Source organism: Burkholderia thailandensis E264 (assembly GCF_000012365.1).
Lineage (GTDB): Bacteria > Pseudomonadota > Gammaproteobacteria > Burkholderiales > Burkholderiaceae > Burkholderia > Burkholderia thailandensis.
The window spans coordinates 2,162,155-2,621,562 of sequence record NC_007651.1 but is presented as its reverse complement, the minus strand read 5'-3'; the positions used below and the strand labels follow the sequence as shown (position 1 = coordinate 2,621,562).

Sequence of the window (459,408 nt, the reverse complement as noted above, 5' to 3'; positions counted from 1 at the left end):
CCTGCGCCGGTCCCGGCGGCGGCCACGCGAATGTCCCGGTTCACCGCGCCGCCGCCCGGCCACGCTCGCGCTTGCGTCGGCGCGTCGAGCAGTTCGAGCATGCGATCGTTCAGCTTGAGCAGCGAAATCGAGCAGCCGGGCATGTCGAGCGCGGACAGGAACGTGCCCGCCCACGCGCGCGCCACCTCGACGCCACGCCGGCTCAGGCTGTCGTACGCCGCGCGCAGCACGATGCCGAGCTCCATGTCCGGCGTCGCGCCGAGCCCGTTCACCAGAAGCGCGACCCGATCGCCGCGCGCGATCGCCTGATCGTCGACGATCGTCGCCACGAGCGTTTCCGACAGCGCGTCGGCCGGCATCGGCGCCGTGCGCTGCACGCCCTTTTCGCCGTGAATGCCCAATCCGAGCTCGATCTCGTGATCGGCGAGGCGGAAGCCCGATTGCCCGGCGCCCGGAATCGTGCAGCCGTCGAGTGCGACGCCCATCGTGCCGAGATTCGCCGCCGCCTCGCTCGCGACGGCGGCCACCTCCCGCAGCGCGAGGCCGCGCTCGGCGGCCGCGCCGGCGAGCTTGTGCACGAGCACGGTGCCGGCGATGCCGCGGCGGCGCCCGCGCTCGGTGAGTTCGCGCAGCGACACGTCGTCCGCGACGACGACGATCTCGACCGGAATGCCCTGCGCGCGCGCGAGCTCGGCCGCGAGCCCGAAATTGAGGCGATCGCCCGTGTAGTTCTTCACGATGAGGAGCGCGCCGTTCTGGCCCGCGGTCGCGCGAATCGCGGCGAGCACCGCATCGGCGGGCGGCGACGTGAAGACCTCGCCGCACACGGCCGCGCTCAGCATCCCCGCGCCGACGTAGCCGCCGTGCGCCGGCTCGTGGCCGCTGCCGCCGCCGGAGATGATCGCGACCGCACGCCGCGCCGGCTCCGGCAAGGGGCGCCGGATCAGCACGTGTTCGTCGCCGAGCATCGCGACATGCGGCGACTGCCGCGCGATGCCCTCCAGCATTTCGCGCACGACGTCGGACGGGTGGTTGACGAGCTTCTTCATGGCGGCGGTTTCCTGACAGTGAGTGAGGGCTGCGGCTCGTCACGACATCGGGCGCATGCGATTCAACGCGTGCGGAGCATCCGCTTCGTGCGTGAGCCTCGCCTCTTCCTTGCCGACCGGCGGGACGGCGTGCCGCCGTGCATTGTGCCATCGGGACCGGTTCACGGTGCGCTCGGCATCCCGTGCCAAGCCGGTCGCGGTGCCGGGCAACGCGCATCGAAGGCCGGTCGCCGCCGACGGCCGCAACGGCGGCCACGACCGGCCGGCCGCACCGCGAATCCGCGCCCGGCGGCTGCGGCGGCTGCGCGAGCGAGCCCTCACCCGGCTTCGCGCCCCGCCTCGCGCGCTACGCGTCCCGCCGCCCGACCCCGCGCACGACGAGCGCGCCCGCGACGACGAGGCACGCCGCAAGCGCCGCGATCGAGCGCGACGGCGCGATCGCGAACTGCATGCTCAGCACGCCGCGCATCAGGTCGACGCCGTAGGCGGCAGGATCGAGCGCGGCCGCCGCGCGCACCCAGTCCGGCGCCAGATCGAGCGGATACAGCCCGCCCGACAGGAAGAACATCGGCAGCAGCAACGTGTTCGACACGACCGGAAACACGATCACCGACCGGAACGGCAGCGCGAGCGCGAGCCCCAGCGCGGAAAACACGAGCGCGGCGAACGCCATCGCCGCGACGAGCAGCGCGAGGCGCGGCGCGGTCACGCCGATTCCGATCGTCGGCGAGAACGGCAGCAGCAGCAGCGCCTGCAGCCACGCGATCAGCGCGCCCGAGCCGATCTTGCCGAGCGCGATGTCGACGCGGCGCACGGGCGACACGAGCAGCGCGTTCAGAAGGCCGGTCTGCCGGTCGTGCACGATGCCGATCGCGGCCGAGATCGCGGTGAACATCAGCGACAGCCCGATCACGCCCGGGAAGATGTAGGCCTGATAGCCGCCGATTTCCGCGTACGTGCCGCTTCGCAGCGCCGCGCCGAGCACGAACAGGTACAGCAGCGGCTGCGTGAGCCCGAACAGGATTCGCAGCGGCGACGCCCAGAAGCGCTTCAGGTCGAACCAGACGATCGCGGCGACGGCGTTCATGCCGGCTTCCCGACGAGCGGCGGCGCGGCGCAGCCGCCCCGGCGCGCGGCGATCCAGTGGCCGACGACGTCCTTCAGCCCCGGCGCGGCGATATCCGCGCCGAGCACGCGGCACGGCATCTGCCGCAGCAGCGCCGGCAGCACCGCCTGCGGATCGGCGCCCGCGACCGAGATGCCCTGCGCGTCGACTTCGGCCGGATAGCCGTGCTCGGCGAGCCAGCGGCGCGCCGCGTCGATGTCCGGCACGCGCAGCCGGATCACGCCGGGCACGGGCGCGCGCATCGCGCGCCACGAGCCGAGCGCGACGAGTTCGCCCCGATCCAGCACGACGACGCGATCGGCGTCGCACGCCTCGTCCGTGTGATGCGTCGAGCACAGCACCGTGCGGCCGCCGGCGACGAGCCGCTTGATCTCGGTCCAGAACGCATCGCGCGCGGCGACGTCGAGGCCGAGCGTCGGCTCGTCGAGCAGCAGCACGCGCGGCTTCGCGACGAGCGCGCGGGCGAGCTCGAGCCGCCTGCGCTCGCCGCCCGACAGCCGGCGCACCAGCGTCGCCGCTTGCGCGCCGAGGCCGAGCGCATCGAGCAGCTCGTCCACGCGCGCGCGCGCGGCGCGCCCCGCCAGCCCCTGGCAATGCGCGATGAACCACAGGTTCTCGCGCGCGGTGAGCCGCGCCTCGAGCGCCGACTCCTGAAACACGACGCCGATGCGCTCGCGCACGCGCGCGGGCTGCGCGAGCGCATCGAAGCCGTCGACGAAAATCCGTCCGCCGCTCGGCGCGACGAGCGTCGCGACGAGCGACAGCAGCGACGTCTTGCCCGCGCCGTTCAGCCCGACCATCGCAACCAGCTCGCCGTACCCGATCGAGACGCGCACGCGCTGCAGGATCGCGCGGCCGCCGCGATGGAGGCTCACGTCCTGCACGTCGATGCACGGTCCGTGCGGTCCGTGCGGTCCATGTAGTCCATGTGGTCCGTTCGTCATCGCGGCGGCGCTCCGTCGTTCAATCGAGCCGCGCGGCGCGCAGCGCCGGATCGGCGAAGCGCACGCGCGCGGCCATCGCGTCGGTCGCCCACACGCGCCCTTGCGCATCGACGATCAGCACCGCTTCGACGCCGAGCCCGCGCGTGAGCGGCATCGCCGCGGGCCCCGCGATGAACGGCGGCTTGCTCGCGCCGTCGGACAGCGCGCCCGCGTGCGGGCCGGGCGCGACGAGCACCGTCGCGGCCTCGCTTCGCGCGGCGGGAAAGCCGCTGCGCGGATCGAGGATGTGGCAGTAGCGCACGCCGTCCGCCTGGAAGAAGCGCTCGTAATCGCCGCTCGTGCCGATCGCCTCGCCGTCGCGCAGCTCGAGCGTCGCGAGCGTGCCGGGCTTGCGCGGGTCCTGCACGCCGACGCGCCACGCCGCGCCGCCCTTGCTGCCGAGCGCGAGCAGATTGCCGCCGACGTCGATCAGCGCATTGCCGATCCCCTGCTTCCTGAGGATCGCGGCCGCATCGTCGAGCGCCCAGCCCTTCGCGAAGCCGCCAAGATCGACCGCGACCGCGCGGTTCGCGCTCGTCACGACGCCGTCGGCCGAAATCGCGAGATCGGCGATGCGCGCGCCGCGCGCGACCTCGCGCCGCACCGCGTCGCGCGACGGCGGCGCGACGCGAAACTGATCGGACTGGAAGCCCCAGAGGCGAATGAGCCGCCCGATGCCGGGCTCGAAGAGCCCCTGCGTGTCGAGCGACAGCCTGCGCGCCGCGCGCAGGATCTCGGCCGTCGCGGGCGATGCGCGAAACGGCTCGCCCGCGGCGATGCTTCGGTTAAGGCGCGTGATCTCCGACGGCCGCCATGCGTGCAGATCGCGCTGCATCGCCTGGAAGTGCGCGAACACCGCGTTCGTCGCCTGCTGCGCGCGATCGAGCGGCACGCCGTAGATCGCGAGCTGCACGCGCGTGCCGAACACGTACGTGCCCTGCACGTATACCTGCGGGGCCCTCAGCGCGAGCCCGAGCGTCAATGCGATGACGGCGGCGAGCGCGAGCGACGATCCGACGAGTTTCTTGAAACCGGACAAGGATTGAATTTCCGAAAACGATTGGCGTCATGCACATCGCTGCCCGGACGACATCCGGACACCGAACGATTATCGTTTTTTCGGATCGGTCGGCTGCGTGATCTCGATCAAGCAAAAGCGGCAAATGCGCCGGGCGACGGACGCCGCCCCGCTCGCGCGACGCGCGCGAGTCGCCGAAATCGCCGCAGTCGCCGAATGCGGCCTCCGATGCGCCTCACGCAAGCGGCGTTGCCGAGCGCGCGAAAAGTGTCCCCCAGGCATCCGGCCCGGCGTTTCGGCGGATGCCGTCCGGCGTCGCCCGCCCGAATTGTTTGACGCCGTTCAACCTTGCCCCCAACGATCGCGCGCGCCGTGCGCCGTTACGCTCTTTTTCTTGAGGCCGATCATTTCTCGCGAATAGGCGGAACACGACACTAGCTGCGGAGATCTTTCCGTCAAATCACAAGGGAATCACGAAAACAAAAATTCCGATCGCCTTACTCGCAGTGTTCATTTGCAGTCATGTTTGGCCCGCCACGGGGGAACGTCTATCGAGCGACAGATTGTCGCGATGCGGCGCAAATCGTCACCGGTCAGCCTGGATTACCGGTATCGAAAGCGGAAACGGGTCTTGGCCCGGCGTTGAAAACGAATCAATGAGTGAGAATGTGATGGCTAATTCGAAGGAAAACACTGAAGCGGCGGCAGCGCCGCAGGACGCGCGGCGGCGCAAGTTCCTCGCGTCGTCGGCGGTTGCGGGGCTCGCGGGCGCGAGCCTGTCGCTCGGCCTCGCGGGCTGCAACAAGGGCGGCGACGCATCCACCGCGGCGGCGGGCGGCGCGAGCGCGGCGAGCGGCGCGAACCCCGCCCCCGCGATCGACTTCAGCAAATACGAAGTGCATCCGGGCAAGCTCGATACGTACTACGCGTTCTCAAGCGGCGGCCACTCGGGCGACCTGCGCGTGCACGGCCTGCCGTCCGGACGCGAGATCCGGCGCATTCCCGTCTACAACATCGATTGCATGTCCGGCTGGGGCATCACGAACGAATCGCGCAAGATCATCGGCACGAAGGCCAACGGCCAGCTCGAGTACTTCACGGGCGACACGCATCACGTGCACATGTCCTATACGGACGGCACGTACGACGGCAAGTACATCTTCGTCAACGACAAGATCAACGCGCGCATCGCGCGCGTGCGCCTCGACACGATGGAATGCGACGCAATCACGCCGTTGCCGAACGTGCAGGGCTTTCACGGCATCTTCCCGGACAAGCGCGACCCGCTCGACGACAAGATCAACTACACGACGCGCGTGTTCTGCGGCAACGAGTTCCACATTCCGCACCCGAACGACGGCCGCGACCTGAACGATCCGAAGAAGTACTACTGCCTGTTCACGTGCGTCGACGCGAAGACGATGCAGCCGCGCTGGCAGGTGAAGATCGACGGCAACATGGACCTCGTCGCGACGTCGTACGACGGCAAGCTCGCGTGCTCGAACCAGTACAACACCGAGAACGGCGTCCATTACGAGGAGATGATGGCCGCCGAGCGCGACGCGTGCGTGTTCTTCCACGTCGCGCGCATCGAGGAGGCGGTGAAGAACGGCAGGTTCTTCAAGATCGGCAATTCGCCCGTGCCCGTCGTCGACGGCACGCGCGCGGCGAACGCCGACCCGAAGACGGCCCTCACCTGCTACGTGCCCGTGCCGAAGAATCCGCACGGCGTGAACGCATCGCCCGACGGCAAGTATTACGCGTGCTCGGGCAAGCTGTCGCCCACCGCGACGCTGATCTCGCACGAGCTGATGCTCAAGTGGTTCGCGGGCGAGCTGAAGGAGCCGCGCGACGCCGTCGTCGCGGAGCCGGAGATCGGCCTCGGGCCGCTGCACACGGGCTTCGACGGCAAGGGCTACGCGTACACGACGCTCTTTCTCGACAGCCAGATCGTCAAGTGGAGCGTCGACGAGGCGATCAAGGCATACAAGGGCGACAAGGCGGCGAAGGTCGTCGTCGACCGGATCGACGTGCACTATCAACCGGGCCACGGCTTCACGTCGATGGGCGAGACGAAGGAGCCGGACGGCCAGTTCTTCATCTCGGACAACAAATTCTCGAAGGACCGCTACCTGCCCGTCGGGCCGCTGCATCCGGACAGCGCGCAACTGATCGACATCAGCGGCGAGAAGATGCAGCTCGTCGCCGATCACCCGACGTATCCGGAGCCGCACGACTCGATCGTCGTGCGCCGCGACATCATCAAGACGCGGCAGATCTACACCCTCGACGAGTTCCCGCTCGCGGTGAAGAACGCGAAGGACAGCCGCGTCGAGCGGCACGGCAGGAAGGTCACCGTCTATCTGACGTCGCAGGCGCCGACCTTCGGGCTGCGCGAATGGACCGTGAAGAAAGGCGACGAGGTCACGATCATCCTGACCAATCTCGACAAGGTGGAGGACTTGACGCACGGCTTCGCGATTCCGTTCTACAACATCAACTTCGTCGTGCATCCGCAGCAGACTCAATCGGTGACGTTCATCGCAGACAAGCCCGGCGTGTTCTGGTGCTTCTGCACGAACTTCTGCCACGCGCTGCACCTCGAGATGCGCTCGCGGATGCTGGTCGAGGCGTAGCGCGCGGCAACGCGCGCCGCACGCGCCGCTCGCCGATGCCGGGCAGCCATGCCGGCATGCCCGTGACCGCGCACGGCGGCGCGCGTTTCGACACGCGCGAGACCAGCACGACTCGGCCGGACCCGACGACTACACGAACCCACGCCCCCACGACAAACGATGCCGACACCCCACGCTCTCGCGACGCTCGCCGCGGCGCCGCTGCTGATGCACGCCGCATTCGCGGCGACGCTCGCCGTGCATCCGGGCGAGCGCATCGGCGCGGCCATCGCCGCCGCGCAGCCGGGCGACACGGTGCTCGTGCAGCGCGGCCGCTACGAGGAGAACCTGAGAATCGACAAGCGCCTCGCGCTGCGCGGCGTCGGCCGCCCGACGATCGACGGCGGCCTCGCGGGCGACGTGATCCGCGTCGCCGCGCCGGACGTGACGATCAGCGGCTTTTCGATCGTCGACAGCGGCGCGAGCCTCACCGCGCAGAACGCGGGCGTCTACGTGCAGCCCGGCTCCGATCGCGCGCGGATCGATCACTGCGAGCTCGTCTACAACCTGTTCGGCCTGTGGATCGAGGGCTCGGCCGACGTGCGCGTCACCGGCAACGTGATCGTCGGCAAGCGCGATTTCCTGTCGCCCAGGCGCGGCAACGGCATCCAGCTCTACAACACGACGGGCGCGCGCATCGCCGGCAACACGATCAGCTACGCGCGCGACGGCATCTACGTCGACGTGTCGCATCACGCGCGCTTCGAGCACAACACGATCCACGACGTGCGCTACGGCACGCACTACATGAACTCGTACTACAACGTCTGGGACGGCAACAACGTCTATCACAACCGCGGGGGCCTCGCGATCATGGAGGCGCGCAACCAGATCGTGCGCAACAACCGGGTATGGGGCAACACCGATCACGGCATCATGCTGCGCACGATCCAGGATTCGCTGATCGAGAACAACGTCGTCGCCGGCAACCAGCGCGGCCTGTTCATCTACGACGCCGAGTACAACACGATCCGCGGCAACCTCGTCGTCGACAACAAGGTCGGCGTGCATCTGTGGGGCGGCTCGATCCACAACGACGTGACGGGCAACGATTTCGCGGCCAACCGCGAGCAGATCCGCTACGTCGCCGCGAGCGACGTGGCGTGGCCCGGCAACTACTGGAGCAACTACCTCGGCTGGGACCGGCGCGGCCGCGGCGTCGGCGACGTGCCGTACAAGGCGAACGATCTCGTCGACCGGCTGACCTGGCGCGTGCCGTCGGTCAAGGTGCTAATGAACAGCCCGGCCGTGCAGGCGCTGCGCGTCGTCGCGCGGCAGTTTCCGCTGCTCGCGGTGCCGAGCGTCGTCGACGACGCGCCGCGCATGCGCGCCGCGCACGCCGACTGGCCAAAATGGGTGGGCAAGCAATGATCGAGCTGGCAGGCGTCATCAAGACGTTCGGCGCGGTGCGCGCGGTCGACGGCGTCGATCTCGCGATCGCGCCGGGCGAGCTGTTCGGCCTCATCGGCCGCAACGGCGCGGGCAAGAGCACGCTGTTCCAGCTGATGCTCGGCCTCGTCGCTGCGGACGCGGGCGACGTGCGGATCGCCGGCGTATCGGCCCGCGACCTGCGGTTTCGCGCGATCCGGCGCACGCTCGGCTATCTGCCGGAAAACGTCGTGCTCTACGACAACCTGACCGGCTTCGAGACGCTGCGCTTCTTCGCGCGCCTGAAAGGCGTCGACGCGGCCGCGTGCGCGCCGCTTCTCGCCGAGGTGGGCCTGGCCCACGCGGCCGCGCGCAAGGTCCGCGAGTATTCGAAAGGCATGCGGCAGCGGCTCGGCTTCGCGCAGGCGCTGCTCGGCGATCCGCGCCTGCTGTTCCTCGACGAGCCGACGAACGGGCTCGATCCCGCCGGCATCCGCGCGTTCTACCTCGCGCTGAACGAGCGCCGGCGCGCGGGCACGACGATCGTCATCACGTCGCACATCCTCGCCGAGATCCAGCAGCGCGTCGATCGCCTCGCGATCGTGCGCGCCGGCCGGCTGCAGGCGGTGGGCAGCGTCGACGCACTGCGCGGCGAGACGAACCTGCCGCTCACGATCGAGCTCGTGCTGCCCGACGGCGACACGCGCGAGATCGAAGCCGCGCTGCGCCGCGCGCCGTTCGGCGAGCCGACGGTGCGCGACCGGCGCATCGCGTTCGCGTGCCCGCGCGACGCGAAGATGGCGGCGCTCGCCGCGCTGTCGCCGCTCGCCGCGCGCATCGTCGACGTGCACATCCACGAGCCGTCGCTCGAAGACCTGTTCCTCGGCTATGCCGGATGCGAGGAGAACCCATGAACGCACCGACTCCTCGCTCGCCGTGGGCGCAAATCCGCGTGATCGCCGGCAAGGAATTCCACGACCGGCTCCGCAACCGCTGGGTGCTCGCGATCTCGCTCGTGTTCGCCGCGTTCACGCTCGCGATCTCGTATTTCGGCGCGGCCGCGCAAGGCGCCGTCGGCTTTCACGGGATCGAGCCGCTGATCGCGAGCCTCGTGAGCCTCGCGATCTACCTGCTGCCGCTCATCGCGCTGATTCTCGGCTTCGACGCGCTCGTCGGCGAGCGCGAGCGCGGCACGCTGAACCTGCTGCTGTCGTATCCGCTCACCCGCACCGAGCTGCTCGTCGGCAAGTACGTCGGCCTCGCGGCCGCGCTCACCTGCGCGACGCTCGCGGGCTTCGGCGCGGCGGGCGCGGTGATCGCCCCGCGCGTGAGCATCGCCGACTGGTATCAGTACGCGGGCTTCGTGCTGAGCGCGGTGCTGCTCGGCTGGGTGTTCCTGAGCCTCGCCGTGTGCGCGTCGGCGTTCTGCGCGAGCCGCGCGTCGGCGAGCGGCGTCGCCATCGCGCTGTGGTTCTTCTTCGTGCTCGTGTACGACCTGCTGCTGCTCGGCGCGCTCGTGCTCACGAGCGGTGCCGGGCTCGGCCCCGCGCTGCCGCTGTTGCTGCTGCTCAATCCCGCCGACGTGTTCCGCGTGCTGAACATCTTCGGCCCGGGCGATTTGCGCACGATGTACGGCGCGGTCAGCGCATTTCCCGCGGCCCTCGCGTCGCCCCTCTTGCTCGGCCCGGTGATGCTCGCGTGGATCGCGGCGCCGCTCGGCCTCGCCGCCTGGAGATTCAATCGATGAAACGCCGTTTCCCTCCCGCCGCCGTCCGCACGGGCTTCGCGGCGCTCGCCGCCGCCGTGCTCGTCGCCGCGTGCGGCTACGACTCGCGAACGCCGCCGCCGCCGCACGAGATCACCGACGCGACCGTCAGCGTGCTCGACGGCATGAGCCTGAAGGACTACCCGGGCCCGAAGGCGCAGATCGTCTATGCGGACGGCGAGCCGGACTTCTTCTGCGACACGCTCGGGCTCTTTTCCGTCTACCTGCGCCCCGAGCACGACCGCAAGGTCCGCGCGCTGTATGTGCAGGACATGGGCGCGACCGGCTGGCAGCACCCGGTCGGCCACTGGATCGACGCGAAGCGCGCGATCTACGTGATCGGCTCGAAGAAGCTGGGCGCGATGGGCCAGACGTTCGCGTCGTTCGCCGCCGAGGCGGACGCCGCGCGCTTCGCGAAGGCCGAGGGAGGCAAGCTGTATCGCTTCGACGAGATCACGCCGGACATGGCGACGACCGACGGCGGCGTCGTCAAGGACCAGACGATGTGAGGACCACGAAATGACCCACTTCTTTCGCAACCTGCCCAACGAAGCGGCCCAGCAGATCGACGCGCTGAGCCGTCTGCTCTACGACGTGCGCGAGGACCGCAAGCGCCTGCTCGCCCCATACGGCGCGACCGACGAAGCGGCGCTCCTCGCGAAGATCGCCACGGGCGAAATCGACGCGCACCCGGCCTACGAGCACTACCTCGGCGCGAAGACGCTCGCCGACACGCACGAGACGATTCGCGAACAACTGCGCGCGCTGCTGCTCGCGCAAGGAGCATGACGATGCTGCACATCGAACTGAAGGAGCGGATCGAAACCGATTTCGATGCCGCCTGCGTCGAATCGGTCACGCTGCGGCGCGACGCGCTCGACGTGCGCCTCGCGAACGGCGTCGAGCTGACACTGCGCATCGCGAACGCGCGCGAGTACGCGATGGACTGGCGCTGGGGCGAAGCCGCGATGCGCATCGACACCGCGCCGCACCACGCGCTGCCCGGCGCCGCGCGCCCGAACCACCTGCACACGCCGGACGGCCGCGTGCTCGCCGATCCCGTCACCGAATTCGGCGGCGAGCCGTGGCGCAACGTCCGCGTGCTGATCGAGCGGCTCGCCGAAGCGCCGCTGCTCGGCCACGAACTCCCTTGCGCGCGCGGATCGTCGCCCGGCGCGCAGGCAATCGCATCCTGACACCCCCCACGAGGAAATCACCATGAAGATACGAAACCTGTCGATCACCGCCGTCGGATTCGCGCTCGCGCTCGGCCTGTCGGCCTGCGGCCAGCGCGACGGCGGCGCGCCGCCCGCCGCCGCGTCGGCGTCGATCGCGCCCGCCGCGTCCGTCACGGTCGATGCGTCCGCGAACGCGAGCCCGTCGGCCGCATCCACGCCCGCCGCTTCGAGCGATGCGGCACCCGCGGCGCCCGTGACGACGGCCGCCGCGGACGCGCCGAACCCCGCCGGCGAGAAGGTATTCAAGAGCGTGTGCTTCATGTGCCACCAGACGGGCGCGGCCGGCGCGCCGATCGCCGGCAACAAGGACGACTGGGCGCCGCGCATCGCGCAAGGCAAGCCGACGCTGTACAAGCACGCGCTCGAGGGCTTCACCGGCAACAAGGGCACGATGCCGCCGCGCGGCGGCAATCCGAGCCTGAAGGACAACGAAGTCGAAGCCGCCGTCGACTTCATGGTCGCCAAGGTGCACTGATCGCACTGACGCGGGCGGACGCGGCGCGATCGACGTCGCGCGCGCGGCCGCCCGCGCGACTCCCTCCAAGTGACCCACATGAAAGCACTGCTCCGGATCCTTCTGCTCGCGTTTTTCGTCGTCGCGGCCCGCCCAGGCGTCGCGTCGATCTACGAGCAGGAGCTGCCGCCCGAACTCTTCAGCCAACCCGACCTGTGCAAGTGGACCGACTGCGCGTCCGTGTTGCCGGGCGCGAACGCATTCTCCGCGCGCAAGGGCAGCCCGCCCTATGTCGACGCGTACGCGGACGACGGCCACGCGCGCACGCTCAAGGGCTACGTGTTCCTGTCGACCGACATCGTCGACATCCAGGGCTATTCGGGCAAGCCGATCGTCACGCTGATCGGGATGGACACCAAAGGCACGATCACCGGCGTGCGCGTGCTCAAGCACAGCGAGCCGATCCTGCTCGTCGGGATTCCTGAGAGCAAGCTGCTTGCGTTCCTGCGCCAGTACGTCGGCAAGTTCGCGGGCGCGCGGTTCGAGATCGGCAGCGGCGACGCCGGCGCCACGAGCCTGGACGCGATCTCGGGCGCGACCGTCACCGTGATCGCCGAGAACCAGCTGATCTCGCGCTGCGCGGTCGCGATCGCGAACCAGGTCGGCATCGTCAAGGAAACCTTGCTGCCGCAGGCGAAGCTGCTGCCGTCCGACACGCACGAGACATGGCGCTCGCTCGTCGAGCGCGGCGCGATCGCGCACCTCGCGATCCGGCCGGCCGACGTCGGCGCGCCGGACACGGGCGCGCCCTACCTCGATCTCTACTACGGCTATCTGAATGCGCCCGCGATCGGCAAGAGCATTCTCGGCGACCACGAGTACGCGCAACTGATGAGCCGGCTGAAACCGGGCGAGCATGCGCTCTTCGTCGTCGCGAACGGCACCGAATCGTTCAAGGGCTCGGGCTTCGTGCGCGGCGGCATCTACGATCGCATCCAGGTGCGGCAAGGCATCAACGCGTTCACGTTCAAGGATTCCGACTATCTGAACCTGTACGCGCTGCAGGCCGCGGGCACGCCGCCGTTCAACGAGACGGGCATCTTCATCGTGCGCAGCGCGCGGTTCAGCGCCGCGTATCCGTGGAAGTTCGTGTTCCTCGGCCACCGCTCCGACCAGGAGACAGGCGCGAAGACGTTCTCCGCATTCGCGTCCCCGTACTGGCTGCCGGGCGAGTTCCTCGCGGGCGGCCGCCCGCACGTCGAGGAAGACGCGCCCGTGTGGCGCAAGGCGTGGACCGGCAAGCGGCTCGAGATCGGTCTCTTCGTCGGCTGGATCGCGGCCGTCATGCTGTTCTTCGCGACGCGCGATCGCTGGGTGCGCCGCGCGAAGCGCGCGGACAAGCGCTGGGTGTCGTGGCCGAAGACCGCGAGCTGGCTCATCGCGATCGGCTTCGCCGGCTGGCACGAGCTCGCGCAGCCGTCGATCACGCAGGTGCTCACGCTCGTCCATTCGCTCGCGAGCGGCTGGAACTGGGGGCTTTTCCTTTCCGATCCGTTCATCTTCGTGTTCTGGATCGCGATCGCCGTCACGGTGATCGTCTGGGGCCGGGGCGTCTTTTGCGGCTGGCTGTGCCCGTTCGGCTCGCTGTCCGAGCTGCTCTACAAGATCGCGCGCGCCACCGGCCTGAAGTCCCTGCAGCGCAAGCTGCCCGCGCGCTGGCACAACCGGCTGCGCAAGCTGAAGTACGTGGTGTTCGCGGTGCTGCTCGTCGTGTCGTTCTTCTCGATGCCGTGGGCCGAGAAGCTCGCCGAGATCGAGCCGTTCAAGACCACCTTCCTCGTCGGCGTGCTGCACCGCTCGTGGCCGTTCGTGCTGTTCTGGACCGCGATCGTCGGCGCGTCGATCTTCGTCGAGCGGCCGTTCTGCAAGTACCTGTGCCCGCTCGGCGCGAGCCTCGCGCTGCCCGGGCGCCTGCGGGTGATCAAGCTCAAGCGCAAGCCCGAATGCACGAGCTGCCATGCGTGCGCGGTCGGCTGCGGCTCGCAGGCGATCGACACGGCCGGCCGGATCGATCCGATGGAGTGCCTGCTCTGCCTCGACTGCATGGTCATGTACTACGACGAGCACAGTTGCCCGCCGCTGTCGAAGGAGCGCAAGCGCCGCGAAAAGGCCGGCCTGCCGCTCACGCCCGTCGGCAAGAACGGGCAATACATTCCGATCGATCGGGTCTGACGCGCATCGCCGCACGCCGGGCACCGCGCCCCGGCGCGCGGAGGCCCGACGCGCCGGGCTCAAATATTTCGTTTTCCTTTCATTTGTTTCGGATTGTCGTCGGCGATCCGCAAGCCGAAAAACCGTGGCAATCTACAGCGCAATCCGGTTGTCCGTTCGCGCAACCGCTCTGTAAGGTTTCCCGATGATCCGTCTTGCGACATTCGCGCGCCGCGTCGCGCTGATTGGCCTATTGCATCTCTTTTGTGCGGCGCTGCCCGCGGCGGCGGCCGACCTCGCGTCGGGCGCGGCCGTGCCGCCCGCGCCGACGATCTCGCGCGACGAAGCGCTCGCCGAGCTCAAGCGCGTGCAGGCCGCGCTCGACCGGATCAAGCAGCAGGCGTCGGCCGCGACGAGCTACAAGCAACTGGACGCGCTCGACGAATCGACGCAGGCGCTGACGGCCGACGTCGACAAGCTGACGGCCGCGCTCGTGCCCACGCGCGCGCAGCTTCAGGCGCAGCTCGACGTGCTCGGGCCGCCGCCCGCCCCGGGCGCCGCCCCCGAGACGGCCGCCGTCGCGCGGCAGCGCGCGGATCTGAACGCGCGCAGGACGCAGCTCGACGCCGCGCTGAAGCAGGCCGCCGACGAAAAAGAAAGCCTCGCGAACCTGACTCAGCAATACTCGAAGCTGCGTCGCAGCCTGCTGCGCGATCAGCTCGCGCTGCGCTCGAGCGGCATTCTCGGCGCGCAGTTCTGGGCGCCGCTCTTTCATCCGACGGACGACGACCGGCAGGAGCTCGGCGCGTTCAGCGCGCAGATCGGGCAAGTGCTCGCCGCGGCGTGGGAGCCGGGCCGCCGGCTCGGCACCGCGCTGCTGCTCGCCGCCGCGCTCGCCGTGTGGACGCTCGGCAGGCGGCTCGCCGAGCGCGCGCTCGCGTGGTTCAGCCTGACCAGGCTGCCGGAGACGCGCGTGCGGCGCAGCGCGCTCGCGACGTCGATCGCGGCGTCGAGCGTCTTGACGACGGGCATCGCGGTGCAGTTCGTCTACCTCGCGCTCACACGCGACTACGCGCTGTCGAGCGCGCTGCAGGATTTCGCCGACGAACTGGCCAAGCTCGCGCTGACCTGCGCACTGATCGCGGGCCTCGGCCGCGCGCTGCTGTGCACGCGCCATCCGAGCTGGCGGCTGCCCGCGCTCGCCGACGAAGTCGCGCTCGCGATGCGGCCGTTCCCGGCGATACTCGCGGCGCTGCTGCTCGTCGCGGGCGCGCTCGAGGAGTTGAACCGGACGGCCGACACGAGCCTGCAGGTCACGCTGTTCGGGCGCGGGATCGTGTCGCTCGTCGTCGTCGTGACGATCGGCGCGTCGCTGCTGCGCGCGAACCGCGCACGCACCGCGCTCGCCGCCGCGGGCGAGCCGCCCGAGGCGCGTTCGACGCTCGCCGGGCTGATTCACGCGGGCGTCACGCTGACCGTCGTCGCGGCGCTCGTCGCGCTCCTCGTCGGCTATATCTCGGTCGCCCGCTTCCTGACCTACGAGCTCGTCTGGTTCGAGATCGTGCTCGGCAGCGCGTATCTGCTGACGCGCCTCACGCGCGACGCGTACGCGAGCGCGTTCTCCGCGAACCTGTCGAGCGGCAAGCTGATCAAGCATCTGTTCGGGCTGAACGACGGCCATCTCGATCAGGCAAGAACGGTTCTGAGCGGAATCAGCACGAGCGTGCTGCTGCTCGTGGCCGTCGTCGCGCTGCTCACGGGCGGCTTCGGCACGACGCCGAACGACCTGCTCGTGAGCGTGATCTCGATGTTCGGCGGCGACAAGCTGCAGCGCCTGAACATCGTGCCCGGCCGCATCCTGAACGCGGCGCTCGCGCTCGCGATCGGCATCTACCTGCTGCGCTCGGTGCGCCGCTGGCTCGACAACGAGCTGCTGCCCGCGATCGGCATGGATCAAGGCATGCGCGCGTCGCTCATCACGCTGTACAGCAATCTCGGCTACGTCGCGATCGTGCTGCTCGCGCTATCGCTGCTCGGCGTCAAATGGGACAACCTCGCGTGGATCGTGAGCGCGCTGTCGGTGGGCATCGGCTTCGGTCTGCAGGAGATCGTGAAGAACTTCGTGTCCGGGCTGATCCTGCTCACCGAGCGGCCGGTGAAGGTCGGCGACATGATCAGCATCTCGGGCGTCGAAGGCGACATCCGGCGGATCAACGTGCGCGCGACCGAGATCCAGCTCTCCGACCGCTCGACGGTGATCGTGCCGAACTCGCAGTTGATCTCGCAGAACCTGCGCAACGTGACGATGGGCAACAGCACGCAAGGCGTCGCGACGCTGACGCTCACGTTTCCGCTCAACACCGATCCCGAGCAGGTGCGCGACCTGCTGCTCGACGCGTACCGGGAGCACGCGTCGATCCTCGAGAAGCCCGCGCCGTCCGTCACGTTCAGTCAGTTGACGCCGGACGGGATCACGCTCAGCGTGACGGGCTACGTCGGCAGCCCGCGGATCGCGGCGGCGACGAAGAGCGACCTGCTGTTCGAGATCCTCAAGCGGCTGCGCGCAGCGGGCATTGCGCTGTCGAATCCGCAGACGCTGATGGTGCAGAACCTGCCGCCGCCCCCGAGCGACTGACGCGGCCGCACCGCACCGTTTCGCCGGCGACGCGGGCATGCGCGCCAGCCGTCATATATCGTTGCAATCCTTTACACGCAGCGGTCCGCCGGCTTTCTATGATTCGGGATACGAACCGGCTTCATGGGGCTGACGGAAATGAAAAAACTGATCGTTTTGCCGCTCCTGGCGAGCGCGATGCTCGCGGGCTGCGCGGTGTATCCGACGCAGCCCGCCGTCGGCGTGGACGTCGGCATCGGCTGGCACGGCGACCGCTATTGGGACGGCCACCGCTACTGGGAACGCGACGAATGGCGGCGCGCGCATCCGCAGCCATACGATCGGCGCGACGACGACCGGCGCGATTATCGCGGTGATTATCGCGGCGGCGATCGCGGTGACTATCGCGGGCGCGGCGACGACAATCGCCAATACTGACGGGCGTCGGCGTCGCGGGCCGATCCGCAGCGCGCGGGCCGCCCGAACCGCACGCTGCCCGCCGCTCGCTTCTGCTCGTTCGCGCGACGCGCCGGCATCGGACGCGTCGCGATTGTCAAAGATCATTCAGCGCACGCGGACGGAAAGGCGCGCAGCCCGCGGTCGCGCTAGCTCGGGCACATCATCGGACCGGAGTCCATTCTCGTGAAGCTTTCGATTCTCGTCGCGGCCGCCTGCGCCGCATTCGCACTGACCTCGGCCGCCTACGCGCAAACCTATCAATTCGGCGAAGGCCAGGCGAACCTGTCGGGCGGCGCGCAAGCCGCGCCGGCGAGCCATGCCCGGGAAACGACGCGTCATCGCAAGCACCGCGCGCATCATGCGCGGCGCGCGCATGCGGTGCGCGCCCCGCGCACGTATGCACATCACTGACGTCGCGTGACGCGCGCGCGGCGAGTGGCAGCCGGAAGGCTTGCGACTTGCGGGCGCGTCTTCGTCGCGCCGTCGCGCGCTCCCAATCCGCCCTGTCCGAATTTCTTCGCGCCACGCCGAGCGCCGCGCGCGATCGCGGCGCCCTCGTGCGCGCCACCGCCATCTTCCCCCGAGCGGCCCGCCTGCCTCCAATCGACGCGCTCGCGCCCATCCCGCCTCGCCTGCCGCCACGGCCTGCGCCGGCAAAACGCGTCGACTCCGATCGAAGCGGACCGCTCCGGCTCACATCCAGGTCGCGCCTCTCGCCATGCGCCGCTTCGGGTTCGACGACTCAATCGCATGAAGTCGTTCGACGCGGCGACCGGCGCTGCGGGCGAACACCGCGCGCGAACGGCCGGTTCACTGCGTCTGCGACGCGGCGCTCGCCGCGACCGCGCCGCTGATCCGGTCGATCAGCGACTTCGCCGCGCCCGCGGCGAGCGCCGCGTCGACGTGCGAGGTCTGCCATGCGCCGTCGCTGTCCTCGGTGAACGTGAGCGTCGCGCGCAGCGTCGCATCGCCGTCGCTCGGCTGTCCGTTGCGCCATGCGATCGCGACGTTGCACGAATACGCGCGCTCGGCCACCTTCGCGCAATCGCCGATGGGCGTCACCGACGCCACGTCGGCCGCCACGGGCAGCGGTTGGCCCAGCATCGTGTTGAACGGCCCGCGATTCTCGGCGTCGAGCGCGCGGCGCACCGCGGCGTCGATGTCGCGCGCGCCGGGGCCGGCATGGAACCAGCCGCAGGCGGCAAGCATCGCGGACGACATTCCCAGCAGCAACAGTGTTCGGAGCTTCATCGATTCGTGTGGTTTCGTGTGCTTTCGCATTATCCGGCGCGTCGTTGCAACGCAAGCGCGCCGTCCGAGTGTCGAAGGCGGCACGCGGCGCGACGGCCGCATGCATTCGCGCGGTGAGCGGCGCACGCCGCCCGTTCCGCCCGCGCCATCGAGCAAGCGTTTCTCGCGCCAGTCTGACGCGTGCGCGGGCCGCGATCCGTATCGATTTGTAACGGCGCGTTCGTCGCGGCGCGCGGCGAACGCCGCGCCGGGAGCGCCGAAGCGCCCGGCACGAGGCAAGCGCCGGCGGCGCGGCGCCCGCGCACGCGACCGTTTGTTACACGATACGGCGCGCGCGACGCGAGGCCTATACTAACCGCTGCCCGTCAACCGGCCGCCGGTTCGCTGCCGCGGACCGGCGCGCCCATCGCATGAGGAGCGTTTCATGTATTACCTGCTGACCTACGAACTCGTCGACGACTACCTCGAGCGGCGCGGCGCCTACCGCGCCGATCATCTCGCGCTCGCGAAGGCGGCGACCGCACGCGGCGAGCTGCTGCTCGCGGGCGCGCTCGCCGCCCCGGCCGACGAAGCGGTGCTCGTGTTCGACGCGCCGTCGCCCGCCGTCGCCGAAGCGTTCGCGCAAGCCGATCCCTACGTCGCGAACGGCCTCGTGAAGCGCTGGCGGGTTCGGCCGTGGACGGTCGTCATCGGCAAGCTCGCGACGCCCGCCTGAGCGCGGCTCACAGCCAGCCGGCCTTCCTGAAGCGCCGCCACAGGAACAGATCGGCGGCCGCCATCGCGCCGAGGCACACGTAGAAGCCGTAGCGCCAGTGCAGCTCCGGTATGTTGTTGAAGTTCATTCCGTAGATCCCGGCGATCATCGTCGGGATCGCGAACAGCGCGGCGAACGAGCCGAGCCGCTTCGTCACCTCGCTTTCCGCGAGCGAGATCATCCCGAGGTTCACCTGGATCGCGGTGACGAGCATCTCGCGCCGCCCTTCGATCGTCCGCACGATGCGCATCAGATGGTCGTAGACGTCGCGGAAATAATGGTCCATCCCCGCGCAGATCTGCGGAATCCGGCCGCCGACGAGCTTCGCGAGCGGCTCGACGAGCGGCGCCGTGTGCTGATGCAGCATCACGAGCCGGCGCTTGAGCGTGTACAAGTCCTCGATCAGCGCGCGGGCGGCGGCCGTGCCCGTCTTCTCGAAGATCCGGTCCTCCAGCGCCTCCAGCTCGGCGCCGAGCGCCTCGAGCGTCGGGAAATAGCGGTCGACGACCTGATCCATCAGCGCATAGAACACGAACGCGGCGCCCTCCTTCAGCAAATGCGGCTCGCGTTCGCAGCGCGCGCGCACCGCGCGGAAATCCTGCTCGGTGTGATTGCGGATCGACAGCACGTAGTTCGGGCCGACGAACACGTTCAGCTCGCCCACCTGCGGCTCGCCCTGCTGGTCGATCTCGACCGTGTGCAGCACGGCGAACAGCGAATCGCCGTACTCCTCGATCTTCGGGCGCTGGTGGCCCTTGCGCGCGTCCTCGAGCGCGAGTTCGTGCAGGCCGAACTCCTCGCCCATCCGCTCGATCTCTTCCGGCTCGGGGTCCTTCAGCGCGACCCAGACGAAGCACTCGGGCTTCGCGACGTAGTCGCTGATGTCGTCGATGTCGATGTCGGCCAGCTTGCGGCCATCCTGGTATGCGGCGCAGTTGATCAGCATGCAGTTGCGTGTGTCGAAGCCATTCCGGTGCACAGTTTAGCCGCTCCCGCGCTTGCCGGCGGCCGCGCGCCGCTTGCGCGGGCCGCCGATATTGGTCATGATCGGCGTCGTGCCCCCCGCCGCCGGCCGCGGCTCGCGGGCGGCGCTCCCTCGAATCGTCCGGCGGCCCATGGCGCCGCCCTGAGCGTCAAGGAGACAGCGATGTGGTACTTCTCATGGATTCTCGGCATCGGCGTCGCACTCGGCTTCGGCATCATCAACGCGATGTGGCTCGAGGCGAACGGCAACTTCCCGACAGGCGCCGCCGACGACGCGCATGACGCGAGCGCGCCCGCCACGCCGGAGGGCCGACGTTCGTGACGTATCTGGTGTTTTTCTGCGGCCATGCGGGCACCGGCAAGACGACGCTCGCGAAGCGGCTGATCCGGCCGCTGATGCAGACGACGGGCGAAGCGTTCTGCCTGCTCGACAAGGACACGCTGTACGGCCGCTACAGTTCGGCCGCGATGGGCGCGCTCACGCACGACCCGAACGATCGCGACAGCCCGCTCTATCTGAAGCATCTGCGCGATCCCGAATACCAGGGGCTGCTCGACACCGCGCGCGAGAACCTGGAGCTCGGCATCAGCGTGATCGTCGTCGGACCGCTGTCGCGCGAGGTGCGCGACCGCCGCCTGTTCGATCGCGCGTGGCTCGGCATCGGGCCCGACGTCGAGCTGCGGATCGTCTGGGTCCACACGTCGGAGGACACCGCGCACGCGCGCATCGTCGCGCGCGGCAATCCGAACGATGCGTACAAGCTCGCGCACTGGGACGATTACCGGCAACGCCGCTTCATCCCGACAGGCGAGCAATGCCAAGGGCTCCTGATGTTCGACAACACCGCGCCGACGGATACCGACGTCGACGCGCTGCTCGATCACATCGCGCCGTCGCGCGCGCGCGGCGCGTCGACGGTGCCGCCGCTGCCCGCCTGACGCGGCGCGGCCGCGCGTTGCCGATCATGGCGGCACGCGCACGAAAGAACGCCGGGACGGCCCTCGGGCCACTCCGGCGTTCTTTCGAGAATCAAGATCTCGCATCGCGCTTGCCTCGGTGCGATCGCGGCGTGAGCCGGCCGCCGGGCGCAACGCATGCCGCGCCCGGCGCGCGCATCATGCGAGCGCGCGCATCCGCTCGAGCGTGCCGCCCTCGTACAGCTTGCCGAAACGGTTCGCGAGGAACGCGTGCAGCGGCACCTGCTCCTGGCGCACGAAGCCGCTTTGCGGCAGCTTCTTCTCGCGGAACAGATCGAGCACCGCGCACATCGCGCCCGCCGTCGTGATCTGGATCGCGCTCATCGGCATCCCGCAGATCTCCTTCGCGAAAATCTTGCGCGTGAACACGTCCTGCACGAGCTGGCCGTGCTTCACCCCCGTCACCGTGACGAACACCAGCACGACGTCCTGCTTCGTCGACGGCACCGCGCGGCGCATCATCGATTTCAGCGTGTCGCGGTCGGTCGCGAGGCGCAGGTCCTCGAGCAGGAACTGGATCAGCTCGCGGTGGCCCGGATAGCGGACCGACTTGTAATCGAGCGTCTCGACCTTGCCTTCGAGCGTCTCGCACAGCGTGCCGAGGCCGCCCGACGTGTTGAACGCCTCGTATTCGATGCCGTCGAGCGAGAAATGCTCGAGCCCCTCGAGCGGCTGCACCCACTGGCGGCGGCCGTCGCGCACCGCTTCGCACGGCTGGCAGTATTCGTTGATGAGGCCGTCGACGCTCCACGTCAGGTTGTACTTCAATGCGTTGGTCGGATACTCGGGAAGCGCGCCGACGCGCATCTTCACGTCGCGCACCTCGGTGAAGCCGTTCACGAGCTCGTGCGCGGCAATGCCGATGAAGCCCGGCGCGAGGCCGCATTGCGGCATGAACGCGCGATCCGAGCCTTCCGCCAGCTCGCGGATCGCGCTCGTCGCGCGCACGTCCTCGGTCAGATCGAAATAATGCACGCGCGCGGCCTTCGCGGCGGCAGCAACGTTGACGGCGAGGTAGTACGGCAGCGCGTTGACGAGCGCGTCGAAGCCCTTCACCGCTTCGCGGATCGCGCTCGCGTCGGCGGAATCGACGCGCTGCGTCGCGATGCCTTCGTTCGCGAGCTTCGCGAGCGCATCCGGATCGCGATCGAATGCAACGACTTCGTAGTCGCCGGTTTCGCGCAGCAAATGAGCGATGGTGTGGCCGATGAGACCCGCGCCGACAATGGCGATTTTCATGTCGTTCTCTCCTGACAAGGTGATTGTTGTAAGTGGCGTGTTGCCCTGTCGGAAAGTGTAGGGATGTGCAAAAACACTTTATAGACGAAAATTGATGCGAAACGACGTCAATTTTCGACGAAACGTCGAACGTTTTCGTCGACTCGTCAAGATCGGCCGATCAGCCGGCGGCGAGCGGCCATCGCGCGCCGATCCGGCGCGTCCGTCTCGATGCAGCGCATCGCGACGCATCGGCCGCCGCCTCGCGGCGCCGCCCGCCTACCAGATCTCGCAGCTTGACCGCGTGCCGCGCGCCTGCCTACGCTCGATCGCGGGTATCGTCGCGGCCGCCCACGCCAAGCCGGCGCGCCGATCCCGCGGCCCGGCGCATCACCGCACGCGCTGTCGGCGCATCGCCGCGTCCATCGCGGCGGCGGGCTCGCCCGAGGCCTCCCCGGTCCCATCCATTGGAGAACAACAATGACAATCGTGACCCGAAACGCAGCTCGTCTGATCCGTCTTGCCGCCGTCGCCGGCTTCATGTCGTTCGCCGTCGCGCCGGCCGCGCACGCGGCGAAAGTCAGTCAGGAGGGGCGGTGCTCGATCAAGGAGAGCGCACCTGCGGACCCGTGCAAGGCCGACCGCGGGCGAACGGCCACGGGGGTCTACCCGGGCAAGAGCCACGAGGCGTGCACCGAGGCGAAGAAGCTCGCACGCACGAACCTGGAGGCGCGCGTCTCGAACAAGGCGTGCATGGCCTACACGGATTGCAGCAAGCCCTGCAAAGTGATCGAATCGCAGTAAACCGGCTACGCGCGCAGCCGGCCGCGCGTCATGCGCCGTCTGCGCGCGGCCGCTCGCCCTCCGCCCGGCTCACGGGCGTCCCGCAGCCGCTGCAAAATGGAAAGAACGCGAAATTGCGCGTGCCGCATCCGCCGCACTGCTCGAACAGCTTGAGCCCGCAGTGGATGCAGAACGTCGCGCCGTCGCCGCCCAGATTCCACGGCTTGTCGCACGACGGGCAGAGCTTCTTCTGATACGCGGCGATCGCCTTCTCGTAGCCGATCGCCCGCGCGCGCTCGTGCTGGCTGCGCCGCATCTCGTCGCGCTTGCGCTCGACGTAGCGCTGGAACGCGCGCAGCATGTAGACGCCCGCGAACACCGTGAGCACGATGCCGACGATCACGCGCACGTAACCGCCGAAACTCGGCAGATATGGCACGAGCTCGACGAAGAACGCCATCAGCGCGAACATCCCGAAGCCATAGACGAAAGGCCAGTAGCGCACCTTCCGGTAACGAACGAACAGCCAGACGGCGAGCACGAGGATCGGCAGCGTGAACGCGAGCCGCCACGCGAACACGACGAGCTCGTAGCGGCGGCTCGCCTGCTCGTAGCGCCGCTCGGCCTGCGCCCGCGATTGCGAAAGCTGCGCGCTCACGTCGTCCTGGCGCTTGCGCAGCGCGTCGAGCTGGTCGGCGATCTGGTCCTGCTGCCGCTGCCAGCCGGCCACCGCCGCCTGCAGTTCGTCGAGCTGGCGCGTGCGCGCGAGCACGTCCGGATTGCGGCTTGCATCGCCCGTCGCGCTGCGCGTCGCGATCCAGTTGCGAAAGCTCTCCTTCGCCTGGTCGTATTCCTGCTGCGCGCGATTGCGGGCGGTCGCGAACGCGTCGGCCTTGTCGGTCAGCGCGCCCTGCTCACGCTGCAGTTCGCGCTGCGTCGCGCGCAGCGCGCCGTCGGCCTGCGTGTCGGCGTAGCGCGCGAGCGTCGGCGGCCCGCCGCGCGGCGCGAACGCCATGTCGCGAATCACGAGGCTGCCGAGCATGTTGAGAAACAGCGCGAACGCCACGGCGATGCCCCACGACGCGATCTGCAGCAGCCGCTCGGGGCGCGAATAGGTTTGACTCGTCGTCATGATCCCGGTCTCTCCCGTCAGGGTGGTCCTCTCCGCCGCCGCGCGTCGTGCGTCGGCGCGTCAGCCCATCGACCCGCGATCGATCTTGCGCGCGAGGATGATCGAGGTCGTCGTCCGCTCGACGCCTTCGAGCGCGCCGATCTGATCGAGCAGGTCGTTCAGGCGCTCGGGCGAATCGGCGCGCAGCCATGCGACGTAATCGTACTCGCCGCTCACCGCGCACAACAGTTGCACCTCGGGCATGCGATCGAGCCGCTTGAGCACGTCCTTGCCGTACTTCGGCGCGAGGATGATGCCGACGTACGCGTAGATGCTCGCGTCGAGCACGTCCTGCCCGAGCCGCACGCTGTAGCCCGCGATCACCTGCGTGCGCTCGAGCCGCGCGATCCGCGCGAGCACCGTCGTGCGCGCGACGCCCAACTGCCGCGCGAGATCCGCGACGCTCGCGCGCGCGTTCGCCTGCAGCAGCGCGACGAGGTTGCGATCGAGGTCGTCGAGTTGGTCGAGTCGGGGTGGGCGCATGGCGGATCGGCGAATGAAGGTGCCGCGATGATAGCGCCGAACCGCCGCGCGCCCAAGCCGGCGTCCGTTCGGGCCGCTTTTCGAATCGCCCGCCGCGCGGACTTGCGCGCAGCCGTTCCCGCCGCCACGGCATCGCCCGTTGCCGCAGCGGCCCGCACGCAAAATGCGCGCCGCGCGCGAGCGTCCGCCGACATCGCCGCCCCGCGCGTCGCGCCGCCCCGATGCGCAGCGCCCGCGCAATGCCGAGCATGCAGGCGGCGAAATCGTCCGAGCGCCTCGCGCCGATCGGCACGAAATTGCCCGGGCCGATGCGCCCGGCGCCGAGCGACGCGCCGCACATCGACGGCCCCGCCGGCCGGCACGTTCCCCGCACGGGCGCGATTTCGATTCGTTTCGGTTGTAAGCCGCCGTCGCATTGCCGCCCAACGGCCCGCCGTCGTGATACTAATAGCGCGGGACGCGCGCCGCGCCCGCCTCCGGATTTCCGTCCGACGATCACACAGGAGCTCCCATGAAACAGATCTCGCTGACTGTTGCCGCCGCGCTCACGCTGGCGGCCACGCTCGCGCACGCGCAAACGAGCGCGTCGGCGCCCGCCGCCGCGGCTTCCGCGCCCGCCGCGGCCGCGCGCCACGAAGCGCGCGTCGAGGAGCGCATCAGGTACCTGCACAACCAGTTGAAGATCACGCCGGAGCAGGAGCCGCAATGGAAGACGTTCGCCGACACGATGCGCGAGAACGGCGCGACGATGGCGCGTCTGTATCGCGAGCGAATGGAGAACAAGACCGCGTCCGCGCTCGACGACATGAAGCAGTACGCGGCGCTCACGCAGGCGAACGCGGACGGCGCGAAGAAGCTCGCCGACACGTTCGCGCCGCTGTACGCGAGCTTCCCGGCCGAGCAGAAGACGCTGGCCGACTCGACGTTCCGCAAATGGCTGCACCCGGAGCCGGGCAAGGGGCGCGCGCGCAAGCATCCGGGCAAGGCGGGCGGCCCGCCCGCCGCGAGCGCCGGCGCCGCGCAGTAACGCGAACGCGGGAGCGAGCCGGCCGTCGGCATGCGGCAACCGGTGCGCTCGTGCTCGTTCGCGACGCCCGCCCCCGACGCTCGGCGAGGTGATGCGCGCCGCATCGAACGCGCACGACCCGACGAAGGCGTCGGCGAGCACACCGCCGACGCACCGCTGCGCACTCGCCCGCCCCGTCTCGTCCCCGCGCATAGCCTGCCGAAACATCCGCCGGCGCACGATCACACGCCCCGCGCCGGCCAGTCGCCCACCCGGCGATGCGCGCGCCCGCTCGCGCCAGGCATCCCGCCCGGCGGGCGTGTCGTGCCCGTCAGTCACGGCGCGGACGTGACCCGCTCGATCATCGCCCGCACCGCGCGCATCTGCGCGCCCGACTTCCATGCGTAGTTCTGTCCGGTGTACGCGAACCAGTCCCAGCATCCCTGCGGATCGTTTGGCGTGGTGGTCTTCGCAACCTGCGGATACAGCACGACGATGCCGTTCGCGTCGGCCCAGTTGTCGTACGTCGTCATGTCGCGCACGACGGCGGCCGACTGCAGGCAGCCGTGAAACACGACATGAACCTTGCAGCCGGCGTTCGCGTCGCATGCGCGCGGCACGTATGCATATCCGTCCGCCGCGAGCCCGCTCGACGCGGGCGCGAACTCGCGCTGGTCGAATGCGATCGCACGTCCCGCCGGCTTCGCCGCGGGCGGCGAGAGCGGCCCGTAAATCGCCTCGAGCAGCGCGCCCGCCTGGTCATAGCCCGATTGCCCGACCGTGCAATGGCTGATGTACGGCGCGGCGTTCGCGTCGCACGCGTTGCCCGCGGACGGCGTGACGAACGCGTGGCCGGCCGGAATGTCGGCGACGTAGACGATGCTCGACACGGGCACGCCGGCGAGCCAGAAGAACGACCATGCCGCATCGACGGCCGACTGACGGACGACCGTGTCTTTCGTGCCGCTGAACAGATAGACCTTCGCGCGCTGCAGGTTCGCGAGCGGATCGATCTGCCCGCGCGCGGCGAAGCCCTGCGCCGCGCCCACCAGCCGTCCCGAATCCGGCACCATGTTGGGCACGAGCCCTCGGCAGAGGTCGGTGTTCGCGAGGCTGCCCGCCGCGCAGTAATACGGGCCGCCCGCGATCACGCCGACGCCGATCACCGACGCCGAATACGCGACCTGATACTGGAGCGCCATGTACGCGCCCGACGACAAACCGGACACCGATACGCGATTCGCGTCCGCGCGCAGCGCGGGCAACGGCGGCGAGGCAGGCGCGCTCGCGGGCGCGGCGGCGAGCGTGATCGTAAGCGCGGCGGCGAGCATCGCGCGCGCGGCGGCGAGCATCGCGCGCGCGGCGGCGTGGCGCATCTGCATGGCTTTCCCCTTGGTCTGCGCCGGGCGACGTCGGGCATGGCCGGCGTCGCCCGGACTGGTCGACACAGTCGGACGGCAAATCGAGACGCGATCACTTTATCTTTGTCTGAACGCCCGTCGCCCGCAAGGTCGGCGTTCACGCGAGTCTGGATTCGCGCTAAAGTGATGTGCTTTTATTGACAAAATCGACATGATCGAACTGAAAAACGTCGACCTGAGCAACGATCCGGACGCGCTGCGCGTCGTCAAGGACGAGACGGTTCAGGTCGAGTTCGCCGCGCAGCCGGGCGAACTGACGAGCCTCGAAGGCCCGAACCGCTATGCGACGGGCGACGCGCTCGTCACCGGTTCGACGGGCGACCGCTGGGTGGTGTCGCGCGAGCGCTTCGACGCGAAATACGCGCCCGCGGCGGCGGGCGTCGCGCACGGCGCGCCGGGCGCATACCGCAACCGCCCGGCCGTCGTGCTCGCGAAGCGAATGGACGTGCCGTTCTCGATCGCGCGCTCGGCGGGCGGCGACACGCTGCGCGGCGACGCGGGCGACTGGGTGATGCAATACGCGCCGGGCGATTACGGCGTCGTGCAGGCGAAGCGCTTCGCTCAGGTGTATCGCGAAGCGGGCTGACCCATCGCGCATTCGCGACGATTCCGCCGCACCCGGCTGCGCACGCGCGCTTGAACGCGTTCAAGCGCCGCCGCATGCGAGAAAGATCCGCGCCCCGCGACAAACACCAAGCCCGCCGCTCGACAGACCGAGACGGCGGGCTTCTTTCATCGCGACCGGCATTGGGCAAGACGGCGCGACGGCGCGCGCCCAGCGCCCGTCACGCGAACTCGTCGCCGAGCTCGAGCGTCGTCTCGCGCGGCACCGCCTCGCCCGCCGCGTGCCGCTCCTCGAGCGAGCCGAGCGTCGCCTCCACGTAAGCGCGCAGCACCGCATGGCTGCGCGCGCGCTGCATCGGCTTGAGCGCGAGATAACGCCGCAGCGCGGCGCCCGCGAAGCGCACGTCGAGCGTCGTCTTGCGCGGCGTCGCGCCGAAGCGCATCGCGAGCCAGTGCACGGAAAGGAAGCGCCCCGCTTCGTCGGCGCGCTCGGAAAAGCGCGTCTGCTCGGGAAAGAGATCGCAGATCACGCGCGCGAGCTCGCCGAATTCGGCGCTCGCGCAGTCGTATTGATAATCGTCCATCGTCGCGGTACGGTTCAGCGTGCGGCGCGCGCGGGCCGGCACAGTTTCATCAGCGCGCCGGCGAAACCCGCCGTGAGCAGCAGATACAGCGCGACCATCCATTCGAACGGCACGCCGCCGCCGTTGTAGACGATCGACGGCAGATCGATGACGGGATGCAGCACGATCATCGCGGGCAGGGTCCAGCGCCTGTTCGCGCGGATGCCCCGCCACATCAGCACGGACAGCGCGATCTGCACGACGAACGCGGCGACGCGCTCGAGCGCCGACACCGCAACCGACACCGGCGACATCGTCGCGAGCATCACCTGGATGCGCAGTGCGAGATCGGCGGGCATCGTCTGCAGTTGGGCGTTCAGCTCGCCGCGATTCGCGAGCCACGCGAGATAGACCCATTGCGCGAGCACGACGACACCGACGAACCACGCCTGCGCGCCGCCGTGACCGATGCCGTTCGCGAGGCCGCGCGCATCGCCGTCCGACGGGCCGTAGCGTTTCGCGAGAAAGCGCAGCCCGAGATAGCGGCCGACCTCCTCGAACAGCGCGGCGACCACGGTGCCGAACACCGCGAACGCGACGGGCTTCGACAGCCACGTGACGGCCGACGGCTGGCTCAGCAGCAGCGCGTAGAGACCTCGTTCGAGCAGCGTCGCGAACACCGTGTAGACGACGACGCCGATGATCGCGTCGCGCCGGTCGAGTGCCATCGGCTTGCGGAGGAATCGATAGAGGCCGATCGGCAGCAACGCCACGACGAGCGTGGCGATGACGAGCGCCGCCAGCGTGACGGGAGCAACGGTCATGACAATCCTTGTTCGAAACGCGCACCGGTGCGATGCGTGCCCCGAATGATACTCAACTCAGCTCGCGGTCGACGCGCGCACGCGCAGCTCGCCCGGCAGCAGCGCCTCGTGGATGTCGCCCGTGCCGCCGTCGATCCGCTCGTGGACGAACTCGACCGCGCGATAGCCGATGTCGTAAGTCGGCTGGCGGATCGTCGTCACGCCGATCAGTTCCGCCCAGTCGGGATCGTCGATCGCGATCAGCGCGGCGCGCTTTTGCCATGCATCGCCGTACCGCGCGTGCAGGTGCCGCGCGATCGCGAGCGCGACGGGTGCGTTCGCCGCGAAGATCGCGGGCCGCATGGGCTCGCCCGCGGCCGCGTCGATGCGCGCATCGAGCTCGGCGAGCGCGTGCTGCACGGATGCCGGATCGCTCGGCTCGAGCACGATCGTCGGATGCACGGCGCGCCCGGAGGCCGCGACCTGCGCACGGAACGCGGCCTCGCGCAGCCGCCGCGAGCTCACGTGCTCGAACGGCTGCACGACGAAATGAAGCGACTGGAAGCCCTGCGCGAACAGATGCTGCAAGCCCGTGGCGATCGCGGCCGCGTTGTCGAGGCCGATCATGTCGGCCTCGAAGCCCTCGACGCTGCGATCGACGAGCACGGTCGGAATGCCGCCGCCGCGCAGCGATCTCAGCGCGTTCTCGTCGGCGCCGAGCGCGTTGACGATCATGCCTTCGACGCGATAGGTCGTGAGCAACTGCAGATAGCGGCGCTCCATCTCGAGCTCGTTCGCCGCGTGGCAGATGAGCGGCATGTAGCCGAGCGCGTGGCACGCGGCCTCGACGCCGCGCAGCACTTCGACCGTGTAGGGATTCGTCAGGTCAGCGGCGAGCAGGCCGAGCAGGCGGTTGCGGCCGCGTTTGAGGCCGCGCGCCATCTGGTTCGGACGGTAGTTCAGGCGCGCGATCGCGTCTTCGATGCGCTGGCGCAGGTCGGCGGACAGCACGTTCGTTTCGCCGTTCAGGTAGCGCGAGACGCTGGTCTTGCCGGTGCCCGCCTCGCGGGCGACGTCGCTGATCGTCGCGGGACGCGACGGCTGAGTTCGTGGATCGCTCACTGTGGCGCCTCGTGACGAGCGGCCCGCGCCGCCTCGTGAACGGGCGGGTCATTGTTGTTGGATGAAAAGGCCAACTGACGATGTCTCCTGTCGGCCGATTCCGGCCCGGCAAAGCTAAGGACGGCGCCCGAGCGCCCATCTTGCCGCGACGGCTGAGCGGCGATTAGCGGGCGATCATAACGCAGGCGATCGGGCCGTACCAAGATGGCCTCCTCTAGCGTGGAGGGACGCGGCGCGGGGGCGCGTCGCGCCGCCGCGCCGCGCTGCCGTGCGCATGCGGCATCCATCGATGGAAAGCGCGCTGCGTCGCGCATCATCGTCGCATCCTCCGCCTCGAACCCCGCCCCCGCCGCCCCGCTCGCAAGCTGTCGGACTGCTGACGATTCGGCCGCCGAATCGGGACGCGAAGCAATAAGCCATATCCGACATCGCGCCCGCGCTCGCCATGCGTCGCGCGATGCGGCATGCTCCTCGCGCGCGAGCAACACGCGCGAAAGCCCGCCACGCGAGCGCGCCGCCGCCCCGATGCGCCGCCCGCGCGCGCGGCAAACCCGCCGCGCGCGATCGGCTCGGCGCTCAAGGCGCCGACGGCGCGCGCCGCAGCACGTCGCGATTGACGATATTGCACGCAAGCGTGCCGTCGAGCGCCGCGATCACGTTTTCGGCCGCGCAGCGCGCCATCGCACGGCGCGTTTCGTGCGTCGCCGAGCCGATATGCGGCAGCGCGACGACGTTGTTCATCGACAGCAACGGCGAATCGACGGCGAGCGGTTCGCGCTCGAACACGTCGAGACCCGCCGCACGAATCGTTCCCGCGCGCAGTGCGTCGATCAGCGCCGACTCGTCGACGACGGGCCCGCGCGACGCGTTCACGAGGATCGCGCCGCGCTTCATCTTCCCGAGCTCGCGCGCGCCGATCAGATGCCGTGTTTGCGGCGAAAGCGGCACTTGCACGCACACGAAGTCGGACTCGGCGAGCAATTCGTCGAGCTCGACGCGGCGCGCGCCGAACTGCGCCTGCGCCTCCAGGTTCGCGCTGCGGTTCGTGTAGAGCACCGGCATCCGGAAGCCGAGCGCCGCGCGGCGCGCGACCGCGGCGCCGATGCGCCCGAGCCCGACGATGCCGAGCGTCTTGCCGTTCACGTCGGTGCCGTAGAGCGACTCGCCGATACTCTGCCGCCACTGCCCCGCCTTCACGAACTCGGCGAGCTCGACGACGCGCCGCGCGCTCGCGAGAATCAGCGCGAACACGGTGTCGGCGGTCGCCTCGGTCAGCACGTCCGGCGTGTGCGCGAGCACGATCCCGCGGCGCGTCAGATCGGCGACGTCGAAGTTGTCGAAGCCCACCGAGATCGTCGACCACGCGCGCAGCCGAGGCGCGAGATCGAGCAGCTCGGGCGTGATCTTCAGGCTCGCGCCGAGCGCGCCGTCGGCGTCGGGCAGCGCGCGCGCGAGCGCGTCGGCGCCCTCGACGAGCACGACGTCGGCGCGCTCGCGCAGGGTCGCGAGCACGTCGCCGGGAAGCGGCTTGTAGACGACGATGCGATGCTTCATGTATTCACTTTCCTTGCAACGGATGGGCGAGCGTCGGCGTCGCGCCCGCCTGCTTCACCGACAGCGTGAGCACGACGGCCGCGACGAGCGCGGCGCTCATGAACGCGTAGGACGCGGCGGGCGAGCCCGTCGCGCCGTTCAGATAGCCGACGACGTACGAGCCGACGAACGAGCCGAGCGCGCCCATGCTGTTGATGAGCGCCATCGCGCCGCCCGAGACGTTCTTCGGCAGGAGCTCCGGCACGATCGCGAAGAACGGCCCGTACGGCGCGTACATCGCCGCGCCCGCGACGACGAGCAGCGCGTACGACAGCCAGAAATGCGTCGAGCCGAGCGCATACGACGCGGCGAACGCGGCGGCGCCGATCAGCAGGAACGGCCACACGAAACCCTTGCGCGAGCCGAGCCTGTCGGACGCCCACGACGCGGCGAGCATCGCGATCGTCGCGGCGAGATACGGCAGCGCGGACAGCCACCCCGTTTCGACCATGCCGAGCGCCGAGCCGTTCTTCACGATCGACGGCAGCCACAGCACGAAGCCGTACACGCCGATGCTCCAGCAGAAGTACTGCGCGCAGAGCTTGACGACGGCGGGCGAGCGAAACGCGTCGCGATAGTTGCGCACCGGCTTGAGCGCCGCCTGCTCGGCCGCGAGCGCGGCGTCGAGATCGCGCTTGTCCGATTCGGTGAGCCACTTCGCCTGCGCGGGCTTGTCCTGCACGAGGAACCACCAGCACACCGCCCAGACGATCGCGGGCAGCCCTTCGGCGACGAACATGTGGCGCCAGCCGAACTCGTGGACGAGATAGCCGGAGACGACCGACATCCACAGCACCGTGACCGGATTGCCGAGAATGAGGAACGTATTCGCGCGCGAGCGCTCGCGCTTCGTGAACCAGTTGCTGATGAAGATCAGCATCGCGGGCATCACGGCCGCCTCGACGACGCCGAGCAGGAAGCGGATCGCCATCAGCGACGGGATGTTGCTGACGATGCCCGTGAGCGACGCGCACGCGCCCCACAGCACGAGGCTCCAGAACACGAGCGTCTTCACGCTGCGCCGCTCCGCATAGATCGCGCCCGGAATCTGGAAGAAGAAGTAGCCGAGGAAGAACAGCGCGCCGATCAGCGACGACAACCCCTTGCTGATGCCGAGGTCCTGATTGATCCCGGCCGCGGCGGCGAAGCCGTAGTTCGCGCGATCGAGGTACGCGAGGCTGTACGTGATGAAGACGATCGGCATGATCGTCCACCAGCGGCGAATCGCAAGCGTTGCGGACATGATGTGTGTCTCCTGTGTCGAGCGGCGCCGTATGAAACGCGGGATTCGCCGCGATTGTGCCCGTCCTGCGTCGGGACAGGCGGTTTATCGCGCGAGCGGCGCCTCTAGGCGATCGCGCGCATTGCTCAGATTTTCGATTCGATCGAGTGCCGCGCGCGTCGGCAGTCCTTCCGAGTCGCCGATCACCTGGATCGCGAGCGCGCCGATCCGGTTGCCGCGCGCCACCGCGTCGTCGATCGCACGGCCTTCGAGCAGCGCGCTCACCGCGCCGACCGCGAAGCCGTCGCCCGCGCCGACCGTGTCGACGACGTGCTCGACGCGCTCGGCCGCGACCGTGCCCTCGCGGCCGTCGGCCGTGCGAAAGTACGCGCCCGCCGCGCCGAGCTTGACGATCACGCCGCGCGCACCCTGCCCGAGGTAGAAGCGCGCGATGTCGGCGGGCGTATCCAGGCCCGTCAGTTGCCGCCCTTCGCCGAGCCCGGGCAGCACCCAGTCCGCGTGCTCGGCGAGCGCGTTCAGCGCGCGCGCCATCGCTTCCGGCGACGGCCACAGCGTCGGCCGCAGGTTCGGGTCGAACGACACCGTCTTGCCCGCCGCGCGCATCTCGCGCGCGAGATGGAACGCGAGCTCGCGCGACGAATCGGACAGCGCGGGCGCGACGCCCGTCAGGTGCAGATGGCGCGCGCCGAGCACGTAATCGGGCGCGTAGTCGTCGAGCGACAGGCGGCTCGCGGCCGAGCCCTTGCGGAAATACTCGACGGCCGGGTCCGCGCCGCCGGTCGCGCGCGACTTCAGCTGGAAGCCCGTCGGATAGCGCGCGTCGACCGTCACGCACGATGCGTCGACACGTTCGCGCGCGAGCGTGTCGAGCACGTAGCGGCCGAACGAATCGGCGCCGACGCGGCTCACCCAGCCGACCCGGAAACCGAGGCGCGCCAGGCCGATCGCGACGTTCAGGTCGGCGCCCGCGATGCGCTTCATGAATTGCGTCGCGCAGTCGAGCGGGCCGGGTTCGGCGGCGACGAACATCGCCATTGCTTCGCCATAGGTAACGACGTCGAGCGGGACTTGCATGGTGTGGGCTGACTCCTTCGATCAAGGGCTGGGCGTCGGGGCGGCAAGCGTCGAGCTTAGCCGAGCCGGGCGCCGGCGGGTGGGTTTCATGCGGCCGCGAGCCACGCGACGCGCGCCGACGCGTCGTCGGCCACGCGCGCCGCATCGAGCGGAAATTCGATCCCGCGCGGCGCGGCGCGCGGCAGCAGCGCGAGCGTGTCGTCGCAGAAGCGGTCGCCGGGCGGCGGCGCGATCGCGAGGCGCCGCGCGCCATCGCCGTCGACCGCCTTGCAATGGATGTACTCGACGTGCGCGGTGAGCGCGCGCGCCGCCGCAAGCGGCGCCTCGCCCGCCCACAGCCAGTTGCCGATGTCGAACGTCATGCCGACGAGCGCCGGGCAGCTTGCGTCGCGCAACGCGGCGAACAGCGCCGTGAATTGCGCGAGCGCGCCGCCCCGCCACAGCTGACCGTTCTCGACCAGCACGCGGGCGCGCGCGCCGCGCGTCGCGTCCGCGAGTTCGGCCGCGCGCGGATTCGCAGCGAAGCCGCCCAGCTGGAACTTGACGAAGCGCGCGCCGAGCGCGTCGGCTTGCGCGAGCGCCGCGGCAAGCGCGTCGTGGTGCAAGCCGCCGTCGTCCGCATAGAGCGTCGCGGGCGTCGAATACACCGACCACAGCCCGGCCGCGGCGATCGCGCGGCCGAGTTCAGCCAGCGCGGGCGCGGCCGCGTCGTCGTCCGACGCGAACAGCTCGCTGCGCACCTCGAAACCGGCGGCGCCCGCGCCGGCCGCCGCGGCGACGAATGCGCGATGGCCCGCGCGGCGCACTGCCTCCGGCCCGAACGCGCTCGCGACGATCACGATGTCGACCATGCCTGCTTGCCCCCTCCTCGTTGGTCGAATGTGTCGGAAAACGGCTGTTGGAACCGGTTCCATCACGTAATGGACGAATGGTGCGCCGAGCGCCTGAAGCGAACCATAGAGGAAATCCCTAGGCACGGCTGACGAACCTTCGGGGTCGACCGCGCGCAAACGGTATGCCTCCGGCGCAAAATGGCCCGTGTCGGCCCGCCGCGCCGCTCGCGCGGGGAAGCCGGCGCGAATTCCGTGCCGCGCCGGTTCGCGCGCCGCCACGGTGTTTGGCTTACCGGTTCGCCCCATTCGGAGCAGTCCGCATGCTCGATCGTCCGGAAACCGTCTCGTACCTGCTGGCAAGCGCGCTTTTCTTCGTGCTCGCCGCCCCGCTCGCGGCCCGACGGATCGCGCCCAATCGCTTCTACGGCGTCAGGACGCACGCGACGCTTCGGGACGCCGCGCTCTGGTACCGGCGCAACCGGATCTTCGGCATCGCGCTGATGTTCACGAGCGCCGCCTTCGTCGTCACGTACGGGTACTGCCGGCTGCGCGGCGTGCGGGTGCCCGATGCGGCGCTGCTCGCCGGATTCGTCGCCGAAATCGCGGTGCCGGCCGCCCTTTGCTTCATCGCGCCGGAAGCGCCGGGCGGCCATCCGGGCGACGGCCGCCGCCGATAGTCCGCGAACAGCCGGACGCCCGTCCGCCCGCCGCCGTCGCGCTACCCGTCAAGCCGATTCGGCCTGCGCGATGCACAGCTCGAGAAAGCGCGTCGTGACGCGCGACGGCGTCGCGCCGTGCGGCACGAGAATCGAGAAATGGCGCGTGAGCGGCTCGGGGGCGATCGACACCATCGCGAGCGCCGCGTCGTCATGCCGAAGCGACATCGCGGACACGAAACCGACGCCCATGCCCGCGCGCACCGCCTCCTTCACCGCCTCGACGCCCGCGATCTCGAACGCGACCGCAAGCGGCGTCGCGGCGCGCGCGAACGCGCGCTCGACGAGCTGGCGCACGCCGGAGCCCGCCTCGCGCAGCACGAGCGGGTATGCGGCGAGCGCGGCGAGCGTCGCGCGCGCACGGCCCGGCGCGCCGCGCGCGGCGGCGAGCGGATGCGACGCCGGCACGATCGCGACGATCTCGTCCTCGTGCCATTCGTGCACCGTCGTGCCGGCCGGCAGCGCGTCGCCGGCCGGCCCCTCGATCAGCGCGACGTCGAGCGACGCGAGCGACGCGACGACGTCCGACGTGTTGCCACTCATCGTCTGGATCACGACGTCCGGCGCGAGCGGCTGGAACGCAGCGAGCAGATACGGCAGCAGGTAGCTCGCGGGCGTCGTGCTCGCGCCGATCCGCAGCGTGCCGCGCTCGAGCCCGCGCACCGCGTCGCGGTATGCGCGCGCCTGCGCGAACGTGTCGCGCAGTTGCGCCGCATGGCGCGCGAGCGCCTCGCCGACCGGCGTGAGGCGCACGCCGCGCCCGTCGCGCTGGTACAGCGGCTCGCCGAACTCGTCCTGCAGCTGGCGCAGCTGGCCGGACACCGCGGGCTGCGACAGATGCAGCGCGAGCGCCGCGCGGCTGATGTTCCGATGCTCGGCGACGGCAGCGAAAGTTATCAGTTGGTCTGGGGTCATCGGTCTAAAATATCGGATTTCCGGATATATTACGCCACTAATTACGATTTTTCATATCGATATATCCAATTTAGGATTAGGCCCGTCCACCCGGAAAACGAAACGAACGAAGCCATGTCCACGCTCACCTCACCCCAGCTCAGCGCCGCCGCGCCCTCAATGCGGGGGCGGCTCAACGGCATCCTGTTCGTCGGTCTCTTCGCGCTCGCCGTCACGAGCGTCGCGCAGTTGCCCGCCGTCGCGCATCTCGGCCTGAGCCCGCTCATCGTCGGCATCGTCGCGGGCGCGCTGTACGGCAACCTGCTGCGCGAAGGCATGCCCGCGAGCTGGGCGGCCGGCATCGATTTCTCCGCGCGCAAGCTGCTGCGCATCGCGGTGGCGTTCTTCGGGCTGCGCGTGAGCCTGCAGGAAATCGCGCAGGTCGGCGTGCCGGGGCTCACGGTGTCGGCGCTCGTCGTCACGAGCACGCTCGCCGTCGGCACCTGGGCCGGCATGAAGCTGATGAAGCTCGACCGCGACACCGCGCTGCTGAGCGCCGCGGGCAGCGCGATCTGCGGCGCGGCCGCGGTGCTCGCGTTCGAATCGACGCTGCGCTCGAAGCCGCACCAGAGCGCGATGGCGGTCGGCAGCGTCGTGCTGTTCGGCACGCTGTCGATGTTCGCGTACCCGCTCGCGTACCGCGCCGGCTGGCTACACCTCGATGCGACGGGCCTCGGCCTGTTCTTCGGCGGCACGATTCACGAGGTCGCGCAGGTGGTGGGCGCGGCGAGCGACGTCGGCCCGGAAGTCACGCGCGTCGCGACGATCGTCAAGATGACCCGCGTGATGCTGCTCGTGCCGGTGCTGCTCGTGCTCGGCGCGTGGCTCGCCCGCTCGGCGCGCCGAGCGGCTGCAACGGGCCACGGCGCGCCGCGCAAGCTCGCGGTGCCGTGGTTCGCGCTCGGCTTCCTCGGCTTCGTCATCGTGAATTCGCTGCAGATGCTGCCCGCCGCCGCGATCGGCACGCTCAACGCGCTCGACACGTTCGCGCTGACGATGGCGATGACGGCGCTCGGCATCGAGACGCGGATGTCGCAAATCCGCGCGGCCGGCCCCCGCGCGCTGATGACGGGCCTCATCCTGTACGCGTGGCTCGTCTTCGGCGGCTATGCGATCGTCTATGCGACGCAGCGCTGGCTTGGCTGAACCGCCGCGCGCCTCGTCGCGCCGCCGCGCCGCGTTCGCCGGGTTTGCCCCGCGCACGCGGCGCGATGCTATTCTTCCGCTCGATTTCATCCGCCGAACCTCGTCCGTCGTGCTCTCGTTCCTGCTCAAGCTGCGCACTCGCGCACAAACCCTGTTCCGGCTGTCCGACGCGCATACGATGCTCGTGTGGTCGGTGATCGTCGGCATCGGCGGCGCGCTCGCGACGGTCGCGTTTCGCGAAGGCATCGAGCTGATCCAGCGCGCGATTTCCGGCACGAGCGGCAGCTTCACCGAAATGGCGAAGCGCCTGCCGTGGCAGGTGCGGTTCTGGCTGCCCGCCGCGGGCGGCTTCCTCGCGGGCTGCGTGCTGCTCATCGCGCAGCGCGGCGTGCGCAAGGAAAGCAAGACCGACTACATGGAAGCCGTCGCGCTCGGCGACGGCGTCGTGCCGGTGCGGCAGAGCCTCTGGCGCAGCGCGTCGTCGCTGCTCACGATCGGCAGCGGCGGCTCGATCGGCCGCGAAGGCCCGATGGTGCAGCTCGCGGCGCTCGCCGCGTCGCTCGTCGGCCGCTTCGCGCACTTCGATCCGCCGCGGCTGCGCCTGCTCGTCGCGTGCGGCGCGGCGGCGGGGATCACGTCCGCGTACAACGCGCCGATCGCGGGCGCGTTCTTCGTCTGCGAGATCGTGCTCGGCTCGATCGCGATGGAGAGCTTCGGGCCCGTCGTCGTCGCGTCGGTCGTCGCGAACATCGTGATGCGCGAGTTCGCCGGGTACAAGCCGCCGTATCAGATGCCGGTGTTTCCGGCCGTCGCCGGCTGGGAAGTGCTGTTCTTCGTCGCGCTGGGCCTCTTGTGCGGCGCGGCCGCGCCGCAGTTCCTGCGCCTGCTCGACCTGTCGAAGGCGCAGTTCAGGCGCCTGAACGCGCCGCTGCCCGTGCGCCTCGCCGCGGGCGGCCTCGTCGTCGGCGTGATCTCGGTGTGGGTGCCCGACGTCTGGGGCAACGGCTACAGCGTCGTCAACGCGATCCTGCACGCGCCGTGGACCTGGCAGGCGCTCGTCGCGGTGCTCGTCTTCAAGCTGATCGCGACCGCCGCGACGGCGGGCTCCGGCGCCGTCGGCGGGATCTTCACGCCGACGCTCTTCGTCGGCGCGGTGGTGGGCTCGCTGTTCGGCATCGCGCTGCACGCGCTGATGCCCGCGCACGTGTCCGCGTGGTACGCGTACGCGATGGTCGGCATGGGCGCATTCCTCGCGGGCGCGACGCAGGCGCCGCTGATGGCGATCCTGATGATCTTCGAGATGACGCTGAGCTACCAGGTCGTGCTGCCGCTGATGGTGTCGTGCGTCGTCGCGTACTTCGCGGCGCGCGCGCTCGGCAAGACGTCGATGTACGAGATCACGCTGCACCGCCACCGCGACGGCGAAGCGCGGATGCGGCTGCGCACCGCGCAGATGCGCGACCTGATCCAGCCGGCCGCGACCGTCGTGCCGCTCACGGCGAGCGTCGCCGACATGACGCGCGTGTTTCTCGAATACCCGGTCAAGTACCTGTACGTGACCGACGACGCCGGGCGGTTTCGCGGCGCGGTCGCGCTGAAAGACATCACGTCCGATCTGCTCGAAAAGCGCGACACGACGCACAAGAGCGCGGCGAACTACCTGCACACGCCGTTTCCGCTGCTCACGCCCGACATGCCGATCAGCACCGCGCTCGAGCACTTCATGCAGTTCCAGGGCGAGCGCCTGCCCGTCGTCGCGCGCGACGACGATCCGACGCTCGCGGGCGTCGTCTACAAGACGTCGCTGCTCGACGCATATCGTCGGATGAACATGGATCTCGAACGCTGAGCGATCGCGCGCGAACCGCCAAGGCTCGGACGCCGCCGCACGGGTTCGCCGGTGAATCGAAGCGCGATCGGCCCGGCCGCGCGATCGGCGGCAGCGCACGCTGCGGGCGACGGAAATGACCTGACAAATCAGGCGGACGGGCGCATTCGAACGCACCCGCCCAACGCGACGGCGACCGGCGCGCCCGGCATGCAAGGCGAAAGCAACGCAAAAGCACGCCCGGCTCAAGCCGGAAAGACGCGCCCCGCCGTCAGTCCGGCGCGCGCCCCAGCACGACGCGCGCGAAGAAGCCGGCGAGCACCTGCTGCGCGGCGTCGCCCGTCACGTGCCGCGGATCGGCCGCGTGGTACGACTGCACGCCGTCGCAGAGGCTCATCAGCCCGAGCGCGAGCACGTCGGCGGGCAGCAGGAGCGGCGTGCCCACGCGCTCGGCGAACGTCAGGATGTAGTGCGTGAAGCGGTCGCGCTTTTCCTTCACGAACTCGTTGAAGCGCGCACGGAACTTCGCGTCGCGCGTTGCCTGCAGCTTCGCCTCGCCCCACAGCAGAAACGCCGGGCTGTTGCGGAAGAACTGGCTGTAATATTCGAGCGCGTGCGCCTCCATCTGCTCGCGCGTGCCGCCGCTCTCGAAGATCTTCTGCATATCCGCTTCCGCCTCTTCGTGATCGCGCCTGAGCAGCTCGAGCAGCAGCTCGGCCTTGCTGCGGAAATTCGAATAGAACGCGCCGCGCGTGTAGCCCGCCGCGGACGCGATGTCCTCGACGCTCGTCGCCACGTACCCCTTCTTCGTGAAAGTCGCGTGCGCAGCGCTCAACAGACGCTCGCGCGTCAAATCCTTGCTTTGTTCTCGGGTCAGGCGGGTCGGCTTCATGGCCGGGAAGTCTAGCATCTTCTCGCGAACCGAAACACCTTTGCATCCAGATACAACCCTGTATTAGAATTCAGCGAAGTTTTTGTAAGCAAGTCCGCAACGTGCGCGCCGATTGTTTTGACTCTTGCCGCGCGCCGCGCCAGGCAAGCGCATCCGGCTTGCCGGTTTTTCCGTTTTCTCCTGTTCGAGGGGTCACCGTGAATCGTTCCGGTTCTCGCGCCGCGCTGCTGATCGGCGTCGCGCTCATCGTTGCCGCCTGTCACCGCAAGGAAGCCGCGCCGAGCGCGCCGCGCCCCGTCGTCGCGGTGCCGGTCCGGGCGGACGGCGCAGCCGCCGCCGTGTCGCTGCCCGGCGAGATCCAGCCGCGCTATGCGACGCCGCTGTCGTTCCGCATCGCCGGCAAGATCGTCGAGCGCAAGGTCCGCCTCGGCGACGCCGTGAAGAAAGGCCAGGTTCTCGCGCTGCTCGACACATCCGACGTCGCGAAGAACGCGGCGAGCGCGCAGGCGCAGCTCGACGCCGCGACGCACGCGCTGACGTTCGCGCAACAGCAGCGCGAGCGCGACCGCGCGCAGGCGCGCGAGAACCTGATCGCGCCCGCGCAGCTCGAGCAGACCGAGAACGCCTACGCGGCCGCGCGCGCGCAGCGCGACCAGGCCGAGCAGCAGCTCGCGCTCGCGAAGAACCAGTTGCAGTACGCGACGCTCGTCGCCGACCATGCGGGCTACATCACCGCCGAGCAGGCCGATACCGGGCAGAACGTGTCCGCCGGCCAGCCGGTCTATCAGCTCGCGTGGTCGGGTGATGTCGACGTCGTCACCGACGCGCCGGAAAGCGAGCTGCCGCTCCTCGTGCCGGGCCATGCGGCGCGCGTCACGCTGCCGGCGCTGCCCGGCCGCGCGTTCGACGCGCGCGTGCGCGAGATCGCGCCCGCCGCCGATCCGCAAAGCCGCACGTACCGCGTGAAGCTCACGCTCGCGCAGCCCGACTCCGCCGTGCGGCTCGGGATGACCGCGACCGTCGCGTTCTCGTCGGGCGCGCCGGGCAACGCGAGCGCGCAGGCGCGCTTCACGCTGCCGTCGACGGCGCTCTTCCACGCAGGCAACGCGCCCGCGCTGTGGGTCGTGCGCAAGCAGGACGACACGCTCGAGCTGCGGCGCGTCGACATCGTCCGCTACAACGAGCGCACGGTGACCGTGTCGGGCGGAATTCAGCCGGGCGAGCGCGTCGTGCTGCAAGGCGTGCACACGGTGAGCGCGGGCGAGAAGGTGCGCGCGGTGCCGCCGCTTCATCCGGAGGACCTCGCGTCATGACGGCAGGCCGAGAAGAAGGCGGACGCTTCAACCTGTCCGCGTGGGCGCTGCGCCACCAGGCGCTCGTCATCTACCTGATCGCGCTCTCGACGATCGCCGGCATCCTCGCCTACTCGCGTCTCGCGCAATCGGAAGACCCGCCGTTCACGTTCCGCGTGATGGTGATCCGCACGTTCTGGCCCGGCGCGACCGCGCGCCAGGTGCAGGAGCAGGTCACCGACCGGATCGGCCGCAAGCTGCAGGAAATGCCCGCGATCGACTATCTGCGCAGCTACTCGCGGCCCGGCGAATCGCTGCTCTTCTTCGCGATGAAGGATTCGGCGCCCGTCAAGGACGTGCCGGAAACCTGGTACCAGGTGCGCAAGAAGGTCGGCGACATCTCGATGACGCTGCCGCCCGGCATCCAGGGCCCGTTCTTCAACGACGAATTCGGCGACGTCTACACGAACATCTACACGCTCGAAGGCGACGGCTTCTCGCCCGCGCAACTGCACGACTACGCGGACCAGTTGCGCGTCGTGCTGCTGCGCGTGCCGGGCGTCGCGAAAGTCGATTACTTCGGCGACCCCGACCAGCGGATCTTCGTCGAGATCGACAACACACGGCTTGCGCGGCTAGGCATCTCCCCGCAGCAGATCGCGCAGGCGATCAACGCGCAGAACGACGTGTCGTCGCCGGGCGTGCTCACGGCCGCGCACGATCGCGTGTTCATCCGGCCGAGCGGCCAGTACGAGAGCGTCGACGCGATCGCCGACACGCTGATCCGCGTGAACGGCCGCACGTTCCGGCTGGGCGACCTCGCGACGATCAAGCGCGGCTACGACGATCCGCCCGTCACGCAGATGCGCACGATCGGCCGGGACGCGAAGGGCCGCGCGGTGCTCGGCATCGGCATCACGATGCAGCCGGGCGGCGACGTGATCCGGCTCGGCAAGGCGCTCGACGCGAGCGCGAAGGCGCTGCAGGCGCAACTGCCGGCGGGCCTCACGCTCACCGAAGTGTCGAGCATGCCGCATGCGGTGTCGCGCTCGGTCGACGACTTTCTCGAGGCGGTCGCCGAGGCGGTCGCGATCGTGCTGATCGTGAGCCTCGTGTCGCTCGGCCTGCGCACCGGGATGGTCGTCGTGATCTCGATCCCCGTCGTGCTCGCCGTCACCGCGCTCTTCATGTATCTGTTCGACATCGGGCTGCACAAGGTCTCGCTCGGCACGCTCGTGCTCGCGCTCGGCCTGCTCGTCGACGATGCGATCATCGCGGTCGAGATGATGGCCGTGAAGCTCGAGCAGGGCTTCAGCCGCGCGCGCGCGGCCGCGTTCGCGTACACGAGCACCGCGTTTCCGATGCTCACGGGCACGCTCGTCACGGTGTCCGGCTTTCTGCCGATCGCGCTCGCGAAATCGAGCACGGGCGAATACACGCGCTCGATCTTCGAGGTGTCCGCGATCGCGCTGATCGCGTCGTGGTTCGCGGCGGTCGTGCTGATCCCCCTGCTCGGCTACCACATGCTGCCCGAGCGCAAGCATCCGCCGAAGGACGCCGCCGCCGGCCCGCCGCACGCCCCCGACGCCGCGCACGACCACGAGCATGGCCACGACATCTACGACACGCGCTTCTACACGCGGCTGCGCGGGTGGATCAAGTGGTGCATCGAGCGGCGCTTCGCCGTGCTCGCGATCACGATCGCGCTGTTCGTCGTCGCGCTCGCGGGCTTCTCGCTCGTGCCGCAGCAGTTCTTCCCGAGCTCCGATCGCCCCGAGCTGCTCGTCGACCTGCGGCTGCCCGAAGGCGCGTCGTTCGACGCGACGCTCAAGCAGGCCGAGCGCCTCGAGAAGCTGATCGCGAATCGGCCGGAGATCGACCACGCGGTGAACTTCGTCGGCTCCGGCGCGCCGCGCTTCTACCTGCCGCTCGACCAGCAGCTGCAGTTGCCGAACTTCGCGCAGTTCGTGATCACCGCGAAGTCGGTCGAGGAGCGCGACAAGCTCTCCGCGTGGCTCGAGCCCGTGCTGCGCGACCAGTTCACGGCGGCGCGCACGCGGATCTCGCGGCTCGAGAACGGCCCGCCCGTCGGCTATCCGGTGCAGTTCCGCGTGAGCGGCGACAGCATCGCGACCGTGCGCGCGATCTCGGAGAAGGTCGCGGCGACGATGCGCGCCGACACGCGCGCGACCAACGTCCAGTTCGACTGGGACGAGCCCGCCGAGCGCTCGGTGCGCTTCGAGCTCGACCAGCACAAGGCGCGCGAGCTGAACGTGAGCTCGCAGGACGTCGCGAGCTTCCTCGCGATGACGCTGTCCGGCACGACGGTCACGCAGTACCGCGAGCGCGACAAGCTGATCGCGGTCGATCTTCGCGCGCCGCGCGCGCAGCGCGTCGACCCGGCGAATCTCGCGAACCTCGCGATGCCGACGCCGAACGGCCCCGTGCCGCTCGGCTCGCTCGGGCGCTTTCACGACACGCTCGAGTACGGCGTCGTCTGGGAGCGCGACCGCCAGCCGACGATCACCGTGCAATCCGACGTCATCGCGGGCGCGCAAGGCATCGACGTCACGCATGCGATCGACGCGAAGCTGAACGCGCTGCGCGCGCAACTGCCCGTCGGCTACCGGATCGAGATCGGCGGCTCGGTCGAGGAAAGCGCGAAGGGCCAGACGTCGATCAACGCGCAGATGCCGCTGATGGCGATCGCCGTGCTGACGCTCCTGATGATCCAGTTGCAGAGCTTCTCGCGCGTGTTGATGGTCGTGTTGACCGCGCCGCTCGGAATGATCGGCGTCGTCGGCACGCTGCTCCTGTTCGGCAAGCCGTTCGGCTTCGTCGCGATGCTCGGCGTGATCGCGATGTTCGGGATCATCATGCGCAACTCGGTGATTCTCGTCGACCAGATCGAGCAGGACATCGCCGCCGGGCATGGCCGCTTCGACGCGATCGTCGGCGCGACCGTGCGCCGCTTCCGGCCGATCACGCTGACGGCCGCGGCCGCCGTGCTCGCGCTGATTCCGCTGTTGCGCTCGAACTTCTTCGGCCCGATGGCGACCGCGCTGATGGGCGGCATCACGAGCGCGACGGTGCTCACGCTCTTCTTCCTGCCGGCGCTCTATGCCGCGTGGTTCCGCGTGAAGCCGGACGAGCGCGATCCGGAGTCGCCCGCCACGCCTTCGGGAGCCTGACCATGCGCGTTTCGATCCCCCTGCTGCCGCCACGGCTGATTGCCCTGTTGCCGATCGCCGCGCGCGTCGCACCGCGCGCGAGCGCCACCGCCGCCGCGCTCGCGCTGGCGGGCGCGACGGCCGGCTGCTCGCTGTTCGCGCCGAGCGACGCGCCGCCCGTGATGCCGTCGCCCGCGCATTACGGCGCGACGCCGCTGCCCGAGCGCACGGCCGCCGCGCAAGGGCTCGCGCAGCGCTTCGACGTCGGCGCGCAGCCGGTGCCCGACTGGTGGAAGCGCTACCGGTCGCCCGCGCTCGACGCGCTCGTCGACGAAGGCTTGCGCAACAGCCCGACGCTCGCCGCCGCCGAAAAGAACCTGACCGCCGCGCGCGAGCAGTTGCGCGCGCAGATCGGCAGCTCGCTGCTGCCGTCGATCGACGCGGGCGGCCAGGCGACGCGCGAGCGCGCGCTCGGCGTGCCGGCGTTCGGCCCGCAGACGGTGCTCTACAACGTGTTCGCGGGCCAGTTGCAGGCGAGCTACACGCTCGACCTGTTCGGCGCCGCGCGCTTCGCGAACCGCGCGCTCTCGAAGCGCGTCGACATGAACGCGTACCAGCTCGAATCCGCGCGGCGCGCGCTCGCGGCGAACATCGTGACGGCCGCCCTCACGTCGGCCGCGCTCGCCGAGCGGGTCGCGACGACCGAGCGGCTGGTCGCGCTCGCGCGCGAGCAGGCGAACGACGCGGCGGCGCGCCATCGGCTCGGCGCGGCGTCGCGCACCGACATGCTGAACGCGCAGCAAAGCGCGGCGGCGCTCGAGGCCAGCCTGCCCGCGCTGCGCCAGCAATGGCAGACCACGCGCCACGCGCTCGCCGTGCTGCTCGGCCGCACGCCCGATGCGGCGCCCGCCGATCTCGCGCTCGCCGACGTGCAACTGCCGCAGGACGTGCCCGTCGTCGTGCCGTCCACGCTGCTGCAGGCGCGGCCCGACATTCGCGCGGCCGAAGCCGGCTTGCAGGCGGCCGCGTCCGAAGTCGGCGTCGCGACCGCGCAGATGTTCCCGCAGTTGTCGCTGTCGGCGTCGATGGGTCACGCGGGCTTCAACTGGCCCGCGATGCTGTCGGGCGCGGGCGCGATCTGGAGCGTCGGCGCATCGCTCACGCAGCCGCTCTTCCACGGCGGCGCGCTGCTCGCGCAACGCCGCGCGGCGCGCGCGACCTACGACGCGGCCGTCGACCAGTACAGGCAGACGGTGCTCGCCGCGTTCCAGGACGTCGCCGACAAGCTCGCCGCGCTCGATAACGACGCGAGCGCGCTCGACGCGTCGAACCGCTCGGCCGTCGCCGCGCGCGGCGCGTTCGACGACACCGCGGCGCGCGTGCGGCTCGGCGCGCTGCCGCCGTCGGCCGCGCGCGCGAGCGAGCAGCAGTACCGCAACGCGCGGCTCGACGAGATCCGCGCGACGGGCGCGCGGCTCGTCGATACGGCGCGGCTGTTTCAGGCGATGGGTACGCCGACCGACGACGACGCGCACGCGAAGGACGCGTCGCGCGCGCGCGACGCAAACCCGCTCGGCAAGGGCGACGCGATCGGCGCGACGCAGGGCCGGATCGAAGCCCGGAGCCACTGACGACGCTGCGATCCCGTCCGCCGGCGCGGCGCGCATCGAGCGCATGTTCGCAGTCCCATCCGCTGCGGCCGCGATCGTCAACGCCGGCGGAGCCCTACCACTTGCAGCCGGCGTCCGTCACGGCGTCGACCGCAAGCGACGGAATCGCGAGCAGGCCCATGCCCGCATACGCGCGCCGGCAATCGGCGCGACTCGCCTTCGACAGGTTGCGCTCGAGCGTCGACGCGGCGGTTTCTTTCCGTGGAGAGGCGATGCCCTGCGACGCACCCGTCGCGCCCATCGCGCTGATCGCCGCCGCCGGTCCGTGCCGTATCGACCGGGCCGCCCGCAGCGAGTCCAGATCCGCCCGCCAGTCGACGGCGGCGCCCGCCGCGCCCGACGTCCGCGCCGGCGGTCGCGGTGCATCGCCCGCTTCGGCGCTCGCTTGCCCGTCTGTTCGCGACTCGCGCGTTTTTTCAGGCTCGACGGAAACGGCGGGCGAGCGACGCGATGAGGTCGAACGCCCGTGCTCGCGCGCAGCCGCGTGCGCGTCGCCCATCGATGCGCGATGCGCCGGCGCGCGTTGCGTCGGCGGCAGCAAGCGCGCCGACGGCGACGGCGACGGCGACGGCGACGGCGACGGCACCGAAGCCGATAGCGGAACCAGCGTCACGATGAGCGCCCGTCTCTCCGACCGCGACGCATCGGGCACCGCGACATCGAGCGCCGACAGCGGCCGGCGCTCGAGCGCAAGCCATGCGAGCCCGTGAATCGCCGCCGTGACCGTCAGCGCGAGCGCGCCGACGCCGCAGCGCCGATACGATCGCAACGGCCATCGCCGCCGAACGCAGGCGCGTCCCGCCGTGCCCGCGCACGTCACGCCTGCCAGTTGCCCGCGCGCCGCGTCATCCCGCATCGGCGCCGGGCTCGTCTTCGAACGTCAGCAGATCGCCCGGCTGACATTCGAGATGCCGGCAGATCGCCTCGAGCGTCGCGAAACGGATGCCTTTGACCTTGCCCTGCTTGAGCAGCGACAGATTCTGCTCGCTGATGCCGACGGCCGCCGCGAGGTCCTTCGAGCGGACCTTGCGGATCGCGAGCATCACGTCGAGCTTGACGATGATCGGCATGGCGCGCGCCTCAGACGAACTGCCGGTGCTCGGCGTCGAGCTCGCTCGCGCGCCGCAGGATATGCGCGATGACGGCGATGCAGGCCGCGGTGAACAGGGCGACGACGTACGGCAGGCCGAAGCTCAGCGTGACGACGCGATGCCCGACGGGCTCGCGCATCGTCGCCCAGACGCTCAGGAGCGGCTCGCACAGCACGCTCAGCACGACCCACGCGCCGACCGCGCGCCCCGTCTTGCCGAGATGGCGCGCAGCGCCGGCCGAGAAGTAGTCACGGCGCGCATACGTGCGAAACAGCTCGCGCAGATGGCGCAGGCCGCTCGCGAGCGCGACGAGCGGCACGCTCGACAGCACGATGCCGCCCGCCTTCTGCCACCACGGAAACGCGGCGACATCGACGTTCAGGCCCGCGATCAGGGAATCGGTCAAGCCGAATCCGAGGCCCGCGCCCGACTTCACCGCGTTCAGCGACGGAAACGCCCAGCATGCGGCGTTGAGCAACATCATCGCGACGATGAAGCAGAGGGTGACGGCGGCCATCCGCTGGCTGAGACGAGCGACGCGATCGGAGTGCATGAGAATTCCTCGAAGATGGGGATCAGCGCCCGAATTCTAGGCTCGCTTTTATCGTAAAACAATAATTATTGATTGCTTAAGTTTGATTATTTGTCGCAATTCGTGCATCAAACTGCATCGCGAGCGACGAATGCTCCGCAGGGGCACCGGACGTCGACGCCCGCATGTAGCGCACTTGCCGTCGCGCCCCGCCCGGGTCCGCCCTCAAGCGTCCCGCGTCGCGATCCCGAGCGCGCGCAGCCGCCGGTACAGCGTGCGCTCGCTCATCCCGACTCGCCCGGCGAGCGCGCGCCGCGTGCCAACGAACGCGCGGGCAATCCGCGCGAGCTCGTCGTCCGACAGCTTCGCCGACGCGCCCGCCTCCTCGCGCGCGTCGCCCGCGCGCGCGACCTCGTCGGGCAGGTGCTCGACGCGGATCACGCCGTCGTCCGTGAGCAGGCATGCGCGATCGAGCACGTTGCGCAGTTCGCGGATGTTGCCCGGCCACGCGTACGCCTCGAGCCGCGCGAGCGCATCGGGCGCGACGGTGAAGCGCTGCCCGGCAGCCGGCCCGAGCGCCGCGATCCGGCGCAGGATCGAATCGACGAGAAGCGGCATGTCGCCCGGCCGCTCGCGCACCGCAGGCAGCGCAATCGGGTACGCGCTGATCCGGTAGTACAGATCCGGCCGGAACCGCCCATCGCCGATCATCGCCTTCAGCGGCTTGTGAGTCGCCGCGACGAGCCGGAAATCCGCGCGCAGCACCTCGACGCCGCCCACTCGCCGGAATGTCCCCGATTCGATGAGGCGCAGCAGCTTCACCTGCATCGACAGCGGCACGTCGCCGATCTCGTCGAGAAACAGCGTGCCGCCCTGCGCGGTCTCCACGAGGCCGGGCTTGCGCGCGGTCGCACCGGTGAACGCGCCCTTCTCGTAGCCGAACAGTTCGCTCTCGAACAGCGTCTCGGCGATCCCCGAGCAATCGACCACGACGAACGGCCCCATCGCGCGCGCGCTCGCCTCGTGCAGGGCGCGCGCGAACAATTCCTTGCCCGTGCCCGATTCGCCGAGCAGCAGCACGGGCAGCGTCGAAGGTGCAACCCGCTGCAGCGCGGACAGGGCCGCGTTGAACGCATCCGAGCCGCCGACGAGCCCCTCGCCGCTCGGCTTGGCCGACGCGCTGCGCACGGTCGTCAGCCGCTCGACGTACGCGATCACCGCACCGTGCGCGTCGAAGATCGGCCGCAGCTCGACGTCGACGTGCTCGGGCCCGCGCGGCGTGTGATGGATGTGCAGCACGCGGTTCAGGCTGCGCGATTCGGTCGCCTGCTTCATCGGGCAATGCTCGCCCGCCTGATCGCACGGCACGTCGTAATGATGCGAGACCTGATAGCAGCGCCGCCCGACGTGCGCCTCGCCGGCAATCCCGAACTGCCGCTGATACGCGGCGTTCGCGGCGAGGATTCGGTACGACGGATCGAGCACGATCATCGGTTGCGGGTCCTGTTCGAGGTACGACACGAGCACGCCCACGTCGGGCGGCGAAACGGGAACGATCGGGATGACGTCGTGCTGATCCATGGGTTCGGCTCCGGCTGCGCGGCCCACGGCCGCGTAGCTGCCAATTCTGCCATCAAACTGCCATTCACGGCAGCGAACTTGAACGATCGTCGCCCGGGAGGCGGCGCACGGTGGGAGGCGCCGAAGCAAAACACGATTTGAATCAAGTACCTGTGCTCGGTGATCGGCAATGCTGGCTACTTGGCACGGTTCTTGTTCAAACGATCGCCATCTCGATGAATCGGCTCCAGGAGAAATCTCGTGACAACAGCGCCCACGATGACGGTCGAAGGCTTTTTCGACCCGGCGACCTGCACCATCAGCTATTTGCTGCTCGATTCCGGCAGCGGCGAATGCGCGTTGATCGACAGCGTGCTCGACTACGATCCGAAATCCGGCCGCACGCGCACCGCGAGCGCGGACCAGCTGATCGCGCGCGTCGCGGCACTCGGCGCGCGCGTGCGCTGGCTGCTCGAGACGCACGTGCACGCCGACCATCTGTCGGCCGCGCCGTACCTGAAGGCGCGGGTCGGCGGCGAAATCGCGATCGGCCGCCACGTGACGCGCGTGCAGGACGTGTTCGGCAAGCTGTTCAACGCGGGGCCCTCGTTCGCGCACGACGGCAGCCAGTTCGACCGCCTGCTCGACGACGGCGATACGCTCGCGCTCGGCGCGCTGTCGATTCGCGCGATGCACACGCCCGGCCACACGCCCGCGTGCATGACCTACGTCGTCACCGAAGGGCGCGCGGCGCACGGCGCACCCGGCGCACGAGACGCGGCCGCGTTCGTCGGCGATACGCTGTTCATGCCCGACTACGGCACCGCGCGCTGCGACTTCCCCGGCGGCGACGCGCGCACGCTGTACCGGTCGATCCGCAAGGTGCTGAGCCTGCCGCCAGCGACGCGCCTCTACATGTGCCACGACTATCAGCCGAACGGCCGCGCGGTGCAGTACGCGAGCACCGTCGCCAACGAGCTGCGCGAGAACGTGCACATCCGCGAGGGCGTCACCGAGGACGACTTCGTCGCGATGCGCACCGCGCGCGACGCGACGCTCGACATGCCGGTGCTGATGCTGCCGTCGGTGCAGGTCAACATGCGCGCGGGGCGCCTGCCCGAGCCCGAGGACAACGGCGTGCGCTACCTGAAGATCCCGCTCGACGCGATCTGAGCGTGCCCGCCCTCCCCAACGACGACACGACACACACAACAGGCCAACCATGGAAATCCGCAAGCTGACCGACACGCTGTCGGTCTCCCCCCAACTCGCCGCCGCCGACCTGCCCGCGATCGCGCAGGCCGGCTTTCGCGCGATCGTCTGCAACCGGCCGGACGGCGAAGGCCCGGACCAGCCGACTGTCGCCGAGATCGACGCGGCCGCGAAGCCGTTCGGCATCGCGGTTCACTACCTGCCCGTCGATTCGGGCAAGGTCACCGATTCGCAAGGCGAGCAGTTCGGCGCACTGCTCGGCACGCTCGCATCGCCCGTGCTCGCGTACTGTCGCACCGGCATGCGCTCGGCGACGTTGTGGGGGCTGTCGCAGGCGGGGCTGCGGCCGCTGAACGACATCGTCGCCACGGGCCGCGCGGCCGGCTACGATCTCGCCGCGCTCGGCCGCCGGATCATGCAGCGCAGCCAGAGCGCGGCGACGCAAACCGTCGAGGCGAGCCACGACATCGTGATCGTCGGCGCGGGCGCGGCGGGGATCGCGATCGCGTCGAGCCTGCTCGCGCGCGATCGCTCGCTCGACATCGCCGTCATCGATCCGGCCGACACCCATTACTACCAGCCCGGCTGGACGATGGTCGGCGCGGGCGTGTTCCAGCCGAAGACGACCGCGCGGCAGATGGCTGCCGTGCTGCCGCGCGGCGTGCACTGGATCAAGGCCGCCGTCGCCGCGTTCGAGCCGGACACGCACACGGTCGTGCTCGACGGCTGCCGGCTCGTGCGCTACCGGCAGCTCGTCGTCTGCCCGGGGCTGAAGCTCGACTGGCACGGCATCGAAGGGCTGCCCGAGACGCTCGGCAAGAACGGCGTCACGTCGAACTACCGCTACGATCTCGCGCCGTACACGTGGCAGCTCGTGCGCACGTTCGCCGGCCGCCGCGCGCTGTTCACGCAGCCGCCGATGCCGATCAAGTGCGCGGGCGCGCCGCAAAAGGCGATGTATCTGTCTGCCGACCACTGGCGGCGCACGCATCGTCTCGAGAAGATCGACGTCGAGTTCTTCAACGCGGGCGCGGCGCTCTTTGGCGTCGCCGATTACGTGCCCGCGCTGATGGAATACGTGAAGCGCTACGACATCGCGCTGAATTTCGGCCACAACCTGATCGCGATCGATGGCGAGCGCAAGCGCGCGACGTTCTCCCGCACGTTGCCGGAAGGCGGCGCCGAAACCGTCACGCGCGAATTCGACATGATCCACGTCGTGCCGCCGCAGAAGGCGCCCGATTTCGTGCGCGCGAGCCCGCTCGCCGACGCGGCCGGCTGGATCGACGTCGATCCGGCGACGCTGCGCCACAAGCGCCACGCGGACGTGTTCGCGCTCGGCGACGTGACGAACACGACGAACGCGAAAACCGCGGCCGCCGCGCGCAAGCAGGCGCCCGTCGTCGCGCACAACGTGCTCGCCGCGCTCGGCAAGACCCACGGCGACGCGACCTACGACGGCTACGGCTCGTGCCCGCTCACCGTCGAGCGCGGCAAGATCGTGCTCGCCGAATTCCTGTACGGCGGCAAGGTCGCGCCGACCTTCCCCGCGTGGCTCATCGACGGCAAACGCCCGTCGCGGCTCGCGTGGCTGCTCAAGGAGCGGCTGCTGCCGCCCCTTTACTGGCAGGCGATGCTCAAGGGCCGCGAATGGCTCGCGAAGCCCGAGATCGTCGGCTGATCGCCGCCCATCGATGACCCTCGTCCGGAACAACGAAGCATGCTGATTTCTCTGGTGTTGGGCAGCATCGTCGGCGCGGTGCTGGGATTGACGGGGGCGGGCGGCGGCATTCTCGCCGTGCCCGCGCTCGTCGTCGGAATGGGCTGGCCGATGCAGCAGGCGACGCCCGTCGCGCTCGTCGCGGTCGCGGGCAGCGCCGCGCTCGGCGCGCTCGAAGGCTTTCGGCGCGGGCTCGTGCGCTATCGCGCGGCGCTCCTGATGGCCGCGGCCGGCGTGCCGCTGACGACGCTCGGCGTGCGTCTCGCGCACGTGCTGCCGCAGCGCGTGCTGCTCGCGCTCTTCGCGCTCGTGATGATGATCGTCGCGGTGCGCCTGTTGCGCCAAGCGCTCAGGCACGCCGCCCGCGAGCCGGCTCGCTCGCCCTTGTGCGTCGGCCGCATCGACCCGGACACGGGCCGCCTCGTCTGGTCGTGGGCCGCCGGCATCGCGCTCGCGTCGACGGGCGCGCTCACGGGGCTGATGACGGGCCTGCTCGGCGTCGGCGGCGGCTTCGTGATCGTGCCGATGCTGCGCAAGTTCACGAACGTGACGATGCACGGTATCGTCGCGACCTCGCTGATGGTGATCGCGCTCGTCGGCACGGGCGGCGTGATCGCGACGATCGTGAGCGGCACGCCCGCGCCGCTCGACGTCACGCTGTGGTTCACCGTGACAACCGCGCTCGGCATGGCGGCCGGACGCTGGGTGTCGCGCTACCTGTCCGCGCGGCACGTGCAGTTGGGCTTCGCCGCCGCGCTCGTGTGCGTGGCCGCGGGGCTCCTCGCGAAAGCGGCGTTCGGCTTCTGACGCCGCGCGCGGCGAGAAACGTGCGCGGCGCGGGACGGGTGCGGCGCACGCCGCGACGCAAATCCGGCACTCGCCGGTCGGCCCGTTGACGAAAAAAAGCCCGCACGGCCTTCGGCCGCACGGGCGCTGTCTCGGGTTTCGCTCACGCGAGCGACGGCAACGCGCCGCGCGCGGCAGCCCCTTCATCGGGCCGCCGCCCGCGCAGCCGCGTCAGACGGCTTCGGCCATCCTCTTCCTTTCCTGACGCTGCATCACGTAGTTCGCCACCACGACGCCGATCGTCACCGCGACGATGAACAGCGTCGCGAGCGCGTTCATTTCCGGATTGAGGCCGAGGCGCACGCGCGAGAACACGACGAGCGGCAATGTGGTCGAGCCGGGCCCGGACAGGAACGCCGACAACACCAGATCGTCGATCGACAGCGTGAACGACAACAACCAGCCGGACACGAGCGCCTGCGAGATCAGCGGCAGCGTGATCGAGAAGAACACCTTGAACGGCGTCGCGCCGAGATCGAGCGCGGCCTCCTCGAGCGACGGGTTCAGCTCGCGCACGCGCGACTGCACGATGATCGCCACGTACGAGATGCACAGCATCACGTGGCCGAGCCAGATCGTGAACATCCCGCGGCCGGCGGGCCACCCGAACCACTTGCCGAGCTCGATGAACAGCAGCAGCAGCGAGATGCCCTGGATCACCTCGGGAATCACGAGCGGCGCGTTGATCATCCCGCTGTAGAGCGCGAAGCCGCGAAAGCGGCCCATCCGCGCGAGCACGAAGCCTGCCCACGTGCCGATGAACACCGACGCGAATGCGGTCATCACCGCGATTTTCAGCGACAGCCACGCGGCCGTTATCAGTTCGTCGTCCTCGAGGAGCGCCGTGTACCAGCGCGTCGAGAAGCCGGACCAGACGGTGACGAGCTTCGATTCGTTGAACGAGTAGACGACGAGGCTCGCGATCGGGATATAGAGGAAACCGAAGCCGATCGCGAGCATCAGCACCTGCAAGTAGCGATTCGGCTTCATTTGCGGCGGCCCTCCTGCTCCTTCGCCTGGAAGTGCTGGAACATCGCCATCGGCACGAGCAGCAGCAGCACCATCGCGCAGGTCACGGCCGACGCCATCGGCCAGTCCGCGTTGTTGAAGAACTCGTTCCACATCACGCGGCCGATCATCAGCGTGTTCGCGCCGCCGAGCAGCTCCGGAATCACGTACTCGCCGACGGCCGGAATGAACACGAGCAGGCAGCCCGCGATGATCCCGTTCCTCGACAGCGGCAGCGTGATCTGCACGAACGCCTTCCACGGCTTCGCGCCCAGATCGTAAGCGGCCTCGAGCAGGCGCAGGTCCATCTTCACGAGGTGCGCGTAGAGCGGCATCACGAGGAACGGCAGATACGAATAGACCATCCCGATGTAGACGCCGACGTTCGTCCGGTACAGCTCGATCGGCGTGCTGATGAGCCCCGCCCACATCAGGAAGTTGTTCAGCAGCCCGTTGTTCTTCAGGATGCCGATCCACGCGTATACGCGAATCAGGAACGACGTCCAGAACGGCAGCATCACCGCCATCATCAGCAGGTTGCGCGTGCCCGGATTCGAGCGCGCGATGTAGTACGCCATCGGATAGCCGATCAGCAGGCACAGCAGCGTCGTGACGGCAGCGACGACGACCGAGTTCACGTAGGTCGCGAAGTACAGGCTGTCGCTGAACAGGAACGCGTAGTGCTGCAGGTTCAGCTTGATGCTGAGCACGCCGTCGGCAAACGCGGTGAGCTCCGTGTACGGCGGAATGCCGAGCTGCAGCTCCGCGAAGCTGATCTTGACGACGAGGATGAACGGCACGAGGAAGAACAGCACGAGCCAGAAGAACGGGCCCGCGATCACGGCCGTTCTGCCCGTCAGGCCGAATTTCCTGACCGGCCACGCAATGAGCGACGAAAGCGCGTTCATGACGTCAGCACCACGCCGGCCGCGGCGCTCCAGCGCACGTAGATTTCGTCGCCCCAGCCGGGCGAGTCGAGATCGGCGATCGCGAGGCTCGACACGTTCGCGATCACCGTCTTCCCGGAATCGAGCTTCACGTGATACAGCGAATAGCCGCCCATGTACGCGACATTCGTGACGACGCCGCGCCCCCAGTTGTACGCGCCTTCGGCGGGCTTGCGCGTGAGCGCGATCCGCTCCGGGCGCACCGATACCGTCACGGGCATCCCGAGCGGGCCCGTGATCCCGTGGTTCACGTACAGCCGGCACGGCAGGTCCGGCGATTCGATGAACACGTGATCGGGCTCGTCCTCGACGGTCACGCCGTCGAACAGGTTCGTCGAGCCGATGAACTCCGCGGAGAAGCGGCAGTTCGGATATTCGTAGACTTCGTGCGGCGTGCCGATCTGCACGATCTGGCCTTCGCTCATCACGGCGAGGCGGCTCGCCATCGTCATCGCCTCCTCCTGGTCGTGCGTGACCATGATGCAGGTGACGCCGACCTTGTCGAGGATGTTGACGAGCTCGATCTGCGTGCGCTGGCGGATCTGCTTGTCGAGCGCCGACATCGGCTCGTCGAGCAGCAGCAGCTTCGGCCGCTTGACGAGCGAGCGCGCGAGCGCGACCCGCTGCTGCTGGCCGCCCGACAACTGGTGCGGCTTGCGGCCCGCGTAGCGCGCCATCTGCACGAGCTCGAGCGCATCGCGCACGCGCTCCTTCAGCTCGGCCTTCGGCACGCCTTCCTGCTTCAGGCCGAACGCGACGTTCGCCTCGACCGTCATGTGCGGGAACAGCGCGTACGATTGGAACATCATGTTCACGGGCCGCTTGTACGGCGGCATCTGCGCGAGGTCCTCGCCGTCGATCAGGATCTTGCCCGACGTGATCGTCTCGAGGCCGGCGAGCATCCGCAGCAGCGTGGACTTGCCGCACCCGGAACTGCCGAGGAGCGCGAACAGTTCGCCCTTGCGCACGGTCAGATCGACGTTGCGCACCGCGACGGTCTCGCCGAACTTCTTGACGACGTCGATGATCTGGACAAAGTTTTCGGCGCGCTCGTCGGCGCCTGTCTGAGGCCGATAGGACGGTGCGCCCGCCACCGCCGCGCCCGACTGACTATTCATGATGTGCTGCTGTGCTCCTACGTTTGACGAACAAAGCCCCCGGGGGCACCAGGGGCTTCTCAGGTTTGCTGCGATGCTGCGCGCTTCGCGTCAGCGTCCCGATTTCAGCTCGGTCCAAAGACGCGTCTGCAGGCGCTGGATTTCAGGCGGCAGCGGCTTGAGCAGGAACAGCGTCTTCACGACGTCCGGATGCGGGTACACGGCCGGGTCGTTCGCGACGTCCGGGCGCACGTACTTGCGCGCCTCCGCGTTCGCGCTCGGGTAATAGACCGCGTTCGTGATCGCCGCGTGGACCTTCGGATCCTCGATGTAGTTGATCCATTGCAGCGCGGCGTCCTTGTTCTTCGCGTCCTTCGGGATCGCCATCACGTCGAACCACACGGGCGCGCCGCCCTTCGGCACGTAGTACTCGAGCTTGTACGGCTTCTTCGCCTCGAGCGCGCGGTGCTTCGCGATCACGACGTCGCCCGACCAGCCGAACGCGAAGCAGATGTCGCCCCCGACCATGTCGTTGATGTAGCCCGACGAGTTGAACTGCGTGATGTACGGGCGGATCTTCTTGAGCACCTGCATCGCGGCCTGGTAGTCGGCCGGGTTCGTGCTCATCGGGTCCTTGCCGATGTAGCGCAGCGTCGCCGCGAACATCTGGTCGGGCGCATCGAGCACCGACACGCCGCACGTCTTCAGCTTCGAGATGTTCTCCGGCTTGAACAGGATGTCCCAGTTGTCGAGCGGCACCTTGCCGAGGATCTTCTGCGCCTTGTCGACGTTGTAGCCGAGGCCCGTCGTGCCGTACGCCCAGGGCACCACGTACTTGTTGCCCGGATCGGCGCCCGCGACGAGCGCCATCAGTTGCGGATCGAGATACTTGAGGTTCGGCAGCTTCGACTTGTCGAGCGGCGCGAAGATGCCGGCCTGGATCTGCTTGCCCGCGTAGTTGCTCGTCGGCACGACGATGTCGTAGCCCGAGTTGCCGGTCAGGAGCTTCGCCTGCAGCGTGTCGTCGCTGTCGTAGTTGTCGTAGCGGACCTTGACGCCCGTCTGCTTCTCGAAGTTCGGGATCGTGTCCTTCGCAATGTAGTCCGACCAGTTATAGACGTTGAGCTGCGTATCCTTCGCCGCCGCCACCGTTGCGCCCGCGCAGAGCGCAAGTGCCGTCAACCGGCCCGCCACCTTTGCCTTCATCCCGTTCTCCCTGATCGAACCGATTCGATCGCCGTCAGCCTCGCCACTGCGGCGCACCGTTTCGCGCCGCCCCTTGAAAACCCCGAAAGCTACCACTAATCCGGCCCCGCCACAAAAATTTCCCGCTTTTGTCGCACAAACGGAACACATTTGCACTTTTCGATTGCACGGCGGGGCGCCGCGACGCGGCAGGTGGGCGCAATTTTATCGGGTTATCGGCGCGTGTCCATCCTGAAAAAAGGCCCGCGCAGGCCGAACGGATCACCTACCCTAAATTCAGGCGGCGCCCGTTCGTCGTTTCGGATAGGAGGACGCGCGCCCCGCCCGTCCGAACGCCGCGCCCGCCGCCCGGCCGCGTGCGTCAAACCGTTCGCCGGACCGCCATCATGAACAGTCGCCCGCTTGCCGTCCGCCGTGCATCGCGCCGCCCGTCCGCCTCCGGCGGGCCGGGCGGCGGCGGCCGCTGGGCCGCGTTCGTCGGCGCGGGCGTGCTCGTCGCCGTCGGCTACATGGACCCCGGCAACTGGGCGACCGCGCTCGCAGGCGGCGCAGGCTACGGCTACGCACTTCTCGGCGTCGTGATCGCCGCGAGCCTGATGGCGATGCTGCTGCAATGGCTCGCCGCGCGGATCGGCGTCGTGTCCGGGCGCGACCTCGCGCAACTGTGCCGCGAACGCTTCGACCCGCGCGCGACGGTGCCGCTGTGGATCGCCGCCGAAATCGCGATCGTCGCCTGCGACGTCGCCGAGGTCGTCGGCGCGGCGGTCGCGCTGCAAATGCTGCTCGGCGTATCGCTGACGGCGGGCGTGCTCATATCGGCGATCGCAACGCTCGCGATGCTCGCGCTCGAGCGGCATGGCCGGCGCACGCTCGAGGCGGCGATCGCGTCGCTCATCCTTTTCGTCGGCCTCTGCTTCGTGATCGAGGTCGCGCTTGCGCGGCCCGACTGGCACGCGGCGCTCGCGGGCGCCGCGCCGTCGCCGCGGCTGCTGCGCGAGCCCGGCATGCTGTGGCTCGCGGCCGGCATCCTCGGCGCGACCGTGATGCCGCACAACCTCTATCTGCACTCGATGCTCGTCAAGCACCACGCAAGCGAACGCGACGAGCAGTCGATCCGGCGCGCGCTGTTCGGCGTCAATCTCGATACGTTCGTGTCGCTCGGCTTCGCGTTCGTGATCAACGCGGCGCTTCTCATCGTCGCGGCGGCGGTGTTCCATGCGAGCGGCCACGACGAGGTCACCGATCTCGCCGATGCGCACCGGCTCATCGCACCGCTCGTCGGCAACCACTGGGCAGGCCTGCTGTTCGCGGCCGCGCTGCTCGCGTGCGGACTGTCGGCGACGGTGACGGGCACGCTTGCCGGGCAAGCGATCATGGAAGGGTTCCTGAAGCTCTCGCTGCCGCGCTGGCAGCGCGCGCTCCTCACCCGCGCGCTCGCGATCGGCCCGGCGCTCGCCGCGGTCGGCCTGTTCGGGCAGCACGGATCGAATCAGTTGCTCGTCGCGAGCCAGGTCGTGCTGAGCCTGCAATTGCCGCTCGCAATGGTTCCGCTCATCGTGTTCGCGTCGAGCCGCGCGCTAATGGGAAACTGGCGTGTCCGCGGCTTGCCGCTCGCCGCCGCATGGGCGTGCGCCGCCGTGATTCTGCTGCTGAACGGGGCGCTCGTCTGGCAGATCGCCGCGGCGCAGTGAGCGGCGCAATCGGCGCAATCGAGGCGACCCGGGCAACCGGGGCGATTTGCGACCGCACGCCACGCATGCGCGCCCCGGGCTGCCCCGAGCAGCTGCGCCAGGCGTTTTGCGCGCATGCATTAACATAACGGCTTGCCGCGCGCGGCGATCACCGAATTCCATGCTCCGATGACCTCGAATCTTCACGACAAACCCGACAGCCCCTGCATCGGCGTCTGCTCGACGCTCTTCGACGAAGTCTGCAAAGGCTGCGGACGAACGGCGCTCGAAGTCTCGAACTGGGTATTCATGACGGACGCCGAGAAGCAGGCGGTCTGGGAGCGCATCACGCGCGAAGGCACCGCGATGCGTTTTCAGTACGACAGGCTGTAGGCCCGCCACGCACGGCGCCTGCCGCGCATGCGCATTCGATCAGCATGCCGAAACAAATGCATCAAAAAAAAGGACGGCACGCATGAAGCCGTGCCGCCAACCCCAACACTTTTTGATTCTGCCGATTCTTAGAACTTCATCCCGACGCCGACGCCCACGACGAGCGGATCGATGTTAAGCCGGCCGAGCGGCTGGCCGCCGAGCGTCGCGTCGGTGTGCATCCAGATCTTCTTCACGTCGACGTTGACGAACACCTTCTTCGTCACTTGCACGTCGACGCCGAACTGCAGCGCGGGACCAAAGCTGTGGTTGTTGATCCCGATCCCCTCGCCGCCCGCGTGCAACCCGTTGTTGTAGAACAGCGTGTAGTTGATACCCGCGCCGACATACGGGCGCACCTTGCCGGCGTGATTGAAGTGGTACTGCAGCAACAGCGTCGGCGGCAGCACGCCGACGCCGCCGAGATCGCCGAGCGACGACGTGATCTGATGCCGCGACGTGCCGAGGATCAGCTCGACGCCCAGATAATCGCGAATCATGTACGTGAAATCGAGCTCCGGGACGATCGCATTGTTCACGCCCACGTTCAGCGCCGACAACGTATTGCTCGTGCGCTCGTCCGGCATGATGCTGATCCCGCGAACGCGCGCAATGATGTCGCCTTGATTGATGCCCTCTCCGGGCGAAGCCGCATGCGATAGCGACGGAATCATCGCAAGACCGGCTGCGCAGGCGATGGCGGTGGTGCAAGTACGAATTGCTTGACGACGCATGATAAGGACTCCCTAAGAACAGGCTTCATTCTCAGGGGATGGTTCCCCACTTATATTGACCGACATCAAGCATCACGACAGCGAGAAAGTGGGACGGTTTGCCGCAGCCTCCGGCGCGGTGCCCGTGAGCAGCAGCTCGAGCAGATCGCGCACGCTGCGAATCGCCTGCCCGAACGGCAGCGACTCGCGGCCGCGAAAGAACAGCCCGTTCGCGACGTCGCCGCGCAGCGCGGCGGCAAGCCGCGTATCGATGCAGAAGTGGCCGAAGCGCTCGATGCCGTCGCGCAATCCGCACACGCTCAGGCATTCGAGCGCGGATGGGCAGCGCTGCCTGAGTGCGCCGATCTTCGCGCGGATGCGCGCCTCGTGCCGCAGATAGCGCTCGAGCCACGGCGTCCTCACCGCACGCGCGGGCAGCCCCGTGACGCTCACGAACTCGACGATGTCGCCCGGCTGCGCGTTCGCGAGCACGCGCTTGAAATTCGGATGCGCGTCGCCCTCCTCGGTAACCGCGAACGGCGTGCCCACCTGCACGCCGTCGGCGCCCTCGGCGAGCGCCTCGCGCACCGCCTCGTGGCTGTTGATGCCGCCCGCGACAATGAGCGGAATGCGTTCGCACTCGAGGCCGAGCGACACGAACGTCTGCCGGGTTTCGTCGATCACGCGCGTGAACGCGAAACGCGGATCATCCATGTCGTCGAGGCACGTCACGCCGAGATGGCCGCCCGCGCGCGCCGGGTGCTCGATCACGATCGCATCGGGCAGGCGCCCCTTCTTCATCCACTTCTTCAGCACGAGCGCGATACCGCGGCTGTCCGACAGGATCGGAATCAGCGCGATGTCGTGGCCCTGCGTCATGTCCGGCAGATCGAGCGGCAAGCCCGCGCCCATCACGATCGCATCCGCGCCGAACTCGCATGCGATGCGCACGTAATCCGCGTGCGAGCGCACCGCCTTCATCACGTTGACCGCGATCATGCCGCGCCCCTCGCTCCACGTCTTCGCTCGCTGGATCTCGCGCGCGAGCGCCTCGAGGTTCGCGGCCTCCATCGTCTCTCGATCGGGATGCAGCTTGCAGCGCTCGATCAGATCGGTATGGTGATGGCGCAAGTCGATGCTCGCGATCGTGCCGAGCGCGCCTTCGCGCGCGACGCTTCCGGCAAGCCGATGCGCGGAGATGCCGACGCCCATCCCGCCCTGCACGACGGGCAACAGCGAGCGGCCGCGGATCTCGAGCGGCGGAAATGGAATGGGACCGGTCATCACAATCTCTCGATACGACGGAAAGAATTTGATGATCGGCGATTGTCGGCGAAGCGCTTTGACCGTCGTCAAGAAAAACGGCACGCGTGCGCATGGACGCGCGCCGTGTCGCCGCAAGAAAGGAGCGCGCCCGATGCATGGCTTACGCGTCGCGCTTGCGCGCGCGCACGCCCGGCTTCAGGCGCGCGTCACGCGCCCTTCTTCGGCCGCAATTGCATCGATTTGTATTCGAGATATTCTTCGAGCCCGTACACGCCGTTCTCGCGACCGATCCCCGACTGTTTGAAACCGCCGAACGGCGCGGCCATGTTCCAGGCTCCGCCGTTGATGTCGACCTGCCCCGTGCGAATGCGGCGCGCGATGCGCATCGCGCGCTCGTCGCTGCCCGACCACACCGCGCCGCCGAGGCCGTACGGCGAATCGTTCGCGATCCTCACCGCGTCGGCCTCGTCGCGATACGTGATGATCGACAGCACCGGACCGAAGATTTCTTCCTGCGCGATCGTCGCGTCGGGCTTCACGCGGCCGAACACGGTCGGCTTCACGAAGAAGCCGCGTGCGATGCCTTCGGGCATGCCGAGGCCGCCCGTGACGAGCTCGGCGCCCTCGTCGATGCCGCGCCGGATGTAATCCTGCACGCGCTTTTGCTGAGCCGACGACGCGAGCGCGCCAAGCCGCGTCGCGTCGTCGCGCGGATCGCCTGCGACATAGCTTTCCGCGGCGGCCTTCGCGAGCTCGCGTGCTTCTTCATAGCGCGATTCCGGCACGAGCATCCGCGTATGCGCGGAGCACGTCTGGCCCGCGTTCAGGTAGCACGCGGACACCGTGCCCTTCACCGCGGCCGCGAAGTCGGCGTCGTCGAGAATCACCGAGGCCGACTTGCCGCCCAGCTCGAGCGCGACGCGCTTCACGCCGGCCGCGGCGAGCTCGGCGACGCGCTTGCCCGCGCGCGTCGAGCCGGTGAACGACACCATGTCCACCTCAGGATCGCTCGCGAGCGCCTCGCCGACGACGGGCCCGTAACCGCACACGAGATTGAACACGCCGGCGGGCAGCTCCGCGTCATGAATCGCCTCGGCGAGGATGAACGCATTGAGCGGCGCGATCTCCGACGGCTTCAGCGCGACCGTGCAGCCCGCCGCGAGTGCGGCGGCGACCTTCAGCGTGATCTGGTTGAGCGGGTAGTTCCATGGCGTGATCGCCGCGACGACACCAACGGGCTCGCGCACGACGAGCGAATTGCCGACCGGCTCCTCGAACGCGAACGTCTCGGCGAGCTTCGCATACGCGCCCCAGTTATAGATCGGACCGCCAACCTGGATCGCGCGCGACAGCTTGATCGGCATGCCGACTTCGCCCGTGATCGATTGCGCGAGGTCCTCGCTGCGCGCCTTCAGGTTGTCGGTGATCTTGCGCAGATAGCGAGCGCGCTCGGCGGGCGGCGTCGCCGCCCAGCCGTCGAACGCCGCGCGCGCGGCGGCGACGGCCGCTTTCGCGTCTTCGGCGGTGCCTTCGGGAATGCGGCCGATCACGGCCTCGGTGCCCGAGTCGATCACGTCGATCGTGCCCTTGCCCGTGCTCGGGTGCCACGCGCCGCCGATATAGAACTGTTCGCAGGTTTTCATCGTGGTGTTCCTGTCTCCGTGGAATGCGCAACATTCTACCCGCCGGCAACGCCGCACGCGCCCTCCGTTCATGACGCGCGAATGACGGGATTGTCATTTGTCGCTCATCTAAACGGAGTAACGCGCCCCTACGATCGGAACCGCCCTGACGCCGGAGCGCCTCGCGGCCTCCGCGCATCCGGCACGCCGCCGCCACGGCACGCGGCACACATCGACCCATTCGCGTGGAGACACCCATGAACACAATCCGTGCCCTGCCGATCGCCTCGCTCGCGCTCATCGGCGTCGCGAGCACCGCGTACGCCCAATCCAGCGTTTCGCTGTACGGCCTCATCGATACATCGATCACTTACATCAATCACGCAAACGCGTCGGGCAACAGCCAGCTCGGCGTCGGCAGCGGCAATCTGCTCGGCAGCCGCTGGGGACTGACGGGCACCGAGGATCTCGGCGGCGGACTGAAGGCGATCTTCACGATCGAAAACGGCTTCAATCCGAATACCGGCGCGCTCGGACAAGACGGACGGATGTTCGGGCGCCAGTCGTTCGTCGGACTCGCGAGCGCGCGGCTCGGCTCGATCACGATCGGCCGCCAGTACGACGCGCTCGTCGACGTCTCGTGGCCCATCACCGCCAGCTACTCGTTCGGCAGCGTCTACGCGACGCCCGGCGATGTCGACAACTACGATACGTCGTCGCGCACGAGCAACGCGATCAAGTACACGTCACCCACGCTCGCGGGCTTCACGTTCGTCGGCATGTACGCGCTCGGCGGCGTCGCCGGCAAGACAGGCGCGGGCCAGACATGGTCGGCCGGCCTGTCGTACGGCAACGGGCCGCTCAGTCTGGCGGGGGGCTACTTCCATGCGGAGAATCCGGCCGCGTCGGGCAAGACGCGCGACACATGGGGCGGCACGTCGGACGGCACTTTCGACGGCTCGCTCGTCAACGGCGCATACGCGTCGGCCAAATCGATCGACATCGCGCGGGCGACCGTGCAATACGCTTCGGGGCCATTGACGGTCGGCGTCGATTACAGCAACGCGCGTTACAAACCCGACGCGTTTTCGACGTTTCGCACGACTCAGCGTTACGACACCGGACGCGGATTCGTGAACTATCGGGCGACGCAGGCGCTGCTCGTGGGTGTCGGATACAGCTACACGAAAGCGCGCGGCGATGCGAGCGCGGCCTATCACCAGGTCTCGGCCGGCGCCGACTACGTGCTGTCCAAGCGGACCGATCTGTATCTCGTCGGCGCATGGCAGCGCGCGTCGGGCACGCAGCGCACCCTCGACGGCGGCACGCAGCGCGCACAGGCGTCGATCGGCTCGTACGGATACGGCGGCACCGACACGCAAAGCATCGTCAACATCGGGATGCGGCACCGGTTCTGAGCGGCGAACGCAGCGGTCGGTCGCGCAAACTCCCCCGAAAGTTGATGTCCAACTCGTGGAGTTCCGCGCATTCCGGGGCACCGGGCTTCTCGCTCGCTCCCGTGCGCCATGATCCGATCGCGCAGTGCCTTCATCCTCTGCATGGCGGTTACAGGCACTGCTCGACCGCTATGAATTGGCCCATGGCGCGTTACTTGACGAGATCGCCAACGCGCGGGCCGACGCTGCACGCCTTTGGCGCGCAGCCGAGATTGGAGGGACAGCGGGCGCGGGCTCAACCGGAGAGCGCCGAGAAAGCCGCGAGGCCGGTGAGCCGCTAAGGCAGCAAAGAGGAGTGGGACAGCCATCGGCCGCCGGGATGCGCGCGGCGTCCTGAGTAGGGCAAAAGGCCCGCCGGGTACAACCTAGCGGGCCTCTTGGATACATCAGATTGGTTTGGTTACAAGCCGCCGCTGTTACTGCAAGCCCTTGCTCGCGAGGAAATCCTCGTAGTTCCCGCCGAAGTCGACGAGCTTGCCGTCCGTCGTCACTTCGATGATCCGGTTCGCGAGGCCGCTCACGAATTCACGGTCGTGCGACACGAAGATCAGCGTGCCCTCGAACTTCTCGAGCGCGATCTGCAGCGACTCGATCGACTCCATGTCCATGTGATTGGTCGGCTCGTCCATCAGGAGCACGTTGTGGCGGCCGAGCATCAGCTTGCCCCAGATCATCCGGCCCTTCTCTCCGCCCGACAGCACCTTCACCGATTTCTTGATGTCGTCCGCCGAGAACAGCAGGCGGCCGAGCGTGCCGCGCACCATCGTTTCGTCGTCGCCGTCCTTGCGGTACTGGTCGATCCAGTCCATCAGCGTGACGTCGTTCGGAAACTCTTCGTAGGTGTCCTGCGGCATGTAGCCGACGTTCGCGTTCTCGGCCCACTTCACCGTGCCGTGATCGAGCGTCAGATTGCCGAAGAGCGCGCGCAGGAGCGTCGTCTTGCCCGCGCCGTTCTCGCCGATGATCGCGATGCGCTCGCCCGGCTGCACCGACAGGTTGAAGTTCTCGAAGATCGTGCGCTCGTACTTCTTCGTGATCGAATCGGCGACGACCGCGATGTTGTGCAGCTTCTTCTCGAATTCGAAGCGGATGAACGGATTCTGACGCGACGACGGCTTGAATTCCTCGATCTTGATCTTGTCGATCTGCTTCGCGCGGCTCGTCGCCTGGCGGGCCTTCGACTTGTTCGCCGAGAAGCGGCGCACGAAGTCCTGCAGCTCGGCGACGCGCTCCTTCGCGCGCGCGTTCGCGGCGGCCTGCCGCTCGCGCGCCTGCGCGGACGCGAGCATGTAGTCGTCGTAGTTGCCCGGCCAGACCTTCAGCGTGCCGTAGTCCATGTCGGCCATGTGCGTGCACACCGAATTCAGGAAGTGACGATCATGCGAGATGATGATCATCGTCGAGTTGTAGTTGTTGAGCGTGTCCTCGAGCCAGCGGATCGAGTTGATGTCGAGGTTGTTGGTCGGCTCGTCGAGCAGCAGCACGTCCGGATTCGAGAACAGCGCCTGCGCGAGCAGCACGCGCAGCTTCCAGCCCGGCGCGACGTCGCGCATCGGGCCGTTGTGGAACTTCTCCTCGATGCCGATGCCGAGCAGCAGCGCGCCCGCGCGCGCCTCGGCGTCGTAGCCGCCATACTCGGCGAACTTCGCCTCGAGCTCGGCCGCGTGCATGTAGTCGTCGTCGGTTGCCTCCGGGTTCGCGTAGATCGCGTCGCGCTCGGACATCGCGGCCCACATCTCGGTGTGGCCCATCATCACGACGTCGAGCACGCGCACGTCCTCGTACGCGAACTGGTCCTGGCGCAGCTTGCCGAGCCGGACGTTCGGCTCGAGCGCGACGTTGCCCGCCGACGGCTCGAGATCGCCGCCCAGGATCTTCATGAAGGTCGACTTGCCGCAGCCGTTCGCCCCGATGAGGCCGTAGCGGTTGCCCTCCCCGAACTTGACCGAGATATTCTCGAACAGGGGCTTGGGCCCGAATTGCATCGTGATGTTGGCGGTAGAAAGCACGGCAGATCCCGTTAGGAGATAGATCGACGGAAAACCTGGTATTTTAGCAGGAGTCGATGAATCGCTGCGCCGCGCGTGCCTCGGGCCCCGAAAACAAGCGCGCAATGCGTGTGTGTTTCATCCGGCAGCCGGCATCAGAATTTGTCGTCGAATCGATCGATCGCTGTTTTCGCGGCTCGCTCGGGCCATTCGGACCGGGCTTTCCGGAAGGGAAAGCCCCGAAAGCGCGACGGTCCGGATGCCGTGCCGGAACGTCGAGCCCTCATCCGGGGAATCGCACCGCCGCGCCGGACGGCGGGAGCTTCATCGCGCGCCCCCCCGGCTGCCGACGCGGCGGGCCGGTCATGCGGGCGTCCGCGCGACGCCGCCCCTCGTCCACCACGATGAAGCGGCCGGCCTTCGTCGCGCCGGCGGACATCGCGCTCGCCGGTCGCCCCCCGGCACGAACCCGTCACTTGCTCGCGTTCGCCGCCTTCCGCGGCGCCTTCCATTGCGCGAACAGCTCCGAGCACGGCACGTCCCGGTTGTTGCTCGGCGCGATCAGCGGGATCAGCGCCGCGAACGGATTCAGGAGCCCGAGGCCGACCATCGCGCCCGCGCGCAACGCGAGCGCGCCCGCATCGACGCCGACGTCCGGATTCTTGAACGTCCCCTTCACGTACAGCGGCGAGCGCAGCGAGAACACGCGGAACCCCTTCGTATGCGGATGAACCGTCAGGTTCATCGACTCGTTGCGCAAGTCGATCGGGCCGTCGATGTTGATGAGCGCATCGTCGGTATCGAACGCGAACAGCTTCGTGTCGAGCAAGCCGTTGTTCGCCACGAAATCGACCGCTGCGCAATTGATCTTCACGTCGTGGCTACCGAACATCTTCTCGTAAAGGACGTTGGCGACGTTCAGGCCCGCCGCTTCCATCAGCAGCCGGCTGATCGCGCCGTCGGTCATCAGCATCTTCACCTCGCCGTTCGACGTCGCCGCGAGCGCGGCGGGCGAGTTGCCGGTCGCGGACAGCGCCGCATCGCCGTTGATCTCGCCGAGCGCGGACTGCATGACTTTCTGCGTCGGAAACAGCTGCTTGAGCTTCAGATGCCGCGCGGCAACCACGAAGCGCCCCTTGAGCGGCGCGGCGCTGCCGTCGAGATGCGCGGTGGTCGCGAGCGAGCCGCCCGCCACGCCGAACTTCAGCGGCTCGAGCGACAGCACGCCGTCCGTCATCACGATGTGCGTGTACAGATCGGTGATCGGCAGCGCGGCGCTCTTGACCAGCTTGCGGCCCGTGAACTTCACGTCGGCGTCGAGCGCGCGCCAGCGATCGGTGCGGAACGTCTCGACGGGCAGCACGCGGCCGGGCGGCTGCTTCGTCGTGTCGCCGCGCTGCGCCTTGCTCGCGGCCGTGTCCGCGCCGATGATCGGCGCGAGATCGGAGAACTGCAGCAGATTCGACACGAGTTCGCCGGACAGGAGCGGCCGCGGCGCGCGCTGCTGGTACGTCAGCGTGCCGCGAAGATCGCTGCCGCCGACGCGGCCGTTGAAGTTCTCATAGCGGAACGTGCTCGCGCGCCGCTTGAAATTGCCGATGAACCGACCTTCGGTCGCGTAGGGCGGTGTATCCGGCAACGTCACGCCCGTCAACCGGTACAGATGCGACATGCTCGAGCCCTGCAGCCACAGCCGCAGATCGATCGCGGCGAGATGGACCGGGTCGGTGAGCGTGCCGACGATCGCCAGGCGCGTGTCGCCCGCCTTCACGTCGGCTTGCAGCGGGAACGGCCGCGATGCGTCGCGAAGCGACAGCACGCCCCCCATCTTGCCCGTGCCGTCGATCAGCACGCCCTTGTAGCGGCCTTTGACGGTCAGGCCGAACGCGTAGGTCGGGCCGGCGGGCCGCTTCGCCGCGGCAGCGGCGGATGCGGCGCTTGCGGCGGAGCCGGCCGCGGTCATCGATACAGCGGCAGCGGAAGTCGCCGCGGCAACGGCCGATCCGCCTGCATTCGACGCAAACGCCTTGCCGGCGGCAACCGCCGCGGCGCTAGCGCCAGACGGCGGCGCAGCCGTCTTCGGCGCGCCGCCCGCATTTGCCGGAACCCGATTGCTCGCCGCCTGCATCGACGTCGCCTGGCCGCCTCCGGCAGCCTTGCCGGCCGACGCCGCGGCTTTCGCACCCGATGCGCCGCTTGTCGCGGGCGCGCCGGCGGCGGAAGCCGCCGACGCATCGGATGCGATCTGGGCGTTCGCCTTCGCGGTCAGTTGCGCCGCGCCCTTCTTGCCGACCCGCTGCGCCGACGCCGCCCGCGACGTCTCCTCCTGCTGCCGTAGCACGTCGCCGAGCGGGATCGGCTGGCCGAGCGTGTCGACCGCGACGGTCAGATCGGCTTTCGTGATCGCGTCGCGATACGCGACCGTGCCCTTGGCGAAGCCGAAGTCGCGCAATTGCACCTTCCAGGGCGACGGGCCGGAGGACTGCTTGAATTCGAAGGTCCAGTTGTTGCGGCCGTCGGCGAGCCGCTCGATGTCGAGCGCCGGGTTGACGAGCTCGATCGTCGGGATCACGACCTCGTGGGCAAGCAGCGGCAGCAGCGCGAGTTCGAAGCGCGCTTCGTCGAGCGTCGCGAAGTTGGGTGCCTTCGCCCAGGGCGGGTTGCCGATCACGACCTGGCTCGCCGAGAACATCGGCCACGGCACCCAGGCGCGCCAGCCGGTCTCGCCGTCGGGCCGCCGCCAGCCGACCTTGATGTCGCCGCGGATCTCGAACGGCCGGCCGATCGACGCGCTGGCCTGCTCGTTGATCCAGGGTTTCGCGCGGTTCCAGTCGAACGTGAAGATGAACACGCCGACCGCCGCGGTCAAGACCGCGGCGATGCCGACGATCCACGCCGCCGTTTTGCCGAGGGTGCGGGTAAGCGCCATGCCAGATTCCGTCGTTGTTCTTCCTGAACCGACAGCGCCGCGCAGCGTGCGCGACGCTGCCGCTGACAGTTATTATGGCGCACGATGCGGCGCCAACCGCCCCCATTTACCGTTTTTTGCGTTTTTTGCATTTATGACAGCCGATGCCCTGATCGAAGCCCGACAGATCACGCGCCGCGACGCGGCGAGCGGCAAAACGCTCCTGGCACCGACCGATTTCTCGCTCGCCGCAGGCGAGCGGATCGCGCTCGCCGGGCCGTCAGGCTCGGGAAAAAGCGTGTTCTTGAGGATGCTCGCGCTCCTCGATCCGATTGACGGCGGCCAACTGCTCTGGCACGGCAAGCGCATCCCGCGCGCGGCCATCCCGCGCTACCGGCGCAGCGTCGCGTACGTTCGACAGCGCCCCGCGACGGCCGACGGCACGGTCGAGGACCTGCTGCGCTACCCCTATTCGCTCGCCGTTTATCGCGATGCGCACTTCGACCCCGCGCGCGTCGCGCGCCTTGCCGCGCAGGCGGGCCGCGGCGACGATTTCCTGCGCAAGGCGGCGAGCGAGCTGTCGGGCGGCGAGGCGCAGATCGCCGCGCTGCTGCGCGTGCTGCAGCTCGACCCCGACGTGCTGCTGCTCGACGAGCCGACGTCCGCCCTCGATCCCGACTCGACCCGCGCGATCGAAGCACTCGTGGCCGCATGGTTCGGCGCCGCGCCCGCCGCGCGCGCGTATCTGTGGATCTCGCACGATCCGGCGCAAGCGGCGCGCGTCGGCGGCCGGCGCCTGACGATGCGCGCCGGCGTGCTCGGCGATGCACCGACGGAGGATGCGCGATGAACGCGCCGCTGCAGAATCTGAGCCTCGTCGACATCGGAATCGCGGCTGCGCTCGTCGCGATCAACGGCGCGATTTCTGTCGCGCTGTCGCTCGGCCTCGGCCGCAAGCTCGCATGGGCTGCAGCGCGCACCGTCGTGCAGTTGCTCTCGATCGGCTACGTGCTCGGCTGGGTGTTCGGTCATCCGCGCTGGTACGTCGTGCTGCCGCTCGTCGCGCTGATGACGCTGATCGCCGGCTTCGCGGGCGCCGCGCGCGGCAAGCGAACCTACGCGGGGCAACGCGCCGACAGCATCCTGTCGATCTGGGCGAGCAGTTGGTTCGTCGCGGCAATCGGGCTGTTCGTCGTGATCCGCATCCATCCGTGGTACGAGCCGCAATATGCGATTCCGATCCTCGGGATGATTCTCGGCAACACGCTGACGGGGGTGTCGCTCGGCATCGAGCGAATGATGGAGGAGTTGACCGCGCGGCGCGATCGCGTCGAGACCGCGCTCGCGCTCGGCGCGACGCGCTGGGAAGCCGCTCAGGACGCGGCGCGGCAGGCGGTGCGCGCCGGCATGCTGCCGACGCTCAACCAGATGGCCGTCGTCGGCGTCGTGAGCCTGCCCGGGATGATGACGGGCCAGGTGCTCGCTGGACAGTCGCCGCTGCAAGCCGTCCGCTACCAGATCGTCATCATGTTCCTGATCGCGGCGGCGTCCGCGCTCGGCACCGTCGGCGCGGTGCTCTCGACTTACCGGCGGCTCTTCTCCGCCGAGCACCGGTTTCTGGCGTCGCGGCTCGTCGAGCGGAAAAAAGCCGCGAACGGCGGGTGAGAAGCGCGCGCCCGCCGAGAGGCTCCGCTCGTCGGATGCCTGACGGTTCGCCCATTCGAGCGACGATCGAATCGCACATCGCCATCCGCCATCCGGTCATGATCGCCTGCGCGCCGATGCGCGAATCGACGAGCCGCCATGGCGAACGCCGTCCGCCCACGCAACGCGGATCACGCAAGACGCGCGGCGATCGCGCCGCGCGCGGACATCCGACGCGTCACGCGACGTGCGTTCCGCGCCGCCGCCATCCGCCACGCGAACGCCGCCGCGTCATCCCGTTCACCGTTTGATCGACACCGTGACCTTCGTGCCGTCGCGCATCGTGACCGATTTCGAGCCGCCCGTCGAAATCGACAGCCACTTGACCTGGCTCACCGACGCAACATTCGGGCACTGCAGCGTCTTGCCGTTCACCGTGACCTTCTTCGTGCCGTTCGGCGCGCTTGCCTGAAAGCTCAGCTGCACGTTCGCGACACCCTTGCTGTCGACGGACGGCGCGAGCCGCACCTGAGTCTGCCGGACCATCGCGCCGTTCGCATCGCGCGGCAGCGAATCCGCGTTCGGGCACGCGTCGGACATCGGCACGGCGCCCGACGGCGGCACCGACTTCCAGTTGTAGTCGTCGGTTTCGCCGGTGCGAATCTTGCGCGTCTCCTGCATCGTGCCGAACTGCTTCGAATCGACCTTGACCGTGTATTGAAGCTGGCCGTCGTTGCCGCCCAGCACGCTGCCCTTGATGGGTGGCGCCGCCTGCGCGGCGAAAGTCGCGAGCAGCGTCGCGGCGGCGCACGATGCGACGAGCGGCGACAGAATGCGTTGACTCATGCTGACCTCTCCTCTTATGGCGACGGACTGCGCGAATCGCCGGGTTATCGATGCATGACGCAATGCCAGTCTAACGCGAAGCGGCACGCGTGGCGCCTGCCGCGCATCGGGTGTTATCCCTGCTTGCACGATCCGTGTCGAGCGTGCGCGGCGCGCAATCTACGCGCCTTGCGGCGTTCGCGCCCGCGCCTGCACGGCGGTGCCCGACGCGGCATTTGCCCGCCGGCGCGCGCCGCGCGCGGCATCGCCCGGGACCGGCGAGATGAACCGCAGATGCGCCATGCTCGCTCGCATGCTGCCGGAACGCGAAGCCACGACCGATGGAGACATCGAGCTCTCGCACAGCGAAGTTGATCCATCGCAAGTTTTCACGCCGCGTGGACTCACTCCATCGAATCAGGTTGACGGCGAACGTCCGGCATCGCACGCGGCGCGCACGAGAGCGCCCGTGCCGAAAGCCCGGAGCCGATAATCGCCAACCGGCAACGCGCAGCGACCGGCAACCCCGCCGCCCGCCGCCGGGCGCTTCGATCCGCGACCGAACGCGCCCGAGTCGTCCCCCTACCGCCCGTCCGCCGGCTCTGCGCCGCGACCGGCTACAATAGCGGGTTCGCCGCGTCGCCGTTGCCGGCGCCGCCATCCGCTCCACCGTGACAATTCCATGACCACGAATCTCGTCATTCAAAGCACTGCACCGATCTCCGACGCGCATCACAAGCCGCTCGCCGCGCTCGCGCGCGGCGAGCGCGTCGTTGCGCTCGACGCGCAATCGATCCGCATCGAGGGCGCCGACCCCGCGCAGCGCCCCGACATCGACGCATACTGCGGCGCGCACGCGCTCGACTACGCGTTCGTCGACGCGGCCCGCAAGCTTGCCGACTTCGGCCTCGTCGCGATGGACATGGATTCGACGCTGATCACGATCGAGTGCATCGACGAGATCGCGGACTTCTGCGGCCTGAAGGCCGAGGTTTCGGCGATCACCGAGGCGGCGATGCGCGGCGAGATCAAGGACTTCAACGAGAGCCTGACACGTCGTGTCGCGCTGCTCGCGGGCCTCGACGCGAGCGCGCTCGAGCGCGTCTACGAAGAACGGCTGCGGCTGTCGCCGGGCGCCGAATCGATGCTGGCCGGCGTGAAGGCCGCGGGCCTGAAGACCTTGCTCGTATCGGGCGGCTTCACGTTCTTCACCGAGCGCCTGAAGGCACGGCTCGGCCTCGACTTCGCCTACTCGAACACGCTCGAGATCGTCGACGGCAAGCTGACGGGCAAGGTCGTCGGCGAAATCGTCAATGCGGACGTGAAGGCGCGCGCGGTGCGCGACACGTGCACGGCGCTCGGCATCGAGCCCGCGCGGGCGATCGTCCTCGGCGACGGGTCGAACGACCTGAAGATGATGGCTGCCGGCGGCTTCTCGATCGCGTTTCGCGCAAAACCGGTCGTGCGCCGCGCGGCGAGCGCCGCGTTCGACCATGTCGGCCTCGACGGATTGCTGCGGCTGTTCTGAGGCCGCTCCGGCTCGCTCGGGAGCGCGGCGCACGCGCGATCGCACCGCCACCGTCTCCCCCCGTCCAACGAAAAACGGCGCTGCGGGCCTGCCGCCCCAGCGCCGTTTTCTTCGCGTCCGGCGTCGACCAGGCTACCGCGCGCCTGCCGGCCCGCGCGCGACGCGCCTCACGGCCCGCACACCGCCCGCCGACGCGCCGCCGTGGCCCGATGTCGCCCGGTATCGCACGTCAGGCAAGCGCCGCGGCGAATGCACGCTCGATGTCCGCGCGCAGGTCGGCTTCATCTTCGAGGCCGACATAGAAGCGCACCAGCGTGCCGCGATGCGGCCACTTGCCCGTGCGCATCGACTGCACGTCGTACGGCATCGCGAGGCTGCACGCGCCGCCCCAGCTCCAGCCGATCGCGAACAGTTCGAGCGCCTCGACGAAGCGATCGACCTGCGCGGCATCGTAGCGCTCGTCGAACACGACCGAGAACAGGCCGCCCGCCCCCGTGAAATCGCGCATGAAGGTCTCGTGGCCGGGGCAATCGGGCAACTGCGGATGCAGCACCGTCGCGATCTCCGCACGCGTCTTCAGCCAGCGCGCAAGCGACAGCGCGCTGCGGCCGTGCGCGTCGAAGCGCGCCCGCATGCTCGGCAGACCGCGCAGCACGAGCGAACAGTCGTCGGCCGACACACCGATGCCAAGCCGCATCCGCGCGAGCTTCAGCTTCGCGTGCAACTCGTCGTCGGCGGTGATCGTCGCGCCCATCAGCACGTCGCTGCCGCCCGATTGATATTTCGTCAGCGCCTGCACCGAGATGTCGACGCCGTGCTCGAACGGCTTGAACGCGAGGCCCGCCGAATACGTATTGTCGATTGCCGTGACGATCCCGCGCGAGCGCGCGACCGCCGTGATCGCCCGCACGTCCGGCACTTCCATCGTCACCGAGCCGGGCGCCTCGAGCCAGATGACGCGCGTGTTCGGCTGGATCAGATCCGCGATGCCCGCGCCGATCATCGGATCGTAGAAGCGCGCGGCAATGCCGAAATCCTTCGCGAGCCATTTGCCGAGATCGCCGTTCGGCCCGTACGCGTTGTCCGGAATCAGCACGTCGTCGCCTGCCTTGACGAGGCCGAAGTACACGTTCGTGATCGCCGAAAGCCCCGACGGCTGCAACAGCGCGTGCGTGCCGCCCTCGATCTCGGCGAGCCGCTGCGCGAGCGCGAGCGACGTCGGCGTCGCGTGCAGCCCGTAGCGCCATTGGCCGTCCTGGCGCCAGTCGAGGTTGCGCATCGTCGCGAGATCGGGGAACACGACCGTCGACGCTCGCGCAACCGGCACGACGAACGATTCGAAACCGGCGGGAATGCGATCGTCCGGCTGGACGACGCGCGTCTGCAGCGCGCGCTTGGGAATGGATGCGGTCATGACTGGGAAGGCTCGGCGCAAAACGAGCCGAAAAAGATTGGAACCCGGCTAGCTTAGCCCGATTCCGGGCGTTTGGCCCGGTACAATCGGCGCGCCCGCGACCGTGCCGGCACAGGCGCGGGCGGCTGACGTCGATGCCGAGCGGCGCGGGCGGCAGTCGGGGGCCGGGCGCCCCGGCCGCACTGCCCCCCCTTGAGCCGCCCGGCAAGCGCCGATCGGCGGCCGGGAGATTCGGCCGCCGCACCGGTGCGCCGCGTTCGCTACTCGGCGGTCCGCAGATTGGCCACGCCGTCGACCGACTGCCCGCGGACGCCCGCCTGCCGCGCGCCGGCGGCGACCGCGGGCTGCGAGCCCGGCGCATGCGACGGCGCGGACGCGCTGCCCGCCGGCCGCAGCGCGACGGGCAGCGGGTCCGACTGGTCGGCGTTCATCCGGTCGGCGGACAAGGTGCCCGACGCATCGAAGCGGCCGATCCACACGCCCGTGATGTTCGTGCCGTCGTCCGATTCCTCGATCTCCAGCGTGTCGCCGTCGCGATCGCCCGCGAGCAGAACGACCGCCCCCGTGTCGAGATACTGGCATTCGCCGTGCACGCCCGGCTCGTCCGTCTTCGGCCCGAGACGCACGACAACCGGCCGGCCGCCCACCGTCCCTTCGTAGCGCGGCAGCCGCGCGTACGCCGGATTCGGCTTGAGCGGCACGGCGGGCGGCGACGCATCCGCCTGCGCCGCGGCGGCGGACGCCGCTTCGGCCGCGCCCGCGGACGCCGCCACGTCGAGAGAAGAAGACTGCGCGAACGCAGGCCCGGTCGCGGTCGCGAGCGCGGCGGCGAGCGCCGCGCCGCGGATTCCGGTGATCAGCTTCAACTGCGCGGCCCTCTCGTCACAGACGCTCGAACACCGCGGCGATACCCTGCCCGCCGCCGATGCACATCGTGACGAGCGCGTAGCGCCCGCCGATGCGCTGCAGCTCGTAGAGCGCCTTCACGGTGATGAGCGCGCCCGTCGCGCCGATCGGATGACCGAGCGAGATGCCCGAGCCGTTCGGGTTGACCTTCGCCGGATCGAGGCCGAGCTCGTTCGACACCGCGCACGCCTGCGCGGCAAACGCCTCGTTTGCCTCGATCACGTCGAGATCGGCGACCGTGATGCCCGCGCGCTCGAGCGCCTTCTTCGTCGCGGGCACGGGACCGATGCCCATGTACGCCGGATCGACGCCCGCATGCGCATACGAGACGAGGCGCGCGAGCGGCTTCGCGCCGCGCTTCTCGGCGACGCTGCGCTCCATCAGCACGACCGCGGCGGCCGCATCGTTGATGCCCGATGCATTGCCCGCCGTCACCGTGCCGTTCTCCTTGACGAACACGGGCTTGAGCTTCGTGAAATCGTCGAGCGACGCGTCGTGGCGCACGTGTTCGTCGGCGTCGAACACCACCGCGCCCTTGCGCGACGCGATCTCGATCGGCAGGATCTGCTCCTTGAAGTAGCCGGACTTCGTCGCATGCGACGCGCGCCGGTGCGATTCGAGCGCGAGCGCGTCCTGCGCGTCGCGCGTGATCCCGTACTTCGCCGCGACGTTCTCCGCCGTCACGCCCATGTGAATCGACTGGAACGGATCGTTGAGCGCGCCGATCATCATGTCGACGAGCTTCGCATCGCCCATGCGCTGGCCGAAGCGCGCGGACGGCACCGCATACGGCGCGCGGCTCATGTTCTCCGCGCCGCCCGCGACCGCGATGTCCGCATCGCCGAGCAGCACGCCCTGCGCGGCCGACACGATCGCCTGCAGGCCCGAGCCGCACAGCCGGTTGAGCGTCAGCGCCGGCGCGTGCTGCGCGACGCCACCGTTGATCGCCGCGACGCGCGCGAGATACATGTCCTTCGGTTCCGTGTGCACGACGTTGCCGAACACGACGTGGCCGACTTCGTCGCCCGACACCTGCGCGCGCGACAACACCTCGCGCACCACGCGCGCACCGAGCTCGGTCGGCGCGAAATCCTTCAGGCTGCCGCCGAAATCGCCGATCGCGGTGCGTACGCCGCTCACCACCACTACTTCGCGTTGCATCGTTGCCTCCCTTTCTTCTCTTGATGAAAACCGATGGCGCGCGCGAGCGCGATCGCGCGCGTCGTGCATTCGGATCACGCGTCGGATTCGCGCGTTGCATCACCCATTCAATAGCCGCTCGACCGCGTCGCGCGACGGAATCGGCGCGACCGCGCCGAAGCCCCGCGTCGACAGCGCGGCCGCCGCGTTTGCGTAGCGCGCGGCCGAGAACGGATCGTCGCCCGCGGCAAGCCGCGCGACGAACGCGCCGCCGAAGCAGTCGCCCGCGCCCGTCGCGTCGAGCGCGTCGACGGCGAAGCCGGGCACGACGCGCCGCTCGCCGGGCGTCGCGACATACGCGCCTTCGCGGCCGAGCTTCAGCGCGACGACGCTCGGCCCCAAGCCGAGCAGCGCATCGACGATCGCATCGCGCTCGACGAGCCCGGTGAGCGCCGTCACGTCATCCCAGCTCGGCAGGCAGACGTCGGTATGGCGCAGCGCCTCCGTCATCACCGCCCGCGCGCGCGGCAGCGGCCAGAGCTTGAGCCGCAGGTTCGTGTCGAAGCTCACGCGCGCGCCGTTCGCACGCGCATGCCCGATCGCGGCGAACGCCGCATCGCACGCGCTCGTGCTGATCGCGAGGCTCACGCCCGACAGATGGACGAAGCGCGCGGCCGCGAGCGCATCGAGCGGCAGATCGCGGATCGCATAGCGGCTCGCGGCCGAGCCCGCGCGCAGATAGTCGAACGCGTGGCCATGCTCGCCGTGCGACACGAAGTAGACGCCCGTCGGCGCGCCGTCGTCGATCCGCACGTACGACGTGTCGACATGCTCGCCGCGCCACAGATCGAGCAGCAGGCGGCCGAAGTGATCGTCGCCGACCGCCGACACGAAGCCCGCGCGCGCGCCCTGCCGCGCGGCGGCGATGCAGAAGTTCGACGTATCGCCGCCGACGCCCTGCAGATAGTTCGGCTCGCCCGGCCGCGCCTGGTTGAATTCGACCATCGCCTCGCCGAGCGCGAGCACGTCCGGAAACGCCGCCGGCATCGTCAGACCTCGCCCCACAGATCGTGGCCGTCGGCGCCCGTGATCTTCACGGATACGAAATCGCCGACCTTGTAGCGCTTGGACGCCTTCGCCGCCGGCTCCACATAGACCACGCCGTCGATCTCCGGCGCATCGGCCGCGGTGCGGCCGATGCCGCCTTCTTCGTTGACCTCGTCGATCAGCACCTTGAGCGTCTTGCCGACCTTGCGCTCGATGCGCGCGGCCGACACTTCCTCGGCGACTTCCATGAAGCGCGCGCGGCGCGCCTCGCGCACGTCGTCGGGCAGCGCGCCGTCGAGCTCGTTCGCGCTCGCGCCCTCGACCGGAGAATACGCGAAGCAGCCGACGCGATCGAGCTCGGCCTCGCGAATGAAGTCGAGGAGTGTCTCGAATTGCGCTTCGGTCTCGCCCGGAAAGCCCGCGATGAACGTGCTGCGAATCGTCAGATCCGGACAGATCTCGCGCCACCTCTGCACGCGCTCGAGCACCTTCTCCGCGTTCGCCGGGCGCTTCATTCGCTTGAGCACGTCAGGATGCGCATGCTGGAACGGCACGTCGAGATACGGCAGCACATGGCCCTTGAGCGGGCCTTGCGCCATCATCGGGATGATCTCGTCGACGTGCGGATACGGATACACGTAATGCAGCCGCACCCATGCGCCGTACTGCGCGGCGAGCTCGCCGAGCGCGCCGACGAGCTCGGTCATTCGCGTCTTGAGCGGCCTGCCGTTCCAGAAGCCCGTGCGGTACTTGACGTCGACGCCGTACGCGCTCGTGTCCTGCGAGATCACGAGCAGTTCCTTCACGCCGGCCTTGAACAGGTTCTCGGCTTCGAGCATCACCTCGGCGACGGGCCGCGACACGAGATCGCCGCGCATCGACGGAATGATGCAGAACGAGCAGCGGTGATTGCAGCCTTCGGAGATCTTCAGATACGCGTAGTGACGCGGCGTGAGCTTGATGCCCGCGGCCGGCACGAGATCGACGAACGGATCGTGCGGCTTGGGCAGATGGCTGTGCACGACCTGCATCACCTCTCCGACCGCATGCGGGCCGGTGACGGCGAGCACCTTCGGATGGACTTCCTCGATGAGCCCGGAGCCGCTCGCGCTCTTCTTCGCGCCGAGGCAGCCGGTGACGATCACCTTGCCGTTTTCGGCGAGCGCTTCGCCGATCGCGTCGAGGCTTTCCTGCACCGCTTCGTCGATGAAGCCGCAGGTGTTGACGACGACGAGATCCGCGCCGTCATAGGTGCCGGAGATTTCGTAGCCTTCCGCGCGCAACTGCGTGATGATCTGCTCGGAATCGACGAGCGCCTTCGGGCACCCGAGCGAAACCATGCCCACCTTGGGCGCGGCGGGCGGCTTACCGCTTGATTTCAATGAATTTTCCAACTATTGCTTCCATGCGTGAGGGGACGGCGTCCGCTGGCGGCACGCCTTGGGTTTGCCGGCATTTTACCCTCCGCGCGGCGACGTTTCTGCGAGGGCGCACACCAGGCGCGTCGTGCGCCGTAATTCGCGTTTCGACCGGCCGTTTTCGCGCTTGCGCCATGCTTCCGGCGGGCCGCACGCCGCCCGCGCGGCGTCAAGACCACACTTTCTCTGATTCGAATTGACGAGCGCCACGCCGGCCACGACAAAGACCACCCCGGACAATTTCGCAGGCGACGCGCCGTCGTCGAACAACACAATGCCGAAAGCGCGGTCGACGCGGCGCCCGCCCGGACCGCAGACGTGAAGCCGCCCTCGAGCGGCTTGTCGGCAAGCCCCGTGGCCGGCTCGCCCCGACCTAGCACGCGCCCCAACCGCTCGCGGACACGGCGGGCGCGTGTGGCCGGCCGACAGCGTCGGGAAGGCGGCGGCACGCCCAAACAGAAACAGCGCCTCGAGGCGCTGCGCTGTTTCTCGTATGCGATTGCGATGTCCGCCCGATGACGCGCGACAAGCGTCAACCAGTCGGGCAAAGCGCTCGCGGCACACGGCCGGTGCCGTCCCGCCGAGCCGCAAGCCGGTCCACGGAACGACGGCCCGGACGGAATCGCGCCGCAGCCAGGCCACGCTCCGGCCGCCGCCTCGACGAAAGACGTCGTGCGTCGCGCCTACTTCTTCTCCGGTTCGCTTCCCGGCGGCATCGCCGGCTTGAACGGGAACGAGCTGAACATCGTTTTCGCCTGATTCTGCATCTGCTCCTGCATCTGCACGAACATGTTCTTCGATTGCTCGATGTAGCTCGTCATCATCCCTTGCATCATCGGCGCCTGCATGTTCATGAACTGCGACCAGACTTCCGGATTCATCGCGTTGTTCTCGTACAGGTTCTTCGACTGGTCGGCGAGCTTGCTCTGGATGTCGATGAACGCCTGGATGTTCTTCTCCAGGTACGTGCCCATCATCCCCTGCATCGCATGTCCGTAGAACCGGATGATCTGCGAGAGCATCGACGACGAGAACATCGGCACGCCGCCGCTTTCCTCTTCGAGAATGATCTGCAGCAGGATGCTGCGGGTCAGGTCTTCGCTGCTTTTCGCATCGATGACCTTGAAATCCTCCTGGTCGAGCACGAGCTGCTTCACGTCGGTCAACGTAATGTAGGTGCTCGTCTCCGTATCGTACAAACGGCGATTCGGATACTTCTTGATCAGCCGTTCGCCAGTTTTCTTTGTAGTAGTCATGTAACGCCTTTGAGCGCCTGATGCGCGCAGTGACGGCGCCCGGCGCCGCACGCGGGCGCGGCCGCGCGCGAACCGGGCGTTCCCGGAACATCCGACCCACACGGCCGGACGGCATGCGCCGTCCGGCCGCATGGCTCAGCCCATATGCAAGCCGCCGTTCAGCGAAAAATCGGCGCCCGTCGCAAAGCCGGACTCTTCCGACGCGAGCCACGCGACGATCGAGCCGATCTCGTCGGGCGAGCCGAGACGGCGCACCGGAATCGTCGCGACGATCTTCTCGAGCACGTCCGGACGGATCGCCTTCACCATGTCCGTGCCGATGTAGCCCGGCGACACCGTGTTGACCGTCACGCCCTTCGTCGCCACTTCCTGCGCGAGCGACATCGTGAAGCCGTGAATGCCCGCCTTCGCGGTCGAGTAGTTGGTCTGGCCGAACTGCCCTTTCTGCCCGTTCACCGACGAGATGTTGATGATGCGTCCCCAGCCGCGCTCGACCATGCCGTCGATCACTTGCTTCGTGACGTTGAAGAGGCTCGTCAGGTTCGTGTCGATCACGGCCGTCCAGTCCTCGCGCGTCATCTTGCGGAACACGACGTCGCGCGTAATGCCCGCGTTGTTGACGAGCACGTCGATCTCGCCGATCTCGGCCTTCACCTTGTCGAATGCCTGCTTCGTCGAATCCCAGTCGCCGACGTTGCCTTCGGACGCGTAGAAATCGAAGCCGAGCGCCTTCTGGTCCTCAAGCCATTTCACGCGGCGCGGCGAATTCGGGCCGCAGCCCGCGACCACCCTGAAGCCGTCCTTGTGCAGGCGCTGGCAGATGCTGGTGCCGATGCCGCCCATTCCGCCCGTTACGTAAGCAATTCGCTGAGACATAACCCACACTCCATTATCGTTTTGAGAAGCGCCGAGCGGCAACCTCTCCGTCGCCCGCCTGCCTTTTCGCCCGACGCCGGGCCGCGCCTGTCGGCACGGCCCGCTCGGGTGCCTCCTGACTCGCGTTACGGGCGCTCGAGCGCGAGCGCGACGCCCATTCCGCCGCCGATGCAAAGCGACGCGAGGCCGCGTTTCGCATCGCGCTTTTGCATTTCGTGCAGCAGCGTGACGAGAATCCGGCAGCCCGACGCGCCGATCGGATGGCCGATCGCGATCGCGCCGCCGTTCACGTTGACCTTCGACGTATCCCAGCCCATCTGCTTGTGGACCGCGAGCGCCTGCGCGGCGAACGCCTCGTTGATCTCCATCAGGTCGAGGTCGCCCACCGACCAGCCCGCGCGTTCGAGACAGCGGCGCGATGCCGGAACGGGGCCCATGCCCATCACGCTCGGATCGACGCCCGCGTTCGCGTACGCCTTGATCCGCGCGAGCGGCTCGAGACCGAGCGCCTCGGCCTTCTTCGCAGACATCACGAGCACCGCGGCCGCGCCGTCGTTGATGCCGGACGCGTTCGCGGCCGTCACCGTGCCGTCCTTCGCGAACGCGGGCTTCAGGCTCGCGAGCGACTCGGCCGTCACGCCGTAGCGCACGAACTCGTCGGTCGCGAAGCGAAGCGGCTCGCCCTTTCGCTGCGGGATCTCGATCGGCACGATCTCGTCGTCGAAACGGCCGGCTTTCTGCGCGGCTTCCGCCTTGTTCTGCGACAGCGCCGCGAACTGGTCCTGCGCTTCGCGCGTGATCCCGTACTCCTTCGCGACGTTCTCCGCCGTGACGCCCATGTGGTACTTGTTGTAGACGTCCCACAGGCCGTCGACGATCATGCTGTCGACAAGCTTCGCATCGCCCATCCGGAAGCCGTCGCGCGAGCCCGGCAGCACGTGCGGCGCGGCGCTCATGTTCTCCTGCCCGCCCGCAACGACGATCTCCGCGTCGCCCGCGACGATCGCGTTCGCGGCGAGCATCACGGCCTTCAGGCCGGAGCCGCACACCTTGTTGATCGTCATGCCCGGCACGGCGTTCGGCAGCCCCGCCGCGATGAGCGCCTGACGCGCCGGATTCTGGCCCGAGCCCGCCGTCAGCACCTGGCCGAGAATCACTTCGCTGACCTGCTCGGGCTTCACGCCCGCACGCTCGAGCACCGCGCGGATCACGGTCGCGCCGAGCTCCGGCGCGGCGATCTTCGCGAGCGAGCCGCCGAACTTGCCGACCGCGGTGCGCGCGGCCGATACGATCACTACGTCAGTCATTTCACTATCCTCCGAGCGAACGCGGCACGGCGCGCCGCGAACCGCCCTGTTAAAAATCGGTAGCGACGCAAAGCGTGCTCCGCCTTCCGTCGTTCGTCAATCGCGTTGCATCACATACCGGCCGGGCGCAGGCTCGATCACCGGGAAGTGCGCGGAGCCGAGCTGCCCGCGCGGCTTCACCTTCTTTCCGCCGTACTGATCGAGCCACTCGATCCACACCGGCCACCAGCTGCCCGGATGCTCGACGGCCGCGTCGAGCCAGTCGTTCGCCGATTCCGGCAGCGCCTTCGCATCGGCGTCATAGCTCCAGTAGCTGCGCTTGTGCTTCGCAGGCGGGTTGATCACGCCCGCGATGTGGCCCGATGCGCCGAGCACGAACTTCAGCGGCCCCGTCAGCAGCGACGTCGATTCGTACGCGGTCTGCCACGGCACGATGTGATCCTCGCGCGAGCCGTAGATGAACGTCGGCACGTCGATCCGCGACAGATCGACGGGCTCGCCGCACACGGTGAGCGCATCCGGCTCGCGCAGCTTGTTCTCGAGATAGGTGTTTCGCAGATACCACGCGTACATCGGCCCCGGCAGGCTCGTCGAATCGCCGTTCCAGTACAGCAGATCGAACGGCGCCGGCGTGCGGCCCTTCAGGTAGTTGTCGACGACGTAGTTCCACACGAGATCGTTCGGACGCAGAAACGAAAACGTGTTCGCGAACTCGACGCCGCGCATCAAGCCCGCGGGCGCGCCGTTCTTGCCGCCGATGGTCTGCTCGCGCATCTGCACGTGCGCTTCGTCGACGAACACGTCGAGGATGCCCGTGTCGGAAAAATCGAGCATCGCGGTGAGGAGCGTCATCGACGCGGCCGGATGCTCGCCGCGCGCGGCGAGCACCGCGAGCGCCGTGGCCAGCATCGTGCCGCCGACGCAAAAACCGAGCGTGTTGATCTGCTCGCGCCCGCTCACCTGCTGGACGACGTCGATCGCGGCGAGCAGCCCCTCGTCGATGTAGTCGTCCCACGTCTTGTGCGAGACCAACGCATCGGCGTTGCGCCACGACACGAGAAACACCTGATGGCCGCACGACAGCGCGTGCGCGACGAGCGAGTTCTCCGGCTGCAGATCGAGGATGTAGAACTTGTTGATGCAAGGCGGCACGATGAGGAGCGGCCGCTCGAAGACGGTTGCCGTCGTCGGCTTGTACTGGATCAGCTGGATCAGATCGTTCTCGTAGACGATCGCGCCCGGTGTCACCGCGAGATTCTTGCCGACGACGAATTGCGATTCGTCCGTCTGCGTGATCTTGCCGCGCCGCATGTCCGCGAGCAGGTTCATCATCCCGAGACGCAGGCTCTCGCCCTGCGTCTCGACGAGATTCTTCTGCGCCTCAGGATTGAGCGCGAGAAAGTTGCTCGGCGACGCGGCGGCCGTCCACTGCTGGACCGTGAAGCGGATCCGCTCGCGCGTCTTCGGATCGGTCTCGAGCGCGTCGGCAAGCTCCTGCAGATAGCGCGCGTTCAGCAGATACCACGCGGCCGCGAATCCGTGCGCGGGCGAAGCCTTCCATGCATCCGAGCTGAAACGCCGATCCTTCAGCTCGGGAACGGTCGGCGCCGCGGCGCTTGCCTGCTGGATCAGCGCGAGGCAATCGCGCGCGTAATCGGCCTGCAGCTTCTGCAGCCGCGCGGGCGGCACCGACGCGACGGGCGCGAGCGACGCGGGCGCGCCGCCGGACCAGTCCGGCATCGGCGGCATCTTAGGCATCGCGAACGGGAACAGTTGAGGCGCCTGGAACGCCGCGAACGGCGGCTGCGCGGGCGCGCCGCCAGCGCTCGCCCGGGCCGGGTCCGCGAAGCTGCGCCACGCGTCGAGCCAGGACTCGAACAACTGTTGCATGGGCTGGGCCGCCGATCCGGCTGCGTTGCGACCCTGGGAAGTATCCGTGTGAGAGGACGTCGACGATTTTTTCGATGCTGTCATACCTGCCTTAACGGTGGTTCCTCGGTGTTTCCTCGGTGTTGCCTGCGGGGACCCTGGAAATCCTGCTCGAGCCGCATGAAGTCGACCACCCACTGCGCGCCCCGTTCAGCCGGGCGTGTTCCGGAGCGCTTCTCCAGATTCTGCCGCAGTGCAGTAGTTTTATCATTATCGTTTTCCCCATGTGATCCGTCACCTCCGACAACACATGCTTCGACAACCGGAATGATTGTTGCGGAACGCGCCGCGCGACGCGCGGCGGAGATGTCCGGCCCATTCGGCCGGCGAGAGTCTAAGCGAACTTGATGACAGCAATCGCACGGTGCGGCGCAGCAATGCGCGCGTCGCACCGCCGCAAAAATACCACCCCCATGCCGGCGCGGTCCGCCGCAGGGAGACGTCAGTCGGCGAGCCAGATCATCGCGGCCATCCGCCCCGTCACGCGATCGCGCCGATAAGAATAGAAGCGCTCGCGCTCGGTCGCCGTGCAAGCCGTGCCGCCGCTCACGCGCGTGACGCCGGCGCGCGCGAGGCGCAACCGCGCGAGCGCATAGAGATCCGCCAGATACTTGCCGGGCGCGTCCGGGCGCGGCGCGAAGGCGCGCTCCGTCGCCGCGTAATCGGCAAGCGGCGTCGCATCGAGAAAGGCCGAGCGCACGTCGGCGCCGACCTCGAACGCGGTGGGGCCGATTGCCGGACCGAGATACGCGTGCAGGCCGCCGGCGCCGCCGCCCGCCAGCGCCGCGACGCGCTCGGCCGTCTTCTCGACGATGCCCGCGACAAGGCCGCGCCAGCCCGCATGCGCGGCGCCGACCGCGCGGCCGGCATCGTCGCACAGCAACACCGGCAGGCAATCCGCGACCATCACGACGCAGACGGCGCCCGGCGTCGCCGCGACGCTCGCATCCGCGCGCACGAGCCCGCCCGCGCCTGCATCCGCCGCGCTCGCGGCGATCACGTCCTCCGCGTGCACGATGTCCGTGCCGTGAACCTGCTCGAGCCACGCAGCGCGTGACTGCCCCGTCAACGCGAGCAGCCGGGCGCGATTCGCTTCGACATGCGCGGGATCGTCGCCCGTGTGCCTGCCGAGATTCATCCCGCCCGCGACCTCGCCGCCGCCCTCGCCGCCCCACGCGCCATAAGGCGGCTCGCTCACGCCGCCATTGCGCGTCGACACGAGCGCGCGCACGCGCGGCGGCGCATCCCAGTCGGGTTGCATGCACTCCGAGAGCGTCAGGGGTCGCAACGTCGTCATCGGCAGTCAATCCTCTTCGTCGTCGGCATGCGGGATGCCTCCATCGTAACCGTCGTCATAGACCGCGTCGTCGTCGCCGAATTCCGCATCGTCCGCGCCGAAGCCGAGCGCATCGACGAGCGCCGCGAGATCGGCCGGCAGCGGCGCGCGCCATTGCATCGACCGGCCGGTCGCCGGATGAACGAGGCCGAGCCGCCATGCGTGCAGCGCCTGCCGCGCGAAGCCGCCCGGCAGCGGCGCGACCGAGCGCTTGCCGCGCGCGCGGCCGTACACCGGATCGCCGAGCAACGGATGTCCGACGTGCGCGCAATGCACGCGGATCTGATGCGTGCGCCCGGTTTCGAGATCGCAATGGATCGCCGATACCGGCTGACGCTCCCACGGCGTCGTGTCGACGGTGCGGAAATGCGTGCGCGCCGGCTTGCCCGCCGCCCCCGTGACGACCGCCATCCGCGTGCGTTCGCGCGGATCGCGGCCGATCGGCGCGTCGATCGTGCCTTCGTCGGGCATCTGCCCCCACACGAGCGCGAAATAGCGGCGCTTCACCGTGCGCGCCTGCAATTGGCGGATCAGGTCCGTCTGCGCGGCGAGCGTGCGGGCGACGACCATCAGGCCCGACGTCTCCTTGTCGAGCCGATGCACGATCCCGGCGCGCGGCAGGCCGGCCGCATCCGCATAGCGGTGCAGCAGACCGTTGAGCAGCGTGCCGCTCCAGTTGCCGGCGGCCGGGTGGACGACGAGGCCGGCCGGCTTGTCTACGACGACGATCGTATCGTCCTCGTAGACGATCGAAAGCGGCACCGGCTCCGGCGTGAACGCGAGTTGCTCGGGCAGCAGATCCGGCAGCAGCTCGATCGTCGCGCCGAGCGGCACGGCCTGCCGGATCTTCGCGGGCGCGCCGTCGACGCGCACACGCTCCGATTCGATCCACTGCTGCAGGCGGCTGCGAGAGAACTCGGGGAACAACTGCGCGAGCGCCTTGTCGAGGCGCTCGCCCGCGAGCGCGGGCGGTACGTCGACGACGCGCGGCGCATCGGCGCCCGCGGGCGCGACGAGCGTGTCGCTCGACAGATCGTCGTCGAGCGAATCGCCTGCAGAAGCGTCGGCGGGGCTGGCGCTTGGGCTATAATCGTCGCGGTTTGACTTGCCCGCACGGGCATTCAACGAACTTGAACGGGTCATTTAGACTGGGTCACTTGAGACTTGAAGCTAGGACAATGCGAGCCCTTTTCACCATGATGCATTCGACCAAACGCGTCGCAAAACCTGCGGCCGCCTGGGCCGCGCTGGCGGCGGCCGCGGCGCTCGTCGCGGGTTGCCACGGCTTGCCGCAGAAAAGCGATGAGACGGCAACCTGGTCGAACAACAAATTATACTCAGAGGCTCAGGATGCATTGACGGGCGGCGACTGGGGCAAGTGCGCGAAATACTTCGAAGCGCTGCAGGGCCGCGACCCGTTCGGCCATTTCGCGCAGCAGGCGCAGATCAACGTCGCCTACTGCAACTGGAAGGATAACGAAACGGCCGCCGCCGATCAGGCGGTCGACCGCTTCATCCAGCTCCACCCGGATCACCCGGATGTCGCGTACGCGTACTACCTGAAGGGGATGATCCACTTCAACGACGACCTGGGCCTGTTCGGCCGCTTCTCCGGTCAGGACATGAGCGAGCGCGATCCGCAGGCGCTGCGCGAATCGTACGACGCGTTCAAGGTCGTGGTCGACCGCTATCCAAAGAGCAAGTACGCGCCCGATGCGGCCGCGCGGATGCGCTACATCGTCAACGCGCTCGCGTCGCACGAAGTGCACGCGGCCGATTACTACTACCGGCGCGGCGCTTATGTCGCGGCGATCAACCGCGCGCAGCTCGCGATCAAGGAATACAAGAACGCGCCGGCGATCGAAGACGCGCTGCACATCATGATGCTGTCTTACGCGAAGCTGAATCAGCCGCAGCTCGCCGACGACACGAAGCGCGTGCTCGCATCGACCTTCCCGGACAGCCCGTACGTCACGGGTCATGCGCGGCCGGGCACCAAGAAATCGTGGTGGCAGTTCTGAGTCGAGCGTCGCGTTTCATGCGCGCTCGGCGCATGAAAGCACCTGCGGTCGGCACGACCATCTCGTTGAACCCGGCTTGATCGAGCCGGGTTTTTCTTTTTGCGCGCATGTCGCGCATGTCGGAACGATCATCGCGCGCCGCCGGCGCGCGTTGCGTCACCTCGCGCTTCTTCGCGTGTCGCGCGGCGGCCCCAGACCGCTCGCCCGCCCCCTCAAGCCTGCGCGGCCTCGCGCCGCTCGGCGAAGAACTCGCGTACGACGTCGATCTCGCGCGTGCGCTTGAAAGGCGGCAGGCTCTGCCAGATGCGCCGGCCATACGGCTTGTCGACGAGGCGCGTGTCGCAGATCATCAGCACGCCGCGGTCCGTCTCCGCGCGAATCAGCCGCCCGGCCCCCTGCTTCAGCGTGATGACGGCCTGCGGCAACTGGTGAACGGCGAACGGGCTCAATCCCTTCTTCGTCAGCGCATCGAGCCGCGCGGCGAGCACCGGATCGTCGGGCGGCGCGAACGGCAGCTTGTCGATCACGACGAGCGACAGCGCGTCGCCGCGCACGTCGACGCCTTCCCAGAAGCTCTGGCTGCCGACGAGAATCGCATTGCCGTATGCGCGGAACCGATCGAGCAGTTCGGTGCGGCTCGCATCGCCCTGCACGAGGAGCGGCGTGCGCCAACCGCGCGCGTCGATCGTGTCGCGCAGCTTCATCGCGATTCGGTCGACCGCGCGCAGCGTCGTGCACAGCACGAACACGCCGCCGCCCGACGCCTCGATCGCCGGCAGCGCGGCGTCGAACACCGCGTCGGTGAACGCGGGCGACGACGGCTGCGGCAAGTTCCGCGGCACGTACAGCAGGCCTTGCGTCTGATAGTCGAACGGGCTCGGCAACGTCATCGAACGGCGGGAACTGAGCCCCATCTGCGCCGCGTAGTGCGTGAAATCGCCGCGTACCGACAGCGTGGCCGACGTGAAGATCCACGCGCGCGGCACGCCCGCACGCTGCTTCGCGAAGATCGGCGCGACGGACAGCGGCGTTTCGTGCAGTTGAACCGTGTGTGCGAACACCTCGACCCAACGCACCTTCTCGTTCGGATCGTCGTGCTCGCCCGCTTCCGCGCCGGCCTTCGCGCCGGCCGCATCGTCGGTCGCATCGGGCGCGACCCAGCCCGCGAGCAGGTCCTGCAGTTCGCGCGCGCGGCGCTCGCATGCGGCGATCGATTCGGCGCGCTCCGCCTGCCCCGCGAGCGCCGTCGACAGCGCGTCGAGCGCCGAATCCACGGCATCGAGCGCGCCGAAGAGCGGGTGGCCGTCGCCCAGTTGCGCAAGCGACATCCGGACGATGCCGTCATCCGCAAACGCAAGCCGCACGTCGCGCGCCGCGCGCTCCAGCGCGCCGCCGAGCTTCACCCATTCGACCGCATCGCGCGCATGCGCGAGGCCTTCGACCACCGAATCGCGCGCGAGCTCGAGCAGTTGCGTCGTCGACAGCGTCTCGCCGAAAAAGAGCGTCGCGGTCTCGGGCAGTTGATGCGCCTCGTCGAAGATGATCGTGTTCGCGCTCGGCAGCAACTCTGCCATCCCGGTGTCGCGCAGCATGATGTCCGCGAAGAACAGATGGTGATTGACGACAACGAGGTCCGCCTGCTGCGCCTCGCGGCGCGCCTGCATCACGAAGCAGTCCTTGTAGTGCGGGCATTCCTGGCCGAGGCAGTTGTCGCGCGTCGACGTGACCATCGACCACACGGGCGACGTCTCCGGCACGCTCGCGAGCTCGGCCTTGTCGCCGCTCTTCGTGATCTTCGCGAAGCGGATGATGTCCTGCAGGTACGCGGTGTCCTGCCGCGACGGCAGGCGGCCGTTGTCGGCCGTGCGTTGCAGATAGTAATGACACAGATAGTTCGCGCGCCCCTTGAGCATCGCGACGGTCACGGGCACCGCGAGCGCGTCGCGCACCGTCGGGATGTCGCGCTGGAACAGCTGATCCTGCAGATGCTTCGTGCCCGTCGACACGATCACCTTGCCGCCCCAAAGCATCGCCGGAACGAGATACGCATAGGTCTTGCCGGTGCCGGTGCCGGCCTCGACGATCAGCGTGTTGTCGCCGCTGTCGGCGCTATCGGCGCTTGCGTCGCCGGACGACGCGGCGCGCGCATCGTCGCGGCCGGCGGATGCGCCGTCCTGCAGACGCCGCGCGGGGCGCTTGCGCGTCTCGAAGATCTCGGGCTCCGGCATCAGCTTGCCCGATGCTTCCATCGTGGCGGCAACTGCACGCGCCATGCCGATCTGCGACGCGCGCGGACGGTAGTTGTCGAGCGCGCGTGCGAACAGGCCGCCGTCGCCGAAGATGGCGTCGAGCTCGTTGATACGCTGCACGCTCGGCGTGTACGCACCCGCGGCCGCAGCGGCAACGCCGGACGTACGGGAACGCGCGGCAGACGAATCGTCGCGCCGCGCGTCGGAATTGGCATCAAGCGGTGAATTCAAGGCAAGCGGTTCCTAATATCATCCGGCGCCCGCCGCGGCGCCGGCGCTTGCCAGGCCGCGCGTCAGGCGCGCTTATCCGGTTCGAGCTGCGATTGCAGCATGATGATCTTGTCTTTGGCCAGCAGCTTTTCCTTCTTCAGCCGGTGCAGCGCCAGGTCGTCGATGTCGGAACGTCCCTCCTTCTGCTCGATCTCGCGGGCAAGCTGCTGGTGCAGCTCCTGCAAAGACACCAGTCGGTTGTACAGCTCCTGTTGCGTTTCCGCCGAACGGGTTTGCATACTTCGCCTCCTCACTGAATCGGCATGCCGGCCGAGCCGCCCGCATACCCGAGATTGCCTTGCGAAACCACCACCCAACGCTACCGCTTGCACCCCTGCCGCTGACCGTTACTGCTGCTGTTGCTGCTTCTGCTTCGCCTTCTCGGCGGCCTGCCGCTGGCGTTCGTCGACGTCCGCCTTGTGTTGCGCCGCTTCACGCTGCTTCCGTTCGTAGCGCTCGGCGCTCTCCGCGCGCTGCTGCGCATCCTTTGCCGCCTGCGCGTGCGCCGCATCGAGCTTGCGCTGGAACTCGACCTGCTTCGCGTCGTACGCCTGCTGGCTCGCCGCGCGCTGTGGCGCCTGCGCGTCGCGCTGCGCGCGCTTCAGCGCGTTTTCCTGCTGCTTGCCCTCGTATGCGGCCGCATTCGCCTGCTCGTTCGCCGCGCGCTGCGGCGCCTGAGCCTGCCGCGCGGCTTCGTTCAGCGCGAGCCGCCGGTCGCGCGCCTGCGCGCGTACGGCCCGCTGCTCGTCGTCGAGCGCGAGCTGCTCCTGGCTGATGCTCGCACGCTCGGCCCGCATCGCCTCGCGTGCCTTGTCCAGGCAGTGATTGACGAAAAACGTGCTGTAGCAATCGTGCTGAGCCACCGCATAACGATAATCGTTTTCCGCCGTGCGTTGATTGAGCACTTTTTGACGTGCGTCGAAGTTCGCTTGCGCGGCGAACGTGTCCGCATCCGACGCATCGGCGGCAGACGCCGCGACCGCGGATGCGGACGTCTGCGCGATGCCGGCGGCGGGCGCGCAGAACAGCGTCGCCGCAAGCGCAGCGGCGAACGCGACAGCGGAAAATCGGGAGGTAGGCAACGTCGTAGGAAAGCTGCGGATCATGGAGCGAATTCTAACACCCGCGGCTAGCCCCTTTCGCATTTATGGCAAAATGCCCCGCTCCATTCACCCGCCTGGGCCGGCTCGACGGCGCAGCCGGCCGGACCGGGCGATTTCTGCAGGCAGTAGACGCACATCACGACATGACGGAAACCGTAGCACTCAAGATCGTACAGCGCATCGCCGACGAACTGTCGGTCCAGCCCCGGCAAGTCGCCGCGGCGGTGCAACTCCTCGACGAAGGCTCCACCGTTCCGTTCATCGCCCGCTACCGGAAGGAAGTCACGGGCAACCTGGACGACACGCAGTTGCGCCAGCTCGAAGAGCGCCTCCTGTATCTGCGCGAGCTCGAGGAACGCCGCGCGACGATCATCGCGAGCATCGACGAGCAGGGCAAGCTGACCGACGAACTGCGCGCGGCGATCGACGCGGCCGACAGCAAGCAGACGCTCGAGGATCTGTACCTGCCGTACAAGCCGAAGCGCCGCACGCGCGCGCAGATCGCCCGGGAAGCCGGGCTCGAGCCGCTCGCGCAGGCGCTCCTCGCGAATCCGCTCCTCGATCCGCAAACGGAAGCCGCCGCGTACGTGGACGCGGACAAGGGCGTCGCCGACGTGAAGGCGGCCCTCGACGGCGCGCGCGACATCCTGTCCGAGCAATTCGGCGAGACGGCCGAGCTGCTCGGCAAGCTGCGCGACTACCTGTTCGAGCGCGGCGTCGTATCGTCGGCCGTGGTCGAGGGCAAGGAAGGCGAGGAAGGCGAGAAATTCCGCGACTACTACGACTACGCCGAGACGATCAAGACGGTGCCGTCGCACCGCGCGCTCGCGCTGTTTCGTGGCCGCAACGCCGGCGTGCTGACCATCAAGCTCGGCCTCGGCGAGGAGCTCGACGCGCAGGTGCCGCATCCGGGCGAGGCGACGATCGCGCGCCATTTCGGCATCGCGAACCAGAACCGGCCGGCCGACAAGTGGCTGTCCGACGTGTGCCGCTGGTGCTGGCGCGTGAAGGTGCAGCCGCACATCGAGACCGAGCTGCTCACGCAATTGCGCGAGACGGCCGAGCACGAAGCGATCCGCGTGTTCGCGCGCAATCTGAAGGACCTGCTGCTCGCCGCGCCCGCGGGCCCGAAGGCCGTGATCGGCCTCGACCCCGGCCTGCGCACGGGCGTGAAGGTTGCCGTCGTCGATCGCACGGGCAAGCTGCTTGCAACCGACACGATCTACCCGCACGAGCCGCGCCGCGACTGGGACGGCTCGATCGCGCGGCTCGCGCGCCTCGCCGCTCACACGCAGGCCGAACTGATCAGCATCGGCAACGGCACAGCGTCGCGCGAGACCGACAAGCTCGCGAGCGAGCTGATCGCGAAGCACCCCGAGCTCAAGCTGCAGAAGATCGTCGTGTCGGAAGCGGGCGCATCGGTCTACTCGGCGTCGGAGCTCGCCGCGAAGGAATTCCCCGAGCTCGACGTGTCGCTGCGCGGCGCGGTATCGATCGCGCGCCGGCTGCAGGACCCGCTCGCCGAGCTCGTGAAGATCGAGCCGAAGGCGATCGGCGTCGGCCAGTATCAGCACGACGTGAATCAGCGCGAGCTCGCGCGTTCGCTCGACGCGGTCGTCGAGGATTGCGTGAATGCGGTCGGCGTCGACGCGAACACCGCGTCGGCCGCCCTCCTCGCACGCGTGTCGGGCCTGAACTCGACGCTCGCGCGCAACATCGTCGACTACCGCGACGCAAACGGCCCCTTCCCGTCGCGCGAGCACCTGCGCCGCGTGCCGCGCCTCGGCGACAAGACGTTCGAGCAGGCGGCGGGCTTCCTGCGCATCAACGGCGGCGAGAATCCGCTCGACCGCTCGTCGGTGCACCCCGAGGCGTACCCCGTCGTCGAGCGGATGCTCGCGAAAATCAGCAAGCGCATCGACGATGTGCTCGGCAACCGCGACGCGCTCGCGGGCCTGTCGCCCGCCGAATTCGTCGACGAACGCTTCGGATTGCCGACCGTGCGCGACATCCTGTCCGAGCTCGAGAAGCCGGGCCGCGATCCGCGCCCCGAGTTCAAGACCGCGACGTTCCGCGAAGGCGTCGAGAAAGTGTCGGATCTCGCGCCGGGGATGGTGCTCGAAGGCGTCGTGACGAACGTTGCGGCGTTCGGCGCGTTCGTCGACGTCGGCGTGCATCAGGACGGGCTTGTCCACGTGTCCGCGATGTCGACGAAATTCATCAAGGATCCTCACGAAGTCGTGAAGGCGGGTCAGGTCGTCAAGGTGAAGGTGCTCGACGTCGACGTGAAGCGCCAACGGATTTCGCTGACGATGCGGCTCGACGACGATGCGGCACCGAGCCCGGCCGGCAATCGCGGCGGCGCGGAGCGCGGCGCGATGCGCGGCGGCGGCGCCCGGCCCCAGCGCTCGCGCGAGCCGGAGCCCGCGGGCGCGATGGCCGCGGCGTTCGCGAAGCTCAAGCAGCGTTGAGCAGCGCGACGCGCCAGTAACGAAAAAGCCCGCTTCGAAGCGGGCTTTTTCGTGATCGCGAAATCGGTCATCGGCAATATCGGCGGCCGCTTCATGCCGTGGGAAAACCGCGGCGCGCGCCGCCGGCTTCCTTCACTTCACGAAACGCGCCGCGCGCGGCGCTCGCCGCTCAGATCTCGATCTTCGTGCCGAGCTCGACGACGCGGTTCGCCGGGATCGCGAAGAAATCGGTCGGCTTCGCGGCGTTCTGGTGCATCCACGCGAACACGCGCTCGCGCCAGATCGACATGCCCGGCAAATGAGTCGGCACGACGGTTTCGCGCGCGAGGAAGAACGACGTGTCCATCAGCTCGAACGTCATCGCACGCTGACACGACACCTCCTCGAGCACCGCCTTCACGTCCGGCGTCTCGTTGAAGCCGTATTCCGCCTTCACGATGTAGAGCCCTTCGCCCGCATCGTGCACGGTCACCCGTTCGTCGTCCTTCACATACGGGATGTCGCGCGTGACGAACGTCATGAAGATCGTGCGCTCGTGCAGCACCTTGTTGTGCTTCAGGTTGTGCAGCAGGCTCACCGGCACGAGCGTATCGTTGCCCGTCAGATAGATCGCAGTGCCCGACACGCGGTGCGGCGGATGCGCGAGCAGCCCCTGCAGGAACGGCGCGAGCGGAATACCGTCGGCGGCGGTGCGCTCCTTGACGATGTGACGCCCCTTGTACCAGGTCATCAGCAGGAAGAACAGCAGCGCCCCGATGCCGAGCGGCAGCCAGCCGCCCTGCTCGACCTTCAGCAGGTTCGCGCCGAAGAAGCCGAGATCGATGACGAGGAACACGCCGATGATCATCGCGACGAGCAGCTTGTTCCAGTTCCAGACCTTCACCATCACGACGGCGGCGAGGATCGTCGTGATCACCATCGTCGCCGTCACCGCGATGCCGTACGCGGCCGCGAGGTTGTCGGAGCTCTTGAAGCCGATCACGATGCAGAGGATCACGAACAACAGCAGCCAGTTGACGACGGGCACGTAGATCTGCCCGATCGCGAGCTCCGACGTATGCAGGATCTTCATCCGCGGCACGTAGCCGAGCTGGATCGCCTGGCTCGTCAGCGAATACGCGCCCGAGATCACCGCCTGCGACGCGATGACGGTCGCCACCGTCGACAGCACGACGAGCGGCAGCGCCGCCCATTGCGGCGCGAGCAGGAAGAACGGATTTTCGATCGCCTTCGGATCGAGCAGCAGCAGCGCGCCCTGGCCGAAGTAGTTGAGCACGAGCGACGGCATCACGAGCACGTAAGCGGCGAGCCGGATCGGCTTCGCGCCGAAGTGCCCCATGTCCGCGTAGAGCGCTTCCGCGCCGGTCAGCACGAGCACGACCGAGCCGAGCACCACGTACGCGAGCAGCACGTGCTCGGACATGAACGAGAACGCATAGTACGGGTTGATCGCCGAGACGATCATCGGCGCGCGCGCGATGTGATAGACGCCGAGCGCGGCGATCGTCACGAACCAGATCACCATGATCGGGCCGAACAGCTTGCCGACCGTCGCCGTGCCGTGCCGCTGAATCCAGAACAGCGCGATCAGGATCACGATCGTGATCGGCAGCACGAGGTGCGACAGCTGCGGCGTCGCAACCTCGAGGCCCTCGACCGCCGACATCACCGAGATCGCCGGCGTGATCACCGCGTCACCGTAGAACATGCAAGCGCCGAAGATGCCGAGCGCCATCATCAGGCCGGTGATGCGCGATTTCGGATTCAGCGGCCGCAGCGACAGCGCCATCAGCGCGAGCACGCCGCCCTCGCCGTTGTTGTCCGCGCGCATCACGAACAGCACGTACTTGATGCCGACGACGAGGATGATCGCCCAGAACAGCAGCGAGATCACGCCGAGGATCGCGCTTGGCGTGAGGGGAATGCCGTGGGCCGGACTGAACGCTTCCTTGAGCGAGTACAGCGGGCTCGTGCCGATGTCGCCGAAAACCACGCCGATCGCGGCGATCGCGAGCGATTGCAGCGAATGCTGGCGCATGGACGAGTGATTCGTGTCGGTCATAAAAGCGATATAAATCCGTGCTGGGATCGGAAAAACGAGCGCTATTCTAACTGGGCACGCAAAAATGCCGCCCATTGGTGTTGTCAGCACACCACTTGTTGCGGCGCGCCAAGTGTAGCATGGGGGGCGCGATGCCCCCTGCCGCAATGGGGCGTCATGATAGCCGGGCGCGGGCGCCGCGCCTACCCTTGCCGCTCGATTCTTCGGATACCGTAAAGAAGACGTAAAAGATCGGGCGCGCGCCCCCCAAAAAAAACGGCGCCGTCGAGGCGCCGTTTCCAGTGCGACATCCCGCGCGCTTATGCGGCGGACGCGTCGTCGCGTTGCGCGTTGCCGCGCTTGATCCATGCGGCGAGATTGTGCGGACGCACGGTATCCCATTCCTCGAACGGCTGATGAATCCACGGATTCGTCGGCAGATACTGGACGTGATAGTCGGGCTTCACCTTCGAGCAGCCCTTGTACCAGAGCACAGCCGAACGCACGGCCGTCACGGCGGGATAGCGCTCCTTCAGATGCTGCTGGACGCGCGCGAGCGTCACGCCCGAATCGACGAGATCGTCGACGAGCAGCACGTTGCCCTTCAGTTCGCCGCGCGTCATCGTGATGTACTGCGCGATGTCGAGATCGCCCTGCTGCGTGCCCGCCGCCTCGCGATACGAGCTCGTCGCGAGAATCGCGAGCGGCAGATCGTAGATGCGCGAAAGCTGATCGCCGACGCGCAGCCCGCCGCGCGCAAGGCACAGGATCTGGTCGAACTTCCACCCGGAATCATGCACGGCGAGCGCGAGCATCTCGATCAGCCGGTGGTATTCGTCCCAGCCGACCCAGAGATTCTTGTCGTCGTTGCGCGGATCGGACATCGTGAGCGGGGTCGCGAGATTCTGCGTCATCTGGTTCTGCGTCATCTGCGATTACACCTTGAACGGATGACGCAGCAGGATCGTCTCGTCGCGATCCGGGCCGGTGGACACCATGTCGATCGGCACGCCGGCCACTTCCTGCACGCGCGTCAGATACGCACGCGCGTTCGCGGGCAGCGCGTCCCACGAATTGATGCCGACCGTGCTTTCCTTCCAGCCCCCGAACGTCTCGTAGACGGGCTCGCAGCGCGCGACTTCAGCCGCGCCGCGCGGCAGCAGATCAGCATCTTCGCCGTCGATCTTGTAGCCGACGCACAGCTTCACTTCGTCGAGGCCGTCGAGCACGTCGAGTTTCGTCATGCAAAGGCCCGACACGCCGTTGATCTGAATCGAGCGGCGAAGCGCGGCCGCGTCGAGCCAGCCGGTGCGGCGCGGACGGCCCGTGACGGAGCCGAATTCCTTGCCGACGTTCGCGAGCGTGATGCCGATCTGATCCTGGCGACTCGGATTGTCCGCGTCGTACAACTCGCTCGGGAACGGCCCCGAGCCGACGCGCGTGCAATACGCCTTCGTGATGCCGAGGATGTAGTTAAGCTTCTGCGGGCCGACGCCCGCGCCCGCCGCCGCCGCGCCCGCGACGCAGTTGCTCGACGTGACGAACGGATAGGTGCCGTGATCGATATCGAGCAGCGTGCCCTGCGCGCCTTCGAACAGCAGGTTGCGGCCCGCGTGGTTTTCTTCGTACAGACGGCGCGACACGTCCGCGACCATCGGCCTCAGGCGATCCGCGTAGCCGAGCATCGTGTCGAGCGTCGCCTGGAAATCGACGGCCGCGCCGCCGAGATACTGCGTCAGCACGAAATTGTGGAAGTCGAGATTCTCGCGCAGGCGATCGGCGAACGTTCGCGCGTCGAACAGGTCCTGCACGCGCAGCGCGCGACGGCCGACCTTGTCCTCATACGCGGGGCCGATGCCGCGGCCCGTCGTGCCGATCTTGCCCGCGCCCTTGCGCGCTTCGCGCGCCTGGTCGATCGCGATGTGATACGGAAGGATCAGCGTCGTCGCTTCGGAAATGAACAGGCGCTCACGAACGGAAAGGCCGGCCTCTTCCAGCTCGCCGATTTCCTTGAACAGTGCCTCGGGGGACAGGACGACACCGTTGCCGATGTAGCAGGCGACGCCTTCGCGCATGATGCCCGACGGGATGAGGCGCAAGATGGTCTTCTTGCCGCCGATGATGAGGGTGTGGCCGGCGTTGTGGCCGCCCTGGAAACGCACGACGCCCTGAGCGTGGTCCGTCAGCCAGTCGACGATCTTGCCTTTGCCTTCATCACCCCATTGAGTCCCCACGACGACGACGTTGCGCCCGGGAGTCACGTTCACTGCGCTGGCAGACATGTTGATTCGTTAGCTGGTTAAAAACGTATTCTACCTAGGTTCGCCGCCGGTTCCGAATTTTTCCGTTTCGCTTCAACGACATTGCTCGCTGGACGCGCATCGGAAGCCCGGCGGCGCGGCGCGTTCACCGGGGCTCGACCACCCACGCGCCGTCACGCTCGACAAGCGCGCGATCGCATGCGAATTCGTCGAGCACGTGATCGTGCCCCGGCAGCGCCTGGATCACGACCTCGCCCGCGTCGCGCAGCGCCCCCACCGCCGCGCGCAACGCGTCATCCTGCTTCCACGGCGCGAGAATCGCGGCGCCGCGCGCCTCGACCGGCGAAATTCGCGCGATTTCGCGCAAATCGAGCGAAAAGCCCGTCGCCGGCCGCGCGCGCCCATATGCCTGACCGACGTGATCGTAGCGGCCGCCATGCGCGACCGCGTTCGGCACGCCGTCGACGTATGCGGCGAACATCGCGCCGCTGTGGTACGCGTAGCCGCGCAGATCGGCGAGATCGATCGCGACTTCGGCGTCCTTCACTTGCGAGGCGAGATGCGCGAGATCGTCGAGCGCGCGGGCGATCTCGGGCAGCGCCGGCAACTGACGGCGCGCCTCGTCGAGCACCGACGCGTCGCCGTACAGGCGCGGCAGTGCGCGCAGCGCGGCGCGCGTATCGGCACCCAGATCGTCGGTCAGCTCGTTCAGGCGCGGCACGTCCTTGCCCGCGAGCGCTTCGTAGAGCGCCTCGCCGCGCCCGGCCGCGGCCGCATCGCGCGCGAAGAGCGCGGCCAGCACCCCCGCGTGGCAGAGGTCGAGCCGGATTTTCTTCAGACCAGCCAGATGCAGCGCGTCGAGCATCAGTTGCTGGATTTCCTGATCGGCCTCGAGGCCCGCGTGCCCGTAGATTTCCGCGCCGATCTGCAACTGCTCGCGACTCGCGTGCAGCCCGCGAGGGCGCGTATGCAGCACCGGACCCGCGTAGCAGAGGCGCGTCACGCCCTGGCGGTTCAGCAGGTGTGCGTCGATGCGCGCGACCTGCGGCGTCATGTCGGCGCGCAAGCCGAGCGTGCGGCCCGACACCTGATCGACGAGCTTGAACGTGCGCAGGCGCAGCTCGTTGCCGCCGCTCGTCAGCAACGACTCCAGATACTCGAGCAGCGGCGGCATGACCATTTCGTAGCCGTACGAACGAAAGCGGTCGAGCAGCCTGCGGCGCAGCTCCTCGATCTTGCGCGCCTCCGACGGCAGCACGTCGGCAATATTCTCGGGAAGTAACCAGGTCGACATCGTTGCGGTCCTACGACAGGAAACGCGGCGTGCGCGACGCGCGCCGCGGATTGGAATCGGCTCGGCGCCCGGCGCCCCGGCGGATGGCCGGGCGGCGCCGAACGGGCGCGAGCGGCTGGATCAGGTGACGAGCAGAAGCAACGCAAGCCCGAGCGCCATCACGATGAACCCGCCGATCCGGATATGGTGCGGGGGCCGCTCCGCTATTCTACGGAACGTGTCGCGCCACGCGCTCGGAAACACGAACGGAAAGGCGCCCTCGATGATGAGCATCAGCGCGAGAGCGAGCAGTAACGAGCCAGCGAGATCCATGCAGACGACGACGCCCCTTGCACATCAACGGTTACGGGCAGCGGCAGCCGGCGCTGCGGCGCCGCCCGTCGGGCCGCGCATGAAGCGGAAGAACTCGCTGTCCGGATCGACGACGATCACGTCGTTCGGCTTGAAGCTGTTCCGATACGCCTGCAGGCTCGCGTAGAACTGATAGAACTGCGGATCGCGGCCGAACGCGTCGGCGGCGATCGACGCGGCCTTCGCGTCGCCCTCGCCCTTGATCGACTGCGCGGACTTGTAACCCTCCGCGAGGATCGTCTGCTGCTGCCGTGCCGCGTCCGCCTTGATCTCTTCCGCCTGCGCCGCGCCTTCCGCGCGCTCGCGCTCGGCCGCGCGCTGCAACTCGGCCGTCATCCGCTGATACGCGCCGTCCGCCTGCGCGGCGGGCAAGTCGACGCGCGCCAGTTGCACGTCGACGATGTCGATGCCGAGCGACGTTGCGCCGGCCTGCAGCGCGAGCTTCGCGTCGTCGGCGATCGCGCGCTGGCTGCCGAGCGCGTCGTCGAGATCGCGCTTCGCAAACGCGGCGCCGAGCGCGCCCCTGACCGCCGCCGACAGGCGTTCAGCCTCGTTGCGCGGCGCACCGCCCGTCTCCCTGTAGTACTTGAGCACGTCGGTGATCCGGTACTTGACGACGGGACTCACGAGCACGTCGCTCTTGTCCTGGGTCGCGAGGCTCAGCGGATCGGCGGAGTCGAGCGTCTGCACGCGGACGTCGACGAGCGTCGCCGTCTGCAGCGGCTGCGGCAACTTGAAATGCAGGCCGGGGCCGGCGAGCTTCGGCGCGGCGCCGTCGCGGGAAGACAGCACGGCCGTGTGGCGCGGATCGACGACGAGCACCGTCGACGAGGCCGCCAGCACGACGATGACGATCGCTACGACGAGCGCGATGATTCGGTTCATGTGATGCGCTCCTCGTTACTGCAGATCGTCGGTGCGCGAACGGCTGCGAAACGCCTCGCGCGAGCGCAGCGAATCGCTGCCGGACGCCGGGCTCGCGGCGGCAGGCGCCGCCGCACGCGGCATGCTCGCGGCAGCCGCGGCCGATGCCGGCGCGGCAAACGCGGGGGCGGACGTTTGCGCCTGCGCGCCGCTCGCGGGCGTCGCGGCGGCGGCGCTCGCCGCGTCGGCCGCACGCTGGCGGCCCGTCTCGACGATCTTGTCGAGCGGCAGATACAGCACGCTGTTGCCCGCCTTGTTGCCGACGTACACCTTCGTCGTGTTCGAATAGATCTCCTGCATCGTCTCGAGGTACATCCGCTCGCGGATCACCGCAGGCGCTTTCGAGTATTGAGCGTAGACCTGCTTGAAACGCTCCGCGTCGCCCTCGGCCCGCGCGACGACGCGCTCGGCGTACGACTTCGCGTCGTCGACCATCTTCGCCGCGTCGCCCTGCGCCCGCGGCAGCAATTCGCTCGCATACGCCTGCGCGGCGTTCTTCGCGGCCTCGCTGTCCTGGCGCGCCTTCGCGATGTCGTCGACGGCGGCCTGCACCTGCTCGGGCGGCGCGACGCTCTGCACGGTCACGCCGGTCACGACGAGGCCCGTGCGATAGCGGTCGAGGTCGCGCTGGATCGTCTTCGCGAGCGCGTCGCGCAACGCGTCGCGATCCTGCGCGAGCACGTCGTCCGCGCGCTTTGCGCCGACGATCTCACGCACCGCCGCCTGCGCGGCCTGCGACACGCTGCGCTCGGGGTCGACCGCACGGAACAGGTAATCGGTCGGGGACCCGATCCGATATTGAACGGCGAAACGCACGTCGACGATGTCGGCGTCGCGCGTGAGCATCGACGCGTCCTTCACGTTCGCGAGCCGCACGACGTTGTTGCGGCCGATCTCGATCGAGCGCACCTGCGCGGTGTCAACGATCTCGTGCGATTCGAACGGATACGGCAGACGCCAGTGAACGCCGTCGCCGACCGAGCCCTTGTATTCGCCGAAGCGCAGCACGACGCCCGTCTGGCCGTCCTGGACGATGAAGATGCCGCTGCCGAGGTAGATTGCGATCAGCACGCCCGCGACAATGCCGACGCCGACGCGCGCGGCACGTCCGTTGTCGGGACGAAAGCCATTGTTGCCGCCGCCCTTGCCGCCGAACCAGCCGCTCAGGCGGCGGTTGAAGTTCCGCCACATTTCGTCGAGATCCGGGGGGCCGTCGTCGCGGCCGTTCGGGCGCTTCGATTCGTTCGCGCGCGGCTTGTCGCCGTTGCCGCCGCGTCCCCAGCGGGGATCGTTGATCGACAGCAAGGCGCGCATTCGCCGCCAGGTACTCCGCTCGTTGTAGTCGTTCACCTGTGTTTGTTCACCAGATTGGAGCAACTTGATCGGCCGCAGCCGTCAGCGCCCGTGTTCGGAAACCGGGTGGTCTTCGTGTGGTTGCGCCGGCGCGTCGACAAGCGGCCCGGCGCCGACAAGATGTTCCGCGGTAGCGATTTCGGCGATGGCGGCACGCAGCGAATCCAGACCCTGGCCCGTGCGCGCGCTCAAAAAGACGCGCGAAATATTACCATACTCGTCCCGCTCGACCGCGCCGCCTCGGGCCGCGAGCTCGGGCACCGCATCGATCTTGTTGAACACGAGAATTTGACGGATCGAGTCCGCCCCGATTTCGCGCAGCACATCGTTGACCTGCTCGATTTGCTCGAGCCGCACCGCGCTCGACGCGTCGACGACGTGCAGCAGCAGATCCGCGTGGATCGTCTCCTCGAGCGTCGCGCGAAACGCCGCGACGAGTTGGTGCGGCAGCTCGCGAATGAAGCCGACGGTATCGGACACGACGATCTGCCCGACCTCGTCGCCGAGATACACGCGTCGCGACGTCGTGTCGAGCGTCGCGAACAACTGGTCGGCCGCGTACGCCTGCGCTTTCGTCAGCGCATTGAAGAGCGTCGATTTGCCCGCGTTCGTGTAGCCGACGAGCGACACCGACATCGTGCCGCTGCGTGCGCGCTGCCGGCGCTGCGTGTGATGCTGGCGGCGCAGCTTGTCGAGCCGCGACTTCAGCATCTTGATGCGCTCGCCGATCAGCCGGCGATCGGTTTCGAGCTGCGTTTCGCCGGGGCCGCGCAGGCCGATACCGCCCTTTTGCCGTTCGAGGTGAGTCCAGGCCCGAATCAGGCGGGTCGCGAGGTATTGCAGCTGCGCGAGCTCGACCTGCAGCTTGCCTTCGTGGCTGCGCGCGCGTTGCGCGAAGATGTCGAGAATCAGGCTCGTGCGATCGACGACACGCCGATTAAGCACCCGCTCCAGATTGCGTTGCTGGGCGGGCGCGAGCGCGTGATTGAAGATGACGATTTCGACGTCGTTCGCTTCACAGGCAAGCCGCAGTTCCTCGGCTTTGCCGCTGCCGACGAACAGTGCGGCGTCGGGACTGGAGCGGCGGCCCGTCAGCGTGACGGCGGGATGGGCGCCCGCGCTGGAGGCGAGCAGGCTGAGTTCTTCGAGACTGGCTTCGAAATCGGTCTTGCCGAAATCGATGCCGACTAACGCTGCGTTGATCAAATTATCGGACGTCAAGATAAGGCGGCTGGCATCGGCTGCCGACGGCGACGCGTGCCAGCCGCGGCAATGGGTTAGGACGCTGCTTCCGCATCCGGGTGGAAGTTCACCGGACGCGCCGGCACGACCGTCGAAATGGCGTGCTTGTAAACCATCTGGGTAACCGTGTTCCGGAGCAACACGACGTACTGGTCGAACGATTCGATGTTCCCTTGGAGCTTGATGCCGTTCACGAGATAGATCGAAACCGGCACGTGCTCTTTACGCAGTGCGTTCAAAAACGGGTCTTGTAACAATTGCCCTTTGTTGCTCATGGCGTACTCCATCTTTTTTGCAGGTTGATCTAGATTGGGGCGAAGAAAAAGAGATCCGCCGCCAATCGCTACACTATAGCCGATTTTGTCCACCCCGCCCGGCTCCGCCGTCCGGCCGACGCGGCGCTCGCCGCTCAGTCCTTATCGGCGTAAGGGTTCGTCGACGAGCGGAACTCTATGCGCAATGGAGTGCCAGTCAGCGAGAAAGTTTCTCGGAAGCGGTTCTCCAGATAGCGCTTGTACGTTTCCGTCACGGCGTCGAGCGCGTTGCCGTGGATCACGATGATGGGCGGGTTCTGTCCGCCCTGGTGCGCATAGCGCAGCTTCGGCCGCACGGGGCCGCGGCGGCGCGGCTGCTGGAACTCGACCGCGTCGATCAGCGCGCGCGTGAGCTTCGGCGTCGGCAGCTTCTTCATCGCGGCAGCGTAAGCGTCGTCCACCGAGCGCATCAGCGCTCCGATGCCCGTCTTCTCCGCTGCGGAAATGAAGTGGAACTTCGCGAACTCGAGGAATTTCAGCTTGCGCGCGAGATCCGCCTTCGTGCGCTCGCGCACGTGCGGGTCGAGGCCGTCCCACTTGTTCACGCCGACCACGAGCGCGCGCCCCTGCTCGACGACGAAGCCCGCGATGTGCGCGTCCTGATCGGAGATGTCCTGCTGCGCATCGAGCAGCAGAATGACGACGTTCGCGTCGGAGATCGACTGCAGCGTCTTCACGACCGAGAACTTCTCGATCGCCTCGAACACCTTGCCGCGACGGCGCAGGCCCGCCGTGTCGATCAGCGTGTACTGCTTGCCGTTGCGCTCGAAATCGACGTAGATCGAATCGCGCGTCGTGCCCGGCATGTCGAATGCGATCACGCGGTCTTCGCCGATCAGCGTGTTGACGAGCGTCGACTTGCCGACGTTCGGCCGGCCGACGATCGCGATCTTGATGCCGCGCGCGGCGGCGTCTTCCTCGCTCTCCTCAGGCTGGCCCGCGTACGCGACTTCGAGCGCCTCGTTGATCATGTCGGTCACGCCGTCGCCGTGCGCGGCCGAGATCGCGCGCGGGTCACCGAGGCCGAGCTCGTAGAAATCCGACGCGACCGCCGTGTATTTCATCCCCTCGGCCTTGTTGACGACGAGGAAGATCGGCCGGCCGGTCTTGCGCAGGTAATCGGCAATCGACTTGTCCTGCGGCGCGAGGCCGTTGCGGCCGTCGACGATGAACACGACGACATCCGCTTCCTCGACCGCCTGACGCGTCTGCCGCGCCATCTCGTGCAGGATGCCGTCTTTCGCGACGGGCTCGAAGCCGCCCGTGTCGACGACGAGGTATGGCCGCGCGCCGACCCGCCCCTCGCCGTAATGGCGATCGCGCGTGAGGCCGGGCAGATCGGCGACCAGCGCATCGCGCGAACGCGTGAGCCGGTTGAACAGCGTGGATTTCCCCACATTGGGGCGCCCAACGAGGGCAATGACCGGTTTCATCTGATGATGTCGTCTACGTGAAACGCAGCGGCGGTGAGCCCGCATGCCGCAGGCGGCTGCGCTTGATGGAAATTAGCACGAATTCGCGCCTCGTCGGCGCGCAGGCGGCGGCATACGTGTCGCGCCGCTCATTTTTTTGATTCGCTCCCGGCTGCCCGCCGATCGGGCAATGCCGAGCCGCCGGACCGCGCCCGCCCGGCCGACGCCAAGCGCACGCGCAAAAAATGCGACGCGCGGCCGGCGAAGCGCACGGCCGCGCGAAAACGCCGCGCGCTTAGCGCGGACGGAAACCGTACACGCCGCCGTCCTGCGTCAGCACGACGAGCGTGTTGCCGGCGAGCACGGGCGCCGCGGCGATCGCGCTGCCGTCCGTCTTCATCCGGGCGACGAACGCGCCATCGTCGCGCGACAGGAAGTGCACGAAGCCCTTGTAATCGCCGAGCACGACCGCGCGGCCGAGCAGGTACGGCACGCCGACGTCGCGGCTCTTCAGCTTGTCGTTGCGCCAAAGCTCCTTGCCCGTCGCGACGTCGTAAGCCGACACGACCGACCAGTCGTCGCCGCCCACGACAACCGCATCGTCCTGTGCGACGCCGCTGCGGCTAGAAAACGCTTTCTCCCACAGCGGACGGCCCGAGTTCGCATCGAAGCAGCCGAGCTGGCCCTGGAACGTCACTGCGCACGTCTCGGCGCCGACGAGCGTCGGCGCGCCCGTTACGTCGTTGATCCGCTCGACTTCGGTCACGCCCTTCGGGAACGACACGGGCGTCTGCCAGAACGGCTCGCCCGTCTGCAGGTTCAGCGCGACGAGGCCGCCGCCCGGGAAGCCCGCGAGCACCGCGGCGTCGCCCGCGAACGTCATGCCGGCCGACACGCGCAGATTGAGCGGCACCGCGCGGTTGCGGTAAGTCCACTTCTGCTCGCCCGTCTGCGCGGCGAACGCGATCACCCGGCCGTCAATCGTGCGCACGATCACGAGGCCGTTGCCGACGAGCGGCGGCGAGAAAATCTCGCCTTGCACCGCGGTCTTCCACAGCTGCTTGCCGTCCGGGCCGAGTACGAACACGCCGCCCTTCAGCGCGCCGACCGCGGTCAGGTTGCCGTCGCTGCCGACGCCCGCCGACAGATCGGAGCCGATCTTCGTGCGCCAGACTTCCTGGCCCGTCTTCGCGTCGATCTTCTCGACCGAACCGTTCGCGCCGGCGACATACACGGCGTCGCCCACCGCGACGGGCGAGAACGAGTAGCGGCCGCCCTTGCCGACGCTCGCCTTCCACACTTGCTGCACGTCGAGCACGGGTTTGAACTCGGTGAGCGGCGTCGGCACGCGGCGCGCGTCCTTCGTTGACGAACAGGCCGCGAGAACCAGGACGGCCGCCGCGCAGGCAACGGGTGCAGCGTAACGTTTCAGCAGATTCATCGATAGCGAAGCAAAGTTAAGTTGTAAAACGAAAGCGTGGGCGCTCAGCCGCCGAGCGCGTCCAGCTTGAACTGCACGAGTTGGCGCGCGGATGCATCGTCCTTCGGCAGCGCGTCGAGCGCGAGCGTGTACGCTGCTTTCGCCTCGTCATTCTTGCCCTGCGCGGCGAGCAGATCGCCGCGGCGATCGGCGACGGCGCCCTTGAACGCTTCGGGCGGCGTGCCCGACAACAGCGCAAGACCCGCATCGTACGCCTTCTCGTCGAGCAGCAGCGACGCAAGGCGAAGCTTCGCGATCTGCTTGTACTCGTCGTCCTTCGCGTGATCGACAGTCCACTGCAACTGCGCCTTCGCGCCTGCCGCGTCGCCCGCGCCATAGAGCGCCTTCGCCGCCTCGAGCGCCGTCATCTGCGCATAGGCGGTGCTGCCGAACTTGTCTTCCATGTCGGACGCGATGCGCGAGACCTTCACCTTGTCGTTCGACTGGACGGCCAACTGCACCTGCTCGTAGAGCACGGCCGCCTGCGTCGCCTGACGCCGCTGCCAGTAGTTCCAGCCGTTCCAGGCTGCCGCGGCGGCGAGGACGGCGATCGCGATCCAGGTCGTCAGATTGCCCCACCGGGCCCACCACGCCTTCAGGTTTTCAATCGATTCTTGTTCGTCGTGATAACTCATCGCCTAGCGATTCCTTCCTGTACACGCTTCTTTGTCGAGCGGATGCGCCGCGATCAGTCGTCGCCGTCTTCGGCGGTTGCAACCATCGCATTGATTAGAAATTCGGTCAAGCTCTCGACCGGCACGGACTGCTGAACGCTCTTTTCGCCGTCGTCGCCCGTGCCGCGCAGCGGCTTCACGCTCGCCGTGCCGTTTGTGACCTCGTCTTCGCCGAAGATCACCGCGAACGCCGCACCGCTCGCGTCCGCGCGCTTCATCTGCGACTTGAAGCTCGCGCCCGCGCCGTCCGCGCTGCAATGCAGGATCACGTCGAGGCCCGTGTCGCGCAGACGCTCGGCGACGATGAACGCCTGCTCGCGCGCGGCGTCGCCCTGGTGGACGACGTACACGTCGACGCCTTCCTGCTCCGGCACGAGATGCTCTTCCTTCAGAAGCTCAAGGATGCGCTCGATGCCCATCGCCCAGCCGCACGCGGCGGTCGGCTTGCCGCCCAGTTGCTCGATCAGCGGATCGTAGCGGCCGCCCGCGGCGACCGTGCCTTGCGCGCCGAGCTTGTCGGTCACCCACTCGAACACGGTCAGGTTGTAATAATCGAGCCCGCGCACGAGGCGCGGATTGATCGTGAACGGCACGTTGTTCGCCTTCAGCAGCCGTTGCAGCCCTTCGAAGTGCGCGCGCGACACGTCGCCGAGGAAGTCGATCAGTTTCGGCGCGTTCCGCACGATCTCCTGCAGCGCGGGGTTCTTCGTGTCGAGCACACGCAGCGGATTCGTGTAGAGGCGGCGCTGCGCGTCGTCGTCGAGCTTGTCCGCATGCTGCTCGAGATACTTGATGAGCTCGACGCGGTGCGCGGCGCGCTCCTCGGCGAGACCGAGCGAGTTGATCTCCAGCTTGATGCCGGTGAGGCCGAGATCCTCCCACAGGCGCTGGCACATCATGACGATTTCCGCGTCCGCGTCCGGGCCCGCGAAGCCGAGCGCCTCGACGCCGACCTGATGGAACTGGCGATAGCGGCCGCGCTGCGGGCGCTCGTGACGGAACATCGGCCCGATGTACCACAGTCGCTTCGGACCGTCGTACAGCATGTTGTGCTCGATCGCCGCGCGCACGACGGCCGCGGTGTTCTCGGGACGCAGCGTCAGGTTCTCGCCGTTGAGCGCGTCGACAAAGCTGTACATTTCCTTTTCGACGATGTCGGTCACTTCGCCGATGCCGCGCGTAAAGAGCGGCGTGTGCTCGACGATCGGCGTGCGGATATTCTGATAGCCGTATGCGCGCAACAGCGACTTCACCGTCGCTTCGAAGAATTCCCACAAGCCGGCATCCTGCGGGAGGATGTCGTTCATGCCCTTCACGCCCGTCAGCTTCTCGAGCTTTCGCTTTTGTTCTGTCATCTGAATACGGTGGACGAATTAATTCTGGACCGCGGCGCGGCCGTAGGTGCGCGCGACGTAGTCGCTCACGATCTGCTGGAATTCTTCCGCGATGCGCTCGCCGCGCAGCGTCTTCACTTTTTCGCCGTCGACGAACACGGGCGCGGCCGGATTCTCGCCCGAGCCCGGCAGGCTGATGCCGATGTTCGCGTGCTTCGACTCGCCCGGGCCGTTGACGATGCAGCCCATCACCGCGACGTTCATCTTCTCGACGCCCGGATATTCCTTGCGCCACGCGGGCATCTGCTCGCGCAGGTACGTCTGGATCTGCAGCGCGAGCTCCTGGAACAGCGTGCTCGTCGTGCGCCCGCACCCCGGGCATGCGACGACCATCGGCGCGAACGAGCGCAGCCCCATCGTCTGCAGGATTTCCTGCCCGACCACCACTTCGCCCGTACGCGACGCGCCCGGCTCCGGCGTGAGCGAGATGCGGATCGTGTCGCCGATGCCTTCCTGCAGCAGCACGCCGATCGCGGCCGTCGACGCGACGATACCCTTCGAACCCATGCCCGCCTCGGTCAGACCGAGGTGCAGTGCGAAACCGCAGCGGCGCGACAACTCGCGGTACACGGCGATCAAGTCCTGCACGCCGCTCACCTTGCACGACAGCACGATCTTGTCGCGGCCGAGACCCAGTTCGACCGCGCGCTCGGCAGAGCCGATCGCCGACTGGATCAGCGCCTCGTACATCACGCTCTGCGCTTCCCACGGCTCGGCGCGCGCGCCGTTCTCGTCCATCATTCGCGCGAGCAGATCCTGATCGAGGCTGCCCCAGTTCACGCCGATCCGCACCGGCTTGTCGTACTTGATCGCGGCTTCGATCATCTGCGCGAACTGCGAATCGCGCTTCGCGCCCTGGCCGACGTTGCCCGGGTTGATCCGGTACTTCGACAGCGCCTCCGCGCAGCCCGGGTAGTCACGCAGCAGCAGGTGGCCGTTGTAGTGGAAATCGCCGACGAGCGGCACCGACACGCCCATCCGGTCGAGCTGCTCGCGAATCGCCGGAACGGCGGCGGCGGCCTCGGGCGTGTTCACGGTGATGCGCACGAGCTCGGAGCCCGCGTTTGCGAGTTCCTTCACCTGGATCGCCGTGCCGATCGCGTCGGCCGTGTCGGTGTTCGTCATCGACTGCACGCGCACGGGCGCCGCGCCGCCGATCGTCACGAGCGTGCCGCCCCAGCGGACGTCGACCGCATGCGACATGCGTCGCGGCGCATGCCCGCCGAACACCGGCTCGGTTGAACAAATCTGACTGCTGCGTGGGGATTGAGCTTCGGATTGCATCGATAGATCCAATTTACGCCAAACGCGCCGCCTGCCCGGCGGCGCGCGAAAGGGAAAAGCGCCGCGCCTGGCCGGACGCGGCGCTTGCCGTCAGGGCAATGCGAAACGCGCGACGTTGCCCCGAGCCGCCGAGTATTTTGCCGGATCAACGGGCTTGCCGTCGAAAGCGACCGATTCGAGCCCGGCCTTGTTGCCGATCGTGATCTTGAGCGGCGCATCGCCCGCGACCTGCTTCGTCTCGCCGGCGCGCACGAGGGCCGAGAACAGCTCCTTGCCGTTCTTGTCGCGCACGCTGAACCAGCAGTCCTGCGCGACCTTCAGCGCAACGACCGACTGGCCAGGCGCGACCGTGACGGCCGCGCTCGCGGCGTCGGCCGTTGACGCGGCCGCTGGTTGCGTCGTTTGCGCAGGTTGCGCTTGTTGCACGGCGGCAACCGGCGTCGAAGCGAAAGGCGCGACCGCCGCGCTCGCGACGACGGGCGCCGAGCTCCCGGCCGACACGCTCGCCGTGGCCGCCTCGTCCGCCGACGCGCCGCCGACCGGCGGCGTCGCGATCGCGCCAGCCTGCGTCACCGTGCCCGACACCGCCGCACTCGCCGGCAGATCGGATGCAACGCCTCCCTGCTGCGCGTGCGCGGCCGACGCGGCCTCGCCCGCGCCGTTCGACTTGAAACGCGCGAGCCAGTTCGACGATTCGCCGCCCGTGCGCCACATCGCCGCCGCGACGAGCGCGACGACGACCGCCGCGATCGCCCACAGCCACGGCCGGCCGCGCGACGAACCGCCCAGCGGGATCGACACCCGGCCGCGCGGCAGATCGGTGCCGGCCGACGCAGGCATCGAAAGATCGACCTCGGGCACGCCCTTCTCCCGGCGCAGCGCCTGCGCGAACGGCTCCGGATCGACACCGAGCATCTTTGCGTAGCTGCGCACGAGGCCAAGCGCGAACGTCGCGCCCGGCAACTGGCTCGTGTCGCCCGCCTCGAGCGCCTGCAGCTTCGGCGCCGCGACCTTCAGCCGCGCGGACACGTCATCGACCGACCACCCCTTCGCCTCACGCAACTCCGCGAGCCGTGCGCCCACTGCCGCGACCGACGCAATGCCGCCACCGGCCGCCGCCGGTTTCTCGCCTGCGTTCGTCTCCGGGCTCCTTGACGGCTGCGGTTCGCTCATCCTCATCCTCGCGTCGATTCTTCTTGCCTGCACGCCCGCGCCAATTCCGGCCGGGCCCGCAACACCACCGTTGTCACACACTGCGCGGCGCCGTGCGCCGCCCCCGATCGCTTCACGCGTATTTCACTGCCAGCCCGGGCATCCCCGTCAAACCGCCCGGACCTCGATAATCTTCGTCGCGCCCGTCCGCTCCGCCAGACGCGTGCGGTCCTTGACCGCGCCCGCCAGTTGACCGCAGGCGGCATCGATGTCGTCGCCGCGCGTCTTGCGGATCGTCGTCACGACGCCGGCGTCGATCAGAACCTGCGCGAAGCGCTTGATCTGCTCAGTCTTCGAGCGCAGGAGCCCCGATTCCGGGAACGGATTGAACGGAATCAGATTGAATTTGCACGGCACGTCGCGCGTGAGCGCGAGCAGCTCGCGCGCATGCGCTTCGGTGTCGTTGACGCCGTCGAGCATGCAATATTCGAACGTGATGAAATCACGCGGCGCGACCTTCAGATAGCGCTGGCACGCGGCCATCAGTTCGCGCAGCGGATGCTTCTTGTTGAGCGGCACGAGTTCGTCGCGCAGCGCGTCGTTCGGCGCGTGCAGCGACACCGCGAGCGCGACGGGCAGCTCGGCACCGAGCCGGTCCATCATCGGCACGACGCCCGACGTCGACAGCGTCACGCGCCGGCGCGACAGGCCGTACGCGTTGTCGTCGAGCATGAGACGCATCGCGGGCACGACCGCCGAGTAATTGAGAAGCGGCTCGCCCATGCCCATCATCACGACATTCGTGATCACCCGCTCGGCCTTGCCGTTCGGGCCGGGCGCGCGGCCAAGCGACGCGCGCAGCGCGAATTCCGCCATCCGCAGTTGCCCGACGATCTCGCCCGTCGACAGATTGCGGGAAAAACCTTGCTTGCCGGTCGAGCAGAAGCGGCAATTGACCGCACACCCCGCCTGCGACGACACGCACAGCGTGCCGCGCGTCTCCTCGGGGATGAACACCGTCTCGACCGCATTGCCGTTGCCGACGTTGATGAGCCACTTGCGCGTGCCGTCCGCCGACACGTGATCGCTCAGGATGTCGGGCGTGCCGATCACGGCGCGCCCCTTCAGCTTCTCGCGCAGCGATTTCGCGAGATCGGTCATCCCGTCGAAATCGGCTGCATTGTATTGATGGATCCAGCGCTGCAGCTGCTTAGCGCGAAACGCCTTCTCGCCGAGGCCGCCGCAGTACGCGACGAGCCCCTCGGCGTCGAGGTCGAGTAGATTGACGATGGTTTCGCTCGCCATGATGCCCTGCCTTGCCGCCGAACGCGCCGGACCCCGACCCGCTTAGCGCGAGTAGACGTTCATTTCCGGGAAGAAGAACGCGATCTCGACGCGCGCCGTTTCCGGTGCGTCCGAGCCGTGCACGGCGTTCGCGTCGATGCTATCCGCGAAGTCGGCGCGGATCGTGCCCTTTTCCGCCTTCTTCGGATCCGTCGCGCCCATCAGGTCGCGGTTCTTCAGGATCGCGTCCTCGCCTTCCAGAACCTGGATCATCACCGGGCCCGAGATCATGAATTCGACGAGATCCTTGAAGAACGGACGCTCGGCGTGCACGGCGTAGAACTTCTCCGCATCGGCGCGCGACAGGTGCGCCATGCGCGCCGCCACGATCTTCAGGCCGGCGTTTTCGAAACGGCTGTAGATCTGGCCGATCACGTTCTTCGCCACCGCATCCGGCTTGATGATCGACAGGGTGCGCTCGAGTGCCATAAAAACTCCAAGAAATTAAGAGGTTACAGTTTCAAATGAATCCGCTATTGTAACACGTTCCCGTGTATCATTGCGATTGAACCCTTACACGACCGAAAGGTTCGAATGCTTCGCGTTCCGCAAGCGCCCAGGCGTTGAAACCTCCGCCGTCGAAACCTATCTTAGGGGTAGCGGCCACGCGGTTTTTTGCGGCGCAACAAGCGCGCCGCCCACCGGCGGCGGCGCCACGTTCCATGTTAGGAGAAACCATGAACGATTATCCGTACAACTTCGGCCGCGGCGGCGCGATCGGCACCGCCGAGACCCGCAACCGCGTGCTGCGCAACACCTACTGGCTCCTCGCGCTGTCGATGGTGCCGACCGTGCTCGGCGCCTGGGTTGGCGTCGCGACGGGTTTCTCGCTGTTCGCCGCGACGAGCCCGATGATGAGCCTCCTCGCGTTCTTCGCGATCGCGTTCGGCTTCATGTTCGCGATCGAGCGCACGAAGAACAGCTCGGCCGGCGTGTTCGTGCTGCTCGGCTTCACGTTCTTCATGGGCCTGATGCTGTCGCGCCTCTTGAGCTTCATCCTCGGCTTCTCGAACGGTCCGTCGCTCATCATGCTCGCGTTCGGCGGCACCGGCGTGATCTTCGCCGCGATGGCGACCGTCGCGACCGTCAGCAAGCGCGACTTCTCGGGCCTCGGCAAATGGCTCTTCGTCGGCGTGATCGTGCTGCTGCTCGCGATGGTCGCGAACATGTTCCTGCAATTGCCCGCGTTGATGCTGACCGTGTCGGTGCTCGCGATCGTGATCTTCTCGGCGTACATGCTGTTCGACGTCCAGCGCGTCGTGAACGGCGGCGAGACGAATTACATCAGCGCGACGCTCGCGATCTACCTCGATCTGTACAACGTGTTCACGAACCTGCTCGCGCTGCTCGGCATTTTCGGCGGCAACCGCAACTGAAGCCCGGCGGCACGCACGTCTGCGCGCATCACGAAAAAACCGGCCCTCGGGCCGGTTTTTTTATGTGCGCGCTGCCCGGATCTCGCGTCAGTCACGCTCGAAGAGCGCGATCGATTCGACATGCGACGTGTGCGGGAACATGTTGACGACGCCCGCGCCCTTCAGCCGATAACCTGCCTCGTGCACGAGGAGACCCGCGTCTCGTGCGAGCGTCGACGGATTGCACGACACGTAGACGATCCGCGCGGGCAGCGGCCCTTCGCCGCTCTGCGCGATCTCGGCGAGCGCCTTCGACACCGCGAGCGCGCCTTCGCGCGGCGGATCGACCAGGAATTTGTCGAATGCGCCGAGCGCGTGCAGATCGTCGGCCGTCACCTCGAACAGATTGCGGCTCGCGAACGACGTATGCCCGTCGACGCCGTTTTCCTTTGCATTCGCGAGCGCGCGCGACGTCAGCGTCTCGCTGCCCTCGATCCCGACCACCTCGCGAGCGAGCCGCGCGAGCGGCAGCGTGAAGTTGCCGATCCCGCAGAACAGATCGAGCACGCGGTCGCCGCGCTCGGGCGCGAGCAGGCGCAGCGCCCGACCGACGAGCACGCGGTTGATCTGGTGGTTGACCTGCGTGAAATCGGTCGGCTTGAACGGCATCCGGATCCCGAATTCGGGCAGCGTGTAGTCGAGCTGCACGTCGAGCGGATAGAACGGCGCGACCGTGTCCGGCCCTTTCGGCTGCAGCCAGAACTGCACGCGATGCGCGTCCGCGAATTCGCGCAGGAGCGTCTCGTCGGCCGCGTTGATCGGCTCGAGCACGCGCAGCACGAGCGCCGTCACCTGCGAGCCGACCGCAAGCTCGATCTGCGGCATGCGATCGCGGATCGACAATTGCTCGACGAGCCGGCGCAGCGGCACCAGCATCGCGGACACGTGCGGCGGCAGCACCTCGCAGCTCGTCATGTCGGCGACGTAGCTGCTCTTCTTCTCGTGGAAGCCGACGAGCACGCCGCCCTTCTTCGCGACGTGGCGCACGGTGAGGCGGGCACGATAGCGGTAGCCCCACGACGGGCCGTGAATCGGCGCGAACATCGCCTCGGCGCGCAGCTTCGCGAGATGCCACAGGTTGTCCTCGAGCACGCGCTGCTTGATCGCGACCTGCGCGCGCATGTCGAGATGCTGCATCGAACAGCCGCCGCATGTGCCGAAAAATGCGCATTTCGGCCGCGTGCGCATCACGCTCGGGCGCAGAATATCGACGACCTGCGCCTGTTCGTAGGTCGGCTTGCGGCGGAAACTCGAATAGGTGACGCGTTCGCCGGGCAACGCGCCCTCGACGAAAATCACCTTGCCGGGTTCGCCGTTTTCGTCGACGGCACGGCCGACGCCGCGCGCTTCCATGTCGAGCGAATCGATATCGAGAACCGGGGCGCGATCGGTTGCGGCGCCCGCATGCGACGCGCCGGGTGTGGAGAGAGGGACGGCTTCTGACACCAGCTTTTCCTGACGAACGATTGTGGGGAAAGGCGAGATTGTAGACGAACGGCCGCCATGCAACGGAGATTCGACGATGCGACTCATCAGTTGGAACATCCAATGGGGACGGGACGCGAACGGCACGGTCGACCTCGCGCGCACTATCGACGCCGCGCGCGGCCTCGGCGATTTCGACGTGCTATGCATGCAGGAAGTCACGCGCGGCTTTCACGCGCTGCCGGGCGGGCCGTCCGGCGATCAATATGCGGAACTGGCCGCGCTGCTGCCGGGTTACGCGGTGTTCGACGCGATCGGCGTCGATCTGCCGCCGCTCGGGCCGGGCGCGCCGCGCCGGCAATTCGGCAACGCGCTCGCGACGCGGCTGCCCGTCGAGCGCGCGATGCGTCACGCGCTGCCGTGGCCCGCGAGCGCCGCCGCACCGTCGATGCCGCGCTGCGCGCTCGAGGTCACGCTGCGCGCGCCGTTCGGGCCGCTGCGCGTCATCGTCACGCACCTCGAGTACTACTCGGCGCAGCAGCGGCTCGCGCAGGTCGATGCGCTGCGGCGCCTGCATCGCGAGGCGGCCGCGCATGCGCGCGCCAGCGCGCCGCCGGAAACGCCGACGGGCCCGTTCGCGCCGTCGGCGCGCGCGGCCGATGCCATCGTCTGCGGCGACTTCAACAGCGCGTACCGCAGCGAAGCGTACCGGCGCTTTCTCGCGCCGTTCCCGGACGCGCCGCGCTTCGTCGACGCGTGGCTCGCGCGCCATCCGGGCAAGACGCCGCCGATGACGGCGGGCGTCTACGACACCGGGCAATGGAGTGAAGGACCGATGACGTGCGATTTCGCATTCGTCACCGACACGCTCGCCCACCGCATATCACGCTGCGAGATCGACGGCGCGACACGCGCATCCGATCATCAGCCGATCGTGCTGGAGTTGAGCGATACGTAGTCAAAGCGACGCGCAAGCAGATCGGCCGACGGCGATCGACGCGCGGCCGGCCGTCGCCGGAGGGCGGCAAGCGATTCGAGACGAACGGGAAGCGCGACGTTCGCGTCACGCACGGCGGGTGACGCCGCGAGTTGCGTTACGCGTCGAACGCGGCGAGGTATTCGGCCCAGTGCGGCGCCGGTTCCTGCACGAGCGTGTTCTTCACGAGCGCGATCTCCTCGGTGTACTCGGCGGGCGACAGGCCGCCGCGCATCTGCTGGAACCGGCAATACAGCAAGTACGTGTTGACGACGTCGGTCTCGCAGTAATTGCGAATCTCTTCGATCCGCCCTTGCTGGAACGCCGCCCACACCTGGCTGCCGTCCATCCCGAGCTTGCCCGGGAAACCGCACAGCTTCGCGAGCGCATCGAGCGGCGCGCTCGCGCGCGGCTGGTAAAGCGCGAGCAGATCCATCAGATCCAGATGCCGCGTGTGGTAACGCGACAGATAATTGTTCCACTTGAAGTCGCGATCGTCCTCGCCCATGTCCCAGTAGCGCGGCGCCGCGACGCCGTGTACGAGCCCGCGGTAATGGAGCACCGGCAGATCGAAGCCGCCGCCGTTCCACGACACGAGCTGCGGCGTGTACTTCTCGATCACGCGGTAGAACGACTGGATCAGCGCCGCCTCCGGGTCGTCCGGCGTGCCGAGCGAGCGTACGCGAAAGCCGTTGTTGTCGCGGAACACGCACGAGATCGCCGCGATCCGTTGCAGATGGAGCGGCAGGAAATCGCTGCCCGTCTTCTCGCGGCGCGCGGCGAATGCGTGCTCGGCCACGTCGGCGTCGGCAAGGTCGGCGGGCAGATCTTCAAGACGGCGAATGCCGTCGACATCGGGAATCGTCTCGATGTCAAAAACCAGAATCGGTGTCATCGATGAGTTACAGAACGGCGTCCTTGCGCACGCCGTTGGAGGCGAAAAACCGCTTGAGCCGCACGAGCGCTTCCTGCTGGATCTGACGAACCCGCTCGCGGGTCAGTCCCATCTCGTCGGCAAGCTCCTCGAGCGTCGCGGGTTCGATATGGTTGAGGCCGAAGCGCCGCTCGATCACGTGACGGTGCTTGTCGGACAGACGCGACAGCCACGCGCGCGTGAGCGTCTCCAACTCGCGGTGCTGAACCTCCGCGTCGGGCGACTGGCTCTGGTCGTCGGGTAGAAGATCGAGCAGGCTGCTCGCCGGATCGAGATCGAGCGGCGCGTCGAGCGATGCGGTGTGCTCGTTCAGCGCGAGGATGTCGGTGACCTCCTCTGCCGTCTTGCCGGTCAGATACGCGATGTCGTCGATGCTCGCCTCGCGGCGTTCGGCGGCCTCGCCCGTCGACAGCGAGTTCTTCTCGAGATGGCGCTTCGCGCGCAGCACCTGGTTCAACTCGCGGATCACGTGCACCGGCAGTCGCACCGTGCGCGCCTGATTCATGATCGCGCGCTCGATGCTCTGGCGAATCCACCAGGTCGCGTACGTCGAAAAACGAAAGCCGCGCGTCGGATCGAATTTTTCGATTGCGTGCATGAGCCCGAGATTGCCCTCTTCGATCAGATCGAGAAGCGGCACGCCGCGATTCAGATAGCCTTTCGCGATGCTGACGACGAGCCGAAGGTTGCGCTCGATCATCACCTGCCGCGCCTCGAATTCTCCCGCCTTCGCGAGCCGCGAATAGCGCTGCTCTTCCTCGACCGTCAACAGCGGCTTCACGCTGATGCGGTTCAGGTAGTGCTGAATCGTGTCGGCGGTGAGTTCCGCCTGCAGAAGCGCCCGGAAGTCGTCCAGGTCGGGCGACGCGTCGGCCGTCTCGCCGCGCCCTTCGCCCGGCGAATCGTCAGAATCCGCTTCGCGCGGCTCGTAGTCGCGTTCGCTGTCGGCAGCGTCTTCGTCCTCGTCCGTCGAAGCACCCGTTCGCTCCACCGATGCTTGCGTGGCTCGACTGAGCTTCTCAGACTCGGCTTGCGGATCGTGGCGCTTCGATTTCGGCATGGTCGTCTCGTTTATTGAGGCGGCAAATACTTCAGCGGATCGACAGGTTTACCCTGCCGGCGAACCTCGAAATGCAGCATCACGCGGTCGGAATCGCTATTGCCCATCTCTGCGATCTTCTGGCCTTTCGTCACCGCGTCCCCCTCTTTTACCATCAAAGCGCGATTGTGTGCATACGCTGTGAGATAAGTTGCGTCGTGCTTGATGATAATGAGGTTGCCATAGCCGCGCAGCCCGTTGCCCGCGTACACCACGCGGCCATCCGCAGCGGCCTTCACGGCCTCGCCGGCCGGGCCGCCGATGTTGATCCCCTTGTTCTTCGAATCGTCGAACGTGTTGAGCAGCGCGCCGCTCACCGGCCACGCGAACGACACGTTGCCGCTCGCGGCGCTCGCGCCCGTTTCGCTCGGCGTGATCGCCGCCGACGCAGTCGGCGCGGCGCTCGCGCTGGAACCGGAGCCATAGATCGGCGGCACGGCGGCCGAGCCGCTCGACGGACCGCTCGACAGCGGCGGCGTGACTGCTGCGCCGGCGACCGGTGCGGCCGCCGTCGCGCCGCCCGCGGTCGGCGACACGCGCAGCAGCTGATCAACTTCGATCTGATTCGGGTTGGTCAGGTTGTTCCACGCGGCGATGTCGCGATAGTTCTGGCCGTTCTCGAGCGCGATCCGATAAAGCGTGTCACCCGGCTTCACCCGGTAGTAACCCGGGGGCGCGGGCGGCAGCGGCGCGGGCGGCTGCGTGGCGGCCGTCGCGCCGAGCGAGCCGGAACGGTCGACGACGGGCGCCTGGTCGAGCCGCGTCGCGCACGCGGCGAGCAGCGTGAGCGCCGCCATGCAAATCGCGCGCTGAGCGAGCGAGAGCGGAACCTTCGAACGATTGTTTTGCATCGCGCGCAGCATACTCATCGGTATCAAATCACTCCGGATTTTAAAGGGACAAAGAAAACGCGATCAAGCCGCGACTCACGCCACTGCGCGGGTGCGACGCGCTCCACGAGCGTGAGCACCTGCTCGCCCGCCTGTTCTCCGACAGGCGCGACGAGCCTGCCGCCGATCGCCAATTGTTCCAACAGCGCCCGCGGCACGTCGAGCCCCGCCGCGGCGATCACGATCGCGTCGAACGGCGCCGCGGCGGGCAGGCCCACGCGTCCGTCGCCGTAGTGCAGGCGGATGTTCGGCACGCGCAGCGGCCGCAAATTCAGTTTCGCGCGCTCGTAGAGCGGCTTCACGCGTTCGATCGAATACACGTCGCGCGCGACGCGACTCAGCACCGCGGCCTGATAGCCGCAGCCCGTGCCGATTTCGAGCACGCGCTCGAGCGTGCGGCCCGCCGCCGCGAGCTCGATCATCCGCGCGACGACCGACGGCTTCGAGATCGTCTGCTGATGGCCGATCGGCAGCGCGGCGTCCTCGTACGCCTGGGCCGCAAGCCCCGGATCCACGAACATGTGGCGCGGCACGGCCGACATCGCGGCGAGCACGCGCGGATCGGCCACGCCGTTTGCCCGAAGCCGTTCGACCATGCGCTCGCGCACCCGTTCCGAAGTCAGCGCGAGCGCGCCGCTCAACGCGACGTTCGGCGTCGCGCTCTTGTCGCCGTTCTTCACGCCGGAGGACGGCGCGCTCTTTGCGACGCCGGGCGTCGTGGGCGGTTTCGCACGCGCCGGTTTCGCAACGGGCACGCCGCTCCCCGACGCGCCGGCCGCGCGCGGCGCGAGGCGTTCGGGCGCGATCGGGGAGGCGGCGGCGGGCGCGGCCGCCGCCGCGGCGATGAGGCGCTGACGGGCGGCGTCGCCCGCGGCCTGACGCTCGGCCGCGCGCCCTTCGGGCTTGCGCGGCTCGCGCTTCAGATCCTCGAGCGCGAGCGGAAACCGCTTCGCGCGCTCGCCGCTCATGAAGCGCCGCTCCCGGCATGCGCCCAATCGCGCGTGGCCGCCAGCATTTGCGTGTGGGTGAGATCGAGCTGCAGCGGCGTGATCGACACGTAGCCCGCGGCGGTCGCGTGGAAATCGGTGCCCTCGCTCGCATCGAGCGCGTCGCCCGCCGCACCGATCCAGTAGATCGGCTCGCCGCGCGGATTGATTTGGCGAATCACCGGCTGCGACGGATGACGCTTGCCGAGCCGCGTCACACGCCAGCCCCTCAGCTCGCCGTACGGCAGGTTCGGAATGTTGACGTTCAGGAGCGGCTGGCCGGGCAGCGGATGATCGAGGTAATGACGCACGATCTCGGCCGCGACGCGCGCCGCGTCTTCGAGGTGCGCCCACTCCTTGTGAACGAGCGAGAACGCGATCGCCGGCACGCCGAACATGATGCCTTCCGTCGCGGCCGCGACCGTTCCGGAATACAGCGTGTCATCGCCCATGTTCTGGCCGTTGTTGATCCCCGACACGACGAGGTCGGGCTTCGCGTCGAGCATGCCCGTCAGCGCGACGTGCACCGAATCGGTCGGCGTGCCGTTCACGTAGTAGAAACCCGTGGTCGCCGAGCGCGACACCGAAAGCGGACGCGACAGCGTGAGCGAGTTAGACGCGCCGCTGCAGTTCTGCTCGGGCGCCATCACCATGACCTCGGCAAGCGGGCGCAGCGCTTCGTACAGCGCGGCGAGGCCGGGCGCGAGGTATCCGTCGTCGTTGCTGAGTAGTATTCGCATCCGGCGATTGTAACCGAGGAAAGATTGCGCGAGAGCGACAGCCCGGGCCGCGTTGCGCGCCGCGCGCGATGCCGCGCAAACGCACGCCGCGCGCGGCCCTCGACGCTCAGATCGCGCGCTTCTCGCGCAGCGCGGCGATCGCCTGCGCGTCGTAGCCGAGCGCTCCGAGCACCTCGTCCGTGTGCTCGCCGAGCGCCGGGCCGAGCCAGCGCGTTTCGCCCGGCGTGCCGGACAGCTTCGGCGTCACGTTCGGCAGCGGGATCTGCGCGCCGTCGGCGAGTTTGAAACGCTGGATCATCTGGCGCGCGACGAATTGCGGATCGGTGAACATGTCGGCTACGCTGTAGATTCGCGATGCCGGCACGTCGGCCGAGTTCAGCACCGCGAGCGCCTCGTCGATCGTGCGCTCGGCGAGCCACGCGCCGATCGCCGCGTCGATCTCCTGCGTGCGCGGCACGCGGCCGTCGTTGTGCGCGAGCGCCGGATCGTCGGCGAGATCGTCGCGCCCGATCGCTCCCATCAGGCGCTTGAAGATCGGATCGCTGTTGCCGCCGATCACGATGCTGCCGTCGCGGCACGGATATGTGTTCGACGGCACGATGCCCGGCAGCGACGCGCCCGTGCGCTCGCGCACGAGCCCATAGACGCCGTACTCGGGCACGACGCTTTCCATCATGTTGAAGACGGCCTCGTACAGCGCGACGTCGACGACCTGCCCCGCGCCGCCGTTCGCGTTGCGATGATGCAGCGCCATCAGCGCGCCGATCACGCCGTGCAGCGCCGCGATGGAATCGCCGATCGAGATGCCGATGCGCGGCGGCGGCAACTCCGGGTAGCCCGTGATGTGGCGCAGCCCGCCCATCGATTCGGCGATCGCGCCGAAACCGGGACGGTCGCGGTACGGGCCCGTTTGCCCGTAGCCCGACAGGCGCACCATCACGAGGCCCGGATTGTCGGCCGACAGCACGTCGTAGCCGAGGCCGAGCTTCTCGAGCAGCCCGGGGCGGAAGTTCTCGACGACGATGTCGGCTTCGCGCGCCAAGCGGCGCACGATCTCCTTGCCCTCGTCGGACTTCAGGTTGATCGTCACCGATTTCTTGTTGCGCGCCTGCACCGACCACCACAGCGACGTGCCGCCCGCCTCCGGATACAGCTTGCGCCACTTGCGCAGCGGATCGCCGCCGTTCGGATCTTCGATCTTGATGACTTCCGCGCCGAACTCGGCGAGCAGGCGCGCGGCGAACGGGCCGGCGATCAGCGTGCCGAGTTCGAGCACCTTGACGCCCGCGAGCGGGCCGGGGGTTGCGCTCATGTCGCTTCCTTGGATCGTTGAACGGAGCGCGGCCCAGCGGGCCACGCGGCGCGGGCGCGCAGCCCGCTAGAGCGTGCGTCGATCGAGCATCGCACGCGCGATCGTGCCCGCATCGACGTATTCGAGCTCGCCGCCCACCGGCACGCCGCGCGCGAGCCGCGTGACGGCCAGGCCGCGCGCCTTCAGCGTCTGGCCGAGATAGTGCGCGGTCGCCTCGCCTTCGTTCGTGAAGTTCGTCGCGAGCACGACCTCCTTCACGATGCCGTCGGACGCGCGGCGCACGAGCCGGTCGAAATGGATCTCCTTCGGCCCGATGCCGTCGAGCGGGCTCAGGCGCCCCATCAGCACGAAGTACAACCCGCGATAGGTCATCGTCTGCTCGAGCATGATCTGGTCGGCGGGCGTTTCGACGACGCAGAGCAGCGTCGGATCGCGCTCCGGATCGCAGCACACCTCGCAGACCTGCGCCTCCGTGAACGTATTGCACTTCTCGCAATGCCGCAGATGCTCGGTCGCGAACAGCAGCGACCGACCGAGCCGCTCGGCGCCCTCCCGATCATGTTGCATCAGGTGGTATGCGATGCGCTGCGCGGATTTCGGCCCGACGCCCGGCAGCGCGCGCAGCGCCTCGACGAGCTCGGACAGCGCGGAAGGCGGCTTGATGCTCATGCGCGAAAGGCGTCGACCGAACGGTTCATCGTCAGAACGGCAGCTTGAAGCCGGGCGGCAGCGGCAGGCCCGCCGTCATCCCGCTCATCTTCTCCTGCGAGGTCACCTCGGCCTTGCGCACCGCGTCGTTGAACGCCGCGGCGACGAGATCCTCGAGCATGTCCTTGTCGTCGGCGAGCAGGCTCGGATCGATCGACACGCGGCGCACCTCGTTGCGGCAGGTCATCGTCACCTTGACGAGCCCCGCGCCCGACTGGCCTTCCACTTCGATGAGGGCCAGTTGCTCCTGCATCTTCTTCATGTTTTCCTGCATCTGCTGGGCCTGCTTCATCAGCCCGGCGAGTTGGCCTTTCATCATGGACTTGCTCCTTCGTAATCGATTGCGAACGGGCGCGATCTTAGCGCCCGCGCGCGAATATGGAAACCGGGCGCGCGCAGCGCCCGGCTCGCGTCAGTGCAGCGTCGGCGAGGCGCCGTCCGCGGCGCCCGCTTCCGGGCCGACGGGCCGAATCGAGCCTTCGACGATGCTCGCGCCGAATTCGCGCAGCAACTGCTGGACGAACGGGTCGGCATTCATCTCCTGCTCGGCCTCGCGCTGCCGCTTCGCGCGCTCGGCGGCGGCGAGCGCCGCCGCGGTGCGGCGCGCCGGCCCGACTTCGACCATCACGTCCACCGGCTTGCCGAGCGCGTCCGCAAGCGCCGCTTTCAGCTTGGCGACCTGCGCGGCGTCCGCGTATTGCGGAACCGGCACGGCAAGCTTGAGCGCGCCGCCGTCGGCCGACGTCAGCTCGCTGTTGAACGCGAGCTGGTACGCGACTCCCTTGAGTGGCAGGCTCGCCGCGAGCGTCGCCCACTCGCCGGCATAGCCGATCGTGTCGAGCGGGATCGGCTCCGGCAGCGGGCGTGTGTCGACGGACGGCGCGGGAGCCGGCTTCGGCGCGACGCGGACGTCGTCGGGGCCGCTGTCGAACACCGGGACGAAACCGTCGTCGGGCGGGATGAAACCGTCGTCCATCGACAACGGCACGTAATCGTCGGGCGGGATGTCCTCCCACGGCGGCGGCGCGCCGCGAGACTCGGATCTCGCTTCGGCGCGCGCCGCGCCGTTCGGCCGCGCATCGCTGCCCGATGCGCGGCCGCGCGGCGTCGGCACGGGCACCGGCACGCGCGGCGCGGCCTTCGCGGTGGGCGCGGCGGGCGCGGCGGGCGCGGCGGCTGGCGCGGCCGGCCTCGCGGCGCCGGCGTTGCGGCCGCGATCGGACGACACGCGCATGCCCGCGTTGCGCAGCACGTCGAGCGCGGCGGCCGCGCCGGTCGCGCGCGACGCGGATGCGTCGGCGGTGGGCGCCGGCGCGCGTGATTCGGTCGCGACGGACGCAGGCATCGCGGCGACCTCCCCGGTCGATGCGGCGGCCGGCGTGATCGCGTCGCGCTCGGCGACGGACGTCGATTCGAATGACACGGCCGCTCGCGCCGCGGATTCACGCGCGGCATCCTCCCGCGTGCTCGGCGGCGCGACTGATTCGACGCACGGCGCGGCGTCGCGCTCGCCCGGGCCGGCGTCGGCCGGCGCGCGAACGTCCGCGGAAGCGCCGCCGACCGTCTCGGTCGTCGCCGGCTCCGCTTGGGACGGCGGCGGCTCGGCGCGCGTTGCCGCACGCGCGACGGCCGCCTTCGGCGTTGGCGCCGCCGCAACCGCGGGCGCCGCCGACGCGCCGACCGCGATCGCGGTGCGCGCCCCCGGCTTCGGCGCGGCGCCGGACACCTGAGCGGGCACCCCGCCGCCCGGCGCGCCGCCGCCCGTCGTCGCCGGCTCGAACGCCAGCATTCGCAGCAGCGTCATCGTGAAGCCCGCGTATTCGTCGGGCGCGAGGCCGAGCTCGCCGCGCCCGACCGTCGCGATCTGATAATAGAGCTGCACCTGCTCCGGGCTCAGCAGTTCGGCGAAGCGACGCAGATCGGCCGCTTCCGGCCATTCGTCGAGCACCGACGCCGGCGCGAACTGCGCCCACGCGATCCGGTGCAGCAGGCTCGCGAGATCCTGCAGCGCGGCCGAGAACGACAGGCTGCGCAGCGCCATCTCATCGGCGACGGCGAGAATCTGCGGGCCGTCGGCCGCGGCGAGCGCGTCGAGGAGCCGCACCATGTAGGTCTGGTCGAGCGTGCCGAGCATGCCGGACACGGCGGTTTCCGTCACTTCGTTCGCCGAATACGCGATCGCCTGATCGGTCAGCGACAGCGCATCGCGCATGCTGCCCTGCGCCGCGCGCGCGAGAAGGCGCAGCGCCTGCGGCTCGAACGCGATCCGCTCTTCGCCGAGAATCCGCTCGAGGTGCGACACGATGTGCCCGGCCGGCATCTGCTTCAGATTGAACTGCAGGCAGCGCGACAGCACGGTGACGGGAATCTTCTGCGGGTCGGTGGTCGCGAGGATGAACTTGACGTGCGGCGGCGGCTCCTCGAGCGTCTTGAGCATCGCGTTGAACGCGTGGTTCGTCAGCATGTGCACTTCGTCGATCATGTAGACCTTGAAGCGCGCATCGACGGGCGCGTACACCGCGCGCTCGAGCAGCGCGGCCATTTCATCGACGCCGCGATTGCTCGCCGCGTCCATTTCGACATAGTCGACGAAGCGCCCTTCATCGATTTCGCGGCACGCGCGGCACACGCCGCACGGCTGCGACGTGACGCCCGTCTCGCAATTGAGCGCCTTCGCGAAGATGCGCGACAGCGTTGTCTTGCCGACGCCGCGCGTGCCCGTGAATAGATAGGCGTGATGCAAACGCCCGCCGTCGAGCGCGTGCGTGAGCGCCCTGACGACGTGCTCCTGGCCGACGAGCGAAGCGAAATCCTTCGGACGCCACTTGCGTGCGAGAACTTGATAGGTCATCGGGAAATTGTATCAGCAACGCTGAGCCACGCCGACAGGTTGAACGCCGCGAAGCACGCGCATATCGAGCCGATCGGAGAAGCCCGGAAAAAGCGGAACCGGAAAAATGCAGCGGGAGAACGCGAGGAGAGAATACCGAGGGGGAGGAATGCGAGTGAAGCAAGCGGAAGGTGACGAGCCCGACCCTCGGCACTGGCGGAAAACGGCTGTGGCTGCTTCGTTCCCGACCTGACCAGGTTGACCGCCCCACCATGCGAGGAGGCCCGTCACGGCGCATTCTAACATCGCTTGGCGCGCCGCGCGACCGTTATTCGCATGGCGAGACGACAAATCGCGCGGCCTCGCCCACACGACTGCGCCAATTCGCGCGCTCCGGCGCAATGCATCGCCCGCCTCTTGCAATTCACGACGCCGCTCCCATTTGACGCACACGCGGGACGCACACGCGGGCGGCAAGCCGAAAGCGCATCACGCCCCTGTTCGCATGACGACTACTATCGCCGTCAACAGCGGATAGCAATTTAGGCTAATATGACGCCCGAATGACCCGCGAGCCGCGGTATGCAGCGCTCACGCCCTTCTTTTCGCAAGAGCGGAGCTTCCTGCCCCGGCGACCGGCAAGGCCCTCCGGCGGCCGGCGCAGGCAGTCCCCGAACCGAAAGAGGTATTGACCCAATGAGCGAACAGATCAAACACATCAGCGACGCATCGTTCGAGCAGGACGTCGTCAAGTCCGACAAGCCGGTCCTGCTGGACTTCTGGGCCGAATGGTGCGGTCCGTGCAAGATGATTGCCCCGATTCTCGATGAAGTCGCGAAGGACTACGGCGACAAGCTGCAGATCGCGAAGATCAACGTCGACGACAACCAGGCGACGCCCGCGAAGTTCGGCGTGCGCGGCATCCCGACGCTGATCCTCTTCAAGAACGGCGCGGTCGCCGCGCAAAAGGTGGGCGCGCTGTCGAAGTCGCAACTCACCGCGTTCCTGGACAGCCATCTCTAAACGGGTGCGCCGCGGCGCACGTGTTGTCAGCCGGCAACACGTGCGCCGCGAAATCCGCCGATCGGTCGCTCAAGCCCGAATCGGCCTATGCTAGAATCAAAAACGTCGATAAGACGCATATAAGTCTCTGAGCGCTTCCGCTCGCCCTCCTCCCTATATCTTTCGTCGCATCTCCTCCCTGGCGGGATCTCCGTATGCATTTATCCGAGCTCAAGTCTCTGCACGTCTCCGAATTGATCGAAATGGCCAACGGCCTGGAGATCGAAAACGCGAACCGCCTGCGCAAGCAGGAGTTGATGTTCGCCATTCTCAAAAAGCGCGCCAAGACGGGAGAAACGATCTTCGGCGACGGCACGCTCGAAGTGCTGCCCGACGGCTTCGGCTTCCTGCGCTCGCCGGAAATGTCGTACCTCGCGAGCACGGACGACATCTACATCAGCCCGTCGCAGATCCGCCGCTTCAACCTGCACACCGGCGACACGATCGAAGGCGAAGTCCGCACGCCGAAGGACGGCGAGCGCTACTTCGCGCTCGTGAAGGTCGACAAAGTCAACGGGCAGCCGCCCGAGGCCTCGAAACACAAGATCATGTTCGAGAACCTCACGCCGCTGCACCCGAACAAGCCGCTGTGGCTCGAGCGCGAAATGCGCGGTGAAGAGAACGTGACGGGCCGCATCATCGACATGATCGCGCCGATCGGCAAGGGCCAGCGCGGCCTGCTCGTCGCGTCGCCGAAGTCCGGCAAGACCGTGATGCTTCAGCACATCGCGCACGCGATCAAGCAGAATCACCCGGACGTGATCCTGTTCGTGCTGCTGATCGACGAACGCCCCGAAGAAGTGACCGAAATGCAGCGCTCGGTCGCGGGCGAAGTGATCGCGTCGACGTTCGACGAACCGGCCACGCGCCACGTGCAGGTCGCCGAAATGGTGATCGAGAAGGCCAAGCGCCTCGTCGAGATGAAGCACGACGTCGTGATCCTGCTCGATTCGATCACGCGTCTCGCACGCGCGTACAACACCGTGATTCCGGCATCGGGCAAGGTGCTCACGGGCGGCGTCGACGCGAACGCGCTGCAGCGTCCGAAGCGCTTCTTCGGCGCGGCGCGCAACATCGAGGAAGGCGGCTCGCTCACGATCATCGGCACCGCGCTGATCGAAACCGGCAGCCGCATGGACGACGTGATCTACGAAGAGTTCAAGGGCACCGGCAACATGGAAGTGCACCTCGAGCGCCGCCTCGCGGAAAAGCGCGTCTATCCGTCGATCAACCTGAACAAGTCGGGCACGCGCCGCGAGGAAATGCTGATCAAGCCCGAGATCCTTCAGAAGATCTGGGTGCTGCGCAAGTTCATCCACGACATGGACGAAGTCGAGGCGATGGAATTCCTGCTCGACAAGATCCGCCAGACGAAGAACAACGCCGAGTTCTTCGATCTGATGCGCCGCGGCGGCTGATTTCCAGCCGCACGCGTCGCATCGCGACAAACCGCCCGCTTCCCCGGGCGTTTTTTTTATCGCCCAACATGAACGTGAACGTACACGTTGATCTATAATCGCGGACATCGATCCTTCGTCATCCGGAGATTCCACGCGATGAGCGACACCCCGCCCACCCTGCTTCTGACCGTGCGCGACGCCGCCGAGCGGCTCGGCGTGACGCCGCGCACGCTCAAGTACTACGAGGAGCGCGGGCTCGTCACGCCGTCGCGCAGCGAGGGCCGCTATCGGCTGTACGACGCCGCCGACCTCGAACGCTTCGAGCGCATCCTGCGGCTGCGCGCGCTCGGGTTTTCTCTGCACGGCATCACCGAGATGCTCAAGCGCCCGCTCGAACCAACGGGCGACGGACGGCGGCGCTATTCGGACGCGTCGCTGCGCGATATTCACGCGGATCTGTCGCAGCAGATCGCGACGCTCGATGCGCGCATCGCCGCCGCGCAACGCGAGCTAAAGGAGGTGCGCGCGCTGAAGAAGGAGTTGCAGCACGATATCGACTACGTCGAGCGCCGGCTCGCCGGCGAAAGCCCCGACGAACTGATCGCGCAGCGCCGCGCCGCCGCGCACGGGCGCAAGACGGGCGGGACGGGCGCATGAGCGCCGCGCCGGGCCGGCCACCGCTCTGGAGCGCCGCGAACCTGCGCGGCGATATCTTTCCATGGGTGCTCGCGATCGTCACCGGACTCGACTACTTCGACAACGCGGCGTTCTCGTTCTTCGCGAGCTATATCGCGGGCGGCGTCAACGCGTCGCCGGACGAGCTCGTGTGGGCGTCGAGCGCGTACGCGGTGGCGGCGGTGCTCGGCATCCTGCAGCAGCAATGGTGGGTCGACCGGCTCGGGCACCGGCGTTACGTCGCCGGCTGCATGCTGATGTTCTCGCTCGGCGCGGCGGCCGCGGCGCTTGCCGACACGTCGCTGCAGCTCGCGTTCGCGCGCGGCTTCCAGGGCTACTTCATCGGCCCGATGATGGGCGCGTGCCGGATCCTGATCCAGACCAGCTTCGCGCCGAAGGATCGCCCGCCCGCGACGCGCGCGTTCCTCGTCATGCTGCTGCTCGGCAGCGCGATCGCGCCGATCGCGGGCGGCCTGCTCGTCGCGCACTTCACGTGGCGCGCGCTGTTCGCGTGCACGGTGCCGACGGGCATCCTGTTCGCGGCGCTCGCGTTCGTCGCGCTGCCGAATTCCGGCCACACGCCGCCCGACGAGCGCGGCGGCGCGCACTTCTGGCCGTACGTGATCTTCGCGCTCGCGCAAGGCGCGCTGCAGATCGTGATGCAGCAAGTGCGCTTCCAGCTTTTCGCCGGATCTCCGCAGCTCGTGCTGCTCGCCGTCGGCGGCCTCGCGGCCCTCGCGTGGTTCGGCTATCACCAGTGGCATCATCCGGCGCCGCTCGTGCGGCTGCACGCGTTTCGCGAGCGCACGTTCCAGGTCGGGCTGCTGCTCTACATGTTCTACTACTACGAAACGACGGGCTACAGCTATCTGATCTCCCGCTTTCTCGAAACCGGGCTCGGCTATCCGGTCGAGAACGCCGGGCGGCTCGTCGGCACGATGTCGCTGATTTCCGCGAGCGCGCTCTTCGTCTATCTGCGCTACGCGAAGCTGCTCACGCACAAGAAATGGATCATCGTGCCCGGCTTCGCGCTCGCCGCGTTCGCCGCGCTGTGGATGACGCGGATGTCGCCCGAGGCCGGCGAAGCGGCGCTCGTCGCGCCGCTCCTGATGCGCGGGCTGCTGCTCCTCTTCATCGTGCTGCCCGTCGCGAACCTGACGTTCCGCATATTCGCGATCGACGAGTATTCGCACGGCTACCGGCTGAAGAATATCGTCCGGCAACTGACGATTTCGTTTGCGACCGCGTCCGTCATCATCGTCGAGCAGCATCGGCTCGCCGTGCACGAGACGCGGCTCGTCGAACGGGCGAACGTCTACAATCCGCTGTTCCAGCAAACCGTCGACACGCTCACGCGCGGCTTCGCGGCCGCGGGCCACGCACTGTCCGACGCGCACGCGCTCGCGCTCGTCACCGTGAGCCGCACGATCGCGCAACAGGCATCGTTCCTGTCATCGCTCGACGGCTTCTACTTTCTCGCGGGCGTCGCGATCTGCGGCGGCCTCTTCGCCGCCTGGCAAAAAGAGATCGATTGAGGTACGTTTAGCGCCTGTCGCTTCACGCCCTTTCCGCCGCGATGCTCTCCAAACTCAACCAATGGCTCGACGCGCGCCGCCGCGATCGCGCGCTGCGCGCGCACCCGATTCCCGACGCGTTGTGGCGCGAGACGCTCGAGCGCCTGCCGTTCCTGTCGTACCTGTCCGGCGAGGATCGCGAACGGCTGCGCGAAACGACGAGCCTCTTTCTCGCACAGAAGTCGTTTTCGACCGCGCACGGGCTCGAACTCACCGACGCGATCGTCGTCGGCATCGCCGCGCAGGCGTGCGTGCCCGTGCTGAACCTCGGCCTCGAGCTGTATCGCGGCTGGGTCGGCATCGTCGTCTATCCGGGCGAATTCGTGATCCGCAAGACGGTCGAGGACGAGGACGGCGTCATGCACGAGGTCGAGCACGACGCGAGCGGCGAAGCGTGGGAAGGCGGGCCGGTGATCCTGTCGTGGGAAGACGTGCAGATGGCGAACGGCTCGGACGCGTACAACGTCGTGATCCACGAGTTCGCGCACAAGATCGACATGATGAGCGGCGCGGCCGATGGCCATCCGCCCCTTTTTCGCCGCTGGCATGCGCCCGAGCTCGACGCCGAGCGCTGGGCCGACGTGTTCGACCACGCGTACGACCAGTTCTGCGACCGGGTCGACGCGGTGCCGGAGCGCGCGTGGGCGCGCTTCGAGCGCGACTCGCTGATCGACCCGTACGCGGCCGACCACCCATCGGAATTCTTCGCGGTCTGCAGCGAGGCGCTCTTCGTCAAGCCGCGCCCGTTCGAGGCCGAATTTCCGGAGCTGTACCGGCTGCTTGCCCGCTATTACCGGCAGGACCCCGCTCAAACGGGGTGCCTCGCGCATCACGCCGCGCACGTCTGACGAAAAATTCGCCAAGCGTCTGATTATCTGGCATAATCGCGAGCTTTCGACCTTAGGCAAGTGGCTCGCGCCGGGCTTTCGCACCGCGCAGCGCCGACGGGCGTCGATTCAGACGCGCCCAGCACGCATGCGCCGGCTGTTTCCGGACATCGTGCAACGCGCGCTGCGATGCGCAAGCGGCGGGCTGGCTACCGCTCTTACACAGGAAAAACCATGAAACAAGGCATTCACCCGGATTACCGCGAAGTCGTCTTCCAAGACATGTCGAACGGCTTCAAGTTCATCACGCGCTCCACGATCCAGACGCGCGAAACCATCGAACTCGACGGCAAGACCTACCCGCTCGCGAAGATCGAAGTGTCGTCGGAATCGCACTCTTTCTACACCGGCCAGCAAAAGATCATGGATACGGCGGGCCGCGTCGAGAAGTTCAAGAACAAGTTCGGCGCACGCGCCAGCGGCAAGGCCGCGAAGTAAGCTTCGCGCCCGCACCGGCAACCGGCGTCGAGCCGGGCCGGTTCCCGCAAAAAAGGCAGCCCAGGCTGCCTTTTTTTGTCCCTGTTGATCCCATGCCGCCGGCGGGTGCCCCGCGGGCCCTCCGGTTCGCTGACGCGCGTCGTCCGGCGCGTCTACAATGCCGGATGCCCGAAACCGCCCGCCGCTCGCGCGCCGGCATGTCGCCCATCCTCTTGCCCTCATCTGCATGAAGCCTGTCGTTCGCCTTACCGCTTCCGCCACCCGCGCGCTGCCGCGCTGGCTGCTGCTCACGCTCTGCATCGTCTACGCGGCGTTCGGGCTGTTCGGCCGCGATCCGTGGAAGAACGAGGACGCGGCGGGCTTCGGCGTGATGTGGACGATGGCGCAAGGCGGCCTGCACGACTGGCTGCTGCCGAATCTCGTCGGCAAGTTCGTCACGTCCGACGGGCCGCTCGGCTACTGGCTCGGCAGCCTCGCGATCCGCGCGCTGCCGTGGGTCGACGCGAGCAACGCGTCGCGCGTCTACACGGGCGTGCTGTTCTGCGTCGCGTCCGCGTTCGTCTGGTACGCGACCTACCTGCTCGGCCGGCGCGCGGAGATCCAGCCGTTCAAGTACGCGTTCGGCGGCGAGCCCGAGCCGCGCGACTACGGGCGCACGCTCGCCGACGGCGCGCTCCTCATCTTGCTCGCCTGCTTCGGCCTCGCCGAGCGCGGCCACGAGACGACGCCGCAGCTCGCGCAGTTCGCGTGGATCGCGATGTTCGTCTACGGGCTCGTGCGCGCGATCGACAAGCCGGCGCAAGGCGCGCTGTGGTGGGGCCTCGCGCTCGGCCTCGTCGCGTTGTCGGGCAATCCGGTGCTCGTCGCCGCGCTCGCGGTCGGCACGCTCGCGCTCTATCTCGCCACGCCGGAGATCCGCTGCGTGCACGTGCCGGCGCTCGGGCTGCCGCTTGCCGTCGGCGTATTCGCGATCTGGCCGCTCGCCGCGCACGTCGCGTTCCCCGACGACGCGAGCTGGTTCCTCAACCAATGGCTGCACGACAGCCTGATGCGCTTCTCCGGCCCGCCGACGACGGTGCTCGCGTACGCGGCGAAGAACCTGCCGCTCTTCACGTGGCCCGCGTGGCCGCTCGCGATCTGGGCGTGGGTCAGCTGGGCGGGGCTGCGCCGCCGGCCGCACATCGCGATTCCGCTGTCGGTCGTCGTGCCGCTCCTCGTGCTCGTGATCCTGCAAAGCCAGCAGACGAACCGGATGTACATGCTGCTGCTGCCCGCCCTCGCCGTCGTCGCGACGTTCGCGCTGCCGACGCTCAAGCGCGGCGCGATCAACGCGATCGACTGGTTCGCGGTGCTGAGCTTCACGATCCTCGGCACGTTCGTGTGGCTCGTATGGCTCGCATCTTTGACGGGCTTCCCGCACCCGCTCGCGCGCAACCTCGGCCGACTCGTGCCGGGCTACGAGCCGCACTTCAAGGTGCTGTCGTTCGTCTGCGCGCTCGCGGCGACCGCATGCTGGCTGATGCTCGTGCGCTGGCGCATCTCGCGGCAGCCGAAGGTGCTGTGGCGCAGCGTCGTGCTGTCGAGCGCCGGCACGACGCTGATGTGGGTGCTGCTGATGACGCTTTGGCTGCCGATCGTCAACTACAGCCGGACCTATCGCGACGTCGCGCAGCAGATCGCCGCGCACCTGCCGTCCGACTACGAATGCATCTCGCCCGTACGGCTTGGCGACGCGCAGATCGCGACGTTCGCGTATTTCGGCGACATGCATTTCTCGTTCACCGACGACTGCGACGTGATCCTGCGCCAGGACCGGGCGGACTTCGGCGAGCCGAGCTCGATCTCGCAATACGTGTGGCGTCTCGTGTGGGAAGGCCGCCGCGTCGCCGACCGCGACGAGCGCTTCCGTCTGTACGAGCGGATCGAGCGCCCGAAGGCACCCATCAAGCGCCGCCCGCCGCGCAAGGCCCGCTGACCGATGTTCGGCGACATCCGCCGGATCGCCGGTCTCGCCTGGCCGGTGCTCGTCGGCCAGCTCGCGATCATCGCGTTCGGCGTGATCGACACCGCGATGGTCGGCCGCTTCTCCGCGCTCGATCTCGCGGCGCTCGGGCTCGGCACGTCGATCTACATATCGATCTATATCGGGCTGACGGGAATTCTGTCCGCGCTGCAGCCGATCGCGGGGCAACTGTACGGCGCGCGACGCTACGCGGAGATCGGCGAGGAGGTGCGCCAGGCGGCGTGGCTCGGCGTGCTGCTCGCGGTGCCCGGCTTTCTGCTGCTGCATTTCCCCCACCCGCTGCTGCGGCTCGCGCACGCGCCCGCCGAGCTCACCGAGCGCACGGTCGCCTATCTGCGCATCCTGTCGTTCGGGCTGCCCGCGAGCCTCCTGTTCCGGATCTACAACGCGCTCACGAACGCGGCGGGCAAGCCGCGGCTCGCGATGATCCTGCAGGTGGGCGCGCTCATCGTCAAAGTGCCGCTCAACATCTGGTTCATCTTCGGCGGCCTCGGCGTGCCGGCGCTCGGCGGCCCCGGCTGCGGACTCGCAAGCACGCTGATCAACTGGGCGCTCGCGCTCGTCGGCTTCACGCTGCTCGCCAGGCTCGACGTGTTCGAGCCGCTCGCGATCTTCGCGCGCTTCACGCGGCCCGTTTGGCATCGGCAGAAGGCACTCCTCACGCTCGGCGTGCCGATGGGGCTGTCGTATCTGATCGAGGTCACGTCGTACACGTTCATGGCGCTCTTCATCGCACAGTTCGGCACGACGACGCTCGCCGGCCACCAGATCGCCGGCAACGTCGGCGCGGTGCTGTACATGACGCCGCTGTCGATCGGCGTCGCGTCGTCGACGCTCGTCTCGCGCGCACTCGGCGCCCGGCGCTTCGACGAAGCGCGCGCGCTCGGCCGTCACGGCGTCGCGCTCGCGTGCGGGCTCGCGTGCGTGTACGGCGTCGCCGTGTTCGCGCTGCGGCCGCTGATCGTGTCAGGCTACACGCCGAACCCGGCCATCGCCGCGGCCGCGATGCCGCTCGTCGCGATCGTCACGTTCTATCACTTCTTCGACGCGCTGCAGATCACGACCGCGTTCGTGCTGCGCGCGCACAAGGTCGCCGTCGTGCCGACCGCGATCTATGCGATCGCGCTGTGGGGCGTCGGGCTTGGCGGCGGATACCTGCTGGGGTTCGACGTCGGCGGCGCGGTGCCCGCGTCGCTCACCGGCGCGCGCGGCTTCTGGATCGCGAACACCGCGAGCCTGATGCTCGCGGGCGGCGGGCTCGCGTTCTATCTGCGACGCATCGGGAAGCGGGAGCAAGACGGCGCGCGGTGACCGCGGCAGGCTGTGAACGCGTCGCGGGCGCGCGCCGGATAGGCGGATACGCGCCCTTCGCGCCGCCTGCGTGCGGCTCGCGACATCCCCGCCCGCGGCTTCCGGCTTTCCCTCGCCGCCCGTTCGGCTTCCGTCCGCCGATGTTCGGGACCGGCCGTGCACGACGCCGCAGAACGGACAGCGGCGCGTACGCACGCCGCCCGCGATCACGAACGTCGCGGCGCGCTCGCGAAGCACTCGCCGAGGTTCGGGCGCATCGCCGCCTCGCGGACCGAATGCAGCCGATGCGTGCGCGGCACCGCGGCCCTCGCTGCGACGGTCTCTCGCGTCATCCGCCGCTCGCGCCGCCACGGCGGTTTCGGCAGCGCCGGGCCGCCGGCGGCAACGATGCGCCCCGCAATCCGCGCGAGCTTGTCGCGGCTACGCCCCCCGGCTGGCCAAGCGTCGTCGTGCATGCGAAATCGGATGCGGCAGCCCGCGCGGCGGTTGGCACGACGGCCGGTGCGGCAGCCGATGCGGCTGCCATCGTCACGCATGCACGGCGTCACGCTGCTCGAACACCTCGCGCGCGGCGAAGAGCGCGTTGAGCGCCGCCGGAAATCCCGCGTACACGGCCATCTGCATGAACACCTCGACGATCTCGTCGCGCGTGCAGCCGACGTTCAGCGCCGCCTCGATATGCACCTTCAGTTGCGGCTGCGCGTGGCCGAGCGTCGCAAGCGACGCGATCGTCGCGATCTCGCGCGACTTCAGATCGAGCTGCGGCCGGCTATAGATATCGCCGAAGCCGAACTCGACGAGCAGCCGCCCGAAGTCCGGCGCGATCGGCGCGAGCGCCGCGATGACGCGCTCGCCGACGTCGCCGTCGATTTCCTTCAGCCTGTTCCAGCCGCGCGCATAGCGGTCTTCCTCGATTCGTGGTTCCATCGTTCGTCCTTGTCCGGTTGAGGGTGAGTCGTCTGCCCTGTCTGTCGCATCGCGTCGCGCTCGGCCTGCTCGTAATACGCGATCTTGTCGACGATCGCGTCGAGGTTCGCCTGCAGCGCGGCGATCTGCGCGCGCACCGCGTCGCGATGCGCGGCGAGACACGCGCGGCGCTCGCCGAACGTCGCATCGCCTTGCGCGCGCAGCTCGGCGAACGCCTGCATCCCGGCGATCGGCATCCCGGTCGCCTTCAGCCGCATCACGAAACGCAGCCAGTCGAGATCGGCGGGCGCATACAGCCGATGCCCCGACGGCGTGCGCGAGATCGACCGCAGCAGGCCGGCCTGCTCGTAATAGCGCAGCGTGTGCGTCGACACGCCGACGAGCGCGGCCACCTGACCGATCGTCAATGCGCACGGGGACGGTTGCTTCGATGCGTTCGACATGACGTTCTCAAGGTTAGGACTTAGAGTGCACTCTAAGTCAAGCGCCGCGCGATGGCCAGCGCGCCGGGCGGTCCGCACGCCGCTTCGCGTCGTCGCCGCGTCGTCCTGCTGCCCCGCGCCGTGCGCCGCCCGGCCGGCCCGCGTTTTCCGTCAAAGATGGTCAAAACCCGCCCGCATGCGGCACGATGGCCTTTACAGTGTCGCCATCGATGCGCAACATTGCCCCCGCTGTCTTAAAAAGGGCACGCATTTGTCCTATGCTTGAACGCGACGTCCGGCTCTTGCCGCGCGCCGGCGTTCGTTCCGACAGCCATTCTCCGTTCCATCGAAAAGGGAGTTCCCGCCATGCTGAAAAAGCTGCTGATGCTGGTCGTCGCACTGTCGCTTTCGCTGACCGCCGCGCTCGCCGCCGCGGTCGAAGTCAACACCGCCGACCAGGCGGCACTCGAATCGGTGAAGGGGCTCGGCCCGGTGAAGTCGAAGGCGATCATCGACGAGCGCGCGAAGAACGGCCCGTTCAAGGACGCCGACGATCTCGCGAACCGCGTGAAGGGCCTCGGCGCGAAATCGGTCGCCAATCTCGAGGCGGCGGGCCTGACGATCGGCGGCTCGACGACGCCGCCGACGGGCGCGAAGGCCAAGACGAGCGCGACGAAGCCGGCCGCGACCGCGACACCCGCGCCGGCTCCCGCCACCACGCCGGCGAAGCCCGCGCCGTCCACCGCGACGCCCGCCCCGGCCGCGGCCACGCCGTCGACGGCGGCAAGCGCCCCGGCCGCGAAGAAAACCCGTTCGTCGAAGAAGAAGGACAAGGCCGCCGCCGCAGCGAGCGCCGCAGCGCAAGCGAGCGCGCCGGCCGCTGCGTCGTCGACGAAGACGAAGGGCTCGAAGAAGAGCAGGAAAAACAAGGCGGCGACGCCCGCGTCCGCGGCGTCGGGCGCATAAGTCCGACGCCGCGCGTCGCGCGCGGCGTCTTCGTTCCACCGGCGCCGTTCGCGGCGCCGCCTCAACCTAGCAGGTGAATCATGGGTCTACTCGACATCGTTGGCGGTCTGATCGGCGGCCAAGGCGGCAATCAGAACGCGCTCGTCAGCGCCGCGCTGGAGTTCATCAACAACCAGCCGGGCGGTCTGAACGGCCTCATCGAGAAATTCAAGGCAGGTGGCGCGGGCGACGTCATCGGCTCGTGGATCGGCACCGGCGAGAACCAGCCGATCTCGCCCGAGACGCTGCAGAACGTGCTCGGCTCGGACACGGTCGGCGCGCTCGCGCAGAAGATCGGCATCGATCCGCAGCAGGCGTCCGGCATCCTCGCTCAGGTGCTGCCGCACGTCGTCAACGGCGCGACGCCGAACGGCGAAGTGCCGCCGAACGGCCAGCTCGACACGTCGAACGTGCTCGGCACGCTGTCGCAGCTCGCCGGCCTGTTCGGCAACAAGCAGGCGTAACCGCGACGCGTCGTGCCGGCACGGCGCGCTGCAATGCCGAGAAGCAACCGACGCTCGCGCCGCGCGCCCGCGCGATGGCGGCCGCCCGCCGAAACGAAGCGCGCCTCCCCCAAAAAAACACCCCGCTCTCGCGGGGTGTTTTGCTTTCACCGGCGCGCCCGAGCCGCAAGCCGGGCGCCGAACCGCCGAGCCGTGCCGCGACGCGGCAATCAGTGCACGACGCGCTCGAACACGAACTTGCCGTCCTGCACGTCGACCGGAATCACGTCCTTCGGTCCGAAGCGGCCCGCGAGGATGAGCTTCGCGACCGGGTTCTCGATCTCCTGCTGGATCGCGCGCTTGAGCGGCCGCGCGCCGAACAGCGGATCGTAGCCGACCTTGCCGATCTGCTCGAGCGCGGCCTCGGACACGTCGAGCGCCATTTCGAGCTTCGCGAGCCGGTCGTGCAGGCGCGCGAGCTGAATCTTCGCGATCGCCTGGATGTTGCTGCGGTCGAGCGAGTGGAACACGACGACATCGTCGATCCGGTTCAGGAACTCGGGACGGAAGTGCTGCTTGACCTCGACCCACACCGCGTCCTTGATCTCTTCCTGAGACGAGCCCGACATCGACTGGATCAGTTGCGAGCCGAGGTTCGACGTCATCACGATCACCGTGTTCTTGAAGTCGACGGTGCGCCCCTGCCCGTCCGTCATCCGGCCGTCGTCGAGCACCTGCAGCAGCACGTTGAACACGTCCGGGTGCGCCTTCTCGATCTCGTCGAGCAGGATCACGCTGTACGGCTTGCGGCGCACGGCTTCCGTCAGGTAGCCGCCCTCCTCGTAGCCGACGTAGCCGGGCGGCGCGCCGATCAGCCGCGCGACGCTGTGCTTTTCCATGAACTCGCTCATGTCGATGCGAATCAGGTGCTCTTCCGAATCGAACAGGAAGCCGGCGAGCGCCTTGCACAGCTCGGTCTTGCCGACGCCCGTCGGGCCGAGGAACAGGAACGAGCCGTACGGGCGGTTCGGATCGGCGAGGCCCGCGCGCGAGCGGCGGATCGCGTCGGCAACCGCGTCGATCGCCTCGTTCTGGCCAACGACGCGCTCATGCAGCTTCTCTTCGATGTGCAGCAGTTTCTCGCGCTCGCCTTGCATCATCCGCGACACCGGAATGCCGGTTGCACGCGAGACGACCTCGGCGATTTCCTCCGCGCCGACCTGCGTGCGCAACAGGCGCGGCCGGGTCGGATTGTGCTGTTCGCTTTCCTCCGCCTGCGTGACCTGCTTCAGGCGCGCCTCGAGCTGCGGCAGCTTGCCGTACTGCAGCTCCGCGACCTTCTCGAGCTTGCCTTCGCGCTGCAACCGCGCGATGTCGGCGCGCACCTTGTCGATCTCCTCCTTCAGCTGCGCGCTGCCCTGCACGGCCGCCTTCTCCGCCGTCCAGATCTCTTCGAGATCCGCGTACTGGCGGCCGAGCCGCTCGATTTCCTCCTCGATCAGCGCGAGACGCTTTTGCGACGCTTCGTCCTGCTCCTTCTTCACCGCTTCGCGCTCGATCTTCAACTGGATCAGACGCCGATCGAGCCTGTCCATTTCTTCGGGCTTCGAATCGATTTCCATCTTGATCTTCGACGCGGCCTCGTCGATCAGGTCGATCGCCTTGTCGGGCAGGAAACGGTCGGTGATGTAGCGATGCGACAGCTCCGCCGCGGCGACGATCGCCGGATCGGTGATCTCGACGCCGTGATGCAGCTCGTACTTCTCCTGCAGCCCGCGCAGGATCGCGATCGTCGCCTCGACGCTCGGCTCGTCGACGAGCACCTTCTGGAAGCGGCGCTCGAGCGCGGCGTCCTTCTCGATGTACTTGCGATATTCGTCGAGCGTCGTCGCGCCGATGCAGTGCAGCTCGCCGCGCGAGAGCGCCGGCTTGAGCATGTTGCCCGCGTCCATCGCGCCTTCGGCCTTGCCCGCGCCCACCATCGTGTGAATCTCGTCGATGAAGACGATCGTACGGCCTTCATCCTTCGCGATGTCGTTGAGCACCGCCTTCAGGCGCTCCTCGAACTCGCCGCGATACTTCGCGCCGGCGAGCAGCGCCGCCATGTCGAGCGACAGCACGCGCTTGTTCTTCAGCGTCTCGGGCACTTCGCCGTTGACGATGCGCTGCGCGAGCCCTTCGACGATCGCGGTCTTGCCGACGCCCGGCTCGCCGATCAGCACCGGGTTGTTCTTCGTGCGGCGCTGCAGGATCTGGATCGAACGGCGAATCTCGTCGTCGCGGCCGATCACGGGGTCAAGCTTGCCCGCGCGCGCGCGCTCGGTCAGGTCGACCGTGTACTTCTTCAGCGCCTCGCGCTGGCTCTCGGCATCCTGGCTGTGCACCTGCGAGCCGCCGCGCACCGCGGCGATCGCGGATTCGAGCGCGCGGCGCGTGAGGCCGTGCTGGCGCGCGAGCTTGCCGGCTTCACCCTTGTCGTCAGCCACGGCGAGCAGGAACATTTCGCTCGCGATGAACGTGTCGTTGAGCTTCTGCGCTTCCTTGTCGGCCTGGTTCAGCAGGCCCGCGAGCTCGCGGCCGACCTGGATGTCGCCGCCCGTGCCCGTCACCTGCGGCAAGCGCGAGATCGCTTCATTGAGCGCGCCTTGCAGCGCCTGGATGTGCACGCCCGCGCGCGACAGCAGCGAGCGCGCGGAGCCGTCCTGCTGCGCGATCAGCGCGGCCAGCACGTGAACGGGTTCGATGTATTGGTTGTCGCGCCCGGCGGCAAGACTCTGCGCATCCGAAAGCGCTTCTTGGAACTTGGTGGTGAGCTTGTCGATTCTCATGAATGAGACCTCCAATTTGCGAATAGCAACCAAATGAGGATGGTTATCCGCCTTTCAAGCCGGTTTTTTATTGAGGCACAGCAAAGGGACGCGTCACGCGACACGCGTGGCGGCGACGAGATCGGGCGCGCGGCGAGCGCACGCGAAGGAACCGGCCGGAAAGCCGCCCGCACGGCGCGGGCGGCGCGTCTTCAGCCGACGACGGTCACGGCCGAGCGGACATCGGCCGCGGGCACGATCCGCACCGGCGTGAGGCCGAGCAGCATCGAGAGTTGCGACGCCGGCTGCGCAAGCTCGCCGATCGTGTGCTTGTCGAGCTCCGCGAAGAACGCTTCGCGGGCCGCCGCGAACACGCCCTTGAGCCGGCACGCGGACTGGATCACGCAGTTGCGATGCGCTTCGGATTCGCCCGTGAAGCAGCCGACGAGCGCGAAATCGTTTTCGGTCTTGCGTACGACTTGGCCGACGGTCAGCGTCACGGACTGGGCGTTCAGGCGCAAGCCGCCGTTGCGGCCGCGCACCGTCTCGATCCAACCGAGCTCGCCGAGCTGCTGCACCACTTTCATCAAATGGTTCTTCGAGATGCCGTAGGCATCCGAGATCTCCTGGATCGTCGACAAGCCCTCGCCTCGGACTGCGAGGAACAACATGACGCGCAAAGAGTAGTCGGTGTAGTCGGTTAGTCTCATTACGAAGTAGTGTTGTGTCAGTGCGACCGGCGCTCGCGCAAACATCGCGCGTCTGCCATTGCCGATCGGACGGCAGCATCATAAGATGCAAACCATCAGCACCTTTATTGAGAGGGTGGCCGTTTATTATTGTGCGACAAAATCGCACCCACGTGCTGCCACCTTACCCGGCCCTTTTTTAGATGACCCAAGCATTTTCCGCCTCTTCCGCCGCCGCGACGCCGGCGCGCGACGCCGAACCGACGCCGGAAAATATCCGCGCGCTCGTCGACGCATTCTACGATCGCGTGCGCGACGACGCCCTCCTCGGCCCCGTGTTCGAAAGCAAGCTCGCCGGCCGCTGGGACCAGCACCTGCCGAAGATGGGCGAATTCTGGGCGAGCCTCGTGCTTGGCACGAAAAGCTACCGCGGCAACGTGCAGGCCGCTCACCAACCGCTCGACGGCCTCGAGCCCGTCCACTTCAGCCGCTGGCTCGCGCTGTTTCTGAAGACCGTCGAGGCGCGCTACGAGCCCGCGGCGGCCGTGCGCTTCATGGAGCCCGCGCTGCGGATCGCGCAGAGCCTGCAGCTGAGCCGCTTCGGCTGGGATTACTCGATTCCGGCCGAGCAGCAGGCGATTCTCGACCTGATCGCGCCGAAACGGCCCGCGGACGACGACGCGCACGCGCGCCGGCCGCGCGGCGAGCCGTTTCCGGCGAAGATCATCGGCCGGACGGCGCGCGACGACACGTAGGCGCGCAGCCGCATCGGGCGACGGCGCGACCGGCCCGGCGCGCCTGCCGCCGCGCGGAAACGCCGGACCGCATGCCGAAAAAATCCGGGGGAGGCGTGAAAATAAATCGCGACCGCTGTCGTTTCAGCAACGAAATCGGCGCATTTACGAATAGTCCGTTTCAAACGCGACTATTGCGCAGGGGTTGACCGCCCGAAAATTGGCGAACGATCATTCGCCGAACTGCCCCGAACACGGAAAACATGCTCTCCGCCGGCCGCGCCCAGCGCGGCCGGCGACCACCCGGCACTGCGATCCGGCCGGGCGAAAGCGGTGCTTGGCGCGCCTACGTCGACCGCTTCGCGTTCCCCGCGCGCCCCGCGTTTCCCGATTCGACGCCCCAGCGCGCGAGCGCCGCGTCGTCGGCGCGGCGCGCGTCCACCCAGCGCTCGCCCGCGGGCGTGTTCTCCTTCTTCCAGAACGGCGCCTGCGTCTTCAGGTAATCCATCACGAACTCGCACGACTGGAACGCGTCGCCGCGATGCGCGGACACGGTCGCGACGAACACGATCTGATCGAGCGGACGGAGCTTGCCGACCCGGTGAACGATCGCGACATCGATGCCCGGCCAGCGCGCGATCGCATCGTCCGCGATCGCGGCGAGCGCCTTCTCGGTCATGCCCGGATAGTGCTCGAGCTCGAGCGCGTCGACCTGCTCGCCCTCGTTCAAATCGCGCACCGTGCCGACGAAGCACGCAACCGCGCCCACTTTCGGATTGCGCGCGCGCAACGCCGCGATCTCGGCGCTCACGTCGAAATCGTCCGTCTGCACCCGTACCGTCGCCATCGCCGCCTCCTCAGCCGCCCGTCACCGGCGGGAAGAACGCGACCTCGCAGCCGTCGGTGATCCGCGTGCCGGCGTCCGTCATCGTATGGTTGCACGCCATGCGCAGCGCACGGCCCTCGGCGAGCGTGTCCGCCCATGCGCCGCCGCGCGCGCGCAGCCACGCGCGCACGTCGCCCACCGTCGCGACGCCGTCCGGCACCGTCACCGTCTCGCTCGCGACGCCGAGCGCTTCGCGCACGCTCGCAAAAAACTTCAGTTCGATCTTCATCGTCATTACACCGCCCGGCTTCAGCCGAGCAATTCGGAAAAAGGGATGAAACGCACCGTCTCGCCCGCGCTGATCGCGTGGTTCGGCGGATTGTCGATCAGGCCGTCGCTCCATACCGTCGAGGTCAGCACGGCCGAGCTCTGGTTCGGGAACAGGTCGAGTCCGCCCGCCGCGTTCACGCGCGCGCGCAGGAATTCGTTGCGGCGGTCGGCCTTGCTCTGCGTGAAGTCCGCGCGCAGCGACACCGCGCGCGGCGCGACCTGCGTCGCGCCCGCGACGCGCAGCAGGAACGGCCGCACGAACAGCAGGAACGTGACGAAGCTCGACACCGGGTTGCCCGGCAAGCCGATGAAATACGCTTCGCCGCCCGGCGCCGCGCTCGCGTCACTCGCGCCGGCCGCATCGTCCGCGCTCGCTTCGCCCCCAGCCGTCCCGCCCGCCGCGCCGCCGCGCCGGATCGCGCCGAACGCGAGCGGCTTGCCCGGCTTCATCGCGATCTGCCACAGCGCGAGCCGGCCTTCCGCCTCGACCGCGGGCTTCACATGATCCTCGTCACCCACCGACACGCCACCGCACGTCACGATCACGTCGTGCGCGCGCGCCGCCTCGCGCAGCGCCGCACGCGTCGCGTCGAGCCTATCCGGCACGATGCCGTAGTCGGTCACGTCGCAGCCGAGCCGCTCGAGCAGCCCGCGCAGCGTGAAGCGGTTCGAGTTGTAGATCGCGCCGGGCTTGAGCGGCTCGCCCGGCATCGTCAGTTCGTCGCCCGTGAAGAACACCGCGACCTTCACGCGCCGCGTGACCGCGAGCGACGCGCAGCCGACCGACGCGGCAAGCCCGATCGCCTGCGGCGTCATCCGCGTGCCGGCCGGCAGGATCACCGAGCCGCGGCGGATGTCCGCGCCCTGCGCGGTGATCCATTCGCCCGCCGTCGGCGTGTGCAGGATGTCGACCTGGTCGCCCGCCGCCTCCGTCTGCTCCTGCATCACGACCGCGTCCGCGCCGGCCGGCACGGACGCGCCCGTGAAGATGCGCGCGGCCGTGCCCGGCGCGAGCGGCCTGGCCGGATGGCCCGCGGGAATGCGCTGCGACACCGGCAGGCGCCGCTCGCCGCGCGTCAGGTCGGCGATGCGCACCGCGTAGCCGTCCATCGCGCTCGTGTTCATCGGCGGCACGTCGAGCGGCGACACGACATCGGCCGCAAGCACGCGGTTGAGCGCCTCGAGCGTCGGCACGGTTTCGATCTCGGCGAGCGGGCGCGCCGCCGCGAGAAGCGCCGCCAGCGCATCGGCCGTCGACAGCATCGGCGCGCGCGGCGTCTGGGGGTTGGGGTGGGACATCGTCGATTGAAATGTTGACCGGATGGCGACATTGTAGCGACGCCGCCGCGCGGGTGTGGGCGACCGATCGCAACGATCCGGTCTCGCGTGGCGCGCCGAGCGCGACGAGCGCGACGAGCGCGACGGATCACGGCGAACGGCGAACGGCGGCGCAAGGCGGCCGCGTTCGATGGACGAAAACGGCATGTCGCCGGATTTCGGCCGCGCGATTGCCGGCACGATCGGCCAAGCGCACCGCAATCGAGTTCCGTCCGAACCGCACGCCGGACCGTATGTGCGTGGCCGATCGTCCGAAAGGAACGCAGCCCGATCGGCGCATGCCGCCGATCGGGCTGTCCGGTCAGGCCGCTCCCTCGCCGACATGGCGGCACGGATCAGCCCGGAATGAGCCTGACGAATATGCCGCGCCGCCCGTGCCGCGGGCCTGGCCCCTCGGCCGGGTTCGCGCGACGGCCATGCGGCGCGGCAGCACGCGTCACGGCGTCGCACCCGGCGACTTCGCGCGATGCGGCACGCGAGCGACGACCGCTGCCGCGTACCGCGCGCATCGCGAACGAATCATCGATACCGCGCGGCGGACGAACCCGCAGACGCGGCGAGCGACTCGACATCGACATCGAGCGAGCCGCCCGCCGGCGCGTCACGCGCCCGTATGCGCGGCGATGAAGTCCTTCACTTGCTGCGCGTTCGCGTCGACGACCTCGAAGCGCTGCGGCAGCGCCTCGAGCCCGTCGAACGCGGCAGGCCGCGACGGCTCCTGCCCGAGCGCCTCGCGAATCGATTCGCCGAACTTGATCGGCTGCGCGGTCTCGAGCACGACCATCGGCACGCCCGGCCGCAGATGCTCGCGCGCGACCTTCAGGCCGTCGGCCGTATGCGTGTCGATCATCGTGCGGTAGCGCTCGAACACGTCGCGGATCGTCGCGATCCGGTCCGCGTGCGTGCTGCGGCCCGACACGAAGCCGAACTCGGCGACGCGCGCGAAATCGCCGCTCGCCGCGAGATCGAAGCCGCCCTTTTGCTCGACATCGCGAAACAGCTGGACGACACGCGCCGGATCGCGGCCGAGCAGATCGAACACGAAGCGCTCGAAGTTCGACGCCTTCGAGATGTCCATGCTCGGGCTGCTCGTGTGATACGTGTCCTGGGCGCTGCGCACGCGGTACGCGCCCGTGCGGAAAAACTCGTCGAGCACGTCGTTCTCGTTCGTCGCGACGACGAGCTTCTCGATCGGCAGCCCCATCATGCGCGCGATGTGGCCCGCGCAGACGTTGCCGAAATTGCCCGACGGCACCGTGAACGACACGCGCTCGTCATTCGACCGCGTCGCCGCGAAGTAGCCCTTGAAGTAGTAGACGACCTGCGCGACGACGCGCGCCCAGTTGATCGAATTGACGGTGCCGATCTTCTGCTGCGCCTTGAACGCGTGATCGTTCGACACGGCCTTCACGATGTCCTGGCAGTCGTCGAACACGCCGTTCACCGCGAGGTTGAAGATGTTCGGGTCCTGCAGGCTGTACATCTGCGCGGTCTGGAACGCGCTCATCTTCTTGTGCGGCGACAGCATGAACACGCGCACGCCCTCTTTGCCGCGCATCGCGTATTCGGCCGCGCTGCCCGTGTCGCCCGACGTCGCGCCGAGGATGTTCAGCGTTTCGCCGTGCTTGGCGAGCGTGTACTCGAACAGATTGCCGAGCAACTGCATCGCCATGTCCTTGAACGCGAGCGTCGGGCCGTTCGACAGCTCGAGCAGCGAGACGGGCGCGCCGTTCTCGGTGCCGAGCGTCGTGAGCGGCGTGATGTCGGCCGCGTTCCCGCCGCGGCGCGCGTGGCGGTACACGTCGGCCGTGTACGTGCGGCGCGTGATCGCGCGCAGGTCGGCGGCGGCGATGTCGTCGCAGAACTTCGACAGGATCTCGAACGCGAGATCCGCGTACGGCAGCGTGCGCCAGCGCGCGAGCTCGTCCGCGCTCACCTGCGGATACTCGCTCGGCAGATAGAGCCCGCCGTCCTTCGCGAGGCCGCCGAGCAGGATGTCGGAGAACGTATGGCGCTCGCCGATGCCGGCGCCGCGCGTGGAGATGTAATTCATGTCGTCCTCAGTTGAGCGCTTCCATGCGCAGCTTCGTGACCTTCGACACGACGGTCGCGAGCGACTCGATGCGCGCGATCGCCGCGTTGACGTTCTTCTCGATCGTCTCGTGCGTGATCAGGATGATGTCGGTCTCGCCGTTCGCGTCGTCGACCTGCTCCGACTCCTTCTGCAACAGCGCGTCGATCGAGATCCCCGAATCGGCGAGGATGCGCGTGATGTCGGCGAGCACGCCCGTCTCGTCGGCGACGCGCAGGCGCAGGTAGTAGCCGCTCGTCACCTCTTCGATCGGCAGGATCGGCGTGTTCGACAGGCTGTCCGGCTGGAACGCGAGGTGCGGCACGCGGTGCTCGGGGTCCGCCGTGTGCAGGCGCGTGACGTCGACGAGATCGGCGACGACGGCCGACGCCGTCGGCTCCGCGCCCGCGCCCTTGCCGTAGTAAAGCGTCGTGCCCACCGCGTCGCCGTGCACGACGACCGCGTTCATCGCGCCCTCGACGTTCGCGAGCAGGCGCTTCGCGGGAATCAGCGTCGGGTGCACGCGCAGCTCGATGCCGCGCTCGGTGCGCCGCGTGATGCCGAGCAGCTTGATCCGGTAGCCGAGCTCTTCCGCGTAGCGGATATCGGTCGCGGCGAGCTTGCTGATCCCTTCGACGTACGCACGCTCGAACTGCACCGGCACGCCGAACGCGATCGCGCTCATGATCGTCGCCTTGTGCGCGGCGTCGATGCCCTCGATGTCGAAGGTCGGATCGGCTTCCGCGTAGCCGAGCTCCTGCGCGGCCTTGAGCGCCGTCGCGAAATCGAGGCCGTGCTCGCGCATCTCCGACAGGATGTAGTTCGTCGTGCCGTTGATGATGCCGGCGATGTACTGAATCCGGTTCGCGGTCAGCCCTTCGCGCAGCGCCTTGATGATCGGGATGCCGCCCGCGACGGCCGCCTCGAACGCGACCATCACGCCCTTCTCGCGCGCGGCCTCGAAGATCTCGGTGCCGTGCACCGCGAGCAGCGCCTTGTTCGCGGTCACGACGTGCTTGCCGTTCGCGATCGCGCGCAGCACGAGCTCGCGCGCGAGGCCGGTGCCGCCGATCATCTCGGCGACGATCGCGATCGACGGGTCGTCGACGACCGCGTTGAAATCGTCGCCGATCGACACGCCGTTCGCATCGCCGTCGAGCGCGGCGAGCGCCTTCGCGGGATTGCGCACCGCGACGCGCGTGATCTCGATGCCGCGCCCGGCGCGCCGCTTGATTTCCTCCTGGTTGCGGCGCAGCACCTTGAAGGTGCCGCCGCCCACCGTGCCGAAGCCCAACAGGCCTACTTTGATCGGTTCCATGCTGCGTGTGATCTTATTGAATGAAAAAGGTGAGACTCGCCCGGTCAGGCCGAGTGGCGCTTGCGGTAGCCGTCGAGGAAGCGCGCGATCCGCTCGATCGAATCGGTCAGGTCGTCGACGTTCGGCAGGAACACGACGCGGAAGTGATCCGGCGTCGGCCAGTTGAAGCCCGTGCCCTGCACGAGCAGCACGCGCTCCTTGAGCAGCAGCTCGAGGATGAACTGCTGGTCGTTCTCGATCGGATAGAGCTTCGGGTCGAGACGCGGAAACATGTAGAGCGCCGCTTCCGGCTTCACGCACGACACGCCGGGAATCGCCGTCAGCATGTCGTACGCGAGCTCGCGCTGCTTGTACAGGCGCCCGCTCGGCATGATCAGTTCGTTGATGCTCTGATAGCCGCCGAGCGCGGTCTGGATCGCGTACTGGCCGGGCACGTTCGCGCAGAGGCGCATCGACGACAGGATGCCGAGCCCTTCCAGATAATCGTGCGCGCGGCGGCGGTTCTCGGCCGTCAGCCCCGCCACCGACATCCAGCCCGCGCGATAGCCGCACGACCGGTAGCTCTTCGACAGGCTGTTGAACGTGACGGTGATCACGTCCGGCGCGAGCGACGCGAGCGCCGTGTGCGACTGGCCGTCGTAGACGATCTTGTCGTAAACCTCGTCGGCGAAGATGATGAGCCCGTGCTCGCGCGCGATCGCGATCAGCTCGACGAGCAGTTCGTCCGAGTAGAGCGCGCCCGTCGGGTTGTTCGGGTTGATCACGACGAGCGCCTTCGTGTTCGGCGTGATCTTGCGGCGGATGTCGTCGGGATCGGGCATCCAGCGGTTCGACTCGTCGCAGATGTAGTGCACGGGCGTGCCGCCCGACAGGCTCACGGCCGCGGTCCAGAGCGGGTAGTCGGGCGCGGGCAGCAGCACCTCGTCGCCGTCGTTCAGCAGCGCCTGCGTGGCCATCACGATGAGCTCGGACGCGCCGTTGCCGATGTAGATGTCGTCGAGCCCGACGCCGTGCACGCCCTTTTGCTGCGTGTAGTGCATGATCGCCTTGCGCGCGGCGAACACGCCTTTCGAATCCGAATAGCCGGACGACGTCGGCAGGTTGCGGATCATGTCCTGGATGATCTCGTCCGGCGCGTCGAAGCCGAACGGGGCCAGATTGCCGATGTTCAGCTTGATGATGCGGTGCCCCTCTTCCTCGAGGCGCTTCGCGTGCTCGAGGACGGGGCCGCGGATGTCGTAGCAGACGTTGAGCAGCTTGTTCGACTTCTGAATCGGTTTCACGGCGGACTCGTTCCTGGGTAATGCCTGCGGGCCTGGGGGGCGGGGATCAAAACTGGAGAGCGGCCGGTAGCGCGCTGTCTAGGAATGGCTTCATGCGGCTGACGGACGCGGCTTGTGGCGGCGCGCGACAGAATCGCCGCCCGGGAGCGGCTAAAAAGTTATAATTTAGCGGATTTTGGCCGACTTTCGCAATGCACCAACCCGGCCGCGGCCGTCGCGCGGCAGCGCCCGCCACGACGGCCGCACGCATCGCGGCAGGCGGCCCGCCCCGTTCGGGGCCGGATCGCCGCGCTGCGCGGCCGTTGATCCGACCCTTTTCGACACCGCGGAAGACCGATTTGAAATTACATCAGGACCCGAGCAACGCGCTCAATACCGTCACCGGCTATGGCCCCGATTATGTCGACATCAATCTGCAGCGCCACGAGACGAGCGTGATCGTGCTGCCGGGCGCGCCCGTCGTCGAATGGCCCGTCGCGTCGTTCGACGCGCTCACGCCCGAGCTCTTCGCGATGCTGCTCGAACCGCAGCCCGAGGTCGTGATCTTCGGCAGCGGCGCGAGACTGCGCTTCCCGCACCCGCGCCTGACCATGCAGCTTACCGCGCAGCGCATCGGCGTCGAGACGATGGATTTCCAGGCCGCCTGCCGCACGTACAACATCCTGATGGCCGAAGGCCGGAAGGTCGCCGCGGCGCTGCTGATCGAACGTTAAGCGAGCGTTAAGCCGCACCGCGCTAAAACACCCGGCGGCGCTTGCATCCCGCTTGCGCCCCGCTTGCATCCGGTTTCGCGCCGCGTTCCGCTCGCCGCGGACGATCGCCGAAATCCGCCCGATCGAATCTGACAAACTCAATACGAACTCTATGAACGATACGCCGACGAGGCTACCGCTCGATCGCGCCGCGCCCGTGACGCTGAACCGCGCCGCGCTCCTCTTTCTCGTCGCGGCCCTCGCCGTGATCTGGTTCGCGCCGCTCGGCCTGCGCCACCTGATCCCGAGCGACGAAGGCCGCTACGCCGAAATGGCCCGCGAGATGTTCGTCACGGGCGACTGGATCACGCCGCGCTACAACGGCTACAAGTATTTCGAGAAGCCGCCGCTGCAGACCTGGCTCAACGCGCTCACGTTCGCGTGGTTCGGCGTCGGCGAATGGCAGGCGCGCCTGTACACGGCGCTCGCGAGCTTCGCGGGCGTGCTCTTCGTCGGCTACGCCGGCGCGCGCGTGTTCAACCCGCGCGCGGGCTTCTTCGCGGCGCTCGTGCTCGCGTGCTCGCCGTACTGGAACCTGATGGGCCACTTCAACGCGCTCGACATGGGGCTGTCGCTGTGGATGACGGTCACCCTCTGCGCGCTCCTCCTCGCGCAGCGGCCCGGCATCGGCAAGCGCGCCGAGCGGGGCTGGATGTGGCTCTGCTGGGCGTCGATGGCGCTCGCCGTGCTGTCGAAGGGCCTCATCGGGCTGATCCTGCCCGGCGCCGTGCTCGTGCTCTATACGCTCGCGTCGCGCGACTGGGCGCTGTGGAAGCGCCTGCACCTCGTGAGCGGCCTCGCCATCTTCTTCGCGATCGCGACGCCGTGGTTCGCGCTCGTGCAATCGCGCAACCCCGAGTTCTTCAACTTCTTCTTCATCGTCCAGCAGTTCCGGCGCTACCTGACGCCCGAGCAGAACCGCCCCGGCGCGTTCTACTACTTCGTGCCGGTGCTCGTCGTCGGCTTCCTGCCGTGGCTGTCCGTGAGCGTGCAGGGCGTGCGCCACGCGCTGCGCATTCCGCGTCAGCCGAACGGCTTCGCGCCGATGCTCGTGCTGGCTACGTGGAGCGCGTTCATCTTCCTGTTCTTCAGCGCGTCGCACTCGAAGCTGATCTCGTACGTGCTGCCCGTGGCGCCCGCGCTCGCGCTGATGATCGGCACGTATCTGCCGCTCGTGCCGCGCGAGCGGTTCCGCCGCCACCTGTTCGGCTACCTGGTGTTCCTCGTCGCCGCCGCGTTCGGCACGCTCTTCCTCGAGCGTCTGGGCGACGCGCGCACGCCGAATTCGCAGTACCTGGAGTTCCAGAAGTGGGTGTACGCGGCGCTCGCCACCGCGTTCGCGCTCACGCTCGTCGCCGTGTGGCTCAATCGACGCGGCCGCGCCGGCATCGCCGCGGCGGCCGTGGCGTTCGGCGCCGGCTGGCTGCTCCTCGGCACGATCGGCGGCACCGGTCACGACGCGTTCGGCCGCTACAGCTCGGGCGCGCTCCTCGCGCCCGCGATCCGCGAGGAGCTCGCGAAGCTGCCGCCCGACACGCCGTTCTACTCGGTCGACACGCTCGACCACACGCTGCCGTTCTACGTCGGCCACACGATGATCATGGTCGAGCGCAAGGACGAACTCACGTTCGGCATCTCGGTTGAGCCCGACAAGTGGGTTCCGACCGTCGCCGAATGGGAACGACGCTGGCGCGCCGATCGCTACGCGCTCGCGCTGATGTCGCCCGACCGCTACAAGCAGTTGTCGGCGGCGGGTCTGCCGATGCGCGTCGTCGCGCGCGACAACCGGCGCGTCGTCGTCGAGAAGCCGCAATCCTGAGCCGCGAAGGACCCGAATCGATGAACCCCGTCTCCCTCTTTTGCATCGTCACGGGCGTGATGCTGAACGCCTGCGCGCAACTGCTGCTCAAGGCCGGCGTGCGCGCCGTTGGACACTTCGAATTCACCCGTGCGAACATTGTGCCCATCGGCTTCAAGATCGCGACCCAATTGCCGATCATCGGCGGCCTCGGCTGCTACGTGCTCTCCGTGGTCGTGTGGATCGTCGGGCTGTCCCGGGTCGACGTGTCGGTCGCGTATCCGATGCTCTCGCTCGGCTACGTCGTCAACGCGTTCGCCGCATGGTACCTGTTCGGCGAGGTGTTGTCGGTGCAGCGCCTCGTCGGCATCGGCATCATCCTGATCGGCGTGTTCGTGCTCGCGCGCAGCTGACGCGCCCGCACCCGGCCGGCGCGCCCAACGCGCGCCGACAAAAAGTGACGCACCCGTTCCGGCGGACAGTGTTAAATGCGCGTGTCGGGCAGCGCCCGATTCCTTTCACACGACAACGAGCGAAGCTTACATGAGCCAGACTTCCGTTCCTTTCCTGCCGTTCGTCAAACCCGAGATCGACGAGGAAACCATCCAGGGCGTGGCCGACGTGCTGCGCTCCGGCTGGATCACGACCGGCCCGCAGTGCCAGCGCTTCGAGGCAGCGCTGTCCGAGTATTGCGGCGGGCGTCCCGTGCGGGTGTTCAACTCCGGCACGGCGACGCTCGAGATCGGCCTGCGGATCGCGGGCGTAGGCCCCGGCGACGAAGTGATCACGACGCCCGCGTCGTGGGTCGCGACGAGCAACGTGATCCTCGAGACGGGCGCGACGCCCGTGTTCGTCGACATCGATCCCGCGACGCGCAACCTCGATCTCGATCTCGTCGAAAAGGCGATCACGCCGCGCACGAAGGCGCTCATCCCGGTGTACCTCGCGGGCCTGCCCGTCGACATGGACCGCCTCTATGCGATCGCGCGCGCGCATCAGCTTCGCGTGATCGAGGACGCCGCGCAGGCGCTCGGCTCGACGTGGCGCGGCCAGCGCATCGGGGCGATCGGCGACATCGTGTCGTTCAGCTTCCATCCGAACAAGAACATCACGTCGATCGAAGGCGGCGCGCTCGTGCTCAACGACGAAGCCGAGGCGACGCTCGCGCAGAAGTACCGGCTGCAGGGCATCACGCGCACGGGGCTCGACGGCATGGACTGCGACGTGCTCGGCGGCAAGTACAATCTGACCGACGTCGCCGCGCGCGTCGGCTGGGGCCAGCTCGCGCATCTCGAACGCTTCAACGCGACGCGCCGCACGCTTGCGCGCCGCTACTTCGACGCGTTCGCGGGCGGCCCGGCGCTCGCGCTCGGCGTCGGGCTGCCCGTCGCGGATTTCGAGCACGGCAACTGGCACATGTTCCAGATCACGCTGCCGCTCGAGAAGCTGTCGATCTCGCGCGGCGAGTTCATGGAGCAGTTGAAGCAACGCGGCATCGGCTCGGGCGTCCATTACCCGGCCATTCACCTTTTCACGCTGTACCGCGCGCGCGGCTTCAAGGAGGGCATGTTCCCCCACGCCGAGCGCTTCGGCGCGTCGACCGTCACGCTGCCGCTCTTCACGCAGATGCGCGAAGCGGACGTGCAACGGGTCGTCGACGCCGTCAACCAGATTTGCGAACAATACGGAAAATAAGCGGACATGACTCACCCTGAAACACGCGCGACGAATCCTGAAGTTTCGATCGTCATCCCCGTGTACAACGAGGAAGCGGGGCTCGCCGCGCTCTTCGCGCGGCTCTATCCGGCGCTCGACGCGCTCGGCACGCCGTACGAAGTGATCCTCGTCAACGACGGCAGCCGCGACCGCTCGGCCGCCCTCCTCGCCGACCAGTTCCGCGTGCGCCCGGACACGACGCGCGTCGTGCTCCTGAACGGCAACTACGGCCAGCACATGGCGATCCTCGCGGGCTTCGAGCAGTCGCGCGGCGAGATCGTCATCACGCTCGACGCCGACCTGCAGAATCCGCCCGAGGAAATCGGCAAGCTGATCGCGAAGATGCGCGAAGGCTACGACTACGTCGGCTCGATCCGGCTGCAACGCCAGGACAGCCTGTTCCGCCGCAAGGCGTCGGCCGCGATGAACCGGCTGCGCGAGCGCATCACGCGCATCAAGATGACCGATCAGGGCTGCATGCTGCGCGCATACAGCCGCCACATCATCGACACGATCAACCGCTGCGGCGAGGTGAACACGTTCATCCCCGCGCTCGCGTACACGTTCGCGCAGAACCCGACCGAAATCGAGGTCGCGCACGAAGAGCGCTTCGCGGGCGAATCGAAATACTCGCTGTACAGCCTGATCCGCCTGAACTTCGATCTCGTCACGGGCTTCTCCGTCGTGCCGCTGCAATGGCTGTCGTTCATCGGCGTGATCCTGTCGCTCGGCTCGGCCGCGCTCTTCGTGCTGCTCGTCGTGCGCCGCTTCATCGTCGGCGCGGAAGTGCAAGGCGTGTTCACCCTCTTCGCGATCACGTTCTTCCTGCTCGGCGTGATCATCTTCGCGCTCGGCCTGCTCGGCGAATACATCGGACGAATCTATCAGCAGGTCCGCGCGCGGCCGCGCTATCTGATCCACACCGTGCTCGAGGCGCGCGACGGCAAGCCCGGCGTCACGCTCGCCGCCGAGCGTCGCGAGGCCGCGCGATGAAGCCGCGCGCCGTCGTCTTCGCCTATCACAACGTCGGCGTGCGCTGCCTGCAGGTGCTGCTCGCGCGCGGCGTCGACGTCGCGCTCGTCGTCACGCACGAAGACAGCCCGACCGAGAACATCTGGTTCGGCAGCGTCGCGGCGGTCGCGGCCGAGCACGCAATCGCGTGCATCACGCCCGCCGATCCGACGAGCGCCGACGTGCGCGCGGCGGTCGCGGGCGCGAAGCCCGATTTCATCTTCTCGTTCTATTACCGGCACATGCTGCCCGTCGACCTCCTCGCGCTCGCCGCGCGCGGCGCGTACAACATGCACGGCTCGCTGCTGCCGAAGTACCGCGGCCGCGTGCCGACGAACTGGGCGGTGCTCAACGGCGAGACCGAAACCGGCGCGACACTGCACGAGATGGCCGCGAAGCCCGATGCGGGCGCGATCGTCGGCCAGAGCGCGGTGCCGATCCTGCCCGACGACACCGCGGCCCAGGTGTTCGACAAGGTCACCGTCGCGGCCGAGCAGACGCTCTGGCGCGTGCTGCCCGCGCTGCTTGCCGGCGAGGCGCCGCACCTGCCGAACGATCTTTCGCAAGGCAGCTACTACGGCGGGCGCAAGCCCGAGGACGGCCGCATCGACTGGTCGCGGCCGGCCGCGAGCGTGTACAACCTGATCCGCGCGGTCGCGCCGCCGTATCCGGGCGCGTTCACCGATCTCGACGGCGCACGCTTCGTGATCGCGCGCGCGCGGCTCGCGGCGCCCGGCTCGGCGCCCGCGCGGGCGGCCGCCGATTTGCCGCCGGGCCTGCACGTAAGCGATAATGCGCTGTTCGGCGTTTGCGGCGACAGCCGCGCCGTCTCCATTCTCGAACTGCGCCGGCAGCGCGACGGCGGCGAAACCGTCGTTTCCCCAGCGGAATTCGCGCAGTTCCTTCATTCTTCCCGTCATTCATGAAAGCTAAAAAAGTCCTGATCCTGGGTGTGAACGGCTTCATCGGCCATCACCTGTCCAAGCGCATTCTTGAAACCACCGATTGGGAAGTGTTCGGCATGGACATGCAGACCGATCGGCTCGGCGATCTCGTCAAGCACGAGCGGATGCATTTCTTCGAAGGCGACATCACGATCAACAAGGAGTGGGTCGAGTATCACGTGAAGAAGTGCGACGTGATCCTGCCGCTCGTCGCGATCGCGACGCCCGCCACCTACGTCCAGCAGCCGCTGCGCGTGTTCGAGCTCGACTTCGAGGCGAACCTGCCCATCGTGCGCTCGGCCGTCAAGTACAAGAAGCATCTCGTGTTTCCGTCGACGTCCGAGGTGTACGGGATGTGCGCGGACGAGCAGTTCGATCCGGACGCGTCCGCCCTCACCTACGGCCCGATCAACAAGCCGCGCTGGATCTACGCGTGCTCCAAGCAGTTGATGGACCGCGTGATCTGGGGCTACGGAATGGAAGGCCTGAACTTCACGCTGTTCCGCCCGTTCAACTGGATCGGCCCGGGCCTCGACTCGATCTACACGCCGAAGGAAGGCAGCTCGCGCGTCGTCACGCAATTCCTCGGCCACATCGTGCGCGGCGAGAACATCAGCCTCGTCGACGGCGGCTCGCAGAAGCGCGCGTTCACGTACGTCGACGACGGCATCAGCGCGCTGATGAAGATCATCGAGAATCCGAACGGCGTCGCGACGGGCAAGATCTACAACATCGGGAATCCGAACAATAACTTCTCGGTGCGCGAGCTCGCGAACAAGATGCTCGAGCTCGCGGCGGAATTCCCCGAGTACACGGATTCGGCCAAGCGCGTGAAGCTCGTCGAAACCACGTCGGGCGCGTACTACGGCAACGGCTATCAGGATGTGCAGAACCGCGTGCCGAAAATCGAGAACACGATGCGCGAGCTCGGCTGGGCGCCGCAGTTCACGTTCGACGACGCACTGCGCCAGATCTTCGAGGCGTACCGCGGCCACGTCGCCGACGCGCGCGCGCTCGTCGAGCAGCAAGGCTGAAGAGGGGCACCCCCGCTTGGCTCGCATCGTCCTCAAGATCGACGTCGACACGCTGCGCGGCACGCGCGAAGGCGTGCCGAACTTGGCGCGCATCTTCGATCGCTTCGCCGCGCGCGCAACCTTTCTCTTCAGCCTCGGCCCGGACCACACCGGCTGGGCGATGCGCCGCGTGCTGCGTCCGGGGTTCCTGAAGAAGGTGTCGCGCACGTCGGTCGTCGAGCATTACGGCGTCAAGCAGTTGCTGTACGGCGTGCTGCTGCCCGGCCCCGACATCGGCCGCCGCGCGACGGCCGACATGCGCGCGATCCACGAAGCCGGCTTCGAATGCGGAATCCACACGTGGGATCACGTGTACTGGCAAGATAACGTGCGCCTGCGTGCGCGCGACTGGACCGTGCGCGAGATGAACAAGAGCCGCGAGCGCTTCGTCGAGATCTTCGGCGCGCCGCCCGTCACGCACGGCGCGGCAGGCTGGCAGATGAACGAGGCGGCGTTCGAGCAGATCGACGCGTGGGGCATGCGCTACGCGTCGGACGGCCGCGGCCATTCGCCGTACCTGCCCGTCGTCGCGGGCAGGACGCTCGCGCACGTGCAGATGCCGACGACCTTGCCTACGCTCGACGAGATCCTCGGCGTCGACGGCATCGACACGGGCAACGTCGCCGCGCACCTGCTCGAGCACACCGAGCGCAATCCGCACGATCAAGTTTTCACGCTGCACGCGGAACTCGAAGGCCAGAAGCTCGCGCCCGTGTTCGAACAACTGCTCGCGGGCTGGCGCGCGCAAGGCCACACGTTCGCGACGATGGGCGACTATTACGCGACGCTGGACCGCGCCGCGCTGCCATCGTACCCTGTCGCGTGGGGAGAAATTCCCGGCCGCTCCGGCGAGTTGATCGTCCAGCCTGACTGAACGAAAGCCGGAAAGCCTGCGCCGGCTTTCGCTTCGCATCCTGCATCGCCACGCGCGGCTCGCCGTCCGCGCTCGTTCATAACAACAGGAGAAACACGTGTCTGTCGAAGTCGACCGTCAAGTTCCCGATTTCATCGCGCCCGCCACGGGCGGCGAGTTTTCGCTGTCAGGCGTCAAGGGCAAGAAGCTCGTGCTGTATTTCTATCCGAAGGACAACACGCCCGGCTGCACGACCGAAGGGCTGCAGTTCCGCGATCTGTATCCGAAGTTCAAGAAGGCCGGCGCGGAAGTCGTCGGCGTGTCGCGCGACAGCCTGCGCTCGCACGAGAACTTCAAGGCGAAGCTCGAATTGCCGTTTCCGTTGATTTCGGACCCCGATGAAACGCTCTGCACGCTGTTCGGTGTCATGAAACTGAAGAAAATGTATGGTAAGGAAGTGCGCGGAATCGAGCGCTCGACGTTCGTGATCGACGGCGAAGGCGTGCTGCGCCACGCATGGCGCGGCGTGAAGGTGCCGGGCCACGTCGACGACGTGCTGGGCGCTGTACAAGCGCTTTGAGGCGCGTTATATTGGGCCGCAATGAATGCCTGTCCGACCCATTTTTCTCGTAGCTGCGCCGCTGGTCCAAACGATGCGCCCACGCGCCTGACGCGCAGCACGACGGTTAAAGCCGAGCCGCTTGCCCCTGTTCGGGGGAGCGGCTTTTTTTATGGTTTCCGGGCTGGCCATCGCGCGCCGGCCGTCCAACGCGTCAAGGAGACGATCGAAATCTAGGCGAACCGGCGCTTCGAACCCCATGTGCGCCACTGCGCGCAAACTGCACGCAACGCGCGTCGCAGGATGCGAACGGCGGCGCATGCCTGCGACACGATTCCTCCCGAGGGACACCATGCCTTTGCCTACTCCCCCCAGCAAGCTCGGCAGCCTGCTGCCGCCCGACGAATACAAGGCGAAAGCGCGGCCAGCAAAAGCCGCGAAGCAATCCGCCTCCGGGGGCCCCGGTCACGCCGCCTCGGCCGACTACAGCCCGGCGAGCGTAGCCGAACCGATGGTCGTTGCCGCGAACACCGCCGCGCCGCTGCGCGCGGTCGAGCCCACCGAAGCGAGCGCCGCCGCGCCGCGCGCGCGCAAGGCCAAGCAAACGGCCGCGCTGCTGCAGCCGGTGCCGGCCGCGCCCGCGTCGCCCGCCGCCCCCGCCGCGCGCTCGCCGAAGGCCGATGCGTCGAAGCCCGCGGCGGCCGCGCCCGCCGCGCCGCGCACGGCTGCGAAAACGCGCGGCGGCAAGAACGCCGAAGCCGAGATGCAGAAGCTCTTCGTGCTCGACACGAACGTGCTGATGCACGATCCGAGCAGCCTGTTCCGCTTCGAGGAACACGACGTCTATCTGCCGATGATGACGCTCGAGGAACTCGACAATCACAAGAAAGGCATGTCGGAAGTCGCGCGCAACGCGCGTCAGGTGAGCCGCACGCTCGACTCGCTCGTCGCCGATGCCGGCCCGATCTCGGCCGGCATTCCGCTCGCGCGCCTCGGCAGCCGCGAGGCGCTCGGCCGCCTGTATTTCCAGACGACGCTCACGAGCATCGAGCCCGTCGAGGGCCTGCCGCAAGGCAAGGCCGACAACCAGATCCTGGGCGTCGTGCGCGCGTTGCAGCGCGAGCGGCCGGATCGGCAGGTCGTGCTGGTGTCGAAAGACATCAACATGCGGATCAAGGCGCATGCGCTTGGCCTGCCCGCCGAGGACTACTTCAACGATCAGGTTCTCGAGGACAAGGACCTGCTCTACTCCGGCGTGCGCGAGCTGCCCCAGGATTTCTGGACGAAGCACGCGAAGGGCATGGAGAGCTGGCAGGACACGAAGACGGGCACGACGTACTACCGCGTGACGGGCCCGCTCGTCGCATCGATGCTCGTCAACGAGTTCATCTATCTCGAGCCGCAGAATGGCGAGCCCGCGTTCCATGCGATCGTGCGCGAGCTGAACGGCAAGACGGCGCTGCTGCAAACGCTGCGCGACTACAGCCACCACAAGAACAACGTGTGGGGCATCACCGCGCGCAACCGCGAGCAAAACTTCGCGCTGAACCTGCTGATGAACCCGGAAATCGACTTCGTCACGCTGCTCGGCCAGGCCGGCACCGGCAAGACGCTCGTCGCGCTCGCGGCGGGCTTGGCGCAGGTGCTCGACGACAAGCGCTACAACGAGATCATCGTCACGCGCGCGACCGTGCCGGTGGGCGAGGACATCGGCTTCCTGCCCGGCACCGAGGAAGAGAAGATGCAGCCGTGGATGGGCGCGTTCGACGACAACCTCGAAGTGCTGCAGAAGACCGACGATGCGGCGGGCGAATGGGGCCGCGCGGCGACGCAGGAGTTGATCCGTTCGCGCCTGAAGGTCAAGAGCATGAACTTCATGCGCGGCCGCACGTTCGTCGACAAGTACGTGATCATCGACGAGGCGCAGAACCTGACGCCGAAGCAGATGAAGACGCTCGTCACGCGCGCGGGCCCGGGCACCAAGATCATCTGCCTCGGCAACATCGCGCAGATCGACACGCCGTACCTGACGGAAGGCAGCTCGGGCCTCACTTACGTCGTCGACCGCTTCAAGGGCTGGGGCCACAGCGGCCACGTGACGCTCGCGCGCGGCGAGCGCTCGCGGCTTGCCGACTACGCGTCCGACATCTTGTAACGACGCGCCGGCGGCCTCGTCGAGCGGCTTGCGGCATGGAGCGGCGCCTGATTCGTCAGGCGCCGCTTTTTATTTTCAGGGTCGAATCATCAACGAGTAAAACGTCCTTCTTGCACAACATTTACGCGCGAAACTTCAAGTCGTTTCTCAAGAATTCTTGCGAAAGCCCCGCTGGACGCACTACTATCGCGATTAACCGTTGTCATACGATTGGCGAGCGCAGCGCGTTCGCCCGCCTCTCATGTTGCGTCTTTCGCTGTCCGTTCTAGTGATCTCGCTGCTCGCGGCCTGTTCGAGCGCGCCGCAGAAGTCGGCGCGCTCGTCATCCGGCATGGCGATCACCGCGCCGCGCGCGTATGCGCCGCCGCGCGGCTTCCCGAACTTCGTCGACCATAGCGTCGGCCGCGAGGAAATCTCGATCCAGGCGATGAGCCTCGTCGGCGTTCCGTACCGTTGGGGCGGCAACACGCCTGACAGCGGTTTCGATTGCAGCGGGCTCGTGCGCTATGTCGTCGATCGCGCGGCGAGCGTCAACCTGCCCCGCACGACGGCCGACATGAGCTCGGTCGGCGAATCGATCGAGCCCGACGGCATCGCGCCCGGCGATCTGATCTTCTTCAATACGTCCGGGCGGCCGCATTCGCACGTCGGCATCTACGTCGGCAAGCTACGCTTCGTGAACGCGCCGTCCACGGGCGGCACCGTGCGGCTCGACTACCTGACGAACCCGTATTGGGCGAAGCGCTTCGATGGAATCCGGCGCGTCGCGGCGCCGAAGGCAAAGCCGACGCCGTTCGATGCGCCGACCTACCAGGCGAGCCGGCAGCCGGAACCCGCACCGCGCGTGAGCCCCTCGGGTGCGACGGCAGCCTATGCGGCGGCCAATGCTCCGACGGCGCCCGCCACGCCGGGCTATGCGGCGAACCCGGCAACGCCGGCTCCGGCACGCGCCGCCACGCCGGGCGCGCCGTCAACGGCGCCGGCGTACGCCGCCAATTCCGCCGCAGCCCTGGCGTCGGTCACAGCGCCGACCGCCGCCGCACCACATTTACAGAACGTGCCGCGCGCCGCCACGGCGGCGACTGTCGCAACTGCTGCCGCCGCTGCCGATCCGTACGAACCGCCGCCGTCCGCGATGTCCGCGGCGCAGCGGCAAGCGCAGGCGGCCGGAGCGAGTTCGCCCGCGCTCGCGTCCGGCGATTTGGGCGGCGCGGCGCGCCCGGCTCCGTTGCCCATCGGCGGCACGACGAGCGTCGCCGGTGCGGCGCCGGCCGATCCGATCGACGCTGCCGCGGACGCATTCGAGCCACCTCCGCCCACGGCACGCGCTGCCGCCCGCCAGGCGCAGCTCGCCGCGCCCGGCAACGTGCAGATCCTGCGCGCGTCGACGGCAAGCGGCCCGGCGAATGCCGCCGCGACAGGCACGAACGACGACCCGATCGCCCGCTTCGCAAACGGCAGCTACTGACGAACTGCCGCCAGGCCCATCCCTCCATCCTGCACGGGTGCGGCAACGAACGCGGCATCGCGCGCCACGGCACTCGGCCGACGCCTCTCCGCAGCAACGAGCCGCAGCGCGCGCGGCCGCCCGCCAAAGGCAAAACGCAACCTCGACGAACCCCGGACCGCGGGAAACGCTGGAGAACGCCCCGAAAAGCCGCACCGGAAAAGACAATGCGCCGCAGCCTGTCGGCATGCGGCGCATCGTTTTTTTCCGCACGGCGAGACGCGGCGTTGCGTCACGCGATCGCCGCGCTCAGCGCATCAGAACACGCGGTGCCCGATCCACCACCCGGCCGCCGCGATCAATGCCGATGCGGGAATCGTCAGCACCCATGCCCACACGATGTTGCCTGCGACGCCCCACCGTACGGCCGACAGCTTGCGCGTCGCGCCGACGCCGACGATCGCACCCGTGATCGTATGCGTGGTCGACACCGGGATACCCATCCACGACGCGATGAACAGAGTGAGCGCGCCGCCTGTCTCCGCGCAGAAGCCGCCCACGGGCTTGAGCTTCGTGATCTTCTGACCCATCGTGCGCACGATCCGCCAACCGCCGAACAACGTGCCGAGGCCCATCGACAGATAGCACGCGCCGATCACCCACGCAGGCGGCGCGTCGGAGGCGGCCGATGCGTACCCGGACGCGATCAGCAGCATCCAAATGATGCCGATTGTCTTCTGCGCGTCGTTGCCGCCGTGGCCGAGGCTGTAGAGGCTGGCCGACAACAGTTGCAGCCGCCTGAAACGCCGGTCGACCTTGCTTGGCGCGGTCCGGAAGTACAGCCACGATACCCCGAGCATGAACAGCGATCCGAGGATGAAGCCGAGAAGCGGCGAGATGAAGATGAATGCGACCGTCTTCATCAGCCCGTCGACGTTGAGCGATCCCCAGCCCGACTTCGACACCGCGGCGCCGACGAGCCCGCCGATCAGCGCGTGCGACGAGCTCGACGGAATCCCGTAGTACCACGTAATGATGTTCCAGCCGATCGCACCGAACAGCGCGCCGAACACGACGTAGTGATCGACGATGCTCGCGTCGATCGTGCCCTTGCCGACGGTCTGCGCAACTTTCAGATGGAAGATGAAATACGCGATGACGTTGAATGCCGCCGCGAACACGACGGCTTGCTGGGGCTTCAGCACCCCGGTCGACACGACGGTCGCGATCGAGTTCGCGGCGTCGTGAAAGCCGTTCATGAAATCGAACACGAGCGCGACAAGCACGAGTGCCGCGACGACCCACAAGGCGAGTTGTATCGAATGCATCGTGGTCCGCTCAGGCGTTTTCCAGCACGATGCCTTCGATGATGTTCGCGACATCCTCGCACTTGTCGGTGATCTGCTCGAGCAGCTCGTAGATCGCCTTCAGCTTGATGAGCGTCTTCACGTCGTCTTCCTCGCGGAAGAGCTTCGACATCGCCGCGCGCAGCACGCGGTCCGCCTCCGATTCCCAGCGGTCGATCTCCTCGCACGCCTTCAGGATCTGGGCCGACTGCTTCATGTCCGACAGCAGCGCGACGGCCGCCTGCACGTGCTGCGCCGACTGCGTGACGATGTGCGCGAGCTGGCTCGCCTCGGACGTCACCGACCGCACGTCGTACAGCGACACGGCGGTGGCAACGTCCTCCATCAGGTCGAGGATGTCGTCCATCGTCGTGATCAGCTTGTGGATCTCGTCGCGGTCGAGCGGCGTGATGAACGTCTTGTGCAGCAGATCGATCGCTTCGTGCGTCAGTTTGTCGGCCGCTTTCTCGGCCGATTGCACGTTCTGCTTGTGAATCTCGGCGTCCGCGAGATTGTCGATCAGAAGTTCGAGCTCGCGTCCGCCAGAGACGATGTAATTCGCGTGCGCGTTGAAGATTTCAAAGAACTTGCCCTCGGTGGGCATGAATCGACCGAACATGGGATTCCTGAAAGATGGTCAAACGGCGGTCACAAAAACCGGCGACATTGTACTGTTTTACACTTGCCCGCCAAGCGCCCGATCGCAACGTCGGCGACGAGATACAACGTTTTGCGAAATAGGGGTTTACAACCGGCGCTACTCGCCGTAGAAGTTTTGCGCCCCTGCAAAATTGTCGAATTTCGTGTATTGCCCCAGGAACGTGAGCCGAACGGGGCCGATCGGGCCGTTACGCTGCTTGCCGATGATGATCTCGGCGGTGCCCTTGTCGGGGCTGTCCGGGTTGTACACTTCGTCACGGTAAATGAACAGGATCACGTCCGCATCCTGTTCGATTGCGCCCGATTCCCGCAGATCCGACATCACCGGCCGCTTGTTCGGCCGCTGCTCGAGCCCGCGATTGAGCTGCGACAGCGCGATCACCGGCACGTCGAGCTCCTTCGCGAGGCTCTTCAGCGAGCGAGAAATTTCCGAGATTTCGGTCGCGCGGTTCTCGCCCTGCGACGAGCCCGTCATCAGCTGCAGGTAATCGACGATGATGAGCCCGAGCTTGCCGCACTGGCGCGCGAGACGCCGCGCGCGCGAGCGCAATTCCATCGGATTCAGGCCGCCCGTCTCGTCGATGAAGAGCTGCGCCTCGCTCATCTTCTGCACCGCGTGCGTGAGCTTCGGCCAATCCTCGTCGGTCAGGCGCCCGGTGCGCATCCGGTGCTGATCGAGCCTGCCGACCGAGCCGAGCATCCGCATCACGAGCTGCGTGCCCGGCATTTCCATCGAGAACACCGCGACGGGCAAGCCGTACTCGACGGCGACGTATTCGCCGATGTTCATCGAGAATGCCGTCTTACCCATCGACGGGCGGCCCGCGACGATGATCAGCTCGCCGCCGTGCATGCCGGACGTCATCCGGTCGAGGTCGACGAAGCCCGTCGGCGTGCCTGTCACGTCGCTCGGATTCGCGGTGTGATAGAGGGTGTCGATCCGCTCGACGACTTGCGTGAGGAGCGGCCCGATCTCGAGGAAGCCCTGCGTGCCGCGCGCGCCGTCCTCGGCGATCGAGAACACCTTCGATTCGGCCTCGTCGAGCAGCTGGCGGACTTCCTTGCCCTGCGGATTGAACGCATCGGCCGAGATTTCGTCGGCGACCGACACGAGCCGGCGCAATACCGCGCGATCGCGGACGATTTCCGCGTAGCGGCGGATGTTCGCGGCGCTCGGCGTGTTCTGCGCGAGCGCGTTCAGATACGCGAGCCCGCCCACGTCCTCCGCCTTGCCGGACGTCGTGAGCGCCTCGTAGACGGTGACGACGTCGGCCGGGCGCGTCGCCGCGATGAGCCGGCCGATGTGCTCGAAAATGACGCGATGGTCGTACCGGTAGAAATCGCTCTGCGACAGGAAGTCGGCGATCCGGTCCCAGGCGCCGTTATCGAGCAACAGGCCGCCGAGCACGGACTGCTCGGCCTCGATCGAGTGCGGCGGGACTTTCAGCGATTCGATTTGGGGGTCTTTCGGCGCGTTCATGGCTACGGATTATCGCGAAATGGGCGCGGCTTCGCCACCCGGCGCCGGATGCGCCGAGAAACGAAAAAAGGCAGGAACCGGTTGCCCGAGCCCCTGCCCTTCATGTCGGGCGGCGTGTGCCGCCCGTAGAGACTGCATGTCGCTTTACGCGTGGTCGCCGATGACGTTGACCGTTACGTCGACGACGACGTCGGTGTGCAGCGCGACCTGCACGCCGTGCTCGCCGATCATCTTCAGCGGACCTTCCGGCATGCGCACTTGCGCCTTCTCGACTTCGTAGCCTGCCTTCTTCAGCAGTTCCGCGACGTCGCCGTTCGTGACCGAACCGAACAGACGGCCGTCGACGCCCGACTTTTGCGTGATTTCGAACGCCTGGCCGCTCAGCTTCTCGCCAACCGCTTGCGCGGCAGCCAGCTTCTCGGCGGCGATCTTTTCGAGTTCCGCGCGGCGGACTTCGAATTCAGCGATCGCGTCCTTCGTCGCGCGGCGCGCCTTGCGGTTCGGGATCAGGAAGTTGCGTGCGTAACCGTCCTTGACCTTGACGATATCGCCGAGGTTGCCCAGATTGGCGACTTTTTCCAACAGAATGATTTGCATTCGAATTCTCCTTATTGCGTCGCCTGATTACGCCTTGTGCTGATCGGTGTACGGCAGCAGCGCGAGGAAACGCGCGCGCTTGATCGCCGTATCGAGCTGGCGCTGATAGTGAGCCTTCGTGCCTGTCAGGCGCGCCGGCGTGATCTTGCCGTTCTCGCCGATGAAGTCCTTCAGCGTTTCCGTATCCTTGTAGTCGATCTGCTCGACACCGGCTGCCGTGAAACGGCAGAACTTCTTGCGCTTGAAGAGCGGGTTTTGTTGCTGACGACGCTTGTCGAATTTCTTACCAGTGGGGCGGGCCATGTTCAGTCCTTTCCAATGTCCTGCAATGCTGTGATGTGAAACACCAGGGTTCTCGCGTTGCGGTGCCTTTTCGCCAGGAAGCCGGTGAAGAGCGTCTCGACGCCCATCTCGCACGCTTCCAGCTTGCCGCTCGCCTCGCCTGCCGCAACGGCCGGGATCGTCAATTCGACCTGCCGGGCGATGCCTGCCTCGACGACTTCCGTGCGATGCTGCAACGTGGCGCTTGCGATCGGAACGCCGGCGGGGGTGTACCGCACCGGTTCACGCTCGACGACGCTCGCCGTCAGTTGCAGCCTGTTCACGAAAGCGACGCGCTCCTTCCCTGATGGCTTGGTGCGTTAAGCCTGCGCTTCGGTCGGCTGGGCTGCAGCCGCCTTCTTGGCTTCTTCGCGCTGAACTTCCTTCATCATCGGCGACGGGCCGGTTTCGGCCTTCTTCATCTTGACGATGAGGTGGCGCAGCACGGCGTCGTTGAACTTGAACGCGTGTTCGAGTTCGTCGAGCGTCGTCTGGTCGCACTCGATGTTCATGCAAACGTAGTGAGCCTTCGCGAGTTTCTCGATCATGTAGGCCAGTTGGCGGCGGCCCCAGTCTTCGACGCGGTGGATCTGACCGCCGTGCGACGTGATCGTGGACTTGTAACGCTCGATCATCGCGGGCACTTGCTCGCTCTGATCGGGGTGCACGATGAAGACGATTTCGTAATGACGCATTACACACTCCTTGTGGATAAAAGCCACCCGGGCGTCTGAACCGGTGTGGCAAGTGAGAAGCCGGAGAGTTTAACCCGGATATGGGCCGCACGCAAGGCCAACCGACGTTTCGCGGCGCGTTTCGGCCGTGTTTTCAACGACTTGGGGACTTCGCGAGCAACGCTGGGCACGCGCTCGTTCGCGGGGCACGCGCGGCGGGCGCCGGCCCAGCCCGGCCTGACTTGGCTTGATAGGGACGCATCGCCCCCCCGGTCATTCGGCCCGCGGCGACGCGACGCGCGAGATCAACGCCGCCTTGAACGCCGCGAGCGCGGACGGCTCCGCGTCGGTGACCGCCCACCACGTCATGCCCGCCGCCTCCCAGCGGTCGAGCGCATAGCCCTGCGACACCGTCGCGTAACGCGCCGCGCCGCCCTGGCCCGCCGGCTGCACATAGACATCGATCACGTGCTGTCGGTAGCGATAGACGAGCACCGCGACGCGCCGCCGCCCGACATAGTCGAGCCGCCCGCCGGCAAGTGCGAAGCCGCTCGCGCTCAGATCGACGACGGGCGGCGCGTAGTCGAGGCGCCCGTTGAACCACGGCTTGACCGTATGCCGATCGCTCGAGATCACGTCGATGTCGCGCGACGACAGGCCGGCCCGCACGTGGCTCGCGACGATTTCGTCGACGATGCGCTCCGCCCCCGCGCGGCGCGCATCGAACATGAGCCCCGCCACCGAGGCGAGCGCGATCGCCAGCGCGACGCCCCAGCCGAGGCCGGGCAGCGCCGCGGCGCGCGGCCACGGCCAGCCGCGCGCGGCACCGGCGGGCACGCCGTGCGGGCCGGGCCGCGCAAACCAGCGCTTCGCCCGCGACGCAGGCGGGCCGCCGCCGCCCGGCGCCGACGCGTGGGCGGACGGAACGTGCGACGCCCGCACATCGCCAACCGGAATCTCGGCGCTCCGCCCTGCCTTGCCCGACGCGGTCTCGACCGAAGGAAACTCCGCTGCCGGCCCCTCCACCAACGGCGCCTCCGCCCCCGCCAATTGCGCGGCAATCCGCTCGCGCAGCACGGGCGGCGCGCGATGGTATCCTCCCCGCCGCACCGCCCGGCCAAGCGCGACGAGCCGCTCCCGCTCGGCACGGCACGCACTGCAACTGTCGACGTGCCGCTCGATCCGCCACGCGTCGGGCGCGGAAAGCTCGCGGTCGACGTCCGCGCCGAGCAGCGCACGCGCTTCGTTACAGTCCATCGATGGCCTCCGATGCGGTTCCGGACGGCGGCGTGCCCCGCTCGCCGTCCGCCGCGCGCTCGCCCGAACGCGCCGGCGCGCGGGCGGCGCGCGATGCGTGCGCCGTCTCGTCGTGCGCGCCGCCGAGCAACGCGGCGAGCCGCCGCCGCGCCCTCGCGAGCCGCGACATCACGGTGCCGACAGGCACGTCGGCGATCGCCGCGATCTCACGGTAGCTCAAGTCCTCCATTTCGCGCAGCACGAGCACCTCGCGGTACTCGGGCGGCAGCTTCGCGAGCGCGGCGTTCACGCGGTGCGCGTCTTCGCTGCGCATCAGCAGCGCGAGCGGATCTTCGGCCGCCGGCTGCCAGTCGTCCGGCGAATCGGCGGCGTCGAGCGCGTCGGTCGCGGCGACTTCGTGTGCATTCGCCCGCCGCCGCCACTCGGTGTACCAGGTGTGGCGCACGATCGTCAGCAGCCACGGCCGCGCGTTGTCGCCGCGGCACGAATCCAGAAAGCGAAACGCGCGCATGCACGCGTCCTGCACGACGTCCTCCGCGTCGCTCGCATTGCCGCACAGCCAGCGCGCGAGGTTGTACGCGGCGTCCAGATGCGGCAGCGCGAGCGTGCGAAAGCGCTCGCCGCGCGCCGCCGCGGCCTCGCCGTCCTGCTCATCCTCGCCGCCCTCGTCGCCCGCGTTGCGTTCGTCGACCACTCGGCCGAATTGACCCACGTCGCCTCCCGGGGATGCGCGGCCGCCCGCCGGCCGCTCGCCTCCGGCGCACGCCGCCCGATGCGGCGCACGCCGTCAACGATGCTTACCGCTCATCGCTCCAGTTTATTCCCGCGATCCGCGCCCGGAGACGAAAAATAAACCGGGAATAGCCGCGCCGCGGCGACGGTATCGCATGCACGAACCGTCACTTGCGAAGGAGCCCTCATGCCGACCCTCACCCGAGCCCTGAAACGGCGCGACTTCCTGCGCCTTGCCGCATGCGGCGGCGGCGTTGCGTTCGCGTCCGCGCTGCCCGGCTGGAGCATCGCCGCGAACGCCGACGCGGATTTTTTCTTCGTCCAGCTCTCCGATGCGCACTGGGGCTTCTCCGGCCCCGCGATCAATCCCGACGCGCGCGGCACGCTGCCGAAAGCGATCGAAGCCGTCAACGCACTGCCCGTCGCGCCCGACTTCGTGATGTTCACGGGCGACCTCACGCACACGACCGACGACCCGGCCGAGCGCCGCACGCGGATGCGGCAGTTCCAGTCGATCGTCGCGCAATTGAGGGCGAAGCCGCTGCACCTGATGCCGGGCGAGCACGACGCGAGCCTCGACGCAGGCGCCGCCTACCGCGAAATTTTCGGCGACACGCATTACGCGTTCGATCACAAGGGCGTGCATTTCGTCGTCGTCGACAACGTGTCGGATCCGGCCGGCCGCGTCGGCGACGCGCAGATCGAATGGCTCGCGCAGGACCTCGCGCGGCAGCCGAAGGACGCGCGCATCGTCGTGTTCACGCACCGGCCGCTGTTCGATCTCGCGCCGCAATGGGATTGGGCGACGCGCGACGGCGCGAAGGTCGTCGACGTGCTGATGCCTTATCCGAACGTCACGGTGTTCTATGGGCACATCCATCAGGAGCACCACGCGATGACGGGCCACATCGCACACCACGCGGCGCGCTCGCTGATGTTCCCGCTGCCCGCGCCCGGCTCGCAGGACAAGCGCCTGCCGGTGCCGTGGGACGCCGCGGCGCCCTATCGCGGGCTCGGCTGGCGCGAAGTGCGTCTCGGCGACGCGGCGCGCGCGCCGGCGCTGACCGAGATGCCCGTCGGCGCGAAACCGGCACGATCGACTATCTGAGGAGATTGCGATGCGCCATTTTTTCTTCGATCCGCGTGCGCTTCGCGGCCGGGCTCAAGCGACTGTGCCATCCGCATCGCGCCGCCGCTGGCTCTTCGCCGCGGGCGGCGCGGCGCTTGCCGTGCTCGCGGGCGTCGACGCGCCGCATGTGCGCGCGGCACCGCCGCGCGTGATCAAGGTCCACGCGCGGCGCTTCGTGTTCACGCCGGACCGGATCGCGCTCGCGCCGCACGAATCGGTCGTGTTCGAGCTGACCGCGCAGGACACCGTGATGGGCTTCTCGATCCCGCAGTACGGCGTGCGTGCGGACGTGCCGCCAGGCGCGCTCGTGCATCTTGCCGCGCAGGCGGGCGATCCAGGCACGGTTCAGTTCCTGTGCGACATCTTCTGCGGCTCCGGGCACGAGACGATGAACGGCGTGCTCGTCGTCGGGTAGCGGGAAGGGCGGCCGCCTGACCCGCCCGATCCGGCGACCTCGCGATCCGGCGCCCGTTCGAGAACCGCGCGCGGCGCCGGATCGCGCTCACTCGGCGCCTTCCCAATACCCCGGCCGCGCATAGACGTCGCGCAAGTAATCGATGAAGTAGCGCACGCGCGCCGGCACGTAGCGCTGCTGCGGATAGACGGCGAGGATGTCGTAGTCGGGCAGCGCGTACTCGTCGAGCACCGTCTCGAGCTCGCCGCGCGCGAGCTGCTGCGCGATCTCCCACGTCGAGCGCCAGCCGAGCCCGAGCCCCTCCGACACCCAGCGGTGCAGGAGCTCGCCGTCGTTGCAGTCGAGCGTGCCCGACACGCGCATCGTCACGAGCTTGCCGCTGCGCCGGAAGTACCAGCCGCGGTTCTGGCCGCCCTGCAGATTGAACGCGAGACAGTTGTGGCCCGCGAGATCGTCGAGCGTCTTCGGCCGGCCGTGCCGGCGAAAATACTCGGGCGTGCCGCACACGACGCGCCGGTTCGACGCGAGCTTCACCGCGACGAAGTTCGGATCGACCGCGCCGCCGATCCGGATCGACAGATCGTAGCCCTCGCGCACGAGATCGACGACGCGGTCGGTCAGGTTGAACGACATCTGCAGGTCGGGCTTGTCGGCGATGAACGCGGGCGCGAGCGGCGCGACGTGCTTGCGGCCGAACGCGGCGGGCGCCGACACGATCAGATGCCCGCCCACCGCGCGGCGCCCCGCGACAACCTCGTTCTCGGCCTGCGCCCACTCGGTGAGGAGCCCGCGACAGCGCTCGAGGAACGCGGCGCCGTCCTCGCTCACGACGAGCCGGCGCGTCGACCGGTACATCAGCTTCACGCCGAGGCGCTTCTCGAGCGCGTCGATCCGCCGCCCGAGCACGACGGGCGACACGCCCTCCTCGAGCGCGGCCGCCGCGAGGCTGCCCGCGTCGGCCACCCGCACGAAGGTTTCGATCTGCTTGAATCGGTCCATCCGCTGCCTCCCCCACCCGGCGCCGTCGCGCGCGCCCGGCATTCGATACTTTTAGTCTCGAAATAAGCGACTCGGCTCGATCTTATCAAACCTTTCCTGCATCCCTAAAGTGTCCTCGACACCAGCGATACCCGCGATTCGCATCGAACAAGGAGACATTTCATGGCCAGGATGAGAGCCGTCGACGCAGCCGTGCTCGTACTCGAGAGGGAAGGCGTGCAGACCGCGTTCGGCGTGCCGGGCGCCGCGATCAACCCGCTGTATTCGGCGCTGCGTCGCTCGGGCGCGATCGGGCACGTGCTCGCGCGGCACGTCGAAGGCGCGTCGCACATGGCGGAAGGCTACACGCGGGCCGCGCCCGGCAACATCGGCGTGTGCATCGGCACGTCGGGCCCCGCCGGCACCGACATGATCACGGGCCTGTACTCCGCGTCGGCCGACTCGATCCCGATCCTCGCGATCACCGGCCAGGCGCCGCGCGCGCGGCTCTACAAGGAAGACTTCCAGGCGGTCGACATCGAATCGATCGCGAAGCCCGTCACGAAATGGGCGGTCACGGTGCGCGAGCCGGCGCTCGTGCCGCGCGTGTTCCAGCAGGCGTTCCACCTGATGCGATCGGGCCGCCCGGGCCCCGTGCTGATCGATCTGCCGATCGACGTGCAACTCGCCGAGATCGAATTCGATATCGCGACCTACGAGCCGCTGCCCGTCTACAAGCCGCGCGCGACGCGCGCACAGATCGAGGCCGCGCTCGCGATGTTGAACGACGCCGAGCGCCCGCTCATCGTGTCGGGCGGCGGCGTGATCAACGCGGCGGCCGAGCATCTGCTCGTCGAATTCGCGCAGACACTCGGCGTGCCGGTAATCCCGACGCTGATGTCGTGGGGCGCGATTCCCGACGATCACCCGCTGATGGCCGGCATGGTCGGGCTGCAGACGTCGCACCGCTACGGCAACGCAACGCTCCTCGCATCCGATTTCGTGCTCGGCATCGGCAACCGCTGGGCGAACCGCCACACCGGCAGCGTCGACGTCTACACGAAGGGCCGCAAGTTCGTTCACGTCGACATCGAACCGACGCAGATCGGCCGCGTGTTCGGCCCCGATCTCGGGATCGTGTCGGATGCGAAGGCGGCGCTCGAGCTGTTTGTCGAGATCGCGCGCGAATGGAAGGCCGCGGGCAAGCTGAAGGACCGCGGCGCGTGGGTCGCCGATTGCCAGCAGCGCAAGCGCACGCTGCAGCGCAAGACGCATTTCGACGACGTGCCCGTCAAGCCGCAGCGCGTATACGAAGAGATGAACAAGGCGTTCGGCCGCGATACATGCTACGTGAGCACGATCGGGCTGTCGCAGATCGCGGCCGCGCAGTTCCTGCACGTGTTCAAGGCGCGCAACTGGATCAACTGCGGCCAGGCGGGCCCGCTCGGCTGGACGATTCCCGCCGCGCTCGGCGTGCGCGCGGCCGATCCTCAGCGCCCGATCGTCGCGCTGTCGGGCGACTACGACTTCCAGTTCATGATCGAGGAGCTCGCCGTCGGCGCGCAGTTCAAGCTGCCGTACGTGCACATCGTCGTCAACAACTCGTACCTCGGCCTGATCCGTCAGGCGCAGCGCGCGTTCGACATGGACTACTGCGTGCAGCTCGCGTTCGACAACATCAACGCGCCCGAGGTGAACGGCTATGGCGTCGATCATGTCGCCGTCGCCGAAGGGCTCGGCTGCAAGGCGCTGCGCGTGTTCAAGCCCGAGGAGATCGCGCCCGCGCTCGAGCGCGCCCAACGGATGACGGCCGAGTTCAGCGTGCCCGTCGTCGTCGAGGTGATTCTCGAGCGCGTGACGAACATCTCGATGGGCGCCGAGATCGACGCGATCAACGAGTTCGAGGATCTCGCGGACCGCGCCGAGCATGCGCCGACCGCGATCTCGCTGCTCGACTGACGCGCCTCGCGCCCATCGCTTCGCCTGCTTGATTGATCAGCATCGCTGATCAGCTTGACCGCTTCGACTTGCACAACCGACCGACCAGCGAGATGACCGACATGCCGAAATTCGCAGCCAACCTGACGATGCTGTTCAACGAAATGCCGTTCCTCGACCGCTTCGAGGCGGCGGCCGATGCGGGATTCGGCGCCGTCGAGTTCCTGTTCCCGTATCCGTACGCGAAAGACGAGCTCGCCGAGCGTCTCGACGCCAATCGCCTGCGCCTCGTGCTGCACAACCTGCCTGCGGGCAACTGGGATCAGGGCGAGCGCGGCATCGCCTGCCTGCCCGATCGCGTCGGCGAATTCCAGGACGGTGTCGGCCGCGCGATCGACTATGCGCGCGCGCTGAAGGTGCCGCAGCTGAACTGCCTCGTTGGCATTGCGCCCGCGAGCGTCGAGCGCGACACGGCGCTCGCGACGATCGTCGATAACCTGCGCTTCGCAGCCGCGGAACTGAAGAAGGCGGGCCTGCGCCTTCTCGTCGAGCCGTGCAATGCGTACGACATCCCCGGCTTCGCGCTGAACCGCTCCGCCGAAACGCTCGACGTGATCCGCGCGGTTGGCGCCGACAACCTGTTCCTGCAGTACGACATCTACCACATGCAACGGATGGAGGGCGAGCTCGCGGCGACGATTCGCAAGCACATCGGCTCGATCGCGCACATCCAGCTCGCGGACAATCCGGGCCGCCACGAGCCCGGCACGGGCGAGATCAATTACGCGTACCTGTTCGATCTGCTCGACGCGCTCGGCTACGAAGGCTACGTCGGCTGCGAATACAAGCCGCGCGCGACGACGGCCGAAGGTCTCGGCTGGCTGCGGCAGATCGCGCGCGTCGACGCGCCGCGCGATCGCACCGACGCGTGACCCGGCACGCGCCCTCATCCACCCGTTCCGCATTCGACATTCACGGACTTACAGGAGACACCGCAATGGCAACGATCGGCTTCATCGGCCTCGGCATCATGGGCGCGCACATGGCGCGCAACCTGCTCAAGGGCGGTCACCGCCTCGTCGTGAACGGCGCGTATCCGGTGCCCGCCGATCTGCGCGAGCGCACGCAGGTCGCCGCGAATTCGACGGCCGTCGCGCGGGCGGCGGACATCGTGATCTCGATGGTGCCCGACACGCCCGACGTGCGCAACGTGCTGTTCGCCGACGACGGCGTCGCGAAGGGCCTGTCGGCCGGCAAGCTCGTGATCGACATGAGCTCGATCTCGCCGCTCGACACGCGCGAGTTCGCGAAGGAGATCAACGCGCTCGGCTGCGACTATCTCGACGCGCCCGTGTCGGGCGGCGAGGTCGGCGCACGCGACGCGACGCTCACGATCATGGTCGGCGGCCCGCAGCGCGCGTTCGAGCAGGCGAAGCCGCTCCTCGAACTGATGGGCAAGAACGTCTCGCTGATCGGCGAGAACGGCGCGGGCCAGACCTGCAAGGTCGCGAACCAGATCATCGTCGCGCTGAACATCGAGGCGGTCGCGGAGGCGCTCCTCTTCGCCGCGCGCTCGGGCGCGGACCCGGAGCGCGTGCGGCGCGCGCTGATGGGCGGCTTCGCGTCGTCGCGGATTCTCGAGCTGCACGGCGAGCGGATGACGAAGCGCACGTTCGATCCGGGCTTCCGGATCGACCTGCATCGCAAGGATCTGAACCTCGCGCTCGACGGCGCGCGCCGGATGAACATCGCGCTGCCCCACACGGCAAGCGCGCAGCAGCTCTTCAGCGTGTGCGCGGCGAACGGCGGCGGCGCATGGGACCACTCGGCGATCGTGCGCGCGCTCGAGATCATGTCGAACTTCGAGATCGGCGAGCCGCAGCGTGACGAGAAGCTCGCGTGAGCGAACGTGTCGGCGCGTCGAGTCGCGCCGATGCGGGCAAGCCTGGAGAGCGTGAAGTCGCGGTGAAGCGGCACGGTGAGGCGGCACGGAGAAGCGCCGCGCCGATACGGCGCAGCGCAAGCGCGAGCGCCTGTCGTTCGGCTTGCACGTGCAGCGCTCGCATCAGGCATCGCCCGACGCATCTTGCTCGCTCGTGAAGCGCCGCGCCGCGATGCCATGCACGTTCGCAGCGTGCCCCGATGTCTATCACGGCAACGAGTCGTCGACATGACACTCGATGCAATCGAATCCGATGCGCACGCACGCATCGTCGATGGGGCGCCTCGCCGCGCGCATTGCGCGCGGCGAGGCATATGAAGCCGCTTTCGGCTGAGAGCGGCGGGTGGGTCCGCAGCGGCACCCGGCGCCGACGAGGAAACCTTGGTCGGTCAGACGTCGTCGTCGGGTGTCCGTCTGTCGGATTCGTCTCAGCACGTATTACATTTCTTTACGTTCGACGAGGCGATTTTTCATGCAATTTGCAACGCGAACGCCTACACTTTCGCGACGCCTTTCGGGAAGCGCGCGCATCGCTCGCGCTACCCGCAACTTCACGGCGCATTTTTGTCAATCACCTGAAGGAGTGTTGCGATGGGTCTTCTTTCGTTCATCAAGGAAGCGGGTGAAAAGCTGCTCGGCAAGAGCGACCAGCAAGCCGCGACCGATCCGGCCGCCGCGAACCAGACGGCCGCCGATGCGATCAAGAACTACATCTGCGCACAGGGCCTCGACACGTCGAACCTGACGGTCGCGTTCGACGGTGCGTCGCGCACCGTCACGCTCACGGGCAGCGTCGCGGATCTCGACACGAAGGCGAAGGTCAAAGTGGCGGCGGGCAACGTGCAAGGCGTCGCGGGCGTCAATGACGACGACCTGCAGCCGGACGATCCGCAAGTGCAATACCACGACGTCGTGTCCGGCGACAACCTGTGGAAGATCGCCGAGAAGTACTATGGCGACGGCTCGAAGAACGACGCGATCTTCCAGGCGAACCGCCCGATGCTGTCGAGCCCGGACAAGATCTATCCGGGCCAGAAGCTCGTGATTCCGCCGCAGTCCTGAACGACGCGCGCGCAGCGGGCAGCATGAAAAAAGCGGACTTGCGGGTCCGCTTTTTTCATGCGCGTCGCGATTGCCTCCGATTCGATCCGACGCGGCTCGATCCGCGCGCCGGCGGCGCGCGCCCCACCCGATCGACGGGCCGCGCGCCGCGCTCGACGGCGGCGCACGCCGGTCCGATCATCAATACGTATCGAACGCCTGCTGCAATTCGTGCACGTCGGTCATGCCCGCCGCGAGCGCGAGCATCAGCAGCACGCGCGCCTTGTACGGATTGAGCGAGCCTGCGCTCACGAAGCCGAGCGCATCGTCGTTCGCCGCGCCATTGCGCATCACATGCCCCGAGCCGACACGCGACGCGCGCACGATCGCAACGCCTTTCGCCGCCGCATCGGCGAGCGCCGTCTGCACCGCCGCGTGGATCGAACCGTTGCCCGTGCCTGCGACGACAAGCCCGCGCGCGCCGGCCGCGACGCACGCGTCGACGATCACGCGCGACGCGCCCGCATAGCTCGTGACGACGTCGACCTGCGGCCAGGCCGCGCCGATCGCGAAGCGCGTGTCGAGCGTATGCGCACGCGTCGCGCGGCGCGCGAACTCGATGCGGCCGTCCTGCACCCAGCCGAGCGCGCCGAGCTCCGGCGAATGAAACGCGTCGACCGCGTAGGTGCTCGTCTTCACGACGTCGCGCGCGCTGTGGATCCGGTTGTTGAACGCGACGAGCACGCCCTGCCCGCGCGCCGCCGCGCTGCCCGCGACCGCCACCGCGTTCAGCAGGTTGAGCGGGCCGTCGGACGACAGCGCGGTCGCCGGGCGCATCGCCGCCGTCATCACGACGGGCTTCGCGGTCTTCACGGTCAGGTGCAGCAGGTACGCGGTTTCTTCGAGCGTGTCGGTGCCGTGCGTGATCACGATGCCGTCGATCGCCTCGCTCGCGGCAAGCGCGTTGATCCGCTCGACGAGCGTCGTCCACAGCGCGACGGACAGGTCCTTGCTGTCGATGCTCGCAATCTGCTCGGCCTCGATCGTCGCGATCTGCGCGAGCGCGGGCACGGCGGCGAGCAGCCTGTCGACGCCGAGCGCGCCCGCGTGATAGCCGGCCGTCTGCGCGGCGTCGGGCGCGGCGCCCGCGATCGTGCCGCCCGTCGCAAGGACGGCGATGCGCGGCAGCGCGCGCGGCGCCGGGTTCGTCACATGAGGGGGATGGGAAGATGTCGGTGCGTTCATGGCCGCGATTGTAACGGCAGCCGGCCACCCTTCGGCAAGGGGGCGGAGTTTTCCCGAGCGCGCGGCCGCGCGACGCGGCCCCCGCGCCGCGACCGGTTGCGCCGCGCCGAGATGCCCGCGATGCCCGCGATGCCCGCGCGATGCGCAAGACCGCGGCGCCGCACCGGTTCGCTTTATCTCGAAATAGACAAAATCGACGGCGCCGCCCGACGCCTCGGCTCGAACGATGCATGCGCCGCCCGTGCGGCCCGCTCGCCCGAAATGCCCACCGGCACCGGCGCTTTCCGCCTTGCGGAAACACTTCGGCCGCAGCCGCCCGCCGCATCGCGCGCGCAGCCGCTACGCGCGCGCCGCGCGAAAATTAGCGCGCCGCTCGTTTTCCCGAGTATTTTGTCGTTTCAGCGCCGATTTGCCATAATGCAAACCGCGACCCGCGCAGCCGCGCGATTCGCGGCTTATCGAACAACATGCAATTCACCCACTGGGAGTGTTCAATGAAGATCCGATCGCTGATGGCCGCGCTGCTCGTCGGCGGCGTGCTGGCAACGCCCGCTTTCGCCGCAAACAGCCAGCAGGACAAGATGAAGGCATGCAACGCGCAGGCCGCCGGCAAGACGGGCGACGAGCGCAAGGCGTTCATGAAGGATTGCCTGGCGGCGAAACCGGCCAAGAAGATGTCGCAGCAGGAAAAGATGAAGGCCTGCAACACGCAGGCCGGCGACAAGAAGGGCGACGCGCGCAAGGCGTTCATGAAGGACTGCCTGTCGGCGAAGCCCGCCGCCTGACGCTTCCAGCGAATCGCGCACGATGCCGCGCACCGTTTCGACGGGCGCGGCATTTTCTTTTCGATGCGCGCCGTCGCGCAGGCGTCAACTGCGGCGTTTGGCCGCGATTTCTTCTATGATGGCTGCAGCGCGGCCCTCCCCACCGACAAGAAGCGCCATCGGGCCGCCCTCATGACGGATGCGCACCGCGCATCATACGGAGGCTCGGGATGGCATGGAGACAAAGTCGCTGGTTCCGGCGCTGGCTGATCGTGATCGTGTTCTGGGCCGTGCCCGTCGCGATCGTCGCCGTGCGCGAGATCCGCGAGGAAATGGCCTACAACTACGCCGACCTGAAGCTCGCGCTGACGACGTGGGAGCTCACCGACGCGCAGCGCGCGGCGGGCGCGGCGAAAGTCTGCCGCGGCGAGCCGGCCGACGCGCGCGCGGCGGGCTGCCCCGCCGACGTGCTCGCGGCGAACGCACGCCGCCAGCAGGAGGCGCGCGACGAATTCTCGGTGCGCAAGCGCACGCTCGCGAGTTACCTGTGGCACGCGTTCGTCGGCTACTGGATCGTCCCCGCCGCGTTCCTGTTCGCGTGCGGCGTCGTGATCGGCCTCGTGCGCCGCGCGCTGCGGCGTCCGCCCATCAAACCGCCCGTTTCGCATCACTGACGGTTCGCGCCGCGCGAAATCATGCGTGACGCGTGGCGCGCGCTCGAATCTTTCGCCCACACGAACCTTGGCGCGCGACAACGTGCGCGCACCGGCGCCGCTGCACAATGAAACACGCCGATTTGACGGTCTTTCACCTTACAGCGACAAGGAAAGGCACTTCGCTGTGTTATAAAGTCCCGCGTGATACGCCCGTTCGCGGGAATCACGCTGATCTACACTTGATGGAGAAAAACGATGCACAAACGCAATCTCGTGTTGAAAGCCGCCGCCGCGCTCGTCGTGGGCAGCCTGGCGCTCGCCGGTTGCACGACGACGCCGGACAAGCCCGCCAATGCCGCGACGAACGCGTCGAAGCGTCAAGCCATCGATGCGAGCGTCGACGCGACGCTGTCGCGCATGTATTCGACGGTGCCCGGCTCGCGTGAACTCGTCGCGAAGTCGCGCGGCGTGCTCGTGTTCCCGGACGTGATCCAGGCAGGCCTCATCATCGGCGGCCAGACCGGCAACGGCGCGCTGCGCGTCGGCGGCGCGACGGTCGGCTACTACAACACGTCGTCGCTGTCGGTCGGCCTGCAGGCGGGGGCGCAATCGAAGGCGATCGTGTTCCTGTTCATGACGCAGGACGCGCTCGACAAATTCCGCGGCTCCGACGGCTGGGCGGCAGGCGCCGATGCTTCGGTCGCGCTCGTGAAGATGGGCGCGAACGGCGCGATCGACACGACGACGGCGACCGCGCCCGTCGAAGTGATCGTGCTGACGAACGCCGGCCTGATGGGCGACGTGTCGATCAGCGGCACGAAGGTCACGAAGCTGAAGATCTGACGCCCGCGCGGGCGGCTGTCGCGCCGACGTCGAGCGGCGGCCGACGCGAGAACGGCGATGCGCCTTTACGCGCATCGCCGTTTTTTTTGCGCCGCCGCCCCGCTGCGCGTCATGCGGCGAAGGGCCGCGTGCCCGTCGCCAGCGCGCCGGCGACGCGGCAACGCCACGAAAGCGGCACGACGCGCGGCAACGCCGCCGCCCTCGCCGCCCGCTCAAGACGCCGAATCGATCACCTTGAAGCGTGAGCGCTTCTGCGCGCGGATCAGCGATTGATAGACGTCGACGTATTGCTGAGCCATCCGGCGCGAAGTGAAGCGCTCCTCGAAGCGCGCACGCACCCGCTCGCGCGACAGCATGTGCAGCCGGTTCACCGCCGCGGCGGCGCCGATCTCGTCCTCGACGATGAAGCCCGACACGCCCTCGTCGATCACCTCCGGCACCGCGCCGCGATTGAACGCGATGACGGGCGTGCCGCACGCCATCGCCTCGATCATCACGAGGCCGAACGGCTCGGGCCAGTCGATCGGAAACAGCAGCGCATGCGCGCCCGACAGGAACGCGGCCTTCTCGTGATCGGCGATCTCGCCGATGTATTCGACGTGCGGCAGCGCGAAGAGCGGCTTGATCTCGCGCTCGAAATACTCTTCGTCCGCCGCGTCGATCTTCGCCGCGATGCGGATGCGCATCCCGCAGCGCCGCGCGATCCGGATCGCCGTGTCGACGCGCTTTTCCGGCGAGATCCGGCCGAGGAACGCGAGATACGACTGCTCGCCGGGCTGCGGCGTGTAGAGCGTCTCCGGCAGCCCGTGATAGACCGTCGTCAGCCATTTCGCCTGCGGCATCGGGTGGCGCTGCGCGTTCGAGATCGAGATCACGGGCGCGGTGTCGAACGTGTCGAACACGGGCTGCTGCTCCGGCAAATCGAGGCGGCCGTGCAGCGTCGTCACGAACGGCGTGTCCTGCCGCTTGAAGACCGAGAACGAGTAGTAATCCATGTGGAAATGGAGCACGTCGAAATCCCGCGCGCGGCGTGCGACGGTCTCCATCAGCAGCATGTGCGGCGCGATCCGGTCGCGGATCGACGAATCGAGCCGCAACGCGCGCGGCCATACCGCATCGAGCTTCGCGCGCGTGATCGAGTCGCCGCTCGCGAACAGCGTCACGTCGTGCCCCAGATCGACGAGCGCCTCGGTGATGTACGACACGACGCGCTCGGTGCCGCCGTAGAGCTTCGGCGGCACCGATTCGGTCAACGGAGCGATCTGCGCAATTCTCATGGGTACGATCTCCTGTGGCGGCCGGCCAGCGGACCGGCGTCGGGCGACGCCCGCAAAGTGCCATTATTAGCGATCGGCGCGCGCGCCAGCGGGCCGATTGCATTTTTTGGGGCTTGTTACAGGCGGGATACATTCGGCGAAGCCGCATGTTTGCAGCCCCGGCCGGCGTTGTCCAGCGACCCCGCCCCTTTTGTCGGATTCCGACGCGCTTTGCCGCCGCGGCAAAGGATCGCGGCGAGCGCCGCCGGCCGTTCTCGGCCGCCCCCTGCCTTACCTCGCTGCCTTTCCTCGCCGCTTTTCCCCGCTGCTTTTCTCTCCCGCCTTTCGCCCCCGGCTGTTCTCCCGCCCGGCCGCCGCCGGCCGAGCCGCTATCGCGCCGGCCACTTCCATGCCGGCAACTCCAGCGCGTCCGCATCGACGATCCGCGTCGCGCCGAGTGCCTTCTCGAGCACGATCGAATGGCTGTCCGGCTCGCGTTCGAGCGACGCGACGAGCCGCGCCGCATGCGACACGACGATCACCTGCGAGCGCTCGGCCGCCTGCGCGATCAGCCGCCCGAGCGCGGGCAGCAGGTCCGGGTGCAGGCTCGTCTCCGGTTCGTTCAGCACGAGGAGCGCGGGCGGGCGCGGCGTCAGCAGCGCCGCGACGAGCAGCAGGTAGCGTAACGTGCCGTCCGACAGTTCGGCCGCGCGCAGCGGCCGCAACAGGCCCGGTTGCCGCATCATCACCTCGAAGCGGCCGCGCTTGCCCGGATTGTCGATCTCGAGCCGCGCGCCGGGAAATGCGTCGCCGATCGCCGCGTCGAGCGCGGCGGCGTCGCCGATTTCGTAGATCGTCTGCAGCGCGGCCGCCAGATCGCCGCCGTCGTCGGACAGCACCGGCGTGTGCGTGCCGACTTGCGCAAGCCGAGCGGGCGCAAGCGCATCGGTGCGCAGGTGGTCGTAGAAGCGCCACGAGCGGATGCGCTCGCGCACCGCGATCATCTCCGGCGCGCCGCGTGGGTCGGCGAACTCGGTCATCATGCTGTCGAAGCTCGCGATCGGCTGCGGCACGGTCCGCCACTCGCCCGTCTCGTCGCGCGTGCGCAATTGCGCGCCGCGCCGGTCGACGAGCAGCGTCGACGGCCGCGGCATCGGTCCGCTCCAGATGCACTCGCGCTTGACGACCGGGTCGAGCCCGAACTCGGTTTCGCTGTTGAGCGGCGGCAGCCCGAGATCGATCGCGTAGCCGAAATCCTCGCACGCGAAGCCGAGCTTCAGGCTCACGGGCTCGTTGCGCACCGTGCCCGTCACCGGCACCTCGCCTGTCAGCATCCCGCGCGAGAAGCGCTCGGGGCCCGCCCATAGCGTCGACGGCAGCCCGCCCTCACGGGCGAGCGACGGAATCACGCGGCCTTGCGCAGTGTCCGCGAGCAGGCGCAGCGCGCGATACAGGCTGGACTTGCCGCTGCCGTTCGGCCCGGTGATCACGTTGAGCGTCGCGAGCGGCACGATCAGATCGCGCAGCGAGCGGTAATTGGCGATGGCGAGTGCGGTGAGTGGGGGCATCGGGAAACAGGGTGTCGAAAGACAGTGATCGAATCGGCGAATCGACGGATCGCGCGCATCGACGGATCGATGGATCGACGCATCCGCGGATCGGCCACGAACGACGCGAACACAGGTTGGCGCACGCGCCGACCGAGAAACTCCAAGCGGACGCGGCGAGCGAACCGCTCGCGCGACGTTTCACCTCGTTCGCCCCGTCTCGCGTTGCGCGCCCCGCGGCACGGCGCGCGGCGCACTGCCCGCCCCGGCGCGCCGCGCTCAATGCGGCGCGCGCGGCACACCGGTCTCGGACGTTGTCGGGTCCGCCGCGGTGAACGCCGCCGTGCTCGCGGCCGGCTCGCGCGCGCGTTCGCCCGGACGCGGCTCGCGCGCGGCTGCGTCCGGCGTCGTCCATTCGGCGCGCTCGCGCGGCAGGCAGTGCGGATAGTGCGCGTTGATGAATGCGATGAGCCCTTCGCGCACGCGGCAGCGCAAATCCCAAGCCAGCGACGAATCTCGCGCGCTGACGAGCGCGCGCAGCTGCATCGAGCGCTCGGTTGCGTCCGTCACCTGCAGCACCTGCACGCGGCCGTCCCACTCGGGCGCGCCGGCGACGATCCGCGCAAGCTCCGCGCGCAGCGGCTCGAGCGGCAGCCGATAGTCGACATACAGGAACACGGTGCCGATCAGCTCGGCGCTGCTGCGCGTCCAGTTCTGAAACGGATTCTCGATGAACCACTGCAGCGGCACGACGAGCCGGCGCTGGTCCCATAAGCGCACCGACACGTAGGTGCCCGTGATCTCCTCGATGCGCCCCCACTCGCCCTGGATGATAACGACGTCGTCGAGCCGGATCGGCTGCGACAGCGCGATCTGCAGCCCGGCGATCAGATTGCCGAGCACCGGCCGCGCGGCGATACCGGCGACGAGGCCCGCGACGCCCGCCGATGCGAGCAGGCTCGCGCCGACCTGCCGCACGTTCGGGAACGTCATCAGCGCCGCGCCCGTGCCGATCACCACGATCAACACCATCACGGTCCGCGCGAGCACGCGCGTCTGCGTGTGGATGCGGCGCGCCTCGAGGTTGTCGGGCGTGTCGATCGGATGCGCGCGGATGATCGCGTCGCCGACCGCGGCGGCCAGGCGCATCAGCAGCCACGTGAGCGCCGCGATCGTGCCGACTGCGGCAAGCGTGCGCAACCCGCCCGCGTGCGGCAGCGTGTCGGCCTGCAGCCACAGGAATTCGAGGGCGAGGCACGACAGCAGCGCGAGCGACGGCCGGTCGATATACGACACGATCACGCTCATGAACGGATAAGGCCGGGCGATCGGCACGACGATGCGCGCGCCGATCCGGTGAATGCCCGCGACCGCGAGCAAGACGAGCGCCGACACGACGAGCGTGCCGAGCCAGGTGTGGAGCGGCGCATCGGCGATGCGCCACAGGTCGTCGATCGTCAACATGCGCGCCGTGTCTCCGTCAGGTTCGCGGGGAACGCGTCCCCGCGCCAGGGCGGCGGCCGGCCCGGATCAATAGCTGCGGCAGGGAAACGCCTTGCCGAGTCCGAGCGACACTGCCGTGCTCGCGTTGTAGTCGGCGAGCTTCGGATTCTCCGCGATGTACTTGCGCACCGCATCGGTCATCTGCTGCGCCTTGATGTCGGGCGGCAGGCAGAAGTACTGGCCGACGCGCGGCCCCGTGGTGCCGCCGATCGCGTCGATCGTGTTGTAGACGCCGTCCGCCGCGCCCTCGATGTACGCCGCGCACGACGCGCGCGACTTGACGTCGGTCTTCGCGCACAGCTTATCGAGGTCGCCGGCCGTGAAGGCGGCCGCCGTCAGCGGCACGGCGAACGCGGCGGCGCAAAACATAGCCCGCAACATGAATCTTCCTTATGTCAGAAGGCGAAACCGCCGATACTTCGAAAGGCGCGGCAAGCCGCCGCGCCAAAAACCCTTATTTTGCACTCTTTTGCGCATCGGGCGCTGGCGCATCGCCGATGCGCACCGTGCGCTTCGACAGGATCGCGGTCGCGTCCGGCGCGTTGTAGTGCTTCGCGAAGTCGAGCGCGGTGATGCCGAGCTGGTTCTTCAGCGCGGGATCGGCGCCCTGATCGAGCAGCAGCGTGACGGTCGAGCCGTGGTTGCCGCGCGCGGCCATCATCAGCGGCGTCGTGCCGTTCGGCGACGCGGCGTCGATGTACGCGGACTTGTCGATCAGATACTTGACGACCTCGTCGTTGCCGTTCGTCGCTGCATAGTGGAGCGGCGACCAGCCCTTCTTACTCACTTCCGCGCCCTTGTCGACGAGCAGCTTCACGAGCGGCAGATCGCCGTTCAGCGCGGCGAGCATCAGCGCGTTCTCGCCCGCCTTGTCTTCCTTGCCGAGATCGACGTTCGGCGCGGCCGCGAGCGCGGCGGCGACCTGGTCGGACTTCTCGCGCGCGGCGATCACGAGAAGCGGATCGCCGTTCGGCGCCACCGTGTTCGGGTCGAGGCCATTCTTCAGTTGTTTCGCGATGTCCTTGATGTCGTCGAACTTGACGGCCTTCACGATCCCGTCCAGCGACTCCGCATGCGCGGACGCCGCCGCGAGCGCGCCGAGCCCACCCGCCACCGCGAGCGTGCGCAGCACGGCGCCCATCGTGCGTTGTTTCGACAAGTGCTTGATCGACTTCATTTTTTCAGCTCCTACCCCTGGTTGACTGGGCTGGCGTCGCCCGTGCGGGCGATCTTGAACAGCCGGAAAAAGTTCTGCGACGTCGCGGCGCCGAGCGCCTCGTCGGGCATCCCGCGTTGCGCCGCGATAAAACGTCCGACATGGCTGACGTACGCAGGTTCATTCGGCTTGCCGCGATACGGCACGGGCGCGAGGTACGGCGAATCGGTTTCGATCAGCAGCCGGTCAAGCGGCACGCGCCGCGCGACGTCCTGCACGTCGGTCGCGCTCTTGAACGTGACGATGCCGGAAAGCGAGATGTGGAAGTTCTGCGCGAGCGCCGCCTCGGCGACAGGCCAGGGCTCGGTGAAGCAGTGCATCACGCCGCCCGGCACGCTCGCGCGCTCCTCGGCCATGATCCGCAGCGTGTCCTGCGACGACGCCCGCGTGTGGACGATGAGCGGCTTGCCCGTCGCGTGCGCGGCGCGGATGTGCGTGCGAAAGCGCTCGCGCTGCCATTCCATGTCGGCGATCGAGCGGCCATCGAGCCGGTAGTAGTCGAGGCCCGTCTCGCCGATCGCGACGACCTTCGGATGCGCGGCGAGCTCGATGAGCTCGGCCACCGTCGGCTCCTTCGCGTCCTCGTGGTCCGGATGCACGCCGACCGACGCGAAAACGTTGTCGTGATCGCGCGCGATGGCGAGCACGGCGGGCAGCGTCTCGAGATCGACCGACACGCAGAGCGCGTGCGTGACGCCGTGCTCGCGCATGTTGTCCAGCACTTGCGGCAGACGGTCGGCGAGCCCTTCGAAATTGATGTGACAGTGTGAATCGACGTACATGTTGAATTCCTTGCTGCGCTGCGTGCGCCGGCGGGCCGACGCGCCCGCTCGCCGCGCCGTGCGCGCCTATGCGTCGGCGAGCCGCTTGCCGACGATCACGAGATCGCGCTCGACGCCGTCGAGCACCGCGACGCGCGGCAGCGTGCCCCAGGTCGTGAAGCCGTGGCGCGCGAAGAGCCGCAGGCTCGGTTCGTTATGGCCGAAGATGAAGCCGAGCGCCGTGTGCACGCCGAGCTCGGGTGCTTTCGCGAGCGCCGCCTCGAGCAGCCGGCTGCCGAGCCCGCTGCCGCGCGCGGCCTCGTCGAGATAGATGCTGATCTCCGCGGTGTGCCCGTATGCGGGCCGGCCGTAGAAATCGGAGAAGCTCAGCCACGCGATCACCCGCCCCGCCTCCTCGACCACCCACAGCGGCCGCGCATGCGGATTGTGCGCGTCGAACCACGCGCGGCGGCTGTCGACGGTCACGGGCTCGGTGTCGGCCGTCACGCGGCGCGACGCGACCGTCGAATTGTAGATGGCGACGATCGCCGGCAGATCGGCGGGCGTGGCATCGCGGTAGGCAAGCTGGGTCATGAAAGCGATCCGATGGACGAAACGGCTGGGCGAAACGGTCGGTCAGGACGACGCGAACAATTCGCGATAACCGAGGAACAACTCTTCGAACACGAGGCGCGCGCTGAGCGGATGATTCTCCACCGCGCGCTGCCGCGTGACCGTCTTCAGCAAGCGCGCGAATGCATTCGCGTCGACGGCCGCCGCGCAGCGCGCGAGCGCCGCGCGCTGCGCGGGGAAATAGCGCGGCGCGCCCGCCGCGCGCTCGGCGAGCAGGTCGTACAGCCAGCGCTGCAGCCAGCCGAGCACGACGGGCACGGGCAGCTTCTGCAGCGTCTCGCCGCACGCGAACGGATCGCACGCGGCGCCCGCCGCGAGCTGTGCGAGCGTCCAGTCGCGCAGCGGCCGGTTCTCGTCGCTCGCCAGCGCGAGCGCGGCGAGCGGCGCGCCGCCCGCTTCGGCGAGAAGCGCGTTCGCGTCCGCCACGTTCTGCGCGGCAAGCCACGCGGCGGCCGCATCGGGTGCGGGCACCGTCATCGGCCATTGCCGGCAGCGGCTCACGATCGTCGGCAGCAGCCGGTCGATGCGCGCGGACACGAGCAGGAACACGACGCCCGACGGCGGCTCCTCGAGCGTCTTGAGCAGCGCGTTCGCAGCCGCGACATTGAGCGCCTCGGCCGGATACAGCACGACGACGCGCGCGCCGCCGCGATGCGACGCGATCCCGCAGAAGTCGACAAGCGCGCGCACCTGCTCGATCTTGATTTCCTTGCTCGGCGTCTTGGTTTTCTTGCCGCCCTCGTCGGCATCGGCGGCCTTCGGCTCGTCGGCCGCGCCCGGCAGCTCGGCCGCGAGCGCCTCCGGCACGACGATCCGGTAGTCGGGGTGGTTGCCCTGCTCGAACCACGTGCACGCGGCGCACGCGCCGCACGGCTCGCCGTTCTCGCGCGGCGTTTCGCACAAGAAGCCCTTCGCGAGATGCCGAGCGAAGGCGAGCTTGCCGATGCCCGCCTGGCCGTACAGCAACAGCGCGTGCGGCCAATGCGCGCGCAGCGCCTGCAGGCGGGCCCAGTCGTCGGTTTGCCACGGATAGATCATCGTTCGCGTCTTCCTATCGTCACAGCGCGGCGAGCACGCCTTCGAGCTGCTTGCGGATCTGGGCAATCGGCTCGCTCGAATCGACGATCACGAACCGATGCGGCGCCTCCTGCGCGCGGCGCAGGTACTCGGCGCGGGTGCGCGCGAAGAACGCGTCCGATTCGCTCTCGAACTTGTCCGGCATCCGCACGGCGCCGCGCCGCGCGCTCGCGATCTGCGGCGGCACGTCGAACAGCACCGTCAGGTCCGGCTGGAAGCCGCCCTGCACCCAGCGCTCGAGCGCCTCGAGCTTGTCGCGCGGCAGCCCGCGCCCGCCGCCCTGGTATGCGAACGTCGCATCGGTGAAGCGGTCCGACACGACCCAGTCGCCGCGCGCGAGCGCGGGCTCGATCACGAGCGCGAGATGCTCGCGCCGGCCGGCGAACATCAGCAGCGCCTCGGTCTCGAGATCCATCGGCTGGTTCAGGAGAATCTCGCGCAGCGTCTCGCCGAGCCGCGTGCCGCCCGGCTCGCGGGTGACGACGACGTGCCGGCCGGCCGGCCCGAGCCTTTCCTGGAGCCGGTCGCAGAACCACTGCAGATGTGTGGTCTTGCCCGCGCCGTCGATCCCTTCGAACGTGATGAATTTGCCACGCGCCATTCATTGACCTCGTATGTATTTGTCCACGGCCTTGTTGTGATCCCCGAGCGTGTCGGAAAAGACGCTCGTGCCGTCGCCCTTCGCGACGAAATAGAGCGCGGACGTCGCCGCCGGGTTCACTGCGGCGTAGAGCGCCGCCTCGCCCGGCAGCGCGATCGGCGTCGGGGGCAGCCCGCGGCGCGTGTAGGTATTGTACGGAGTGTCGGTCTGCAGATCGTGCTTGCGCAACCGCCCCGCGTACGCGTCGCCCATTCCGTAGATCACCGAAGGATCGGTCTGCAGCGGCATCCCGGCCCGCAGGCGGTTCGCGAACACGCCCGACACGAACGCGCGATCGGCCGCGTGCCCCGTCTCCTTTTCGATGAGCGACGCGACCGTCAGCGCCTCGTAAGGCGTCTTGAACGGCAGGCCGGGCCGGCGCGCGGTCCACGCGTCGGCAAGGCGCGTCTGCATCAGCCGGTATGCGCGCCGATAGACGTTCAGATCGCTCGTGCCCTTGTCGAACAGGTAGGTATCCGGAAAGAACAGCCCCTCGCCCGCGCCGCGCGCGACAGCCTCGTCGGACGCGCCGATTGCGCGCAACAGCGCCGCGTCGCTCATCCCCGCGCTCGAATGCGTGAGCGCCGCATTCGCGTCGAGCTCCGCGCGCATGCGCCTGAACGTCCAGCCCTCGATCACGGTCACGACGTATTCGTTGACGTCCCCGCGCGCAACCTTCTGCAGCACGTCGTAAGGCGTCACGCCCGTCTTGAACTCGTAGTTGCCTGACTTGAGGCGGCTCGACAGGAACAGCGCGCGCGTCATCGCGACGAACAGGCGCGGCTCGACAGGCACGCCGCCGTGCATGAGCTGCTGCGCGACGCTGCGCACGCTGCTGCGGGGCTTGATCGTGACATCGAGGGTCGGCGCGGCGAGCGCGAGCGGCCGGGTGGCCCAATAATAGGCGCCGCCCGCGCACGCGGCGCCCAGCAATACGACGGCGAGCGCCGCGAGCGCGGCGCACTTCTTCAGTAGGGACATGCGAAACGTGAATCAGGCAAGACCCATATAATACTTGCTCGCCTCTTCCAAAGTCAGGATTGACTGTTCCCTCATTCCATGAGCACACCGATCGCCTCTCCGGCCGCGCAGGCCGCCGCCCCCACCGCGCTGCCGACGCTGCCCCGTCCCGATGCCGACGATTTCGCCGCCGTGCTCGAGCGCGGCGCGTTCGCGGTGCTCGAGCAATTCGGCATCGTCGACGTGACGGGCGCCGACGCCGCAACGTTCCTGCACGGCCAACTGACGAACGACATCGAGCATCTCGACGCCGCGAGCGCGCGCCTCGCCGGCTACTGCTCGCCGAAGGGGCGCCTGCTCGCGTCGTTCCTCGCGTGGCGCGCCGGCCATGACGTGCGCCTGCTCGTATCGAAGGACGTCCAGCCCGCGGTGCAAAAGCGCCTGTCGATGTTCGTGCTGCGCGCGAAGGCGAAGCTCGCCGACGCGGGCGGCACGCACGTCGCGGTCGGCTTCGCGGGCGACGTGCGCGCCGCGCTGTCGGGCATCTTCGACGCGCTGCCGGACGGCATCCACACGAAGGTCGACGCGCCCGCCGGCGCGCTCGTGCGGCTGCCCGACGCGGCCGGCCGCGCGCGCTACCTGTGGATCGCCGCGCGCGCCGAGCTCGACGCGCGCCTGCCCGCGCTCGAAGCGGCGCTGCCGCGCGTGTCGGCCGCCGTCTGGGATTGGCTTGACGTGCGCGCGGGCGAGCCGCGCGTCACGCTGCCCGCCGTCGAGCAATTCGTCCCGCAGATGGTCAACTTCGACGTGATCGGCGGCGTCAACTTCCGCAAGGGCTGCTATCCGGGCCAGGAAGTCGTCGCGCGCAGCCAGTACCGGGGCACGATCAAGCGCCGCACCGCGCTCGCGCACGTCGCGGTCGGCACCGACGCCGCGCATGCGGGCGTCGAGCTCTATCATTCGGACGATCCCGGTCAGCCGTGCGGGATGATCGTGAACGCGGCGGCGGCGCCCGAAGGCGGCGTCGACGCGCTCGTCGAGATCAAGCTCGCCGCGCTCGAAAGCGGATCGGTCCACCTGGCGTCCGCGGGCGGACCGGCGCTCACGTTCCTGCCGCTTCCCTACGCGTTGCCCGTCGAAGCCTGACGGCGCGTGCGCCGCCGGCCCCGCACGCACCGCGGCGCGCCGTCCGGCCTCACCCAGCGAGGATATCGCCCGATGTGCCTGATCGTATTCGATTGGCAGCCCGACGCCGCGCACGGCCCGGTGCTGACGCTTGCCGCGAACCGCGACGAATTCTTCCGCCGCACGAGCGCGCCGCTCGCATGGTGGAGCGACGCGCCGCACGTGCTCGCCGGCCGTGATCTCGAAGGCGGCGGCACGTGGCTCGGCGTCGCGCGCGACGGCCGCTTCGCCGCGCTCACCAACTATCGTGCGCCGTTCGACATACGCGCGGGCGCGCCGACACGCGGCAAGCTCGTGTCCGAATTCCTGACGGGCGAGAACGTCGCGCCGCTCGACTATCTCGCGAACGTCGCCGAGAAGGCCGTGTTCTATAACGGCTTCACGCTGCTCGCGGGCGACGTCGCGCGCGGCGAGCTCGCGTGGTACTGCAATCGGCCGGCCGACGCGCAACCCGCGCCCGATGCGCCCGTATCCGTCGCGCCCGGCATGCACGGGCTGTCGAACGCGCGGCTCGACACGCCGTGGCCGAAACTCGTCGGCAAGCGCAGCGCGCTCGGCGCGCTGCTCACCGACGACGCAGCGGCGCCGCTCGATGCGCTGATCGAGTTGATGCGCGACACCCGCGAGGCCGACGACGACGCGCTGCCGCACACGGGCATTCCACTCGAGCGTGAGCGCGCGCTGTCCGCGGCGTTCATCGAGACGCCCGAATACGGATCGCGCGGCACGACCGTGCTGCGGGTCGCGCGCGACATCGAAGGGCGGCTCAGGTTCGACGTGAAGGAGCGCTGCGACGACGACGGCTCGCACCGGATCGTGCGGCCGGGCGCGTTCGAGCGCGCGTTCACGTTCGACGTCGACGCAAGCGGCCAAGCGCGGCGGTAATCGGGGCGGCGGCGCATCGGCACGCGCGCCCGCCGGCATCCCGCCCCGCTCACGGCTCGCGCGCCATCTCGATATGCGGCACGCCCGCCTCGACGAACGGCTCGCCGACGATCCGAAAGCCGATCCGCAAATAGAACGCAACCGCACGCTGCTGCGCATAGAGCCGCACGAGCGCGTCGCCGCGTGCCCGCGCTTCGGCGAGGAGCGCGCCCAGTAGCCGCGAGCCGACGCCGCGGCCGCGCGCGTCGGCGAGCACCGACACCCGGCCGATCGCCCCGGTCGGCAAGAGCCGCCCGGTCGCCACCGCGCGCCGCGCCCCCGCCGCCCCGTCGACCAGATACGCGACCGCGTGCCGCGCGTGCGGATCGTCGTCGTCGAGATCAAGCTCGGCCGGAATGCGCTGCTCGCGCACGAACACCGCTTCGCGGATCCGCGAAGCGTCGCCGCCGAGGCGCGACCAGTCGCCGGTCTCGATCTCGATGCTCTCCATATGTCTGCCCCTTGCAAGCTGATTCTCGCCGTACGCGATGCGGCGGGCCGCATTTTCGCGCGCCGATCGTCCGGCCGTCGTCTCACGCGCATGCCGCACGTGCCCCCGCCGGGAACGGCCCGCTTCAAGCCGTACTGTGTGCCGAGCGCGATGCCGAGGCAATCGGCCGATCGGCCAACCCCGCCGTCCAGACGGCCTCACCCGCCGACATGGGCCGCTGCAAGCCGCCACGCGCCGCGGCGGGCCGCCCGGTATTTCATGCGCCCCATGACGCACGTCCCGTCCCGCGGATTGCGCGCCGCGTCGAATCGCCCGCGCTCAAGCGCCGTCGAATGCCGCGCGCAACGCGCCCGCCGCGTCCGCATGCGCAAGCCTGACTTCCGGCACGAAGCCGCCCATCTTGAAAAACTCGTGAATCATCCCCGCGTACGCGACAAGCGTCACCCGGTTGCCCGCCGCGCGCAGCTTGTCCGCGTACGCGTCCCCCTCGTCGGATAGCGGATCGTACTCCGCCGTCGCGATCCACGCGGGCGCGACGCGCTCGAACGACGGCGCGCCGCGCGTGCCGTCGAGCGGCGCGAAGCGCCAGTCGTCGCGATCCGACGCGTCGCGCACGTAATGGTCGAAAAACCACTGGATCGTATCCGCCGACAGCAAATAACCCTTCGCGAGCCGCGCGTGCGATGCGGTCTGCTGATGCCCCGTCGTGCCCGGATAGACCAGCAGTTGCAGCGCGAGCGCGATCCCGCGCTCGCGCGCGAGCACCGCGCACACCGTCGCGAGCGTGCCGCCCGCGCTGTCGCCGCCGACCGCGAGCCGCGCCTGATCGATCCCGAAGCGCGACGCATGCGCGTGCAGCCACACGAGCGCGTCCTCCGCGTCGTCGACCGCCGTCGGAAACTTGTGCTCCGGCGCAAGCCGGTAATCGACCGACAGCACCGCGCAATGCGCATCGCGCGCGAACATCCGGCACAGTGCGTCGTGCGTGTTCACGCTGCCGACCGTGAAGCCGCCGCCGTGATAGTAGACGAGCGCGGGCAGCGGCTCGGCGAGACTCGGCTCGACGGGCAGATAGAGCCGCGCGCCGAACGCGCCGCCGTCGCGCGACGGCACGCGCAGCTCTTCGATCGAAAACATCGGCGCGGGCGCGACGTCGAGGATCGGCGCGCTCTTCTCGTACGCCGCGCGCGCCTGCGCGGGCGTCTGTTCGTGATAATCGGGACGTTTTGCGCGCTCGATCATGTCGAGCACCTGCGCGATCTTCGGGTTCAGCGGCATCGTCAAGGGCAAACGGCGAAACATACAGCCAGGCGAGCGGCGCGAGCGCGCCGGCGAAAGCGCCCGGACAAGCGCCGTATGATGCCACGACGCGTCAGACGAGCGCGACGAGCTGCTTGCCGAAATTGCGCCCCTTCAACAGCCCGAGCAGCGCGTCGGGGGCACGCTCGATGCCCTGCGCGATCGTCTCCCGATAATGCAGCTGCTGGCGCGCGACGAGCGACGCGAGCTGCGCGAGCGCCTCGGGCCACACGTCGAAGTGCTCGGACACGATGAAGCCCTGCACGAGCAGCCGCTCGCGCAGTATCAGCGCCGGGTTCGCGAGCGGCGCCGGCGCGCCGTCGTACGTGGCGATCATCCCGCACATCGCGACGCGGCCGAACGGATTCATTCGCGCGAGCGTCGCGTCGAGCACCGCGCCGCCGACGTTCTCGAAATAGCCGTCGACGCCGTCCGGCGCGGCTGCCGCGAGATCTTCTGCGAGCCGGCCCGCCTTGTAGTCGACGCACGCGTCGAAGCCGAGCGTGTCGACGACGTAGCGGCATTTGTCCGCGCCGCCCGCGACGCCGACCGCGCGGCACCCGGCAAGCTTCGCGAGCTGCCCGGCCACGCTGCCGACCGCGCCGCTCGCCGCGCTGACGACGATCGTCTCGCCCGCGCGCGGCCGGATGATCCGGTTCAGGCCGTACCACGCGGTCACGCCGGGCATGCCGACGGGCCCGAGATACGCGGACAGCGGCACGTGCGTCGTGTCGACCTTGCGCAGCTCCTTGCCCGTCGACGTGCCGTACTCCTGCCAGCCGTACGCGCCGATCACCCTGTCGCCGACGGCGAACGCCGGATTGCGCGACTCGACGACCTCGCCCGCGGTGCCGCCGCCCATCACCTCGCCGAGCGGCTGCGGTTCGGCGTACGACCTTCCCGCATTCATTCGCCCGCGCATGTACGGATCGATCGACAGGAAATGGTTGCGCACCCGCACCTCGCCGTCGGCGAGCGGCGCGAGCGGCGTCTCGACGAGCTTGAAGTTATCGACGCTCGCCTCGCGCTCGGGGCGCGATACGAGCAGCACTTGCCGGTTGATTTGAGACATCGCCTGCCTCCTTGTCTGTCCATCGTCGCGCGCGCGGCCGCGCCGACGGCAAACGGCCCCGCCGATGGGCGGGGCCGCTCGATTGCATCACGCGTCGCTCGGGCCGGGATGCGCGCCCGGATCGGTGCGGGTGCGCTGCCGCGCGATGTCGCGGCCGACCGCGAGCCGCTTCATGTACTTGAACGTGCCGAGCGCCTTCGCGACGAAATGGCCCGCGCTGTCGCGGACCTCGCCTTCGCAATACGCCATCGTCGTCGAGCGGTGCAGCACGCGGCCGTACGCGCGCAACTCGCCCCGCCCCGGCTGCATGAAATTCACCTTCATCTCGACCGTGACGACGCCGACGCCGTCGTCGGTCAGGCTGCGCGCGGCCATCGCGAGCGCGACGTCGGCCAGCGTCATCGTGACGCCGCCGTGCGCGATGTTCCACGTGTTCATGTGCTGCTCGTCGAGCGGCAGCACGATCTCGCTCGCGCCGTCCTTCGCGGACACGAGCTGCACGCCGAGCGCGTCGACGAACGGGCTTTCGATCGCCGGCTCGCGGCCGGTCGTGGCGGAACCGGCGCTCATCGCACGTCGTCGACGAGATAATCGATGCACTCGCGGCTCTCGCGCACCGCGCCGACGAATTTCTTCACCGCCTCGTGCACCGGATGCACCTGATACGCGTCGAGCGCGGCCTTGTCGGCGAAATCAGAGACGAGCACGACGTCGCAGGTCGCCTCGAGGCCGGGCGTCGCGAGCCCGACTTCGAGATGGAGCAGCCCCGGCACGATGCCGCGGCACGCTTCGAGCTTTTCCTTCAGCTTCTGCGCGTTCTGCGCGCGCGTCGCGCCTTCGGCCGATTCCTTGAGTTTCCAGCTTACGATGTGTCTGATCATGGTGTTCGTCGCCCTTCGCAATCGTTCGTCAATATTCGCCTCGCCGGCGCGCGGCCCGCTTCCGATGCGCGCAGCCGCCCGCATGCTTGGCCGCAGCGCCCGCCGCCAAAGCCAGAGGCGTTCTCGGCGACGGCGATCCGGCGATCCGGGAAGTCCGCCGACATCCGTCGTTTGCCCGAGCCGCTCGAAATCGCCGCCGACATCCGCCGCGCCGAGGCAGACAGCAAGCCTACCAAACTTATCGATTCCGATGGGTCTTGCGCAAAGTCCCGCGAAGCGGCAGCGCGCGGGCGAGTGCGAAACGCGCGGCAGATCCGGCCCCCGTCGCCCGGCATTGCGCCTCCTTGTGCGGCGCACGAACCGGGGGCCGGTTCGCCACGGCTCGCCGCCCGCGCGTTCGCCGTCACACGCTGCGCCCTCGCACGCGGCCGACGGGGCGCTGGCTAATCGCGCCGCTCGTCCTATACTGCTTTTTGCCTGACGATAGCCGCGCCGAACGCCGACGGCGCGCATCGCCGCGCGATCGGGCATCCGAATGCCGATTCCCGCGCCACGTCGAATCCTGCCAAAGACGCCGCCGCCCGACACTCGAATGACGCCCGGACACATCGGAGACGGGAGCGATGCGACGTCGGCGGTCGGTTCGCGCATGCTCCACCTGAACGCAAGGAGCGCAAAGTGTTCCCCAAGGAATCGACGATCCGCACGCTCATCGCGCGCTGGGATCGCCACTACTCGACCGTGTTGGGCATCTCGTCCGCCACCGAACGGTCCGAACGGATTGCACGCGATCTGTACCTGGTGCGGAACGCCGGTTTCGGCGGCGTTTCGCCGCCGCCGAATTTGCCCGGCAATCTCGTCGACAAGGACGACGAAATCATGGCCTGTGTCGAGCACTATTTTCTGACGCGTGACTGGGTCGCGAACGGCAAGTATCCGGGATGGGAAGCACGCACGCTTTCCGGCATCTACCATCTCGGCAAGCGGCTCGGCGTCGCGCCCCGGCACAACAAAGCGAAGCCCGTCACGCCCGCGTCGCCGTTGCAGCGCGCGCTTCAGTTGGAAGGCATCAAGGACGGAACGATCGACCGCAAGCTTGCGGGCATACCGTCGCCCTTCGTGAGAAAACCGCCGAAATACTAACTAGCGGAACGACCGCCGAGGTCCGCTTGCCCGGCGCGCCGGGCCGGCCGGCGCAAGGTCGAGCGCCCTGCATGCGTTCGTGCGTTCGTGCGTTCGTGCGTGCCTGCGTTCCGCCCGCCTCGGCCGCGCGATACGTGTTCGAGCGCGCGATGCGCGCTGGCGCGCGCCGATCGACGAAGCGCGCGGCGGCGGGATCGATCCGATGTCGAGCGCCTGCCGCTTGTTCGATGTCGCGGCAAAATACGCGCGCGGCGGCGGGAACCCGTCCGATCGACGCGGCGATGCCGCCGAACGGCGCACGGTCGGCCCCGGCGCGTGCCGCCGTCACACCACCTCGAACAATCCCGCCGCGCCCTGCCCGCCGCCGATGCACATCGTCACGACCACGTATTTCGCGCCGCGCCGCTTGCCCTCGATCAGCGCATGGCCCGTGAGCCGCGCGCCCGACACGCCGTACGGATGGCCGACCGCGATCGCGCCGCCGTTCACGTTCAGCCGATCGTCGGGAATCCCGAGCGTGTCGCGGCAATAGAGCACCTGCACCGCGAACGCCTCGTTCAGCTCCCACAGATCGATGTCGGACACCTTGAGCCCCGCCTGCTTCAACAGCTTCGGCACCGCGTAGACGGGCCCGATGCCCATCTCGTCCGGCTCGCAGCCGGCCACCGCGAAACCGCGGAAAATGCCGAGCGGCGCGAGGCCCTCGCGCTCGGCGAGCTTCGCGTTCATCACGACGCACGCGGCCGCGCCGTCCGAGAACTGGCTCGCGTTGCCCGCGGTAATCACGCCTCCCGGCAGCGCCGAGCGGATCTTCGCGACGCCTTCGAGCGTCGTGTCGGGCCGAATGCCCTCGTCGGCGGCGAGCGTCACGTCCTTCGTGTAGAGACGGCCCGTCGCCTTGTCGGCGACGCCCGCGCGCACGGTGATCGGCACGATCTCCGCGTCGAATCGCCCCGCGGCCTGCGCGGCCGCCGCGCGAAGCTGCGAATTCACGCCGTACTCGTCCTGGCGCTCCTTCGCGATGCCGTAGCGCTTCGCGACGTTCTCGGCCGTCTGCAGCATCGACCAGTAGATCTCCGGCTTGTGCGCGTCGAGCCAGCCCTCGCGCAGCATGTGCCGGTTCATCTCGTTCTGCACGCACGAGATCGATTCGACCCCGCCCGCGACGAACACGTCGCCCTCGCCCGCGATCACGCGCTGCGCGGCGAGCGCGATCGTCTGCAATCCCGACGAGCAGAAACGGTTGACGGTCATCCCCGGCACGCTGACGGGCAACCCCGCGCGCAGCGCGATCTGCCGCGCGATGTTCGCGCCCGTCGCGCCCTCGGGATTCGCGCAGCCGATCAGCACGTCCTCGACGCGCGCGGGATCGAGCTTCGCGCGCGCGACGGCGGCCGCGACCACGTGGCCGCCGAGCGTCGCGCCGTGCGTCATGTTGAACGCGCCGCGCCAGGATTTCGCGAGCCCCGTGCGGGCGGTCGATACGATTACGGCTTCGGTCATCCGAGTCTCCTGATTCTGAATTCTGTGGATCGATATGCGATGAAATGAACGACGGCGATGATCACGGATCGACGCCGGGATGGGCGTCGGCCGACCGCACGCGCGCGACGCCCGCCGCCGCGAGCGACGCCCATGCGCGCGCGAGCGAGCCGTCGAGATCGATCGCGCGGCACGCGTCCTCGATCACGGCGGCGCCGAAGCCCGCGGCGCGCGCGTCGAGCGCGGACCACGCGACGCAATAGTCCGTCGCGAGCCCGCAGCACCACACGCGCTTCGCGCCGAGCTCGCGCAGATAGCCGGCAAGCCCCGTCGGCGTCGTGCGATCGGCTTCGACGAACGCCGAGTAGCTGTCGACCGACGCGTCATGACCCTTGCGGATCACGAGCCGCGCGTGCGGAATGTCGAGATCGCCGTGCAGCGCCGCGCCTTGCGTGCCCTGCACGCAATGCACGGGCCACAGCACCTGCTCGCCGTACGGCAGCTCGACGGTCGAGAACGGCGCGCGGCCCGGATGGTTCGCCGCGAACGACACGTGATCGCGCGGATGCCAGTCCTGCGTCAGCACGACGTGATCGAAGCGCGCGGCGAGCCGGTTGATCACCGGCACGATTTCGTCGCCGTGCGCAACCGCGAGCGCGCCGCCCGGCATGAAATCGTTCTGCACGTCGATCACGAGAAGGACATCGTCGGTGCGCTGCATCGTGATGCTCTGTCAATGGGCGACGCGGCCGCGCGTCACGCGTTGAACCCGCGCCCGCTTTTCGCGAGCTCGACGATCGAAGGCGCGATCTGCCACGCATCGCCGTTCGCGCGCTGGGCATAGCCGCGCATCGCGCGCTCGACGTTGTAGAGGCCGACCGTGTCCGCGTACAGCATCGGGCCGCCGCGCCAGAGCGGAAAGCCGTAGCCCGTCAGGTACACCATGTCGATGTCGGACGCCTTCGACGCGATCTTCTCCTCAAGGATCTTCGCGCCCTCGTTGACGAGCGAGTAGACGAGCCGCTCGACGATCTCGTCGTCGCCGATCTCGCGCCGCTCGAGCCCGCGCTCGCTCGAATACGCGACGATCATCTCGTCGACGAGCTTCGACGGTTTCGCCCGGCGCTCGCCCGGCACGTAGTCGTACCAGCCCGCGCCCGTCTTCTGGCCGAAGCGGCCCTGCTCGCACAGGCGATCGGCGATCTTCGAGTAGTGCAGATCCGGCTGCTCGACGTAGCGGCGCTTGCGGATCGCCCAACCGATGTCGTTGCCGGCGAGGTCGCTCATCCGGAACGGCCCCATCGCGAAACCGAAGGTCTCGATCGCGCGGTCGACCTGCGCGGGCAGCGCGCCCTCTTCGAGCATGAAGAGCGCCTGGCGGATGTACTGCTCGACCATCCGGTTGCCGATGAAGCCGTCGCACACGCCGGACACGACCGCCGTCTTGCGGATCTTCTTCGCGAGCTGCATCACGGTGGCGAGCACGTCCTTCGCGGTCTGCCCGCCGCGCACCACTTCGAGCAGCTTCATCACGTTCGCCGGGCTGAAGAAGTGCATGCCGACGACGTCCTGCGGGCGCTTCGTGAACGCGGCGATCTTGTTCACGTCGAGCGTCGACGTGTTCGACGCGAGGATCGCGCCCGGCTTCGCCACCTCGTCGAGCCGCCTGAACACCTGCTCCTTCACGCCGAGCTCCTCGAACACCGCCTCGATCACGAGATCGGCGTCCTTCAGGTCGTCGTATGCGAGCGTCGGGCGGATGAGCGCCATCCGCGCGTCGAGCTTTTCCTGCGTGAGCTTGCCCTTCTTCACCTGCGCGTCGTAGTTCCTGCGGATCGTCGCGAGCCCGCGATCGAGCGCTTCCTGCTTGGTCTCGAGCAACGTGACGGGCAGCCCCGCGTTCAGGAAATTCATCGCGATCCCGCCGCCCATCGTGCCCGCGCCGATCACCGCGACCGACTTGATCTCGCGCACGGGTGTGTCGGCCGGCACGTCGGGAATCTTGCTCGCCGCGCGCTCGCCGAAGAACGCGTGGCGCAGCGCGCGGCTCTCGGGCGTCTGCACGAGCGCGACGAAGCAGTCGCGCTCGAACGCGAGTCCCTTGCCGAAGCCTTGCAGCACGCCCGCCTCGATCGCGTCGATGCACTTGTGCGGCGCCGGATAGTGCTGCGCGACGGCCTTCACGCTGTTGCGCGCGAACTGGATGAAGCCCGCCGCGTTGTCATGGACGATCTCGCGATCGCGCACGCGCGGATGCGGGCCGCTCGCCGCGCCGGCCTTGCGCGCGAACGCGACGGCCGCGTCGAGCAGGTCGCCTTCGACGAACGCGTCGAAGAGGCCGCTTTTCGCGAGTTGCTCGGACGGCACGGGCGCGCCGGAGACGATCATGTTCAGCGCGGTTTCGAGGCCAACCGCGCGCGGCAGGCGCTGCGTGCCGCCCGCGCCGGGCAACAGGCCGAGCTTCACCTCCGGCAGCGCGATCTGCGCGCCGGGCGACGCGACGCGGTAATGCGCGCCGAGCGCGAGCTCGAGACCGCCGCCCATCGCGACGCTGTGGATCGCGACGACGACGGGCTTGCCGCTCGCCTCCACCGCGTCGATCACGGTGTGCAGCGTCGGTTCCTGCAGCGCCTTCGGCGTGTTGAATTCGGTGATGTCCGCGCCGCCCGAGAACGCGCGGCCCGCGCCCGCGAGCACGATCGCCGCGATGGCCGGGTCGCGCTGCGCGCGTTCGAGCCCTTCCATGATGCCGAGCCGCGTCGACAGGCCGAGGCCGTTGACGGGCGGATTGTTGAGCGTGATGACGGCGACGCCGTCGCGAGTCGTGTAGTCCACTGCCATCTGCCTGCCTCCATGCGTATGCGCGGCCGGTGCGGCGGCGCCAGCTGTGATGCGGTCATTGTCCGCCAACGGCGACATTGCCGGGCGAACGATGCGCCGTTTTCTGAGAAACAGAGGCAGGATACAACAAAAAAGAACGATCGTTCAATTTAGTGACGCCCCACGCGGCGGCCTGCACGCGCGGGGCGCCCGGCGGGCCGCGCGTCTACGCGTCGACCGCCGTCGGCAACACGTGGTCCCGGAACTGTTCGCGCAGCTTGAGCTTTTGCAGCTTGCCCGTCGCCGTGTGCGGCAGCGCGTCGACGAACACGACGTCGTCCGGAATCCACCATTTCGCCACCTTGCCGTCATAGAACGCGAGCAACTCGCCGCGCGTCACGTCCATGCCGGCGCGCTTGACGACGACGAGAAGCGGCCGCTCGGTCCATTTCGGATGCGCGCACGCGATGCACGCGGCCTCGGCAACAGCCGGGTGCGCGACCGCGACGTTCTCGACGTCGATCGAGCTGATCCACTCGCCGCCCGACTTGATCACGTCCTTGCTGCGGTCGGTGATCTGCAGGAAGCCGTCGGCGTCGATCGTCGCGACGTCGCCCGTCGGAAACCAGCCGTCGACGAGCGGCGACGCGTCGATCCCGAAATAGCGGTCGATCACCCACGGCCCGCACACCTGCAGGTCGCCGAACGCGACGCCGTCCCACGGCAGTTCGCGGCCGTCGTCGCCGACGATCCGCATGTCGATCCCGTAGATCACCCTGCCCTGCTTCTCGAGGAGCCGCCGCTGCTCGTCGACGCTGCGCTGCGACTGCGCCCAGTTGAGCTTCGACAGCGTGCCGAGCGGCGACAGCTCGGTCATCCCCCAGGCGTGAATCACGCGCACGTCGTAGACGTCCTCGAACGTCTCGAGCATCGACGGCGGGCATGCGGAGCCGCCGATCACCGTTCGATCGAGCGTCGAGAAGCGCACGCCGGCCTCGCGCATGTATGCGAGCAGGCCGAGCCAGACGGTCGGCACGCCCGCCGAGAACGTCACGCGCTCGCTTTCGATCAGTTCGTACAGCGATTTGCCGTCGAGGTCCTTGCCGGGCAGCACCAGCTTCGTGCCCGTGAGCGCCGCCGTGTACGGGAGCCCCCACGCGTTGACATGGAACATCGGCACGACGGGCAGCGCCGCGTCGCGCGACGACAGCCCCATCGCATCGGGAAGCGCCGCGCCGTATGCGTGCAGCACCGTCGAGCGGTGCGAATAGAGCGCGCCCTTCGGGTGGCCCGTCGTGCCGGACGTGTAGCAAAGCGACGACGCCTGCCGCTCGTCGAGGAGCGGCCACGCATAATCGCCGTCCTGCGCGCCGACGAGCGTCTCGTAGCAGAGATAAGGCGTCGCGCCCCTCGGCAGATGCGCGTCGTCCGTCATCGCGATCCAGCCTTTGACGTTCGGACATTGCGGCGCGAGCTGGTCGACGAGCGGCGCGAAGGTGAGGTCGAAGAGCACGTATCGGTCTTCGGCGTGATTGACGATATAGGCGATCTGCTCGGGAAAGAGGCGCGGGTTGATCGTGTGGCAGACGGCGCCCATCCCGCTGATCCCGTAATATGCCTCGACGTGCCGGTAGCCGTTCCACGCGAGCGTTCCAATCCGGTCGCCGACGCCAACGCCCAGGCGGGTCAGCGCCTGCGCGAGCCGTTTGGAACGCGCCTCGCAATCGCGATAGGTATAGCGGTGAATGTCGCCCTCGACGCGCCGCGAGACGATCTCGACGTCACCCGCATGCCGCGCCGCATGCGCGATCAGCGACGACACGAGAAGCGGCATATCCATCATCTGGCCCAGCAACGGCTTACCCATCGTCTTCCTTCTCCCTGAAGTATTTGTCCGATACGGTCTGCTGCAAACGGCTCGACGGCGCGCGGGCGGCTTCGAGCGCCCCGCGCGGCGCGGACTTACAATATCGGCTAACTTACCGGTCAGCAACATGTCGTTTTCCAGAACCGAGGCCGCACCGGCCGCCACTCTCCCCGATCTCGCCGCGACGCTCGCCGCCCCGCGCGACGGCGCGTTCCTGCAACTCGGCGCCGCGTTCCTCACGCGGCAGCCCGCCGCGCCGCTGCCCGCGCCGTACGTCGTCGGCTTCTCCGACGATGCGGCGCGCATGCTCGGCCTCGATCCCGCGCTGCGCGACGCGCCCGGCTTCGCCGGGCTGTTCTGCGGCAACCCGACGCGCGACTGGCCGCAGGCATCACTGCCGTACGCGTCGGTTTACTCGGGCCACCAGTTCGGCGTATGGGCGGGCCAGCTCGGCGACGGCCGCGCGCTCACGATCGGCGAGCTGGAACACGACGGCCGCCGCTACGAGCTGCAACTGAAGGGCGCGGGCCGCACGCCGTACTCGCGCATGGGCGACGGCCGCGCGGTGCTGCGCTCGTCGATTCGCGAATACCTCTGCTCCGAGGCGATGCACCACCTCGGCATCCCGACGACGCGCGCGCTCGCCGTGATCGGCTCGGATCAGCCGGTGGTCCGCGAGGAAATCGAAACGTCGGCGGTCGTCACGCGCGTCGCCGAGAGCTTCGTGCGCTTCGGCCATTTCGAGCACTTCTTCGCGAACGATCGTCCCGAGCAGTTGCGCGCGCTCGCCGATCACGTGATCGACCGTTTCTATCCGGCATGCCGCGACGCCGACGACCCGTATCTCGCGCTCCTCGCGGAAGCGACGCGGCGCACCGCGGAGCTCGTCGCGCAATGGCAGGCGGTCGGCTTCTGCCACGGCGTGATGAACACCGACAACATGTCGATCCTCGGCGTGACGATCGACTACGGCCCGTTCGGCTTCATCGACGCGTTCGACGCGAAGCACGTCTGCAACCATTCGGACACGCACGGCCGCTACGCGTACCGGATGCAGCCGCGCATCGCGCACTGGAACTGCTTCTGCCTCGCACAGGCGCTGCTGCCGCTCATCGGTCTGCATCGCGACGCGCCGAGCGAAGACGCGCGCGCCGAGCGCGCGGTCGAGGACGCGCACGCGGTGCTCGGGCGCTTTGCCGAGCAGTTCGGCCCCGCGCTCGAGCGCGCGATGCGCGCGAAGCTCGGCCTCGAGCTCGAACGCGAAGGCGACGCGGCGCTCGCGAACCAGTTGCTCGAAATCATGGATGCGAGCCGCGCCGATTTCACGCTGACGTTCCGCCATCTCGCGCGCGTGTCGAAGCACGACGCGCGCGGCGACGCGCCCGTGCGCGATCTCTTCGTCGATCGCGACGCATTCGACCGCTGGGCGAACCTCTACCGCGCGCGCCTGTCGGAAGAAGCGCGCGACGACGCGGCACGCGCGGCCGCGATGAACCGCGCGAACCCGAAATACGTGCTGCGCAACCACCTCGCGGAAACGGCAATCCGCCGCGCGAAGGAGAAGGACTTTTCAGAAGTCGAGCGTCTCGCGGCCGTGCTGCGGCGCCCGTTCGACGAGCAGCCGGAGCACGACGCGTACGCGGCGCTGCCGCCCGACTGGGCGAGCACGCTCGAAGTGAGCTGCTCGTCGTGACGCCGCGGCCGGCGCGCCGCGCGATGCACGGCGCACGTTCCGCATGAATCATCAGGAGAATCGAGGATGTCAGGAGATCGAGACGACAAGCGCTATCCGTACCCGAAGGACGATGCCGAGCTGCGCCGCCGGCTCACGCCGATGCAGTACGAGGTCACGCAGCACGCGGCGACCGAGCGGCCGTTCACCGGCGAGTACACGGACACCGAGGATGCGGGGATCTATCACTGCGTCGTGTGCGGCACCGCGCTCTTCGAGTCGGGCGCGAAATACCATTCGGGCTGCGGCTGGCCCAGCTACTTCAAGCCGATCGACGCCGAGGTGATCGACGAGAAGATGGACTACACGCACGGCATGACGCGCGTCGAAGTGCGCTGCAACCAGTGCGGCGCGCATCTCGGCCACGTGTTCGAGGACGGCCCGCGCGACAAAACCGGATTGCGGTACTGCATCAACTCGGCTGCGTTAAACTTCGAGGCTAAACCCGAGTGGAAGTGAGCTCGCGCCGGCCGAAGAGCCGGCCGGCCCGCGCGCCGCGACGGGGCGTCCCTACAACGGTGGCGGGCCCGACGCCCGCCACGCAGCCGCGAGCACCATGAAATTCCTGTTCGATCTGTTCCCGATCATTCTGTTCTTCGCCGCCTTCAAGCTATGGGGCATCTTCACGGCCACCGCCGTCGCGATTGCCGCAACGCTCGCGCAAGTGGCGTGGGTCGCGTTCCGCCACCGCAAGGTCGACACGATGCTGTGGGTGAGCCTCGGCGTGATCGTCGTGTTCGGCGGCGCGACGCTCGTGCTGCATGACGAAAAGTTCATCCAGTGGAAGCCGACCGTCCTCTACTGGCTGTTCGCGGTCGGCCTCGTCGCCGCGCGCTACGCGTTCGGCAAGAACCTGATCGAGAAGATGATGGGCAAGCAACTGACGCTGCCCGAGCCCGTCTGGGACAAGCTGAATCTCGCATGGGCCGCGTTCTTCGCGGCGCTCGGCGTGACGAACCTGTACGTCGTGCGCAACTTCACCGAATCGCAGTGGGTCAACTTCAAGCTGTTCGGCACGACGGGCGCGATCATCGTCTTCGTGATCCTGCAAAGCCTCTGGCTCGCGAAATACCTGAAGGGAGAATGACGATGAGCGACACCTTCCTGCACGCCTCGCCGCACGAGCGCATCGCGCTCATCGAGGCGCGGCTTGTCGCCGCGCTCGCGCCCGCGTCGCTCGACGTGCGCGACGACAGCGCGCAGCACGCGGGCCATGCGGGCGCGGCCGCGGGCGGCCACTACACGGTCACGATCGTGTCCGCGGCGTTCGCCGGCAAGAGCCGCATCGCGCGGCACCGGCTGGTGTATGATGCGCTCGCCGATGCGATGCAGCGCGGCATTCACGCGCTTGCGATCGTTGCATATACGCCAGAAGAATATCCCGAGCCTTCCCGTTCTCACTAAGTCCGTCTCATTAGGAACTTCCCGATGATCCTGAAATCTCCCCGCCTCTGGGCCGCGGCGGCCGCTCTCGCAGCCGCTCCGGCTTTCGCCCAGAACATCGCCGTCGTGAACGGCACGCCGATTCCGAAATCGCGCGCCGACGCGATGATCGCGCAGCTCGTCCAGCAAGGTCAGCAGGACACGCCGCAACTCGAGCAGGCGGTGCGCCAGGAGCTCGTCAATCGCGAGATCCTGATGCAGGAAGCGATCAAGCGCGGCATTCCGAATCGTCCGGACGTGAAGGCGCAGATCGTCGTCGCGCAGCAGACCGCGGTGCTGCGCGCGCTGATCGAGGATTTCCTGAAGAAGAACCAGCCGAGCGACACCGAGCTGAAGGCGCGCTACGACGATCTCGTGAAGAACGCCGGGGGCCGCGAATATCACCTGCATCACATCCTCGTCGACAACGAGCAGCAGGCGAAGGACCTGATCGCGAAGATCAAGGGCGGCGCGAAGTTCGAGGATCTCGCGAAGCAATACTCGAAGGACCCGGGCTCGGCGAAGAACGGCGGCGATCTCGACTGGTCCGATCCGAAGGCGTACGTGCCCGAGTTCGCGGCGGCCGCGCAGCATCTGCAAAAAGGCCAGATGACGGATACGCCGGTGAAGACGCAGTTCGGCTGGCACATCATCCGCGTCGACGACATCCGCAACATCACGCCGCCGCCGTTCGAGCAGGTCAAGCAGCAGATCGCGCAGCAGATGGTCCAGCAGAAGCTGCAGGCGTTCGAGGAAGGCCTGCGTCAGCAAGCGAAGATCCAGTAAACGCGAGTCGCGCGCGCCGGCTTCGACGCCGCGCGTTGCGCGCGGTCGAGATTCGTAAAAAAAACCGCTCCCTCGGAGCGGTTTTTTATTTGCCGTGAATCCTGTTCGACGCGAAACGCGATGCGCGATGCGCCGGTGCCGAAGCGCGTCGCCCGCGAGCGGCGGCAGACGGCTCGACGGCGATCGCCGCATCGTTTCGCGGCGATCGATCGAGCACGCGTTGGGCGCCGCGTCGGGCGACACCCACTTGCCGCGCCGCGCGGCTTTCGCTTCAGCCGATCCAGCGGCGCGCGTTGCGGAACACGCGCAGCCACGGGCTCGCTTCGCCCCAGCCCTCCGGATGCCAGCTCATCGTCACCGTGCGATGGACGCGCTCCATGTGCGGCATCAGCACCGTGAAGCGGCCGTCCGCCGTCGTCACCGACGTGATGCCCGCAGGCGAGCCGTTCGGGTTGAACGGATAGCGTTCGGTCGCTTCGCCGCGATGATCGACGTAGCGCATCGCGACCGCGACGCGGCTTTGATCGCCCTGCTGCGAGAAGTCCGCATAGCCTTCGCCGTGCGCGACCGCGACCGGAATCCGCGAGCCTTCCATGCCGGCGAAGAAGATCGACGGCGAGCCTTGCACTTCGACGAGCGAGAAGCGCGCCTCGAACTGCTCGGACTTGTTGCGCGTGAACTTCGGCCATGCATCCGCGCCCGGGATCATCGACGCGAGGCTCGACATCATCTGGCAGCCATTGCAGATGCCGAGCGCGAACGTGTCGGGACGCGCGAAGAACGCGGCGAACATGTCCGCGAGCTTGTCGTTGAAGCGGATCGTCTTCGCCCAGCCTTCGCCCGCGCCCAGCACGTCGCCGTACGAGAAGCCGCCGCACGCTACCGCGCCCGCGAAATCGGCGAGCGTCGCGCGGCCGGCGAGCAGGTCGCTCATGTGGACGTCGTGCGCGTCGAAGCCCGCGCGGTCGAACGCGTACGCGGTCTCCAGATGCGAGTTCACGCCCTGCTCGCGCAGGATCGCGACGCGCGGACGCGCGCCCGTCGCGATGAACGGCGCGGCGATGTCCTCCGCCGGATCGAACGTCAGCACCGGCGCGAGGCCCGGATCGCCGGCGTCGAGGAGCGCGTCGTATTCGGCGTCCGCGCAGGCCGGGTTGTCACGCAGCCGCGCGATCCGCCAGCTCACCTCGCTCCACGCGCGCTGCAGTTCGACGCGCGGCGCTTCGTAGATTTTCTTCGCGTCGCGGTACACCTCGATCACGTCGGTCTCGTTGACCGCGCCGATCACGTGCGAGCACGCGGACAAGCCCTGCTCGCGCAGCGCGCCGAGCACCGCGTCGCGGTCCGCCGCGCGCACCTGGACGACCGCGCCGAGCTCCTCCGAGAAGAGCGCGCGAATCGTGCGGTCCTCGCGGCGGCCGCTCGTCTGCTTCGCCCAGTCCTTCGCGTCGCCGTAGTCGGATTCGTGCTGCGGATCGAGCGTGAGCATGTCGACGTTCAGCGACACGCCCGCGTGCCCCGCGAACGCCATTTCGCAGACGGTCGCCCACAGGCCGCCGTCCGAGCGGTCGTGATACGCGAGCAGCAGGTTCCGCGCGTTGAGCGACTGGATCGCCGCGAAGAAGCGCTTCAGATCCTCGGGATCGTCGACATCCGGCGTGTCGTCGCCGACCTGCTGCGTGACCTGCGCGAGAATGCTGCCGCCGAGGCGATGCTTGCCGCGGCCGAGGTCGATCGCGATCAGCACGCTCGCGCCGACGTCGGCGACGCGGCGCAGTTGCGGCGTCAGATGGCGGCGCACGTCTTCGACGGGCGCGAACGCCGAGATGATCAGCGACACCGGCGAGACGACTTCCTTGGCGACGCCGTTCTCGTCCCACTTCGTCTTCATCGACAGCGAATCCTTGCCGACCGGGATGCCGATGCCGAGCGCCGGGCACAGCTCCATGCCGATCGCCTTGACCGTGTCGAAGAGCTTCGCGTCCTCGCCCTCGGTGCCGCACGCGGCCATCCAGTTGGCGGACAGCTTCAGCTTGTCGAGCGACGCGATCGGCGCGGCGGCGATGTTCGTGATCGCCTCGCCCACCGCCATGCGGCCCGATGCCGGCGCGTCGATCACGGCGAGCGGCGTGCGCTCGGCCATCGTCATCGCCTCGCCCGCGAAGCCCGCGTAGTCGAGCGCCGTGACCGCGCAATCGGCGACGGGCACCTGCCACGGGCCGACCATCTGGTCGCGCACCGACGTGCCGCCGACCGTGCGGTCGCCGATCGTGATGAGGAACGACTTGCTCGCGACGGTCGGGTGCTTGAGCACGTCGCGCGCGATGTCGGCGAGCGAGAGGCCCGTCACGTCGACGCCCGCGCGCTCGACGGCGACGCGCTTCACGTCGCGGTGCATCCGCGGCGGCTTGCCGAGCAGCACTTCCATCGGCATGTCGACCGGATACTCGGCCGCGCCCGCCGCCTCGTCGTCGACGAGCTGAAGCCGGCGCTCGTCGGTCGCGACGCCGACGACCGAGAACGGGCAGCGCTCGCGCGCGCAGATCGCCTCGAAGCGCGGCAGATCGGCGGGCGCGATCGCCAGCACGTAGCGCTCCTGCGCCTCGTTCGACCAGATCTCGCGCGGCGACAGGCCCGATTCCTCGAGCGCGACCTTGCGCAGCTCGAAGCGCGCGCCCTTGCCCGCGCCGTCGACGATCTCGGGGAACGCGTTCGACAGGCCGCCCGCGCCCACATCGTGAATGCTGAGAATCGGATTTTGCTCGCCGAGCTGCCAGCAGCCGTTGATCACTTCCTGCGCGCGGCGCTCGATCTCCGGGTTGCCGCGCTGGACGGAATCGAAATCGAGCTCGGCCGTGTTCGCGCCGGTGGCCATCGAGCTCGCCGCGCCGCCGCCCATGCCGATCCGCATGCCGGGGCCGCCGATCTGGATCAGCAGCGAGCCGGCCGGCACGTCATGCTTGTGCGTGTGCGCGTCCGAGATGTTGCCGATGCCGCCCGCGATCATGATCGGCTTGTGATAGCCGCGCACCTGGCCGCCGACGTTCTGCTCGTACACGCGGAAGTAGCCGCCGAGGTTCGGGCGGCCGAATTCGTTGTTGAACGCGGCGCCGCCGAGCGGGCCGTCGATCATGATCGACAGCGGCGACGCGATCCGGTCCGGGCGGCCGTACGGCGCATGCGGCTCGTTCGCGTCGCGCGCCGCCAGCGGCTGCGCGGCGTCGCGCGCGTTTTCCCAGGGTTCGCGCGCGCCCGGCAGATCAAGATTCGACACCGTGAAGCCCGTGAGGCCCGCCTTCGGCCGCGCGCCGCGGCCCGTCGCACCCTCGTCGCGGATCTCGCCGCCCGCGCCCGTCGCGGCGCCCGGGAACGGCGAGATCGCGGTCGGATGGTTGTGCGTCTCGACCTTCATCAGCGTGTGCGTGAGCTCGGTGTGGCGGCCGTAGCGCTCGCCGGGCTCGCCGCCCGCGTTCGCGCCGCGCGGGAACCAGCGCTCCGCCTGCGCGCCCATCATGATCGACGAATTGTCCGAATACGCGACGATCGTGCCTTGCGGGCTCATCTTTTCCGTATTGCGGATCATCGCGAACAGCGACATGTCCTGCGCCTGCCCGTCGATCGTCCACTGCGCGTTGAAGATCTTGTGGCGGCAGTGCTCGCTGTTCGCCTGCGCGAACATCATCAGTTCGACGTCGGTCGGGTTGCGCTCGAGCTTGACGAACGCGTCGACGAGGTAGTCGATCTCGTCGTCGGCGAGCGCGAGGCCCAGTTCGACGTTCGCGCGCTCGAGCGCGGTGCGGCCATGGGCGAGCACGTCGACCGTCGCGAGCGGCTTGGCCGGCAGTTCGTCGAACAGGTGCCGCGCGTCGTCGCGCGACGCGACGACGCTTTCCGTCATCCGGTCGTGCAGCGCGGCCGCGACCGCCGCGCGCGCGTCGGCGGCGAGCGCCTTCTTCGCGCCGACGCCGAGGATGCCCGCCTTCAGCGTCACCGTGAACTCGATCCCGCGCTCGATCCGGCGCACGCGCGCGAGGCCGCAGTGCTGCGCGATGTCGGTCGCCTTGCTCGCCCACGGCGACACGGTGCCGAAGCGCGGCAGCACGACGAAGGTCTCGGTCGCGCCCTTCTCGGCGGCGGGCTCGAACGGCGCGCCGTAATGCATCAGCGCGCCGATGCGCGCTTCGTCGTCGGCGGTGAGCGGCTCATGCGCGTTGACGAAATGCAAATACTGGCCGCGGACCGCGACGATGTCGCCGTCGATTTGCTTGAGCGCGTCGAGCAGGCGGGTTTGACGGAAATCGGAAAGCGCCGAAGCACCGGGAAAACACGAGAAGTGAGCCATGGGCTGGACTGACGTCGATGAGTCGCGCAAGCTGGCGACGTGGGGCGTAAGGAAGGCCGTAATTATACCCGGAAGTCGCCCGCCTAACGGCCGCTCGCGTGTGCCCCGCACGCCGGCCCGGCGCCGCCGCCGCGCGCACCGGATCGGCCGGCGCGCTTCATTTGGCGCTATCATGCGCGCTTCACCGGGCCGCGCACGGCCTGCCACGCAAGATCCTCAATCGGGCCGGATGCGGCGCCCGACATCGAATCGAACATGGATGTAATCGTCATCGGCGGCGGCATCGCCGGCATCGCCACCGCCTACCAGCTGCGCGCGGCCGGCCATCGCGTGTGCGTCGTCGAACGTCACGCGACGGTCGCGCAAGGCGCGACCTACGGCCAGGGCGGCGCGCTGCTGCCGACGCCGCTCGACGTCTGGTTCGGCCCGACCTTCATGCGCGAGCGGCGCGCGCAAAAGAGCGGCGTCGTCTACAAGCCCGGGTTCAACCGCGCGCTGCGGCGCTTCACGCGCCGCCTCGACGCGCTGCGCGAGCCCACCGCGTTCGCCGCCCAATACGCGAAGCTGCGGCCGCTCGTCGAGCTGTCGCGCGAGGCGATCGCCGACGTCGAGGCGCGCTTCAATCTCGAATTCGAACAGAAGAGCGGCGTGCTGCACGTCGTGCGCGACGCGGCCGAATGGGACGCGGTGCAGCCCGCGCTCGACCTGATGCGCGACCTCGGCCAGCCTTACGAGACGCTCACGCCCGATGCGTGCGCGGCGCTCGAGCCGTCGATGCCGGCCGACCCCGCGTTCGCGGCCGGCGTGCTGTTCGCGCAGGAGCGCACCGCGAACTGCCCGCTCTTCGCGAAGCTCGTCAAGCAGGTGCTCGACGAGCGCGACGTGCAGTTCCGGCTCGGCCGCGCGGTCGCCGCGATCCGCACCGACGCGAAGCGCGCGGCCGTCGAGCTCGCGCCCGACCCGGCCGACCCGCGCGCGGCGAAATCGAAGGAGGTCGACGTGATCTCGGCCGACGCGGTCGTCGTCGCGGCGGGCACGGAAAGCCTCGCGCTCGTCGAGCCGCTCGGCGTGCGCGCGCCGCTGCACCCGGTGCGCATCCACACGCTGACGGCGCCCCTCGCGTACGAGGAGCACGCGCCGCACCTGAGCATCGTCGATTCGGTCAGGCGAATCGCGATCACGCGGCTCGGCCAGCGGCTGCGGATCGGCGGCGGCGCCGTGCTGCAAAGCGCGCGGGATCTCGCGCGGCCGCTGCCCGAGCCGCTGTCCGAAGCGGCGCTCGCGCTCCTCGGCCAAGCGACGCACGACTGGCTGCCCGGCGCGGCGAAGATCTCCGCCGCGCGCGCGTGGCAAGGCGCGAAGCTGCTGTCGCCGGACGGCCTGCCTGTCGTCGGGCCGACGGCCGATCCGCGCGTCTTCGTCAACTTCGGCCACGGCCCGGCGGGCTGGGGCCTCGCGTTCGGGTCTGCTAAAGTGGTGGCAGATGACGTCGGCGGCGGCGCGCAGCGCGTGCCCGCCGACACGCTCGCCGCGCTGCGCGCGGAGCGCTTTGCCACCTGACGCCGTTGCCGCTGCGCGCGGGCGGCGCATGATCGCGAGCCGCCCATGATCCTGCCTACCGATTCCCCCCCGCACCTTTCGCTCGAGCTGCTCGACGCGCCGCCGATCCATGCGAGCGAGCCGCTTCTGAGCGTCGCCGAGCTGCGCGACATCGAAACCGCCGCGGCCGCCGCGCTGCCGCCCCACACGCTGATGGAGCGCGCGGGCAAATCCGCCGCGCAATGGCTCGCCGGGCGGCTCGTCAGCGACCCGCGGCCCGTCTGGTTCGCGGTCGGCCCCGGCAACAACGGCGGCGACGCGCTCGTCGCAGCGGCCGAGCTGCGACGGCTCGGCTTCACGGCCGACGTCTGGATGCCGGTCGAAGTGAAGCCCGAAGACGCGCGCTGGGCGCTCGAGCGCGCGCGCGCGGCGAACGTGCCGATCGACGAGGCCGCGCCCGAATCGTTCGACGGCTACGGCTGGCTCGTCGACGGCCTGTTCGGCATCGGCCTCGCGCGGCCGCTCGACGGCGCGTTCGCGGCGATCGCGCAGCGCATCGCGGCGCGCGCGCGGCGCACGGGCCGCGTGCTGGCGCTCGACGTGCCGAGCGGCCTCGACAGCGATACCGGCACGCGCGTCGGCGGCGCAAGCGCCGTCGCGGCCACCGACACGCTGTCGTTCATCGCCGCGAAGCCCGGCCTCTACACCGGCGACGGGCGCGACCTCGCGGGCGAGATCCACGTCGCGCCGCTCGACCTCGGCGAGCCGCCCGCGCCCGCGATCCGGCTGAACGCGCCCGAGCTTTTCGACGCGCGCCTGCCGGAGCGTGCGTTCGCGTCGCACAAGGGCACGTACGGCAGCATCGCGATCGTCGGCGGCGACACGGGCATGTGCGGCGCGCCGATCCTCGCCGCGCGCGCGGCGCTCTTCGCGGGCGCGGGCAAGGTCCATGTCGGCTTCGTCGGGGCGGGCGCGCCGCCGTACGATCCGCCGTATCCTGAACTGATGCTGCATCCGGTCGACGCCTTGCCGGCCGCGTCGCTCACCGCGCTCGCGATCGGCTGCGGGCTCGGCGCGAGCGAGCGCGCCGCGCGCGTGCTCGCGGCGCTGCTGCCGCTCGAAGCGCCGAAGCTCGTCGATGCGGACGCGCTGAACCTCATCGCGACGACGCCCGCGCTCGCCGACGCGCTCGCCGCGCGCGGCCGCGCGGGCGACGCCGCCGTCCTCACGCCGCATCCGCTCGAGGCCGCGCGCCTGCTCGCCACCGACGCGGCCGACGTCCAGCGCGACCGCGTCGCCGCCGCGCGCGCGCTCGCCGCGCGCTTCTCGGCGGTCGTCGTGCTGAAGGGGTCGGGCACCGTGATCGCGGCGCCGGACGGCCGCGTCGCGATCAATCCGACCGGCAACGCGGCGCTCGCCACCGGCGGCACGGGCGACGTGCTGGGCGGGCTGATCGGCGCGTTTCTTGCGCAGCGCATGCCGCGCTACGAAGCGGCGCTCGCGGGCGTCTACCTGCACGGGCTCGCCGCCGAGCAACTGTGCGCGGCGGGCGCGGGCCCGGCAGGTCTCGCGGCGGGCGAGCTCGCGCCCGCCGTGCGCACGCTCGTCAATCGGCTGTTTTATACGCGACCCGCCACGCCGGGCGAAGCGCCGCTATACTGATCGTCCCGCCGCGCAGGCGGGCTCCTCGTCCGCCTGCATGCCGCGCGCCGGCACGCAGGCGCGGTCCTCCCCCGATTCATGCTGTTTCGCTCCTGATTGCCATGACGCTGAATTCGCTCCCCGTTTGGCCCGCGCTGCAAGCGCACTACGAAGAGATCCGCGACGCGCATCTGCGCGACTGGTTCGCCCCCGCCAACGACCGCGCGCCGACGCGCGCCGAACGCTTCACGTTCGAAGGCGGCGGCCTCGCCGCCGATTTTTCGAAGAACCTCATCACCGACGCGACGCTCGCCCTGCTCGTGCGGCTCGCGCGCGAAGCGGGCGTCGAGGCGCGCCGCGACGCGATGTTCGCGGGCGAAACCGTGAATCCGACCGAAGGCCGCGCGGCGCTGCACACCGCGCTGCGCGCGAATTCGCCCGACGCGCCGTTCCACGCGCAAGTCGCCGCCGAGCGGGCGAAGATGGCGCGCTTCGCCGACGCGGTGCGCGCGGGCGCCTGGACGGGCTACACCGGCAAGCGGATCCGCCACGTCGTGAACATCGGCATCGGCGGCTCGGACCTCGGGCCGAAGATGGTCGTCCACGCGCTGCACCACGTCGCAACGCCCGACATCGCGACGCACTTCGTGTCGAACGTCGACGGCGCGGACCTCGCGCGCGTGCTCGAGCGGATCGATCCGCAGGAAACGCTCGCGATCATCGTGTCGAAGACCTTCACGACGCTCGAGACGATGACGAACGCACGCTCGCTGCGCGAGTGGTTCGTCGCGAACGGCTGCCCGGAGGACGCGCTCGCGAAGCACTTCGTCGGCGTGTCGGCGAATCCCGCCGAGGTCGTCAAGTTCGGCATCGCCGAGGCGAACGTGTTCGAGATGTGGGATTGGGTCGGCGGCCGCTATTCGCTGTGGTCGGCGGTCGGCCTGTCGATCATGATCGCGATCGGGCCCGAGCGCTTTGCCGAACTGCTCGCCGGCGCGCACGACATGGACGAGCACTTCCGCACCGCGCCGCTCGAGCGCAACCTGCCGGTGCTGCAAGGCCTCGTCGGTATCTGGTATCGGAATTTCTTCGGGGCGCAGAGCTATCTCGTCGCGCCGTACTCGGAGGCGCTGCACTACCTGCCGTCGTATCTTCAGCAGCTCGAGATGGAGAGCAACGGCAAGTCCGCACAGATCGACGGCGCGTTCGTCGATTACCCGACGTCCGCCGTCACCTGGGGCGAGCCCGGCACGAACGGCCAGCACGCGTTCTTCCAGATGCTGCACCAGGGCCCGACGCTCGTGCCGATCGACTTCATCGCGGTGCTCACGCCCGAGCACCCGCTCGCGAGCCATCATCCGAAGCTGCTCGCGAACTGCTTCGCGCAGAGCGAGGCGCTGATGCTCGGCCGCACGCTCGACGAGGCGCGCAAGATCGCCGGTCCGGCCCACCCCGAGCTCGCGCCGCACCTGACGTTCCCCGGCAACCGGCCGACCACGACGCTCCTCGTCGACGCGCTCACGCCGCGTACGCTCGGCGCGCTGATCGCGCTATACGAGCACAAGGTGCTCGTGCAGGCGGCCGTGTGGAACATCAATCCGTTCGACCAGTGGGGCGTCGAGCTCGGCAAGATTCTGGGCAAGGTCGTCGAGGCGGATCTGACGGCCCCTCAGGTCGATCCGGCGAAGCACGATTCGTCGACGTCGGCGCTGATCGCGCGTGCAAGGAAGGCGTTGGGCGAATAACGCGCGAAGCCACGCGAGCGGCGGCGAGATGCTCGACCGCTCGTGCGGCGCCGGAGCAAGTGATGCGTCGGTCGCGAGCCGGGCTGAGTGCGCGCGTATCGGCGTATCGGCGTATCGGCGTATCGGCGTATCGGCGTATCGGCGTATCGGCGTGCAACAGTATCGCCCGATCGCCTCGCGTCACGCGAACCGGCGCCGGCCGACCGCGAGAGCGCCCGACCGATAGATCGCCGAGCGGCCCCTCGGCCGCCGGCCTTCCCGGCACCGTGCACGCGCCGCCGTCAACCCGCTTCCTGCCGCGCGCGGTCCGCGGCGCGCAAATGCCCCGCTTCAAGCACGACCGTCGCCCCGCAGCGGCGCGCAAGCGCCGGGTCGTGCGTGACGAGCACGAGCGTCGCGCCGTGCGTGCGATTGAGTTCGAACATCAGATCGATGACCGCGTGGCCGGTCGCCGCATCGAGGCTGCCCGTCGGCTCGTCGGCGAACAGGAGCGCCGGGCGCGTGACGAACGCGCGCGCAAGCGCGACGCGCTGCTGCTCGCCGCCCGACAGCAGCTTCGGATAATGCCCCGTGCGCGCGCCGAGCCCGACCTCCTCGAGCAACACGCGCGCGCGCTGCGCAGCCTCGCGCGCGCCGACGCCGCCCTGCAGTTCGAGCGGCAGCATCACGTTCTCGAGCGCGGTCAGATGCGGCATCAACTGGAACGACTGGAACACGAAGCCCACCGCGCCGTTGCGCAGCGCCGCGCGCGCGTCCTCGTCGAGCCCGCCGAGATCCTGGCCGAACAGGCGAACCGTGCCCTCGGTCGCGCTGTCCAAGCCGGCGAGCAGGCCGAGCAGCGTCGACTTGCCCGACCCCGACGCGCCGACGATCGCGACGCTCTCGCCCGCGCGAACCGTCAGGTCGATGCCGTCGAGGATCGTCAGCTCACCGGCGGCGTCCGCGACACGCTTGCATACATTCCGTACTTCGATGATCGGATCGGTAATCTTGAGCATGAAACGCACATTTCACTGGAAGGTCGGCGCAACGCTCGCCGTGATCGCGGCGCTCGCCGATCCGGCATCCGCCGCAACGAATGCCGCGCCCGCGGCGAACGCCAACGGCGGCAAGCCGGTGATCGTCGTGCTCGGCGACAGCCTGTCGGCCGAATACGGCCTGCCGCGCGACACGGGATGGGTCGCGCTGATGCGCGCGCGCCTCGCGGCCGAGCGAATCGATTATAGCGTCGCGAACGCGAGCATCTCCGGCGACACGACGAGCGGCGGCCGCGCACGGCTGCCTGCGGTGCTCGCGCGGCTCAAGCCCGCCGTCGTCGTCGTCGAGCTCGGCGCGAACGACGCGCTGCGCGGCGTGCCGCTCGCCGCGACCGAAAGCAACCTGCGCGAGATCGTCGCGAAGGCGCGGCGCGCGCGCGCGCAGGTGCTGCTCGTCGGCATGTACGTGCCGGCGAACTACGGACCGGACTACACGCAGAAATTTCACGGCGTCTACACGACGCTGTCCAAGGAGATGCGCGTGCCGCTCGTGCCGTTCCTGCTCGCCGGCATCGAGAACAAGCCCGACATGTTCCAGACCGACCAGATCCATCCGACGCAGGCCGCACAGCGCCAGTTGCTCGACAACGTGTGGCCGACCCTCAAGCCGCTGTTGCGGACGTCGTCGCACTGACCGCGCCGCGCCGGCATCCCGGTGCTCCGGCACTTCGGCACTTGATACGCCGATCCGTCGTCTATGCCGGGCCGGCGGATGCCGTTGGGCCGCCGCTTCGGCCGAGTGACCGGTCGAGTGACGCACACGACGCAACGCCGCCGTTCGCCGCAGTGGCACGCAGCGCCGCAAACCCGCGACTCGCACGCCATTGGCCCGCCGTGCGCCCGCCGTTGCCCCGCGCCACCGCCCCGCTCGGCAGGCCGGCATCCCACGGCCAACGTCGCGAGCCGCCCTCTCCGGCGCGCAACCCCGCCAGCCGAAACGAAACAGCCCCGCACGATGGCGGGGCTGTTTTTGTCGAACGGGCGCGCTGGCGCGCCGTCGCATGCCGTCAGTTCGAACCGTCCTGCGCGCCGCCGGCGGTCGAGCCATACAGCTTGACCTTCGAGCGCGCGCGCAGCGACGCGAGATACGCTTCCGTCTCGCTTTGCGCATACACCTGCGCGAGCTGCTGCTGGGCGGCCGCGAGGCGCTGATCGTCGGCAGGCGCCGCCGCGACCACCGAATTCACGCGGAAAATCGCGTAGCCGTCGTTGCCGAGATCGACGCCGACATAGGCGGGCAGCGTCTTCGGATCGACCTTGTAGATCGCGCTGACGGCCGCGGGCGGCAGGCCGTGCGCCTGCGTGCGCGAGATCTTGTCGGCTGCGGCGAAGCCCGCCGTCGACTTCGACTTGCGCAGTTCCGCGAGCTTCGCCTCGCCATCCTGCTTCGCGAGACGCGCCGCCTCGTCGGCGACCACCTTCGCGCGCACCTGATCCTTGATCGCATCGAGCGCGGGCACGGTCGACGGCTGGTAACTCGTCACGCGCGCGGCGATCAGCGTGTTGTTGCCGACATCGATCGCCTGCGTGTTGTTGCCGTTCTTCACCGCATCGGCGGCGAACACGGCCGCGAGGAATTTCGCGTTGTTGAGCGGGCTATCGGGCGGCAGCGCCGGATTCGGTTGCGGCGACACCGTCGCGGTCTGGATCGTCAGCGTGTACTTGTCGGCGGCGGGCTGCAGGCTCTTCGCCTTCTCGTAGACGGTCGACGTGAAGCCCTCCGCATTGTCGGCGAACGCCTTGGCCGCGAACTGCTGCTTCAGGTCCGCCACGATCGAATCCTTCACCTCCGCGAGCGGCTTCACGACTGCCGGCTTCAGATCGGTCGCCTTCAGGATGTGAAAGCCGAAGTCGCCCTGCACGACGCCGCTGATTTCGCCCTTCTTCAGCGCAAACGCGGCATCGTCGAACGCGGCGCCGCCCGCGGTCGAGCCGCGCGTGATGAAGCCGAGGTCGCCGCCCTTCGCCGCCGACGGCGCGTCCTGCGAGTTCTTCTCGGCGATCTGCGCGAACTGGTCCGGATGCGCCTTCACCTCGGCGAGCAGTTGCTCCGCTTTCGCCTTCGCGGCGGCCTTGTCGGCCGCGCTCGCATCCTTCGCCGCGGCGATGAAGATGTGGCTCACGCGCACCTGCGCGTCGGTGCGGTAGCGCGCGATGTTGCCGTCGTAGTATTTCTTGACGTCAATGTCGCTCGGCTGCGCCGCCGCGGCGGCGGCCGCCTGCGAATAGACGAGATACTGGATCGTCGCCGCCTCGCGCGTCGCGAACGCCTGCTTGTGCGCATCGTAGTAGGCGGAAATCTGCGCGTCAGTCGGCTGCACCTTCGTCGCGTAATCGGCCGACTTCAGCATCATCTGCTGCACTTCGCGCTGCTGCTCGGCGAGTTCGGTCAGGCGGCGCGCGACGCTCTTCGGCGTGAACGCGCTCGACACGATGCTGGCGGGAATCTGCTGCAGCGCGAGGTTGTAGCGCACGCGCTCCTGGTATTGATCGGGCGTCATGCCCTGCATCGCGAGCATCTGCGTGTAGCGCTCGGCGTCGAACGAGCCGTCCGCCTTCTTCAGCGACGCGACCACCGGATCGCTCAACAGCGTCTGGCGCACCGCGCCGTCCGACGCGGTCAGATGCAGGCGCTGCGTCTCGTCGGCGAGCGCGCGCTGCTGGATCAGCCCGTCGAGAAGTTGCTGGCGGCGCTCCGGCGTATCGAACGCCTTCGCGTCGAACTGCGCGCCCAGCATCTGGCGCGCCTGGTCGACCTGCTGGCGCAGCATGCCGTCGAATTCGGCGCGCGTGATCTTGTGCCCGTTGACGGCCGCGACGTTCGCGCTTTCGTCGAAGAACCCACGGAAACCCTGAATGCCGACGATCCCAAGCCCCGGCAGCACGATCAGGAGCAGGAAGAACATCATCAGGCGCTGGTGATTGCGAAAGAAATCGAGCATGCGTGACGGCGTGAGCTGGACAAAACGCCCGATATTACAACAGCGGGCAAGAAAAAAGGCGAACCGGAGTTCGCCTTTCGGGATGATGGCGGAGCGGACGGGACTCGAACCCGCGACCCCCGGCGTGACAGGCCGGTATTCTAACCGACTGAACTACCGCTCCTTGGTCTTGCTGGCGTGCTGGACGCACCGCCTTACGGCGCAGATCGACGGCACGCCCGGCTGGCCCAGCAGCTACCGCGACAACGCGGCAACGCGGCAATGCGGCAATGCGGCAATGCGGCAACGCGGCAATCCGCTATGGTATCCGAAGTCGTCGCCCACGCGCAACGTCGACTTGAATACGGGCGGCAACCGACAAACTTCAAGCTCTCCCGCTCGGGAATTCGGCCCGGTTGGCCGCTGCTTCGTGCTGCTTCGTGCTGCTTCGTGCTGCTTCGTGCCGCTGGGCGCCGCGTGGTGCCTTGGCGCTGCCCGTCGCCGCTCATGCCGGCCGTTCTACTCGGCGCGCGGATCACGACGAAAAGCGAACCGTATCGCCACCGCGGCGGCCGCCCCGCCGACTCCCGGCAACGCCGCCGCTTCGGCATTCGCGCGACATCTTCGCCCGCCGCGCGCCGGCACCCCGCCGATCACGAAGACACGCGCACGACAAACCGCTCGGCTCAATCGGGATCGTCGACGGTTGCCGTGCCGGCCAGCACCGCATCGGGCGGCACGGGCGGCTCCGCTGCAGCCGCCGAAAACTGCTCGAGCGCCTCATAGACATGGCACGCGTACACGACAGCCGGCCCGCCGCCCATCATCACCGCAACGCCCGCGGCATCGAGAACCTCGTGATCGGACGCGCCCGCGCGCAGTGCTTCGTGCACGTAGTAGCCGATGCAGTCGTCGCATTGCGTCGCGACCGCGATCGCGATCGCGATCAGCCGCTTGCCGCGTTCGTCGATCGCGCCGGCCGCGAGCGCCGGCTGATGCATCCGGGAGAATCCGTCGAGTGTCGGCCCGAGCGGGCTGTTGGCCAGCTTGCCCAGCGTCAGTTGAAACTCGTGATATTGCTCGGGATAGGTCTTGCTCATCGTCGGTCTCCATGCGACCTGTCGAAGCGGGCCGCAGCATGTCCGCATCGCGCACCGCTCGCCGACGCCGGCGCGCGCCCGGCAAACCCGTTGCGCGGCACTGCCGGTATCGCGACGATGCGTTCGCCACGAATCGATTGTCGGCGTGCGGACGGGCCGGCGATTGACGCATGTCAACGCGGCGCGGTGCGTCGGAAACTCGCCCGGAAGCGCCTCCGGAGTCGGACCATCGTGCGGCGCGCGGCAGTCACGAACGACGAATCGCCGAGCGCGCGCGCCGGAGCGCAGCAATCTCGCAGCCGAGAAAGAAGCCGCCACCGACGCGATGCTCCACGCCGCAGCCACCGCCGCCCCGGGAGTCGCCAACGTCAGCCAGCCCACGCGCCGACACACTCGGCCGCCGCGCCTGCCTGCAACGTCTCGACGACCGGCGCGCCGACCTCGATCCTCGCCTGGCTCACGGCTCCCGCTCGCCGTCGGCCGCGCCCGCGACGATGCCGCGTCTGGCCGCGGCCCAGCGCTTCGCCTGCGCGATCGCGATGCGTATCGCCCCGCCTTCCGACATTCCCTCCCTCAGCAGCGCATTGGCGATCTCGATTGCCTTATCGCGCACCCAGGGCGTCAAGTTGCGCATCGACGCCGGATAGCGATCGACAGTCCATGGCATGTCGCCTCCGCATCCGAGCATCCGACAGCGAACAAATAGAACCGGTTCGAACGCGCGGCTCGCGCTAGCCCCTGCGCGGCGCGCACGCGATGCCCGGGCGACCGCAGCATCCGAGCGGACGTGAGCGGCGACGCCGCATGACATCGGCGCACACGGAGCGCCGATGCGGCTCCGCGCCGCACATGCGGCCGACACCCGGCAACGCTTCGCCGCAGCCCGCGAGCCCGCGAATCGCTATCGACGCCAGTACGCCCGCACGAGATGCTCGTCCGGGCTGTATTTCAGATCGAGCGAGCCTTGATACGCGGACTTCAGCGCCGAACCGAGATTGCGCGCCAGATGGATATCGGTCGTGGTCACGACCGTCGCGCCGCCGCCCGTGTCGATCGACATGATTCGCTGCATCGGATGCTCGGCGCGCGCCTGTTCCTCGCGACTACGAAGCAGCTGGAGCAGTTCGGACCAATGCTCGCTCGCAAACGGCCCGTCGATATGGAGATAGCCGGCCGGCATGTTCTCCGCGCTGCGTCGACAGGCGCCGCATTGATGCTCGTGCGCGCCGTCGGGACGCGCGAGCCATTGCCAGCGACCAGCGCTGAAGACCGCGCCGCAGGTGGGGCACACCGTCGGCTCGTGCAGTTTGCGACGCATCTCGTAGGGATCTTGCGCGAGACCGGGATAGACCTCTTCGTGACTGCCTGCCTTGAAAGGCCGCGTGCGATGGTTCATGGAGACGCTCCTTGCATGATGCCGAACGAGTGCAACGACAGCTCCAGCCTAGGGCGGCGGCTCGCGCCCACGTTGACCTGAGTCAACGAAGCCATGCCGCGCGCCCATGCGTGCGCAACGCACCGCGATACGCGGTGCGCGGTGGGACACGGCGCACGCCGCGCCCATGCCGATTGCGCCGCCGCAGGTTGCCGGCGTGGCGCCCCTCCCCATCGCACCGGGCCCACGGGCAAGCGTGCCGTGCATCCGCCCGCGCAATCGCCCGACGTTGATCGACGTCAAGCCGCGATTCGCGCCGCGACGAACAATGAGGGCGTCACCGCCCGCACGAGTTCAGCCCCGCCGATTCGCGGCGCGCCGCTCGCGGCCACCGACGCACATGTACGACCAACCACGTCTCTCACCGATTGCAACGATGAAATTACCGCTCGAAGTCTCGATTCAAGGAATGCCCCGCTCCGCCGCGCTCGAAGATGCGGTTGCCCGCCACGCCGCGAAGCTCGAACGCTATTGCGCGGACATCATCCGCTGCCGGGTCAGCGTGATCCTGGACGACAAGCACAAGCACCAGGGCAAGCCGTTCGGCGTGCACATCGACGTGACGATTCCGGGCCACGAGATCGTGTCCAACCGCGAGTCCGACGAAGACGTGTACGTCGCGCTGCGCGACGCGTTCAGCAATGCCGAACGCATGCTCGACGATGCGGTGGGCAAGCGCCGCGACCGGGCGCGACAGTCCGTATAGCGGCAGCATTGCCGCACGACACGCGCGTGTGCCGCGCATCGCGGCCGGATGCAGCCCGGCCGGGCGTCGCCGACGATGCGCTCGAACGGCTGCCGTCCGAAAGACGCTCGCAAATCGCGACACGACGCTGCGCCGCGCGCAACGGCACGGTGGCCGCCCGAGCAATGCATCGGCTCACGCAACCGACGACGAAAAACAAAAAACCCGCAAAGCAATCGCCATGCGGGTTTCATTCACTGCTGCAATCTTCCTCGAGCTGCGTTGAACGCGAATCGCGAAACGGAAATGGTGGGTGCTGAGAGGCTCGAACTCCCGACCTACGCCTTGTAAGGGCGCCGCTCTACCAACTGAGCTAAGCACCCGCTCCGGATCCACGCCGTTCGTGATCGGGCATCCCCCATCCCCGTCACGCAGCGAGCGCGCAAGTGTACTGCAATCTTCCACGTTATACCAGCGCTAAATTCTGACGCGTGTCCCGCGTCGGATTCGAGCGCATCGCCGGCACGCGAAATGCGGCCACCACTTGCCGGCCAGCCCGCTGCTCGACTCACGCCAAGTAACACGCCGCCTGCGCGCCGCGCGAGGAAAGCTCGCCCCAAAGCATCGAGCAGCCGCACTTGCCGCCGCGCGCAGCCGAACCCGCACAACACCGCCGCCAACCCGTCGCCCCGTGCAAAAACAAAGCCCACGGCCTCTCGGCCGTGGGCTTGTTCGCGAGGACACGCAAGCGCTTGCGCGTGCGCTCAGTGCTTGACGACTTCCGTCGAGCCGGCATCCTTCGCGGGTTCCGCGACAGGCGCCGCCGCCTTCGCCTCTTCCTCGGGCAGCGCATTCGGCAGACGTTCGAGCGCGAGTTCGAGCACCTTGTCGATCCAGCGGACCGGCACGATTTCGATCGCGTTCTTCACGTTGTCCGGAATGTCAGCGAGATCCTTCACGTTCTCTTCCGGAATCAGCACGAGCTTGATGCCGCCGCGGTGCGCGGCGAGCAGCTTCTCCTTCAGCCCGCCGATCGGCAGCACTTCGCCGCGCAGCGTGATCTCGCCCGTCATCGCGACGTCGGCGCGCACCGGAATGCCCGTGAGCACCGACACGAGCGCCGTCGTCATCGCGATGCCGGCGGACGGACCGTCCTTCGGCGTCGCGCCTTCCGGCACGTGGATGTGGATGTCCTGCTTCTCGAACGCCTCATCCTTGATGCCGAGCCGGCGCGAGCGCGAGCGCACGACCGAGCGCGCGGCCTCGACCGATTCCTTCATCACGTCGCCAAGCGAGCCCGTGCGGATCACGTTGCCCTTGCCGGGCATCACGGCCGCCTCGATCGTCAGCAGATCGCCGCCCACTTCGGTCCATGCGAGACCCGTGACCTGACCGACCTGGTTCTCCTTCGCGGCAAGACCGAAGTCGTACTTGCGCACGCCGAGGAACGTGTCGAGGTTCTCGCCGTCGACCTTGATCGCGCCCGATGCCTTCTTCAGCAGCAGCATCTTCACGACCTTGCGGCAGATCTTCGACACCTCGCGCTCGAGCGAACGCACACCGGCTTCGCGCGTGTAGTAGCGGATGATGTCGCGGATCGCCTGCTCGGCAACCTCGATCTCGCCTTCCTTCAGGCCGTTGTTCTTCTTCTGCTTCGGCAGCAGGTAGCGCTGCGCGATACTGACCTTCTCGTCCTCGGTATAACCCGACAGGCGGATCACTTCCATCCGGTCGAGCAGCGGCGGCGGAATGTTCAGCGAGTTCGACGTCGCGACGAACATCACGTCCGACAGGTCGAAATCGACCTCGACGTAGTGGTCGGCGAACGTGTGGTTCTGCTCCGGATCGAGCACTTCGAGCAGCGCCGACGACGGATCGCCGCGGAAATCCATCCCCATCTTGTCGACTTCGTCGAGCAGGAAGAGCGGATTGCGCACACCGACCTTCGACAGGCTCTGCAGGATCTTGCCCGGCATCGAACCGATGTAGGTTCGGCGGTGACCGCGGATCTCGGCCTCGTCACGCACGCCGCCCAGCGCCATCCGGACGAACTTGCGGTTCGTCGCGCGCGCGATCGACTGGCCGAGCGAGGTCTTGCCGACGCCCGGAGGCCCGACGAGGCAGAGGATCGGCGCCTTCACCTTGTCGACGCGTTGCTGCACCGCAAGATACTCGAGGATCCGTTCCTTGACCTTCTCAAGGCCGTAGTGATCCTCGTCGAGCACCTTCTCGGCGTTCGACAGATCATTGTTGACCTTGCTCTTCTTGCGCCACGGCAGCGCGATCAGCGTGTCGATGTAGTTGCGTACGACGGTCGCCTCGGCCGACATCGGCGACATCAGCTTCAGCTTCTTGAGCTCGGCATCGGCCTTCTTCTTCGCTTCCTTCGGCATGCGCGCGGCGTTGATGCGCTTCTCGAGCTCCTCGAGATCCGCGCCTTCCTCGCCCTCGCCCAGTTCCTTCTGGATCGCCTTGACCTGCTCGTTCAGGTAGTACTCGCGCTGGCTCTTTTCCATCTGGCGCTTCACGCGCCCGCGGATGCGCTTTTCGACCTGCAGAATGTCGATCTCGGCCTCGAGCTGCGCGAGCAGGTGCTCGAGACGCTCGATGACCGGGAACATCTCGAGGATGTGCTGCTTCTGATCGAGCTTCAGCGGCAGATGCGCGGCGATCGTGTCGGCAAGGCGGCCCGCCTCGTCGATACCCGACAGCGACGTCAGGATCTCGGGCGGAATCTTCTTGTTCAGTTTCACGTACTGATCGAACTGCGACACGATCGCGCGGCGCAGCGCCTCGGTTTCGGCGCTGTCGGCGTGGTCCGGTTCGAGCGGCATCACCTCGCACGAGAACTGCGTCTCCTGCTCCTCGATCGACAGCGCCTGCGCGCGCTGCAAGCCCTCGACGAGCACCTTCACGGTGCCGTCGGGCAGCTTCAGCATCTGCAGGATGTTCGCGATGCAGCCGACGTCGTACATGTCCTTTTCGGTCGGCTCATCCTTCGCGGCGGTCTTCTGCGCGACGAGCATGATGTGCTTGCCGCCTTCCATCGCCACTTCGAGGGCCTTGATCGACTTCGGCCGGCCCACGAAGAGCGGAATCACCATGTGCGGGAAAACGACGACATCCCGCAGCGGCAGCAGCGGGAGCGTAGTGCGTTCCGACGGGAGAAGTTGGGTGCCTGACATTTCATTTCCCCATGAGTGGAATCAATTGTTCGGTAAGTAAGGCCGGCACAGCGGATTGCAAGCCTTCAGCGCGTGGGAAATATTCAGTAAAAAAGTTACCGTACGGTGCGAGTCAGAGTTACCCACAAGATAAACGAAAAAAAGCCGTTCACGATTCCATGAACGGCTTTTTTGCTCATGAAACGTCAAAGCCGGTCAATTCGAACCTGCCACTTTCGGCGTGTCCTCATAGATGAGTAACGGTTTACCGTCCCCTTCGATGACATTGTCGTCGATGATCACCTTGCTGACGCCCTTGAGGGTCGGCAACTCGTACATCACGTCGAGAAGCGCCTGCTCGATGATCGAGCGCAGCCCGCGCGCGCCCGTCTTGCGACGAATCGCCTTGCGGGCGACCGCCTGCAGCGCGTCCGGACGGATTTCAAGTTCGACCCGCTCCATCGCGAACAGCTTCTGGTACTGCTTGACGAGCGCGTTCTTCGGCTCGACGAGAATCTTCATCAACGCGGCCTCGTCGAGCTTGCCCAGCGTCGCGACCACGGGCAGACGGCCGATCAGTTCGGGGATCAACCCGAATTTGATCAGATCTTCCGGCTCGACCTCGCGCAGCACCTCGCCCGCGTCCCGCTCCTGCTTGCTCTTCACGGTCGCGCCGAAACCGATGCCCGTCTTCTCGGTGCGGTCGGTGATCACCTTCTCGAGGCCGTCGAACGCGCCCCCGCAGATGAACAGGATGTTGGTCGTGTCGACCTGGATGAAATCCTGATTCGGGTGCTTGCGGCCGCCCTGCGGCGGCACCGACGCCATCGTGCCCTCGACGAGCTTCAGCAGCGCCTGCTGGACGCCCTCGCCCGACACGTCGCGGGTGATCGACGGGTTGTCCGACTTGCGGCTGATCTTGTCGATCTCGTCGATGTAGACGATCCCGCGCTGCGCCTTGTCGACCTCGTAGTTGCAGTTCTGCAGCAGCTTCTGAATGATGTTCTCGACGTCCTCGCCGACGTAGCCGGCTTCCGTCAGCGTGGTCGCATCGGCGATCACGAACGGCACGTTCAGCAGGCGGGCGAGCGTCTGCGCGAGAAGCGTCTTGCCGGAGCCCGTCGGACCGATCAGCAGGATGTTGCTCTTCGACAGTTCGACGTCGTCCTTCTTGTCGAGATGCTTCAGGCGCTTGTAGTGATTGTAGACGGCGACGGCGAGGATCTTCTTCGCGCGCTCCTGCCCGATCACGTATTGATCGAGGATGTCGCGAATCTCCTGCGGGCTCGGCAGGTCGGATTTGGACAGGCTGGCTTCGACGCCCGCCGCGGCCGCTTCGTCGCGGATGATCTCGTTGCACAAGTCGATGCATTCATCGCAGATGAACACCGACGGCCCCGCGATGAGTTTCTTCACCTCATGCTGGCTTTTGCCGCAAAACGAGCAATACAACAGCTTCTCGCTGTTCGAACCTTTCTTGTCCGCCATGAATGTAGAGCCTCCGGACACGTGAGTTACATGATACGCCGTTTGTCCCCGGCACCATGACCTGGTAAATACTCGGGAGACGGCGGCGATGTTCTTTTGCCGCAGATGCTCGGGGCGCTCGGCGGGCGCCGCCCCTATTGGGGCGGCACCCCACTAAAGCTTACGGACGCTTCGTCGACACGTGGTCGATCAGCCCGTACGCCTTCGCATCTTCGCTGGACATGAAATTATCACGGTCGGTGTCGCGCGCGATGCGCTCGACGTCCTGACCGGTATGGTGGGCGAGCAGGTGGTTCAGGCGATCCTTCAGGTAGAGGATCTCGCGCGCCTGGATCTCGATATCCGACGCCTGGCCGCGCGCGCCGCCGAGCGGCTGGTGGATCATCACGCGCGCGTTCGGCAGCGCATAGCGCTTGCCCTTTGCGCCCGACGCGAGCAGGAACGCCCCCATGCTGGCCGCAAGGCCCATGCAGAGCGTCGACACGTCCGGCTTCACGAACTGCATCGTGTCGTAAATCGCCATCCCCGCCGACACCGAGCCGCCCGGGCTGTTGATGTACAGGCTGATGTCCTTGTCGGGATTCTCGCTTTCGAGGAACAGCAACTGCGCGACCACGAGATTCGCCGTCTGATCGTTGACCTCGCCGACCATGAACACGATGCGCTCTTTCAGAAGCCGCGAGTAGATGTCGTACGAACGCTCGCCGCGGCCGCTCGTCTCGACGACGATCGGCACGAGCCCGAGCGCTTGCGCCTCGAAATCCCGCGGGGCTTGCGAAGCCAACGTGTCCAGCAATTGAGCGCGATTAATCATTCAATGAGCCTTGTCCGAGAATGAGTATTGAACGGCAGGAAACGAGCCGGAGAACGCCGCACGCGCGGCGCCGCGCCGATGAAAAAACGGCGTGCGGGCCGTCGTCGCTCCGACAGCCGGCACGCCGCTAGAGCGACACTTACGCTTGCGCCGTTGCGCTCGCCAGTGCTTCGAAGCTTACTTCCTTGTCCGTCACCTTCGCCTTGCCCAGCACGAAATCGACGACGTTGCTCTCAACGACGAACGCTTCCATTTCGGCAAGGCGCTGCTGATTCGAATAATACCAGCGGACCACTTCCTTCGGGTCTTCGTAGCTCTTCGCGAATTCGTCGACTTCCGCGCGAATCTGCTCGGGCTTCGCCTCGAGGCCGTTCGCCTTCACCAGCTCGGCGAGCACGAGACCGAGCTTCACGCGGCGCTCGGCCTGCTCGGCGAACATCTCGACCGGGATCGGCGCGTCCTTGGCGTTCGGCACGCCGCGCTGCGCGAGGTCCTGACGGGCCATCTCGACGAGGCGCTGCTGGTCCTGCTCGATGAGCGCCTTCGGCACGTCGAGCTCGGAGATCTTCAGGAGCGCGTCCATCACCTGGTTCTTCACGATCGACTGCGTGCGGCGCTTCGCCTCGCGCCCGAGGTTTTCCTTGATCTCCTCGCGCATCTTCGTCAGATCGCCGTCCTCGATGCCGAGCGACTTCGCGAAATCGGCGTCGATCGCGGGCAAGTGCGGCCACTCGACCTTCTTCATCGTGACCGTGAATTGCGCGGTCTTGCCCGCCACGTCCTTGCCGTGATAGTCGTCCGGGAACTTCAGGTCGAATTCGCGCGCCTCGCCCGTCTTCAGGCCGAGCGCCGCCGTTTCGAATTCGGGCAGCATCCGCCCTTCGCCGAGCACGAACACGAAGTCTTCCGCCGTGCCGCCCTGGAACGCGACGCCGTCGATCTTGCCGACGAAATCGACCGTCACGCGGTCGCCGTTCTGCGCGGACGTGTCCGCGCCGCCGTCGCCGTGCTCGCCGCCTTCGCCGCGCGCATGGAAGTGCACGCGCTGCTTGCGCAGGATGTCGAGCGTGCGGTCGATCTCGGCGTCGCCGATCGTCGTCGTCGAGCGCTCGACCTCAGCCGTCGCCAGATCGCCGATCTTCACTTCCGGGTACACCTCGAACGTCGCGTCGAACGCGTACGCGCCCTCCTGCGCCGCATCCTGCTTCGGCGCGAAGCTCGGCTGGCCTGCGACGCGCAGGTTTTCCGAGCGGCTGATCGTGAAGAATTCCTGACCGATCTTGTCGCTCAGCACCTCCGCCTCGACCTGGCCCGCGTATTGCTGCGCGACCATCTTGAGCGGCACCTTGCCCGGGCGGAAGCCCGGCATGCGCACGTTCTTCGCGAGTTTCTGGATACGGGCGTCGATCTCCTTCTGCACGACATCCTTCGGCAGGGAGATCGTCACACGGCGTTCGAGCTTGCCGAGGTTTTCAACAACGTTAGCCATGGCTTCAATCGTCCTAAAATTATTCGAGCGAATCGGTTTTTCCTTGCCGTGCCAGCCTTGCGGCGGACGCGCCGTCGCGCACCTTCGTCTCGCCCATGCGGGCGCATCGAGCGCGGGCCGCGCCTGGCGGCGCGCGGCCCATGCGAGCCGTCGGCGGCTTGAAGCACGGCTTTGGCCGGAAGAATCGGCTATTCTAGCAAACTATTTTCCCCTCACCGCGAGTTCGGGCAGTGGCGCGCCGCACGCCGCCGCCCGCCGCAAGCGGGGCGCGCGATTCCCGGCATGCGCGCCGCCGGATCCCGCACAGGCCAGCCATCCGGTAAGCTCCCTTCAAGGCCGTCGCCCGCCCTCGCGCAGCACGCACGCGCATGCATCCGCCCGCGCCCCCTCGGCCCGCGCGGCCCGCTCGCCATCGAGAACCGCATCCGGAGACACCATGCCGCAGCCCTCGCCCGTCGTCGTCGTTGCGCCCGATTCGTTCAAGGGATCGCTATCCGCCGAGCAGGTCGCGGCCGCGATCGCGGCCGGCGTCGCGCGGGCGCGTCCCGACGCCGTCGTCCGGTGCCGTCCGATGGCGGACGGCGGCGAAGGCACGCTCGACGCGCTGCTCGCGCACGGCGGCGCACGCCGCACGCTGCGCGTGCCGGGCGCATCGTCCGCGCCACGCGACGCGGCCGTCGGTCTCATCGATGCGCACACGGCAATCGTCGAAACCGCGGAGATCGTCGGCATCACCGACCCGGCGGGCATGCGCGCGCCCGTTGCCACACGCAGCACGCGCGGGCTCGGCGACGCGATCCGCGCGCTCCTCGACGACGGTGTGCGCACGTTCTACGTCGCGCTCGGCGGCAGCAGCACGAACGACGCCGGCGCGGGGCTGCTGGCCGGGCTCGGCCTGCGCGCGTACGATGCGCACGGCCGCGAGATCGAACCGACGCCCGAGCGGCTCGCGCACGTCGCGAGCGTCGACGCCTCCGGGCTCGACGCGCGCTTGGCCGACGCGTCGTTCGTCGCGATGTCCGACGTCGACAATCCGCTCACCGGCGAACACGGCGCGACCGCCGTGTTCGGCCCGCAAAAGGGCGTGACGCCCGCGCAGCTCGCGCCGCTCGATGCCGCGCTCGGCCATTTCGCGACGCTCGTCGAGGCGGCGCTCGACCGCCGCCCCGCGGGGGCTTCCTCCGGCCGCGCCCGCGACCTGCCCGGCGCCGGCGCGGCGGGCGGGCTCGGCTTCGCGCTGCACGTGCTCGGCGCGCGCTTCGAGCCGGGCGCCGAGGTCGTCGCGCGACAGATCGGGCTCGACGCAGCGCTTGCGGGCGCGAACTGGATGATTACGGGCGAAGGTCGCTCGGACGTGCAGACGCTGCGCGGCAAGGCTCCGTTCGTCGCGTGCCGCCATGCGCGCGCGGCGGGCGTGCCGGCGACGCTGCTGTCGGGCGCGATCGACGCGGCGGCGCTGCGCCAATTATCCGAACATTTCGACGGCTGCTTCTCGCCCGCGCCGGGCCCGATCACGCTCGACGCCGCGCTGCGCGACGCCGCGCGCCTGCTCGAAAACGCGGCGGAGCAACTGACGCGGCTGCGCTACGGCCGCGCATGACGGGCGAGGCGCACGCCTCGCGAATCGCACCGTTGACCGCGCGCCGCGATACGGCAACAATCGGGCCCGCACCCCTCATTCAGGACACGACATGGCAGGCAGCAAAGTCGGGCTCGACCAGTTCATGACCTACCGGATGCACGTGCTGAACAAGCTGTCCGATCGCGGGATCGGCGAGCTGTATCAGACCAAGCTCGGCGTATCGCTGCCCGAGGCGCGGATCATCGCGTCGGTCGGCGCGTTCGGACCGTTCTCGATCATGCAGCTCGCGCGGCGCGCGAACCTCGACAAGAGCCAGGCGAGCCGCGCGGCCGAGGCGCTGATCCGGCGCGGGCTCGTCAAGCGCAGCCCGAGCGACGACGACGGGCGCGTCGTGCTGATCGCGCTCACGCCGGCGGGCGCCGCGCTCAACCGGAAAATCATGCCGATCGCGCGCAAGTGGAACGCCACGCTGCTCGACTGCCTGAGCGAAAGCGAAAAGGCGGCGTTCAGCCGCGCGCTCGACAAGATCATCGCCGGCGCGCGCGAACGCGACGATTGAGCGGCCGATTGCCCGCGGAACCGCCTCGGCCGCGGCCCGCGACTTCGTTCACGCGCGGCGATTCGCCCGGGTTCTAGGCTGACTCCCGCTGCGCGGCGGCCGTCGGCCGGCACGCCGCCCCGGCCGGCCAACCGACCGGGTGACGACGGCCGCGCCCGAATTCGCGGCATTCCGACGCGCGACGGCCCGCGTCGCGCTCGCGCGTCGCCCGGCAGCCGTCGATGGAACCCGCCCGCCGCGCTCGTGCCGACGAACGCCATGTCGCCCCTCCCCGCATCGTCGAGCGAACGCCCTCGGCCGCCGTCCGCCGCGCGCCGCGTCACAGCCCGGAATTGAACGCCCGCTGGCGCAACAACCCGAGCACCGCGTCGCAATACGGCGTCGGCACGCCCAGCTTGCGGCCGAGCTCGGGGAAAACGCCGAGAATCGGCCCCACCTCGAGCGGCCGCCCCGCCTCCAGGTCCTGTAGCATCGACGTCTTGAACGCGCCCAGCCGGCGCGTCACCGCGATCCGCTCGGCGCCGCTCATCCCCGCCGACAGTCCGAGCCGCGCGCCGATCGAGTCGGCCTCCTCCATCATCCGCAGCGCGAGCGCGTTCGTCAGCGGATCGTCGAGCAGGCGGTCCGCCGCCGAGCCCGTCAGCGCGCTCAGCGGATTCATGTTCATGTTGCCCCAGAGCTTCGCCCAGATGTCGGTGCGAATGTCGGCCGAGCGCTCGACGTCGAAGCCGCCCGCCGCGAGCGCGTCGGCGACGCGCGCGGCCGGATCGAGCAACTCGGGACGCGGCGCGCCGACGATCAGCCGGTTGCCGCGGCCGCGCACGACGACGCCCGGCTCGCGCGTCGCCGACGACAAGTGAACCACGCAGCCGATCGCGCGCGCGGGCGGCAGCGCCGCGGCCGTCACGCCGCCCGGGTCGATGGCGTCGAGCACGGCGCCGTCGAGCGGGCCGCCGAAGCCGTCGAAAAACCACCACGGCAGGCCGTTCATCACGGCGACGAGGGTCGTGCGCGGCCCGACGAGCGGCGCGATGCGCGCGGCGAGCGCCGGCAGCGCCTGCGCCTTCAATGCGACGACGACGCAGTCCTGTTCGCCGAGCGCATGCGCGTCGTCGCTCGCGCGCAGTGCGAGCGACGTTTCATCGCCGGACTCGCCGACGATGCGCAGCCCGCGTTCGCGCAGCGCATCGAGCGTCGCGCCTCGCGCGAACGCGCTCACGTCCCATCCCGCGCGCGCGAGCGCCGCCGCGAATAGTCCGCCGATCGCGCCGATTCCGACGATCGCCGCGCGCACCGGTGCCCGATCCATATGCACTTCTCCTCGTTAGATGAAGCGATGAGCATAGAGCCAAATAGTTGCGCACACAACCATCTGGCCGTGCGGGCCGCCCGTCACTCGTCGATGCCGCGCGCCGCGCCGATGCCTTCGGCGGCGCGATCGAGCTCGCCGAGCACGCCCGAGATCTGGCTCTTGTCGTGCATCCCGAGCTTGCGATACGCGCAGCGCAGATAGTGGCGCACGGTGGCGGGCGAGATCGCCATCTGCTGCGCGACCTCCTTGTGCGAGCGCCCTTCGCCGTAATAGCGGATCGCCGCGAGCTCGCGCGGGCTCAGGCGATCGAGCAGCGAGCGGGGCCGCACCTCGAGCCGGAACAGTCCGGCGACGCTCACGCACTGCATGCGCAGCGCATCGCCCGAATACGGCTGCGATGCGTGGCGGCGCAAGTGCTCGACGAGCGCGGAAGGCAGCCGCGAGCCGGCCCAGTCCGGCCACTCGGTGCGCAACACCGCGCCGAAGCCGGCGTCCGCGTGATGCAGTACGCCGAAGTTGTCGCAGATCGCGCGCACCGTCGATGCGGCCGCCTCGCTGCGCAGCCGCGTGAGCTGCGCGGCGCGATTGATCGTGAGCGCGGCCGCGAGATGCGGGATCACGTCTTCGTAGCGGCGCGCGTCTTCTTCGGTAAACGGACGATTCAAGGCCTGCCGGTAGATCGACAGGAACGTCGTGAGTCCGAAACGCCGGTCGAGCGTGCATACGCACATCAGTTGCGCGAGCCCGTACTTGACGCACCAGTCGCGAAAGCGCGCGTCGAGCCCCGGCTCGACGACGGACAGGATCGCGGCCCGGCCGTATGCGCCATGCAAGGTCCGGTGCGCGAGCGGATCGCAATCGCGCACGCGTTTCCAGTCGGCGAAGAACTCGTGCGGCAACCGGCACAGATAGCTGTTGTGCATCACCGGGCCGGCCGGCGTGTGATTCGCGACGCCCGTCCAGCCGGCATCGAACGGCAGATAGCGCGACAGCAGCTGAAAGAAGCGGCATTCGAACTCGCCGATCGACGCGCGGTTCGCGACCGCGTACAGATCGAGCAGGAACAGGCTCAGCTCGCGCGACGTCGAGCCGGGCGTCTGCGTGCATCCGTCGAAATCCCGCCGGCGCGGCGCGAGCGGCGGCCAAGCGGCTTCGTCGAGCACGATCGCCGCCGGCACGTCGCGCAACGCATCGATGTCCTGCCGCCCCTCCCCTCTGATCGCCACCACTGACCGCTCCCTTGCCCGCTCGCCGCCGGCCGTGCGCGCTTCGATTGCTTCGTTGAGCGATCGATTATAGCCGTCGGCTTTTTTGAAAACCGCCCGTGCGAGAAAGCACGAATGCCCCATCCATTTGAACGGTGTCGACGCACTGCTGCGCCGCGTCATCGCCGCCGCCGCGCGTCGGCCGCCCGCGCGCGCCGCGGCGCGGCGGCCCTCGGGATTCCCCGAGGGTTTCCCTCACCGTTCATCTGGACGGCTTTGCAGCGACTTTGCCGCTACCGACACTGCGCATGCCCCTCGTCAAAAACAATGACCACCCGGTTTGGAGAAACGATGCGATGAAGACGACCAGGTTCAGGAATGCACGCCGACCGCGCGCGCTCGCCGCAACCGCGACGCTCGCCGCGCTGTCCGGCCCGACTCACGCGCAGTCGACGCTCACGCTCTACGGCGTGACCGACGCGGGCGTGCAGTATCTGTCGCACGCCGACGGCCGACACGACGCCTGGCGATTGCAAAACTACGGAATCCTGCCTTCCCAGATCGGCGTCAAGGGCGACGAGGATCTGGGCGGCGGCTGGCACGCGCTCTTCAAGCTCGAGCAAGGCGTCAACCTGAACGACGGCGCGGCGAGCACGCCCGGCTACGCGTTCTTTCGCGGCGCGTACGTCGGCGTGGGCGGGCCCGCCGGCGCCGTCACGCTCGGCCGCCAGTTCAGCACGCTGTTCGACAAGACGCTCTTCTACGATCCGCTCTGGTACGCGTCGTACAGCGGCCAGGGCGTGCTCGTGCCGCTGTCCGCGAACTTCGTCGATCACTCGATCAAGTTCCAGTCGGCGACGTTCGCCGGCTTCGACGTCGAGGCGCTCGCCGCCACGGCCGGCATCGCGGGCAACGCACGCGCCGGCCGCGTGCTCGAGCTGGGCGGCCAGTTCACGAGCAACGGCCTGTCGGCGAGTGTCGTGCTGCATCGGTCGCACGGCGCGGTCGACGGCGGCGTCGATCGCGCCGCGCAACGGCGCGACCTCGGCACGGTTGCCGCGCGCTACACGTTCGCGTCGCTGCCGCTCACCGTCTACGCCGGCGTCGAGCGCCTGACGGGCGACCTCGACCCCGCGCGCACGATCGTCTGGGGCGGTGCGCGCTACCAGACGAGCGGCCGCTTCGGTTTTGCGGGCGGCATCTATCGCACCGATTCGCCGACGCCGCAGATCGGTCACCCGACGCTCTTCATCGCGAGCGCCACCTGTTCGCTGTCCAAGCGCACCGTCGCGTACCTGAACCTCGGCTACGCGAAAAACAGCGGCCGAAGCTCGCAGACCGTCTACGAGTATGACCCGACGCCGCTCGCCGGCGCATCGCAGTTCGGCGCGATGCTCGGCATGTACCACGTCTTCTGAACCGAGCCAGAGAGATCACGACCATGGCCATCAAAACACTGCTGCAAGCGCCCGCGCCGCCGGGCGCGGCGCCGTCCGCCGGCGCGCCCGATTTCACGAGAGGCGCGCTTGCCGCACTCATCGCGTTCGCGGCGATCACGCCGCTCTTGCTGCTCGTCGCGCCGGCCGTCGCCGGCCAGCTCGGCGCGCAGCTCGGGTTGTCGGCGTCGCAGATCGGCGCGTACTTCTTCGTCGAACTGGGCGCGTTCAGCGCCGCGACGCTGCCGTCGTACCTGTGGCTCGGCCGCGTCGACGCGCGTCGCGTCGCGTGGTGCGCGACCGCCGTGTTCTGCGCCGGCAATCTCGCGACCGCCGCATGGATGCCGGGCTTCGCGCCGCTCCTCGCGCTGCGCGCGGCGACGGCGCTCGGCGGCGGCACGCTGATGGTGCTCTGCATGACGAGCGCAGCGGCAAGCGGCAACCGCGATCGCGTCTACGGGCTCTGGGTCGTCGGCCAGTTGATCGCGGGCGCGGCCGGCCTGTTTCTGCTGCCGCACCTGTTCGGCGCGCTCGGATTGCGCGCGCTGTACGCCGTGCTCGCCGCGCTCGCGCTGTGCGCGGCGCCGCTCGCGAACCGCTTTCCGGCCATGCCGCGTGTGCGGACGCGGCACGCGTCGCACGCGCATCCGAACGCGGCGCGCGCGTCGGCCGCGCTCGCGATCGGCGCGGTGCTGACGTTCTACCTCGCGATCGGCGGCGTGTGGACCTTCGCGAGCCAAGCGGCGGCCACGGTCGGCTTCGACGCGCAGACGAGCGGCAACGTGCTCGCGATCGCGAGCCTGATGGGCATCGCGGGCGCGGCGCTCGCGTCGTATCTCGGCGGCCGCGCCGCGCGACGCGCGATGCTGCTCGCCGGATACGCGATCCTCGCCGCATCGCTCGTCGCGCTCGCCGCGGCGCCGAACGCGGCCGGCTTCGCGATCGCGATCTTCGGCTTCAAGTTCGCGTGGACGTTCGTCCTGCCGTTCATCCTCGCGAGCGTCGCGGCCGTCGACACGACGGGGCGCCTGATCGCGACGCTCAATCTCGTGATCGGCTCGGGGCTCGCCGCCGGGCCGCTCGTCGCCGGGCTGATGCTCGACGGCGGCGGCACGCTGCGCGCGCTGTTCTCGATCGCGGCCGCGGTCTCGGCCGCATCGCTCGCGGCGATGCTGCGCGTCGAGCGTGACGCGCATTGACGCCTCACGCCGCTCCCTCTCCTCCTTCATCGCCTTGGCACATTGCAATGACGAAAACCGCTTTCTTCACCGACGAACGCACTTTCTGGCACACGGGCGGCGCGCACGCGCTGTTCTTTCCGGTCGGCGGATGGGTGCAGCCGCCGTCGAGCGCGGGCTACGCGGAATCGCCCGACTCGAAACGACGCCTGCTGTCGCTCGTGTACGCATCGGGGCTCGCCGCGAGGCTCGACATGTCGAGCGCGCCCGCCGCGACCGACGACGATCTGCTGCGCATCCATCCCGCGCATTACCTCGAAGCGTTCAAGCGCGCAAGCGACACGGGCGGCGGCGACCTCGGCGAACTCGCGCCGTTCGGCCGGGGCAGCTATGAGATCGCGGCGCTGTCGGCGGGGCTCGCGCTGGCCGCCGTCGACGCGGTGCTCGCCGAGCGCGCAGCGAACGCGTTCTCGCTGTCGCGCCCGCCCGGCCATCACTGCCTGCGCGACAAGCCGATGGGCTTTTGCCTGCTCGCGAACATTCCGATCGCGATCGAGGCCGCGCGCGCGAAGCATCGCGTCGAGCGCGTCGCGGTGATCGACTGGGACGTGCATCACGGCAACGGCACGCAGGCGATCTACTACGACGACGCCGACACGCTGACGATCTCGCTGCATCAGGACCGCTGCTTTCCGCCCGGCTACAGCGGCGCCGACGAGCGCGGCGCGGGCGCGGGCATCGGTGCGAACATCAACGTTCCGCTCCTCGCGGGCGCGGGCGACGATGCATATCGATATGCATTCGAGCGGATCGTGCTGCCCGCGCTCGACGCGTTCAGGCCGGAGCTCGTCGTCGTCGCGAGCGGACTCGACGCGAATGCGGTCGACCCGCTCGCGCGGATGCAACTGCACAGCGACAGCTATCGATTCATGACGCACGCGCTGAAAGCAGCCGCGCAGCGGCACTGCGCGGGGCGGCTCGTCGTCGTGCACGAAGGCGGTTATTCGGAGGCCTACGTACCGTTTTGCGGACAGGCGATCGTCGAGGCGCTGTCCGGCATGCGCACCGACGTCGTCGACCCGATGCTCGAACTCGCGATCGCGCAGCAGCCCGGCGAGCGATTCAACGCGTTCCAGCGGCAGTTGATCGACGAAATGGCGACGGGCTTCGGCTATTGATTGATCGAGCAACCGAGGGTCGGGCGACGCGAGAAGCAGGTCGGCACGGCGCGCGCGGCGCCGTTCGCCGGCGCGTGTGACGGGGGCGACGGACAATAACGGGCGTCGGTGCGCATCGGCGGAAACTTTCCGGCGAATCGACGAAAACCGCGCCGATGCCGTTACACTCTCGTCCTCTTCAGTTTCGAACGCCCGACCATCTCATGCAGTTGCCGAAGCGGCTCGCCGCCGCGTGTCTCACCGCCGTTTTCCTGTCCGCCGCACCGCCCGCCGTCGGCAAGACGACTTCCGAATCACTGATCGACCGCATCTTCACGCTGATCGCCGACGCGCTGCCGTCGTCCGCGAAGGAAGCGCCGGCGGGACAGGTCGTCGAAGCCGCGTTCTCGCCCGATGGCGGCGCGGAAACGCTCGTGCTGAAAGTGATCGGCACGTCGCGCACGTCGATTCGCCTTGCCGGCTATTCGTTCACGTCGCCGAAGGTCGTGCGCGCGCTGCTCGATGCGCGCCGCCGCGGCGTCGACGTCGCAATCGTCGTCGACAACGACGGCAATCGCTCGAAGGCGTCCAAGCAGGCGCTCAACCTGCTCGTCAACGCAAAGGTGCCGACGCGCACGATCGGCCGCTATGCGATCCATCACGACAAGTACATCGTCGTCGACGGCCGCCATGTCGAGACGGGGTCGTTCAACTACAGCGCCGCCGCGGCCGCGCGCAATTCGGAGAACGTGCTCGTCGTCTGGAACAATCCGGCGCTCGCCTCGCAGTACCTGAAGCACTGGCAGAACCGGTACGATCAAGGGACCGACTATCGGTCGACTTATTGATCGGAGATTGATCGGCGATCCGTCGGCGGCGGCGCGATGCGCGATCGCCGGTTCGCGCGTGCGAGCCGCTCGCGCATCGCGCCGGCGAACCGGCGCGCGCGGCGGGGCCAGCTCGCGTAGCCGCGATCGCCCGACGACGCATTTGACGCATTTGCGGCGCGCAATCGCCCCTGACCTTTGCCTGCAGCGCCTCCGCGCCCCCTCCGCGCGCGACGCGCATCGGCCGACCATCGCGACTCAGGTATCCGTCCACCGGCGATAGGTCGCTGCCTGCCCCCAATACGCGCCGTCGCGATCGATCAGGTTCCAGACAGTGACGTCCTCGATCCAGAAACGCCGCCCCGATTTCGCCACCCTCAGGCCGCGATAGCCGGTCGCGAAGCCGTGCGCTCGCACCGCTTCGAGCAGCCGCGCGCGCTCGTCGCGATTCGGCGCCTCGGCGGAGTACCGCGAATGCAACGCCGTCATCTCGTCCCAGTCGTACTCGAAGCAGCGCTGCACGGTCCTGTTCGCATAGATGTAGCGCGGGTCTTCCGCGGTGTCGTGAGCGAGCACGCAAAACGGCGCGTCCTCGTAGAGCCAGCGCGGGCCATCGGCGCGCGGCACCGCGGGATCGACGAGCGGCGTGCCGGTCAGCCGCAGGTGACTGTCCGCGAGGAGATCGAAGAAATCCGGGTCCAGTGCAAGTGAATGGAACATGGCTTCGTTCTGTTTCTGAAAATGAATGGAGGAAACGATTTCGAATTGCGCAACGCCGGTGGGCACACCGATCTCGCCGGCTCGCGCAAGAATCGCCGCATCCGCCGCCACGGCGCGCGCCGTACGACCCTCGCGCGACGAGGATTCGGGCGTGCGGTCGTGCATTAAGATACCCTGATCGCCAACGAATAAACACCACCGAGATGAATCAAAAACTCTTTGCACGTCCATCGCCCACGAACCTGTCGATAGACAGCGACGAAGTCGACCGCCTGCTGAGCGGCGCGCGAAAGCGGCTTGCGTCACACGACACGGCGATCCAGTGCGAACGCAACAAGATAGACGGATGGCGGCATGTCGCCAAGCAGTTGCGAGCCGCCGTCAGCTACTTGCGGCGCGCCGAAGAGCGCCATGACCGCCTGCGCACGATCAGCATGTCCGACGGCGAATATGGCTCGGAGCAATACTGGGACCCGTCCTACGAAGAAGATCTGAAGCGACGCGAAACCGAGGTGCTGGCGAACATCGCATCATCGGAACAGCGCGTGCAGGACCTCGAGAAAACCGTCGAATTCATCGAGGAGGACATCGAACTGCTCGAAACCATGAGAGGACTTCAGACGGCTGCCCACATTCGGGAGGCGCTCGGAGTCAGCGCGTAACGCCGGAATAAAGGAATGAAGGGGCGTGCCCGCCGCCAGGGTTTCGTCGAACCGGACCGCGGCCCGGACGACTGCCGAGCCGGGCGCGTAATCGCCGACAGCCGACGGGGTGGCCGAGAGGATCATCGGCGAGACGCCGGCTATCGTCTTCATGCCGGCTTTCGCCAGTTCGGCTGGACCGCCGTCAGCTCATACGGCTATACGCACAAGAGCGGATGGTCGATCGGCGTCTATCGAGTGCGGGATCGCTGGATCACGCTTCTTTGGGATGCGCATTCGATTTACGACGAATACAGCAATCCGCTCGCAGCCGCCAAACATCACGCCTCATTGACGTCCGACGACGAGGAAAACATGCCGGCGCGGGATGCCGCACAACTGACAGAACTGGCAGGTGTCGCGACGGCACAACCGTAACAGTCGCCCGCCGGGCGCGCTCGATGGTAAATTTGCACGCAAATTTCCATGAGAGGGCCCAGTGGTCAAGCGCGCGATCATCCGCGTCGGCGACACGACAACGCATGGCGGCAAGGTGCTCGAAGGCTCGCCGACCTTCACGCTCAACGGGCGCAATGTGGCCGGCGTCGGCCACAAGGTACTTTGCCCGCGCTGCAAAGGCATTTTCCCGATCCTTCCCGATCTGCTCGGCCGCCGCTACCCGCATACCATTGCCGACCGCGACACCGCCGTCGAGGGCATGCGCACGGCCTGCGGCGCGGAGCTGATCGCATCGCAGGGAACCGGAACGATCGACGACGTCGGCGCGGGAGAGCGCGGGGACGGCGGCTCGCCCGGCGGATCGGCGGCCGCAGCGGCGGCCGCGGTTGCCCCTTCCCCCACGCTCTGCCTCGAATGCCTGAAGGCGGCGGCCAAGAACGCCGCGACGATGGTCGCGCGCGGATGATGATGACGCCGCCGAATATCGAAGCGCATTTCGAGATGCGCCGCGAGCAGATCACGTTGCCCGCGCGGCTCTTCGCGGTGGTCGACGCGCTGCTCTTCGCCGAAGCGTCGGACGCCCCGCCGCTGCGCCGCGCGAACTACTCGATCGCGCTTTTCGACGGCACGCCCGACGCGTCGCTCGCCGATCACGGCCCGTGGCTGATCGATTACGCGCTCGCGCCGGGGCCGATCCGGCGCGTGCTCGCCGAGCTGGCGGCCGGGCCGGTCGGCATGTCGTGGCTCGTCAGCGCGTATCCGTTCGAGCGGCTGGCCGCCGAATTGCGCGAGCGCCTCGACGTGCGGCTCCCGGACGGCCGCACGGCGCTGTTCCGCTTCTACGACGCGCGCATCCTGCCCGACATCGCGCGCGTGATGAACGACGCGCAGCGCTCGCAATTCTTCGTCGCGACGTACGACTGGCTCGTCGAGATCGACGGGCGGCTGACCGGAGTGCATCCGCATGCTTGAACTGAGCGCAGAACAGGTCGCCGGACTGGCGCAGATCGACGAGCGCGGCTTCGTCGAACGCGTTCGGCAAGATCTCGTGAAGGAGAATCCCGCGTTTGCCGACGACGGCGGCTTGTCGTCGCGGCTCTGGGCAGCATATCGCGCCGCGCGCGCATTCGGCATCGAGCGGGACGAGAACGTCGTCGCGTTCCTGAGGCTCGAGGCGTACGCGACGGGCTTCTACGAAAAGCCCGCGACGAAGGCATGGCTCACGCGCCCCGGCCGCTCGGCCGACGCGCGTTTCCACGATTATCTACGCGTCATCCAATGGCGCATCGAACATCCGGACGGAGGGCTGGAACATGGCGGGATTGGTGTTTCCGGTGATAGAAGCGGCGGCGGTGGAGCTTGGTCCGATCTTGGCGCGCGTTGGCGTCGCCTTGTTGGGCGGGGCGACGGTGGCGGGAACGGCGAGTCTGTCGGGTGACACGCCGAAGGAAGACAGCAAGGCGACGCCGGATGTAAGGGCATTGCCGCGCACCGGCGAAAGCTGCAAGAAGTGCCCGCCCGAACAAACGGGCACCCCTGTGCGCCGCCGCTATCGGATGAATCGCGGCCCTCGAGAGTATCAAGGAAGAATCACCGGCCGCCCCTACAGCGTCGAGGAAGGGTGGAGCGAGGAATGGAACTGGTACAACGTCGACTTCGACGGCTTTCTGAGCGACGAATGTCTGCTACAGGAAGCAAAAGGCGACTATGACCAGTTCTTCAGTCGCAGTACGAACAAACCTTTCAGGTGGTTCAAGGGGTTCACCAAGATTACTCGTGAGATCGAGGTGCGAGCGACGGTGATACACGCGAACCCACCGACGAAGCTAAAGTACTATTTCCAAACACCGCTCACGATGTCCTATTTTCGGACGACGCTCGCGGAAAATGGCATCCCTTTCGTTGTTACTGGTTGAACATGAAAATTACGTCCCGATTCAGAGATCCTCTGCACGACGCGGCTGATTTGGCCGTGGTTTTTGAGCAACTCGGAGCGATTGCAAAGGCGATTCACTCACATGCACCCACTCTATCGACATGGTACTTGACTGGCGATACGAAAGAGGAAGCGCACCTTTACCCCGCCTTCGAAAACTGGAAGCCGACCACGCCCGCGCTGGCTGTCCTGAGGACGGAGTTTTCGGATGCGCCCCATCAGCCGCAGATCATATCGCTTTGGGACGGTGGCGACGATGAGAGTACCGGCGCAACTCTGACCTTTCTAGTTGCCTCAAAGGAACGCCCGAAAAAGATTGAAGCGGATTTCAATGACGAGGCCATATTTAGTGCCGACCAAGCGATAGACGTCGTCAGAGACATCACTCAACTGACGTCCCCGGCTTACGTCACCGTCGAGCCGTTCGGGTATGTCGACAAGCAAGTTTTCGACGACAAGCCCGGCGTCGGCTGGATGCTCTACTTGCCGAAGGTCATTACGCAACAGCAGGTTCCCGAGGCCCGCGCGCTGATTCCCGTCCCAGCCAAAGGCAAACAGGCCGGCACGATCATCGTCAGCGTCACGGACGCCCCGTTCTCGGTCGACAATCCCGAGCACGTCGCGATAGCGAACCGCATCGAGATCCGGCTCGTCGATCAAGACCTGCTCCCCGCCTACGTTGAGATCTGAACCAGCCGGCGCGAGCACCGCGCCGGCTGCCGTCGTCAAAACAACCCGGCCGGCTCCGCTGGCTCGTCCCAACTGAAAGTAAATGATCCGCTCGCGACGCGCAACGCCCTTTCCGCCGCCTACCGTGCGCTGAATCGGCCCGCTCTCGATATGGAAGCCAGCGCTCCTGAAAACAAGCGCTTTATGGTGCCTTATGGTGTCGCACGAAGATGCTTGATGGTGCGTGAGGCCGGACTCGAACCGGCACGCCCTTGCGGGCGTCAGGACCTAAACCTGGTGCGTCTACCAATTTCGCCACTCACGCACGCGCTGAAATGCTGCGCCCAACGGGACGGCATACCGGGGCTGCACGCCGCTTTCGCGGCCGCCCGAAAAGCGCGAGCGCGAGATTCTAACCGATCTCCCTACGCTTGTCTCTAGCGCCCGACCACTCTTCGGCCGCGATGCTAGAATTCGCCGTTGTCCCCGCAACGCGGCGCGCAATGCCGCGCCGTCCGGCGCCCGCGCATCCGTCCGAGCCGATCTCGCCTCACTCGTTCCTGTCCCCGTGAATTTCGACGAATACTGCCAGCAGAAAGCCGCACCGCCCGGCTCCAGCTCCTACTATGCGCTGCGCCAGGCGCCGCTCGCGCGCCAGCCGCTCGTCGCCGCGCTCTTCGCGCTGCGTCGCGAGCTCGAGCAGACGGCGAAGGAAGTCAGCGATCCGACCGTGGGCCACACGAAACTCGCGTGGTGGCAAAAGGAGCTCGCCGCGCTCGCGGCCGGCAACCCTTCGCATCCGGTATCGCACGCGCTCGCCGCGCATCATCCGGACATCGCGCGCGAAGCCGACGCGCTGCGCACGCTCGTTGCCGGCTACGGCATGGACCTCGAGCAGGCGCGCTATCTGGACTTCGCGAATCTGCGCCGCTACGTCGACCAAACAGGCGGCACGTTCGCCTTGCTCGTCGCGCGCGCGAACGCGGGCCGGCCCGCCGCGGACGACGCGCGCTGGGCGCAATCGCTCGGCCACGCGCTCACGCTCGCGCAATTCGTGCAGGACCTCGGGCAGGATGCGCGGCAGGGCCGCATCTACGTGCCGATCGACGAGTTGCAACGCTATGGCGTGACGGCCGCCGACCTTCTCAACCGCCGCTACAGCCCTGCGTACACCGAGCTGATGCGCTTCCAGACATCGCGCGCACGCGACGCGCTCAGTGCGTCGCTATCCGGCATCCCCGCCGATGAGCGCCGCACGCAGCGCACGCTGCGCGCGCTCGGCGCGCTCGCGCTCGCGGTACTCGACGAGATCGAACGCGACGGCTTCCAGGTGCTGCACCAGCGGATCGCGCTCACACCGATCCGCAAGCTGTGGATCGCATGGCGCGCGGCACGGCGCCGCTGACGCGTGCCGCCGCACCATCGCGCACGTCAACACGTCATACACATCGGACGAATATCAGGCACGCAGCAGCGGCAACGGCTCGAAGCGCCGCTTGAGCACGCTCGTCGCGTCAAGCCCCCACCACGGGCCGAGCACGGTCGCATAGAGCTGCCGGAAATCGACGGCGACGGGCAGGTTGCCGTTGCCGTCGAGCGCGGTGAGCGCAGGCGGCGCGCCGTACAGCCCGCCGCGCACGCGCCCGCCCATCACGAAATGCGGAGCGGCCGTGCCGTGATCCGTCCCGTTGCTCTGGTTCTCTCGCGCGCGCCGGCCGAATTCCGCATACGTCATCACGAGCGTGTCGTTCCAGCGCCCGAGTTCGATCAACGCCGAACGCATCGCGACGAACCCCAGCGCCAGTTGCTTGAGCAATCCCGCCTGCTGGCCGGGCTGGTTCTGATGCGTGTCGAAGCCGTTCAGCGTGAGACGCAGCGCCGCGACGCCCTGCCCCGGCGCCGGCGTACGCTGTGGCGTGTCGCACGCGGCGAGCACCTGCATCGCGGTCTTCACCGACGCGCCGAACGGCCCGCCCGGAAACGCGGTCGCGAGCGCGGGCGTGCCCGCGTGCGGACGCAGCCGATCGGCGGCCTTGACGATGTCGTTCTCGATGTCGATCACGTGCGCGAGCGCGGGATTCTGCTCGCGCAGCGATACGGGCTGCACGAGCCGCGCCGCACGCGCGAATTGTGCGGGATTGACGAGTGCGATCGCGCGCGCGCCGTTCGCGAGCGGCCCCATTTCCGCGCTGCCGAGCACGATGCCGTCCGCCGCGAAGCCGGGCGGCACGCCGGCCTGCGCGAATGCGCGCGTGAGCCACCCTTCACGCAGATACTCGTCCGCGCGCGACGCGGTATCCCAGATCTCGATCGAGCGAAAATGCGACAGATTCGGCTGCGGATAGCCGACGCCATCGACGATCGCGAGCCGCCCATCACGCCAGATCGGCACGAGCGGCTCGAGCGCCGGATGCAGCGCGGCGCGCTCGTCGAGCTGCACGACCTGCTCGCGCTTGACGCCGATCGTCGGGCGCAGCGTGCGGTACAGCGGGTCCGCGTACGGAATCACCGTGTTGAGCCCGTCGTTGCCGCCCTTCAGCTCGACCAGGATGAGCAGGTTCGAGTAGCGCGCGGCACCCGCCATGTCAATCGCGCCATTCGCGCCGATTGCCCCCTTCGCGCCCGAAGCGGCGGATGCCGCCGCGAACGCGTGCGGCATCGACAGCGAAACGCCCGCCGCGCCGGCAAGACTCGCCAAGGCCAGAAAATCGCGTCGTTTCATGCTGCCTTCCTCGTGTCGCATTCGACGCGGCCCGCGCGTGGCCGCATCGCGCGGCATCTCATCGTCATCGTGTTCATCTTCGTTACTCTTCACTTCAGTTGATACGCTGGGTCCATCAACAGGGCCTGCAGATACGCGGCGCTCGCCGCGCCCGCCTCGATCGCCGCGACGGGCGAAATCGGCAGCACCGCGTGCTGCAGTTGCAGCTCCGTCGACAGATCCGGCTGCGCCTGCGGCTTCGTCCGGTACGCGGCGAGCCACGCGTCGAGATCGAAGCGCATCGCCGCGCGCCGCATCGACGCCGGCCCGCCTGCCATGCCATGGGAAACGGGCGCCGCGCGCATGCCGGGCACCTCCGTCGCTCGCATCATCCGCTCGACGAACTGCTTGCGCGCAAGCAGCGTCGAGCTGTTGATCCAGGTCGCGCCGCCCGGCCAGCCCTTCACGTTCGGCGGATAGAACAGGTTCTGGCCGAGCGCGCGCATCGTGTTCGCGAACGGCGCGGCATCGCCGTAGTCGACGTCGAAAAGCCGCACCGTGCCGACCACGAACTCCGCCGGCGACTTGACGAGCACGCCGCGATTGCGGTCGGCCCAGAACGCGTCGGACGAAAACAGCCCCGTGAGCGCCGCCTTGATGTCGTAGCCGCTCTGCCGGAATCGCGCGGCAATGCGCTCGAGCTCGCCGGCATCCGGCGTGTCGGAGACGAACTCGCGCCACAGCTTCGCGACGACGAAGCGCGCGGTCTCGGCACGCGCGAGCAGGATGTCGAGCACCCCATCGCCATCCAGGCGCCCGGTTTGGCCGAGCACGGTCTTCACGCCGTCGTCGTGAACGTTCGGCCGGAACACGTACGCGAGCGTATCGGGATCAAGCCCCCAGCCGGTGTACGCGCGCGCGGCTTCGGACACATCGCGCTGCGTATAGTGGCCCTCGCCGAGCGTGAAAAGTTCCATCGCCTCGCGCGCGAAGTTCTCGTTCGGGCGCCCCTTGCGATTGCTCGCGCCGTCGAGATACTGCAGCATCGCCGGACTCTTCGCGACGCCGTGCAGCATCGCGCCGAAATTGCCGAGCGCATCGGCGCGCAGCAGCGCATGCTGCGCCGCAATCGTTTGCGGAAACGGTACCTTGTCCTGGCCGGACGTGAAGTGGTTATGCCAGAAGAGCGTCATCCGCTCGGTGAGCGGCGAAGGCGTCACGAGCATCTCGCGCACCCACCACGCGCGCAACTCGTCGTAGCGGCGATTGCGCAACCGCTGCTGCGCACGTCGCTCGTCCGGCGAGAACGCGGCGCGCATCGCGCGCGACGGCGGCGGCTCGCTCACCCAGTCGGGCGGCGGCGTCACGCTTTGCGTGCGCACGCCGTCGAGCAGCTCGGCCAGCGCCTGCGCGCGCGTCATGCCGACGAAGCGCGCGACATCGCGCGGCGGCGGCGAAAAGCCGGTGCGCGTCAACAGGAAGCGCGTGTCGTCCGCGTCGAGCAGGGTCTGCATCGCAGCCGGCATCCGCTCCGGCCTCGCCGGGGGCCGCCCGGGCGTCCTCGAATCGCTCATCGTCGACCATTCTCCGAAAGAGACAAGCCGCGGCGGCTCGCGAAGCGCGCGAGCCGTCCGCGTGGCGATTCAACGGCTCGCGGCAACGCGCAGTTGACGATCGAATTGCTACGGAATTTTTCTGATGAAGGACGGCGGACGGCGAGCGGCAATACGCCGCGATTTAACGATTCAACGCTTGTAGAGTTCGCGCACCGCGTCTTCGATGTGCTGGCGCAAGAGATGCCGCTCTTCCGGCGTCATGTGGCCGTCGCGGCGGCGCTGTTCGAGATCGGGCGGAACGGCGGCCGCGCGCGCGGGCGGCTCGCTCGGCGGCGCGGAACGCCCGGCCGCGCCGTTGCCGCGCCGCACCTTGTGCGACGGCGCGGCGCCATGTTCCGGGCGCTGCGCGCAAGCGAAGTCCGAAGCGAGGAAGCCGACGCAAGCGAGCGCCAGCACGAACGCCATCTTCGTCGGCCGCATCACTGGCCTCGCCTCTTTCGTCGTTTTGTTCCCTTCGTCACGCGGCAACCGGCTACCTTTGGCACACGAACAAACCCTGCGAGAATCGGGCGTGCAAACCATGTAAATGTTAAGTGGATGGAGTATCCACCGAATGTCGTCTTCGAGTAAAGGAGTCTGTCGTGACTGTCTTTACTCCGCACAATAGCGCGGGTAAATTTTGTAACTGACTGTAACCCGTCGAAAGCCGCAACCGCGCGGTTTTTCCTAATCGCGATAAGATGCGGCTCATGGAAACGAAAAACCCCTCCAAGATTCTCGTCGTCGACGACGACCCGCGCCTGCGCGATCTGCTGCGCCGCTATCTCGGCGAGCAGGGCTTCAACGTGTATGTCGCGGAGAACGCGACGGCGATGAACAAGCTCTGGGTGCGCGAGCGCTTCGATCTGCTCGTGCTCGACCTGATGCTGCCGGGTGAGGATGGCCTGTCGATCTGCCGGCGCCTGCGCGGCAGCAACGACCGCACGCCGATCATCATGCTCACCGCGAAGGGTGAGGACGTTGATCGCATCGTCGGCCTCGAGATGGGCGCCGACGACTACCTGCCGAAGCCGTTCAACCCGCGCGAGCTCGTCGCGCGCATCCACGCGGTGCTGCGCCGCCAGGCCCCCGCCGAGCTGCCGGGCGCGCCCTCCGAGACCACCGAGGTGTTCGAGTTCGGCGAATTCTCGCTGAACCTCGCGACGCGCACGCTGACGAAATCCGGCCAGGAGATTCCGCTCACGACGGGCGAATTCTCGGTGCTGAAGGTGTTCGCGCGCCATCCGCGCCAGCCGCTGTCGCGCGAAAAGCTGATGGAGCTCGCGCGCGGCCGCGAATACGAAGTGTTCGACCGCAGCCTCGATGTGCAGATCTCGCGCCTGCGCAAGCTGATCGAACCCGATCCGGGCAGCCCTCGCTTCATCCAGACGGTGTGGGGCCTCGGTTACGTGTTCATCCCCGACGGCGCGGCCTGATTGCAGCCCCGACGCAATACACGTCTTCGACGCCACGCCTTTGACGCCAGTTAGACAGCCAGTCCTATGCGTATCGACCGGCGCCTCTTGACGCTCGTGTTCGGCGGGCTGTTCTGGCGCACCTTCCTGCTGATTGCGCTGTTGATCGCAGTCAGTCTCGCCGCGTGGTTCCAGAGCTTCCGGGTGATCGAGCGCGAGCCGCGCGCGCAGCGCGTCGCGCTGCAGCTCGTCGCGATCGTGAAGCTCACGCGCACTGCCCTGCTCTATTCCGATCCCGACCTGCGCCGCGCGCTGCTGCAGGACCTCGAGAGCAACGAGGGCGTGCGTGTCTATCCGCGCGAGAAAACCGACAAGTTCAAGCTGCAGCCCGACGAGTCGCTGAACCGGCTGATCGAGCACGACATCCGCAGCCGCCTCGGCGACGACACGGTGATCGCGCAATCGGTCAACGACATCCCCGGCGTGTGGATCAGCTTCAAGATCGACGACGACGACTACTGGGTCGCGCTCGACCGCGATCAGCTCGACACCGTCACCGGCCTGCAATGGGCGGGCTGGGGCCTGTTCGCGCTCGCGCTGTCGCTCATCGGCTCGGCGTTCATCACGAGCCTCGTGAACCAGCCGTTCTCGCGGCTCGCGCTCGCCGCGCGCAAGGTGGGCTCCGGCCAAACGCCGGAACCGCTGCCCGAGCGCGGAATGGGCGTCGCCGCCGAGACGAACCGCAGCTTCAACCAGATGGTGCGCGATCTCGAGCAGCTCGAGGCCGATCGCGCGCTGATGCTCGCGGGCATCTCGCACGATCTGCGCACGCCGCTCGCGCGGCTGCGCCTCGAGACCGAGATGAGTCCGTCCGATCAGGCGACGAAGGACGCGATGGTCGACGACATCGAGCAGATGGACCGCATCATCGCCGCGTTCATCGATTACGCACGCCCCGCGCAGCGCACGCCGGAACCCGTCGACCTGTCGCAGATCGCGCGCGAGGTCGCCGCGCGGATCGTCAGCGAAGACGGCGTGCAGCTCGACATTCGCCTGGCCCCCGCGGCCGTCATCGAAGCGGACGAAACGGACATGCGCCGCGTGATCGGCAACCTCGTCGAGAACGCGCGCAAGTATGGGCAGAGCAAGAAGGACGGCGTCGCGCGCATCTCGCTCGAAACACGGGTGACGCACGCGCGCGTCGAACTCGTCGTCACCGACGAGGGCCCCGGCATCCCCGAGGATCAGTTGCCGCTCGTGATGCGCCCGTTCTATCGCGTCGACGCGGCGCGCAGCAAAGCCGACGGCACCGGGCTCGGCATGGCGATCGTGCTGCGTCTCGTGAACCGCTACCGAGGCACGCTGCGGCTTCGCAACCGCGCGCCCGGCGCGGGTCTCGAAGTCACGCTGGAGTTTCCGAGCGCGAAAGCGCGTGCGGCTGCGTGACGCACGACGAGTCCCTCCCTCGATGGTCGAACCCTATCGGCGTCTTTGAAAATTCCTATGAAGTTCGTTAGTTAAAATCTATTGATAGGAAAATACAATAGCGTTATAGTGCTTCCTATGCTGTCACGGAAACGTTGCAGCGCATCGGTAGCTTGACCGTCAGTAGCAGTTTTTCCCAACTTACACAGGAGCATCCGCATGAAGACCGTGGGCGATAAACTCGAAGCTTTCACCGTTGTGGCCGCGAAGCCGGGCTTCAACAACCACGAAGAAAACGGCCAGTCGGCATTCGAGACCGTCACCGAAGCGTCGTTCCCGGGCAAGTGGAAGATCATCTATTTCTACCCGAAGGACTTCACGTTCGTCTGCCCGACGGAAATCGTCGAATTCGCGAAGCTCGCGAAGCAGTTCGAAGAGCGCGACGCCGTCCTGCTCGGCGGCAGCTCGGACAACGAATTCGTCAAGCTCGCATGGCGCCGTGAGCACAAGGATCTCGACAAGCTGAACCACTACTCGTTCGGCGACGTCAAGGGCGAGCTGATCGACCAGCTCGGCGTGCGCGACAAGGAAGCCGGCGTGGCCCTGCGCGCGACCTTCATCGTCGACCCGGACAACACGATCCAGCACGTGTCGGTGAACAACCTGAACGTCGGCCGCAGCCCGGAGGAAATCCTGCGCATTCTCGACGGCCTGCAAACGGACGAACTCTGCCCGTGCAACCGCGCGATCGGCGGCGCGACGCTGTAAGCGTCCGATGCACGAAGGCCCGCGGCGCTGCGTCTTGCCTGCGGGCTTTTTTAACGGCCCAATCATAGGAGATATCAATGGAATTCATCGATTCGATTAAGGATCTAATTCCCGACTACGCGAAAGACATTCGCCTGAACCTCGACGGCACGATCTCGCGCTCGTCGCTCGAAGGCACGGACGCGGTCGGCGCGGCGCTCGCCGCGGCCTTCGCGGCGAAGAGCCCGGCGCTCGTGAAGGCGATCCGCGAAGCGGGCGTGCTGTCGCCCGAGGAAACTCACGCGGCGCTGACGGCGGCCGCGCTGATGGGGATGAACAACGCCTGGTATCCGTATGTCGAGATGGCCGACGACGCCGACCTGAAGACGCAGCGCGCCGAGCTGCGAATGGGTGCGTACGCTTCGCACGGCGGCGTCGACAGGCGCAAGTTCGAGATGTACGCGCTCGCCGCGTCGATCGTCGGTAAGTGCCACTTCTGCGTGAAGTCGCACTACGCGCTGCTCAAGAACGAACAAGGGATGAGCGTCACGCAGTTGCGCGACGTCGGCCGGATCGCGGCGGTGATCAACGCCGCCGCGCAAGTGATCGCGGCAGAAGGCAAGTAAGCGGAATCAAGGCCGCCGCCGTCGCGCATGGTCGCGGGTGCGGCCGCTGAAAAGGGAAACGCCACGCGTCGATTGCGCGTGGCGTTTTCGTTCCTGCGGGTACGGTGGAATCGCCGGCCACGAGCGGCGCCGCAAGTCTCGGCTCAGCCCCCGCCGTCCGGCCGCATCCGCGCGGCATCCGCGCCCCGCCTGCCGCCGACGCCGCTCCACCTGCGGCTCATGCCGCCGCCCGCCGTCACGCGGCCGCTTCGCGCACGACGAGCGCCGCCGCCTGCGCCTCGATCCCCTCGCCGCGGCCCAGATAGCCGAGCTTCTCGTTCGTCTTCGCCTTCACGTTCACGCGATCGAGCGGCAAGCCGAGATCGGCCGCGATGTTCGCGCGCATCGCGTCGATGTGCGGCGCGAGCTTCGGCGCCTGCGCGATGATCGTGCTGTCGACGTTGCGGATCGAAAAGCCCGCCTGCGCGACGCGCGCCGCGCATTCGCGCAAGAGCGCGCGGCTGTCGGCGCCCTTGAAGCGCGGATCGGTGTCGGAGAAATGTCGGCCGATGTCGCCGAGCGCCGCCGCGCCGAACAGCGCGTCGGTGATCGCGTGCAGCAGCACGTCCGCATCCGAGTGGCCGAGAAGCCCCCGCTCGTACGGGATCGTCACGCCGCCGATGATGAGCGGCCGTCCGGGAACGAGCTGGTGCACGTCGTAGCCTTGTCCGATTCTGAAATCCATGTGATTCGATCCGAGTGTGATGCGATGGTGAAGATGCGGTTCAACTGGCGCGCGCCGGATGCGCGAGAATCGCCTCCGCGAGGTCGAAATCCTCCGGGTACGTGACCTTGAAGTTGCGCAGACTGCCCTGCACGACGCGCGGCGTATGGCCCGCCCATTCGATCGCGCTCGCTTCGTCGGTCAGATCGCGACCTTCGAGCTGCGCGCGCTGGATCGCGTCGCGCAGCATGCCGATGCGGAACATCTGCGGCGTCTGCGCCTGCCAGAGGCCGTTGCGCGATTCGGTGCGCTCGATCGCGTCGCCGCCCGCCGGCACGCGCTTGAGCGTATCGGCGACCGGCAGCGCGACGATGCCGCCGACGGGGTCGTCCTTCAGCGCGCCGATCAGCGTGCGGATCAGCGCCGGCGTGATGCCGGGGCGCGCGGCGTCGTGCACGAGCACCCAGTCGGCGTCCGTCGCGCCGAATTCGGCGAGCTGGATCAGCCCGTTCATCACCGACGCCTGTCGGGACGCGCCGCCGCAGCGCCGCACCGCGAAGCGCAGACCGGCAAAGCGGCGGGCGTCGAAGTGGGCGTCGTCGGGGGAAATCACGACGAGCGTTTGCGCGAACTCGCTGCACGCGTCGAACGCGGCGAGCGTGTAATGCAGGAGCGCGCGGCCGGCGAGCGTGCGGTATTGCTTCGGCAATGCCGAGCCGGAGCGGCTGCCGGTGCCGGCGCACGGAATCAGGGCGAAGAGTCGGGAGGTCACGGAAAGGAAACGCCGGGAAGATGAAATCGAAAGACGGATTTTATAATACGTCTTTCGCCGTGATGAGCCGCGCCACGCTCGTCCGCCATCCGGCGCTCGCCAACCAGCCGCTCGTTATGTCAGACAACGCCTCCCCTTCGCAGTCCCCCGTCGCGCTCGTCAAGGCGGGCCAGCGCTTCGCGTTCGACGGAGCGCACGGCTCCGCCGACGCGCTCGTCATCGCCCGCTATCTCGCCGCGCACCGCGCGCAGGTGCCGCTTCTCGCCGTGATCTGCGCGAACGCGGTCGACGCGCAGCGGCTCGCGCAGGAACTGCGCTACTTCGCGCCCGACGCGCGCGTGCGCGTGCTGCCCGACTGGGAGACGCTGCCGTACGACACGTTCTCGCCGCACCAGGATCTCGTGTCCGAGCGTCTCGCGACGCTGCACGACCTCGGCGAAGGCCGCTGCGACATCCTGCTCGTGCCCGCGACGACGGCGCTCTACCGGATGCCGCCCGCATCGTTCCTCGCCGCGTACACGTTCGCGTTCACGCAGGGCGAGCGGCTCGACGAGGCGAAGCTGAAGGCGCAATTGACGCTCGCCGGCTACGAGCACGTGAGCCAGGTCGTGCGTCCCGGCGAATACTGCGTGCGCGGCTCGCTGATCGACCTGTTCCCGATGGGCTCGCCGCTGCCGTACCGGATCGACCTGTTCGACGACCAGGTCGACTCGATCCGCGCGTTCGATCCGGACACGCAGCGCAGCCTCTACCCGGTGCGAGACGTGCGCCTGCTGCCCGGCCGCGAGTTCCCGTTCGACGAGGCGGCGCGCACCGCGTTCAGAAGCCGCTGGCGCGAGACGTTCGAGGGCGACCCGAGCCGCGCGCCGATCTACAAGGACATCGGCAACGGCGTGCCGTCGGCCGGCATCGAATACTATCTGCCGCTCTTCTTCGACGAGACGGCGACGCTGTTCCACTACCTGCCCGAGAACGCGCAGCTCGTGTTCACGGGCGACCTCGACGCGGCGATCAAGCGCTTCACGGCCGACACGAAGCAGCGCTACGCGTTCCTGTCGCACGATCGCGAGCGGCCGATCCTCGAGCCGCAGCGCCTGTTCCTGTCCGACGACGATTTCTATCTGCTCGCGAAGCCGTTCGCACGGATCGTGCTGCCCGCGCAGCCGTCGGGCGGCTGGGCCGCGCCGCTGCCGAATCTCGCGCTCGACCGCCACGCGGACGCGCCGCTCGCCGCATTCGCCGCGTACCTGGAGACAACGAACAACCGCGTGCTCTTCACCGTCGAATCGGCCGGCCGCCGCGAGACGATCGCGCAGCTGTTCGCCGAGCATCACCTGCGGCCCGCGGGCAGCGACAGCTTCGCCGCGTGGCTCGAGACCGACGAGCGCTTCGCACTCGGCGTAGCGCCCCTCGCAAGCGGCTTCGCGGTGCCGGGCGAAGGCTACGCGATCGTCACCGAGACCGAGCTGTACGGCGCGCTCGGCCGCCGCGCCGGACGCCGCCGCCAGGAACAGGCGAGCAACGTCGACGCGATGGTGCGCGACCTGTCCGAGCTGAAGGTAGGCGACCCGGTCGTCCATGCGCAGCACGGGATCGGCCGCTACATGGGGCTCGTGTCGATGGATCTCGGCGAAGGCGACACCGAGTTCCTGCATCTCGAATACGCGGGCGACAGCAAGCTGTACGTGCCCGTCGCGCAACTGCACGTGATCTCGCGCTACAGCGGCGCGGACCCGGACAGCGCGCCGCTGCACGCGCTCGGCTCGGGCCAGTGGGAGCGCGCGAAGCGCCGCGCCGCCCAGCAGATCCGCGATACCGCCGCCGAGCTGTTGAACCTCTATGCGCGGCGCGCGGCGCGCGAGGGCCACGCGTTCGCGCTCGATCCGCGCGACTACGTGAAGTTCGCCGACAGCTTCGGCTTCGAGGAAACGCCCGACCAGGCCGCGGCGATCGCGGCCGTGATCGGCGACATGACGAGCGGCAAGCCGATGGACCGCCTCGTGTGCGGCGACGTCGGCTTCGGCAAGACCGAGGTCGCGCTGCGCGCGGCGTTCATCGCGGTGATGGGCGGCAAGCAGGTCGCGCTGCTGTCGCCGACGACGCTGCTCGCCGAGCAGCACACGCAGACCTTCATCGACCGCTTCGCCGACTGGCCCGTGAAAATCGTCGAGCTGTCGCGCTTCAAGTCGACGAAGGAAGTGAACGCGGCGATCCAGCAGATCAACGACGGCAGCGTCGACATCGTGATCGGCACGCACAAGCTGCTGTCGTCGGACGTGCAGTTCAAGCGGCTCGGCCTCGTGATCATCGACGAGGAGCACCGCTTCGGCGTGCGCCAGAAGGAAGCGCTGAAGGCGCTGCGCGCGGAGGTGGACGTGCTCACGCTCACCGCGACGCCGATCCCGCGCACGCTCGGCATGGCGCTCGAGGGCCTGCGCGACTTCTCGGTGATCGCGACCGCGCCGCAGAAGCGGCTCGCGATCAAGACCTTCGTGCGCCGCGAGGAAGAAAGCGTGATCCGCGAGGCGATGCTGCGCGAGCTGAAGCGCGGCGGCCAGGTGTACTTCCTGCACAACGAGGTCGAGACGATCGAGAACCGCCGCGCGATGCTCGAGGAACTGGTGCCCGAGGCGCGGATCGTGATCGCGCACGGCCAGATGCACGAGCGCGAACTCGAGCGCGTGATGCGCGATTTCGTCGCCCAGCGTGCGAACGTGCTGCTGTGCACGACCATCATCGAGACCGGCATCGACGTGCCGAGCGCGAACACCATCATCATGCACCGCGCGGACAAGTTCGGTCTCGCGCAGTTGCACCAGTTGCGCGGCCGCGTCGGCCGCTCGCACCATCAGGCGTACGCGTACCTGCTCGTGCACGATCCGCAGGCGCTCACGAAGCAGGCGCAGCGGCGGCTCGAGGCGATCCAGCAGATGGAGGAGCTCGGCTCGGGCTTCTACCTCGCGATGCACGACCTCGAGATCCGCGGCACGGGCGAGGTGCTCGGCGACAAGCAGTCGGGCGAGATCCACGAGATCGGCTTCCAGCTCTACACCGAGATGCTGAACGACGCGGTGAAGGCGTTGAAGAACGGCAAGGAGCCGGACCTCACCGCGCCGCTCGCCGCGACGACCGAGATCAACCTGCATGCGCCCGCGATCCTGCCCGCCGATTACTGCGGCGACGTGCAGGAACGGCTGTCGCTGTACAAGCGGCTCGCGAACTGCGAGCACGGCGATGCGATCGACGGCATCCAGGAAGAGCTGATCGACCGCTTCGGCAAGCTGCCGCCGCAGGCGCACGCGCTCGTCGAGACGCACCGGCTGCGGCTCGCCGCGAAGCCGCTCGGCATCATGAAGATCGACGCGAGCGAGGCGGCGATCGGGCTGCAGTTCGTGCCGAATCCGCCGATCGATCCGATGCGGATCATCGACATGGTGCAGAAGCACCGGCACATCAAGCTCGCGGGCCAGGACAAGCTGCGGATCGAGACGCGCACGCCGGACCTCGCGGTGCGCGTGTCGACGGTGAAGGAAACGCTGCGCGCGCTCGGTCAGCCTCAGCAGTCGCGCGCGCAGGCGGCGGCGCGGTAGTGAGCGATCCGTCGGCGGTCAATTGACGATCCGTCGGCGATTAGCCGACGATCGGTTTGCGATAGGCCATTGGCGGATCGGCAGGCTCGCCGGCCGGCGACGCAGCGCGCCGTCGAGCGAGCCGCGGGCGCTCGCGCGGCATGCGGGTGCACAAGGACTCGACACGCATCGCCAGGCTCGTGACGACGACCACGCCGACGCTCGCGTCGCGCTCGATGTCGTCGAGCACGCGCTTGAGCTCGCGCATCATCGCGATCGCGAGAAAGTTCAGCGGCGGATTGTCGAAACTCGCGGTCAGCACGCGTGCGCTACGTTCGATGCGCAGAGGCTTCATCGCCGCCCTCCGTTCGGCCGTTCGACGCCGCGCTCGCTCGATGCGCGGGCGGCGTCGAACGGCCGCGGCAACCATTACATCGCGCGATGCAATCAATTCGATATTAGGTTCCGAAATAAAACTTGAACACGCATCAACGATGCGCGCCGTTCCCCCTCGCGCGCCATCGATGCCGCCCCGAAACCCGCACGCGTCGCACGAACCGCATCCGGCCGCAGGCGCGCCGCCGAGGCGGTTGCCGTCGCGGATTCGAACAGCGATGCGGATCGCTTCGCCGAAACGCGATCGCGCATTCTCATCCGTGATCGCGCATTCTCATCCGTGATCGCGCCGTGATGGATGCGTGCCGCGGCGCATGCCGGGCATCGCCGCCATCGTCACGATTCCACCGTGCGGGCACGCAATCCGACGCAGCGGCCCGGAGCCGCGACAGTCCGGTCGCAGCCCCGGACGGCCCATTGCGAGACGTCGCGCACGACCGTGCAACCGACCGCTTCGCGCCCCGGACGCAAAGCGCGCAAGCCAGTGCGCCGCGCGCCGCGACGATGGCCGCGCGCGCCCGCATGCGCACGCTCCCGATGCTGCGCCGCAAAGCGTCGCGCGAAGACGGGCCGCCTCGTTTTTGAGTATGATCTTTGCATTCGTCCGCCTCTCTGCCGGAGTCCCGCCATGTCCGCTCTCGACGCAACGGCACCGTCCGCGTCCTCGTCCTCCTCGTTAGCCGAACCGGTCAGCCTGTCGTGGGTCAAGCAGCTCGTATCGATCGACACGACGAGCCGCGTGCCGAATCTCGGCCTCATCGAAATGGTCCGCGACGCGCTCGCCGCGGCCGGCGTCGAATCGACGCTCACGCACGACGCCCGCGACGGCTGGGCGAACCTGTTCGCGACGATCCCTGCGCACGACGGCGCGACGAGCGGCGGCGTCGTGCTGTCGGGCCACACCGACGTCGTGCCCGTCGACGGCCAGCAATGGGACAGCGATCCGTTCAGGCCGCAGGTGCGCGACGGCAAGCTCTACGGGCGCGGCACCTGCGACATGAAAGGCTTCATCGGCGCGGCGCTCGCGCTGCTGCCCGAGATGCAGGCGGCGAAACTCGCGCAGCCGATCCACTTCGCACTGTCGTTCGACGAGGAAATCGGCTGCGTCGGCGCGCCGTTGATGCTCGCCGACCTGAAGGCGCGCGGCGTCGCGCCCGCCGGCTGCATCGTCGGCGAGCCGACCGGCATGCGCCCCGTGATCGCGCACAAGGGCATCAACGTATACCGCTGCTGCGTGCGCGGCCACGCCGCGCATTCGTCGCTGACCCCGAAAGGCCTGAACGCGATCGAATACGCGGCGCGCCTCATCTGCCACATCCGCGATCTCGCCGACGAATTCCGCGCGCACGGCCCGTTCGACGAACTGTATGACGTGCCGTTCACGACCGCGCAGACGAGCATCATCCAGGGCGGCAACGCCGTGAACACGGTGCCCGCCGAATGCCAGTTCTCGTTCGAGTTCCGCAATTTGCCGACGCTCGATCCGGACGCGATCTTCGCGCGCATCGACGCGTACGCGCGCGACACGCTGCTGCCGCGGATGCGCCGCGAGCATCCGAGCGCGGCGATCGAGTTCTCGAAGGTCGCCGCCGCGCCCGGTCTCGACGCGGTCGAGCAGGCGGCGATCACGGAGCTCGTGCGCTCGCTCACCGCCGATCAGGAAAAACGCAAGGTCGCGTACGGCACCGAGGCGGGCCTGTTTCAGCGCGCGGGCATTCCGAGCGTCGTCTGCGGGCCCGGCTACATCGAGCAGGCACACAAGCCGAACGAGTTCGTCGAGCTCGACCAGCTCGCGTCGTGCGAGCGATTCCTGCGCAAGCTCGTGCAGGGCATGGCGCTCGCGTGAGCCCGCGCGCCGCGGCGAACTTCGTTTCGGCCAGCATCCGGCCTCCGTCATCGATACGCGCACGCACATGTCGACCTCACCCCACCGCCCCGCTCATCTGACGATCAACGGCGAGCCGATTCCGACGCTCGACGAAATCGCCGCGCAGCACTTCGCGCTCACGCCGTGGGTCACGCGTACGCCGGTGTTCGAGCGCGCCGATCTGCCATCGCTCGACAACACGCACGTGAACTTCAAGTTCGAGCTGCTGCAGGCGAGCGGCAGCTTCAAGGCGCGCGGCGCGTTCACGAACCTGCTCGCGCTCGGCGAGGACAGAAAGCGCGCGGGCGTCACCTGCGTGTCGGCGGGCAATCATGCGGCGGCCGTCGCTTATGCGGCGATGCGGCTCGGCACGAGCGCGAAGGTCGTGATGTTCGACACCGCGAGCCCGGCGCGCGTCGAGCTCTGCCACCAGTACCGCGCGGAGGTCGTGATGGCGTCGAGCCCCGCCGACGCGTTCGAGATCGTCCGGCGAATCGAGGCCGAGGAAGGCCGCTTCTTCGTGCATCCGTTCAACGGCTATCACACGATTCTCGGCACCGCGACGCTCGGCTACGAATGGGCGACGCAGACGCCCGACCTCGATGCGGTGATCGTGCCGATCGGCGGCGGCGGCCTCGCCGCGGGCACCTCGACCGCGCTGCGGCTTGCGAATCCGCGCGTGCACGTGTACGGCGTCGAGCCGGAAGGTGCGGATGTGATGAGCCGCAGCTTCGCCGCGAATCGCCCGGTCCGCATGGGCGCGATGCATACGATCGCCGATTCGCTGATGGCGCCGCACACCGAGGAGTACAGCTACGAGCTGTGCCGCCGCCATGTCGACCGGATCGTCACCGTCTCGGACGACGCGCTGCGAGCGGCGATGCTCTATTTGTTCACGCATCTGAAAGTGGCGGTCGAGCCCGCGTGCGCGGCCGCGACGGCCGCCCTCCTCGGGCCGTTGCGCGAGTCGCTGCAAGGCAAGCGTGTTGGCGTGCTGCTGTCGGGCACCAACATCGATTCGACGGCGCTCGCCACGCATCTCGAGCATGCTCGGCTGCATCGCATGTCGTGGCCGTGACGCCGGTTATCCCCAGTTCGTGTTGAAGAGCATGTTGAAAAGCCGCGAACAAGCGCGCTAACGCGTTGATCGCGCGGCGTTTTCCGGGAGCGCCGCGAAATGCGTCGACGGCTCGCGCGGCAGGCGCGCAAAGCGATGCGGTTATCCCCAGTTTTTGTTGAAAGGGCTGTTGATAAGCATGGGGCAGCGGCGCTAACCGCTTGATCCGATTCGATTCGCCCGCGCAGGCGCCGCGCGTTGCACGATCGAATCGCGTCGGCCGCGCGCCGAGTCGAGTCCCGGGTTTTCCACAGATCGTGTTGACAGGCTTGTTGATAAGCAGCCGGAGAACTGCGTAAGTGCTTGAGCGCGCAGCGCTTTGCAGCGGCGCCCTCGGATGCGGCGGCGTGCCGGCGCGATCGGCGCCGATCACGTCACGCGCACTTGCGCGGTCGATCAACCAAGATCACCGACGAGGGTCGACGATGCGCGCTTCTCATTCGACATGGATCGGCGGCATCACGCTGATCGCCGCCATTGCCGCGCTGCCGGGCTGCGCGACTTCGCCGCCGTCGGCTTCGGGCGATGCGCGCTGCGCGCGAGCGGGCGGCACGCGCGAACTGCAGGCGGACCTGTTGTTCGGCCGCGACATCGCCGGCCGCGGCCCCGTCACCGACACCGAGCGAGCGCGCTTCGTCGCCGACGTGGTCACGCCGCGCTTTCCCGACGGGCTCACGACATGGGACACGCGCGGCCAGTGGCTCGATCGCGATACGGGCCGCATCGTGCACGAGGAAAGCTTCGTGATCCGTATCGTCGCGCCCGACTCGCCCGCGACGCTCGACGGCCTCGCCGCCATCCGCCGCGCGTACATCGGGCGGTTTCGTCAGCAATCGGTCGGGCTCGTGCTGACGCGCGTTTGCGCGTCGTTCTGAGCGGATCGCGCCGAGCGGATCACACGCACGTCGTCGCGATCGCGCAGCCCCCTCCCTTTCCGATACCGCCCGAGACGGCGCCGCCCCCCTGGCGCAACTGCGCCGCGACATCGGCAACCGCCATCCGCGAACCCGCACCAGCAAAAAAACGGGTGCCGCCGGCACCCGTCTTGTGTCATGCGACCGACGCACCGGCATTCGTTCAAGGCTTGTTGCCTTCGAACATGTCGATGATCTGCCGCTTCTCCTCCGGCGTCACCGGCGGCGGCGTGAGCCCTGCGGCGCCCGCCGAGCCGAGCGCATCGTTCGCGCTCACGGTCGGGCTCGCGGCCGGGTTGAAATCGACGTTCGCGATGAAGCCCGCGCCCGGCGTGCGATCCGCGTAATACAGTTCGCCGTCGATCGTCGTCAGCCCGTCCGGCATCGCCATCTGCTGCTCCGGCACGCCCGAAAGCGCGGTGCGCATGTAGTTCACCCAGATCGGCAGCGCCAACTGCGCGCCGAATTCGCGGCTGCCGAGGCTCCTCGGCTGATCGAAGCCCATCCACGCGACCGCGACGAGCGATTGCTGGTAGCCGGCGAACCAGCCGTCCTTCGCGTCGTTCGTCGTACCCGTCTTGCCCTGCAGGTCGCCCCGGCCGAGCGCGTTCGTGCCGGCGCCCGTGCCCGCCGTCGCGACGGTGTGCAGCAAGCTGTTCATCACGTATGCGTTGCGCGCGTCGATCGTGCGCGTCGCGCTCGCGCCCGCGACCACCGGCTGCGCCTTTTGCAGCGCCTGGCCGCGCGCGTCGTCGACTTCGGCGATCAGATACGGATCGACCTTGTAGCCGCCGTTCGCGAACACCGCGTAGCCGGCCGCGAGCTGCAGCGGCGTGACGAGGCCCGCGCCGAGCGCCATCGGCAGATACGGCGGCGTCTTCGCGGGATCGAAGCCGAAGCGCTTCGTCACGTAGTCCTGCGCATACGACGTGCCGATCGACGCGAGAATCCGGATCGACACGAGGTTCTTCGAGCGCTGCAACGCGGTGCGCATCGACATCGGGCCGTCCGGCTGATCGTCGTCCTTCGGCTCCCACGGCTGGCCGCCCGGCACGCTCGGCGGAAAATAGAGCGGCGCGTCGTTGATGATCGTCGCGGGCCCGAGACCCTTTTCGAGCGACGCCGAATAGATGAACGGCTTGAACGACGAACCCGGCTGCCGCCACGCCTGCGTCACGTGGTTGAACTTGCTCTTGTTGAAATCGAAGCCGCCGACGAGCGAGCGGATTGCGCCGTCCTGCGGCGCGACCGCCACGAGCGCGCCTTCGACTTGCGGCAACTGCACGATCTGCCACGCGCCCTTCGCATCCTTCATCACGCGCACGATCGAGCCCGGCTTGATCTTCAGCGCGGCCGACGCGCGTGAGCTCAACGCGCCCGCCGCGAAGCGCAGCCCGGCGGCGTTGATCGTCGCCGTCGCGCCGCCGACGAACTGCACGTCGAGCGCCGCGGGCGATGCGGCGAGCACGACGGCCGACTGCAGATCGCCGTTGTCCGGATGGTCGGCGAGCGCGTCGTCGATCGCCTCGTCGCGCCCGTCGCCCGCGGGCGGCAGCGCGACGAAGCCTTCCGGCCCGCGATAGCCGTGGCGACGCTCGTAATCCATGATTCCGCGGCGCACCGCCTGGTACGCGGCCTCCTGGTCGGCCGCGTTGATCGTCGTCGTGACGGTGAGGCCGCGCGTGTAGGTCTCGTCCTTATACTGCGCGTACATCATCTGCCGCACCATTTCGGCCACGTATTCGCCGTGCACCGCGTACTGGTTGCCCGGCGTGCGCACGTGGATTTCCTCCTTCACCGCCTGGTCGTACTGCTGCTGCGTGATGTAGCCGATCTCGAGCATCCGCTTCAGGATATATTCCTGGCGCACCTTCGCACGCTTCGGGTTGACGACCGGGTTGTACGCGGACGGCGCCTTCGGCAGCCCCGCGAGCATCGCCGCCTCGGCGAGCGTGATGTCCTTCAGGTCCTTGCCGAAGTACACGCGCGCGGCGGCCGCGAAGCCGTACGCACGCTGGCCCAGATAGATCTGGTTCATGTACAGCTCGAGGATCTGGTCCTTCGTCAGCGCGCGCTCGATCTTGTATGCGAGCAGCATCTCGTAGATCTTGCGCGTATACGTCTTCTCGCTCGACAGGAAGAAGTTGCGCGCGACCTGCATCGTGATCGTGCTCGCGCCCTGCCGCGCGCCGCCGTGCAGCAGGTCGGCCACGCCCGCGCGGAGAATGCCGACGAAGTCGACGCCGCCGTGCTCGTAGAAACGGTAATCCTCGATCGCGAGCACCGCCTTCTTCATCACGTCCGGGATGTCCGCGAAGCGCACGAGGCTGCGGCGCTCCTCGCCGAATTCGCCGAGCAGCACGTGGTCCGCGCTGTACACGCGCAACGGCACCTTCGGCTGGTAGTTCGTGAGCGCGTCGAGCGACGGCAACTGCGGCCCCATCACGACGAGCGCATAGCCGACGATCAGCGCGCCGACGACGAGCAGCGTCGCGAAAAGCCCGACGAACCACAGCGCGACGCGCGAGCCGAACGTGCGCGAGCCGCCGTCGCGGTTCGTGCGGCGCGACGCGTGGTCGTCGCCATCGTCGTCATCGGTGTAATAAGCGCCGGCGGGCGAACGTCGTAGCGAATAATGGTGCTCGTTCGTGGCGCGGGAGGAAGGCGGTCGTTTGATAATAGGCATGTCGGATGGGCGGCGCACGAGGCGCGCCTCGAGCACGCGCTGAGCGCGTGCGTGGAATCGATGGACGTAGCGTCGTGGAGCGTATCACGTCGACGGATCCCGGCGCGCGTCGGTCCATACGGCTGTCCGGTCCGCAGCGTGACAGCGCATTTTAATGAAATCGATGGCCCGTCTTTAGGATTTTTTGTAAAAAATCCTCCAATCCGTTGCGCCGCGCACCGTCGTGCGCCGCGAACGCCGCCTATGATGAAGGCGGAGCCCGATGCGACGCTTTCTTTCATTCCGAAAGGCGCCGACGCGGAAAAATCGCGCGCGCCTCACTGGAAATGGCCGCCGGCGGCCATATTTTCGGTCGCGGCGGCCAGCGCGCGCCGCCCCGCCCGGGCCGGCGTTCGAGCGGCGTTTAAGCGGTGTTTAAGCGAACCGGTGGTGTAATATCCGCCGACGCAGCGCGCCCGCGCCGCGGCGAAGCGTCGCCCACGGTACGCGCATCGTTCATCACTTACGGAGGAATCCATGTCGCTTTTCGACTCTATTTCGCGCACGATCAAAGGTCTGCTGAACGATGCGGCGGACTCGGTGCAGGATCCGTCGCGCGACGCGCGACAGATCGTGCGGGAGCTCGACGACAGCATCGGCCGCGCGGAAAACTCGCTGATCGAGATCGAAGCGCAGGTCGCGACGCAACGCAGCAAGCGCGACACCGCCGACGAGCGCGCGAAGAAGTATGAGGACGGCGCGAAGCGCGCGCTGCAATCGGGCGACGAAGCCCTTGCGCGCGAAGCGCTCGCCGCGCAGGCGAACGCCGAGGCCGAGCGCGACGCGCTCGCGCGCGAGCTCGACACGCTCGAGCCGTCGGTCGACAAGCTCAAAGGCCAGATCGCCGACATGCGTGCGCGCCGCAACGACCTGAACGCGCGCTCGAACATCCTGCAGGCGAAGCAGGAAATCGCGCAGGCGAAGGACGTCGCGGCCACCGCGCTCGGCGGGATCGGCGGCAAGAACCTGTCCGAGGATTTCCAGAAGCTCGAGGACAAGGTCGCGCTGTCGAACGCGCGCTCGGATGCGCGCCTGAACTCGGCCGACACGAACAGCGGCCGCGCGCTCGACGACAAGCTCGCGGCGCTGAACAAGGGCCCGTCCGTCGAGGACCGCCTCGAAGCGCTGAAAAAGCAACTGAACACGCCGGCCCAATAACGGCGGCTCCGCCAGCCGGCGCTTCGCGGCGCGGCGGCGCGGGCGCGCTCGCTTCGCCCCACCGTCGCGCCGCGAACATCCGCAAGGAGACGGGCCGAGCGCCCGAACCGATCATGAAAAAGCTTCTCGCAGCCGTCGGATTGTCGTTGATCCTCGTGTCGGCCGCCGCGAACGCGGCGGTGCCGTCGCTGCAGCAAATCCAGCAATCGATCGCGCAAGGCAACTGGCAGCGCGCCGACGCGCAGCTCTCTCAGGTGATCGACGCATACCCGGACAACGCGCGCGCCCGCTATCTGTACGGCCAGGTGCTCGATCGCGAAGGCCGCCCCGCCGAAGCGCTCGCGCAGATCGAGCGCGCGAAATCGCTCGATCCGCAATTGCGCTTCACCGATCCGTCACGCTTCGCGCAGACGGAAGCGCGCGTGCGCGCCGACGCGCGCCGCGCGACGTCCGCGCAGAGCTCGCGCTCGGCGACCTCGGGCGGCATGCTCGTCGCGCCGCAAACGCAGGGCCAGGCCCAATCGCAATTCGCCGCCGCGCCTGCGGCGCCCGCGCACCGCGGTCCGTCGGCGGGCATGTGGATCGGCTTCGCGGTGCTGATCGGCGCGATCGTGCTCGTGCTGCGCCGAACGCTGCGCCGCGCGCGCTCGGCGGACGATCAGCGCGCCGGCGACGAACGTCGCGCGCAGCTCAAGCGCGCAACCGACGTCCTCAACGACGTGCGCCCGCTCAAGCTCGACGCGCGACTGTCGACGGCACCGGGCGCCGGCGCGCTCAACGGCGAGATCGAGGCGCTCGAAGCACAGGCGCGCGAACTCGTCGAGACGCTGTCGAACGGCCAGAATCCGGTGCCGCCGTACCGGCTCGACGAACTGGAGAAACAGTTCGCGAGCCTGAAGGCGCGCGTCGAGGGCCGCCCGGACCCGGGCGCGGCCTCGGCCGCGGCGAACGCCCCTGGACAAACAGGCTCGGTGTTTGCTCAGGAGGCCGATCGGTTGACGGGCGCGCAGGGCCAGCCGCCCTACTCGCCCTATCCGCCGCAACCGCAACAGCAACCGCCCGTCGTGATCCAGCAAGGCGGCGGCTTCGGCGGCGGCATGGGCGGCCTGCTCACGGGCGTGCTGCTCGGCCAGGCGATGTCGAACGGCCGCGACCGCGTGATCGAGCGCGAAGTGATCGTCGACGACGAAGCGCGGCGCCGCGCGGGCGCCGATCCGGGCATCGACTTCGGCCAGGGTGACAGCTGGGACAGCGGCGGCTCGGACGGCGGCGGCATCGATCTCGGCAGCAGTGGCGACGATTGGAGCAACAACGGTTGACGACGGGCGACGGAAACGACGAAATGGGCCGGAAACGGCCCATTTTTTTGCGCGCCCCTTTGTCAAGATTTTTCAGATGAACTATCGATAAAGGATCGGGTTCGTTATGATGACGGCCATCAACATGCCGTAACGAATCGTTGCGCCGCACCTCATTTCATTTTCGACAGGAGCAAGCCGCCCATGAGCATCATCAAGGAATTCAAGGAATTCGCCGTCAAGGGCAACGTCATGGATCTCGCCATCGGCGTGATCATCGGCGGAGCGTTTTCGAAGATCGTCGATTCGGTGGTGAAAGATCTCATCATGCCCGTCATCGGCGTGCTGACGGGCGGCCTGGATTTCTCGAACAAATTCGTGCTGCTCGGGCAGATTCCCGCATCGTTCAAGGGCAATCCGGAATCGTTCAAGGATCTGCAGGCGGCGGGCGTCGCCACGTTCGGCTACGGCTCGTTCATCACCGTGCTGATCAACTTCATCATTCTCGCGTTCATCATCTTCCTGATGGTCAAGTTCATCAACAAGCTGCGCAAGCCGGAAGAAGCCGCGCCCGCCGCGACGCCCGAGGACGTGCTGCTGCTGCGCGAGATTCGCGATTCGCTGAAGCAGCGCTGAACGCACGCGCCGCACGATCGCCACGAAGCCCGCCGCGCGCGGGCTTTTTTTTGGTTCATCGCGGAATCCCGGGGAACGCGGCGCGGATCTTGAGGAAGAAGTATTGCTCGTCGCGGTACCCGTAAGCTCGGCGCTTGATGACCTTGATCGTGTTGTTGATGCCTTCGACGACGCTGGTATTGAGCGGATGGCGGCAGCGGGCCACGATTCCGTGCCAGTAACCCTGCAAGCGCTGGGCGAACTTTTGCAAGGCGGCGATCCCGCTTTGCTGAGCCTGTTCGAACCATTGCCCCCAAGCCTTTTCCGCGCAGGCCGGCTTGCGGTAGAACCAGAGCCGTTTGAGCTCGTCGCGCAGCACATAGACGCATAACAGCGACTGATTGGCCGCCAGCAGTTCCTTCAGATGCACGGCCTGTTCTGGCTTCAGGTTATGACGGTTGCGCAGCAGCAACCAGCGACTGGACTTCAGAACCTTGCGGGCCGGCTTGTCATGTCGCAGTTGGTTGGCCTGATCCACCCGTACCCGATCGATCACCTCGCGACCGTACTTGGCCACGACGTGGTACAGGTCAAAGACGATTTCCGCCTGCGGGCACTGTTCCTTGATCTCCAGCTCATAGGCCGTGGTCATGTCGATTGCGACCGCTTCGATGCGCTCGGCCACGCCTTCGGGGAGTTGTTCGAAGAAGGCGCGCGCCGTCTCGCGTGACCGTCCGGGCCCAACCCAGAGGACCTGCCGGCCGATCGGATCAACCACCACCGTGGCGTAGCGATGGCCTTTATGGAGCGCGAACTCGTCCATCGCCAGATAACGGATCGTCGACCAGTCCGGTTCGGCCACGCGCGCGCGCAAGCGCATCTTGTCGATCGATTTGACCGTGTGCCAGCCCAGATCGTAGAAGGCCGCCACGGCCTGTACGCTGGCGGCCTGCAGCAACTTCTCGCAGGCCTGGGCAAACCGCTCCGTCACCCGCTGGTAGCGGCCCAGCCAGTCCAGCTTCTCCAGCCGCGCTGCGCCGCAGCGTTCGCACCAGACTCGGCGTCGAGGCACGTGCAGCACCACCCGGTACTCGAACAACGGCAGATCACGTACCCGCCGTACGGTCGTTTCATGAATCTGCTGGCAACGCGCACCGCATTGCTCGCAGTACATGATCCGACTGACCGGCTTCAGGTAGAGCGACAGCGTGCGGCTATCGCCCTGCGGCCACTCCACCCGCTCCAGCCGATAGCCTGTCCAGCAACCTAGTGCCTGAAGTGCCTTGCGATCGAGCAATTCCGCCTCCTGACATCCATAAAATCAGGCGTCAGGTTACGCAATCGTTCTCCAAGGCTCCACGGTTTTCTGCGATGAACCTTTTTTTTCGTCGTCCGGACGGTTTCCGGCGGCGCGGCGCCCGCAAGGCAGAGAATACCCGCATCATTTTTTGCGACGTTCTGACGCACGCGCGGCGCTACCGGGTCTATCATGGAGACTCAACGACAGTGCAGGCGCAGAAGCGCTGGCTTTGGCGATCGTAGGCTCTCACCCGGTTCGGACGACGCACGGCAAGAACGCATCGGCGAACTTCGTGAAGCCGGCATTTTCGTATGCTATAAAAGATCGACACGCGGCGCGCATAGCCGGGAGTGGGTCGCATGAGGATGCCGCATTTCTTGCAATTGTTTTTGAGGCGAGTGTTTATGTCCTTCCCGAAAAAACGCCGACGCGCGCAACCGGACGGCCAGGAATCGTTCCTCGCGGTACTGCGCCATGCGAAACCGTTCGCCCAGCTCGACACGAAGATCGCGCGCGCGCGCGCGCAGGACGAGCCCGTGCTCTACGCGCACGTGCTGCCCGGCCTCGACGTCCTGCTTTGCAGCGTGCGCGGCGCGCAGCCGCCGTATCCCGCGATCGTCGAGTTGCGCAAGCGCTGCATCGAATCGATTGCCAACGCGCTCGAGCAGCCGCTCGACGGGCTTGAAAACGGCGGCTACTGGTATGAAGCGAACGGGTTCGGCTTCCTCGTGTTCGCGAGCCGCGCCCGCGCGCGCATCCTGCCCGAATTTGGCGCGGGCGTGAAGGCCGGATTGCGAAGCGGAATCGGACAGCCGAACGCCGGCGATACCACGCCCCGCTCGCTGTAATTCCCGCCAACATGAAAACGGGCCGTTTCAAACGGCCCGTTCTTCATTCATCCCAACGCCGCCTTGCGCGGCGGCATGCGTGTCTTTCGGCGCGCTTCTCGACGCGATCCGCGCGCACCGGCGCGGCGCAAGCGCATTCGCCCTCGCGTGTCACTCGCCGCGCTTCGCCTGCGGCCGCACGATGTCGATGAACGCCGCGAAATCGGCTTGCGCAAGCCCCATCGCCGCGCCGAGCCGCAGCACCTGCTGCACGGTCGCGGCAACGGGCATCACCGCCCCCGCATCGCGCGCCGCATCGGCAATTGCATCGACATCCTTCTGGAACGTCTTCAGCGCGCCGATCGGCGGATGGCCCGTGCTCGTCATCCGCGGCACGAACGTCTGCAGCAGCACGGAATCCGCCCAGCCGCCCGCGAGCGCTTCGGCAAGGCGCGCCGCATCGATGCCGCTCGCCTGCGCGAGCCCCACTGCCTCCGCGATCGCCGTGACGCTCGCCGTCACGATCGCCTGATTGCAGAGCTTCGCCGTCTGCCCCGCGCCCGCATCGCCGAGATGCGTGACGCGCGATGCGTACGCGCCGATCAGCCCGCGCACTGCGTCGACATCCGCCTGCGCGCCACCCGCCATCACCGCGAGCGTGCCCGCCTCGGCGCCCGGCACGCCGCCCGACACGGGTGCGTCGACCCAACTCGCGCCAAGCGCCGCCGCGCGCGCCGCATACGCGCGCGTCGCCGCGGGCGGTATGCTCGAATGATCGACGATGCGCGTCACACAGCGCGCGGCGGCGTCGCCCGCGAGCACGCCGGATGCGCCGAACACGACGTCGCCAACCGCTTGCGCATCGAGCACGCACAGCATCACCGTCTGCGCGCGCGCGGCAAGCTCGGCCGGCGTGTCGACGACCTGCGCGCCGTGCGCGGCGAGCGCATCGGCCTTCGCGCGCGTGCGGTTCCATACATGCACCCGATGGCCCGCCGACAGCAGATGCCGGATCATCGGCGCGCCCATCAACCCCGGACCGCAAAATCCTACGTCCACGTCTTCCCCTTTCCTCTCGTTCGAATACCGGTTGAAGTTGCCGCCCATCATACCTATCACTCAAGAAGGCATGCGCGGGAATGCCGGATGTGCGCCTTGCCCGCTGGCCCGAACGTCGAACGACTCACCGGAGAACGCCATGAACGACCACGTCTACAAGCTGCTCGAACTCACCGGCTCGTCGCGCCAGTCGAGCGACGACGCGATTCGCAACGCCATCTCGAAGGCGGCGAAAACCATGCGCAATCTGCACTGGTTCGAAGTCACCGACATGCGCGGACATATCGAAGGCGATCAGGTGATTCACTGGCAAGTGACGCTGAAGGTCGGATTGCGGATCGAGGACTGAACTCGCCCCGCGAAACCGACTGGAGCGCCCCGCGCGCGGGCGTCAAACGAACGTTTGGAACGCTCGTTCGCGCGGGAAGCGACAGTCGCACCGCGACACACGCGTAACGCATGCCGGATCTTGCCGCTGCCGCGCTGCGGCATTCGACGAAATCGACATGCGTCCCGCCGCACGTCGCGCGTATCGGGCGAACGGTCGTCCTGCCCGCACGACGATTTGCGGCGAACCGCGCGACGTCGCTCGTTCACCGCGTTCCGCACGGCCGGGCCGCTTGCCGAAATCGATGCGGAATCGGCGACGCCCTCGCGCGCGACGCACAACGACAACATTGCGCCGACGCGCATCGACACGCGTGACGCCCCGGTCCGGCGCGCCGATGTGCGCGGCCGCCGCGTTACCGGTTTGGCCTCCTTTGCACGTCGCCGTATCGACCTATTTTCGTCGCTCGTTTCACCCTCTTCTCTCGCCATCCATTTTTTGCCCCCCTTCTTGCCGCCCCTTTTTCGAACTCCTTTTCGAATTCCTTTTTGCGCGCCTTTTCGCCATCCTTTTCGCGATCCTCATCGGCGCGCCTTTGCGCGCTTGCACCGCAAGCTCGTCACTCGCCGTCCGCGCCGCTCGCCCGTCGCGAATCGTCCGCGCCGCGCGCGGCGACTCGAATGCGCCGCTCTTGACGCTCCTTTATGTCCATATTAAAAACCATATACCCCCACCCTCAATCGATCAGCCCGGACATATAAACGGAGAGAGCATGAGCCAGCAACGCGAGGCGATCGACACGTATTTATTGCGCGTCCTGCACACTTTGCTGATGGAGCGCAGCGTGACGCGCGCGGCCGTCAAGCTGAATCAGTCGCAACCGGCGATCAGCGCCGCGCTGCGCCGTCTGCGCGACATCACGGGCGACCCGCTCCTCGTGCGCGGCAAGTCCGGCATGGTGCCGACCGAGTACGGCCTGCGCCTGCTCGAACCCGTGCAGAACGCGCTGCGCGAAATCGAACGGATCAAGTTCCAGCAGCACAATTTCGATCCGGCGACATCGATCCGCTGCTACCGGATCGGCTGTCCGGATTACCTGAACGTGCTGTTCGTGCCGACCGTCGTCGAGCGCTTCCGCCAGGCCGCGCCGAACGCGACGCTCGAATTCCATTCGCTCGGCCCCGCGTTCGACTACGAGCTCGCGCTCGAGGACGGCAAGCTCGACATCGTCGTCGGCAACTGGCCGGAGCCGCCCGAGCAGTTGCATCTGTCGAACCTGTTCGTCGACGAGATCGTGTGCCTGATGAGCAACGCGCATCCGTTCGCCAAGCGCGGCGGCCTCACGCTCGATCAATACCTGAACGCGCCGCATCTCGCGCCGACGCCGTACTCGGTCGGGCAGCGCGGCGCGATCGACGTCCATCTCGCGCGCGAACGCCTGAAGCGCCACGTCGTCGTCACGCTGCCGTACTTCAATCTCGCACCTTACGTGCTCGTGAAGTCGGATCTGATCTTCACGACGACGCGGCTCTTCGCCGATCACTACGCGAAGTTCCTGCCGCTGTCCGTCGTGCCCGCGCCGCTCGATTTTCCGCCGATGCAGTACTACCAGCTCTGGCACGAACGCTGCCATTACTCGGACGAGGTGCGCTGGCTGCGCGGGCTCGTCGCCGAAGCGACGCGCACGCTGATCGATGCGTAAGGGCGCGAGGCGCGGAATGCGCGGAGACTGATGCGCGTGTCAGCGGTGTCGGCGGTGTCCGCAACACCATCGATCGACGTCCATTCCGCTACAGCCATCGCGGGGGCAGTCGAATCCGTACGAACGCATGCGCATCCGCGCGCCCGGCGCACGGCCAAGCCCGCGCCGAACCGCCCGCAGCCGCGCCGCTCAGCGCGCCGCCTCGCAAAGCGCCTTCGCGAGCGCGTTGTGCCGCTCGACGAGCGGCTCGATCTCGAACGCCGTCAGCCGCCCTTCCCGCACGACGACGCGTCCGTTGACGACGCTGTACGCCGCCTGCGACGGCGCGCAGAACACGAGCGCCGCGACGGGATCGTGCAGCGCGCCCGCGAACTGCGGCGTGCGCAGATCGAACGCGACGAAATCCGCCGCCATGCCGGGCGCGAGCGCGCCGATGTCGTCGCGGTTCAGCACGCGTGCGCCGCCGAGCGTCGCGATCTCGAGCGCATCGCGCGCGGTCATCGCGTCCGGGCCGAATCCGACGCGCTGCAGCAACAGCGCCTGCCGTACCTCGGCGACCATCTGCGCGCCGTCGTTCGACGCGCTGCCGTCGACGCCCAGCCCGACCGGCACGCCCGCAACGCGCATCCGCGCGACGGGCGCGATCCCGGACGCAAGCCGCATGTTCGAGCATGGGCAATGCGCGACGCCCGTGCCGGTCCGCGCGAAAAGCGCGATGCCGGATTCGTCCAGTTGCACGCAGTGCGCATGCCACACGTCGCGCCCGACCCAGCCGAGATCCTCCGCATATTCGGCGGGCGTCATCCCGAATGTCTCGCGGCTGTATGCGACGTCGTTCGCGTTCTCCGCGAGATGCGTGTGCAGCGACACGCGATGCTCACGCGCGAGCGCCGCCGCGTCGCGCATCAAGCCGCGGCTCACCGAGAACGGCGAACACGGCGCGACGACGACGCGCAGCATCGCATAGCGGCCTTCGTCATGGTAGGTCTCGATCACGCGCTGCGTGTCGCGCAGGATATCCGGCTCACGCTCGACGACCGAGTCGGGCGGCAGCCCGCCGTCGCGCTGCCCGACGCTCATGCTGCCGCGGCTCGCGTGAAAGCGCATGCCGATGCGCTGCGCGGCCGCAACGCTGTCGTCGAGCCGGCTGCCGTTCGGATAGATGTACAGATGATCGCTCGACGTCGTGCAGCCGGACAGCAGCAGCTCCGCCATCGCGGTCAGCGCCGACACCTCGATCATCTCCGGCGTCAGGTGCGCCCAGATCCGGTATAGATTCGTGAGCCAGCCGAACAGCTCGGCGTTCTGCGCGGCGGGGATCGCGCGCGTGAGGCTCTGATACATATGATGATGCGTGTTGACGAGCCCCGGGATCACGAGATGGCCGCGCAAATCGAGCACTTCGTCCGCCTGCGCGGGCAGCTCGGCGCTCGGCCCGACCGCGACGATCCGGTTGTCCTCGACGTACAGGCCCGCGTCGCGCAGCTCGCGGCGCGCGCCGTCCATCGTCACGAGCACGTCGGCATGCTTGACGACGAGCGTCCTCGGCCGGTTCGGGGATTGGGATTGCGCGCCGGCGCGCGCGCTCGAGTATCGCTCCATCGTCGTTCGATCTCCGTGTCGTTGCGCCGCCGAGGCGGCCTCTCTGCTCGAATGTTCGAACGCTCGAACGCGGCGCCCGGCACCACCGCGCCGCCGCGTCCGTTCGAACGCCCTGGCCCGGTTACCCGGCGTGCCCGCCGTCTTCGGGGTACGCGATCGCGCGATTTCGGTCTGACCGGCACGCTCGCCCGCACGGGCCCAGCTTCGCCGAGGACGCGGCGCGGCGCAAGTGGGCCGCGCGCATGGTCGTCTTCACATCGACAATATATTCGGCCGCCGTCGGCAACGGCGGCGGCGCACATGCGCGCCGCCGCGCACGCGCTTCGCTCCCCCGCATCGCCCCCCCCGCTTCGCCACCGCATTGACCGCCGCATGCGCGCCGCCGCGCACGCACTTCGCCCATGCAACGGCCGCCGGCCCGCCCGCGCGCCGCGCATGGACGTGCGCTCATGCGGCGCGCATTATCTTCGTTATCGCTCACGGTTTGCCGTCCGAACCTTTTTACAATGGCTGCACGGCGCTCGCTTCGATCCGCCGACGGGTATGTAGCCACTGACGTGGAGCCTCGATCCGCCGCAGCATCACCGGATCGAGCCGCCGCCGATCCTCGCGACAACACAAGGACATTGCGAATGGGAAAGCTCACTACCCACGTACTCGACACCGCGCACGGCCGTCCGGGCGCCGCGATCAAGATCGAGCTCCATGCGATCTCGGGCGGCGGCAGCCGCCTGCTGAAGACCGCGCTCACGAATGACGACGGCCGCTGCGACGCGCCGCTCCTCGAAGGCGATGCGCTCGCGGCCGGCACCTACGAGCTCGTGTTCCACGCCGGCGACTACTTCGCCGCGCAAGGCGTCGCGCTGCCCGAGCCGCGCTTCGTCGATCTCGTCGTGCTGCGTTTCGGCGTCGCCGATCCGGCCGCGCACTATCACGTGCCGCTTCTCGTGTCGCCGTGGTCGTACAGCACCTATCGAGGCAGTTGAGCGCATATCGCTGCCCGTACACGACAACGATGGACTCAGGAGGAGTTTCATGGAAGGCTTCATCATCGACTGGCTGAATCTCGCGATCCGCTGGCTGCATGTCGTCGCCGCGATCGCGTGGATCGGCGAGTCGTTCTATTTCGTCGCGCTCGACAACAGCCTGAAGCCGCCGAAGGACGCGCAGCTGAAGTCGCGCGGCGTGTTCGGCGAGCTGTGGCACGTGCACGGCGGCGGCTTCTACAACATGCAGAAGTACCTCGTCGCGCCGCCCGAGATGCCCGAGGACCTGCACTGGTCGAAGTGGCCGTCGTACACGACGTGGATGTCGGGCTTCGGCCTCTTCTTCGTGCTTTACCTGCTCGCGCCGAACACGTATCTGATCGACCGGAACGTGCTCGACATGGGGCCCGTCGTCGCGGTCGCGTCCGCGCTCGGGTTCCTGCTCGCCGGATGGATCGTCTACGATTGCGCGTGCCGCATGCTCGGCGGCCGCGACAAGCTGCTCGGCGTGTTCGTCGGCCTTTACGTGATCGCGGCGGCGTACATCGCATGCCATGTGTTCTCCGGCCGCGCCGCGTATCTGATCGTCGGCGCGATGCTCGCGACGATCATGACGGCCAACGTGTTCTTCGTGATCATCCCCGGCCAGCGCAAGATGGTCGACAAGCTGCTCAAGGGCGAGACGCCCGACCCGATCTACGGCAAGCGCGGCAAGCAGCGCTCGGTGCACAACACGTACTTCACGCTGCCCGTCGTGTTCGCGATGCTGTCGAACCACTACGCGATGACGTATACGAACCAGTACAACTGGATCGTGCTCGTCGTCATCATGCTCGCCGGCGCGCTGATCCGCCAGTTCTTCGTGATGCGGCATCGCGGCCAGCAGCTCTGGTATCTGCCGCTCGGCGGCGTCGCGCTGATGCTGCTCGCGCTCGTGACGACGATGCCCAAGCCGATCGCGCCCGAAGCGCAGGCGGCGAACGCGCCGAACGTGCCGAAGCTCGCGATCAAGGATGTCGCGCCGATCCTGCAGCAGCGCTGCGTCGCGTGCCACTCGGCGAAGCCGACGCTGGTGGGCAGCGCGCCCGCCGGCGTGATGTTCGACACGTCCGACGAGATCGCGCGGAACGCGCCGCGGATCTATCAGCAGGCGGTGCAGTTGAAAGCGATGCCGATCGGCAACCTCACGCACATGACGGACGACGAACGCACGAAGATCGCTGCGTGGTTCGAAAGCGGCGCGACGAAATGACGAAGTAGCGGTGACGCATCTTGTATCGGCGGGCCCGCTTCGGCGGGCCTATTCGCCGGGATGCGACGGAGATTGCCGCGTAACGCGGCGAAAATTCCCGAGATCCGTCAGATGCACTCGGCGGAGCGACGACACGACGGGCGCGCGGTCGATCGGATACCCGCGCTCGCCGCCGCGCGCTCGCGAAGATAAGGCGGCGTTTCGGCTTTGAAGGATCAAGCCTCGATGTCGCGCCGACTCCGAAAGAACGCAGTCGAGCGCCGAGTGAAAAGAGGCAAGGCAACGCAAATGTAATCAAGCCCCCGCGCAGCCACGTCACCACCGTTGGCCCCGGCATTCGAAGAAACGATCCAGAGTCCAATCAGGCCGCCAATCAACCAATGGCGAGACCAGGCCCATCCGCGCACGATGCCGATTGCCGCTATCGACAATGCCACCCAGGCCGCGATTCCGAGGCACGCGCCCCCAAGGCGGATCGTCATGCCATGCAGCAGGAACAGCACGTAGACAAGCGGCGCGAAGACAAGCAAGTAAATACAACCGACGATAACCAATATGACGGCAATGAAAGTCAGGTAAGGCGGCCGTTTGGGCCGATTGGCTTGTCAGCCATGCATATCAGGCCGATTCCCGTCAGTCATGCCGCCCCCGATTGGAGCCCCCGATTGGATGAAGTATCACGTTTTTCCTCTCGCGCGCATGGATGCGTTGAATGCCGGCCGGCATCGGGCAGTCACGTGTCGTCGATGCGCACACATCCTATCGGAAGATACCAGCGGCAGCCGTTGAACAACGCGCGAGTCTTTTGCGGAGCAATAGGCGACCTCCGCCGCCTGGAGGACTACGAAGAACCCAAGAAAAACCCGCGCACGGGGCGCGGGCTTCGCGTTGCGTCGCGGCGCGTCGGCACCGGGCGGTTCATGCGCGCTTCACGCGTCGTTCATGCGCTCACGGCCAGCAACGCGTCTTCGGTCAACCACAGCGATCCAGCCAGATCCTGTTCGTCCAGATTGCCCCCGCCGCCGCCGCGATCGACGACGATGAAATCGCTCACCCCGCCGAGCGCGATCAACGGATGGTGCCAGACGCCCTTCGCATAGTTCACGCCCTGCCATCCGCTTGTCACGAACGCGCGAATCTTCGGCGGATCGAGAACGCCCGCCGGCGCGACGACGACGATGTAGGGCCGGTCCGTCAGCGGAATGAACGCCTGACTGCCGAGCGGGTGCCGCTCGAGCATCGTGACCTCGAACGGCAGCGTGCGCGGCTGTCCGCGAAACAGGTTCACGAGCGGCCGCCCGCCCTCGTCGGCGACGTCGATCCTCGCGAGATCGTGAAAGCGAACAGTCGTGCCGAGGTTGATCGGGATCTGCTTCGCGCCTGCCGTTTCAATGACGTCGCCGAACGGCGCGAAGGCGGCGCGCGTCAACGGTTCGATCGCGAGCGTGTTCATTTGTCGAGCGTGCCCCATACGCGCAGACGCGACACGCCGCCGTCCGGAATGATGTTCAGCCGCACGTGCGTGACGGGCCCGAGCGCGGCGAGCTCGGCTTCGAAAACGTGCTGCTTGTCCATCTGCAGCTTCTGCTCGCCGAGCAGCACCGGCCAGAACATCGCCTGCGTGACGAGCGAGCTGTCGGTGCCGCCCGTCACGTATGCGGCCTGGACCGAGCAGCGGTCCGGAAAGTTGCCCTTGAAATGTGCGGTGTCGACTTCGATCTTGCGGATCACGCCCGGCTGCGCGAGCGCGACGATCGCCCAGTCGTTGCCCGGCTCGCGGCGCCGGCGCGTCTCCCACCCGTCGCCCATGTTCACGCCGCGGCCCGGCAGCAGCATGTTCGACGCGAGGCCGAAGTGCTGGTTGTTCACCGCGACGACATAGCCGCCGTTGTCCATCGCCGCGAGATCGAACAGCTCGGACCGGCTCGCGCCCGCCCAATCGAGTTGGGGCTGGCCGTATACGCGCAGCCGCGCGATGCCGCCGTCCGGGTAGATGTTCACGCGCAGATGCGTATACGCGTTCGCGTCGCGCGCTTCGACGTAGTGATGGCTGTTGCCCTGCAGCGTCGTCGACGGCACGACCTCAACCCACTTCGTCGCCTCGTTCGGCACGCCATCGGGCACGTGCGCGGCCTCGATCGACGCGGCCGGCGGGAAGTTGCCCGTGAAGTGGCTCGTATCGATGTCGAAGCCCTTGATCACGCCCGGGCGCGCGAGCTTCACGATGCACCAGTCGTAGCCCGTCGTGCGCTTGCGGCGCGTCTCCCAGCCGTCCATCCATTTGCCGTGATCGTCGTACTTGCCCGGGATGAACACCGCAGGCTCCGGACTCAGCATGCGCTCCTTCGGCGCGAAGAAATCGTCGCTCGCCTCGAGCGCCTGCGCGCCAAGACGCGGATCGGCGAGATTCACGTAGCGCCGCGTGAATTCTGGAGCGTTCGGATCGGAAAGCGGAAGTGCCATCGTCTTGTCCTTGTCATAGTGCTTGATGCTCGATGAATGAAAGCCGCCGCCGCGCGTCGTCGCGCGCGGGCCCGGCGGGGACGCGACGCGCCGTGCGCATCGCGGCGGATGGCGTCGCGGCGAACCCGCCGCGACGCGCATCGCATCATTGGTTTCCGCGTCGCCGGAATTGGCCGATCGCAGCGCGATGCAACGCCGCGCTGCGCCGGGCCCAACCAGCCGGGGCGCTCAATCGACGCTCACGCGTCGATCAGATCGTCGAGCCGGAAACGCGCGATCCGATAGATCTGCCCGAGGCTCGCGCGCAACTCCTCGTCCTGCGTATGGTCGATCCGCGCCTCGAAGTTCTCGATGATTCCGTGCCGGTCATAGCCGCGCACCGCAAGAATGAACGGGAAGCCGAATTTCTCGCGATACGCGCGGTTGAGCCGCTGCAGCTTGTCGAACTCCTCCTGCGTGCAGCGATCGAGGCCCGCGCCGCTCTGCTCGCGCGTCGATTCCGCGGTCAGCTCACCGCGCACCGCCGCCTTGCCGGCGAGCTCCGGGTGCGCATTGATGAGCGCGAGCTGCCGCGCGTCGCCCGCGGCGTCGACCGCGTCCCGCATCGTCCGATGCAATGCGTCGATGCTGCTGAAGGGCCGCGCGGCCGCAGCCGCCTCGGCGACCCACGGCGAATGCTCGAAGATCCCGGACAGCGCCGCGACGAACGCCTCCGTCGACATCGCGTTCAATTGTTCGAGCGTGTAGCGCATCGCCTTCATCATGCGTCCCCCTCGCGTCGAGCGTGCGGCCGATACGGATGATGCTCGCGCCAGTGCCGCGCGATATCGACGCGACGCGCGACCCATACGCGATCGTGCCGCTCGATGTGATCGAGAAAACGCTGCAGCGCGCGAAAGCGCCCCGGCCGGCCGAGCAGCCGGCAGTGCATGCCGATCGACATCATCTTCGGCGCCTCGTCGCCCTCCTCGTACAGCACGTCGAACGCATCGCGCAGATAGTGGAAGAAATGATCGGCGGTATTGAAGCCTTGCGGCGTCGCGAAACGCATGTCGTTCGCATCGAGCGTATAGGGGACGATCAGTTGCGGCGCGCGCGCGCCGCCCGGCACCTCGACGTCCATCCAGAACGGCAGGTCGTCGCCGTAGTGGTCGGAGTCGTACAGAAAGCCGCCGTACTCGGCGACGAGCCGGTGCGTGTTCGGGCTGTCGCGGCCCGTATACCAGCCGAGCGGGCGCACGCCCGTCACGCGCTCGATCGCCTCCATCCCGAGCTTCATATGCTCGGCTTCGCGCTCGGGCGTCATGTCCTGATAATGAATCCAGCGCCAGCCGTGACACGCGATCTCGTGGCCGAACTCGACGAACGCGCGCGCGAGCTCCGGATGCCGCTCGATCGCCATGCCGACGCCGAATACCGTGAGCGGCAGCCCGCGCTTGTCGAACTCGCGCAGGATGCGCCACACGCCCGCGCGCGAGCCATATTCGTAGATCGATTCCATGCTCATGTGGCGCGCCGGATACGCGGCTGCACCGACGATCTCGGACAGGAACTGCTCGGACGCGGGATCGCCGTGCAGCACGCAGTTCTCGCCGCCTTCCTCGTAGTTGAGCACGAACTGCACCGCGACGCGCGCGCGGCCCGGCCAGTTCGCCTGCACCGGATGTCGGCCGTAGCCGACCAGATCGCGTGGATAGTTGGGATCGAATGCCATGATTGGATGCGTAGTGATGCGGCGTCAGCGGGTTCGCATCGGCCGCGCGGCGTCCGGAAACCGGGGCCGCGCGGCCGATGCGACGGATGGCCCAGTGTAGCGAAAACACCCCGAAGCGCCCATACGGGCACACGGATAGTGCATGTCAGACGGAATGTATGTGCGGTTGCGCAAAGGCGTCCGGTGATCGCGCATCTTGAATCGCGGCGCCGGGCGCCGCGGCGTCCGGGCCGACCGCCGCCCCCGCCGCTGCCTCGGCCCCGAGCGCGAACGCGCCGTCCGGGCTGAAGCGCGCGAACTCGCCGTCGTAGCGCTTCGCGAGCGGCCGCGCGAAATCGCCGCGCTTCGCGGTCGCGAGCTTCAGCGCGATCAGCGCCTCCGCCCATTTGACGGCGGCCGTCACGCCCTCGACGACGGGCGCGCCGATCGCCGCCTCGATCTCGTGCGCGAACTCGGCCATCCCCGCGCAGCCGAGCACGATCGCGTCCGTGCCGTCCTCGTCGAGCGCGCGCCGGCATTCGTCGACGATCACGCGGCGCGCAGCCGAGCCAGGCCGGTCGAGATCCAGCACCGCGACGTCGGTCGCGCGCACGTTGCGGCAGAACCGCTTCATCCCGTAACGCTCGGCGAGATGCCACGCCATTCCGCAGGTGCGCGCGAGCGTCGTCACGACCGAGAAGCCCGGCGCGAGCACGCTCGCCGCGTGCATCGCCGCCTCCGCGATGCCGATCACGGGCCCGCGCGCGAGCTCGCGCGCCGCATAGAGCCCCGGATCGCCGAAGCACGCGATCACGTAGCCGTCGAAACCGTCGCGCTCGCCCGCCGCGACTTCGGCGAGCAGGCCGGGCGTCGCGAGCGCCTCGTCGTAATGACCTTCGATCGACGGCGGCCCCATCGCCGGGCTCACGGCGACGATCGCCGTGCCGGCCGCCGCGACCTCGCGCGCGCAGCGGCCCATCGCGTCGGTCATCCGCTGCGTCGTGTTCGGATTGATCAGTTTTATTTTCATACGGACTCCATCATGCTTTCGCAAGCGCGCGGTAGAACGCACCGCCGAGCGCCGCGCCGATGAACCAGGAGAAGTTCGCGAGCCCGGACGGCGCGGGCACCATCACGCACGCAACCGCGATCGCGGCCGCGGGCAACAACGCGGCGACCGCGCGCCGGTTCACGCCGTCGCGATACCAGTACGCGCCGTCGGCCGACGTCGTATACAGATCGTCGCGCCGCAGCGCGCCGCGCTTCACGAGGTAGAAATCGACGATCAGCACGCCATACAGCGGCCCGATGAAGCTGCCGAGCACGTCGAGCGTGTAATGGATCACCGCGGGATTGTTGAAGAGATTCCACGGCGTGATGAACACCGAGGCAACCGCCGCGAGCATCCCGCCCGCACGCCAGCTGATCAGGCGCGGCGCGACGTTCGAGAAGTCGAATGCGGGCGACACGAAGTTCGCGACGATGTTGATGCCGATCGTCGCGATCGTGAAGGTCAGCGCGCCGAGAATCACGGCGGTCGGATGATCGATGCGGCCGACCGTCTCGACGGGGTCCGTGATCAGTTGTCCGAACACCGGCAGCGTCGCGGCCGTCGTGATGACGGTGACGAGCGAGAACGCGAGAAAGTTGACGGGCAATCCCCAGAAATTGCCGCGCTTCACGCTGCCGTAGCTCCTGCAGTACCGCGAGAAGTCGCCGAAGTTGAGCATCGGTCCGGAGAAATACGACACGACGAGCGAGATCGCCGTCACCATCACCGGAAGCACTTCGGCGCCGTGATACTTGACGCCGCCGAGATCGAGGCCAATGTTGCGCCAGCCCGCGCGCCACACCATGTAGCCCGCGAGGACGAACATCACCACGTACACCGCAGGACCGGCGAAATCGATGAACTTCTTGATCGTCTCCATGCCGTTCCAGAACACGAACGCCTGCAGCACCCACAGCAGCATGAAGCCCGCCCAGCCGAGCGCCGACAGCCCGAGAAAGCCATAGCGATGCACGTCCGCGTACGGCATCCATTGCGGAAAGAACTTGAGCACGACGATCACGAGCGCGCTCGACGCGAGGTAAGTTTGGATTCCGTACCATGCGATCGCGATGAGGCCGCGAATCACCGCGGGCACGTTCGCCCCGAGCACGCCGAACGTCGCGCGGCATGCCACCGGATACGGCACGCCGAGCTGCTGGCTCGGCTTCGCGATCAGGTTGCACAGCACGTTGACGATCGAAATGCCGACGATCAGCGCGGCGAGCACCTGCCAGCTCGTCAGGCCGAGCGCGAACAGGCTGCCCGCGAACACGTAGCCGCCGACGCTGTGCACGTCCGACATCCAGAACGCGAAGATGTTATATGCCCCCCAGTTCTGGTTCGCGAGCGGCGCGAGATCTTCGTTGTACAGACGTTTGCTGTAGCCGGCGGGCATCGCCGCGCCGCCGTCCGGGTCGCCCGGGCGCCCCTCGTTCGGCCGATACGAGGCGCTTTGCTGCGCCACACTGAACTGAGCCATGACATCTCCTTGCCTGCCGCGGACGAGCCGCGCGATCGTCATTGAAATCGCGGCTCGAGCGTGATCGCCCGATGCCGCCCTGGCGAGGCGTCCGCACGCGCGGCCGCCCGGCATTTCGTCAGTTCAGTGAGCGCGTTCGGTGTGCGGCCGGGCCGTCAGCCCGAGTGGCCGAACACCTCGCGCAGATCGACCGCGCCCTGCGCCGGCCGATCGAGCATCCTCAGTTCAACGTGCTGCAGATGGTGCGCCATCAATTGCGCCGCGCGCTTCGCATCGCCCGCCTCGAGCGCGGCGAGAATTTGCGCATGGTCGTCGAACGAACACGGGCTGCGCCCGTGCGATTCATACAGCGCCGACATCAGCGTCGAGCGCGCGACGAGCCCGCCCAGGCAATCGCGCAGCACCGTGTTGCCGGTGAGCGCCGCGAGCTCGGTATGGAACTCGCCGGACAGCCGAATCCACGCCGGGAAATCGCGCCGCTCGAACGCGTGGCGCTCCTTGTCGATCGTCGCCGCGACGCCCTTCAGGCGCTTCGCGCCCGGTCCCGTCGCGAGCCGCTCCATCACCGCGAGCTCGACGATGCGCCGCATCTCGAACACCTCGTGCACGTCCTGCAGCGTCGGACTCGCGACGAACGCGCCGCGATTCGGCTCCAGATCGACGAGCCGATCGGTCGCGAGCAGCGCGAGCGCCTGCCGGATCGTGCCGCGCTTCACACCGAACACTTCGCACAACTGCGCTTCCGTCAGCTTCGTGCCGGGCGCGAGCCGATGCTCGAGGATCGCGGTGCGGATCCGCTCGGCGATCGACTCGGGGCTCGCGCCCGTCAGCGCGGAATCTTTCTTCGTCATGGTTCGCATCTCGTCATGGACAGCATCGTAGATTGGACACAAACATTGTCAACAATTTTGTTCCGTTATTTTGCACAATTGGCGTGATATCGCCCGCCCCATCTGAGTGCCATCGCCCCGTCCCGACGCACTCCAAAACGGCTCCGGCACGTTCTGCGGCATTCCCCACCGTAAACCCCGCCTTATTTTTGTCGACAATTTTTTCTCCGATTGGTGCATGGGGATAGATCAGGCACGCGATGAAGATTGGCCGTTAGTTGCGTAGATGAACGCAAAAAAAGGCGGTCGCCCGCCTTTTCGCTTCGCATCGACTGTTGCCCCGCTCACGCCGCGAGATGCGGATAGTCGGACATCGTCAGCCTGAAGCCATGCTCATTCGCGACGAGCTCCGCGCGCGCGCCGAACGGCAGCGTCAACAGATCGGGCACGTGGCCGAACTGCAACCCGGTGACGACCGGAATGCCGATCACGCTGCGAATCTGCTCGATCATCGTCTGCATGTCGTAGCCGTTGTCGTACTCGAACGGGCGGGCGCCCGTGAACTGCCCGAGCACGAGCGCCTGCTGGCGCGCGAGGATGCCCGCGAGATGCAGTTGATAGATCATCCGCTCGATCCTGAACGGCTGCTCGTTCACATCCTCGACAAACAGAATCCCGCCTTCGATCTGCGGCATGTAAGGCGTGCCGACGAGCGACGCGAGGATCGCGAGATTGCCGCCCCACAGCGTGCCCGACGCGTTGACGACTTGAGCCTGCGGCACGTCGGAGACGATCGTCGTGGTCGGCTGCGTGAGGGTCTGCCAGAAATGCGCGAGCGTGAACTCGCTCGGCGTCTGAGCGCCGAAATCGGCCGACAGCATCGGGCCGCCGAACGTCTTCACGCGCGCCTTCGCATAGAGCGCGAGCTGAATCGCGGTGAAATCGCTATGGCCGACGAGCGCGATCGGCTCGTCGCGCAGCCGGCTTTCGAGGCCCCGGTAGTCGAGCCCGTGCAGGATTCGGGCGGCGCCGTAACCGCCGCGCACCGCGAGGCCGATGTCGGGCAGCGGCAGCGACGGGTCCGCGAGCCGATTCAGATCGCCGGCGCGCTCGCCATCGGTGCCGGCGAAGCGCTGGTAGCGGCGTTGCGTCGCGTCGAGGTTCTCGATCCGGTGCTGCTCGGCGCTCAGGCGCTCGAGCGCGCGGTCGACCGCTGCGGGGTCGTGCGGATAGCCGGAAGGGGCAAGCAGACGAATCGTGCGCGGCGTGCGGGACGTGGAAATCATGAATTCGCAGGAAGAATCGATCGGACGTAGTTAGAGGCGCCCCGCGCCGCCCGGTTCATTCGTCGCGCGGCGGCACGTCGGGCACCTGCTGCGCGCGGCGCGCCTCGCGAACCGCCTGTCGCCGCTCCGCGAAGAACGACTTGAGCGCCGCGCCGCATTCGTCGGCGAGCACCCCGCCCTCGACTGTCGTGTGATGGTTCAGGCGCGCATCCGCGAACGCGTCGACGACGCTGCCGCATGCGCCCGTCTTCGGGTCGGGCGCGCCGAACACGACGCGCGCGATCCGCGCGTGCATGATCGCGCCCGAGCACATCAGGCACGGCTCGAGCGTCACGTACAGCTCGCAGCCAGGCATCCGGTAATTGCGCAGCGCGCGCGCGGCAGCGCGCAGCGCGGCCATCTCGGCGTGAGCGGACGGATCGTGGCCGCCGATCGGGTGGTTGAAGCCGCGCGCAATCACCTCGTCGCCGCGCACGATCACCGCGCCGACCGGCACTTCGCCCGCCGCGCGCGCCTCCTCGGCGGCGGCGAGCGCGATGCGCATGTAGCGGCGGTCGCGCTCGGCGGCGGCGGACAGAGGCGGCGATTGCGGTTCGTCGTCGAAATCGTCACCGGACACGGGCGCGCCGGCGGGCCTCACATCGCCCCCGCTTCGCCCTGCGCGTCGCCGAGCACGCGCTCGGAAAGACGCTCAGCGATGCGACGGCAGTATTCCCGCGGCACGACCATCGGGCCGCCGCGCAGCGATTCCAGTGCCATATCGAGCGCGAGCATCTTCGCCTGCAGGCGGCAGCGGGTCGCGCGGTCGCCGACCGCGCGCAGCTCGTCCTGCAGATTGCGCAGCGCCCGCAGTTGCTCGACCGCGGGCGGCACGAAGCCCGCGTTCTTCAGGATCCGATTCGCGACGCGCACTTCTTCGGGGACGAGCAGATCGTCGTCCAGCTCCATCGGCGCGCCGGCGCCCGGCAAATCGTCGAACGCACCCCGCTTGGCGGCGGCGGCGATACGTTGTTCGACTAGAGCGTCAAGCAGTTTCATCGGGGTTTCATAACAATGCGGCATGCGGATTTTAGCAGGCGGCGTGCGCAGGTCCAGCCCGTCCGAGCAAATGCTCGATATGCCGGCTTGGGCGCGAGAAAAGGCGCTATTCTTGCTGCGATCCGTCCAACCGCGCGGCGCCTGGCGATCCGCGCTCGCTCAGGGCAACGAAGCAATGTCGATCGCCACTCGGCGCGGTGTTCGCGCCCTCGTTCTTGCCGCTTCGCTCGCCGTTGCCGGATTGGCGTCGGGCTGCGGCGTGATGTGCGGCGGCGCCGGCGGAACCGGCGGTTTCGCGGGCGGATGTGCGACCGGGGTGAGGTTTTAGCCGCCGCGCAAACCGTCTGGACGCCACCCGCGCGGCTGCCGCCGACAACGGCGGCCGCGAGCCGGATTCGCGTCGGCGCCCGCCGGGATAGCCCATCCTGCCGAGCCGCACGCCCATGAGCCGCAGAATGTCGTACGCGATCGTCGTACGGAAGTAGCAATTCGGCAGCGCAAAGCCGAGCCGGTACGACTTGCCGTCGAACGTCATCACGCGGTCGCGCGACGGCAGCTCGATCGTGCGCGTCTCGCGCCGCCGTCGAACTGCGTGAGCCGGATCGTCCTCAGGAAATCGATCGCCTTGCCGATGCGCACGCAGTTCGGCGAATGTCGTCTCGGTATCGGCGAACGACGGCACAGCAATGCCCGCGAGCCGCCCCCTTCGCAATATCGCTCGCCTGCCGGACCTGCGCGTCGAGCGCGTATTGCAGATTCGCGGCACGCTCGCCACGCTGATGTTCGCCGCATTCAACGTCTTCTGGAACGCACTCGTGCCGCCGCTGAGCGCGCCGCCCTACATGCTCTCCCATTGCGCGATCGGCGCTTTCAGCCTCGTCGGCGCATTGGGCGCGCTCGCCGCCGCGCGCGCAGGACACTCGGCCGATCGCGGCTTTGGACAGTCGACGAGCGCCGCGGCGCTCGCGCTGCGGCTCGCCTCATGGCTGCCGCTCGCGTTCATGCCGGCATCGCGGTGGGCGCTCGCGTCGACGGCCGTCCACGCGAGCGCCGGATCGCGCGGCGTCTGCACGCTGGGCGCGGCCGACAGCGCGGCCGCGCTCGTGTTCTGGGCGGCCACGGCGCGGCCAATGTCGAACGTATCCGCGTCGGGAAATACGGCAAACGGACAACCTCGGTAGCGAATATCGCGACGGCGGGATTGCCCCTGCACAGCGACGACTCCGCCAACCCCGCCGCTCATCCGGATTGCGGCCGTCGAGCATCGCCTTCGGGCAAGCGCTCAACGATCAACTTCGCGGAACCGCTCAGCTTGGCGAAGCACCGGTTTTCCGGAGTCCCGTCCAACGCGACGGCATGCATCGAGCATGGCGCAAGGCCCATTCGCACGAGCGGCTCCGGCCCGATCGCACTCGTCGCCGAATATTCGTCGGCATCAATGGCGGCGCATGCCCCTAGCCTCACGTCGAAACGATGGCCCCATCCGTGCCATGAAAAAACGAGGCATTGAAGATGCCGAAGGGTACCAACCATTGCCCGACGAAAGCACAAAAAAGCCCGCGAAATCGCGGGCTTAGGCGTTGCTTACCAGCAGACGATGCCAGCCGGTGGCGGACGTCGGATCATTCCCACTCGATCGTCGCCGGCGGCTTGCCCGACACGTCGTACACGACCCGGTTGATGCCGCGCACTTCGTTGATGATTCGGTTCGACGCGCGGCCGAGCAGCGCATACGGCAGATGCGCCCAGTGCGCGGTCATGAAGTCGGTCGTCTGCACGGCGCGCAGCGCGGTCACGTAGTCGTACGTGCGGCCATCGCCCATCACGCCGACCGACTTCACCGGCAGGAACACCGCGAACGCCTGGCTCGTCAGGTCATACCAGCTCTTGCCGACCTGCGACGGCTCGCAAAGGCCCGCCGCCGCGTCCTGCTCGGTCGCCAACGTGCCGCGAAGCTCTTCGATGAAGATCGCATCCGCGCGGCGCAGCAGATCCGCGTAGTCTCGCTTCACTTCGCCCAGAATCCGCACGCCGAGGCCCGGGCCCGGGAACGGATGCCGATACACCATCTCCTCGGGCAAGCCGAGCGCGACGCCGAGTTCGCGCACTTCATCCTTGAACAGGTCGCGCAACGGCTCGAGCAGTTTCAGGCCGAGCGTCTCCGGCAGGCCGCCGACATTGTGATGGCTCTTGATCGTCGTCGCCTTCTTCGTCTTTGCGCCGCCCGATTCGATTACGTCCGGATAGATCGTGCCCTGCGCGAGCCACTTCGCGTTCGTCAGCTTCTTCGCCTCGGCCTGGAACACCTCGACGAACTCGCGGCCAATGATCTTGCGCTTGTGCTCCGGATCGGCGACGCCCGCGAGATGGCCCAGGAACTGCTCGGACGCGTCGACATGGACCACCTTCGCATGGAGCCGGCCTTCGAACATGTCGAGCACCATCTTGCCTTCGTTCAGGCGCAGCAGGCCGTGATCGACGAACACGCAGGTCAGTTGATCGCCGATCGCGCGGTGGATCAGCGCCGCCGCGACGCTCGAATCCACGCCGCCCGACAGGCCGAGAATCACCTCCTCGTCGCCGACTTGCTCGCGAATCCGCGCGACCGCCTCTTCGATGTGGTCACGCATGATCCAGTCGGGTTTCGCGCCGGCGATGTCGAGCACGAAGCGCTCGAGCAGCTTGCGGCCCTGCACCGTGTGCGTGACTTCCGGATGGAACTGCACCGCGTAGTAGCCGCGCGCCTCGTCGGCCATGCCGGCGATCGGGCAGCTCGGCGTCGACGCCATCAGCGCGAAGCCCGGCGGCATCGCGGCGACCTTGTCGCCATGACTCATCCACACCTTCAGCATTCCGTGGCCTTCCGGCGTCGCGAAATCCTGGATGCCGTCGAGCAGGCGCGTGTGGCCGTGCGCGCGCACTTCCGCATAGCCGAACTCGCGATGATCGCTCCACTCGACCTTGCCGCCCAACTGCACGGCCATCGTCTGCATCCCGTAACAAATGCCGAGCACGGGCACGCCGAGATCCCACACCGCCTGCGGCGCGCGCAGTTGGTGGTCCTCATAGGTGCTCGCGTGGCTGCCGGACAGAATCACGCCCTTCGGTGCGAATTCGCGGACGAAGTCGTCGGAGACGTCGTTCGGGTGGATCTCGCAGTAGACGTGCGCTTCGCGGACGCGCCGCGCAATCAGTTGAGTGACTTGCGAACCGAAGTCGAGAATCAGGATTTTGTCGTGCATGGCAGCGGACGGAGAAAAGAACAATGGAATAACAAAAGCAGCGCACGAGGCGCTGCATCGAATACGTAGCCGGGCGATCGCGCCGCCGCGACACGCGGCGGCCTGACAGTCGGGAGAGCCGTGCCGATCACGGTTGCGACGGCGGCCGCGCCGCGTCGCCGAACTTGCTCGTCGCAGCATCCGTGCGCTCGGCGGGCGCCGCGGCGCTCGTGCCCGATGCGACGCCCGGCGATCCGGCCGCCTCACCCGCGCGCGACACGCTCGGCTCGATCCGCGCGGCGGCGGGCGGCGTCGCGGCCGGCTCCGAAGCACGCTTCGACGCGACGCGCGCCTCGGCCGCCTGCGCCTTCTCGCGCCGCCGCACCGCGGCCGCGAGCCGCACGCTGCCGAAACCGATCACGAGCAGCACGGCCCCCGCGACGACCGACACGAATTGACCGAACGACGACAGTTGCGGCGAGCGGATCGCGAGCAGCCACACGAGCATCACGCCGCCCGTCAGCCAGTTCACGTGCCCGACCGCACGCGCGACGCCCGTGGTCAGATCGCCGTTGAAGGCCGCGTGCGCGGCCAGCCACGCGAGCCCGAGAAGCGCGATGCCGAACGCCTGGCCGACCATCGCGGGATCGACTGTGACGAGTTGCAGCGCGTCGTACAGCGCTTTCCACGGGGTCAGCACGAACAGCACGCCGAACGCGGCGAGCAGCACGGCATCGATCAGGAGAACGGCGCGCAGCAACGGTTTCATCGGCGATCAGTCCACGTGATAGTTGGGGGCTTCCTTCGTGATCTGCACGTCGTGCACGTGCGACTCGCGCATGCCGGCCGCGGTGATCTCGACGAACTCGGCCTTCTCGTGCATCTCGGCGATCGTCTTGCAGCCGCAGTAGCCCATGCTCGCCCGCACGCCGCCGATCAGCTGGAAGATGATCGCGTTGACCGAGCCCTTGTACGCGACGCGGCCTTCGATGCCTTCCGGCACGAGCTTGTCGATGTTCGCGGAGTTGTCCTGGAAGTAGCGGTCCGCCGCGCCGTCCTTCATCGCGCCGACCGAGCCCATGCCGCGATACGACTTGTACTGGCGGCCCTGGTACAGGAACACGTCGCCCGGCGCCTCTTCGGTGCCCGCGAACATGCTGCCCATCATCACCGCGTTCGCGCCGGCGGCGAGCGCCTTCGACACGTCGCCCGAGAAGCGGATGCCGCCGTCGGCGATGCACGGCACGCCGGTGCCGCGCAACGCGTCCGACACGTTCGCGATCGCGCTGATCTGCGGCACGCCGACGCCCGCGACGATCCGCGTCGTGCAGATCGAGCCCGGGCCGATGCCGACCTTCACCGCGTCCGCGCCGTATTCGACGAGCGCCTTCGCGGCGGCCGCGGTCGCGATGTTGCCGCCGATCACCTCGACCTTCGGGAAGTTCTGCTTGACCCAGCGCACGCGCTCGAGCACGCCCTTGCTGTGGCCGTGCGCGGTGTCGACGACGATCACGTCGACGCCCGCCTGCACGAGCAGCTCGACGCGCTCCTCGTTGTCCGCCCCCACGCCGACCGCGGCGCCGACGCGCAGCTTGCCGTGCTCGTCCTTGCACGCTTCCGGATGCTCGGTCTGCTTCGTGATGTCCTTGACCGTCATCAGGCCGCGCAGCTCGAACGCATCGTTGACGACGAGCACGCGCTCGAGGCGGTGGCTGTGCATCAGCGCCTTCGCCTCGGCGAGCGGCGTGCCTTCGGCAACCGTCACGAGGCGCTCGCGCGGCGTCATGATCGACTTGACCGGCTCGTCGAGGCGGGTTTCGAAGCGCAGGTCGCGGTTCGTCACGATGCCGACGAGCTTCGGGCCTTCGAGGACCGGGAAACCCGAGATGCCATGCTGGCGCGACAGCGCGATCACGTCGCGCACCTTCATGCTCGGCGGGACGGTGATCGGATCGCGCACGACGCCCGATTCGAAGCGCTTGACCTTCGCGACCTCGCGCGCCTGCTCGACGGGGGTGAGATTCTTGTGGACGATGCCGACGCCGCCTTGCTGCGCCATCGCGATCGCGAGGCGGCCTTCGGTGACCGTGTCCATCGCGGCGGACACGAGCGGCATGTTCAGGGAGATGTGGCGGGTCAGCTGGGTCTTGAGGCTGGTGTCGCGCGGCAGAACGTCGGAGAACGCCGGGACGAGGAGCACGTCATCGAACGTGAGTGCTTTTTGGATCAGACGCATGGCAAATCCTATAGGCGCAAAAGCGAATTATACGCGATGCCCGGTTAATTTTCACAACACGAACAACGGCTTAGCCGTTTTCGAGCCGTTTCTCGCCGTTTGGGCCCCGGAATCGTTCGAATCCCGGTTCGAGTGGCTTTCGATCCGGTTTCGTTTCGGCAAGCGCCGCGCGCGTTCGCACCGGACAGGGAGAGTGCGCCCGACGCGTCGGGCCCGCCGCACGTGCTTGACGAACGACGCCGCCGAGCCGCCCCACGTGCGTCCGCACGGCCGCGCCCACATCGCCGATGACATCCTGCCTCCGGGCGTCGGCGTCTCGCCCGTCGCGGGCATCGACGCGAGCCATCCGAGCGCCGCCGCCCCATCGCTGCAACCGACACCGCCGGCGCCCCCGCGCATGCGCGCTGCGCGGCGCGCACGCGCGCCGTCAGCGCCCGTCGTACTCGTCATGGCGACGCCACCAGACGCCCGTTTCGTTGCGCCCCTTCGGCGCGCGGTCGAGCCACTGATACATGCCCCAGAGGCCGTCCAGCCCGCGCGCGTACGTCGAATACGTGTGATAGACGACGCCGTCCTCGAGCACGAATGCGCTCATCCCCGGCCGATCGCGCGCGTACGTGCGCGCGTCGGTCCGGCAGGCGGCCGCGAATTCGGCGACGGGCGCAGGCGCGGGCGTCGCGTCCATCGCGTGGCCGCCGCGCCGGTAGTTGTACTCGACGCTTCCTTCGCGCTGCTGCGCGTCGGTAAACGACACGCTGAAATCGCGGTTGAAGTCGCTGTCGAGCGACGACGCCCACGGAAACGTCCATCCCATGCGCTTCCTGTACGCCTGCAGCTTCGCGAGCGGCGCGCGCGACACCGCCATGAGCGTGACGTCGTGATGCGCGAGATGGACGACGATGCCGTCGAAGCCATCCGCGATCGCCGAGCACGACGGGCATCCCGCCGTGTAGTCGGGTCCGAACATGAAGTGGTAGACAAGCAGTTGCGAGCGGCCGCGAAAAAGCGCCGCGAGCGATGCGCCGCCGTCGTCCGTGTCGAATCGATAAGCCTTGTCGATACGCACCCACGGCAACGCCGCGCGCTGCCGCGCAAGCGCGTCGCCGCGCCGCGTGTGCGCCTTTTCCGCATCGAGCAATTCGAGCCGCGCGGCGAGCCATTCGTCGCGCGTGCCGGTCGTGTGCGTCGTCATCGATCGTCCCTCCTTTTCGTCTGCGTCGCGCGCCGCTCGATCGGTCCGCGATCCGGCGCGCCGGTTGCGTGATCGCGCAGTGGTAGATTAGTTGCGGGCTTCGAACGGTGGGAGTGACAAGCGTGGCGGGATTCCGATGGACTCGCTGATCACGGCCGCGGCGCGCGCGCTCGCGGCGGGTGATCCGCTCGGCGCGCTGAACCGCGTCGCGCTGCGCGACGATGCGCCGGCGCTCGCGCTGCGCGGCGTCGCGATGGCGCAGCTCGGCGATTTCGCGCGGGCGAAGGCGCTCGTGCGGCGCGCGGCCCGCGCCTTCGGCCCGAACGAGGCGCTCGCCCGTGCGCGATGCGTCGTCGCAGAAGCCGAGATCGCGCTCGCGGCGCGCGAGCTCGGCTGGCCCGAGCAAGCGCTCGACGCGGCGCGCGCGACGCTCGACGCGCACGGCGACCGCGTCAACGCCGCGCATGCGCGGTATCTCGCGGTCCGTCGCCTGTTGCTGATCGGCCGCGTCGGCGAAGCCGAGCGCAGGCTCGCCACGCTCGATTTCGCCGCCTGCCCGCCCGCGCTGCGGGCCGCGCACGAGTTGATCGTCGCGGGCATCGCGCTGCGTCGCATCGAGACGAAGCCCGCGCGCGCGGCGCTCGCCCGCGCCGAACGCGCGGCGCGCGACGCCGGCATTCCCGCGCTCGCCGCCGAAGTCGAGCATGCGTTTCGCGCCCTCGACGCGCCGGCCGCGCGCCTCGTCGCGTGCGGCGAAACACGCGCGCTGCGGCTCGACGAAGTCGAGGCGTGGCGCGCATCGGCATCGCTCGTCGTCGACGCGTGCCGCCACGTCGTGCACGATGCGCGCACGACGGTCTCGCTCGCGAAACGCCCCGTGCTGTTCGCGCTCGCGCGCGCGCTCGGCGAAGCGTGGCCTGGCGACGTCCCGCGCGAGGCGCTCGTCGCCCGTGCGTTCCGCGCGAAGCACATGGACGAATCGCACCGCGCGCGGCTGCGCGTCGAGATCGGACGGCTGCGCGCGCTGCTCGGCGAACTGGCCGACATTCGCGCGACGAAGCGAGGATTCGCGCTGACGCCGCGCGAAGCGCGCGATGTGGCCGTGCTCACGCACCTCGTCGAAGACGCGCACGCGGCGGTGCTCGCCCTCCTCGCCGACGGCGAGTCGTGGTCGAGTTCCGCGCTTGCGCTCGCGCTCGGCGCAAGCCAGCGCACCGTGCAACGCTCGCTCGACGCGCTCGCGGCGGCCGGCAACGCGCAGTCGTTCGGCCGCGGCCGCGCACGCCGCTGGACGACCCCGCCCGCGCCGGGATTCGCGACGATCTTGTTACTCCCGGCCCCGCTGCCGGGCGATTAGGATGACGTCATCGAACAGCCGGGAGACGGACATGAAGCAATCGACCGCCGAGATCATTCAGGAATACGGTCCTTTTCCGGGCGTCGACGGCGTGCACGGCGTCACGTACGACGGCCGCCGGGTATGGTTCGCATCCGGCGACAAGCTGAACGCGCTCGACCCCGCGAGCGGGGCGACGCTGCGCTCGATCGACGTGGCCGCGCACGCGGGCACGGCGTTCGACGGCCTGCATCTGTATCAGATCGCGGAGGACCGTATCCGCAAGATCGACCCGGACACGGGCCGCGTGCTCGCGACGATCCCCGCGCCCGGCCGGGGCGGCGACTCCGGGCTCGCGTGGGCCGAGGGCGCGCTGTGGGTCGGCCAGTATCGCGACCGCCGGATTCATCAGATCGATCCCGAAACGGGCGCGATACTCCGGACGATCGAATCGAACCGCTTCGTCACCGGCGTCACGTGGGTCGACGGCGAACTCTGGCACGGCACCTGGGAAAACGACGAGAGCGAGCTGCGCCGCGTCGATCCGCACACGGGCGACGTGCTGGAAGCGCTCGGGATGCCGACGGGCGTCGGCGTGTCGGGACTCGAATGCGACGGCGGCGACCGGTTCTTCTGCGGCGGAGGAAACAGCGGAAAAGTGCGGGTCGTCCGCCGCCCCGCGCGTGACGCCGCGGCGCGCGCCGACACCGGACGCGCCGCCGATTCGGCCGACGAATAGCCGCGGCCGCGCGCCGCCGGCGGTCTTCCCTGGCCCGGATGCGGCGGCCACACCGGCCCCGACGGCCGCGACAACGCGGAAAGTGCCGTTCGCCGCCGCCGGCTCAGCGATCGTTTCGCCGCGCCGGCAATCCGCACGCGACCCTGTCACCGACACGGCGCCCGATCGAACGCGCACGGCCTGACGACGCGCCGCCTCGACCGAATGCAGGAATGAACAAGACGAACACGGCCCAGCACCGCTAAGATGCGCGCTCGTCAGTGAAATGGTCGGAGAATTCGATGCAGCGCGGTGTGGTGTACGGCGTATTGGCAGGCGCCTTGTGGGGAATGGTGTTTCTCGTGCCGCGGCTTCTGAGCGATTTCTCGCCGCTGCTGCTGAGCGTCGGCCGCTACGCGATGTACGGCCTCGTGTCGCTCGCGGCCGCGCTGCCGGCCGCCCGCTCGCTCGCCGCGCGCCTCACGCGCGACGATCTCGTCGCGCTCGTCAAGCTCGCGCTCGTCGGCAACGTCGCGTACTACATGCTGCTGTCGAGTGCCGTGCACCTGATCGGCATCGCGCCGAGCTCGCTGATCGTCGGCGTGCTGCCCGTCACCGTCACGCTCGCAGGCCTGGGCGACCACGGCGCGGTGCCGCTCAAGCGGCTCGCGGGCCCGCTCGCGCTCGTCGTCGCCGGCATCGCGTGCATCAACGTCGATCTGTTCACGTCCGACGCCGCGCATGCGACGACGCTCGCGCAGAAGCTCGCCGGCATCGCGTGCGCGGCAGGCGCGCTTGCGAGCTGGACATGGTACGCGGTCGCGAACGCCCGCCATCTCCAACGTCACCACCATTTCGACGGCAACGAATGGTCGGTGCTGTGGGGCGTCGTCACGGGCCTGATCGGCGGGCTGTGCTGGATCGGCATCGCCGCGCTGCCGGCGGGCGCGCTGCAGCCCGCGCTGCCCGCGTCGCGTTGGCAATTGTTCTGGCTGCTGAATCTCGGCCTCGCGATCGGCGCATCATGGCTCGGCAACGGGTTGTGGAACGCGGCGTCGAAGCGGCTGCCGCTCACGCTGTCGGGCCAGTTGATCGTGTTCGAAACCGTGTTCGCGCTGCTGTACGGCTTCGTCTTCGATCATCGGCTGCCGCGCGCGCTCGAGATCGCGGCGCTCGTGCTGCTGCTCGCGGGCGTCTACGGATCGGTGCGCCGGCACGGCGACAAGCGCGCGGCAGACGATCCGCTCAACGCGAACCTCGGCGCGCACTGAACGCGGGCGCCGCGCATTTCCTCGGACGGTTGACCGGACGGTTCGGCCAGGCGTTGCGGCGGACCGGCGGCGACGGATTTCGTCAGGCGATTGGCCAACGCCGCGCGCCGCTCAGCGCGAATCCTTCGGCAGCCACTTGCGGCCCTCGATCGAGCCCTCGCGGCGGGTCTTGTCGACGCGGCGCTGCCGTGCGGCCTTCGGATCGACGATGAGCGGCCGGTAGAGCTCGACGCGATCGCCGTCCGCGACAGGCGCGTCGAGCGGCGCGAGCTTGCCGAAAATGCCCGTCTTCAGCGTCGCGAGATCCACATCGGGATGAAGCGCGAGCAAGCCGCTCGCTTCGATCGCGTCGCGCACGGTCGCGCCGGCCGGCACGTCGACGGCGACGAGCGTCTGCCGCTCGGGCAGCGCATAGCAGACCTGAACCTTCGGCATGTGCGTCACCCCTTGCCGTAGCGCTGGTCGGCGCGCTTCACGAACGACTCGACGAACGTATTCGCGATATGCGTGAACACGGGGCCGATGATCTTCTCGAGGATGATGCTCGAGAACTCGTAGTGCAGCGCGAATTCGATCTTGCACGCATCCGCGCGCAGCGGCGTGAAGCGCCAGTAGCCGGTGAACTTGCGAAACGGCCCGTCCGCGAACTCCATGTCGATCCGGGTTGGACGCTGCTGCGTATTGCGGGTCGCGAAATGCTGCTTGATGCCCTTGAAATTGATGTCGATCCGCGCCTCCATCCCGGTTTCGTCGCGGCGGCGAATCTCGACGCCGCCGCACCAGGGCAGGAAGTTCGGGTAATCGGCCACGTCGGTGACGAGGTCGAACATCTGTTCCGCCGAATGGCGGATCAATACGGTTTTCTGGACATCTGCCATAAATCGCGCGGCGTCGCAAAGGTAAACGTGCAAGCCGGGCCAACACTGCCCCGCTTTGCTAAAATCGTGATTTTAAACGAGTTGGCCATTTCCCTTCATGAGCATCATCGACAATAGAAAAGCATTCTTCGATTACCACATCGAAGAACGCTATGAAGCGGGGCTCGTGCTCGAGGGGTGGGAGGTCAAGGCGCTGCGCGCCGGGCGCGGCCAGATCAAGGAAGGCTACGTCGTCGTGAAGAACGCGGAGATCTTCCTGATCGGCACGCACATCAGTCCGCTGCCCGAGGCCTCGACGCACATCAAGCCCGATCCCGTGCGCACCCGCAAGCTGCTGCTGCATCGCGACGAGATCAAGAAACTGATCGGCAAGGTCGAGCAGCGCGGATATACGCTCGTGCCGCTGAACTTCCACTACAAGGGCGGCCGCGTGAAATGCGAGATCGGCCTCGCGAAAGGCAAGAAACTGCACGACAAGCGCGAAACCGAAAAGAAGCGCGATTGGGAGCGCGAGAAGGCGCGAATCATGCGCTCAGCCACCTGACGCGCGACGCTTTGCCGCATACGTCTCGCCCCGCCCGTCACGGCCGCGGCACGCGCGCCGCCTTTCGCGCGAGCGGAGCCGAAACCGAAACGGCCCGCTTCGATCGATTCGAAGTGGGCCGTTTCCACATGCGGCGCGTCATTCGATCCGCGCCGCGCATTCCGGCGCGCGGCGCTCAGCCCTTGCTCACGCCCGGGCCTGCCGCGCCCGGCGCGCTGCGGTTCACGATCGTCAGCGCCGACGCGATCGCCGTGCTCAGATCCGACAGGTTCGACGGCACGATCAGCGTATTGCCCGTCTTCGCGAGGTTGCCGAACGCGCCGACATACTGCTCGGCCACCTTCAGGTTCACCGCGTCCATCCCGCCCTGCGACTGGATCGCCAGCGCGATCTTCTGAATCGCCTGCGAGTTCGCCTCGGCCACCGCGAGAATCGCGGCCGCCTCGCCCTGCGCCTGGTTGATCGCCGCCTGCTTCTCGCCCTCGGACTTCTGGATCGCCGCCTCGCGCGCGCCCGACGCGAGATTGATCTGCTCCTGCTTGCGCCCTTCCGACGCGGCGATCAGCGCGCGCTTCTCGCGCTCCGCGGTGATCTGCGCCTGCATCGCGTGCAGGATCTCCTTGGGCGGCGTCAGATCCTTGATCTCGTAGCGCAGCACCTTCACGCCCCAGTTCGAGGCCGCCTCGTCGAGCGCCGACACGATGCTGTGATTGATGAAATCGCGCTCCTCGAACGTCTTGTCGAGCTCGAGCTTGCCGATCACGGAGCGCAGCGTGGTCTGCGCGAGCTGCGTGATCGCGAGCACGAAGTTGCTCGACCCGTACGACGCCTTCATCGGATCGGTGACTTGAAAGTAAAGCACGCCGTCGACCTGCAACTGAGTGTTGTCGCGCGTGATGCAGATCTGGCTCGGCACGTCGAGCGGAATCTCCTTCAGCACGTGCCGGTATGCGATCCGGTCGACGAACGGCAGCACGATGTTCAGGCCGGGCGACAGCGTCGCGTGATAGCGGCCGAAGCGCTCGAGCACCCATGCGTGTTGCTGCGGCACGATCTTCACCGTCTGCGACACGATCACGAAAGCGATGACGAGCAGCACCGCCCAGACGATCAACGAATCCATGAAGCTGGTCCTCCTGGTTGGAATATGAAAACCGAATGCGCGAACACACGCGCAAAAACGAGTGCAAAAGCGCCCCTGACAACGCGCCCGATCATGCCGGCGGCTTCGCGGCGACGATCAGGCAAGTGCCGCGCACCGCCCGCACCTCGTACAGATGCGCGTCCTCGCGCTCGCCGGCGGCAAGCTCGACGTCCCACTGCGCGCCCCGATACTGCGCGCGCGCGCGGCGATCGTGCCACTGCTTGACTGCGATCGTCGCGCCGATGTCGATGTTGACGTCGGGATTCGCGGAGGCGTCGCGCTTCTGCTTGCGGCCGAGCCCCGAGCGCCTCAACGCGATCACGGCGACGAGCGCGACGAGCGCGGCGGCGGCAAGCTGCCACGCGGCGGGCACGCCCGCGAGATGCGCGAGGCCGCCCGCGAGAAAGCCGAGCGCGATCATCAGCAGGTAGAACGTTCCCGTCAGCAGTTCCGCCACGACGAACACGCCGACGCCGATCCACCAAAAAAACTGCCCCGATACCATCGCACCTCCCGTTGCGCAAAGAAAAACACCCCGGCGTTACCGGGGTGTTTATAGCACGAACCTTGCAATTCACCTTCATCCGGACGGCGATCGACGCCCGCCGCCCGGACCGGCGATTACCGCGAATTACTGCTTCGCGGCGAGCGCCTGCCACGTCTCGATGACCGTGTCCGGGTTCAGCGAGATCGAAGCGATGCCTTCGTCGGCGAGCCACTTCGCGAAATCCGGGTGATCGGACGGACCCTGACCGCAGATGCCGACGTACTTGTCGAGCTTGCGGCACGTGTCGATCGCGCGCTTCAACATGAACTTCACGGCCGGATCGCGTTCGTCGAAGTCGACGGCGAGCAGTTCCATGCCCGAGTCGCGATCGAGGCCGAGCGTCAGCTGCGTCAGGTCGTTCGAGCCGATCGAGAAGCCGTCGAAGTGCTGCAGGAACTCTTCGGCGAGAATCGCGTTCGACGGCACTTCGCACATCATGATGAGGCGCAGGCCGTTGTCGCCGCGCTTCAGGCCGAACTTCCCGAGCAGGCCGACGACGCGCTCCGCCTGCTTCACGGTGCGCACGAACGGCACCATGATCTCGACGTTGGTCAGGCCCATCTCGTCGCGAACGCGCTTGAGCGCCATGCACTCCATCTCGAACGCCTGCGCGAAGTCCTCGGCGATGTAGCGCGATGCGCCGCGGAAGCCCAGCATCGGGTTTTCCTCGTCCGGCTCGTAGCGCGAGCCGCCGATCAGCTTCTTGTACTCGTTCGACTTGAAGTCGGACAGGCGCACGATCACGGGCTTCGGATAGAACGCCGCCGCGATCGTCGCGATGCCTTCCGTCAGCTTGTCCACGTAGAACGCGCGCGGCGACGCGTGGCCGCGCGCGACGCTCTCGACCGCCTTCTTCAGGTCGGCGTCGATGTTCGGATACTCGAGGATCGCCTTCGGATGCACGCCGATGTTGTTGTTGATGATGAACTCGAGGCGCGCGAGGCCGACACCGGCATTCGGCAGTTGCGAGAAGTCGAACGCGAGTTGCGGGTTGCCGACGTTCATCATGATCTTGACCGGCACGCTCGGCAGCTCGCCGCGCTGCACCTCGGACACCTCGGTCTCGAGCAGGCCGTCGTAGATCTTGCCTTCGTCGCCTTCCGCGCACGACACGGTGACGAGCGAGCCGTCCTTCAGCACGTCGGTCGCGTCGCCGCAACCGACCACCGCCGGCACGCCGAGCTCGCGCGCGATGATCGCCGCGTGGCAGGTGCGGCCGCCGCGGTTCGTGACGATCGCGGACGCGCGCTTCATCACCGGCTCCCAGTTCGGGTCGGTCATGTCGGCGACGAGCACGTCGCCCGGTTGCACGCGCTCCATCTCCGACGGATCGTGAATCACGCGCACGGGGCCCGCGCCGATCTTCTGGCCGATCGCGCGGCCCGTCGCGAGCACCTGCGACTGGCCCTTCAGCTTGAAACGCTGCTCGACCTTGCCGTGCGCCTGGCTCTTCACCGTTTCGGGGCGCGCCTGCAGGATGAAGATCTTGCCGTCGCGGCCGTCCTTGCCCCACTCGATGTCCATCGGACGCTGGTAGTGCTTCTCGATGATGACCGCGTACTTCGCGAGCTCGATCACGTCGTCGTCGGTGATCGAATAGCGGTTGCGCTGCTCGTGCGGCACGTCGACCGTCTTCACGCGGCCCGGCTCGCCCGGCTGCGTGAACTCCATCTTGATCAGCTTCGAGCCGATCGAGCGGCGGATGATCGGGTACTTGTCCTGCTCGAGCGTCGTCTTGAACACATAGAACTCGTCCGGGTTCACCGCGCCCTGCACGACGGTTTCGCCCAGGCCGTAGCTCGCGGTGATGAACACGGCGTCCTTGAAGCCCGATTCGGTGTCGATCGTGAACATCACGCCGGCCGCGCCGACGTCCGAGCGCACCATCCGCTGCACGCCTGCCGACAGCGCGACCTCGGCGTGCGTGAAGCCCTTGTGCACGCGGTACGAGATCGCGCGGTCGTTGTACAGCGACGCGAACACGTGCTTCATCCGGTCGAGCACATCCTCGATGCCGACGACGTTCAGATACGACTCCTGCTGACCGGCGAACGATGCGTCGGGCAGATCTTCCGCGGTCGCGGACGAGCGCACGGCGAACGACAGCTCGCCCGGCGAGCCGTTCTTCAGGATCTCGAACTGCGAGCGGATTTCCTGCTCGAGGCGCGGCTGCAGCGGCGCGTCGACGATCCACTTGCGGATCTCGGCACCGGCTTCGGCGAGCGCCTTCACGTCGTCGACGTCGAGCGACTCGAGACGTTGCGCGATGCGTTCGGTGAGGTTGTTGTGCTGGAGAAAATCGCGGAATGCGAGCGCGGTCGTTGCGAAACCGGTGGGCACGCGCACGCCTGCCTCGGCCAGTTGGCTGATCATCTCGCCGAGCGACGCATTCTTGCCGCCGACGATTTCGACATCGGTCATTCGCAACTGCTCGAACGGAATTACATACGCCTGATCCTTTGCGACGTTTGCTGCGTTAGTCATACAAGCCCCTAAGTGTGAAAAAAATGCTCGATCGTGCAACGGGCTCGGAGCGCGGCCGCTTGCAAAAAGCGGGACGCGCATTGCACAACCTGTCGGATAAGCCTTCGCAGGGTCGCGGCGATTCCGGCGCGCTTGCAAAAAATCCCGGAAGAAAGGCGAAAAAGCAGACAAATCGCCGAACTTGCCGGGAATCCGTAGCGCATCGCGATCCGAAACGCGGCCGCGCCACGCATCAGCCGCAAGGGCTTATCCAACAGGTTGCCGCTATTCTACCGTGCCGGCTAGCGGATGTGGCGCAACCCGCTCGCAATGGCGCTCTAGCGCGCGGTTTCGACGCGCGGCGCACCGGAGCGCGTTTCCGGGCGCGGGCTCGCTCGCCGGATTGCCGGATTCCGTTCCGCGCCGAGGATGCCGGCGCCTGGCGACGGTGTGACATGGATGCGTTCGATGCACCGCGCATCGGCTTCAGCGCAAGGTGGTGGACGGCGCCAAGCAAGCGGCAAGCGGCGGACGGTGGCCGATTTCGGGTTTTCGATCTAGCCCCGAAACCTTGGCATGCAGCGCTCGGACACGGAATGCCGGATGTCGACGTACGCGTTGCAAGCCCGAACGCCCTTTCGTCGATGCGCGGCGCTCCGCCGGCCGGCCGCGCCTGCCGTTGCTCGTTTGCGCCGTCCGCCCGGGCGGCCCATGTGTGCCGGACGCATTCCGAAGACGCGCGCCGCCCCGCACCCGCGCCGCCAGAAAGCCGCGCCTCCACGTCCGGGCTCAGCCGCCGCCGGCCGCCCCGTCGATCAGCACGTAGCCGCGGCTGCGGCCGCCGCTGTCCGCGTCGGGCGTATTCATCGCCGCGTGGAGATCTGCCGTCGTCACCCAGACGGGCGGATACTTGTAGCGGGACACATCGAGAATCAGGAAGCGGTCGGCCGCGGCGTCGTACGCGCCGAGCGGCGAGATGTGGCCGCCCGTCTGCTGGCCGAGGCGGCTTCTCAGGTAGTTGACGAGCACGTAACGCCCCGGGCGGCCGAGGTGCGCGACCGCGTCCGCGCGAAATGCGTCGATCGACACGTCCGACGCGTGACGTATGTCGCCGCTCGCGCCGAGCGCGTGCGCGAGCGCGCCGAGCTGATCGAGCGTCATGCCGTGCAGTTCGATCTGCGCGCGCGGGCGAATCTTCTCGGTCGCGTCGTTGAGCACGTTGTCCTGCGTGAAATAATGGAACGGCGGATATTGCGCGGCGGCGGGCGCCGGCACGCGCAGCGCGTTCAGCACCATCACGAGCGACGCGACGCCGCAATAGCTCTGCGTCTGCTGCGTGACGAAGTGACTGCCGAGCGATGCGTACGCGCTGCGCGCGCCGCTCTCCGCCAGCATCCGCTCGCCGGCGCTGCTGCCGAGGTCGATCAGGCGGTCGGGCAACGGCAGGGGTTGCGCGGCCGCGCCGCCGATCAACGCAAGCGCGACGAGTACGGCGCTGGCGAATCTTTTGCTCACGATCATGGCTCCCGGGTCGTTCGACGAGCGAAGCGCCGCTCACGCGGCGCCCGCACGAGCATAGCGCGAAGCCGGCGGCGATGCGGCGCGACGCCTTGCGCCACGCCGATCGCGGCGCATCGCCCCCTCCGTCACCGAAGACGAATCCACGCAAGCGTGCGCGCCGCGCACCGGCGCGGCGTTGCTTATCGCGCGAAATCGGCCGTCTTCTTCACGAACGCGGCGAAGTTCGCGACGTCGAGGCTGCCGAAGCCCGTCACCGGGTCCCAGCCCGCGCCCGCCTTGTAGCCGTAGCCGCCCGAACCGTTGTGGCCGGATTTCACGTCGCGCGCAAGCGCGCGGTTTGACGGCACGTAGCGATAGAGGCTCGCGAGCGGAAAGCCGAGCCGGTTGCCGTTGTCGGATTGCACGCGCGCCCAGATGCCCGTGAAGATCGGTGCCGCGAGGCTCGTGCCGCCCCATTGCTCAGTCCGGCCGTTCACATAGACGTGCGCGCCGCTGCGGCCGTCCGCATCGAACGCGACGTCGGGCAGCGCGCGCGTTCTCGCCGACGCGCCGAGCACGCTTCGCTGCCACGCCGGCACCGCTTCGTTCTTGCTGTAACCGCCGCCCGTCGCCCAAAGACGCTGCGTGCCGTCGTAGCTGCCGTACGCGTCGTACACGCCGATCGGCTGCAAGCCCTCGTTCCACGCGACTTCGCCCGCATACGCGAGCGTCGTCTTGTCGGTCGACAGCGTCGTGCCGCCGACCGCGACGACGTACGGCGACGTCGCGGGCTCGCTGACCGAGTAGTTCGAGCGCGCCGGCACGCCCTGGCCACCCGACACGCGGCTCACGCTGCATTCGTACGCGCCCGCGTCGCCCGCCGCGACGACGAACGTCTGCCCCTGCGCGACCGCGCTCTTGAAGATCCGGTCATCCGCCGCCTGCGTGCCGGATGCGCGCGCATCCGCCTCGCACACGCCGAGCGACACGTTGATCACCTTCGCGACATTGTCCGCGACTGCGCGGTTGTACGCTTCGGTGATGTCGGAGAGCAGCATCGAAGGCGCCGCGTAGAACACGATTCCCTTCACTTCGCCGCCCGCCGCGCCGACGATCGCCTGGCTGTCCATATCCCATTCGCTCAGGCCCGAATTGTCGTTGTAGTCGCTGCCCGGCGGCCCGGTGCGTGTGACGGTCGCCGCGACGCGCGCGAGCCCCGCCTTCGCCGCGAACGTGTCGAGATCCCGCAGCACGGGTGCCGCGTCGCCCGCCATGATCACGCCGACTGTCGTCAGTGAAGCCGTCGGCGTCGCGCCCGCGCGGTAGATTCGCGAGAATTCGAGCGGATCGTGGCCCGTCAGCACGGGCGTGCCGCTCGCGGCCGCCGTCGCGTCGCTCGCGCGCGCGGCAAGCGACGCCTTCGCGCCGCCGACCGTGCCCGTCACCGCCGCCTGGCGGTTGTACGTGCGCGCGAGCGTCGCGTTGTCGAGCCCGAGCACGGCGCCGACGATCCGGCCGAGCTCGGCGGGCACCTGCGCCGCGTCCTGGTTCGCGTAGACGCGCCGGCCCTCGAGCGTGAAGCGCTTGAGCCGCGTGTTGAACGCCGTCTTGACCGCGGCCGCGGTGCCCGTCGCCGAGATCAGCAGCCGGTTCGGCGACACCTCGATGTCGCGGAACCCGGCCCGGCGCAGATGCGCTTCGACGAGCGCGACCTGTTGAGGCGTCGGCGCATGCCGCGCGGTGAATTCGGCGGGCGTGAGGGGCCGGCCGTAAGCGGCGCTGCCGGGGGTATGCAGATCGAGCAGGAAGCGATCGAGCTTTGCTTCGTCGTTGAGATTGAGACTGACGACAACGCGCACCGGCTCGCCGGGCGCCGCGTCGATCGCCTTTCCAGCCGCAGACGCCGCTGCCGAAGCCTGCGACGCGGCACGCGCCTGCTGCGGAAATGCCGGATAAGCGCGGGTCTGCGTGTCGACCCACGCCGGCGCCGCCGCGTGCGCGCTCAACGTCGTCGCGGCAAAAAGCGTCGCCGCGCAAATCGCGTGCTTCGTTTGCGGAGCACGAAGCCCGGCCCATTTTCTTGACGTCATTTTGTCGTTCCTCATTCGGTTTGAATACAGTCGAAACACCATGAAAGCGAACCGCCGAACTGCTTGCGGACGAGTGCCGCGATGACTGCTGCCCAGGCGCGAACGAGGCCGCTCTCCCGCCCCGGCCGCCAGACGACCTGTGAACGAATATCGCCGCCGGCTCTCGCGAAAGCCGGCGCCGCCCTCCCCAATCAAGCAGGATTCCGAATTAACCAGATCGACTAACGCCCTGATTCAAACTACGCCAATGGTCGTTCGACGAAATGATTCCGGTCTCCGCTATTGCCTGGCGCCTTTCGAGCAGCATGACGAAATATTACAGATCATTTCAACGCGCGCGCGTCTCGACTATTGCGCGATCCGCAAATGCTAATCGTCCGATCCGAAGCAATCGCTCGTCGCCGTTGCAGACGAGAAGACGCCGGACCGTCGGCGGCGGCTTCCCTCCGGGCCGCGCACCCACGCCTGCTAGAATGACCGCTTCCCGGCCGCGCGCGGCCGCCACGCACACGCTCGACGCTTCGATTCATGCTTCCAACCGTATTCATCGTCTCCGACGGCACCGGGATCACCGCCGAAACCTTCGCGCATTCGATCCTGTCCCAGTTCGATCAGAAATTCCGGCTCGTGCGCGTGCCGTTCATCGATTCGATCGAGAAGGCGTACGGCACCGTCCAGAAGATCGACGACGCCGCGCAGCACGACGGCCGCCGGCCGATCGTGTTCACGACGCTCGTCGACGGTGAATCGAACGAGATCGTCAAGCGCTCGAACGCGCTCGTGCTCGACATGTTCCAGCGCTTCGTCGAGCCGCTCGAGCAAGAACTGCAGTTGAAATCGAGCCATGCGATGGGCCGCGTTCACCAGAATGCGGATACCGAGGAATACAAGACGCGGATCGAGGCGATCAACTTCTCGCTCGCGCACGACGACGGCCAGTCGAATCGCAACCTTGCTGACGCGGACGTGATCCTGATCGGCGTGTCGCGCAGCGGCAAGACGCCGACGAGCCTGTATCTAGCGATGCAGTACGGCGTGAAGGCGGCGAACTACCCGCTGATTCCGGAAGACTTCGAGCGCGGCAAGCTGCCGACGCCGCTCCATCCGCATCGCGACAAGCTGTTCGGGCTGTCGATCGATCCGATGCGCCTCTCGGAGATCCGCAACGAGCGCCGCCCCGGCAGCAAGTACGCGGCGCCGGAGAACTGCCGCTACGAGATCAACGAGGCGGAGGCGATGATGCGGCGCGAAGGGGTCAAGTGGCTGTCGTCGACACACAAATCGATCGAGGAGATCGCGACGACGATCCTGCAGGAAATCAAGCTCGAGCGGCAGTCGTATTGACGACGCCGCGCGATGCGCGGCGCATCGCGCGGCATGCCCGGCGCGCTCGGCATGCATCGCGGCAAGCGGTGCGGGCAGCTTGCGCGATCGACGACGCGGGATCGCGCAAGCCGGCGCGCCGCCGTCGAATCACCGCGATCGCGAGAAAGAGAAAAAGCGCGCGTGCGTCATGCGCCGGGCGCGCGTTGCTGCCGGCATTGCTCGAAAAGGCAAACCGCAGCCGCAGCGGCCACGTTCAGCGATTCCATCCCGCCCGGCTGCGGAATCGTCACACGGTGCGTCGCCGCGTCGCGCCACCGGACGGACACGCCCGCCCCTTCGTTGCCGAATACCCACGCGACCGGCCCCGTCAGATCGCAGTCGTAGATCGCGCGCGCGCCGTGCGAATCGGTCAGCGCGACCGGAATCGCAAGCCGCTCGATCAGCGTGCCGGCGTCGACATCCTCGTGGATGTCGAGCAGGAAATGCGCGCCCATCGCCGAGCGCAGCACCTTCGACGACCACGCGTACGCGGTGCCCGGCGCGCAGAACACCTGCTTCACGCCCGCCGCGGCCGCGCTGCGCAGGATCGAGCCGACGTTGCCCGCATCCTGCACGCCATCGAGCACGACCGACGTGTTCGACACGCGCTCGGGCAACGCTGGCGCCGGCCTTGCGACGAGCAGCAACAGCCCGACGCCGTTGACGACGTTCGACAGTTGTCCGAACAGCGCGTCGGGCAGCGTGACGACCCGCGCCGGCTCGATGCGCGCGACGGTCTCGCGCGCCTCCGCGTGCGAGAGCGCGCCGTCGGTGACGACGCACAGCTCCGGCTGCCCCGCCGCATCGAGATAGGCGCTCGCGAGATGCAGCCCCTCGAGGAGCGCCTGGCCGCCGCGGCGCTGCTGATGGGTCGATCCCGCGAGCGCCTTCAGGCGCTTGTACAGCGGATTGTCGCGGGAAGTGATCGCTTTCATCGAATCAGATCGAAGGCTTCGCGCACCGGTGCGAACGAGCGCCGGTGATGCTCGCACGGCCCATGCTCGCGCAAGGCGGCGAGGTGCTGCGGCGTGCCGTAGCCCGCGTGCGCATCGAATCCGTACATCGGAAACTGCTGATGCAGCTCGACGAGCATCCGGTCGCGCGTGACCTTCGCGAGGATCGACGCGGCCGAGATGCTCGGCACGAGCGCGTCGCCGCCGACGATCGCTTCGCTGCGGATCGCGAGCATCGGGCAGCGGTTGCCGTCGATCTTCGCGAGCGTCGGCCGCACCGCGAGCCCTTCGACCGCGCGCTTCATCGCGAGCATCGTCGCGTGCAGGATGTTGAGAGTGTCGATTTCCTCGACGCTTGCCGATGCGACGCAGTATGCGAGCGCATGCGCGACGATTTCGTCGAAGAGCCGCTCGCGCTTCTTCGCGGACAGCGCCTTCGAATCGTCGAGGCCCACGATCGGCCGCGCCGGATCGAGCACGACGGCCGCCGCGACGACAGGCCCGGCAAGCGGGCCGCGCCCGGCTTCGTCGACGCCGCAGACGATCTCGCCCGGCGCGTCGAAATCGAGCGCGGGCTGGGCCGCGCCACCGGCGCCGCCGCGGGGTTTGCGAGCCGTCGCCATCAGTGCGGCTTCCTGCTGTCGATCACGCGCGCGACGGCCTCGGCCGCGCGCTGCGCGGTGTTCTGGCGCAACGCGAGATGCATGTCGGTGAAAATACCAGTGAGCGTGCGGCGGTTCGCATCGTCGCGCAGTTGCGTGAGCGTCGCGTCGGCGAGCGCCTCGGGCGTCGCGAAATGCTGCAGCAGCTCAGGCACGACGAAACGGCCCGCGAGGATGTTCGGCAATCCGACGTACGGCAGATAGCCCTGCCGGCGCATGATCTGCCCCGTGAGCCACGGCACCTTGTACGAGATCACCATCGGTTTCTTGAGCAGCGCCGCTTCGAGCGTCACGGTGCCGCTCTTCACGAGGATCGCATCGGCCGCCGTCATCGCGACCTGCGCGCGGCCTTCGGTCAGCGTGACCGACAGCAACGGGTGCGCGTCGACGAGCGGCTGCAGCAACTCGCGCAGCGCGGGCGTCGCGGCCGGCACGACGAAGCGCACGCCGGGCTCGCGCTGCTGCATCAACGCCATCGCGTCGAAGAACGTCGGGCCGATCAGCTCGATCTCCGAGCGGCGGCTGCCCGGCAGCACCGCGATCACGGGGCCGCTATCCGGCAGGCCGAGCGCGATTCGCGCGCCGTGCATGTCGGGTTCGAGCGGAATCTCGTCGGCGAGCGGATGGCCGACGAACGTCGCCGCGACGCCGGCCTTCTCGAGCAGTTCGGGCTCGAACGGGAACAGGCACAGCATGTGGTCGACGGCCTTGACGATCTTCTTGATCCGGCCGCCGCGCCATGCCCAGATCGACGGGCAGACGAAATGGACCGTCGGAATGCCGGCGCCGCGCAGCGCCTGCTCGAGGCCGAAGTTGAAATCGGGCGCGTCGATGCCGATGAACGCGTCGGGCGGTTCAGCGAGCAACTGGCGCTTGAGTTCGCCGCGAATGCGCAGGATCTCGGGAATGTGCTTGAGCGCCTCGACGTAGCCGCGCACCGCGAGCTTTTCCATCGGCCAGTGCGCGTCGAAATCCACGGCGGTCATGCGCGGCCCGCCGATCCCGTAATAGCGGGACGATGCGGGCAACTGCGCGTGCAGCCCGCCGAGGAGCGACGCGCCGAGCAGGTCGCCCGACGGTTCGCCCGCGACGAGCGCGACGCGCAGCGGTGTGGGTTGGAACGCCATCGTTCAGCGAATGATGCCGCGCTGCGACGACTCGACGAAGTCGACGAGCGCCTTCACGGCCGCGTCGCCGTCGCCGCCCGCCTGCGCGAGCTCGCTCAGCTGGACCTTCGCCTCTTCGAGCGACAGGCTGTTCTTGTACAGGATACGGTACGCGCTGCGCAGCGCGGAAATTGCGTCCGGCGAGAAGCCGCGTCGGCGCAGCCCTTCGACGTTGATCCCGTGCGGCTCGGCCTTGTTGCCCGCCGCGATCACGAACGGCGGAATGTCCTGCACGAGCGCGGACGCGCCGCCCAGCATCGAATGCGCGCCGATTCGCACGTACTGGTGAACGCCCGACATCCCGCCGACGATCGCCCAGTCGCCGATCTCGACGTGCCCCGCCATCTGCGCGTTGCTCGACAGGACCACGTGGCTGCCGACGCGGCAGTCGTGACCGATGTGCACGTACGCCATGATCCAGTTGTCGTCGCCGAGCGTCGTGACGCCCGCGTCCTGAACGGTGCCCGTGTGGATCGTCGTGAATTCGCGGATCGTGTTGCGATCGCCGATCACGAGCCGCGTCGGCTCGTCCTTGTACTTCATGTCCTGCGGACGGCCGCCCACCGACGCGTAATGGCCGATGCGATTGTCTTCGCCGATCGTCGTATGGCCTTCGATCACGCTGTGCGAGCCGATCGTCGTGCGCGCGCCGATCGTCACGTTCGAACCGACGATCGCGTATGGGCCGACCTCGACCGTCTCGTGGAGCTGCGCGCCCGGCTCGATGATCGCCGTGGGGTGAATCCTGCTCATGCGCCGTTGCCTCTCAATGTCTATGTCGCGTTGCGTAGCCTTGCGTGCCGCGCGCTCAGGGCGCCGCGTCGGCCGTCTTGACCGTGCACATCAGCTCGGCTTCCGCCGCGACCTTGCCGTCCACTTCCGCAACGGCCTTGAACTTCCAGATGCCGCGAATATAGCGCTCGAACGTCACGTTCAGGATCAGTTGATCGCCCGGCTCGACGACGCGCTTGAAGCGCGCGTTGTCGATGCCGACGAAGTAATACAGCGTGTTCTCCGGATCCTTCGGCTCCGCCTCGGCGAACGTGAGGAGCGCGGCCGCCTGCGCGAGCGCTTCGATGATCAGCACGCCCGGCATCACCGGCCGCTTCGGGAAGTGGCCGGTGAAGAACGGCTCGTTGACCGTCACGTTCTTCAACGCTTTGATGGACTTGTGCGGTTCGAGTTCGAGCACGCGATCGACGAGCAGAATCGGATACCGGTGCGGCAGCAGCGTGAGGATCTTGTGAATGTCGAAGTTGATTTTTTCAGTGCTCATGATGGTTCGTCTCACGCAATGGCTGCGCGGTGATAACTGCAAATGCTGATGCGGGCCGCGTTGGGGAAAGCGGCGCGCGGTTCGATCGGCCGGCGCGGCGGGCAGCCTGCGAGTGCTGCGTCGCGAGATCCGGCCGACGTGAGTTCATGCGCCGCCGGCGTCGCCTTCCCGCGCGGCCAGTGCGGTCTCGAGCGCCTTGATCCGATCGCGCAGCTTGTCCAGATTGCGCACGAGCGCCGCGCTCTTGTTCCAGTCGCCGTGCTCGACGGCCGGAAACGCGCTCGTATAGATGCCGGCCTTCGGCAGCGATTTCGATACGCCCGACTTCGCGGTGACGATCACGTAGTCGCCGAGCGTCACGTGGCCGGCGACGCCGACCGCGCCGCCGATCATGCAGTGCTTGCCGATCGTCGTGCTGCCCGCGATGCCCGCGCAGCCGGCGATCACCGTGTATGCGCCGATCCGGCAGTTGTGGCCGATCTGCACGAGATTGTCGATCTTCACGCATTCGTCGATGACGGTATCCGCCATCGCGCCGCGGTCGATCGTCGTGTTCGCGCCGATCTCGACGTCGGGGCCGACCTTCACGCCGCCGACCTGCGGAATCTTGACCCACGCGCCCGTGCGCGCGTCGCCTTCGCCGACGAAATCCGGCGCGAAGCCGAAGCCGTCGGAGCCGATCACGGCGCCCGAATGGACGATCGCGCGCGGCCCGAGCGTGCAGCCGTGATAGATCGTGACGTTCGGGTACAGGTGCGAGTCGTCGCCGATCCGCGTGCCGCGCCCGACGAACACGTTCGCGTCGAGTTGCACGCGCTCGCCGATCACGGCGCCCGCCTCGACGCTCACGTGCGGGCCGATCACCGCGCTCGCGGCGACCTGCGCGGCAGGATCGATCGTCGCGCTTGGATGCACGCCGGCCGCGCGCTGCGGCGCGGCGAGATCGATGAACATCTGCGCGACCCGCGCGAAATACGCGTAGGGATTCGGCGTGATGATGAAATTGCGGCCGTTCGCGGCCGCGCCGAGCTTCTCGAGATCACGCGGCGCGATCAGCACCGCGCCGGCGGCGGTCGTCTCGACCTGCGCCAGATACTTCGGATTCGCGAGGAACGCGAGGTGCTGCGGGCCAGCCTGATCGAGCGGCGCGAGACCGCCGACCTCGCGCCGGCCGTCGCCGACGATCTCGCCGCCGAACCGCGCGACGAGCGCCTCAAGCGTCAATGCCATTCGACGTTCGCTCCGTTCAGTTCGACAGGCTCGAAGGCGATGCGAGCGCCTTCAGCACCTTGTCGGTGATGTCGATGCGCGGACTCACGTACACCGCTTCCTGCACGATCAGATCGTAGTTCTGCTGCTCGGCGATCTGCTTGATCACCTTGTTCGCCTTGTCGAGCACCGCCGCGAGCTCCTCGTTGCGGCGCTGGTTCAGGTCCTCGCGGAACTCGCGCTGCTTGCGCTGGAAATCGGTGTCGAGCTGCGCGAGGTCGCGCTGCTTCTGCGCGCGGTCGTTGGGCGACATCGTCGGACCGTTCCGGTCGAGCGCGTCGGACATCGACTTCAGGCGCGCGGCCATGTCCTGCAGATCCTTGTCGCGCTTCGCGAACTCGGCTTCGAGCTTCGTTTGCGCGGCCTTCGCGGGCGCGGATTCGCGCAGGATCCGATCCGAATTGACGGCCGCGATGCGCGCGACGTCCTGCGCATGCGCGGCCGTCGCGCCGAGCGCGGCAGCGAGCGCCAGCGCGCACATCACTCGTTTCGAAAACTTACCGGTTAGCAAGATTACCCTCTCGATGCTGTAGTCAGTGCCTGATCGATCAGAATGCCGTCCCGATCTGGAACTGGAATTTCTGATACTGATCGCCTTCGTGCTTCTGCAGCGGGAAGCCCAAGCTCAGCTTGAGCGGCCCGATCGGCGAGATCCACGCGAGACCGACACCGTAACCGTAGCGCAGGCCGTTCGCGCCCGTGCTCGTGCCGCCCGGCGCGTTGCCCCACACGTTGCCGCCGTCGAGGAACGTGAACACGCGCAGCGTGCGGTCGTAGCCCGTGCCCGGCAGCGGGAACGTCAGCTCGATGTTGCCGACCACCATCTTCGAGCCGCCGATCGGATCGTTCGTCTTCGTGTCGCGCGGGCCGAGCGAGCTAGGCTCGTAGCCGCGCACGGAGCCGATACCGCCCGCGTAGTAGTTCTTGAAGATCGGGTACGGATTGCCGATGCCGTTGCCGTAGCCCGCCTGGAAGTTCAGGCCGAGGATGAAGCCGCGCGCGAACGAGTAGTAGTACTGGCCCTGCACGTCCATCTTGTAGTACTGGATCTTGCCGACCGGCACGCCGTATTCGGCGTTCGCCTGCGTGAAGTAGCCGCGGCTCGGGATCAGCGCGCTGTCGCGCGCGTCGCGCGACCAGCCGATCGTGAGCGGCACCGTGTTCGACACGCGGCCGAACTCGTTCACGTAATCCTGATACGACTGCGGCGTGTTCGAATCGACGTCGAGACGGTTCTGCTCGAAGCCCGCGCCGAAATAGACCGTGTCGGTTTCCGAGAACGGAATGCCGAATTTCAGGTTGCCGCCCGCCGTGATGATCCGGAAGCTCGAGTTCGTCGAGTAATAGAGCGGCTGATACGTGCGGTAGAACACGTCGGTGATCCGCTTGATGCCGTCGACGGTGAAGTACGGGTCGACCTGCGTGACGGTCAGCGTGCGGTAGCTCTTCGCGGTGTTCACGTTCACCGCGAGACTCGTGCCGGAGCCGAACACGTTGTCCTGCGAGATGCCGGCCGACAGCACGACCTTGTCCGTCGACGAGAAGCCCGCGCCGAGCGTGATCGCGCCCGTCGGCTTTTCGGCGACCTTCACGTTCACGTCGACCTGGTCGTTCGTGCCTTCGACGGGCACCGTCGTCACGTCGACGTCGGTGAAGTAGCCGAGACGGTTCACGCGGTCCTTCGACAGCGCAAGGCGGCTCGAATCGAACCACGAGCTCTCGAGCTGGCGCATCTCGCGGCGCACGACCTCGTCGCGCGTGCGCGTGTTGCCGACGATGTTGATCCGCCGCACGTACACTCGGCGGCTCGGATCGACGACGAGCGTGAGGCCCACCTTGTGCGTCGCCTGATCGATCTCCGGCTGCGCGTTCACCGTCGCGAACGCGTAGCCGTACTGGCCGAGCTTGTCGACGATCGCCTTCGTCGTCTGCTGCAGCTTCTCGGCCGAGAAGCGGTCGCCCGGCTTGATCTTCACGAGCTTCTCGAGCTCGGCCTGGCGATCCAGCAGATTGCCCGCGAGCTTCACGCTCGATACCGTGTACGGCTCGCCTTCATGCAGCGCCACCGTCAGGTACATGTCCTTCTTGTCCGGCGAGATCGACACCTGCGTCGACTCGATGTTGAACTCCAAATACCCGCGGTTCAGGTAGTACGAGCGCACGTTCTCGAGGTCGCCCGTCAGCTTTTCCTTCGAGTACAGGTCGTTCTTCGTGTACCACGAGAACCAGTTCGGCGTGGACAGCTGCATCTCGTCGCGCAGCGTGCTCGTCTTGAACGCCTTGTTGCCGATGAAGTTGATCTGACGGATCTTCGCGCTCGGGCCTTCGGCGACCGCGAACAGGATCGACACGCGGTTCGCGTCGACCGGCGTGACCGTCGTCGACACTTCCGCCGCGTAGAAGCCGCGCGTCAGGTACTGGCGCTTCAACTCCTGCTCGGCCTTGTCGACGAGCGCCTTGTCGTAGTAACGCCCCTGCGACAGGCCCACCGCCTTCAGCGCCTTGTTCAGGTTGTCCTTGTCGAATTCCTTGATGCCGGTGAAGTCGATCGACGCGATCGCCGGACGCTCCTGCACCTGCACGATCACGACGCTGCCCTGCGTCGCGATCCGCACGTCGTTGAAGAAGCCCGTCGCGTACAGCGCGCGAATCGCTTCGGATGCCTTGTCGTCGGTGAACGTATCGCCCTGCTTGATCGGCAGGTAGGCGAACACGGAACCCGCTTCGACGCGCTGCAAGCCTTCGATCTTGATGTCCTGCACCACGAAGGGCGCCGTTGCGTGTGCCGCGAGACCATGCGCGGCGAGCGCCGCGGCAGCAACCGTCTTAGGTACGAAGCGATGAGGTTTGAACAACATGCATCCCCAGTGTTTAAGCTTGCATCAGATCAGGCGGCCACCGTTGCAGTTGCCGCCCGACGCGTCAAAAATGGATTAACCGAGCCAGATCGTTGAACAGCGCGATCGCCGACAACGCGACGATGCAGATCAACCCCGCTCTTTGCAGAATCAGTTGCCAGCGCTCCGATACGGCCTTGCCGGTCGCGGCTTCAACCAGATAATATAACAGATGCCCCCCGTCCAAAACGGGAATCGGCAGCAAGTTCAGCACGCCTAGGCTAATGCTGACAAGGGCGAGAAACGATAGGAACGCCGACAAACCGAGCCTCGCGCTCTTGCCCGCATAGTCGGCGATCGTCACCGGGCCGGACAGGTTCTTCAGCGACGCTTCGCCCGTCACCATCCTGCCGAACATCGTCAGCGAATACACCGAAATGTCCCACGTGCGCCGCACGCCGAGCTCGACGCTCTCGAGCACGCCGTAACGCACGTCCACGCTCGGCGTCTGCAGCGCGAGCGCCGCGCCGATGCGTCCCACCTGCTTGCCCGTTTCGTCGTCGCGCTGCGCCTGCGGCACGATCGACACCGTGCGCTCGACGCCCGCGCGTTCGATCCGCAGCGCGAGCGCGCGGCCCGCATGCGCCTTCACGTCGTCGATGAAACGCGTCGAGCCGCCGATGCGCGCGCCGTCGAGCGACACGAGCTTGTCGCCCGCCTGAAGCCCCGCCTGTTGCGCGGCGCCGCCCGGCAACACCGACGTCACCGTCAGCGATCCGCCGCCCGGCTCTAGACCGAGGCGCGACATGAAATCGTCGTCGATCTCGCGATCGGCGATGCCGTGCAGATCGACACGGAAATCGTAGGTGGCGCCGTCCGCGCGATTGCGCGCGCCGAGCACGACATCCTTGCGGTCGAACGCCGCACCGAGCAGCTTCCAGCGCAGATCGGACCACGAGCGCACCGGCTCCGCGTCGCCGCCCTGGGCGCCGCCCGCGCCCACGGTGCGGATCGACACGATCGTCTCGCCGCCGTCGAAGCCCGCGACCGCGGCGGGCGTGCCGGCCGCCGGCGGCGCGACGATCGCGGCCGGCTCGGTCACGCCGGTCGCGAACACGGCCGAAAAGAGCACGATCGCGAGCAGGAAATTGGCGATCGGACCCGCCGCGACGATCGCGATCCGCTTGCCGACCGGTTGCCGGTTGAACGCGAGCGGCAGTTCGCTCGCGCGAATGCCGTCGCCGGGATCGCGCTCGTCGAGCATTTTCACGTAGCCGCCGAGCGGCAGCGCGGACAACGTCCACTCGGTACCCGTCTTCTTGCTGACCCAGCGCGCGACCGGCGCGCCGAAGCCGATCGAGAAGCGCAGCACCTTGACGCCGCACCAGCGCGCGACGCGGTAATGCCCGTACTCATGCACGACGACCAGCACGCCGATCGCCACAGCAAACGCGATCAGTTCGACCAGCACGTTCATGAGCGTGTCGACTCCATTCAGGCGGCTCGCTCGACGCTGGGCGCGGGCAGCTTGTCGATGAACGCCGTCGCCGCGCGGCGCGCGTCGGCGTCCGCGCCGATCACGTCGTCGAGGCCGCTCGGCGTACGATTGGACAGCCCGCTCAGCACCGCGTCGACCGTCTGCGCGATCGCGGTGAAGCGGATGCGGCGCGACAGGAACGCGTCGACCGCGATCTCGTTGGCCGCATTGAGCGCCGCGCTCGCGACGCCGCCCGCCTCGAGCGCATCGATGGCGAGCGCGAGACACGGAAAGCGCGCGTAGTCGGGCTTCTCGAACGTGAGCGTCGCAATCTGCGCGAGATCGAGCTGCGCGACGCCCGCGTCGACACGCTCGGGAAACGCGAGCGCATGCGCGATCGGCGTGCGCATGTCCGGATTGCCGAGTTGCGCGAGCACCGAGCCGTCGCAATATGACACGAGCGAATGGATCACGCTCTGCGGGTGGATCAACACGTCGATGCGCTCGCTCGGCAGGCCGAACAGCCAGTGCGCCTCGATCACCTCGAGGCCCTTGTTCATCATCGTCGCGGAATCGACGGAGATCTTGCGGCCCATCACCCAGTTCGGATGCTTGCACGCCTCGTCGGGCGTGACGCTCGCGAGCGTCACGGGCTCGCGCGTGCGGAACGGGCCGCCCGACGCGGTCACGATGATCTTCGCGATCCCGCCATGCTCGGCCGCGTCGCGCGGCATGCACTGGAAGATCGCGTTGTGCTCGCTGTCGACGGGCAACAGGATCGCGCCGTGATCGCGCACCGCGTCCATGAAGATCGCGCCCGACATCACGAGCGCCTCCTTGTTCGCGAGCAGGATGCGCTTGCCCGCGCGTGCGGCGGCGAGGCTCGGCGCGAGCCCCGCCGCGCCGACGATCGCCGCGACGACGGTGTCGCAGCCGTCGCTCTTCGATACGTCGACGAGCGCCTGCTTGCCGTACGCGACCTGGGTCTTGCTGCCCGCGGCGCGCAATTGCGCCTCGACCCGCGCGGCGGTTTCGGCGTCGCCGACCACCGCGACGTCGGGCGCAAAGCGCAGGCACTGGGCGACGAGCTTGTCGCCGTTGCGGTGGGCCGTGAGCGCATGAACCGCGAAGCGCTCCGGATGACGCGTGACGACATCGAGCGTGCTGTCTCCGATCGAGCCCGTCGAACCGAGCAATGTCAGACGTTTTTGCATAATAGAGTCTAGTTTTAACCGAGCAGCAGCATCGCGAGCGGCAGCACGGGCAACAGCGCGTCGACGCGGTCGAGCACGCCGCCGTGGCCCGGCAGCAGGCCGCTCGAGTCTTTCACGCCGGCTTGGCGCTTGAGCAGCGACTCGAACAGGTCGCCGACCACGCTGAACGCGACGAGCACCGTGAGCGCCGCGAATGCGCCCGCCACGCCGTAATGCGCGACGAACGCCGAATAAAGGGTCGGTTCAAAGGCATGCGCGGCGCCAGCCGCGCCGGCGACGATCATCACCGCGAGCCAGCCGCCCGCCGCGCCTTCCCACGTCTTGCCGGGGCTCACCGACGGCGCGAGCTTGTGCTTGCCGAACGCCTTTCCGGCGAAGTATGCGCCGATATCGGCAAGCCATACCACCAGCAGCAACGACAACACGAAGGGTACGCCTTGCGCGCGCGCGGCGACGAGCGCATGCCAGCACGCGGAAAAGACGATAAGGCCCGCGACGAGCAGGAACGGCTTCCACGCGCGCTCGGCGAGCGCCGGCTTGCGCCAGAGCGCATACGGGCCCGCCAGCAGCCAGAACACGCCCGCCGCTTCGAAAAGCGGCCGCGCGGCGTGCGCGCCGATGCCAAGCCGCGTGCTCGCGCCGAGCGCGAGCGCCGCGACCACCGCATACGCGACGGGGCCGATCCCACCTAGCTTCAACAACCGCCCCCACTCCCACGCGGCGAATACGAGCGCGAGCGCGATCAGCGCGCCGAACGCGGAAAGCGGCGCGAACAGCGTCACGGGCAGCAGCACTGCCAGCAGCACGACCGCCGTGATGACACGGGTCTTCAGCATGAAAGGGAGTCGGCGTCCTGGGCCTGGGGTTCGAGCTGCGCGCTCGTGCGGCCGAAGCGGCGTTCGCGGTGCGTGTACGACGCGAGCGCCTCGGCGAGCGCGCCGGCGTCGAAATCCGGCCAGAATGTGTCGGTGAAGTAGAACTCGGTGTACGCGAGCTGCCAGAGCAGGAAATTGCTGATGCGCTGCTCGCCGCCCGTGCGGATGAACAGATCCGGCTCGGGCGCATAGGCCATCGCCAGATGGCGGGCGAACGCGTCCTCGTCGATTTCGGCCGCGCGCCCTTCGCGCGCCGCCTCTTCGACGAGCTTGCGCGTCGCCTGCAGGATGTCCCAACGACCGCCGTAGTTCGCGGCGATCGTCAGCGTCAAGCGTGTGTTGCGCGCGGTCTTCGTCTCCGCGCGGCGGATCAGCGCCTGGATGCGCGGCTCGAACTTCGTCAGATCGCCGATGACGCGCAGCCGGATGCCGTTCGCGTGCAGCTTGCCGACCTCGCGCTCGAGCGCGGTGATGAACAGGCGCATGAGGAACGACACTTCGTCGTTCGGCCGGCGCCAGTTCTCGGAGCTGAACGCGAAGAGCGTCAGATATTCGACGCCCGAGCGCGCGCACCCCTCGACGACCGAACGCACCGCGTCGACACCGCGCGTGTGTCCCGCGACGCGCGGCAGGCGGCGCTCGGTCGCCCAACGGCCGTTGCCGTCCATGATGATCGCGATGTGACGCGGCACGGCGGCGACGTCAGGCACGCGAACGGTAGAGCTGGTATAGGTCATGGCCGCTGAGACTGTAGCTGCAGAAAAAAGTGCGACGCAAGGCGGCTTCAGACCGTCATGATCTCCGCTTCCTTGCTCTGGACGAGCTTGTCGATCTCCGCGACGTGCTTGTCCGTCAGCTTCTGCACGTCGTCGCCCGCGCGGCGCTCGTCGTCCTCGGAGATTTCCTTGTCCTTGACGAGCTTCTTCAGTTGCTCGTTGGCGTCGCGGCGCAGGTTGCGCACGGCGACCTTCGCCGTTTCGCCCTCGCCCTTGACGACCTTCGTCAGCTCGCGGCGGCGCTCTTCGGTGAGCGCCGGCATCGGCACGCGGATCAGGTCGCCCGCCGTCGCCGGATTCAGGCCCAGATCGGCCTCGCGGATCGCCTTCTCGACCTTCGCGACCATGTTCTTTTCCCACGGCTGCACGCCGATCGTGCGCGCGTCGACGAGCGTCAGGTTCGCGACCTGCGAAATCGGCACCATCGAACCGTAGTAGTCGACCTGCACGTGATCGAGCAGGCCGGTATGCGCACGGCCCGTGCGGATCTTCGCCAGATCGTTCTTGAACGCTTCGATCGAGCGCTGCATCTTCTGCTCGACGCCCTTCTTGATATCAGCGACACTCATTTCAACCTCCGAACCTTCCGAACTTCAAAACGATGCGGGCAACGGCCAAAGGCGGCGCTTTGCGCCGCCGGCCCGCATCGGCGAGAGTTTACACGTGGACGAGCGTGCCCTCGTCCTCACCTTGAACGATACGTTTGAGCGCACCCGGCTTGTTGATCGAAAACACGCGGATCGGCAGCTTCTGGTCGCGGCAGAGCGCGAACGCCGTCGCGTCCATCACCTGCAGGTTGCGGCCGATCGCCTCGTCGAAGCTGATCGACGAATAGCGCGTCGCCGACGGGTCCTTCTTCGGATCGGCCGAATAGACGCCGTCGACCTTCGTCGCCTTCAGCACCACCTCGGCGCCGACTTCCGAGCCGCGCAGCGCGGCCGCCGTGTCCGTCGTGAAGAACGGGTTGCCCGTGCCCGCCGCGAAGATCACCACCTTGCCCTCCTCGAGCTGGCGGATCGCGCGTGGCCGGATGTACGGCTCGACCACCTGGTCCATCCGCAGCGCCGATTGCACGCGCGCCTCGATGCCCGCGTGGCGCATCGCGTCCTGCAGCGCGAGCGCGTTCATCATCGTCGCGAGCATCCCCATGTAGTCGGCCGTCGCGCGGTCCATGCCGGCCGCTCCGCCCGCGACACCGCGAAAGATGTTGCCGCCGCCGATCACGACCGCGAGCTGCGTGCCGAGACGCACGACTTCTGCGATGTCGGCAACCATCCGCTCGATCGTCGCGCGATTGATGCCGAAGGCATCGTCGCCCATCAGAGCTTCGCCGGAAAGTTTGAGGAGGACGCGTTTATAGGCATTGGACATAAGGACTTCCGAGCGACGAGAGGATGACAAGCACGAACTGTAGGGGCGAAATGCTGGTTCGGGCAAGCGCCGCCGGGCCGGGCTGGCTGAAAGACCCGTCAGGCGGCGCTGCCGGCCGCGGCGGAACGGTCGTCCGCCGCGGGTCAAGCGTACTGCTGGTTACCGCTTTTACGACTGGTTACTGCTGCTTCGCGGCGGCGACCTGCGCGGCCACTTCCGCCGCGAAGTCGTCCTGGCGCTTCTCGATGCCTTCGCCGACCACGAAGAGGGCAAACTTTTGCACCGCCGCATTCGAGGCCTTCAGCATCTGCTCGATCGTCTGCTTGTCGTTCTTCACGAACGGCTGGTTCAGCAGCGACACTTCCTTCAGGAACTTCTGGACGCTGCCGTCGACCATCTTCGCGACGATCTCGGCCGGCTTGCCCGATTCGGCAGCCTTCTGCTCGGCGACGCGGCGCTCCTTCTCGATCAGTTCGGCCGGCACGTCGTCCGACGACAGCGAGACGGGCTTCATTGCCGCGACGTGCATCGCGACGTCCTTGCCGACCTGCTCCTGCTCGCCCGTGTACTCGACGATCACGCCGATGCGGCTGCCGTGCAGGTAAGTCGCGAGCTTGTTCGACGTTTCGAAACGAACGAAACGGCGGATCGAGATGTTCTCGCCGATCTTGCCGACGAGCGCGAGGCGCACTTCGTCGACGGTCTTGCCGTCGAGCGGCAACGCGGACAGCGCAGCGACGTCGGCCGGGTTCTGCGTCGCGACGAGTTCAGCGACCGTCTTCGCGAACGCGTTGAAATCGTCGTTCTTCGCGACGAAGTCGGTTTCGCAGTTCAGCTCGACGAGCGCGCCGGCATTGGCGCCGACGAACGATGCGACGACGCCTTCGGCCGTCACGCGCGACGCGGCCTTGCTCGCCTTGTTGCCGAGCTTCACGCGCAGCAGTTCTTCGGCCTTGGCCATGTCGCCGTCGGCTTCCGTCAGCGCCTTCTTGCACTCCATCATCGGTGCGTCGGTCTTCGCGCGCAGTTCTGCCACCATGCTTGCGGTAATTGCCGCCATCATTCGCTCCTTGAGTCTGTATTCACAACGCCGCCCGCACTTCGACGCAGGCGACAGGCATTCGTTTCCGGACGTTTGCGCAATCCTTGCGCCGCGTCAGCCCGGATCGGCCGCCCGAAAAAAAGCGGCTTAAAAAAAGGGGGCCTGTTGAGAGCCCCCTTTTTGCGCCGGCTCGGGGCCGATTACGCGTTTTCCTCGACGTATTCGTCGTCGCCGCGCACCGCCTGGACCACTTCGTTGACCGCGTTCGCGCGGCCTTCGAGGATCGCGTCGGCAACGCCTTCGGCGTACAGCGCGACTGCCTTGCTCGAGTCGTCGTTACCCGGGATCACGTAATCCACGCCTTCCGGCGAGTGGTTCGTATCGACCACCGCGATGACGGGCACGCCCAGCTTGTTCGCCTCGGTGACGGCAATCTTGTGGTAGCCGACGTCGACGACGAAGATCGCGTCCGGAATGCCGCCCATGTCCTTCACGCCGCCGATCGACTTCTGCAGCTTGGCGATTTCGCGCTCGAACAACAGCGCTTCCTTCTTGCTCATCTTCTCGAGCTCGCCCGCCTCGACCGCCGCTTCCATGTCCTTCAGGCGCTTGATCGACACCTTCAGCGTCTTGAAATTGGTCATCATGCCGCCGAGCCAGCGCGCATTAACGTACGGCATGCCCGCGCGCTGCGCTTCCTGGGCGATCGTGTCGCGCGACTGGCGCTTCGTGCCGACGAAGAGGATCGTGCCGCGGTTCGCCGCCAGCTGACGCACGTACTTCTGTGCGTCGTTGAACATCGGCAGCGTCTTTTCGAGGTTGATGATGTGAATCTTGTTGCGGTGGCCGAAAATGAAGGGGGCCATCTTCGGGTTCCAGAAGCGCGTCTGGTGACCGAAGTGGACACCGGCTTCCAGCATTTGGCGCATCGTGACTGCCATTTGTATTCTCCACGAGGGTTTGGGTCTTAAGCCGGCTGCCGTATCATGGCGCGACGGCGGGCACCGCCCTTGCCGTTCGCGCCGCGACACCCTGGGTGCGCCGGCTCGCGATTTCGGCGCGCATCTTCGAAAGAAATTCGAAAGCTTCGCGCCCGAGGCCTCCGCCGCCGCCATCACGCCCCGAAACGAAAACTCAATCGTTCCCGCACCGGGCAAAACAGCAACTTAAGCGTCGACTTAGCCAATCAGTATAGCACGCGGGCATGACGGCCCTCAAGTCGCCCGCCGCTTTCGCCGCGCGGGCAAGTACCCGGCCCCGCCGCACGACGGCCTGGCCCACGTCATGCGAGCAAGCAGAAATTCGCGCCAGAATTCGTGCTGCGACGGCCCGCGAAGGGCTGCGACGGCTGGAATAAGGTGCGATAATTGCGCAATTCACCGCATTTCAGGCATCGACTCATGGCTATTACGCTCAAAAACGAACACGACATCGCGCAGATGCGCATCGCCTGCCGTCTCGCGAGCGAAGTGCTCGACTACATCACGCCGTTCGTCGTCGCCGGCGTGACGACGGGCGAACTCGACCGCCTCTGCCACGAGTACATGATCAATGTGCAGGGTACGGTGCCCGCGCCGCTCAACTACCAGCCGCCGGGCTATCCGCCGTTCCCGAAGGCGATCTGCACTTCGGTCAACGACGTGATCTGCCACGGCATTCCGGGCGACAAGACGCTGAAGAACGGCGACGCGCTGAACATCGACATCACCGTCATCAAGAACGGCTATTTCGGCGACACGAGCCGGATGTTCCTCATCGGCGAGGGCTCGATCCTCGCGAAGCGCCTCGTGCAAACCACCTACGAATGCATGTGGCTCGGCATCGACCAGGTGAAGCCCGGCGCGCATCTCGGCGACATCGGCCACGCAATTCAGAAGCATGCGGAGGCGCAAGGCTACAGCGTCGTGCGCGAATACTGCGGCCACGGCATCGGCACGGTGTTCCATGAAGATCCGCAGGTCGTCCACTACGGACGCCCCGGCACGGGCATCGAGCTCAAGCCGGGCATGATCTTCACGATCGAGCCGATGATCAACGCCGGCAAGCGCGACATCCGTACGATGCCCGACCAGTGGACCGTCAAGACCCGCGACCGCAGCCTGTCCGCGCAGTGGGAGCACACGATTCTCGTCACCGAAACAGGCCACGAGGTGCTGACGGTGTCGGCCGGCACGCCGGCGCGCCCGACGTTCGCCGCGCCGGCGACGGCGGCCTGAGCGGCTGCGGCGCGCCTCGCGTGCGCCGCAAGCCGCTTCGTTCGCTTCAACCCGCTCGATTTAGCCAGGTAGCCGCTCGCGTCGTCGCGCGCGGCCGTTCAACCGCCCAATCCGATCGCCGCCCATGAGCGCATCCGTCGCCGCGCCGCCTCCCGCGCTGTCGCGCAAAGCCGAATTCAAGGCCGCGAAAGCCGAGTTGCTCGCGCGCTTCCAGACCGCGACCAACGTCACGCCGCTGATGCACGCGCTGTCGCGCGCGACCGACGACGCGCTGCGCCGCCTGTGGCACGAATGCGGGCTGCCCGCGACGCTCGCGCTCGTCGCGGTCGGCGGCTTCGGGCGCGGCGAGCTGTCGCCGCACTCGGACGTCGACATTCTCGTGCTGCTGCCCGATGCGCACGCGCGCGAGCTCGACGAACGGATCGAGCGCTTCATCGGCATGGCGTGGGATCTCGGGCTCGAGATCGGCAGCAGCGTGCGCACGGTCGACCAGTGCATCGAGGAGGCGTCGCAGGACGTCACCGTACAGACTTCGCTGCTCGAGGCGCGCCGCATCGTCGGCAGCACGGCGCTCTTCGAGCGCTTCATGCTGCGCTATCGCGAAGCGCTCGACGCGCGCGCGTTCTTCCAGGCGAAGGTGCTCGAGATGCGCCAGCGCCACGCGAAGTTCCAGGACACGCCGTACAGCCTCGAGCCGAACGTGAAGGAAAGCCCCGGCGGCCTGCGCGATCTGCAGACGATTCTCTGGATCGCGCGCGCGGCGGGTTTCGGCAGCAGTTGGCGCGAGCTCGACACGCGCGGGCTCATCACCGATCGCGAGGCGCGCGAGCTGCGCCGCAACGAAGGCTTCCTGAAGACGCTGCGCGCGCGGCTGCACGTGATCGCCGGGCGGCGCCAGGACATCCTCGTGTTCGATCTGCAGACTCAGGCGGCCGAGAGCTTCGGCTACCGCCCGACGCCCGCGAAGCGCGCGAGCGAGCAGTTGATGCGGCGTTACTACTGGGCCGCGAAGGCGGTCACGCAGCTCGCGACGATCCTGATCCAGAACATCGAGGCGCAGCTCTTCCCGGCGACGAGCGGCGTCACGCGCGTGCTGTCGCCCGGGCGCTTCGTCGAGAAGCAGGGCATGCTCGAGATCGCCGCGGACGACGTGTTCGAGCGTCACCCGGACGCGATCCTCGAAGCGTTCCTGTTGTACGAGGCGACGCGCGGCGTGAAGGGTCTGTCCGCGCGCACGCTGCGCGCGCTCTACAACTCGCGCGACGTGATGAACAACGCGTGGCGGCGCGATCCGCGCAACCGCCATACGTTCATGCAGATCCTGCAGCAACCGGAAGGCATCACGCACGCATTCCGGCTGATGAACCAGACGAGCGTGCTCGGCCGCTATCTGCTGAACTTCCGGCGGATCGTCGGCCAGATGCAGCACGATCTGTATCACGTGTACACGGTCGACCAGCACATTCTGATGGTGCTGCGCAACATCCGACGCTTCGCGGTCGCCGAGCACGCGCACGAATATCCGTTCTGCAGCCAGCTGATCGTGAACTTCGAGCGGCCGTGGGTGCTGTACGTCGCCGCCCTCTTCCACGACATCGCGAAAGGCCGCGGCGGCGACCACTCGGCGCTCGGGATGACCGACGCGCGACGCTTTTGCCGCGAGCACGGCATCGAAGGCGGCGACGCGGCGCTCGTGGTCTGGCTCGTGCAGCATCACCTGACGATGAGCCAGGTCGCGCAGAAGCAGGACACGAGCGACCCGGAGGTGATCAAGCGCTTCGCGGACCTCGTCGGCAACGAGCGGCGACTGACGGCGCTGTACCTGCTGACCGTCGCAGACATTCGCGGCACGAGCCCGAAGGTGTGGAACACGTGGAAAGGCAAGCTGCTCGAGGATCTGTATCGCGCGACGCTCGCCGTGCTGGGCGGCGCGCAGCCCGACGCGCATTCGGAGCTGAAGACGCGGCAGGAAGAAGCGCTCGCGCTGCTGCGCCTCGAAACCGTGCCGCCCGACGCGCACCGTGCGCTGTGGGATCAGCTCGACGTCGGCTACTTCCTGCGCCACGACGCGGCCGACATCGCGTGGCAGACCCGCGTGCTGTACCGGCACGTCGCGGCCGACACCGCGATCGTCCGCGCACGCCCGTCGCCCGTCGGCGACGCGCTGCAGGTGCTCGTCTACGTGAAGGACCGCTCGGACCTGTTCGCGGGCATCTGCGCGTACTTCGACCGCAACGGGCTGTCGGTGCTCGACGCGCGCGTGAACACGACGCGCCACGGCTACGCGCTCGACAACTTCATCGTCACGCAGACCGAGCGCGACGTGCAGTACCGCGACATCGCGAACCTCGTCGAGCAGCAGCTCGCCGCGCGCCTCGCCGAGTCGGCGCCGCTGCCCGAGCCGTCGAAGGGGCGGCTCTCGCGGCTGTCGCGCACGTTCCCGATCACGCCGCGCGTCGACCTGCGGGCCGACGAGCGCGGCCAGTACTACATTCTGTCCGTGTCGGCCAACGACCGGCCGGGCCTTCTTTATTCGATCGCGCGCGTGCTGGCCGAGCACCGGGTCGGCGTCCACGCGGCGCGGATCAATACGCTCGGCGAACGCGTCGAGGACGTCTTCATGCTCGACGGCACCGGCTTGTCCGACAACCGTCTGCAGATCCAAGTCGAAACCGAGTTGCTGCGCGCGATCGCAGTGTGAATATTCGAGCGTTTATGCGCACAAAATTGACCGTCAAGAATCCGCGCCCGGCCGCACCCGGCCGCGCCCCCGTCCGTTCCGGCAGCCTCACCGCGCGCAAGGTCGCGCGGCCCGACCCGAAAGCGGCGGGCGCGAAGCCGGCTGCGGCGAAGTCCGCAGCGCCCGCTGCCAAACCGTCGGCGCCGCGCGGCGCGGCGAGCGCCGCGCCGAAGCGCGCGCACGGGCCGTCGCGCCCAGCCGCGCCCGAAGGCAAGCGCGTCGCAAAGCCGCGCACCACGCAGGACACCGGCCGCACGGGCGGCGAACGTGCGCCTGCCAAGCGTGCCGGCTCGCCCGGCGCGGCGGCCGGGGAGCGTGTGCGCCGCACCGACGCGAAGCCGGAGCGGCGCGCCGCCGATCGCACGGCCGGCCGCGCTGCGCCGCGCGACGAGCGAGCGTCGCGCAGCTCGGATGCGCGCTCGTTCGATTCAGGCGCGCGCGGCAAGGGCCGGTCCGAGCGCGAAGGCGCAAAACCCGGCGGCGCGCGCGGCGCGGCGGGCGCGAAGTTCGGCGGCGCGGCGCGGACCGCGGCGCGCGGGGCAGACGCCCCAACCGGCCGCGCCCCTCGTGCGGACAGCCGCAGCGCGCGCGATGCGGCGCCAGCGTCGTTCGCGGGCAAGCGCACGGCAGCCGGCAAGCGTGCGCCGCAGCGCACCGACGACCGCCATGGCGCATCCGAGAAGCGCGCGCCTGCGCGCACCGAGCGCACCGCACGCTTCGACGAGCGGCCGGCAACCCGCGCGAGCGCATCCGGCGATCGCCGCCCCGCCGCTCGCGCGGCGACGGGCTCGCGCCCGAAGGTCGCGCAGCCGATCAAGCGCCGCATCGGCGAGCCGAACGAATCGGCCGCCCACATCGAGCGCGGCGATGAAACGGGCCTCGTGCGGCTGTCGAAGCGCATGTCGGAGCTTGGTCTCTGCTCGCGCCGCGAAGCGGACGAGTGGATCGAGAAAGGCTGGGTGCTCGTCGACGGCGAGCGCATCGACACGCTCGGCACGAAGGTGCGCGCCGACCAGCGCATCGAGATCGATTCGAACGCGCGCGCCGAGCAGGCCGCGCAAGTGACGATCCTGCTGCACAAGCCGGTCGGCTACGTGTCGGGCCAGGCAGAGGACGGCTACGCGCCCGCCGCGACGCTCGTCACGCGCGAGAATCACTGGGGCGGCGACCGCTCGCCACTGCGCTTCTCGCCGCAGCACCTGCGCGCGCTGGCGCCCGCGGGCCGGCTCGACATCGATTCGACGGGCCTTCTCGTGCTGACGCAAAACGGCCGCGTCGCGAAACAGCTGATCGGCGAGCAATCCGACATCGACAAGGAATATCTGGTGCGCGTGCGCTTCGGCGAGCGCACGACCGACATCGAACGGCACTTCCCCGCCGAGTCGCTCGCGAAGCTGCGGCACGGCCTTGAGCTCGACGGCGTGCCGCTCAAGCCCGCGATGGTCAGCTGGCAGAACGGCGAGCAGTTGCGCTTCGTGCTGCGCGAAGGCAAGAAGCGCCAGATTCGCCGGATGTGCGAGCTCGTCGGCCTCGAGGTGATCGGCCTGAAGCGCGTGCGGATGGGCCGCGTGATGCTGGGCGCGTTGCCGCAAGGCCAATGGCGCTATCTCGGGCCGGACGAGTCGTTCTGAGCATGGCAAGCCGGCCGCTCGCGGCCGGCCCCCGCAATCGTTGCGCCTTGAGCCCCGGCCTGCGCCGGCGGACCTCGCACGGAAACGCACGCGGGCGTTTCGATTTTTTCCGCTTCGCCTGCGCGCGCGCCCGCCGCGTCAATCGTCCGCTTGCGCGTCGAGCCCCGGGAACAGCACGTCGGTAAAGCCGAACTTCGAGAAATCGGTGATCCGCATCGGATAGAGCTTGCCGATCAGGTGGTCGTACTCATGCTGGACGACCCGCGCATGAAAGCCCTCCGCGATCCGCTCGAGCTTCGCGCCGTACTGGTCGAAGCCGCTGTAGCGCACGCGCCGGTAGCGGCTCACGACGCCGCGCAGCCCCGGCACCGACAGGCAGCCCTCCCAACCGTCCTCCATGTCGGGCGGCAGATATTCGACGCTCGGATTGACTAGCACGGTCTCCGGCACGGGCGGCGCCTCCGGGTAGCGCTCGCTGCTGCCGAAGCCGAAGATGATCACCTGCAGCCCGACGCCGATTTGCGGCGCGGCGAGTCCCGCGCCGTTCGCGTGATGCATCGTCTCGAACATGTCCGCGACGAGCGCGTGCAACTCCGGCGTATTGAACGACTCCACCGGCCGGGCGACTTCCAGCAGACGCGGATCGCCCATCTTCAGAATCTCGCGAATCATCGCGCATGGCCCTCCAGAAGTTTGTGCATGCCTGCTTCGTCCAGCACCGGAATGCCGAGCTCCTCGGCTTTCGCGAGCTTGCTGCCCGCGTCGGCGCCCGCGACGACGTAATCGGTCTTCTTCGACACCGAGCCCGCGACCTTCGCGCCCGCCGCCTCGAGCATCTCCTTCGCGGCTTCCCGCGTGAGCGTCGGCAGCGTGCCCGTCAGCACGACGGTCTTGCCCGCGAGCACGCCCTGCGGCGCGCGCGGCGCGGGCGGCCCTTCGGGCCACGTGACTTTGCCCTTCGCGCGCAGTTGCTCGATCACCGTGCGATTGTGCGCCTCGGCGAAGAACTGATGGATCGATTCGGCGACGATCGGCCCGACGTCATTGACTTCGAGCAATTCGTCGATCGACGCGTCCATGATCGGATCGAGCGAGCCGAAGTGCTTCGCGAGGTCCTTCGCCGTCGATTCGCCGACGTGCCGGATGCCGAGCGCGTAAATGAAGCGCGCGAGCGTCGTGTGCTTCGCCTTTTCGAGCGAGTCGATCAGGTTCTGCGCGGACTTCTCCGCAAAACGATCGAGCTCGACGAGCGTCGAGAAGCCGAGATTGAACAGATCGGCCGGCGTGCGCACGAGGTTCTGCTCGACGAGCTGATCGATGATCTTCTCGCCGAGCCCGTCGATGTCGAGCGCGCGGCGCTGCGCGAAGTGCCAGAGCGCCTGCTTGCGCTGCGCGGGGCAGAAGAGCCCGCCCGTGCAGCGCGCGATCGCCTCGTCGGGCAATCGCTCGACCCGCGAACCGCATTCCGGGCACTCGGTCGGCATCACGAACTCGCGCGCGTCGGCGGGACGCCGGTCGAACACGGCCGACACCACTTCGGGAATCACGTCGCCCGCGCGGCGCACGATGACCGTGTCGCCGATCCGGATGTCCTTGCGGCGCACCTCGTCCTCGTTGTGCAGCGTCGCGTTCGTGACGGTCGCGCCGCCGACGAACACGGGCTCGAGACGCGCGACCGGCGTGATCGCGCCCGTGCGGCCGACCTGCACGTCGATCGCGACGAGCTTCGTCAGCGCCTCCTGCGCGGGGAACTTGTGCGCGAGCGCGAAGCGCGGCGCGCGCGACACGAAGCCGAGCCGATCCTGCTCGTCGCGGCGATTCACCTTGTAGACGACGCCGTCGATGTCGTACGGCAGCGACTCGCGCCGCGCGCCCACCGAATGGAAGAACTCGAGCAGGCCCGCCGCGCCGCGCACGACCGCGCGCTCGCGGTTCACCGGCAGCCCGAGCGTCTCGTACCAGTCGAGCAGGCTGCTGTGCGTGTCGGGCATCTCGACGCCGTCGAGCACGCCGATCCCGTAGGCGAAAAACGAAAGCGGCCGCGACGCGGTGATCTTCGAATCGAGCTGCCGCAGGCTACCCGCCGCCGCGTTGCGCGGATTGGCGAATTCGCGCTGGCCCGCCGCGCGCTGACGCTCGTTCAAGCGCGCGAAATCGCGCCTGAACATGAGCACTTCGCCGCGCACGTCGAGCATGCGCGGCACGCGCTTGCCCTTGAGCGTCAGCGGAATCGAGCGGACCGTGCGGATGTTCTCGGTGACGTCTTCGCCCGTCGTGCCGTCGCCGCGCGTCGATGCCTGCACGAAGCGGCCGTTCTCGTAGCGCAGCGAGATCGCCAGGCCGTCGAACTTCAGCTCGCACGCGTATTCGACAGGCTCGGTCACGGTGCCGGCGAGGTCGGTCGGCTTGTCGAGGCCGTCGGCGACGCGCTTGTCGAACGCGACGACGTCGTCGTCGGAAAAACCGTTGTTGAGCGACAGCATCGGCGTATCGTGAACGACCGGCGTGAAGCCGCTCGCGACCTCGCCGCCGACGCGCTGCGTCGGCGAATCGGGCGTGACGAGATCGGGGTGCTCGGCCTCGATCTGCTGGAGTTCGGCGAAGAGGCGGTCGTACTCGGCGTCGGGCAGGTCCGGCTGGTCGAGCACGTAATATGCGTAGTTCGCCCGCTCGAGCTCGGCGCGCAGCCATGCGGCGCGCTTCGCCGGCTGGCCGGCGGACGGTTCAACTGGGGATCGGGCCATGCTGGCGGCACTTTCTCGTGAGGATCATCAGGCGACGATTATCTCAGTTCGAGCCTTTTTCGGCATCGGCTGATTGGCGGGTCGATCGCGGAAATCGCGGGCGGCCGGGCGTTCGCATCCGCCTTCCCGACCCGCGATCTTCGGCGCGGCGAGCAGCCTGACGAAGCGCGTCGGATCGGACGGCATGCAAATCGGACGCATGCAATCGACGCGGCGCGCAGGGCAACCGGCGGCCCACAGCGGCCGCGATCGCACATCGCTCGGCGCCTGGCGAAACGCATCTCGCCGCGCAAACACCGCGAAAGCGAAAAGCCGCGCGATCGCAGCCGCATGCGTCCGCCGATTCGGACAACGCGGCGCGGCGGCGCGATCACGAACCACAATAATGAGGCGCGCTCGCCGCCACCCATGCGAGCCGCTCGAGCCGCGCCGCAGTGAAAGCGCGGCGCCCGGCTTGCGCTTACTGGCTGAACAGCCGCCGCGTGACGGGCGAGCCGGCCGGAATCCCCGCCTCCTCGAGCCGCGCGTACAGCTTCATCAACTGCTGCTCGATCGCGAGCAGCGTCGATTCGGGCAGCGGCCGGCGCTGATCGTCGACGACGCGCGCGCCGATTCGCTCGGACAGCGATTTCGCATAGTCGCACATCAGTCTGAACGGCAGAATGTCCTCGTCGGCGACGGGCACGTCGAGCACGAGCGTGATCAGATTGCCGCCCTTGTACGTGAGATCGTCCCGCAGGAAGTTCGTGTCGCCGAACTGCAGCATGAAGACGGGGTTCTGCTTGGCGTCGAGCTTCACGAAGCGCGTGCCGTCGCGCGACAGCAGCAGCCCGTCCTGCGACGCGACCGCCTGCACGTAGTTCGCCGACCACGGCGCGCCGTCCGACATCACGTTGATCGACAACTGCGCGTCGCATTGCGCGGCGAAGCCGTCGAGCTCGCGCGCCATCGACACCGTTTCCATCATGTCCGGGAATTCCGGCGCGCCGTCGATCGCGTCCGCGAACTGCTGGACGCCCGTCACGAATTCGGAGAACTCGAGTTCGTTGAGCGGACCGCTGCGATTCGCGAGCTGCGCGGCCGCGCGCAGCTCTTCGTAGCGCACGCCGTTTTGCAGCAGCTCCCATGCGTCGCCGCCGTCCGGCTTGCCCTCGATGTGAACCGGCTTGCTGCCCGCGCGGCGCAGCCGCTGCGCGGCGGGCAGGATCTTGTCGCCCGCAAGCGGGCTCGCGAGGCGGATCGGCACGATGCAGTCGATGCGGCGATCGACGATAGCGGGCGGCGCCGCGGAAATCGTCGTCGCGGCGGGCAGCACCGGTTCGACCGGCTCGTCGTGCGCGGGAGCCGGCGCGGCCGCTTCGCCGTCCGTCTCCTCGGCGGCGGGCGCAACAACCGCGCCGTTCGCGATGGTCGCCTCGGCCTGCAAGTCAGCCGGCATATCGGCGGGCGCCGCGCCGCCGAACGTCGGCTCGACGCGCACCGCGTCTTCGCTTCGCGCGTCCGACGCGCCGCCCGCTGCGGCCTCGCGGCGCGCCGGCTGCCGCACGGGCTCGATGAAGGGCGCATCGTCATCGCGCTCGTGCCGCGCGGCGGCCTCGGCCGCCTCGGTCGGCATCGGGCGCGGCATCTTGCGGCGCACCTTCGCGCCCTGCCACGCGTTGTAGACCACGACGCCGCCCACCACGACGGCGCCCGCGCCGATCAACCCGAGTGTCAACTCGTCCATGCAAGCTCCATCCAATTCTTTTTCATTGGGCTCGCGGGCGGGCGCCAATGCGCCGCGCGCCCGCGAGCCATTCGTCAAACGTCAATTCTGGGCAAAACCCGCGGCCGTTTCCATGTCGACCGCGACGATCCGCGACACGCCCTGCTCCTGCATCGTCACGCCGATCAGTTGCTGCGCCATCTCCATCGCGATCTTGTTGTGCGAGATGAAGAGGAACTGCGTCTTGTCCGACATCGCGCGCACGAGATTCGCGAAGCGCTCGGTGTTCGCGTCGTCGAGCGGCGCGTCGACCTCGTCGAGCAGGCAGAACGGCGCCGGGTTCAACTGGAACATCGCGAACACGAGCGCGGTCGCCGTCAGCGCCTTCTCGCCGCCCGACAGCAGGTGGATCGTCGCGTTCTTCTTGCCGGGCGGCTGCGCCATCACCTGCACGCCGGCGTCGAGGATCTCGTCGCCCGTCATGATGAGCTTCGCCTGGCCGCCGCCGAACAGGCGCGGGAACAGATCGCTGAAATGGCGGTTCACCTCGTCGAAGGTCGCCTGCAGGAGCGCGCGCGTTTCCTGATCGATCTTGCGGATCGCGTCCTCGAGCGTCTCGATCGCGTTCGTCAAGTCGGCCGATTGCGCGTCGAGAAACACCTTGCGCTCGCTCGCGGCCGCGAGTTCCTCGAGCGCCGCCATGTTGACGGGGCCGAGCGCGTTGATCGCGTTGTTGAGCCGCGTGACCTCGCCCTGCAGGTACGACGGCTTCATGTCCGGCGTGAGCTTCTCCCGCAGCGCGGCCTCGTCGACCTCGGCCGTCGCGAGCTGCTCGGCGAACTGCTCGCCCGTCATGCGCGCCGCCTGCTCCTTCAGCTGCAGCTCGGTGATGCGGTCGCGCAGCGGCTGCAGCGAGCGCTCGGCCGCGAGCCGCGTCTCGTCGGCCGCACGCAGCTTCGCGGTGAGATCGTCGAGCTCCGCGCGCGCGGCGCCGAGCGCCTGCTCCTTCGCCGCGCGCACTTCGAGCGCGTCCTGCAGGCCGGTGTGCGCGGTCTGCTCGTTGATCGTCTCGAGCTCCGCGCGCGCGTCCTCGAGCGACGCGGCGACACGCTCGGCCTGCTCGTGCGCGACCTGGATCGAGCGCTTGAGCTCGTCGATCCGGTTCGCGGACTGGCGCGCGGCGAAGCGCGCGTCGGTCGCCGCGCGCTCGAGTTCGCGCGCCTCCTGGCGCGCGTTCGTCAGCGTTTCGTCGAGCGACTCGAACGCGAGCTGGTTGTCCTCGAAGCGTGCCTGCAACTCGGCGAGCTCGGCGTCGTGGCGCTCGAAGTTCGCCTCCGACTCCGCGCGCAGCGCGCGCTGCTCCTCGATCTGCGCGCCGATCTCCTCGAGTTCCTCGCGGATCTGCGTGCTGCGCTGCGTGTAGCGCTCGTGCGCCTGCGTGAGCTTCAGCACGTCCATTTGCAGCGCATGCACGCGCTGCGTCGCGCGTTCGGCCTGCGCGCGCACCTCGGTCAGCGCCTGCGACGCCTGCGTGTGCGCCGCTTCCGCGCGGATCGCCGCCGACTTCGCTTCGTCGGACAAGAGCGCCTGCGCGCGCACCTGGCGCGTCAGATTCTCGATTTCCTGCGCGCGCGCGAGCATCCCCGCCTGCTCGGAGTCGGCCGCGTAGAGCTGCACGCCCGAGCGCGTGACGACATGGCCCGCCTTCACGACGAACGCGCCGCCTTGCGGCAGTTGCGAACGCGCGGCGAGCGCCTGGGCGAGATCGTCGGCGACGAACACCGTGCCGAGCCAGTCGTTGAGCACCGCGCGCAGGCCCGCGTCGTCGATCCGCACGAGCGGCAGGAGCGGGCGCAGCGCGCCCGGCGCGGCGAGCGGCTCGCCCGCGGCGGGCGGCGCGTAGAACGCGAGCTTCGCGGGCGGGGCGTCGTTCGCGAACGCCTTCACCCAGTCGAGATTCGACACTTCGAGCGCCGCGAGGCGCTCGCGCAGCACCGCCTCGAGCGCGGTTTCCCAGCCGGCCTCGACGTGCAGCTTCTTCCACAGACGCGGCAGCGCACCGAGCTCGTGCTTGTCGAGCCACGGCTGAATCTTGCCTTCCGTCTGCACGTTTTCCTGCAGCTGCTTGAGCGCGGCGAGGCGCGCTTCGAGCTGATGGATCTGCGCGCTCTCGGCCTGCACGCGCTCGTGCGCCGCGCGGCGCTCCGCGTCGAGGCGCGGCAGCGTCTCCTGCGCGTCGGCAAGGCGCGCCTGCGCCTCGCCGAGAATCTCCTCGTGCTCGGCGAGCTGCATCCGCAGTTCCTCGAGCTGCGCCTCGTCCGGCGCGTCGAGGCCGCCCGCCTCGGCCTTCAGGCGCTCGTGGCGCTGCTGAAGCTGTTGCAGCTGCTGATCGGCGTTGCGCTGGTGCGCGGCTTCGAGCTTGAGCGCCTGCTCGGTCTGCGCGATCCGGCCGCGCTCGTCGTTCAGGCCCGTCTGCGCGTCGCGCCAGCGCGCCTCGAGCGCGGGCAGCGCGTCGTGCTTCGCGGCCGCGTCGTCCTCGGCGATCGCCGCCTTTTCGTCGGCGACCGCGCGCGCCTCTTCGGCTTCCTCCAGATCGCCCTGCGCCTTGTCCGCCTGCGCGCGCCACTGCTCCTGCTGCGCGACGAGCGCCGCGATCTGCGACTGCACGCGGTTGCGCGATTCGACGATGAACTTGATCTCCGCCTCGAGCCGGCTCACCTCGGCGTTCGCCTCGTAGAGCGCGCCCTGCGCGCCCTGCGTCGCGTCGCTTGCCGAATAGTGCGCAACGCGCAGCGTCTCGAGCTGCGCCTCGACCTCACGCAGCTTCGCGGTCTGCGCGTCGAGCTCGATCTGCGCCTCGCCGATCGCGCGGCGCTGCTTGTCCTGCTCGGCCGCCGCCTCGTTCTTGCGCAGCAGCCACAGCAGGCGCTGCTTCTCCTCGCCGTCGGCAACGAGCTCCTTGTACTTCGTCGCGACGACGGCCTGCGCCTCGAGCTTCTCGAGATTCGCGCCAAGCTCGCGCACGATGTCCTCGACGCGCGTCAGGTTTTCGCGCGTGTCGTGCAACCGGTTCTCGGTCTCGCGGCGGCGCTCCTTGTACTTCGACACGCCCGCAGCCTCTTCGAGGAACACGCGCAGCTCTTCGGGCTTCGCCTCGATGATCCGCGCGATCATCCCCTGCCCGATGATCGCGTACGCGCGCGGCCCGAGGCCCGTGCCGAGGAAGATGTCCTGGATGTCGCGGCGGCGCGCCGGCAGGTTGTTGATGTAGTAGCTCGACGTGCCGTCGCGCGTGAGCACGCGCTTCACGGCGATCTCGCCGTATTGGCCCCACTGGCCGGCCGCGCGGCCGTCGGAGTTGTCGAAGATCAGCTCGACGCTCGCCCGGCTGCCGGGCTTGCGGGCCGTCGAGCCGTTGAAGATCACGTCCTGCATCGATTCGCCGCGCAGCTCGGACGCGCGCGACTCGCCGAGCACCCAGCGCACGGCGTCGATGATGTTGGACTTGCCGCACCCGTTCGGGCCCACCACGCCGACCAGTTGACCTGGAACCTGGAAGTGCGTGGGATCGACGAAAGATTTGAAGCCAGCGAGTTTGATCGAGCTCAGACGCACGGCGGTATCGGTGGTAAAGAGTGTGAAACGGTTCGGAGCCTGCGTTGCGCGCCGCGCTTCGGCCGAAAGGCCCGCGCGCGCGCCGCACGCCCAAGATTCGAAAAACGGGGCCGTGCTGTCAAGCAGTCGGCCCCGCGGATGGGGCCAATCATACCATCGCGCGCGCGCCGTCCCGCGGCTCGCGCGGCTCGCCGTCGGCCGGGCGGGCCCGATGCACGCGGCTCGACAGCAGGGTCGCGACGACGATGCAAAGGCCGCCCGCCCATTCGCGCGCGCTCGGCACTTCGTTGGCAAAAAGCCACGCCGACAGCGCGGTGACGACGATCTCGAACAGCATGATGATCGACGCGCGGTTCGCCGGCACGCGCGCGAGGCCGTGCTGGACGAGCATGTTGTTCGCCGCGACCGTCACGCCGATTCCGACGACGAGAAGCGCCGCGAAGCCGAGATCGCCGCCCCTGGGCAGCGGCGGCAGCCCCTCCACGAACGACGCGGCGACGCCCATCGCGGCCGCGCCGGCGAACAGCGTCGCCGTGCGCATCTCGGGCTTCATCTGCGGCAGCTCGCGGCTCGCCTTGACGACGAGCACGTTGCTCATCGCGAAGCTCATCCCGGCCGCGAGCCCCGCCCATTCGGCCGGATTCGACGGCAGCGGCACGCCGAGCCGCGGCGACCACAGCATCAGCACCGCGCCGCCGAGCGACAGCGCGGCGAGCGCCGCGCCCGCCGCCGTCAGCCGCTCGCGCAGGATGAAGTGCGCGTAGATCGCGGTCCACGCGGGCGTCAAATAGAAGAGCAGCATCACGCGCAGCACCTCGCCGTGAATCGTGCCCCAGACGAAGCCGAGATTCGTCACGCCCGCGGCGACACCCAACGCGGGCAGCAGCCAATGCCGGCGCACCGTCGCGATCGACTTGCGCCGCACGATCAGCACGAACCCGCACGCGACGACGCTCGTCGCCGCGCTCGCCGCCGTGCCCGTCACGCCGAGCGCCGCCAAAAGGCGCAACGGATACCAGATCAGGCCCCATACCGACGCGCCGACCAGAATCGCGAGCGTCGGCCAGCCGGCGCTCCGTCGTTCATTCGCTTGCAAACCGAACCTCTTTCCTTCCTTCTCCGGACGGCGTCGCGGCACGCGCGCCGCGCGTTCCGCCGTCCGATGTCACGCTATAATCGAGCGCCGTCGCCTCGCCCAACAGGCCGGCACGAGCCGGCCCGCCGGCATACCGCGCCGCGACCCGCCGCGCCCCTTCTTCGCCCGCGCAAGGCGGCGCCAGCCGCGCCGCCTTGCGCCCGTTTTGCTTAAACCGGCCCGTCCGATCGGCCATCTACCGGCTCCGTGAGCCTCACGCCCGTGAATCCTCGTCTCGACACGCTGCAGCCCTACCCGTTCGAAAAGCTCCGCGCGCTCTTTGCCGGCGTGACGCCAAGCGCGCATCTGCCGCCGATCAGCTTCGGCATCGGCGAGCCGAAGCACGCAACGCCCGCGCTGATCCGCGACGCCGCGGCCGCCGCGCTCGACGGCCTCGCGTCGTATCCGGCGACGGCGGGCACCGATGCGCTGCGCGAGGCGCTCGCGCGCTGGCTCGAGCGGCGCTACGGGCTGCCCGCGATCGACGCGACGACGCAGGTTCTCGCCGCGTCGGGCTCGCGCGAGGCGCTCTTCTCGCTCGCGCAGGCGGTGATCGATTCGAGCCCGCGCGGCAACCGCGACAAGCAAGGCGGCGAATGCCAAAACGGCGAAAGGCCGATCGTACTCTGTCCGAATCCCTTCTATCAAATCTACGAAGGCGCGGCGCTCCTCGCGGGCGCCGAGCCGTACTTCGTCAACAGCGATCCGGCGCGCAACTTCGCGCCCGATTATTCGGTCGTGCCGGCCGACGTGTGGGCGCGCACGCAGCTCGTCTACGTGTGCTCGCCGGGCAACCCGACGGGCGCCGTGCTGACCCTCGACGACTGGCGCAAGCTCTTCGCGCTGTCGGACGAGCACGGCTTCGTGATCGCGTCGGACGAATGCTATTCGGAGATCTACTTCGACGAGGCGAAGCCGCCGCTGGGCGGCCTCGAGGCCGCGCACAAGCTCGGCCGCGGGTTCGAGCGCCTCGTGATGCTGTCGAGCCTGTCGAAGCGCTCGAACGTGCCGGGCATGCGCTCGGGTTTCGTCGCGGGCGACGCGGCGCTCCTCAAGCGCTTCCTGCTGTACCGCACCTACCACGGCGCGGCGCTGTCGCCCGTCTGGCAGAAGGCGAGCGTCGCCGCCTGGGGCGACGAGGCGCACGTGCGCGAGAACCGCGCGCTCTACGCGCAGAAGTTCGCGACCGTCACGCCGATGCTCGCCGACGTCGTCGACGTGCGCCTGCCCGACGCCGCGTTCTACCTGTGGGCGAACGTCGCGCGAACCGGCCTGTCGGACACCGAGTTCGCCCGGCGCCTCTACGCCGACTATAATGTGACGGTCCTGCCCGGCTCGTATCTCGCCCGCGACGCGCACGGCGCGAATCCCGGCCGCGACTTCGTCCGGATCGCGCTCGTCGCCGGCACGGCCGAATGCGCCGAAGGCGCGCAGCGCATCGTCGATTTCTGCCGCGGCCTCGCCCGCTGAACGCGCGTGAAGCGCCCCCGATTCATCCATCATCCACGTCCAGCATAGCCACGAACATGTCGCAACAACTTCAGCAAATCATCGATAACGCCTGGGAAAACCGCGCCGAGCTGTCGCCGAAGGCCGCATCCGCGGAAATCCGCGAAGCCGTCGCGCACGCGATCGAGCAGCTCGACCGCGGCGCGCTGCGCGTCGCCGAGAAGATCGACGGCGCATGGACCGTGCACCAGTGGCTGAAGAAGGCCGTGCTGCTGTCGTTCCGCCTGGAAGACAACGCACCGATGCCTGCGGGCGGCTACACGCAGTTCTACGACAAGGTGCCGTCGAAGTTCGCGAACTACACCGCCGAGGATTTCGCCGCCGGCGGCTTTCGCGTCGTGCCGCCCGCGATCGCGCGCCGCGGCTCGTTCATCGCGAAGAACGTCGTGCTGATGCCGTCTTACACGAACATCGGCGCGTACGTCGACGAAGGCACGATGGTCGACACCTGGGCCACCGTCGGCTCGTGCGCGCAGATCGGCAAGAACGTGCACCTGTCGGGCGGCGTCGGCATCGGCGGCGTGCTCGAGCCGCTGCAGGCGAACCCCGTCATCATCGAGGACAACTGCTTCATCGGCGCGCGCTCGGAAGTCGTCGAAGGCGTGATCGTCGAGGAGAACTCCGTGATCTCGATGGGCGTGTACCTCGGCCAGAGCACGAAGATCTACGACCGCGAAACGGGCGAAGTGACGTACGGCCGCATTCCGGCCGGCTCGGTCGTCGTCGCGGGCAACCTGCCGTCGAAGGACGGCACGCACAGCCTCTACTGCGCGGTGATCGTGAAGAAAGTCGACGCGAAGACCCGCGCGAAGGTCGGCCTGAACGAACTGCTGCGGGGCGACTGATGGCGGGCGCGAAAGCCGCGGCCGGCACCGTCGTCTACGGAATCCCGAACTGCGACACCGTGAAGAAGGCCCGCACCTGGCTCGAATCGCACGGCGTCGAGTTCGCGTTCCACGATTTCAAGAAAGCCGGCGTGAGCGCGCCGCTCGTCAAGGGCTGGCTCGCGGACGTGACGCTCGCCGCGCTCGTCAACCGGCGCGGCACCACGTGGCGCGCGCTGACCGACGAGCAGAAGGCCGCAGCCGAATCCGAGGCGGGCGCGATCGCGCTGATGATCGACAAGCCCTCGGTGATCAAGCGGCCCGTCGTCGTCGTCGACGGCCGCGTGAAGGCGCTCGGCTTCTCGGCCGACGAGTACGCGGGGCTCTTCGCCTAACGCCGCGCGCACCGCCGCCCCAACCTGCTGCCGGCCGTCGCGCCGGCATTTTTTATCGAAAGTGGTCCGAACCATGTCCGCCACCCTTGCCCTCACCGAACAGCTGATCGCGCGCGCGTCCGTCACGCCCGACGATCAGCACTGCCAGCAGTTGATGATCGAGCGCCTCGCCGCGCTCGGCTTCGAGTGCGAAACGATCGCGTCGCACGGCGTGACGAACTTCTGGGCCGTCAAGCGCGGCACGGCCGGCCGCGAAGGCAAGCTGCTCGCGTTCGCGGGCCATACCGACGTCGTGCCGACCGGCCCGCTCGAGCAATGGAGCTCGCCGCCGTTCGTGCCGACGCACCGCGACGGCAAGCTGTACGGCCGCGGCGCGGCCGACATGAAAGCATCGCTCGCGGGCTTCGTCGTCGCGGCGGAGGAATTCGTCGCCGCGCATCCGCAGCACCGCGGCTCGATCGGTTTCCTGATCACGAGCGACGAGGAAGGCCCGGCCACCGACGGCACCGTGAAGGTCGTCGAAGCGCTCGCCGCGCGCGGCGAGCGGCTCGATTACTGCATCGTCGGCGAGCCGACCTCGACGGCGACGCTCGGCGACGTCGTGAAGAACGGCCGGCGCGGCTCGATGTCGGGCGAGCTCGTCGTCAAGGGCGTGCAAGGCCACATCGCGTATCCGCATCTCGCGAAGAATCCGATCCATCTGCTCGCGCCGGCGCTCGCCGAGCTCGCGGCCGAGCAATGGGACGAAGGCAACGAGTACTTTCCGCCGACCACCTGGCAAGTGTCGAACCTGCGCGCGGGCACCGGCGCGACGAACGTGATTCCGGGCCACGCCGATCTGCTGTTCAACTTCCGCTTCTCGACGGCGAGCACGGTCGAGGGCCTGCAGGCGCGCGTGCACGCGATCCTCGACAAGCACGGGCTCGATTACGCGCTGAACTGGTCGGTGAGCGGCCTGCCGTTCCTCACGCCGCGCGGCGAGCTGTCGAACGCGCTCGACGCGGCGATTCGCGCGGAAACCGGCCTGTCGCCCGAGCTGTCGACGACGGGCGGCACGTCGGACGGCCGCTTCATCGCGCGCATCTGCCCGCAGGTGATCGAGTTCGGCCCGCCGAACGCGAGCATCCACAAGATCGACGAGCACATCGAAGTGCGCTTCGTCGAACCGCTGAAGAACGTGTACCGCCGCGTGCTCGAACAACTGATCGCTTGACGAAGGCCATCCGATGACGACATCCCCCTCCCCGTTCAAGACCGTCCGCGACCTCGTGCGCTACGCGGTGTCGCGCTTCTCGCAGGCGAAACTCGCGTTCGGCCACGGCTCGGACAACGCGTTCGACGAAGCGGTCTATCTCGTGCTGCACACGCTGCATCTGCCGCTCGATACGCTCGAGCCGTTCCTCGACGCGCGCCTCACGCCCGGCGAGATCGACGCCGTGCTCGCCGTGATCGAGCGCCGCGCGACCGAGCGCGTGCCCGCCGCGTATCTCACGCGCGAAGCGTGGATGCACGGCCATCGCTTTTATGTCGACGAACGCGTGATCGTCCCGCGCTCGTTCATCGGCGAACTGCTCGACGACGGCCTGCAGCCGTACGTCGAGGACCCCGAGCTCGTCGGCTCGGTGCTCGAGCTGTGCACAGGCTCCGGCTGCCTCGCGATCCTCGCCGCGCTCGCGTTTCCGAACGCGAGCGTCGACGCGGTCGACCTGTCGGCCGACGCGCTCGCAGTCGCGAAGATCAACCGCGACGACTACGGGCTCGACGAGCGGATCGCGCTCCACCACGGCGACCTGTACGCGCCGCTGCCGCAGTTCAAGTGGATCGATTCCGCGCAGCGCTACGACGTGATCATCACGAACCCGCCTTACGTGAACGCGGAGTCGATGGCCGAGTTGCCGGCCGAATACCGGCACGAGCCGGAAATGGCGCTCGCGGGCGGCGCGGACGGGATGGACATCGTGCGCCGCATCATCGGCGAAGCGCGCCGCTGGCTGAAGGACGACGGCGTGCTCGTCGTCGAGATCGGCAACGAGCGCGCGAACGTCGAGGCGGCGTTCGGCGGCCTCGAGCTCGTCTGGCTGCCGACGAGCGCGGGCGACGACAGCGTGTTCCTGATCCACGCGAGCGACCTGCCCGCCGTCGCTGGCTGACGCCTGCGCGTTTGCCGTGCGGGCCGGCGCATCGGCAGCCGGCATGCGCGGCCGGCACGTCCGCAACCGGCACGTCCGGCTCGTACGGAGTCGCCGCTTGCGCGCACGCTTCGGTAAGATGCGCGTAAGCGGCGCCCGGTCGCGGCGCGCCGCGTGGCCTCCCTCTGGACTCCGACGCGCTCATGACTCTCGACTGGCTCCATCTCGGCACCCTCATCGGCCTCGCGCACGTGCTCGGCGTGATCGCGGCCTGCCATGCGATCCTGAACACACGCACGTCGCAAGGCGCGATCGCCTGGGCGGTGTCGTTGACGGCGGTGCCGTACCTGACGCTGATTCCGTACCTGTTCCTCGGCCGCAGCAAGTTCTCCGGCTACGTGGACGCCCGCCGCCACGAAACCGCGGCGCTGCGCACCCGCACGCACCCCGCGCCGTGGGACGCCGAAGGCTCGACGCTCGGCGCGCCGAAAGACGCGCTCGGCATCGCCCGCGTGCGCGCGCTCACGCGCCTGGTCGGCATGCCGTTCGTCTCGGGCAACGCGGTGCGCACGCTCGTCAACGGCGACGCGACGTTCGCCGCGATCCTCGCCGCGATCGACGCCGCGCGCAGCTACGTGATCGTCCAGTTCTTCATCGTCCGCGACGACGCGCTCGGCGCGATGCTGCGCGACACGCTGATCGCGCGCGCGAAAGCGGGCGTGCGCTGCTATCTGCTGTACGACAGCATCGGCAGCTTCGATCTGCCGTCGAGCTATGTGCACACGCTGCGCGAAGGCGGCGTCGAAGTGCATCCGTTCGCGACCAACAAGCAGTTCGTCAACCGCTTCCAGCTCAACTTCCGCAACCACCGGAAGATCGTCGTCGTCGACGGCGAGCGCGCGTTCGTCGGCGGGCACAACGTCGGCGTCGAATATCTCGGCGGCAATCCGCGCTTGTCGCCGTGGCGCGACACGCACATCGAAGTGCGCGGCCCCGCCGTCGCGAACATCCAGTACGTGTTCGCCGAGGACTGGCACTGGGCGACCCAGTCGCTGCCGCCGCAGGCGCCGCCGCCCGCGCCCGTGGCCGACGCCGACATGCACTGCCTCGTCGTGCCGATGGGCCCCGCCGACAAGCAGGAAACGGGCTCGCTCTTCTTCGTGGAGGCGATCAACGCCGCGCGCGAGCGCGTGTGGATCACGACGCCCTACCTCGTGCCCGACGAAGCGGTGATTTCCGCGCTGAAGCTCGCGGTGATGCGCGGCGTCGACGTGCGGGTGCTGATTCCGAGCCGGCGCGATCACTATGTCGTGTTCGAGGCATCGAAGCTCTATGCGCGCGATCTCGTCGACGCGGGCGTGCGGATCTTCCGCTACCGCCCCGGCTTCCTGCACCAGAAGGTCATGCTGATCGACCGGGCTGCCGCCGCCGTCGGCAGCGCGAACCTCGACAACCGGTCGTTCCGGCTGAATTTCGAGATCATGGTGCTGACCGTCGACGATGGCTTCGCGACCGAAGTCGAGGCGATGCTCGCGCGCGACTTCGAAGACGCGTTCGAAGTCGATCTGAGCGAATACCGGCGCTCGCCCGCGTGGCGGCGCGTCGCGATGCACGTCGCGAGGCTGTTCGCACCGATTCTCTGACGGCGCGCGGCACGCGATCGGGCGCCGTGCAGCCCGAACGGCCCCGACTGTTCGGGCGGCCCGCACGCCCGATTCGGGCCGCGCGGCGCGCCGCCGCGCTCAAAGCAGCTTTTCGACGTCCGCGGCGATATCCTCGGGCTTCGTCGATGGCGCGTAGCGCTTCACGATCTCGCCCTCCCGGTTCACGAGGAACTTCGTGAAATTCCACTTGATCGCCTTGAGGCCGAGAATGCCGGGCGACTCTTCGGTCAGATACCGGTACAGCGGATGCGCGTTCGCACCGTTCACGTCGATCTTCGCGAACATCGGAAACGTGACGCCGTAGTTCTTCTCGCAAAACGCGCCGATCTGCGACGCGTCGCCCGGCTCCTGCTTGCCGAACTGATTGCACGGAAAGCCGAGCACGGCGAGCCCGCGTTCGCGAAAGCGATCGTACAGCTGCTGCAGCCCCGCGTACTGCGGCGTGAATCCGCACTCGCTCGCCGTGTTGACGATGAGAAGCACCTTGCCCCGGTACTGCTCGAGCGGCACCTCGCCCCCCGAAAGCGCCTGCGCGTTGAATGAATACAGTTTCGACATCGGCTCGTTCCTCCCTGTTTTGATATGGTTGCGCCGTCGGCGAAAGTCTAGGCGAATTCGGCGCGGCGCGCATGCTCCGCCGTCCGGACGATCCCGCGGATGCGGCGCGCAGTCTAGAATAGCGATTTTCTCCAGCATTTCTCGCCGTGATCCGTTTCAATCAGTTCAGTCTCGCCCGCGGCACGAAGCCGCTCTTCGACGCGACCTCGTTCACGCTGAATCCCGGCGAGAAGGCGGGCCTCGTCGGCGCGAACGGCGCCGGCAAATCGACGCTCTTCGCAGTGCTGCGCGGCGAGCTGCACGCGGACGCGGGCGACTTCTCGATGCCGCCGGCGTGGCACATCGCGCACGTGTCGCAGGAGACGCCCGCCGTCGATCGCAGCGCGCTCGACTACACGCTCGACGGCGACGCCGCATTGCGCGCGATCGAGGCGCGCATCGCGCAGGCGTCCGCCGCGCACGACGGCGCGGCCGAGGCCGATGCGCATGCGGCGTTCGCGGATGCCGACGGCTACACCGCGCCCGCGCGCGCCGAGGCGCTGCTGCTCGGGCTCGGCTTCACGCTCGCGCAGACACGCGAGCCCGTCGCGAGCTTCTCGGGCGGCTGGCGAATGCGCCTGAATCTCGCGCAGGCGCTGATGTGCCGCTCGGATCTGCTGCTCCTCGACGAGCCGACGAACCACCTGGATCTCGACGCGATCGTCTGGCTCGAAGACTGGCTGCATCGCTACCCCGGCACGCTCGTCATCATTTCGCACGATCGCGAATTCCTCGACGCCGTCTGCAACGTGACGCTGCACCTCGAGAACCGTCAGGTGAAGCGCTACGGCGGCAACTACTCGCAATTCGAAGTGTTGCGCGCGCAGCAGCTCGAATTGCAGCAAAGCGCGTACGAGAAGCAGCGAAAGACGATCGCGCATCTGCAGAGCTTCGTCGATCGGTTCAAGGCGAAGGCGTCGAAGGCGAAGCAGGCGCAAAGCCGGGTGAAGGCGCTCGAGAAGATGGAGCTGATCGCGCCCGCGCACGTCGCGTCGCCGTTCACGTTCGAATTCCGCACGCCCGATTCCGCGCCGAATCCGATGCTCGTGATGGAAGACGTGCGCTGCGGCTATCACGCGGACGGCGGCGGCGAGATTCCGATCGTCGAGCGCGTCGCGCTGTCGATCCAGAACGGCCAGCGCATCGGCCTCCTCGGCGCGAACGGCCAGGGCAAGTCGACGCTCATCAAGACGCTCGCGGGCACGCTCGCGCCGCTTTCGGGCGACGTGCGCACCGGCCGCGGCCTCACGATCGGCTATTTCGCGCAGCATCAGCTCGAGACGCTGCGCGAGGACGAATCGGCGCTCGCGCATCTCGCGCGCCTTGCCCCCGACACGCGCGAGCAGGAACTGCGCGACTTCCTCGGCGGCTTCAACTTCTCGGGCGACATGGCGACCGCGCCGATCGCGCCGTTCTCGGGCGGTGAGAAAGCGCGGCTCGCGCTCGCGCTGATCATCTGGCAAAAACCGAACCTGCTGCTGCTCGACGAGCCGACGAACCACCTCGATCTCGAAACTCGCCACGCACTCACGATGGCGCTCGCGCAGTTCGAGGGCACGCTGATCCTCGTGTCGCACGATCGCCACCTGCTGCGCGCGACGACCGACCAGTTCATGCTCGTCGCGAAGCACCGGCTGCAGCCGTTCGACGGCGATCTCGACGACTACCGCGACTGGCTGCTGCAGCACGCGGCGGAACAGCGCGCGGCGGCGAAGGCCGCATCGGGCTCGGCGAGCGACGCCGACGGCGGCGCGCCCGCGGTGAACCGCAAGGATCAGAAACGGCAGGAAGCCGAAGCGCGTCAGCGGCTGTCGCTGTTGAAGAAGCCGCTGCAGGCACGCATCACGAAAATCGAGAAGGAAATGGAGCGGCTCCACGCGCAGAAGGTGGAGCTCGACGCGTTCGTCGCCGATCCGGCCAGCTACGCGGCCGACCAGAAGGCGCGGCTCACCGAAGCGATCCGCAAGCTCGGCGACGTGAACGGCCGGCTCGAAACGCTCGAGGCGGACTGGCTCGGCGCGCAGGACGAACTGGAGAGTATCGGGTAACGCAAGCGGCGCGCGGGTATCGGGTATCGGGTATCGCCCATCGCCCGCGCCGCGCTCCGGGCGATGCAGCTCGGGATCACCTCCGCGGCAGCGTGTCGCGCGGCATCTGCTCGTCGTCGCCCATCAGGTAGCGACGACCTTCGACCGGCCGGCGGATCATCGCATACACCTCCGCCTCGGTCACGTTGACGGCGGCGACGCGGCGGGCAATCCGCCCGTCTCCGCCAATCCATTCGACGATCCGGCAACCGCCGCCCCACGGCGCGCCGATCGGCTCGGACACGCGGCATCCCCGGACGTTGTACGTGCGCGGCTGCGCACTGGCTTGATGAGATCGTTTCAACACGCTTCCCTTTCCCGCATCATGCGGCAAGACAACCCGGGCAAGCATAGAAAAAAACAGGCTGCAAAAGGGTTACATCAGCGTACCAAAACGTTACATGGTTTTACGTCCCCGATCCGCGCATGACCGCGCGTGAAAGGCGGCGGGCCGGAACACGCCCGCCGAGCGCCGCGCTCATTCGAGCACGCGGATCTGGTCGATCGCCTGCTCGATGCGCTCGACTGCGTGCACGCGAAGCCCGTCGATCGGCTGTTTCGGCGCATTCGCCTTCGGAATCAGCGCGGTCGTGAAGCCAAGCTTCGCGGCCTCGCGCAGGCGCTCCTGCCCGCGCGGCGACGGCCGGATCTCGCCCGCGAGTCCGACTTCGCCGAATACGATCAGACCCTTTGGCAACGGTTTGTTACGCATCGACGAGTGGATCGCGAGCAGCACCGCGAGATCGGCGGCAGGCTCGGTGATCTTCACGCCGCCGACCGCGTTCAGGAACACGTCCTGATCGAAGCACGCGATGCCTGCATGCCGGTGCAGCACGGCGAGCAGCATCGCGAGCCGGTTCTGTTCGAGACCGACCGCGAGCCGGCGCGGATTCGGCACGTTCGCGGTATCGACAAGCGCCTGCACCTCGACGAGCAGCGGCCGCGTGCCCTCCTGCGTGACGAGCACGCACGAGCCCGGCACGACCTCCGTGTGCTGCGACAGGAACAGCGCGGACGGATTCGCGACGCCGCGCAAGCCGCGCTCGGTCATTGCGAACACGCCGAGTTCGTTGACCGCGCCGAAGCGGTTCTTGAACGCGCGCACGAGCCGGAACGACGAATGCGTATCGCCTTCGAAGTACAGCACGGTGTCGACGATGTGCTCGAGCACGCGCGGCCCCGCGAGATTGCCCTCTTTCGTCACGTGGCCGACCATGATGATCGCCGTGCCCGATTGCTTCGCGATGCGCGTCAATTGCGCCGCGCATTCGCGCACTTGCGCGACCGAGCCGGGCGCCGACGTCAGCGCCTCCGAGTAGATCGTCTGGATCGAGTCGATGACCGCGACGTCGGGCCGCTCGGCGTCGATCGTCGCCTGGATTTTCTCGAGCTGGATCTCGGCGAGGAGCTTCAGGTCGGCCGCGCTCGCGCCGCCTTCGAGAAGCGCGAGCCGCTGCGCGCGCAGCGCGATCTGCGCGCCCGATTCCTCGCCGCTGATATAGAGCGCCGGCCGCTCGCTCGCGATCTGCGCGAGCGACTGCAACAGCAGCGTCGACTTGCCAATCCCCGGATCGCCGCCGATCAGCACGACCCCGCCCGCGACGAGCCCGCCGCCCAGCACCCGGTCGAATTCGCCGATCCCGGTCGAGAAGCGCGGCACGTCGGCCGCCTCGATGTCGGCGAGCCGCTGCACGGGCGCGCGCTTGGCGAGCGACTGGAAGCGGTGCGCGGACGGCGCGCTCTCCACCGATTCGACGAGAGTGTTCCATGCTTGGCACGACGGGCATTGCCCCTGCCACTTCGGCGTCTGCCCGCCGCACTCGGTGCAGACGAAAACCGTCTTCTGCTTCGCCATGCGCGCGCCCTTACTCGGCACGCACCGGCACGCGCGGCGCGACCGCGCACATCAGCTCGTAGCCGACCGTCATGCAGCGCGCGGCGACGTCGTCGATCGGCAGCGTCTCGCCCCAAAGCTCGACGCGCGCGCCGACGCCGGCCTGCGGCACGGGCGTGAGATCGACGGTCAGCATGTCCATCGACACGCGGCCGACGATCCGCGTGCGCACGCCGTCGACGACGACGGGCGTGCCCTCGGGCGCGATCCGCGGATAACCGTCCGCGTAGCCGCACGCGACGACGCCGATGCGCATCGTATCCTCGGCGACGAACACGGAGCCGTAGCCCACCGCCTGCCCCTTCGCGAGCGTCTGCACGGCGATCAGTTCGGAGGCGAGCGTCATCGTCGGCTGCAGGCCCTTGCCCGCGATGTCCGCCGAATGCCCGGACGGCGATGCGCCGTACAGCATGATGCCGGGCCGCACCCAATCGAAGTGCGCCGACGGGTGCCAGAGCACGGCGGCCGAGTTCGCGAGGCTGCGCGCGCCGGCAATGCCTTGCGCGCCGCGCTCGAACGTCGCCATCTGCTCGGCCACGCCGCGTTCGCCGTCGGCGTCCGAAAAATGGGTCATCAACGTGATCTGGCCGATGCCCGGGCACGCGCGCGCACGCTCCCACGCGGCGCGGAACTTCTCCGGCGCGTAGCCGAGCCGGTTCATTCCGCTGTTCATCTTCAGTTGAATGTTGACGGGCTTCGACAGCCGCGCGGTCTCGAGCATGCGCATCTGCTCGTCGTTGTGCACCGCGGTCGTCAGGCTGTAGCGGTCGATCACGTCGATGTCGGTCGACCGGAAGAAGCCTTCGAGCAGCAGGATCGGCCCGGCCCAGCCGAGCTCGCGCAGCTTCACGGCCTCGTCGAGGTCGAGCAGGCCGAAGCCGTCGGTGCCGCGCAGCCCGGGGAAGACCCGTGCGAGACCGTGCCCGTACGCGTTCGCCTTGACGATCGCCCAGACCTTCGACTGGGCGGCGTGGCGGCGCACGACGGTGAGATTGTTCGCGAGGGCTGCGGTGTGGATCGTGGCGGAAATCGGGCGCGGCATAGGAAATTTCAGTAAAGACGCTTGCGAATCATCAGCTTATCGCGCCTTTTGGGCGCGACGCCGATACGCGCGGAACGATCGGGGGATCTTGCTAGTCCGAATTGACGTATTTTCGTGATATAAAGCCGTGCGCACAACCCATTTCGAACGGAATAAGTCCGATTGCACGGCCCGCGCGGCCGAGCCGCCGCGAGGAACGCATCGCTTCAGATGAAAAAAGGTTTTTACTCCATCATGGCCGCGCAGTTTTTCTCGTCGTTGGCCGACAGCGCTCTTCTCATCGCCGCGATCGCCCTGCTCAAAGACCTCCACGCGCCGAACTGGATGATACCGCTCCTGAAGCTGTTCTTCGTCCTGTCGTACGTGGTGCTCGCCGCCTTCGTCGGCGCGTTCGCCGACTCGCGCCCGAAAGGGCACGTGATGTTCATCACCAATTCGATCAAGGTCGTCGGCTGCCTCATCATGCTGTTCGGCGCGCATCCGCTCATCGCGTACGGGATCGTCGGCTTCGGCGCCGCCGCCTATTCGCCCGCGAAGTACGGCATCCTGACCGAACTGCTGCCGCCCGAGCGGCTCGTCGCCGCGAACGGCTGGATCGAGGGCACGACGGTCGGCTCGATCATCCTCGGCACCGTGCTCGGCGGCGCGCTCATCAGCCCGAAGATCGCGTCGCACGTGATCGCGCACACGCCGCCTTCGATCAACACGCCCGCCGAGGCCGCGATGCTCATCATCATGGCGATCTACGTCACGGCCGCGCTCTTCAACCTGCGCATTCCCGACACGGGCGCGCGCTATCCGAAACAGCAGCACGGCCCGCTCAAGCTCGTCACCGATTTCGCCGACTGCTTCATGGCGCTCTGGCGCGACAAGCTCGGCCAGATCTCGCTCGCCGTCACGACGCTCTTCTGGGGCGCGGGCGCGACGCTGCAGTTCATCGTGCTCAAGTGGGCGGAGGTGTCGCTCGGCATGTCGCTGTCGGAAGGCGCGATCCTGCAGGCGGTGGTCGCGCTCGGCGTCGCCGCCGGCGCGATGATCGCCGCGAGCCGGATTCCGCTGCGCAAGTCGCTCACCGTGCTGCCCGTCGGCATCGTGATGGGCATCGCCGTGATGCTGATGGCGTTCTACACGCGCGAGCTGTTCCCCGCGCACTGGGCGCTGCGCATCGGGCACCTGCATTTGCCCTTCTATCTGCTCGTCGCATACGTGTTCCTGATGTTCGTCGGCGCGCTGTCCGGCTTCTTCGTCGTCCCGATGAATGCGCTGCTCCAGCATCGCGGCCACGTGCTGCTGTCGGCCGGTCATTCGATCGCCGTGCAGAACTTCAACGAAAACCTGTCGGTGCTCGTGATGCTCTGCGTGTATGCGGCGCTCGTGTGGCTGGACGTGCCGGTGGGCGTCGTGATCGTGCTGTTCGGCACGTTCGTGTGCCTGACGATGTGGCTCGTGATGCGGCTGCATATCGCGAACCAGCGCCGCTTCGATTCCGTCGCGCTGATCGGCGAATCGAAGCACTGAGCCGCGGCGCGCGCCGCTCGTCGACGAAGCGGCGCATCGCGTCCCACGCGCCTTTGCCCTGAAGCCGCAACCTTTCCCGCCTCGCCGCCATGACCCGACCGATTCCCAACGCGCTGACGATCGCCGGCTCCGACTCGGGCGGCGGCGCCGGCATCCAGGCCGACCTGAAGACGTTCTCCGCGCTCGGCGCTTACGGCGCGAGCGTGATCACCGCGCTCACCGCGCAGAACACGCGCGGCGTGACGGGCGTGCATGCGCCCGATGCGGGCTTCGTGACCGCGCAGCTCGATGCGGTGTTCGGCGACATCCGCATCGCCGCGGTGAAGATCGGCATGCTCGCGAACGCGTCGATCGTGCGCGCGGTCGCGGCCGCACTCGCGCGCTACGCGCCGCGCCATGTCGTGCTCGACACGGTGATGATCTCGAAGAGCGCGCACGCGCTGCTCGCGCCCGACGCCGTCGACGCGCTGCGCGACGAATTGCTGCCCCTCGCCGATCTCGTCACGCCGAATCTGCCGGAGGCGGCCGAGCTGCTCGGCGTCGCGGCCGCGACGACCGAGGAAGACATGGTGCGCCAGGGCGAAGCGCTCGTCGCCCGCGGCGCGAAGGCGGTGCTGATGAAAGGCGGCCATCTCGGCGCCGAGCGCGAAAGCCCGGACTGGCTGATCCAGGCGGGCGGCGCGCGGCGCTTCGCGGGCGCGCGGCTGCCGGTCGCGAACACGCACGGCACCGGGTGCACGCTATCGTCGGCGATCGCCGCGCTGCTGCCGCAGCGGGCGACGCTCGCGGACGCGATCGCCGATGCGAAGACCTATCTGACGGGCGCGATCGGCGCGAGCGGGCGGCTCGATGTCGGACAGGGCGTCGGCCCCGTGCACCATTTCTATCGGTGGTGGTGAGCCGCACGGGCCGAAGCTCGCTCGAGTCGCGCGGCTTCGACCGCGCGGCGAGCGCCACGCGGTTCACGGCGGGCGCTCGCCGATAGCGGGCACGCGCATCGCGATCTCGCCATGCGGCGCGCGATCGGCCAACTCCATCGCCCGACCCACCTCGCGCCGCCACGAACCGGCGCCGATCAGCGCGCGGCGAACGCGATCGCCCGCTGCGGCCAATCGTCGGGCACGATGAAGCCGCGCGAGGTTTCGCGCCACACCGAATCCGCGTCGCGCACGAGCGCGGCGACGAGCGACGGCCCCGGCTGTCGCGCGGCCTCGTCGAGCGCGGCCGCTGGCGTGAGCAGCGTGCAGCGCCCGCAGGCCACGTCCGCATCGTCGATCGCGCGCGGCGCGAGCCACGCGAGGCGCGGCAGCATGATCCACGCGGCGGCGCGCCGCGCCGCGGCGCGTGCGAACTTCGGCCACGCTTCGCGCGTGATCCAGAAGCCGCGCGGATGATCGGCATCGACTTCGGGCGGATCGACGATCGCGCCGCTCGCATTCACGTCATCGCCCGCGCGATAGAAGAGCCACCCCTTTACGAGCATCTGCGCGCGCCACGGCCCCGCGTGGCCGAGCGACGCGAACTCGTCGCGGGCCGTGAGCAGCAGTTGATGATCGACGAGCTTCGCGCGCTTCAGGTCGAAGCGGTCGGCGAGATTCGGGCCGACGAAATCGGCGAGCGACGCGGCGCCCGCCGCCGCGATGCATAGATAGCACTTGACCGCGAGTTCCCAGTGCAGGCGCTCGCCGCGCGCGGTCTCGATCAGGAAATCGCATTCGCCGAGCGTACGGCCGTTGAACCTCAACGGCAGATTCGCGGCGACGAGCCTCAGCGACGGCGCACGTTCGAGGAAAAAGCCGAGCAAGCATTCGGCGTAGCGGCCGAGACGAACCGGCCGCGCCTGCGCGAGCGTGTCGTGCAGCGGCGCGGGCCGCGCATCGAGCGCGGCAAGCCACGCGGCCGCTCCCGCCGCGTCGGCAACGCTCGCCCACGGCTGCGCGAGCGGTGCGCCCGCCGACGGCGCGAGCAGGCTCGCACTCGACAGCAGCCACGCGAGGTCGCGCACGGCCGCGTCGCGCAACGCGCTCAGCGGCACGGGCGACGCCGCGGCACTCATTGCGGATCGGCGGCCGGCGCGGCACTCCGGTAGGTATCGTTCGCGAGGCACAGATCGGACCAGGCTTTCGCCTTGTCCTGCAGGCTGCGCAGCAGATACGCCGGATGGTACGTGACGATCACGGGCACGCCTTCGTACTCGTGCACGCGCCCGCGCATCGAGGCGATGCTTCCGTCCGTCTTGAGAAGCGTCTGCGCGGCGAAGCGGCCGAGCGCGACGATCAGCTTCGGCTTCACGAGCGCGACTTGTCGCTGCAGATACGGCTCGCAGCGCGCGACCTCGTCGGGCTCGGGATTGCGGTTGCCGGGCGGCCGGCACTTGATCACGTTCGCGATATAGACGTTCTCGCCGCGCTTGAGCGCGAGCGCGCGCAGCATGTTGTCGAGCAGCTTGCCCGCCTGGCCGACGAACGGCTCGCCCTGCTTGTCCTCGTTCTCGCCCGGCGCCTCGCCGACGAGCATCCAGTCCGCGCGCTCGTCGCCGACGCCGAACACCGTGTTCGTGCGCTTCTCGCAAAGACGGCAGCGCTCGCAGTCGGCCACGCGCGCGCGCAATTCGTCCCAGCCGAGCTCGGCGACGGACGGCGCGCGAGCGGCGGGCTCCGCGGCGACGTCAGGCGGCGCGGGCTCGACCCCCGGCTCGAGATCGAACCACGACATGTCTTCGTCGGCTGCCGCCGCGCCGGCGTCGCCCCCGGTTCGTGCGGCCGGCGCGGACGCCGCCGACGAACGTGCCGGCTGCGCCGCATCCTGCTCGAAGGCCGCCGATTCCGCGGCAGCGGCGGCGACGGCGGCGTGCGGCGGCACGCGACGCGCGCCGCCCGCGGCGACCGGCTCGACCGTCGAAGCCGCGCGCGCGATCGTCGAGTCCCGCGAATTTCGCGCGCCCGACTCGAACGCCGCAGGCGCATCCGCCGCCCGCATGCCGGATTCGGCCGCCGCTTGCCGCGCTTGGCCGCGCGCGTCGGCAGCCTGCCGCGCAGGCGCCGCGCGACCGTCGGCGAGCGCGGCGGTCCCGATCGATTCCGCGTGCGCGGCGCCGTCGGCCGATGCGTCGTCCGCAGACGTCGACGCGGCCGGCGCCCCCGCACCACCGCGCCCCCTGCCTTGCGCGCCGTCATGCGACATCCGGCGCGCCGCATCCGACACCGGTTGCGCCCCTAGCGCAACCGCCGCGACGTCGGTCTCCCGCGCCGCGCCCGTCGCATCCTCGTTCACGCCGCCGGCGCGCGCCGCGCCGCGCCGCACCCACATGGGCGCGAGTCCCAGCTCTTCGAGCGCCGCTTCAGCCAATGCCATGCGCGCCTCCCTCCTTCGTCAATGCGAGACGCATCACGATTGCGTCCTCCCGGCTCCGGTGCTTCGCCGGATAGTAGTTCCTGCGCCGGCCAACCGACACGAAGCCGAAGCGCTCGTACAGATGGATCGCGCGCGGATTCGACGGTCGCACTTCAAGCAGCACGCCGTCGAGCCGCTCGGCGCGCGCGATCCGCACCGCCTCGCGCAGCAGCGCGAGCCCGACGCCCGCACGCTGCGCGGCGGGCGCGACGCACAGATTCAGCAGATGCATCTCGTCTACGACAGGCATCAGCACGCAATAGCCGACGAGCCCGCCCGTCACGTGCCGCATGCAAACGCCGAAGTACCCGTTGCGCAGCGAATCCTCGAAATTGCCGCGCGACCACGGAAATTCGTACGCGGCGCGCTCGATCTCGACGACCTCGTCGAGATCGGCGTCCGTCATCGGCGCCAGATAGCGGTCGGTCATCAGCACGCCGCTCATCGGCTGCCCCCGTCCGCGCGCGCGGCAAGCCGCTCGGCGGTGGTCTGCGCGACCTTGTCGCGCACATACTCGGGCGCCGCGCGATCGGCCGGCACGACGCGCCCCGCGCGATATGCGCGCAGCGCGACGTGCGCGATCGGCAGCGCGTGCGGCAACGCGTTCGCATCGATCGTCCGCGCCCGCGCGCACGCGGGCAGACGCTCGCCGAACGCGGCCGCCGCATTGCCGGCGAGCACGAACGGCGCGTCGGGCACCCGCACGTCGGCGGGCGCCGCGAGCGACGCCGGCGCGAGTTCGCGCCAATCGCCCGCCGCGCCGTCCCACGCGTAATCGGCCCAGTAGACCTCGTCCATCCGCGCATCCAGCACGGCGAGCACGCGGGTCGTGTCGCCCGCGTTCAGGCGCGCGGCCTCCGCGCACGCGACGAGCGTGCCGACCGGCACGACAGGCAGCGCGCGGCCGAACGCGAGCCCTTGCGCGACGCCCGTCGCGGTGCGCAGCCCGGTAAACGAGCCGGGGCCCGCGCCGAACGCGATCGCGTCGCAGTCGGCGAACGCGAGGCCCGCTTCGTCGAGCACCTCGCGCACGGCGGGCAGCACGCGCGTGCTCGACACGGCGCCCGTGCGCTCGTGGCGGACCCAGGTTTGGATGGAAGCGGCGCCGGCAGCCGGGCCGGCCGCGACGAGAAGCGCGACCGAGCAGAACTCGGTCGACGTATCGATGGCAAGGAGCACTGTTTGCGTCATGGCCGACATTGTAATGCGGCGCCCCGCCTGCACGGGCGATCCGGTCCGATTCGCGGGCGCTCGTCGCGCGCGAATCGGTTTGGAAGGAACGCTCGACCCGCCGCTCGCCCCTGCTTGCTAAGATCGTCGGCCTGGAAAAGCCAGCCTGGAAACCCTTACGGAGACACCCATGAGCGACATCACCGCCCAATTCGAGCAAGCGCAGATCGACGTGAAGCAACTGACCGAGCGGCCCGGCAACCTGACGCTGCTGCGCCTGTACGCGCTCTTCAAGCAGGCGACCGACGGCGACGTGCACGGCGACAAGCCCGGCTTCACCGACATCGTCGGCAAGTACAAGTACGACGCATGGGACGCGCTGAAGGGCACGTCGCAAGACGATGCGAAGAAGCAATACATCGAACTCGTGGAATCGCTGAAGAACGGCACCGCGTCCTGACCGCGCGTGGCTGCGGCCGGCGCCGCGCCGGCCGCACCCGAGGCGACCGCGGCGCGTCGCCTGCGAGAAGTGAAAACGACGGTGGCGCGGCGCAGCAAAAAACGGTATCATGCGGGCTGCGCATCGCGACGGGCGCTTCACCAACTGATGTCGGCAGTCCTCGTCGCCAGCGTTCCATAGCGTTTCGCTCCAATCCAGTTTAGAACCTGTCCCTTCCTGCGTAGCCCCTTGCGGGCTGTCAAGTCTCAGGCTGGCGGCATGCGCATCCGATGCGCGCCGCACCCAAAAACAGCTTCTAACGAAATTGTTGTCCGCACGTCGTCGACATGCGGACAATCGCCACGTTTCCCGATTTGCTCGATGAATCCGTCGACTTGGGTATGCGCGATTGGCGCGGCGTTCGACCCACTGTGTTTCAAGGATTGACATGACTTCGAGCAATTCCCTCAGCCCGCTCAGCCCGCTCAACGCGATCGCCGACGAGGCGATCGGCCTGCCCGCCGCAGCCGCAGCAGCCCAACCGGCCGTGAGCGATGCCGGCGACGCCGCGCCGGACGAACCGACGTTCGCGTCGCTCGGCCTGTCGCCGGAGATCGTCTCCGCGCTGCAGGCGGCCGGCTACGTGAAGCCGACGCCCGTGCAGCAGCGCGCGATTCCGGCCGGCATCGCCGGCCGCGACCTGCTCGTGTCGAGCCCGACGGGCTCCGGCAAGACGGCCGCGTTCATGCTGCCCGCGATCGAGCGCTTCGCGCAGTTGCAAAAAGCGCAGGCGCAGCAGCCGCGCGCGCCGCGCGAAGCGCAGCCGGGCGAGCGTCGCGGCCGCCGCCCGCAACCCGTCGCGCGCCCGGGCCTCCTCGTCCTCACGCCGACGCGCGAGCTCGCGATGCAGGTGACGACGGCCGCGTCGACGTACGGCAAGCACCTGCGCCGCCTGCGCACGGTCAGCATCCTCGGCGGCGTCGCGTACGGCCAGCAACTGATGCTGCTCGCGAAGAACCCCGAGATCCTCGTCGCGACGCCGGGACGCCTGCTCGACCACCTCGAGCGCGGCCGCATCGATTTGTCCGAACTGAAGATGCTCGTGCTCGACGAAGCCGACCGCATGCTCGACATGGGCTTCATCGACGACATCGACACGATCGTCGCGGCGACGCCCGCGTCGCGCCAGACGATGCTGTTCTCGGCGACGCTCGACGGCAAGATCGGCTCGCTCACGAACCGCCTGCTGAAAGACCCGGAGCGCATCGAGATCACGCAGAAGATCGAATCGCGCTCGAACATTGCGCAGACCGTGCACTACGTCGACGACCGCGATCACAAGGACCGTCTGCTCGACCACCTGCTGCGCGACACCGCGCTCGACCAGGCGATCATCTTCACCGCGACGAAGATCGACGCCGACCAGCTCGCCGGCCGGCTCGCCGACGCCGGCTTCCAGTCCGCCGCGCTGCACGGCGATCTGCCGCAGGGCGCGCGCAACCGCACGATTCGCGCGTTGCGCGAGCGCCGCGTGCGCGTGCTCGTCGCGACCGACGTCGCCGCGCGCGGGATCGACATCCCCGGCATCACGCACGTGTTCAACTACGACCTGCCGAAGTTCGCCGAGGACTACGTGCACCGGATCGGCCGCACGGGCCGCGCGGGCCGCTCGGGCACCGCGGTGAGCCTCGTGCATCACGCGGAGCAAGGGGCGCTCAAGCGCATCGAGCGCTTCGTTCGCGCGCCGCTGCCGGTGAACGTCGTCGAAGGCTTCGAGCCGCGCAAGGCGCCGCCGCCGCGCAACGATCGCGGCAACGGCCGCGGCCGTCCGGGCGGCAACGGCGGCCGCCGGTTCGGCGGCAAGCCGGGCGGCGGTCATGGCGGCGGCCGCTCGGGCGGCTGGAGCGGCAAGCCTGGCGGCAATCGCGAAGGCTATGGCGCGCGCCGCAGCGACGGCCAGCGCGGCGGCCCGCGGCGCGGCAACTCGGCAGCGTAAGTGACTGTCGGCAGGCAGGTCCGCAACGCGGACCCGCCCGCCCTCTCCCTTCGAAAACCGGCGCATTCGCGCCGGTTTTTGTTTACGCCCGAGATTTCACGATGCGAAAAAATCTTTTGCGTCGTAAAAAATCATGCTGCGTGGCACAACCAGAAGCATTGCGGCATGGAAAACTGCATTCCACAATAAGAAATTAAAACAACAAGACATTGATTTTTATAGAATAAATTTTTTACGGCTTTGTGAAAAAGCCCCTGTCTCGACGCACTCGATTTGCCTAGACTCTTATACAAGACTTCACGAACGAAACCGCCGAATCCCAAACGCGCCGCCCGCTTCGCAAAGTCAAGAATTTCATCTCTTCAGGCAACGACCACTCAAGGAGCACGCATCATGTCGCGTCAACAACAGGCTCAGGAACTGCAAAAGCAATGGGAAACCGATCCGCGCTGGAAGGGCATCAAGCGCGCGTTCACGGCTGAAGACGTCGTGCGCCTGCGCGGCTCGATCCAGCAAGAACACACGCTCGCGAAGCGCGGCGCGGAAAAGCTCTGGACGCTCATCAACAACGAGCCGTTCGTCAACGCGCTCGGCGCGCTGACGGGCAACCAGGCAATGCAGCAGGTGAAAGCCGGCCTCAAGGCGATCTATCTGTCGGGCTGGCAAGTCGCGGGCGACGCGAACGTCGCAGGCGAAATGTACCCGGACCAGTCGCTGTATCCGGCGAATTCGGTGCCGCTCGTCGTCAAGCGCATCAACAACACGCTGACGCGCGCGGACCAGATCCAGTGGTCGGAAGGCAAGAACCCGGGCGACGAAGGCTATGTCGACTTCTTCGCGCCGATCGTCGCTGACGCGGAAGCCGGCTTCGGCGGCGTGCTGAACGCGTTCGAGCTGATGAAGGCGATGATCGAGGCGGGCGCGTCGGGCGTTCACTTCGAAGACCAACTCGCGTCGGTGAAGAAGTGCGGCCACATGGGCGGCAAGGTGCTCGTGCCGACCCGCGAGGCGGTCGCGAAGCTCACGGCCGCGCGTCTCGCCGCCGACGTGATGGGCACGCCGACCGTGCTGGTCGCGCGTACCGACGCCGAAGCGGCCGACCTGATCACGTCCGACATCGACGACAACGACAAGCCGTTCCTGACGGGCGAGCGCACGGTGGAGGGCTTCTTCCGCACGAAGCCGGGCCTGGAGCAGGCAATCTCGCGCGGCCTCGCGTACGCGCCGTACGCCGACCTGATCTGGTGCGAAACCGGCAAGCCGGATCTCGAATACGCGAAGAAGTTCGCGGAAGCGATCCACAAGCAGTTCCCGGGCAAGCTGCTGTCGTACAACTGCTCGCCGTCGTTCAACTGGAAGAAGAACCTCGACGACGCGACGATCGCGAAGTTCCAGAAGGAACTCGGCGCGATGGGCTACAAGTTCCAGTTCATCACGCTCGCCGGCTTCCACGCGCTGAACTACTCGATGTTCAACCTCGCGCACGGCTACGCCCGCACGCAGATGAGCGCGTTCGTCGAGCTGCAGCAAGCCGAGTTCGCGGCTGCCGACAAGGGCTTCACCGCGGTCAAGCATCAGCGCGAAGTCGGCACCGGCTACTTCGACGCAGTGACGCAGACGGTCGAGCGCGAAGCGTCGACGACCGCGCTGCACGGCTCGACCGAAGACGAACAGTTCTTCGACGGCCAGAAAGTCGCCTGAACTCCACCAGGCGCTGGCGCGCCGCGCACGGCCACAAGCCGCCGCGGCGCGCGACCCGGCAAGACCAAGACCATATCGGGGAGGACTCGCCCGTCGCGCGCATGGTTGCGCCATGCCTGCCCAGGGCGCGCGGCGTCTTGCGACGTCGCTGACATTCGAGCGCGCCGGCCCTGCCCGGCGCGCCTATTTTTTTGCACGGCGCATCGCGGCCAATCGCCCGGCTGCGTGCGGCACGCTATCGATAGACGATCACGGGAATCTTCGTATGGGTCAGCACGCGTTGCGTCTCGCTGCCGATCAACAGGCTGCCGAGCCCGCGCCTGCCGTGCGACGCCATGAAGATCACATCGCAGCCGCCCCGCTCCGCCGCCTCGATGATGCCGAGATACGGCGACGGATGCACGCTCGTCGCCGACTCGCACGCAACGCCCGCGCGCCGCGCGGCCGCCTCGACCTCGTCCAGATGCGCGCGCGCCTCGCGCTCGCTGCGCTCGCGAAAATCGGCGGGCGGCTCGATCACGACCTCGGAAAACGGCGAGTACGGATATTGCGGCAGGCACGCGTAGGCCGTGACGCGCGCACCGACCGCCTGCGCGAGATCGATCGCGCCGTCGATCGCCTTCCTCGACAGATCGGACCCGTCGGTCGGAACCAGGATGTGCTTGAACATGGCGGCCTCCGTCGGCAACTGCGGCGCGTCCGGACGCGGGCGTACCCGCGGCGGGCAGCCGACGCCGGGCGGCCCGCGCGGACGCTGGGTGATTCGATTGTAGTGCGCGAATCCGCGCCGCTGCATCCGCTAGAGGGTTCGCCCTCATATCGGAAACGCGCGCGGTCTGGCGCGAATTCGGGTACGAATCCGGCGCAAGGATCTCGCACCGAAGCCGCGCGCGAAGACGCCGCGCATGCGGCGCCCGCGAGCGCCGCCGCGCGGGCGTCATCCCCAGTAGCCGGGGCGCTCGTACGTGTGCTTCAGAAAATCGAGAAAGAGCCGGACCCTGAGCGGCAGGTGCCGGCGCTGCGGAAACACCGCGTGAATGCCGATCGGCGGCGCGGCGAACGCGTCGAGCACGCTCACGAGCCGGCCCGCCGCGATGTCCGCGCCGACTTCCCACCACGAACGCCAGGCCAGGCCATGCCCCTCGAGGCACCATTCGTGCAGCACCGCGCCGTCCGAGCACTCCATCGTGCCGGACACGCGGATCGACACCACCTTGCCATCGTCGACGAAGGTCCAGCCGCGCTGCTGGTTCGCATTCGCCGCGAGCGCGAGGCAGTTGTGGCGCGCGAGATCGTCGAGCGTCTCGGGCATGCCCGCGCGCGCGAGATACGCGGGCGACGCGACACACACGCGCCGGTTCTCGCCGAGCTTCAGCGACACGAGCGACGAATCGGGCAGCTCGCCCAGCCGCACCGCGCAATCGAACCCTTCGTTGACGAGGTCGACCATCCGGTCGGACAGATCGAGCGTGACCGACACGTCCGGATGCGCGCCCGTGAACGCGGGCACGAGCGGCGCGACGTGGCGCCGGCCGAAGCCCGCGGGCGCCGACACCCGCAGGTGCCCGCTCGCCTTCACGCCGCCCGCGGACACGCTTGCCTCGGCGTTCTGCATGTCGTTGATGATCCGCTGGCAGTCCTCGAGGAACGCCGAGCCTTCGAACGTCAGCGTGAGCTTGCGCGTCGTGCGCACGAGCAGCTTCACGCCGAGCCGCTCCTCGAGCGCGTCGAGCCGGCGACCGATGATCGCGGGCGCGACCCCTTCCGCGTGCGCGGCCGCCGACAGGCTGCCCTTTGCCGCGACCGCGGCAAACGTTTCGATCTGTTTGAAGCGATCCATCCCATGTTCGGGCGGCGCGACGCGGCCACCCCGTCGAATCTGAAGTCGCTCCAGATTAGATATCGAAAAGTAAAAGATCAAGTGATGATTACTGTCTTTTTTAGTTCAAGTCATCACTAATAGAATCGACTTCGACCTCTGATCGTGGAGCGCAACGTCATGCCCGGCACCCCGCCCGCCTTCCCGAAGGCGATTCTCTTCGACGCGTACGGCACGCTGTTCGACGTGCACGCGGTCGTCGCCGCGGCCGAGCAGATGTTTCCCGGGCGCGGCGAGGCGCTGTCGCAGCTCTGGCGGCGCAAGCAGATCGAATACTCGCAGCTGCGCACGCTCGCCGATCCGGCGGGCGGACGCTATCGGCCGTTCTGGGAACTGACGCTCGACGCGCTGCGCTTTGCCGCGCGCGCACTCGGCCTCGCGCTGTCCGCCGCGGCCGAGAAACGGTTGATGGACGAATACGCATGCCTGTCGACCTATCCGGACACAGTGCCGGCGCTGCGCGCGCTGCGGGCGCGCAGCGCGCCGCCGAAGCTCGCGATCCTGTCGAACGGCAACCCGCAGATGCTCGACATCGCGGTCAAGAGCGCCGGGATGAGCGGCCTCTTCGACCGCGTGCTGTCCGTCGACGCGGTGCGCGCGTACAAGCCGTCGCCCGCCGCGTACGCGCTCGGCACGGCGGCGTTCGATGCGGCCGCGGCCGACATCGCGTTCGTGTCGTCGAACGGCTGGGATGTCGCGGGCGCCGGCTGGTTCGGCTACCGGACCTTCTGGCTGAACCGCACGGGCGCGCCGCTCGAGGAGCTCGGCGCGGTGCCCGCGGGCGCGGGCGCCGGCATGGCCGAGTTGCTCGCCTTTCTCGACGCGCCGCCCGCCGCCGCGAAAGCGGCCGGCCGCGCGCGCCCGGCGCCCGCCTGACGCGACGCGCCGCCGCCCGGATTCACGCAATTGCACCACTCCGTAACTGACCGACCAAGGAGAAAACCGATGACCACGACGCTGAAGCTGCCGCAAGGCATGGCGATCACGGGCGAGATCAAGCCCGGCTACGAAGCGATCCTCACGCCCGAGGCGCTCGAACTCGTCGCGACGCTGCATCGCCAGTTCGAGCCGCGCCGCCGCGAGCTGCTCGCCGCGCGCGTCGAGCGCACCAAGCACCTCGACGCCGGCGAGCGCCCCGACTTCCTCGCCGAGACGAAATCGATCCGCGAAGGCGACTGGAAGGTGGCGCCGCTGCCCGCGGATCTGCAGTGCCGCCGCGTCGAGATCACGGGCCCCGTCGAGCGCAAGATGATCATCAACGCGCTGAACTCGGGCGCGGACTCGTACATGACGGACTTCGAGGACTCGAACGCGCCGAGCTGGACCAACCAGATCGACGGCCAGATCAACCTGAAGGACGCGGTGCGCCGCACGATCTCGCTCGAGCAGAACGGCAAGTCGTACAAGCTCAACGACAAGATCGCGACGCTGATCGTGCGCCCGCGCGGCTGGCACCTCGACGAAAAGCACGTGACGGTGGACGGCCAGCGCGTGTCGGGCGGCGTCTTCGATTTCGCCCTCTTCCTGTTCCACAACGCGAAGGAGCTGATCGCGCGCGGCTCCGGCCCGTACTTCTACCTGCCGAAGATGGAAAGCCATCTCGAGGCGCGCCTCTGGAACGACATCTTCGTCGCCGCGCAGGCAGCGGTCGGCATTCCGCGCGGCACGATCCGCGCGACCGTGCTGATCGAGACGATCCTCGCCGCGTTCGAGATGGACGAGATCCTCTATGAGCTTCGCGAGCACAGCTCTGGCCTGAACGCGGGCCGCTGGGACTACATCTTCTCGGCGATCAAGAAGTTCAAGAACGACCGCGACTTCTGCCTCGCCGACCGCGCGAAGATCACGATGACGGTGCCGTTCATGCGCGCGTATGCGCTGTTGCTGCTGAAGACCTGCCACAAGCGCAACGCGCCGGCGATCGGCGGGATGAGCGCGCTGATCCCGATCAAGAACGATCCGGAGGCGAACGAGAAGGCGATGGCCGGCGTGCGCGCGGACAAGAACCGCGATGCGACCGACGGCTACGACGGCGGCTGGGTCGCGCACCCGGGCCTCGTGTCGCTCGCGATGGAAGAGTTCGTCAAGGTGCTCGGCGACAAGCCGAACCAGATCGGCAAGCAGCGCGACGACGTGCAGATCGAGGGCAAGAACCTGCTCGATTTCCAGCCGGAAGCGCCGATCACCGAAGCGGGCCTGCGCAACAACATCAACGTCGGCATTCACTACCTCGGCTCGTGGCTCGCGGGCAACGGCTGCGTGCCGATCCACAATCTGATGGAAGACGCGGCGACGGCCGAAATCTCGCGCTCGCAGGTCTGGCAGTGGATCCGCTCGCCGAAGGGCACGCTCGACGACGGCCGCAAGGTGACGGCCGAGCTCGTGCGCGAATACGCGAAGGCGGAGCTCGGGAAGGTGAAGCAGGTCGTCGGCGGCGACACGGCGCCGTACGACCGTGCCGCGGTCATCTTCGAGCAGATGTCGACGTCGGAGAACTTCACCGAGTTCCTGACGCTGCCGCTTTACGAGGAGATCTAAGCGACGCGCGGCGTCGGACGGATGAGACGCGCCGCCGCCGGTTGCTCGGAGCGGCCGGCTGCGCGGCTCGTCCGCTCGGCCTCGGCCGTGCAAACGAAAGGCGCCTGTCGGGCGCCTTTTTTCGTTGCACATCAGCCGGGCCTCGTGCCGCGGGGGACGTGATGGTGTGCGGCGTTTTTGTCGTTCGGCGTTCGGCGCTCAGCTACGGATTTCCATTTTTGTTCCGCAGCCGTTGAATACCCAAGCGTCGGTCTCGCGGCCCGCGCGGGCCTTGCGGTTCCGTTCGGGCCGCCACAGGCGTCGGCGCGAATGCACATCGGATGCACGTCTGCGCCCGAAGAACGGTCGATTCATCGACGCTCGCGTGTGATGAACGCTTGTCGCCAAGCGTCGCACACCGCCACGCTGGCACGTGCCGGCGCATCCACCGCACACGCGCGCGTCGCGATGCGTCACGCGGCGCGCGCACGCCGATACTGCACCCAGTCGCCCGACTCGATGCGCGGCCTGCCCGCGACCGAATGCGCGCCGACCGGGTAATACAGGCAATCGTACCGGTGCCCGCCGAGCTCGACCGATGCCTGCTGCCGCACGAACAACCCCTCGACGCCGGGATAGACCTCCTCGATCTCGTCGAGCACCGGCACGAGCCGCGCGTCGATCGCGTAGACGTCGCCCCAGACGAGATCGCGGCCGCTGTCGGCGACCATCCCCGGATAGTTGCCGAAGTCGTACAGCCGTCCCGCCACCGCCCCGGCGCCCACGAGCACCGGCGCGGCGATGCCGTGCGTCGCCGCCGCCCGGCCGATGTCGTTGATCTCGCCCGCTCTCAGGGTCCCGTAGCAGAATACGTGGCGCATTGCATCTTCTCTCCTTGTTTCAGTCGTGCCATCGAGCCGGCACGCCGCGGCATCACGCGAGCAGCGCAGCGTCGCTGACGAGGATGCCGTCGGCGTCCGCGTAGATCCAGTCGCCCGGCGCGATGCGCGTGCCGCGCACGTCGACGGGCACGTCGCTCACGCCGGCGCCGCGCTTGTCGCTCTTGCGCGGATGCGCGGCGAGCGCGAGCACGCCGGCGCGACATTCGGCGAGTTCGGCCGAATCGCGCACGCAGCCGTTCACGACGATGCCGACCCAGCCGTTCTTCTCGGCGAGCTTGCCGAGGTTGCCGCCAACGAGCGCGCAGCGCAGGCTGCCGCCGCCGTCGACGACGAGCACGCGCCCCGCGCCGTCCTGCTCCAGCGCCGCGCGCACGAGCGTGTTGTCCTCGAACAGCTTGAGCGTCGCGGCCGGCCCCGCGAAGCGCCTCACGCCGCCGAACGAGCGGAACACGGGCTCGATCACGCGCAGCGTGCCGGCTGCGAGGCGCTCTTCGTTCGCGTCGCAAAGGTCGGTGGTGGCGAACATCATGTCGAAGTCTCCTGGAGGATCGTAGGGTGCCGATCCGGCATTATCGGCGAAGAAAATTCCCGCTGCGGCGGGTAGAAGGCTCGCCCTACAATAGCCGAACGCACCATCCACCCCGTCTTCGAACATCGATGAGCCCGTCCGTTCCCCTTGTGGCGCAACCTGCCGCCGCCACGATCGACGTTCCGTCCGAATTCGCGCCGACGCGCTCGCACCCGATGCGCGTGCGCGCCCGCGCGATCTCGGCCGGCATGCGCGTGCCGCAGCACTCGCACGCGTGGGCGCAGCTCGCGTACGCGTCGCGCGGCGTGCTGCGGCTCGCGACGGCCGGCTCGACGTGGATGGTGCCGCCGTCGCGCGCAATCTGGGTGCCGCCGCGAATTCCACACGAAGTCGTGATCGTCGAGGACGCGTATCTGCGCACGCTGTATGTCGATGAATCGGCGGTGCCGGACGGGCTCGACGCGTGCCGGGTCGTCGAGGTGTCGGGCCTGTTGCGCGAGTTGATCGTCGCGCTCGAGGTGCGCCCGCTCAATCGCGCGCGCGAGCGGCTGCTGGCCGCGCTCGTGCTCGACGAACTCACGCGCGCCGAGCCGTTGCCGCTCGCGGTGCCGATGCCGACCGAGAAGCGGCTGCGCGCGCTATGCGAAGCGGTGCTCGCGCATCCGGCGCAGGGCGAGTCGCTCGAGCACTGGGCGGCGGGCGTCGGTGCGAGCACGCGAACGATCGCGCGGCTCTTCAAGCAGGAACTCGGCGTGAGCTTTTCGCAATGGCGCCAGCAGGCGCTGCTCGCGCGTGCGATTCCGCTCCTCAATCAGGGGCGGCCGCTGTCGCACATCGCGCATGAGCTCGGCTACCAAAGCCAAAGTGCGTTCTCCGCGATGTTCCGGCGCGCGTTCGGCGCGAGCCCGCGCGCATTCATTCAGCGCGGCGACATGCACGCGGCGACGGAACTTGCGTCGCCCGACGACGGGGATGCGCAACCGCTGCTGTGAGCGCGGTCGATTCTCGGGATTCGGGTTGATCCAATGGATTCGGTCACGGAAGCCGCCGAGACCACCAGAGATGCGTACTTGCGGCCATAAGCGGCGGCTTCGGACGGCAACGGAACGATAGATCGACGCCCGCGCTCACCGCACGCGGGAAATGGAAGCCGGTTGAAGTCCGCACGAGGCACTCCCATTCGTGTGCCTCGGCGAACCGAAGCGGTTCGGCGCGCTCGTTCGGACCGCATAACGCATCGACCAGCCGGCACCTCGCGCCTTCGACACCGGGTGATTTCGCGAAGCACGCCCCTCTTCATCGAATCCGCCGGTCGAACATTCGCGCGTATCGCTCGGGCACGCACAGCCATCCATGCTCGACGATTGCGCGCCGCCACCCGCGCCATCCGCGCCCGATCGCTTTGGCGCCACCGTTCGCTCATGACGCCCCGATGGCGCCGAGTCGCATCGCACCGGCCATGAGGCGTCGACGGGCGGCGCTCGATACCGCAAGTCCGGGCATCGGCGCGCGCTCGCGGCAGCGATTGCGCATCGCCACTCGTTCGGGCCGCGATCAGGACACGGGCCGCGCCATATGGCGGATCGATCCGAACTGCGCGAGACGCGGCCCCGCGAGCCGATACCCCATTCGCAGATAGAGCCGCGCGGCAGGATTGTCGACGAACACGCGCAACTGCGTCTCGCGCAGCCCGCGCGCCTTCGCGAACCGGTGCGAGGTTTCGAGCAGGTAGGTGCCGGCGCCGCGCTGCCGGTGCCCCGGCGCGATCTGCACGTCGCGGATGTGCAGCGAATCGCCCTCCTCGGTAATCCTCAACAGGCCGATCGGCACACCGTCGGCTTCGAGGATGAAGTTCTCCGAATCGCGCCAGCTCGCAAAAAAGAGATCCGCGCGCCATCTGAGGCCATGGCGCTGGTAGTACGCGTTCATGTTGCCGTGCGTGAGCGCTTCCGCGAACTCGAAATCGCCCGGCTCGGCGGGGCGCAACAGATAAACGAGAGGAGCGGCGGCTGAATCGGACATGGCGTAATCGCGAAACCTGCGTCACCGCCACGATAGCGCAGCCGGCACGCGTTGCAATGCCGATTTGCACGCATGCGGCGACGACGCAGAGCATCGCTCTGCAACAGACCTGCAGCGCCAAAACAAAAAGCCCGTTCAGGTATGCCTGAACGGGCTTCGATTTGGCGGAGCGGACGGGACTCGAACCCGCGACCCCCGGCGTGACAGGCCGGTATTCTAACCGACTGAACTACCGCTCCAGTCTTGCTGCTTGCCTGGCAGGCGTCGGTTACTTCCTGCCGGCGCATCGTCTCGACACTTGTTCGAGCGACGCCTTGTCTTGGCGTCCCCTAGGGGATTCGAACCCCTGTACTCACCGTGAAAGGGTGATGTCCTAGGCCTCTAGACGAAGGGGACAACGTACTGCTTACACCTTTAACGAAAAAGCCCGTTCACATGCAGCCTGAACGGGCTTTCGATATGGCGGAGCGGACGGGACTCGAACCCGCGACCCCCGGCGTGACAGGCCGGTATTCTAACCGACTGAACTACCGCTCCACTTCCTGCACCTGATCGACAAGCGTCGGTTAAGCTCTTGTCGACCCGCTTCGTTTCTATCGAAACGCCGCTATGTCTGGCGTCCCCTAGGGGATTCGAACCCCTGTACTCACCGTGAAAGGGTGATGTCCTAGGCCTCTAGACGAAGGGGACAAAATCTTTTCAGATCTGTCTTGCTACTTTGTTCTCGCCGTTAATTTTCGTCAACAGCAGAGAACGAAATTCTAACTTCTTTCATTCCGTTTGTGAAGCATTTTTTCTGTCACTCAATGCTTCACGAACTTCACTCACTCTGCGTTCAACTGGTGGAGGTAAGCGGGATCGAACCGCTGACCTCTTGCATGCCATGCAAGCGCTCTCCCAGCTGAGCTATACCCCCGTGTCTCGTTGACTGCTGAACAACAGAGAAGCGAGATTGTAGAGACGGTTCTGAGGTTTGTAAATACCCTATTTGTGTCTCGAGCAAAATTTTTTGCGAGGCCGCGTACGCGCATTCGATCGGCTCGCTACTTCGACCGACGCCGCCCCGCAAACGTACCGCGCGCTTACGCGAGCGCCGCCTCGATACGCGACACGACGACGTCGCGGCCGAACAGCAGCAGCACCGCGTCGATCGACGGCGTGTGCGTCGTGCCCGCCACGAGCAGGCGCACCGGCATCGCGAGCTGCGGCATCTTCAGCTTGTGCGCACCGAGCACGGCCTTCAGCGCGGCCGCGATCGCCTCCTTCGTCCATTCGACCGTCTTCAGCGCCGCCGCGAACTCCACGAGCGCCGGACGCACCGCGTCGGTCACGTGCTGCGCGAGCGCATCCGCGCCGGGCGCGGGCGCACGGTAGAACATCGCCGAATTCTCCGCGATTTCCTTCACCGTCGACGCGCGGTCCTTCATCAGCCCCATCACGCTTACGAGGTCCGGCCCCTGCTCGATCGCGCCGGCGTCGATGCCGAGCGCCGCGAAGAACGGCTTCGCCAGCCCGGCGAGACGCGCGTCGTCCGCTTCCTTGATGTAATGGTTGTTCAACCAGTTCAGCTTGTTATGGTCGTACTGCGCGGGCGACTTGCCGAGATGCTCGAGGTCGAACCATTCGACGAACTGCTCGCGCGTGAAGATCTCCGCGTCGCCGTGCGACCAGCCAAGGCGCGCGAGATAGTTGAGCACCGCCTCAGGCAGATAGCCGGCATCGCGATAGCCCATCACGCTCATCGCGCCGTGACGCTTGCTCATCTTCTCGCCCTGCTCGTTGAGCACGGTCGGCAAGTGCGCGTACACCGGCACTTCGCCGCCGAGCGCGCGCAGGATGTTGATCTGGCGCGGCGTGTTGTTCACGTGGTCGTCGCCGCGGATCACGTGCGTGATGCCCATGTCGAGATCGTCGACGACGACGCAGAAGTTGTACATCGGCGTGCCGTCGGGACGCGCGACGACGAGATCGTCGAGTTCCTCGTTCGAGATCTCGACGCGGCCCTTCACCGCATCGTCCCAGGCCACCGTGCCTGTCAGCGGATTGCGGAAGCGCAGCACGGGCGCGACGCCGGCGGGCGGCTCGGGCAGCACCTTGCCCGGCTCCGGGCGCCACGTGCCGTCGTAGCGCGGCTTCTCGCCCGCCGCGCGCTGGCGCTCGCGCAACGCGTCGAGCTCTTCGGTCGACATGTAGCACGGGTAGACGAGGCCCTTCTCCTGCATCTGCGCGAGCACTTCGCGATAGCGATCCATCCGCTGCATCTGATAGTACGGGCCTTCGTCGTAATCGAGGCCGAGCCACGCCATCCCTTCGAGGATCGCGTCGACCGCCTCCTGGCTCGAACGCTCGACATCGGTGTCCTCGATCCGCAGCACGAACGTGCCCTTCATCTTGCGGGCGAACGCCCACGGATAAAGCGCGGATCGGATGTTGCCGAGATGGATGAAGCCGGTGGGGCTCGGCGCAAAACGGGTGCGTACAGGACGGGTCATAAACGATAGCTCGAACGCCTCAAGCGGCGCATCAATTGAAACGACGCGGCGGCGCACGCCGCCCGGCATTGCCGGGGGTGCACGCGACCGGAACGGAAAGAGCACGAATTATACTCGCCGCGCCGCGGTTCCTCGTCGCGCGGGGCAAGGCCGCGCGACGTCTGCGTCTGCGTCTGCGTCTGCGCCGCACCGCGCCGGTGCCCGCCTCGCGCGCATTGCCTGTGCGACTCGGCCCGCGCCGCACGGCACGTCGCGCGCCACTTGGGGCGGCCCGCTCGCGCGCCCGGCCAGGTCCGTCAGGCGCAGCCGCTCCAAAGCAATCCACGAACCGTACGCGAACCCGGCATGCCGCCATCCTCGCCGAAGTCCGCCCGAATTGCCCATCGTCCTTTCGGCCGACGATCGCACCGTCTCGCGCCCCCGACTTTCGTGCGCACGCGGCCAGTTGCTTTATGATGTGCGCGCTGCGGCCGCCATGCCGGCGCCGCGCGCAGCCGTCCGACACCGTCGGCGCGGCCGCTGGAACTTCGCCGCGCGCGGCGCGCCCATCGAGGCCGCGCGCGGCTCCCCGCTGGAGATCGAGCCGATGTCGTCCCCCCGTTTGTCCCGCCGCGCGTTCACGCTCGCCTGCGCGTCGGCCGCCCTCGCCGCCTGCACGTCGACCGGCACGAAGCCGACGACGGGCGCCGCCCCGAGCGCGAACCCTCCGCAGCCGCGCGAAAAGCCGATCAGGGTCGGCATCGCGCTCGGCGGCGGCGCGGCGCGCGGCTTCGCGCACGTCGGCGTGCTGAAGGCGCTCGAGGCGCGCGGGATTGCAGTCGAGCTCGTCGCCGGCACGAGCGCGGGCTCGGTCGTCGGCGCGCTGTACGCGTCGGGGATGAGCGCGCTGCAAATCAACAAGCTCGCGCTCACGATGGACGAAGCGTCGATCAGCGACTGGGCGACGCCGTTCCGCTCCCGCGGCCTGCTGCAAGGCGTCGCGCTGCAGAACTTCATCAACCAGACGCTCGCCAACCGGCCGATCGAGAAGATGACCAAGCCGCTCGGCATCGTCGCGACCGATCTGAAGAGCGGCCAGCCGATCCTGTTCCAGCGCGGCAACACGGGGCTCGCGGTACGCGCGTCGTGCAGCGTGCCGTCGGTGTTCGAGCCGGTGCGCATCGGCGCTCGCGAATATGTCGACGGCGGGCTCGTGAGCCCCGTGCCCGCGTCGTTCGCGCGCAAGATGGGCGCGGACTTCGTGATCGCGGTCGACATCTCCGCGCGCCCGGACGGCGCGGCAACCGGCAATCCGATCGAGATGCTGCTGCAGACGTTCACGATCATGGGCCAGACGATCAAGACCTATGAACTCGACAAGTACGCCGACGTCGTGATCCGCCCGAACCTCGCCGCGATGGGCGGCAGCGACTTCAATCGGCGCAACGCGGCGATCCTCGCGGGCGAGGAAGCGGTCGCGCGAATCATGCCGGAACTGCAGCGCAAGCTCGCGGCCGCGCGCTCGTCGACCGAGGCCGCCTGACGCCGCGAGGCCGCCTGACGCCGGCTTGCGTCGAAGAGCCTTCACGCACACCGCCGAACGCCGCCCTCCGACGCGCGTGCCGAGTCACGTCACATCGAGAATACGGCCCCCAAAAGCAAAAGCCCCGCTTCCGTCGGAGAGCGGGGCTTGGGCACACCGGCATCCGCCGGCGCCAATCGGGGCGCGACTCAGTTGCTGCCGTTCGCGCTCGCGCCGACGCCGCCGTCGCCGATCGTCGCCTTCACGCGCTGGCGCAGATCGTCGGGCTTCGTCGAGAACTGCGTCTCGATCCGGCGCGCGCCGGTGAAACGCTTTTCCCAGTAGCTGCTGTCGAGATCGTCGACGCGGATCGTGCTGCCCGTCGACGGCGAGTGCACGAACTTGTTGTCGCCGATATAGATGCCGACGTGCGAGAACGTGCGGCGCATCGTGTTGAAGAACACGAGGTCGCCCGGCTTCAGTTCGCTCATGCGCACCTTCTCGCCGACGCGGCTCATTTCCTCCGCGCGACGCGGCAGCGACATGCCGAGCGTGTCCTGGAACACATAACGGACGAAGCCGCTGCAATCGAGGCCCGAATCCGGCGTGTTGCCGCCCCAGCGGTAGCGCACGCCGATCATGTTCAGCGCGCCGACGACGACGTCGCCCGCCTTGCCGGCCATGCCCGACAGGAACGCCTTCGCGCCACCCTGGCTCTTCGCGGGCGTCGCGGCACTGACCTGCTGGAGATTCTGGGAGGAGGAAGCCGGCTCCGATTGAGCCGAACTGATCGCATTCTGACTGGAACTGCTGACTTCGTCGGCGAACGCGCCGGGAGCTGCAGCGATCAGAACGCCGACGAACATCCCGGCGACGACGCGCGTACAAGCCTGGGTCAGATATCGGTGCTGCATTGGTCGATGGATTTGCGCTGGAAAATCAGCTGATTGGCGGAAAAATTTCGGTCGATACTAGCCACGAAGTATTTGTTTGTCAAAAGGAATTGATAATTTCAATCAAACTTCGTGCACCATTCAGATTCATCCGACTTAACGAACGGCTTTCAGTAATTTTTGCGTGTAAGGATGCACCGGATCGGTGAAGATTCGCTCGACATCGCCCGTCTCGACGATCGATCCGCCCTGCATCACCGCCACCCGATGCGCCATCGCGCCGATCACCTCCAGATCGTGGCTGATGAACACGTAGCCGAGGTTGTACTTTCGTTGCAGATTCGACAGCAACTTCAACACTTGCTGCTGGATCGACACATCGAGCGCGCTCGTCGGCTCATCGAGCACGAGCACGCGCGGCTCCAGCACCAGCGCGCGCGCGATCGCGATCCGCTGGCGCTGGCCGCCCGAGAATTCGTGCGGATAGCGATGCAGCACCGTGCGGTCGAGACCGACCTCGCGCAGCACCGCGGCCACCTTGTCGCGGCGCGCGTCGGCCGCGAGCTGCGGCCGATGAAGCTCGAGCCCCTCGGACACGATCCGCTCGATCGTCTGCCGCGGCGAAAGCGAACTGAAGGGGTCTTGAAATACCACCTGCATGTTCGCGCGCAGCGCGATGCGCTCGCGCCCGCGAAAGCTCGCGAGCGAGCGGCCCTCGAATTCGATGTCGCCGCGCGCGAGCCGCTGCAGCCCGAGGAGGGCCATCGCGAGCGTCGACTTGCCCGAGCCCGACTCGCCGACGATCCCGAGCGTCTCGCCTTGCCGCACCGATACGCTCGCGTCCGACACCGCGGTGAAACGCCCCGAGCGAAACCAGCCTTCGAAGCCCGGCAGTTTCTGCTTGAACTGCACGGTGACGCCGTGCGCGTCGAGCACGACGGGCGCGATCGGCAGCACGGGCGACACCGTGCGCTGCGGCCGGCTGTGCAACAGGCGCTGCGTGTAAGGATGCTCGGGCGCGTCGAAGATCCGCTCGACCGGCCCGCACTCGACGAGCTTGCCCTTCTCCATCACCGCGACCCGCTCGGCGAAGCGCCGCACGAGATTCAGATCGTGCGTGATGAGGAGCACCGCCATCCCGCGCTCGGCCGCCGCGTCGCGCTGCAGCTCGAGCAGCAGCTCGACGATCTGCGCGCGGATCGTCACGTCGAGCGCGGTCGTCGGCTCGTCGGCGAGCAGCAGGCGCGGGCGGCACGCGAGCGCCATCGCGATCATCGCGCGCTGCCGCTGGCCGCCCGACAACTGGTGCGGGTAGCTGTCCACGCGCTCGCGCGGCCGGTCGATGCCGGTGCGCGCGAGGAGCGCGATCGCCCGCTCGCGCGCGTCGCGCTTGGACACGCCGTCGTGCAGCTCGATCGTCTCGCCGATCTGCTCGCCGACCGTGAAGAGCGGATTGAGCGCCGTCATCGGCTCCTGGAAGATCATCGCGATGTCCGCGCCGCGCAGCCCGCGCATCTCGCGCTCGCTCTTCTCGGCGAGGTCCTCGCCCGCGAAGCGGATCGCGCCGCTCACATCGGCGTCGCGCAACAGGCGCAGGATCGACAGCGCGGTCACGCTCTTGCCGGAGCCCGATTCGCCCACGAGCGCGACGCGCTCGCCGCGACCGATCGCGAACGACACGTCGTCCACGGCGAGCGTGCCGCCGAAGCGCACGCGCAGCCGTTCGATCGACAGCAGCGGCTCGTGCGGCGACGCCGGCACGCGGCCGCCCGCGGTCCGCACGGCGCTCATCGAATGCCTCCGGCGGCGCGCGTCGTGTCCGCGATCCGCGTGTCGAGCGCGTTGCGCAGCGCGTCGCCCATGAACGTCAGCAGCAACAGCGTCGCGACGAGCACGCAGAACGTCGCGAGCGAGATCCACCACGCGTCGAGGTTCGCCTTGCCCTGCGCGAGCAACTCGCCGAGGCTCGGCGTCGGCGGCGGCACGCCGAGCCCGAGAAAGTCGAGGCTCGTGAGCGCGAGGATCGCGCCGCTCATCCTGAACGGCAGGAACGTGATGACGGGCGTGAGGCTGTTCGGCAGCACGTGGCGCCAGATGATCTGCCAGTTCGTGAGGCCCATCGCGCGCGCGGCGCGCACGTAATCCTGCGTGCGGTTGCGCAGGAACTCCGCGCGCACGTAGTCCGACAGCCCGATCCAGCCGAACAGCGACAGGAGCACGATCAGCAGCACGAAGCTCGGCTCGAACACCGATGCGAAAATGATCAGCAGATACAGCTCGGGCATCGAGCTCCAGATTTCGATGAGCCGCTGGCCGACGATGTCGATGCGCCCGCCGAAGAAGCCCTGCACCGCGCCCGCCGTGATCCCGAGCAGCGTGCCGATGAACGTCAGGATCAGCGCGAACTCGACCGACACGCGAAAGCCGTAGACGAGCCGCGCGAGCAGATCGCGCCCTTGCGCGTCGGTGCCGAGCCAGTTCTCGCGCGACGGCGGCGCCGGGTTCGGGCGCTTCGAGAAGTAGTTGAGCGTGTCGTAGTAATAGCGGTTCGGCGGATACAGCACGAAGTTGCCCGGCGCGTCGAGCTTGCCGCGCACGTACGGATCGAGGTAGTCGGTGGGTGTCGGGAAGTCGCCGCCGAACGTCGTTTCCGGATAGCTCTTGAAGAGCGGGAAATAGAACTGGCCGTCGTAGCGCACGACGATCGGCTTGTCGTTCGACCACAGCGGCGCGGCCAGGCTCGCCGCGAACGCGATCACGAAGATCACGAGGCTCCAGTAGCCGAGGCGCTGCTCCCTGAAGCGCAGCCACACGCGTCGCGCGGGCGACGGCGACACCCGCGCGCGCGCGGCGTCGATCCGGGAAGAGACGGCGAGTCGGCTCAAATCAGCGCTCCAGTTGCTCGAATTGAACGCGCGGGTCAACCCACACGTAACAGAGATCGGACACGAGCTTCGTCGCCAGGCCGATCAGCGTGAAGATGTACAGCGTGCCGAGCACGACCGGATAGTCGCGCCGGATCACAGATTCATACGACAAAAGGCCGAGCCCGTCGAGCGAGAAGAGCGTCTCGATCAGCAGGCTGCCCGTGAAGAACGCGCCGATGAACGCGGCCGGAAAGCCGACCACGAGCGGCAGCAGCGCGTTGCGGAACACGTGCTTGCCCAGCACGGTGCGCTCGGCGAGCCCCTTCGCGCGCGCGGTCAGCACGTACTGCTTGCGGATCTCGTCGAGGAACGCGTTCTTCGTCAGCATCGTGATCACCGCGAAGCTGCCGACGACCGACGCGGTGATCGGCAGCGCGATGTGCCACAGGTAATCGGCGATCTTGCCGGCGACGCTGAGCTGCGCGAAGTTGTCCGACGTGAGGCCGCGCAGCGGGAAGATCTGCCAGAACGAGCCGCCGCCGAACAGCACGAGCAGCAGCACGCCGAGCACGAAGCCCGGAATCGCGTAGCCGACGAGCACGACGAGGCTCGTCGCGAAATCGAACGGCGAGCCGTTCCTCACCGCCTTCGCGATGCCGAGCGGCACCGAGATCAAATAAGTGAGCAGGAACGTCCACACGCCGATGCTGATCGACACGGGCAGCTTCGACACGACGAGCGACCACACGCTCTGGTGGTGGAAGTAGCTGTCGCCGAGATCGAAGCGCGCGAAGCGCTTGAGCATCAGCCAGTAGCGTTCGAGGGGCGGCTTGTCGAACCCGTACAGCGCTTTGAGCTGCGCGAGCTGCTGCGCGTCGACGCCCGTGTACGAGCGCATTCCGAACGGCGCGCCGCCCCGCTCGGCGCCCTTGCGCAGCTCCTGCACCGCCTGCTCGACGGGGCCGCCCGGCACGAACTGGATCACCGCGAACGTGATGGTCAAGACGCCGACGAGCGTCGGGATCATCAGCAGCAGACGTTTGAGGATGTAGCTCCACATAGGCTCATTCGGGCGTGTTCGAACGGTTTCGTCAATCGGCGCGGCGCAGGACGGCCGCTCGTCGCTTCGCACTTCGCGCCGCACTTCAAGGCGTGCGCGATCCGCGCGGCCGGGCTAACGCGCGGGGGTGCCATGCTCGGGCTTCGCCCACCACGTCGACACAACCCAGCCTTCCGCCGAATAGTACAGCGGCAGCGTCGACGGATAGGCAAGCGTGCGCTTGAACGCGATCCGGTGCGTCGCGCTGTACCACTGCGGCACCGCATAGTAGCCGTGCATCAGCACGCGGTCGAGCGCGTGCGTCGCGTCGAGCAGTTCCTGACGCGTCTCGGCCTGCGTGAGCGCCTTCAGGATCGCATCGACCGCGGGCGACTTGAGCCCGATCAGGTTGTCCGAGCCCTGCTCGTCCGCGTAGCGGCTCGCGAAGCGCGCGACCTGCTCGGCGCCCGGCACCTGGACGCCCGGGTAGCGAACCGTCGTCACGTCGTAGTCGAACGCGTCGAGACGCTTTTGCAGCAGCGCGAAATCGGCCGTCCGGTATTTCGCGACGATCCCGAGCTTCGCGAGATTGCGGATGTACGCGGCGGCGACCGCCTCGAACGCCGAGCCCGAATCGTCGAGGATCTCGAACACGAACGGCTCGCCCTTCGCGTTGCGCAGCGCGCCGTCGCGGTAGGTCCAGCCGGCATCGGCGAGCAGCGCGCGCGCCTTCAGCAGGTTCGCGCGCAGCGACGCGGGCGGATCGGTGCTCGGCTGCACGGTCATCGGCCCGAACACGGCCGCGTCGAGCTGCGCGCGCAACGGATTGAGCAGCGCGAGCTCGCCCGCGCCCGGCATGCCCGTCGCCTGCAGGTCGGTATCGGCGAAGTAGCTGTTCAGACGCGTGTAGGCGCCATAGAAGAGTTGCCGGTTCAGCCACTCGAAATCGAACGCGAGATCGAGCGCGTGGCGCACGCGCACGTCCTGGAACAACGGCCGCCGCAGATTCATGAAGAAGCCCTGCATGCCCGCGCCGTTGTGCTGGCGGAACTCGCGCTTGACGAGCTCGCCGCTGTCGAAGCGCTTGCCGACATCGCGCCGAACCCAGTTGCGCGCGATGTACTCGACGAGCACGTCGTATTCGCCCGCCTTGAACGCCTCGAGCCGCGCGACGCCGTCGCCGTACAGCTTGTAGACGATGCGCTCGAAGTTGTTCGTGCCGATCCGCACGGGCAGCGACACGCCCCAGTAGGCGGGATTGCGCCGGTAGGTAATCGTGCGGCCGGTGTCGTAGCGCTCGATCAGGTACGGGCCGCTGCCGATCGGCTGCTCGAACGCGAGCTGGTCGAACGGGATGCGCGAACCGTCCGGCCGCAGGCCCCATTTGCTCGAGAACACCGGGATGCCGCCCGCGATCAGCGGCAGCTCCCGGTTCTTGCGGCGAAACTCGAAGCGCACGGTCTCCGGATTGACGATCACCGCGCGCGTGATGTCCGCGTAGTACGCCGGGTATTGCGGCGCCGCCTGCGGGCTCTTCAGCGTATCGAACGAATGCTTGACGTCCGCTGCGGTAACGGGATCGCCGTTCGAGAAGCGCGCGCGCGGGTTCAAATGGAACGTGACCGACAGCCCGTCGGGCGCGATGGCGATGTCGTCCGCGAGCAGCCCGTACGCGGAGGCGGGTTCGTCGGCGCTGCCCGTCGTCAGGCTCTCGAACAGCAGGTCGATCCCGGGCGCCGGATTGCCGCGCATCGTGAACGGATTGAACTTGTCGAACGTCGTGAGCCGGTTCGGGTTCGCGAGCACGAGCGTGCCGCCCTTCGGCGCGTCCGGGTTCACGTAGTCGAAATGCTTGAAGCCGGGCGGATACTTGGGCTCGCCGTACTGCGCGATCGCATAGACGGCGTGGGCCGCCGGCGCCGCGGCGAGCGCGAGCGCGACGAGCGCCGCCGTGCGGCGTGCAAAGCGCGCGAGCGCGGCGCGCGCGCGGGCCGCCCGTTGCGGCGCGGGGGCTTGCGCGGCCTGTTGTGATGTCGCCGCGCGTCGCGGCGGTCGCGGCCGGCGGGCCCGGGGCGAACCGATCGTCATGGAGGTGTCGGCAGTCGTTCGAGGATGGCGATGTGAGAGAATTCTACCCATTCGCAACCGGTTACAGCCAGCCGCCGCCTGCCGACCATGCGGGCGCGGACGCCACACATAGGAGAATTCATGGGCTTTCTCGATGGTAAACGCATTCTGCTGACGGGCCTCTTGTCGAACCGTTCGATCGCTTACGGCATCGCCAAGGCGTGCAAGCGCGAAGGCGCCGAGCTGGCGTTCACCTACGTCGGCGATCGCTTCAAGGATCGCATCACCGAGTTCGCGGCCGAGTTCGGCAGCGAGCTCGTATTCCCGTGCGACGTCGCCGACGATGCGCAGATCGACGCGCTCTTCGCGTCGCTGAAGACGCACTGGGACACGCTCGACGGCCTCGTCCACTCGATCGGCTTCGCGCCCCGCGAGGCGATCTCGGGCGACTTCCTCGACGGCCTCACGCGCGAGAACTTCCGCATCGCGCACGACATCTCCGCATACAGCTTCCCCGCGCTCGCGAAGGCCGCGCTGCCGATGCTGTCGAACGACGCATCGCTGCTCACGCTCTCGTATCTCGGCGCGGAGCGGGCGATCCCCAACTACAACACGATGGGCCTTGCGAAGGCGGCGCTCGAAGCGAGCGTCCGCTATCTCGCGGTGTCGCTCGGCGCGAAGGGCGTGCGCGTGAACGCGATCTCGGCGGGCCCGATCAAGACGCTCGCGGCGAGCGGCATCAAGAGCTTCGGCAAGATTCTCGACTTCGTCGAAAGCAACTCGCCGCTCAAGCGCAACGTGACGATCGAGCAGGTCGGCAACGCGGGCGCGTTCCTGCTGTCGGACCTCGCAAGCGGCGTCACGGCCGAAGTCATGCACGTCGACTCGGGCTTCAACGCGGTGGTGGGCGGAATGGCCGGCCTCGAAGAGTAAGCGCGCCGGCGCGGCGCAGGCTTGGGCCCGCGCCTTCGAGCACCCTCGCCCGGCGCCGAGAAAAAACGAACCCCGCACTCGCGAAAGCGCGGGGTTCGCCGGATGTCCTAACCGCCCTTGCCCCGGGCGGTTTTTTCATGGGGCCATGAAACCGGCGGGCGGCACGCGACGCGGCGCGGCGAGGCGACGCAAACCGGCGTCGCGCCGCTTGCCGGCCGTCGCGCGGCCGGCCACGGAATCAGTGGCGCCAGCCGTTGTGGCGGCCGTTGTCCCAGTGGCCGCGGTCCCAATCCCGGCCGCGATGGCGATACCACTCGTCACGCCCCCAGTAGCGGCGGCCATCCCAGTAACGATCGCCGTGCCAGCCGATCACGATCGACGGCGCGGGCCCATAGACGGGCGCCGGCACATAGACGGGGGCCGGCTGATACACGACGGGCGGCGGCGGCGCGTAGACGGGCGCCGGAGCGACGTAGACGGGCGCGGGCACGCCGACGTTGATGCCGACACTGACGCCCGCCAGCGCGGCGCCGGATACGAGCAGCGCGGCGAAGCCGGCCGCGAACGAGGCAGCACGCAAGGTTTTCATGGACTCCCCTTCTGGTTGATTCGTTGGATTCGACTATAGCGGGAACCGTCCGCGCCGCATATTTCCACTTTGTAAGAACTGATGCGCTGCATCGCAGCCGCATCGGCGGGCTAACTATTGGTTACATTCGGGCCGAGGCGGCCGGATGGGCGGCCCGCCGGTTGCGACGAGGCGGCAACACGAGTGCCGCGGCGAGCGCGGCGAACGAGGCGGAAGGGAAAAGCCCGAGAACCGGACAGTGGCATGGCCCGGCCGCCGGCGCGTCGCTGCGGCGAATCGACGAACGCCTCGCCGATCGCCCGGCCCGCATGCGCGGCCGGACCAGCGAACCGACCGGGGAAATCGGACGCGAACGCGGCGCAGGGCGTCGAAAGGCCAGCCGGCGGAGCGATCGCGCGACGCGCATGCCCATCCGCCGCGCCTGCGCGACGCAGCGCCTGCTCCGAGCGGGCCGCGCCGCGCGCTCCGGCACGCGGACAACCGCGCCCCACGCGATGTCCGCCGGCGAGGCGCCCGCGCGCGACGGCGCGCGCAATCAAGCCGGCTCGGCTTCGACGGTCGCGGGCCCGGCAACCGGCGTATCGACGACGCGCAAATGCACCGGCACGTACTTGTGATAAGGCGTGCGCGACAGCGGATCGCAATGCGCGCCCGACGTCAGACGATTGAGCTCGGGCCCGATCGGCGGCCCGCCCTTATAGCGCATCCCATAGCCGTGCGGCAACGTGACCATCCCGCGCCGCACGCTGTCGTCGAGCTCGACGACGACTTCGATGCTGCCCGTCGCCGACGCGCACACGAGCTTGCCGCCGTCCGCGACGCCGAGCGCCGCCGCGTCGTCCGGATGAATCCGCAGCGAGCCGTGCGGATCGACCTTGCGCCATGCCGGGTCGCGATAGATCTGGTTCGCGTTGTACGCGCGCCGCTCGCCCGCCATCAGCACGAACGGATAGTCGGCGCCGGGCGGCGTGTGCGTCTCGAGCGCGCGCAACTCGTCGATCATCTCCGGAATGTGCAGATGCACGCGGCCGTCCGGGTGGCGGATGAAGCGCCACATTTCGTCGAACTCGTGAACGCTCGTCAACGTGCCCGAGCGCCGTTCGAGAATCGCGCGAAAAAGCGCCGTGCCGAGCATCGCTCGACTGCCGCGAAATCCCGCTCGGCGCACGGCCGCATGATGCCGGTGCGCATACATCATCGCGAGCGGCAGCAGCGGCGCGGCCGCCGCCGCCGCGTCCGGCAGCGCGCGGCCGAGCGTTCGATAGGCGACCGACGCCGCGTAGCGCCGCCACTTCTTGTTCGCCGCGAGCGCGACGCCGAGCGCGCCCATGTAGGCGAGATGCTTCGACGCGCGCGGCTCGTACCGCGCGATGCGCTCGAGAAGCGGAAAGCGGCGCGGCAGCTCGCCCATCTTTTCGAGCAGCCGCGTGTAGATCTCCGGCTCCGCCAGCGATTCGCCGAGCGGCGGCAGCAGCGGATGGCGCAGATGGAACGCGTTCGCCGGAAACTCGAGGTTGAAGCCCGTCGCCTCCCACTTCTCGAACTGAGACGCGGCGGGCAGCACGTAATGCGCGAGGCGCGCGGTCTCGGTCATCGCGACGTCGACCACGACGAGCAGCTCCAGCTTGCCGAACGCGCGCTCGTATGCGTTCGAATCGGCGTACGTGACGACCGGGTTCGCGCTGTCGACGAACACCGCGCGCACGCGTTTTTCGCCCGCGAGCTCGATCTCGTCGGGCAGGATGTTCGGCGGATAGATCCCCGCGATCGGAAACATCCGGTGATGCGCGGTCCGCTTGAGCTGCTTGCCGTTGCGGCTCGCGCGCTCGTCGGTATGGCCGATGACGGGCAACAGGAACGAATGCAGGTTGTTGCCGCCGCGCTTGCCGAAGTTGCCGGTCAGCAGGAACAGCAGCTTTTCGAGATAGCCGTTGAGCGTCGTGTGCAGCGTGTGCTGGATGCCGAGATCGATGCGCAGGCACGCGGCGCGCGCGGTCGCGAATCCGTGCGCGACGCGCTCGACGTCCTCGAGCGGCACGTCCGCACGGCGCGCGTACTCGGCGATCGGCACGTCGCGCAGCGCGCGCTCGACGAACTCGAAGCCGGTGCAGCGCCGCGCGATGAACTCGCGGTCGATCAACCCGTCGCGCAGCATGATCGCAAGCATCGCGCTCATCAGATACGCGTCCGCGCCGGGCCGCACCTGCAGATGCAGATCGGCGAGCTTGGCCGTTTCCGAGCGGCGCGGATCGACGACGACGAGCGTGCGCGCCGGGTCCTTCTTCAGGTCGCGCAGCGTGTCTCGCGCGTTCGGAATGCCGTGCGCCTGGTACGGATTCGCGCCGATGACGAGCACGTAGTCCGCATGCTCGACGTCCTCTGTCGTATGGCAGTCCTGACGACCGAACAGCCGGCCGTTGAGCCAGAAATCGCCGGTCTTCTCCTGACCGAGCGAGTTGTATGCGAAGCGGCTTCGCATCGCCGCGAGCAGTTGCCGGCTGTACGCGCCGCCGACGTGATTGCCCTGCCCGCCGCCGCCGACGAACGCGAACGCATCGCCGCCGTGCCGCTCGCGCAGCACGGCGAGGCGCTGCGCGATGTCGTCGAGCGCCTCGTCCCACGTGACGCGCACGAAGCTGCCGTCGGGCGCGCGGCGCAACGGGTGCGTGAGGCGATCGCCGTGATGCTGGTAGTGCGTGAGACGCGCGGCCTTCTGGCACAGATAGCCTTTCGAAACCGGATGATCATCGTCGCCGCGGATCTTTCCGAGCTTGCCGTCGACGACTTCGACGACGAGGCCGCAATTGCGCGAACACAAGATACAGGCGTTTTTTTCGACTGCCATCGCATGCTCCATCCGCCAGCGCATCCGCCGGAATCGGTAAATGGTGAGGAATAGATAACGATCGTTACCGTAACGGACGTTATTCTATACTTCCATTAACGTCAATCGAACAAAGCCTCGAAAATCGATCAGGGCCTCGAAAACGGAACGGACATGCGTTATTCACCGAAACACAAGGAGGCCAGCCGGGCGCGCCTCGTCGAGGCGGGCGCCGCGCTTGCAAAGCGCAACGGCTTCGCGAACACCGGCATGGATGCGCTCACCGCGGCAGCCGGCGTGACGACGGGCGCGTTCTATTCGCAATTCCGCTCGAAGCCGGAATTCCTGCACGCGATCGTCGAGCATGAGATGTCGAAGGTGCTCGCGACGGTCGAGAATCGCTCGAAAGACGATCTCGTCGCCGCGCTGCGAAGCTATCTGAGCGCCGCGCACGCCGATCATCCGGAGCTCGGCTGCCCCGTGCCCGCGCTCGGCGCGGAAATCGCGCGCGCCGATGTCGCGACCCGCAAGATGTTCGAGGATCTGATCAAGCGCTTCCAGGCGTCGCTCGCGAGCGCGCTCGACGACGACGAAGCCGCCTGGACGCTCGGATGCGCGGCGATCGGCGCGGTGCTCGTCGCTCGCGCGATGGCGACGCCCGCGCGCCGCAGCGAAGTGCTGCACGCGGTGCTCGCGTACACGATGCGATCGTTCGAGGGCGACACGCGCAGGAAGAAGTGACGGACGCGCGGCGCGCGAGCGCCGATGCGATGCGCACGCGCGCTTCGCAAACGCCCGCGCGCCGCGCGCCCTCGCGCCGAGCCGCCAGTCGACGGCCGATTCAGCCGCGCTCGGGCGCGCCGGCCGCGCGCGCCGTCACGGGCGACCGCTCGGGCGCTGCGTCCGGCCACGGCGTCAGGATGTCGAAGCCGTCTTCCGTCACGACGACCATATGCTCCCACTGCGCGGACCACGAGCGATCCTGCGTGACGACCGTCCAGCCGTCGGCGAGCTGCCGCGTTTCGGCGCGCCCCGCATTGAGCATCGGCTCGATCGTGAAGATCATCCCGGGCGCGAGACGCAGCCCCGTGCCCGGACGGCCGTAATGGAGCACTTGCGGCTCGTCGTGGTAGATGCGGCCGATGCCGTGGCCGCAATACTCGCGTACGACGCTGAAGCCCTCGCGATGCGCGACGCTCTGGATCGCGTGGCCGACGTCGCCGAGCGTCGCGCCCGGGCGCACCGCCGCGACGCCCGCCATCATCGCCTCATACGTCGCATCGACGAGACGCCGAGCCGGCTCAGCCGGCTCGCCGACGAAGTACATGCGGCTCGTGTCGCCGTACCAGCCGTCGCTGTCGAGCGCGACGTCGATATTGATGATGTCGCCGTCCTTCAATGCGTGATCGGACGGAATGCCGTGGCAGACCACGTGGTTCACGGATGCGCAGATCGTCTTCGGATACCCGTGATAGCCGATGTTCGCGGGCCGCGCGCGCAGGATGTCGACGATGTACTCGCGGCATAGCCGGTCGAGCTCGTTCGTCGTCACGCCAGCCTTCACGTGCGGCGCGATCATGCCCAACACCCGCGCCGCCATCGTGCCGGCGCGGCGCGCCATCGCGATCTCGGCTTGCGTGCGGATCGGAACGTGTCGTGAACGCGCCATCATGCGCTCCTCGCGGCGTCGACGGCCGGCGCCGCTTCGTCGCCATGGATTTCCGTCTCGATCAACAGCCGGCAAATCTCCGCATAGGTCAGCGCCGGATGCAATTCCGCGAGCATCCCGATACGCAGCCAGTGCTCCGCCTGCGCGTTGATCGACCGGCTCAACGCGGCGCTCGCATGGCGCAGCGACTCATGCATCCCGTCGGATATCTTGACTATTCCCATCGCTCGAATTTATACGGTTTATATACGAACCGTATATTAACGATAGACACGGAAACGATCAAGCCATCGCGCCGGCGGCGACCGCGGCCGCCACGCAGCGGCCGCCCGGTCGATCGAGCCGCGGCGGCTCGCGCGCCGCTTCGTCGAGGTCGGAGCGCTCGGCGGCATCGGCCCGCGGTCCGGAATTCGGCGTCGCGGCGCCGGCCGCCGGCCCGGCGCATCGGGTTCGGCGGCCGCGCTCGCGACGTCCGGAGGTCGCGCACGGGCCGCATCAGTCGCCCGCCAGCTGCTGCGCCGCGAGCCGCCGCATCTGCTCCGCTTCCCGCCACACGTCCTGCTTGCGGCGAAACGCGGCTTCGTCGTCGGCGAGCGCACGGCACGCGCGCGCGACGCCCTGATTCAGATCGGCCGCGCCCGGTCCGCCGCCGAAACGATGGCTGCGCGCCCAGTCCAGCGGCGCGCGCGACGCGAAATCGGGATCGAGCGCGACGAGCGCGTCGTGGCTCGAACGCCCTCGCGCGACGCTGTCCCGCACCGCTTGCGCGACCTGCGTATGAGCCGAGCGAAAATCGAGCGACCGGCGAACGACGAGCGCCTCGGCCACCGCCATCGCAACCACGCCCGTGTCCTTCAGATGCGCATCGATGCGCGCATCCGCCGCTTCGAGCCCGTCGATCAGCAGCGCGGCAACCGCCGCCGCCTCCTCGATCGCGGCGCACGCCTGCGCGATCAGGCCGTTCATCGGCGAGCCCGCTTCGAACGAGTTGGTGTAAGGCGTCTTGCCGAGCGCCGCCGAGCAACTCGCGAGCGCGCCGAACGGCACGCCCGCGCGGCTCTTCACGAATTCGACGAGAAACGGGTTCTTCTTTTGCGGCAGCATCGACGAGCCGCCCGTCAGCGCGGCCGGCAGCGATACGAGCGCGAACTCCGCCGTTGTCCAGATCTGCAGATCCTGCGCGAGACGCGACAGCACGAGGCCGGTCGCGTTCATCGCCGACAGGAAATGAACGACGCCGCTGCGGTTCGCGACCGCATCGAGACTGTTCGACGCCGGCTGCTCGAAGCCGAGCAGCCGGCAGACGAACTCCGGATCGATCGGCAGCGTCGTGCCGCCGCCCGCGCCTGCGCCGAGCGGGCAGACGTCGATGTGCTGGAACAGCGCGAACAGCGCGTGGATCTCGTTCGCGAGCGCGTCGTCGTACGCGAGCAGCTGATGCGCGAGCGTGCCCGGCAGCGCGGGCTGATACTGGCTGTAGATCGGAAACGCGCGATCGACGTTCGCCGACGCCTTGAAGATGAGGCTGCGCCGCAAGCGCCAGAGCGCGTCGAACGCGCGCGACGTCCCGTCGCGCAGATGCAGCTTCGTCGTCGTCGCGTTGATGTCGTTGCGCGAGCGGCCCGTCTGCAGCACGCCGCCGACGCCCTCGCCGAGCGTCTCGATCAGGTATCCCTCGACGAGCATGTACAGGCCCCGCGGCTTCGGCCGCGCGAGCAGCGGCGCGTAGCCCGCGCGCCGCAGCCGGCGATGGGCGTCGAGAAGCGGCCTGATCCGGTCGAGCGCGACCAAGCGCGTCGCGCCGAGCATGACGAGATGCGCTTCGTTCAGATCGAACAGATAGTCGAGCTCCGCGAGCGGCGCGTCGCCCGCGCCGTCGCCATAGACGATCTCCTGCAGGCGAGGAGGCAGGCCGGGCGTCGCCGGGTTCGGCGCGGCCGCCGGCGCGGGCGCGTCGCCGTCGATGTCGGCGCACAGTTCGGCGACCGCGCGATCGGCGAGCGCCTCGACCGATTCGCGGTCGTCGCCCGCGCACACGACGGCGGCGATGCGGTCTCGAAAGCTGCCTTCGAGCCGCAGCGCGTCGCCCGGCTGCGCGATCGGATGGAAATGCCGGAGCTCGGGCATCGCGGCGATCTCGGCCGGTATCGCGAGCGCGCTGCCGAGCACGCCCTCGCGCGCCGGCAGCGCGAAGCGGATCGCGCCGTAGCGCTTCGCGGTGAGATCGGCAAACCCCGCCGCGCCGAGCCACATGTCGAGCACGTGATCGAGCAGGTCGACGTCGAACACCTCGCCGAGCAGCACCGGAATCAGGCCGCCCGCGAGGCGCGGATTGATCTCGATGATCGTGACCGTCTCGCCGCGCACGCGCAGCTCGGTGTGCGCGGGCCCGAACGTGTAGCCGACCGCGTCGAGCGCGCGCAGCACCGTGCGCTCGATGCGCTCGCGCTGCGGGCTCGACAACGGCGCCGGATAGTCGTGACCGATCTCGACGAAGTGCGGCGCGCGCCCGAGGCGTTTTCTGACGATGCCGACGATCTGCGTGTTGCGCGCGATGGTCAGCGTCTCGACCGAATACTCGTCGCCTTCGACATAGGTCTGCACGAGCGCCGCGCGCGTGCCCGCGCGGCGCAGCACGGCGCAGTGCGCGCCCGCCTCGTCGGCGTTCGCGCACAGTCGCACGCCGACGCTTCCGGAACCCATTCTCGGCTTGACGACGACCGGATAGGCCAGCCCGGCGAGCGCGGGCGCGACGTCCGCGTCCGCGTCCGCTTCCGCGTCGAGCGACAGCGCGTGCGTGCGCGGCGCGTCGATTCCGTGCTCGGCGAGCACATCCGCCAGGCGTTTCTTGTCGCGGCAGATGCGCGTCGCTTCGGTGTTCGCGGTCGGCAGCCCGAGCCGCCGCGCGACCTCGCTCGCGACTTCGATGAAATATTCGGACGACGACATCACGCCCGCGACGCCGTCGAGCGACGCCACGAAGCCGTGAACCCGGTCGGCGTCGCTCGTGTCGAGCGACACCGTCACGACCCGGATCGCGTCGAGAAACGGATACTTGCCGCGATTCGCCGTGAGGAAGTACGGCGTGAGGCCGCGTTGCAGCGCCTTGCGAACGAGGAGTTCGCCCGTGCCCGTCGTGTTGCTCTCGATGAAGACAAAGATACCCGTCATGTTCTCTGCGAAACGTCGATGAAGGTGGAGCCGGACGCCCCTTCCGGGCGCCGGGCGGATGCTGGCGGGGCGGCGCGGCCGCCTTGCGTCACGCGTCGAGCGCGACGAGCTCCTGCTGCTCGGCGAGCGACTTGCGCCCCCATGCGATGCAGGCCCACTCGCGCGCGGGATCGACCTGATCGAGCCGCTCGACGCGATGCGGGGCCGCGCACGGCGCGCCGGCGATCTCGTCGTGCGCCTTCAGCCAGTGCGCATCGAAGATCGTGTCCTGATAGCGATAGCCCGTATCGGGCGCGACGAACAGCGTCTTGCGCGCGGGCTGCCGCGCCGCGTGGTGACTCGCGATCCGGTAGGCCGCGCCGCTCGTCGGGCCGCAGAACAGGCCGTGTCGCGCATGCAGCTCGATCGCGGCGAGATTCGCCTGCGGGCTCGTCAGCCAATGCACTTCGTCGAACTGCGTGTGGTCGAGGATCTTCGGCATGATGCTGTTGCCGAGCCCGCGCAGCGTGCGCTTGCCGTCCGGCAAGCCGAACAGCACGCTGTTGAACGTGTCGACGCCCGTCACGCGAACCTGCTCGCTGCACCGTCGCAAGTGCGTCGCGAGGCCGACCGACGAGCCGCCCGAGCCGACGCACGCGACGAGATCGAACGCCGGGCCGACCTCGTCGAGCAGCCGCTCGGCAAGCGGACGGTACGCGTCGGGATTGCGCGGGTTGTCGTATTGCTGCACCCAAAATGCGTTCGGATGCGCGTCGAGCAACTGCGCGACGCGCGCGAGCCGCAGCCGCTGGTACGCGCCGAGCGCATCCGGCTTCTCGATGATGTCGACCTCCGCGCCGAGGTTGTGCAGCATCCCGCGCAGCTTCGGATCGATCGCCGGATCGCCGACGATCCGCAGCCTGAGCCCCTGCTCGCGGCACACGACCGCGAGGCCGAGCGCGAAATTGCCGCTCGACGATTCGACGACGAGCGTGTCCCGATCGATCCGGCCGTCGCGCAGCGCCTGCTCGATGATGTGCTTGGCCGGAATGATCTTCATCACTTCGAGCGCGACCGCGTAGAGATTCGGCGCGAGCTGGACGATGCGCGGCTCGGCCATCGCATCGGAGACTTTCTCCCGGGTTTTCCTGTTCGATGCAGTGTCGTGTGTCATGAGCTCACCTGGTGAAGAATCGCGAGATGGGTTGGCCAAGCGCGGCGCGCAGCGTGCGCTCAGCGCGCGCGATCGTGTCGAGCGCGTCAGGGGCCGACGCATCGAAACACAGGCCGATGAAGGTGCCGCTGTGGCAGTTGACGATGCCGTGCGCGCCGACTTCGCGCATCAGCGCTTCGAGCTGCCGCAGCGTGCGCTTCGGGTTGCGCTTCTGGTGCATTTGCGTGCTGAGCGTCGCGGCGCGCCCGATCTGCCGCAGGTCGCTGCGCGAGATCGCCGCGTCGACGTCGGCGAGGAGCGCCGCATACTGGTCCGCTTCCTCGCGGGAGAATTCGAAGCGATGGCAGTTGTACTCGACGGTGTCGATCATGCCGCCCTCGTCGATCGCGAGGATGCAGATTTTCGGCAGCCTGCCCATCACCTTGCCGAGCTCGACCCTGCGATGGAAGAACGCGACCGATTCGTCGAACATCACGCCGTCGGTCGGCTCGATCTCGCGGATGATCGCGCACATGCCGGCGGGAGAAAGCGGGATGTCGAAACACGCGGCGAGCGCGCGCAGCGTCGCGACGATGTCGGAGGACGAGCTCGCGAGCCCCTTGCCCTCGGACACGTCGCTGCAGATCTGCAGGACGCCGCCCGTGCGGATGCCGAACCGCTCGAGAAAGAGCGTGGCCGCCTTCAGCGACTTCTTCTTGCTCGCCGGAAAGACATACAGGCGATCGGAATGGCGGAACCGGCAGAATCGGGCGGTCGACGTCAACGTGATCGGAAGCGTGATCAGAAAATCGTTTCCGGAGGACGGCTCGCGTCCCTGGACCAGTTCGCCGAACGTGGCCGGCGCGTTGCCGACCGAGAAAAGGCGCCTGGCCGGCGCGTGCGCCCTGCCCGGCAGTGGCCTTTCAAGCTTCGCGAACGGGCGGCCGCCGTTTCGCTCGGCGTCGCCGCCGGCGTCGCGCGGCGGTCGGCTCGCCGATCCCGCGCGAGCGCTCGAATCGGGCTCTCGCGCGAGGTCGAGCTCGTCGCCGACCGTGCGCTTGTTCTTCGCGCGCGACAGCGCGGAAAGCTGATCGGACAGCACCGCCTTGCTGTCGTACAGCAGCCGCCCGATCAGCGTGCTCTTGCCGTCGTCCACGCTGCCCGCCGTGATGAACCGCAGTACGCCGAGGTCTTCGTTGTTCTCGATGATGCTCATGATGGATATGTCCTCGCGTGCGTCAGAAATAGCCCTGCTTCTTGCGCTGCTCCATCGCGGCCTCCGACGCCTGGTCGTCCATCCGCGTCGCCCCGCGCTCCGTGATCTCCGTCACCGCCGTCTCCGCGATGATCTTCTCCACGTCGTCGGCGTCGCTCTCGACCGGGCACGTGCACGAGATGTCGCCCACCGTGCGGAACCGCACCAGCGCCTGCTCGCTCGTCTCGCCCTCGCGCATCGGCGTGAGCGGCGTCACCGGCACGAGCAGCCCGTTGCGCCGCACGATCTCCCGGCGGTGCGCGTAGTAGATCGACGGCAGCTCCAGCCGCTCGCGCGCGATGTACTGCCACACGTCGAGCTCCGTCCAGTTCGAGATCGGGAACACGCGCAGGTGCTCGCCCCGGTGCAGCCGCGCGTTGTACAGGCTCCACAGCTCCGGGCGCTGCGCCTTCGGGTCCCACTGGCCGAATTCGTCCCGAAACGAGAAAATCCGCTCCTTCGCGCGCGCCTTCTCCTCGTCGCGCCGCGCGCCGCCGATCATCGCCGTGTAGCCGTGCCGCTCGATCGTCTCGAGCAGCGTGACCGCCTGCGCGGCGTTGCGCGAATCCGTCTCGCGGCGCAGCACCACCGTGCCGCGCGCAATCGAATCCTCGACGTGGCCCACCACCAGCTGCGCGCCGATCTCCTTCGCGCGGCGGTCCCGAAAGTCGATCACCTCGTCGTAGTTGTGGCCCGTGTCGATATGCACGAGCGGAAACGGCAGCGTGGTCTTGCGGTTCGCGCCGAGCCCGAACGCCTTCAGCGCGAGATGCAGCACGACGACCGAATCCTTGCCGCCCGAGAACAGCAGCGCCGGCTTGCTGCATTCCGCGACGAGCTCGCGCAGGATGTGGATCGACTCGGCCTCGAGCCAGTCGAGATGGCCCATCCGGCCCGACGACGCGCCGGCGGACTTGCCCAAGGCGGATGGTTCGAACGTTGCGTTCATTGTCCCGGTCCCCGGTTCTGAGCACATGCGGCGCGATGGCCTTGACGCGACGGCGGCGGTCCCGCTCGCCGTCCGGGCCTGCGCCGGATCGAGTCGGCCGCGCGGCTTCGCCGCGGCCCGGCGCGCGCCGCTCACGAGCAGGCGACGCCCGCCTCCGCCGCGAAATGCTCGACGTCCTCGGCGTACGTCCCGAGGAAATCGTCGTCGTCGTAATACGCGAGCGCCTGCCGGAACATCCTGTCGCGGCTTTCCCAGCGGTTTTCCATCGGATACTGCGACACGCGTGCGTGATCGTCGTGCGAGATGTGCAGCGCGTGGCCGTCGACGTGCCGCACGAGACCGGCGCCCAAGGTCAGCCGCGAGATCATGTCCTGATCCTCCCAGCCCCAACCGTGCAGACGCCCGTTATAGCCGTTCACCGCCAGGAAATCGCGCTTCCTCACGAAGAGGAGCCCGGGCGCCTGGCGCGTGCCGTCCTGCGCGTCCTCCTCGTTGTCGACGATCGCGAGCTCCCGGCCGTTGCGGATCTTCACGTCCAGCCGATAGCCGAAGCGCACGACGTTCTTCGCCTGCCGCGCGTTCCGCTCGGTCTCGCGCACCCCCTTGAGCGTTGCGAACGCGCCGGGCGTCGCGTCGAGCTTGCGCACAAGCGATACGATCGCGTCCGGCTCGACGATGATGTCGCAGTCGCAAAAGAACAGCATGTCGTGACGGGCCGCGTGCGCGCCGAGGTTCTGCGCCTTCGTCTTGTGGAAATAGCGCTGGCCGCGCAGCTCGACGACCTGGACCGCATCCTCGAAGCCATCGAGCTGGCGGGCAAGGCTATCCGGGTCGCCGCCGAAGTTCACGATCACGACTTCGCCGTTCAACCGGCCCGCGGTCTCGACGAGCCCCGGCAACGCACCGGCCAGCTCGTTGCGGTTTCGCCACGTCACGATGATGGAAAGCATGGTCAATCTCCTTCTTTCGGGTTGAGTCGACGTCGTCGAAGCGCCGCGTGCCACGACGCGCGGGCGCCCCGCCCGCGCATCACGCGTAGCGGATCGCGAAGTCCTTCAGGAACGCGCTCAGCCGGCTTACCGCCTGCTCCGAGACAGCGTTGTACAGCGACGCGCGAACGCCGCCGATCGAGCGATGGCCGCTCAGGCCGCAGAAGCCCGCCTCGGCGGCTTTCTCCTTGAAAAGCGTATCGAGCCGCGCCTGCCTGAAGCGGAACGCGACGTTCATCGTCGAGCGCGCCGCGCACTGCGCATGGCAGTCGATCACTTCGCTCAGCGCGTCGAGCGTCGCGTAGAGCGCGGCGGCCTTGCGGGCATTGATGTCGCGCATCGCGCGCACGCCGCCGATTTCGTCCCGAATCCAGCGCAGCACGAGCGCCATCACGTAGATCGCGAATACGGGCGGCGTGTTGTAGTTCGAACGATGCTCGACATGCGTGCGGAAATCGAGCATCGGCGGCAGCGTGTCGGGAACGCGCTCGAGCAGCGCGCGCCGGATGATCGCGACCGTCACGCCGGCCGGCCCGAGATTCTTCTGCGCATGCGCATAGACCATTCCATATGCGCTCACGCGAAACGGCCTCGACATGAAGTCCGACGACATGTCCGCGATCAGCGGGCTGCCGGGCAGCTCCGCCGCTTCCGGAAACTGAAGTCCTTCGACGGTTTCGTTGGACACGTAGTGACGAAACGACGCGCGCGCGTCCCAATCGAGCTCGGCAAGCGACGGCAGCGTCCGGTAGCCGCCCGCCGCGCCGTCCCAGACCACGCGCATCGCGGCGACGCGCGACGCCTCGCCGATCGCCTTGCGGCTCCAGTAGCCCGTCGTCACATACTCGGGCGCGGCGGCGCCCGGCAGCGAGAAGTTCATCGGGATCATCGAGAACTGCAGGCTGCTGCCGCCCTGCAGGAACACGACGCAGTAATCGTCTGGAATGCTCAGCAAGCTGCGCAGGTCCGCCTCCACCTGCGCGAGCAGATTCGAGAACCAGCTCGAGCGGTGGCTCATGCCGAGCACGGACAAGCCGGTTTCCGGCAGCTCCACGACCGCCTGCCGGACCTGTTCGAGCACGGAATCCGGCAGCGCGCCGGGGCCACCCGAGAAATTCAGTTGATTGCGATGCATCTGACGACACTCCCGAGGCAAGGTGAAGACCGAAAACGGATCACTTCTGCAGATAGCCCGCCGACGGGCGCATCGCCCCCCGTCGGAACGCGGCGTTGAGCGGCTCCGAGTAATACTTGAAGAGAAGCTGCGCGACGAGCGCCGACACGCACAGATAGAAGACGAGCCACAGCGGCTTCGCGGCGATGTCGACGTTCTCCCGCGTGACGTACTCGCGCAGGACGCCGAGCACGACGATGTGAAACAGATACAGCTCGTAGCTGCGCTGCCCGAACCAGCCGATGAAACGGGAAACGAACGACGGCGCCGCTACCTCGCTCGGCGCGTCGCACCTGAAGCCGTACAGCAGCGCCGCGGTGGAAAGCGCGACGACCGACACGCCCCACACGACGTGCTGCATGATCGGGCCGGACAGATACGTCACGGCGATCGCGACGCCGGCGAGCCACCAGATCGCGCGGCTGCGGCCGCGCGACATCGCGCGCGCGGGCAGCAGCGCCGCGCACGAGCCCATCGCGATCGCGTCGAAGCACGACAGGTAGCCGTACAGCGCGACGATTTCGTCGTCCGCGTGCAGACTCCGGTAGATCGGCGCGACGAGGATCGGCACGCACAGGAACAGCAGGATGTAGCGGCGGCGCTTGAGCAGCAGGCACAGAATCGGGAACGACAGATAGAACACCTCCTCGACCGACAGTGACCAGAGGATGTTCATGCTGTAGTTGAAGTAGCCGACCTTGGCCATCAGCACGTTGTGCCAGAAAGTCAGCACGGACAGCACCGAGACGAGCACGCTCGCGGTGTCCGGCTTGTTGACGAACGAGCGCATGCCGAGCGATCCGAGCGCGACGATCACCGCGAGCACGAGCACGAGGCACGGCAGGATTCGCGACGCCCGGAACCGGTAGAAGGTAGCGGGCCGGATCGCGCCGAGCGAGCCGAAGCGCCGGACCGAAGTCGACGTGATCAGGAAACCCGACACCGCGAAGAACATCGTGACGCCGTAGTTGCCGTTGCGCGAGATCGCCTTGATCGCGTCGGACAGCCACGGGATGTCGAACGGCATAACGTGCAGCCGGTACGTCAGGTGAAAATGCAGGATCAACACGAGCAGGATCGCAATCCCGCGCAACAGGTCCACACCATCGCTACGTTTATTCAATTCCATCTTCCCTTCCTGTTCCAGATTTCCGTTACGCGGCCGCCGGCGCAAGACGGCTCACGCGGCGCGGCGTTGCAGATCCGCCTTCACGCGCATCATGTACCGAGCGACGTCCTCGATCTCGTCGATGCGATACGACAGCGGCAGCGCGGTTCCATGCGCACCGCCCTCGCTCCCCTCGCTCCCCGCGCCGCCCGCCGCGCGCGCCGCCCGCCCCGACGCGATCCGGACGTTTCCGTGCGCGTCGATCGACACGCCCTCCTCGCGCGCCCATTCGCGATTGCTCGCAACCGCGTCCTCCAGCGTCAGACCGGGCGGCAGGTCCAACTCGAGCCGGCCGCCGGAAACCGTCACCGGATAGCCGCCGCAAAGACCGGACGGCCCGGGCGCGTGCCCCGCGTACTGCTCGATGCGACCGAGCAGCGCGGCGATCAACCGCGCGCCCGTCGCCCCGGTGACGAGGTTCAGCGACGGGCCGGCCGGCAGCCGCACGTCGGTCGGCACATCCGCCGCGCCGTCGATCCACACCCGCGGCGGATGCAGGCGGCCCTGCCCGGCAATGGCCGCGGCGACCTGCCGATGATGCGCGAGCATCCGCAGCCGGCGCGGCGCATCGACGCCCAGTTGCGCGGCATACGTCGCGGCCAGCGTCGCGACGTTGCCGATGCCGCAGGTCACGTCGTGGCCGAGCCGCGCGAGGACCTCGTTCGAGGCATCCGGATAGCACGCGTTGACGAGGCGGCTCGCCGGCGCGCGCTCGCCGATCGCGCGCGCGACGCGCAGCGCCAGTGCGAGCTGCAGCGGCAGCGTCGCGCCGTAGCCGCTCGCGCGAATCCCGGCGGCCCATGCATCGCTGCCGCTTGCGATCTCCCACATCGATTGCAGCGACGCCGCATGGAGCACGACCTTCGGCGCGCAATCGTCGAGGAGCCGCGCGAGCTCGTCGGGCGCCTCCCAGTCGATCGCGCGGCACGCGACTCTGTGATGCGTGCCGAGCGCGCACGCACGCGCATTCGCTGCCTGCGCGAGCCATGCGAGCCGGTCCGCGTTGCGCGCGGCCAGCACGATCGTCATCGGCGCCGCGAGCGCCGGCATCGACATCAGATCGAACAGCACGGCCTCGGCAAGCGAGCCGGACCCCGTCACGAGCAGATCGGCCGGCATCGTCAGCGCCCCCGCGCGAGTTCGGCCGCGATCCGCCCGGCCACGTCGGCGGCGGACAAGCCGTGACGCCGCAGCAGTTCGGCCGCCGGCCCCACGTCGCCGCTCCAGTTCGCGGGCCAGCTGAACGCGGGTTCGCGAACCGCGTGACCGTTCGCGCGCAGCAGGTCGGCCAGGCCGCCGAAGCGCGTGTGATCGTCGACGACCCAGATTCCGTCGACGCCGTCCACGAGCGCGGCAAAAGCGTCGGCGGGAAACGGCGCGAGCCGCGCCACGTGAACCGCGCCCGCATCGATGCCGCGTGCGCGCAACATCCCGGCCGCGTCGTTTGCGACGTGCGAGAACAGCCCGCAGCTCACGAGCGCGAACCGGCGCCGCCCGCCGATCCATCGGCACTCGGCGGGCTCGCCGGGCAGCTCGCCCCAAGGCTCGCGCGGATAGCGGATGTAGGCCGGCCGATCCGCCGTCATCACCGCATCGACGACGAAGCGCGTATCGCGATCGCTCGCGGGCGCCCAGACGTCGACGTTCGGCAGCGACGCCATCACCGCGATATCGTTCAGCGCCAGATGACTCTTGCCGTTCGGGCCGCCGCAGCCGCCGCTGTGCGAGCCGACGAGCGTGACGGGCATGCCGGCCTGCGCGAGACCGACGCGAATCTGATCGTAGGCGCGGTAGCACAGGAACGCCGCGAACGAGAACACCCACGGCCGCAGCCCGCACGCGGCCATTCCCGCCGCCGTCGACACCATCGACTGTTCGGCGATCCCCGCCATCAGGAAGCGGTCCGGATGGGTCGCCGCGAAACGGTCCGCGCCGTAGGAATCGGCGAGATCGCCGTCCAGCACCCAGATCCGGCGATCATGCGCGGCGCGTTCGACGAGCGCCTGCACGCAATGGGCGGCGGGCCTCATGCCACGCCCTCCGCGACGGCCACCGCGTGCCTGAACTGATCGTCGGTGAGCGACGTGCAATGCGACAGCCCGGGATCGCATTCGAACGCGGGAATGCCGCGCCCCTTCACGGTCGTCGCGAGGAGCACGCTCGGCCGTCCCCGCCGCGCGGTCATCCCGTGCATCGCGGCCTCGAGTTGCGCGAGGTCGTGCCCCGCCACTTCGCGCACGTGCCAGCCGAACGCCTCCCATTTGCGCGCCGCGTCGGGCAGCGGATCGGGCTGGACGCCGTCGACGCCGCGCCAGCCCATCTCCTGAAAGCCGTTCAGATCGACGATCGCATGCAGGTTGTCGACGCCGTAGCGCGACGCGAACTGAGCCGCCTCCCACACCTGGCCTTCCTGGCATTCGCCGTCGCCGAGCACGACCCACACGCGCGCGCCGGTGCCGCGCAACGCGAAAGCCATTCCGAGCCCGACGGACAGCCCCTGTCCAAGCGAGCCCGTCGAGAAATCGACCGCGTCGAGCAGCGTCATGTCGGGATGGCACGGCAGACGCCCGCCGCCCTTGCCGTATGTGGCGAGCTCCGCCTCCGGCAGCTCGCCGATCGACGCGAGCACCGCGTACAGCGCGACCGACGCATGCCCCTTCGAGAGGATCAGCCGATCGCCGCGCCCCTCGGCCCTGCGCCCGGCATCGCGCCGCAGCACGCGGTGATACAGCACGACGAGCGTGTCGAGCACGCTCATCGCGCCGCCAAAATGCCCGCCGTCGACGCCGTGCAGCATCTTCAGCACCCGCTTTCGATTTTCCAGCACCTGATGATCGAGATTCATCGTCATTCCTGTTCGAAACAAGAGTTCAGCGCAGCCGCGACAAGCCATGCTCGCGCAACAGCCGCTCCGGCCGGATCTCGCGCCAGCGCGCGCCGAACGCGGCGAGCGCGCCGGCGTCGCCCGTGCGCATCGCGAGCGATGCGCGCGACAGGCCCGAGCCTTCCTGCGCGTCGGTCCGCAGTGCCCGCTCGACGGCGGCGCGACGCGCGTCGAGATCGTCGCGCGCGAGCAGGATGCGCCGCAGCGCGCGCACCGGGTCCGCGAGCAGATCCTCGTACCAGACGAGCACCGGATCGACGCGGGCCGCGTGCATCCGGTCGAACGCCTCGACCGACGCCTTGAGCAGCTCGGCGAGCGCCTCGCCGCTGTCGCCGAACGCGCGCGAGCTCGAGCGCACCCAATCGTCGCGGTCGCGGCACATGAACACGTAGCGCGCATGCGGCATCGCGTTCAGGAACACGTCGATCGCGCGATTGCAGCGCGCGCGCAGCTTGATGACGGGCGCGGGACCGCAAGCCGGCTCGAACGCCGCGACGCAGCTCTGCACGATCCGCTCGCGCGCGCCTTGCGCGGCCGCGCGCTCGGCATCGTCGTCGAAATGCGCGACGCTCGTCAGCACGTCGGGCTCCGACACCGACTGCTCGCCCACAGCGGCGAGCAAGCGCGACAGCAACGTCGAGCCGCAGCGCCCGATCGAGAAAATGAAGGTCGGCGTCATGCGGGCCGCGCGACCGGGCGCGTCCAGCTGCTCGAACGGCACGGCGAGCAGGTGCGTCGCGGTGCGCCGCTGACGCTGGTAGAGAAACGGCACGTCGCTCATCGCGCAGTCGTCGTCCCAGCGGCTCAGCAGGAGCCGCGCGTCGCGCCAGTCGACGCACAGCGGCACGTAGCGCTCGTGGCCGTCGACGTCGGACACGCTCGCCGCCTGCGCGACGAGCTCCGTGTCGAAATCCTGCGGCCTGACCATCCGCGTCGAATCCGCGTGACGGGACGCCAGGACGCGCAGCACGCGCACCGGCCGATGCGCGCGTGACGGCAATTCGTTCATCGTGTCGTGCCTCCGATCGTGTGACGGCGAAACGCCGCCCGCGCCGCTCACCACAGCGCGCCCAGCAATGCCTGCGCCTGTTCGGTGAACCCTTCGCCGCCGTTCGTGCCGCCCGCGTACTCGCCGAACATCGGCCCCTTGTCCGAATCGAACAGATCGACCCGCACGTGCTCGATGCCCGTCCAGTTCCGGTAGTAATCGGCGAGGCGCTCGGCAAGCGCGATCGCCATCGCAAACGTGTCCGGACAGGCAATGCCGCGCTCGACGGGCTGCGCGCTGTGATACAGCGCGACGCGGTTCCAGTCGCGGTCGTAGTCGTACGCGACGCAGCCGAGGTCGTAACCCACCGTCACGTAGTGGATGTATTCGACGCGGCCGTGAAACGTCAGGCATTTGAACTGCGACACGCACGGCGAGCCGTCGCGGTTCTCGATCATCTCCTCGACCAGCACGTCGTTGTTCAGCCCGCGATAGCACCATTGCCGCTCGAAGAACGCGCGGATCTCGTCGTGAGCGAACGCCCTGCCCGTCTTCAGGTCGACGCCGTCGTCCATCAGCATCAGTACGCCCGTCTGGCAGCGCGGCTTGATCACGTAGCGCGCCGGAAGCGCGTCGAAATCGCAATCGGCGACGTTGCCCTCGAAATACAGCTTCGGCAGATACTCGCCGTATGCGTGCAGATGGGAACGGCACGTCAGCTTGCAGTCGAGCTGCGTCTCGCACGCGACGCGCCGCATCTCGTCCGGCGTCGCGCCGGGCAGGAAGACGCCGCGCCGGTCGTCGTAATGCGGCCACCTCGCCCGCACTTTCTCTCTGAATGTCTTCACGACGCTCTCCCGTCGAATGTCATGCGCGGCGGGCGCGCGCGATCCAGCTCTCGCGCCGGCCGAGCCGATAGTCTTCGAGCTCGCTCCAGTCGGCGACGCCTTGCGCGCGCCAGTCGACGCGCTCGTGCGCGAGCCCGTAGTGATCGAACAGCATCTCGACGAGCGAGCGGTTCGCCCAGCCCATCAGCCCGCTCTGGCGCACGGTCGCGCCGGGCGCCGCCGCGTCCTCGTACAGGAACACGAGATTGCCGGTGCGGCTGTGCTCGCTCGGGATCACGTCGTTCAGCCAGCTGCGCAGGCGCGCGATGCCCGACACGCTTGCGAACCCGCCTTGCTGGGTGCGCCTGACGAACGCGTTGACGCGGCGGTTGCGCAGCCGCTCCCGCAGATTCCAGCGCTCGCGCGCGACCCACGTATCGAGGATGAACGCGCCCGGCGCGATGCGCCCGACCTCGCGCACGATGTCGACGTGCTCGATCAGGTGGCTCAACACGCCGAAGCAGAGGATCGTGTCGAACCCGCCCGTGTCGACCGACTTCAAATATTCCACCAGGTCCGCGCACACCACGTCGTAGCGGTCGCGATCGTGACCGCCTTGCGCGAGATTCGCCCGCGCGCTGTCGACGTGGTCCGCGCGCGCCTCGACGCCGACCACCTTCGTCGCGCCGTGCGCGAGCGCCGCGTGCATGAAGCGGCCGTCGTGGCTCGCGAGATCGAGCACCCGCTTGCCCTTGAAATCCGCTGCATGAGCGCTGATGAGCACTTTCGCGCGCCAGTTCAGGCGATGCGCGTTCGCGCGCACGTTGCTCGACGCAAGAAACACCGAACCGGCGAAATCGACGCCTGATTGAATCAACTGATTTGACATATCGGACTCGCGCTAAATTGAATGGTCTGCCGCGGACTGCCCGCGGCGATCGTGTCTGCCGCCGCCCGTCATGCGGCGGCGGCCGCAGCCGGCGTGCGTTCGCCGACGCCGTACGGCACGTCCCCGCGCACGCACACGCGCCGCGCGAAGCGGCGGCCCGCGCCGTAGTCGTCGACGGCCGTGTGCATCGTGCACCGGTTGTCCCACAGCGCGACGTCGCCGTTCGACCAGTGCCAGCGCACCACGTACTGCGGCCGCTCCATCAACGCATACAGGTAGTTGAGGATCGTCGCGCTCTCGGCCGAGTGAAAGCCCGTGATGTGGGACGTGAGGAACGGATTGACGAACAGGCACTTGCGCCCCGTCTCCGGATGCACGCGCACCACCGGATGCTCGGCGCCGAACACTTCGGACAGATCCATGTCCGAGCGGCCCTGCGTCTGGAACGCGCCCGGGCGCTGCGCGTACTGCGGGGTCATCATGTCGTGCACCGCGCGCTGCCCTTCGAGAAACGCCTGCATGCCCGGCGACAGCGCCGCGTATGCGGCCTCGAGGTCGGCCCACATCGTGTCGCCGCCGCTCGCCGGAGTCTCCTTCACGCACAGGATGCCCATCGCGCTCGGCGTCTTCGCGATGCTCAGGTCCGTGTGCCAGATCGACGCGCGGCCGGTCGACACCGCGCCGTCGAACACCGTGACCTCGGGTTGCCCGTCGGGCTTCGCGGTAAACGATGGAAAATTCGTCTCCAGCTCGCCGAACAGCTTGCCGAATGCGATCTGGGTCTCGACGCTCAGATCGGGCTGGTTCGTGAAGAACAGCACCTTGTATCGCAGCAGCGCCTGCCGGATCTCGTCGACACGCCCGCTTTCGACGACGCCGGCGAGCGTGCGGTTGCGCACCTGCGCGCCGATGGTCCCGCTCAGCGGCCGAATCTCCAGTGTTTCCATCTCGTCAGCTCCTTGTCGTATGAACCGCGTGGTCGGCCGTGCGATCGGCCGAACGATCCGCATCCCGGCCGCCGCCGCTCGCGGCGACAGACTCGAAATGCGCTTGCGCAAAACGGTACAGCTCGATGTCGAACCGGTTCTTCTCCTCGACGCATGCGCGGCACGCATCGCCCAGCGCGACGTCGCGCCCGTACGCGCCCTCGTTGCGCCGCTCCTGCGGCGCGGGCGCCCAGCCGAATCGCCGCGAAAAGTGCTGCATCGACGCGTCGAACCGCTCCGTGAGCCCGAACGCCGCGAACCGCTCGACCAGGTTGCGCTTCGCGAGCTCGAGATGCGCGCCGCTCACGCGCTCGCGCGACGATCCGAACGCGGCGCCCGACACCGCGCGCACCTGATAGTTGTCGAGGTCGATGCTCGCGTCGCTCGTCAGGAACTGCTCGAGCCCGATGCGCCTCTGGAGCAGATACGCATGCAGATAGTTCATCGGCTCCTTCAGCGCGTAGAAGTAGTACGACACGAGGCGCGCGACGGGCTCGCGCAGCAGCGTGACGTAGCGGCAGCCGCTCTCGCCGCCGTCGAAGCCGTACACGAAGTGGCCGCGCAGCAGCGCGTACGACGCCTTCTCGCCGGCATCGAGCCGGCGAAACGCCTCGACCTTTTCGTTGACGACGGGATGCGACGCGTCCGCATAGAACTTCGCGACGTTCCTGCCCGCGTAGAGCCCGTCGAGATACGCGCCGAACGTCGTGCCGGCCGTTCTCGGGATATGCACGAATGCGATGCGATGGTCGCGGATCGTCATGCCTCGACGCTCCCGCACGACACCGCCTCCCATGCATCGCCGAGCGTGCGCGCGACCGCTTCCGGACAATCGCGCAGCAGGTAGTGACCCACGCCCGCGTACTCGACGAGCTTCACGCTGCTGCCGATGCGCGACCAATCCCGGTAGCGCGTCTCGTACTGCGGGACGAGCGGGTCCGCGGTGCCGACGAGGCACCACGCCGGAATGTCGAGCGGCGCGAGCGCGCCGCGGCTCGCCTCGTCGACGAGGTGGTTGTAATAGACGTCGGCGAGCCAGCTGTCGTAGCGGAAATCGTGCAGGAAGAATGCCCGCTCGTCGGGCCGGCTCGGCAGCGTCGAGCCGATGCCGCCGAGGAAGCCGAGGATTTCGTCATCGGTGCGCGCGTCGCGCTTGCCGATCGCCGTGCGCATCAGCGCGCCGCCCACGCATAGCGCGCGCACGTCGGCCGATCGCCTCGCCAGCTCCCGCGCGACGGCGATCGCGAGCGCCGAGCCGTTGCATTGCGCGAACACGATGATCGGCAGACCGCTCGCGGCGAGCAGATCGTCGCACACCGCATTCGACAGGCGCGTCACTTCGTCGAGCATCGCCGCGTCGCTGTCCACCGCGTTGCGCGGCAGCTTCACCGCGAACACCGCGAGCTCGCGCGCCTGCGCCGCCATCGCCCGGCTCATCTCGACGAAGTTGACCGGGCCGCCCGCCGCATTCGCGATGCACACCACGACCGCCTTCGCCGTCGCCGGATCGCCCGCCATCGGCACGATCGAGCGCTCCGGCTCGGGCGCGCGCGCCAGATGCGCGGCGAGCGCCTCGATCGTCGGATGATCGTAGATGTCGGTCACTTCGAGCGGCGGACCGTATTTGGCCGCGATGCGAATCGCCTTGAACGAGTCGCCGCCGAGTTCGAAGAAATCGTCGAGCACGCCGAATGCATCGTGGCCGAGCACGTCGCGGAAGATCTCCGTGAGCCGCAGCTCGACCGGCGTGCGCGGCGCGAGCGCGCTCGCGCTCGCGCGCGGCGTCTCGCTCAGGCACTGCTCGCGCAACCGGTTGCGGTCCACCTTGCCGCTCGGCAGTTGCGGCAGTTCCTCCTCGAACCGGAAGACGGACGGCACCATGTACGGCGGCAGCTTCGCCTTCAGCTTGTCGACGATCTCGTCGCGCGCGCCGTCGAGCGGCACGACGTACGCGCAAAGGAACGCCTCTCGGTTCTCGGGCCGGATCGCGAGCACCGCGGCCTGCCGAACCGCCGGAATCGCGCGCAGGCTCGCCTCGACTTCCTCGAGCTCGATGCGCATCCCGCGAATCTTCACCTGCCGGTCCTTGCGGCCATGAAACATCAGCACGCCGTCCTCGCGCATCTCGCCGAGGTCGCCCGTGCGGTAGAGGCGCCCCTTGTAGCGGTCGGGAAACGGACTCTTCACGAACGCCTGCGCGGTGGCGCCCGCCATGCCGATGTACCCGCGCCCGATGCCGACGCCCGTGGCGACGATCTCGCCGCGCGTGCCGATCGGCACCGGGCGCAGCGCGTCGTCGACGATGTAGATGTCGAAATTGGCGAGCGCGCGGCCGACCGGCACCGGGTTCGCGATCTCGTCGCCGGGCGACATGACGTGGTGCGTGATGTCGTCGGACGCCTCGGTCGGGCCGTACGCGTTGATGACCTTCGTCGCGGGAAACAGCGCGAACCAGCGCCGGATCAGCGCCGCGTCGACGGTCTCGCCGTTGACGATCAAGTACGTGAGCGACGCGGGACGCACGCAGTCGGGATGCTCCTCCAGATACTCGACGACGGCGATCAGGTAGGTCGGCACGACCTCGAGGATCGTCACGCCGTCGGCGGCCATGCGCCGGATCAGCCCGGCGATGTCGTTCACGACGCGCTCGTCGTAGACGAACGTCGTGCCGCCCTGGGTGAGCGCGATGAACATCTGCCAGACCGACACGTCGAAGCTCATCGACGAGTTCTGCGCGACGCGGCTGTCCGCATCCAGCTCGAGATCGAGCGCCTTGTTCGCGATGTTGTTCAGCATGCCGATGTGCTCGATCATCGCGCCCTTCGGCTTGCCGGTCGATCCCGACGTGAACAGCACGTAGCTGAGATCGTTGCCGGAGAGGTGGACGTCGGGATTGCCCTCGAGGCTCGGATCGTCCTTCACGAGATCGTCGAACACGATGCGCGGCACGCCGGCGACGGCGGGCTCGGCGGCCGCCACCGCCGCATCGACGACGAGCGCCTTCGCGTTCGCGAGCTCGAGCATCTCGCGCATGCGCTGCTCGGGCAGCACGGGATCGATCGGGATGTAGGCCGCGCCGATCTTCCAGATCGCGAGGACCGTCAGCACCAGCCGGTCGCTGCGCGAGACGCGCACGCCGACGAGCGAATCCGTGCCGAGATCGGGAAACGCCTGCATCAGCCGGTTCGCGATCCGGTTCGCGGCCCGGTTCAGTTCGTCGTAGCGGTACGCGCGCTCGTTGTAGACGAGCGCGCGGCGCTCGGGCGTGGCCGCCGCGTGATCCTCGACGAGGTGCGGCACCAGATGGCGGCCGAGCCGCAGCTCACCCTGGCGCAGCACGCAACTGAGCGGCGTCTCGCCGTCGGCGCGGGGCCGCGCGCGCGCGGTTTCGCCGCCGCCGAGCACGTCGCCGACAGGCCGCGCGAGGTCGTCGGGAATCCGGGAAAGCACTGCTTTCAGGTTGTCTGCCATGGCTTCGATATCCTCGATGTGGAACCGCGAACGATCAAAATCGATTTCGATGCGCAAACGCGCCCCGGGCGTCGCCGAAACGGTCAGCCCGTAGTGCGTCTGCTCGGCGTAGCCGTAGTCGCGAAGGCCGAGAATGCGCGCCGCGCTGAGTTCGGCGAGCGGATAGTTCTCGACGACGAGCAGGCTGTCGAAGAGCGGCTGTCCGCCACGCACCCCGCTCTCGCGCAGGATGTCGACGAGCTCGAGCTGCGCATGCGCCTCCCGCTCGACGTGGCGCTCGTGCACCGCGCTCAACCAATCGCCGAGCGGCATCGCCGCGTCGACGTCGACGCGCGCCGGCACCGTCGCGATCAGCGGGCCGACGATCGTCTCGACGCCGGGCACGTCGATCGCGCGCCCCGAGCTCGTCACGCCGAACACCGGCGCCGCCTCGCCGCTATGGCGCGCGAGCAGCAACGCCCAGGCCGCCTGCAATACCGAAGCCAGCGTGACCCGGCATGCGCGCGCGGCCGCCGCGAGACGCTGCGTCGCCGCTTCGTCGAGCGAGCGCTCGACGACGACGGGCGCGCCGTGCGCCTGCGCCGCGAGCCCGGCCTGCTCGATCGCGAGCACGGTGCGTTGCGTGCGCGCGCCGATCTGTTCGCGCCAGTACCGCTTGTCCGCGTCGCTCGAACGCTGCTGCCGCCACGCGATCACCGCGTCGAACTGCACGGCGGCCGGCAGCGCGGCCGCCCGCCCGGCCGCGAGCGCCTCGTACGCGCGCAGCAGATCGGACCAGATGAGCTGCACGCTCCAACCGTCGAGCACGGCGTGGTGATAGGTCCAGACGAAGCGGTATTGCGCGTCGTCGTCGCGCACCAGATGAAAGCGCATCAGCGGCGCGCATCCGAAATCGAACGGCGCGGCCTTGTCGGCCGCGAGCAGCGCCTCGAACGCCGCGTCGCGCGCATCGGGCGCGAGGTGCCGGTGATCGATGTCGCGCCACGGGCACGCGGCATGAGCGACCACGATCTGCAACGGCTGCTCGCGCTCGAACCCGACGAACGCGGTTCGCAGCGCCGCGTGGCGCTCGATGACCGTCTCCCACGCGCGCCGCAGGCGCGCGGCGTCGAACGCGCCGCCGCCGACGCTCGCGTAGACCTGGTTCGTATAGGCGCTCGCCTGGTTCGGCAGCAGGCTGTGGAACACCATGCCCCACTGGATCGCGGTCGCGGGGTACAGCGTTTCGAGCGACGGATGACGCGCGTGCCACGCGGCGAGTTCGTCCTGCGTCACGGCGGCGAGCGGGAAATCCTCGGGCGTCGGGCACCACGCGGCGCGCGCGTTGCAGTGCCCGGCGATCTCCCGCAGCGCGTGCGCGAAATGCTCGCCGAGCGCCGCGATCGACTCGTCGTCGAACGCGTCGGCCGAGTAGTCGATCTCGAATGCGAGGCAGCCGTCCTTGACCTCGCCGTTGATGCCGAGCGCGTGCTCGCGCGGCCTCGCCGCGGCGACGTCGTCGCGCGACGACAAGTCGAGCACGGCGACGCCGGCTGTTTCGTCGTCCGCGACGTCGAACTGCCCGAGATAGTTGAAGACGATCTCCGGCGCATGCGCGGCTTCCTCGGCCGCGAGTTCCGGATCGCCCGTCAGATGGCGCAGGATGCCGTAGCCGAGGCCGTGATGCGGCGTCGCGCGATAGTGCGCCTTGACCGCCATGATCGCCGCGGCCGCCGGATCGGCCGCTTGCGCGGCGCCCGACAGTGTCAGCCATAGCGGGTAATAGCTCGTGAACCAGCCGACCGTCTCGCCCACGTCGAGCAACGTGCACTCGACGCCGTACCGGGCGAGCGCGTCGGCCTCGCGCCCGTGCCCCTCGAGCGCGATGCGAAGCGTGTCGTGGCCGCGCCACCGGCGAAACGCGAGCAGCAGCCCGGCCAGCAGCAGCTCGATGGTCTGCGTCCGGTACGCGCGATGCGTGTCGGCCAGCAGCGCGCGGGTGTCGGCCGCATTCAGGCCGAACGGCCAGATGCGCGTCGCGCGGCGCGTCGTGTCGCCGCCCGCGCCGTGATCGAGCCGCAGAGACGGCGCCGGCGCGCGCAGCACGCGCAGCCAGTGCGCGCGCTGCGCGTGCAGCGCCGGGCTGTCGGCCGCCGCGGCGATCGCTCGCGCCCACGCCTGATAGGCGTCGCTCGCCGGCCCGAGCGCAAACGAGCCCCGCGCCGACCATTGCGCGAACGCTTGCCGCAGGTCCCCGACGATCACGCGCCAGGACACGCCGTCGACGATCGCGTGATGTCCGATCAGCAGCAGGCGCCCTCGTCCCCGCGCGCCGGCCGGAACCAGCGCCGCGACGAAGAGCGGGCCGTCGGCAAGATTCACGCGGCGCCGCGCGTCGGCGAAGAACGCGTCGATCGCCGCATCGGATGTGTCAGCCCACGCGCGGTCGCACACCGCGAGCCGCGCCGACGCATCGTGCGCCGACGGATCGGCGAAGTGCGCGCGCCAGCCCTCGCGCGTGTTGCGCAAGCGCAGCCGCAGCGCGTCGTGGCGCGCGACGAGCGCCTCGAGCCATGCGGCGACGAAGTCCGCGTCGACGCCCGCCGGCACGTCGAGGAGCCGCGACTGATGATAGTGATCGACGTGCGTCGAATCGACCGCGAAGAACCAGTGGTGAATCGGCAGCAACGGCATGTCGCCGGCGCTCGGCTGCCGCTCGTCGCTCGGCGTCCGCCAGCGCACGTTCGCCGCGAGCAGCTCGACCGTCTGATGGCGGAAAATGTCGCGCGCGGAAAACACGATGCCCTGCTGGCGCGCACGCGCCGCCACCTGGATCGACAGGATCGAATCGCCGCCGACGGCGAAGAAGTTGTCGGTCACCCCGAGCGCCGGCACGCGCAGCACGGCTTGCCAGATCCCGCACAGCGTGCGCTCCGCGTCGTTGCGGGGCGCAACCGCGCCGATCGCGGCATGCCGCACCGGCAAGTCGACGGGAAGCGCTTCGAGCGCCTTGCGATCGAGCTTGCCGGTGATGCCCTTCGGCAGCGAAGGCGCGAGCACGTAGGCGGCCGGCATCATGTAGTCCGGCAGACGCCGCTCGAGCGCGCCGGCGAGGGCGTCGCGCAAGCGCGCGTGCTCGCTCGGCGAGGACGCCGGCTCGACGCCGTTCGCGGGAACGACGTATGCGACGAGCCGCGCGGTGCCGTCCTGTTCGCGCTTCAGGATCACGGCCGCCTCGTCGACGAGCGGATGCGCGTTCAGCGCGCTCGCGATCTCGTCGAGCTCGACGCGATAGCCGCGAATCTTGATCTGCTGATCGATGCGGCCCAGGAACTCGAGCGTCCCGTCGCGCGTCCAGCGCGCGAGGTCGCCCGTCATGTAGATGCGGCCGCCCGGCGTGAACGGATCGGGCAGGAACCGCTCGGCGTTCAGCTCGTCGCGATTCAGGTAGCCGCGCGCGACGCCGTCGCCGGCGATATACAGATCGCCCGGCATCCCGATCGGCATCGGCCGCATCCGCTCGTCCAGCACGTAGACGCGCATGTTGCCGAGCGCGCGTCCGATCGGCACCTTGCCGTTGGGGATCGGCGCGGCGTGCGCATGGCCGGTGGCGAACACGGTCGCCTCGGTCGGACCGTACATGTTGTAGATCGCGGCGGGACGCAACGCGCGCAACGCATCGTTCGCGAGCGCGTTCGTCAGCTCTTCGCCGATGACGAACACGTGCCGAAGCCGGTGCTCGCGGGCAAAGCGCGCGTCGGCGGCCGCCTCCGTCACGAACTGGCGCAACAGCGACGGCGTGAAATTCACGTGCGTGACGCCGTGCCGAAGCAGCGCGGCGACGATCAGGTCCGGCGAGCCTTCGGCCTGCGGCGCCAGGATCGCGAGCGAGCCGTGTCCGACGAACCAGCCGAACAGCTCCGGCACCGATACGTCGAACGCGTAATTCGTCTTCAGCAGATAGCTGTCGCCCGCGCCCAGCGGATAGCTCGCCTCCATCACGTCGAGCAGGTTCGTCACGTTCGCGTGCGTGACGACGACGCCCTTCGGCTTGCCGGTCGACCCGGACGTATAGAGCACATAGGCCGCCGCGTGCGGATCGACGACGGGCATCGCCGCGCGCGGCGACGCGGCGCGCGGCGGCGCGGACTCGTCGATGCACAGCGTCTCGATGTCGAATGACGAGAATCGCTCGCGGCGAACGGGCTCGATCGTCAGCAGCATCGCCGCCGCGCTGTCGCTCAGCATGAACGCCACGCGGTCGGCCGGCAGTTGCGGATCGATCGGCACATACGCGCAGCCCGCCTTCAGTGTCGCGAGGATCGCGATCACCATGTCGAACGAACGCTCGAAGCAGATCGCGATGCACTGGGGCTCGCCGCGCGTTCGTTCGAGCAGCCGGCCGGCGAGCGCATCGACGCGCTCGCCGAGCGACGCGTACGTCATCGCCGCGCCGTCCGTGCGCAGCGCGATCGCCTCCGGGCGCGCGCGCACGCGGGCATCGAAGCGTGCGTGAATCAACGGGGAGCCCGTCCGCTCGAATGCGGTCGCATTCCAGGTGCGCGTGACCTTGTCCCGTTCGTCGTCGGGCATGCACGAAAGCGACGCGACGGCTGCATCGGGCATCGTCGCGATCTGCCCGAGCAGCGCCGCGTACTGCGCGAGCATGCCGTCGATCGAGCTTCGCGCGAACAACGCCGTCGCATATTCGAGCGTGCAGGCGAGGCCGTCATCGCGATAGGCGATCTCGAGACTCAAGTCGTACTTGGCCGCGCCGACGTCGTGCGGCACGGTGCGCGCCGGTTCCGCCTGCCCGGCTCCGGCGCCCGGCCGCTCGTTGTGGAACTCGAACATCACCTGGAACAGCGGCGTGTGGCTCGGGTTGCGGCTCGCGCCCGCGAGCTCGATCACCTCGCGCAACGGCAGCGCCTTGTGCTCGTGGGCGTCGAGCGTCGTCTGCGCGACGCGCGCGAGCAGGCCGCCGAACGGCTCGTCGGCGCGCACGCATGCGCGCAGCACGACCGTATTGACGAGATAGCCGACGGTCGATTCGAACGCGCCGGCATCGCGCGCCGCCATCGGCGTGCCGATCGCGAATTCGTGTTGCCGACTGTAGCGCCACAGCAGGATCTGCCACGCGGCCAACAGCGTCATGAACAGCGACGCGCCGTGCCGGGCGCCGACGGCCGCGAGCCGTTCGGCGAGCGCGGCCGGCAGCGTGCGCACCGCGGTCGCGCCGGCGCCGTCGCGCACGGCCGGCCGCGTGAAGTCGGTCGGCAAATCCAGCACCTGCGGCACGTCGGCGAGTTGCGCGCGCCAGTATTCGCGCAGCCTTGCAGCCCGCTGCGGCGTCAACGCGGCGCGTTGGCCGCGCGCGAACGCGCCGGGCGAGGCCGGCGTCGCGCTCCAGGCGATCGCCCGGCCCGCGCGCAGCGCATGGTAAGCATCGACGATGTCGCGCGATACGACCTGCCGCGACCACGCATCGAAGACGATATGGTGGACGACGACCTGCAGCACGTCGCCATCCGGCGCCACCCTGTGCAGGCAGGCGCGCAGGAGCGGCCCCGCGTGCAGGTCGAAACGCGGCTGCGCGAATCGCGTCAGTGCGTCGCGCAAGCGGGACTCGCGTTCGCCGGCCTCGTCCGGCATCGGCAACGCGGCCTCCGACCAGTCGATCTCGACCTCGGCCCCGGCGCGCACGCACTGCCGCAGACCGCGCGCATCGTGCCGGAACGTCGTGCGCAACGACGGATGCCGCGCGATCACCTCGGCAAGCGCCCGCCTCATCGGCACGCCCTCCACCGGGGCATCGAAGCGCAGCGCGATCGACAGATGATACGCGGCGCCCTCCTCCTGAACCTGCGCGGCGAGCCACAAGTCTTCCTGCGCGGGCGAGGCCGGCGCGTCGCCGGCGTCCTCCGGCACGGGCGGCGTATCCGGGCTCGCGGCACGCGGCGCGCGCACGGGGCCGCCCGCGCGCTCGACCAGCGCCGCGAGCTCGCGCAGCGTCGCGCACGCGAGCACGTCGACGCGCGTCGCATGCGTGCCGCCGCACGCGCGCACGACGTCGACGAGCCACTCCAGCGACAGCGCGTCGCCGACGTGATCGACGAGCGGGTCGTCCACGTCGATGCCCGCCACGTCCAGACGCTCGGCGAGCCCGGCACGCAGCCGCCGCGCGGTCTCGGCCACGTCATACGATTGATTCATATGCAATCCTGTTTTATGCGTGTCGCCCTGAAGAACTCGTGCTTGCTTTCGCTTCGGAAAGCGGTCGGCGCGCCGACGCGCGCCGCTAGATCAGCGCCCGTTCGCTGCGCGGCGCGAGCAGCGTGTCGGCGAGCCGCTTCACGTACTGCCGCAACTCCGGCACCGCCGTCGCTTCCCAATCGCGCGCCTGCAGCAGCGGTCCGACATAGCGCAGCCATGCGGAAGGCGAGCCGTCGCGGTCGAGCACCGCGCCGTCGTCCGCGATCTCGAACCCCATGCCGATCGCGTCCGGCACGATGAGCCCGTCCGCATACAGGTTGCCGAGCAGCGACCCCGCCCGCGCGCTGAAATCCGGCGCCGGCCCCGTGCAGTTGACGACCGCGCCGACCTCGAGCCGCTCGCTAACGGCCGCGCCGCGCCGGCGCACGGCTACGGCGACGCCGTTCGGATGCTCGCTGTAGCCTGTCACCCGCCCCGCGATGACGACGACGCCGCCTCGCGCGAATTCCGCTTGCAGCCGCGCGGCCGGCTCAGGCGCGCAGCGGTGGCGATGCGCGTCCCAATAGGGCCGGACATGGCGCAGGAAACGCCGGCGCTCGTCGCTCGGCAACTGACGCCACAACGCCGGCGTCGCCGCTCGCAGCGAACCGATCACGTCTCGCCAGTCGCCGCCGCGGCGAATCGCGTCGCGCACCGCGCCGCGCACGGCGCGCACGTAATGGCGCACGTCCGCGCGCGCGAGCATGCGGCTCGCCAGCCGATCGTCGTAGTACGGCGGCGCGTCCATCTCGCGGTGCGCGAGCGGCGACAACCCATGGCGCGACACCACGTGAATCGGCGCCGCGTGCGCCCGGGCGCGCAGATCGAGCACGACGTCCATCATCGTGAGCCCGCTGCCCACGAGCAGCACCGGCGCATCCGGCGCGATGCCGCGCAGCGCGCCGGGGCGCCACGGATCGCGCACGTAGGCGCCGCTGTCGTAGAACTTGCGCTGCGATTCGGCGATGAACGGATCGCGGCGCATTTCGTTGCCGCTGCTCAGCACGACGCGGTCGGCAACGATCGACGTGCCGTCGTCCATCGTGATCGCGCCCCGCGCGCCGCCGTCGACAGCCACGATCCTCACCGCGCTCCCCACCACGCTGCGAAATTCGACGCCCGCTCCCGCCTGCTCGATCGCCTCGGTCAGGCGCGCCTCGAGGTAATCGCCGTATATGCGCCGCGCGACGAAGCTGCCGCGCGCGACACGCGGATCGCGCCCGCTCGCGTACCGGTAGAAATCGTCGTCATCGCCGGCCAGCGCGCTCATCCGGCCGGCGGGCACGTTGAGCAGATGGCTGAGCGCGCGCGTGCCGTAGGCCACGCCGCGCGCCATCGCGCCCGAACGGTTGATCAGCAGCACCCGCATCGGCCGCACCGGCGGCCGTCGCAGCAAGTGCATCGCCAACGTCGCCCCGCAAAACCCCGCACCGATAATCGCAACCGTCGTCGTGCTCATCGATTCCTCGTTCGTCTGGATGGTGTCGCGCGCCTCACCCCGGTTTCCGGCGCGTATTCGTTCGTCGCGGGCACGAAATCGCGACCGCCGCCTCGCCGCACCGCGCGCCGGCGAGGCCGACTGTCGCGGCGCGCCGTCGCGCTCGATCCGCATTCGGCGCGCGCTCCGCCGTTCATGTCCGTTGCGGCTCGCCGTGCGCGCGCTCGTCGATCGCCTCGCGCGTCGGCAACGGCAGCCATGCCGCGAGACACGCCGACGCGGCCATCATCAGCGCCGATACCGCGAATGCCGAGTTGATCGAACTGCCCGTTGCGGCGACGCCCCACAGGTAACTGCCGATCGACAGCCCGCCGACGATGAACGAGTGAAACAGCGACAGCGATCGCCCCGCCACCCACGCAGGCGACGCCATCTGAATCGTGAGGTTGTAGGTCGACACGACCACGACCCAGCTCCCGCCCGCGACGGCGAGGCCGAGCATCGCGACCGCCTGGCACGGGCTCCACGCCGTCGCCAGCATGCCGGCGGCGAACGTGAGCGTGCACAGCCGGATCAGCGCCTCGCGGCCGAGTCGCGCGCGCCATGCCGCGCCGCCCAGCGCGCCGGACGCCGCGCCCGCGCCGAACGATGCGAGCAGGATTCCGTAGGTGCGCGCCTCGCCGCCGAACTGCGTCTTCGCGAAGAGCGGCAGCAGCGCCCAGACGGGGCTGCCGAGCAACCCGAACAGGCTGCTGCGAATCAACGTGCCGCGAATGCCGGGCGTGCGGCAGCAATAGCGAACGCCCTGCATCAGCATCGTCGCGAGACGCGCCCGCGCGGGCGTTCTCGCGGCGGCTCCGCGAATCGACCGCGACAGCACGTAGATGAGACCCGCGTACGACAGTGCGCTGAGAACGAACGCCGCATTCGGCGACACCGATGCGACGACGAAGCCGCCCAGGGCCGGCCCGGCGGTGCGCGCGAAGTTCATCGAGAAGCTGTCGAGCGCGATCGCCGCGGACAGCTCGTGCGCCGGCACCTGCTCGGTCACGGCGGACTGCCACGCGGGCTGGAACATCGCGCCCGCGCAGCCGCCGACGAACATGCACACGAGCAGGCGCATCGGCGTCATCGCGCCCGCGACCGCGAGCGCGACCAGGCACAGCGCGACCGAGAACATCAGCGCCTGCGACAGCAGCATCACCGTGCGGCGATCCCACGCATCGGCGGCGACGCCCGACATCAGCGCGAACAGCGCGATCGGCAGCGTGAACGCCGTCTGCACGAGCGAGACCATCGCCGGCGACGGCGCCATCGACGTCATCAGCCACGACGCCGCAACCGTCTGAATCGATCCGCCGATGTTGCCGACGAGGCTCGCGATCCAGATCGAAGCGAACGTGCGGTACGCAAACGGACCGCGCAGCGTCGCGAGCCACGAGACGCGCGGGGGCCGCGTTGCTTCGTCGATGCTGTCCTGCGCGCTGTCGGTCATGTCCGTCTCGCTGAATCGGTTGATCGCATCGAAATGTCCGCGGCCGCGAGGCCGGTCATCGGGAAGCCAGCAGGTGTTCGGCCAGCGTCTCGACCGTCGGATGACGGAACAGGTCGCCGAGCCGCGCGTCGAGCTCGAGGTCGCGCTTCACGCGCGACAGCAACTGCGCGCCGAGCAGCGAATCGCCGCCGAGCTCGAAGAAGTTCTCGTCGATGCCGACCGCGTCGCGTCGCAGCACGTCGGCCCAGCACGCGGCGAGCAGCCGATGCAGCGGCGTGCGCGGCCCCTTGCGCTCGCCCGCCGCCGCGTCGGCTCGCGGCGGCGCCGGCAACGCGCGACGATTCAGCTTGCCGTTGGGCAGCAGCGGCATCGCGTCGAGCCGAACGATCGCGCGCGGCACCATGTACGCGGGCAGGCGGCCCGCGACGTACTCGCGCAGCGCCGCGACGCCGGCCGCCCCCGCGCGCAGCACGACGTAGGCGACGATCGTCTGCTGCTGCGTGAGGTCGTCCGGACGCGGCAGCACGACCGCCTGCAGCACGTCGTCGTGCGCGCCGATCGTCGCCTGGATTTCACCCAACTCCACGCGCAAGCCGCGGATCTTGATCTGATCGTCGACCCGCGTCAGATGCTCGTAGCAGCCGCGCGCGTTCATCCGCAGCAGATCGCCCGTGCGATACCGCCGCGCGCCGTCCGGGCGAGCGGTCTCGCCGAAGCGCTCGGCGCTCAGGTCCGCACGCCCCCAGTATCCGAGCGCGACGAAGGGGCTGACGATCGCGAGCTCGCCCTCGGTCGCGCAGATTTCGCCTTGCGCATCGAGCAGCGCGACCTCGACGCCCGGCACCGGGCGGCCGACCGGCAGACGCGCGACGCCCGTGTCGGCGGCGGGATCGGCCACGTACTGCAGCGCCGTCGTGCATTCGGTCGGTCCCAGGCCGTTGAGCAACCGGCATTGCGGGCCGCCGTGCCGCGCGACGAGCGCGACGTCGCCGCCCGTCGCCGCCTCCCCGCCCAGCACGGCCCAGCGCAGCGCGGCCGGCCGCGCGAAGGCGGGGAACGCGGCGCGCAGCACGCTCGGCGTCGAATGCCAGATCGTCATGCGCTCGCGCGCGAGCCATGCGCCGATGCCGTCGACGCCGCGCTCGCGCACGTCCCATAAATGCAGGCTCGCGCCCGTGAGCAGCGTGGCGAAGATGTCCATCACCGACGCGTCGAAGCCGTAGTACGGCAACAGCGTCATCCGGTCCTCGTCGTTCAGGCCGATCGACGACGCATAGCACGCGGCGTGGTGCAGCACGTTGCGGTCGCACTGCATCACGCCCTTCGGCACGCCGGTCGTGCCGGACGTGAACAGCAGGTACGAGACCGCATCGCCGTCGCGCGCGTCCAGCGGAGCGTCCGCTTCCGGCAGGGCCGCGTCGTCGATGACGCGCGCCGCGACGCCGAGACGCGCCGCCGTCTCGGCGAGCTCGGGCGCGGCGAGCACGATCCGGCAGCCGCACTCGCGCACGATCGACTGCAGGTGCGGCAGCGGATGATCGGCGATCAACGGAACGTAGAACTTGCCGGCGCCGAGCACGCCGAACATCGCGGCGATCATCGGCGCGCCGTGCGGATAGAGGAGCGCGACCGGCTCGCCGCCCGCCTCGCCCGCCGCGCGAACCGCTTCGGCGATGCGGCGCGCGCGCGCCGCAAGCGCGCCGTACGTCCAGCGTTCGTCGCCGCACGTCACCGCGAGCGCATCGCCTCGGCGCGCGGCCACGTCGGCGAATCGCGCGGTCAGCGAATCGGCGGCGGCGATCTCGGCCGCGGCCGCCGTCGCAAAATGCCGGCCGAATCGATCCGCTCGAACCGGTGCGCTATCGTTCGCACGAGTCATGTCATGAACGCTCATCGTTGGTCTCGCTATTCGCTGTCGACGACAGAAGGCACCGCGCGGCGGCGTTACGCCACGGCCTCGGCCGCGGCCGCGCGCTCGGCGGACAGGCGCGCGTCGATGTAGCAGCGGCGCAGCATCTGCGTCGCGGCCTCGACGTCGTGCGTCGTCGTATCGATGCGCAATTGCGGATTCGGCGGCGGCTCGTAGCCGGAATCGACCCCGGTGAAAGACGCGATCAACCCCGCGCGCGCGCGCCGGTACAGCCCTTTCGGATCGCGCGCCTCCGCGACCTCGGGCGGCGTATCGACGAACACCTCGACGAAGCGCTCGGCGCCGACGATTCCGCGCGCCGTTTCGCGAAACGATCGCTTGGGCGAAATGCACGAGACGACGACGAGCAGCCCCGTGTCGGCCATCAGCGCCGCGACTTCGGCGATGCGGCGCACGTTTTCCGCGCGATCCGCGTCGGAGAAGCCGAGATCCGCGTTCAGACCGCCGCGCAGCGTGTCGCCGTCGAGCACGACGGTGGGCCACGCATCGGCGTCCGCATGCCGCTTGAAGCACGCCGCGATCGTCGTCTTGCCCGCCCCCGAGATGCCGGTCAACCAAAAGACGAGCGGCGCGGGCGCGCCCGACGCGCGCATCGCGGGCGCGAGCTGCGGCGACGTTTCCCCGCCGTCGAACGGCACCGCCCGCGCCATGTCGGCGACGGGCACCGCGATCGCTTCACCCGCGTCGAGATCGACGCGTTCGTCGAGCCAGCTGCATCCCTGGATTCGCTCGATGACGATGCCGTCGTGTATCAGTTCCTGCGTCCACACCACGCCGTCGGCGCGGCCGCCGTGCGCGGCGGTCAACTCGACTTGCACGGGCACCGCCGCGCCGTTTCCGCCGCAATCGCCGGGGCGGCAAGTCAGAAACGGTTGCGGCGCGCAGAGCGCGCGCAGCGCATCGGCGCGCACGCGGCCGCGCGGCGCGGCCGTATCGGCCATCTTTTCGAGCACCGCGTCGAGCGCGACTTCATAACGCGATTCGAGGATGCGCTTTTTCATCGCGACGTCCGCCTCGAGCCGCGCCGCATCGCCCCATTCGACGAGTTGCGCGCCGTAGCGCACGCCGTTGGGCACGACGGCGACGTTCGCCGTGCCGAACCGCCGGGCGAATTCGTCGAGCCGAAAGCCGTAATGCGGATCGAGCCCCGCGCGCTCGCCGGGCGCGAGCCCCAGCACGACGTCGAACCGCCCTTCCCGAGCGGCGAGTATCGCGGCCCGGTCGGCGTCGACGAACGATATCCGCCTGTCGAGGCCATTCGCCTCGGCCTGGGCCCGAACGAGCGGCGCGGCATCGGCCGCAAGCGCCACCACCCGCTTCGCGCCGTAATGCAACGCCAGCAGGCCGGCCGCGCCCGATCCGCACAGGTCGAGCACCCGATGCGACGGCGCGATGGTGCGCCGCAGGCTGTTTACTGCCGCGACGGACAATTCCGATGTCCGCAGAAAATCATGGCAGGACCGCATAAAAGCAATACCGCGTCTACGCTCTCTCATGGACGTCGTCATTTAATCGTTTTGACACGCGCATGCAAAACACGCATGCGCCCTCGGATGTCGTATTTTGATCTTCTGCGGCGCTACGAAAAAAGCGACCGATTTTCTGAATCGTCTCGCGGTCAGCGTGTTTTTACATTACTTATTCTTACTGCGCAAGTGCTTATTTTTGCAGTTCATATAGAAAATATTTGGCACCTCAAAAATACGGAATCCCACTATCTGATGAATTAATCTCGGAATCATCCCGTTTTTTTGGGCTTGCATGCGGAGCAATATTTCAACGTCATCACTGCAATTCATATCGATATGCATTAGCTTGACAAAAGCCGCCAGGTCCTGTTGAATGCCACAACCCGAGTGTGATCGAGACATGATGGCAAGCGCGCGGATACATGCGCCCACCGCCTCCCAGAAGGCGGGACGCAAATCGCTGCACCTCCGCCCGCGCTCGAGAAGCCACGTGGCGCGCAACACGCGACGCCCGCCGATCCGCAACGGTAGCTATGGCCATGGCCGGGCCATCTCAGTCATCCCTCTCCAGTAGAAAGGCGCGACATGAATTCCGAGGTTCATCGACGTCCCGAAGCTGCTTGCCCCGACCTGGTCCCGCTCCCGCCGGACGCTTGGCGGGTCAATCCAGATACGCCCCTCCGCGCGCTCGTTTGCAGCGAGCGGCAATTCCTTTTCCGTCGATATCGGCAAACGCCCGCGCGCGCCGAACGCTCGTCGTCGATCGTGACGAACGGGCGTCGTCGGCATGCGTGCATGTCATAGCCGCAGAGCAGGTTCGCCGTTTTCCCGTTCCCGTGCCCGTCGAAATACGGGCGTGAAGATCGCCGAGTCATGCCCGGCGAATCGGTCGTGCGCGATTTGAAAAAAATCGGCGCATTCATCGCATTCGCCCGGCCAGATCCGCTCGCCATGCGATTTGATTCGAGGATGAGAATGAATGCAATTGCTCGCCCGGGCGATTTTATATATATGGCCCTATTTCATCGCACGGCATTCGATCAATTGAACTGGAAAACAAAATGCGCGCCCCGCAAAGCGAGTGTTTTGCGCGTCATTCGCGAAGGATCGTTATTTTGAGATTCCTGTTCCGGACAGGCTCGACATGAAATCCGGGTCGATCGAACAGGCGGCCAACGGCTGGTTATTCCGCGCGCGGGACGGTTTTGCGCGCGGAGGAGATATTCGCCTGAAAATGAAGGACTTCGCCCCCGGCGAATCGATCGAAACGCAGCGCCGCCGGCGCTTGCCGGCGCGCGCGTCGAACGGCGCCGGGCGAACCCGCAACGCCCGGCCTCCGATCCCCGTTCGGCCGGCGCCATCACGTCGCCCCGGCCGTGACGCTTGCGCCCGAACATACCTCCGTCCGTTCACCGACGCCGACATCGCGCCGCGATGCCGGCCGCATCCATTTGTACGCCAACCCGCATGCCCATGCCTTTTGTCACACGCCGTCAACTCGTTGCGCTCGCACTGATATCGCTCGTCGCGATCACGCTTGCCGCGTGGCTCGCCAAACCTTCAGCCGACGCGCGCGCCGCCGCCGCGAAGCAGGCCGACGCCGCGATTCCCGTCACGGCGGCCGTCGTCGGCACGATGAACCTGCCCGTCTACCTGACCGGGGTCGGCTCCGTCACGCCGCAGTACGACGTGACCGTGCGGAGCCAGGTCGACGGCCAGATCACGAGCGTGCGGTTCCGGGAAGGCCAGCACGTGCATGCGGGCGACGTGCTCATCGAGATCGACCGCCGGGCGCTCCAGGCAGCCGCCGATCAGGCCGCCGCGAAGCTCGAGCAAGACAAGGCGACGCTCGCGAACGCCCGGCTCGAGCTCGAGCGCCATCAGCGGCTTGCCGAAGTGAACGCGGCGCCGAAGCAGATGCTGGATACGTGGAAGGCGCGCGTCGACGAACTGCACGCACAGATTCGCGGCGACCAGGCCGCCGTGCAGAACGCCCGCGTGGCCGTCGATTACACGACGATCCGAGCGCCCATCTCCGGGCGCGTCGGGTTTCGGCTCGTCGACCAGGGCAACCTCGTGAAGGCCAACGACACCGCGCTGCTCACGCTCGTCACGACCTCGCCGATCACCGCGATCTATTCCCAATCGCAGGACGCGCTGCCGGCGATCCAGGCGGCGCTGCGGCGCGGCGCGGTCGAGGCCGTCGCGCTGAGCACGGACGGCGCGGCGGTGCTGTCGCACGGACGCCTGAGCACGATCGAGAACCGCGTCGATCCGGGCAGCGGCGTGGTCCGGATGAAAGCGGTGTTCGAGAATGCCGACGGCGCGCTGTGGCCGGGACAGTCGGTGATGATCCGCACCGTCGTCGACGTGCTGCGAAACGCGACGGCGGTGCCGGAGGACGCGATCCAGATCGGGCCGGACGGCAGCTTCGTCTACGTGATCGGCGCCGGCGACAAGGTCGCGGTGCGGCCGGTCCAGGTATCGCATCGGGTGCACGGCTACACGGCCGTCGCGAACGGCCTGCGCGCCGGTGAGCGCGTCGTCGTGCAGGGCCAGTACCGGCTGCAGGACGGCGCGCGCGTCGCCGCGACGATGATGCCGGCGCGCGACGATGACGCCGGCGCGACGGGCGACGGCGCGCGGGCGGCGGGCCGCGAAGCGGCGGCCGCGGCCGCGACGGACGCGCACCGATCATGAGCAAGAACCTGTTCGCGGTGTTCATCCGCTACCCGGTCGCCACCTGCCTGATGACGGCGGGCATCCTGTTCGCGGGCGTGGCCGCGTATTTCCATTTGCCCGTCGCGCCACTGCCGCAGGTCGAGTTCCCGACCATCCAGGTCTCGGCCGTGCTGCCCGGCGCCGATCCGGTTTCGGTCGCGTCGACGCTCGCGCAGCCGCTCGAGACGCAGTTCTCGAAGATACCGTACGTCACGCAGATGACGTCGCAAAGCACGCTCAGCTCGACGTCGATCGTGCTGCAATTCAGTCTCGATCGCAGCATCGACGCGGCCGCCAACGACGTGCAGTCCGCGATCGACGCGGCGGCCGCGCAACTGCCGGCGGACCTTCCCTCGCCGCCGACGTTCCAGAAGGTCAATCCGGCCGACTCGCCGATCATGCTGCTGAGCGCGATATCGCCGACACTGCCGCTCACGACGATCGACGACTATGTCGAGACGCGGCTGACGAAAAGCCTGAGCCAGATCGACGGCGTCGGCAGCGTGTCGATCGGCGGGCAACAGAAGCCGTCGATCCGCATCCAGCTCGACCCGGTCAAGCTCGCGTCGCGCGGCCTGTCGTCCGAGGAGGTGCGCCGCGCGCTGTCGGGCCTGTCGGGCGTGAATCCGAAAGGCGTGTTCAACGGCACGACGCGCTCGTACACGATCTACACGAACGGACAGCTGACCGATCCGGCGCAGTGGAACGACGCGATCGTCGCGTACCGGGACGGCACGCCGGTGCGCATCCGGGACATCGGGCAAGCGGTGCTCGGCCCCGAGGACAACACGCTTGCCGCATGGATCGACGGCAAGCGCGCGATTTCGGTCGGCGTCTACAAGAAGCCCGGCGCGAACACCGTCGAGACCGTCGACAAGATCCGCGCCAGGCTGCCCGAGCTCGAGGCGTCGCTGCCGCCGTCGCTGAAGATCGCCGTGCTAGCGGACCGCACGCAGACGATCCGCGCGTCGCTGCTCGACATCGAGCTCACGCTGCTGCTGAACGTCGTGCTCGTCGTCGTCGTGATCTACGCGTTTCTCGGCAGCGTGCGCACGACGATTATCCCGGCCGTCACGGTGCCGGTCTCGCTGTTCGGCGCGTGCGCGCTGATGTGGGTGTGCGGGTACAGCCTCGACAACATCTCGCTGATGGCGATGACGATCGCGGTCGGCTTCGTCGTCGACGACGCGATCGTGATGGTCGAGAACATCGCGCGCCACGTCGAGGCGGGCGAGCGGCCGCTGCAGGCGGCGCTCAAGGGGCTGAGCGAAACGAGCTTCACGATCGCGTCGATCAGCATCTCGCTCGTCGCGGTGCTGCTGCCGCTGTTGCTGATGGGCGGCATCATCGGCCGCATGTTCCGCGAGTTCGCCGTCACGCTGTCGATGACGATTCTCGTGTCCGCATTCGTCTCGCTCACGCTCACGCCGATGATGGCGTCGTACCTGCTGCGCGCGAATCGCCGCGACGACGGCCGTGCGCCGCGCCCCGGGCTCTTCGAGCGCGCGTTCGCGCGGATGGCGGCCGCGTACGAGCGCGCGCTCGACGTCGCGCTGCGGCACCGTTTCGTCACGCTGTGCGCGTTCTTCGCGTCGGTCGCGGCTTCCGTGTTCCTCTACGTCGGGATTCCGAAAGGCTTCTTCCCGCAGCAGGACACGGGCGTGATCACCGGCGTTTCCGAAGCCGCACAGACCATTTCCGTCGAGGACATGGCCCGCCACTCGATGGCACTCGCCGCGATCATCCGCGCCGACCCGGCCGTCGAGCATTGCCAGATGGCGGTGGGCGGCAGCGCGTATGCGGGCACGACCGTGAACAACGGCCGCTGGTACATCACGCTCAAGCCGCGCGATCAGCGCGACGCCACCGCCGACGAGGTGATCCGCCGGCTGCGGCCGCAATTCGCGAAAGTGCCCGGCGTGCGCATGTACCTGCAGGCGGCGCAGGACGTGATCATCGGCGCGCGGCTCGCGCGCACCCAGTACCAGCTGACGCTGCAAAGCGCCGACGTCGGCGAGCTGACGAAGTGGGCGCCGCGCCTGCTCGCGCGGCTGTCCGTGCTACCGCAGCTGCGCGACGTCGCGAGCGACCAGCAGGTGAACGGCTCGGCGCTCAGCGTCGCGATCGACCGCGATCAGGCCGCGCGCTACGGCCTCACGCCCGAGGCGATCGACGGCACGCTGTACGACGCGTTCGGCTCGCGCCAGGTCGCGCAGTACTTCACGCAGTTGTCGACCTACAAGGTCATCATGGAAACGCTGCCGTCGCTGCAGCGCGATCCGGGCACGCTCGACAAGCTCTACATGAAATCGCCGTCGGGCGCGCTGGTGCCGCTGTCGTCGGTCGCGCGCTGGACGACCGACACGGTGCAGCCGCTGTCGGTCAATCACCAGTCGCTTTTCCCATCGGTCACGATCAGCTTCAACCTCGCGCCCGGCGTCTCGCTCGGCGAGGCCACGGCCGCCATCGAGGCCGCGCAGGCCGCGCTGCGCATGCCGCCCGCCGTCGTCGGGTCGTTCCAGGGCACCGCGCAGGCATTCCAGAGCACGCTCGCGACGATGCCGATGCTGATCCTGTCCGCGCTCGTCGTCGCGTATCTGGTGCTCGGCGCGCTGTACGGCAGCTTCATCCATCCGTGGACGATCCTGTCGACGCTCCCGTCGGCCGGCGTCGGCGCGATCGCGACGCTGTGGCTGTTCAAGTACGACTTCAACCTGATCGCGCTGATCGGCGTGATTCTTCTCATCGGCATCGTCAAGAAGAACGGGATCATGATGGTCGACTTCGCGATCGCCGCGACGCGCGAGCAGAACATGACGTCGTTCGACGCGATCCGCAGCGCGTGCCTGCTGCGCTTCCGGCCGATCATGATGACGACGATGACCGCGCTCTTCGGCGCGCTGCCGCTCATGTTCACGCCCGGAATGGGATCGGAGCTGCGGCAGCCGCTCGGCTACGCGATGGTGGGCGGGCTTCTGGTGAGCCAGGTGCTCACGCTGTTGACGACGCCCGTCATCTATCTGTATCTCGATACGCTGTCGAGCCGCCTGAAGGCGCGCTTCAGGCCGCTCGGCCCCGACATGCCGTCGAACGCGCATGTGGAGGGCGCGACCCAGGACTGACGGGCCGCGCGCCGCCTCGCGCGGCGCGCGCCCGCCGCCGCCTTCCCGCGCCCCACCCGTCAGAACGGACTCGCCCCATGCGCGCATCGCGACCGGCCGGCAACGACGATTACCCGTTCACTGTCCTGCGCGTCGCCACGCTCGCGCTCGACTACGCGAAGGGCTTTCTGTTGCCGCTGCTCGTCTATCAGCAAAGCGGCGGCAGCACGCTCGCGGTCGGCATCGCCTATTTCGTCGAATTCATGCCGCGCGCGCTGCTTTCGCCGACGTTCGGCTCGATCGTCGACAGAAGCGTCGGCAAGCGGCTTGCATTCGCCGTCGAGGGCTCGCGCCTCTCGTTCATGCTGGCGTGGCTGCTGCTCGGCAAGACCCATTACGGGTGGATGCTGTCGAGCGTCGTGTCGCTGCTGTCCGGCATGTCCCTCGTGTACTACGAGGCCACCGCCGCGCAGCGGCTCGCGCCCGCCGGCCTGCAGCGCTTCCAGACGCGCTCTCAACTGCTCGAGCCGCTCGCGCGGCTCGCGGGGCCGGGCGTCGCCGCGCTCGCCTTTTCCGGACTGTCCGCGCGGGCGGCCATCGGCGCGCTCGCGCTCGGCTACGGGCTGTTGTTCGCGGCGTCGATCGCCTGGCGCGCCGCAACCACCCGGCTATTCGCGACCGCCACCGACCGCTGGACGCTCGCATCGGAACGCGCGCGCTTCATCGCGCTCGCGACCAACGTGAAGCTGCTTGCGCTCACATTCGCGGGCGGCTTCCTGAACGTCTTCTTCGGGGTCTTCCAGTCGCTGATCGCGCCGACGATGATCGGACTGTACGGCCTGCCGGCCGCGTACAGCGCGATGCCCAATCTCGCGGGCGGCGCGATCTCGTTCGTGCTGTGCATCGTGATCCCGCGCTGCGCGAGGGATCTGCGCCCCGCCGGGTTCGGGCGCCTCGGCGTGCTGTGCCTCGCCCTCGCCGCCGTCCTGTCGGCGGCGAACCTGAGCGCGTGGCTCTTCTGCGTGGCGTTCGGGCTGCTGATCGTCGGCAGTGCGTTCTTCGGCATTTTCTTGCGCGACAAGCGCTACGAACTGATCCCCGAGCGGCAGCTCGCGCAAGGCATCGGCGCGACCACGTCGGTGATGACCGCGTTCCTGCCGGTCGCGGGGCTCGTGACCGCCGCGACGAACGCGTTTCCCTCGGTGCTCGTCATCGGCGCCGTCGGCCTCGTCGTGGCCGCCGCGCTGCTCGCCGCGATCCGCTTCGTCGGCGGCGACGCGCACGGCGCGGCGCGGCGCTTCGCGGCCGCGGACGACTAGCCGCGGCGCTCGCGCCGCCCGCTCAGAACGTGCCGCCCAGCAGCGCGAGCAGCGTGTACGAACGGCGCTGCGCGTTGCCGAGATCCGCCTGCACGGCGAGCTTGCCCCGCCACCGCTTCGCGGGATTCACGGTGAGCGCGACCGACAGCCGCTCATAGGTCGCGCTCGCGCCATCGACGGCCGTGCTGATCGGCAGACCGGGCGCATAACGCTGGGCCGTGACGAGCGTGCGGTCGCCGAACGCATCGTGCCGCAGGTGCGCCTCGGCGGACAACTCGCCGGCGCGCAGCCCGATCGCCGCGAGCGGCGCCGCGAAGCGCACGCCCGCTCCGGCGCTTACGCCCTTCAGCCGCTGCACGCCGACGTCCTGCGCGAGGATCGGGTCGCCCTCCTCCGCGTAGCCGCGCGTGACGAGCTGCGCGTACCCGATGTCGGCAACGGGGCCAAGCCGCGCGCCGCCAAGCGGGAACAGGAATCCGGCCTTGACGAGCCCGCCGAAATCGAAGCCGGTGGTATGCGCGCTGATCGCCCCCGGCAGCACGGCGCCGCGATCGAGCCGATACTGGCTCCAGCCTGCGCCGACGTACGAACGCACGAACAGGCCGGCGCGGTCGAACGCATGATAGAAGCCGAGCCGGTATGCATGCATCCCGATCCGCCCTTGCCCGCCGGCGATCGAGCCGCTCGCGTTGCCGCTCGAAAAGAGCGCGCCGGCGCTCGACTCAGCGGACAGCTTGTAGTCGGCGCCGATCGAGAACATCTCGACATCGCTGTCGAACGCGTCGATGCCGTTTGCCGCGCCGTGAAAGTTGCGCGTATAGCCGACGTCGGCGAACAGCGACAGCTTGTCCGACAGCGCGACACGCGGCGCACCGAGCGGCCCGCTGTCGGTCATGTTCAGCGCCGACAGCGCGCTCGCCCGGGCGACGTCGAGCCCGAGCGCCGGCGCGGTCGAGATCGCGGCCGGCGCATTCAGCTGATTCGCGAGGTAGAGAGCGATGTACTCGTGCACGCTCGTCATCATGTGCGTGCCGTCCGCCGTGAGATAGGTGTTTTGCAGGCCGACGACGCCGCCGTTGCAGGACGGCACGTGGCGGCATTGCACGTCCGGCGCGTCGTTCAGCCCGTATGCGGACGGATTGCGGCGCATCTGGTTCAGCAGGCCCGACACGTCGAACAGGTGAACGTTGACACCTTGCCGCGAGAACTGCACGAGATCCGCGGGCAGCTTGCCGTTGTAGTCGACATATCCGGGCCGCGTGCCGTTGGCGTCGTTCAAGTTCAGGATCACGAACTGGCGCGCGCCGATCCCGATCAACCGCCGCACCTGCGCATTGAGGTTCGTGAGCGTGTACGCGCTCATTTCCGCGATGTTGGCCGGCCGGGGCACGCCGAGAAACGGCTCGATGCCGTTCAGGCTCGCCTTGGTCAGATCCTGGTCGTTGGTGCCGATCCAGATGCCGACCAGATCGTCGCCCCGCAAGCGCGGATGCGCGGCGATCAGTTGATCGACCTGATCGACGAACCCGGGCAGCGAGCGCCAAGTCGGGCGCGTCGGGATGATGTTGAGATAGCCGCCGTGCCCGCTCAGCGCGCCGTTGATCGCGTAATCGTCATCGGGCGCGAATCGCGCGCCGATCAGGCTCGGCAAGTATTCGGCCCACACCGGGCCGTTCGACGAGCGGCCGTTGCGAAAGATCGTCGACGTCGCGTTCGGCAGGATGCCGGTCAACCTGACGACGCGGCCGTTGTCGGTCAGGCTGTCGCCGAGCGCGTAGAACGCTTGGGCGCAGGCCGCCGCGGGCAGCGCCAGCGCGATGCCGAGCGCGATCGCCGCAACCGCGCGCGTTTGCTTCGAATCGATTTTCATTCGGCGGAGCGCCGTCCCTCGATATTTGGTATGCATGTCGTCCGAGGCTCGTGGGCGAGCCCTTCTCGTATTCGAAAACCACGGCTGAAAATCAACGCTTCACGCAGCGCTATTCCCCCGCACGAACCGGCGCCGCGCGGGCCGCCTGCGGCTCAGCGGGCGAAGGTGGCCCGCAAGCGCGCGGCGAACTGGTCGACGTCGGCATCGGGAAGGCGGTCGATTCCCGCCGCGAGCTTGCGTCCGCCTCCGGTGTCGAACAGTCGGCAGAAATCGTCGGCGCCGACCGCACTGCCGGCGGGCACCCGCACGCTCACCACGTAGCCGCCGTCGCGCCGCGGGCTCAGGACCGCGAGCGCGCGGGCGGAGCCGTCCGCCATCAGCTCGTTCGCCAGCACGCCGCTCACGCGGCGCGCCCATTTCTCGGCGGGCAGCACGAGCATTGTCGCGCCGGGCACGTCGAACGCCGGCTCGATCGAGCGTGCGCGAAGCAGATCGTCGCGGTAGCCGTCGGCCAGCACCGGCAGCACGTCGGTTCCGGCGATGAAGTCGAGCGGGTCCGCATACGGCAGCATCGCGTCGGCCAGCGCATGGGGCGAGAAATACAGATCGCCGAGATCCTCGCCATACGCGTTGTAGTTCAGGCAACGGCCCAATTGCGCGAGCAATTCGGTTGCGCCGGACGCGATGCCGTGCTGTCGCGCCAGCGCGCGGCCGACGTCAGGCAACGCGTCGCCGAACGCCGCGACGACGGCCCAGCCCGCATGGCGTCCCCGCAGGTAGCGATCCACGAGCACGCTCGTGCAGACGTCGGGCGCGGTGTCGATATACGCGTGAAAGCGCGGATGGTTCGGCAGCTCGCCGGCGAAGTGATGATCGAAGTAACGCAGCGCGGCGCCTGCCGCGAGGATTCGCGCGACGTCGCCGCGATTGCGGTCATGGGACACGTCGAGCACCGTGACCCGGCACCCCGGTCCGGCCGACACGCGCGACAGCAGTTGAATGTCGCGCTTGACGCCCGTCACGAGCGAGGTCCCCGCGCCCTCGTCGAGCCGCAGTTGCTGCAACGCGCACAAGCCGTCCGCGTCGCCGTTGAACACGTAGATTTCCTGCGCCGCCACGCGAGCCGCCGTCTCCGCGGCTTCGGCGTTCGGGCCCTGCGCATCGCGAATTTCCGGCGTGAATGGGGTGTCGTTCAAGTTATCCTCTTTTCAAAATCGAATAAAGACGAACCTGCCGTGGTCGATCGCCTCTTTCAGTCGACAGGAGCGCGACGTCCATGTCAATTCGCGATTTGTCTCCGGTTTTCGAGCCGTTCATCGCCGGCGATGCCTTGACCCGTCACGCACGAAATCGCCTGGATGAGCGCGCGCCGCTTTCGTCTCGATATGCGTCGACTGCTTCGGCCCGATCCCCGATGCGCATAGGCGAGACTACATGCCGCGCGAATCGGGTTGTTTCAACGACGTCCGCCACGCGATATCAAACGGCCTTGTTCGATCGATATCTGTTTGGCAAGCCAAATATCCTCGCATTGCCGATCGATCATCGCCGATTTTGGATATCAGCGGAATGATTTCGGCAATATCGCCAATAACCGATGGAATCGCCAAGCTGGGGCATTTCGGAATGCATCGCCGCACTCGCGTAGCGCGCGGCCCATATGCGCAGGTCAGACCGTCGCTCGGGGGCAAGCGCGGCGAGATCGAGCAAGCATCGGTTCAGTCGGGGAAAGATGATCGGACAGGGATGGCGGGCAACGTGCCGGCATCGCGAACACGTCGAGCGGCGGTTGCCTATGCTGTTCCTGCCGCGCTCCTGTTGATTCGCTCAGCCGAGGATCTCGCATGCAGGCGTGGCCCCGATGATGATCGAGGACTTCGCGCGGTGCGCGACGGCCGCCGGCACGCGCCGCGTCAAGCGAACGCATGTCCGCTGTCGTGGGCGCGGAAAACCGCAAGCCGAAACCGCCGATGCGCATGGGACCTTATGCCGCCGCCGTCCGCGAGGACGACAGCGCTCGCCGACAGCGCCGCGAAGACTCCAAAAGAAAAGCCCCGCAAGTCCGAAGACTCGCGGGGCTTGTTCCGCCATTTCTGGCGGAGACGGAGGGATTCGAACCCTCGATCCAGGTTTTGGCCCAGATGCTCCCTTAGCAGGGGAGTGCCTTCGACCTCTCGGCCACGTCTCCCAAACCTTCGCTCGCGCCAGGGAGGCAGCGCGACGAAACCAAGATTCTATAGGGTTACGGGGCCAAGGTCAATTTCCGCGACGCATTTTCTTCGGCGCGTCACGGAAATTTCATCACGCCTGATCGAGTTCGAATGCCTTGTGCAGTGCGCGGACCGCCAATTCCATGTATTTCTCGTCGATCAGCACCGAAATCTTGATTTCGGACGTCGAGATCATCTGGATGTTGATGCCCTCCTCCGACAGCGTGCGGAACATCGTGCTCGCGACGCCGACGTGCGAACGCATCCCGACGCCGACCACCGACACCTTCGACACCTTCGGGTCGCCCAGCACCTGCTCGGCGTTCACGTGGCCCTTCACCTGGTTCGTGAGGATGTCCATCGCCTTCTGGTAATCGCCGCGGCCGACCGTAAACGTGAAGTCGGTTTTCCCTTCGACGCTCTGGTTCTGGATGATCATGTCGACGTCGATGTTCGCATCCGCGACAGGGCCGAGGATCTGATATGCGATGCCCGGCTTGTCGGGCACGCCCATCACCGCAATGCGCGCTTCGTCGCGCTGGAACGCAATGCCGGAAATGACTGCCTTTTCCATGGTCTCGTCTTCTTCAAAAGTAATCAGGGTACCCGAGCGCATCTCTTCGTCGAGCGGAATCTGCGGATCGGTGAGGCTCGACAGCACGCGCGTCTTCACGCGGTACTTGCCCGCGAACTCGACCGAGCGGATCTGCAACACCTTCGAGCCGAGGCTCGCCATTTCCAGCATTTCCTCGAACGTCACGCTATCGAGCCGGCGCGCCTCTTCGACGACGCGCGGATCGGTCGTGTACACGCCGTCGACGTCCGTGTAGATCAGGCATTCGTCCGCCTCGAGCGCCGCCGCGACCGCGACCGCCGACGTGTCCGAGCCGCCGCGGCCAAGCGTCGTGATGTGGCCGTCCGGATCGACGCCCTGAAAACCCGTGATGATGACGACCTTGCCCGCGTCGAGATCGCGGCGCACGCGCTCGTCGTCGATCGAATGAATGCGCGCCTTCGTGTACGCGCTGTCGGTCTTGATCGGCACCTGCCAGCCGGCGTAGCTCACCGCCTCGACGCCGATTTCCTGCATTGCGATCGACAAGAGGCCGACGCTGACCTGCTCGCCCGTCGACGCGATCATGTCGAGCTCGCGCGGGCTCGGCTGGCTCGAGATCTCTTTCGCGAGACCGAGCAGGCGGTTCGTTTCGCCGGACATCGCGGACGGCACGACCACCATCTGGTGCCCGGCCTGATGCCATTTTGCGACGCGTTTCGCGACGTTCTTGATGCGCTCGACCGAGCCCATCGAAGTGCCGCCGTATTTATGTACGATGAGTGCCATTGTCGTTCAGAACTGGAGAAGGGCCGCACGGGCGTACTGGACAGACCGCGGTGCCGTTCGGTCACGCGGCTTGTGGCTGTGGACGGACGACGGGAAGAACGGCTGGGGCGCAGCACGCGGGCGTGGCGATTTGCCCGGAGAAGGCGGATCAGGCCGCGCAAACCGGGTACGTCACGCGGAAAACCTGCACAAAACGCTCGAAAATCGAGCCGAGCAAACGCCCGAGCGTACCCGATCGACGGCTGCTTGACAAGCCGAGCGGCCGTCGGCAGGCCGGGTCGCAACCTTTTTCCGCGGGCCCGGGATTCGCGGCCGCCGCGACGCACGCCGGACGCGTCGTCTACGCAATCAGCATGTCGGGCCGCCATTCGATGCGCCGCCAGCCGCCGGGCGCATCGGCGCCGTCGTGCGCCGCACGGTTCACGCCGATGCGCGGCACGAACAGCAGTTGGTCGCCCACGTACAACAGCGGGACGTCGCGCTGCCAGGCCGGCACGCCGCGCTCCTGGAACACATTCTTCAGCGTGCGCCCCGGGCCGCCGCGCCACACGCGCATGCGCTCGCCTCCCGCGCGCGCGCATGCGCGCAGGTCGGCGGCCGCGAGCAACGCCTCCGGCACCGCATCCGGCTCGTGCGCCGCGACCGGGCTGAATACGAAGGTGCCGCGCCATCCGGGCACGCGCCACACCTCCTGCCCCCGCCAGGCAAGCACGCATTCCGGCGGCCGTGCGGCGCTCAGCGTGTCGTCGCCCGCGTCGTCACCCGTGTCCTCGCCCGTGTCGTCGCCGGCCGCATCGGCGCGCATCGTTCGCGCCGCCGCCGATGCAGCGCCGTCGACCGCTTCCCATTGAATGTCGTCGCGATAAAGACGCAGGCGCCATCCCGCATGATCGACGCGCAACGCATACGCGTCGCGCGCCGCGCGCAGTTGCTTCATCATCTCGGCAAGGCGCGCGGCCGACGCGCCCGGCAGCCCGAGCGAGCGCATCCAGTAGCGCAGCAGATTCGCGCCGCGCTCGTCGTCGAGCACAACGAGCGCATCGCGCGACAACACGCGGGCGTCGTCGCGCGCGACCGCGCGCAGATCGATCGCGGCGAGATCGTCGAGCAGACGCTGAGCCGCCGCCGCATGCTGCGCGGCGCGGCCGAGCGCATCGCGAAAACCGGGAAAGTGCGGCGCAAGCGCGGGAAGCACGTCGACGCGCAGCGCATTGCGCGCATAGCGCGTATCGGCATTCGATTCGTCGTCGATCCAGCGCAGCGCATGCTGCTGCGCGTAGCGCTCGAGCTGCGCGCGCAACAGATGCAGGAGCGGACGCACGCGCATGACGTCGGCGAGCGCCGGCCGGTACTGCGGCGCCATCGCCGCCAACCCCGCGATACCCGCGCCGCGCAGCAATTGCAGCAGCACCGTCTCCGCCTGATCGTCCGCGTGCTGCGCGAGCCACAGCGCGCGCGCGCCGTACCGCGCGCACATCGTCTCAAGCGCGCGATAGCGCACGTCGCGCGCGCTCGCCTCGACGCCCTGCCCGCTCGCGCGCGGCACGTCGACGCGCGCCGCGTCGAATCGCACGCCGAGCGCCTGCGCAGTTTCCGCGCAATGCGCGAGCCACGCGTCGGCGTTCGCGCTCAAGCCGTGGTGCACATGCAGCGCGATGCAGCGCCCGGCGCCCGCGATGCGCGCGGCCGCGTGCAGCAGCACCGTCGAATCGAGGCCGCCGCTGTACGCGATCGCGATCGGCGCATCGTCGGGCGGCGCGGACAGCGCAACGCCGATCGCGTCGAGCACGACGCGATCGGCGGAAAATTCATGAGGGGAGATCACGGAGGAAAGGCGCGACGCGCCTCGCGATTCGACGGCCCGGCGCTCACGCGCGCGCCGTCGTTTCCTTGTACTTGCCGTAGGCCATCAGGCGTTCGAAGCGGCGCTCGCGCAGCGCATCGACGCTCATGCCCTGGAACTGGCGCAGCGAATCGCCGAGCGCGCGGCGCAGCAGCGCGGCCGTGCCCTTCGGATCGCGATGCGCGCCGCCGAGCGGCTCGTTGACGATCTTGTCGATGAGGCCGAGCGCCTTCAGGCGATGCGCGGTCAGGCCGAGCGCCTCGGCCGCTTCCGGCGCCTTCGCCGCGCTCTTCCACAGGATCGACGCGCACCCTTCCGGCGAGATCACCGAATACGTCGAGAACTGCAGCATCATCACCGTATCGGCGACCGCGATCGCGAGCGCGCCGCCCGAGCCGCCCTCGCCGATCACCGTCGCGATGATCGGCGTCTTCAGCTCGGCCATCACGTACAGATTGTGGCCGATCGCCTCCGACTGGCCGCGCTCCTCCGCACCGACGCCTGGATACGCGCCCGGCGTGTCGATGAACGTGAAGATCGGCAGCCCGAACTTTTCGGCGACGCGCATCAGGCGCTCCGCCTTCCGGTAGCCTTCGGGGCGCGGCATCCCGAAATTGCGCGCGGCGCGCTCCTTCGTGTCGCGGCCCTTCTGATGGCCGATCACCATGCACGCATGGCCGTTGAAGCGAGCGAGGCCGCCGACGATCGACAGGTCGTCCGCGAACGCGCGGTCGCCGTGCAGTTCGTGGAAATCGGTGAAGAGTTCGCTCACGTAATCGAGCGTATACGGCCGCTGCGGATGGCGCGCGATCTGCGACACCTGCCAGGGCGTCAGGTGCGCGTACAGATCCTTCGTGAGTTGCTGGCTCTTTTTCGACAGCCGCTCGATCTCTTCCGAAATGTCGACAACCGAATCGTCCTGCACGAAGCGCAGTTCCTCGATTTTCGCCTCGAGCTCGGCGATCGGCTGCTCGAAGTCCAGAAAGGTGGTCTTCATGTGTCTGAAATCCTTGAATCTTGCGGCAGCGCGTATTCTAACCGCGCCCGCCGGACGCAAAACCAGGTCGCAACTATCGATCGGCGAAAGCAATAGCCTCGGTCAGTTATTGGCGGTCAGCGGATCGAGACTGCGCCACATGTACCAGGTGGCGACCGTTCGCCACGGCTCCCAGTTCGCCGCCACCTCACGCGCCTCGCTGCGTGTGACGGGCTCGCCGCTGAAATAATTGACGCTGATCGCGCGAATGAGCCCCAGATCGTCGAGCGGCAGCACGTCCGGGCGCGACAGATTGAAGATCAGGAACATCTCGGCCGTCCAGCGTCCGATCCCGCGAATCTGCGTGAGCTCGGCGATCACGTCCTCGTCGTCCATCGACGCCCATTTGTCGACGTGCAGCGCGCCCGACACGAAGTGCTGGGCGAGGTCGAGGATATATTCGGACTTGCGCTTCGACAGGCCGCACGCGATCAGTTTTTCCTGACCGAGCTTGATGATCTGCGGCGGCGCGAGCTTCGGGCACGCGGTCTCGATCTTGACCCAAACCGACTGCGCGGCGGCGACCGAGATCTGCTGGCCGACCACCGAGCGCGCGAGCGTGACGAACGAGTCGCCGCGCTTGACGAGATGCGCCGGGCCGAATTTCGGGATCAGCTTCTTGAGAATCCGGTCGCGCTTGACGAGATCGGCGCACGCCTTGTCCCAGTACGGCGGACGCGCGACCGTCTCGGCGTCGGAGAGCTGCACCGGCACGGCGGCCTCCGATACGCGCGCCTTGCGCGCGGCGGGCTCCGCCGCGGCAACGCCGGCCTCGCGCGGCAACGCGTCGGCGACGTGCTCGCCATCGACCTTCGCACGCGCCGACTTCGCGGCGGCCGTGCGCAAGCTCGGCTTGTGCGCGGCGCCATTGGCCGCGCCGTTCGGCGCCGCGCGCTTCGCGCCCGCCTTGTGCACCGCCGGCGCACGCGCGCCGGCCCGCTTGGCCGCAATCGGCGGCTGCGTCGCCGCGCGCTTAGCCGGCGCTTTTCTGGCCGTTGCCATCTAGCCTCCTACCTGGCGAATCGATCAGCGGGACAGACGATGCGCGCTCATACGCGACGCCACTCGGTCGATCCGCCCGGTTTGTCTTCAAGTGCGATCCCGGCTTCGAGCAGTTCCGCGCGGATCCGGTCCGCTTCGGCATAGTTCTTCGCCTGCTTCGCCGCGACGCGCGCGGCGATCCTCGCTTCGATCTCGTCCGGCTCGAGCGCGCCCGTGCGCGCGGCGCCCGCCGCCTGCTGCAGGAACTCGCGCGGCTCGCGGCCGAGCAGGCCGAGCAGGCCCGCGAGCCGCTTGAGCTGGCGCGCGAGCGCCGGCTCGCGCGTGCGGTTCACCTCGGTCGCGAGCTCGAACAGCACGGCGACCGCGACCGCCGTGTTGAAGTCGTCGTTCATCGCGGCCGCGAAACGCTGCGCGTGCGCCTCGCTCCAGTCGAGCGGCGCCGCATCCGGCGTCACGTCCTTCAGCGCCGTGTAAAGACGCGTGAGCGACGCGCGCGCGTCGTCGAGATGAACGTCGCTGTAGTTGAGCGGCGAACGATAGTGCGTGCGCACGATGAAGAAGCGCACGACCTCGGCATCGTACTTCTCCAGCACTTCGCGGATCGTGAAGAAGTTGCCGAGCGACTTCGACATCTTCTCACTATCGACCTGCACGAAGCCGTTGTGCATCCAATAATTGACGAAAGTTTGTCCGGTCGCACCCTCGCTCTGCGCGATCTCGTTCTCGTGATGCGGGAACTGCAGGTCCTGGCCGCCGCCGTGAATGTCGAAGTGCTCGCCGAGCAGCGTGCAGCCCATCGCAGAGCATTCGATGTGCCAGCCCGGGCGGCCCGCGCCGTACTTCGATTCCCACGACGCGCCGGCCGGCTCCTCAGGCTTCGCGCGTTTCCACAGCACGAAATCGAGCGGGTCGTCCTTCGCGTCCTTCGCGGCGACGCGTTCGCCCGCGCGCAAGTCCTCGAGCGACTTGCCGGACAGCTTGCCGTAGTTCGCGAACTTGCGCACCGAATAGTTGACGTCGCCATCCTTCGCCTGATAGGCGTACCCGTTCGCCTCGAGCTTCTCGATCATCCCGAGCATCTGCGGGATGAAATCGGTCGCGCGCGGCTCGATGTCCGGCCGCTCGACGCCGAGCGCGTCGAAATCCGCGTTCATCGCATCGATGAAGCGGCGCGTGAGCGACTGGATCGTCTCGCCGTTCTCGAGCGCGCGGCGAATGATCTTGTCGTCGATGTCGGTGATGTTGCGCACGTACGTCACGCGATAGCCGGCCGCGCGCAGCCAGCGCTGGACGATGTCGAACACGACCACCATCCGCGCATGGCCGATATGGCAATAGTCGTAGACGGTGATCCCGCAGACGTACATCCGCACTTCGCCGGGCTGCCGCGGCACGAAGTCTTGCTTGTCACGCGCGAGCGTGTTGTAGATGCGCAGTGATTCCATAGAGACGAAAGTGAGCCGAAGGAAACCGCCTGGCGATGCTCGCCGTGCATGCGGCGCCCGACAGGACTTCTGGCTGGGCCGCGTGCCGTGCGCTTCCTCGGATGACATGCGGCGATCGATCCGCAAGCGAAGCGGTGACGGCCACGAGAGGCAAAGACTGCCCGCGGCTCGCCGGAACGCGCGGACGTTTTGTTAGAATGGGTCGGAGTATAACATTCCGATTTGAGCCTATGAAACCTTCCCGCGGCCGTGCGCCGAGCGCTGCGACCCTTGTTGCGACCGCCGCCGTGAGCGCCGCGCTCGCGCTCTTTCCGGGCGCGGCGGCCCTTGCGCAGAAAGCGCCCGCCCCCACCGACGGCACGCCGGAAATCGACGCGTCGATCGCGAATCGCGACTGGACGCAGGCGCTCGCGCGGCTCGACTCGCGCATCGCGTCGAACCCGCGCGACGTGCAGGCGCAATTCAAGCGCGGCACCGTGCTCGCGCGGCTGAACCGCGACGACGACGCGATCAAGCAGTTCGTCGAGCTGACGCAGGCCTATCCGGAACTGCCGGAACCCTACAACAACCTGGCGGCGCTCTACGCGAAGCACGGTCGCTACGACGACGCGCGCAGCGCGCTCGTCACGGCGACGCACGCGAATCCGAACTACGGCCTCGCATACGAGAACCTCGGCGATCTGTACCTGCGCCTCGCGGCCGAATCGTACAAGCGCGCGCAGTCGCTCGGCCGCACGACGGGCGCGACCGCGCAGCGCCTGTCGGACCTGCAGCGGATCATCACGCCGCCGAAGACGAAATCGGCGGCCGCGCAGGCGCCGGCCGCGCGCGACTATTCGGCGCGGCCGGCCGCGAACGTGACGACGACCACGCTGCCGCTCTCTCCGACATTCCAGTTCGGCGGCCCGAGCGGCATGCTCGCGATGCCGCCTTACGTCGCACCGTCGCAATGACGCAATGACGCGCGGCGGCCGCCGCGCCTTTCCTTCACCCACCCAGAGGACCGTTATGAAACGTCTGTTGCTGGCGCTCGGCAGCGCCGCCCTCCTCGCGACCGCCCCCGCGTTCGCGCAATCGGCCGCGACGCACCCCGTCGTGCAGCTGAAGACCACGCAGGGCGACATCCGCGTCGAGCTGTACCCGGAGAAGGCGCCGAAGACCGTCGCCAACTTCCTCGATTACGTGAAGGCGGGCCAGTACAACGGCACGATCTTCCATCGCGTGATCAAGGGCTTCATGATCCAGGGCGGCGGCTACAAGACGAATTTCGACGAGAAGCCGACTCGCGCACCGATCCCGCTCGAGAGCAAGAACGGCCTGAAGAACGCGACGGGCACCATCGCGATGGCGCGCACGAGCGATCCGAACTCGGCGACCGCGCAGTTCTTCATCAACACCGTCGACAACGCGGGCCTCGACTATCCGAATCCGGACGGCAACGGCTACGCGGTGTTCGGCAAGGTCGTGTCGGGCATGGACGTCGTGAAGAAGATCGAGGCCACGCCGACGACGGTGCGCGGCCCGATGCGCGACGTGCCGGAAAAGCCGATCGTGATCGAATCGGCGACGATCGTCTCGAAATAAGCCAGCCCGACTCTTTCGCGCGGCCGCGTCGTCCCGAGCGGCCGCGCGCCGTTTAAACCCCATCCATCGAAGGAATCATCATGGTCGAACTGCATACGAACCACGGCGTCATCAAGCTCGAACTCGACGAGGCGAAGGCGCCGAAGACGGTCGAGAACTTCCTGAACTACGTGAAGAAGGGCCACTACGACGGCACGATCTTCCACCGCGTGATCAACGGCTTCATGATCCAGGGCGGCGGCTTCGAGCCGGGCCTGAAGCAAAAGCCGACCGACGCGCCGATCGCGAACGAGGCGAACAACGGCCTGAAGAACGATACGTACACCATCGCGATGGCGCGCACGAACGATCCGCACTCGGCGACCGCGCAGTTCTTCATCAACGTGAACGACAACGACTTCCTGAACCACTCGTCGCCGACGCCGCAGGGCTGGGGCTACGCGGTGTTCGGCAAGGTCGTCGAAGGCCAGGACATCGTCGACAAGATCAAAGCCGTCAAGACGGGCAGCAAGGGCTTCCACCAGGACGTGCCGAACGACGACGTCGTGATCGAGAAGGCCGTCGTGGTCTGAAGCCGGCGCGACGGGGCATCGGGATGCTGCAGGAAACGCCGCCGCGAAGCGTGTTTGCGGGCGTGCCGGGCGAGCGCGGGCTCGCGCACGCGGCGCGCCCGTTCCTGTTCGTCTCCGATCTGCACCTGAGCGACGCGATCCCGCACACGGTCGCCGCGTTCGAGCACTTCGTGCGCGTGACGGCCGACAGCGCGGATTCGGTGTTCATCCTCGGCGATCTGTTCGAATACTGGATCGGCGACGACATCCTCGACCACGATCCGTTCGCCGCACGGATGGCGGCCTTGCTGCACACGTTCTCCGAGCGCGGCATCGCGCTCTACGTGATGCGCGGCAACCGCGACTTCCTGCTCGGCAAGCGCTTCATGAAGGCGGCGGGCGCGCTCCTCATTCCGGACCCGTCCGTCGTCGTCGCGTTCGGCAACCGCATCGTGCTCGCGCATGGCGATGCGCAATGCACGGCCGACCGCGGCTACCAGTGGTTTCGCCGCTTCGCGCGCAACGGCATCGCGCAGCGGCTCTTTCTCGCTTGGCCGTTCGCGTGGCGACGCGCGCTCGCGCAACGGATGCGCGCATCGAGCGAAGCCGGCCGGATGCGCCCCGCTTCGCCGCGCTATGACGTGACGCGCAAGGGCGTCGCCGCGCTCTTCAAGCGCAGCGGTGCGCACACGATCGTTCACGGCCACACGCACAAACCGGCGCGGCATGTCGAGGCGGGCGGCGTGCGCTGGGTGTTGCCGGATTGGGAGCTCGACCACGGGCCGCGACGCGGCGGCTATCTGCGCGTCGACGCGGAAGGGATACGTGCGCTGCCGCTCGATTGAGCTGCGCGCGCTTTCGAACGATCAAGCTTTCAGAACGCCGCCATGCAAGGCCGCCGCTGCCGGCGGCGCCTGGCGCCGGCGAACGCAAGGCGCGCGACGAAGGGCGTGCTCGTCGCGACTGCCGATCCCGCGCCGATGCCGACGAACGATACGGCGGGTCCGCACGACATCGGGCGCACGATGCGAACTCGCGCCGCGCGGCTTGCGCGACGCCGCTTGACGCCGGCGCCCTCTCCCGTATTGCCGCGCATTACCGCGTGTGACGCGCCGACAAACCGCCGGCAAGCGAATCGCATTCGGCGATATCCCGCGCCGCGGTTGGCCGCAGCCCCCCGCCCGCGCTCAGCGCTCGGCCGACTTCCCGTCCAGCGCTCGCCCCTCGAACGCGGCGGACAGGCGACGCAAATCGAGCCGCGCGCCGTCCGAGCCCTGCAGCGCGTCGAGATGCGCCCCCAGACGCTCGAGCGCGACGACGATCTCGTCGACGCGCTGCGCCTCCTTTGCCGCATGATCGATGAGGCCGTGAATCGCGAGCGACATCGGATCGTCGGCGTTCGGCGTGATCCCGTACGCGCAGAACGCCGCGCGCTCGGGCGTACGTTTCGCATCGGCTGCCATCACGACCCGCGCCGGATTGCCGACCGCAGTGCCCCCCGCCGGCACCGGCTTCACGACGACCGCATTCGAGCCGATCTTCGCGCCCGCGCCGACCGTGAAGCCGCCCAGCACCTTCGCGCCCGCGCCGACGATCACGCCGCACTCGAGCGTCGGGTGACGCTTCGCGCCGCGCGTGAGCGACGTGCCGCCGAGCGTCACGCCCTGGTAGATCGTGCAGTCGTCGCCGACGACGGCTGTCTCGCCGATCACGACGCCCATTCCGTGATCGATGAACACGCGCCGGCCGAGCGTCGCTCCCGGGTGGATCTCGATGCCGGTCAGGAAGCGGCCGACCTGCGACACGAACCGGCCGAGCCAGCGCCAGTCCGAACGCCAGCACGCGTGTGCGATCCGGTGAAATACGAGCGCATGCAGCCCCGGATAGCACGTGAGCACTTCCCACGCGCTGCGGGCGGCGGGATCGCGCGCGCGGATCGTGGCAACGTCTTCGCGAAGTCTCGTGAACATGGTGGTGACGATGAAAGAAGGAAACCCGGTGCGCGGCCGCCGGGCGGAGCCGTTGTCGCGTTATCGCGTTATCGTTTTGACAGCTTTGCTTATGACACGCCGACGATTGTAGAACCGCCGCCGCGAGCACGCTGCGGGCGCCGCGTTCTCCCTGCTGCGGCCGCGGGTATAGCACGCGGGGCCACGGGGCCCCGCGCCGCGTCAGCCATCCCGTCCGGCCCCTCGCCCGGCGTCGCGGCCGGAACGCTCCGCGTCGCCCGGGTCGCTTTCGCCGTCGCCCGAGGCGCCCGCGCGCGCGGCCGTGCCGCCCGCCCTCAGCAAGATGTGCTTCGCGATCCCGCGAACGATGTTCACTTCCTCGCGTTCGAGCCCCGTTCGCGCGAAGAGCCGCCGCAGCCGCGGCATCAGCTTCTTCGGATTGCGCGGATCGAGGAAGTCGAGCGCGATCAGCGCATTTTCGAGATGAACGAACATCCGCTCGATCTCGTCGCTTTGCGCGCGCGCGCCGAGCGCGGCGTCCGGCGGCGTGGCGGGCTCGCCGTCTTCGAGCAGCGCGACGCGCAGCTCGTACGCGAGCACCTGCACCGCCTGCGCGAGATTGAGCGAGCTGTAAGCGGGGTTCGCCGGAATATGCGCGATCGCGCTGCAACGCTCGACGTGCTCGTTCGACAAGCCGGTGCGCTCGTTGCCGAACACGAACGCGATGTCGCCCGTGCGCACCTGCTGGAGCGCGCTCGCGGCGGCCGCGCGGGGCGCGAGCCGCGGCGGCCCGTACTCGCGCGAGCGCGCGGTGAGCGCGAGCGACCATTGCACGCCGTTCAGCGCGTCGGCGAGCGTCGGCACGACGTGCGCGGACGCGAGCACGTCGTCGGCGCCGCTCGCCATCGCGAGCGCCTCCGGATCGCTCTGCACGCACGGCACGCGCGGCGCGACGAGCACGAGGCGCGAAAAGCCCATCGTCTTCAGCGCGCGCGCCGCCGCACCGACGTTGCCGGGGTGGCTAGGCTCGACGAGCACGAAGCGCGTCGACGTGAATCCGCCGCGCGCGGCCCGCGCCGGACGGGATGTGGCCGCGCCGGCGAACGGCGCGGACGGTTTCTGCTGAGATTCCAAAACGTTCATTTCGACTGATCGGGATGCCGGTATGGTATCGCCAACTCGCCGACAAACCCACTCGTCCGAACGGACGATCGAGCGGCACGCGCGCCCCACGCGCAACCGTTTCGCAAAAAAATGCCGCGAGTCGGGTAAAATTGCGTCTTCGCATGCGGCGCTCGCGCTGTTCGGCCCGCATCCCGCTCTTTGCCAATTCGTCTTCCGTCGGCGAAACGCCCGCCTGCCGCCACCCGCGCGCCCGGCGTCGCTTCGCTGGTTCGATCACCACTCGTGGCGGCCTTGCGTCGCCGGCTTCAGGATTCAGGCTCATGCATCCCATGCTCAACATCGCTGTCAAGGCGGCTCGCCGCGCCGGACAGATCATCAATCGCGCATCGCTCGATCTCGATCTGATCGAGATTCGCAAGAAGCAGCAGAACGATTTCGTGACGGAAGTCGACAAGGCGGCGGAAGACGCAATCATCGAAACGCTGAAGACCGCCTATCCGGGTCACGCGATCCTCGCCGAGGAATCGGGCGAGTCGGGCGACGAATCCGAATTCCAGTGGATCATCGATCCGCTCGACGGCACGACGAACTTCATTCACGGCTTTCCGTACTACTGCGTGTCGATCGCGCTCGCGCACAAGGGCGTTGTCACGCAGGCGGTAGTCTACGACCCGAACCGCAACGACCTCTTCACCGCGACGCGCGGCCGCGGTGCCTACCTGAACGATCGGCGCATCCGCGTCGGCCGGCGCGACCGCCTGGCGGACGCGCTGATCGGCACGGGCTTTCCGTTCCGCGAAAAAGACGGCCTCGACGCCTACACGCGCCTCTTCACCGAGATGACGCAGGCGTGCACCGGGCTGCGCCGTCCGGGCGCGGCCGCGCTCGATCTCGCGAACGTCGCGGCGGGCCGCCTCGACGGCTTCTTCGAGCAAGGCATCAACGTGTGGGACGTCGCGGCGGGCAGCCTGCTCATCACGGAGGCGGGCGGCCTCGTCGGCAATTACACGGGCGACTCCGATTTCCTGCACCGGCGCGAGATCATCGCCGCGAATCCGAAGGTCTATGCGCAGATGATTCCGATCCTGAGCCGCTATACGCATACGCGGCCGGCGGACGAATGAACGGCTTGGCCACCATGCCCGCGTGACGCCGGTCGCGGCGGCGGGCAAGATCCCACGGCCCGCGGCGCTTGACGCGCCGCGGGCCGTTTCATTTCCGGCCTACGCGAGCGAGCCGGCTTGCACCGCCGGCGCGCTCCATCCCGCCGATTTCGAGAAGAAACGCGCAAGCACGCGCTTCTTCATCGCGAGAACGCAAGCCGCGAGGCGACTTCGCGACGCGAACGGAGGACATCGCGCCCTCGTCGCCCACGCGCTCCGCCCGCGTTACCGCACGGCGAAGCCTCCCATCGACGTGCCCGGCTGACAATTGGGCGCGTAGATGTAGACCTGCTTGCTCGCGAGGTACGCCGACGTGAGGAGCGAATACGCATCCTTGTTTCCGTTCAAATACGAGAGGGTGCCGACCGTCACCTCCATGACGCCATTCTTGTCGATGAAAAGCTTGGCGATCGTGCCGGTCGTGCACAACGTATCGGCATGCGCGTAGGACGAGGCCAGAAGCACGGCGGAAACGGCTGCGGCAAAAGTCTTTTTCATTTCATTGTCCTAAATAAGAAGGATTGGCGATTGAAAAACTGACTGCATGCACCCTTGCACTACCTCTACTCAACTCCAACGACATTCGGGTATTCGAATATGCGCCGCCGTCCGGTACGCAACCGTATTCGGCTTTTTCCATTCGAGAGCGGCGATCGAAACGCTTCGGCTGACATACCGACGTCCAACGTTCGGCGCCTGCCGTTTTGCACGCCCACACACGAAACAAGCGGACACGGCGCCCCCCGGCTCCGCGGAGCGCAACGCGCATTCCAATGGATTCCAACGCAGGAGGTCGCATCAGCGGCCGCAGCGGCCGCATCGGCAGCGGGCGCTACGCGCATCGGTCATCGAACAATCACGAGCCTCTCATCGCGGCGTGATCGCGCGCAAAACAAACCGGCGCACGTCCGCGCATCAGGCGCAACCCCGGCCAAGCCGACAAGATTCGATGAGACATCACAAGTCCCCTTTTTCACGGGATGCTGCCAATCTCCGCGACGGCATCGCAACGTTCGATGCCGTTCGCTCTTTCCCGCTACTTCCCCGACTTCCGCGATTCCGCGTCGTCTCGGCCGGTCCAGCCGATCAGCGGAGCGCAATACTTGAAACGATTATCTTCAGGATGAGATATCCGACAACGCCGAATTTTGGATTCTTCTCCGTCGACGCTGTACGGTCTCTTTCTTTATTCAACGCGTCGATCTACCGTCCTTATCGCTTCGGCCCATACATCCATGCCGATCACGAGTTTTTAAATTCATTCGATTTTGGCGTTCGAGAGAGACTATTACCTCCGATCCATCAAAACCAATGGTATTAATTTATCCGCCCCGTCGACCGATAGGATTTGACGCCATCGATTACGGAAACGGCAATATAAACATCATCATGCAAATATTTTTCCTCGCAAAAAATAAATCATTGAATAGTGATATCGCAAAATTTTTCGTATGGCGCCAATGATGCTATTTAATTCGCGCCCTACGACGAACCTAGCCCGTCCGCGTGCGCAATACGCGGCCTGAAGACTGCGCCGTACGCAGATGCACAACGATCGCTCGCCGAATCGAGTCGAGTCGATATGCGCAAACGAATGATCGAACGAGCCTTGTCGCGTCGATCGAGCGCAGGATGGGCTCGATACCGAATTTCGACATCGCTCGCCGCCTCGGCTGCCCTTCTGCGAACGTGTCGCCAGGCCGTCGATAGCGCGCGACGCGTGCGGATCGCCAGCGAATCGACGCATTGGCCATCCGGCCAGCTTCGCGCGCCGGCCCGACAAGGTAAACTCTCACCCAATTCCGTATACGCAGACAGATATCCGCAAGATGGCCACCCAAATCGACGCCTCCTCCGACGCAGCGGCAACGGCCGCCGCGCAGCACACGCCGATGATGCAGAGGTCTTTTTGCCATATCTGACAAGGCATCGATCGAAAAGCTACGCCAAAACCTACGCTTACCTTTTGCGGATCGGCCGCGTCCGACCTGAAGCTGCCGTACGAAATGTCGAACTGCTTTCGTTGAAGGAGTCACTCAGGCGCCCCTTTATCCAGACTCGCGCCAGTTCCGTGAAGACTGCACTAGGCCGGCTCAGGCAGCGCCTAACCATAACCACGTACTAGATGTCGCCGAAAAGTTCTTCGAAGCCTTCCCTGCACAGCTGCAGCATCGCTTCAGGGTCCAGCTTGTCATCAGGAATTTCTGCCGCTTCGCGGATGACGTCGTTCATCTCCGAGAAGAGTTCTTGCACGCCTTCGCGGACCGACTTTCGCTGGTTGGCATGCAGCGTCGCCTCCAGTTCCTTCCAGATTGGAACGAGATCATTCTCGACTACTCCGTAGAAGATCTGGAGTGTGCCGTGGATGTATAGCACGTCCTGAGCGCGCTTTTTCCCCTCCCGCCTGTCCCGGATCAAAAGTTTCTGAATCATGAAACTCACCGGGTTCGGCACGCGAAGATCGGCCACAGCCTCGTCAAGCCCAGACTCTTCTTTCGGAATGGTCACAAGCCAAGGTTTAAACAGGAGGACTTCGAGGAACCGGAGCTTTTGCGCGACGATTCCTGCGTACCGTTCGGTTGCGTCCTCCTTCAATCCTCCTTTCCCGTCGCGCTTCTTCCCGCTCCCCGTGAGCGGGGTAAGAAACTCAGCGTAAAACCCGTTTTCATCGCCGTCCAGGTTGTAGCGCATCGCCGGCGGCCTGAACCCACCAGCAAGGTTTGGCTGTTCAGTGAAGCCAGCCCCTTCCAATGCCGTCTTGATATCGCCTTCTATGAGTTCGCGCTTGTCGTAGGCCACGTCCGCGTCCTGTGTGAAGATCGGCTTATGGTCCGCCGTGTAAGCACGCGGCTCGTACCCGTACAACCGGAATGCCCATCCGCCGACAAAGACGATGTGCTGCCGCCACGGCTCCAGGGTTAACGCAAGTCTGCTGAATTCCGCGAAGCTGCTCATACTTTCTCTCCTACTACTTTTGCCAGAACGCCGTGCTCGAGCTCGGCGGCCTGCTCGGCACCGCGCGTCGGGTCGGCGGAGACGTCAAGCCATGTCTGGATGATATCGGTCACCCAGACTCCATCACACATGACGCGCCCGCGAAGCAGCGATTGAGGGTACTGGTGCTGCTTCAGGATCACATCCGGCCGTTCGCCCTCGCGCGCACGCTTCAAGCCCCGCCAGCCTTCAGCTGCTGCGAGGTCGGGCACCCACAGGGTCGTTATGGCGCCGTGAACGTGCCCTACGCGCAGAGCGTTGGCCGCCGCAAACTGCCCGAGCGTCGCCCCGTTTTCGCGCTTGAGCGTCTTTCGTAACTGCTGCTCCTCGGGAAGGCCTCCCGCCAGGAATTTCATCGGCACGCTGGCGGCCGGTTTCACATACGCTGCCTTCCAACGATGCGCAAGCTTGCGTCGCTGCACGATCCGCAGATGGGGCGCGAACTCGACCAGGCCCTCCTCTTTCAGGGCATTGACGAGCCGAGTAGCGGTCATGACCGCAACGCCAGCTTCGCGCGCAAGCTCGCTCGCCGTCATGTATTTCTTCTCCGGGGCATTTATCAGGTTCTCACGCTTGATGTCGGCCGCGAGCAGAAGCTTGAGCATCCATTGGGCGAGGTCGGAGAATACGAGCGTCGGCGGTGCCGAATGACTGCTGCGCCGCACGGTCACCGGCTGCTCATCGGCCTGCAGCTCCGGAAAATCTGCGTACAGGGGCACGTCGGAGAGGATGGCAAGCGGCTCACCGTTCCCGTACTCCCTGTGGAAGCTCACCAGCTTTTTGATAAGCGCGGGCGATGCGATTCCCACCCAGAGGACGACAGCCGGGCGTGATCGGTCTTGCCGCGCGTTCGCGCGTGCGCGCGACTCCAGCAGAGCTTGCGAGAATAGTGGGATCGCGCGATCGGCACGGCCTTCGGTCAGCGCCTTCAATACGGCGTGATACGTCTGGCCACGGGGGCTCGTTAGAATGAAATCTGCACCCTTGCCGTCCTCGCCCTTCTCAACGACGTCCCAGCCTTGGCTTTGGAAAAGCGAATGCACGGAGTGGCGCGCGAGGCGGTTGGCGGCTCCGGTTACGAAGTGTAGGTCGCTCATATCACTCGCCCATGTTATTTCAGCTGGCCATGTCGAATCACATGGCCACGTTAATTCACACGACCATGTTACGCTTGCGGTCACATCAAGGCAAGCGGAACTGCGCACCTCCAACACTCCATACAAGAAACAAGAACTAATCGAATGGCTAAGATCGCACCGGCGCACAAGGGGCACTGGTAAGCTCGCGCGTCCAAAGTAACTTTCCGCCGAACCCATGAAAACTCCGTCGCCCGACGCCCTCGCAGGCTATACGCCAGTGATTCAGAGGTCTTTCCAGCTTATCTGACAGGGCCTTGACCAGAAAGCCACGCCAAAACCTACGCTCGACTTTTTCAGGATCGACCGTTCCCGACCCTGAATGGCCATTCAAGACATCCGCGCAGACGTCTTGTGTATATCGAATAACGGACGGCCAGCAAATTCGCGGTAGATCATTCTCAAGCCATGCATCCTAGCTATCCGTGGAGCGGCCCCACGTATCTGAGGACACGAGGACTCTCTTAAAATAAGGGATAGTCTTGTGCCTATCAGTAAGCCTAGTCATTACGTGGAAAGCATCGAAATTCTGACCGAGCCGGAGCGCCGTCGTCGGCGCACGGCGCAAGAAAAAATCGCCATCGTGCAGGAAACATTGGAACCGGGAGCGTCGGTGTCGGCCGTTGCACGTCGGCACGGCGTCAATGCCAACCAGGTGTTCGGCTGGCGCAAGCAATACCAGGAAGGCAGTCTGGCGGCGGTGAAGGCAGGCGAAAGCGTTGTGCCGGCATCTGAGCTGGCCGCCGCCATCAAGGAAATCAAGGAACTGCAACGGCTACTCGGGAAGAAGACGCTGGAGGTCGAAATCCTGAAAGAAGCCGTGGAATGGGGCCGTTCAAAAAACCTGATTGCGCGCTCGCCCTTGCTGCCGGGGGACGACCGATGAAGACGGTCTGCGAAGTTCTCGGCGTGGCGCGCTCTGCCGTGGCGGTGAAGCGAACTCGCTCGTCCGACTGGCGCGATGGTCGCCGTGCCCGCGTGACCAACGATGCCGGGCTGGTCGAGGAGATTCAGGCCCATGTGGCGCATCTGCCGACCTACGGCTACCGGCGTGTCTGGGCGCTGCTGCGCCGCAGTCGGGAGCAGACCGGTGCGCCGTGCATCAACGTCAAGCGCGTGTATCGGGTCATGCGGGAGCATCAGTTGCTGCTGCGCCGCCCCGGCGTGCGGCGAGACAAGCGGCGACATGACGGTCGCGTTGCCGTGGACCGCAGCAACACCCGCTGGTGCTCCGATGGCTTCGAGTTCCGGTGCGACGATGGTACGCCGCTGCGCGTGACGTTTGCGCTGGACTGCTGCGACCGCGAGGCGATGAGCTGGGCAGCGACGACCGGCGGGCATAGCGGTGATGTGGTGCGCGACGTGATGCTGGCCGCCGTCGAACAGCGCTTCGGCACCACGCAGGCCGCGCAGCCCATCGAATGGCTGACGGACAACGGCTCGGCCTACATCGACCACCACACGCGCAGCTTCGCTCGCGAACTGGGTCTTGAGCCGCTGACCACGCCGGTCCGTTCGCCGCAGAGCAATGGCATGGCCGAATCGTTCGTGAAGACCATGAAGCACAATTACGTCGCCTATATGGACAAGTCTGACGCACCAACAGCGCTCTCGCGTCTGGCTATCGCGTTTGAACACTACAATGAGCGCCACCCGCACAAAGCCCTGAAATACCGCTCGCCTCGCGAGTTCAGGCGTAATGCGGTGTCATCAACCTAACGGTGTCCGCGTGTCCTGAGTTACAGGGGCAACTCCAGCATGGGTCTTCTGCCTTATATGGCTCTCGTCAGTTGCTTATTCGGGACAAATCGCGCAGATGTTCGCCAATCCGCCAGAACATTGTAAGGTTCAGCGCGGTAAGGACTCCAGTGTTGGCCCAACCTACGACTGCTCGACCATAGGTACTCAAGGTCGCGTCGATTACAGCGGTGAGTACCAGCGATGTAATAAGGAATTTCCATCCGACGGTAACGGACAACGGTAAATAGCGCGGAAGAAATTGCTCGCCACTCTTGCCGTTGCATGAAAACAGGTAGAGGAGCCCGCCGATGGTCGTTGCGAAGCTTAGCCAAGTGCCCGCGAGGGCCCAAGGCGATAAGAACAGCGCAGGCACGGAACTACCGATCGAAAATTGAAACCAGTCGAATACGAAGATCGCAAAAAAGTAGTAAAACGTCGCACGATCCGAAATATTGCGCTCAGTTAGTTTGCGCTTTACGTGGCGAGTGCTCCAGATCAAGCGATAGTCGATATGCATAGAGGTTAGGCCACAGAGTCGCTTCTGAGTTTTGTACAGGCACCGGGTGCCGCGAAAGCTTACCGCAAAATGCACAATTTGCCACTACCAAATCGCATCAGTAAAGGCCACATATGATTGGAACTGCAAACAGCACCAGTTCCGGCTGACTGCTCGTGGCTGGTAGCAATCCAATCGCGATCGACGTCTTCCGCCCCACCGCAGCCTTTCAGGAGAAGCCGTTCAAAGTCCACTTCAAAGTTGATTTGAGATGATCACTGGCGATATATTGACCGACCGATCGGCCTTATTGGCATACTATTTGGACCTACCCGTCTCCGCTGGATCCTGTGGCTTGTGCATGCGCGACATAATCGCATGCCCTTCGGCATTCACCGTGATCATCGACATCGTGAGCAGGTCGTTCCCGTTCGCGCCTTTCAACGTCCGCCAGATCCCTGCAACACAATACGGACGCCAACCGGTCACGCCGATTCGATGCCAGACATTTCGACCGGTCTCATAGCACGGTTCGTAAATCCATTGCGTCGGAATCAGACAGCGGCGACCTGCCCGCCACGCCGGCCCGTATAGAAGCGATCGCCCGAGGTTGTCGTCGCGCACGTTCATTGTGCTACGCATGATCGGCGGCGCTTTGCCCTCGGCCTTCGCCTTCTCTATGTTCGCTTTCTGCAAGGCGCGCGGCCAGTAGCCGAATCCGGCGAGCAGCGCCTCGACGCGTCCATCGACCCTCGCCACGATCGGCGCAAGACAGTCTGGATAGACCTCTGGATCCCACGGCGTTCGCCGCCAAAGGTCACGCAGCGCGGGAAGCTTCAGTTCGGCGAGGCCTTCGGGCTCACTCGGCGCGCGGTAATTCGTACACATTTCCGCCCCCCGTTTTCGATGCTTGACCAATACATCCTCCTTCGCGATATACTGGATGCCCATACAGTATTTTTCGTATGATGAAACCTCGCTGGGCGTACATTTGGGAGTACGGCTTCGCAGGAAGTCGGGAAGTGCTGCGCACCCCGATCGAATTGACGCGCGACGAATTCGAGGCATGGGTTGACGAAGATCCGCGTGCGTCTGGTCTCGTGCACGCTGCGCCGTTAGAGCACACCAAGATCGACCGCAATCGCGTACCGCTTCGAAACGCGCGTTTCAGGTACAAAGCCGCGATGCCCGAATTCGACGCGCCGAATACAGAGGAACTGCGCGCCATGTGGCGCACGCACACCGATCCGGAGGTCCGTTGCCTGCTTCTCGAGATCGTGATGCTCCGAAAGTCCCTCACTGAAATCAAGACATGGGTCGACAGGGTCGACCAAGAGGTGGTCGACAAGGGGCCGTTCGGAGGCCCGCAAGGACACTTTCAGCGACTGCGCCATCTCCTCCGACGGGAGATGCAGCGCGCGGGGATGATGTGATGACGATGACGTACGACGATGAACTTCGCGAGTTCGGCTGGACCGCCGTCAGCTCATATGGCTATACGCACAAGAGCGGATGGTCGATCGGCGTTTATCGAGTTCGGGACCGTTGGGTTACGCTTCTTTGGGATGCGCATTCGATTTACGACGAATACAGCGATCCGCTCGCAGCCGCCAAGCACCACGCGTCATTGACGTCCGACGATCAGGAAGACACGCCGACGCGAGATGCCGCACAACTGACAGAACTGACAGGTGTCGTGACTGCACAACCGTAACAGTCGCCCGCCGGGCGCGCTCGATGGTAAATTTGCACGCAAATTTCCATGAGAGGGGCCAGTGGTCAAGCGCGCGATCATCTGCGTCGGCGACACGACGACACACGGCGGCAAGGTGCTCGAAGGCGCGCCGACGTTCACGCTCAACGGACGCAATGTGGCCGGCGTCGGCCACAAGGTACTTTGCCCGCGCTGCAAGGGCATTTTCCCGATCCTCCCCGACTTGCTCGGCCGCCGCTACCCGCACACGATCGGCGAGCGCGACACCGCCGTCGAGGGCATGCGCACGGCCTGCGGCGCGGAGTTGATCGCATCGCAGGGCACCGGAACGATCGACGACGTCGGCGCGGGCGAGCGCGGGAACGGCGGCTCGCCCGGCGGATCGGCAGCCGTAGCGGCGGCCGCGGTCGCCCCTTCCCCCACGCTCTGCCTCGAATGCCTGAAGGCGGCGGCCAAGAATGCCGCGACGATGGTCGCACGCGGATGACTATGACGCAACCGAGCATCAACGCGCATTTCGAGATGCGCCGCCAGCAGGTCACGCTGCCCGCGCGGCTCTTCGCGGTGGTCGACGCGCTGCTCTTCGCCGAAGCGTCGGACGCCCCGCCGCTGCGGCGCGCGAACTATTCGATCGCGCTGTTCGACCGCACGCCCGACGCGTCGCTCGCCGAGCATGGCCCGTGGCTGATCGATTACGCGCTCGCGCCGGGGCCGATCCGGCGCGTGCTCGCCGAGCTCGCGGCCGGGCCGATCGGCATGTCGTGGCTGATCAGCGCGTATCCGTTCGAGCGGCTGGCCGCCGAGTTGCGCGAGCACCTCGACGTGCGGTTGCCGGACGGCCGCACCGCGCTGCTCCGGTTCTACGACGCGCGCATCATGCCCGACATCGCGCGCGTGATGAGCGACGCGCAGCGCTCGCAATTCTTCGTCGCGACGTACGACTGGCTCGTCGAGATCGACGGGCGGCTGACCGGAGTGCATCCGCATGCTTGAACTGAGCGCAGAACAGGTGGCCGGACTGGCGCAGATCGACGAGCGCGGCTTCGTCGAGCGCGTTCGGCAGGATCTCGTGAAGGAGAATCCGGCGTTTGCCGACGACGACAGCCTGTCGTCCCGCCTATGGACCGCGTATCGCGCCGCACGCACGTTCGGCATCGAGCGGGACGAGAACGTCGTCGCGTTCCTGAGGCTCGAGGCGTACGCGCCGGGCTTCTACGAGAAGCCCGCGACGAAGGCTTGGCTCATGCGCCCCGGCCGCTCGGCCGACGCGCGCTTTCATGACTATCTACGCGTCATCAAATGGCGTATCGAACATCCGGACGGAGGGCTGGAACATGGCGGGATTGGTATTTCCGGTAATAGAAGCGGCGGCGGTGGAGCTTGGGCCGATCTTGGCGCGCGTTGGCGTCGCCTTGTTGGGCGGCGCGACGGTGGCGGGAACGGCGAGTCTGTCGGGTGATACGCCGAAGGAGAACAGCAAGGCGACGCCGGATGTACGGGCATTGCCGCGCACCGGCGAAAGCTGCAAGAAATGCCCGCCCGAGGAGACAGGGCGCGCAATTCGAGCGAACCATCATATGTCGCCGCACGCCCGTATGTACCAAGGTCGCGTCACGGGACGTCCATACAGCGTCGACGAACGGTGGAGCGAAGAATGGAAATGGTTCGGTACGGATTTCGACGGCTTCGTACCCGCCGAATGCCTACTACAAGAGGCAAAGTCACGCTATGCCAAGTTTCTCCGGCGCAATGTCGAGGGTGAGCTACAGCCGCGAAAGTGGTTCGAAGGCTTTGCCGACATGCAAGATAACCTCATTCGCCAAGCTACAATCGTCAATGCGAATCCACCGGCGCGCCTGAAGTGGTATTTCGAAGAAGCCGACGCACGCGAATACATGCTCCCCGCCCTTATCCGCAACAAGGTGCAATCGGTCGTGCAACCGTAACTCGAGTGAATATGGATATCAGCCTCCAATTCAAAGATGCATCATTGACCCCGACGAGCTTCGAGGAAATTCTGTCACGCATTCATGTCGTGACATCCGCACTGACCACCCTCAACCCGAAGTTCAATACGTGGTTTGCGCAGGGTAGTAGCCGAGATGAAGCCTTGCTGTATCCGGTGTTCGAAGAGGGACATCCGACGACTGCGATCCTCGCTGTCTTGAAGCAAAAGTTCTCGAAAAATCCGCCCACCTCGTACGTCGCGCTGTGGGATGGCGACGAGAACGAAGACCAAGGCGCGACCATCGCGTGCCACGTCAATTCCGCCGGTCTGCCCAACACATTCGAACTCTCACTGTTCGATGCGCCTATCCTTCGCGATCTGAATGCCGTGGAAAAAATCGTGCGCGCAACGATCACAGCCTTCGGTCCCGCATACGTCTGCGTGGCACCACGAAGCTACGTTACGAAACAGGTTTTCGATGACAAGCCGGGGGTCGGTTGGATGCTTTACTTGCCCCGCGTCATCACACAGCAGCAGGTTCCCGAAGCACGTGCATTGATCCCCGTAACGACCGACGGAAAGAAGCAACAAGGCACGATCATTGTCAGCACTACCGATGCCCCTTTTTCCATGCAGGTTCCCGAACACGTCGAGGTCGCGAACCGCATCGAGATTCGGCTCGTCGATCAAGATCTGCTGCCCGCATTCTCCGACATTTAATCGCTGGTTGGCGCGACTCGCATCGCGCCAACCCATTCCGTCAGAAAAGTCCCGCCGGCTGCGCCGCATCGTCCCAACTGAAGATGATCAGTTCGCGGCGCTCGACGCCCTTCCCGCCGCCTATCGTGTACTGAATCGGCACGCTCTCGATATGGAAACCGGCGAACACGCGCCGGATCTCCGGATGGTCGTTGAGGCTGACGATCGCGCGCCCCTTGATCGACCGCAGCCGCTCGGCCATCTTCTCGTATTCCTCGAATGGAAACGCAACGCCGTACCCTTCCGTCTCGAAATACGGCGGATCGAGGTAGAACAGCGTGTGCGGCCGGTCGTAACGATCGATGCAGGTCGCCCAATCGAGCCGCTCGATGTACGCGTTCGCGAGCCGGATGTGCGCCGCCGATAGCTCTTCCTCGATGCGCAGCAGATTCAACCCAGGCGGATGCTCCGTCCGCGTTCCGAACGTCTGCCCTTCGAGCTTCCCGCCAAAGCAACTTTTTTGCAGGTAGTAGAACCGCGCCGCACGCTGGATATCGGTGAGGGTTTCCGGGACCGTGTGCTTCAGCCACTCGAACACCTGCCGGCTCGTCAGCGCCCATTTGAACTGACGCACGAACTCTTCGAGATGGTGCTGAACGACGCGATACAGGTTCACCAGTTCGCCGTTGATATCGTTGATCACCTCGACCTTGGCCGGCGGTCGCATGAAGTACAGCGCCGCCCCGCCCGCGAAAACCTCGACGTAACAATCGTGTTTCGGAAAGCGCGGGATGATGTGGTCCGCGAGACGACGCTTGCCGCCGATCCAAGGAATGATGGGATTTGCCATTGTGAAAGCCGTTTTTAAACTTGATGTAGAATCCGGCCCGCCTACGTAGGTAAGCAGGGCCTTGGCCAATTCACTGGCGCATTCAGTGGAAAGGCGACCGGCGCGCGTGTTCCCGCACGCACGCCGGTCGCCCTGTTTCTCGTTACTTCTGGTCGCAGCCCGGCGTTTCGGGCCGCACTGCACATACGTAGCCCTGTAGGGCCGTCAGTTTGTCGATCTCGCGCTGATCGTCGCCGGCGACGCCGAAAACGCGTTCCGCAACCGCTGCGTCGACGTCTGCATAGGCGGCGGCACCATCGCCCACGCCGGTGGCGCTGGAAGCGCCGGGCACGCCGTCGCCACCGGCTGCCGTGCAGTGTCGGACGGCGACGCGCAGCCGCTCAGTGCCAGCGGCAAGAGCAGCCCGCAGGCTGCGACTCTCTGCTTCATGCTCGTTCCTCTCCTTCGTGGTTCGTTGGTCGACGGCGGCCACCGCCGACGCAGCGGCATCGTGCGCGGCGATCGCGCGCTGCTCGGCATCAAGCGCGGCGCGCGAGATCGTGCCCAACGCTTCGGCATGCCGCTGCGCGTCGAGCGCCCGCGCGGCCTGCTCGTCGGCAAGCCGATGTGCGCTGATCAGGTACTCGGCGCCCGCGCCAGCCGCCATGCCAAGTAGCGCGGCCAGCAGATACGAAGCTGCTTTCGGCATCACAGCCCCCGCTCGCAAATCGCGCGCTCTTCCGCCCGCCGCTTCACCAAACCGGGCAACACCCGGCCCCGCGCCGTTACCCATTGCGGGCGGCCGTCGTCGGCTTCGTTGATCGCGCGGCACGCGCCGCGCAGGTCGCCCGCGTTGAAGCGCCTCGCCGTCGTGCTGGCGCAGTAGGCGTTCGCGCCGACGTTGTATGCAAAGCTGACGGCCGCCGCGAGCTGATACGGACGATCTTTCAGCCCCGGCGTGCAACGCAGCACGGGTTCAGCGTGCGCGATCAATTGCGTTTCGAGCGACTGGCGACACTCGGCCTCGCTGTATGTCCTGCCAACGATGACGTCGCGCGTGTCGCCCATGCACTTCGTCGGAATGCCGACCGGATCGAGGTAGCCCGCCAGCTTGACGCCCTCGAACTTCGGCACGATCACCGTCAGCACACCGGCCGCGATCGCGCCGACGACGCCGGCGAGCGTCTTCTTCGGCAACTTAGCCATGCTTGCCACCTCGACGCCCCTTGTTCTTGATCAGGTAGTAGCACTGAAGGCAGATGTAGCCGCCCGTCAGAATCGACACGAGCAGCGACGCCCACCAGTTCGCATCGTGCCCCGATGCCCACAGCCACAGCGACGACGCAACCGGCGGGGCGCTTTTCGCAGCGCTCGCCGCAATTTCGCTTTTCACAGTGATTAACTCCACAAATAGAAAGAGCCGCTCCGGTTGCCCGTGAGCGGCTCTGCTGCATGCCCGGCGTCCGCGTTACCGCTGCGGCGCGGGAATGACGAGATTGATCTTCTTCGCCTGCTTCTTGCCGTGTCCGGCTTTCGCCTTGCCCTTGTTGCCGGCGTTGAGCACGACCTCCGTCTCCCAACTGCGGCCGGCGTATTCGTGCGTCACCGACTCGACGAGGAAATCGCCGTCCGCATCGCGCTTGAAGCCCTTCAGCGTCACCGTCTTTTCCGCCGACACGTCGGCGCGGCCGAGCATCCGCAAGCGGCTCGTGGCCGTGTGCCGGTTCAGCTTCGCCAGCCGCGCGGATGCGGCGGCCTTCGCCGCCTGCGGGCTCGCGAACGCGTGCCGTTCGGTATGCACGGCCGCCGCACCGGGCGGCGCATCCGGATTCGGGATCACGAGATCGATCTTCTTGCCCGACTTCGCGTCATGCACCTTCGTGCGCACGGCCGCGAAGCTCGCGCGATCCGGAAACGAGATCTCGTAGTCGATCAGTTGCTCCGGCGTGAGCAAGAGCGCCGGCAACACCTTGCCGCTCGCGCTCTTGCCGCCGCCGATCGGCGTGACGATCAGCTTGCCGGCCTTCACGGTCGCCGTCGCTCCGTACTGCCGCGCGATCCGCGTGACGAAGTGCAGATCGCTTTCGCCGAACTGGTCCGCGCGCGGCACGACGACGTCGATCGAGCACGCGGCCGCCCACTTGTTGCGCCGCGCGATGTCGCCGACGACGTCGGCAAGCTTCGCATTCGACCAGCTGCCGTAGCGGTGCGTCTTCGACGTCGCCCGCAGGTTCGCCGGCCGCCCCCGGATCGCCACCGTCGCTGGCGGCCCGCGCAATACGATCTCGTCGATCGCGTACTCGCCGAGCAACGACAGCCCTTGCCCCGCCCAGCCGAGCGAGATCTTCAGCGTCGCGCCCTTCGGCGGAAAGCGGATCACGCCGTCACGGTCGTCGAGCTCGATTTCGCACTCGTCCGCCTCGAGGCCCGGCTTGTCCGTCGTCCGGATCCGCAGCACGCGATCCTGAATCGTGCGCGTGATGTCCGCGCCGTTCGCGATGATCTGGAATATCGCCTGCATCGCCCGCCCTCACGACCAGAGCTGTATCGGCTCGTCGCGCGGCGCGTCGAGATCCGGCAACGTGATCAACACGCCTGCGCGGAACGGCTGCGGCTCGCGCGCGAGGCCCGGATTCGCCTCGTAGACGGCTTCGACGGTCCCGCTCAGCGTGCCGTAGCAACGAAAGCAAGCGCGCGTCTCCGCTCGACCTCGCGACGGTCGTCGCGGAACTGCGCGACGTACATGGCCTCGACACGAAAACGATCTGCAAGCGCCTGAACGTTACGGACCAAACCATTCGCGACGTCGGCCTGCTCGAGCAGGCACCTGCGGAGATTCATCAGTTCGTCCGCGACGGCTCCATCTCCGGCACGCTCGTGATCGAGCAGATACGACGGCACGGCGCGGAACGGACGCTGGAGCGGATCGTCTCGAGCCTGTCGAAAGCGAAAGACGCGGGCAAGACGAAGGTCACGAAAAAGCATCTCCACACGGCGTCGCCCAAGAGCGTCGCGGCAACGGCCGCCGCCGAGCCTCAACGGAAGATTGGCGAGCAACATGCAAAGCAACTTTTGCAAGCGCTGCAAAGCGTGTTGCACGATCCGGGCTTCGGCAAGTTGTCGCCGGGCACGATCGCAGGCGTACATCGCGCGTTGACGGGCTTCGAAGACCTGCTCGATGCCGTGCCGACGCGTCGGCCGAAGTATCCGATCGCCAAGGCAAACGAGCATGGCGTGTATGAGCCATCGGAAATCCTGTCCGCGCCCATCTCGAAGCGCACCGGGCGCGCGTCCGTCGAGATTCGGCTCGCGCAGATCGCAGAGGGCGATTGGGAGTTCGGTTTCTCGTACGCCTTCAACAGCGCGGGCGGCTCGTCGCCATGCAAGCGCATCGACGGCGAATCCCCCGGCCGGTACAGGACGCGCGTCGAAGCGATCCGGGCTGCGGTTCAGGTGCTCACCCGCACCCTCGAAAGCACTAGCGCTTCGAAGGCGAAGGAAATGGCAGGCGTTCGGCGGTGGCTCGACAAGCTGTTCACGATGCCCGACCCCGACTGGACGCCCGAAATGGCGCGGGAGGCAGCCCAATGACCCCGCGCCCGGCCCTTTCTACCCCACGTCCGCTGCCGCGAAAGCGGGAACGCGCGAACAAGCGCCCGGCTATCACACTGGCGAGCGTCGACGGCAACGCGGTTTCAAAGCGTGTGCGCGGGCTCACGCCCGCAAAGGCAATCCAGAAGAACGACACGCCGCGTGCGCGGCGAAAAGCAATCCAGAGAAACGAAGCCCCTGCGGATGCCCGCAGGGGCATGCACGCACGCCTCGACGCGCTTTGCATCGAGATCCGCGCCCTTGTGAGCGACGTCTCGCACTCGGCCGACATCGTGCTGCTCGACCTGATGGCCGACGATGCCGGCAGCTACTCACGGCACAGAGCGGCGCAGGACGCCCGCACGTGGGCCGCAGCCGCCGGCGTCACGCTCGAAACGGGTTTGATGCAGCTCGGCCGGGCGATACCACACGAACAGAATTGAGGATGACCATGAACGACGAACAGAACACCGCACCGAACTGGTTGCAGGAAGGCGATCTGCTCTATCGCCTCACGATCGACACGCATCGGCAAAACCATGACGAGATCTATGTCACGCTGGCCGAAGGATCGCGAGACATACGCGCGCGAGCGGCGCGCGCGGCCGAGCTTCGAGAAGCTCTGAAGGGACTCGGATCCAATGGGTTCCCCGATGGCACCTCGGCCGAAGCGCTCACGAAGCTCAGAAGGCTCATTGCGGCCGATGGATATGCTGTCTCGTTTCGGACGATGCAGCAGTATCGATGCGCGTTGCTACAGGCGATCGACAACACGAGTCCCGTTCGCTCGGCCCCGACCGCGATGACGCAAGAACAGTACGCTGCGATCGAGTTTGCGCTTGGCGCATGCGCCGGACATCCGGCCGGCGAACAGCATGTGGCAGCACTCGAATCACTGCTCTCGGGGGGAGGCAACCACGCATGACCGTCGCGATGAAGCCCATATATCTCGACATTGCATCGGTATCAGCAGCGGTCTCCCTGTCGCCCGCGGTCATCCACAAACTCGTCCGCCAAGAGGAGTTTCCGAGGCCGCGCGCCCTGTCCGGGCGACGCGTCGGCTGGCTCACGCGAGAAGTGGAAGAATGGGCAGAAGCTCGAACGCCGTCCGAGTTCCTCCCGCCGCCTAACTGCGGGACCGGCCGGAGGAAGGCGACGATTGATGCGACCGGGTAGCAGCCTCCAGCTTCTCGTCGAGCTTCGTCAACCAGTGCCGGCGCTCGGCGTCATACGAGTGCCGGTTATAGATGCCGCCGACGCCCGGCAACATGTGTCCAAGAATCGCCTCACCGATCTCGTACGGACATCCGAGCGCAGCCAATATCGTGCGCGCCGTTCTACGCAGATCGTGAGGTGCCCAATGCGTCACCGGAAGACGCGGCCGCTCCTGTTCCGGTCGCGTCACGCTATAGGGCATGTGGCAATGAACGGCTTGTCCGAACACTTTTTGCTGCATGTGCCCGCCCCGCTCTGCCGGAAACAACCACCCCTTTCCATAGCGCTCTAGGCGTCGCCTCACAATCGCATCCGCGCGCCCGACCAACGGCACCCGAAGATCCGTAGCTTTCTCATGCCGGGCGCTCTTGGTTTTGACCTTGGGAATCGTCCACCACAAGCCGTCCCGCTCCTCGGTAATTTCAGTTCCCTCCATCGCGCAGATCTCGGCACCACGCGTCCCGGTCCAAAGGTAAAGCGTCAAAGCGTCCTCAACGTTGCGGCTGAAATTTGGCAGCCAGGTGATCAATGCGCCCACTTCCGCATCAGTGAGAAAGCGCTTTGCCGTGCCCATTGGTTGCCCTTGGATCCGCCGGCCGTTGCTGCGCAGCCGTCCGCGCATGATTTGCCGCCACCAGTTCGATGCTGACTCCGGCAGCCGGCCAGCATCGAGCGCGTAGTCCCAAGCAGCTCCAAGCTCAAGTCGAAGCCTTGACGCCTGCACGGGAACGTGCCGATATGAGTCGATCTTGCTGAACGCGCGCTCGCGCGTCACCTCGACGGCGGGTAAATCCGCGATATCCCCCAGCATCGTCCGAAACATCCGGGCCACTTCGGCCGCGCCCTTCGACTGCCGATTGCGCTCGACGTGCCCTGTCAGGTAGGCCGAACAGATATCGCGCACTGTCGGAGAATCCCCTTGCTGTACCATAACGCCGACAGAATCGTTTGCTTGTCGTTTGGCAAGCGCCGGATCGTTGCCTACGTTGCGCGCCTGTTTCAGACGCTCCCATTCAACGGCCGCAGCAGCGATCGACAGCGCGGGCCATTCGCCGATTTTGATTTGTCGCATGCGCCCGTCGACGGGCGACTTGTAACGGTAAATCCAACTGCGACGCGATGCCGTCGCCTCGAGCCTGAGCCCCGGACAGCCGTCGATTTTCAGGTGTGCACCGGGTGAAAGTTGCTTTGCCGTTCGGGCGTCAAACCGCATTCAGACCTCAGCGTAGGTTTCCGCCACGCACGCTATATCAGCGGCGTAGGCTTAGGTTCCAGAAGACCCGAAAAGCTACGCTGACAATGAGAATTTAGCAAGATGTCGAGAGACGGGGAGATTCGATCACGAAGACCCCGAAATGGACGGAAAGCCTTGATGGATAAGGACGTGCAGGAAATTACGGATTCAAAACAGCAGCTTACGGAAGCCGCATTCAGCAATCATACGCCGATGATGCAGCAGTACCTTCGCATTAAGGCGGAGCATCCCGAAACGCTCGTGTTCTACCGGATGGGCGACTTCTACGAGCTCTTCTTCGAAGACGCGGAAAAAGCCGCGCGCCT

At 67.9% G+C, this 459,408-nt stretch carries 412 protein-coding genes, 9 tRNA genes, 1 other RNA gene and 6 pseudogenes (2 of these 428 cut by a window edge); 166 read left to right on the top strand and 262 right to left on the bottom strand.

The features are described 5' to 3' along the window. The 4 genes from BTH_RS24075 to BTH_RS24055 form a co-directional block, all read right to left on the bottom strand. On the bottom strand, positions 1–1,049 hold the 5' portion of the coding sequence (locus BTH_RS24075) for a dihydroxyacetone kinase family protein (RefSeq protein WP_009891016.1). The gene continues 655 nt to the left of window position 1, outside the view; the window shows 1,049 of its 1,704 coding nt (coding positions 1–1,049); its start codon is at positions 1,047–1,049; the stop codon falls past the left edge of the window. A gap of 346 nt (positions 1,050–1,395) precedes the next feature. Next, entirely contained in the window at positions 1,396–2,136 is a 741-nt protein-coding gene (locus tag BTH_RS24065) for an ABC transporter permease (protein WP_009891013.1), read from the bottom strand. Next, positions 2,133–3,119, bottom strand: a complete 987-nt coding sequence (locus tag BTH_RS24060) for an ABC transporter ATP-binding protein (protein ID WP_011402328.1) — start codon at positions 3,117–3,119, stop codon at positions 2,133–2,135. The genes BTH_RS24065 and BTH_RS24060 overlap by 4 nt, the downstream gene beginning before the upstream one ends. A gap of 19 nt (positions 3,120–3,138) precedes the next feature. Then, complete coding sequence (locus BTH_RS24055; protein WP_009891009.1) at positions 3,139–4,197, bottom strand: FAD:protein FMN transferase; 1,059 nt, start codon at positions 4,195–4,197, stop codon at positions 3,139–3,141. A 635-nt stretch (positions 4,198–4,832) separates the two neighbouring features. Here BTH_RS24055 and nosZ point away from each other — a divergent pair. The 12 genes from nosZ (at position 4,833) to BTH_RS23995 (ending at position 17,371) form a co-directional block, all read left to right on the top strand. Further along, positions 4,833–6,812, top strand: coding sequence for a TAT-dependent nitrous-oxide reductase (nosZ, locus tag BTH_RS24050; protein WP_080511513.1), 1,980 nt, complete (start codon positions 4,833–4,835; stop codon positions 6,810–6,812). A 159-nt stretch (positions 6,813–6,971) separates the two neighbouring features. Next, on the top strand, positions 6,972–8,222 hold the full coding sequence (locus tag BTH_RS24045; RefSeq protein ID WP_009891006.1) for a nitrous oxide reductase family maturation protein NosD: 1,251 nt from the start codon (positions 6,972–6,974) through the stop codon (positions 8,220–8,222). Next, positions 8,219–9,133 carry an ABC transporter ATP-binding protein gene (locus tag BTH_RS24040; protein WP_009891004.1) on the top strand — a complete coding sequence of 305 codons (915 nt, stop codon included), beginning with the start codon at positions 8,219–8,221 and terminating at the stop codon, positions 9,131–9,133. The genes BTH_RS24045 and BTH_RS24040 overlap by 4 nt, the downstream gene beginning before the upstream one ends. Beyond that, positions 9,130–9,966, top strand: coding sequence for an ABC transporter permease (locus BTH_RS24035; protein ID WP_009891002.1), 837 nt, complete (start codon positions 9,130–9,132; stop codon positions 9,964–9,966). Before BTH_RS24040 ends, BTH_RS24035 begins: the two co-directional genes overlap by 4 nt. After that, a complete protein-coding gene (locus BTH_RS24030) occupies positions 9,963–10,493 on the top strand; it encodes a nitrous oxide reductase accessory protein NosL (RefSeq protein ID WP_009891000.1) in 531 nt (176 codons plus the stop codon). The genes BTH_RS24035 and BTH_RS24030 overlap by 4 nt, the downstream gene beginning before the upstream one ends. A gap of 10 nt (positions 10,494–10,503) precedes the next feature. Continuing rightward, the gene (locus BTH_RS24025) at positions 10,504–10,773 is read left to right on the top strand and encodes a hypothetical protein (protein ID WP_009890999.1); all 270 of its coding nucleotides are present in this window, start codon (positions 10,504–10,506) and stop codon (positions 10,771–10,773) included. Positions 10,774–10,775: 2 nt separating this feature from the next. Next, entirely contained in the window at positions 10,776–11,180 is a 405-nt protein-coding gene (locus BTH_RS24020) for a hypothetical protein (protein ID WP_009890997.1), read from the top strand. A 22-nt stretch (positions 11,181–11,202) separates the two neighbouring features. Further along, entirely contained in the window at positions 11,203–11,697 is a 495-nt protein-coding gene (locus BTH_RS24015) for a c-type cytochrome (RefSeq protein WP_009890995.1), read from the top strand. 78 nt (positions 11,698–11,775) lie between these two features. Next, complete coding sequence (locus BTH_RS24010; RefSeq protein WP_009890993.1) at positions 11,776–13,908, top strand: 4Fe-4S binding protein; 2,133 nt, start codon at positions 11,776–11,778, stop codon at positions 13,906–13,908. Between the two features lie 184 nt (positions 13,909–14,092). Next, positions 14,093–16,522, top strand: coding sequence for a DUF3772 domain-containing protein (locus BTH_RS24005; protein WP_009890992.1), 2,430 nt, complete (start codon positions 14,093–14,095; stop codon positions 16,520–16,522). Between the two features lie 123 nt (positions 16,523–16,645). Continuing rightward, entirely contained in the window at positions 16,646–16,939 is a 294-nt protein-coding gene (locus BTH_RS34640; protein ID WP_009890990.1) for a hypothetical protein, read from the top strand. 204 nt (positions 16,940–17,143) lie between these two features. After that, positions 17,144–17,371: a hypothetical protein gene (locus BTH_RS23995; RefSeq protein ID WP_009890985.1), complete on the top strand. Its 228-nt coding sequence runs from the start codon at positions 17,144–17,146 to the stop codon at positions 17,369–17,371. A 399-nt stretch (positions 17,372–17,770) separates the two neighbouring features. Here BTH_RS23995 and BTH_RS23990 read toward each other — a convergent pair whose 3' ends face one another. Further along, positions 17,771–18,211, bottom strand: coding sequence for a hypothetical protein (locus BTH_RS23990; protein WP_019255245.1), 441 nt, complete (start codon positions 18,209–18,211; stop codon positions 17,771–17,773). 424 nt (positions 18,212–18,635) lie between these two features. Between BTH_RS23990 and BTH_RS23980 the strand changes: the two genes are divergently transcribed. Beyond that, positions 18,636–18,926: a YciI-like protein gene (locus tag BTH_RS23980; RefSeq protein WP_009890982.1), complete on the top strand. Its 291-nt coding sequence runs from the start codon at positions 18,636–18,638 to the stop codon at positions 18,924–18,926. Positions 18,927–18,933: 7 nt separating this feature from the next. On the opposite strand, the gene corA is transcribed toward BTH_RS23980, so the two are convergent. Then, positions 18,934–19,911, bottom strand: a complete 978-nt coding sequence (gene corA, locus BTH_RS23975; protein WP_009890981.1) for a magnesium/cobalt transporter CorA — start codon at positions 19,909–19,911, stop codon at positions 18,934–18,936. 201 nt (positions 19,912–20,112) lie between these two features. Here corA and cydX point away from each other — a divergent pair, with 201 nt between their 5' ends. Both cydX and BTH_RS23965 read left to right on the top strand, forming a co-directional pair. Then, entirely contained in the window at positions 20,113–20,271 is a 159-nt protein-coding gene (gene cydX / locus BTH_RS23970) for a cytochrome bd-I oxidase subunit CydX (protein ID WP_009890978.1), read from the top strand. Continuing rightward, on the top strand, positions 20,268–20,888 hold the full coding sequence (locus BTH_RS23965) for an AAA family ATPase (RefSeq protein ID WP_009890974.1): 621 nt from the start codon (positions 20,268–20,270) through the stop codon (positions 20,886–20,888). The genes cydX and BTH_RS23965 overlap by 4 nt, the downstream gene beginning before the upstream one ends. A gap of 177 nt (positions 20,889–21,065) precedes the next feature. Here BTH_RS23965 and BTH_RS23960 read toward each other — a convergent pair whose 3' ends face one another. Further along, the gene (locus BTH_RS23960) at positions 21,066–22,166 is read right to left on the bottom strand and encodes a saccharopine dehydrogenase family protein (protein ID WP_009890972.1); all 1,101 of its coding nucleotides are present in this window, start codon (positions 22,164–22,166) and stop codon (positions 21,066–21,068) included. 94 nt (positions 22,167–22,260) lie between these two features. Between BTH_RS23960 and BTH_RS34635 the strand changes: the two genes are divergently transcribed. Next, positions 22,261–22,629, top strand: a complete 369-nt coding sequence (locus tag BTH_RS34635; protein WP_154660005.1) for a hypothetical protein — start codon at positions 22,261–22,263, stop codon at positions 22,627–22,629. After that, complete coding sequence (locus BTH_RS23955; protein ID WP_009890971.1) at positions 22,626–22,949, top strand: hypothetical protein; 324 nt, start codon at positions 22,626–22,628, stop codon at positions 22,947–22,949. Before BTH_RS34635 ends, BTH_RS23955 begins: the two co-directional genes overlap by 4 nt. A 28-nt stretch (positions 22,950–22,977) precedes the next feature. On the opposite strand, the gene BTH_RS23950 is transcribed toward BTH_RS23955, so the two are convergent. Together BTH_RS23950 and BTH_RS23945 are read right to left on the bottom strand one after the other, a co-directional pair. Then, positions 22,978–24,060 carry a zinc ribbon domain-containing protein gene (locus BTH_RS23950; protein ID WP_009890969.1) on the bottom strand — a complete coding sequence of 361 codons (1,083 nt, stop codon included), beginning with the start codon at positions 24,058–24,060 and terminating at the stop codon, positions 22,978–22,980. Positions 24,061–24,120: 60 nt separating this feature from the next. Next, positions 24,121–24,582: an Lrp/AsnC family transcriptional regulator gene (locus tag BTH_RS23945; RefSeq protein WP_009905224.1), complete on the bottom strand. Its 462-nt coding sequence runs from the start codon at positions 24,580–24,582 to the stop codon at positions 24,121–24,123. 511 nt (positions 24,583–25,093) lie between these two features. Between BTH_RS23945 and BTH_RS23940 the strand changes: the two genes are divergently transcribed. Continuing rightward, the gene (locus tag BTH_RS23940; RefSeq protein ID WP_009890966.1) at positions 25,094–25,609 is read left to right on the top strand and encodes a Spy/CpxP family protein refolding chaperone; all 516 of its coding nucleotides are present in this window, start codon (positions 25,094–25,096) and stop codon (positions 25,607–25,609) included. Positions 25,610–25,923: 314 nt separating this feature from the next. Here the strand turns inward: BTH_RS23940 and BTH_RS23935 are convergent, their stop codons facing one another. Next, on the bottom strand, positions 25,924–26,970 hold the full coding sequence (locus BTH_RS23935; protein ID WP_009890965.1) for an extracellular catalytic domain type 2 short-chain-length polyhydroxyalkanoate depolymerase: 1,047 nt from the start codon (positions 26,968–26,970) through the stop codon (positions 25,924–25,926). A 190-nt stretch (positions 26,971–27,160) separates the two neighbouring features. On the opposite strand from BTH_RS23935, the gene BTH_RS23930 reads away from it, so the two are divergent. Next, complete coding sequence (locus tag BTH_RS23930; protein WP_009890963.1) at positions 27,161–27,595, top strand: PGDYG domain-containing protein; 435 nt, start codon at positions 27,161–27,163, stop codon at positions 27,593–27,595. Positions 27,596–27,794: 199 nt separating this feature from the next. Here the strand turns inward: BTH_RS23930 and BTH_RS23925 are convergent, their stop codons facing one another. From BTH_RS23925 to BTH_RS23895, 7 genes are all read right to left on the bottom strand, one after another. Further along, positions 27,795–28,157, bottom strand: coding sequence for a DUF3022 domain-containing protein (locus tag BTH_RS23925; protein ID WP_009890961.1), 363 nt, complete (start codon positions 28,155–28,157; stop codon positions 27,795–27,797). Positions 28,158–28,171: 14 nt separating this feature from the next. Continuing rightward, positions 28,172–28,960: a YhfC family intramembrane metalloprotease gene (locus BTH_RS23920; protein ID WP_009890960.1), complete on the bottom strand. Its 789-nt coding sequence runs from the start codon at positions 28,958–28,960 to the stop codon at positions 28,172–28,174. A 57-nt stretch (positions 28,961–29,017) separates the two neighbouring features. Beyond that, positions 29,018–30,061, bottom strand: a complete 1,044-nt coding sequence (locus tag BTH_RS23915) for a LacI family DNA-binding transcriptional regulator (RefSeq protein ID WP_009890958.1) — start codon at positions 30,059–30,061, stop codon at positions 29,018–29,020. 576 nt (positions 30,062–30,637) lie between these two features. Next, complete coding sequence (locus BTH_RS23910; protein ID WP_009890954.1) at positions 30,638–31,615, bottom strand: 2-hydroxyacid dehydrogenase; 978 nt, start codon at positions 31,613–31,615, stop codon at positions 30,638–30,640. Between the two features lie 4 nt (positions 31,616–31,619). Next, the gene (locus BTH_RS23905) at positions 31,620–32,897 is read right to left on the bottom strand and encodes an MFS transporter (RefSeq protein WP_009890952.1); all 1,278 of its coding nucleotides are present in this window, start codon (positions 32,895–32,897) and stop codon (positions 31,620–31,622) included. A gap of 84 nt (positions 32,898–32,981) precedes the next feature. Then, positions 32,982–33,971: a sugar kinase gene (locus BTH_RS23900; protein WP_009890950.1), complete on the bottom strand. Its 990-nt coding sequence runs from the start codon at positions 33,969–33,971 to the stop codon at positions 32,982–32,984. 86 nt (positions 33,972–34,057) lie between these two features. After that, positions 34,058–34,822: a TIM barrel protein gene (locus tag BTH_RS23895; RefSeq protein ID WP_009890948.1), complete on the bottom strand. Its 765-nt coding sequence runs from the start codon at positions 34,820–34,822 to the stop codon at positions 34,058–34,060. Positions 34,823–35,124: 302 nt separating this feature from the next. Here BTH_RS23895 and BTH_RS23890 point away from each other — a divergent pair, with 302 nt between their 5' ends. After that, a complete protein-coding gene (locus BTH_RS23890; RefSeq protein WP_009890946.1) occupies positions 35,125–35,481 on the top strand; it encodes an SdpI family protein in 357 nt (118 codons plus the stop codon). 48 nt (positions 35,482–35,529) lie between these two features. Here BTH_RS23890 and BTH_RS23885 read toward each other — a convergent pair whose 3' ends face one another. Further along, positions 35,530–36,435 (bottom strand): LysR family transcriptional regulator, encoded by a 906-nt coding sequence (locus tag BTH_RS23885; protein WP_009890944.1) that lies wholly within the window; start codon positions 36,433–36,435, stop codon positions 35,530–35,532. A 114-nt stretch (positions 36,436–36,549) separates the two neighbouring features. Here BTH_RS23885 and BTH_RS23880 point away from each other — a divergent pair, with 114 nt between their 5' ends. Further along, positions 36,550–37,620, top strand: a complete 1,071-nt coding sequence (locus BTH_RS23880) for a YeiH family protein (RefSeq protein WP_009890942.1) — start codon at positions 36,550–36,552, stop codon at positions 37,618–37,620. 109 nt (positions 37,621–37,729) lie between these two features. Beyond that, a complete protein-coding gene (locus BTH_RS23875; protein ID WP_025369346.1) occupies positions 37,730–39,469 on the top strand; it encodes a ClcB-like voltage-gated chloride channel protein in 1,740 nt (579 codons plus the stop codon). Between the two features lie 250 nt (positions 39,470–39,719). On the opposite strand, the gene BTH_RS23870 is transcribed toward BTH_RS23875, so the two are convergent. Beyond that, positions 39,720–40,340 (bottom strand): TetR/AcrR family transcriptional regulator, encoded by a 621-nt coding sequence (locus BTH_RS23870; RefSeq protein WP_009890939.1) that lies wholly within the window; start codon positions 40,338–40,340, stop codon positions 39,720–39,722. Between the two features lie 197 nt (positions 40,341–40,537). Between BTH_RS23870 and BTH_RS23865 the strand changes: the two genes are divergently transcribed. Genes BTH_RS23865 through BTH_RS23855 form a run of 3 tightly spaced genes read left to right on the top strand, consistent with a single transcriptional unit; the run spans position 40,538 to position 46,433 of the window. Further along, positions 40,538–41,653 carry an efflux RND transporter periplasmic adaptor subunit gene (locus BTH_RS23865; protein ID WP_009890937.1) on the top strand — a complete coding sequence of 372 codons (1,116 nt, stop codon included), beginning with the start codon at positions 40,538–40,540 and terminating at the stop codon, positions 41,651–41,653. Continuing rightward, the gene (locus tag BTH_RS23860) at positions 41,650–44,823 is read left to right on the top strand and encodes an efflux RND transporter permease subunit (RefSeq protein WP_009890936.1); all 3,174 of its coding nucleotides are present in this window, start codon (positions 41,650–41,652) and stop codon (positions 44,821–44,823) included. The genes BTH_RS23865 and BTH_RS23860 overlap by 4 nt, the downstream gene beginning before the upstream one ends. 2 nt (positions 44,824–44,825) lie before the next feature. After that, positions 44,826–46,433: an efflux transporter outer membrane subunit gene (locus BTH_RS23855; protein WP_009890934.1), complete on the top strand. Its 1,608-nt coding sequence runs from the start codon at positions 44,826–44,828 to the stop codon at positions 46,431–46,433. Positions 46,434–46,527: 94 nt separating this feature from the next. On the opposite strand, the gene BTH_RS23850 is transcribed toward BTH_RS23855, so the two are convergent. From BTH_RS23850 to BTH_RS23835, 4 genes are all read right to left on the bottom strand, one after another. Next, on the bottom strand, positions 46,528–47,241 hold the full coding sequence (locus BTH_RS23850; protein WP_227739562.1) for a hypothetical protein: 714 nt from the start codon (positions 47,239–47,241) through the stop codon (positions 46,528–46,530). Between the two features lie 76 nt (positions 47,242–47,317). Next, positions 47,318–47,542 carry a helix-turn-helix domain-containing protein gene (locus BTH_RS23845; RefSeq protein ID WP_009890927.1) on the bottom strand — a complete coding sequence of 75 codons (225 nt, stop codon included), beginning with the start codon at positions 47,540–47,542 and terminating at the stop codon, positions 47,318–47,320. A 10-nt stretch (positions 47,543–47,552) separates the two neighbouring features. Then, the gene (locus tag BTH_RS23840) at positions 47,553–48,116 is read right to left on the bottom strand and encodes a DUF2975 domain-containing protein (RefSeq protein ID WP_009890925.1); all 564 of its coding nucleotides are present in this window, start codon (positions 48,114–48,116) and stop codon (positions 47,553–47,555) included. A 204-nt stretch (positions 48,117–48,320) separates the two neighbouring features. Next, a complete protein-coding gene (locus BTH_RS23835; protein WP_009890923.1) occupies positions 48,321–49,676 on the bottom strand; it encodes a sigma-54 interaction domain-containing protein in 1,356 nt (451 codons plus the stop codon). Positions 49,677–49,934: 258 nt separating this feature from the next. Between BTH_RS23835 and BTH_RS23830 the strand changes: the two genes are divergently transcribed. The 3 genes from BTH_RS23830 to BTH_RS23820 are packed head-to-tail and all read left to right on the top strand — an operon-like array spanning position 49,935 to position 53,394. After that, entirely contained in the window at positions 49,935–50,828 is an 894-nt protein-coding gene (locus BTH_RS23830; RefSeq protein ID WP_009890922.1) for an MBL fold metallo-hydrolase, read from the top strand. A gap of 49 nt (positions 50,829–50,877) precedes the next feature. After that, a complete protein-coding gene (locus tag BTH_RS23825) occupies positions 50,878–52,548 on the top strand; it encodes a bifunctional protein tyrosine phosphatase family protein/NAD(P)/FAD-dependent oxidoreductase (RefSeq protein WP_009890921.1) in 1,671 nt (556 codons plus the stop codon). Positions 52,549–52,587: 39 nt separating this feature from the next. Next, positions 52,588–53,394 carry a sulfite exporter TauE/SafE family protein gene (locus tag BTH_RS23820; protein ID WP_009890920.1) on the top strand — a complete coding sequence of 269 codons (807 nt, stop codon included), beginning with the start codon at positions 52,588–52,590 and terminating at the stop codon, positions 53,392–53,394. 210 nt (positions 53,395–53,604) lie between these two features. On the opposite strand, the gene BTH_RS23815 is transcribed toward BTH_RS23820, so the two are convergent. The 4 genes from BTH_RS23815 to BTH_RS23800 all read right to left on the bottom strand — a co-directional run bounded on the left by BTH_RS23815 (position 53,605) and on the right by BTH_RS23800 (position 57,691). Then, complete coding sequence (locus BTH_RS23815) at positions 53,605–54,423, bottom strand: ABC transporter permease subunit (protein WP_009890917.1); 819 nt, start codon at positions 54,421–54,423, stop codon at positions 53,605–53,607. Then, on the bottom strand, positions 54,420–55,349 hold the full coding sequence (locus BTH_RS23810) for an ABC transporter permease subunit (RefSeq protein ID WP_009890915.1): 930 nt from the start codon (positions 55,347–55,349) through the stop codon (positions 54,420–54,422). The genes BTH_RS23815 and BTH_RS23810 overlap by 4 nt, the downstream gene beginning before the upstream one ends. Beyond that, entirely contained in the window at positions 55,346–56,506 is a 1,161-nt protein-coding gene (locus BTH_RS23805; RefSeq protein WP_009890913.1) for an ABC transporter ATP-binding protein, read from the bottom strand. Before BTH_RS23805 ends, BTH_RS23810 begins: the two co-directional genes overlap by 4 nt. Before the next feature lie 90 nt (positions 56,507–56,596). Continuing rightward, positions 56,597–57,691, bottom strand: a complete 1,095-nt coding sequence (locus BTH_RS23800) for a polyamine ABC transporter substrate-binding protein (protein WP_009890909.1) — start codon at positions 57,689–57,691, stop codon at positions 56,597–56,599. Positions 57,692–58,077: 386 nt separating this feature from the next. Between BTH_RS23800 and BTH_RS23795 the strand changes: the two genes are divergently transcribed. Continuing rightward, positions 58,078–59,382 (top strand): Nramp family divalent metal transporter, encoded by a 1,305-nt coding sequence (locus tag BTH_RS23795; RefSeq protein WP_009890907.1) that lies wholly within the window; start codon positions 58,078–58,080, stop codon positions 59,380–59,382. A 168-nt stretch (positions 59,383–59,550) separates the two neighbouring features. Then, complete coding sequence (locus BTH_RS23790; RefSeq protein WP_009890905.1) at positions 59,551–59,754, top strand: DUF1289 domain-containing protein; 204 nt, start codon at positions 59,551–59,553, stop codon at positions 59,752–59,754. Positions 59,755–59,882: 128 nt separating this feature from the next. Here the strand turns inward: BTH_RS23790 and BTH_RS23785 are convergent, their stop codons facing one another. From BTH_RS23785 to BTH_RS23775, 3 genes are all read right to left on the bottom strand, one after another. Further along, a complete protein-coding gene (locus BTH_RS23785) occupies positions 59,883–60,527 on the bottom strand; it encodes an OmpW/AlkL family protein (RefSeq protein ID WP_009905184.1) in 645 nt (214 codons plus the stop codon). A gap of 72 nt (positions 60,528–60,599) precedes the next feature. Continuing rightward, on the bottom strand, positions 60,600–61,790 hold the full coding sequence (locus tag BTH_RS23780) for an NAD(P)H-dependent flavin oxidoreductase (protein WP_009890903.1): 1,191 nt from the start codon (positions 61,788–61,790) through the stop codon (positions 60,600–60,602). A 188-nt stretch (positions 61,791–61,978) separates the two neighbouring features. Next, positions 61,979–63,415, bottom strand: coding sequence for an aldehyde dehydrogenase family protein (locus BTH_RS23775; protein WP_009890897.1), 1,437 nt, complete (start codon positions 63,413–63,415; stop codon positions 61,979–61,981). A gap of 236 nt (positions 63,416–63,651) precedes the next feature. On the opposite strand from BTH_RS23775, the gene BTH_RS23770 reads away from it, so the two are divergent. Next, positions 63,652–64,812 (top strand): porin, encoded by a 1,161-nt coding sequence (locus BTH_RS23770; protein WP_009890892.1) that lies wholly within the window; start codon positions 63,652–63,654, stop codon positions 64,810–64,812. A 455-nt stretch (positions 64,813–65,267) separates the two neighbouring features. Here the strand turns inward: BTH_RS23770 and BTH_RS23765 are convergent, their stop codons facing one another. Both BTH_RS23765 and BTH_RS23760 read right to left on the bottom strand, forming a co-directional pair. After that, on the bottom strand, positions 65,268–66,860 hold the full coding sequence (locus BTH_RS23765) for an ABC-F family ATPase (protein ID WP_011402313.1): 1,593 nt from the start codon (positions 66,858–66,860) through the stop codon (positions 65,268–65,270). Positions 66,861–67,311: 451 nt separating this feature from the next. Beyond that, positions 67,312–69,768 (bottom strand): AsmA family protein, encoded by a 2,457-nt coding sequence (locus BTH_RS23760; protein WP_009890888.1) that lies wholly within the window; start codon positions 69,766–69,768, stop codon positions 67,312–67,314. A 133-nt stretch (positions 69,769–69,901) separates the two neighbouring features. Here BTH_RS23760 and BTH_RS23755 point away from each other — a divergent pair, with 133 nt between their 5' ends. Both BTH_RS23755 and BTH_RS23750 read left to right on the top strand, forming a co-directional pair. Further along, positions 69,902–70,597 carry an ABC transporter ATP-binding protein gene (locus tag BTH_RS23755; RefSeq protein WP_009890886.1) on the top strand — a complete coding sequence of 232 codons (696 nt, stop codon included), beginning with the start codon at positions 69,902–69,904 and terminating at the stop codon, positions 70,595–70,597. Beyond that, on the top strand, positions 70,594–71,412 hold the full coding sequence (locus BTH_RS23750; RefSeq protein ID WP_009890885.1) for an ABC transporter permease: 819 nt from the start codon (positions 70,594–70,596) through the stop codon (positions 71,410–71,412). Before BTH_RS23755 ends, BTH_RS23750 begins: the two co-directional genes overlap by 4 nt. A gap of 279 nt (positions 71,413–71,691) precedes the next feature. Here BTH_RS23750 and BTH_RS23740 read toward each other — a convergent pair whose 3' ends face one another. Continuing rightward, positions 71,692–72,237: a DUF6013 family protein gene (locus BTH_RS23740; RefSeq protein ID WP_009890882.1), complete on the bottom strand. Its 546-nt coding sequence runs from the start codon at positions 72,235–72,237 to the stop codon at positions 71,692–71,694. Between the two features lie 661 nt (positions 72,238–72,898). On the opposite strand from BTH_RS23740, the gene serB reads away from it, so the two are divergent. Beyond that, the gene (gene serB / locus BTH_RS23735) at positions 72,899–73,744 is read left to right on the top strand and encodes a phosphoserine phosphatase SerB (protein ID WP_009890878.1); all 846 of its coding nucleotides are present in this window, start codon (positions 72,899–72,901) and stop codon (positions 73,742–73,744) included. Positions 73,745–73,973: 229 nt separating this feature from the next. Here the strand turns inward: serB and BTH_RS23730 are convergent, their stop codons facing one another. The 11 genes from BTH_RS23730 to BTH_RS23680 all read right to left on the bottom strand — a co-directional run bounded on the left by BTH_RS23730 (position 73,974) and on the right by BTH_RS23680 (position 87,516). Continuing rightward, entirely contained in the window at positions 73,974–75,158 is a 1,185-nt protein-coding gene (locus tag BTH_RS23730) for a cystathionine beta-lyase (RefSeq protein ID WP_009890877.1), read from the bottom strand. Positions 75,159–75,418: 260 nt separating this feature from the next. Then, on the bottom strand, positions 75,419–76,024 hold the full coding sequence (locus BTH_RS23725; protein ID WP_009890874.1) for a hypothetical protein: 606 nt from the start codon (positions 76,022–76,024) through the stop codon (positions 75,419–75,421). Positions 76,025–76,040: 16 nt separating this feature from the next. Further along, positions 76,041–77,225 carry a beta-ketothiolase BktB gene (bktB, locus tag BTH_RS23720; RefSeq protein WP_009890873.1) on the bottom strand — a complete coding sequence of 395 codons (1,185 nt, stop codon included), beginning with the start codon at positions 77,223–77,225 and terminating at the stop codon, positions 76,041–76,043. Positions 77,226–77,324: 99 nt separating this feature from the next. Beyond that, entirely contained in the window at positions 77,325–78,251 is a 927-nt protein-coding gene (locus BTH_RS23715) for a sugar kinase (protein WP_009890871.1), read from the bottom strand. Between the two features lie 2 nt (positions 78,252–78,253). Continuing rightward, positions 78,254–79,645 carry a 30S ribosomal protein S12 methylthiotransferase RimO gene (rimO, locus tag BTH_RS23710; protein WP_009890869.1) on the bottom strand — a complete coding sequence of 464 codons (1,392 nt, stop codon included), beginning with the start codon at positions 79,643–79,645 and terminating at the stop codon, positions 78,254–78,256. A 707-nt stretch (positions 79,646–80,352) separates the two neighbouring features. Next, positions 80,353–80,925: a polyhydroxyalkanoate synthesis repressor PhaR gene (gene phaR, locus BTH_RS23705; protein WP_009890865.1), complete on the bottom strand. Its 573-nt coding sequence runs from the start codon at positions 80,923–80,925 to the stop codon at positions 80,353–80,355. A 135-nt stretch (positions 80,926–81,060) separates the two neighbouring features. Then, positions 81,061–81,801, bottom strand: a complete 741-nt coding sequence (locus BTH_RS23700) for a 3-ketoacyl-ACP reductase (RefSeq protein ID WP_009890864.1) — start codon at positions 81,799–81,801, stop codon at positions 81,061–81,063. Positions 81,802–81,926: 125 nt separating this feature from the next. Continuing rightward, entirely contained in the window at positions 81,927–83,108 is a 1,182-nt protein-coding gene (locus BTH_RS23695) for an acetyl-CoA C-acetyltransferase (RefSeq protein ID WP_009890862.1), read from the bottom strand. A gap of 96 nt (positions 83,109–83,204) precedes the next feature. Then, positions 83,205–85,082 carry a class I poly(R)-hydroxyalkanoic acid synthase gene (phaC, locus tag BTH_RS23690; RefSeq protein ID WP_080511509.1) on the bottom strand — a complete coding sequence of 626 codons (1,878 nt, stop codon included), beginning with the start codon at positions 85,080–85,082 and terminating at the stop codon, positions 83,205–83,207. 397 nt (positions 85,083–85,479) lie between these two features. Next, positions 85,480–86,334, bottom strand: coding sequence for a peptidoglycan editing factor PgeF (pgeF, locus tag BTH_RS23685; RefSeq protein ID WP_009890860.1), 855 nt, complete (start codon positions 86,332–86,334; stop codon positions 85,480–85,482). 6 nt (positions 86,335–86,340) lie between these two features. Continuing rightward, positions 86,341–87,516: an RluA family pseudouridine synthase gene (locus BTH_RS23680; protein WP_011402307.1), complete on the bottom strand. Its 1,176-nt coding sequence runs from the start codon at positions 87,514–87,516 to the stop codon at positions 86,341–86,343. Between the two features lie 53 nt (positions 87,517–87,569). On the opposite strand from BTH_RS23680, the gene BTH_RS23675 reads away from it, so the two are divergent. Beyond that, positions 87,570–88,394 carry an outer membrane protein assembly factor BamD gene (locus BTH_RS23675; protein WP_009890855.1) on the top strand — a complete coding sequence of 275 codons (825 nt, stop codon included), beginning with the start codon at positions 87,570–87,572 and terminating at the stop codon, positions 88,392–88,394. 212 nt (positions 88,395–88,606) lie between these two features. Here BTH_RS23675 and BTH_RS23670 read toward each other — a convergent pair whose 3' ends face one another. From BTH_RS23670 to BTH_RS23660, 3 genes are all read right to left on the bottom strand, one after another. Then, positions 88,607–90,874 (bottom strand): ATP-dependent DNA helicase, encoded by a 2,268-nt coding sequence (locus tag BTH_RS23670; protein ID WP_009890853.1) that lies wholly within the window; start codon positions 90,872–90,874, stop codon positions 88,607–88,609. 62 nt (positions 90,875–90,936) lie between these two features. Then, positions 90,937–91,152 carry a YdcH family protein gene (locus tag BTH_RS23665; RefSeq protein WP_006026948.1) on the bottom strand — a complete coding sequence of 72 codons (216 nt, stop codon included), beginning with the start codon at positions 91,150–91,152 and terminating at the stop codon, positions 90,937–90,939. Positions 91,153–91,260: 108 nt separating this feature from the next. Further along, complete coding sequence (locus BTH_RS23660) at positions 91,261–92,019, bottom strand: hypothetical protein (protein ID WP_009890851.1); 759 nt, start codon at positions 92,017–92,019, stop codon at positions 91,261–91,263. A 140-nt stretch (positions 92,020–92,159) separates the two neighbouring features. On the opposite strand from BTH_RS23660, the gene BTH_RS23655 reads away from it, so the two are divergent. Continuing rightward, complete coding sequence (locus BTH_RS23655; RefSeq protein ID WP_009890850.1) at positions 92,160–94,487, top strand: Tex family protein; 2,328 nt, start codon at positions 92,160–92,162, stop codon at positions 94,485–94,487. Between the two features lie 169 nt (positions 94,488–94,656). On the opposite strand, the gene BTH_RS23650 is transcribed toward BTH_RS23655, so the two are convergent. After that, the gene (locus BTH_RS23650; RefSeq protein WP_009890848.1) at positions 94,657–96,549 is read right to left on the bottom strand and encodes a potassium transporter Kup; all 1,893 of its coding nucleotides are present in this window, start codon (positions 96,547–96,549) and stop codon (positions 94,657–94,659) included. On the opposite strand from BTH_RS23650, the pseudogene BTH_RS31985 reads away from it, so the two are divergent. After that, positions 96,514–96,709, top strand: a pseudogene (locus BTH_RS31985) (hypothetical protein). The gene BTH_RS23650 and the pseudogene BTH_RS31985 overlap by 36 nt on opposite strands. A 139-nt stretch (positions 96,710–96,848) precedes the next feature. Here BTH_RS31985 and BTH_RS23645 read toward each other — a convergent pair. From BTH_RS23645 to ndk, 16 genes are all read right to left on the bottom strand, one after another. Then, on the bottom strand, positions 96,849–97,442 hold the full coding sequence (locus BTH_RS23645) for a phosphoribosyltransferase (protein WP_025369341.1): 594 nt from the start codon (positions 97,440–97,442) through the stop codon (positions 96,849–96,851). A gap of 21 nt (positions 97,443–97,463) precedes the next feature. Further along, positions 97,464–98,810: an adenylosuccinate synthase gene (locus BTH_RS23640; protein WP_011402304.1), complete on the bottom strand. Its 1,347-nt coding sequence runs from the start codon at positions 98,808–98,810 to the stop codon at positions 97,464–97,466. 124 nt (positions 98,811–98,934) lie between these two features. After that, complete coding sequence (locus BTH_RS23635) at positions 98,935–100,083, bottom strand: ATP phosphoribosyltransferase regulatory subunit (protein ID WP_009890843.1); 1,149 nt, start codon at positions 100,081–100,083, stop codon at positions 98,935–98,937. A gap of 120 nt (positions 100,084–100,203) precedes the next feature. Beyond that, the gene (locus BTH_RS23630; RefSeq protein ID WP_006026956.1) at positions 100,204–100,395 is read right to left on the bottom strand and encodes a DUF2065 domain-containing protein; all 192 of its coding nucleotides are present in this window, start codon (positions 100,393–100,395) and stop codon (positions 100,204–100,206) included. Between the two features lie 24 nt (positions 100,396–100,419). Then, a complete protein-coding gene (hflC, locus tag BTH_RS23625) occupies positions 100,420–101,319 on the bottom strand; it encodes a protease modulator HflC (RefSeq protein WP_009890839.1) in 900 nt (299 codons plus the stop codon). Between the two features lie 15 nt (positions 101,320–101,334). Beyond that, positions 101,335–102,672, bottom strand: coding sequence for an FtsH protease activity modulator HflK (gene hflK / locus BTH_RS23620; protein WP_009890837.1), 1,338 nt, complete (start codon positions 102,670–102,672; stop codon positions 101,335–101,337). 81 nt (positions 102,673–102,753) lie between these two features. Beyond that, the gene (hflX, locus tag BTH_RS23615; RefSeq protein WP_009890835.1) at positions 102,754–103,917 is read right to left on the bottom strand and encodes a GTPase HflX; all 1,164 of its coding nucleotides are present in this window, start codon (positions 103,915–103,917) and stop codon (positions 102,754–102,756) included. Between the two features lie 71 nt (positions 103,918–103,988). Then, positions 103,989–104,228 (bottom strand): RNA chaperone Hfq, encoded by a 240-nt coding sequence (gene hfq / locus BTH_RS23610; protein ID WP_004192796.1) that lies wholly within the window; start codon positions 104,226–104,228, stop codon positions 103,989–103,991. Positions 104,229–104,362: 134 nt separating this feature from the next. Further along, positions 104,363–105,700 carry a ribosome biogenesis GTPase Der gene (gene der / locus BTH_RS23605; RefSeq protein ID WP_009890829.1) on the bottom strand — a complete coding sequence of 446 codons (1,338 nt, stop codon included), beginning with the start codon at positions 105,698–105,700 and terminating at the stop codon, positions 104,363–104,365. Positions 105,701–105,974: 274 nt separating this feature from the next. Beyond that, positions 105,975–107,120 carry an outer membrane protein assembly factor BamB gene (gene bamB / locus BTH_RS23600; RefSeq protein ID WP_009890827.1) on the bottom strand — a complete coding sequence of 382 codons (1,146 nt, stop codon included), beginning with the start codon at positions 107,118–107,120 and terminating at the stop codon, positions 105,975–105,977. Between the two features lie 44 nt (positions 107,121–107,164). Next, on the bottom strand, positions 107,165–107,794 hold the full coding sequence (locus BTH_RS23595) for a tetratricopeptide repeat protein (protein WP_009890825.1): 630 nt from the start codon (positions 107,792–107,794) through the stop codon (positions 107,165–107,167). Between the two features lie 53 nt (positions 107,795–107,847). Beyond that, positions 107,848–109,188, bottom strand: coding sequence for a histidine--tRNA ligase (hisS, locus tag BTH_RS23590; protein WP_009890821.1), 1,341 nt, complete (start codon positions 109,186–109,188; stop codon positions 107,848–107,850). An 18-nt stretch (positions 109,189–109,206) separates the two neighbouring features. Beyond that, positions 109,207–110,511, bottom strand: a complete 1,305-nt coding sequence (ispG, locus tag BTH_RS23585; RefSeq protein ID WP_011402302.1) for a flavodoxin-dependent (E)-4-hydroxy-3-methylbut-2-enyl-diphosphate synthase — start codon at positions 110,509–110,511, stop codon at positions 109,207–109,209. A 90-nt stretch (positions 110,512–110,601) separates the two neighbouring features. Further along, the gene (locus tag BTH_RS23580; RefSeq protein ID WP_009890819.1) at positions 110,602–111,684 is read right to left on the bottom strand and encodes a helix-turn-helix domain-containing protein; all 1,083 of its coding nucleotides are present in this window, start codon (positions 111,682–111,684) and stop codon (positions 110,602–110,604) included. A 147-nt stretch (positions 111,685–111,831) separates the two neighbouring features. Further along, positions 111,832–112,968, bottom strand: coding sequence for a 23S rRNA (adenine(2503)-C(2))-methyltransferase RlmN (gene rlmN, locus BTH_RS23575; protein WP_009909268.1), 1,137 nt, complete (start codon positions 112,966–112,968; stop codon positions 111,832–111,834). Between the two features lie 42 nt (positions 112,969–113,010). Further along, positions 113,011–113,436 (bottom strand): nucleoside-diphosphate kinase, encoded by a 426-nt coding sequence (gene ndk / locus BTH_RS23570; protein WP_009890817.1) that lies wholly within the window; start codon positions 113,434–113,436, stop codon positions 113,011–113,013. A gap of 248 nt (positions 113,437–113,684) precedes the next feature. Here ndk and BTH_RS23565 point away from each other — a divergent pair, with 248 nt between their 5' ends. Then, the gene (locus BTH_RS23565; RefSeq protein WP_004521332.1) at positions 113,685–114,383 is read left to right on the top strand and encodes a Bax inhibitor-1/YccA family protein; all 699 of its coding nucleotides are present in this window, start codon (positions 113,685–113,687) and stop codon (positions 114,381–114,383) included. An 87-nt stretch (positions 114,384–114,470) separates the two neighbouring features. Here the strand turns inward: BTH_RS23565 and rlmD are convergent, their stop codons facing one another. Further along, complete coding sequence (rlmD, locus tag BTH_RS23560) at positions 114,471–115,868, bottom strand: 23S rRNA (uracil(1939)-C(5))-methyltransferase RlmD (RefSeq protein WP_009890811.1); 1,398 nt, start codon at positions 115,866–115,868, stop codon at positions 114,471–114,473. 76 nt (positions 115,869–115,944) lie between these two features. Here rlmD and BTH_RS23555 point away from each other — a divergent pair, with 76 nt between their 5' ends. Beyond that, positions 115,945–116,805, top strand: a complete 861-nt coding sequence (locus tag BTH_RS23555) for an endonuclease/exonuclease/phosphatase family protein (protein ID WP_009890810.1) — start codon at positions 115,945–115,947, stop codon at positions 116,803–116,805. Between the two features lie 136 nt (positions 116,806–116,941). On the opposite strand, the gene BTH_RS23550 is transcribed toward BTH_RS23555, so the two are convergent. From BTH_RS23550 to ffs, 10 genes are all read right to left on the bottom strand, one after another. Next, positions 116,942–117,718 carry a 3'-5' exonuclease gene (locus tag BTH_RS23550; protein WP_009890809.1) on the bottom strand — a complete coding sequence of 259 codons (777 nt, stop codon included), beginning with the start codon at positions 117,716–117,718 and terminating at the stop codon, positions 116,942–116,944. A gap of 7 nt (positions 117,719–117,725) precedes the next feature. After that, positions 117,726–118,817, bottom strand: coding sequence for an RNA polymerase sigma factor RpoS (rpoS, locus tag BTH_RS23545; RefSeq protein ID WP_009890808.1), 1,092 nt, complete (start codon positions 118,815–118,817; stop codon positions 117,726–117,728). An 11-nt stretch (positions 118,818–118,828) separates the two neighbouring features. Continuing rightward, positions 118,829–119,719: a peptidoglycan DD-metalloendopeptidase family protein gene (locus BTH_RS23540; RefSeq protein ID WP_009890806.1), complete on the bottom strand. Its 891-nt coding sequence runs from the start codon at positions 119,717–119,719 to the stop codon at positions 118,829–118,831. Between the two features lie 11 nt (positions 119,720–119,730). Further along, on the bottom strand, positions 119,731–120,714 hold the full coding sequence (locus BTH_RS23535) for a protein-L-isoaspartate(D-aspartate) O-methyltransferase (protein WP_011402299.1): 984 nt from the start codon (positions 120,712–120,714) through the stop codon (positions 119,731–119,733). After that, positions 120,711–121,472, bottom strand: coding sequence for a 5'/3'-nucleotidase SurE (gene surE / locus BTH_RS23530; RefSeq protein ID WP_009890803.1), 762 nt, complete (start codon positions 121,470–121,472; stop codon positions 120,711–120,713). Before surE ends, BTH_RS23535 begins: the two co-directional genes overlap by 4 nt. Before the next feature lie 106 nt (positions 121,473–121,578). Continuing rightward, positions 121,579–122,784, bottom strand: coding sequence for a CaiB/BaiF CoA transferase family protein (locus BTH_RS23525; protein WP_009890801.1), 1,206 nt, complete (start codon positions 122,782–122,784; stop codon positions 121,579–121,581). 66 nt (positions 122,785–122,850) lie between these two features. After that, positions 122,851–123,453: a recombination mediator RecR gene (recR, locus tag BTH_RS23520; protein WP_009890799.1), complete on the bottom strand. Its 603-nt coding sequence runs from the start codon at positions 123,451–123,453 to the stop codon at positions 122,851–122,853. A gap of 31 nt (positions 123,454–123,484) precedes the next feature. Beyond that, a complete protein-coding gene (locus BTH_RS23515; RefSeq protein WP_009890790.1) occupies positions 123,485–123,811 on the bottom strand; it encodes a YbaB/EbfC family nucleoid-associated protein in 327 nt (108 codons plus the stop codon). Between the two features lie 93 nt (positions 123,812–123,904). Continuing rightward, positions 123,905–126,343: a DNA polymerase III subunit gamma/tau gene (locus tag BTH_RS23510; RefSeq protein WP_011402298.1), complete on the bottom strand. Its 2,439-nt coding sequence runs from the start codon at positions 126,341–126,343 to the stop codon at positions 123,905–123,907. A gap of 169 nt (positions 126,344–126,512) precedes the next feature. After that, positions 126,513–126,611, bottom strand: an RNA gene (gene ffs / locus BTH_RS31980) — signal recognition particle sRNA small type. Between the two features lie 407 nt (positions 126,612–127,018). Here ffs and trxA point away from each other — a divergent pair. From trxA to BTH_RS23465, 8 genes are all read left to right on the top strand, one after another. Beyond that, complete coding sequence (trxA, locus tag BTH_RS23505; RefSeq protein ID WP_009890789.1) at positions 127,019–127,345, top strand: thioredoxin TrxA; 327 nt, start codon at positions 127,019–127,021, stop codon at positions 127,343–127,345. Positions 127,346–127,539: 194 nt separating this feature from the next. Then, on the top strand, positions 127,540–128,802 hold the full coding sequence (gene rho / locus BTH_RS23495) for a transcription termination factor Rho (protein ID WP_009890788.1): 1,263 nt from the start codon (positions 127,540–127,542) through the stop codon (positions 128,800–128,802). Between the two features lie 138 nt (positions 128,803–128,940). Further along, positions 128,941–129,441 (top strand): MerR family transcriptional regulator, encoded by a 501-nt coding sequence (locus tag BTH_RS23490; RefSeq protein ID WP_009890786.1) that lies wholly within the window; start codon positions 128,941–128,943, stop codon positions 129,439–129,441. Beyond that, positions 129,438–130,994: an MFS transporter gene (locus tag BTH_RS23485; protein ID WP_009890784.1), complete on the top strand. Its 1,557-nt coding sequence runs from the start codon at positions 129,438–129,440 to the stop codon at positions 130,992–130,994. Before BTH_RS23490 ends, BTH_RS23485 begins: the two co-directional genes overlap by 4 nt. Before the next feature lie 41 nt (positions 130,995–131,035). Further along, positions 131,036–131,881, top strand: coding sequence for a M90 family metallopeptidase (locus BTH_RS23480; RefSeq protein WP_009890782.1), 846 nt, complete (start codon positions 131,036–131,038; stop codon positions 131,879–131,881). A 213-nt stretch (positions 131,882–132,094) separates the two neighbouring features. Beyond that, the gene (locus BTH_RS23475; protein WP_009890781.1) at positions 132,095–132,358 is read left to right on the top strand and encodes a type B 50S ribosomal protein L31; all 264 of its coding nucleotides are present in this window, start codon (positions 132,095–132,097) and stop codon (positions 132,356–132,358) included. A gap of 226 nt (positions 132,359–132,584) precedes the next feature. Beyond that, positions 132,585–134,333 (top strand): ArnT family glycosyltransferase, encoded by a 1,749-nt coding sequence (locus tag BTH_RS23470; RefSeq protein ID WP_009890779.1) that lies wholly within the window; start codon positions 132,585–132,587, stop codon positions 134,331–134,333. Between the two features lie 3 nt (positions 134,334–134,336). After that, entirely contained in the window at positions 134,337–135,692 is a 1,356-nt protein-coding gene (locus BTH_RS23465; protein ID WP_009890776.1) for an MATE family efflux transporter, read from the top strand. 150 nt (positions 135,693–135,842) lie between these two features. Here the strand turns inward: BTH_RS23465 and BTH_RS35305 are convergent. The 3 genes and pseudogenes from BTH_RS35305 to BTH_RS23450 form a co-directional block, all read right to left on the bottom strand. Continuing rightward, positions 135,843–136,218, bottom strand: a pseudogene (locus tag BTH_RS35305) (hypothetical protein); the annotation flags it as partial. Positions 136,219–136,220: 2 nt separating this feature from the next. Beyond that, positions 136,221–136,619 carry a carboxymuconolactone decarboxylase family protein gene (locus BTH_RS23455; protein ID WP_009890773.1) on the bottom strand — a complete coding sequence of 133 codons (399 nt, stop codon included), beginning with the start codon at positions 136,617–136,619 and terminating at the stop codon, positions 136,221–136,223. Then, positions 136,568–137,062: a MerR family transcriptional regulator gene (locus BTH_RS23450; RefSeq protein ID WP_009890771.1), complete on the bottom strand. Its 495-nt coding sequence runs from the start codon at positions 137,060–137,062 to the stop codon at positions 136,568–136,570. The genes BTH_RS23455 and BTH_RS23450 overlap by 52 nt, the downstream gene beginning before the upstream one ends. A 345-nt stretch (positions 137,063–137,407) precedes the next feature. Here BTH_RS23450 and BTH_RS23445 point away from each other — a divergent pair, with 345 nt between their 5' ends. Then, the gene (locus BTH_RS23445; RefSeq protein WP_009890769.1) at positions 137,408–138,007 is read left to right on the top strand and encodes a ComEA family DNA-binding protein; all 600 of its coding nucleotides are present in this window, start codon (positions 137,408–137,410) and stop codon (positions 138,005–138,007) included. Between the two features lie 80 nt (positions 138,008–138,087). Further along, positions 138,088–138,510, top strand: coding sequence for a YidB family protein (locus BTH_RS23440; protein WP_009890768.1), 423 nt, complete (start codon positions 138,088–138,090; stop codon positions 138,508–138,510). 209 nt (positions 138,511–138,719) lie between these two features. Here the strand turns inward: BTH_RS23440 and clpB are convergent, their stop codons facing one another. Together clpB and BTH_RS23430 are read right to left on the bottom strand one after the other, a co-directional pair. Next, on the bottom strand, positions 138,720–141,317 hold the full coding sequence (clpB, locus tag BTH_RS23435) for an ATP-dependent chaperone ClpB (protein WP_009890767.1): 2,598 nt from the start codon (positions 141,315–141,317) through the stop codon (positions 138,720–138,722). Between the two features lie 191 nt (positions 141,318–141,508). Next, positions 141,509–142,006: an Rrf2 family transcriptional regulator gene (locus tag BTH_RS23430; protein ID WP_009890765.1), complete on the bottom strand. Its 498-nt coding sequence runs from the start codon at positions 142,004–142,006 to the stop codon at positions 141,509–141,511. Positions 142,007–142,188: 182 nt separating this feature from the next. Here BTH_RS23430 and BTH_RS23425 point away from each other — a divergent pair, with 182 nt between their 5' ends. Continuing rightward, positions 142,189–142,740: a group III truncated hemoglobin gene (locus tag BTH_RS23425; RefSeq protein WP_009890763.1), complete on the top strand. Its 552-nt coding sequence runs from the start codon at positions 142,189–142,191 to the stop codon at positions 142,738–142,740. A 325-nt stretch (positions 142,741–143,065) separates the two neighbouring features. Here the strand turns inward: BTH_RS23425 and moaE are convergent, their stop codons facing one another. The 6 genes from moaE to BTH_RS23395 form a co-directional block, all read right to left on the bottom strand. Further along, positions 143,066–143,566: a molybdopterin synthase catalytic subunit MoaE gene (gene moaE, locus BTH_RS23420; RefSeq protein ID WP_009890762.1), complete on the bottom strand. Its 501-nt coding sequence runs from the start codon at positions 143,564–143,566 to the stop codon at positions 143,066–143,068. 10 nt (positions 143,567–143,576) lie between these two features. After that, entirely contained in the window at positions 143,577–143,834 is a 258-nt protein-coding gene (gene moaD, locus BTH_RS23415; protein WP_009890761.1) for a molybdopterin converting factor subunit 1, read from the bottom strand. A 20-nt stretch (positions 143,835–143,854) separates the two neighbouring features. Beyond that, entirely contained in the window at positions 143,855–145,138 is a 1,284-nt protein-coding gene (locus BTH_RS23410; RefSeq protein ID WP_025369336.1) for a molybdopterin molybdotransferase MoeA, read from the bottom strand. A 676-nt stretch (positions 145,139–145,814) separates the two neighbouring features. Beyond that, complete coding sequence (gene thrC, locus BTH_RS23405; RefSeq protein WP_009890758.1) at positions 145,815–147,266, bottom strand: threonine synthase; 1,452 nt, start codon at positions 147,264–147,266, stop codon at positions 145,815–145,817. A gap of 7 nt (positions 147,267–147,273) precedes the next feature. Continuing rightward, positions 147,274–148,602 (bottom strand): homoserine dehydrogenase, encoded by a 1,329-nt coding sequence (locus tag BTH_RS23400; protein ID WP_009890756.1) that lies wholly within the window; start codon positions 148,600–148,602, stop codon positions 147,274–147,276. A gap of 44 nt (positions 148,603–148,646) precedes the next feature. Continuing rightward, complete coding sequence (locus tag BTH_RS23395) at positions 148,647–149,885, bottom strand: pyridoxal phosphate-dependent aminotransferase (protein WP_009890754.1); 1,239 nt, start codon at positions 149,883–149,885, stop codon at positions 148,647–148,649. Between the two features lie 338 nt (positions 149,886–150,223). Between BTH_RS23395 and BTH_RS23390 the strand changes: the two genes are divergently transcribed. The 9 genes from BTH_RS23390 to BTH_RS23350 all read left to right on the top strand — a co-directional run bounded on the left by BTH_RS23390 (position 150,224) and on the right by BTH_RS23350 (position 158,612). Then, complete coding sequence (locus BTH_RS23390; RefSeq protein WP_009890752.1) at positions 150,224–150,598, top strand: Mth938-like domain-containing protein; 375 nt, start codon at positions 150,224–150,226, stop codon at positions 150,596–150,598. 151 nt (positions 150,599–150,749) lie between these two features. Beyond that, on the top strand, positions 150,750–152,456 hold the full coding sequence (locus BTH_RS23385; RefSeq protein WP_009890751.1) for a glycosyltransferase family 39 protein: 1,707 nt from the start codon (positions 150,750–150,752) through the stop codon (positions 152,454–152,456). 20 nt (positions 152,457–152,476) lie between these two features. Further along, positions 152,477–152,848 (top strand): SMR family transporter, encoded by a 372-nt coding sequence (locus tag BTH_RS23380; protein WP_004192320.1) that lies wholly within the window; start codon positions 152,477–152,479, stop codon positions 152,846–152,848. Positions 152,849–152,978: 130 nt separating this feature from the next. Continuing rightward, complete coding sequence (locus BTH_RS23375; protein WP_009890747.1) at positions 152,979–154,130, top strand: DegT/DnrJ/EryC1/StrS family aminotransferase; 1,152 nt, start codon at positions 152,979–152,981, stop codon at positions 154,128–154,130. 6 nt (positions 154,131–154,136) lie between these two features. Then, the gene (locus BTH_RS23370) at positions 154,137–155,144 is read left to right on the top strand and encodes a glycosyltransferase (RefSeq protein WP_009890744.1); all 1,008 of its coding nucleotides are present in this window, start codon (positions 154,137–154,139) and stop codon (positions 155,142–155,144) included. Beyond that, complete coding sequence (locus BTH_RS23365; protein ID WP_009890743.1) at positions 155,141–156,088, top strand: formyltransferase; 948 nt, start codon at positions 155,141–155,143, stop codon at positions 156,086–156,088. The genes BTH_RS23370 and BTH_RS23365 overlap by 4 nt, the downstream gene beginning before the upstream one ends. Continuing rightward, a complete protein-coding gene (locus BTH_RS23360) occupies positions 156,085–157,140 on the top strand; it encodes a bifunctional UDP-4-keto-pentose/UDP-xylose synthase (protein WP_009890740.1) in 1,056 nt (351 codons plus the stop codon). Before BTH_RS23365 ends, BTH_RS23360 begins: the two co-directional genes overlap by 4 nt. A gap of 16 nt (positions 157,141–157,156) precedes the next feature. Beyond that, a complete protein-coding gene (locus BTH_RS23355) occupies positions 157,157–158,053 on the top strand; it encodes a polysaccharide deacetylase family protein (RefSeq protein WP_009890738.1) in 897 nt (298 codons plus the stop codon). Positions 158,054–158,150: 97 nt separating this feature from the next. Then, on the top strand, positions 158,151–158,612 hold the full coding sequence (locus BTH_RS23350) for a peroxiredoxin (protein WP_009890736.1): 462 nt from the start codon (positions 158,151–158,153) through the stop codon (positions 158,610–158,612). A 193-nt stretch (positions 158,613–158,805) separates the two neighbouring features. On the opposite strand, the gene BTH_RS31965 is transcribed toward BTH_RS23350, so the two are convergent. Next, positions 158,806–159,060, bottom strand: coding sequence for a hypothetical protein (locus BTH_RS31965; RefSeq protein ID WP_102887243.1), 255 nt, complete (start codon positions 159,058–159,060; stop codon positions 158,806–158,808). On the opposite strand from BTH_RS31965, the gene BTH_RS23345 reads away from it, so the two are divergent. Continuing rightward, positions 158,944–160,746 (top strand): PhoH family protein, encoded by a 1,803-nt coding sequence (locus BTH_RS23345; protein ID WP_080511504.1) that lies wholly within the window; start codon positions 158,944–158,946, stop codon positions 160,744–160,746. The two genes, BTH_RS31965 and BTH_RS23345, sit on opposite strands and share 117 nt — an antisense overlap. A 241-nt stretch (positions 160,747–160,987) precedes the next feature. Further along, positions 160,988–162,214, top strand: a complete 1,227-nt coding sequence (locus tag BTH_RS23340; protein WP_025369335.1) for a C40 family peptidase — start codon at positions 160,988–160,990, stop codon at positions 162,212–162,214. Positions 162,215–162,510: 296 nt separating this feature from the next. Here the strand turns inward: BTH_RS23340 and BTH_RS23335 are convergent, their stop codons facing one another. From BTH_RS23335 to BTH_RS23295, 10 genes are all read right to left on the bottom strand, one after another. Next, positions 162,511–163,521 (bottom strand): inorganic phosphate transporter, encoded by a 1,011-nt coding sequence (locus tag BTH_RS23335; RefSeq protein ID WP_004193771.1) that lies wholly within the window; start codon positions 163,519–163,521, stop codon positions 162,511–162,513. 10 nt (positions 163,522–163,531) lie between these two features. Continuing rightward, positions 163,532–164,158: a DUF47 domain-containing protein gene (locus BTH_RS23330; RefSeq protein WP_009890728.1), complete on the bottom strand. Its 627-nt coding sequence runs from the start codon at positions 164,156–164,158 to the stop codon at positions 163,532–163,534. Between the two features lie 138 nt (positions 164,159–164,296). Next, a complete protein-coding gene (locus tag BTH_RS23325) occupies positions 164,297–165,679 on the bottom strand; it encodes a replicative DNA helicase (protein ID WP_009890727.1) in 1,383 nt (460 codons plus the stop codon). 9 nt (positions 165,680–165,688) lie between these two features. Then, positions 165,689–165,817 (bottom strand): hypothetical protein, encoded by a 129-nt coding sequence (locus BTH_RS35300; RefSeq protein WP_009905052.1) that lies wholly within the window; start codon positions 165,815–165,817, stop codon positions 165,689–165,691. A 6-nt stretch (positions 165,818–165,823) separates the two neighbouring features. Continuing rightward, positions 165,824–166,276 carry a 50S ribosomal protein L9 gene (gene rplI / locus BTH_RS23320; protein WP_009890725.1) on the bottom strand — a complete coding sequence of 151 codons (453 nt, stop codon included), beginning with the start codon at positions 166,274–166,276 and terminating at the stop codon, positions 165,824–165,826. A 27-nt stretch (positions 166,277–166,303) separates the two neighbouring features. Further along, complete coding sequence (gene rpsR, locus BTH_RS23315) at positions 166,304–166,579, bottom strand: 30S ribosomal protein S18 (RefSeq protein WP_004193360.1); 276 nt, start codon at positions 166,577–166,579, stop codon at positions 166,304–166,306. A 2-nt stretch (positions 166,580–166,581) separates the two neighbouring features. Next, positions 166,582–166,881, bottom strand: a complete 300-nt coding sequence (gene priB / locus BTH_RS23310; protein ID WP_009890717.1) for a primosomal replication protein N — start codon at positions 166,879–166,881, stop codon at positions 166,582–166,584. Between the two features lie 36 nt (positions 166,882–166,917). Beyond that, entirely contained in the window at positions 166,918–167,292 is a 375-nt protein-coding gene (rpsF, locus tag BTH_RS23305; protein WP_004193673.1) for a 30S ribosomal protein S6, read from the bottom strand. Positions 167,293–167,544: 252 nt separating this feature from the next. Continuing rightward, positions 167,545–168,528, bottom strand: coding sequence for a zf-HC2 domain-containing protein (locus tag BTH_RS23300; protein ID WP_009890709.1), 984 nt, complete (start codon positions 168,526–168,528; stop codon positions 167,545–167,547). Continuing rightward, a complete protein-coding gene (locus BTH_RS23295) occupies positions 168,518–169,240 on the bottom strand; it encodes an RNA polymerase sigma factor (protein ID WP_011402286.1) in 723 nt (240 codons plus the stop codon). The genes BTH_RS23300 and BTH_RS23295 overlap by 11 nt, the downstream gene beginning before the upstream one ends. A gap of 207 nt (positions 169,241–169,447) precedes the next feature. On the opposite strand from BTH_RS23295, the gene BTH_RS23290 reads away from it, so the two are divergent. Then, entirely contained in the window at positions 169,448–170,368 is a 921-nt protein-coding gene (locus BTH_RS23290; protein ID WP_009890706.1) for a metallophosphoesterase family protein, read from the top strand. 10 nt (positions 170,369–170,378) lie between these two features. Further along, the gene (locus BTH_RS23285; protein WP_009890704.1) at positions 170,379–170,804 is read left to right on the top strand and encodes a cupredoxin domain-containing protein; all 426 of its coding nucleotides are present in this window, start codon (positions 170,379–170,381) and stop codon (positions 170,802–170,804) included. An 87-nt stretch (positions 170,805–170,891) separates the two neighbouring features. On the opposite strand, the gene BTH_RS23280 is transcribed toward BTH_RS23285, so the two are convergent. Next, positions 170,892–171,803 (bottom strand): LysR family transcriptional regulator, encoded by a 912-nt coding sequence (locus tag BTH_RS23280; RefSeq protein ID WP_009890702.1) that lies wholly within the window; start codon positions 171,801–171,803, stop codon positions 170,892–170,894. A 162-nt stretch (positions 171,804–171,965) separates the two neighbouring features. Here BTH_RS23280 and gcl point away from each other — a divergent pair, with 162 nt between their 5' ends. The 4 genes from gcl (at position 171,966) to lysM (ending at position 176,724) form a co-directional block, all read left to right on the top strand. Next, on the top strand, positions 171,966–173,741 hold the full coding sequence (gene gcl, locus BTH_RS23275; protein ID WP_009890701.1) for a glyoxylate carboligase: 1,776 nt from the start codon (positions 171,966–171,968) through the stop codon (positions 173,739–173,741). A gap of 101 nt (positions 173,742–173,842) precedes the next feature. After that, entirely contained in the window at positions 173,843–174,652 is an 810-nt protein-coding gene (gene otnI / locus BTH_RS23270) for a 2-oxo-tetronate isomerase (protein WP_011402285.1), read from the top strand. Then, positions 174,649–175,623, top strand: a complete 975-nt coding sequence (locus tag BTH_RS23265) for a 2-hydroxy-3-oxopropionate reductase (RefSeq protein ID WP_230588997.1) — start codon at positions 174,649–174,651, stop codon at positions 175,621–175,623. The genes otnI and BTH_RS23265 overlap by 4 nt, the downstream gene beginning before the upstream one ends. A 630-nt stretch (positions 175,624–176,253) precedes the next feature. Further along, positions 176,254–176,724, top strand: coding sequence for a peptidoglycan-binding protein LysM (gene lysM / locus BTH_RS23260; RefSeq protein ID WP_009890694.1), 471 nt, complete (start codon positions 176,254–176,256; stop codon positions 176,722–176,724). A gap of 180 nt (positions 176,725–176,904) precedes the next feature. Here the strand turns inward: lysM and BTH_RS23255 are convergent, their stop codons facing one another. Next, entirely contained in the window at positions 176,905–177,948 is a 1,044-nt protein-coding gene (locus BTH_RS23255; RefSeq protein ID WP_009890691.1) for an asparaginase, read from the bottom strand. A gap of 494 nt (positions 177,949–178,442) precedes the next feature. Here BTH_RS23255 and BTH_RS23250 point away from each other — a divergent pair, with 494 nt between their 5' ends. The 3 genes from BTH_RS23250 (at position 178,443) to BTH_RS23240 (ending at position 180,211) form a co-directional block, all read left to right on the top strand. Continuing rightward, positions 178,443–178,733 (top strand): PsiF family protein, encoded by a 291-nt coding sequence (locus BTH_RS23250; protein WP_009890689.1) that lies wholly within the window; start codon positions 178,443–178,445, stop codon positions 178,731–178,733. Positions 178,734–178,942: 209 nt separating this feature from the next. Continuing rightward, positions 178,943–179,386, top strand: coding sequence for a membrane protein (locus tag BTH_RS23245; RefSeq protein ID WP_009890688.1), 444 nt, complete (start codon positions 178,943–178,945; stop codon positions 179,384–179,386). A gap of 237 nt (positions 179,387–179,623) precedes the next feature. Then, positions 179,624–180,211, top strand: coding sequence for a BPSL1445 family SYLF domain-containing lipoprotein (locus BTH_RS23240; RefSeq protein ID WP_009890687.1), 588 nt, complete (start codon positions 179,624–179,626; stop codon positions 180,209–180,211). Between the two features lie 212 nt (positions 180,212–180,423). On the opposite strand, the gene BTH_RS23235 is transcribed toward BTH_RS23240, so the two are convergent. The 10 genes from BTH_RS23235 to mltG all read right to left on the bottom strand — a co-directional run bounded on the left by BTH_RS23235 (position 180,424) and on the right by mltG (position 189,825). Next, complete coding sequence (locus BTH_RS23235) at positions 180,424–181,488, bottom strand: glycosyltransferase family 4 protein (RefSeq protein WP_009905026.1); 1,065 nt, start codon at positions 181,486–181,488, stop codon at positions 180,424–180,426. Between the two features lie 368 nt (positions 181,489–181,856). Next, entirely contained in the window at positions 181,857–183,035 is a 1,179-nt protein-coding gene (locus tag BTH_RS23230) for an AAA family ATPase (RefSeq protein ID WP_009909241.1), read from the bottom strand. 258 nt (positions 183,036–183,293) lie between these two features. Then, entirely contained in the window at positions 183,294–184,478 is a 1,185-nt protein-coding gene (locus tag BTH_RS23225; RefSeq protein ID WP_009890683.1) for a mechanosensitive ion channel family protein, read from the bottom strand. A 66-nt stretch (positions 184,479–184,544) separates the two neighbouring features. Beyond that, positions 184,545–184,898 carry a Rap1a/Tai family immunity protein gene (locus BTH_RS23220; RefSeq protein WP_004192506.1) on the bottom strand — a complete coding sequence of 118 codons (354 nt, stop codon included), beginning with the start codon at positions 184,896–184,898 and terminating at the stop codon, positions 184,545–184,547. A 73-nt stretch (positions 184,899–184,971) separates the two neighbouring features. Next, entirely contained in the window at positions 184,972–185,694 is a 723-nt protein-coding gene (locus BTH_RS23215; RefSeq protein ID WP_009890679.1) for an ankyrin repeat domain-containing protein, read from the bottom strand. An 11-nt stretch (positions 185,695–185,705) separates the two neighbouring features. After that, a complete protein-coding gene (locus BTH_RS23210) occupies positions 185,706–186,515 on the bottom strand; it encodes a TatD family hydrolase (protein WP_009890677.1) in 810 nt (269 codons plus the stop codon). 66 nt (positions 186,516–186,581) lie between these two features. After that, the gene (locus BTH_RS23205; RefSeq protein ID WP_009890676.1) at positions 186,582–187,088 is read right to left on the bottom strand and encodes a GNAT family N-acetyltransferase; all 507 of its coding nucleotides are present in this window, start codon (positions 187,086–187,088) and stop codon (positions 186,582–186,584) included. 42 nt (positions 187,089–187,130) lie between these two features. Further along, complete coding sequence (locus BTH_RS23200; protein WP_009890675.1) at positions 187,131–188,165, bottom strand: DNA polymerase III subunit delta'; 1,035 nt, start codon at positions 188,163–188,165, stop codon at positions 187,131–187,133. A gap of 19 nt (positions 188,166–188,184) precedes the next feature. Next, positions 188,185–188,805, bottom strand: a complete 621-nt coding sequence (tmk, locus tag BTH_RS23195; RefSeq protein ID WP_009890673.1) for a dTMP kinase — start codon at positions 188,803–188,805, stop codon at positions 188,185–188,187. Then, positions 188,806–189,825, bottom strand: coding sequence for an endolytic transglycosylase MltG (gene mltG, locus BTH_RS23190; RefSeq protein ID WP_009890671.1), 1,020 nt, complete (start codon positions 189,823–189,825; stop codon positions 188,806–188,808). Positions 189,826–189,903: 78 nt separating this feature from the next. Between mltG and BTH_RS23185 the strand changes: the two genes are divergently transcribed. Both BTH_RS23185 and BTH_RS23180 read left to right on the top strand, forming a co-directional pair. Beyond that, the gene (locus BTH_RS23185) at positions 189,904–190,950 is read left to right on the top strand and encodes a YgfZ/GcvT domain-containing protein (RefSeq protein WP_009890669.1); all 1,047 of its coding nucleotides are present in this window, start codon (positions 189,904–189,906) and stop codon (positions 190,948–190,950) included. A 72-nt stretch (positions 190,951–191,022) separates the two neighbouring features. Further along, the gene (locus tag BTH_RS23180; RefSeq protein ID WP_009890667.1) at positions 191,023–191,874 is read left to right on the top strand and encodes an NRDE family protein; all 852 of its coding nucleotides are present in this window, start codon (positions 191,023–191,025) and stop codon (positions 191,872–191,874) included. Positions 191,875–191,923: 49 nt separating this feature from the next. On the opposite strand, the gene BTH_RS23175 is transcribed toward BTH_RS23180, so the two are convergent. From BTH_RS23175 to BTH_RS23155, 5 genes are all read right to left on the bottom strand, one after another. Beyond that, positions 191,924–192,364 (bottom strand): GNAT family N-acetyltransferase, encoded by a 441-nt coding sequence (locus BTH_RS23175; protein WP_009890665.1) that lies wholly within the window; start codon positions 192,362–192,364, stop codon positions 191,924–191,926. A 318-nt stretch (positions 192,365–192,682) separates the two neighbouring features. Continuing rightward, positions 192,683–193,642: an alpha/beta hydrolase gene (locus BTH_RS23170; protein ID WP_025404091.1), complete on the bottom strand. Its 960-nt coding sequence runs from the start codon at positions 193,640–193,642 to the stop codon at positions 192,683–192,685. Positions 193,643–193,736: 94 nt separating this feature from the next. Beyond that, positions 193,737–194,735, bottom strand: coding sequence for an NADP-dependent oxidoreductase (locus BTH_RS23165; protein ID WP_009890661.1), 999 nt, complete (start codon positions 194,733–194,735; stop codon positions 193,737–193,739). Positions 194,736–194,822: 87 nt separating this feature from the next. Beyond that, positions 194,823–195,305, bottom strand: coding sequence for a PaaI family thioesterase (locus tag BTH_RS23160; protein WP_009890660.1), 483 nt, complete (start codon positions 195,303–195,305; stop codon positions 194,823–194,825). Further along, complete coding sequence (locus BTH_RS23155) at positions 195,302–195,616, bottom strand: Dabb family protein (protein ID WP_009890658.1); 315 nt, start codon at positions 195,614–195,616, stop codon at positions 195,302–195,304. Before BTH_RS23155 ends, BTH_RS23160 begins: the two co-directional genes overlap by 4 nt. Before the next feature lie 678 nt (positions 195,617–196,294). Here BTH_RS23155 and BTH_RS23150 point away from each other — a divergent pair. Then, positions 196,295–196,759: a hypothetical protein gene (locus tag BTH_RS23150; RefSeq protein ID WP_009890654.1), complete on the top strand. Its 465-nt coding sequence runs from the start codon at positions 196,295–196,297 to the stop codon at positions 196,757–196,759. 324 nt (positions 196,760–197,083) lie between these two features. Here BTH_RS23150 and BTH_RS23140 read toward each other — a convergent pair whose 3' ends face one another. The 4 genes from BTH_RS23140 to BTH_RS23125 all read right to left on the bottom strand — a co-directional run bounded on the left by BTH_RS23140 (position 197,084) and on the right by BTH_RS23125 (position 202,928). Beyond that, the gene (locus BTH_RS23140) at positions 197,084–198,262 is read right to left on the bottom strand and encodes an acetyl-CoA C-acyltransferase (RefSeq protein ID WP_009890652.1); all 1,179 of its coding nucleotides are present in this window, start codon (positions 198,260–198,262) and stop codon (positions 197,084–197,086) included. A gap of 61 nt (positions 198,263–198,323) precedes the next feature. Further along, entirely contained in the window at positions 198,324–198,962 is a 639-nt protein-coding gene (gene pncA / locus BTH_RS23135) for a bifunctional nicotinamidase/pyrazinamidase (protein ID WP_009890650.1), read from the bottom strand. Positions 198,963–198,997: 35 nt separating this feature from the next. Beyond that, on the bottom strand, positions 198,998–201,082 hold the full coding sequence (locus BTH_RS23130) for a 3-hydroxyacyl-CoA dehydrogenase NAD-binding domain-containing protein (RefSeq protein WP_009890648.1): 2,085 nt from the start codon (positions 201,080–201,082) through the stop codon (positions 198,998–199,000). Positions 201,083–201,287: 205 nt separating this feature from the next. Then, complete coding sequence (locus BTH_RS23125) at positions 201,288–202,928, bottom strand: 3-(methylthio)propionyl-CoA ligase (protein WP_009890646.1); 1,641 nt, start codon at positions 202,926–202,928, stop codon at positions 201,288–201,290. Positions 202,929–203,055: 127 nt separating this feature from the next. Here BTH_RS23125 and BTH_RS23120 point away from each other — a divergent pair, with 127 nt between their 5' ends. From BTH_RS23120 to BTH_RS23100, 5 genes are all read left to right on the top strand, one after another. Next, positions 203,056–204,621, top strand: a complete 1,566-nt coding sequence (locus BTH_RS23120; protein ID WP_009890644.1) for a protein adenylyltransferase SelO — start codon at positions 203,056–203,058, stop codon at positions 204,619–204,621. Between the two features lie 66 nt (positions 204,622–204,687). Continuing rightward, on the top strand, positions 204,688–205,119 hold the full coding sequence (gene msrB, locus BTH_RS23115) for a peptide-methionine (R)-S-oxide reductase MsrB (protein WP_009890642.1): 432 nt from the start codon (positions 204,688–204,690) through the stop codon (positions 205,117–205,119). A gap of 97 nt (positions 205,120–205,216) precedes the next feature. Then, positions 205,217–205,747 carry a septation protein A gene (locus tag BTH_RS23110; RefSeq protein ID WP_009890639.1) on the top strand — a complete coding sequence of 177 codons (531 nt, stop codon included), beginning with the start codon at positions 205,217–205,219 and terminating at the stop codon, positions 205,745–205,747. Positions 205,748–205,749: 2 nt separating this feature from the next. Continuing rightward, the gene (locus BTH_RS23105; RefSeq protein ID WP_038707972.1) at positions 205,750–206,064 is read left to right on the top strand and encodes a BolA family protein; all 315 of its coding nucleotides are present in this window, start codon (positions 205,750–205,752) and stop codon (positions 206,062–206,064) included. A gap of 24 nt (positions 206,065–206,088) precedes the next feature. After that, entirely contained in the window at positions 206,089–206,868 is a 780-nt protein-coding gene (locus BTH_RS23100) for a peptidylprolyl isomerase (protein ID WP_009890634.1), read from the top strand. A 271-nt stretch (positions 206,869–207,139) separates the two neighbouring features. Here BTH_RS23100 and purL read toward each other — a convergent pair whose 3' ends face one another. Next, positions 207,140–211,210 carry a phosphoribosylformylglycinamidine synthase gene (purL, locus tag BTH_RS23095; RefSeq protein ID WP_009890631.1) on the bottom strand — a complete coding sequence of 1,357 codons (4,071 nt, stop codon included), beginning with the start codon at positions 211,208–211,210 and terminating at the stop codon, positions 207,140–207,142. 255 nt (positions 211,211–211,465) lie between these two features. On the opposite strand from purL, the gene BTH_RS23085 reads away from it, so the two are divergent. The 3 genes from BTH_RS23085 to pgi all read left to right on the top strand — a co-directional run bounded on the left by BTH_RS23085 (position 211,466) and on the right by pgi (position 216,135). Continuing rightward, positions 211,466–212,770 (top strand): FAD-dependent oxidoreductase, encoded by a 1,305-nt coding sequence (locus BTH_RS23085; protein WP_009890628.1) that lies wholly within the window; start codon positions 211,466–211,468, stop codon positions 212,768–212,770. A 45-nt stretch (positions 212,771–212,815) separates the two neighbouring features. Continuing rightward, on the top strand, positions 212,816–214,411 hold the full coding sequence (locus BTH_RS23080; RefSeq protein ID WP_009890627.1) for a bifunctional ADP-dependent NAD(P)H-hydrate dehydratase/NAD(P)H-hydrate epimerase: 1,596 nt from the start codon (positions 212,816–212,818) through the stop codon (positions 214,409–214,411). 101 nt (positions 214,412–214,512) lie between these two features. After that, positions 214,513–216,135, top strand: a complete 1,623-nt coding sequence (gene pgi, locus BTH_RS23075; RefSeq protein WP_009890625.1) for a glucose-6-phosphate isomerase — start codon at positions 214,513–214,515, stop codon at positions 216,133–216,135. A 281-nt stretch (positions 216,136–216,416) separates the two neighbouring features. Here the strand turns inward: pgi and BTH_RS23070 are convergent, their stop codons facing one another. After that, positions 216,417–217,133 carry an ABC transporter ATP-binding protein gene (locus tag BTH_RS23070; protein ID WP_009890623.1) on the bottom strand — a complete coding sequence of 239 codons (717 nt, stop codon included), beginning with the start codon at positions 217,131–217,133 and terminating at the stop codon, positions 216,417–216,419. Here BTH_RS23070 and BTH_RS23065 point away from each other — a divergent pair. Continuing rightward, positions 217,132–217,806, top strand: coding sequence for an arylesterase (locus BTH_RS23065; RefSeq protein ID WP_009909215.1), 675 nt, complete (start codon positions 217,132–217,134; stop codon positions 217,804–217,806). The genes BTH_RS23070 and BTH_RS23065 overlap by 2 nt on opposite strands. 373 nt (positions 217,807–218,179) lie before the next feature. Here BTH_RS23065 and BTH_RS23060 read toward each other — a convergent pair whose 3' ends face one another. From BTH_RS23060 to BTH_RS23040, 5 genes are all read right to left on the bottom strand, one after another. Beyond that, a complete protein-coding gene (locus BTH_RS23060) occupies positions 218,180–220,114 on the bottom strand; it encodes a SurA N-terminal domain-containing protein (RefSeq protein WP_009890620.1) in 1,935 nt (644 codons plus the stop codon). An 86-nt stretch (positions 220,115–220,200) separates the two neighbouring features. Next, a tRNA-Asp gene (locus BTH_RS23055) sits at positions 220,201–220,277 on the bottom strand. 502 nt (positions 220,278–220,779) lie between these two features. Further along, complete coding sequence (locus BTH_RS31930) at positions 220,780–221,193, bottom strand: carboxymuconolactone decarboxylase family protein (RefSeq protein ID WP_009890618.1); 414 nt, start codon at positions 221,191–221,193, stop codon at positions 220,780–220,782. Positions 221,194–221,650: 457 nt separating this feature from the next. After that, a complete protein-coding gene (locus BTH_RS23045) occupies positions 221,651–221,860 on the bottom strand; it encodes a DUF2188 domain-containing protein (protein WP_038707968.1) in 210 nt (69 codons plus the stop codon). A 234-nt stretch (positions 221,861–222,094) separates the two neighbouring features. Then, on the bottom strand, positions 222,095–222,589 hold the full coding sequence (locus BTH_RS23040; protein WP_009890615.1) for a BCAM0308 family protein: 495 nt from the start codon (positions 222,587–222,589) through the stop codon (positions 222,095–222,097). Positions 222,590–223,004: 415 nt separating this feature from the next. On the opposite strand from BTH_RS23040, the gene BTH_RS23035 reads away from it, so the two are divergent. Then, positions 223,005–223,334 (top strand): HPF/RaiA family ribosome-associated protein, encoded by a 330-nt coding sequence (locus tag BTH_RS23035; protein ID WP_009890613.1) that lies wholly within the window; start codon positions 223,005–223,007, stop codon positions 223,332–223,334. 286 nt (positions 223,335–223,620) lie between these two features. On the opposite strand, the gene BTH_RS23030 is transcribed toward BTH_RS23035, so the two are convergent. From BTH_RS23030 to tig, 5 genes are all read right to left on the bottom strand, one after another. After that, positions 223,621–223,696, bottom strand: a tRNA-Val gene (locus BTH_RS23030). A 381-nt stretch (positions 223,697–224,077) separates the two neighbouring features. Continuing rightward, positions 224,078–226,498, bottom strand: coding sequence for an endopeptidase La (lon, locus tag BTH_RS23025; RefSeq protein WP_009890611.1), 2,421 nt, complete (start codon positions 226,496–226,498; stop codon positions 224,078–224,080). A 195-nt stretch (positions 226,499–226,693) separates the two neighbouring features. Further along, on the bottom strand, positions 226,694–227,965 hold the full coding sequence (gene clpX, locus BTH_RS23020) for an ATP-dependent Clp protease ATP-binding subunit ClpX (RefSeq protein ID WP_009890609.1): 1,272 nt from the start codon (positions 227,963–227,965) through the stop codon (positions 226,694–226,696). 160 nt (positions 227,966–228,125) lie between these two features. Further along, positions 228,126–228,779, bottom strand: a complete 654-nt coding sequence (gene clpP, locus BTH_RS23015; RefSeq protein WP_006026149.1) for an ATP-dependent Clp endopeptidase proteolytic subunit ClpP — start codon at positions 228,777–228,779, stop codon at positions 228,126–228,128. 139 nt (positions 228,780–228,918) lie between these two features. After that, complete coding sequence (gene tig, locus BTH_RS23010) at positions 228,919–230,268, bottom strand: trigger factor (protein ID WP_009890606.1); 1,350 nt, start codon at positions 230,266–230,268, stop codon at positions 228,919–228,921. 436 nt (positions 230,269–230,704) lie between these two features. Between tig and BTH_RS23005 the strand changes: the two genes are divergently transcribed. Next, positions 230,705–231,868, top strand: coding sequence for a glycerate kinase family protein (locus tag BTH_RS23005; RefSeq protein WP_009890604.1), 1,164 nt, complete (start codon positions 230,705–230,707; stop codon positions 231,866–231,868). Positions 231,869–231,959: 91 nt separating this feature from the next. Continuing rightward, positions 231,960–232,409, top strand: a complete 450-nt coding sequence (locus tag BTH_RS23000) for a MarR family winged helix-turn-helix transcriptional regulator (RefSeq protein WP_009890603.1) — start codon at positions 231,960–231,962, stop codon at positions 232,407–232,409. Between the two features lie 319 nt (positions 232,410–232,728). Here the strand turns inward: BTH_RS23000 and BTH_RS22995 are convergent, their stop codons facing one another. Next, positions 232,729–233,718, bottom strand: coding sequence for a 2-dehydropantoate 2-reductase (locus BTH_RS22995; RefSeq protein WP_009890601.1), 990 nt, complete (start codon positions 233,716–233,718; stop codon positions 232,729–232,731). 83 nt (positions 233,719–233,801) lie between these two features. Then, complete coding sequence (locus tag BTH_RS22990) at positions 233,802–234,947, bottom strand: helix-turn-helix transcriptional regulator (RefSeq protein ID WP_025369328.1); 1,146 nt, start codon at positions 234,945–234,947, stop codon at positions 233,802–233,804. Between the two features lie 335 nt (positions 234,948–235,282). Here BTH_RS22990 and BTH_RS22985 point away from each other — a divergent pair, with 335 nt between their 5' ends. The 4 genes from BTH_RS22985 to BTH_RS22970 all read left to right on the top strand — a co-directional run bounded on the left by BTH_RS22985 (position 235,283) and on the right by BTH_RS22970 (position 239,545). After that, positions 235,283–236,344, top strand: a complete 1,062-nt coding sequence (locus BTH_RS22985) for a porin (protein ID WP_009890598.1) — start codon at positions 235,283–235,285, stop codon at positions 236,342–236,344. A gap of 23 nt (positions 236,345–236,367) precedes the next feature. After that, complete coding sequence (locus BTH_RS22980) at positions 236,368–237,561, top strand: MFS transporter (RefSeq protein WP_009890597.1); 1,194 nt, start codon at positions 236,368–236,370, stop codon at positions 237,559–237,561. Positions 237,562–237,608: 47 nt separating this feature from the next. Next, positions 237,609–238,718, top strand: a complete 1,110-nt coding sequence (locus tag BTH_RS22975; RefSeq protein WP_009890596.1) for a class II histone deacetylase — start codon at positions 237,609–237,611, stop codon at positions 238,716–238,718. Between the two features lie 203 nt (positions 238,719–238,921). After that, positions 238,922–239,545, top strand: a complete 624-nt coding sequence (locus BTH_RS22970) for a phospholipase D family protein (RefSeq protein WP_009890595.1) — start codon at positions 238,922–238,924, stop codon at positions 239,543–239,545. A gap of 237 nt (positions 239,546–239,782) precedes the next feature. On the opposite strand, the gene BTH_RS22965 is transcribed toward BTH_RS22970, so the two are convergent. Further along, positions 239,783–240,409 carry an MEKHLA domain-containing protein gene (locus BTH_RS22965; RefSeq protein WP_009890591.1) on the bottom strand — a complete coding sequence of 209 codons (627 nt, stop codon included), beginning with the start codon at positions 240,407–240,409 and terminating at the stop codon, positions 239,783–239,785. A 38-nt stretch (positions 240,410–240,447) separates the two neighbouring features. Between BTH_RS22965 and BTH_RS22960 the strand changes: the two genes are divergently transcribed. The 7 genes from BTH_RS22960 (at position 240,448) to BTH_RS34625 (ending at position 243,970) form a co-directional block, all read left to right on the top strand. Then, on the top strand, positions 240,448–240,906 hold the full coding sequence (locus BTH_RS22960) for a hypothetical protein (RefSeq protein ID WP_009890590.1): 459 nt from the start codon (positions 240,448–240,450) through the stop codon (positions 240,904–240,906). A 15-nt stretch (positions 240,907–240,921) separates the two neighbouring features. Continuing rightward, positions 240,922–241,323 carry a hypothetical protein gene (locus tag BTH_RS31910; protein WP_009890589.1) on the top strand — a complete coding sequence of 134 codons (402 nt, stop codon included), beginning with the start codon at positions 240,922–240,924 and terminating at the stop codon, positions 241,321–241,323. A 61-nt stretch (positions 241,324–241,384) separates the two neighbouring features. Further along, a complete protein-coding gene (locus BTH_RS22955; RefSeq protein WP_009890587.1) occupies positions 241,385–241,810 on the top strand; it encodes a PAAR domain-containing protein in 426 nt (141 codons plus the stop codon). Next, positions 241,810–242,316 carry a DUF4123 domain-containing protein gene (locus BTH_RS22950; RefSeq protein WP_025404092.1) on the top strand — a complete coding sequence of 169 codons (507 nt, stop codon included), beginning with the start codon at positions 241,810–241,812 and terminating at the stop codon, positions 242,314–242,316. The genes BTH_RS22955 and BTH_RS22950 overlap by 1 nt, the downstream gene beginning before the upstream one ends. Next, positions 242,309–242,782: a hypothetical protein gene (locus BTH_RS22945; protein ID WP_009890581.1), complete on the top strand. Its 474-nt coding sequence runs from the start codon at positions 242,309–242,311 to the stop codon at positions 242,780–242,782. Before BTH_RS22950 ends, BTH_RS22945 begins: the two co-directional genes overlap by 8 nt. Then, positions 242,667–243,260, top strand: coding sequence for a restriction endonuclease fold toxin 5 domain-containing protein (locus BTH_RS22940; protein ID WP_223297075.1), 594 nt, complete (start codon positions 242,667–242,669; stop codon positions 243,258–243,260). The genes BTH_RS22945 and BTH_RS22940 overlap by 116 nt, the downstream gene beginning before the upstream one ends. Positions 243,261–243,262: 2 nt before the next feature. Continuing rightward, positions 243,263–243,970, top strand: coding sequence for an immunity 52 family protein (locus tag BTH_RS34625; protein ID WP_025369324.1), 708 nt, complete (start codon positions 243,263–243,265; stop codon positions 243,968–243,970). 217 nt (positions 243,971–244,187) lie between these two features. On the opposite strand, the gene BTH_RS22930 is transcribed toward BTH_RS34625, so the two are convergent. Beyond that, positions 244,188–244,274, bottom strand: a tRNA-Leu gene (locus BTH_RS22930). Between the two features lie 243 nt (positions 244,275–244,517). Here BTH_RS22930 and BTH_RS22925 point away from each other — a divergent pair. Further along, the gene (locus BTH_RS22925; RefSeq protein WP_009890578.1) at positions 244,518–245,354 is read left to right on the top strand and encodes a squalene/phytoene synthase family protein; all 837 of its coding nucleotides are present in this window, start codon (positions 244,518–244,520) and stop codon (positions 245,352–245,354) included. A gap of 54 nt (positions 245,355–245,408) precedes the next feature. On the opposite strand, the gene BTH_RS22920 is transcribed toward BTH_RS22925, so the two are convergent. From BTH_RS22920 to BTH_RS31895, 4 genes are all read right to left on the bottom strand, one after another. Beyond that, positions 245,409–246,671 (bottom strand): DUF1501 domain-containing protein, encoded by a 1,263-nt coding sequence (locus BTH_RS22920; protein WP_011402260.1) that lies wholly within the window; start codon positions 246,669–246,671, stop codon positions 245,409–245,411. An 89-nt stretch (positions 246,672–246,760) separates the two neighbouring features. Continuing rightward, positions 246,761–248,176, bottom strand: a complete 1,416-nt coding sequence (locus BTH_RS22915; RefSeq protein ID WP_009890576.1) for a DUF1800 domain-containing protein — start codon at positions 248,174–248,176, stop codon at positions 246,761–246,763. A gap of 219 nt (positions 248,177–248,395) precedes the next feature. Beyond that, complete coding sequence (locus BTH_RS22910; protein ID WP_009890575.1) at positions 248,396–248,686, bottom strand: hypothetical protein; 291 nt, start codon at positions 248,684–248,686, stop codon at positions 248,396–248,398. Continuing rightward, a complete protein-coding gene (locus BTH_RS31895) occupies positions 248,686–248,868 on the bottom strand; it encodes a hypothetical protein (RefSeq protein WP_009904927.1) in 183 nt (60 codons plus the stop codon). The genes BTH_RS22910 and BTH_RS31895 overlap by 1 nt, the downstream gene beginning before the upstream one ends. Before the next feature lie 87 nt (positions 248,869–248,955). Here BTH_RS31895 and ompR point away from each other — a divergent pair, with 87 nt between their 5' ends. From ompR to BTH_RS22890, 4 genes are all read left to right on the top strand, one after another. Beyond that, positions 248,956–249,681 (top strand): osmolarity response regulator transcription factor OmpR, encoded by a 726-nt coding sequence (gene ompR / locus BTH_RS22905; RefSeq protein ID WP_004199523.1) that lies wholly within the window; start codon positions 248,956–248,958, stop codon positions 249,679–249,681. A 66-nt stretch (positions 249,682–249,747) separates the two neighbouring features. After that, positions 249,748–251,106, top strand: a complete 1,359-nt coding sequence (locus BTH_RS22900) for an ATP-binding protein (RefSeq protein ID WP_025404093.1) — start codon at positions 249,748–249,750, stop codon at positions 251,104–251,106. A 198-nt stretch (positions 251,107–251,304) separates the two neighbouring features. After that, the gene (locus BTH_RS22895) at positions 251,305–251,853 is read left to right on the top strand and encodes a peroxiredoxin (protein WP_004192241.1); all 549 of its coding nucleotides are present in this window, start codon (positions 251,305–251,307) and stop codon (positions 251,851–251,853) included. Between the two features lie 77 nt (positions 251,854–251,930). Then, entirely contained in the window at positions 251,931–252,458 is a 528-nt protein-coding gene (locus tag BTH_RS22890) for a carboxymuconolactone decarboxylase family protein (protein ID WP_009890561.1), read from the top strand. 235 nt (positions 252,459–252,693) lie between these two features. Here BTH_RS22890 and ispF read toward each other — a convergent pair whose 3' ends face one another. After that, positions 252,694–253,182 (bottom strand): 2-C-methyl-D-erythritol 2,4-cyclodiphosphate synthase, encoded by a 489-nt coding sequence (gene ispF, locus BTH_RS22885; protein ID WP_009890559.1) that lies wholly within the window; start codon positions 253,180–253,182, stop codon positions 252,694–252,696. A 40-nt stretch (positions 253,183–253,222) separates the two neighbouring features. Next, a complete protein-coding gene (gene ispD / locus BTH_RS22880) occupies positions 253,223–253,933 on the bottom strand; it encodes a 2-C-methyl-D-erythritol 4-phosphate cytidylyltransferase (protein WP_009890558.1) in 711 nt (236 codons plus the stop codon). A 20-nt stretch (positions 253,934–253,953) separates the two neighbouring features. Between ispD and mfd the strand changes: the two genes are divergently transcribed. Next, a complete protein-coding gene (mfd, locus tag BTH_RS22875) occupies positions 253,954–257,523 on the top strand; it encodes a transcription-repair coupling factor (protein WP_025404094.1) in 3,570 nt (1,189 codons plus the stop codon). Positions 257,524–257,563: 40 nt separating this feature from the next. Here mfd and BTH_RS22870 read toward each other — a convergent pair whose 3' ends face one another. After that, complete coding sequence (locus BTH_RS22870; RefSeq protein ID WP_009890553.1) at positions 257,564–257,857, bottom strand: crotonase; 294 nt, start codon at positions 257,855–257,857, stop codon at positions 257,564–257,566. A 669-nt stretch (positions 257,858–258,526) separates the two neighbouring features. Between BTH_RS22870 and argE the strand changes: the two genes are divergently transcribed. The 3 genes from argE (at position 258,527) to BTH_RS22855 (ending at position 261,757) form a co-directional block, all read left to right on the top strand. Further along, the gene (argE, locus tag BTH_RS22865; RefSeq protein ID WP_009890550.1) at positions 258,527–259,744 is read left to right on the top strand and encodes an acetylornithine deacetylase; all 1,218 of its coding nucleotides are present in this window, start codon (positions 258,527–258,529) and stop codon (positions 259,742–259,744) included. 67 nt (positions 259,745–259,811) lie between these two features. Next, the gene (locus BTH_RS22860) at positions 259,812–260,843 is read left to right on the top strand and encodes a threonine/serine dehydratase (protein WP_009890549.1); all 1,032 of its coding nucleotides are present in this window, start codon (positions 259,812–259,814) and stop codon (positions 260,841–260,843) included. A gap of 464 nt (positions 260,844–261,307) precedes the next feature. Then, positions 261,308–261,757, top strand: a complete 450-nt coding sequence (locus tag BTH_RS22855; RefSeq protein ID WP_009890548.1) for a DUF3574 domain-containing protein — start codon at positions 261,308–261,310, stop codon at positions 261,755–261,757. 202 nt (positions 261,758–261,959) lie between these two features. Here the strand turns inward: BTH_RS22855 and BTH_RS22850 are convergent, their stop codons facing one another. Both BTH_RS22850 and BTH_RS35295 read right to left on the bottom strand, forming a co-directional pair. Continuing rightward, a complete protein-coding gene (locus tag BTH_RS22850; protein WP_011402255.1) occupies positions 261,960–264,482 on the bottom strand; it encodes a penicillin-binding protein 1A in 2,523 nt (840 codons plus the stop codon). A 317-nt stretch (positions 264,483–264,799) separates the two neighbouring features. Beyond that, the gene (locus tag BTH_RS35295; RefSeq protein ID WP_162465428.1) at positions 264,800–265,000 is read right to left on the bottom strand and encodes a hypothetical protein; all 201 of its coding nucleotides are present in this window, start codon (positions 264,998–265,000) and stop codon (positions 264,800–264,802) included. On the opposite strand from BTH_RS35295, the gene BTH_RS22845 reads away from it, so the two are divergent. The 3 genes from BTH_RS22845 (at position 264,999) to mscL (ending at position 267,613) form a co-directional block, all read left to right on the top strand. Next, on the top strand, positions 264,999–265,679 hold the full coding sequence (locus BTH_RS22845; RefSeq protein ID WP_004521233.1) for a PspA/IM30 family protein: 681 nt from the start codon (positions 264,999–265,001) through the stop codon (positions 265,677–265,679). The two genes, BTH_RS35295 and BTH_RS22845, sit on opposite strands and share 2 nt — an antisense overlap. Before the next feature lie 113 nt (positions 265,680–265,792). Beyond that, the gene (locus BTH_RS22840) at positions 265,793–266,998 is read left to right on the top strand and encodes a tetratricopeptide repeat protein (RefSeq protein ID WP_009890543.1); all 1,206 of its coding nucleotides are present in this window, start codon (positions 265,793–265,795) and stop codon (positions 266,996–266,998) included. 183 nt (positions 266,999–267,181) lie between these two features. Further along, the gene (gene mscL, locus BTH_RS22835) at positions 267,182–267,613 is read left to right on the top strand and encodes a large conductance mechanosensitive channel protein MscL (RefSeq protein ID WP_004192898.1); all 432 of its coding nucleotides are present in this window, start codon (positions 267,182–267,184) and stop codon (positions 267,611–267,613) included. 55 nt (positions 267,614–267,668) lie between these two features. Here the strand turns inward: mscL and BTH_RS22830 are convergent, their stop codons facing one another. After that, positions 267,669–268,889 carry an ISL3-like element ISBma1 family transposase gene (locus tag BTH_RS22830; RefSeq protein ID WP_011400919.1) on the bottom strand — a complete coding sequence of 407 codons (1,221 nt, stop codon included), beginning with the start codon at positions 268,887–268,889 and terminating at the stop codon, positions 267,669–267,671. A 407-nt stretch (positions 268,890–269,296) separates the two neighbouring features. Here BTH_RS22830 and BTH_RS22825 point away from each other — a divergent pair, with 407 nt between their 5' ends. Continuing rightward, positions 269,297–269,740, top strand: coding sequence for a hypothetical protein (locus tag BTH_RS22825; protein WP_009890525.1), 444 nt, complete (start codon positions 269,297–269,299; stop codon positions 269,738–269,740). Positions 269,741–269,890: 150 nt separating this feature from the next. Here BTH_RS22825 and BTH_RS22820 read toward each other — a convergent pair whose 3' ends face one another. Further along, entirely contained in the window at positions 269,891–270,829 is a 939-nt protein-coding gene (locus tag BTH_RS22820; protein ID WP_038707961.1) for an NAD(P)-dependent oxidoreductase, read from the bottom strand. Between the two features lie 88 nt (positions 270,830–270,917). Between BTH_RS22820 and BTH_RS22815 the strand changes: the two genes are divergently transcribed. Genes BTH_RS22815 through BTH_RS22810 form a run of 3 tightly spaced genes read left to right on the top strand, consistent with a single transcriptional unit; the run spans position 270,918 to position 272,808 of the window. Beyond that, a complete protein-coding gene (locus tag BTH_RS22815) occupies positions 270,918–271,127 on the top strand; it encodes a dodecin (protein ID WP_009890522.1) in 210 nt (69 codons plus the stop codon). Between the two features lie 54 nt (positions 271,128–271,181). Then, positions 271,182–271,823, top strand: a complete 642-nt coding sequence (locus BTH_RS33915) for a hypothetical protein (protein ID WP_127462262.1) — start codon at positions 271,182–271,184, stop codon at positions 271,821–271,823. Between the two features lie 55 nt (positions 271,824–271,878). After that, positions 271,879–272,808 carry a LysR substrate-binding domain-containing protein gene (locus tag BTH_RS22810; RefSeq protein WP_009890521.1) on the top strand — a complete coding sequence of 310 codons (930 nt, stop codon included), beginning with the start codon at positions 271,879–271,881 and terminating at the stop codon, positions 272,806–272,808. Between the two features lie 189 nt (positions 272,809–272,997). Here BTH_RS22810 and BTH_RS22805 read toward each other — a convergent pair whose 3' ends face one another. Further along, the gene (locus BTH_RS22805; RefSeq protein WP_009890520.1) at positions 272,998–274,410 is read right to left on the bottom strand and encodes an 8-oxoguanine deaminase; all 1,413 of its coding nucleotides are present in this window, start codon (positions 274,408–274,410) and stop codon (positions 272,998–273,000) included. A gap of 632 nt (positions 274,411–275,042) precedes the next feature. On the opposite strand from BTH_RS22805, the gene uraH reads away from it, so the two are divergent. Then, positions 275,043–275,396 carry a hydroxyisourate hydrolase gene (uraH, locus tag BTH_RS22800; protein WP_009890518.1) on the top strand — a complete coding sequence of 118 codons (354 nt, stop codon included), beginning with the start codon at positions 275,043–275,045 and terminating at the stop codon, positions 275,394–275,396. Positions 275,397–275,445: 49 nt separating this feature from the next. Then, positions 275,446–276,648, top strand: coding sequence for a urate hydroxylase PuuD (locus BTH_RS22795; RefSeq protein WP_009890516.1), 1,203 nt, complete (start codon positions 275,446–275,448; stop codon positions 276,646–276,648). A 215-nt stretch (positions 276,649–276,863) separates the two neighbouring features. Here BTH_RS22795 and BTH_RS22790 read toward each other — a convergent pair whose 3' ends face one another. The 12 genes from BTH_RS22790 to BTH_RS22735 form a co-directional block, all read right to left on the bottom strand. After that, a complete protein-coding gene (locus BTH_RS22790; protein WP_009909171.1) occupies positions 276,864–277,178 on the bottom strand; it encodes a hypothetical protein in 315 nt (104 codons plus the stop codon). A 410-nt stretch (positions 277,179–277,588) separates the two neighbouring features. Beyond that, a complete protein-coding gene (locus BTH_RS22785; protein WP_009890510.1) occupies positions 277,589–278,101 on the bottom strand; it encodes an ureidoglycolate lyase in 513 nt (170 codons plus the stop codon). Next, on the bottom strand, positions 278,098–279,111 hold the full coding sequence (gene alc, locus BTH_RS22780; RefSeq protein WP_009890509.1) for an allantoicase: 1,014 nt from the start codon (positions 279,109–279,111) through the stop codon (positions 278,098–278,100). The genes BTH_RS22785 and alc overlap by 4 nt, the downstream gene beginning before the upstream one ends. A 239-nt stretch (positions 279,112–279,350) precedes the next feature. Next, entirely contained in the window at positions 279,351–279,872 is a 522-nt protein-coding gene (gene uraD / locus BTH_RS22775) for a 2-oxo-4-hydroxy-4-carboxy-5-ureidoimidazoline decarboxylase (RefSeq protein WP_038707963.1), read from the bottom strand. Then, positions 279,872–280,825, bottom strand: a complete 954-nt coding sequence (gene puuE / locus BTH_RS22770; RefSeq protein WP_009890507.1) for an allantoinase PuuE — start codon at positions 280,823–280,825, stop codon at positions 279,872–279,874. The genes uraD and puuE overlap by 1 nt, the downstream gene beginning before the upstream one ends. A gap of 145 nt (positions 280,826–280,970) precedes the next feature. Then, positions 280,971–281,834, bottom strand: coding sequence for an aspartate/glutamate racemase family protein (locus BTH_RS22765; protein WP_009890505.1), 864 nt, complete (start codon positions 281,832–281,834; stop codon positions 280,971–280,973). Positions 281,835–281,844: 10 nt separating this feature from the next. Continuing rightward, positions 281,845–283,335, bottom strand: a complete 1,491-nt coding sequence (locus BTH_RS22760; protein WP_011402249.1) for an NCS1 family nucleobase:cation symporter-1 — start codon at positions 283,333–283,335, stop codon at positions 281,845–281,847. Positions 283,336–283,490: 155 nt separating this feature from the next. Next, complete coding sequence (locus BTH_RS22755; RefSeq protein ID WP_009890502.1) at positions 283,491–284,186, bottom strand: GntR family transcriptional regulator; 696 nt, start codon at positions 284,184–284,186, stop codon at positions 283,491–283,493. 323 nt (positions 284,187–284,509) lie between these two features. Further along, on the bottom strand, positions 284,510–285,451 hold the full coding sequence (ldcA, locus tag BTH_RS22750) for a muramoyltetrapeptide carboxypeptidase (protein ID WP_009890501.1): 942 nt from the start codon (positions 285,449–285,451) through the stop codon (positions 284,510–284,512). A 55-nt stretch (positions 285,452–285,506) separates the two neighbouring features. Further along, positions 285,507–286,091, bottom strand: coding sequence for a tRNA adenosine(34) deaminase TadA (gene tadA, locus BTH_RS22745; RefSeq protein WP_011402248.1), 585 nt, complete (start codon positions 286,089–286,091; stop codon positions 285,507–285,509). After that, entirely contained in the window at positions 286,088–286,489 is a 402-nt protein-coding gene (locus BTH_RS22740; protein WP_009890497.1) for a DnaJ family domain-containing protein, read from the bottom strand. Before BTH_RS22740 ends, tadA begins: the two co-directional genes overlap by 4 nt. 106 nt (positions 286,490–286,595) lie before the next feature. Beyond that, complete coding sequence (locus BTH_RS22735) at positions 286,596–287,171, bottom strand: DUF1993 family protein (RefSeq protein ID WP_009890494.1); 576 nt, start codon at positions 287,169–287,171, stop codon at positions 286,596–286,598. Here BTH_RS22735 and BTH_RS22730 point away from each other — a divergent pair. Next, positions 287,131–287,670 (top strand): annotated as a pseudogene (locus BTH_RS22730) (MFS transporter); the annotation flags it as partial. The gene BTH_RS22735 and the pseudogene BTH_RS22730 sit on opposite strands and share 41 nt — an antisense overlap. A 441-nt stretch (positions 287,671–288,111) precedes the next feature. On the opposite strand, the gene guaA reads toward BTH_RS22730, so the two are convergent. The 4 genes from guaA to BTH_RS22710 all read right to left on the bottom strand — a co-directional run bounded on the left by guaA (position 288,112) and on the right by BTH_RS22710 (position 293,138). After that, a complete protein-coding gene (gene guaA, locus BTH_RS22725) occupies positions 288,112–289,731 on the bottom strand; it encodes a glutamine-hydrolyzing GMP synthase (protein WP_009890491.1) in 1,620 nt (539 codons plus the stop codon). A 127-nt stretch (positions 289,732–289,858) separates the two neighbouring features. After that, positions 289,859–290,479: a hypothetical protein gene (locus tag BTH_RS22720; protein ID WP_009890489.1), complete on the bottom strand. Its 621-nt coding sequence runs from the start codon at positions 290,477–290,479 to the stop codon at positions 289,859–289,861. A gap of 6 nt (positions 290,480–290,485) precedes the next feature. Next, complete coding sequence (gene guaB / locus BTH_RS22715; RefSeq protein ID WP_009890488.1) at positions 290,486–291,946, bottom strand: IMP dehydrogenase; 1,461 nt, start codon at positions 291,944–291,946, stop codon at positions 290,486–290,488. 427 nt (positions 291,947–292,373) lie between these two features. Continuing rightward, positions 292,374–293,138 (bottom strand): DUF899 domain-containing protein, encoded by a 765-nt coding sequence (locus tag BTH_RS22710; protein WP_009890486.1) that lies wholly within the window; start codon positions 293,136–293,138, stop codon positions 292,374–292,376. 136 nt (positions 293,139–293,274) lie between these two features. Here BTH_RS22710 and BTH_RS22705 point away from each other — a divergent pair, with 136 nt between their 5' ends. The 3 genes from BTH_RS22705 to BTH_RS22695 all read left to right on the top strand — a co-directional run bounded on the left by BTH_RS22705 (position 293,275) and on the right by BTH_RS22695 (position 296,463). Beyond that, positions 293,275–294,495 carry a hypothetical protein gene (locus BTH_RS22705; RefSeq protein WP_011402244.1) on the top strand — a complete coding sequence of 407 codons (1,221 nt, stop codon included), beginning with the start codon at positions 293,275–293,277 and terminating at the stop codon, positions 294,493–294,495. A 31-nt stretch (positions 294,496–294,526) separates the two neighbouring features. Continuing rightward, the gene (locus BTH_RS22700; RefSeq protein ID WP_009890484.1) at positions 294,527–295,213 is read left to right on the top strand and encodes a Vgb family protein; all 687 of its coding nucleotides are present in this window, start codon (positions 294,527–294,529) and stop codon (positions 295,211–295,213) included. Positions 295,214–295,494: 281 nt separating this feature from the next. Continuing rightward, the gene (locus BTH_RS22695; RefSeq protein WP_009890482.1) at positions 295,495–296,463 is read left to right on the top strand and encodes a DMT family transporter; all 969 of its coding nucleotides are present in this window, start codon (positions 295,495–295,497) and stop codon (positions 296,461–296,463) included. A gap of 111 nt (positions 296,464–296,574) precedes the next feature. On the opposite strand, the gene BTH_RS22690 is transcribed toward BTH_RS22695, so the two are convergent. Together BTH_RS22690 and BTH_RS22685 are read right to left on the bottom strand one after the other, a co-directional pair. Next, positions 296,575–296,898 (bottom strand): RnfH family protein, encoded by a 324-nt coding sequence (locus tag BTH_RS22690; protein WP_009890481.1) that lies wholly within the window; start codon positions 296,896–296,898, stop codon positions 296,575–296,577. Positions 296,899–296,903: 5 nt separating this feature from the next. Further along, the gene (locus BTH_RS22685; RefSeq protein ID WP_009904866.1) at positions 296,904–297,341 is read right to left on the bottom strand and encodes a type II toxin-antitoxin system RatA family toxin; all 438 of its coding nucleotides are present in this window, start codon (positions 297,339–297,341) and stop codon (positions 296,904–296,906) included. 97 nt (positions 297,342–297,438) lie between these two features. Here BTH_RS22685 and smpB point away from each other — a divergent pair, with 97 nt between their 5' ends. After that, positions 297,439–297,885, top strand: coding sequence for an SsrA-binding protein SmpB (gene smpB / locus BTH_RS22680; protein WP_006026082.1), 447 nt, complete (start codon positions 297,439–297,441; stop codon positions 297,883–297,885). 175 nt (positions 297,886–298,060) lie between these two features. On the opposite strand, the gene BTH_RS22675 is transcribed toward smpB, so the two are convergent. The 5 genes and pseudogenes from BTH_RS22675 to BTH_RS22655 all read right to left on the bottom strand — a co-directional run bounded on the left by BTH_RS22675 (position 298,061) and on the right by BTH_RS22655 (position 305,644). Beyond that, positions 298,061–299,008: an SPFH domain-containing protein gene (locus tag BTH_RS22675; protein WP_009890477.1), complete on the bottom strand. Its 948-nt coding sequence runs from the start codon at positions 299,006–299,008 to the stop codon at positions 298,061–298,063. A gap of 91 nt (positions 299,009–299,099) precedes the next feature. Next, positions 299,100–299,534: an NfeD family protein gene (locus BTH_RS22670; RefSeq protein WP_009890475.1), complete on the bottom strand. Its 435-nt coding sequence runs from the start codon at positions 299,532–299,534 to the stop codon at positions 299,100–299,102. 126 nt (positions 299,535–299,660) lie between these two features. After that, positions 299,661–302,060, bottom strand: coding sequence for a phosphoenolpyruvate synthase (gene ppsA / locus BTH_RS22665; protein ID WP_011402243.1), 2,400 nt, complete (start codon positions 302,058–302,060; stop codon positions 299,661–299,663). 768 nt (positions 302,061–302,828) lie between these two features. Then, positions 302,829–303,653: pseudogene (locus BTH_RS22660) on the bottom strand (phytochelatin synthase family protein); the annotation flags it as partial. Between the two features lie 86 nt (positions 303,654–303,739). Then, positions 303,740–305,644, bottom strand: a complete 1,905-nt coding sequence (locus tag BTH_RS22655; RefSeq protein ID WP_009890469.1) for a S53 family peptidase — start codon at positions 305,642–305,644, stop codon at positions 303,740–303,742. Positions 305,645–306,157: 513 nt separating this feature from the next. Between BTH_RS22655 and BTH_RS22650 the strand changes: the two genes are divergently transcribed. Further along, entirely contained in the window at positions 306,158–306,973 is an 816-nt protein-coding gene (locus tag BTH_RS22650; protein WP_009890467.1) for a posphoenolpyruvate synthetase regulatory kinase/phosphorylase PpsR, read from the top strand. A 167-nt stretch (positions 306,974–307,140) separates the two neighbouring features. Here BTH_RS22650 and BTH_RS22645 read toward each other — a convergent pair whose 3' ends face one another. The 16 genes from BTH_RS22645 to rpsB form a co-directional block, all read right to left on the bottom strand. Then, positions 307,141–307,929, bottom strand: a complete 789-nt coding sequence (locus tag BTH_RS22645) for a TrmH family RNA methyltransferase (RefSeq protein ID WP_009890465.1) — start codon at positions 307,927–307,929, stop codon at positions 307,141–307,143. Next, entirely contained in the window at positions 307,926–308,570 is a 645-nt protein-coding gene (rnhB, locus tag BTH_RS22640; RefSeq protein WP_009890463.1) for a ribonuclease HII, read from the bottom strand. The genes BTH_RS22645 and rnhB overlap by 4 nt, the downstream gene beginning before the upstream one ends. Further along, complete coding sequence (gene lpxB / locus BTH_RS22635) at positions 308,570–309,736, bottom strand: lipid-A-disaccharide synthase (protein WP_009890460.1); 1,167 nt, start codon at positions 309,734–309,736, stop codon at positions 308,570–308,572. Before lpxB ends, rnhB begins: the two co-directional genes overlap by 1 nt. 3 nt (positions 309,737–309,739) lie before the next feature. Then, a complete protein-coding gene (gene lpxA, locus BTH_RS22630) occupies positions 309,740–310,528 on the bottom strand; it encodes an acyl-ACP--UDP-N-acetylglucosamine O-acyltransferase (RefSeq protein WP_009890458.1) in 789 nt (262 codons plus the stop codon). Positions 310,529–310,583: 55 nt separating this feature from the next. Then, positions 310,584–311,051, bottom strand: a complete 468-nt coding sequence (gene fabZ, locus BTH_RS22625; protein WP_006026072.1) for a 3-hydroxyacyl-ACP dehydratase FabZ — start codon at positions 311,049–311,051, stop codon at positions 310,584–310,586. Positions 311,052–311,195: 144 nt separating this feature from the next. Next, positions 311,196–312,281 (bottom strand): UDP-3-O-(3-hydroxymyristoyl)glucosamine N-acyltransferase, encoded by a 1,086-nt coding sequence (gene lpxD, locus BTH_RS22620; protein ID WP_009890454.1) that lies wholly within the window; start codon positions 312,279–312,281, stop codon positions 311,196–311,198. A gap of 16 nt (positions 312,282–312,297) precedes the next feature. Beyond that, positions 312,298–312,801 carry an OmpH family outer membrane protein gene (locus BTH_RS22615; RefSeq protein ID WP_009890452.1) on the bottom strand — a complete coding sequence of 168 codons (504 nt, stop codon included), beginning with the start codon at positions 312,799–312,801 and terminating at the stop codon, positions 312,298–312,300. A gap of 67 nt (positions 312,802–312,868) precedes the next feature. Then, positions 312,869–315,178, bottom strand: coding sequence for an outer membrane protein assembly factor BamA (gene bamA / locus BTH_RS22610; protein WP_080511498.1), 2,310 nt, complete (start codon positions 315,176–315,178; stop codon positions 312,869–312,871). Between the two features lie 64 nt (positions 315,179–315,242). Further along, complete coding sequence (gene rseP / locus BTH_RS22605; protein WP_009890449.1) at positions 315,243–316,634, bottom strand: RIP metalloprotease RseP; 1,392 nt, start codon at positions 316,632–316,634, stop codon at positions 315,243–315,245. A gap of 17 nt (positions 316,635–316,651) precedes the next feature. Further along, entirely contained in the window at positions 316,652–317,848 is a 1,197-nt protein-coding gene (locus BTH_RS22600) for a 1-deoxy-D-xylulose-5-phosphate reductoisomerase (protein ID WP_009890448.1), read from the bottom strand. Positions 317,849–317,862: 14 nt separating this feature from the next. Further along, on the bottom strand, positions 317,863–318,684 hold the full coding sequence (locus BTH_RS22595) for a phosphatidate cytidylyltransferase (RefSeq protein WP_009890446.1): 822 nt from the start codon (positions 318,682–318,684) through the stop codon (positions 317,863–317,865). Further along, the gene (gene uppS, locus BTH_RS22590) at positions 318,678–319,460 is read right to left on the bottom strand and encodes a polyprenyl diphosphate synthase (protein ID WP_009890445.1); all 783 of its coding nucleotides are present in this window, start codon (positions 319,458–319,460) and stop codon (positions 318,678–318,680) included. The genes BTH_RS22595 and uppS overlap by 7 nt, the downstream gene beginning before the upstream one ends. Positions 319,461–319,507: 47 nt before the next feature. Continuing rightward, positions 319,508–320,068, bottom strand: coding sequence for a ribosome recycling factor (gene frr / locus BTH_RS22585; protein ID WP_009890444.1), 561 nt, complete (start codon positions 320,066–320,068; stop codon positions 319,508–319,510). A gap of 88 nt (positions 320,069–320,156) precedes the next feature. Next, positions 320,157–320,870, bottom strand: a complete 714-nt coding sequence (gene pyrH / locus BTH_RS22580; RefSeq protein WP_009890442.1) for a UMP kinase — start codon at positions 320,868–320,870, stop codon at positions 320,157–320,159. A gap of 178 nt (positions 320,871–321,048) precedes the next feature. Beyond that, on the bottom strand, positions 321,049–321,930 hold the full coding sequence (gene tsf / locus BTH_RS22575; protein WP_011402238.1) for a translation elongation factor Ts: 882 nt from the start codon (positions 321,928–321,930) through the stop codon (positions 321,049–321,051). 182 nt (positions 321,931–322,112) lie between these two features. Continuing rightward, positions 322,113–322,853 (bottom strand): 30S ribosomal protein S2, encoded by a 741-nt coding sequence (rpsB, locus tag BTH_RS22570; protein WP_009890438.1) that lies wholly within the window; start codon positions 322,851–322,853, stop codon positions 322,113–322,115. A gap of 459 nt (positions 322,854–323,312) precedes the next feature. Here rpsB and map (BTH_RS22565) point away from each other — a divergent pair, with 459 nt between their 5' ends. The 3 genes from map (BTH_RS22565) to BTH_RS34620 all read left to right on the top strand — a co-directional run bounded on the left by map (BTH_RS22565) (position 323,313) and on the right by BTH_RS34620 (position 328,499). Beyond that, the gene (map, locus tag BTH_RS22565; protein ID WP_009890436.1) at positions 323,313–324,128 is read left to right on the top strand and encodes a type I methionyl aminopeptidase; all 816 of its coding nucleotides are present in this window, start codon (positions 323,313–323,315) and stop codon (positions 324,126–324,128) included. Positions 324,129–324,252: 124 nt separating this feature from the next. Then, positions 324,253–326,829: a [protein-PII] uridylyltransferase gene (locus BTH_RS22560; RefSeq protein WP_009890434.1), complete on the top strand. Its 2,577-nt coding sequence runs from the start codon at positions 324,253–324,255 to the stop codon at positions 326,827–326,829. 14 nt (positions 326,830–326,843) lie between these two features. Beyond that, positions 326,844–328,499: a pseudouridine synthase gene (locus BTH_RS34620; protein WP_156529977.1), complete on the top strand. Its 1,656-nt coding sequence runs from the start codon at positions 326,844–326,846 to the stop codon at positions 328,497–328,499. Positions 328,500–328,637: 138 nt separating this feature from the next. Here BTH_RS34620 and def read toward each other — a convergent pair whose 3' ends face one another. The 6 genes from def to BTH_RS22525 form a co-directional block, all read right to left on the bottom strand. Next, a complete protein-coding gene (gene def, locus BTH_RS22550; RefSeq protein ID WP_009890431.1) occupies positions 328,638–329,171 on the bottom strand; it encodes a peptide deformylase in 534 nt (177 codons plus the stop codon). Beyond that, complete coding sequence (gene ligA, locus BTH_RS22545; protein WP_009890429.1) at positions 329,168–331,243, bottom strand: NAD-dependent DNA ligase LigA; 2,076 nt, start codon at positions 331,241–331,243, stop codon at positions 329,168–329,170. Before ligA ends, def begins: the two co-directional genes overlap by 4 nt. Positions 331,244–331,270: 27 nt before the next feature. After that, positions 331,271–331,429, bottom strand: a complete 159-nt coding sequence (locus BTH_RS35290; protein ID WP_223297050.1) for a hypothetical protein — start codon at positions 331,427–331,429, stop codon at positions 331,271–331,273. Between the two features lie 274 nt (positions 331,430–331,703). Continuing rightward, a complete protein-coding gene (locus BTH_RS22535; protein ID WP_009890426.1) occupies positions 331,704–332,969 on the bottom strand; it encodes a cell division protein ZipA C-terminal FtsZ-binding domain-containing protein in 1,266 nt (421 codons plus the stop codon). 81 nt (positions 332,970–333,050) lie between these two features. Further along, complete coding sequence (smc, locus tag BTH_RS22530; protein ID WP_009890424.1) at positions 333,051–336,563, bottom strand: chromosome segregation protein SMC; 3,513 nt, start codon at positions 336,561–336,563, stop codon at positions 333,051–333,053. Between the two features lie 148 nt (positions 336,564–336,711). Further along, entirely contained in the window at positions 336,712–337,659 is a 948-nt protein-coding gene (locus BTH_RS22525) for a DMT family transporter (protein ID WP_009890422.1), read from the bottom strand. Between the two features lie 261 nt (positions 337,660–337,920). Here BTH_RS22525 and dapC point away from each other — a divergent pair, with 261 nt between their 5' ends. The 6 genes from dapC to cls all read left to right on the top strand — a co-directional run bounded on the left by dapC (position 337,921) and on the right by cls (position 344,198). Continuing rightward, positions 337,921–339,168, top strand: a complete 1,248-nt coding sequence (gene dapC / locus BTH_RS22520; RefSeq protein WP_025404095.1) for a succinyldiaminopimelate transaminase — start codon at positions 337,921–337,923, stop codon at positions 339,166–339,168. A gap of 56 nt (positions 339,169–339,224) precedes the next feature. Next, complete coding sequence (gene dapD / locus BTH_RS22515) at positions 339,225–340,052, top strand: 2,3,4,5-tetrahydropyridine-2,6-dicarboxylate N-succinyltransferase (protein WP_009890418.1); 828 nt, start codon at positions 339,225–339,227, stop codon at positions 340,050–340,052. Continuing rightward, on the top strand, positions 340,052–340,426 hold the full coding sequence (locus tag BTH_RS22510; RefSeq protein ID WP_009890416.1) for an ArsC family reductase: 375 nt from the start codon (positions 340,052–340,054) through the stop codon (positions 340,424–340,426). Before dapD ends, BTH_RS22510 begins: the two co-directional genes overlap by 1 nt. 73 nt (positions 340,427–340,499) lie before the next feature. Continuing rightward, positions 340,500–341,639: a succinyl-diaminopimelate desuccinylase gene (dapE, locus tag BTH_RS22505; protein WP_009890414.1), complete on the top strand. Its 1,140-nt coding sequence runs from the start codon at positions 340,500–340,502 to the stop codon at positions 341,637–341,639. A gap of 13 nt (positions 341,640–341,652) precedes the next feature. Continuing rightward, a complete protein-coding gene (gene prmB, locus BTH_RS22500; protein ID WP_009890412.1) occupies positions 341,653–342,576 on the top strand; it encodes a 50S ribosomal protein L3 N(5)-glutamine methyltransferase in 924 nt (307 codons plus the stop codon). A 182-nt stretch (positions 342,577–342,758) separates the two neighbouring features. Then, positions 342,759–344,198 (top strand): cardiolipin synthase, encoded by a 1,440-nt coding sequence (gene cls / locus BTH_RS22495; RefSeq protein ID WP_009890411.1) that lies wholly within the window; start codon positions 342,759–342,761, stop codon positions 344,196–344,198. Between the two features lie 99 nt (positions 344,199–344,297). Here cls and BTH_RS22490 read toward each other — a convergent pair whose 3' ends face one another. Further along, positions 344,298–344,777, bottom strand: a complete 480-nt coding sequence (locus tag BTH_RS22490; RefSeq protein ID WP_009890409.1) for a glutathione peroxidase — start codon at positions 344,775–344,777, stop codon at positions 344,298–344,300. 146 nt (positions 344,778–344,923) lie between these two features. Between BTH_RS22490 and abc-f the strand changes: the two genes are divergently transcribed. Next, complete coding sequence (abc-f, locus tag BTH_RS22485; protein ID WP_009890407.1) at positions 344,924–346,864, top strand: ribosomal protection-like ABC-F family protein; 1,941 nt, start codon at positions 344,924–344,926, stop codon at positions 346,862–346,864. A 76-nt stretch (positions 346,865–346,940) separates the two neighbouring features. Here abc-f and BTH_RS22480 read toward each other — a convergent pair whose 3' ends face one another. The 3 genes from BTH_RS22480 to alr all read right to left on the bottom strand — a co-directional run bounded on the left by BTH_RS22480 (position 346,941) and on the right by alr (position 349,839). Then, the gene (locus tag BTH_RS22480) at positions 346,941–347,207 is read right to left on the bottom strand and encodes a DUF2866 domain-containing protein (protein ID WP_009890405.1); all 267 of its coding nucleotides are present in this window, start codon (positions 347,205–347,207) and stop codon (positions 346,941–346,943) included. A 174-nt stretch (positions 347,208–347,381) separates the two neighbouring features. Next, positions 347,382–348,758, bottom strand: a complete 1,377-nt coding sequence (gene radA / locus BTH_RS22475) for a DNA repair protein RadA (protein WP_009890404.1) — start codon at positions 348,756–348,758, stop codon at positions 347,382–347,384. Positions 348,759–348,768: 10 nt separating this feature from the next. After that, complete coding sequence (gene alr, locus BTH_RS22470; RefSeq protein ID WP_009890402.1) at positions 348,769–349,839, bottom strand: alanine racemase; 1,071 nt, start codon at positions 349,837–349,839, stop codon at positions 348,769–348,771. Positions 349,840–350,049: 210 nt separating this feature from the next. Between alr and lplT the strand changes: the two genes are divergently transcribed. Next, positions 350,050–351,357 carry a lysophospholipid transporter LplT gene (gene lplT / locus BTH_RS22465; protein ID WP_011402233.1) on the top strand — a complete coding sequence of 436 codons (1,308 nt, stop codon included), beginning with the start codon at positions 350,050–350,052 and terminating at the stop codon, positions 351,355–351,357. A gap of 89 nt (positions 351,358–351,446) precedes the next feature. Then, positions 351,447–352,256, top strand: coding sequence for a bifunctional hydroxymethylpyrimidine kinase/phosphomethylpyrimidine kinase (gene thiD, locus BTH_RS22460; protein ID WP_009890398.1), 810 nt, complete (start codon positions 351,447–351,449; stop codon positions 352,254–352,256). A 176-nt stretch (positions 352,257–352,432) separates the two neighbouring features. On the opposite strand, the gene BTH_RS22455 is transcribed toward thiD, so the two are convergent. From BTH_RS22455 to tsaB, 4 genes are read right to left on the bottom strand one after another with little or no spacing between them, the layout of a single operon-like run. Next, entirely contained in the window at positions 352,433–353,413 is a 981-nt protein-coding gene (locus BTH_RS22455) for a DUF1853 family protein (RefSeq protein WP_009890396.1), read from the bottom strand. Beyond that, positions 353,410–354,711: a uracil-DNA glycosylase gene (locus BTH_RS34610; protein WP_009890394.1), complete on the bottom strand. Its 1,302-nt coding sequence runs from the start codon at positions 354,709–354,711 to the stop codon at positions 353,410–353,412. The genes BTH_RS22455 and BTH_RS34610 overlap by 4 nt, the downstream gene beginning before the upstream one ends. Continuing rightward, positions 354,698–355,195 (bottom strand): ribosomal protein S18-alanine N-acetyltransferase, encoded by a 498-nt coding sequence (rimI, locus tag BTH_RS22445; protein ID WP_009890393.1) that lies wholly within the window; start codon positions 355,193–355,195, stop codon positions 354,698–354,700. Before rimI ends, BTH_RS34610 begins: the two co-directional genes overlap by 14 nt. Beyond that, the gene (gene tsaB, locus BTH_RS22440) at positions 355,192–355,941 is read right to left on the bottom strand and encodes a tRNA (adenosine(37)-N6)-threonylcarbamoyltransferase complex dimerization subunit type 1 TsaB (protein ID WP_201762906.1); all 750 of its coding nucleotides are present in this window, start codon (positions 355,939–355,941) and stop codon (positions 355,192–355,194) included. The genes rimI and tsaB overlap by 4 nt, the downstream gene beginning before the upstream one ends. Before the next feature lie 169 nt (positions 355,942–356,110). On the opposite strand from tsaB, the gene BTH_RS22435 reads away from it, so the two are divergent. The 3 genes from BTH_RS22435 to aceA all read left to right on the top strand — a co-directional run bounded on the left by BTH_RS22435 (position 356,111) and on the right by aceA (position 360,056). Then, positions 356,111–356,380, top strand: a complete 270-nt coding sequence (locus BTH_RS22435; protein WP_009890389.1) for an acyl-CoA-binding protein — start codon at positions 356,111–356,113, stop codon at positions 356,378–356,380. A gap of 427 nt (positions 356,381–356,807) precedes the next feature. Then, a complete protein-coding gene (locus tag BTH_RS22430; protein WP_009890388.1) occupies positions 356,808–358,355 on the top strand; it encodes a DEAD/DEAH box helicase in 1,548 nt (515 codons plus the stop codon). Between the two features lie 393 nt (positions 358,356–358,748). Further along, positions 358,749–360,056 carry an isocitrate lyase gene (aceA, locus tag BTH_RS22425; protein WP_009904798.1) on the top strand — a complete coding sequence of 436 codons (1,308 nt, stop codon included), beginning with the start codon at positions 358,749–358,751 and terminating at the stop codon, positions 360,054–360,056. Positions 360,057–360,291: 235 nt separating this feature from the next. Here the strand turns inward: aceA and BTH_RS22420 are convergent, their stop codons facing one another. Both BTH_RS22420 and BTH_RS22415 read right to left on the bottom strand, forming a co-directional pair. Further along, complete coding sequence (locus BTH_RS22420; protein ID WP_009890382.1) at positions 360,292–360,726, bottom strand: universal stress protein; 435 nt, start codon at positions 360,724–360,726, stop codon at positions 360,292–360,294. A 267-nt stretch (positions 360,727–360,993) separates the two neighbouring features. Continuing rightward, positions 360,994–361,896 (bottom strand): LysR family transcriptional regulator, encoded by a 903-nt coding sequence (locus BTH_RS22415; protein WP_009890380.1) that lies wholly within the window; start codon positions 361,894–361,896, stop codon positions 360,994–360,996. 138 nt (positions 361,897–362,034) lie between these two features. On the opposite strand from BTH_RS22415, the gene BTH_RS22410 reads away from it, so the two are divergent. Continuing rightward, the gene (locus tag BTH_RS22410) at positions 362,035–362,811 is read left to right on the top strand and encodes a haloacid dehalogenase type II (protein ID WP_025369314.1); all 777 of its coding nucleotides are present in this window, start codon (positions 362,035–362,037) and stop codon (positions 362,809–362,811) included. A 69-nt stretch (positions 362,812–362,880) separates the two neighbouring features. Further along, positions 362,881–364,473 carry a malate synthase A gene (aceB, locus tag BTH_RS22405; RefSeq protein ID WP_009890376.1) on the top strand — a complete coding sequence of 531 codons (1,593 nt, stop codon included), beginning with the start codon at positions 362,881–362,883 and terminating at the stop codon, positions 364,471–364,473. Between the two features lie 452 nt (positions 364,474–364,925). Here the strand turns inward: aceB and BTH_RS22400 are convergent, their stop codons facing one another. Further along, on the bottom strand, positions 364,926–365,333 hold the full coding sequence (locus tag BTH_RS22400) for a gamma-glutamylcyclotransferase family protein (RefSeq protein WP_009890375.1): 408 nt from the start codon (positions 365,331–365,333) through the stop codon (positions 364,926–364,928). Between the two features lie 52 nt (positions 365,334–365,385). Then, the gene (gene rraA / locus BTH_RS22395) at positions 365,386–365,883 is read right to left on the bottom strand and encodes a ribonuclease E activity regulator RraA (RefSeq protein WP_009890374.1); all 498 of its coding nucleotides are present in this window, start codon (positions 365,881–365,883) and stop codon (positions 365,386–365,388) included. Between the two features lie 128 nt (positions 365,884–366,011). On the opposite strand from rraA, the gene BTH_RS22390 reads away from it, so the two are divergent. Next, positions 366,012–366,875, top strand: coding sequence for an AraC family transcriptional regulator (locus BTH_RS22390; protein WP_011402228.1), 864 nt, complete (start codon positions 366,012–366,014; stop codon positions 366,873–366,875). 562 nt (positions 366,876–367,437) lie between these two features. On the opposite strand, the gene BTH_RS22385 is transcribed toward BTH_RS22390, so the two are convergent. The 7 genes from BTH_RS22385 to gltX all read right to left on the bottom strand — a co-directional run bounded on the left by BTH_RS22385 (position 367,438) and on the right by gltX (position 370,397). Then, entirely contained in the window at positions 367,438–367,905 is a 468-nt protein-coding gene (locus BTH_RS22385) for a GNAT family N-acetyltransferase (RefSeq protein ID WP_009890369.1), read from the bottom strand. Positions 367,906–368,067: 162 nt separating this feature from the next. After that, positions 368,068–368,144, bottom strand: a tRNA-Asp gene (locus BTH_RS22380). A gap of 81 nt (positions 368,145–368,225) precedes the next feature. Continuing rightward, positions 368,226–368,301, bottom strand: a tRNA-Glu gene (locus tag BTH_RS22375). 64 nt (positions 368,302–368,365) lie between these two features. After that, positions 368,366–368,442 (bottom strand) — tRNA-Asp (locus BTH_RS22370). A gap of 77 nt (positions 368,443–368,519) precedes the next feature. After that, positions 368,520–368,595: transfer RNA gene (locus BTH_RS22365), tRNA-Glu, on the bottom strand. A 150-nt stretch (positions 368,596–368,745) separates the two neighbouring features. Beyond that, positions 368,746–368,821: transfer RNA gene (locus BTH_RS22360), tRNA-Ala, on the bottom strand. A 166-nt stretch (positions 368,822–368,987) separates the two neighbouring features. Beyond that, positions 368,988–370,397, bottom strand: a complete 1,410-nt coding sequence (gene gltX / locus BTH_RS22355) for a glutamate--tRNA ligase (RefSeq protein ID WP_009890362.1) — start codon at positions 370,395–370,397, stop codon at positions 368,988–368,990. Positions 370,398–370,872: 475 nt separating this feature from the next. Between gltX and BTH_RS22350 the strand changes: the two genes are divergently transcribed. Next, positions 370,873–371,919, top strand: coding sequence for a patatin-like phospholipase family protein (locus tag BTH_RS22350; protein ID WP_009890360.1), 1,047 nt, complete (start codon positions 370,873–370,875; stop codon positions 371,917–371,919). A 188-nt stretch (positions 371,920–372,107) separates the two neighbouring features. On the opposite strand, the gene BTH_RS22345 is transcribed toward BTH_RS22350, so the two are convergent. The 5 genes from BTH_RS22345 to BTH_RS22325 form a co-directional block, all read right to left on the bottom strand. Next, the gene (locus BTH_RS22345; RefSeq protein ID WP_009890359.1) at positions 372,108–372,812 is read right to left on the bottom strand and encodes a C40 family peptidase; all 705 of its coding nucleotides are present in this window, start codon (positions 372,810–372,812) and stop codon (positions 372,108–372,110) included. Between the two features lie 135 nt (positions 372,813–372,947). Continuing rightward, positions 372,948–374,582, bottom strand: coding sequence for an ABC transporter ATP-binding protein (locus BTH_RS22340; RefSeq protein WP_009909122.1), 1,635 nt, complete (start codon positions 374,580–374,582; stop codon positions 372,948–372,950). Beyond that, positions 374,579–375,676 carry an ABC transporter permease gene (locus tag BTH_RS22335; RefSeq protein ID WP_009890354.1) on the bottom strand — a complete coding sequence of 366 codons (1,098 nt, stop codon included), beginning with the start codon at positions 375,674–375,676 and terminating at the stop codon, positions 374,579–374,581. Before BTH_RS22335 ends, BTH_RS22340 begins: the two co-directional genes overlap by 4 nt. A 1-nt stretch (position 375,677) precedes the next feature. Then, entirely contained in the window at positions 375,678–376,718 is a 1,041-nt protein-coding gene (locus tag BTH_RS22330) for a microcin C ABC transporter permease YejB (protein WP_009890352.1), read from the bottom strand. 114 nt (positions 376,719–376,832) lie between these two features. Then, entirely contained in the window at positions 376,833–378,785 is a 1,953-nt protein-coding gene (locus tag BTH_RS22325; protein WP_009890350.1) for an extracellular solute-binding protein, read from the bottom strand. Between the two features lie 120 nt (positions 378,786–378,905). Here BTH_RS22325 and fabI point away from each other — a divergent pair, with 120 nt between their 5' ends. Continuing rightward, on the top strand, positions 378,906–379,697 hold the full coding sequence (gene fabI, locus BTH_RS22320) for an enoyl-ACP reductase FabI (protein WP_009890347.1): 792 nt from the start codon (positions 378,906–378,908) through the stop codon (positions 379,695–379,697). Between the two features lie 238 nt (positions 379,698–379,935). On the opposite strand, the gene BTH_RS22315 is transcribed toward fabI, so the two are convergent. Continuing rightward, a complete protein-coding gene (locus BTH_RS22315; RefSeq protein ID WP_009890345.1) occupies positions 379,936–380,286 on the bottom strand; it encodes a hypothetical protein in 351 nt (116 codons plus the stop codon). Between the two features lie 23 nt (positions 380,287–380,309). On the opposite strand from BTH_RS22315, the gene BTH_RS34605 reads away from it, so the two are divergent. After that, on the top strand, positions 380,310–380,903 hold the full coding sequence (locus BTH_RS34605) for a hypothetical protein (RefSeq protein WP_162473139.1): 594 nt from the start codon (positions 380,310–380,312) through the stop codon (positions 380,901–380,903). On the opposite strand, the gene BTH_RS22310 is transcribed toward BTH_RS34605, so the two are convergent. Beyond that, positions 380,822–383,155, bottom strand: a complete 2,334-nt coding sequence (locus BTH_RS22310) for a molybdopterin oxidoreductase family protein (RefSeq protein WP_025404097.1) — start codon at positions 383,153–383,155, stop codon at positions 380,822–380,824. The two genes, BTH_RS34605 and BTH_RS22310, sit on opposite strands and share 82 nt — an antisense overlap. A 129-nt stretch (positions 383,156–383,284) precedes the next feature. Between BTH_RS22310 and BTH_RS22305 the strand changes: the two genes are divergently transcribed. Next, the gene (locus BTH_RS22305; protein ID WP_009890343.1) at positions 383,285–383,851 is read left to right on the top strand and encodes a TetR/AcrR family transcriptional regulator; all 567 of its coding nucleotides are present in this window, start codon (positions 383,285–383,287) and stop codon (positions 383,849–383,851) included. 100 nt (positions 383,852–383,951) lie between these two features. On the opposite strand, the gene map (BTH_RS22300) is transcribed toward BTH_RS22305, so the two are convergent. From map (BTH_RS22300) to cysC, 22 genes are all read right to left on the bottom strand, one after another. Then, entirely contained in the window at positions 383,952–384,779 is an 828-nt protein-coding gene (gene map, locus BTH_RS22300) for a type I methionyl aminopeptidase (protein WP_009890342.1), read from the bottom strand. Further along, positions 384,779–385,003, bottom strand: coding sequence for a ParD-like family protein (locus BTH_RS22295; protein ID WP_009890341.1), 225 nt, complete (start codon positions 385,001–385,003; stop codon positions 384,779–384,781). The genes map (BTH_RS22300) and BTH_RS22295 overlap by 1 nt, the downstream gene beginning before the upstream one ends. 271 nt (positions 385,004–385,274) lie before the next feature. Then, positions 385,275–387,950: a lyase family protein gene (locus BTH_RS22290; protein ID WP_009890338.1), complete on the bottom strand. Its 2,676-nt coding sequence runs from the start codon at positions 387,948–387,950 to the stop codon at positions 385,275–385,277. 88 nt (positions 387,951–388,038) lie between these two features. Continuing rightward, positions 388,039–389,103 (bottom strand): cysteine synthase family protein, encoded by a 1,065-nt coding sequence (locus BTH_RS22285; protein ID WP_025369312.1) that lies wholly within the window; start codon positions 389,101–389,103, stop codon positions 388,039–388,041. 4 nt (positions 389,104–389,107) lie between these two features. After that, positions 389,108–390,298 (bottom strand): kinase, encoded by a 1,191-nt coding sequence (locus BTH_RS22280; RefSeq protein WP_009890335.1) that lies wholly within the window; start codon positions 390,296–390,298, stop codon positions 389,108–389,110. Between the two features lie 22 nt (positions 390,299–390,320). Next, entirely contained in the window at positions 390,321–391,286 is a 966-nt protein-coding gene (gene cysD, locus BTH_RS22275; protein WP_009890333.1) for a sulfate adenylyltransferase subunit CysD, read from the bottom strand. 131 nt (positions 391,287–391,417) lie between these two features. Continuing rightward, positions 391,418–392,236 (bottom strand): glycosyltransferase family 2 protein, encoded by an 819-nt coding sequence (locus BTH_RS22270; RefSeq protein WP_009890331.1) that lies wholly within the window; start codon positions 392,234–392,236, stop codon positions 391,418–391,420. A gap of 79 nt (positions 392,237–392,315) precedes the next feature. Further along, positions 392,316–393,410, bottom strand: coding sequence for a phosphoserine transaminase (locus tag BTH_RS22265; protein ID WP_009890329.1), 1,095 nt, complete (start codon positions 393,408–393,410; stop codon positions 392,316–392,318). Positions 393,411–393,450: 40 nt separating this feature from the next. Further along, positions 393,451–394,578 carry an acyltransferase family protein gene (locus tag BTH_RS22260; RefSeq protein ID WP_009890328.1) on the bottom strand — a complete coding sequence of 376 codons (1,128 nt, stop codon included), beginning with the start codon at positions 394,576–394,578 and terminating at the stop codon, positions 393,451–393,453. Positions 394,579–394,629: 51 nt separating this feature from the next. Beyond that, positions 394,630–395,742: a hypothetical protein gene (locus BTH_RS22255; protein WP_025404098.1), complete on the bottom strand. Its 1,113-nt coding sequence runs from the start codon at positions 395,740–395,742 to the stop codon at positions 394,630–394,632. Further along, complete coding sequence (locus BTH_RS22250; RefSeq protein ID WP_009890326.1) at positions 395,739–396,647, bottom strand: transketolase family protein; 909 nt, start codon at positions 396,645–396,647, stop codon at positions 395,739–395,741. Before BTH_RS22250 ends, BTH_RS22255 begins: the two co-directional genes overlap by 4 nt. Further along, positions 396,644–397,468: a transketolase gene (locus BTH_RS22245; RefSeq protein ID WP_009890323.1), complete on the bottom strand. Its 825-nt coding sequence runs from the start codon at positions 397,466–397,468 to the stop codon at positions 396,644–396,646. The genes BTH_RS22250 and BTH_RS22245 overlap by 4 nt, the downstream gene beginning before the upstream one ends. A gap of 19 nt (positions 397,469–397,487) precedes the next feature. Further along, complete coding sequence (locus BTH_RS22240; RefSeq protein WP_009890321.1) at positions 397,488–398,564, bottom strand: sulfotransferase; 1,077 nt, start codon at positions 398,562–398,564, stop codon at positions 397,488–397,490. Beyond that, positions 398,558–399,337: an ATP-grasp fold amidoligase family protein gene (locus BTH_RS22235; protein ID WP_009890319.1), complete on the bottom strand. Its 780-nt coding sequence runs from the start codon at positions 399,335–399,337 to the stop codon at positions 398,558–398,560. The genes BTH_RS22240 and BTH_RS22235 overlap by 7 nt, the downstream gene beginning before the upstream one ends. Before the next feature lie 19 nt (positions 399,338–399,356). After that, positions 399,357–400,205: a class I SAM-dependent methyltransferase gene (locus BTH_RS22230; RefSeq protein ID WP_009890318.1), complete on the bottom strand. Its 849-nt coding sequence runs from the start codon at positions 400,203–400,205 to the stop codon at positions 399,357–399,359. Positions 400,206–400,273: 68 nt separating this feature from the next. Continuing rightward, a complete protein-coding gene (locus BTH_RS22225; RefSeq protein WP_009890316.1) occupies positions 400,274–401,152 on the bottom strand; it encodes a TauD/TfdA dioxygenase family protein in 879 nt (292 codons plus the stop codon). Positions 401,153–401,156: 4 nt separating this feature from the next. After that, positions 401,157–401,954 carry a sulfotransferase family 2 domain-containing protein gene (locus tag BTH_RS22220; protein WP_009890313.1) on the bottom strand — a complete coding sequence of 266 codons (798 nt, stop codon included), beginning with the start codon at positions 401,952–401,954 and terminating at the stop codon, positions 401,157–401,159. Next, the gene (locus BTH_RS22215; protein ID WP_011402221.1) at positions 401,951–410,854 is read right to left on the bottom strand and encodes a non-ribosomal peptide synthetase; all 8,904 of its coding nucleotides are present in this window, start codon (positions 410,852–410,854) and stop codon (positions 401,951–401,953) included. The genes BTH_RS22220 and BTH_RS22215 overlap by 4 nt, the downstream gene beginning before the upstream one ends. A gap of 85 nt (positions 410,855–410,939) precedes the next feature. Next, a complete protein-coding gene (locus BTH_RS22210) occupies positions 410,940–412,352 on the bottom strand; it encodes an FAD/NAD(P)-binding protein (RefSeq protein WP_011402220.1) in 1,413 nt (470 codons plus the stop codon). Positions 412,353–412,524: 172 nt separating this feature from the next. After that, positions 412,525–413,826, bottom strand: a complete 1,302-nt coding sequence (locus BTH_RS22205; RefSeq protein WP_009890309.1) for an MFS transporter — start codon at positions 413,824–413,826, stop codon at positions 412,525–412,527. 55 nt (positions 413,827–413,881) lie between these two features. Further along, positions 413,882–415,720 carry a non-ribosomal peptide synthetase gene (locus BTH_RS22200; protein ID WP_009890307.1) on the bottom strand — a complete coding sequence of 613 codons (1,839 nt, stop codon included), beginning with the start codon at positions 415,718–415,720 and terminating at the stop codon, positions 413,882–413,884. Positions 415,721–415,770: 50 nt separating this feature from the next. Beyond that, a complete protein-coding gene (gene cysC / locus BTH_RS22195; protein ID WP_395948288.1) occupies positions 415,771–417,222 on the bottom strand; it encodes an adenylyl-sulfate kinase in 1,452 nt (483 codons plus the stop codon). 876 nt (positions 417,223–418,098) lie between these two features. On the opposite strand from cysC, the gene BTH_RS34600 reads away from it, so the two are divergent. The 4 genes from BTH_RS34600 to BTH_RS22180 all read left to right on the top strand — a co-directional run bounded on the left by BTH_RS34600 (position 418,099) and on the right by BTH_RS22180 (position 424,366). After that, positions 418,099–418,344, top strand: a complete 246-nt coding sequence (locus BTH_RS34600) for a hypothetical protein (protein ID WP_127446391.1) — start codon at positions 418,099–418,101, stop codon at positions 418,342–418,344. 354 nt (positions 418,345–418,698) lie between these two features. Next, a complete protein-coding gene (locus BTH_RS22190; RefSeq protein WP_009890304.1) occupies positions 418,699–419,925 on the top strand; it encodes an efflux RND transporter periplasmic adaptor subunit in 1,227 nt (408 codons plus the stop codon). Next, complete coding sequence (locus BTH_RS22185; protein WP_009890303.1) at positions 419,922–423,068, top strand: efflux RND transporter permease subunit; 3,147 nt, start codon at positions 419,922–419,924, stop codon at positions 423,066–423,068. The genes BTH_RS22190 and BTH_RS22185 overlap by 4 nt, the downstream gene beginning before the upstream one ends. A 77-nt stretch (positions 423,069–423,145) precedes the next feature. Beyond that, entirely contained in the window at positions 423,146–424,366 is a 1,221-nt protein-coding gene (locus tag BTH_RS22180) for a hypothetical protein (protein WP_009890302.1), read from the top strand. Between the two features lie 22 nt (positions 424,367–424,388). On the opposite strand, the gene BTH_RS22175 is transcribed toward BTH_RS22180, so the two are convergent. Beyond that, entirely contained in the window at positions 424,389–426,236 is a 1,848-nt protein-coding gene (locus tag BTH_RS22175) for an autotransporter domain-containing esterase (RefSeq protein ID WP_009909087.1), read from the bottom strand. 152 nt (positions 426,237–426,388) lie between these two features. After that, entirely contained in the window at positions 426,389–427,432 is a 1,044-nt protein-coding gene (locus BTH_RS22170; protein WP_009890300.1) for a DHH family phosphoesterase, read from the bottom strand. Positions 427,433–427,512: 80 nt separating this feature from the next. Here BTH_RS22170 and BTH_RS33885 point away from each other — a divergent pair, with 80 nt between their 5' ends. Beyond that, positions 427,513–427,809 carry a hypothetical protein gene (locus BTH_RS33885; RefSeq protein WP_226805905.1) on the top strand — a complete coding sequence of 99 codons (297 nt, stop codon included), beginning with the start codon at positions 427,513–427,515 and terminating at the stop codon, positions 427,807–427,809. A gap of 521 nt (positions 427,810–428,330) precedes the next feature. Here BTH_RS33885 and BTH_RS22165 read toward each other — a convergent pair. After that, positions 428,331–428,424: transfer RNA gene (locus BTH_RS22165), tRNA-Ser, on the bottom strand. Positions 428,425–428,537: 113 nt separating this feature from the next. After that, positions 428,538–429,788 carry an aspartate kinase gene (locus BTH_RS22160; RefSeq protein ID WP_009890299.1) on the bottom strand — a complete coding sequence of 417 codons (1,251 nt, stop codon included), beginning with the start codon at positions 429,786–429,788 and terminating at the stop codon, positions 428,538–428,540. Between BTH_RS22160 and BTH_RS31825 the strand changes: the two are divergent. Then, positions 429,771–430,010 (top strand): annotated as a pseudogene (locus tag BTH_RS31825) (hypothetical protein); the annotation flags it as partial. The gene BTH_RS22160 and the pseudogene BTH_RS31825 overlap by 18 nt on opposite strands. Positions 430,011–430,128: 118 nt before the next feature. Here BTH_RS31825 and tilS read toward each other — a convergent pair. From tilS to cysS, 4 genes are all read right to left on the bottom strand, one after another. Beyond that, a complete protein-coding gene (gene tilS / locus BTH_RS22155) occupies positions 430,129–431,613 on the bottom strand; it encodes a tRNA lysidine(34) synthetase TilS (protein WP_011402215.1) in 1,485 nt (494 codons plus the stop codon). Positions 431,614–431,656: 43 nt separating this feature from the next. Further along, the gene (locus BTH_RS22150; protein ID WP_009890295.1) at positions 431,657–432,628 is read right to left on the bottom strand and encodes an acetyl-CoA carboxylase carboxyltransferase subunit alpha; all 972 of its coding nucleotides are present in this window, start codon (positions 432,626–432,628) and stop codon (positions 431,657–431,659) included. A gap of 102 nt (positions 432,629–432,730) precedes the next feature. After that, positions 432,731–433,669 carry a DNA-3-methyladenine glycosylase family protein gene (locus BTH_RS22145; protein ID WP_009890293.1) on the bottom strand — a complete coding sequence of 313 codons (939 nt, stop codon included), beginning with the start codon at positions 433,667–433,669 and terminating at the stop codon, positions 432,731–432,733. A gap of 47 nt (positions 433,670–433,716) precedes the next feature. Continuing rightward, complete coding sequence (gene cysS / locus BTH_RS22140; RefSeq protein ID WP_009890291.1) at positions 433,717–435,114, bottom strand: cysteine--tRNA ligase; 1,398 nt, start codon at positions 435,112–435,114, stop codon at positions 433,717–433,719. Positions 435,115–435,344: 230 nt separating this feature from the next. Between cysS and BTH_RS22135 the strand changes: the two genes are divergently transcribed. From BTH_RS22135 to BTH_RS22120, 4 genes are all read left to right on the top strand, one after another. Next, positions 435,345–436,067 (top strand): tetratricopeptide repeat protein, encoded by a 723-nt coding sequence (locus BTH_RS22135; protein ID WP_025369305.1) that lies wholly within the window; start codon positions 435,345–435,347, stop codon positions 436,065–436,067. Positions 436,068–436,122: 55 nt separating this feature from the next. Further along, positions 436,123–436,698 carry a peptidylprolyl isomerase gene (locus BTH_RS22130; protein WP_009890287.1) on the top strand — a complete coding sequence of 192 codons (576 nt, stop codon included), beginning with the start codon at positions 436,123–436,125 and terminating at the stop codon, positions 436,696–436,698. 80 nt (positions 436,699–436,778) lie between these two features. After that, a complete protein-coding gene (locus BTH_RS22125) occupies positions 436,779–437,270 on the top strand; it encodes a peptidylprolyl isomerase (RefSeq protein ID WP_009890286.1) in 492 nt (163 codons plus the stop codon). Positions 437,271–437,293: 23 nt separating this feature from the next. Then, positions 437,294–438,094, top strand: a complete 801-nt coding sequence (locus BTH_RS22120) for a UDP-2,3-diacylglucosamine diphosphatase (protein WP_009890284.1) — start codon at positions 437,294–437,296, stop codon at positions 438,092–438,094. Between the two features lie 342 nt (positions 438,095–438,436). On the opposite strand, the gene cysE is transcribed toward BTH_RS22120, so the two are convergent. Together cysE and BTH_RS22105 are read right to left on the bottom strand one after the other, a co-directional pair. Beyond that, the gene (cysE, locus tag BTH_RS22110; protein WP_009890280.1) at positions 438,437–439,219 is read right to left on the bottom strand and encodes a serine O-acetyltransferase; all 783 of its coding nucleotides are present in this window, start codon (positions 439,217–439,219) and stop codon (positions 438,437–438,439) included. Between the two features lie 201 nt (positions 439,220–439,420). After that, complete coding sequence (locus BTH_RS22105) at positions 439,421–440,332, bottom strand: RNA methyltransferase (protein WP_025404099.1); 912 nt, start codon at positions 440,330–440,332, stop codon at positions 439,421–439,423. 311 nt (positions 440,333–440,643) lie between these two features. Here BTH_RS22105 and BTH_RS22100 point away from each other — a divergent pair, with 311 nt between their 5' ends. After that, positions 440,644–441,447, top strand: a complete 804-nt coding sequence (locus BTH_RS22100) for an inositol monophosphatase family protein (RefSeq protein ID WP_009890278.1) — start codon at positions 440,644–440,646, stop codon at positions 441,445–441,447. Between the two features lie 264 nt (positions 441,448–441,711). On the opposite strand, the gene BTH_RS22095 is transcribed toward BTH_RS22100, so the two are convergent. The 3 genes from BTH_RS22095 to BTH_RS22085 form a co-directional block, all read right to left on the bottom strand. Beyond that, positions 441,712–441,984, bottom strand: coding sequence for a hypothetical protein (locus BTH_RS22095; protein WP_009910405.1), 273 nt, complete (start codon positions 441,982–441,984; stop codon positions 441,712–441,714). A 1,623-nt stretch (positions 441,985–443,607) separates the two neighbouring features. After that, complete coding sequence (locus tag BTH_RS22090; protein ID WP_009890275.1) at positions 443,608–444,441, bottom strand: GSU2403 family nucleotidyltransferase fold protein; 834 nt, start codon at positions 444,439–444,441, stop codon at positions 443,608–443,610. Further along, a complete protein-coding gene (locus tag BTH_RS22085) occupies positions 444,438–445,577 on the bottom strand; it encodes a helix-turn-helix domain-containing protein (protein ID WP_009890273.1) in 1,140 nt (379 codons plus the stop codon). The genes BTH_RS22090 and BTH_RS22085 overlap by 4 nt, the downstream gene beginning before the upstream one ends. Before the next feature lie 559 nt (positions 445,578–446,136). Between BTH_RS22085 and BTH_RS22075 the strand changes: the two genes are divergently transcribed. Beyond that, positions 446,137–447,335, top strand: a protein-coding gene (locus BTH_RS22075) for an IS3-like element ISButh1 family transposase (protein ID WP_167316233.1) whose coding sequence is annotated in 2 segments (ribosomal slippage) — positions 446,137–446,452 and positions 446,452–447,335 — 1,200 coding nt in all. Because the reading frame shifts where the segments join, the coding sequence is not laid out codon by codon here. Between the two features lie 67 nt (positions 447,336–447,402). Here the strand turns inward: BTH_RS22075 and BTH_RS33880 are convergent. Together BTH_RS33880 and BTH_RS22070 are read right to left on the bottom strand one after the other, a co-directional pair. Continuing rightward, positions 447,403–447,873, bottom strand: a complete 471-nt coding sequence (locus tag BTH_RS33880) for a hypothetical protein (RefSeq protein ID WP_127446392.1) — start codon at positions 447,871–447,873, stop codon at positions 447,403–447,405. A 297-nt stretch (positions 447,874–448,170) separates the two neighbouring features. Further along, complete coding sequence (locus tag BTH_RS22070; protein WP_009890267.1) at positions 448,171–448,740, bottom strand: SOS response-associated peptidase family protein; 570 nt, start codon at positions 448,738–448,740, stop codon at positions 448,171–448,173. An 80-nt stretch (positions 448,741–448,820) separates the two neighbouring features. On the opposite strand from BTH_RS22070, the gene BTH_RS22065 reads away from it, so the two are divergent. From BTH_RS22065 to BTH_RS22035, 7 genes are all read left to right on the top strand, one after another. Beyond that, the gene (locus BTH_RS22065) at positions 448,821–449,285 is read left to right on the top strand and encodes a hypothetical protein (protein WP_009890265.1); all 465 of its coding nucleotides are present in this window, start codon (positions 448,821–448,823) and stop codon (positions 449,283–449,285) included. Continuing rightward, the gene (locus BTH_RS22060; protein ID WP_009890263.1) at positions 449,285–449,566 is read left to right on the top strand and encodes a hypothetical protein; all 282 of its coding nucleotides are present in this window, start codon (positions 449,285–449,287) and stop codon (positions 449,564–449,566) included. Before BTH_RS22065 ends, BTH_RS22060 begins: the two co-directional genes overlap by 1 nt. Positions 449,567–449,627: 61 nt before the next feature. Beyond that, positions 449,628–450,053 carry a PAAR domain-containing protein gene (locus BTH_RS22055; protein WP_009910666.1) on the top strand — a complete coding sequence of 142 codons (426 nt, stop codon included), beginning with the start codon at positions 449,628–449,630 and terminating at the stop codon, positions 450,051–450,053. Between the two features lie 2 nt (positions 450,054–450,055). After that, entirely contained in the window at positions 450,056–450,559 is a 504-nt protein-coding gene (locus BTH_RS22050; RefSeq protein ID WP_025404102.1) for a DUF4123 domain-containing protein, read from the top strand. Continuing rightward, positions 450,552–451,025 (top strand): hypothetical protein, encoded by a 474-nt coding sequence (locus BTH_RS35285; protein ID WP_011402208.1) that lies wholly within the window; start codon positions 450,552–450,554, stop codon positions 451,023–451,025. The genes BTH_RS22050 and BTH_RS35285 overlap by 8 nt, the downstream gene beginning before the upstream one ends. Continuing rightward, entirely contained in the window at positions 450,910–451,512 is a 603-nt protein-coding gene (locus tag BTH_RS22040; RefSeq protein ID WP_119027180.1) for a restriction endonuclease fold toxin 5 domain-containing protein, read from the top strand. Before BTH_RS35285 ends, BTH_RS22040 begins: the two co-directional genes overlap by 116 nt. Positions 451,513–451,523: 11 nt before the next feature. Continuing rightward, positions 451,524–452,234 carry an immunity 52 family protein gene (locus BTH_RS22035; RefSeq protein WP_009890254.1) on the top strand — a complete coding sequence of 237 codons (711 nt, stop codon included), beginning with the start codon at positions 451,524–451,526 and terminating at the stop codon, positions 452,232–452,234. 40 nt (positions 452,235–452,274) lie between these two features. Here the strand turns inward: BTH_RS22035 and BTH_RS22030 are convergent, their stop codons facing one another. The 7 genes and pseudogenes from BTH_RS22030 to BTH_RS35280 all read right to left on the bottom strand — a co-directional run bounded on the left by BTH_RS22030 (position 452,275) and on the right by BTH_RS35280 (position 455,883). Next, the gene (locus tag BTH_RS22030) at positions 452,275–453,063 is read right to left on the bottom strand and encodes a DNA adenine methylase (RefSeq protein ID WP_009890252.1); all 789 of its coding nucleotides are present in this window, start codon (positions 453,061–453,063) and stop codon (positions 452,275–452,277) included. A 142-nt stretch (positions 453,064–453,205) separates the two neighbouring features. Beyond that, positions 453,206–453,751, bottom strand: coding sequence for a lysis system i-spanin subunit Rz (locus BTH_RS22025; protein WP_004533951.1), 546 nt, complete (start codon positions 453,749–453,751; stop codon positions 453,206–453,208). After that, positions 453,751–454,248 (bottom strand): lysozyme, encoded by a 498-nt coding sequence (locus tag BTH_RS22020; protein WP_004539628.1) that lies wholly within the window; start codon positions 454,246–454,248, stop codon positions 453,751–453,753. Before BTH_RS22020 ends, BTH_RS22025 begins: the two co-directional genes overlap by 1 nt. Beyond that, positions 454,241–454,435, bottom strand: coding sequence for a hypothetical protein (locus BTH_RS22015; protein WP_004533694.1), 195 nt, complete (start codon positions 454,433–454,435; stop codon positions 454,241–454,243). Before BTH_RS22015 ends, BTH_RS22020 begins: the two co-directional genes overlap by 8 nt. 75 nt (positions 454,436–454,510) lie before the next feature. After that, complete coding sequence (locus BTH_RS22010) at positions 454,511–455,563, bottom strand: phage late control D family protein (RefSeq protein ID WP_009890233.1); 1,053 nt, start codon at positions 455,561–455,563, stop codon at positions 454,511–454,513. A gap of 9 nt (positions 455,564–455,572) precedes the next feature. Beyond that, positions 455,573–455,725 (bottom strand): annotated as a pseudogene (locus BTH_RS31810) (tail protein X); the annotation flags it as partial. Further along, entirely contained in the window at positions 455,707–455,883 is a 177-nt protein-coding gene (locus BTH_RS35280; RefSeq protein WP_009890231.1) for a hypothetical protein, read from the bottom strand. The pseudogene BTH_RS31810 and the gene BTH_RS35280, both read right to left, overlap by 19 nt. 36 nt (positions 455,884–455,919) lie before the next feature. Here BTH_RS35280 and BTH_RS22005 point away from each other — a divergent pair, with 36 nt between their 5' ends. From BTH_RS22005 to BTH_RS31805, 4 genes are read left to right on the top strand one after another with little or no spacing between them, the layout of a single operon-like run. Continuing rightward, complete coding sequence (locus BTH_RS22005; protein WP_009890229.1) at positions 455,920–456,633, top strand: hypothetical protein; 714 nt, start codon at positions 455,920–455,922, stop codon at positions 456,631–456,633. After that, positions 456,630–457,076 carry a hypothetical protein gene (locus BTH_RS22000; RefSeq protein ID WP_223297047.1) on the top strand — a complete coding sequence of 149 codons (447 nt, stop codon included), beginning with the start codon at positions 456,630–456,632 and terminating at the stop codon, positions 457,074–457,076. The genes BTH_RS22005 and BTH_RS22000 overlap by 4 nt, the downstream gene beginning before the upstream one ends. 8 nt (positions 457,077–457,084) lie before the next feature. Beyond that, a complete protein-coding gene (locus BTH_RS21995) occupies positions 457,085–457,558 on the top strand; it encodes a hypothetical protein (RefSeq protein WP_009890228.1) in 474 nt (157 codons plus the stop codon). After that, positions 457,480–457,809 (top strand): helix-turn-helix transcriptional regulator, encoded by a 330-nt coding sequence (locus tag BTH_RS31805; protein ID WP_306170338.1) that lies wholly within the window; start codon positions 457,480–457,482, stop codon positions 457,807–457,809. Before BTH_RS21995 ends, BTH_RS31805 begins: the two co-directional genes overlap by 79 nt. Here the strand turns inward: BTH_RS31805 and BTH_RS21990 are convergent. Then, on the bottom strand, positions 457,760–459,061 hold the full coding sequence (locus BTH_RS21990; protein WP_011402202.1) for a tyrosine-type recombinase/integrase: 1,302 nt from the start codon (positions 459,059–459,061) through the stop codon (positions 457,760–457,762). The genes BTH_RS31805 and BTH_RS21990 overlap by 50 nt on opposite strands. Before the next feature lie 159 nt (positions 459,062–459,220). On the opposite strand from BTH_RS21990, the gene mutS reads away from it, so the two are divergent. Further along, a protein-coding gene (gene mutS / locus BTH_RS21985) for a DNA mismatch repair protein MutS (protein ID WP_009890225.1) crosses the window boundary here: on the top strand, positions 459,221–459,408 show its 5' portion. Its footprint extends 2,494 nt past the window's final position; 188 of the gene's 2,682 nt are visible here — the first part of the coding sequence; the start codon lies at positions 459,221–459,223; its stop codon lies beyond the right edge, outside the window.

Bases quoted from the DNA above. Each gene is read 5' to 3' on its own strand.
- BTH_RS23555 (WP_009890810.1), top strand. From the start codon at position 115,945: ATGCGACTCATCAGTTGGAACATCCAATGGGGACGGGACGCGAACGGC.
- BTH_RS21990 (WP_011402202.1), bottom strand. From the start codon at position 459,061: ATGCGGTTTGACGCCCGAACGGCAAAGCAACTTTCACCCGGTGCACAC.
- lplT (WP_011402233.1), top strand. From the start codon at position 350,050: ATGAAAAAAGGTTTTTACTCCATCATGGCCGCGCAGTTTTTCTCGTCG.
- BTH_RS22840 (WP_009890543.1), top strand. From the start codon at position 265,793: ATGAAAAAGCTTCTCGCAGCCGTCGGATTGTCGTTGATCCTCGTGTCG.
- BTH_RS23895 (WP_009890948.1), bottom strand. From the start codon at position 34,822: ATGGTCGACATCGTGATCGTCGCGAGCGCGTTCGGGCCGGAGGCAGTG.
- bktB (WP_009890873.1), bottom strand. From the start codon at position 77,225: ATGCAACGCGAAGTAGTGGTGGTGAGCGGCGTACGCACCGCGATCGGC.
- BTH_RS23375 (WP_009890747.1), top strand. From the start codon at position 152,979: ATGAGCCAGACTTCCGTTCCTTTCCTGCCGTTCGTCAAACCCGAGATC.
- BTH_RS22340 (WP_009909122.1), bottom strand. From the start codon at position 374,582: ATGAGCGCCGTGCGGACCGCGGGCGGCCGCGTGCCGGCGTCGCCGCAC.
- BTH_RS23440 (WP_009890768.1), top strand. From the start codon at position 138,088: ATGGGTCTACTCGACATCGTTGGCGGTCTGATCGGCGGCCAAGGCGGC.
- BTH_RS23290 (WP_009890706.1), top strand. From the start codon at position 169,448: ATGCCGACCCTCACCCGAGCCCTGAAACGGCGCGACTTCCTGCGCCTT.
- ompR (WP_004199523.1), top strand. From the start codon at position 248,956: ATGGAAACGAAAAACCCCTCCAAGATTCTCGTCGTCGACGACGACCCG.
- BTH_RS23345 (WP_080511504.1), top strand. From the start codon at position 158,944: ATGCCTTTGCCTACTCCCCCCAGCAAGCTCGGCAGCCTGCTGCCGCCC.
- BTH_RS22265 (WP_009890329.1), bottom strand. From the start codon at position 393,410: ATGCATCGCAATCAACTGAATTTCTCGGGTGGCCCCGGCGCGCTGCCG.
- BTH_RS23740 (WP_009890882.1), bottom strand. From the start codon at position 72,237: ATGAGTCAACGCATTCTGTCGCCGCTCGTCGCATCGTGCGCCGCCGCG.
- BTH_RS22175 (WP_009909087.1), bottom strand. From the start codon at position 426,236: ATGAAAATCGATTCGAAGCAAACGCGCGCGGTTGCGGCGATCGCGCTC.
- argE (WP_009890550.1), top strand. From the start codon at position 258,527: ATGTCCGCTCTCGACGCAACGGCACCGTCCGCGTCCTCGTCCTCCTCG.
- moaE (WP_009890762.1), bottom strand. From the start codon at position 143,566: ATGGCGACGGTACGGGTGCAGACGGACGATTTCGACGTGAGCGCCGAG.
- BTH_RS23815 (WP_009890917.1), bottom strand. From the start codon at position 54,423: ATGAAGCCGAATCGCTACTTGCAGGTGCTGATGCTCGCGATCGGCTTC.
- BTH_RS22795 (WP_009890516.1), top strand. From the start codon at position 275,446: ATGGAAGGCTTCATCATCGACTGGCTGAATCTCGCGATCCGCTGGCTG.
- BTH_RS22430 (WP_009890388.1), top strand. From the start codon at position 356,808: ATGACTTCGAGCAATTCCCTCAGCCCGCTCAGCCCGCTCAACGCGATC.
- BTH_RS23760 (WP_009890888.1), bottom strand. From the start codon at position 69,768: ATGGCGCTTACCCGCACCCTCGGCAAAACGGCGGCGTGGATCGTCGGC.
- BTH_RS23960 (WP_009890972.1), bottom strand. From the start codon at position 22,166: ATGAAAATCGCCATTGTCGGCGCGGGTCTCATCGGCCACACCATCGCT.
- BTH_RS23225 (WP_009890683.1), bottom strand. From the start codon at position 184,478: ATGTTGACGATCGACGACCTGTGGCGCATCGCCGATGCGCCGCTCCAC.
- moaD (WP_009890761.1), bottom strand. From the start codon at position 143,834: ATGAAGATCGAACTGAAGTTTTTTGCGAGCGTGCGCGAAGCGCTCGGC.
- smpB (WP_006026082.1), top strand. From the start codon at position 297,439: ATGAGCATCATCGACAATAGAAAAGCATTCTTCGATTACCACATCGAA.
- BTH_RS23770 (WP_009890892.1), top strand. From the start codon at position 63,652: ATGAACACAATCCGTGCCCTGCCGATCGCCTCGCTCGCGCTCATCGGC.
- BTH_RS23120 (WP_009890644.1), top strand. From the start codon at position 203,056: ATGTCGTTTTCCAGAACCGAGGCCGCACCGGCCGCCACTCTCCCCGAT.
- clpP (WP_006026149.1), bottom strand. From the start codon at position 228,779: ATGATTAATCGCGCTCAATTGCTGGACACGTTGGCTTCGCAAGCCCCG.
- tig (WP_009890606.1), bottom strand. From the start codon at position 230,268: ATGGCTAACGTTGTTGAAAACCTCGGCAAGCTCGAACGCCGTGTGACG.
- BTH_RS23640 (WP_011402304.1), bottom strand. From the start codon at position 98,810: ATGTCTGCCAGCGCAGTGAACGTGACTCCCGGGCGCAACGTCGTCGTC.
- uppS (WP_009890445.1), bottom strand. From the start codon at position 319,460: ATGACCTATACCAGCTCTACCGTTCGCGTGCCTGACGTCGCCGCCGTG.
- BTH_RS23250 (WP_009890689.1), top strand. From the start codon at position 178,443: ATGAAGATCCGATCGCTGATGGCCGCGCTGCTCGTCGGCGGCGTGCTG.
- BTH_RS23525 (WP_009890801.1), bottom strand. From the start codon at position 122,784: ATGAGCGCAACCCCCGGCCCGCTCGCGGGCGTCAAGGTGCTCGAACTC.
- BTH_RS35295 (WP_162465428.1), bottom strand. From the start codon at position 265,000: ATGGATTCCTCCGTAAGTGATGAACGATGCGCGTACCGTGGGCGACGC.
- BTH_RS34610 (WP_009890394.1), bottom strand. From the start codon at position 354,711: ATGGCATTGGCTGAAGCGGCGCTCGAAGAGCTGGGACTCGCGCCCATG.
- BTH_RS23035 (WP_009890613.1), top strand. From the start codon at position 223,005: ATGAAATTACCGCTCGAAGTCTCGATTCAAGGAATGCCCCGCTCCGCC.
- mfd (WP_025404094.1), top strand. From the start codon at position 253,954: ATGAAATCGAAAGACGGATTTTATAATACGTCTTTCGCCGTGATGAGC.
- ligA (WP_009890429.1), bottom strand. From the start codon at position 331,243: ATGGCCCGATCCCCAGTTGAACCGTCCGCCGGCCAGCCGGCGAAGCGC.
- BTH_RS22950 (WP_025404092.1), top strand. From the start codon at position 241,810: ATGATGACGCCGCCGAATATCGAAGCGCATTTCGAGATGCGCCGCGAG.
- BTH_RS22415 (WP_009890380.1), bottom strand. From the start codon at position 361,896: ATGGATCGCTTCAAACAGATCGAAACGTTTGCCGCGGTCGCGGCAAAG.
- BTH_RS23465 (WP_009890776.1), top strand. From the start codon at position 134,337: ATGTTCGGCGACATCCGCCGGATCGCCGGTCTCGCCTGGCCGGTGCTC.
- pgeF (WP_009890860.1), bottom strand. From the start codon at position 86,334: ATGACGACGTTGCGACCCCTGACGCTCTCGGAGTGCATGCAACCCGAC.
- BTH_RS23830 (WP_009890922.1), top strand. From the start codon at position 49,935: ATGACGGTCGAAGGCTTTTTCGACCCGGCGACCTGCACCATCAGCTAT.
- purL (WP_009890631.1), bottom strand. From the start codon at position 211,210: ATGGCTCACTTCTCGTGTTTTCCCGGTGCTTCGGCGCTTTCCGATTTC.
- BTH_RS22120 (WP_009890284.1), top strand. From the start codon at position 437,294: ATGCTGCAGGAAACGCCGCCGCGAAGCGTGTTTGCGGGCGTGCCGGGC.
- BTH_RS22910 (WP_009890575.1), bottom strand. From the start codon at position 248,686: ATGCGGCCGACGAAGATGGCGTTCGTGCTGGCGCTCGCTTGCGTCGGC.
- BTH_RS23335 (WP_004193771.1), bottom strand. From the start codon at position 163,521: ATGCATTCGATACAACTCGCCTTGTGGGTCGTCGCGGCACTCGTGCTT.
- BTH_RS22295 (WP_009890341.1), bottom strand. From the start codon at position 385,003: ATGGGAATAGTCAAGATATCCGACGGGATGCATGAGTCGCTGCGCCAT.
- BTH_RS23595 (WP_009890825.1), bottom strand. From the start codon at position 107,794: ATGAGTTATCACGACGAACAAGAATCGATTGAAAACCTGAAGGCGTGG.
- BTH_RS23300 (WP_009890709.1), bottom strand. From the start codon at position 168,528: ATGGACTGTAACGAAGCGCGTGCGCTGCTCGGCGCGGACGTCGACCGC.
- BTH_RS22130 (WP_009890287.1), top strand. From the start codon at position 436,123: ATGAAACGTCTGTTGCTGGCGCTCGGCAGCGCCGCCCTCCTCGCGACC.
- BTH_RS22215 (WP_011402221.1), bottom strand. From the start codon at position 410,854: ATGAATCAATCGTATGACGTGGCCGAGACCGCGCGGCGGCTGCGTGCC.
- BTH_RS24045 (WP_009891006.1), top strand. From the start codon at position 6,972: ATGCCGACACCCCACGCTCTCGCGACGCTCGCCGCGGCGCCGCTGCTG.
- BTH_RS23650 (WP_009890848.1), bottom strand. From the start codon at position 96,549: ATGACCGACACGAATCACTCGTCCATGCGCCAGCATTCGCTGCAATCG.
- BTH_RS23825 (WP_009890921.1), top strand. From the start codon at position 50,878: ATGGAAATCCGCAAGCTGACCGACACGCTGTCGGTCTCCCCCCAACTC.
- bamA (WP_080511498.1), bottom strand. From the start codon at position 315,178: ATGTTGTTCAAACCTCATCGCTTCGTACCTAAGACGGTTGCTGCCGCG.
- BTH_RS22420 (WP_009890382.1), bottom strand. From the start codon at position 360,726: ATGTTCAAGCACATCCTGGTTCCGACCGACGGGTCCGATCTGTCGAGG.
- BTH_RS21995 (WP_009890228.1), top strand. From the start codon at position 457,085: ATGAACGACGAACAGAACACCGCACCGAACTGGTTGCAGGAAGGCGAT.
- BTH_RS35280 (WP_009890231.1), bottom strand. From the start codon at position 455,883: ATGAATCTCCGCAGGTGCCTGCTCGAGCAGGCCGACGTCGCGAATGGT.
- pgi (WP_009890625.1), top strand. From the start codon at position 214,513: ATGACGCTGAATTCGCTCCCCGTTTGGCCCGCGCTGCAAGCGCACTAC.
- BTH_RS22270 (WP_009890331.1), bottom strand. From the start codon at position 392,236: ATGCTTTCCATCATCGTGACGTGGCGAAACCGCAACGAGCTGGCCGGT.
- guaA (WP_009890491.1), bottom strand. From the start codon at position 289,731: ATGCACGACAAAATCCTGATTCTCGACTTCGGTTCGCAAGTCACTCAA.
- ldcA (WP_009890501.1), bottom strand. From the start codon at position 285,451: ATGATTTCCACGTCCCGCACGCCGCGCACGATTCGTCTGCTTGCCCCT.
- gcl (WP_009890701.1), top strand. From the start codon at position 171,966: ATGGCCAGGATGAGAGCCGTCGACGCAGCCGTGCTCGTACTCGAGAGG.
- thrC (WP_009890758.1), bottom strand. From the start codon at position 147,266: ATGAATTACATCTCCACGCGCGGCGCCGGCATCGGCGAGCGCCATACG.
- BTH_RS22995 (WP_009890601.1), bottom strand. From the start codon at position 233,718: ATGGATCGGGCACCGGTGCGCGCGGCGATCGTCGGAATCGGCGCGATC.
- BTH_RS22615 (WP_009890452.1), bottom strand. From the start codon at position 312,801: ATGTGCGCGCTGGCGCTCGCTGCCGCGCTCGGCGCGACGGCCGCGCAT.
- BTH_RS24035 (WP_009891002.1), top strand. From the start codon at position 9,130: ATGAACGCACCGACTCCTCGCTCGCCGTGGGCGCAAATCCGCGTGATC.
- BTH_RS23160 (WP_009890660.1), bottom strand. From the start codon at position 195,305: ATGAGCGCCGGTTCCGCCACGACCGGCCGCGAGCCGGCGATCGAAAGC.
- BTH_RS31910 (WP_009890589.1), top strand. From the start codon at position 240,922: ATGAAGGGGCGTGCCCGCCGCCAGGGTTTCGTCGAACCGGACCGCGGC.
- clpX (WP_009890609.1), bottom strand. From the start codon at position 227,965: ATGGCGGACAAGAAAGGTTCGAACAGCGAGAAGCTGTTGTATTGCTCG.
- BTH_RS22860 (WP_009890549.1), top strand. From the start codon at position 259,812: ATGTCGACCTCACCCCACCGCCCCGCTCATCTGACGATCAACGGCGAG.
- BTH_RS23920 (WP_009890960.1), bottom strand. From the start codon at position 28,960: ATGACCGTTGCTCCCGTCACGCTGGCGGCGCTCGTCATCGCCACGCTC.
- ispF (WP_009890559.1), bottom strand. From the start codon at position 253,182: ATGGATTTCAGAATCGGACAAGGCTACGACGTGCACCAGCTCGTTCCC.
- BTH_RS24015 (WP_009890995.1), top strand. From the start codon at position 11,203: ATGAAGATACGAAACCTGTCGATCACCGCCGTCGGATTCGCGCTCGCG.
- BTH_RS22510 (WP_009890416.1), top strand. From the start codon at position 340,052: ATGGCGGGCGCGAAAGCCGCGGCCGGCACCGTCGTCTACGGAATCCCG.
- BTH_RS23410 (WP_025369336.1), bottom strand. From the start codon at position 145,138: ATGCTGTCGACGGCCGATGCGCTGGCGGCGCTTCTCGCGGCGGCGCGC.
- BTH_RS22895 (WP_004192241.1), top strand. From the start codon at position 251,305: ATGAAGACCGTGGGCGATAAACTCGAAGCTTTCACCGTTGTGGCCGCG.
- BTH_RS22945 (WP_009890581.1), top strand. From the start codon at position 242,309: ATGCTTGAACTGAGCGCAGAACAGGTCGCCGGACTGGCGCAGATCGAC.
- BTH_RS22980 (WP_009890597.1), top strand. From the start codon at position 236,368: ATGGCCATCAAAACACTGCTGCAAGCGCCCGCGCCGCCGGGCGCGGCG.
- BTH_RS23540 (WP_009890806.1), bottom strand. From the start codon at position 119,719: ATGCTGCGCGCGATGCAAAACAATCGTTCGAAGGTTCCGCTCTCGCTC.
- fabZ (WP_006026072.1), bottom strand. From the start codon at position 311,051: ATGAGCACTGAAAAAATCAACTTCGACATTCACAAGATCCTCACGCTG.
- BTH_RS22125 (WP_009890286.1), top strand. From the start codon at position 436,779: ATGGTCGAACTGCATACGAACCACGGCGTCATCAAGCTCGAACTCGAC.
- BTH_RS23480 (WP_009890782.1), top strand. From the start codon at position 131,036: ATGCTCTCCAAACTCAACCAATGGCTCGACGCGCGCCGCCGCGATCGC.
- BTH_RS24060 (WP_011402328.1), bottom strand. From the start codon at position 3,119: ATGACGAACGGACCACATGGACTACATGGACCGCACGGACCGCACGGA.
- tsf (WP_011402238.1), bottom strand. From the start codon at position 321,930: ATGGCGGCAATTACCGCAAGCATGGTGGCAGAACTGCGCGCGAAGACC.
- fabI (WP_009890347.1), top strand. From the start codon at position 378,906: ATGGGCTTTCTCGATGGTAAACGCATTCTGCTGACGGGCCTCTTGTCG.
- BTH_RS22250 (WP_009890326.1), bottom strand. From the start codon at position 396,647: ATGAGGCCCGCCGCCCATTGCGTGCAGGCGCTCGTCGAACGCGCCGCG.
- cydX (WP_009890978.1), top strand. From the start codon at position 20,113: ATGTGGTACTTCTCATGGATTCTCGGCATCGGCGTCGCACTCGGCTTC.
- BTH_RS22650 (WP_009890467.1), top strand. From the start codon at position 306,158: ATGCTTCCAACCGTATTCATCGTCTCCGACGGCACCGGGATCACCGCC.
- phaR (WP_009890865.1), bottom strand. From the start codon at position 80,925: ATGACTACTACAAAGAAAACTGGCGAACGGCTGATCAAGAAGTATCCG.
- alc (WP_009890509.1), bottom strand. From the start codon at position 279,111: ATGGCACTTCCGCTTTCCGATCCGAACGCTCCAGAATTCACGCGGCGC.
- BTH_RS24040 (WP_009891004.1), top strand. From the start codon at position 8,219: ATGATCGAGCTGGCAGGCGTCATCAAGACGTTCGGCGCGGTGCGCGCG.
- BTH_RS23935 (WP_009890965.1), bottom strand. From the start codon at position 26,970: ATGCAGATGCGCCACGCCGCCGCGCGCGCGATGCTCGCCGCCGCGCGC.
- BTH_RS23175 (WP_009890665.1), bottom strand. From the start codon at position 192,364: ATGGAGAGCATCGAGATCGAGACCGGCGACTGGTCGCGCCTCGGCGGC.
- BTH_RS23845 (WP_009890927.1), bottom strand. From the start codon at position 47,542: ATGCCGATCATCGTCAAGCTCGACGTGATGCTCGCGATCCGCAAGGTC.
- BTH_RS23070 (WP_009890623.1), bottom strand. From the start codon at position 217,133: ATGCTCAAGATTACCGATCCGATCATCGAAGTACGGAATGTATGCAAG.
- BTH_RS23980 (WP_009890982.1), top strand. From the start codon at position 18,636: ATGTATTACCTGCTGACCTACGAACTCGTCGACGACTACCTCGAGCGG.
- BTH_RS22825 (WP_009890525.1), top strand. From the start codon at position 269,297: ATGTCCTTCCCGAAAAAACGCCGACGCGCGCAACCGGACGGCCAGGAA.
- rpsB (WP_009890438.1), bottom strand. From the start codon at position 322,853: ATGGCAGTCACGATGCGCCAAATGCTGGAAGCCGGTGTCCACTTCGGT.
- BTH_RS22755 (WP_009890502.1), bottom strand. From the start codon at position 284,186: ATGACGAAGAAAGATTCCGCGCTGACGGGCGCGAGCCCCGAGTCGATC.
- BTH_RS22855 (WP_009890548.1), top strand. From the start codon at position 261,308: ATGCGCGCTTCTCATTCGACATGGATCGGCGGCATCACGCTGATCGCC.
- BTH_RS23890 (WP_009890946.1), top strand. From the start codon at position 35,125: ATGCTCGATCGTCCGGAAACCGTCTCGTACCTGCTGGCAAGCGCGCTT.
- BTH_RS23955 (WP_009890971.1), top strand. From the start codon at position 22,626: ATGACAATCGTGACCCGAAACGCAGCTCGTCTGATCCGTCTTGCCGCC.
- BTH_RS22325 (WP_009890350.1), bottom strand. From the start codon at position 378,785: ATGACGATCGGTTCGCCCCGGGCCCGCCGGCCGCGACCGCCGCGACGC.
- lpxA (WP_009890458.1), bottom strand. From the start codon at position 310,528: ATGAGCAGGATTCACCCCACGGCGATCATCGAGCCGGGCGCGCAGCTC.
- BTH_RS23715 (WP_009890871.1), bottom strand. From the start codon at position 78,251: ATGCCGGCGGCGTTTCCGGACGTGCTCGCGCTCGGCGAGGCGATGGTC.
- BTH_RS23565 (WP_004521332.1), top strand. From the start codon at position 113,685: ATGAACGATTATCCGTACAACTTCGGCCGCGGCGGCGCGATCGGCACC.
- BTH_RS23000 (WP_009890603.1), top strand. From the start codon at position 231,960: ATGGCAGGCAGCAAAGTCGGGCTCGACCAGTTCATGACCTACCGGATG.
- BTH_RS22920 (WP_011402260.1), bottom strand. From the start codon at position 246,671: ATGAAACGACGCGATTTTCTGGCCTTGGCGAGTCTTGCCGGCGCGGCG.
- BTH_RS23210 (WP_009890677.1), bottom strand. From the start codon at position 186,515: ATGTACGTCGATTCACACTGTCACATCAATTTCGAAGGGCTCGCCGAC.
- BTH_RS23860 (WP_009890936.1), top strand. From the start codon at position 41,650: ATGACGGCAGGCCGAGAAGAAGGCGGACGCTTCAACCTGTCCGCGTGG.
- BTH_RS22785 (WP_009890510.1), bottom strand. From the start codon at position 278,101: ATGAACACGCTCGCGATCGAACCGTTGACGCGCGCCGCCTTCGCGCCG.
- BTH_RS22220 (WP_009890313.1), bottom strand. From the start codon at position 401,954: ATGACGATCCGCGACCATCGCATCGCATTCGTGCATATCCCGAGAACG.
- BTH_RS23885 (WP_009890944.1), bottom strand. From the start codon at position 36,435: ATGACCCCAGACCAACTGATAACTTTCGCTGCCGTCGCCGAGCATCGG.
- rraA (WP_009890374.1), bottom strand. From the start codon at position 365,883: ATGATGTTCGCCACCACCGACCTTTGCGACGCGAACGAAGAGCGCCTC.
- BTH_RS23730 (WP_009890877.1), bottom strand. From the start codon at position 75,158: ATGACCGCATCCATTCCCAAGCGCGCGCTGCAGACGCGCGTCGTCCAG.
- BTH_RS22965 (WP_009890591.1), bottom strand. From the start codon at position 240,409: ATGCACGACCGCACGCCCGAATCCTCGTCGCGCGAGGGTCGTACGGCG.
- BTH_RS22490 (WP_009890409.1), bottom strand. From the start codon at position 344,777: ATGTCGAAACTGTATTCATTCAACGCGCAGGCGCTTTCGGGGGGCGAG.
- BTH_RS35290 (WP_223297050.1), bottom strand. From the start codon at position 331,429: ATGCCGTCCGATCCGACGCGCTTCGTCAGGCTGCTCGCCGCGCCGAAG.
- BTH_RS23910 (WP_009890954.1), bottom strand. From the start codon at position 31,615: ATGAAGCATCGCATCGTCGTCTACAAGCCGCTTCCCGGCGACGTGCTC.
- BTH_RS22065 (WP_009890265.1), top strand. From the start codon at position 448,821: ATGAAACCTCGCTGGGCGTACATTTGGGAGTACGGCTTCGCAGGAAGT.
- otnI (WP_011402285.1), top strand. From the start codon at position 173,843: ATGCCGAAATTCGCAGCCAACCTGACGATGCTGTTCAACGAAATGCCG.
- BTH_RS22870 (WP_009890553.1), bottom strand. From the start codon at position 257,857: ATGAAGCCTCTGCGCATCGAACGTAGCGCACGCGTGCTGACCGCGAGT.
- def (WP_009890431.1), bottom strand. From the start codon at position 329,171: ATGATTCGCGAGATTCTGAAGATGGGCGATCCGCGTCTGCTGGAAGTC.
- BTH_RS22210 (WP_011402220.1), bottom strand. From the start codon at position 412,352: ATGAGCACGACGACGGTTGCGATTATCGGTGCGGGGTTTTGCGGGGCG.
- BTH_RS22190 (WP_009890304.1), top strand. From the start codon at position 418,699: ATGCCTTTTGTCACACGCCGTCAACTCGTTGCGCTCGCACTGATATCG.
- BTH_RS22020 (WP_004539628.1), bottom strand. From the start codon at position 454,248: ATGGCTAAGTTGCCGAAGAAGACGCTCGCCGGCGTCGTCGGCGCGATC.
- BTH_RS22690 (WP_009890481.1), bottom strand. From the start codon at position 296,898: ATGCCGAAGGTTCAGGTCTGCTATGCGCTGCCCGAGCGGCAGACGCTC.
- BTH_RS31930 (WP_009890618.1), bottom strand. From the start codon at position 221,193: ATGAGCAAGACCTATCCCGAGCAATATCACGAGTTTCAACTGACGCTG.
- BTH_RS22330 (WP_009890352.1), bottom strand. From the start codon at position 376,718: ATGTGGAGCTACATCCTCAAACGTCTGCTGCTGATGATCCCGACGCTC.
- BTH_RS22845 (WP_004521233.1), top strand. From the start codon at position 264,999: ATGTCGCTTTTCGACTCTATTTCGCGCACGATCAAAGGTCTGCTGAAC.
- BTH_RS22670 (WP_009890475.1), bottom strand. From the start codon at position 299,534: ATGGTATCGGGGCAGTTTTTTTGGTGGATCGGCGTCGGCGTGTTCGTC.
- map (WP_009890342.1), bottom strand. From the start codon at position 384,779: ATGGCGCGTTCACGACACGTTCCGATCCGCACGCAAGCCGAGATCGCG.
- BTH_RS24005 (WP_009890992.1), top strand. From the start codon at position 14,093: ATGATCCGTCTTGCGACATTCGCGCGCCGCGTCGCGCTGATTGGCCTA.
- BTH_RS23780 (WP_009890903.1), bottom strand. From the start codon at position 61,790: ATGACCGGTCCCATTCCATTTCCGCCGCTCGAGATCCGCGGCCGCTCG.
- BTH_RS23125 (WP_009890646.1), bottom strand. From the start codon at position 202,928: ATGGGTAAGCCGTTGCTGGGCCAGATGATGGATATGCCGCTTCTCGTG.
- BTH_RS22010 (WP_009890233.1), bottom strand. From the start codon at position 455,563: ATGCAGGCGATATTCCAGATCATCGCGAACGGCGCGGACATCACGCGC.
- BTH_RS22970 (WP_009890595.1), top strand. From the start codon at position 238,922: ATGCAGTTGCCGAAGCGGCTCGCCGCCGCGTGTCTCACCGCCGTTTTC.
- BTH_RS23365 (WP_009890743.1), top strand. From the start codon at position 155,141: ATGAAGCCGCGCGCCGTCGTCTTCGCCTATCACAACGTCGGCGTGCGC.
- BTH_RS23470 (WP_009890779.1), top strand. From the start codon at position 132,585: ATGAAGCCTGTCGTTCGCCTTACCGCTTCCGCCACCCGCGCGCTGCCG.
- BTH_RS23475 (WP_009890781.1), top strand. From the start codon at position 132,095: ATGAAACAAGGCATTCACCCGGATTACCGCGAAGTCGTCTTCCAAGAC.
- BTH_RS22225 (WP_009890316.1), bottom strand. From the start codon at position 401,152: ATGGAAACACTGGAGATTCGGCCGCTGAGCGGGACCATCGGCGCGCAG.
- puuE (WP_009890507.1), bottom strand. From the start codon at position 280,825: ATGGCATTCGATCCCAACTATCCACGCGATCTGGTCGGCTACGGCCGA.
- BTH_RS22960 (WP_009890590.1), top strand. From the start codon at position 240,448: ATGAATCAAAAACTCTTTGCACGTCCATCGCCCACGAACCTGTCGATA.
- BTH_RS23220 (WP_004192506.1), bottom strand. From the start codon at position 184,898: ATGTTGCGGGCTATGTTTTGCGCCGCCGCGTTCGCCGTGCCGCTGACG.
- BTH_RS22705 (WP_011402244.1), top strand. From the start codon at position 293,275: ATGGACTCGCTGATCACGGCCGCGGCGCGCGCGCTCGCGGCGGGTGAT.
- BTH_RS23755 (WP_009890886.1), top strand. From the start codon at position 69,902: ATGACAGCCGATGCCCTGATCGAAGCCCGACAGATCACGCGCCGCGAC.
- BTH_RS23430 (WP_009890765.1), bottom strand. From the start codon at position 142,006: ATGAGACTAACCGACTACACCGACTACTCTTTGCGCGTCATGTTGTTC.
- BTH_RS34635 (WP_154660005.1), top strand. From the start codon at position 22,261: ATGCGAAACGACGTCAATTTTCGACGAAACGTCGAACGTTTTCGTCGA.
- BTH_RS23550 (WP_009890809.1), bottom strand. From the start codon at position 117,718: ATGACACCGATTCTGGTTTTTGACATCGAGACGATTCCCGATGTCGAC.
- BTH_RS23925 (WP_009890961.1), bottom strand. From the start codon at position 28,157: ATGGACGATTATCAATACGACTGCGCGAGCGCCGAATTCGGCGAGCTC.
- uraD (WP_038707963.1), bottom strand. From the start codon at position 279,872: ATGAAGGCGATGCGCTACACGCTCGAACAATTGAACGCGATGTCGACG.
- BTH_RS23680 (WP_011402307.1), bottom strand. From the start codon at position 87,516: ATGACCCGTTCAAGTTCGTTGAATGCCCGTGCGGGCAAGTCAAACCGC.
- BTH_RS23870 (WP_009890939.1), bottom strand. From the start codon at position 40,340: ATGAAGCCGACCCGCCTGACCCGAGAACAAAGCAAGGATTTGACGCGC.
- BTH_RS22720 (WP_009890489.1), bottom strand. From the start codon at position 290,479: ATGAAACCGTTGCTGCGCGCCGTTCTCCTGATCGATGCCGTGCTGCTC.
- BTH_RS23905 (WP_009890952.1), bottom strand. From the start codon at position 32,897: ATGTCCGCAACGCTTGCGATTCGCCGCTGGTGGACGATCATGCCGATC.
- BTH_RS23130 (WP_009890648.1), bottom strand. From the start codon at position 201,082: ATGGCAGTGGACTACACGACTCGCGACGGCGTCGCCGTCATCACGCTC.
- BTH_RS23700 (WP_009890864.1), bottom strand. From the start codon at position 81,801: ATGTCTCAGCGAATTGCTTACGTAACGGGCGGAATGGGCGGCATCGGC.
- BTH_RS23385 (WP_009890751.1), top strand. From the start codon at position 150,750: ATGAACGATACGCCGACGAGGCTACCGCTCGATCGCGCCGCGCCCGTG.
- BTH_RS23880 (WP_009890942.1), top strand. From the start codon at position 36,550: ATGTCCACGCTCACCTCACCCCAGCTCAGCGCCGCCGCGCCCTCAATG.
- BTH_RS22915 (WP_009890576.1), bottom strand. From the start codon at position 248,176: ATGCCGGCTGCGATGCAGACCCTGCTCGACGCGGACGACACGCGCTTC.
- BTH_RS23490 (WP_009890786.1), top strand. From the start codon at position 128,941: ATGAGCGACACCCCGCCCACCCTGCTTCTGACCGTGCGCGACGCCGCC.
- hisS (WP_009890821.1), bottom strand. From the start codon at position 109,188: ATGACAGAACAAAAGCGAAAGCTCGAGAAGCTGACGGGCGTGAAGGGC.
- hflK (WP_009890837.1), bottom strand. From the start codon at position 102,672: ATGCGCGCCTTGCTGTCGATCAACGATCCCCGCTGGGGACGCGGCGGC.
- BTH_RS22095 (WP_009910405.1), bottom strand. From the start codon at position 441,984: ATGAAAAAGACTTTTGCCGCAGCCGTTTCCGCCGTGCTTCTGGCCTCG.
- nosZ (WP_080511513.1), top strand. From the start codon at position 4,833: ATGAGTGAGAATGTGATGGCTAATTCGAAGGAAAACACTGAAGCGGCG.
- lysM (WP_009890694.1), top strand. From the start codon at position 176,254: ATGGGTCTTCTTTCGTTCATCAAGGAAGCGGGTGAAAAGCTGCTCGGC.
- BTH_RS24030 (WP_009891000.1), top strand. From the start codon at position 9,963: ATGAAACGCCGTTTCCCTCCCGCCGCCGTCCGCACGGGCTTCGCGGCG.
- BTH_RS23900 (WP_009890950.1), bottom strand. From the start codon at position 33,971: ATGCAAGTCCCGCTCGACGTCGTTACCTATGGCGAAGCAATGGCGATG.
- BTH_RS23325 (WP_009890727.1), bottom strand. From the start codon at position 165,679: ATGAACGCGCCGAAAGACCCCCAAATCGAATCGCTGAAAGTCCCGCCG.
- BTH_RS23950 (WP_009890969.1), bottom strand. From the start codon at position 24,060: ATGACGACGAGTCAAACCTATTCGCGCCCCGAGCGGCTGCTGCAGATC.
- BTH_RS23655 (WP_009890850.1), top strand. From the start codon at position 92,160: ATGACGGAAACCGTAGCACTCAAGATCGTACAGCGCATCGCCGACGAA.
- BTH_RS22260 (WP_009890328.1), bottom strand. From the start codon at position 394,578: ATGGAATTGAATAAACGTAGCGATGGTGTGGACCTGTTGCGCGGGATT.
- BTH_RS23255 (WP_009890691.1), bottom strand. From the start codon at position 177,948: ATGAACGCACCGACATCTTCCCATCCCCCTCATGTGACGAACCCGGCG.
- BTH_RS23840 (WP_009890925.1), bottom strand. From the start codon at position 48,116: ATGCACTCCGATCGCGTCGCTCGTCTCAGCCAGCGGATGGCCGCCGTC.
- BTH_RS23805 (WP_009890913.1), bottom strand. From the start codon at position 56,506: ATGAATAGTCAGTCGGGCGCGGCGGTGGCGGGCGCACCGTCCTATCGG.
- BTH_RS22900 (WP_025404093.1), top strand. From the start codon at position 249,748: ATGCGTATCGACCGGCGCCTCTTGACGCTCGTGTTCGGCGGGCTGTTC.
- hflC (WP_009890839.1), bottom strand. From the start codon at position 101,319: ATGAACCGAATCATCGCGCTCGTCGTAGCGATCGTCATCGTCGTGCTG.
- BTH_RS23165 (WP_009890661.1), bottom strand. From the start codon at position 194,735: ATGTCTCAAATCAACCGGCAAGTGCTGCTCGTATCGCGCCCCGAGCGC.
- ispG (WP_011402302.1), bottom strand. From the start codon at position 110,511: ATGCAATCCGAAGCTCAATCCCCACGCAGCAGTCAGATTTGTTCAACC.
- rlmN (WP_009909268.1), bottom strand. From the start codon at position 112,968: ATGGCGAGCGAAACCATCGTCAATCTACTCGACCTCGACGCCGAGGGG.
- lon (WP_009890611.1), bottom strand. From the start codon at position 226,498: ATGTCAGGCACCCAACTTCTCCCGTCGGAACGCACTACGCTCCCGCTG.
- rseP (WP_009890449.1), bottom strand. From the start codon at position 316,634: ATGAACGTGCTGGTCGAACTGATCGCGTTTGCTGTGGCGATCGGCGTG.
- BTH_RS23140 (WP_009890652.1), bottom strand. From the start codon at position 198,262: ATGACCGAAGCCGTAATCGTATCGACCGCCCGCACGGGGCTCGCGAAA.
- BTH_RS22025 (WP_004533951.1), bottom strand. From the start codon at position 453,751: ATGCCGAAAGCAGCTTCGTATCTGCTGGCCGCGCTACTTGGCATGGCG.
- BTH_RS24020 (WP_009890997.1), top strand. From the start codon at position 10,776: ATGCTGCACATCGAACTGAAGGAGCGGATCGAAACCGATTTCGATGCC.
- BTH_RS22975 (WP_009890596.1), top strand. From the start codon at position 237,609: ATGACGAAAACCGCTTTCTTCACCGACGAACGCACTTTCTGGCACACG.
- BTH_RS23400 (WP_009890756.1), bottom strand. From the start codon at position 148,602: ATGGAACCGATCAAAGTAGGCCTGTTGGGCTTCGGCACGGTGGGCGGC.
- BTH_RS22850 (WP_011402255.1), bottom strand. From the start codon at position 264,482: ATGCCTATTATCAAACGACCGCCTTCCTCCCGCGCCACGAACGAGCAC.
- BTH_RS22345 (WP_009890359.1), bottom strand. From the start codon at position 372,812: ATGCAGCACCGATATCTGACCCAGGCTTGTACGCGCGTCGTCGCCGGG.
- BTH_RS23360 (WP_009890740.1), top strand. From the start codon at position 156,085: ATGAAAGCTAAAAAAGTCCTGATCCTGGGTGTGAACGGCTTCATCGGC.
- BTH_RS22285 (WP_025369312.1), bottom strand. From the start codon at position 389,103: ATGACACACGACACTGCATCGAACAGGAAAACCCGGGAGAAAGTCTCC.
- BTH_RS34620 (WP_156529977.1), top strand. From the start codon at position 326,844: ATGCGCACAAAATTGACCGTCAAGAATCCGCGCCCGGCCGCACCCGGC.
- aceA (WP_009904798.1), top strand. From the start codon at position 358,749: ATGTCGCGTCAACAACAGGCTCAGGAACTGCAAAAGCAATGGGAAACC.
- BTH_RS23695 (WP_009890862.1), bottom strand. From the start codon at position 83,108: ATGACTGACGTAGTGATCGTATCGGCCGCGCGCACCGCGGTCGGCAAG.
- BTH_RS22100 (WP_009890278.1), top strand. From the start codon at position 440,644: ATGCATCCCATGCTCAACATCGCTGTCAAGGCGGCTCGCCGCGCCGGA.
- ppsA (WP_011402243.1), bottom strand. From the start codon at position 302,060: ATGACTAACGCAGCAAACGTCGCAAAGGATCAGGCGTATGTAATTCCG.
- surE (WP_009890803.1), bottom strand. From the start codon at position 121,472: ATGCGAATACTACTCAGCAACGACGACGGATACCTCGCGCCCGGCCTC.
- BTH_RS23455 (WP_009890773.1), bottom strand. From the start codon at position 136,619: ATGGAACCACGAATCGAGGAAGACCGCTATGCGCGCGGCTGGAACAGG.
- BTH_RS22090 (WP_009890275.1), bottom strand. From the start codon at position 444,441: ATGAGCAGCTTCGCGGAATTCAGCAGACTTGCGTTAACCCTGGAGCCG.
- BTH_RS23515 (WP_009890790.1), bottom strand. From the start codon at position 123,811: ATGATGAAAGGCCAACTCGCCGGGCTGATGAAGCAGGCCCAGCAGATG.
- BTH_RS23100 (WP_009890634.1), top strand. From the start codon at position 206,089: ATGATCCTGAAATCTCCCCGCCTCTGGGCCGCGGCGGCCGCTCTCGCA.
- BTH_RS22350 (WP_009890360.1), top strand. From the start codon at position 370,873: ATGCCGGCGCCGCGCGCAGCCGTCCGACACCGTCGGCGCGGCCGCTGG.
- BTH_RS23790 (WP_009890905.1), top strand. From the start codon at position 59,551: ATGACCTCGAATCTTCACGACAAACCCGACAGCCCCTGCATCGGCGTC.
- BTH_RS23630 (WP_006026956.1), bottom strand. From the start codon at position 100,395: ATGGATCTCGCTGGCTCGTTACTGCTCGCTCTCGCGCTGATGCTCATC.
- lpxB (WP_009890460.1), bottom strand. From the start codon at position 309,736: ATGGCGTTCCAACCCACACCGCTGCGCGTCGCGCTCGTCGCGGGCGAA.
- BTH_RS23340 (WP_025369335.1), top strand. From the start codon at position 160,988: ATGTTGCGTCTTTCGCTGTCCGTTCTAGTGATCTCGCTGCTCGCGGCC.
- dapD (WP_009890418.1), top strand. From the start codon at position 339,225: ATGTCGCAACAACTTCAGCAAATCATCGATAACGCCTGGGAAAACCGC.
- rplI (WP_009890725.1), bottom strand. From the start codon at position 166,276: ATGCAAATCATTCTGTTGGAAAAAGTCGCCAATCTGGGCAACCTCGGC.
- BTH_RS23810 (WP_009890915.1), bottom strand. From the start codon at position 55,349: ATGAACGCGCTTTCGTCGCTCATTGCGTGGCCGGTCAGGAAATTCGGC.
- BTH_RS22070 (WP_009890267.1), bottom strand. From the start codon at position 448,740: ATGTGTACGAATTACCGCGCGCCGAGTGAGCCCGAAGGCCTCGCCGAA.
- aceB (WP_009890376.1), top strand. From the start codon at position 362,881: ATGACCACGACGCTGAAGCTGCCGCAAGGCATGGCGATCACGGGCGAG.
- BTH_RS23060 (WP_009890620.1), bottom strand. From the start codon at position 220,114: ATGCTCGATTTCTTTCGCAATCACCAGCGCCTGATGATGTTCTTCCTG.
- BTH_RS22655 (WP_009890469.1), bottom strand. From the start codon at position 305,644: ATGAGGAACGACAAAATGACGTCAAGAAAATGGGCCGGGCTTCGTGCT.
- BTH_RS22245 (WP_009890323.1), bottom strand. From the start codon at position 397,468: ATGACGATGAATCTCGATCATCAGGTGCTGGAAAATCGAAAGCGGGTG.
- tmk (WP_009890673.1), bottom strand. From the start codon at position 188,805: ATGGCGCGTGGCAAATTCATCACGTTCGAAGGGATCGACGGCGCGGGC.
- BTH_RS22180 (WP_009890302.1), top strand. From the start codon at position 423,146: ATGCGCGCATCGCGACCGGCCGGCAACGACGATTACCCGTTCACTGTC.
- BTH_RS34640 (WP_009890990.1), top strand. From the start codon at position 16,646: ATGGGGCTGACGGAAATGAAAAAACTGATCGTTTTGCCGCTCCTGGCG.
- BTH_RS23200 (WP_009890675.1), bottom strand. From the start codon at position 188,165: ATGATCTATCCGTGGCAAACCGACGACTGGGCCCGCCTGCAGGCGCTG.
- lpxD (WP_009890454.1), bottom strand. From the start codon at position 312,281: ATGGCATTGACGCTTGAGGCGCTCGTCGCGCGGTTCGGCGGCGAGATC.
- BTH_RS23750 (WP_009890885.1), top strand. From the start codon at position 70,594: ATGAACGCGCCGCTGCAGAATCTGAGCCTCGTCGACATCGGAATCGCG.
- BTH_RS22315 (WP_009890345.1), bottom strand. From the start codon at position 380,286: ATGAAAACCTTGCGTGCTGCCTCGTTCGCGGCCGGCTTCGCCGCGCTG.
- BTH_RS22710 (WP_009890486.1), bottom strand. From the start codon at position 293,138: ATGACGACGCACACGACCGGCACGCGCGACGAATGGCTCGCCGCGCGG.
- gltX (WP_009890362.1), bottom strand. From the start codon at position 370,397: ATGACCCGTCCTGTACGCACCCGTTTTGCGCCGAGCCCCACCGGCTTC.
- BTH_RS22000 (WP_223297047.1), top strand. From the start codon at position 456,630: ATGACCCCGCGCCCGGCCCTTTCTACCCCACGTCCGCTGCCGCGAAAG.
- BTH_RS23635 (WP_009890843.1), bottom strand. From the start codon at position 100,083: ATGTCGACCTGGTTACTTCCCGAGAATATTGCCGACGTGCTGCCGTCG.
- rimI (WP_009890393.1), bottom strand. From the start codon at position 355,195: ATGAGCGGCGTGCTGATGACCGACCGCTATCTGGCGCCGATGACGGAC.
- BTH_RS22760 (WP_011402249.1), bottom strand. From the start codon at position 283,335: ATGGCTCAGTTCAGTGTGGCGCAGCAAAGCGCCTCGTATCGGCCGAAC.
- BTH_RS22560 (WP_009890434.1), top strand. From the start codon at position 324,253: ATGAGCGCATCCGTCGCCGCGCCGCCTCCCGCGCTGTCGCGCAAAGCC.
- BTH_RS22310 (WP_025404097.1), bottom strand. From the start codon at position 383,155: ATGCGCTGGCGGATGGAGCATGCGATGGCAGTCGAAAAAAACGCCTGT.
- hfq (WP_004192796.1), bottom strand. From the start codon at position 104,228: ATGAGCAACAAAGGGCAATTGTTACAAGACCCGTTTTTGAACGCACTG.
- BTH_RS35300 (WP_009905052.1), bottom strand. From the start codon at position 165,817: ATGCAGTCTCTACGGGCGGCACACGCCGCCCGACATGAAGGGCAGGGG.
- BTH_RS23580 (WP_009890819.1), bottom strand. From the start codon at position 111,684: ATGAGCGAACCGCAGCCGTCAAGGAGCCCGGAGACGAACGCAGGCGAG.
- BTH_RS22205 (WP_009890309.1), bottom strand. From the start codon at position 413,826: ATGACCGACAGCGCGCAGGACAGCATCGACGAAGCAACGCGGCCCCCG.
- BTH_RS34600 (WP_127446391.1), top strand. From the start codon at position 418,099: ATGCCCGGCGAATCGGTCGTGCGCGATTTGAAAAAAATCGGCGCATTC.
- BTH_RS22385 (WP_009890369.1), bottom strand. From the start codon at position 367,905: ATGTCCGATTCAGCCGCCGCTCCTCTCGTTTATCTGTTGCGCCCCGCC.
- uraH (WP_009890518.1), top strand. From the start codon at position 275,043: ATGGGAAAGCTCACTACCCACGTACTCGACACCGCGCACGGCCGTCCG.
- BTH_RS23110 (WP_009890639.1), top strand. From the start codon at position 205,217: ATGAAATTCCTGTTCGATCTGTTCCCGATCATTCTGTTCTTCGCCGCC.
- BTH_RS23240 (WP_009890687.1), top strand. From the start codon at position 179,624: ATGCACAAACGCAATCTCGTGTTGAAAGCCGCCGCCGCGCTCGTCGTG.
- BTH_RS22435 (WP_009890389.1), top strand. From the start codon at position 356,111: ATGAGCGACATCACCGCCCAATTCGAGCAAGCGCAGATCGACGTGAAG.
- cysS (WP_009890291.1), bottom strand. From the start codon at position 435,114: ATGGAATCACTGCGCATCTACAACACGCTCGCGCGTGACAAGCAAGAC.
- BTH_RS33885 (WP_226805905.1), top strand. From the start codon at position 427,513: ATGTCAATTCGCGATTTGTCTCCGGTTTTCGAGCCGTTCATCGCCGGC.
- BTH_RS23285 (WP_009890704.1), top strand. From the start codon at position 170,379: ATGCGCCATTTTTTCTTCGATCCGCGTGCGCTTCGCGGCCGGGCTCAA.
- BTH_RS22135 (WP_025369305.1), top strand. From the start codon at position 435,345: ATGAAACCTTCCCGCGGCCGTGCGCCGAGCGCTGCGACCCTTGTTGCG.
- BTH_RS23675 (WP_009890855.1), top strand. From the start codon at position 87,570: ATGATGCATTCGACCAAACGCGTCGCAAAACCTGCGGCCGCCTGGGCC.
- radA (WP_009890404.1), bottom strand. From the start codon at position 348,758: ATGGCGAAGCAGAAGACGGTTTTCGTCTGCACCGAGTGCGGCGGGCAG.
- BTH_RS23045 (WP_038707968.1), bottom strand. From the start codon at position 221,860: ATGCCATGGACTGTCGATCGCTATCCGGCGTCGATGCGCAACTTGACG.
- BTH_RS23330 (WP_009890728.1), bottom strand. From the start codon at position 164,158: ATGTTCGGTCGATTCATGCCCACCGAGGGCAAGTTCTTTGAAATCTTC.
- BTH_RS23215 (WP_009890679.1), bottom strand. From the start codon at position 185,694: ATGAAGTCGATCAAGCACTTGTCGAAACAACGCACGATGGGCGCCGTG.
- BTH_RS23170 (WP_025404091.1), bottom strand. From the start codon at position 193,642: ATGCCGCTGAACCCGAAGATCGCGCAGGTGCTCGACATGATCGAGCGC.
- BTH_RS31805 (WP_306170338.1), top strand. From the start codon at position 457,480: ATGCGCCGGACATCCGGCCGGCGAACAGCATGTGGCAGCACTCGAATC.
- pncA (WP_009890650.1), bottom strand. From the start codon at position 198,962: ATGCAGCGCACCGACGATGTCCTTCTCGTGATCGACGTGCAGAACGAT.
- BTH_RS23235 (WP_009905026.1), bottom strand. From the start codon at position 181,488: ATGAGAATTGCGCAGATCGCTCCGTTGACCGAATCGGTGCCGCCGAAG.
- BTH_RS22150 (WP_009890295.1), bottom strand. From the start codon at position 432,628: ATGAAGACCACCTTTCTGGACTTCGAGCAGCCGATCGCCGAGCTCGAG.
- BTH_RS22230 (WP_009890318.1), bottom strand. From the start codon at position 400,205: ATGTCAAATCAGTTGATTCAATCAGGCGTCGATTTCGCCGGTTCGGTG.
- BTH_RS23155 (WP_009890658.1), bottom strand. From the start codon at position 195,616: ATGATCAGACACATCGTAAGCTGGAAACTCAAGGAATCGGCCGAAGGC.
- cysE (WP_009890280.1), bottom strand. From the start codon at position 439,219: ATGTTCACGAGACTTCGCGAAGACGTTGCCACGATCCGCGCGCGCGAT.
- BTH_RS22035 (WP_009890254.1), top strand. From the start codon at position 451,524: ATGGATATCAGCCTCCAATTCAAAGATGCATCATTGACCCCGACGAGC.
- mltG (WP_009890671.1), bottom strand. From the start codon at position 189,825: ATGTCCCTACTGAAGAAGTGCGCCGCGCTCGCGGCGCTCGCCGTCGTA.
- BTH_RS23080 (WP_009890627.1), top strand. From the start codon at position 212,816: ATGATCCTGCCTACCGATTCCCCCCCGCACCTTTCGCTCGAGCTGCTC.
- BTH_RS23230 (WP_009909241.1), bottom strand. From the start codon at position 183,035: ATGCCCCCACTCACCGCACTCGCCATCGCCAATTACCGCTCGCTGCGC.
- BTH_RS23085 (WP_009890628.1), top strand. From the start codon at position 211,466: ATGGATGTAATCGTCATCGGCGGCGGCATCGCCGGCATCGCCACCGCC.
- guaB (WP_009890488.1), bottom strand. From the start codon at position 291,946: ATGCGTCTGATCCAAAAAGCACTCACGTTCGATGACGTGCTCCTCGTC.
- BTH_RS23645 (WP_025369341.1), bottom strand. From the start codon at position 97,442: ATGACGCAGAATCTCGCGACCCCGCTCACGATGTCCGATCCGCGCAAC.
- BTH_RS23785 (WP_009905184.1), bottom strand. From the start codon at position 60,527: ATGCGTCGTCAAGCAATTCGTACTTGCACCACCGCCATCGCCTGCGCA.
- BTH_RS22455 (WP_009890396.1), bottom strand. From the start codon at position 353,413: ATGAGTGCCGCGGCGTCGCCCGTGCCGCTGAGCGCGTTGCGCGACGCG.
- BTH_RS22185 (WP_009890303.1), top strand. From the start codon at position 419,922: ATGAGCAAGAACCTGTTCGCGGTGTTCATCCGCTACCCGGTCGCCACC.
- BTH_RS22805 (WP_009890520.1), bottom strand. From the start codon at position 274,410: ATGGAGCGATACTCGAGCGCGCGCGCCGGCGCGCAATCCCAATCCCCG.
- BTH_RS22765 (WP_009890505.1), bottom strand. From the start codon at position 281,834: ATGAAAATAAAACTGATCAATCCGAACACGACGCAGCGGATGACCGAC.
- rpsF (WP_004193673.1), bottom strand. From the start codon at position 167,292: ATGCGTCATTACGAAATCGTCTTCATCGTGCACCCCGATCAGAGCGAG.
- BTH_RS23065 (WP_009909215.1), top strand. From the start codon at position 217,132: ATGAAACGCACATTTCACTGGAAGGTCGGCGCAACGCTCGCCGTGATC.
- BTH_RS24065 (WP_009891013.1), bottom strand. From the start codon at position 2,136: ATGAACGCCGTCGCCGCGATCGTCTGGTTCGACCTGAAGCGCTTCTGG.
- frr (WP_009890444.1), bottom strand. From the start codon at position 320,068: ATGAGTGTCGCTGATATCAAGAAGGGCGTCGAGCAGAAGATGCAGCGC.
- BTH_RS23280 (WP_009890702.1), bottom strand. From the start codon at position 171,803: ATGGACCGATTCAAGCAGATCGAAACCTTCGTGCGGGTGGCCGACGCG.
- BTH_RS22595 (WP_009890446.1), bottom strand. From the start codon at position 318,684: ATGCTGAAGACCCGTGTCATCACGGCGGTCGTGCTGCTGGCAGTGCTG.
- BTH_RS22535 (WP_009890426.1), bottom strand. From the start codon at position 332,969: ATGGACGAGTTGACACTCGGGTTGATCGGCGCGGGCGCCGTCGTGGTG.
- alr (WP_009890402.1), bottom strand. From the start codon at position 349,839: ATGCCGCGCCCGATTTCCGCCACGATCCACACCGCAGCCCTCGCGAAC.
- BTH_RS22820 (WP_038707961.1), bottom strand. From the start codon at position 270,829: ATGATGGGCGGCAACTTCAACCGGTATTCGAACGAGAGGAAAGGGGAA.
- BTH_RS22290 (WP_009890338.1), bottom strand. From the start codon at position 387,950: ATGACGGGTATCTTTGTCTTCATCGAGAGCAACACGACGGGCACGGGC.
- clpB (WP_009890767.1), bottom strand. From the start codon at position 141,317: ATGAGAATCGACAAGCTCACCACCAAGTTCCAAGAAGCGCTTTCGGAT.
- map (WP_009890436.1), top strand. From the start codon at position 323,313: ATGGCTATTACGCTCAAAAACGAACACGACATCGCGCAGATGCGCATC.
- BTH_RS23820 (WP_009890920.1), top strand. From the start codon at position 52,588: ATGCTGATTTCTCTGGTGTTGGGCAGCATCGTCGGCGCGGTGCTGGGA.
- BTH_RS23775 (WP_009890897.1), bottom strand. From the start codon at position 63,415: ATGAAAACCTGCGAACAGTTCTATATCGGCGGCGCGTGGCACCCGAGC.
- BTH_RS23040 (WP_009890615.1), bottom strand. From the start codon at position 222,589: ATGAACCATCGCACGCGGCCTTTCAAGGCAGGCAGTCACGAAGAGGTC.
- BTH_RS22390 (WP_011402228.1), top strand. From the start codon at position 366,012: ATGAGCCCGTCCGTTCCCCTTGTGGCGCAACCTGCCGCCGCCACGATC.
- BTH_RS22985 (WP_009890598.1), top strand. From the start codon at position 235,283: ATGAAGACGACCAGGTTCAGGAATGCACGCCGACCGCGCGCGCTCGCC.
- BTH_RS23105 (WP_038707972.1), top strand. From the start codon at position 205,750: ATGAGCGACACCTTCCTGCACGCCTCGCCGCACGAGCGCATCGCGCTC.
- BTH_RS23535 (WP_011402299.1), bottom strand. From the start codon at position 120,714: ATGAGCGGCGAGCGCGCGAAGCGGTTTCCGCTCGCGCTCGAGGATCTG.
- cysC (WP_395948288.1), bottom strand. From the start codon at position 417,222: ATGCGGTCCTGCCATGATTTTCTGCGGACATCGGAATTGTCCGTCGCG.
- BTH_RS22050 (WP_025404102.1), top strand. From the start codon at position 450,056: ATGACGCAACCGAGCATCAACGCGCATTTCGAGATGCGCCGCCAGCAG.
- BTH_RS23485 (WP_009890784.1), top strand. From the start codon at position 129,438: ATGAGCGCCGCGCCGGGCCGGCCACCGCTCTGGAGCGCCGCGAACCTG.
- BTH_RS23940 (WP_009890966.1), top strand. From the start codon at position 25,094: ATGAAACAGATCTCGCTGACTGTTGCCGCCGCGCTCACGCTGGCGGCC.
- BTH_RS23855 (WP_009890934.1), top strand. From the start codon at position 44,826: ATGCGCGTTTCGATCCCCCTGCTGCCGCCACGGCTGATTGCCCTGTTG.
- BTH_RS23990 (WP_019255245.1), bottom strand. From the start codon at position 18,211: ATGAAGCTCCGAACACTGTTGCTGCTGGGAATGTCGTCCGCGATGCTT.
- BTH_RS23380 (WP_004192320.1), top strand. From the start codon at position 152,477: ATGAACCCCGTCTCCCTCTTTTGCATCGTCACGGGCGTGATGCTGAAC.
- BTH_RS22060 (WP_009890263.1), top strand. From the start codon at position 449,285: ATGACGATGACGTACGACGATGAACTTCGCGAGTTCGGCTGGACCGCC.
- prmB (WP_009890412.1), top strand. From the start codon at position 341,653: ATGACGACATCCCCCTCCCCGTTCAAGACCGTCCGCGACCTCGTGCGC.
- BTH_RS23005 (WP_009890604.1), top strand. From the start codon at position 230,705: ATGCCGCAGCCCTCGCCCGTCGTCGTCGTTGCGCCCGATTCGTTCAAG.
- BTH_RS22200 (WP_009890307.1), bottom strand. From the start codon at position 415,720: ATGAGCGTTCATGACATGACTCGTGCGAACGATAGCGCACCGGTTCGA.
- BTH_RS23370 (WP_009890744.1), top strand. From the start codon at position 154,137: ATGACTCACCCTGAAACACGCGCGACGAATCCTGAAGTTTCGATCGTC.
- BTH_RS23665 (WP_006026948.1), bottom strand. From the start codon at position 91,152: ATGCAAACCCGTTCGGCGGAAACGCAACAGGAGCTGTACAACCGACTG.
- BTH_RS34625 (WP_025369324.1), top strand. From the start codon at position 243,263: ATGAAAATTACGTCCCGATTCAGAGATCCTCTGCACGACGCGGCTGAT.
- BTH_RS23800 (WP_009890909.1), bottom strand. From the start codon at position 57,691: ATGAAGGCAAAGGTGGCGGGCCGGTTGACGGCACTTGCGCTCTGCGCG.
- rho (WP_009890788.1), top strand. From the start codon at position 127,540: ATGCATTTATCCGAGCTCAAGTCTCTGCACGTCTCCGAATTGATCGAA.
- tsaB (WP_201762906.1), bottom strand. From the start codon at position 355,941: ATGACGCAAACAGTGCTCCTTGCCATCGATACGTCGACCGAGTTCTGC.
- BTH_RS22085 (WP_009890273.1), bottom strand. From the start codon at position 445,577: ATGAGCGACCTACACTTCGTAACCGGAGCCGCCAACCGCCTCGCGCGC.
- BTH_RS23510 (WP_011402298.1), bottom strand. From the start codon at position 126,343: ATGACCTATCAAGTTCTCGCACGCAAGTGGCGTCCGAAGGATTTCGCT.
- cysD (WP_009890333.1), bottom strand. From the start codon at position 391,286: ATGAACGCAACGTTCGAACCATCCGCCTTGGGCAAGTCCGCCGGCGCG.
- BTH_RS22815 (WP_009890522.1), top strand. From the start codon at position 270,918: ATGAACGACCACGTCTACAAGCTGCTCGAACTCACCGGCTCGTCGCGC.
- BTH_RS22740 (WP_009890497.1), bottom strand. From the start codon at position 286,489: ATGAAACTGCTTGACGCTCTAGTCGAACAACGTATCGCCGCCGCCGCC.
- BTH_RS22400 (WP_009890375.1), bottom strand. From the start codon at position 365,333: ATGCGCCACGTATTCTGCTACGGGACCCTGAGAGCGGGCGAGATCAAC.
- BTH_RS23180 (WP_009890667.1), top strand. From the start codon at position 191,023: ATGTGCCTGATCGTATTCGATTGGCAGCCCGACGCCGCGCACGGCCCG.
- BTH_RS22160 (WP_009890299.1), bottom strand. From the start codon at position 429,788: ATGGCACTCATCGTACATAAATACGGCGGCACTTCGATGGGCTCGGTC.
- pyrH (WP_009890442.1), bottom strand. From the start codon at position 320,870: ATGTCCAATGCCTATAAACGCGTCCTCCTCAAACTTTCCGGCGAAGCT.
- BTH_RS24025 (WP_009890999.1), top strand. From the start codon at position 10,504: ATGACCCACTTCTTTCGCAACCTGCCCAACGAAGCGGCCCAGCAGATC.
- ndk (WP_009890817.1), bottom strand. From the start codon at position 113,436: ATGGCACTCGAGCGCACCCTGTCGATCATCAAGCCGGATGCGGTGGCG.
- BTH_RS23445 (WP_009890769.1), top strand. From the start codon at position 137,408: ATGCTGAAAAAGCTGCTGATGCTGGTCGTCGCACTGTCGCTTTCGCTG.
- rpsR (WP_004193360.1), bottom strand. From the start codon at position 166,579: ATGGCCCGCCCCACTGGTAAGAAATTCGACAAGCGTCGTCAGCAACAA.
- BTH_RS23930 (WP_009890963.1), top strand. From the start codon at position 27,161: ATGATCGAACTGAAAAACGTCGACCTGAGCAACGATCCGGACGCGCTG.
- BTH_RS22645 (WP_009890465.1), bottom strand. From the start codon at position 307,929: ATGAAAGCGATCACTTCCCGCGACAATCCGCTGTACAAGCGCCTGAAG.
- thiD (WP_009890398.1), top strand. From the start codon at position 351,447: ATGACCCGACCGATTCCCAACGCGCTGACGATCGCCGGCTCCGACTCG.
- corA (WP_009890981.1), bottom strand. From the start codon at position 19,911: ATGCTGATCAACTGCGCCGCATACCAGGATGGCCGCAAGCTGGCCGAC.
- dapE (WP_009890414.1), top strand. From the start codon at position 340,500: ATGTCCGCCACCCTTGCCCTCACCGAACAGCTGATCGCGCGCGCGTCC.
- BTH_RS23185 (WP_009890669.1), top strand. From the start codon at position 189,904: ATGAGCACACCGATCGCCTCTCCGGCCGCGCAGGCCGCCGCCCCCACC.
- mscL (WP_004192898.1), top strand. From the start codon at position 267,182: ATGAGCATCATCAAGGAATTCAAGGAATTCGCCGTCAAGGGCAACGTC.
- BTH_RS23205 (WP_009890676.1), bottom strand. From the start codon at position 187,088: ATGACCCAGCTTGCCTACCGCGATGCCACGCCCGCCGATCTGCCGGCG.
- rpoS (WP_009890808.1), bottom strand. From the start codon at position 118,817: ATGCCGAAATCGAAGCGCCACGATCCGCAAGCCGAGTCTGAGAAGCTC.
- serB (WP_009890878.1), top strand. From the start codon at position 72,899: ATGACCACGAATCTCGTCATTCAAAGCACTGCACCGATCTCCGACGCG.
- BTH_RS23450 (WP_009890771.1), bottom strand. From the start codon at position 137,062: ATGTCGAACGCATCGAAGCAACCGTCCCCGTGCGCATTGACGATCGGT.
- BTH_RS22685 (WP_009904866.1), bottom strand. From the start codon at position 297,341: ATGGCAGATGTCCAGAAAACCGTATTGATCCGCCATTCGGCGGAACAG.
- BTH_RS23425 (WP_009890763.1), top strand. From the start codon at position 142,189: ATGACCCAAGCATTTTCCGCCTCTTCCGCCGCCGCGACGCCGGCGCGC.
- BTH_RS23835 (WP_009890923.1), bottom strand. From the start codon at position 49,676: ATGGATCAGCACGACGTCATCCCGATCGTTCCCGTTTCGCCGCCCGAC.
- phaC (WP_080511509.1), bottom strand. From the start codon at position 85,082: ATGACAGCATCGAAAAAATCGTCGACGTCCTCTCACACGGATACTTCC.
- recR (WP_009890799.1), bottom strand. From the start codon at position 123,453: ATGAGCATCAAGCCGCCTTCCGCGCTGTCCGAGCTCGTCGAGGCGCTG.
- BTH_RS22305 (WP_009890343.1), top strand. From the start codon at position 383,285: ATGCGTTATTCACCGAAACACAAGGAGGCCAGCCGGGCGCGCCTCGTC.
- BTH_RS22810 (WP_009890521.1), top strand. From the start codon at position 271,879: ATGAGCCAGCAACGCGAGGCGATCGACACGTATTTATTGCGCGTCCTG.
- BTH_RS33880 (WP_127446392.1), bottom strand. From the start codon at position 447,873: ATGCATATCGACTATCGCTTGATCTGGAGCACTCGCCACGTAAAGCGC.
- der (WP_009890829.1), bottom strand. From the start codon at position 105,700: ATGAAACCGGTCATTGCCCTCGTTGGGCGCCCCAATGTGGGGAAATCC.
- BTH_RS22145 (WP_009890293.1), bottom strand. From the start codon at position 433,669: ATGGCAACGGCCAGAAAAGCGCCGGCTAAGCGCGCGGCGACGCAGCCG.
- BTH_RS22675 (WP_009890477.1), bottom strand. From the start codon at position 299,008: ATGGATTCGTTGATCGTCTGGGCGGTGCTGCTCGTCATCGCTTTCGTG.
- BTH_RS35285 (WP_011402208.1), top strand. From the start codon at position 450,552: ATGCTTGAACTGAGCGCAGAACAGGTGGCCGGACTGGCGCAGATCGAC.
- trxA (WP_009890789.1), top strand. From the start codon at position 127,019: ATGAGCGAACAGATCAAACACATCAGCGACGCATCGTTCGAGCAGGAC.
- BTH_RS22030 (WP_009890252.1), bottom strand. From the start codon at position 453,063: ATGGCAAATCCCATCATTCCTTGGATCGGCGGCAAGCGTCGTCTCGCG.
- BTH_RS23660 (WP_009890851.1), bottom strand. From the start codon at position 92,019: ATGATCCGCAGCTTTCCTACGACGTTGCCTACCTCCCGATTTTCCGCT.
- msrB (WP_009890642.1), top strand. From the start codon at position 204,688: ATGTCAGGAGATCGAGACGACAAGCGCTATCCGTACCCGAAGGACGAT.
- BTH_RS22695 (WP_009890482.1), top strand. From the start codon at position 295,495: ATGCAGCGCGGTGTGGTGTACGGCGTATTGGCAGGCGCCTTGTGGGGA.
- BTH_RS24010 (WP_009890993.1), top strand. From the start codon at position 11,776: ATGAAAGCACTGCTCCGGATCCTTCTGCTCGCGTTTTTCGTCGTCGCG.
- BTH_RS22700 (WP_009890484.1), top strand. From the start codon at position 294,527: ATGAAGCAATCGACCGCCGAGATCATTCAGGAATACGGTCCTTTTCCG.
- cls (WP_009890411.1), top strand. From the start codon at position 342,759: ATGACTCTCGACTGGCTCCATCTCGGCACCCTCATCGGCCTCGCGCAC.
- bamB (WP_009890827.1), bottom strand. From the start codon at position 107,120: ATGAATCTGCTGAAACGTTACGCTGCACCCGTTGCCTGCGCGGCGGCC.
- BTH_RS23245 (WP_009890688.1), top strand. From the start codon at position 178,943: ATGGCATGGAGACAAAGTCGCTGGTTCCGGCGCTGGCTGATCGTGATC.
- rnhB (WP_009890463.1), bottom strand. From the start codon at position 308,570: ATGGCGACGGCTCGCAAACCCCGCGGCGGCGCCGGTGGCGCGGCCCAG.
- BTH_RS23945 (WP_009905224.1), bottom strand. From the start codon at position 24,582: ATGCGCCCACCCCGACTCGACCAACTCGACGACCTCGATCGCAACCTC.
- BTH_RS22890 (WP_009890561.1), top strand. From the start codon at position 251,931: ATGGAATTCATCGATTCGATTAAGGATCTAATTCCCGACTACGCGAAA.
- BTH_RS22280 (WP_009890335.1), bottom strand. From the start codon at position 390,298: ATGAGCATCATCGAGAACAACGAAGACCTCGGCGTACTGCGGTTCATC.
- BTH_RS22600 (WP_009890448.1), bottom strand. From the start codon at position 317,848: ATGCAAAAACGTCTGACATTGCTCGGTTCGACGGGCTCGATCGGAGAC.
- BTH_RS23795 (WP_009890907.1), top strand. From the start codon at position 58,078: ATGAACAGTCGCCCGCTTGCCGTCCGCCGTGCATCGCGCCGCCCGTCC.